This is a genomic window from Rhodobacter capsulatus (genome assembly GCF_052363185.1).
In the GTDB taxonomy this organism is placed as follows: domain Bacteria; phylum Pseudomonadota; class Alphaproteobacteria; order Rhodobacterales; family Rhodobacteraceae; genus Rhodobacter; species Rhodobacter capsulatus_E.
Genome location: NZ_CP198955.1, coordinates 2,592,630 through 3,047,626 on the forward strand (window position 1 = coordinate 2,592,630; position 454,997 = coordinate 3,047,626).

General features: G+C 65.6%; 376 protein-coding genes, 4 tRNA genes, 51 pseudogenes and 2 riboswitches (1 of these 433 only partly in view). Of the genes and pseudogenes, 200 read left to right on the top strand and 231 right to left on the bottom strand.

Annotated elements, in window-relative coordinates; genetic code table 11:
- Window positions 1-12: 12 nt before the first annotated feature.
- The 13 genes and pseudogenes from ACTTAG_RS12780 to polA (ACTTAG_RS12840) form a co-directional block, all read right to left on the bottom strand.
- On the bottom strand, window positions 13-948 hold the full coding sequence (locus tag ACTTAG_RS12780) for a helix-turn-helix transcriptional regulator (RefSeq protein WP_444465287.1): 936 nt from the start codon (window positions 946-948) through the stop codon (window positions 13-15).
- Window positions 949-1,238: 290 nt separating this feature from the next.
- Entirely contained in the window at window positions 1,239-1,448 is a 210-nt protein-coding gene (locus ACTTAG_RS12785) for a hypothetical protein (protein ID WP_444462669.1), read from the bottom strand.
- Window positions 1,449-1,864: 416 nt separating this feature from the next.
- A pseudogene (trpB, locus tag ACTTAG_RS12790) lies at window positions 1,865-3,102 on the bottom strand (tryptophan synthase subunit beta).
- Window positions 3,103-3,213: 111 nt separating this feature from the next.
- Window positions 3,214-3,882, bottom strand: a pseudogene (locus tag ACTTAG_RS12795) (phosphoribosylanthranilate isomerase).
- Window positions 3,883-3,889: 7 nt separating this feature from the next.
- Entirely contained in the window at window positions 3,890-4,246 is a 357-nt protein-coding gene (locus ACTTAG_RS12800; protein ID WP_444462670.1) for a lipopolysaccharide assembly protein LapA domain-containing protein, read from the bottom strand.
- 6 nt (window positions 4,247-4,252) lie between these two features.
- Window positions 4,253-4,540, bottom strand: coding sequence for an integration host factor subunit beta (ihfB, locus tag ACTTAG_RS12805; RefSeq protein WP_110805943.1), 288 nt, complete (start codon window positions 4,538-4,540; stop codon window positions 4,253-4,255).
- A 301-nt stretch (window positions 4,541-4,841) separates the two neighbouring features.
- Window positions 4,842-6,493: pseudogene (gene rpsA / locus ACTTAG_RS12810) on the bottom strand (30S ribosomal protein S1); the annotation flags it as partial.
- 154 nt (window positions 6,494-6,647) lie between these two features.
- Window positions 6,648-8,054 carry a KAP family P-loop NTPase fold protein gene (locus ACTTAG_RS12815; protein ID WP_444462671.1) on the bottom strand — a complete coding sequence of 469 codons (1,407 nt, stop codon included), beginning with the start codon at window positions 8,052-8,054 and terminating at the stop codon, window positions 6,648-6,650.
- A gap of 122 nt (window positions 8,055-8,176) precedes the next feature.
- Window positions 8,177-8,808 (bottom strand): annotated as a pseudogene (locus ACTTAG_RS12820) (NAD(P)H-dependent oxidoreductase).
- Between the two features lie 77 nt (window positions 8,809-8,885).
- A complete protein-coding gene (locus tag ACTTAG_RS12825; RefSeq protein ID WP_444462672.1) occupies window positions 8,886-9,473 on the bottom strand; it encodes a (d)CMP kinase in 588 nt (195 codons plus the stop codon).
- A 96-nt stretch (window positions 9,474-9,569) separates the two neighbouring features.
- Window positions 9,570-10,912 (bottom strand): annotated as a pseudogene (aroA, locus tag ACTTAG_RS12830) (3-phosphoshikimate 1-carboxyvinyltransferase).
- A gap of 92 nt (window positions 10,913-11,004) precedes the next feature.
- Window positions 11,005-11,720, bottom strand: a pseudogene (gene trmB, locus ACTTAG_RS12835) (tRNA (guanine(46)-N(7))-methyltransferase TrmB).
- A 66-nt stretch (window positions 11,721-11,786) separates the two neighbouring features.
- Window positions 11,787-14,643, bottom strand: a pseudogene (polA, locus tag ACTTAG_RS12840) (DNA polymerase I).
- A gap of 173 nt (window positions 14,644-14,816) precedes the next feature.
- On the opposite strand from polA (ACTTAG_RS12840), the gene ACTTAG_RS12845 reads away from it, so the two are divergent.
- A complete protein-coding gene (locus tag ACTTAG_RS12845; RefSeq protein WP_444462673.1) occupies window positions 14,817-15,197 on the top strand; it encodes a hypothetical protein in 381 nt (126 codons plus the stop codon).
- A gap of 18 nt (window positions 15,198-15,215) precedes the next feature.
- On the opposite strand, the gene ACTTAG_RS12850 is transcribed toward ACTTAG_RS12845, so the two are convergent.
- The 3 genes and pseudogenes from ACTTAG_RS12850 to ACTTAG_RS12860 all read right to left on the bottom strand — a co-directional run bounded on the left by ACTTAG_RS12850 (window position 15,216) and on the right by ACTTAG_RS12860 (window position 17,569).
- Complete coding sequence (locus ACTTAG_RS12850; RefSeq protein ID WP_074554455.1) at window positions 15,216-15,398, bottom strand: zinc-finger domain-containing protein; 183 nt, start codon at window positions 15,396-15,398, stop codon at window positions 15,216-15,218.
- Window positions 15,399-15,604: 206 nt separating this feature from the next.
- Window positions 15,605-15,985 (bottom strand): HIT domain-containing protein, encoded by a 381-nt coding sequence (locus ACTTAG_RS12855; RefSeq protein ID WP_444462674.1) that lies wholly within the window; start codon window positions 15,983-15,985, stop codon window positions 15,605-15,607.
- 13 nt (window positions 15,986-15,998) lie between these two features.
- Window positions 15,999-17,569: pseudogene (locus tag ACTTAG_RS12860) on the bottom strand (DUF5928 domain-containing protein).
- A 147-nt stretch (window positions 17,570-17,716) separates the two neighbouring features.
- Here ACTTAG_RS12860 and ACTTAG_RS12865 point away from each other — a divergent pair.
- A complete protein-coding gene (locus ACTTAG_RS12865) occupies window positions 17,717-18,535 on the top strand; it encodes a sulfotransferase family protein (protein ID WP_444462675.1) in 819 nt (272 codons plus the stop codon).
- A 234-nt stretch (window positions 18,536-18,769) separates the two neighbouring features.
- Here ACTTAG_RS12865 and ACTTAG_RS12870 read toward each other — a convergent pair whose 3' ends face one another.
- The 4 genes from ACTTAG_RS12870 to nth (ACTTAG_RS12885) form a co-directional block, all read right to left on the bottom strand.
- Complete coding sequence (locus tag ACTTAG_RS12870; RefSeq protein ID WP_444462676.1) at window positions 18,770-19,090, bottom strand: hypothetical protein; 321 nt, start codon at window positions 19,088-19,090, stop codon at window positions 18,770-18,772.
- Window positions 19,091-19,119: 29 nt separating this feature from the next.
- Entirely contained in the window at window positions 19,120-19,254 is a 135-nt protein-coding gene (locus ACTTAG_RS12875) for a hypothetical protein (RefSeq protein ID WP_444462677.1), read from the bottom strand.
- A gap of 180 nt (window positions 19,255-19,434) precedes the next feature.
- The gene (locus tag ACTTAG_RS12880) at window positions 19,435-20,421 is read right to left on the bottom strand and encodes an adenosine kinase (RefSeq protein WP_444462678.1); all 987 of its coding nucleotides are present in this window, start codon (window positions 20,419-20,421) and stop codon (window positions 19,435-19,437) included.
- On the bottom strand, window positions 20,418-21,062 hold the full coding sequence (gene nth, locus ACTTAG_RS12885) for an endonuclease III (RefSeq protein WP_444462679.1): 645 nt from the start codon (window positions 21,060-21,062) through the stop codon (window positions 20,418-20,420). The genes ACTTAG_RS12880 and nth (ACTTAG_RS12885) overlap by 4 nt, the downstream gene beginning before the upstream one ends.
- 239 nt (window positions 21,063-21,301) lie before the next feature.
- Here nth (ACTTAG_RS12885) and ACTTAG_RS12890 point away from each other — a divergent pair, with 239 nt between their 5' ends.
- The 5 genes and pseudogenes from ACTTAG_RS12890 to ACTTAG_RS12910 all read left to right on the top strand — a co-directional run bounded on the left by ACTTAG_RS12890 (window position 21,302) and on the right by ACTTAG_RS12910 (window position 24,958).
- Window positions 21,302-21,490, top strand: a complete 189-nt coding sequence (locus ACTTAG_RS12890; protein ID WP_444462680.1) for a hypothetical protein — start codon at window positions 21,302-21,304, stop codon at window positions 21,488-21,490.
- Entirely contained in the window at window positions 21,472-22,149 is a 678-nt protein-coding gene (locus ACTTAG_RS12895) for a Hint domain-containing protein (RefSeq protein ID WP_444462681.1), read from the top strand. Before ACTTAG_RS12890 ends, ACTTAG_RS12895 begins: the two co-directional genes overlap by 19 nt.
- A gap of 257 nt (window positions 22,150-22,406) precedes the next feature.
- A pseudogene (locus ACTTAG_RS12900) lies at window positions 22,407-23,215 on the top strand (methylated-DNA--[protein]-cysteine S-methyltransferase).
- A 174-nt stretch (window positions 23,216-23,389) separates the two neighbouring features.
- Window positions 23,390-24,064 (top strand): OmpA family protein, encoded by a 675-nt coding sequence (locus ACTTAG_RS12905; RefSeq protein ID WP_444462682.1) that lies wholly within the window; start codon window positions 23,390-23,392, stop codon window positions 24,062-24,064.
- Window positions 24,065-24,186: 122 nt separating this feature from the next.
- Window positions 24,187-24,958 (top strand): annotated as a pseudogene (locus ACTTAG_RS12910) (FadR/GntR family transcriptional regulator).
- 70 nt (window positions 24,959-25,028) lie between these two features.
- Here ACTTAG_RS12910 and ACTTAG_RS12915 read toward each other — a convergent pair.
- Window positions 25,029-25,400 (bottom strand): DUF4087 domain-containing protein, encoded by a 372-nt coding sequence (locus tag ACTTAG_RS12915; protein WP_444462683.1) that lies wholly within the window; start codon window positions 25,398-25,400, stop codon window positions 25,029-25,031.
- Window positions 25,401-25,411: 11 nt separating this feature from the next.
- Window positions 25,412-26,144 (bottom strand): annotated as a pseudogene (fnrL, locus tag ACTTAG_RS12920) (transcriptional regulator FnrL).
- 220 nt (window positions 26,145-26,364) lie between these two features.
- Between fnrL (ACTTAG_RS12920) and hemN (ACTTAG_RS12925) the strand changes: the two are divergent.
- The 3 genes from hemN (ACTTAG_RS12925) (at window position 26,365) to ACTTAG_RS12935 (ending at window position 28,789) form a co-directional block, all read left to right on the top strand.
- On the top strand, window positions 26,365-27,558 hold the full coding sequence (gene hemN / locus ACTTAG_RS12925; RefSeq protein ID WP_444462684.1) for an oxygen-independent coproporphyrinogen III oxidase: 1,194 nt from the start codon (window positions 26,365-26,367) through the stop codon (window positions 27,556-27,558).
- Window positions 27,559-28,035: 477 nt separating this feature from the next.
- A complete protein-coding gene (locus tag ACTTAG_RS12930) occupies window positions 28,036-28,239 on the top strand; it encodes a hypothetical protein (protein ID WP_444462685.1) in 204 nt (67 codons plus the stop codon).
- On the top strand, window positions 28,208-28,789 hold the full coding sequence (locus ACTTAG_RS12935; protein ID WP_444462686.1) for a hypothetical protein: 582 nt from the start codon (window positions 28,208-28,210) through the stop codon (window positions 28,787-28,789). The genes ACTTAG_RS12930 and ACTTAG_RS12935 overlap by 32 nt, the downstream gene beginning before the upstream one ends.
- Here ACTTAG_RS12935 and gatB (ACTTAG_RS12940) read toward each other — a convergent pair.
- Together gatB (ACTTAG_RS12940) and pepN (ACTTAG_RS12945) are read right to left on the bottom strand one after the other, a co-directional pair.
- A pseudogene (gatB, locus tag ACTTAG_RS12940) lies at window positions 28,719-30,231 on the bottom strand (Asp-tRNA(Asn)/Glu-tRNA(Gln) amidotransferase subunit GatB). The gene ACTTAG_RS12935 and the pseudogene gatB (ACTTAG_RS12940) sit on opposite strands and share 71 nt — an antisense overlap.
- Before the next feature lie 172 nt (window positions 30,232-30,403).
- Window positions 30,404-32,946 (bottom strand): annotated as a pseudogene (gene pepN, locus ACTTAG_RS12945) (aminopeptidase N).
- Between the two features lie 152 nt (window positions 32,947-33,098).
- Here pepN (ACTTAG_RS12945) and ACTTAG_RS12950 point away from each other — a divergent pair.
- Window positions 33,099-35,222: pseudogene (locus ACTTAG_RS12950) on the top strand (malate synthase G).
- Window positions 35,223-35,307: 85 nt separating this feature from the next.
- Here the strand turns inward: ACTTAG_RS12950 and ACTTAG_RS12955 are convergent.
- The 4 genes and pseudogenes from ACTTAG_RS12955 to pdxH (ACTTAG_RS12970) all read right to left on the bottom strand — a co-directional run bounded on the left by ACTTAG_RS12955 (window position 35,308) and on the right by pdxH (ACTTAG_RS12970) (window position 37,217).
- Window positions 35,308-35,384 (bottom strand) — tRNA-Pro (locus ACTTAG_RS12955).
- Between the two features lie 48 nt (window positions 35,385-35,432).
- Window positions 35,433-35,966, bottom strand: a complete 534-nt coding sequence (locus tag ACTTAG_RS12960) for a DUF192 domain-containing protein (RefSeq protein ID WP_444462687.1) — start codon at window positions 35,964-35,966, stop codon at window positions 35,433-35,435.
- A pseudogene (locus ACTTAG_RS12965) lies at window positions 35,885-36,425 on the bottom strand (cold-shock protein). The gene ACTTAG_RS12960 and the pseudogene ACTTAG_RS12965 overlap by 82 nt, the downstream one beginning before the upstream one ends.
- A 171-nt stretch (window positions 36,426-36,596) precedes the next feature.
- The gene (gene pdxH, locus ACTTAG_RS12970) at window positions 36,597-37,217 is read right to left on the bottom strand and encodes a pyridoxamine 5'-phosphate oxidase (protein ID WP_444462688.1); all 621 of its coding nucleotides are present in this window, start codon (window positions 37,215-37,217) and stop codon (window positions 36,597-36,599) included.
- A 128-nt stretch (window positions 37,218-37,345) separates the two neighbouring features.
- Between pdxH (ACTTAG_RS12970) and fabI (ACTTAG_RS12975) the strand changes: the two are divergent.
- The 5 genes and pseudogenes from fabI (ACTTAG_RS12975) to ACTTAG_RS12995 all read left to right on the top strand — a co-directional run.
- Window positions 37,346-38,129: pseudogene (fabI, locus tag ACTTAG_RS12975) on the top strand (enoyl-ACP reductase FabI); the annotation flags it as partial.
- Window positions 38,109-38,903, top strand: a pseudogene (gene proC, locus ACTTAG_RS12980) (pyrroline-5-carboxylate reductase). The pseudogenes fabI (ACTTAG_RS12975) and proC, both read left to right, overlap by 21 nt.
- Window positions 38,900-39,193 (top strand): tRNA-binding protein, encoded by a 294-nt coding sequence (locus ACTTAG_RS12985; protein ID WP_444462689.1) that lies wholly within the window; start codon window positions 38,900-38,902, stop codon window positions 39,191-39,193. Before proC ends, ACTTAG_RS12985 begins: the two are co-directional and overlap by 4 nt.
- A gap of 42 nt (window positions 39,194-39,235) precedes the next feature.
- A pseudogene (locus tag ACTTAG_RS12990) lies at window positions 39,236-40,167 on the top strand (2-hydroxyacid dehydrogenase).
- Window positions 40,168-40,221: 54 nt separating this feature from the next.
- Window positions 40,222-41,338: pseudogene (locus tag ACTTAG_RS12995) on the top strand (beta-ketoacyl-ACP synthase III).
- Between the two features lie 221 nt (window positions 41,339-41,559).
- Here the strand turns inward: ACTTAG_RS12995 and gcvP are convergent.
- The 4 genes and pseudogenes from gcvP to gltX (ACTTAG_RS13015) form a co-directional block, all read right to left on the bottom strand.
- Window positions 41,560-44,381: pseudogene (gene gcvP / locus ACTTAG_RS13000) on the bottom strand (aminomethyl-transferring glycine dehydrogenase).
- Between the two features lie 13 nt (window positions 44,382-44,394).
- Window positions 44,395-44,751 carry a glycine cleavage system protein GcvH gene (gene gcvH, locus ACTTAG_RS13005; protein WP_031323340.1) on the bottom strand — a complete coding sequence of 119 codons (357 nt, stop codon included), beginning with the start codon at window positions 44,749-44,751 and terminating at the stop codon, window positions 44,395-44,397.
- 15 nt (window positions 44,752-44,766) lie between these two features.
- A pseudogene (gcvT, locus tag ACTTAG_RS13010) lies at window positions 44,767-45,861 on the bottom strand (glycine cleavage system aminomethyltransferase GcvT).
- 148 nt (window positions 45,862-46,009) lie between these two features.
- A riboswitch (glycine riboswitch) is annotated at window positions 46,010-46,096 on the bottom strand.
- A 163-nt stretch (window positions 46,097-46,259) separates the two neighbouring features.
- Window positions 46,260-47,542: pseudogene (gene gltX, locus ACTTAG_RS13015) on the bottom strand (glutamate--tRNA ligase).
- Window positions 47,543-47,680: 138 nt separating this feature from the next.
- On the opposite strand from gltX (ACTTAG_RS13015), the pseudogene ACTTAG_RS13020 reads away from it, so the two are divergent.
- A pseudogene (locus ACTTAG_RS13020) lies at window positions 47,681-48,083 on the top strand (metallopeptidase family protein).
- A gap of 41 nt (window positions 48,084-48,124) precedes the next feature.
- Here ACTTAG_RS13020 and ACTTAG_RS13025 read toward each other — a convergent pair.
- Both ACTTAG_RS13025 and ACTTAG_RS13030 read right to left on the bottom strand, forming a co-directional pair.
- The gene (locus tag ACTTAG_RS13025; RefSeq protein WP_444462690.1) at window positions 48,125-49,111 is read right to left on the bottom strand and encodes a DUF6976 family protein; all 987 of its coding nucleotides are present in this window, start codon (window positions 49,109-49,111) and stop codon (window positions 48,125-48,127) included.
- 13 nt (window positions 49,112-49,124) lie between these two features.
- Complete coding sequence (locus tag ACTTAG_RS13030) at window positions 49,125-49,334, bottom strand: hypothetical protein (RefSeq protein ID WP_444462665.1); 210 nt, start codon at window positions 49,332-49,334, stop codon at window positions 49,125-49,127.
- Between the two features lie 143 nt (window positions 49,335-49,477).
- On the opposite strand from ACTTAG_RS13030, the pseudogene ACTTAG_RS13035 reads away from it, so the two are divergent.
- A pseudogene (locus ACTTAG_RS13035) lies at window positions 49,478-50,424 on the top strand (1-phosphofructokinase family hexose kinase).
- A gap of 160 nt (window positions 50,425-50,584) precedes the next feature.
- On the opposite strand, the pseudogene ACTTAG_RS13040 reads toward ACTTAG_RS13035, so the two are convergent.
- From ACTTAG_RS13040 to ACTTAG_RS13050, 3 genes and pseudogenes are all read right to left on the bottom strand, one after another.
- Window positions 50,585-51,363, bottom strand: a pseudogene (locus ACTTAG_RS13040) (metal ABC transporter permease).
- Window positions 51,356-52,158 (bottom strand): annotated as a pseudogene (locus tag ACTTAG_RS13045) (ATP-binding cassette domain-containing protein). Before ACTTAG_RS13045 ends, ACTTAG_RS13040 begins: the two co-directional pseudogenes overlap by 8 nt.
- Window positions 52,155-52,658 (bottom strand): Fur family transcriptional regulator, encoded by a 504-nt coding sequence (locus ACTTAG_RS13050; protein ID WP_444462691.1) that lies wholly within the window; start codon window positions 52,656-52,658, stop codon window positions 52,155-52,157. The pseudogene ACTTAG_RS13045 and the gene ACTTAG_RS13050 overlap by 4 nt, the downstream one beginning before the upstream one ends.
- 201 nt (window positions 52,659-52,859) lie before the next feature.
- Between ACTTAG_RS13050 and ACTTAG_RS13055 the strand changes: the two are divergent.
- The 6 genes and pseudogenes from ACTTAG_RS13055 to ACTTAG_RS13080 all read left to right on the top strand — a co-directional run bounded on the left by ACTTAG_RS13055 (window position 52,860) and on the right by ACTTAG_RS13080 (window position 55,189).
- Window positions 52,860-53,698 (top strand): annotated as a pseudogene (locus ACTTAG_RS13055) (zinc ABC transporter substrate-binding protein).
- A 54-nt stretch (window positions 53,699-53,752) separates the two neighbouring features.
- Window positions 53,753-54,001, top strand: a complete 249-nt coding sequence (locus ACTTAG_RS13060) for a hypothetical protein (RefSeq protein WP_444465288.1) — start codon at window positions 53,753-53,755, stop codon at window positions 53,999-54,001.
- The gene (locus tag ACTTAG_RS13065) at window positions 53,902-54,120 is read left to right on the top strand and encodes an aldose epimerase family protein (protein ID WP_444462692.1); all 219 of its coding nucleotides are present in this window, start codon (window positions 53,902-53,904) and stop codon (window positions 54,118-54,120) included. Before ACTTAG_RS13060 ends, ACTTAG_RS13065 begins: the two co-directional genes overlap by 100 nt.
- Before the next feature lie 150 nt (window positions 54,121-54,270).
- On the top strand, window positions 54,271-54,582 hold the full coding sequence (locus ACTTAG_RS13070) for a hypothetical protein (RefSeq protein WP_444462693.1): 312 nt from the start codon (window positions 54,271-54,273) through the stop codon (window positions 54,580-54,582).
- Window positions 54,582-54,740 carry a hypothetical protein gene (locus ACTTAG_RS13075; protein WP_444462694.1) on the top strand — a complete coding sequence of 53 codons (159 nt, stop codon included), beginning with the start codon at window positions 54,582-54,584 and terminating at the stop codon, window positions 54,738-54,740. The genes ACTTAG_RS13070 and ACTTAG_RS13075 overlap by 1 nt, the downstream gene beginning before the upstream one ends.
- Window positions 54,741-54,769: 29 nt before the next feature.
- Window positions 54,770-55,189 (top strand): GbsR/MarR family transcriptional regulator, encoded by a 420-nt coding sequence (locus ACTTAG_RS13080; RefSeq protein WP_444462695.1) that lies wholly within the window; start codon window positions 54,770-54,772, stop codon window positions 55,187-55,189.
- A 304-nt stretch (window positions 55,190-55,493) separates the two neighbouring features.
- On the opposite strand, the gene ACTTAG_RS13085 is transcribed toward ACTTAG_RS13080, so the two are convergent.
- The 15 genes and pseudogenes from ACTTAG_RS13085 to polA (ACTTAG_RS13155) form a co-directional block, all read right to left on the bottom strand.
- Window positions 55,494-55,892, bottom strand: a complete 399-nt coding sequence (locus ACTTAG_RS13085; protein WP_444462696.1) for a hypothetical protein — start codon at window positions 55,890-55,892, stop codon at window positions 55,494-55,496.
- Between the two features lie 5 nt (window positions 55,893-55,897).
- Entirely contained in the window at window positions 55,898-56,392 is a 495-nt protein-coding gene (locus ACTTAG_RS13090; RefSeq protein ID WP_444462697.1) for a hypothetical protein, read from the bottom strand.
- A gap of 418 nt (window positions 56,393-56,810) precedes the next feature.
- Window positions 56,811-58,043: a tryptophan synthase subunit beta gene (gene trpB, locus ACTTAG_RS13095; protein WP_444462698.1), complete on the bottom strand. Its 1,233-nt coding sequence runs from the start codon at window positions 58,041-58,043 to the stop codon at window positions 56,811-56,813.
- A gap of 122 nt (window positions 58,044-58,165) precedes the next feature.
- Window positions 58,166-58,828, bottom strand: a pseudogene (locus ACTTAG_RS13100) (phosphoribosylanthranilate isomerase); the annotation flags it as partial.
- Between the two features lie 7 nt (window positions 58,829-58,835).
- Window positions 58,836-59,192: a lipopolysaccharide assembly protein LapA domain-containing protein gene (locus ACTTAG_RS13105; protein WP_444462670.1), complete on the bottom strand. Its 357-nt coding sequence runs from the start codon at window positions 59,190-59,192 to the stop codon at window positions 58,836-58,838.
- Window positions 59,193-59,198: 6 nt separating this feature from the next.
- Window positions 59,199-59,486, bottom strand: a complete 288-nt coding sequence (gene ihfB / locus ACTTAG_RS13110; RefSeq protein ID WP_110805943.1) for an integration host factor subunit beta — start codon at window positions 59,484-59,486, stop codon at window positions 59,199-59,201.
- A 275-nt stretch (window positions 59,487-59,761) separates the two neighbouring features.
- Window positions 59,762-61,441 (bottom strand): 30S ribosomal protein S1, encoded by a 1,680-nt coding sequence (gene rpsA / locus ACTTAG_RS13115; protein WP_444462699.1) that lies wholly within the window; start codon window positions 61,439-61,441, stop codon window positions 59,762-59,764.
- A gap of 154 nt (window positions 61,442-61,595) precedes the next feature.
- Window positions 61,596-61,919 (bottom strand): hypothetical protein, encoded by a 324-nt coding sequence (locus tag ACTTAG_RS13120; protein ID WP_444462700.1) that lies wholly within the window; start codon window positions 61,917-61,919, stop codon window positions 61,596-61,598.
- A gap of 74 nt (window positions 61,920-61,993) precedes the next feature.
- On the bottom strand, window positions 61,994-62,500 hold the full coding sequence (locus ACTTAG_RS13125; RefSeq protein WP_444462701.1) for a KAP family P-loop NTPase fold protein: 507 nt from the start codon (window positions 62,498-62,500) through the stop codon (window positions 61,994-61,996).
- 6 nt (window positions 62,501-62,506) lie between these two features.
- Window positions 62,507-62,998 (bottom strand): hypothetical protein, encoded by a 492-nt coding sequence (locus ACTTAG_RS13130; RefSeq protein WP_444462702.1) that lies wholly within the window; start codon window positions 62,996-62,998, stop codon window positions 62,507-62,509.
- Between the two features lie 123 nt (window positions 62,999-63,121).
- A complete protein-coding gene (locus ACTTAG_RS13135) occupies window positions 63,122-63,754 on the bottom strand; it encodes an NAD(P)H-dependent oxidoreductase (protein ID WP_444462703.1) in 633 nt (210 codons plus the stop codon).
- Window positions 63,755-63,831: 77 nt separating this feature from the next.
- Window positions 63,832-64,418 (bottom strand): annotated as a pseudogene (locus ACTTAG_RS13140) ((d)CMP kinase).
- Window positions 64,419-64,514: 96 nt separating this feature from the next.
- Window positions 64,515-65,857, bottom strand: a pseudogene (gene aroA, locus ACTTAG_RS13145) (3-phosphoshikimate 1-carboxyvinyltransferase).
- A 94-nt stretch (window positions 65,858-65,951) separates the two neighbouring features.
- A pseudogene (trmB, locus tag ACTTAG_RS13150) lies at window positions 65,952-66,668 on the bottom strand (tRNA (guanine(46)-N(7))-methyltransferase TrmB).
- Between the two features lie 68 nt (window positions 66,669-66,736).
- Window positions 66,737-69,592, bottom strand: a pseudogene (gene polA, locus ACTTAG_RS13155) (DNA polymerase I).
- Here polA (ACTTAG_RS13155) and ACTTAG_RS13160 point away from each other — a divergent pair.
- On the top strand, window positions 69,563-70,147 hold the full coding sequence (locus tag ACTTAG_RS13160; RefSeq protein ID WP_444462704.1) for a hypothetical protein: 585 nt from the start codon (window positions 69,563-69,565) through the stop codon (window positions 70,145-70,147). The pseudogene polA (ACTTAG_RS13155) and the gene ACTTAG_RS13160 sit on opposite strands and share 30 nt — an antisense overlap.
- Window positions 70,148-70,164: 17 nt before the next feature.
- Here ACTTAG_RS13160 and ACTTAG_RS13165 read toward each other — a convergent pair whose 3' ends face one another.
- The 3 genes and pseudogenes from ACTTAG_RS13165 to ACTTAG_RS13175 form a co-directional block, all read right to left on the bottom strand.
- A complete protein-coding gene (locus ACTTAG_RS13165; RefSeq protein ID WP_074554455.1) occupies window positions 70,165-70,347 on the bottom strand; it encodes a zinc-finger domain-containing protein in 183 nt (60 codons plus the stop codon).
- Window positions 70,348-70,543: 196 nt separating this feature from the next.
- Entirely contained in the window at window positions 70,544-70,924 is a 381-nt protein-coding gene (locus tag ACTTAG_RS13170; protein WP_444462674.1) for an HIT domain-containing protein, read from the bottom strand.
- Window positions 70,925-70,937: 13 nt separating this feature from the next.
- Window positions 70,938-72,499, bottom strand: a pseudogene (locus tag ACTTAG_RS13175) (DUF5928 domain-containing protein).
- A gap of 155 nt (window positions 72,500-72,654) precedes the next feature.
- Here ACTTAG_RS13175 and ACTTAG_RS13180 point away from each other — a divergent pair.
- Window positions 72,655-73,470: pseudogene (locus ACTTAG_RS13180) on the top strand (sulfotransferase family protein).
- A 325-nt stretch (window positions 73,471-73,795) separates the two neighbouring features.
- Here ACTTAG_RS13180 and ACTTAG_RS13185 read toward each other — a convergent pair.
- Genes ACTTAG_RS13185 through nth (ACTTAG_RS13195) form a run of 3 tightly spaced genes read right to left on the bottom strand, consistent with a single transcriptional unit; the run spans window position 73,796 to window position 75,997 of the window.
- Entirely contained in the window at window positions 73,796-74,365 is a 570-nt protein-coding gene (locus tag ACTTAG_RS13185) for a class I SAM-dependent methyltransferase (RefSeq protein WP_444462705.1), read from the bottom strand.
- A gap of 4 nt (window positions 74,366-74,369) precedes the next feature.
- Complete coding sequence (locus ACTTAG_RS13190) at window positions 74,370-75,356, bottom strand: adenosine kinase (RefSeq protein ID WP_444462678.1); 987 nt, start codon at window positions 75,354-75,356, stop codon at window positions 74,370-74,372.
- On the bottom strand, window positions 75,353-75,997 hold the full coding sequence (gene nth / locus ACTTAG_RS13195; RefSeq protein ID WP_444462679.1) for an endonuclease III: 645 nt from the start codon (window positions 75,995-75,997) through the stop codon (window positions 75,353-75,355). The genes ACTTAG_RS13190 and nth (ACTTAG_RS13195) overlap by 4 nt, the downstream gene beginning before the upstream one ends.
- Before the next feature lie 155 nt (window positions 75,998-76,152).
- Between nth (ACTTAG_RS13195) and ACTTAG_RS13200 the strand changes: the two genes are divergently transcribed.
- The 6 genes and pseudogenes from ACTTAG_RS13200 to ACTTAG_RS13225 all read left to right on the top strand — a co-directional run bounded on the left by ACTTAG_RS13200 (window position 76,153) and on the right by ACTTAG_RS13225 (window position 79,902).
- Window positions 76,153-76,593 carry a hypothetical protein gene (locus ACTTAG_RS13200; RefSeq protein ID WP_444462706.1) on the top strand — a complete coding sequence of 147 codons (441 nt, stop codon included), beginning with the start codon at window positions 76,153-76,155 and terminating at the stop codon, window positions 76,591-76,593.
- Window positions 76,554-76,949, top strand: coding sequence for a Hint domain-containing protein (locus tag ACTTAG_RS13205; RefSeq protein ID WP_444462707.1), 396 nt, complete (start codon window positions 76,554-76,556; stop codon window positions 76,947-76,949). The genes ACTTAG_RS13200 and ACTTAG_RS13205 overlap by 40 nt, the downstream gene beginning before the upstream one ends.
- Window positions 76,897-77,082, top strand: coding sequence for a hypothetical protein (locus ACTTAG_RS13210; RefSeq protein ID WP_444462708.1), 186 nt, complete (start codon window positions 76,897-76,899; stop codon window positions 77,080-77,082). The genes ACTTAG_RS13205 and ACTTAG_RS13210 overlap by 53 nt, the downstream gene beginning before the upstream one ends.
- A gap of 254 nt (window positions 77,083-77,336) precedes the next feature.
- Window positions 77,337-78,210, top strand: a pseudogene (locus tag ACTTAG_RS13215) (methylated-DNA--[protein]-cysteine S-methyltransferase).
- Window positions 78,211-78,333: 123 nt separating this feature from the next.
- Window positions 78,334-79,008, top strand: coding sequence for an OmpA family protein (locus tag ACTTAG_RS13220; protein ID WP_444462682.1), 675 nt, complete (start codon window positions 78,334-78,336; stop codon window positions 79,006-79,008).
- A gap of 119 nt (window positions 79,009-79,127) precedes the next feature.
- A pseudogene (locus ACTTAG_RS13225) lies at window positions 79,128-79,902 on the top strand (FadR/GntR family transcriptional regulator).
- A gap of 71 nt (window positions 79,903-79,973) precedes the next feature.
- Here the strand turns inward: ACTTAG_RS13225 and ACTTAG_RS13230 are convergent.
- Window positions 79,974-80,345 carry a DUF4087 domain-containing protein gene (locus ACTTAG_RS13230; protein WP_444462683.1) on the bottom strand — a complete coding sequence of 124 codons (372 nt, stop codon included), beginning with the start codon at window positions 80,343-80,345 and terminating at the stop codon, window positions 79,974-79,976.
- Window positions 80,346-80,348: 3 nt separating this feature from the next.
- The gene (gene fnrL / locus ACTTAG_RS13235) at window positions 80,349-81,095 is read right to left on the bottom strand and encodes a transcriptional regulator FnrL (RefSeq protein ID WP_444462709.1); all 747 of its coding nucleotides are present in this window, start codon (window positions 81,093-81,095) and stop codon (window positions 80,349-80,351) included.
- A gap of 57 nt (window positions 81,096-81,152) precedes the next feature.
- Between fnrL (ACTTAG_RS13235) and hemN (ACTTAG_RS13240) the strand changes: the two genes are divergently transcribed.
- Window positions 81,153-82,505, top strand: coding sequence for an oxygen-independent coproporphyrinogen III oxidase (hemN, locus tag ACTTAG_RS13240; protein WP_444462710.1), 1,353 nt, complete (start codon window positions 81,153-81,155; stop codon window positions 82,503-82,505).
- 137 nt (window positions 82,506-82,642) lie between these two features.
- A complete protein-coding gene (locus ACTTAG_RS13245) occupies window positions 82,643-83,611 on the top strand; it encodes a TerB family tellurite resistance protein (protein ID WP_444462711.1) in 969 nt (322 codons plus the stop codon).
- 59 nt (window positions 83,612-83,670) lie between these two features.
- Here ACTTAG_RS13245 and gatB (ACTTAG_RS13250) read toward each other — a convergent pair whose 3' ends face one another.
- Both gatB (ACTTAG_RS13250) and pepN (ACTTAG_RS13255) read right to left on the bottom strand, forming a co-directional pair.
- Window positions 83,671-85,188: an Asp-tRNA(Asn)/Glu-tRNA(Gln) amidotransferase subunit GatB gene (gene gatB, locus ACTTAG_RS13250; RefSeq protein ID WP_444462712.1), complete on the bottom strand. Its 1,518-nt coding sequence runs from the start codon at window positions 85,186-85,188 to the stop codon at window positions 83,671-83,673.
- A gap of 173 nt (window positions 85,189-85,361) precedes the next feature.
- Window positions 85,362-87,907, bottom strand: a pseudogene (gene pepN / locus ACTTAG_RS13255) (aminopeptidase N).
- 156 nt (window positions 87,908-88,063) lie between these two features.
- On the opposite strand from pepN (ACTTAG_RS13255), the gene ACTTAG_RS13260 reads away from it, so the two are divergent.
- Complete coding sequence (locus ACTTAG_RS13260; protein WP_444462713.1) at window positions 88,064-90,217, top strand: malate synthase G; 2,154 nt, start codon at window positions 88,064-88,066, stop codon at window positions 90,215-90,217.
- Between the two features lie 73 nt (window positions 90,218-90,290).
- On the opposite strand, the gene ACTTAG_RS13265 is transcribed toward ACTTAG_RS13260, so the two are convergent.
- The 4 genes from ACTTAG_RS13265 to pdxH (ACTTAG_RS13280) all read right to left on the bottom strand — a co-directional run bounded on the left by ACTTAG_RS13265 (window position 90,291) and on the right by pdxH (ACTTAG_RS13280) (window position 92,210).
- Window positions 90,291-90,367, bottom strand: a tRNA-Pro gene (locus tag ACTTAG_RS13265).
- Window positions 90,368-90,415: 48 nt separating this feature from the next.
- Window positions 90,416-90,949, bottom strand: a complete 534-nt coding sequence (locus ACTTAG_RS13270) for a DUF192 domain-containing protein (RefSeq protein ID WP_444462687.1) — start codon at window positions 90,947-90,949, stop codon at window positions 90,416-90,418.
- Complete coding sequence (locus ACTTAG_RS13275) at window positions 90,868-91,401, bottom strand: cold-shock protein (RefSeq protein WP_444462714.1); 534 nt, start codon at window positions 91,399-91,401, stop codon at window positions 90,868-90,870. Before ACTTAG_RS13275 ends, ACTTAG_RS13270 begins: the two co-directional genes overlap by 82 nt.
- Before the next feature lie 185 nt (window positions 91,402-91,586).
- Window positions 91,587-92,210 (bottom strand): pyridoxamine 5'-phosphate oxidase, encoded by a 624-nt coding sequence (gene pdxH / locus ACTTAG_RS13280; protein WP_444462715.1) that lies wholly within the window; start codon window positions 92,208-92,210, stop codon window positions 91,587-91,589.
- Between the two features lie 137 nt (window positions 92,211-92,347).
- Here pdxH (ACTTAG_RS13280) and fabI (ACTTAG_RS13285) point away from each other — a divergent pair, with 137 nt between their 5' ends.
- The 6 genes from fabI (ACTTAG_RS13285) (at window position 92,348) to trpE (ending at window position 99,066) form a co-directional block, all read left to right on the top strand.
- Window positions 92,348-93,169, top strand: coding sequence for an enoyl-ACP reductase FabI (gene fabI, locus ACTTAG_RS13285; protein WP_444462716.1), 822 nt, complete (start codon window positions 92,348-92,350; stop codon window positions 93,167-93,169).
- 1 nt (window position 93,170) lies between these two features.
- Window positions 93,171-93,788, top strand: a complete 618-nt coding sequence (locus tag ACTTAG_RS13290; RefSeq protein ID WP_444462717.1) for a LysE family translocator — start codon at window positions 93,171-93,173, stop codon at window positions 93,786-93,788.
- Window positions 93,789-93,798: 10 nt separating this feature from the next.
- The gene (gene gpt / locus ACTTAG_RS13295) at window positions 93,799-94,305 is read left to right on the top strand and encodes a xanthine phosphoribosyltransferase (RefSeq protein ID WP_444462718.1); all 507 of its coding nucleotides are present in this window, start codon (window positions 93,799-93,801) and stop codon (window positions 94,303-94,305) included.
- Window positions 94,306-94,455: 150 nt separating this feature from the next.
- Entirely contained in the window at window positions 94,456-95,634 is a 1,179-nt protein-coding gene (locus ACTTAG_RS13300; RefSeq protein ID WP_444462719.1) for an aminotransferase, read from the top strand.
- 64 nt (window positions 95,635-95,698) lie between these two features.
- Window positions 95,699-97,546, top strand: a complete 1,848-nt coding sequence (locus ACTTAG_RS13305) for a peptidyl-prolyl cis-trans isomerase (protein WP_444462720.1) — start codon at window positions 95,699-95,701, stop codon at window positions 97,544-97,546.
- An 11-nt stretch (window positions 97,547-97,557) separates the two neighbouring features.
- Complete coding sequence (gene trpE / locus ACTTAG_RS13310; RefSeq protein ID WP_444462721.1) at window positions 97,558-99,066, top strand: anthranilate synthase component I; 1,509 nt, start codon at window positions 97,558-97,560, stop codon at window positions 99,064-99,066.
- 204 nt (window positions 99,067-99,270) lie between these two features.
- On the opposite strand, the gene ACTTAG_RS13315 is transcribed toward trpE, so the two are convergent.
- Window positions 99,271-100,638, bottom strand: a complete 1,368-nt coding sequence (locus ACTTAG_RS13315; RefSeq protein ID WP_444462722.1) for a divergent polysaccharide deacetylase family protein — start codon at window positions 100,636-100,638, stop codon at window positions 99,271-99,273.
- A gap of 144 nt (window positions 100,639-100,782) precedes the next feature.
- On the opposite strand from ACTTAG_RS13315, the gene ACTTAG_RS13320 reads away from it, so the two are divergent.
- The 5 genes from ACTTAG_RS13320 (at window position 100,783) to lexA (ending at window position 104,475) form a co-directional block, all read left to right on the top strand.
- On the top strand, window positions 100,783-101,370 hold the full coding sequence (locus ACTTAG_RS13320; RefSeq protein ID WP_444462723.1) for an anthranilate synthase component II: 588 nt from the start codon (window positions 100,783-100,785) through the stop codon (window positions 101,368-101,370).
- Window positions 101,367-102,377: an anthranilate phosphoribosyltransferase gene (gene trpD / locus ACTTAG_RS13325; protein ID WP_444462724.1), complete on the top strand. Its 1,011-nt coding sequence runs from the start codon at window positions 101,367-101,369 to the stop codon at window positions 102,375-102,377. The genes ACTTAG_RS13320 and trpD overlap by 4 nt, the downstream gene beginning before the upstream one ends.
- Window positions 102,374-103,168, top strand: a complete 795-nt coding sequence (gene trpC, locus ACTTAG_RS13330; RefSeq protein WP_444462725.1) for an indole-3-glycerol phosphate synthase TrpC — start codon at window positions 102,374-102,376, stop codon at window positions 103,166-103,168. The genes trpD and trpC overlap by 4 nt, the downstream gene beginning before the upstream one ends.
- On the top strand, window positions 103,162-103,635 hold the full coding sequence (moaC, locus tag ACTTAG_RS13335; protein WP_444462726.1) for a cyclic pyranopterin monophosphate synthase MoaC: 474 nt from the start codon (window positions 103,162-103,164) through the stop codon (window positions 103,633-103,635). Before trpC ends, moaC begins: the two co-directional genes overlap by 7 nt.
- Before the next feature lie 120 nt (window positions 103,636-103,755).
- A complete protein-coding gene (gene lexA, locus ACTTAG_RS13340) occupies window positions 103,756-104,475 on the top strand; it encodes a transcriptional repressor LexA (RefSeq protein ID WP_444462727.1) in 720 nt (239 codons plus the stop codon).
- On the opposite strand, the gene ACTTAG_RS13345 is transcribed toward lexA, so the two are convergent.
- Window positions 104,469-106,595: a ComEC/Rec2 family competence protein gene (locus ACTTAG_RS13345; protein WP_444462728.1), complete on the bottom strand. Its 2,127-nt coding sequence runs from the start codon at window positions 106,593-106,595 to the stop codon at window positions 104,469-104,471. The two genes, lexA and ACTTAG_RS13345, sit on opposite strands and share 7 nt — an antisense overlap.
- Window positions 106,596-106,725: 130 nt before the next feature.
- On the opposite strand from ACTTAG_RS13345, the gene gltX (ACTTAG_RS13350) reads away from it, so the two are divergent.
- Both gltX (ACTTAG_RS13350) and gltA read left to right on the top strand, forming a co-directional pair.
- The gene (gltX, locus tag ACTTAG_RS13350; RefSeq protein ID WP_444462729.1) at window positions 106,726-108,126 is read left to right on the top strand and encodes a glutamate--tRNA ligase; all 1,401 of its coding nucleotides are present in this window, start codon (window positions 106,726-106,728) and stop codon (window positions 108,124-108,126) included.
- Between the two features lie 100 nt (window positions 108,127-108,226).
- On the top strand, window positions 108,227-109,522 hold the full coding sequence (gene gltA, locus ACTTAG_RS13355) for a citrate synthase (RefSeq protein WP_444462730.1): 1,296 nt from the start codon (window positions 108,227-108,229) through the stop codon (window positions 109,520-109,522).
- Window positions 109,523-109,632: 110 nt separating this feature from the next.
- Here gltA and ACTTAG_RS13360 read toward each other — a convergent pair whose 3' ends face one another.
- The 8 genes and pseudogenes from ACTTAG_RS13360 to ACTTAG_RS13395 all read right to left on the bottom strand — a co-directional run bounded on the left by ACTTAG_RS13360 (window position 109,633) and on the right by ACTTAG_RS13395 (window position 117,778).
- On the bottom strand, window positions 109,633-110,817 hold the full coding sequence (locus ACTTAG_RS13360) for an NnrS family protein (RefSeq protein ID WP_444462731.1): 1,185 nt from the start codon (window positions 110,815-110,817) through the stop codon (window positions 109,633-109,635).
- Window positions 110,818-110,946: 129 nt separating this feature from the next.
- Complete coding sequence (locus tag ACTTAG_RS13365) at window positions 110,947-111,513, bottom strand: hypothetical protein (RefSeq protein WP_444462732.1); 567 nt, start codon at window positions 111,511-111,513, stop codon at window positions 110,947-110,949.
- A 76-nt stretch (window positions 111,514-111,589) separates the two neighbouring features.
- Window positions 111,590-112,219: an HAD family hydrolase gene (locus tag ACTTAG_RS13370; RefSeq protein ID WP_444462733.1), complete on the bottom strand. Its 630-nt coding sequence runs from the start codon at window positions 112,217-112,219 to the stop codon at window positions 111,590-111,592.
- Window positions 112,216-113,844, bottom strand: a complete 1,629-nt coding sequence (locus ACTTAG_RS13375) for an FGGY-family carbohydrate kinase (protein ID WP_444462734.1) — start codon at window positions 113,842-113,844, stop codon at window positions 112,216-112,218. Before ACTTAG_RS13375 ends, ACTTAG_RS13370 begins: the two co-directional genes overlap by 4 nt.
- A 30-nt stretch (window positions 113,845-113,874) precedes the next feature.
- Window positions 113,875-114,603 carry an SDR family oxidoreductase gene (locus tag ACTTAG_RS13380; RefSeq protein WP_444462735.1) on the bottom strand — a complete coding sequence of 243 codons (729 nt, stop codon included), beginning with the start codon at window positions 114,601-114,603 and terminating at the stop codon, window positions 113,875-113,877.
- A gap of 15 nt (window positions 114,604-114,618) precedes the next feature.
- Window positions 114,619-115,865, bottom strand: a pseudogene (locus tag ACTTAG_RS13385) (sugar ABC transporter permease).
- A gap of 2 nt (window positions 115,866-115,867) precedes the next feature.
- A complete protein-coding gene (locus ACTTAG_RS13390) occupies window positions 115,868-116,671 on the bottom strand; it encodes an ATP-binding cassette domain-containing protein (RefSeq protein WP_444462736.1) in 804 nt (267 codons plus the stop codon).
- Between the two features lie 60 nt (window positions 116,672-116,731).
- Entirely contained in the window at window positions 116,732-117,778 is a 1,047-nt protein-coding gene (locus ACTTAG_RS13395) for an ABC transporter substrate-binding protein (protein ID WP_013068082.1), read from the bottom strand.
- A gap of 245 nt (window positions 117,779-118,023) precedes the next feature.
- Here ACTTAG_RS13395 and ACTTAG_RS13400 point away from each other — a divergent pair, with 245 nt between their 5' ends.
- Entirely contained in the window at window positions 118,024-119,046 is a 1,023-nt protein-coding gene (locus ACTTAG_RS13400; protein ID WP_444462737.1) for a substrate-binding domain-containing protein, read from the top strand.
- A gap of 87 nt (window positions 119,047-119,133) precedes the next feature.
- On the opposite strand, the gene ACTTAG_RS13405 is transcribed toward ACTTAG_RS13400, so the two are convergent.
- A complete protein-coding gene (locus tag ACTTAG_RS13405; protein ID WP_444462738.1) occupies window positions 119,134-119,445 on the bottom strand; it encodes an ETC complex I subunit in 312 nt (103 codons plus the stop codon).
- 366 nt (window positions 119,446-119,811) lie between these two features.
- Between ACTTAG_RS13405 and uvrB the strand changes: the two genes are divergently transcribed.
- A complete protein-coding gene (gene uvrB / locus ACTTAG_RS13410; RefSeq protein ID WP_444462739.1) occupies window positions 119,812-121,995 on the top strand; it encodes an excinuclease ABC subunit UvrB in 2,184 nt (727 codons plus the stop codon).
- A gap of 9 nt (window positions 121,996-122,004) precedes the next feature.
- On the opposite strand, the gene ACTTAG_RS13415 is transcribed toward uvrB, so the two are convergent.
- On the bottom strand, window positions 122,005-123,309 hold the full coding sequence (locus tag ACTTAG_RS13415; RefSeq protein WP_444465252.1) for a UDP-glucose dehydrogenase family protein: 1,305 nt from the start codon (window positions 123,307-123,309) through the stop codon (window positions 122,005-122,007).
- A gap of 315 nt (window positions 123,310-123,624) precedes the next feature.
- Between ACTTAG_RS13415 and ACTTAG_RS13420 the strand changes: the two genes are divergently transcribed.
- Window positions 123,625-123,810 (top strand): hypothetical protein, encoded by a 186-nt coding sequence (locus tag ACTTAG_RS13420; protein WP_013067107.1) that lies wholly within the window; start codon window positions 123,625-123,627, stop codon window positions 123,808-123,810.
- 156 nt (window positions 123,811-123,966) lie between these two features.
- Here ACTTAG_RS13420 and ACTTAG_RS13425 read toward each other — a convergent pair whose 3' ends face one another.
- The 9 genes from ACTTAG_RS13425 to ACTTAG_RS13465 form a co-directional block, all read right to left on the bottom strand.
- Entirely contained in the window at window positions 123,967-124,656 is a 690-nt protein-coding gene (locus ACTTAG_RS13425) for a YjbF family lipoprotein (protein ID WP_444462740.1), read from the bottom strand.
- Window positions 124,653-126,833 carry a YjbH domain-containing protein gene (locus ACTTAG_RS13430; protein WP_444462741.1) on the bottom strand — a complete coding sequence of 727 codons (2,181 nt, stop codon included), beginning with the start codon at window positions 126,831-126,833 and terminating at the stop codon, window positions 124,653-124,655. Before ACTTAG_RS13430 ends, ACTTAG_RS13425 begins: the two co-directional genes overlap by 4 nt.
- A 157-nt stretch (window positions 126,834-126,990) precedes the next feature.
- A complete protein-coding gene (locus tag ACTTAG_RS13435; RefSeq protein ID WP_444462742.1) occupies window positions 126,991-128,145 on the bottom strand; it encodes an iron-containing alcohol dehydrogenase in 1,155 nt (384 codons plus the stop codon).
- Entirely contained in the window at window positions 128,142-129,530 is a 1,389-nt protein-coding gene (locus ACTTAG_RS13440; RefSeq protein ID WP_444462743.1) for an aldehyde dehydrogenase family protein, read from the bottom strand. The genes ACTTAG_RS13435 and ACTTAG_RS13440 overlap by 4 nt, the downstream gene beginning before the upstream one ends.
- A gap of 40 nt (window positions 129,531-129,570) precedes the next feature.
- A complete protein-coding gene (locus tag ACTTAG_RS13445) occupies window positions 129,571-130,935 on the bottom strand; it encodes a glutamine synthetase family protein (protein WP_444462744.1) in 1,365 nt (454 codons plus the stop codon).
- Window positions 130,936-130,997: 62 nt separating this feature from the next.
- The gene (locus tag ACTTAG_RS13450) at window positions 130,998-132,032 is read right to left on the bottom strand and encodes a TRAP transporter substrate-binding protein (RefSeq protein ID WP_444462745.1); all 1,035 of its coding nucleotides are present in this window, start codon (window positions 132,030-132,032) and stop codon (window positions 130,998-131,000) included.
- A 49-nt stretch (window positions 132,033-132,081) separates the two neighbouring features.
- Entirely contained in the window at window positions 132,082-133,407 is a 1,326-nt protein-coding gene (locus ACTTAG_RS13455; protein WP_444462746.1) for a TRAP transporter large permease, read from the bottom strand.
- Window positions 133,407-133,913 carry a TRAP transporter small permease subunit gene (locus tag ACTTAG_RS13460; RefSeq protein WP_444462747.1) on the bottom strand — a complete coding sequence of 169 codons (507 nt, stop codon included), beginning with the start codon at window positions 133,911-133,913 and terminating at the stop codon, window positions 133,407-133,409. The genes ACTTAG_RS13455 and ACTTAG_RS13460 overlap by 1 nt, the downstream gene beginning before the upstream one ends.
- Window positions 133,913-134,683 carry an N-formylglutamate amidohydrolase gene (locus ACTTAG_RS13465; protein WP_444462748.1) on the bottom strand — a complete coding sequence of 257 codons (771 nt, stop codon included), beginning with the start codon at window positions 134,681-134,683 and terminating at the stop codon, window positions 133,913-133,915. The genes ACTTAG_RS13460 and ACTTAG_RS13465 overlap by 1 nt, the downstream gene beginning before the upstream one ends.
- 153 nt (window positions 134,684-134,836) lie before the next feature.
- On the opposite strand from ACTTAG_RS13465, the gene ACTTAG_RS13470 reads away from it, so the two are divergent.
- Window positions 134,837-135,706, top strand: coding sequence for a MurR/RpiR family transcriptional regulator (locus tag ACTTAG_RS13470; RefSeq protein WP_444462749.1), 870 nt, complete (start codon window positions 134,837-134,839; stop codon window positions 135,704-135,706).
- 151 nt (window positions 135,707-135,857) lie between these two features.
- On the opposite strand, the gene ACTTAG_RS13475 is transcribed toward ACTTAG_RS13470, so the two are convergent.
- The 4 genes from ACTTAG_RS13475 to ACTTAG_RS13490 form a co-directional block, all read right to left on the bottom strand.
- Window positions 135,858-136,904 carry an ABC transporter ATP-binding protein gene (locus ACTTAG_RS13475; RefSeq protein ID WP_444462750.1) on the bottom strand — a complete coding sequence of 349 codons (1,047 nt, stop codon included), beginning with the start codon at window positions 136,902-136,904 and terminating at the stop codon, window positions 135,858-135,860.
- On the bottom strand, window positions 136,901-137,683 hold the full coding sequence (locus ACTTAG_RS13480) for an ABC transporter permease (protein ID WP_444462751.1): 783 nt from the start codon (window positions 137,681-137,683) through the stop codon (window positions 136,901-136,903). The genes ACTTAG_RS13475 and ACTTAG_RS13480 overlap by 4 nt, the downstream gene beginning before the upstream one ends.
- Window positions 137,680-138,561, bottom strand: a complete 882-nt coding sequence (locus tag ACTTAG_RS13485) for an ABC transporter permease (protein WP_444462752.1) — start codon at window positions 138,559-138,561, stop codon at window positions 137,680-137,682. The genes ACTTAG_RS13480 and ACTTAG_RS13485 overlap by 4 nt, the downstream gene beginning before the upstream one ends.
- A 70-nt stretch (window positions 138,562-138,631) precedes the next feature.
- A complete protein-coding gene (locus ACTTAG_RS13490) occupies window positions 138,632-139,690 on the bottom strand; it encodes an ABC transporter substrate-binding protein (RefSeq protein ID WP_444465253.1) in 1,059 nt (352 codons plus the stop codon).
- 318 nt (window positions 139,691-140,008) lie between these two features.
- On the opposite strand from ACTTAG_RS13490, the gene ACTTAG_RS13495 reads away from it, so the two are divergent.
- Window positions 140,009-140,326: an antibiotic biosynthesis monooxygenase family protein gene (locus ACTTAG_RS13495; protein ID WP_444462753.1), complete on the top strand. Its 318-nt coding sequence runs from the start codon at window positions 140,009-140,011 to the stop codon at window positions 140,324-140,326.
- Window positions 140,327-140,380: 54 nt separating this feature from the next.
- Complete coding sequence (locus tag ACTTAG_RS13500; protein WP_444462754.1) at window positions 140,381-140,845, top strand: transposase; 465 nt, start codon at window positions 140,381-140,383, stop codon at window positions 140,843-140,845.
- Window positions 140,846-141,104: 259 nt separating this feature from the next.
- Here ACTTAG_RS13500 and ACTTAG_RS13505 read toward each other — a convergent pair whose 3' ends face one another.
- Window positions 141,105-142,763, bottom strand: coding sequence for an NAD+ synthase (locus tag ACTTAG_RS13505; RefSeq protein WP_444462755.1), 1,659 nt, complete (start codon window positions 142,761-142,763; stop codon window positions 141,105-141,107).
- A 149-nt stretch (window positions 142,764-142,912) separates the two neighbouring features.
- On the opposite strand from ACTTAG_RS13505, the gene ACTTAG_RS13510 reads away from it, so the two are divergent.
- The 9 genes from ACTTAG_RS13510 to ACTTAG_RS13550 all read left to right on the top strand — a co-directional run bounded on the left by ACTTAG_RS13510 (window position 142,913) and on the right by ACTTAG_RS13550 (window position 154,697).
- On the top strand, window positions 142,913-144,355 hold the full coding sequence (locus tag ACTTAG_RS13510) for an MORN repeat-containing protein (protein ID WP_444462756.1): 1,443 nt from the start codon (window positions 142,913-142,915) through the stop codon (window positions 144,353-144,355).
- A 182-nt stretch (window positions 144,356-144,537) separates the two neighbouring features.
- Entirely contained in the window at window positions 144,538-145,983 is a 1,446-nt protein-coding gene (locus ACTTAG_RS13515; protein WP_444462757.1) for a sensor histidine kinase, read from the top strand.
- Window positions 145,984-146,277: 294 nt separating this feature from the next.
- On the top strand, window positions 146,278-147,837 hold the full coding sequence (locus tag ACTTAG_RS13520; RefSeq protein WP_444462758.1) for a 2-isopropylmalate synthase: 1,560 nt from the start codon (window positions 146,278-146,280) through the stop codon (window positions 147,835-147,837).
- A 310-nt stretch (window positions 147,838-148,147) separates the two neighbouring features.
- Window positions 148,148-149,185 carry a rod shape-determining protein gene (locus ACTTAG_RS13525; RefSeq protein ID WP_444462759.1) on the top strand — a complete coding sequence of 346 codons (1,038 nt, stop codon included), beginning with the start codon at window positions 148,148-148,150 and terminating at the stop codon, window positions 149,183-149,185.
- A gap of 36 nt (window positions 149,186-149,221) precedes the next feature.
- Complete coding sequence (gene mreC / locus ACTTAG_RS13530; protein WP_444462760.1) at window positions 149,222-150,121, top strand: rod shape-determining protein MreC; 900 nt, start codon at window positions 149,222-149,224, stop codon at window positions 150,119-150,121.
- Window positions 150,114-150,653 (top strand): rod shape-determining protein MreD, encoded by a 540-nt coding sequence (locus ACTTAG_RS13535; protein ID WP_444462761.1) that lies wholly within the window; start codon window positions 150,114-150,116, stop codon window positions 150,651-150,653. Before mreC ends, ACTTAG_RS13535 begins: the two co-directional genes overlap by 8 nt.
- A 15-nt stretch (window positions 150,654-150,668) precedes the next feature.
- Window positions 150,669-152,606 (top strand): penicillin-binding protein 2, encoded by a 1,938-nt coding sequence (mrdA, locus tag ACTTAG_RS13540; RefSeq protein WP_444462762.1) that lies wholly within the window; start codon window positions 150,669-150,671, stop codon window positions 152,604-152,606.
- 9 nt (window positions 152,607-152,615) lie between these two features.
- Complete coding sequence (gene rodA, locus ACTTAG_RS13545) at window positions 152,616-153,755, top strand: rod shape-determining protein RodA (protein WP_444462763.1); 1,140 nt, start codon at window positions 152,616-152,618, stop codon at window positions 153,753-153,755.
- Window positions 153,756-153,758: 3 nt separating this feature from the next.
- Window positions 153,759-154,697: a 2-hydroxyacid dehydrogenase gene (locus tag ACTTAG_RS13550; RefSeq protein WP_444462764.1), complete on the top strand. Its 939-nt coding sequence runs from the start codon at window positions 153,759-153,761 to the stop codon at window positions 154,695-154,697.
- A gap of 79 nt (window positions 154,698-154,776) precedes the next feature.
- Here ACTTAG_RS13550 and hisG read toward each other — a convergent pair whose 3' ends face one another.
- From hisG to hisS, 3 genes are read right to left on the bottom strand one after another with little or no spacing between them, the layout of a single operon-like run.
- Complete coding sequence (hisG, locus tag ACTTAG_RS13555; protein WP_444462765.1) at window positions 154,777-155,484, bottom strand: ATP phosphoribosyltransferase; 708 nt, start codon at window positions 155,482-155,484, stop codon at window positions 154,777-154,779.
- Entirely contained in the window at window positions 155,481-156,551 is a 1,071-nt protein-coding gene (locus ACTTAG_RS13560) for an ATP phosphoribosyltransferase regulatory subunit (RefSeq protein ID WP_444462766.1), read from the bottom strand. The genes hisG and ACTTAG_RS13560 overlap by 4 nt, the downstream gene beginning before the upstream one ends.
- The gene (gene hisS / locus ACTTAG_RS13565; protein ID WP_444462767.1) at window positions 156,551-158,050 is read right to left on the bottom strand and encodes a histidine--tRNA ligase; all 1,500 of its coding nucleotides are present in this window, start codon (window positions 158,048-158,050) and stop codon (window positions 156,551-156,553) included. The genes ACTTAG_RS13560 and hisS overlap by 1 nt, the downstream gene beginning before the upstream one ends.
- A 73-nt stretch (window positions 158,051-158,123) precedes the next feature.
- Here hisS and ACTTAG_RS13570 point away from each other — a divergent pair, with 73 nt between their 5' ends.
- Entirely contained in the window at window positions 158,124-158,330 is a 207-nt protein-coding gene (locus ACTTAG_RS13570; protein ID WP_444462768.1) for a SlyX family protein, read from the top strand.
- A 6-nt stretch (window positions 158,331-158,336) separates the two neighbouring features.
- Here the strand turns inward: ACTTAG_RS13570 and dnaE are convergent.
- Window positions 158,337-161,847: pseudogene (gene dnaE, locus ACTTAG_RS13575) on the bottom strand (DNA polymerase III subunit alpha).
- Window positions 161,848-162,043: 196 nt separating this feature from the next.
- On the opposite strand from dnaE, the gene xdhA reads away from it, so the two are divergent.
- The 8 genes and pseudogenes from xdhA to ACTTAG_RS13615 all read left to right on the top strand — a co-directional run bounded on the left by xdhA (window position 162,044) and on the right by ACTTAG_RS13615 (window position 172,786).
- Entirely contained in the window at window positions 162,044-163,432 is a 1,389-nt protein-coding gene (xdhA, locus tag ACTTAG_RS13580; RefSeq protein WP_444462769.1) for a xanthine dehydrogenase small subunit, read from the top strand.
- Window positions 163,429-165,766 (top strand): annotated as a pseudogene (gene xdhB / locus ACTTAG_RS13585) (xanthine dehydrogenase molybdopterin binding subunit). Before xdhA ends, xdhB begins: the two are co-directional and overlap by 4 nt.
- Entirely contained in the window at window positions 165,763-166,701 is a 939-nt protein-coding gene (gene xdhC, locus ACTTAG_RS13590; RefSeq protein ID WP_444462770.1) for a xanthine dehydrogenase accessory protein XdhC, read from the top strand. The pseudogene xdhB and the gene xdhC overlap by 4 nt, the downstream one beginning before the upstream one ends.
- Window positions 166,698-168,215, top strand: coding sequence for an ABC transporter ATP-binding protein (locus ACTTAG_RS13595; protein ID WP_444462771.1), 1,518 nt, complete (start codon window positions 166,698-166,700; stop codon window positions 168,213-168,215). Before xdhC ends, ACTTAG_RS13595 begins: the two co-directional genes overlap by 4 nt.
- Entirely contained in the window at window positions 168,212-169,291 is a 1,080-nt protein-coding gene (locus ACTTAG_RS13600) for an ABC transporter permease (protein WP_444462772.1), read from the top strand. The genes ACTTAG_RS13595 and ACTTAG_RS13600 overlap by 4 nt, the downstream gene beginning before the upstream one ends.
- Complete coding sequence (locus tag ACTTAG_RS13605; protein WP_444462773.1) at window positions 169,288-170,217, top strand: ABC transporter permease; 930 nt, start codon at window positions 169,288-169,290, stop codon at window positions 170,215-170,217. Before ACTTAG_RS13600 ends, ACTTAG_RS13605 begins: the two co-directional genes overlap by 4 nt.
- A gap of 39 nt (window positions 170,218-170,256) precedes the next feature.
- Window positions 170,257-171,339 carry a BMP family ABC transporter substrate-binding protein gene (locus ACTTAG_RS13610; protein WP_444462774.1) on the top strand — a complete coding sequence of 361 codons (1,083 nt, stop codon included), beginning with the start codon at window positions 170,257-170,259 and terminating at the stop codon, window positions 171,337-171,339.
- A gap of 163 nt (window positions 171,340-171,502) precedes the next feature.
- Window positions 171,503-172,786, top strand: a complete 1,284-nt coding sequence (locus tag ACTTAG_RS13615) for an NAD(P)/FAD-dependent oxidoreductase (RefSeq protein WP_444462775.1) — start codon at window positions 171,503-171,505, stop codon at window positions 172,784-172,786.
- A gap of 64 nt (window positions 172,787-172,850) precedes the next feature.
- Here the strand turns inward: ACTTAG_RS13615 and ACTTAG_RS13620 are convergent, their stop codons facing one another.
- From ACTTAG_RS13620 to ACTTAG_RS13740, 25 genes and pseudogenes are all read right to left on the bottom strand, one after another.
- A complete protein-coding gene (locus ACTTAG_RS13620; protein ID WP_444462776.1) occupies window positions 172,851-173,057 on the bottom strand; it encodes a hypothetical protein in 207 nt (68 codons plus the stop codon).
- 71 nt (window positions 173,058-173,128) lie between these two features.
- A complete protein-coding gene (locus ACTTAG_RS13625) occupies window positions 173,129-175,783 on the bottom strand; it encodes a sensor domain-containing protein (protein ID WP_444462777.1) in 2,655 nt (884 codons plus the stop codon).
- Window positions 175,780-178,782, bottom strand: coding sequence for a CheR family methyltransferase (locus ACTTAG_RS13630; RefSeq protein ID WP_444462778.1), 3,003 nt, complete (start codon window positions 178,780-178,782; stop codon window positions 175,780-175,782). The genes ACTTAG_RS13625 and ACTTAG_RS13630 overlap by 4 nt, the downstream gene beginning before the upstream one ends.
- Window positions 178,783-178,971: 189 nt before the next feature.
- Window positions 178,972-179,994, bottom strand: a complete 1,023-nt coding sequence (gene hypE, locus ACTTAG_RS13635) for a hydrogenase expression/formation protein HypE (protein ID WP_444462779.1) — start codon at window positions 179,992-179,994, stop codon at window positions 178,972-178,974.
- Window positions 179,995-180,108: 114 nt separating this feature from the next.
- Window positions 180,109-181,243 (bottom strand): annotated as a pseudogene (gene hypD / locus ACTTAG_RS13640) (hydrogenase formation protein HypD).
- Complete coding sequence (gene hypC, locus ACTTAG_RS13645; RefSeq protein ID WP_444462780.1) at window positions 181,240-181,530, bottom strand: HypC/HybG/HupF family hydrogenase formation chaperone; 291 nt, start codon at window positions 181,528-181,530, stop codon at window positions 181,240-181,242. Before hypC ends, hypD begins: the two are co-directional and overlap by 4 nt.
- Window positions 181,530-183,008: a sigma-54-dependent transcriptional regulator gene (locus ACTTAG_RS13650; protein WP_444462781.1), complete on the bottom strand. Its 1,479-nt coding sequence runs from the start codon at window positions 183,006-183,008 to the stop codon at window positions 181,530-181,532. Before ACTTAG_RS13650 ends, hypC begins: the two co-directional genes overlap by 1 nt.
- Window positions 183,008-184,015, bottom strand: coding sequence for a hydrogenase nickel incorporation protein HypB (hypB, locus tag ACTTAG_RS13655; RefSeq protein WP_444462782.1), 1,008 nt, complete (start codon window positions 184,013-184,015; stop codon window positions 183,008-183,010). Before hypB ends, ACTTAG_RS13650 begins: the two co-directional genes overlap by 1 nt.
- A complete protein-coding gene (gene hypA / locus ACTTAG_RS13660) occupies window positions 184,015-184,356 on the bottom strand; it encodes a hydrogenase maturation nickel metallochaperone HypA (RefSeq protein WP_444462783.1) in 342 nt (113 codons plus the stop codon). Before hypA ends, hypB begins: the two co-directional genes overlap by 1 nt.
- Complete coding sequence (locus ACTTAG_RS13665) at window positions 184,349-185,233, bottom strand: hypothetical protein (RefSeq protein WP_444462784.1); 885 nt, start codon at window positions 185,231-185,233, stop codon at window positions 184,349-184,351. Before ACTTAG_RS13665 ends, hypA begins: the two co-directional genes overlap by 8 nt.
- A complete protein-coding gene (locus ACTTAG_RS13670) occupies window positions 185,230-185,985 on the bottom strand; it encodes a [NiFe]-hydrogenase assembly chaperone HybE (RefSeq protein ID WP_444465254.1) in 756 nt (251 codons plus the stop codon). Before ACTTAG_RS13670 ends, ACTTAG_RS13665 begins: the two co-directional genes overlap by 4 nt.
- Window positions 185,986-186,056: 71 nt before the next feature.
- Window positions 186,057-186,884, bottom strand: a complete 828-nt coding sequence (locus ACTTAG_RS13675; protein ID WP_444462785.1) for a hydrogenase expression/formation protein — start codon at window positions 186,882-186,884, stop codon at window positions 186,057-186,059.
- Window positions 186,885-186,887: 3 nt separating this feature from the next.
- Window positions 186,888-187,304: a hydrogenase accessory protein gene (locus tag ACTTAG_RS13680; protein ID WP_444462786.1), complete on the bottom strand. Its 417-nt coding sequence runs from the start codon at window positions 187,302-187,304 to the stop codon at window positions 186,888-186,890.
- Between the two features lie 7 nt (window positions 187,305-187,311).
- A complete protein-coding gene (locus ACTTAG_RS13685) occupies window positions 187,312-187,632 on the bottom strand; it encodes a HypC/HybG/HupF family hydrogenase formation chaperone (RefSeq protein ID WP_444462787.1) in 321 nt (106 codons plus the stop codon).
- Complete coding sequence (locus ACTTAG_RS13690) at window positions 187,632-188,264, bottom strand: HyaD/HybD family hydrogenase maturation endopeptidase (protein ID WP_444462788.1); 633 nt, start codon at window positions 188,262-188,264, stop codon at window positions 187,632-187,634. Before ACTTAG_RS13690 ends, ACTTAG_RS13685 begins: the two co-directional genes overlap by 1 nt.
- Before the next feature lie 204 nt (window positions 188,265-188,468).
- On the bottom strand, window positions 188,469-189,257 hold the full coding sequence (cybH, locus tag ACTTAG_RS13695) for a Ni/Fe-hydrogenase, b-type cytochrome subunit (protein WP_444462789.1): 789 nt from the start codon (window positions 189,255-189,257) through the stop codon (window positions 188,469-188,471).
- A 9-nt stretch (window positions 189,258-189,266) separates the two neighbouring features.
- Window positions 189,267-190,911 (bottom strand): annotated as a pseudogene (locus tag ACTTAG_RS13700) (nickel-dependent hydrogenase large subunit).
- A 153-nt stretch (window positions 190,912-191,064) separates the two neighbouring features.
- Complete coding sequence (locus ACTTAG_RS13705; protein WP_444462790.1) at window positions 191,065-192,141, bottom strand: hydrogenase small subunit; 1,077 nt, start codon at window positions 192,139-192,141, stop codon at window positions 191,065-191,067.
- Window positions 192,142-192,342: 201 nt separating this feature from the next.
- Window positions 192,343-194,562, bottom strand: a complete 2,220-nt coding sequence (hypF, locus tag ACTTAG_RS13710) for a carbamoyltransferase HypF (RefSeq protein WP_444462791.1) — start codon at window positions 194,560-194,562, stop codon at window positions 192,343-192,345.
- A 51-nt stretch (window positions 194,563-194,613) separates the two neighbouring features.
- Window positions 194,614-196,044 carry a nickel-dependent hydrogenase large subunit gene (locus tag ACTTAG_RS13715; RefSeq protein WP_444462792.1) on the bottom strand — a complete coding sequence of 477 codons (1,431 nt, stop codon included), beginning with the start codon at window positions 196,042-196,044 and terminating at the stop codon, window positions 194,614-194,616.
- Window positions 196,041-197,039, bottom strand: a complete 999-nt coding sequence (locus tag ACTTAG_RS13720) for a HupU protein (protein ID WP_444462793.1) — start codon at window positions 197,037-197,039, stop codon at window positions 196,041-196,043. The genes ACTTAG_RS13715 and ACTTAG_RS13720 overlap by 4 nt, the downstream gene beginning before the upstream one ends.
- On the bottom strand, window positions 197,036-198,412 hold the full coding sequence (locus ACTTAG_RS13725) for a sensor histidine kinase (RefSeq protein ID WP_444462794.1): 1,377 nt from the start codon (window positions 198,410-198,412) through the stop codon (window positions 197,036-197,038). Before ACTTAG_RS13725 ends, ACTTAG_RS13720 begins: the two co-directional genes overlap by 4 nt.
- Before the next feature lie 86 nt (window positions 198,413-198,498).
- The gene (locus ACTTAG_RS13730) at window positions 198,499-199,044 is read right to left on the bottom strand and encodes a hydrogenase maturation protease (RefSeq protein ID WP_444462795.1); all 546 of its coding nucleotides are present in this window, start codon (window positions 199,042-199,044) and stop codon (window positions 198,499-198,501) included.
- A complete protein-coding gene (locus tag ACTTAG_RS13735; RefSeq protein ID WP_444462796.1) occupies window positions 199,026-200,567 on the bottom strand; it encodes a Ni/Fe hydrogenase subunit alpha in 1,542 nt (513 codons plus the stop codon). The genes ACTTAG_RS13730 and ACTTAG_RS13735 overlap by 19 nt, the downstream gene beginning before the upstream one ends.
- Before the next feature lie 614 nt (window positions 200,568-201,181).
- Complete coding sequence (locus tag ACTTAG_RS13740; protein ID WP_444462797.1) at window positions 201,182-201,697, bottom strand: hypothetical protein; 516 nt, start codon at window positions 201,695-201,697, stop codon at window positions 201,182-201,184.
- Between ACTTAG_RS13740 and ACTTAG_RS13745 the strand changes: the two genes are divergently transcribed.
- Both ACTTAG_RS13745 and ACTTAG_RS13750 read left to right on the top strand, forming a co-directional pair.
- Window positions 201,647-203,530: a methyl-accepting chemotaxis protein gene (locus tag ACTTAG_RS13745; protein WP_444462798.1), complete on the top strand. Its 1,884-nt coding sequence runs from the start codon at window positions 201,647-201,649 to the stop codon at window positions 203,528-203,530. The two genes, ACTTAG_RS13740 and ACTTAG_RS13745, sit on opposite strands and share 51 nt — an antisense overlap.
- 210 nt (window positions 203,531-203,740) lie before the next feature.
- Entirely contained in the window at window positions 203,741-206,092 is a 2,352-nt protein-coding gene (locus ACTTAG_RS13750; RefSeq protein ID WP_444462799.1) for a methyl-accepting chemotaxis protein, read from the top strand.
- 7 nt (window positions 206,093-206,099) lie between these two features.
- On the opposite strand, the gene ACTTAG_RS13755 is transcribed toward ACTTAG_RS13750, so the two are convergent.
- Window positions 206,100-206,804: an alpha/beta fold hydrolase gene (locus ACTTAG_RS13755; RefSeq protein ID WP_444462800.1), complete on the bottom strand. Its 705-nt coding sequence runs from the start codon at window positions 206,802-206,804 to the stop codon at window positions 206,100-206,102.
- 99 nt (window positions 206,805-206,903) lie between these two features.
- Window positions 206,904-207,644, bottom strand: coding sequence for an alpha/beta hydrolase (locus ACTTAG_RS13760; protein WP_444462801.1), 741 nt, complete (start codon window positions 207,642-207,644; stop codon window positions 206,904-206,906).
- A gap of 166 nt (window positions 207,645-207,810) precedes the next feature.
- On the opposite strand from ACTTAG_RS13760, the gene ACTTAG_RS13765 reads away from it, so the two are divergent.
- The gene (locus ACTTAG_RS13765; protein WP_444462802.1) at window positions 207,811-208,722 is read left to right on the top strand and encodes a DMT family transporter; all 912 of its coding nucleotides are present in this window, start codon (window positions 207,811-207,813) and stop codon (window positions 208,720-208,722) included.
- Here the strand turns inward: ACTTAG_RS13765 and ACTTAG_RS13770 are convergent.
- A complete protein-coding gene (locus tag ACTTAG_RS13770; RefSeq protein WP_444462803.1) occupies window positions 208,673-209,344 on the bottom strand; it encodes a thiamine diphosphokinase in 672 nt (223 codons plus the stop codon). The genes ACTTAG_RS13765 and ACTTAG_RS13770 overlap by 50 nt on opposite strands.
- A gap of 140 nt (window positions 209,345-209,484) precedes the next feature.
- On the opposite strand from ACTTAG_RS13770, the gene ACTTAG_RS13775 reads away from it, so the two are divergent.
- Entirely contained in the window at window positions 209,485-211,887 is a 2,403-nt protein-coding gene (locus ACTTAG_RS13775; RefSeq protein ID WP_444462804.1) for a hypothetical protein, read from the top strand.
- A gap of 43 nt (window positions 211,888-211,930) precedes the next feature.
- On the opposite strand, the gene ACTTAG_RS13780 is transcribed toward ACTTAG_RS13775, so the two are convergent.
- Window positions 211,931-212,176 carry a DUF2842 domain-containing protein gene (locus tag ACTTAG_RS13780; RefSeq protein WP_444462805.1) on the bottom strand — a complete coding sequence of 82 codons (246 nt, stop codon included), beginning with the start codon at window positions 212,174-212,176 and terminating at the stop codon, window positions 211,931-211,933.
- Window positions 212,177-212,180: 4 nt separating this feature from the next.
- On the bottom strand, window positions 212,181-213,473 hold the full coding sequence (locus ACTTAG_RS13785) for an adenylosuccinate synthase (protein WP_444462806.1): 1,293 nt from the start codon (window positions 213,471-213,473) through the stop codon (window positions 212,181-212,183).
- A gap of 176 nt (window positions 213,474-213,649) precedes the next feature.
- Here ACTTAG_RS13785 and secG point away from each other — a divergent pair, with 176 nt between their 5' ends.
- The gene (gene secG / locus ACTTAG_RS13790; protein ID WP_444462807.1) at window positions 213,650-214,138 is read left to right on the top strand and encodes a preprotein translocase subunit SecG; all 489 of its coding nucleotides are present in this window, start codon (window positions 213,650-213,652) and stop codon (window positions 214,136-214,138) included.
- A 150-nt stretch (window positions 214,139-214,288) separates the two neighbouring features.
- Entirely contained in the window at window positions 214,289-215,932 is a 1,644-nt protein-coding gene (locus ACTTAG_RS13795; protein ID WP_444462808.1) for a CTP synthase, read from the top strand.
- A 354-nt stretch (window positions 215,933-216,286) separates the two neighbouring features.
- Here the strand turns inward: ACTTAG_RS13795 and ACTTAG_RS13800 are convergent, their stop codons facing one another.
- The 4 genes from ACTTAG_RS13800 to phaC form a co-directional block, all read right to left on the bottom strand.
- Window positions 216,287-217,231: a LysR family transcriptional regulator gene (locus ACTTAG_RS13800; protein ID WP_444462809.1), complete on the bottom strand. Its 945-nt coding sequence runs from the start codon at window positions 217,229-217,231 to the stop codon at window positions 216,287-216,289.
- 106 nt (window positions 217,232-217,337) lie between these two features.
- On the bottom strand, window positions 217,338-217,883 hold the full coding sequence (gene phaR, locus ACTTAG_RS13805) for a polyhydroxyalkanoate synthesis repressor PhaR (protein WP_444462810.1): 546 nt from the start codon (window positions 217,881-217,883) through the stop codon (window positions 217,338-217,340).
- A 139-nt stretch (window positions 217,884-218,022) separates the two neighbouring features.
- On the bottom strand, window positions 218,023-218,469 hold the full coding sequence (locus ACTTAG_RS13810) for a Phasin (protein ID WP_444462811.1): 447 nt from the start codon (window positions 218,467-218,469) through the stop codon (window positions 218,023-218,025).
- A 187-nt stretch (window positions 218,470-218,656) separates the two neighbouring features.
- The gene (gene phaC / locus ACTTAG_RS13815; RefSeq protein WP_444462812.1) at window positions 218,657-220,450 is read right to left on the bottom strand and encodes a class I poly(R)-hydroxyalkanoic acid synthase; all 1,794 of its coding nucleotides are present in this window, start codon (window positions 220,448-220,450) and stop codon (window positions 218,657-218,659) included.
- 91 nt (window positions 220,451-220,541) lie between these two features.
- Between phaC and phaZ the strand changes: the two genes are divergently transcribed.
- Window positions 220,542-221,810 (top strand): polyhydroxyalkanoate depolymerase, encoded by a 1,269-nt coding sequence (phaZ, locus tag ACTTAG_RS13820; RefSeq protein ID WP_444462813.1) that lies wholly within the window; start codon window positions 220,542-220,544, stop codon window positions 221,808-221,810.
- A 127-nt stretch (window positions 221,811-221,937) separates the two neighbouring features.
- On the opposite strand, the gene ACTTAG_RS13825 is transcribed toward phaZ, so the two are convergent.
- From ACTTAG_RS13825 to ACTTAG_RS13845, 5 genes are all read right to left on the bottom strand, one after another.
- On the bottom strand, window positions 221,938-222,495 hold the full coding sequence (locus tag ACTTAG_RS13825) for a F0F1 ATP synthase subunit B (protein ID WP_444462814.1): 558 nt from the start codon (window positions 222,493-222,495) through the stop codon (window positions 221,938-221,940).
- Between the two features lie 4 nt (window positions 222,496-222,499).
- Window positions 222,500-223,060, bottom strand: coding sequence for a F0F1 ATP synthase subunit B' (locus tag ACTTAG_RS13830; RefSeq protein ID WP_444462815.1), 561 nt, complete (start codon window positions 223,058-223,060; stop codon window positions 222,500-222,502).
- A gap of 73 nt (window positions 223,061-223,133) precedes the next feature.
- On the bottom strand, window positions 223,134-223,370 hold the full coding sequence (locus ACTTAG_RS13835) for a F0F1 ATP synthase subunit C (RefSeq protein WP_013066486.1): 237 nt from the start codon (window positions 223,368-223,370) through the stop codon (window positions 223,134-223,136).
- A gap of 73 nt (window positions 223,371-223,443) precedes the next feature.
- Window positions 223,444-224,220 (bottom strand): F0F1 ATP synthase subunit A, encoded by a 777-nt coding sequence (locus tag ACTTAG_RS13840; RefSeq protein ID WP_444462816.1) that lies wholly within the window; start codon window positions 224,218-224,220, stop codon window positions 223,444-223,446.
- Between the two features lie 2 nt (window positions 224,221-224,222).
- Window positions 224,223-224,567, bottom strand: coding sequence for an AtpZ/AtpI family protein (locus tag ACTTAG_RS13845; protein WP_444462817.1), 345 nt, complete (start codon window positions 224,565-224,567; stop codon window positions 224,223-224,225).
- Between the two features lie 212 nt (window positions 224,568-224,779).
- Between ACTTAG_RS13845 and ACTTAG_RS13850 the strand changes: the two genes are divergently transcribed.
- On the top strand, window positions 224,780-225,127 hold the full coding sequence (locus tag ACTTAG_RS13850) for an ArsR/SmtB family transcription factor (protein ID WP_444462818.1): 348 nt from the start codon (window positions 224,780-224,782) through the stop codon (window positions 225,125-225,127).
- Between the two features lie 153 nt (window positions 225,128-225,280).
- Here ACTTAG_RS13850 and ACTTAG_RS13855 read toward each other — a convergent pair whose 3' ends face one another.
- The 13 genes from ACTTAG_RS13855 to ACTTAG_RS13915 form a co-directional block, all read right to left on the bottom strand.
- Window positions 225,281-226,153, bottom strand: a complete 873-nt coding sequence (locus ACTTAG_RS13855; RefSeq protein WP_444462819.1) for an urea carboxylase-associated family protein — start codon at window positions 226,151-226,153, stop codon at window positions 225,281-225,283.
- A 94-nt stretch (window positions 226,154-226,247) separates the two neighbouring features.
- The gene (locus ACTTAG_RS13860; protein WP_444462820.1) at window positions 226,248-226,412 is read right to left on the bottom strand and encodes a hypothetical protein; all 165 of its coding nucleotides are present in this window, start codon (window positions 226,410-226,412) and stop codon (window positions 226,248-226,250) included.
- A gap of 155 nt (window positions 226,413-226,567) precedes the next feature.
- Window positions 226,568-227,347, bottom strand: a complete 780-nt coding sequence (locus ACTTAG_RS13865) for a succinate dehydrogenase iron-sulfur subunit (protein WP_074553234.1) — start codon at window positions 227,345-227,347, stop codon at window positions 226,568-226,570.
- Window positions 227,348-227,358: 11 nt separating this feature from the next.
- Window positions 227,359-228,528, bottom strand: coding sequence for a glycosyltransferase 61 family protein (locus tag ACTTAG_RS13870; RefSeq protein WP_444462821.1), 1,170 nt, complete (start codon window positions 228,526-228,528; stop codon window positions 227,359-227,361).
- Between the two features lies 1 nt (window position 228,529).
- Complete coding sequence (locus ACTTAG_RS13875; protein WP_444462822.1) at window positions 228,530-228,829, bottom strand: hypothetical protein; 300 nt, start codon at window positions 228,827-228,829, stop codon at window positions 228,530-228,532.
- Between the two features lies 1 nt (window position 228,830).
- Entirely contained in the window at window positions 228,831-230,636 is a 1,806-nt protein-coding gene (gene sdhA / locus ACTTAG_RS13880; protein WP_444462823.1) for a succinate dehydrogenase flavoprotein subunit, read from the bottom strand.
- Between the two features lie 16 nt (window positions 230,637-230,652).
- Entirely contained in the window at window positions 230,653-231,054 is a 402-nt protein-coding gene (sdhD, locus tag ACTTAG_RS13885; protein WP_444462824.1) for a succinate dehydrogenase, hydrophobic membrane anchor protein, read from the bottom strand.
- A 10-nt stretch (window positions 231,055-231,064) separates the two neighbouring features.
- Window positions 231,065-231,463, bottom strand: a complete 399-nt coding sequence (sdhC, locus tag ACTTAG_RS13890; RefSeq protein WP_444462825.1) for a succinate dehydrogenase, cytochrome b556 subunit — start codon at window positions 231,461-231,463, stop codon at window positions 231,065-231,067.
- Window positions 231,464-231,804: 341 nt separating this feature from the next.
- The gene (locus ACTTAG_RS13895) at window positions 231,805-232,842 is read right to left on the bottom strand and encodes a MaoC family dehydratase (RefSeq protein WP_444462826.1); all 1,038 of its coding nucleotides are present in this window, start codon (window positions 232,840-232,842) and stop codon (window positions 231,805-231,807) included.
- Between the two features lies 1 nt (window position 232,843).
- Complete coding sequence (locus ACTTAG_RS13900) at window positions 232,844-233,047, bottom strand: DUF1737 domain-containing protein (RefSeq protein ID WP_055210790.1); 204 nt, start codon at window positions 233,045-233,047, stop codon at window positions 232,844-232,846.
- Window positions 233,044-233,610, bottom strand: a complete 567-nt coding sequence (locus ACTTAG_RS13905; RefSeq protein ID WP_444462827.1) for an NnrU family protein — start codon at window positions 233,608-233,610, stop codon at window positions 233,044-233,046. Before ACTTAG_RS13905 ends, ACTTAG_RS13900 begins: the two co-directional genes overlap by 4 nt.
- A 10-nt stretch (window positions 233,611-233,620) precedes the next feature.
- Window positions 233,621-234,487 carry an HpcH/HpaI aldolase/citrate lyase family protein gene (locus tag ACTTAG_RS13910; protein ID WP_444462828.1) on the bottom strand — a complete coding sequence of 289 codons (867 nt, stop codon included), beginning with the start codon at window positions 234,485-234,487 and terminating at the stop codon, window positions 233,621-233,623.
- Window positions 234,488-234,727: 240 nt separating this feature from the next.
- A complete protein-coding gene (locus tag ACTTAG_RS13915) occupies window positions 234,728-235,462 on the bottom strand; it encodes a sulfite exporter TauE/SafE family protein (RefSeq protein ID WP_444465255.1) in 735 nt (244 codons plus the stop codon).
- Between the two features lie 225 nt (window positions 235,463-235,687).
- Here ACTTAG_RS13915 and mdh point away from each other — a divergent pair, with 225 nt between their 5' ends.
- Window positions 235,688-236,650 carry a malate dehydrogenase gene (mdh, locus tag ACTTAG_RS13920; protein ID WP_444462829.1) on the top strand — a complete coding sequence of 321 codons (963 nt, stop codon included), beginning with the start codon at window positions 235,688-235,690 and terminating at the stop codon, window positions 236,648-236,650.
- A gap of 44 nt (window positions 236,651-236,694) precedes the next feature.
- On the opposite strand, the gene ACTTAG_RS13925 is transcribed toward mdh, so the two are convergent.
- Window positions 236,695-237,744 carry a glycosyltransferase family 2 protein gene (locus ACTTAG_RS13925; protein ID WP_444462830.1) on the bottom strand — a complete coding sequence of 350 codons (1,050 nt, stop codon included), beginning with the start codon at window positions 237,742-237,744 and terminating at the stop codon, window positions 236,695-236,697.
- Window positions 237,745-237,963: 219 nt separating this feature from the next.
- Between ACTTAG_RS13925 and sucC the strand changes: the two genes are divergently transcribed.
- The 12 genes from sucC to ACTTAG_RS13985 all read left to right on the top strand — a co-directional run bounded on the left by sucC (window position 237,964) and on the right by ACTTAG_RS13985 (window position 250,514).
- Window positions 237,964-239,157: an ADP-forming succinate--CoA ligase subunit beta gene (sucC, locus tag ACTTAG_RS13930; RefSeq protein ID WP_444462831.1), complete on the top strand. Its 1,194-nt coding sequence runs from the start codon at window positions 237,964-237,966 to the stop codon at window positions 239,155-239,157.
- Window positions 239,158-239,161: 4 nt separating this feature from the next.
- Window positions 239,162-240,046, top strand: coding sequence for a succinate--CoA ligase subunit alpha (sucD, locus tag ACTTAG_RS13935; protein ID WP_023914735.1), 885 nt, complete (start codon window positions 239,162-239,164; stop codon window positions 240,044-240,046).
- Window positions 240,047-240,164: 118 nt separating this feature from the next.
- Window positions 240,165-240,482: a hypothetical protein gene (locus ACTTAG_RS13940; RefSeq protein ID WP_444462832.1), complete on the top strand. Its 318-nt coding sequence runs from the start codon at window positions 240,165-240,167 to the stop codon at window positions 240,480-240,482.
- A gap of 16 nt (window positions 240,483-240,498) precedes the next feature.
- Entirely contained in the window at window positions 240,499-240,864 is a 366-nt protein-coding gene (locus ACTTAG_RS13945; protein WP_444462833.1) for a hypothetical protein, read from the top strand.
- A gap of 119 nt (window positions 240,865-240,983) precedes the next feature.
- A complete protein-coding gene (locus ACTTAG_RS13950; protein WP_444462834.1) occupies window positions 240,984-243,953 on the top strand; it encodes a 2-oxoglutarate dehydrogenase E1 component in 2,970 nt (989 codons plus the stop codon).
- 1 nt (window position 243,954) lies between these two features.
- On the top strand, window positions 243,955-245,496 hold the full coding sequence (odhB, locus tag ACTTAG_RS13955; protein ID WP_444462835.1) for a 2-oxoglutarate dehydrogenase complex dihydrolipoyllysine-residue succinyltransferase: 1,542 nt from the start codon (window positions 243,955-243,957) through the stop codon (window positions 245,494-245,496).
- Window positions 245,496-246,152 carry a hypothetical protein gene (locus ACTTAG_RS13960; RefSeq protein ID WP_444462836.1) on the top strand — a complete coding sequence of 219 codons (657 nt, stop codon included), beginning with the start codon at window positions 245,496-245,498 and terminating at the stop codon, window positions 246,150-246,152. The genes odhB and ACTTAG_RS13960 overlap by 1 nt, the downstream gene beginning before the upstream one ends.
- 1 nt (window position 246,153) lies before the next feature.
- Window positions 246,154-247,542, top strand: a complete 1,389-nt coding sequence (gene lpdA, locus ACTTAG_RS13965) for a dihydrolipoyl dehydrogenase (RefSeq protein ID WP_444462837.1) — start codon at window positions 246,154-246,156, stop codon at window positions 247,540-247,542.
- Window positions 247,543-247,770: 228 nt separating this feature from the next.
- A complete protein-coding gene (gene tnpA / locus ACTTAG_RS13970; RefSeq protein WP_444462838.1) occupies window positions 247,771-248,142 on the top strand; it encodes an IS66-like element accessory protein TnpA in 372 nt (123 codons plus the stop codon).
- Window positions 248,139-248,531: an IS66 family insertion sequence element accessory protein TnpB gene (gene tnpB / locus ACTTAG_RS13975; RefSeq protein ID WP_444462839.1), complete on the top strand. Its 393-nt coding sequence runs from the start codon at window positions 248,139-248,141 to the stop codon at window positions 248,529-248,531. The genes tnpA (ACTTAG_RS13970) and tnpB (ACTTAG_RS13975) overlap by 4 nt, the downstream gene beginning before the upstream one ends.
- Before the next feature lie 57 nt (window positions 248,532-248,588).
- Window positions 248,589-250,191 (top strand): IS66 family transposase gene (tnpC, locus tag ACTTAG_RS13980; RefSeq protein ID WP_444462840.1). Its coding sequence is split into 2 segments (ribosomal slippage): window positions 248,589-249,953 and window positions 249,955-250,191, totalling 1,602 coding nucleotides; the frame shifts between segments, so codons are not numbered across the junction.
- A complete protein-coding gene (locus tag ACTTAG_RS13985) occupies window positions 250,191-250,514 on the top strand; it encodes a hypothetical protein (protein ID WP_444462841.1) in 324 nt (107 codons plus the stop codon). The genes tnpC (ACTTAG_RS13980) and ACTTAG_RS13985 overlap by 1 nt, the downstream gene beginning before the upstream one ends.
- A gap of 47 nt (window positions 250,515-250,561) precedes the next feature.
- On the opposite strand, the gene ACTTAG_RS13990 is transcribed toward ACTTAG_RS13985, so the two are convergent.
- From ACTTAG_RS13990 to ACTTAG_RS14000, 3 genes are all read right to left on the bottom strand, one after another.
- Entirely contained in the window at window positions 250,562-251,998 is a 1,437-nt protein-coding gene (locus tag ACTTAG_RS13990; RefSeq protein WP_444462842.1) for an NAD(P)(+) transhydrogenase (Re/Si-specific) subunit beta, read from the bottom strand.
- A gap of 15 nt (window positions 251,999-252,013) precedes the next feature.
- Window positions 252,014-253,588 (bottom strand): Re/Si-specific NAD(P)(+) transhydrogenase subunit alpha, encoded by a 1,575-nt coding sequence (locus ACTTAG_RS13995; RefSeq protein WP_444462843.1) that lies wholly within the window; start codon window positions 253,586-253,588, stop codon window positions 252,014-252,016.
- A gap of 292 nt (window positions 253,589-253,880) precedes the next feature.
- Entirely contained in the window at window positions 253,881-254,336 is a 456-nt protein-coding gene (locus tag ACTTAG_RS14000; protein ID WP_444462844.1) for a methyltransferase family protein, read from the bottom strand.
- A 98-nt stretch (window positions 254,337-254,434) separates the two neighbouring features.
- On the opposite strand from ACTTAG_RS14000, the gene kynU reads away from it, so the two are divergent.
- The 3 genes from kynU (at window position 254,435) to ACTTAG_RS14015 (ending at window position 257,207) form a co-directional block, all read left to right on the top strand.
- The gene (gene kynU, locus ACTTAG_RS14005; protein WP_444462845.1) at window positions 254,435-255,631 is read left to right on the top strand and encodes a kynureninase; all 1,197 of its coding nucleotides are present in this window, start codon (window positions 254,435-254,437) and stop codon (window positions 255,629-255,631) included.
- Window positions 255,632-255,702: 71 nt separating this feature from the next.
- Window positions 255,703-256,704 (top strand): GTP 3',8-cyclase MoaA, encoded by a 1,002-nt coding sequence (moaA, locus tag ACTTAG_RS14010; protein ID WP_444462846.1) that lies wholly within the window; start codon window positions 255,703-255,705, stop codon window positions 256,702-256,704.
- A gap of 95 nt (window positions 256,705-256,799) precedes the next feature.
- Window positions 256,800-257,207, top strand: coding sequence for a universal stress protein (locus tag ACTTAG_RS14015; protein WP_444462847.1), 408 nt, complete (start codon window positions 256,800-256,802; stop codon window positions 257,205-257,207).
- Window positions 257,208-257,393: 186 nt separating this feature from the next.
- On the opposite strand, the gene ACTTAG_RS14020 is transcribed toward ACTTAG_RS14015, so the two are convergent.
- Window positions 257,394-258,560, bottom strand: a complete 1,167-nt coding sequence (locus ACTTAG_RS14020) for a M20 aminoacylase family protein (RefSeq protein WP_444462848.1) — start codon at window positions 258,558-258,560, stop codon at window positions 257,394-257,396.
- A 61-nt stretch (window positions 258,561-258,621) separates the two neighbouring features.
- On the bottom strand, window positions 258,622-259,962 hold the full coding sequence (locus ACTTAG_RS14025) for an NAD(P)/FAD-dependent oxidoreductase (protein ID WP_444462849.1): 1,341 nt from the start codon (window positions 259,960-259,962) through the stop codon (window positions 258,622-258,624).
- 201 nt (window positions 259,963-260,163) lie between these two features.
- Here ACTTAG_RS14025 and ACTTAG_RS14030 point away from each other — a divergent pair, with 201 nt between their 5' ends.
- From ACTTAG_RS14030 to ACTTAG_RS14050, 5 genes are all read left to right on the top strand, one after another.
- Window positions 260,164-261,189 carry an ABC transporter ATP-binding protein gene (locus ACTTAG_RS14030; protein WP_444462850.1) on the top strand — a complete coding sequence of 342 codons (1,026 nt, stop codon included), beginning with the start codon at window positions 260,164-260,166 and terminating at the stop codon, window positions 261,187-261,189.
- Window positions 261,182-262,180 carry an ABC transporter ATP-binding protein gene (locus ACTTAG_RS14035; RefSeq protein WP_444462851.1) on the top strand — a complete coding sequence of 333 codons (999 nt, stop codon included), beginning with the start codon at window positions 261,182-261,184 and terminating at the stop codon, window positions 262,178-262,180. Before ACTTAG_RS14030 ends, ACTTAG_RS14035 begins: the two co-directional genes overlap by 8 nt.
- A 69-nt stretch (window positions 262,181-262,249) precedes the next feature.
- A complete protein-coding gene (locus ACTTAG_RS14040; protein WP_444462852.1) occupies window positions 262,250-263,953 on the top strand; it encodes a peptide ABC transporter substrate-binding protein in 1,704 nt (567 codons plus the stop codon).
- A 108-nt stretch (window positions 263,954-264,061) separates the two neighbouring features.
- Window positions 264,062-265,069 (top strand): ABC transporter permease, encoded by a 1,008-nt coding sequence (locus ACTTAG_RS14045; RefSeq protein WP_444462853.1) that lies wholly within the window; start codon window positions 264,062-264,064, stop codon window positions 265,067-265,069.
- A complete protein-coding gene (locus ACTTAG_RS14050; protein ID WP_444462854.1) occupies window positions 265,062-265,967 on the top strand; it encodes an ABC transporter permease in 906 nt (301 codons plus the stop codon). Before ACTTAG_RS14045 ends, ACTTAG_RS14050 begins: the two co-directional genes overlap by 8 nt.
- Here ACTTAG_RS14050 and ACTTAG_RS14055 read toward each other — a convergent pair whose 3' ends face one another.
- Genes ACTTAG_RS14055 through ACTTAG_RS14070 form a run of 4 tightly spaced genes read right to left on the bottom strand, consistent with a single transcriptional unit; the run spans window position 265,968 to window position 268,938 of the window.
- Window positions 265,968-267,530, bottom strand: a complete 1,563-nt coding sequence (locus ACTTAG_RS14055) for a cryptochrome/photolyase family protein (RefSeq protein ID WP_444462855.1) — start codon at window positions 267,528-267,530, stop codon at window positions 265,968-265,970.
- The gene (locus ACTTAG_RS14060) at window positions 267,527-267,667 is read right to left on the bottom strand and encodes a DUF2256 domain-containing protein (RefSeq protein WP_444462856.1); all 141 of its coding nucleotides are present in this window, start codon (window positions 267,665-267,667) and stop codon (window positions 267,527-267,529) included. The genes ACTTAG_RS14055 and ACTTAG_RS14060 overlap by 4 nt, the downstream gene beginning before the upstream one ends.
- Window positions 267,668-268,219: a glutathione peroxidase gene (locus tag ACTTAG_RS14065; protein WP_444462857.1), complete on the bottom strand. Its 552-nt coding sequence runs from the start codon at window positions 268,217-268,219 to the stop codon at window positions 267,668-267,670. It lies immediately after the preceding gene.
- Window positions 268,216-268,938, bottom strand: coding sequence for a hypothetical protein (locus ACTTAG_RS14070; protein WP_444462858.1), 723 nt, complete (start codon window positions 268,936-268,938; stop codon window positions 268,216-268,218). The genes ACTTAG_RS14065 and ACTTAG_RS14070 overlap by 4 nt, the downstream gene beginning before the upstream one ends.
- Before the next feature lie 165 nt (window positions 268,939-269,103).
- Here ACTTAG_RS14070 and ACTTAG_RS14075 point away from each other — a divergent pair, with 165 nt between their 5' ends.
- Entirely contained in the window at window positions 269,104-269,649 is a 546-nt protein-coding gene (locus tag ACTTAG_RS14075) for a sigma-70 family RNA polymerase sigma factor (protein WP_444462859.1), read from the top strand.
- On the top strand, window positions 269,646-270,320 hold the full coding sequence (locus ACTTAG_RS14080; protein WP_444462860.1) for an anti-sigma factor: 675 nt from the start codon (window positions 269,646-269,648) through the stop codon (window positions 270,318-270,320). Before ACTTAG_RS14075 ends, ACTTAG_RS14080 begins: the two co-directional genes overlap by 4 nt.
- Here the strand turns inward: ACTTAG_RS14080 and ACTTAG_RS14085 are convergent.
- From ACTTAG_RS14085 to ACTTAG_RS14150, 14 genes are all read right to left on the bottom strand, one after another.
- Window positions 270,317-270,901 (bottom strand): hypothetical protein, encoded by a 585-nt coding sequence (locus ACTTAG_RS14085; protein WP_444462861.1) that lies wholly within the window; start codon window positions 270,899-270,901, stop codon window positions 270,317-270,319. The genes ACTTAG_RS14080 and ACTTAG_RS14085 overlap by 4 nt on opposite strands.
- Window positions 270,902-271,039: 138 nt before the next feature.
- Entirely contained in the window at window positions 271,040-272,965 is a 1,926-nt protein-coding gene (dxs, locus tag ACTTAG_RS14090; RefSeq protein ID WP_444462862.1) for a 1-deoxy-D-xylulose-5-phosphate synthase, read from the bottom strand.
- Window positions 272,966-273,145: 180 nt separating this feature from the next.
- The gene (gene pufX, locus ACTTAG_RS14095) at window positions 273,146-273,382 is read right to left on the bottom strand and encodes an RC-LH1 core complex protein PufX (protein WP_444462863.1); all 237 of its coding nucleotides are present in this window, start codon (window positions 273,380-273,382) and stop codon (window positions 273,146-273,148) included.
- 12 nt (window positions 273,383-273,394) lie between these two features.
- Complete coding sequence (pufM, locus tag ACTTAG_RS14100; RefSeq protein ID WP_444462864.1) at window positions 273,395-274,318, bottom strand: photosynthetic reaction center subunit M; 924 nt, start codon at window positions 274,316-274,318, stop codon at window positions 273,395-273,397.
- Complete coding sequence (gene pufL / locus ACTTAG_RS14105) at window positions 274,311-275,159, bottom strand: photosynthetic reaction center subunit L (protein WP_444462865.1); 849 nt, start codon at window positions 275,157-275,159, stop codon at window positions 274,311-274,313. Before pufL ends, pufM begins: the two co-directional genes overlap by 8 nt.
- Before the next feature lie 132 nt (window positions 275,160-275,291).
- A complete protein-coding gene (gene pufA / locus ACTTAG_RS14110) occupies window positions 275,292-275,468 on the bottom strand; it encodes a light-harvesting antenna LH1, alpha subunit (RefSeq protein ID WP_013066436.1) in 177 nt (58 codons plus the stop codon).
- A gap of 13 nt (window positions 275,469-275,481) precedes the next feature.
- Window positions 275,482-275,631, bottom strand: a complete 150-nt coding sequence (gene pufB, locus ACTTAG_RS14115; RefSeq protein ID WP_013066435.1) for a light-harvesting antenna LH1, beta subunit — start codon at window positions 275,629-275,631, stop codon at window positions 275,482-275,484.
- A 158-nt stretch (window positions 275,632-275,789) separates the two neighbouring features.
- Window positions 275,790-276,047, bottom strand: a complete 258-nt coding sequence (gene pufQ / locus ACTTAG_RS14120; protein ID WP_444462866.1) for a cytochrome PufQ — start codon at window positions 276,045-276,047, stop codon at window positions 275,790-275,792.
- A complete protein-coding gene (bchZ, locus tag ACTTAG_RS14125) occupies window positions 276,016-277,488 on the bottom strand; it encodes a chlorophyllide a reductase subunit Z (RefSeq protein ID WP_444462867.1) in 1,473 nt (490 codons plus the stop codon). The genes pufQ and bchZ overlap by 32 nt, the downstream gene beginning before the upstream one ends.
- Window positions 277,488-278,981: a chlorophyllide a reductase subunit Y gene (gene bchY / locus ACTTAG_RS14130; RefSeq protein WP_444462868.1), complete on the bottom strand. Its 1,494-nt coding sequence runs from the start codon at window positions 278,979-278,981 to the stop codon at window positions 277,488-277,490. Before bchY ends, bchZ begins: the two co-directional genes overlap by 1 nt.
- A 45-nt stretch (window positions 278,982-279,026) precedes the next feature.
- On the bottom strand, window positions 279,027-280,028 hold the full coding sequence (locus tag ACTTAG_RS14135; protein WP_444462869.1) for a chlorophyllide a reductase iron protein subunit X: 1,002 nt from the start codon (window positions 280,026-280,028) through the stop codon (window positions 279,027-279,029).
- Window positions 280,028-280,972, bottom strand: coding sequence for a chlorophyll synthesis pathway protein BchC (bchC, locus tag ACTTAG_RS14140; protein WP_444462870.1), 945 nt, complete (start codon window positions 280,970-280,972; stop codon window positions 280,028-280,030). The genes ACTTAG_RS14135 and bchC overlap by 1 nt, the downstream gene beginning before the upstream one ends.
- A gap of 162 nt (window positions 280,973-281,134) precedes the next feature.
- A complete protein-coding gene (locus ACTTAG_RS14145) occupies window positions 281,135-282,316 on the bottom strand; it encodes a methyltransferase (protein ID WP_444462871.1) in 1,182 nt (393 codons plus the stop codon).
- 2 nt (window positions 282,317-282,318) lie between these two features.
- Window positions 282,319-283,188 (bottom strand): polyprenyl synthetase family protein, encoded by an 870-nt coding sequence (locus tag ACTTAG_RS14150; RefSeq protein ID WP_444462872.1) that lies wholly within the window; start codon window positions 283,186-283,188, stop codon window positions 282,319-282,321.
- Window positions 283,189-283,324: 136 nt separating this feature from the next.
- Here ACTTAG_RS14150 and crtD point away from each other — a divergent pair, with 136 nt between their 5' ends.
- Both crtD and crtC read left to right on the top strand, forming a co-directional pair.
- Window positions 283,325-284,809, top strand: a complete 1,485-nt coding sequence (crtD, locus tag ACTTAG_RS14155; protein WP_444462873.1) for a 1-hydroxycarotenoid 3,4-desaturase CrtD — start codon at window positions 283,325-283,327, stop codon at window positions 284,807-284,809.
- A gap of 65 nt (window positions 284,810-284,874) precedes the next feature.
- Window positions 284,875-285,720 (top strand): carotenoid 1,2-hydratase, encoded by an 846-nt coding sequence (gene crtC, locus ACTTAG_RS14160; RefSeq protein ID WP_444462874.1) that lies wholly within the window; start codon window positions 284,875-284,877, stop codon window positions 285,718-285,720.
- A 231-nt stretch (window positions 285,721-285,951) separates the two neighbouring features.
- Here crtC and tspO read toward each other — a convergent pair whose 3' ends face one another.
- From tspO to ACTTAG_RS14175, 3 genes are all read right to left on the bottom strand, one after another.
- Window positions 285,952-286,434 (bottom strand): tryptophan-rich sensory protein TspO, encoded by a 483-nt coding sequence (gene tspO, locus ACTTAG_RS14165; RefSeq protein WP_444462875.1) that lies wholly within the window; start codon window positions 286,432-286,434, stop codon window positions 285,952-285,954.
- 88 nt (window positions 286,435-286,522) lie between these two features.
- Window positions 286,523-287,548 (bottom strand): 15-cis-phytoene synthase, encoded by a 1,026-nt coding sequence (gene crtB / locus ACTTAG_RS14170; protein ID WP_444462876.1) that lies wholly within the window; start codon window positions 287,546-287,548, stop codon window positions 286,523-286,525.
- Window positions 287,545-289,158: a phytoene desaturase gene (locus ACTTAG_RS14175; protein WP_444462877.1), complete on the bottom strand. Its 1,614-nt coding sequence runs from the start codon at window positions 289,156-289,158 to the stop codon at window positions 287,545-287,547. The genes crtB and ACTTAG_RS14175 overlap by 4 nt, the downstream gene beginning before the upstream one ends.
- 157 nt (window positions 289,159-289,315) lie before the next feature.
- Between ACTTAG_RS14175 and crtA the strand changes: the two genes are divergently transcribed.
- Genes crtA through bchO form a run of 4 tightly spaced genes read left to right on the top strand, consistent with a single transcriptional unit; the run spans window position 289,316 to window position 293,637 of the window.
- Window positions 289,316-290,041, top strand: a complete 726-nt coding sequence (crtA, locus tag ACTTAG_RS14180; protein WP_444462878.1) for a spheroidene monooxygenase — start codon at window positions 289,316-289,318, stop codon at window positions 290,039-290,041.
- Entirely contained in the window at window positions 290,038-291,090 is a 1,053-nt protein-coding gene (gene bchI / locus ACTTAG_RS14185) for a magnesium chelatase ATPase subunit I (protein WP_444462879.1), read from the top strand. Before crtA ends, bchI begins: the two co-directional genes overlap by 4 nt.
- A gap of 1 nt (window position 291,091) precedes the next feature.
- Window positions 291,092-292,780 (top strand): magnesium chelatase subunit D, encoded by a 1,689-nt coding sequence (locus tag ACTTAG_RS14190; RefSeq protein WP_444462880.1) that lies wholly within the window; start codon window positions 291,092-291,094, stop codon window positions 292,778-292,780.
- Window positions 292,781-292,782: 2 nt separating this feature from the next.
- Entirely contained in the window at window positions 292,783-293,637 is an 855-nt protein-coding gene (gene bchO / locus ACTTAG_RS14195) for an alpha/beta fold hydrolase BchO (protein ID WP_444462881.1), read from the top strand.
- 216 nt (window positions 293,638-293,853) lie between these two features.
- Here the strand turns inward: bchO and idi are convergent, their stop codons facing one another.
- The 8 genes from idi to ACTTAG_RS14235 form a co-directional block, all read right to left on the bottom strand.
- Window positions 293,854-294,384, bottom strand: coding sequence for an isopentenyl-diphosphate Delta-isomerase (gene idi, locus ACTTAG_RS14200; RefSeq protein WP_444462882.1), 531 nt, complete (start codon window positions 294,382-294,384; stop codon window positions 293,854-293,856).
- A 2-nt stretch (window positions 294,385-294,386) separates the two neighbouring features.
- Window positions 294,387-295,562, bottom strand: a complete 1,176-nt coding sequence (locus ACTTAG_RS14205) for a geranylgeranyl diphosphate reductase (protein WP_444462883.1) — start codon at window positions 295,560-295,562, stop codon at window positions 294,387-294,389.
- A 1-nt stretch (window position 295,563) separates the two neighbouring features.
- A complete protein-coding gene (locus ACTTAG_RS14210) occupies window positions 295,564-296,850 on the bottom strand; it encodes a BCD family MFS transporter (protein WP_444462884.1) in 1,287 nt (428 codons plus the stop codon).
- Window positions 296,847-297,761 (bottom strand): chlorophyll synthase ChlG, encoded by a 915-nt coding sequence (chlG, locus tag ACTTAG_RS14215; protein WP_444462885.1) that lies wholly within the window; start codon window positions 297,759-297,761, stop codon window positions 296,847-296,849. The genes ACTTAG_RS14210 and chlG overlap by 4 nt, the downstream gene beginning before the upstream one ends.
- A 45-nt stretch (window positions 297,762-297,806) precedes the next feature.
- The gene (gene bchJ, locus ACTTAG_RS14220) at window positions 297,807-298,448 is read right to left on the bottom strand and encodes a bacteriochlorophyll 4-vinyl reductase (RefSeq protein WP_013066414.1); all 642 of its coding nucleotides are present in this window, start codon (window positions 298,446-298,448) and stop codon (window positions 297,807-297,809) included.
- A gap of 15 nt (window positions 298,449-298,463) precedes the next feature.
- Window positions 298,464-300,191: a magnesium-protoporphyrin IX monomethyl ester anaerobic oxidative cyclase gene (gene bchE / locus ACTTAG_RS14225; RefSeq protein ID WP_444462886.1), complete on the bottom strand. Its 1,728-nt coding sequence runs from the start codon at window positions 300,189-300,191 to the stop codon at window positions 298,464-298,466.
- A 337-nt stretch (window positions 300,192-300,528) separates the two neighbouring features.
- Window positions 300,529-301,914 carry a transcriptional regulator PpsR gene (gene ppsR, locus ACTTAG_RS14230; protein WP_444462887.1) on the bottom strand — a complete coding sequence of 462 codons (1,386 nt, stop codon included), beginning with the start codon at window positions 301,912-301,914 and terminating at the stop codon, window positions 300,529-300,531.
- Between the two features lie 98 nt (window positions 301,915-302,012).
- Window positions 302,013-302,843, bottom strand: a complete 831-nt coding sequence (locus tag ACTTAG_RS14235; protein WP_444462888.1) for a cobalamin B12-binding domain-containing protein — start codon at window positions 302,841-302,843, stop codon at window positions 302,013-302,015.
- Window positions 302,844-303,156: 313 nt separating this feature from the next.
- Between ACTTAG_RS14235 and bchF the strand changes: the two genes are divergently transcribed.
- The 14 genes from bchF to ACTTAG_RS14305 all read left to right on the top strand — a co-directional run bounded on the left by bchF (window position 303,157) and on the right by ACTTAG_RS14305 (window position 318,770).
- A complete protein-coding gene (gene bchF / locus ACTTAG_RS14240) occupies window positions 303,157-303,672 on the top strand; it encodes a 2-vinyl bacteriochlorophyllide hydratase (protein WP_444465256.1) in 516 nt (171 codons plus the stop codon).
- Window positions 303,669-304,943, top strand: a complete 1,275-nt coding sequence (locus ACTTAG_RS14245) for a ferredoxin:protochlorophyllide reductase (ATP-dependent) subunit N (protein ID WP_444462889.1) — start codon at window positions 303,669-303,671, stop codon at window positions 304,941-304,943. Before bchF ends, ACTTAG_RS14245 begins: the two co-directional genes overlap by 4 nt.
- On the top strand, window positions 304,940-306,517 hold the full coding sequence (gene bchB / locus ACTTAG_RS14250) for a ferredoxin:protochlorophyllide reductase (ATP-dependent) subunit B (RefSeq protein WP_444462890.1): 1,578 nt from the start codon (window positions 304,940-304,942) through the stop codon (window positions 306,515-306,517). The genes ACTTAG_RS14245 and bchB overlap by 4 nt, the downstream gene beginning before the upstream one ends.
- Before the next feature lie 4 nt (window positions 306,518-306,521).
- Window positions 306,522-310,091, top strand: a complete 3,570-nt coding sequence (locus ACTTAG_RS14255; protein WP_444462891.1) for a magnesium chelatase subunit H — start codon at window positions 306,522-306,524, stop codon at window positions 310,089-310,091.
- A 28-nt stretch (window positions 310,092-310,119) separates the two neighbouring features.
- Window positions 310,120-311,034, top strand: a complete 915-nt coding sequence (gene bchL, locus ACTTAG_RS14260) for a ferredoxin:protochlorophyllide reductase (ATP-dependent) iron-sulfur ATP-binding protein (protein ID WP_444462892.1) — start codon at window positions 310,120-310,122, stop codon at window positions 311,032-311,034.
- A gap of 1 nt (window position 311,035) precedes the next feature.
- Complete coding sequence (gene bchM / locus ACTTAG_RS14265) at window positions 311,036-311,710, top strand: magnesium protoporphyrin IX methyltransferase (RefSeq protein ID WP_444462893.1); 675 nt, start codon at window positions 311,036-311,038, stop codon at window positions 311,708-311,710.
- Window positions 311,707-313,140 (top strand): PucC family protein, encoded by a 1,434-nt coding sequence (locus tag ACTTAG_RS14270; protein ID WP_444462894.1) that lies wholly within the window; start codon window positions 311,707-311,709, stop codon window positions 313,138-313,140. Before bchM ends, ACTTAG_RS14270 begins: the two co-directional genes overlap by 4 nt.
- A 15-nt stretch (window positions 313,141-313,155) precedes the next feature.
- Entirely contained in the window at window positions 313,156-313,920 is a 765-nt protein-coding gene (puhA, locus tag ACTTAG_RS14275; RefSeq protein ID WP_444462895.1) for a photosynthetic reaction center subunit H, read from the top strand.
- A gap of 71 nt (window positions 313,921-313,991) precedes the next feature.
- On the top strand, window positions 313,992-314,633 hold the full coding sequence (gene puhB, locus ACTTAG_RS14280) for a photosynthetic complex putative assembly protein PuhB (RefSeq protein WP_444462896.1): 642 nt from the start codon (window positions 313,992-313,994) through the stop codon (window positions 314,631-314,633).
- Window positions 314,634-314,643: 10 nt separating this feature from the next.
- Window positions 314,644-315,132 carry a photosynthetic complex assembly protein PuhC gene (gene puhC / locus ACTTAG_RS14285; protein ID WP_444462897.1) on the top strand — a complete coding sequence of 163 codons (489 nt, stop codon included), beginning with the start codon at window positions 314,644-314,646 and terminating at the stop codon, window positions 315,130-315,132.
- Between the two features lie 186 nt (window positions 315,133-315,318).
- Window positions 315,319-316,149, top strand: coding sequence for a putative photosynthetic complex assembly protein PuhE (puhE, locus tag ACTTAG_RS14290; RefSeq protein ID WP_444462898.1), 831 nt, complete (start codon window positions 315,319-315,321; stop codon window positions 316,147-316,149).
- A gap of 108 nt (window positions 316,150-316,257) precedes the next feature.
- The gene (locus ACTTAG_RS14295) at window positions 316,258-316,746 is read left to right on the top strand and encodes a lysozyme inhibitor LprI family protein (RefSeq protein WP_444462899.1); all 489 of its coding nucleotides are present in this window, start codon (window positions 316,258-316,260) and stop codon (window positions 316,744-316,746) included.
- A 16-nt stretch (window positions 316,747-316,762) separates the two neighbouring features.
- Window positions 316,763-317,407, top strand: a complete 645-nt coding sequence (locus ACTTAG_RS14300; protein ID WP_444462900.1) for a NifB/NifX family molybdenum-iron cluster-binding protein — start codon at window positions 316,763-316,765, stop codon at window positions 317,405-317,407.
- Window positions 317,408-317,447: 40 nt separating this feature from the next.
- Window positions 317,448-318,770, top strand: coding sequence for an ABC1 kinase family protein (locus ACTTAG_RS14305; RefSeq protein ID WP_444462901.1), 1,323 nt, complete (start codon window positions 317,448-317,450; stop codon window positions 318,768-318,770).
- Here ACTTAG_RS14305 and ACTTAG_RS14310 read toward each other — a convergent pair.
- Both ACTTAG_RS14310 and ACTTAG_RS14315 read right to left on the bottom strand, forming a co-directional pair.
- Complete coding sequence (locus tag ACTTAG_RS14310; protein ID WP_444462902.1) at window positions 318,767-319,999, bottom strand: sensor histidine kinase; 1,233 nt, start codon at window positions 319,997-319,999, stop codon at window positions 318,767-318,769. The genes ACTTAG_RS14305 and ACTTAG_RS14310 overlap by 4 nt on opposite strands.
- Complete coding sequence (locus ACTTAG_RS14315) at window positions 319,996-320,649, bottom strand: response regulator transcription factor (protein ID WP_444462903.1); 654 nt, start codon at window positions 320,647-320,649, stop codon at window positions 319,996-319,998. Before ACTTAG_RS14315 ends, ACTTAG_RS14310 begins: the two co-directional genes overlap by 4 nt.
- A 124-nt stretch (window positions 320,650-320,773) precedes the next feature.
- Between ACTTAG_RS14315 and ACTTAG_RS14320 the strand changes: the two genes are divergently transcribed.
- The 13 genes from ACTTAG_RS14320 (at window position 320,774) to ACTTAG_RS14380 (ending at window position 332,329) form a co-directional block, all read left to right on the top strand.
- Window positions 320,774-322,441 carry a phosphoethanolamine transferase gene (locus ACTTAG_RS14320; protein ID WP_444462904.1) on the top strand — a complete coding sequence of 556 codons (1,668 nt, stop codon included), beginning with the start codon at window positions 320,774-320,776 and terminating at the stop codon, window positions 322,439-322,441.
- Window positions 322,441-322,833: a diacylglycerol kinase gene (locus ACTTAG_RS14325; RefSeq protein WP_444462905.1), complete on the top strand. Its 393-nt coding sequence runs from the start codon at window positions 322,441-322,443 to the stop codon at window positions 322,831-322,833. The genes ACTTAG_RS14320 and ACTTAG_RS14325 overlap by 1 nt, the downstream gene beginning before the upstream one ends.
- Window positions 322,834-322,907: 74 nt before the next feature.
- Window positions 322,908-324,200 (top strand): 3-deoxy-D-manno-octulosonic acid transferase, encoded by a 1,293-nt coding sequence (locus ACTTAG_RS14330; protein ID WP_444462906.1) that lies wholly within the window; start codon window positions 322,908-322,910, stop codon window positions 324,198-324,200.
- A complete protein-coding gene (locus ACTTAG_RS14335) occupies window positions 324,197-325,516 on the top strand; it encodes a 3-deoxy-D-manno-octulosonic acid transferase (protein WP_444462907.1) in 1,320 nt (439 codons plus the stop codon). Before ACTTAG_RS14330 ends, ACTTAG_RS14335 begins: the two co-directional genes overlap by 4 nt.
- Before the next feature lie 43 nt (window positions 325,517-325,559).
- Window positions 325,560-326,018: a GNAT family N-acetyltransferase gene (locus ACTTAG_RS14340; RefSeq protein ID WP_444462908.1), complete on the top strand. Its 459-nt coding sequence runs from the start codon at window positions 325,560-325,562 to the stop codon at window positions 326,016-326,018.
- Window positions 326,019-326,060: 42 nt separating this feature from the next.
- Window positions 326,061-326,137: transfer RNA gene (locus tag ACTTAG_RS14345), tRNA-Arg, on the top strand.
- A 117-nt stretch (window positions 326,138-326,254) separates the two neighbouring features.
- Window positions 326,255-328,024: a DNA polymerase III subunit gamma/tau gene (locus tag ACTTAG_RS14350; protein ID WP_444462909.1), complete on the top strand. Its 1,770-nt coding sequence runs from the start codon at window positions 326,255-326,257 to the stop codon at window positions 328,022-328,024.
- A gap of 96 nt (window positions 328,025-328,120) precedes the next feature.
- Window positions 328,121-328,465, top strand: coding sequence for a YbaB/EbfC family nucleoid-associated protein (locus ACTTAG_RS14355; RefSeq protein ID WP_013068465.1), 345 nt, complete (start codon window positions 328,121-328,123; stop codon window positions 328,463-328,465).
- 12 nt (window positions 328,466-328,477) lie between these two features.
- Window positions 328,478-329,077, top strand: a complete 600-nt coding sequence (gene recR, locus ACTTAG_RS14360) for a recombination mediator RecR (RefSeq protein WP_444462910.1) — start codon at window positions 328,478-328,480, stop codon at window positions 329,075-329,077.
- Between the two features lie 110 nt (window positions 329,078-329,187).
- A complete protein-coding gene (fzlA, locus tag ACTTAG_RS14365; protein WP_444454988.1) occupies window positions 329,188-329,853 on the top strand; it encodes an FtsZ-binding protein FzlA in 666 nt (221 codons plus the stop codon).
- Window positions 329,854-330,026: 173 nt separating this feature from the next.
- Window positions 330,027-331,052 carry a tRNA epoxyqueuosine(34) reductase QueG gene (gene queG / locus ACTTAG_RS14370; protein WP_444465257.1) on the top strand — a complete coding sequence of 342 codons (1,026 nt, stop codon included), beginning with the start codon at window positions 330,027-330,029 and terminating at the stop codon, window positions 331,050-331,052.
- 37 nt (window positions 331,053-331,089) lie between these two features.
- On the top strand, window positions 331,090-332,040 hold the full coding sequence (locus ACTTAG_RS14375; protein ID WP_444462911.1) for a DMT family transporter: 951 nt from the start codon (window positions 331,090-331,092) through the stop codon (window positions 332,038-332,040).
- A 94-nt stretch (window positions 332,041-332,134) separates the two neighbouring features.
- On the top strand, window positions 332,135-332,329 hold the full coding sequence (locus tag ACTTAG_RS14380; RefSeq protein ID WP_444462912.1) for a hypothetical protein: 195 nt from the start codon (window positions 332,135-332,137) through the stop codon (window positions 332,327-332,329).
- A gap of 177 nt (window positions 332,330-332,506) precedes the next feature.
- Here ACTTAG_RS14380 and ACTTAG_RS14385 read toward each other — a convergent pair whose 3' ends face one another.
- Window positions 332,507-333,376 (bottom strand): branched-chain amino acid aminotransferase, encoded by an 870-nt coding sequence (locus ACTTAG_RS14385; protein WP_444462913.1) that lies wholly within the window; start codon window positions 333,374-333,376, stop codon window positions 332,507-332,509.
- Between the two features lie 148 nt (window positions 333,377-333,524).
- Here ACTTAG_RS14385 and ACTTAG_RS14390 point away from each other — a divergent pair, with 148 nt between their 5' ends.
- The 5 genes from ACTTAG_RS14390 to ACTTAG_RS14410 all read left to right on the top strand — a co-directional run bounded on the left by ACTTAG_RS14390 (window position 333,525) and on the right by ACTTAG_RS14410 (window position 337,700).
- On the top strand, window positions 333,525-334,025 hold the full coding sequence (locus tag ACTTAG_RS14390) for a MarR family winged helix-turn-helix transcriptional regulator (protein ID WP_444462914.1): 501 nt from the start codon (window positions 333,525-333,527) through the stop codon (window positions 334,023-334,025).
- Window positions 334,022-334,744, top strand: a complete 723-nt coding sequence (locus ACTTAG_RS14395) for a response regulator (protein WP_444462915.1) — start codon at window positions 334,022-334,024, stop codon at window positions 334,742-334,744. Before ACTTAG_RS14390 ends, ACTTAG_RS14395 begins: the two co-directional genes overlap by 4 nt.
- Before the next feature lie 194 nt (window positions 334,745-334,938).
- The gene (petA, locus tag ACTTAG_RS14400) at window positions 334,939-335,514 is read left to right on the top strand and encodes a ubiquinol-cytochrome c reductase iron-sulfur subunit (protein ID WP_444462916.1); all 576 of its coding nucleotides are present in this window, start codon (window positions 334,939-334,941) and stop codon (window positions 335,512-335,514) included.
- Between the two features lie 12 nt (window positions 335,515-335,526).
- Window positions 335,527-336,840 carry a proton-pumping cytochrome bc1 complex subunit PetB gene (petB, locus tag ACTTAG_RS14405; RefSeq protein ID WP_444462917.1) on the top strand — a complete coding sequence of 438 codons (1,314 nt, stop codon included), beginning with the start codon at window positions 335,527-335,529 and terminating at the stop codon, window positions 336,838-336,840.
- 17 nt (window positions 336,841-336,857) lie between these two features.
- Window positions 336,858-337,700 carry a cytochrome c1 gene (locus ACTTAG_RS14410; RefSeq protein WP_444462918.1) on the top strand — a complete coding sequence of 281 codons (843 nt, stop codon included), beginning with the start codon at window positions 336,858-336,860 and terminating at the stop codon, window positions 337,698-337,700.
- A gap of 109 nt (window positions 337,701-337,809) precedes the next feature.
- Here ACTTAG_RS14410 and ACTTAG_RS14415 read toward each other — a convergent pair whose 3' ends face one another.
- Complete coding sequence (locus ACTTAG_RS14415) at window positions 337,810-338,436, bottom strand: TetR/AcrR family transcriptional regulator (protein WP_444462919.1); 627 nt, start codon at window positions 338,434-338,436, stop codon at window positions 337,810-337,812.
- A 143-nt stretch (window positions 338,437-338,579) separates the two neighbouring features.
- Between ACTTAG_RS14415 and ACTTAG_RS14420 the strand changes: the two genes are divergently transcribed.
- The 6 genes from ACTTAG_RS14420 (at window position 338,580) to ACTTAG_RS14445 (ending at window position 343,847) form a co-directional block, all read left to right on the top strand.
- A complete protein-coding gene (locus tag ACTTAG_RS14420; protein ID WP_444462920.1) occupies window positions 338,580-339,023 on the top strand; it encodes a TerB family tellurite resistance protein in 444 nt (147 codons plus the stop codon).
- A 133-nt stretch (window positions 339,024-339,156) separates the two neighbouring features.
- Window positions 339,157-339,954 carry an ABC transporter ATP-binding protein gene (locus ACTTAG_RS14425; protein WP_444462921.1) on the top strand — a complete coding sequence of 266 codons (798 nt, stop codon included), beginning with the start codon at window positions 339,157-339,159 and terminating at the stop codon, window positions 339,952-339,954.
- Window positions 339,955-339,989: 35 nt separating this feature from the next.
- The gene (locus ACTTAG_RS14430; RefSeq protein WP_444462922.1) at window positions 339,990-340,709 is read left to right on the top strand and encodes a transporter substrate-binding domain-containing protein; all 720 of its coding nucleotides are present in this window, start codon (window positions 339,990-339,992) and stop codon (window positions 340,707-340,709) included.
- A 90-nt stretch (window positions 340,710-340,799) separates the two neighbouring features.
- On the top strand, window positions 340,800-341,681 hold the full coding sequence (locus ACTTAG_RS14435; protein WP_444462923.1) for an ABC transporter permease: 882 nt from the start codon (window positions 340,800-340,802) through the stop codon (window positions 341,679-341,681).
- The gene (locus ACTTAG_RS14440; RefSeq protein WP_444462924.1) at window positions 341,678-342,511 is read left to right on the top strand and encodes an ABC transporter permease; all 834 of its coding nucleotides are present in this window, start codon (window positions 341,678-341,680) and stop codon (window positions 342,509-342,511) included. The genes ACTTAG_RS14435 and ACTTAG_RS14440 overlap by 4 nt, the downstream gene beginning before the upstream one ends.
- A gap of 4 nt (window positions 342,512-342,515) precedes the next feature.
- A complete protein-coding gene (locus ACTTAG_RS14445; RefSeq protein WP_444462925.1) occupies window positions 342,516-343,847 on the top strand; it encodes a glutamine synthetase family protein in 1,332 nt (443 codons plus the stop codon).
- Between the two features lie 78 nt (window positions 343,848-343,925).
- On the opposite strand, the gene ACTTAG_RS14450 is transcribed toward ACTTAG_RS14445, so the two are convergent.
- Both ACTTAG_RS14450 and ACTTAG_RS14455 read right to left on the bottom strand, forming a co-directional pair.
- The gene (locus ACTTAG_RS14450) at window positions 343,926-344,477 is read right to left on the bottom strand and encodes a chromate transporter (protein ID WP_444462926.1); all 552 of its coding nucleotides are present in this window, start codon (window positions 344,475-344,477) and stop codon (window positions 343,926-343,928) included.
- Window positions 344,468-345,154 (bottom strand): chromate transporter, encoded by a 687-nt coding sequence (locus ACTTAG_RS14455; protein WP_444462927.1) that lies wholly within the window; start codon window positions 345,152-345,154, stop codon window positions 344,468-344,470. Before ACTTAG_RS14455 ends, ACTTAG_RS14450 begins: the two co-directional genes overlap by 10 nt.
- 210 nt (window positions 345,155-345,364) lie before the next feature.
- On the opposite strand from ACTTAG_RS14455, the gene ACTTAG_RS14460 reads away from it, so the two are divergent.
- On the top strand, window positions 345,365-345,865 hold the full coding sequence (locus tag ACTTAG_RS14460; RefSeq protein WP_444462928.1) for a DUF2076 domain-containing protein: 501 nt from the start codon (window positions 345,365-345,367) through the stop codon (window positions 345,863-345,865).
- 83 nt (window positions 345,866-345,948) lie between these two features.
- Here the strand turns inward: ACTTAG_RS14460 and ACTTAG_RS14465 are convergent, their stop codons facing one another.
- Window positions 345,949-347,649 carry an ABC transporter permease gene (locus tag ACTTAG_RS14465; protein ID WP_444462929.1) on the bottom strand — a complete coding sequence of 567 codons (1,701 nt, stop codon included), beginning with the start codon at window positions 347,647-347,649 and terminating at the stop codon, window positions 345,949-345,951.
- Between the two features lie 16 nt (window positions 347,650-347,665).
- Window positions 347,666-348,679 (bottom strand): Fe(3+) ABC transporter substrate-binding protein, encoded by a 1,014-nt coding sequence (locus ACTTAG_RS14470; protein ID WP_444462930.1) that lies wholly within the window; start codon window positions 348,677-348,679, stop codon window positions 347,666-347,668.
- A 358-nt stretch (window positions 348,680-349,037) separates the two neighbouring features.
- On the opposite strand from ACTTAG_RS14470, the gene modA reads away from it, so the two are divergent.
- On the top strand, window positions 349,038-349,796 hold the full coding sequence (gene modA / locus ACTTAG_RS14475; RefSeq protein WP_444462931.1) for a molybdate ABC transporter substrate-binding protein: 759 nt from the start codon (window positions 349,038-349,040) through the stop codon (window positions 349,794-349,796).
- Window positions 349,797-349,805: 9 nt separating this feature from the next.
- Here modA and ACTTAG_RS14480 read toward each other — a convergent pair whose 3' ends face one another.
- Window positions 349,806-350,714 carry a LysR substrate-binding domain-containing protein gene (locus tag ACTTAG_RS14480; RefSeq protein ID WP_444462932.1) on the bottom strand — a complete coding sequence of 303 codons (909 nt, stop codon included), beginning with the start codon at window positions 350,712-350,714 and terminating at the stop codon, window positions 349,806-349,808.
- Between the two features lie 111 nt (window positions 350,715-350,825).
- Between ACTTAG_RS14480 and ACTTAG_RS14485 the strand changes: the two genes are divergently transcribed.
- The 5 genes from ACTTAG_RS14485 to ACTTAG_RS14505 all read left to right on the top strand — a co-directional run bounded on the left by ACTTAG_RS14485 (window position 350,826) and on the right by ACTTAG_RS14505 (window position 356,454).
- Complete coding sequence (locus ACTTAG_RS14485; RefSeq protein ID WP_444462933.1) at window positions 350,826-352,247, top strand: form I ribulose bisphosphate carboxylase large subunit; 1,422 nt, start codon at window positions 350,826-350,828, stop codon at window positions 352,245-352,247.
- A 24-nt stretch (window positions 352,248-352,271) separates the two neighbouring features.
- A complete protein-coding gene (locus ACTTAG_RS14490) occupies window positions 352,272-352,628 on the top strand; it encodes a ribulose bisphosphate carboxylase small subunit (protein WP_444462934.1) in 357 nt (118 codons plus the stop codon).
- Between the two features lie 100 nt (window positions 352,629-352,728).
- Window positions 352,729-353,568, top strand: coding sequence for a CbbQ/NirQ/NorQ/GpvN family protein (locus ACTTAG_RS14495; protein ID WP_444462935.1), 840 nt, complete (start codon window positions 352,729-352,731; stop codon window positions 353,566-353,568).
- Window positions 353,569-353,576: 8 nt separating this feature from the next.
- The gene (locus tag ACTTAG_RS14500; protein ID WP_444462936.1) at window positions 353,577-355,820 is read left to right on the top strand and encodes a nitric oxide reductase activation protein NorD; all 2,244 of its coding nucleotides are present in this window, start codon (window positions 353,577-353,579) and stop codon (window positions 355,818-355,820) included.
- 558 nt (window positions 355,821-356,378) lie between these two features.
- Window positions 356,379-356,454 (top strand) — tRNA-Phe (locus ACTTAG_RS14505).
- Between the two features lie 201 nt (window positions 356,455-356,655).
- Here the strand turns inward: ACTTAG_RS14505 and ACTTAG_RS14510 are convergent.
- Complete coding sequence (locus ACTTAG_RS14510) at window positions 356,656-358,776, bottom strand: AAA family ATPase (RefSeq protein WP_444462937.1); 2,121 nt, start codon at window positions 358,774-358,776, stop codon at window positions 356,656-356,658.
- Window positions 358,777-359,049: 273 nt separating this feature from the next.
- The gene (locus ACTTAG_RS14515) at window positions 359,050-360,318 is read right to left on the bottom strand and encodes a competence protein CoiA family protein (protein ID WP_444462938.1); all 1,269 of its coding nucleotides are present in this window, start codon (window positions 360,316-360,318) and stop codon (window positions 359,050-359,052) included.
- Between the two features lie 102 nt (window positions 360,319-360,420).
- On the opposite strand from ACTTAG_RS14515, the gene ACTTAG_RS14520 reads away from it, so the two are divergent.
- On the top strand, window positions 360,421-360,702 hold the full coding sequence (locus ACTTAG_RS14520; RefSeq protein ID WP_444462939.1) for a helix-turn-helix domain-containing protein: 282 nt from the start codon (window positions 360,421-360,423) through the stop codon (window positions 360,700-360,702).
- A gap of 131 nt (window positions 360,703-360,833) precedes the next feature.
- Window positions 360,834-361,208, top strand: a complete 375-nt coding sequence (locus ACTTAG_RS14525) for a hypothetical protein (protein ID WP_444465289.1) — start codon at window positions 360,834-360,836, stop codon at window positions 361,206-361,208.
- A gap of 33 nt (window positions 361,209-361,241) precedes the next feature.
- Here ACTTAG_RS14525 and ACTTAG_RS14530 read toward each other — a convergent pair.
- Window positions 361,242-361,630, bottom strand: a pseudogene (locus tag ACTTAG_RS14530) (IS5 family transposase); the annotation flags it as partial.
- Between the two features lie 174 nt (window positions 361,631-361,804).
- On the opposite strand from ACTTAG_RS14530, the gene ACTTAG_RS14535 reads away from it, so the two are divergent.
- Window positions 361,805-362,398 carry a hypothetical protein gene (locus ACTTAG_RS14535; protein ID WP_444462940.1) on the top strand — a complete coding sequence of 198 codons (594 nt, stop codon included), beginning with the start codon at window positions 361,805-361,807 and terminating at the stop codon, window positions 362,396-362,398.
- Between the two features lie 262 nt (window positions 362,399-362,660).
- Here ACTTAG_RS14535 and ACTTAG_RS14540 read toward each other — a convergent pair whose 3' ends face one another.
- Complete coding sequence (locus tag ACTTAG_RS14540; RefSeq protein WP_444462941.1) at window positions 362,661-363,296, bottom strand: hypothetical protein; 636 nt, start codon at window positions 363,294-363,296, stop codon at window positions 362,661-362,663.
- Between the two features lie 173 nt (window positions 363,297-363,469).
- Here ACTTAG_RS14540 and ACTTAG_RS14545 point away from each other — a divergent pair, with 173 nt between their 5' ends.
- The 8 genes and pseudogenes from ACTTAG_RS14545 to ACTTAG_RS14580 all read left to right on the top strand — a co-directional run.
- Entirely contained in the window at window positions 363,470-364,456 is a 987-nt protein-coding gene (locus ACTTAG_RS14545) for a hypothetical protein (RefSeq protein WP_444462942.1), read from the top strand.
- Window positions 364,453-365,682: an MBL fold metallo-hydrolase gene (locus ACTTAG_RS14550; protein ID WP_444462943.1), complete on the top strand. Its 1,230-nt coding sequence runs from the start codon at window positions 364,453-364,455 to the stop codon at window positions 365,680-365,682. The genes ACTTAG_RS14545 and ACTTAG_RS14550 overlap by 4 nt, the downstream gene beginning before the upstream one ends.
- A gap of 278 nt (window positions 365,683-365,960) precedes the next feature.
- Window positions 365,961-366,497, top strand: a complete 537-nt coding sequence (locus ACTTAG_RS14555) for a hypothetical protein (RefSeq protein WP_444462944.1) — start codon at window positions 365,961-365,963, stop codon at window positions 366,495-366,497.
- Window positions 366,498-366,652: 155 nt separating this feature from the next.
- Window positions 366,653-366,901, top strand: coding sequence for a hypothetical protein (locus ACTTAG_RS14560; RefSeq protein WP_444462945.1), 249 nt, complete (start codon window positions 366,653-366,655; stop codon window positions 366,899-366,901).
- Window positions 366,902-366,963: 62 nt separating this feature from the next.
- Window positions 366,964-367,721, top strand: a protein-coding gene (locus tag ACTTAG_RS14565; RefSeq protein WP_444462946.1) for an IS5 family transposase whose coding sequence is annotated in 2 segments (ribosomal slippage) — window positions 366,964-367,288 and window positions 367,288-367,721 — 759 coding nt in all. Because the reading frame shifts where the segments join, the coding sequence is not laid out codon by codon here.
- 98 nt (window positions 367,722-367,819) lie between these two features.
- Window positions 367,820-370,249, top strand: coding sequence for a calcium-binding protein (locus tag ACTTAG_RS14570; protein WP_444462947.1), 2,430 nt, complete (start codon window positions 367,820-367,822; stop codon window positions 370,247-370,249).
- 186 nt (window positions 370,250-370,435) lie between these two features.
- Window positions 370,436-370,780, top strand: a pseudogene (locus ACTTAG_RS14575) (IS110 family transposase); the annotation flags it as partial.
- A 498-nt stretch (window positions 370,781-371,278) separates the two neighbouring features.
- Window positions 371,279-371,611: pseudogene (locus ACTTAG_RS14580) on the top strand (helix-turn-helix domain-containing protein); the annotation flags it as partial.
- Here ACTTAG_RS14580 and ACTTAG_RS14585 read toward each other — a convergent pair.
- Window positions 371,577-371,900: a transposase gene (locus ACTTAG_RS14585; protein WP_444465258.1), complete on the bottom strand. Its 324-nt coding sequence runs from the start codon at window positions 371,898-371,900 to the stop codon at window positions 371,577-371,579. The pseudogene ACTTAG_RS14580 and the gene ACTTAG_RS14585 overlap by 35 nt on opposite strands.
- Before the next feature lie 140 nt (window positions 371,901-372,040).
- Here ACTTAG_RS14585 and ACTTAG_RS14590 point away from each other — a divergent pair, with 140 nt between their 5' ends.
- On the top strand, window positions 372,041-372,379 hold the full coding sequence (locus ACTTAG_RS14590; protein WP_444465259.1) for a plasmid pRiA4b ORF-3 family protein: 339 nt from the start codon (window positions 372,041-372,043) through the stop codon (window positions 372,377-372,379).
- Between the two features lie 195 nt (window positions 372,380-372,574).
- Here the strand turns inward: ACTTAG_RS14590 and ACTTAG_RS14595 are convergent, their stop codons facing one another.
- Together ACTTAG_RS14595 and ACTTAG_RS14600 are read right to left on the bottom strand one after the other, a co-directional pair.
- Window positions 372,575-375,037, bottom strand: coding sequence for a S8 family serine peptidase (locus tag ACTTAG_RS14595; protein WP_444462948.1), 2,463 nt, complete (start codon window positions 375,035-375,037; stop codon window positions 372,575-372,577).
- Window positions 375,038-375,047: 10 nt separating this feature from the next.
- Window positions 375,048-376,106, bottom strand: a complete 1,059-nt coding sequence (locus tag ACTTAG_RS14600; RefSeq protein WP_444462949.1) for an AAA family ATPase — start codon at window positions 376,104-376,106, stop codon at window positions 375,048-375,050.
- A 296-nt stretch (window positions 376,107-376,402) separates the two neighbouring features.
- Between ACTTAG_RS14600 and ACTTAG_RS14605 the strand changes: the two genes are divergently transcribed.
- From ACTTAG_RS14605 to ACTTAG_RS14640, 8 genes are all read left to right on the top strand, one after another.
- Window positions 376,403-377,329 carry a hypothetical protein gene (locus tag ACTTAG_RS14605; protein WP_444462950.1) on the top strand — a complete coding sequence of 309 codons (927 nt, stop codon included), beginning with the start codon at window positions 376,403-376,405 and terminating at the stop codon, window positions 377,327-377,329.
- Window positions 377,330-377,675: 346 nt separating this feature from the next.
- Window positions 377,676-378,977 carry a hypothetical protein gene (locus ACTTAG_RS14610; RefSeq protein ID WP_444462951.1) on the top strand — a complete coding sequence of 434 codons (1,302 nt, stop codon included), beginning with the start codon at window positions 377,676-377,678 and terminating at the stop codon, window positions 378,975-378,977.
- A complete protein-coding gene (locus ACTTAG_RS14615; RefSeq protein WP_444462952.1) occupies window positions 378,977-379,828 on the top strand; it encodes a hypothetical protein in 852 nt (283 codons plus the stop codon). Before ACTTAG_RS14610 ends, ACTTAG_RS14615 begins: the two co-directional genes overlap by 1 nt.
- Before the next feature lie 433 nt (window positions 379,829-380,261).
- The gene (locus ACTTAG_RS14620) at window positions 380,262-383,315 is read left to right on the top strand and encodes an AAA domain-containing protein (protein ID WP_444462953.1); all 3,054 of its coding nucleotides are present in this window, start codon (window positions 380,262-380,264) and stop codon (window positions 383,313-383,315) included.
- On the top strand, window positions 383,287-384,891 hold the full coding sequence (locus tag ACTTAG_RS14625) for a hypothetical protein (RefSeq protein ID WP_444462954.1): 1,605 nt from the start codon (window positions 383,287-383,289) through the stop codon (window positions 384,889-384,891). The genes ACTTAG_RS14620 and ACTTAG_RS14625 overlap by 29 nt, the downstream gene beginning before the upstream one ends.
- 12 nt (window positions 384,892-384,903) lie before the next feature.
- Window positions 384,904-387,162: a chromosome segregation ATPase-like protein gene (locus ACTTAG_RS14630; RefSeq protein WP_444462955.1), complete on the top strand. Its 2,259-nt coding sequence runs from the start codon at window positions 384,904-384,906 to the stop codon at window positions 387,160-387,162.
- Window positions 387,163-387,236: 74 nt separating this feature from the next.
- Window positions 387,237-388,661 carry a hypothetical protein gene (locus ACTTAG_RS14635; protein ID WP_444462956.1) on the top strand — a complete coding sequence of 475 codons (1,425 nt, stop codon included), beginning with the start codon at window positions 387,237-387,239 and terminating at the stop codon, window positions 388,659-388,661.
- Window positions 388,658-391,042 carry a hypothetical protein gene (locus tag ACTTAG_RS14640; protein WP_444462957.1) on the top strand — a complete coding sequence of 795 codons (2,385 nt, stop codon included), beginning with the start codon at window positions 388,658-388,660 and terminating at the stop codon, window positions 391,040-391,042. Before ACTTAG_RS14635 ends, ACTTAG_RS14640 begins: the two co-directional genes overlap by 4 nt.
- A 183-nt stretch (window positions 391,043-391,225) precedes the next feature.
- Here ACTTAG_RS14640 and ACTTAG_RS14645 read toward each other — a convergent pair whose 3' ends face one another.
- Both ACTTAG_RS14645 and ACTTAG_RS14650 read right to left on the bottom strand, forming a co-directional pair.
- Window positions 391,226-392,542, bottom strand: coding sequence for a DUF4041 domain-containing protein (locus ACTTAG_RS14645; RefSeq protein WP_444462958.1), 1,317 nt, complete (start codon window positions 392,540-392,542; stop codon window positions 391,226-391,228).
- Window positions 392,539-393,771, bottom strand: a complete 1,233-nt coding sequence (locus ACTTAG_RS14650) for a hypothetical protein (protein WP_444462959.1) — start codon at window positions 393,769-393,771, stop codon at window positions 392,539-392,541. Before ACTTAG_RS14650 ends, ACTTAG_RS14645 begins: the two co-directional genes overlap by 4 nt.
- Before the next feature lie 182 nt (window positions 393,772-393,953).
- On the opposite strand from ACTTAG_RS14650, the pseudogene ACTTAG_RS14655 reads away from it, so the two are divergent.
- The 9 genes and pseudogenes from ACTTAG_RS14655 to tnpC (ACTTAG_RS14695) form a co-directional block, all read left to right on the top strand.
- Window positions 393,954-394,190: pseudogene (locus ACTTAG_RS14655) on the top strand (IS66 family transposase); the annotation flags it as partial.
- Window positions 394,191-394,268: 78 nt separating this feature from the next.
- Window positions 394,269-394,691 (top strand): IS66-like element accessory protein TnpA, encoded by a 423-nt coding sequence (tnpA, locus tag ACTTAG_RS14660; RefSeq protein ID WP_444462960.1) that lies wholly within the window; start codon window positions 394,269-394,271, stop codon window positions 394,689-394,691.
- A complete protein-coding gene (gene tnpB / locus ACTTAG_RS14665; RefSeq protein WP_444462574.1) occupies window positions 394,688-395,041 on the top strand; it encodes an IS66 family insertion sequence element accessory protein TnpB in 354 nt (117 codons plus the stop codon). Before tnpA (ACTTAG_RS14660) ends, tnpB (ACTTAG_RS14665) begins: the two co-directional genes overlap by 4 nt.
- 69 nt (window positions 395,042-395,110) lie before the next feature.
- Window positions 395,111-396,703, top strand: a pseudogene (gene tnpC, locus ACTTAG_RS14670) (IS66 family transposase).
- A gap of 39 nt (window positions 396,704-396,742) precedes the next feature.
- Window positions 396,743-396,839, top strand: a pseudogene (locus tag ACTTAG_RS14675) (hypothetical protein); the annotation flags it as partial.
- Window positions 396,839-396,958, top strand: coding sequence for a hypothetical protein (locus ACTTAG_RS14680; protein ID WP_444465260.1), 120 nt, complete (start codon window positions 396,839-396,841; stop codon window positions 396,956-396,958). The pseudogene ACTTAG_RS14675 and the gene ACTTAG_RS14680, both read left to right, overlap by 1 nt.
- 108 nt (window positions 396,959-397,066) lie before the next feature.
- The gene (gene tnpA / locus ACTTAG_RS14685) at window positions 397,067-397,489 is read left to right on the top strand and encodes an IS66-like element accessory protein TnpA (protein WP_444462960.1); all 423 of its coding nucleotides are present in this window, start codon (window positions 397,067-397,069) and stop codon (window positions 397,487-397,489) included.
- On the top strand, window positions 397,486-397,839 hold the full coding sequence (gene tnpB / locus ACTTAG_RS14690) for an IS66 family insertion sequence element accessory protein TnpB (protein WP_444462574.1): 354 nt from the start codon (window positions 397,486-397,488) through the stop codon (window positions 397,837-397,839). Before tnpA (ACTTAG_RS14685) ends, tnpB (ACTTAG_RS14690) begins: the two co-directional genes overlap by 4 nt.
- Window positions 397,840-397,908: 69 nt before the next feature.
- Window positions 397,909-399,496, top strand: a pseudogene (gene tnpC / locus ACTTAG_RS14695) (IS66 family transposase).
- 531 nt (window positions 399,497-400,027) lie between these two features.
- Here the strand turns inward: tnpC (ACTTAG_RS14695) and ACTTAG_RS14700 are convergent.
- Window positions 400,028-401,776 carry a phospholipase D-like domain-containing protein gene (locus tag ACTTAG_RS14700; protein ID WP_444462961.1) on the bottom strand — a complete coding sequence of 583 codons (1,749 nt, stop codon included), beginning with the start codon at window positions 401,774-401,776 and terminating at the stop codon, window positions 400,028-400,030.
- Between the two features lie 3 nt (window positions 401,777-401,779).
- The gene (locus tag ACTTAG_RS14705) at window positions 401,780-405,355 is read right to left on the bottom strand and encodes an AAA domain-containing protein (protein WP_444462962.1); all 3,576 of its coding nucleotides are present in this window, start codon (window positions 405,353-405,355) and stop codon (window positions 401,780-401,782) included.
- A 566-nt stretch (window positions 405,356-405,921) separates the two neighbouring features.
- Here ACTTAG_RS14705 and ACTTAG_RS14710 point away from each other — a divergent pair.
- Window positions 405,922-407,787 (top strand): TniQ family protein, encoded by a 1,866-nt coding sequence (locus ACTTAG_RS14710; protein ID WP_444462963.1) that lies wholly within the window; start codon window positions 405,922-405,924, stop codon window positions 407,785-407,787.
- 220 nt (window positions 407,788-408,007) lie between these two features.
- On the opposite strand, the gene ACTTAG_RS14715 is transcribed toward ACTTAG_RS14710, so the two are convergent.
- Window positions 408,008-410,272, bottom strand: a complete 2,265-nt coding sequence (locus ACTTAG_RS14715) for an adenosylcobalamin-dependent ribonucleoside-diphosphate reductase (RefSeq protein WP_444462964.1) — start codon at window positions 410,270-410,272, stop codon at window positions 408,008-408,010.
- Between the two features lie 184 nt (window positions 410,273-410,456).
- On the opposite strand from ACTTAG_RS14715, the gene ACTTAG_RS14720 reads away from it, so the two are divergent.
- Both ACTTAG_RS14720 and ACTTAG_RS14725 read left to right on the top strand, forming a co-directional pair.
- On the top strand, window positions 410,457-410,879 hold the full coding sequence (locus ACTTAG_RS14720; protein WP_444462965.1) for a DUF1489 family protein: 423 nt from the start codon (window positions 410,457-410,459) through the stop codon (window positions 410,877-410,879).
- Window positions 410,879-412,030: an amidohydrolase gene (locus ACTTAG_RS14725; RefSeq protein WP_444462966.1), complete on the top strand. Its 1,152-nt coding sequence runs from the start codon at window positions 410,879-410,881 to the stop codon at window positions 412,028-412,030. Before ACTTAG_RS14720 ends, ACTTAG_RS14725 begins: the two co-directional genes overlap by 1 nt.
- Here the strand turns inward: ACTTAG_RS14725 and ACTTAG_RS14730 are convergent.
- From ACTTAG_RS14730 to ACTTAG_RS14745, 4 genes and pseudogenes are all read right to left on the bottom strand, one after another.
- Complete coding sequence (locus ACTTAG_RS14730; protein WP_444462967.1) at window positions 412,018-414,117, bottom strand: hypothetical protein; 2,100 nt, start codon at window positions 414,115-414,117, stop codon at window positions 412,018-412,020. The two genes, ACTTAG_RS14725 and ACTTAG_RS14730, sit on opposite strands and share 13 nt — an antisense overlap.
- A pseudogene (locus ACTTAG_RS14735) lies at window positions 414,114-416,848 on the bottom strand (DUF4159 domain-containing protein). Before ACTTAG_RS14735 ends, ACTTAG_RS14730 begins: the two are co-directional and overlap by 4 nt.
- Window positions 416,845-417,753, bottom strand: coding sequence for a DUF58 domain-containing protein (locus ACTTAG_RS14740; RefSeq protein ID WP_444462968.1), 909 nt, complete (start codon window positions 417,751-417,753; stop codon window positions 416,845-416,847). The pseudogene ACTTAG_RS14735 and the gene ACTTAG_RS14740 overlap by 4 nt, the downstream one beginning before the upstream one ends.
- Complete coding sequence (locus ACTTAG_RS14745; protein WP_444462969.1) at window positions 417,750-418,763, bottom strand: AAA family ATPase; 1,014 nt, start codon at window positions 418,761-418,763, stop codon at window positions 417,750-417,752. The genes ACTTAG_RS14740 and ACTTAG_RS14745 overlap by 4 nt, the downstream gene beginning before the upstream one ends.
- A gap of 72 nt (window positions 418,764-418,835) precedes the next feature.
- Between ACTTAG_RS14745 and ACTTAG_RS14750 the strand changes: the two genes are divergently transcribed.
- Both ACTTAG_RS14750 and ACTTAG_RS14755 read left to right on the top strand, forming a co-directional pair.
- Entirely contained in the window at window positions 418,836-419,423 is a 588-nt protein-coding gene (locus tag ACTTAG_RS14750; RefSeq protein ID WP_444462970.1) for a DUF1285 domain-containing protein, read from the top strand.
- Window positions 419,420-420,193, top strand: a complete 774-nt coding sequence (locus ACTTAG_RS14755) for a TIM barrel protein (protein WP_444462971.1) — start codon at window positions 419,420-419,422, stop codon at window positions 420,191-420,193. The genes ACTTAG_RS14750 and ACTTAG_RS14755 overlap by 4 nt, the downstream gene beginning before the upstream one ends.
- Window positions 420,194-420,322: 129 nt before the next feature.
- Here the strand turns inward: ACTTAG_RS14755 and ACTTAG_RS14760 are convergent, their stop codons facing one another.
- Window positions 420,323-421,600, bottom strand: a complete 1,278-nt coding sequence (locus tag ACTTAG_RS14760) for an Nramp family divalent metal transporter (protein WP_444462972.1) — start codon at window positions 421,598-421,600, stop codon at window positions 420,323-420,325.
- Window positions 421,601-421,773: 173 nt separating this feature from the next.
- On the opposite strand from ACTTAG_RS14760, the gene mntR reads away from it, so the two are divergent.
- Complete coding sequence (gene mntR / locus ACTTAG_RS14765; RefSeq protein ID WP_444462973.1) at window positions 421,774-422,202, top strand: manganese-binding transcriptional regulator MntR; 429 nt, start codon at window positions 421,774-421,776, stop codon at window positions 422,200-422,202.
- Between the two features lie 30 nt (window positions 422,203-422,232).
- Here the strand turns inward: mntR and mtnA are convergent, their stop codons facing one another.
- The 6 genes from mtnA to fabA all read right to left on the bottom strand — a co-directional run bounded on the left by mtnA (window position 422,233) and on the right by fabA (window position 428,944).
- On the bottom strand, window positions 422,233-423,336 hold the full coding sequence (gene mtnA / locus ACTTAG_RS14770) for an S-methyl-5-thioribose-1-phosphate isomerase (protein WP_444462974.1): 1,104 nt from the start codon (window positions 423,334-423,336) through the stop codon (window positions 422,233-422,235).
- 182 nt (window positions 423,337-423,518) lie between these two features.
- Window positions 423,519-425,387, bottom strand: coding sequence for a calcium-binding protein (locus tag ACTTAG_RS14775; protein ID WP_444462975.1), 1,869 nt, complete (start codon window positions 425,385-425,387; stop codon window positions 423,519-423,521).
- Window positions 425,388-425,507: 120 nt separating this feature from the next.
- Window positions 425,508-426,335: an alpha/beta fold hydrolase gene (locus ACTTAG_RS14780; RefSeq protein ID WP_444462976.1), complete on the bottom strand. Its 828-nt coding sequence runs from the start codon at window positions 426,333-426,335 to the stop codon at window positions 425,508-425,510.
- A gap of 52 nt (window positions 426,336-426,387) precedes the next feature.
- Window positions 426,388-427,176 carry an enoyl-ACP reductase FabI gene (locus tag ACTTAG_RS14785; RefSeq protein WP_444462977.1) on the bottom strand — a complete coding sequence of 263 codons (789 nt, stop codon included), beginning with the start codon at window positions 427,174-427,176 and terminating at the stop codon, window positions 426,388-426,390.
- Between the two features lie 5 nt (window positions 427,177-427,181).
- Window positions 427,182-428,411 carry a beta-ketoacyl-ACP synthase I gene (gene fabB, locus ACTTAG_RS14790; RefSeq protein ID WP_444462978.1) on the bottom strand — a complete coding sequence of 410 codons (1,230 nt, stop codon included), beginning with the start codon at window positions 428,409-428,411 and terminating at the stop codon, window positions 427,182-427,184.
- 23 nt (window positions 428,412-428,434) lie between these two features.
- Window positions 428,435-428,944, bottom strand: coding sequence for a bifunctional 3-hydroxydecanoyl-ACP dehydratase/trans-2-decenoyl-ACP isomerase (gene fabA, locus ACTTAG_RS14795; RefSeq protein WP_444454739.1), 510 nt, complete (start codon window positions 428,942-428,944; stop codon window positions 428,435-428,437).
- A gap of 155 nt (window positions 428,945-429,099) precedes the next feature.
- Between fabA and irrA the strand changes: the two genes are divergently transcribed.
- Complete coding sequence (irrA, locus tag ACTTAG_RS14800; RefSeq protein ID WP_444462979.1) at window positions 429,100-429,516, top strand: iron response transcriptional regulator IrrA; 417 nt, start codon at window positions 429,100-429,102, stop codon at window positions 429,514-429,516.
- A gap of 318 nt (window positions 429,517-429,834) precedes the next feature.
- On the opposite strand, the gene efp is transcribed toward irrA, so the two are convergent.
- A complete protein-coding gene (gene efp, locus ACTTAG_RS14805) occupies window positions 429,835-430,404 on the bottom strand; it encodes an elongation factor P (RefSeq protein ID WP_444462980.1) in 570 nt (189 codons plus the stop codon).
- 98 nt (window positions 430,405-430,502) lie between these two features.
- Here efp and epmA point away from each other — a divergent pair, with 98 nt between their 5' ends.
- A complete protein-coding gene (gene epmA / locus ACTTAG_RS14810; protein ID WP_444462981.1) occupies window positions 430,503-431,552 on the top strand; it encodes an EF-P lysine aminoacylase EpmA in 1,050 nt (349 codons plus the stop codon).
- On the opposite strand, the gene ACTTAG_RS14815 is transcribed toward epmA, so the two are convergent.
- The 4 genes from ACTTAG_RS14815 to ACTTAG_RS14830 form a co-directional block, all read right to left on the bottom strand.
- Entirely contained in the window at window positions 431,540-431,908 is a 369-nt protein-coding gene (locus ACTTAG_RS14815) for a DUF2237 family protein (RefSeq protein WP_444462982.1), read from the bottom strand. The genes epmA and ACTTAG_RS14815 overlap by 13 nt on opposite strands.
- Before the next feature lie 12 nt (window positions 431,909-431,920).
- Window positions 431,921-433,084 carry a serine hydrolase domain-containing protein gene (locus tag ACTTAG_RS14820; RefSeq protein ID WP_444462983.1) on the bottom strand — a complete coding sequence of 388 codons (1,164 nt, stop codon included), beginning with the start codon at window positions 433,082-433,084 and terminating at the stop codon, window positions 431,921-431,923.
- A 120-nt stretch (window positions 433,085-433,204) separates the two neighbouring features.
- The gene (locus tag ACTTAG_RS14825) at window positions 433,205-433,699 is read right to left on the bottom strand and encodes a MarR family winged helix-turn-helix transcriptional regulator (protein WP_051394428.1); all 495 of its coding nucleotides are present in this window, start codon (window positions 433,697-433,699) and stop codon (window positions 433,205-433,207) included.
- Between the two features lie 131 nt (window positions 433,700-433,830).
- Entirely contained in the window at window positions 433,831-434,103 is a 273-nt protein-coding gene (locus ACTTAG_RS14830; protein WP_444462984.1) for an FAD assembly factor SdhE, read from the bottom strand.
- Between the two features lie 126 nt (window positions 434,104-434,229).
- On the opposite strand from ACTTAG_RS14830, the gene ACTTAG_RS14835 reads away from it, so the two are divergent.
- Complete coding sequence (locus ACTTAG_RS14835; protein ID WP_444462985.1) at window positions 434,230-435,432, top strand: pyridoxal phosphate-dependent aminotransferase; 1,203 nt, start codon at window positions 434,230-434,232, stop codon at window positions 435,430-435,432.
- Between the two features lie 25 nt (window positions 435,433-435,457).
- The gene (locus ACTTAG_RS14840) at window positions 435,458-435,877 is read left to right on the top strand and encodes a hypothetical protein (RefSeq protein WP_444462986.1); all 420 of its coding nucleotides are present in this window, start codon (window positions 435,458-435,460) and stop codon (window positions 435,875-435,877) included.
- Here ACTTAG_RS14840 and ACTTAG_RS14845 read toward each other — a convergent pair.
- From ACTTAG_RS14845 to ppk2, 5 genes are all read right to left on the bottom strand, one after another.
- Window positions 435,874-437,262: an MATE family efflux transporter gene (locus ACTTAG_RS14845; RefSeq protein WP_444462987.1), complete on the bottom strand. Its 1,389-nt coding sequence runs from the start codon at window positions 437,260-437,262 to the stop codon at window positions 435,874-435,876. The two genes, ACTTAG_RS14840 and ACTTAG_RS14845, sit on opposite strands and share 4 nt — an antisense overlap.
- Window positions 437,263-437,303: 41 nt before the next feature.
- Window positions 437,304-437,891, bottom strand: coding sequence for a cytochrome b/b6 domain-containing protein (locus ACTTAG_RS14850; protein ID WP_444462988.1), 588 nt, complete (start codon window positions 437,889-437,891; stop codon window positions 437,304-437,306).
- 59 nt (window positions 437,892-437,950) lie between these two features.
- Window positions 437,951-438,403, bottom strand: coding sequence for a c-type cytochrome (locus ACTTAG_RS14855; RefSeq protein ID WP_444462989.1), 453 nt, complete (start codon window positions 438,401-438,403; stop codon window positions 437,951-437,953).
- 130 nt (window positions 438,404-438,533) lie between these two features.
- Window positions 438,534-439,184 carry an SAM-dependent methyltransferase gene (locus ACTTAG_RS14860; RefSeq protein WP_444462990.1) on the bottom strand — a complete coding sequence of 217 codons (651 nt, stop codon included), beginning with the start codon at window positions 439,182-439,184 and terminating at the stop codon, window positions 438,534-438,536.
- 10 nt (window positions 439,185-439,194) lie between these two features.
- A complete protein-coding gene (ppk2, locus tag ACTTAG_RS14865) occupies window positions 439,195-440,235 on the bottom strand; it encodes a polyphosphate kinase 2 (protein ID WP_444462991.1) in 1,041 nt (346 codons plus the stop codon).
- Between the two features lie 149 nt (window positions 440,236-440,384).
- Between ppk2 and ACTTAG_RS14870 the strand changes: the two genes are divergently transcribed.
- From ACTTAG_RS14870 to ACTTAG_RS14885, 4 genes are all read left to right on the top strand, one after another.
- Entirely contained in the window at window positions 440,385-440,993 is a 609-nt protein-coding gene (locus ACTTAG_RS14870) for a glutathione S-transferase family protein (RefSeq protein ID WP_444462992.1), read from the top strand.
- A 169-nt stretch (window positions 440,994-441,162) separates the two neighbouring features.
- Window positions 441,163-442,218, top strand: coding sequence for a peptide chain release factor 1 (prfA, locus tag ACTTAG_RS14875; protein ID WP_444462993.1), 1,056 nt, complete (start codon window positions 441,163-441,165; stop codon window positions 442,216-442,218).
- Complete coding sequence (gene prmC / locus ACTTAG_RS14880) at window positions 442,215-443,045, top strand: peptide chain release factor N(5)-glutamine methyltransferase (RefSeq protein ID WP_444462994.1); 831 nt, start codon at window positions 442,215-442,217, stop codon at window positions 443,043-443,045. The genes prfA and prmC overlap by 4 nt, the downstream gene beginning before the upstream one ends.
- Window positions 443,046-443,311: 266 nt before the next feature.
- Window positions 443,312-444,070, top strand: coding sequence for a DUF4167 domain-containing protein (locus ACTTAG_RS14885; RefSeq protein ID WP_444462995.1), 759 nt, complete (start codon window positions 443,312-443,314; stop codon window positions 444,068-444,070).
- A 57-nt stretch (window positions 444,071-444,127) separates the two neighbouring features.
- Here the strand turns inward: ACTTAG_RS14885 and rsmA are convergent, their stop codons facing one another.
- The 6 genes from rsmA to lptF all read right to left on the bottom strand — a co-directional run bounded on the left by rsmA (window position 444,128) and on the right by lptF (window position 451,861).
- On the bottom strand, window positions 444,128-444,970 hold the full coding sequence (gene rsmA / locus ACTTAG_RS14890; protein WP_444462996.1) for a 16S rRNA (adenine(1518)-N(6)/adenine(1519)-N(6))-dimethyltransferase RsmA: 843 nt from the start codon (window positions 444,968-444,970) through the stop codon (window positions 444,128-444,130).
- 74 nt (window positions 444,971-445,044) lie between these two features.
- Window positions 445,045-446,055: a 4-hydroxythreonine-4-phosphate dehydrogenase PdxA gene (gene pdxA, locus ACTTAG_RS14895; protein ID WP_444462997.1), complete on the bottom strand. Its 1,011-nt coding sequence runs from the start codon at window positions 446,053-446,055 to the stop codon at window positions 445,045-445,047.
- A complete protein-coding gene (locus ACTTAG_RS14900; RefSeq protein ID WP_444462998.1) occupies window positions 446,052-447,320 on the bottom strand; it encodes a peptidylprolyl isomerase in 1,269 nt (422 codons plus the stop codon). The genes pdxA and ACTTAG_RS14900 overlap by 4 nt, the downstream gene beginning before the upstream one ends.
- Before the next feature lie 94 nt (window positions 447,321-447,414).
- Window positions 447,415-449,637 carry an LPS-assembly protein LptD gene (locus ACTTAG_RS14905; protein ID WP_444462999.1) on the bottom strand — a complete coding sequence of 741 codons (2,223 nt, stop codon included), beginning with the start codon at window positions 449,635-449,637 and terminating at the stop codon, window positions 447,415-447,417.
- Window positions 449,634-450,734 (bottom strand): LPS export ABC transporter permease LptG, encoded by a 1,101-nt coding sequence (lptG, locus tag ACTTAG_RS14910; protein WP_444463000.1) that lies wholly within the window; start codon window positions 450,732-450,734, stop codon window positions 449,634-449,636. The genes ACTTAG_RS14905 and lptG overlap by 4 nt, the downstream gene beginning before the upstream one ends.
- Window positions 450,731-451,861, bottom strand: a complete 1,131-nt coding sequence (gene lptF / locus ACTTAG_RS14915; protein ID WP_444463001.1) for an LPS export ABC transporter permease LptF — start codon at window positions 451,859-451,861, stop codon at window positions 450,731-450,733. The genes lptG and lptF overlap by 4 nt, the downstream gene beginning before the upstream one ends.
- A 166-nt stretch (window positions 451,862-452,027) precedes the next feature.
- On the opposite strand from lptF, the pseudogene ACTTAG_RS14920 reads away from it, so the two are divergent.
- The 3 genes and pseudogenes from ACTTAG_RS14920 to thiB form a co-directional block, all read left to right on the top strand.
- Window positions 452,028-453,497 (top strand): annotated as a pseudogene (locus tag ACTTAG_RS14920) (leucyl aminopeptidase).
- A 4-nt stretch (window positions 453,498-453,501) separates the two neighbouring features.
- The gene (locus ACTTAG_RS14925) at window positions 453,502-453,954 is read left to right on the top strand and encodes a DNA polymerase III subunit chi (RefSeq protein ID WP_444463002.1); all 453 of its coding nucleotides are present in this window, start codon (window positions 453,502-453,504) and stop codon (window positions 453,952-453,954) included.
- A 62-nt stretch (window positions 453,955-454,016) separates the two neighbouring features.
- Window positions 454,017-454,119: riboswitch (TPP riboswitch) on the top strand.
- 39 nt (window positions 454,120-454,158) lie between these two features.
- Window positions 454,159-454,997: the 5' portion of a thiamine ABC transporter substrate binding subunit gene (gene thiB / locus ACTTAG_RS14930; RefSeq protein ID WP_444463003.1), read on the top strand. Its footprint extends 151 nt past the window's final position; 839 of the gene's 990 nt are visible here — the first part of the coding sequence; it begins with the start codon at window positions 454,159-454,161; its stop codon lies beyond the right edge, outside the window.

The following is a 454,997-nucleotide window of genomic DNA, read 5'->3' on the forward strand; positions in this document are numbered from 1 at the left end:
CAAGGAATTGCGTCAGGCCGGTCTGGTGCAGGTCAGCCGCAAGCCCGGGCTGCGGCGCGATTTCTTCACCGCCGATCCGAACCCCTGGGCGCTGTTGCGCGCCGGTCTGGCGGAACGGCACCGGCGCGAGATCGCCCCGCTCGTCGATCGGCTGACCGCGCTCGCCCATGCCGAAGACGATGCCCGGCTGCAGGATCTGGCCGAGACGGCGGGCGCCGCCGCGCAGTGGTTTTCCCGGCTGATGCGCCGCGATGTCACCGAATTGATGCAGCTGATGGGCGCCGAGCGGGTCGAAAAGAAGACCAAGAAGAAACACCGCAACGAGAAATAGGCCCCCTCAGCGCCCGGCCTGCGCCGCGCGTCCGGGCGCGGGCACCGGGCCGGACGGATCTCGGTGAAGCGGGCGGTGGGCTCGTCCATCAGATCCTCGATGAAGATGCTGACCAGTTGGCTGCGCGTCGAGACCCCGGCCTTGCGATAGATCGCGGCGGTCTGCGCCTTCACCGTGCCTTCCGAGGTGGCGCGCAGCCCGGCAATCTCGGCCAGCGTCAGCCCCTTGATCGCGAACAGCGCCACTTCCCGCTCGGCCGCGGTCAGCCGCCATTCCGCGAAACGCTCGGCCAGCAATTCGGCAAAGGCGGTCGAGGCCCGGCGCAATTTCTCGGTCGCCACCTCCGCCTCGTGCCGGGCCGAAAGCAGCGCCTGCGCGCCGAAGATCAGCCCCAGCACCAGCCCCAGCGCGGCCGAGATTTCCAGCGCCTCGCGCAGTTTCCAGTTGATCGGGGCGACCTCGATTCCCAGCAGCGCAAAGACGATGTCGGACACGAAGAAAAGCGCCGCCACCGCCTGCACGAGGAACAGCGGCAGCAGCGCGACGCGCAAGGTCAGCCAGCGCGGGCGCCGCGGCGACTTCGGGGCAGGCAGGTCGGTCGGATCGGTCAGGGCCATCGGCGTCAGGATCCGCCCGGCCCGGCCGGACCGCCGGGCCCTTCCCGTCCCCCCGGCCCGCCCGGGCCACCGTTCCCTGGCCCGCCCGGGCCACCATTCCCACCCGACCCTCCCGGGCCAGCGTGCCCCCGGCCCGCCGGGAGGGTCGCGGCGCGGATCGCCGCCGGGATGCGGCCGGTCAGGGCCTGCGGCGCCCGCGGGCCGCGGCGGCGGCGGTGCCGCCCCCGGACGGCCCCCCGCGGTCGCAGGCGCGGTGAAATCGCGCAGAACCTCGCCGTTGCGCGGGTCGATCACCACTTCGCGCGCCCCCGACTGCCCTCGCCGACGATGCGGATGCGGCGCAGCCAGGTGGTGGACACCTCGATCGACCGGAAGCCCTCGGCCTGCATCTGCGCCACGATCTCCTCCGGGGTTTCGGCCCGGGCCACGGGCGCGGCCCAAAGCGCGCCCCCCAGCGCCAACGGCAGGGCAGAACCAAGGCGCAGCAAGCGTGATCGCATGATTTCGCTCCCGAAAGGGCGCGCCCGGACCAAAGGCCGGGCGCGCAAGAGGCTGCCAAGGCGCGGGCGCGCCGTGGCGGGTGCAGTAACCCGGTTCAAGGGGCTCGACAACGGACCCGATCGCATCGTGAGTGGCGGCCCGGTCAGGTTCGGCATCGAGTCATTCAAACGCGGCCGACCGGGCGGGCAAGGGCCCGATCCCGGAAGGCCTGCCACGTCTGGGGGACATGACACGCCGAGCTTCGCCCGCCCCGACGGGAAAGGCAATTCAGCGAAAGGTATAAACAGCGCCCCGAGGGCCTGTATTTTCGCGCATAAACCTTGGTGTATGGGCGAAATTCGGGGCTTTGCGCAAAGCAGGGGCGGTGGCCCGGTCGGCCCCGCCCCTGCCCGAACCGCCGGTGCGATAGCTGCGCTCAGACTTTCATCTCGACGCCCAGATGCTTCGCCACGGTGAAGATGTCCTTGTCGCCGCGGCCCGAGAGGTTCACCACGATGATGTGCTCTTTCGGCAGGGTCGGCGCGAGTTTCATCACATGGGCCAGCGCATGACTGCTTTCCAGCGCCGGAATGATCCCCTCGGTGCGGCAGCAGAACTGGAACGCCTCCAGCGCCTCGGCATCGGTGATCGACACATATTCGGCGCGCTTGATGTCATGAAGCCACGAATGCTCCGGCCCGATGCCCGGATAGTCGAGGCCCGCCGAGATCGAATGGCCTTCCAGGATCTGCCCGTCCGCATCCTGCAGCAGATAAGTGCGGTTGCCATGCAAAACGCCGGGCCGCCCGCCGGTCAAGGACGCGCAATGCTGCATCCGGTCATCGACGCCAAGGCCCCCGGCCTCGACCCCGATGATCCGCACCGACGGGTCATCCAGGAACGGATGGAAGAGCCCCATGGCGTTCGAGCCCCGCCCACACAGGCGATGATCGTGTCGGGCAGACGGCCCGCGCCCTCTTGTTCCTCCAGCTGCCAGCGGGTTTCGCGGCCGATGATCGACTGGAAATCGCGCACCATCGCCGGATAGGGCGCAGGGCCCGCCACCGTGCCGATGCAATAGAAGGTGTCGCGGACATTCGTCACCCAGTCGCGCAAAGCGTCGTTCATCGCATCCTTCAGCGTGCCGCGGCCAGAAGTCACCGGCACCACCTCGGCGCCGAGCAACTTCATCCGGAATACGTTCGGCGCCTGCCGCTCGACATCGGTCGCGCCCATGTAAACAATGCATTGCAGCCCGAACTTCGCGCAGACGGTGGCGGTCGCCACGCCATGCTGGCCCGCGCCGGTCTCGGCGATGATCCGGGTCTTGCCCATCCGCCGGGCGAGCAGGATCTGCCCCAGCACGTTGTTGATCTTGTGCGCGCCGGTGTGGTTCAGCTCCTCGCGCTTGAGATAGACCTTCGCCCCGCCCAGCTCCTCGGTCATCCGCGGCGCGAAATACAAGGGCGAGGGACGGCCGACGTAATGCTTCCACAGCGCTTCCATCTCGGCCCAGAAGCTCGGGTCGGTCTTGGCGTGCTCATACTGCGCCTCAAGTTCAAGGATCAGCGGCATCAGCGTTTCCGACACGAAGCGCCCGCCATGAATGCCGAAACGGCCGCTCTCGTCCGGAGCCGTCATGAAACTGTTGAGCCGATCTTCCGCCATCGCCATCCCCTTTGTCCGTCGCGCGCCCCCAGCAGATAGCGCGCCCCCCCCGCGGGGTAAAGTTCCTGTTTTTTCTTGGCACAAATACGCCGGGGGTGTGGGGGTGAAACCCCAACCCTACCCCTGCGCCGCCGCGACAAAGGCAGCGATCCGGGCGGCGTCCTTGACCCCAGGCGCGGTTTCCACCCCCGAAGACACATCGACCTGAGCCGCCCCGGTCAGCCGCACCGCCTCGGTCACATTCTCGGGCGTCAGCCCACCTGCCAGCATCCATGGCTTGGCCCAGACCCGGCCCGCAATCAGCCGCCAGTCGAAAGCCAGACCATTTCCCCCCGGCAGTGCCGCGCCCTTGGGCGCTTTCGCATCGACAAGGATCTGATCCGCCACGGCTTCATAATCGGCAATCGCCGCCAGATCGGCTTCCTCGGCCACGCCCACGGCCTTCATCACCGGCAGACCGAAGCGGGCCTTCACCTCGGCCACGCGGGCGGGCTTTCCTTGCCATGAAGTTGCAGCATGTCGAGCGGCACCGCATCGGTGATCGCCTGCAAGGTCGCATCGTCGGCATCGACCACCAGCCCGACCTTGGCCAGCCCGACCGGCGCGGCCAGCGCCAGATCGCGGGCGGCAGTGATCTCCAGATGCCGGGGCGAGCGGGGAAAACACAAGGCCGATGTAGCCCGCCCCCGCCTGCGCGGCAGCCTCCACATCGGCCGGTGTTCTCAGCCCGCAGATCTTGCAGCGCACCCCGCCGGGGCGGCCACGGTTGACGGCGACGGTGACCACGGCGCCCTCAGGCGCGCGGCTTGTCGAGCAGCGCCAGAACCTCGTCCTTCGGACCTTGCGTCTTTTCCTTCAGACGGCCCAGTTCGCGTTCCAGATTGGCCGCCTGTTTCGTCGCCTTGCGCGCGGTCGCGCGGAAACGATGCTCGCGCAGATATTCCCACACGAAGCCCACCGCCAGCCCCAGCACCATGCCGCCGAAGAAGACGAAGAACAGCGGCACCGGCAGATGCAGGTTGAAGCCGACAAAGGCCTCGACCTCGGCGGTGAGCAGGCTCAGCGTCACCACCTCGCGGTTGGACATCGCCAGCGTCACCAGAACAAGGATGAGGCAGGCCAGGAACAGGTAGCGGATCGCGCGGAACATCGGGTCTTACTCCTCTACCCCGTTCAGCCGGTCGCGCAGAAGCTTGCCGGTCTTGAAGAAGGGCACGTGTTTTTCATCGACCGCGACCGATGTGCCGGTGCGCGGGTTACGCCCGGTTCTAGCGTCCCGTTTCTTCACCGAAAAGGCGCCAAAGCCGCGCAGCTCGACCCGATCACCGCGGGCCATCGCCTCGATGATCTCGTCGAAGATCGTGTTCACGATCTTCTCAACGTCGCGCTGAAACAGATGCGGATTCTCTTCGGCGATCTTGGCGATCAATTCAGAGCGGATCATGCGTCATCTCCCCCGTCATCCGGCTCGACCCGGACTGGTTCTTGCACCGACTATAGGGGGAATTTGCCGCGACACAAACAGCAATGGCTTGGAAAGGCGGGAAATTATCGCATGCCACCCCGCTTTCGGGACGGTTCTGCGGCGCTCGGACGCAGTCCCCCATCGGCTTACCCTGCGGAAAGCCCCTTGCCTGCCCCGAAAACACGCCTGCGGCGAATCGCGCAAGACAAAAGGCCCCGCCGAAGCGGGGCCTTTCGCATCCCTTGCGGGGTGACTTATTCGCGGCTCTTGAGCGCGGCGCCAGGATGTCGCCGAGCGAAGCGCCCGAGTCGGACGAGCCGTATTGTTCCACGGCTTCCTTTCCTCGGCGATTTCGCGCGCCTTGATCGACACGCCCAGCTTGCGGGTCTTGCTGTCGATGTTGACGACGCGCACATCGACGTGGTCACCGACCTGGAAGCGCTCGGGGCGCTGGTCGGCACGGTCGCGGGCCAGATCCGAACGGCGGATGAAGGACTTCATGCCGTTGTATTCGACCTCGATGCCGCCGTCTTCGATCGCGGTGACGTTCACGGTGATGACCGAGCCCCGTTTCACGCCATCAACCGCATCCGAGAAGGTGTCGGCATCGAGCGCCTTGATCGAGAGCGAGATGCGTTCCTTGTCGGTGTCGACTTCGGTGACCGCCGCGCGGACGACGTCGCCCTTGCGGTAATCCTGGATCGCCTCTTCGCCGCGCTTTTCCCACGACAGGTCGGACAGGTGGACCATGCCGTCGATGTCGTTTTCAAGGCCGATGAACAGACCGAATTCGGTGATGTTCTTGACTTCACCCTCGATCACGCTGCCGACCGGATGGGCATCGGCAAAGGCTTCCCACGGGTTGCGCAGGCATTGCTTGAGGCCGAGCGAAACGCGACGTTTCGCGGTGTCGATTTCCAGCACCATGACGTCGACTTCCTGCGAGGTCGAAACGATCTTGCCGGGGTGGACGTTCTTCTTGGTCCAGGACATTTCCGAGACGTGCACCAGACCTTCGACACCGGCTTCCAGCTCCACGAAGGCGCCGTAATCGGTGATGTTGGTGACGCGGCCCTTGTGGACCGAGCCCAGAGCGAATTTGGTTTCCACCGAATCCCACGGGTCGTTCAGCAGCTGCTTCATGCCGAGGCTGATGCGGTGGGTGTCCTTGTTGATCTTGACGACCTGGACCTTGACGGTCTCGCCGATCGTGAGGATCTCCGACGGGTGGTTGACGCGGCGCCAGGCCATGTCGGTGACATGGAGCAGGCCGTCCACGCCGCCCAGATCCACAAACGCACCGTATTCGGTGATGTTCTTGACGACGCCGTCGACGATCTGACCTTCGGTCAGGTTGCCGATGACTTCGGCGCGCTGTTCGGCACGCGATTCTTCAAGGATGGCGCGACGCGACACGACGATGTTGCCACGGCGACGGTCCATCTTGAGGATCTGGAACGGCTGCTTGAGACCCATGAGCGGGCCGGCATCGCGCACCGGACGGACGTCGACTTGCGAGCCCGGCAGGAAGGCCACGGCGCCGCCCAGATCGACGGTGAAGCCGCCCTTGACGCGACCGAAGATGGCGCCATCGACGCGCTCTTCGCTGGCATAGGCTTTTTCCAGACGGTCCCAGGCTTCTTCGCGACGGGCTTTCTCGCGCGAGATGACGGCTTCGCCACGGGCGTTTTCGACGCGATCGAGGTAAACTTCGACCTCGTCGCCAACGGCGATCGAGGGAGCTTCACCGGGATTCGCGAATTCTTTCAGATCAACGCGGCCTTCCATCTTGTAGCCGACGTCGATGATGGCCTGGCCCGCCTCGATGGCGATGACCTTGCCCTTGACGACAGACCCTTCCTGGGGGGTGTCGATCTCGAAGCTTTCCTTCAGCAGGGCTTCGAATTCTTCCATGCTAGCTTTGGCGCACATGCGGTCTAGTTTCCTTTATATGGGTTTTCTGGCCATGCGGTTGGCTCCGCCGGTCTTTCGTTGCCTATGCCGAAGGGGGCAGACCTGCGCCTGCCCCCTCTCGGACGTGGCCCCCATAGCCGGGAATCACCTGCGGGGCAAGGGTTTTCGGGGATCACTGGACCATCAGCCGATGCACGGCCTTGAGCATGGCCTGATGGTCGGGGATGTAACGGGGGGCAAGGCCATGCAGAACCCTCTCCCAGCCCGGAGCGCCGCTATACATTACCGCTTCGAATTTGAAACGGTCACTGGGCAGGCGCAGCAATTCCGGGCAAAACTTCGAAAAAAAGCTGTTACACTGAGCAATTGCGCGACTAGCTTGCTCGTCAGAATCGCTCTCGATGTCCTCCAAGAGCTTGAGTGCAAATTCTGGCGTTAGACCCGCTCTCTGGAGAAGGCTTGCGTCGAGGCGGCGCGTTCCGTCTGCTTTTTTCATCACCGCCTGAAACGCCAAAAACACAAGTAACGAACAATCAATCGGGCGATCCCGATAACACCGCAACGTGAGTTCTACCTTCCCCAACACCCGCTTGATCTGACGAAAGGAAAGATCACTGCTGGCGGCAATCTCGCCCGCCAGCGTTGCGGCATGTTGCACCGAGAAGGCGGGCCCATCCCCGAAAGGGATGGCAAGCGGCAGTTGCATCGCAAGCGCCCGCGTGGCCGTTTTCACGTCTTGCTTCGAAGGCTCCAGCTTCAACCTTATATCGACGAACTTCTCCAGATACCTCTCGCCCGCATCCTTCGTGCCGAAGCGGTGATGGGCAAGGCTTTCCAGATAATCGGCATTGACGAACAGGCAAAAGACGAAGCCCTCGGCGTTGAACACCAGCTTCATCGCCTCAAGGAAGGCAATCGTGTAATCCGGGTGGCAGCGGTCCAATTCGTCGATCAGCACCACAACCCGTTTCGTCTTCGCCCCCTTGGTCAGCGCATCGCGGATCGTGGCGATCTGCTGCGGCAATTCCTTTTCCCGGGCATGTTCGGCGGCAAGCTGGGTGCGGACCAGCTGCTCGCCATATTTCGTCATCCCCTCGCCAAGTTCTGAGACAGACTCTTCCAGCGCCTTCACGCCCTCTGCCTTGCTGCCCACCCATCCGGCAGCCAGATCGACGACCTCTTCCATCGCATTGCGCGCCACCACCTGCACCGCGACCCGACCTGCCGCCTTGGCAAGTTTCAGCCCTTGTTCCTTGACAACCTGCCCCTTCGCCTTCGTCGCGCGCGGCATCTGCGCCAGAAGCGCGCCCAGAAAGGTGATCACCGGCTCGCCGGAATGGTCGGATTGCTGGGCGTCGATCTCGATCACCACCTCGCCCTGCGCGCGCAGGTGTTTTGCCCAATTCTCGCGCAGGAAGGTCTTGCCCTGACCGAACCCGGCCTCGATCGAGATCACCTTGCCCTTCTCAAGGCTGTCTTCGCGATACTCGATCGACTGGATCAGATGGGTGAAGGTCTCGGCGATGCCGGAATAGCCCAGCAGATCGTCTTTCCAGAGAGTGCCGTCAGCCTCGGTCATGCCCGCCCCCGCTCAAGCTTCCCTGCAGCACCACACCACAGGGTTGAGCGAAAGAAAAGCGGATGACACAAAACCCCGCCCGGAAACCCGGACGGGGTGAAAATCGGCGTCAGACGGCCGGATCAGTCGATCCGCGTCACCAGCTCCGACAGCGGCTTGCGCACCTTCTTCATGCCGGCGAGCCAGTCGCCCTCGGTGGCGCGGTAGCCCAGCGGCATCAGCGTGACCGACCGCAGCCCCTTTTCCCGCAGGCCCAGGATTTCATCGACCGCGGCCGGATCGAACCCTCCATCGGGGTGGCATCAACCTCAAGCTCGGCCGCCTGCGCCAGCGCGATGCCGAAGGCGATATAGGCCTGATGCGCGGCATGGGCGGCGTTCACCTCTTCGCTGCGGGCAAGGTAATTGGCCTTCAGATTGTCATAATAGCCCGCCAGCATCTCGCGCGGGATGCCGCGTTCGGCAACATGCAGATCGACGACGGCATCGATGCGCTCGGCGGTGTAATTGTCCCAGGCGGCAAAGACGATCAGATGCGAGCCGTCCACGATCTGGGTCTGACCAAAGGCCGCGGCCGAGATCTTCGCGCGCAGCTCCTTGTTGGTGATCACCAGAATTTCAAAGGGCTGCAGCCCCGAGGAGGTCGGCGCCATCTGCGCCGCGGTCACGATCTTTTCGACCTTGTCTTCGGAAACGGCCTTGGCCGGGTCCATCTTCTTCGTCGCATAGCGCCAGTTGAGCGTATCAAGCAGCATCGGGGCATCCTTTCGCGGTTGAGCGTATGGCGCCAAGATATGCGCACAGCCGCGCGGCGCAACGAAAGCTTCTGCGCTTATCTGCACAGCCGTTCGGATACCACCGCGCAGGCGGCCGCGATCGCTTCCTCGATGCTCAGGCTTGACGTGTCGATCACCACCGTATCCGCGGCGGGTTTGAGCGGCGCATCGGCCCGGGTCATGTCGCGGGCGTCGCGCTCCTTCACCTCGGCCAGCACCTGCGCTTCGTCGCCGCCGACCTCCAGCCAGCGCCGATGCGCCCGCACCTCGGGGCTGGCGGTGACGAAGAGCTTCACCTCGGCCGCGGGACAGATGACGGTGCCGATGTCGCGCCCATCCAGCACCGCACCGCCCGCGCGCCGGGCAAAGTCGCGTTGAAAGTCCAAAAGCGCCTGCCGCACCTCGGGGATGACGGCGACCTTCGAGGCCGCCTGCCCGGCTTCGAGCGTGCGCAGATCGGGCCGCGCCAGATCCTCGGGCGTCAGCCCGCGCGCGGCGGCCACCGGATCGCCGCCCTTGACGCCCACGGCGCGATAAAGCGCCCCGGTATCCAGATGCGCAAAGCCGAAACGTTCGGCCACGGCGCGGGAAATCGTGCCCTTGCCCGCTGCGGCGGGCCCGTCGATGGCCACGGTGAACATCATCTTGAACCTCGCACGGGGCTTCAACGTTGCAATTTGCGTATTTGGACCAAGAAAAAACCATGGGCTTCTTCTTGGTGCAAATACGCCCTTTCGACCTCAGTCCCGGGTGATGCTGGCGCCAAGATCGCGCATCAGATCCTCGAAGACCGGGAAGGAGGTGGCGATCGGCGAGCCGTCATCGACCGCGATCGGCTTTTGGCTGACAAGGCCGAGCACCAGAAAGCTCATCGCGATACGGTGGTCGATATGGGTGGCGACGGTGGCGCCGCCGGGCACCCCATCGGCGCCAAGCCCATGCACGATCAGCGTGTCCTCGTCTTCCTCGACCCGGACGCCGCAGGCTTCAAGCCCGCGCGCCATCGCCGCGATGCGGTCGCTTTCCTTCACCCGCAACTCGTGCACGCCGCGCATCACGGTGGTGCCGGTGGCGCAGGCGGCCAAAGCGGCCAGCACCGGATATTCGTCGATCTGGGCGGCGGCGCGCTCGGGCGGCACCGCGATGCCGCTGAGCGCGGAGTGACGCACGCGCAGATCGGCAACGGGTTCGCCCCCCTCCTCGCGTTCGTTCAGAAATTCGATATCGGCGCCCATCTCGCGCAGGGTCAGGAAGAGCCCGTTGCGCGTCGGGTTCTGGCTGACGCCCGGCACAAGGATGTCCGAGCCCGGCACCAGCAGCGCCGCGCAGACCGGGAAGGCCGCCGAGGACGGGTCACGCGGCACCGCCACCTTTTGCGCCTTCAGCTCCGGTTGCCCCTGCAGCGTGATCCGGTTGCCCTCGGGCGTGGCCTCGACCGTCACTTCGGCGCCAAAGCCGCGCAGCATCCGTTCGGTGTGATCGCGGGTCGGCGTCTTTCGATCACCACGGTCTGCCCCGGCGCGTTGAGCCCCGCCAGCAGCACCGCCGATTTCACCTGCGCGGACGCCATCGGCGTCGTGTAGGTGACCGGCACCGGCTCGGCGGCGCCCACGACGGTCATCGGCAGCCGCCCACCCGCGCGCCCGTAAGACCGCGCCCCGAACAGCGCCAGCGGATCGGTCACCCGCCCCATCGGCCGCTTGCGCAAGCTCGCATCGCCGGTGAAGGTCGCGGTGATCGGGCTTGTCGCCATGCAGCCCATGATCAGCCGCACGCCGGTGCCCGAATTGCCGCAGTCGATCACCTCGGCCGGTTCGGCAAAACCGCCGACCCCAACCCCCTCGACCGTCCAGGCGCCCGGGCCGGTGCGGGTGACGGTCGCGCCAAAGGCCTGCATCGCCTTGGCCGTATCCAGCACGTCCTGCCCTTCAAGCAGCCCGGTGATCTCGGTCCGCCCGACCGACAGCGCGCCCAGGATCAGCGCCCGATGCGAGATCGACTTGTCGCCCGGCACCGCGGCCACGCCCGAAAGCGGGCCGCCCTTGCGCGACGTCATGCGGATGGGGGAACCGTGAGCGGACATGAAAGCCTCCCTGAATGTCAGGGCCCTGTTAGCGCACCGCGCCCCGACCGAAAAGCCCTGCTTTTCTTGGCGCAAATACGCCCTTGCGCGGCTTATGGCTTGCGGAAGGTGGCGTAGTCGGGGACCCGCCTTCGCGGAGCGCCTTTGCTCGTAGCGGGTCGAGAGCCAGTCGTCCCAGGGCGTGCCGGAATGGGCGACAAGGTCAAACCCGGCCTTCGGCGCCTCGATCAGCGCCTGCTCCATATAATTCGGGATGTCGGTGGCGACGCGGAATTCGGCGCCGGGGCCAGGATGCGGTTGAGCGCGCCCAGATAGCCCGGCGTCACGAAGCGGCGGCGGTGGTGGCGGCGCTTGTGCCAGGGGTCGGGGTAATTCAGGAAGGCCCTGGCGATGCAGCCTTCAGGCAGCACCTCCATCACGTCGCGCACGTCGCCCGGCCAGATCGCGACGTTGGTCACCCCCGCGGTGCGGATCTTGCCGAGCAACATCGCGACACCGTTGATGAAGGGCTCGCAGCCGAGGATGTTCACCCCCGGATAGCGCGCCGCCATATGGACCATATGCTCGCCGCCACCAAAGCCGATCTCCAGCCACAGCGGCGCATCATTGCCGAAGATCGTGCCGGGGTCGAGGGTCTCACGCCCCGGGTTTTCCTCTTTCGAGAGGCCCGCGGGGTGAGCGAGGCCAGATCCTCGGACAGGTAGGTCTTCTGGCTCGCCCGCATCGTCTTGCCCGAGCGGCGGCCATAGAAATTGCGCCATTCGGCGGCGGGCGGGTCGGATCGGGGCGTGTCGGGCGTGTCGGTCATGGCGGCGCCATAAGGGGCAAAGGGGCCGGGTCAAGGGCTTTCACAGCAAGGCGCGGCAGGCGCGGGTCAATGCGCCTCGGCCCAGCTGGCCCCTGCCCCGCATCGACGACCAGCGGCACCGACAGCTTCACCGCCGGATCGGCCGCGCCCTCCATCACCGCCCGCGCCGTGGCGATCAGCGGATCGACGGCGCTTTCGGCGACCTCGAAGATCAATTCGTCATGCACTTGAAGCAGCATCCTTGCGGGCAGATCGGCTATGGCCGCGGGCATGCGGATCATCGCACGGCGGATGATGTCGGCCGCCGCCCCCTGAATCGGCGCGTTGATCGCGGCGCGTTTGGCAAAGCCCGCGCCGGGCCCCTTGGCGTTGATCTCGGGCGTGTGGATCTTGCGGCCGAAGAGTGTGGTCACGAAGCCGTTCGCTTTGGCAAAGGCCACGGTCTCGTCCATATAGGCGCGGATGCCAGGGAAGCGCTCGAAATAGCGGTCGATGAAGCCCTGCGCCTCGGCGCGCGGGATGCGCAGGTTGCGCGCAAGGCCGAAGCCGGAAATCCCGTAGATGACGCCGAAGTTGATCGCCTTGGCGCGGCGGCGCACCATCGGGTCCATCCCCTCGACCGGAACGCCGAACATCTCGGACGCCGTCATCGCGTGAATGTCGATGCCCTTGGCGAAAGCCGCCTTCATCTCGGGCAGGTTCGCGACATGGGCGAGGATGCGCAGTTCAATTTGCGAATAGTCGAGCGAGACGATGCGATGCCCCGGCGTGGCCACGAAGGCCTCGCGGATGCGGCGGCCTTCATCGCTGCGCACGGGGATGTTTTGCAGGTTCGGATCGGTCGAAGCGAGCCGCCCGGTGTTCGCCCTGCGATGCTGTAAGAGGTGTGCACGCGCCCCGTATCCGGGTTCACATGGGTCTGCAGCGCATCGGTATAGGTCGATTTCAGCTTGGCGATCTGGCGCCAGTCGAGCACCTTGGCCGCCAGCTCCGCCGCCTGCTTGTGATCCGCCATCGTGGTGATGTCTTCGAGCACATCGGCCCCGGTCGCGTACGCCCCGGTCTTGCCCTTTTCGCCGCCCGGCACGCCGAGCTTGTCAAACAGGATCTCGCCCAGCTGCTTGGGGCTGCCCACGTTGAAGCTTTGCCCGGCAAGGGTTTGAATTTCCTCCTCAAGCCCCGCCATGCGCTGCGCGAAGACATTCGACATCCGGGCAAGAACCGTGGGATCGACCTTGACGCCGGCCATTTCCATCTCGGCCAGAACCGGGACCAGCGGGCGTTCGAGCGTCTCGTAAACCGTCGTCACCTGCGCCCGGTGCAGCTGCGGCTTGAAGGCGGCCCACAGCCGGAAGGTGATCTCGGCATCCTCGGCGGCATAAGCCGTGGCCTTGTCGATCGCCACCTTGTCAAAGGTCAGCTGCGCCTTGCCGGTGCCGATCAGCTCTTTGATCGGGATCGGGCGGTGGTGCAGATATTCCTCGGAAAGCGCGTCCATCCCGTGCCCGTGCAGGCCCGAGAACATCGCGTAAGACATCAGCATCGTGTCGTCAAAAGGTGCCACGCGAATGCCGCGCCGGGCGAAGATCTTCCAGTCATATTTCATGTTCTGGCCGATCTTCAGGATCGCCGGGTCTTCCAGAACCGGCTTCAGGATCGCCAGCGCCTCCTCCATCGACATCTGCCCCGCGGCCCGCGCGGTGGTGCCAAAGAGATCATCGCCCCCGGTGGTGTGGCCCAGCGGCACATAACAGGCCCGGCCCGGCCCGGTGGACAAGGACACCCCCACCAGATCGGCCTGCATCTCGTCCAGCGAGGTGGTCTCGGTATCGACGGCCAGCACGCCGGTTGCCTGCGCCTCGGCGAGGAAGTCCCGGAGCGCCGCGGCGTCGGTGAGACACAGGTAGCGCGTGGGGTCGATCGGCGCGACATCCTCGGCCTGCGGTGCGAGGCGGGCCTGCGGCACCGCCCCCTCGGCCCAGCGCGCGGCGGCGTCGGGCTTTGCGGCTGGCGCCCCCACCGGCACCTCGCGACCGAATTTCTCGGCGACGCGCTTGGTCAGGCTGCGAAACTCCATCGCCTCAAGGAAAGCGATCAGCGCCTCGGGCTCGGGCTCCTTCACCTCAAGCGCCTCCAGCCCGAAGTCGAGCGGCACATGGTCTTCCAGCGTCACCAGCCGCTTCGAAACCCGGATCTGATCGGCGAAATTCACCAGCGTTTCGCGCCGCTTCGGCTGCTTGATCTCGCCCGCGCGGGATAGCAGCGTTTCCAGATCGCCATATTCGCCAATCAGTTGCGCCGCGGTCTTGATGCCGATCCCGGGCGCCCCGGGCACGTTGTCGACGGAATCGCCCGCCAAGGCCTGCACGTCGATCACCCGATCCGGACGCACGCCGAATTTCGCCTCGACCTCGTCAGGGCCGATGACAAGGTTCTTCATCGCATCGAGCATCACCACGCCATCGCCCACAAGCTGCATCAGATCCTTGTCCGAGGAAATGATGGTGACCCGCCCGCCCGCCTCGCGCGCCTGCCGGGCAAGGGTGGCGATGATGTCATCGGCCTCAAACCCTTCGATCTCCAGACAGGCGAGGTTGAAGGCCCGGGTGGCGTCCCGGGTGAGCGGAAACTGCGGTCGCAGATCCTCCGGCGCCGGGGGGCGGTTTTCCTTGTAGGCGGGATAGATCTCGTTGCGGAAAGTCTTGGAACTGTAGTCGAAAATCACCGCCGCATGGGTCGGCGCATCGGCGCCCTTGGCGTCTTCGATGTAGCGAAAGATCATGTTGGTGAAGCCCGCCACGGCACCGACGGGCAGGCCGTCGGATTTGCGCGTCAGCGGCGGCAGCGCGTGATAGGCGCGAAAGATGAAGGCCGAGCCGTCGATCAGATGCAGATGGCAGCCCTTGCCAAAACCGTTGCCCATGTGCTTCCCTTTGCCGAGTGCTTTCCCGAAGGTATTGCCATGTTCCGAGTTCTGGTGCCAGCATTAGCCGCCCTTTGCCTGCCCTTGCCGCCGCCGCGCAGAGCCTGCGCCCCGCGACGCCAGCCCTGCCCGTTCCTGACCCCGCCCGAAGCGCCCTGCAGGCCCCCTGCGCGATGACCGAGGGGACGGACAATTGCGCCCGGGTTCTGGCCTGCGTCGGCGACGACGGCATCTGGTTTGCCGGCCGCGCCTTTGGCCGCGGCAACGGGGATCTGTCGGGGGCCATGTCCGACGGCACCGCCTGCACCGGCCGCTGGACAGAGCGCAACTGGTTCGGCGCGGGCCAGGCCGATGTCACCTGCACGAATGGCCAGAAGGGCCGGGTCTATTTCACCTATCAGGACCGCTGGACCGGCACCGCCACCGGCAATGGCGAGATGAGCGGCGGCCAGCGTATCGAGATGTGGTCCGGCAACCGGGTCCCCGAGTTCCTGCAAAACACCACCGGCAAACCCGCCCTGCCCTGCGGCGACGCGGCGATTCCGATCAGCTAGGGGCGGTGCCTTGCGCCCTCAGTGGTCCTCCACCGCGTTGGCGCGGTCGATGATGAATTTCTTGCCGCAATAGGGGCAGCAGATCTCGCCGGTTTCGCGCGGGATCGTCAGCCAGACTTTCGGGTGGCCCAAGGCGCCTTCACCGCCGTCGCAGGCGCCCTTCCAATGGGTGACGACCTTGATTTCGGGGGCGTTCGACATGGCTGGCTCCTGAGCGCGGCAAATGGGTCGGGCGGAGTTATGCGAAATAACGCCGCAGCGCGCAAGCGTTCCGCGCGCGCCCTCCCCGGAAGAAAGCCGGGGGGCTTCGCCCCCCGGACCCCCCAGCGTATTTTCACCAAGAAAAAGCAAAGGCTGGTTTTTTCTTGGCCCAAATACGCCCTGTCGCGGCTGGGGCCGGGAGCGCCTCAGTCGGTGACGATCATCGGGCCGATGCAGCGCCCGGCGAGGATGTGCAGGTGGAAATGCGGCACTTCCTGCACGCCGTTTTCGCCCGCATTGGTGATGGCGCGAAAGCCCTTGCCCGCGCCATGGGCCTCGGCGCCGATCAGGCGCACCACCTTGGCGACGGCGCGGGTGAAATCGACGATCTCGGCCTCGGAGGCCTCGGCGCAGAAATGATCGTAGGTGACATAGGGGCCCTTGGGGATCACCAGCACATGATCGGGCGCTTTCGGCGCGATGTCGCGGAAGGCCAGCGTGTGTTCGGTTTCCCAAACCGTGCGGTTGGGGATTTCACCGCGCAGGATGCGGGCAAAGATGTTCGTTGGATCATAGACATAGGCCACGGGCGCTTTCTCCTCAGTCGATGAACAGATAATCGGTCGCCGCGATCCGATCTGCAAGCCCGCGCGCGATGCCAAGGAAATCCGCCAGCGCGGCCGCATTTTCCTCGGGCGGGGCGGATTGGCGCATCCGCAGGAAGACCGGAAAGCCCGCGTCGCGCATCTGCTCGCTTTCGTGGCGCAGATCGTTGCGGATCGTCGGCAAGAGCCGGTCCAGCACCTCGGGCGGGGTGCTGCCGCCCGCCAGCCCGACACGGCGGGCATGGCCGACCAGATAGGCGTCGGAAAAGTCGCAGGCGATTTCCAGCACCCGCACCGTGCATTTGTCGGCGGCGAAATCCGCATCAACTCGATCGCCGCCGGATCGAGGCAGACCACCAGCCGGTCAGTCTGATGATACTCGAACAGCATCCGCAGCAGCGCGCGGCGATGCCGGTTGCGCTTCTCGACCGACCGCTCGATCCCGCCCAGATCGGGCAGCCCGCCGTCCTCGTTGAAGATATACTCCACCGCCGCCAGACCCGCCTGCTGGCGGATCTGCTCGACCAGACGTTTCGCCACATGCCATTTCTTGCACACCACCAGCATCAGCGTGCGGTCGCGGCCCAGACTGGCCTCGCGCTCCCAGAACCGCGGCGCGAACCGGCGCCTCGCGGCCGCGGCCGGTCAGAAAGGCAAAAGCGCCCGGCCCTCGTTCGAGACGGTGAAGCTGACGTCATGCGCGCCCCAAAGGCGGCCGAGCCGGTCCTTCAACTCGGTCGCATCGGGGCTGATCTTGCGCGCGAACAGGTAATCTTGCGCCACGAGCAGGTCGTAATGGTCGTTGTAGAAGGTCACCGGCATGCCGTAATCGGTGAACATGAGGAAGGTCAGCGTGCGGCGCCGGATCTCGGCCTCGGGGATCAGATGCGGCACGAGGGTCTGAAAGAAGGTCTCGTCCGGAATCCAGGTGGTGCGGAAAAACCGCATCACGTCCCGGCGGCGGGCGGCGAAATCGAGCACCGCCTCGATCGTCTGCCGGCGCAGGCACCACCATTGCGAGCCGATCATCATCTGCAGATCCTCGGGCACGCGGCGCGTCAGGCCCAGCCGTTTCTGCCAGTCGAAGGCGGTGTAGAACAGCTTCGGCTGCGTGCGTTCGTTGAACCAGTGCCGATAGATCAGCCGTTCTTCCTTGAAGCCGGTCTTGATCCAGTCCGAGGTGAAGAAATCGAAACATTCGATGTAATCGACATCCTCGGCATCCAGAAAGCGATGCGCATAGTCTGCCGTCTTGATCTGCAGGCAATCGCCCGAGAGCATGTAGAAATGGCTGGCCTGCGCAAAGGCCTCGAGCGCCGCCCGGGCCGCCTCCAGCGTCGCGGCGACAAGGCTCCATTCCCCCCAGCCGCATTTGTGCCGCTTGCGCGCGAAGGTGACCGAGGGGTTCGTCGCCAGCGCCGCGCGCAGGCGGGCGTAATCGGCGGCACTGGCGCGGGCGTCGAAATGGATCGCGACGAAATCCCCCGCCGCGGTCAGCCGCTCGGCCTGGGCGATGATCCCCTCGGGGTCCTTGTGGGTCAACAGAATGAAGGCGATTTTTGCCATACTGGAAACAAGCCGTCCGCGATTTTGCCTTTCTCGCCTAGATACCGCCAAAGGACATTGAAAAAACAGAGGTTCTTTGCTTCAAGGGAAGGAATTCTTGATGAGTGGTGTGACAGGCTTGGCGCACTGCGACTGGAGGTTCACATCATGGGGTTTCCCGGCACCTGGATGACCGAGAGCGAGAGCGTCGTCTATCGCGTCGTTCCGAAATGCGCCTGCTCCTCGATCGGGCAGATCATGTTCTATTCCGATCACGGCAAGTTCTTTGACGGCGACATCCATGACAGCACCCGGGGGCTGCACAAATGGTCCCAGGACGCCAGCCAGAAGCCGATCGAAGCGAATGTGAAGGCGCATAAATCCTATGCCTTCACCTGTGTGCGCAACCCCTATGCGCGGATCCTGTCGTCATTCTTCGACAAGATCGCGGGGATTCAAAGGAACGGCAAGCGCTACCGCGGCGCGCTGGTGCCGCAGCTGGTGCAGAAATACGGCATCGACGTCGGCAGCCCGGAAAACGGCTTCGACTTCGATCAGGTGGCCTCGTTCCGCCGGTTTCTGCTCTTTGCGCGCGACACCATCCGCTGGCGCCGCCCGATGGAGCCCGACATCCACTGGTCGGCGATGTCGGGGCATATCTCGACCTTCATCGTCAACGGCGGGCGCTATGACCACATCTTCTTCACCGAGAAATTCGACGAGGGGATGCAGGTGGTGCTGGACAACATCCAGACGCCCTATCCGGTCGATCTGAAGGCGGTGCCGAAGTTCAACGAAAGCGAGGGGCACGGGCCGAAGCGGGCGCATCCGGTCTCGGCCTATTTCGACGATCTGTCGCGCCATCTGGTGTGGGAGATCTACCGCAAGGATTTCCAGCTGTTCAAATACGATTTCGACAATCCCGACAACAAGATGCCGGTGGGCGAGATCGATCTGGACGAGGTACACGTCAAGCTGGGCGATTGACGGCCCGTTTCGGGCGGATCAGGAAAAGCACCGCTTTTCCCCGCCCGCCGCGCAGACGCATCCGCAAGACCGCCTGCCCCACGCATGAACAGAGGCAAGCGCCTGCCCCGGCGGGCGAGAAGCGCCCGCCATGGGCGGGGCGGGCGCTGGCCGGGACGCTTTGGCGCCCCGGCGGTCTTCGGGGCAAATGCTGCTTGTGACCTCGGCGATGGCCTCGGTCCGCTCGGGCCCGTCTCAGCCCCCCGCCCGCCGCGCCTCGAAGAGCACCTGACCCCGTGGCAGCATCCGGTCGTGTTTCGTCAGATCCCAGCCCGCGGCGGCGGCGATCACATCGCGTTCCAGAACATGCCGGGGCGGCCGGTTCGGGTGGGTCACGACGCCGTCGGGTTGACGAAAGGGCGCCCCCGCCTGCACCTCGGGCGCCAGAAACACCGTAAACAGAAAGACCTCCAGCCGCGGAAACCGGGCAAGGTTCGCCAGCGCCTGCCCCAGACAGTCGTTCGGCAGATGCGGGAAAACGGCAAAGGCGATGGCATGGGTGATCGCCTCGGGCACGCCCGGAAAGGCGAAGGCGTCATCCGCGATCAGCTGCGCCGGGTCGAGCCGCGCGGGTCCGCCAGTTCCGCCGCATAGCCCGCCAGCATCAGATCGCGCGAGGCGTCGGTGCCCCAGTAATGCCCGAGCTCGAGATAGGCGACGGCCTTGCAGCCCAGCCGCAACGCCCCGCCCCGATGTCGAGCAGATGATGGTGGGGCTGCATCCGCCCCACCTCGATCAGCGCCGCCATCTGCGCCCGCCCGGTCTCGTCCCAGCGCCCGCCGACGATGGCCCGGTGCCGCCCCTCGGCCAGCGCCTTGCCGTAGAAATCCGGCGCCAGATAGGGCGAGCGGCCCATGGATCTAGAGCAGCCCGGCCTGTTTGAACTGCGCCAGAATGTCGGTTTCGGGCCGCGCGCCGTAATGGCTGATCACCTCGGCCGCGGCGATGCAGCCCATCTTGCCCGCCACTTCAAGGCTTTGCCCGGTGGCGACGCCATAAAGGAAGCCCGCCGCGAATTGATCGCCCGCCCCGGTCGCATCGACCGGCACCACCCGGTTCACCGGCACTTCCACCCGTTCCGCGCCGCGGATCACCACCACATCGGCGCCCGAGCGGGTGCAGACCACCAGCCCGCATTCGGAGGCCGCCTGTTTCAGCGCGCTCTCCAGATCGGTCTGGTAGAGCGAGGCCCATTCATGCTCGTTGCCCAGCGCGAAATCCATCTCGTCCCTGACCAGACGGCGGAAGCTGTCGCGGTGGCGATCAACGCAGAACGGGTCCGAGAGCGAGATCCCCGCCCGCCCGCCGCCGCGGTGGCAGCCCTGCGCCGCTTTCAGGAACCCGGCCTTGCCGTGATCCTTGTCGAACAGATAGCCCTCAAGGAACAGGATTTCCATGTTTTCAACGACCTCCAGCGGAACATCCTCGGTCGAAAGCTCGGCCGAGATGCCCAGATAGGTGTTCATCGACCGCTCGCCATCGGGCGTCACGAAGATCATCGAGCGCGACGAGGGCAGATCGGCGCCTTTCACCGGCGGGTTCGGGAAATCCGTGCCCTCGGCATTCAGCGCGGCCTTGTAGAAATGGCCCAGGGTGTCATCGGCGACGCGGCCGATGAAGGCCGCCGTCAGCCCCAGATTGCCCAGACCCGCGATCGTGTTGCCGACCGAGCCGCCCGGCGCCTCGGTCCGGTCGCCCATCGCGGCATAAAGCTTTTCGGCGCGCTCGCGGTCGATCAGCTGCATGATGCCCTTTTCGATCCCCATCGCGGCCAAAAAGGCGTCGTCGCATTGCGCGATCACATCGACGATGGCGTTGCCGATGCCGACAACCTGGTATTTCTTCATGCGGTCTTCTCCTCGAAACGGCACAGATCGCGGATCAGGCAATCGGCGCAGCGGGGTTTGCGGGCGGTGCAGATATAGCGCCCGTGCAGGATCAGCCAGTGATGCGCATGGCGCTGAAATTCCACCGGCACATTGTCTTCGATGGCGCGCTCGACTGCGTCCACATCCTTGCCCGGACAGATGCCGGTGCGGTTGCCGACGCGGAAGATATGGGTGTCGACCGCCTGCGCCGGGTGCCCCCAGCCCATGTTCAGCACCACATTCGCCGTCTTGCGCCCGACACCGGGCAGGCTGACCAGCGCCGCGCGCGAGGACGGCACCTGCCCGTCGAAGCGTTCGACCAGCAGGCGGCTCAGCGCGATCACGTTCTTCGCCTTGGTGCGGTAAAGCCCGATCGACTTGATATGCGCGGTCAGCCCTTCCTCGCCCAAAGCCAGCATCTTTTGCGGCGTGTCGGCCACGGGCCAAAGCGCGCGGGTGGCCTTGTTCACCCCCACATCGGTCGCCTGCGCCGAGAGCGCGACGGCAACGAGCAGGGTGAAGGCGTTCACATGCTCCAGCTCGCCCTCGGGATGCGGATTGGCTTCCGCGAAACGGCGGAAGATCTCCTTCATCGTCGGGTAATCAAGCTGCGCAACCATGGCCCCCTTCTGCCCGCCGATCCGCCGCGGGGCAAGAGAAAGCGCGCGAAATTAACCCGATCGACAAATTGCGGACAATTCGCCGCCGCCGTTAACGGTTCGTTTGCCGTGTTGCGAAAGAATGGGGCCAAGACCTGAAGGCGCAGGAGGAACATGGACTACGGGTATCCGGTTTCGGTGCTTGGCTTCGATGCCGAGCGGGGCTTTGGTCGCTGGACCATGATTTTGACGCCGCCACGATGCTGTGGCAGGTCACGCATGGCGCGGCGGGGGCAGAGCTGCGCGATGCGATGGGCCATCTGGTCTTGCAGGGCACGCTGACGGCCGATGTGCCGCTGGTGCTGCAAAGCCCGGCGGCGGCGCGGTCCGGCTTGACCGGATCGAGATCGACGGGGTGCTGTGCCTTTACATGCCCTCCGAAATGCTGACGCCCGGCACCGACTATGCCGAGGCCGAACCGTTCGAGCTGCCCGCCCGCGCCGCCAGCCCCGAGGAAATCGCCGCCCTGCCCTGTCTGAGCGGCGGCACGATGATTGCCACCGCCGAAGGCCCGATGCCGATCGACTGGCTGCGCCCGGGGGATCGGGTGCTGACGCGCGACAACGGCTATCAGCCGCTCCTCTGGGTCGGCCAGCACACGATGCCGCGCCGCGCCCCCCCCGAAACCCGGCCGCTGCTTCTGGCCGCCGCCTGTTTCGGCGAGGCGCTGCCCGAACGCGATGTTCTGCTCTCGCCCGGGGCCGGGGTGCTGCTGGCCGGGCACGAACTGGAACTCTGGTTCGGCGAATCGGAGATGTTCGCCAAGGCCCGCCATGCCCTGCCGAAGGCCGAGGCCGGGGCGGGGCCGCAAAAGCTCTATTCCATGCTGCTCGCCACCCCCGAGGTGGTGCTGGCCGAGGGGATGTGGGTCAGCTCGGTCCATGCCGATGCCGCCTATCTGTCGCTGCTGCCTGATCGCATCCGCGGCGCCGTCGGGCCGCGCGTCAAGGCGGGCCATGCCGATCCCGCCCGCGCCTGGCTGGACGATTGGGAAGTGGCGATGTTCCGCCGCGAACGCCTGGCCCGCGCCCGCCGCCTCGCCGCCTGAACCAGCCGCCTGAAACCGCCGCCGGAGCCTGCCGCGCAGCGCCGAAGACCCCGGCCCCGGGGCCCGCCCGGGCCCCGTCGGCACCAGCACCGGGCCCGCCCGGGCCCCAAATCGGCCCTGTTTTCACCTTGGGGCAAATATCCCGGGGGGAGTCCGAAGGACGGGGGGCAGCGCCCCCCTGCCCCGCCGAACCCGCAGCTTTCGGGTCGTCTTTTCCGGTCACAGCGCGGTAAGGTGACGCCCAGAAAGGCGTTCCCATGTCCGACACGATCCCGCTTGAAGACCGCTACCATTACCGTCTGATCGCCCGCGCCATCGCGGAAATCGACGCCGCGCAGGCCGCGGCGCAGGCCGCGGGCCGCCCGCTGCAGATCCCGCTTGACGATCTGGCGGCGCGGCTCGGCCTCTCGGCGCCGCATTTCCAGCGGATCTTTTCCGCCTGGGCCGGGGTCTCGCCCAAGCGCTACACGCAATATCTCTCGCTCGGCCTTGCGCGCGAGCTGCGCGCGCGCTGCCGCTTGATCAGGTCGCCGAAGCGGCCGGGCTCTCGGCCCCTCGCGGCTGCATGACCTGATCCTGCGCTGGGAGGCGATGACCCCCGGAGAATTCGCCCGCGGCGGCAGCGGGCTGACGATCCGCTGGGGCCGCTTCGACAGCCCCTTCGGCCCGGCGCTGGCCTTTGGCACCGGGCGCGGGCTGTGCGGGCTCGGCTTTGCCGCCGACCTGGGCGAGGAGGCCGCCTTTGCCGACATGGCGGGCCGCTGGCCCGGCGCGCGGCTGATCGAAGACCCGGCGCCGATCGCCGATTGGGTCGGCGCGGCCTTCACCGGCCGCGGCGAGGCGCGGCTTTCGGTCACCGGCGCGCCCTTCCAGATCAAGGTCTGGGAGGCGCTTTTGGCGATTCCCTCGGGGCAGGTCACGACCTATGCCCGGATCGCCACCCGCAGGTCGCCGCGCGCCCATCGCGCCGTGGGCACGGCGGTCGGGCGCAACCCGGTGGCGGCGCTGATCCCCTGCCACGGGTGCTGCGCGCCCGGGCGGGCTGGGCGGCTATCACTGGGGCTAGGTGAAACGCGCGCTTCTGGCCCGCGAGGCGGCGCAGCACGAGGCGGGGCCTGACGCTCGCCGGAAATTGATGCGCAAAATTCCGCCAAGCCCGCACAGGGCATGGAACGGCGTCGAAAATCTGTCGTAGAATGGTGCGAACGGCCAACAGGGCCGCAAGCACAAGGGCAGCTCCATGACCAAGACCTCCACCCTCCTTCTCGCCTGCACCGGGCTTTTCGCGCTGACCGCCTGCACCCAGCCCTATGATCAGGGCTATTCCGGCTCGGCCAGCGCCGATCCCAATGCGAACACCCGCGGCGGCGCGATCGCCGGGGCGCTGATCGGCGGCGTTCTGGGCGCCACCAGCAACGGCGACGAGCGGCTGGAAAAGGCCGCCGCCGGGGCGATCGTCGGCGGGCTGATCGGCGGCGCCATCGGCAACCAGCTGGACAAGCAGGCACAGGAGCTGCGCCGCGATCTGGACACCAACGGCGTTTCGGTGGTGCGTCAGGGCGACCATCTGGTGGTGACGATGCCGCAAGACGTGCTGTTTGCCGTCGACAGCGCCTCGGTGCGCCCCGATCTGCAGCGCGATCTTTACACGCTCGCGGGCAGCCTGAACCGCTATCCCGACACCCGCGTCGAGGTGGTCGGCCACACCGATTCGGACGGCGACGCCGCCTATAACCAGCGCCTGTCGCAAGACCGCGCCAATGCGGTCGCCAATATCCTGATCGGCGCGGGCGTGCCCGGCTATCGCGTCGTCGCCTATGGCCGCGGTGAGGAACAGCCGGTCGCCTCGAACCTGAGCCCCGCGGGCAAGGCGCAAAACCGCCGCGTCGAATTCATCATCCGCCCGAATCGCTGAGATCGGACCACAGTGCCAAAAAGGCCGGGCCCCGCGCCCGGCCTTTGCTTTTGAGCCAGCCTTTGCTTTTGAGATTGCCGGACTTTTCCATTGGTCATAGTTTCTGACCACGGGAGAGAGAAATGCCATTCCAGAAGATCGAATCCGAGAAACTTGCCTCGGCCGTGGTGCGTCAGATCGAGAATCTGATCGTCGAGGGCGTGCTGCGTCCGGGCGAACGGCTGCCGTCGGAACGCGAATTGTCCGAACGCCTTGCGGTGTCGCGGCCCAGCCTGCGCGAAGCCGTGGCCGAGTTGCAACAGGAAGGCCTGCTGACCACCCGCGCGGGATCGGGGATCTTCGTCGCCGAGGTGCTGGGCTCGGCCTTTCGCCCGCGTTGATCCGGCTTTTCGCCCGCAACGATCAGGCGGTTTTCGACTATCTCGCCTTCCGGCGCGACCTTGAGGGGATGGCGGCGGAACGGGCGGCGAAGCTGGGCTCGGACACTGATCTGAAGGTGATCGACACCATCCTGACGCGGATGGAGGCGGCGCATGCCAAGCGCAACCCGGCCGACGAGGCGACGCTGGATGCGCAATTCCACATGGCGATCGTCGAGGCGAGTCACAATATCATCATGCTGCACATGATGCGGGCGATGTTCGACCTTTGTCGGAAGGCGTTTTCTACAACCGCCAGATCATGTTCCGCAACCGTTCGACGCGCGAGGCGCTGCTGGAGCAGCACCGGGCGATCAACGCGGCGATTCAGGCGCGGGACGGGGCGGCGGCGCGGGCGGCGGTGGCGGCGCATATGGATTTCGTGGAAGTGGCGCTGACCGAATTGCGCAAGGCCGAACGCCACGAGGCGCTGGCCCGGCTGCGGTTGAGCCATCAAAGCGCGAAAGCGCCGTAAGCAGGGGCCGCCCGGTCTGGAGCCCACCGTATCCGGGGCTCGGCATCCGGGGCCCGGCCCCTTCGCGGGGTCAGTCCCGCGGCGGCGGCGGCAGGGCCGGATCGGCCTCGCATTTGGCCAGCGGCAGCGCCTTCAGGCTGGCGATCGACAGCACCTCGCCCTCGGCGGCGCGGCCATAGTCGCCCGCGGCACAGGCGCAGCCATAGCCATAATATCCGTTCGTCGCGACCCATTCGTCGCCGAATTCGGCCTCTGACCAGTCAAGCTCTTCCCAGCCGCCGACCTCCAGCGAGCCCTGCGAGGCGAACCACCAATTCGCATCGGCATCGACCAGATAGAAATTCCCGGGGTCGGATTGGCGAACCAGCCGCAGCGGGTTTCCGACCGGGCTTCGGCAACGGCCGCCCCGGCCAGCAGTCCGAAGGCGACGGCCAGCGCACATATGTTACGCAATCAATCCCCGTCACTGTCATCGCCCGCCTCGATCAGCAGCCGATCCATGTCGGGCACCGTGACGTGACGTTTCCTCCAGCTCGATCACCCCGTCGCGTTTGAGCGCCGACATCTGCCGGCTGACGGTTTCGAGCGTGAGGCCGAGATAATCCGCCATCGCCTCGCGCGTGAGCGGCAGATCGAAGGTCAGACGGCCGCGCATCTTGCGGTGACGAATCGACGCATCGCGGCGCGCGACGATCGACAGAAGCGAGGCGATCTTCTCGCGCGCGGTCTTGCGACCGAGCAAAAGCATCCATTCGCGGGCGGCGTCCAGCTCGTCCAGGGTCATCTGCAACAGCCGCTGCGCGATATGCGGCGTGCGCTCCATCATCTCCTCGAAGGGCTTGCGGCGGAAGCAGCACATCAGGATATCGGTCGTCGCCGTGACGTTGTAAGCGGCGCGGTCGCGGCCAGTCTTCCAACGAAATCAGAGGGTAAGAGGAGACCAACCATCTGCGTGCGGCCGTCTTCCAGGGTCTGGGTCAGGGTTGCGATGCCCGACACGACCGAGGCCACGAAGTCCATCTTGTCGCCCGACCAGATCACCGTCTGACCCGCTTCGAAGCTCCGGTAATACTTCGCCACCTCGAGTTCATCGAGTTCGGAACTCGCATCTTGCGCAGACGGCCCGGTGCCTGATCGGGCAGTCTCCGCACTGAAGCGAGACGGGATGAGCGTCGTCGTGAGACATTGCCTTGCTTGATCTGGGACAATACTTTGTTCGCGTCGTGAAGGATACAATACGCCCATGAAACATGAATCGCAACTCGCCCGGCTCGGACTCTTCGATGCCAAGGTGCCCCGCTACACCAGCTACCCGACTGCACCCCATTTCTCCAAGGATATCGGCCCCTCGCAGTTCATCGAGTGGATCGAGGCGATTCCGGCGGGGGCGTCGATTTCCCCTTTACATGCATGTGCCCTTCTGTCGGCGCCTGTGCTGGTTCTGCGCCTGCCGCACCCAGGGCACGCAGACCGATGCGCCGGTGAAGACCTATGCCGAGACGCTGATCAAGGAAGTTGCGATGCTGAAATCGCACCTTGCCCCGGGCGTGAAGCTGTCGCGGCTGCATTGGGGCGGCGGCACCGCGACGCTGCTTCCGGCGGACTCGATGCGCGCCATCGCCGCGGCGGTGTTCGAAGCCGTGCCGCTGGGCGAGAATGGCGAATTCTCGGTCGAGATCGACCCGAACGAGATCGACGACGAACGCATGGATGCGCTGGCGCAATCGGGGATGAACCGGGCCTCGGTCGGGATTCAGGATTTTGACCCCTTCATCCAGTCGGTGATCGGCCGCGAGCAAACCTTCGAAGTGACGAAGATGGTCGTCGACATGATCCGCGACCGCGGCATCAACAGCCTGAACGCCGACATCCTTTACGGCCTGCCGCATCAGACGCCGGAAAAGATGACCGAGAGCGTCGAAAAGGTGCTGTCGCTGAAACCCGACCGCGTCGCTTTCTACGGCTATGCCCATGTGCCGTGGATGTCGCGTCGGCAATCGCTCATTCCGGCGGAAAACCTGCCCACGCCGCCCGAGCGGCTGGCGCTGTTCCACCTCTCGCGCGAGCTTTTCACCAAGGCGGGCTATGACGTGATCGGCATCGACCACTTCGCACTGCCGCATGACGGGCTGGCCACCGCGCTCAAGGCGGGCAAGCTGCGCCGCAACTTCCAGGGCTATACCGACGATCAGGCGGAAGCGCTGGTGGGGCTCGGCGCCTCGTCGATCTCGCGCTTCCCGCAGGGCTTTGCGCAGAACGAAAGCCCGACCGGCACCTATACGGCGGCGATCCGCGAGGGCAAGTTCTCGACCCACCGCGGCTTTGTCTTCTCGAAGGAAGACCTGATGCGCGGCCGTCTGATCGAGATGCTGATGTGCGACTTCAAGGCCGACAAGGCGGAACTTGTCGACCAATGGGGCGCCGATCCGGCGGTTCTCGATGCCGAATTCGCCGCTTGCGTTGCGAAATTCGAAGACATGGTGGTGGTGACCGAAGCGGGGCTGGAAATCCCCGAACAGGGCCGCCCGCTGACGCGGATGATCGCGCGTCACTTCGATGCCTATGACCTCTCGAAAGCCGGGCACAGCTCGGCGATCTGAGAGCACTTCCATAACAAGGGAAGGGCAGACTGGGCGCCGCAAGGCGCCCATTTCTTTGCGCCCCCTCCTCGGCCCCGAAGCCGTTGAAAGCCCCCGACGGCGTCCCTAAATTCCGAACCGGGGGCAGCACGCGGGGCGCGATGACAGGCGAAAGGGACGAAGCCAGAGACTTTGCCGGGCTGGAGCGCGTCGTCGGTGACGATCTGCGGTTCCGGCTGCGGCTGGGCATCGGCGAGGATGCCTATCGCGCGATCCGCTACGGCAAGGCGCTGCAAAAGCTGTGGGATCTGGGCGGGGTCGCGGCGACCGGGGCGGCGGCGGCGAAACTGCCGGTGGTGGCCGCGGCCTTCTTTGCCCCCTCGGGGCTGGCCGCCTTTCTGCCCTCGGGCCTTGCGGCTTTGCTCGGCTTTGGCGCGGCCACGCCGATCGGCTGGGTGATCGCGGCCGGGGTCGCCTCGGCGGGGGGCTTATTACGGCGTGCTGCGGCTGGTGGGGCAATATGGCGACAAGCGGGTGGCCAAGGTGCCCGCCTTCATCAACACCCCCATCGACCTGCTGGGCGCGACGCTGGTCGATCTGATCGGCACGCTGGCGGTGAAGCTGGCCGAGGTGGAGGGCAGGCTGCCCCCCCGCCAAGCGCGACAGGATCGTGGCGCGGTTCGTGTCGGACTGGGGCATTGATCCGCCCTATGCGGAAAAGGCGGTCCGGCTGATTGCCGGGCATGCGCAGCGGATCGCCCTGCCCGAGGCGGCGGCGGTTCTGGGCCGCTTCCTGCGCGAAAACGAGGATTGCAACGCCCAGGCGATCCGGGAGGACATTCTGGCGATGCTGCGCGAGATCGTGCAGGTCGAGGGCCGGATGGACGTGACCGAGGATCAGGCGCTGGCAGAGATCGACCGGATCTTGCGCCTTGAGACCGAGCCCTCGCTGCGGCGCACGACCGGGCAGATCGCGCAGCGCCTTGGACAGGGGCGGCGGCGGCGGTTGCGGGGATCGGCGCGGGCGCGGCAGCGGTTTCGGGATCGGCACCCGGGTCGGCGGCGGGGCAAGGGCGCTGGGCCGCCGCTTGCGCCGCAAAAGTGCGCCGCGGCCCGAAGACCTCTGACCCCTTTGCGCAGGCGGGGCAGCGGAAAGCGGCGCCCGCGGGCGCCTTGCGCGCTTAAAGCCCGAGCTTCTTCGCCACGATCTCGTTCACCGCGGCGGGGTTGGCCTTGCCGCCAGACGCCTTGATCACCTGCCCGACGAACCAGCCCGCCAGCTTCGGATTGGCCTTGGCCTTTCCACCTGCGCCGGGTTCGCGGCGATGATCTCATCGACCGCCGCCTCGATCGCGCCGAGGTCCGTCACCTGCTTCATGCCGCGCGCCTCGACGATCGCGGCCGGATCGCCGCCCTCGGTATAGACGATCTCGAAGAGATCCTTGGCAATCTTGCCCGAAATCTCGCCCGAGCGGATCAGCTTGATGATCCCCCCCAGCTGCGCCGGGCTGACCGGGCTCTGGCCGATCTCGTGGCCTTCCTTCTTCAGACGGCCGAAGAGCTCGTTGATCACCCAGTTCGCGGCCAGCTTGCCATCTTCGGCCACAGTCACCACGGCTTCGAAATATTCGGCATCCGCCACTTCCGCCGTCAGCACCGAGGCGTCATATTCCGACAGCCCCAGATCCTTGACAAAGCGGGCCTTCTTTTCATCCGGCAGTTCCGGCATGGTGGCGCCGATGTCATCGACCCAAGCTTGTTCGATTTCCAAAGGCAGCAGGTCCGGGCAGGAAATAGCGGTAATCATGCGCCTCTTCCTTGGAGCGCATCGAGCGGGTCTCGCCCTTGTCCGGATCGTAAAGCCGGGTTTCCTGCACGATCGACCCGCCATCTTCCAGAATCGCAATCTGGCGGCGGGCTTCGTAATCAATGGCTTGCTGGATGAAGCGCATCGAGTTCATGTTCTTGATCTCGCAGCGCGTGCCCAGATGGCTGAAGTCCTGCGTCGCCTGATATTTCTCGTATTGCCCGGGCGGCAGACCGACACGTTCACATCGGCGCGCAGGTTGCCGTTTTGCATGTTGCCGTCGCAGGTGCCGATATAGCGCAGGATCTGCCGCAGCTTCGCGATATAGGCGGCGGCTTCTTCCGGGCCACGAATGTCGGGGCGGCTGACGATTTCCATCAGCGCCACACCGGTGCGGTTGAAATCGACAAAGGACATGGTCGGGTCCATGTCATGGATCGACTTGCCCGCGTCCTGTTCCGGTGAATCCGCTCGATCCGCACCTTGCGCGCCACACCCGGGCCCATGTCGACGATGATCTCGCCCTCGCCCACGATCGGGTGGTAAAGCTGCGAAATCTGATAGCCCTGCGGCAGGTCGGGGTAGAAGTAGTTCTTGCGGTCAAAGGCCGAGCGCAGGTTGATCCCGGCCTTCAGCGCGAGCCCCGTGCGCACCGCCTGCGCGACGCAGAACTCGTTGATCACCGGCAACATGCCCGGCATCGCGGCGTCCACGAAAGCGACGTTGGCATTCGGTTCATTGCCGAACGCGGTCGAGGCGCCCGAGAACAGTTTCGCGTTCGAGGCCACCTGCGCGTGCACCTCCATCCCGATCACCAGCTCCCAGTCGCTTTTCGCGCCGGCAATGACTTTCGGTTCGGGGGCGGTGAAGGCAAGGTGGTCAAGCATTGCGGGTTCCCTTTCTCGGCAGAGCCCTTCTAGGGCAGGGCGCGGCGCGGGGCAAGATGGCCCGCCCGCGCGACGGGTCTGAGGTCGAAAGAGCGTATTTGATCCAAGAAAAAGCCGATGTGTTTTTTCTTGGTGCAAATACGCCGGGGTCCGGGGCAGCGCCCCGGCGCGCTCAGCCTGCAAGCCGCCCGACCATCTCGCCAAGGTCGCGGCTGAGGCCGGGGGTGGCAGCAATCCGGTCAAGCGCGGCTTTCGCGTGGCGCTGCCGGGCGGCATCATAGCGCCGCCAGGTCTCAAACGCGGTCGACATCCGCGCCGCGGTCTGCGGGTTGAGCGGATCGAGCCGGATCAGCCAGTCGGCGTAAAGCGCATAGCCCGCGCCGTCGACGCGGTGAAAGCCCGCATGGTTCGCGGCAAAGCCCCCCAGCAGGCTGCGGAAGCGGTTCGGGTTCTTCCAGTCGAACGCGGGGGACGCCGCCAGCCGGGCCACGGTTTCCGCCGCCGTCTCGGGCGGGGTCAGCGCCCCCTGCGCCATGCGCCATTTGTCCATCACCAGCGGATCGGCGGCCCAGCGCGCGGCGAAAGCCGCCAGTTGCCCCTGCCCCTTGCCCTCGGCCACCAGCGCATTCAGCGCGCCGATGCTTTCGGTCATGTTCGTGGCCTCGGCAAACAGCGCCGCCGCCCGGGCGCCGCCATCCTCGGTCGTGAGCAACGCCAGCGTGGCCAGCCGCAGCGCACGGCGCCCGGCGGCCCCGCGTCGGGGCTGTAGGGGCACGCGACCGCGCAGCTGTCATAGACCCGGCTCAGCGCCGCGCCGTGACGGGTGGCGAGCATCTTCATCAGCTTGCGCCGCCCGCCCCGGATCGCCTCGGGGTCGGGGGTGTCGCCCTGCGCAAAAAGCGCCGCGGCGATCTCGTCCTCGCCCGGCAGGCGCAGGCAGGCGGCGCGGAAGCCCGGATCGGCCTCTTCATCCGCAATCAGCCGCCCCACCGCATCGAGGTAATCAAGCTGCGCCCCCTCGCCGCGCGCCATCGCCATCAAGGTCTGGCGCGCCAGCGTCCGCCCGGCCTCCCAGCGGTTGAAGGGGTCGGTGTCATGGGCCAGCAGGAACGCCTGTTCCGCGGGCGTCGTCGCCCGTTCCAGGATCACCGGCGCCGAAAAGCCGCGCAGGAGCGAGGGCACCGGCCGCGCCGACAGCCCCTCGAAGCGGAAGCTTTGCCGCGCCGCGGTCAGTTCCAGCACCGTCGTCGGCACCACCTCGTCGCCATTGGGCGACAGAAGCCCCACCGCCAGCGGAATGTGGCGCGGCGGCTTTTCCGTCTCGCCCGGGGTGGGCGGGGTCGTCTGGCGGACGTCCAGCGTATAGGTGCCGTTCTCGTAAGCCTCGCTGACCGTCAGTTTCGGCGTGCCCGCCTGGGTATACCAGAGCTTGAACTGGCTCAGATCGCGCCCCGAGGTATCCTCGAAAACCCTGATCCAGTCCTCGATCGTGCAGGCCTGCCCGTCGTGGCGCTCGAAATAGAGATCGAGCGCCGCCCGGTAGCCCTCTGGGCCCAGCAGCGTCGCCAGCATGCCCACCACCTCGGCGCCCTTTCATAGACGGTCGCGGTGTAGAAGTTGTTGATTTCCTTGTAGCGGTCGGGCCGCGGCGGATGGGCAAGCGGCCCCGCATCCTCGCGGAACTGGCGCGCGCGCAGGGCCGCCACATCCTCGATCCGCTTCAGCCCGCCCAGCCGCACGTCGCGGGTGAAGCTTTGGTCGCGATAGACCGTCAGGCCTTCCTTCAGGCACAGCTGGAACCAGTCGCGGCAGGTGATGCGGTTGCCGGTCCAGTTGTGGAAATATTCATGCGCGATCACTGCCTCGATGCGTTCGTAATCGGTGTCGGTCGCGGTTTCGGGGCTTGCCAGGACCAGCTTCGAGTTGAAGATGTTCAACCCCTTGTTTTCCATCGCCCCCATGTTGAAATCATCGACCGCGACGATGTTGAAGAGATCCAGATCATATTCGCGCCCGTAAGCCTCCTCGTCCCATGCCATCGAGCGCGCGAGCGCCCCCAGCGCGAAATCGCAGCGCGTTTCATCGCCCGGGCGCACCCAGATGTTCAGATCGACCTTGCGCCCCGAGCGCGTGGTGAAGCTGCCCGAGTTCGCGCGCAGATCCCCCGCCACCAGCGCGAACAGATAAGCGGGCTTTGGCCAGGGATCGTCCCATTCCGCCCAGCCCGGCCCTTGCCCGACGGGGTTGCCGTTCGACAAAAGCACCGGCAGGTCCGACTCGATGCGGACATGAAAGCGGCTCATCACATCGGGGCGGTCGGGATAAAGGTGATGTGGCGGAACCCTCGGCCTCGCATTGGGTGCAATAAAGGCCGTTCGACATGTAAAGCCCCTCGAGCGCGGTATTCGCGGCGGGGGCGATCTCGACCTCGGTTTGCAGCCGGAACGGGCCTGCGGGCAGCACGGCGGCGGGCAGGATGAGCCCCGTTTCGTCCAGATGATAGTCGCCCGGGGCCAGCGCCCGCCCGTCAAGGGAAAGTGAGATCAGCCGCAGATCTTCGCCCTGCAACACCATGTCGGCACCCGGCTGCCGTGGCGTCACCTCCAGCGTCGCAAGGACACGGGTGGCCGCCGGATCCAGCCGGAAGATCAAAGAAACGGACGCGATCTCAAAGGGATAGGGATTGTAATCCGACAAAAGGGTGACGCCGTCCATGACTTTCCTCACGCTGGGCTTGCACTGGGCTTTCGTGCAAGCTAGGCGCTTCCGCCCCGGCAAGGCATCGCCGAGTGCCGGGGCCGATGCGATTTTCGCTGGACAGGGGCGGCATCAGGGCCAAGATACCGGCCAAAGCTTGGGAGGAGCCGATGACGGAACGCGTGGAACGCGAGGGGCTGCAGGTTGCGGCCGAACTGGCGGCCTTCATCGAAACGCAGGCGCTGCCCGGGACGGGGGTCGATCCGGCGCGATTCTGGGCGGGGTTTTCGGCACTGATCCACGATTTCGGGCCGCAAAACCGGGCGCTGCTGGACAAGCGCGACCAGCTGCAGGCGCAGATCGACGCCTGGCACCTGCACCACCGCAGTCAGGGCCATGACGCCACCGCCTATCGCGCCTTTCTGGAGGAAATCGGCTATCTGGTCCCCGAGGGCGCCGATTTCAGCATCGAAACCGGCCCGACCGATCCCGAGATCGCCCAGGTCTGCGGCCCGCAGCTGGTCGTGCCGATCACCAATGCGCGCTATGCGCTCAATGCCGCGAATGCGCGTTGGGGCAGCCTTTATGACGCGCTTTACGGCACCGATGCTTTGGGAGCGCCGCCCATGGCGCCCGGTTACGACCCCGTCCGCGGCGCGAAGGTGATCGCTTGGGCGAAGGAGTTCCTCGATGCCGCCTGCCCGCTTGTCGCCGGGCCCTGGGCGCAGGCGACGCGGCTTTGGCTGCAAGACGGCGGGCTTTTCGCCGAGGTCGCGGGCGAGAAACCGGGCTGAAAGACCCCGCGCAATTCGCGGGCTTTCGCGGCGCGGCCGAGGCACCCACCGAGATCTTGTTGCGCAACAACGGCTTGCATCTGATCCTGAAGCTCGACCGCGCCCATCCGATCGGCGCCACCGATCCGCTGGGGCTGGCCGATCTGGTGCTGGAATCGGCGCTGTCCTCGATCATGGATTGCGAGGATTCGGTGGCCACCGTCGATGCCGCCGACAAGGTTCTGGCCTATCGCAACTGGCTGGGCTTGATGCGCGGCGATCTGACGGAAACGGTGACGAAGGGCAGCCGCAGTTTCACCCGCGCCCTTGCCCCCGATCTGACCTTCACCGCGCCCGAGGGGGGCCACGTCACACTCAAGGGCCGGGCGCTGATGCTCGTGCGCAATGTCGGGCCGCTGATGACCACCCCCGCGATCCTGACCCGCAGCGGCGCCGAGGCGCCCGAGGGGCTGATGGATGCGATGATCACCACGCTTTGCGCGCTGCATGATCTGAAGCGCGGCGCCAATTCCACCACCGGCTCGGTCTATGGTCAAGCCGAAGCTGCACGGCCCGAGGAAGTCGCCTTCACCTGCGCCAGCTTCGCCCATGTCGAGGAAGTCCGGGCCTGCCCGCCAATACGGTGAAGCTCGGCATCATGGACGAGGAACGCCGGACCTCGGCGAACCTCAAGGAATGCATCCGCGCCGCCAAGGATCGGCTTGCCTTCATCAACTCGGGGTTCCTTGACCGGACCGGGGACGAGATCTTCACCTCGATGGAAGCCGGGCCGATGGTGACCAAGGCCGAGATGAAATCGCAGCCCTGGATTTCCGCTTACGAGGATCGCAACGTCGATATCGGCCTGCGGCTCGGCCTGCCGGGCAAGGCGCAGATCGGCAAGGGGATGTGGGCCGCGCCGGACAATATGGGGCAGATGCTGGCGCAGAAGATCGCCCATCCGATGGCCGGGGCGAATTGCGCCTGGGTGCCCTCGCCCACCGCGGCCACGCTGCACGCGACGCATTACCACCGCGTCGATGTGAAGGCGCGCCAACGCGAGATCGCACAGCTGCAACGGCCGCTGCGACTCTTTGATCTGCTGACGATCCCGCTGGCCGTCGGGCGCACCTATTCCGAGGCCGAGATCACCGCGGAAATCGAGAACAACGCGCAGGATTCTGGGCTGTGGTGCGCTGGGTCGATCAGGCATCGGCTGTTCCAAGGTGCCCGACATTCATGACGTCGGCCTGATGGAAGACCGCGCGACGCTGCGGATCAGCTCTCAGGCGCTGGCGAACTGGCTGCATCACGGCATCGTCGGCGAGCCGCAGGTGATGAAGGCCTTTCGCAAGATGGCGGCGGTGGTCGATCGGCAGAATGCGGGCGATCCGGCCTATCAGCCGATGGCGCCGAATTTCGACGGGCTGGCGTTTCAGGCCGCCTGCGATCTGGTGTTTCTGGCCCGCATCCAGTCCTGGCTATACGGAACCGGTGCTGCACCAGCGCCGCGCCCAGTGAAGGCCGCCAAGGGCTGAACGACTGGCCTCGGGCGGCGCCCCTTCGCCGGGGACGCGCCCCGGGACCGGAACCCGGATCATGGGAGTGGTCGGGGCGGCGAGATTCGAACTCACGACCTTCTGTACCCAAAACAGACGCGCTACCAGGCTGCGCTACGCCCCGATGGCGCCTTCAATAGCGGCACAGCAGAGCGCTGAAAAGGGGAAATGCCTAATCAAGCGGTGCCACGCGCTGTCCGGGGGCCAGCCCCAGCGCCGCCGCCTGCCCGCCCGCAATCTCCAGCACATGCTGCACCGGCCCGCCCGACCAGATCGGCGTCTCGTCAAAGGGCTGCGCATTCGCGTGGATGGACAGAATGCGCCCGGCCGCGTCGATGAAGATCATGTCAAGCGGCAACGGCGTGTCATGCATCCAGAACCCCACCACCCGCGGCGTCGGATAGACAAAGACCATCCCGCTGCCGGGCGCCAGATGGCTGCGGCCCATCAGCCCGCGCGACCGCTCGGCTTCGGTATCGGCGATTTCAACGGAAATCCGGACCGCCCCGCCCGGCCGCGCGATGCAAAGCACCGCCTCCCCGCCGGTGGCGCGGGCGGTGTCGAACGCCGCCCGGCTGCAATCCTCGGCCAGCGCGGGGACCCCCGCCAGCCCGAGACACAGGATCAGCGCGCCCGCAGCGCCGTTTCCCAGCTTGTGACCTGCGCCGCCATCCGGCCGCGCCGCCCCTCGATCACCCGCAGACATACCGCTCTCCCGGCGCCAGATCGGCAAAGCCCGAGCGGCGCACCTCGACATGGATGAACACATCTTCGGGCCGTCCGAAGACATTTGCAAAGCCAAATCCCTTGCCCTTGTCGAACCACTTCACCCGCGCCGGTTCCAGCGGCAGCGCCGCGATCACCTCGGGGTCGGTCTCGCCCAGATCCTCAATCGGGGCCAGCCGGGTGTCGGTCTCGGGCGGCGAGATATCGAGCACCTCGACCGCCTGCGCGCCGCGCGCGTCGCCTGCACCAGAACCCGGATGCCGGCATTGTCCGCCACCGAACTTTGTCCGAAATTGCGCAGCACATTGGCATGAAGCAGAATGTCCGGCCCGCCCTCGCCATCGAGGATGAACCCGAACCCCTTGCCCGCGTCAAACCACTTCACCCGCCCCGCGACTTCACGTCGCGCCCGCTTCGTCAACCATCCGCTGCCGTCCATTTTCTGATGCGCCGGGACTGTGGACGTCCGCCACTGCGCCGCCCCTCAGTTGTCACAGGTTCGCAACCGGTTTCAAGCTGATTTGGCTTGTCTTTTTGGGCAGGATGCCATTGGCGAAGCGCGAAATGCAGGCAATTTTAGACGAAAAAACAGGCTGACGCTGCGTAAGGATCAGGGGTTCAGCCGGGTGATCTCCCATGCCGCATCGGGCGCGGCGCGGCGCCAGCGGAAGCGGTCGTGCAGCCGGAAGGCGCCATCGGCCCAGAACTCGATTTCCAGCGGCACGATGCGGAAACCGCCCCAGAAGGGCGGCCGGGCGGGCGTGCCCTGCAGCGCCGTCACCTTCGCCACCTCGGCCATCAGCGCCGTGCGCGAGGCAAGCGGTTCGCTTTGCCGCGAGGCCCAGGCGCCCAGCCGCGACTTGAGCGAGCGCGAGGCGTAATAGGCATCCGCCTGCGCCCCCTCCTCGCGCGAGACCAGACCGCGCACGCGGATCTGCCGGCGCAGGCTTTTCCAGTGCATCACGAAGGCGGCCTTGCCGGTGGCGCCGATCTCGGCCGATTTCGCCGACCCGTAATTGGTGTAAAAGACGAAGGCCCCGCCCGAGGGCGCGTCCTGCGCCTCGATTTCCTTCAGCAGCACCATGCGCACATTGGGCAACCCCTCGGCATCGACGGTGCCCAGCGCGATGGCGTTGGGGTCGTTGATCTCGGTCTTTTCGGCCTCGGCAAGCCAGGATTGCGCCAGGGCAAACGGGTCCTCGCCCGCGAAGATGCCGTTGCGATCGCTCATGTTGGTTCCTTCCCCGGCCTTCCCAGCCGGATGCGACGCGCCGCTGCCCCGACGTCAACCCGCCTTGATGCGCTGCCGATCTTCGCCTAATGCTGGCGCACTTTCCAGAGGCAAGCAGGAGAATCCAGATGACGGCAGGCTTGATGGCGGGAAAACGGGGCCTGATCATGGGTCTTGCCAACGACAAGTCGATCGCTTGGGGCATTGCCAAGGCGCTTGGCGATGCGGGCGCCGAACTGGCGTTTTCCTATCAGGGAGGCGCTGAAAAAGCGGGTGGAGCCTCTGGCCGCCAGCCTTGGCACGCCGCTTCTGTTCGAATGCGACGTGGCGAACGAAGAGAGCATGGATGCGCTTTTCGCGGGTCTCAAGGACGCCTGGGGGACGCTGGATTTCGTCGTCCATGCCATCGGGTTCAGTGACAAGAACGAGCTGCGCGGCCGTTATGTCGACACCTCGCGCAGCAACTTCACCATGACGATGGACATTTCGGTCTATTCCTTCACCGCCGTCTGCGCCCGCGCGGCCGCGATGATGCCTGCGGGCGGCTCGCTTCTGACGCTGACCTATTACGGCGCCGAACAGGTGATGCCGCATTACAACGTGATGGGCGTGGCCAAGGCGGCGCTGGAAGCTTCGGTGAAATACATCGCCGAGGATCTGGGCAAGCTTGGCATCCGCTGCAACGCGATCTCGGCCGGGCCGATCAAGACGCTGGCGGCGAGCGGCATCGGCGATTTCCGCTACATCATGAAGTGGAACGAACTGAACAGCCCGCTGCGCCGCAACGTGACCCAGGAAGAGGTGGGCAAGGCCGCGCTTTACCTGCTCTCGGATCTCGGTTCGGGCACCACGGGCGAGAACCTGCATGTCGATGCGGGCTATCGGATTGCGATGGATTTTTCCGATATCGAGGCCCGCGGGCTGGTGCTTCTGGGCTGCGGCAAGATGGGCTCGGCGCTGCTGTCGGGCTGGCTGCGGCAGGGCTTTCGCCCGCATCCGTGCATGTGGTCGAACCGTTTCCAAGCGATTGGCTGAAGGCTTCGGGCGTGGCGCTGAACGGGGATCTTCCGCGGCGCCCGCCGTGGTTCTGGCGGTGAAGCCGCAGATGATGGCCGGGCGCTGCCGGGCCTGCAGGCGATGGGCGGCGGCGGGACGCTGTTCGTCACCGTCGCCGCGGGCACGACTTTGGCAAAATATGCAGCGATTCTGCGCGCTTCGACGCTCGTGCGGGCGATGCCGAACGCCCGCCGCGATTGGCCGCGGCATCACCGCAATCTGCGGCAATGCGACGGCCAGCCCGCGCATCTGGATCTGGCCGAGGGCTTCTTGCTGCCGTCGGTCAGGTGGTGCGGCGAGGGCGAGCATCAGATGGATGCGGTCACGGCGGTTTCGGGCTCGGGCCCCGCTTACGTCTTTCATCTGATCGAGGCGCTGGCCGCGGCCGCCGAGCCGAGGGCTGCCCGCGGATCTGGCGATGAAACTGGCAAAGGCCACCGTGGGCGGTGCCGGGCAACTGGCGGAAGACGCTGCGGAAAGCCCGGCGCAGCTGCGGGTGAACGTCACCTCGCCGGGCGGCACGACGGCGGCGGCGCTCGCCCATCTGATGGACCCCGAAACCGGCTTTCCGGGGCTGTTGCAGCGCGCCGTCAGGCCGCGGCCGACCGCGGGCGGGAGCTGGGCCAATGACCGAAATCAGCTACGACGACTTCGCCAAGGTCGATATCCGGGTGGGCCGCATCATCGACGTGCAGCCCTTCCCCGAAGCGCGCAAACCCGCCTTCAAGCTCTGGGTCGATTACGGCCCCGAGGTGGGCGTGAAGAAATCCTCGGCGCAGGTGACGGTGCATTACACGCCGGAAACGCTGATGGGGCGGCAGGTTCTGGGCGTCGTCAACTTCCCGCCGCGCCAGATCGGGCCGTTCCGCTCCGGGCGCTGGTGCTGGGCCTGCCCGACGAAACCGGCGCCGTGGTGCTGATCGGCCCGGTCAGGACGTGCCCTTGGGCGGGAAGATGTTCTGATGCGGGTTCTGGTCACGCGGGCGCTGACGCCCCGGTCGCGGCGATCTTGCGCGCGGAATTCGATGCCGAATTTCGCACCATTGACGCCGATGCCCCTGCCCGGGCGCGGGACGCGCTGGCCGCCTATGACGCGCTCTTGCCGACTTTGGGCGATGCCTTGCGGGCCGAGGCCTTCACCGGCCCGATCCGCGCGAAACTCTTGGCAAATTTCGGCGTCGGCGTGAACCATATCGACGTGGCGGCGGCGAAGGCCGCGGGCCTTTTGGTGACGAACACCCCCGGCGCCGTCACCGATGCCACGGCCGATATCGCGATGACGCTGTTGCTGATGTCGGCACGCCGCGCGTCCGAAGGCGAGCGGATGCTGCGGGCGGGGCACTGGACCGGCTGGGCGCCCACGCAGATGCTGGGCGCGCATGTGACGCAAGCGGCTGGGCGTGATCGGCATGGGGCGGATCGGTCAGGCGGTCGCGAAACGCGCCCATTTCGGCTTTGGCATGCCGGTCAGCTATGCGTCGCGCAGCCCGAAGGCGCTTGATTTCCCGCCAGCCCCTGCCCCTGCCCGATCTGCTGGCGCAATCGGATTTCGTCGTTCTGGCCGTGCCCGCAACGCCCGAAACGCGGCACCTGATCGGCGCGGCGGAACTGGCGCTGATGCCCCCGCACGCGCATCTGATCAATGTCGCCCGCGGCGATGTGGTCGATGAAGCCGCGCTGATCGCGGCCCTGACCGCGGGCCGGATCGGCGGCGCCGGTCTTGATGTCTATGAACGCGAGCCGCTCGTCCCCGGCCCTGATCGGGCTTGAAAACGTCACGCTGCTGCCGCATCTGGGCACCGCGACCGAGGAGGTCCGCGATGCGATGGGGCTGATGGCCGTCGAAAATCTGCGCGCCTTCCGTGACGGCACGCCGCTGCCAAACCCCGTTTGAAGGCTTGACGACAGCCGCGGCCCGGCAGAATTTGACCCCGACCGGGGAGCCTTCATGTATCAGCCAGCCATCACCGCAACCGGCGTCTTCGTGCCGCCCGATGCGATTTCGAACGATGACCTTGTCGCCGCCTTCAACGCCTATGCCGACCGGTTCAACGCCGCGCATTCGGACCAGATCGCCGAAGGCGAGATGAGCCCGATCGAACATTCCTCGTCCGAGTTCATCCTGAAAGCCTCGGGGATCGAGAACCGCTATGTGATGGATCGCACGGGCGTTCTGGACGGACCGGATGTATCCGGCGCTGCGCCAACGCAGTGACGACGAACCGGGGATCATGGCGGAAATGGCCGTGGATGCCTGTCAAAAGGCGCTGGCGAAAGCCGGGCGGACGGGCGCCGAGGTCGATCTGGTGATCTGCGCCGCCTCGAACATGGAACGCGCCTATCCGGCCATTGCGATTGAAATTCAACAGCTTCTGGGCGCGACCGGCTTTGCCTTCGACATGAACGTCGCCTGTTCCTCGGCCACGTTCGGGATTCAGGCGGCGGCTGACATGATCCGCGCGGGCTCGGTGCGGCGTGCGCTGGTGGTGAACCCGGAAATCACCTCGGGGCATCTGGAATGGCGCGACCGCGATTGCCATTTCATCTTCGGCGATGTGGCGACGGCGGTGCTGATCGAGCGGCAGGAGGACGCGGCGCAGGGCTTCGCCATCCGTTCCGTGAAATGCGCGACCGAGTTTTCGAACAACATCCGCAACAACAACGGATTTCTGCGCCGCACCCGGCCCGATGGGCTGGCCGACCGGCGCGACATGCAATTCATGCAGGAGGGCCGCAAGGTCTTCAAGGAAGTGCTGCCGCTGGTTTCGGCGCATATCCTGCATCACCTTGAGGCCGAGGGTGTGGCGGCGAGCGATCTGACGCGGCTCTGGCTGCATCAGGCGAACAAGACGATGAACGATTTCATCGGCCGCAAGGTGCTGGGGCGGGATCCGGCGCCCGGGGAACAGCCCAACATCTTGCAGGAATTCGCCAATACCTCGTCGGCAGGGTCGATCATCGCCTTTGACCGGTTCTCGGACGACCTGAAACCGGGCGAGACCGGGCTGATCTGCTCCTTCGGGGCGGGCTATTCGGTCGGCTCGGTGATCGTCGAAAGGTTCTGAAACAAGATTGGCGAAGGCCATCGCCTTCGCCACGGAACGCCATATCCCGTGTCAGGCCGCGGCCCAAAGGCCGCCGGCCAGCGCCCGCCGCCCATGGCGGGCGCTTCGCGCCGGGACGGTCGCCGGCCTCTGTTGCGCTTGGGGCAAGCGGTCTTGTTAAAGCCGTTTCGCTACGGGCGGGGAAAGGCAGTGCCTTTCCTTTTCCGCCCGAACCGCTCGTTTTACTCCGCCGCCCAAGCCTCCACCGGCGGGCAGGTGCAGACCAGATTGCGGTCGCCATAGACGTTGTCGACCCGCCCCACCGGCGGCCAATACTTGTCCACCCGGAAGGCGCCCGGCGGAAACAGCCCTGCTCGCGGCTGTATTTCCGGTCCCACCCGGCCACCAGATCCTCGACCGTATGGGGCGCGTGATGGAGGCTGTCCTCGGCGGCGATCCGGCCCTCGGCCACGTCGCGGACCTCTTCGCGGATCGCCAGCATCGCGGTGATGAAGCGGTCGATCTCGGCCTTGGTCTCGCTTTCCGTCGGCTCGACCATCAGCGTCCCGGCCACCGGCAAGACATCGTCGGCGCATGGAAACCGTTGTCGATTAGACGCTTGGCGATGTCATCCACGGTCACACCCACTTCGGCAAAGGGGCGGGTGTCAAGGATGCATTCATGCGCCACCCGGCCGCGGTTGCCCATGAAGAGGATCGGATAGTCGGCCTTCAGCCGCGCCGCGATGTAGTTGGCATTGAGGATCGCCACCCGCGTCGCCTGCGCCAGCCCCTCGCCCCCATCATCAGACAATAGGCCCATGAAATCAAAGGATCGACGCCGATCCATAGGGCGCAGCCGAGACCGCCCCTCGCGCCCGTCGGTCTCCACATGGCCGGGCAGATAGGGCGCCAGATGCGCCTTGACGCCGATCGGCCCCATGCCCGGCCCGCCGCCGCCATGCGGAATCGCAAAGGTCTTGTGCAGGTTGAGGTGGCTCACGTCCGAGCCGCATTCGCCCGGCTTCACCAGCCCCACGAGCGCATTCATGTTCGCGCCGTCCATATAGACCTGCCCGCCAAAGCGATGGGTGATCGCGCAGATCTCCTTCACCGTTTCCTCGAACACCCCATGGGTCGAGGGGTAAGTGATCATGCAGGCCGCGAGCCGATCCCCCGCCTGCGCCGCCTTGTCGGCGAAATCTTCCAGATCGACGTCACCATTCGGCGCCGATTTCACCACCACGACCTTCATCCCCGCCATCGCCGCCGAGGCCGGGTTGGTGCCATGCGCCGAGACCGGGATCAGGCAGATATCGCGTTGCCCTCTCCCCGCGCCCGGTGATAGGCGGCAATCGTCATCAGCCCGGCATATTCGCCCTGCGCGCCGGAATTGGGCTGCATCGAAAACGCGTCATAGCCGGTGATCTCGCACAGCTTCGCCGTCAGATCCGCGATCATCTCGGCATAGCCGCCCGCCTGATCGGCCGGAACGAACGGGTGCAGCGAGTTGTAGCGATGCCAGGTCAGCGGCGCCATTTCCGCCGCGGCATTCAGCTTCATCGTGCAGGAGCCGAGCGGGATCATCGCCCGGTCGAGCGCCAGATCGCGGTCCGACAGCCGCCGCATATAGCGCATCATTTCCGACTCGGCGCGGTTCATCTGAAAGACCGGATGCGTAAGATAGTCGGTTTCCCAGCATTTCCGCCGGGAAGCCAAGGGCTTGCCCCATCGGCGGCACGGTCTTGATGCCGAAACTGTCCAGAAGCCGCACCAGCACGTCTTCATCGGTCAGCTCGTCAATCGAGATGCCGACGCGCCCCTCGCCCACCTTGCGCAGGTTGATCCCGTGCTGACGCGCGGCGGCCATGATGCCCTGCTGCCCCACGCCCACCCGCACGGTGATCGTGTCGAAAAACGCCTGCGGCGCCACATCCGCCCCGGCGGCGACCAGCGCATCGCGCACGCGGACCGCGTTCAGATGCACCCGTTCGGCAATCGCGCGCAGCCCCTTCGGCCCGTGGAAAACCGCATAGAAACTGGCGATCACGGCCAAAAGCGCCTGCGCCGTGCAGACGTTCGAAGTCGCCTTTTCGCGCCGGATATGCTGCTCGCGCGTTTGCAGCGACAGCCGATAGGCCTTGTTGCCCCGCGCGTCGATCGACACGCCGACGATCCGCCCCGGCATCGTGCGTTTCAGACTGTCGCGGCAGGACATGAAGGCCGCATGCGGGCCGCCAAAGCCCATCGGCACGCCAAAGCGCTGCGCGGACCCCACCGCAATATCGGCGCCCATGGCCCCGGTTCCTTGAGCAGGCAAAGCGCCAGAAGATCCGTCGCCACCACCGCAATCGCCCCGCTTCATGCAGCATCGCGATGTAATCGGTGAAGTCGCGGACATGGCCATAGGTGCCCGGATATTGGAAAATCGCCCCAAAGACCGCATCGGGCACCAGCTCGTCGGGCTGGCCCTTGACGATCTCGATGCCGAACGGCGCGGCCCGGGTTTCCAGCACCGCCACCGTCTGCGGATGCAGGTTGAGATCGACAAAGAACGCCCGCGCCTTCGACTTGGCCGCGCGTTCGGCCATCATCATCGCCTCGGCCGCGGCGGTCGATTCATCAAGCAGGCTGGCATTCGCCACCGGCAGCCCGGTCAGATCGGCGACCATGGTCTGATAGTTCAGCAAAGCCTCCAGCCGGCCCTGCGCGATTTCCGGCTGATAGGGCGTGTAGGCGGTATACCAGGCCGGGTTTTCCAGCACGTTGCGCTGGATCGCGGGCGGCGTCGCGGTGCCGTAATAGCCCTGCCCAATGAGCGAGGTCATCACGGCATTCTTCTTTTGCACCTCGCGCAGCTTGTCGTGCAGCTCGTGCTCGGTCATCGGCGGCCAGGACAGCGGCTTGGCCTGCCGGATCGCCTGCGGCACCGTCTCGTCGATCAGCGCGTCGAGGGTCGGCACCCCCACCACCTTGAGCATCTCCGCCATCTCGGACGGGCTCGGCCCGATGTGGCGGCGGTTGGCGAAATCGTAAGGGTCGTAATCGGTGGGGGTGAAGCTCATGATCTTGCTCGATTTATCCGATGAAATCCTCATAGGCGCCCGCGGACATGTAGTCCTCGACCGCGGCCAGATCGGCGACCTTCATCTTGAAGAACCAGGCCTCCATCGGCTTTTCATTGACCAGCGCCGGAGTGTCGGGCAGGGCTTCGTTCACTTCGACAATCTCGCCCGCAAGCGGCGCCAGAATGTCGGAGGCGGCCTTGACCGATTCAATCACCGAGACCTCGTCGCCCTTTTCGACCTTGCGGCCGACCTCGGGCAGTTCGACAAAGACGACATCGCCCAGCTGTTCGCTGGCATGTTCGGTGATGCCGACGACGACAAGGTCGCCCTCGACGCGCAGCCATTCGTGTTCGGGGGTGTAACGGATCGCCATCGGGTGCTCCTATCGCTTGTAGCTGGTGGGGTGGAAAGGCAGGTCGGTAACGCGGGCGGGCAGGCGCTTGCCGCGGACCTCGCCGTAAACGGTGGCGCCGGGGGCCAGATCCGCGGGCAGATAGGCCATCGCGACGGGCGCATCGACCGAGGGGCCAAAACCGCCCGAGGTGACCCGGCCAATGGCTTCGCCACCCTCGGCTTCGGCATAGATGTCAACGCCTTCGCGCATCGGCGCCCGACCCTCGGGGCGCAGGCCCATGCGTTTGCGGGGGGCGCCTTCGGTCAATTCACGCAGAATGCGCGCGGCACCGGGAACCCGCCTTCGCGCGCCGCCGTGCGACGGGCCTTCTGGATCGCCAGGTCAGACCCGCCTCGACCGGCGTGGTTTCGGTGTCGATGTCATGGCCGTAAAGCGGCATCCCGGCTTCAAGCCGCAGGCTATCGCGCGCGCCAAGGCCAATGGGCGCCACCTCGGGCATCGCCAGAAGCGCGCGGGCAAAGCCCTCGATCACGCTTTCGGGCACGGAAATTTCAAAGCCATCCTCGCCGGTGTAGCCAGAGCGGGACACCCACAGATCGGCCCCCTCCCACAGGAACGTCGCGGTCTCCATGAAGCGCATCGCGGCAACGCCGGGGACCAGCCGCGCCAAAGCGGTTTCCGCCAGCGGGCCTTGCAGCGCCAGCAGGCCGCGGCCCTCGACCACGGTCACACCGGGCACATGGGCGCGCAGATGGGCGATGTCGGCCTCGGCCATCGCGGCATTGACGACCAGAAACAGGTGATCGCCGCGGTTCGCCACCATCAGATCGTCCAGAATCCGCCCGCGGCATTGGTGAACACCGCATAGCGCTGCCGATTGAGCCCCAGCCCCGCAATATCGACCGGCACCAACGCCTCGAGCGCCGCAACGGCGCCCGCGGGCAGGATCACCTGCCCCACGTCGAACAGCCCGGCGGCGGCGCGGGTGTGCAGATGCTCTTTCAGCACCCCCATCGGATATTGCACGGGCATGTCCCAGCCCGCAAAGGGGACCATCTTCGCCCCCAATTCCCCATGCAGATTGAAAAGCGCCGTGCGCTTCAAGCCCGTATCCCCGGCCATCGCATCCCCCAAGCCGGAAACCCGGCACCGAATCCCTGGGCTTTCGCCCGCTCGATGCCCCCCCTGTCCCTGCCTGTCGGCGCCTGAGATCGTTATCCCTTCGGCGGACCTTCCCGAACGTCCCGGGCGGGGTCACTCTCCAGAGTTCTTCGTCAGAACGGTCCTTTTGCCTGAGAGTTTACCGGGGCGGTTGCTCCTTCGGCCCTGACCTTGCAGTGTCTCCCGATCCTGACGCCCCTGATCTAGCCCGTCCTGCGACACTCTGGCAAGAGGAAAAACAAATCCGACGCTTTCGAGAAAATCCGACACCCTCTCGCCCGGACAGCAAAAGGGCCGGAAAACCGGCCCCGTTTTCATCTTGCCACAAATATCCGGGGTGCGGGGCAGAGCCCCTCCGCTCAGACCTTGGCGCGCACCTTCTGCATCAGCGGCATGAGGTCCGCCATCTCCGGCCCATGCGCCTGCCCCGTCAGCGCCTTCCTGAGCGGCATGAAGAGCCCCTTGCCCTTGCGCCCGGTGGCCTCTTTCACCGCCGCGGTCCAGCTCGCCCAGCTGTCCTTGGCAAAGGGCATGTCGGGCAAAAGCGCCAGCGCCACCGCGACGAATTCGGCATCTTCCGGGTCAATCACCGCCTCGGCGCCTTCGATCACCAGCTCGGCCCAATGGGCAAGGTCCGAGAGCTTGTCGATGTTCTTCGAGGCCACCGCCCAGAAATCCCGCGCCAGATGCGGCGGAATGCCCAGCTTGCGGATCTCGTCCTCGACCTTTTCAAAGGGCAGATGCTGGTTGCGCGCGCGTCAGCGGATCAGATCCTCGGGTCGAATTTCGTCGGCGCCGCCCCGAACTGGCTCAGATCGAAGCCCTCGGCGATCTCGTCCAGGCTCATCCGCAGCTCGACCGGCTGGCTGGACCCAAGCCGCGCCATCAGCGACAGCAGCGCCTCGGGGGCGATGCCATTCGCCCGCAGATCGCGGATCGACAGCGTGCCAAGCCGCTTCGACAACTCCTCGCCCTTGGCGCCGGTCAGGAGCGAATGGTGCGCGAAGCTCGGCGGCGTGCCGCCCAGCGCCTCCATGATCTGGATCTGCGTCGCGGTGTTCGTCACATGGTCGGCGCCGCGCACGATATGGGTCACGCCCATCTGGATATCGTCGACGGACGACGCAAAGGTATACAGCACCTGCCCGTCGGCCTTGATCAGGACCGGGTCCGAGACCGAGGCCGCGTCGATCGAAATGTCGCCGATGATGCCATCGTGCCATTCGATCCGGGTCTGGTTCAGCAGGAAGCGCCAGTAGCCGTCGCGGCCCTCCTCGCGCAGCCGGGCCTTGTCCTCGGCCGACAGCTTCAGCGCCGCGCGGTCATAGACCGGGGGCTTGTGCATGTTCAGCAATTTCTTGCGCTTCAGGTCAAGCTCGGTCGGGCTTTCGAAGCATTCGTAAAACCGCCCCACCCCGCGCAGGCTTTCCGCCGCCGCCTCGTAGCGGTCAAAGCGCAGCGACTGGCGTTCCTCGCGGTCCCAGGTCAGGCCGAGCCATTCCAGATCCGCCTTCAGCGCATCCACATATTCCTGCTTCGAGCGTTCCTGGTCGGTATCGTCGATGCGCAGGATGAAGGTGCCGCCGGCCTTGCGGGCGACAAGGTAGTTCATCAGCGCGGTGCGCAGGTTGCCGACATGGATATAGCCGGTCGGCGAGGGCGAAGCGGGTAACGACGGTCATCGGGCTCTCCTGTTGACGGTCTGCTCTTTCACAGGCTGGAGCTTTTGTCCATATCTGGCAAGGAAAGCCTGCCCCGCAGGGATGAAGGAGCCGTGACCATGACCCTCTGGAAAGGCCGCGAGGCGCCGAGCCTTGCCGAAATCGAAGCGATGGCCGAAGCCGCCCGCGCCACCCTGCCCGGGCGTTCCGCGCCCCGCCGCCGCCGTCGTGCTGCGGGTGGAGGATTTCGCCGCCGAGGCGGTGCTTGACGAGATGGGGATCGAGGACCCGTTCGAGCTGACCGGGCTTTACGAGGGCGTGCCGCTGACCGAAAAATCGGTCTTCGACCCCAGCGGGCCGGATGTGATTTGGCTCTTCCGCCGTCCGATCCTCGATGAATGGGTCGGGCGGGGCGATGTCGCGCTGGATAGACTTGTCGCGCATGTCTTCGTGCACGAGCTGGCGCATCATTTCGGCTGGTCGGATGACGATATCGCCCGCATCGACCGCTGGTGGGAGTGACCGGGGCAGCCCTGCCGGACCGCCCCGCCCTGTCCGCATTCTCAGGCGGCGTCGGTGATCTCCATCCGCACCAGCGTCTGGTTGAGCAGGATATAGGCGATTTCGCCGAAGGTGACCGGGCCGGTGAAGCCGCCGGTGCGCTGGCCTTCCAGCTCGCCGTAAAGGTAGTTCAGGATGCAGTTGCACGAATACTGCCCAGAGCCCGCCGCGCCCGCGCCCTGCGCAAAGGCCTGGGCATAGGAGCCCAGCGCATTCGCCATGCGATATTCCACCCCGGCCACGACCGGCGCATAGAATTTCACCTCGCCCGCCGCGACATCGACCGACTGGATCGAGACATTGACCAGCGCGCCCGCGTAATTCGCCACCAGCGGCAGCCGGGTATCAAGGCCGTTGTCGGTGATGTAGCGGGCCAGATCGACCTCGGCCCCGTTCACCGTCGCGGTCTTCGCCGCAAATCCGCCCTCGGCGAAGGTGAAGGTCAGTTTCGCATCATTGCCCTGCGCGAAGATGTTGAGAATGTCGAGATCGACCGACACCCCCTCGGGCAGGGCGACATGCAAAAGCACCGCGCCTTCGTCATGGCCCTTGCCGGTGGCACCGTCAAAGACCTTGGGCGCCTTCTTGCCGATGTCATCCAGATGCACGCCGGTGATCCAGCCCGCCAGCGGCTGATCGAACAGGCCCGGCCAGGTCTGCCCGTCCACCGCGAATTGCGAATGCGCGACGGAAAAGGCCGGGATCATGATCATGGTCACGCCACCGGGCTTGTAGCCCTCGGCGATGCGGGGCAGCTCGTCCACCCACAGATGGCGCGGCGTGGCGCCACTGGCCTTGGGGAAGGTGGTGCAGAAAAGCTTGTCGCGCACCACCGCGCCGCCGTCTTCGGTGACGAAATAGACGGTGGTGCCACCGATCCAGGCCCGCGCGCAGCTGCGCCAGAAGCGATCGTCGCCCGCGATCGCCATCACGTCGCCCGCTTCGATCCGTTTGGCCGCTTCCGCGACCGTGAGCATTTCGTTCTTCATCGGTCGTCTCCGTTCAGAATTTCGCCGCATCGGCCAGGGCAAAGGGGTTCTTCGCCACAAAGTCCCGCAATTCCCCGACTTTTCCGGCCAGGGCCGCCGGCGCGTCTGCCACTTCGCGACGCAGCCGCGAGATCAGGATGCGCGTGGCCAGCGAGGCCGACGAGAGATCGGAATTGCTGGTAAGGACCCGCTTCCAGCGCGGGTCGGACAGATCCGGAATCATGTTTCTCCTCCTCAGGATGTGACGCGGATCACACCACCAATGCGTTAAAGACCGGTTTCCGCCCTTCCCCCCCGCGCGCGAACCTGCAATGTTAGCGCCAAAGACCCGAAACCGGCCCGCGCGGGCCGCAAGAAAGGCCCGGCATGACTGCCATTCTGACCGTCACCCTGAATCCCACCGTCGATCTTTCGATCCACGCCGATCAGGTCGCCCCCGAACGCAAGCTGCGCTGCACCCGCCCCGAGACCGATCCGGGCGGCGGCGGGCTGAATGTCAGCCGGGCGATCTCGGCCTTGGGCGGGCATTCCACCGCTTTCGTGGCGCTGGGCGGGCCCATGGGCGACAAGGTCATGCATCTGCTGGCCGAGCAGGGGATCGGCCTCGCCCCCTTCCCCGCGCCCGGCGAAACGCGCCAAAGCCTGACCGTCACCGATGCGACGACGGGCGAACAATACCGCTTCGTCATGCCCGGCCCGACCTGGTCCGCAAGCGACGTGACGAAGGTGCTCGACCGGATCGCGAAAGCGGCGCCGGAAAACGGCATCGTCGTGCTCTCGGGCAGCCAGCCGCCGGGCGTGCCCGACGATTTTCCGGCGCGGCTGGCCACGAAGATCGCCCGCACCCGGGCGCGGTTCTTTCTGGACACCTCGGGCAAGGCGCTGCACCAGCTGCTCACCGCCGGGGCAAAACCCGTCGACGTGCTGCGGATGGATGATCTTGAAGCCGAGGAACTGGCGGGCCGCGCCCTGCCCGACCGCGCCGACAGCGCCGATTTCGCGCAGGACCTGGTCCGGCGCGGCATCGCCCGCGCGGTCGTCGTGGCCCGCGGAGCCGATGGCAATGTGCTCGCGACCGAGTCCGAGCGCTGGGTGGCGCAGGCCGTGCCCGACAGGGTGGTGTCGAAGGTCGGCGCGGGCGACAGTTTCGTGGCCGCCTTCACCCTCAGCCTTGGCCGCGGCCTGAGCCTGCCCGGGCGCTGCGCTGGGGCGCGGCGGCGGCGGCAGCGGCGGTGATGACGCCCGCCACCGATCTGTGCACGCGCGCCGATGTGAAACGGCTCTTGCGCGCCTCGTCGCTCGAAACGATCTGAGCCCCCAAAACCAGGGGAGAGGGGGGCTCTGCCCCCCGGCTGCGCCCCCCCCGGGATATTTTCCCCAAGGTGAAAGCAGAGCCGTTTGCCCTTTCACCTTGGCGCAAATATCCCGGGGGGTGAATTTTGGCGCAGCCAAAGAGGGCGCCCCCTGCCCCGGTCAGCCCCTGCGCCGCACCATCAGCGTCAGCGCAAAGATCCCCGCCGCCACCGCGACGATCGAGGGACCGGCGGGCGTGTCGAAGGCCAGCGAGGCCTGCAACCCGCCCAGAACCGCCAGAGCGCCGATCGCGGTGGCGCCGAGCGCCATCGCCTCGGGGCCGCGCGCCAGTTGCCGGGCCGCGGCCGCGGGCACGATCAGCAGCGCCGCGATCAGCAGCGCGCCGACGATCTTGATCGCCACCGCCACCGTCAGCGCCAGCGCCAGCACCAGCACCAGCCGTTCGCGCCGCGGATCAAGCCCCGGGCCTGCGCCAGTTCCTCGTTCACCGTCGCCGTCAGCAGTCCCTGCCAGCGCCAGGCCAGCACCGCCGCCACCAGCGCCGAACCGCCCCAGATCACCGCCAGATCGGTGCGGCTGACGGCCAGGATGTCGCCGAAAAGAAAGGCCGACAGATCGACCCGCAGCCCGGACAGGAACGAGGCCGCGACCAGCCCGAAAGCCAGCGCCGAATGGGCGAGCCCCCAGAACAGTGTCCATCGCATGGCCGCGCCCGGACAGGCTGGCCACCGTCAGCGCCATTGCCAGCGCCACGGCGAGCGTGCCCGCATAGACCGACACGCCAAAGCCATAGGCCAGCGCCACCAGGATGGCGGCATGGGCCGTGGCATCGCCGAAATAGGCCATGCGGCGCCAGATCACGAACGCGCCCAAGGGCCCCGTCGCCAGCGTCAGCCCGACGCCCCCAAAGCCGCGCGGGTCAGGAAATCGTCAAGCATCGTGACGGCACTCCGGTCCATGCACATGCGTCCCGTGCGCGTGCGGATGCGCCCGGTGCGGCGCGGCGGGGTCGTGGCCGTGGCCCTCGTCATGTTCATGATCATGGTCATGCACATGGCGATAAAGCGCGAGGCCCGCCGGTGCCCAAACCGAAGAGCGCGCGATATTCCGGCGCGGCCGAGACCACCTTGGGCGTGCCCGCGCAGCAGACATGGCCGTTGAGGCAGACGACCCGGTCCGGGCCGCCATGACCACATGCAGATCGTGGCTGACCATCAGCACCGCGGCGCCGGTCTCGGCCCGGACCTCGGCGATCAGCCGGTAAAGGCCGCCGTGCCGGGCTGATCGAGCCCTGCGTCGGCTCGTCAGGATCAGCACCTGCGGATCGCCCAAGAGCGCGCGGGCCAGCAGCACGCGCTGGAACTGCCCGCCCGAGCCGCGCCAGCGCCGCGCCAGCCCCGGCACGCCAACCCGGGCCAGCACCGCCGCGGCCGCAGCATCGCTGACGCGTTTGGGCAAAGACAGGAAGCGGCGCACCGTCATCGGCAAGCCCGCGTCGATATGCAGCTTTTGCGGCACATAGCCGATGCGCAGCCCGGGCGCGCGCATGACCCGCCCCCGTCGCCGCCGGTTCCAGCCCGATCAGCGCCCGGATCAGCGTCGATTTCCCCGAGCCGTTCGGCCCCACGACGGTGACGATCTCGCCCGGGGCCAGGGTGAAATCGACCCCCCGTCAGCACCACCGCCTCGCCATGCCGCACCGAAAGATTTTCCGCCGTAATCAAGGGGATCATTTCGCCACCCCGGCCCGGGCGCGGCAGGCGGGGCACAGGCCCACCGCCTCGAAACTGGCGCGCTCGATGGCAAAGCCAAGCCCGCCCGCGACCTGATCCAAAGCCGCCCGCACCGGCGCCGCCTGCGCCTCGGCCACCGCATCGCAGTCGCGGCAGATCAGGAACACCGGCGCATGAACCTCGCCCGGATGCATGCAGGCGGCAAAGGCATTGAGCCCCTGCACCCGATGCGCCAGACCCGCCTCGACCAAGAATTCCAGCGCCCGATAGGCCACCGGCGGCTGGTTGCCGAACCCCTCGGCCGAGAGCCGGTCGAGCACCTCATAGGCGCCCATCGCCCGATGGGCTTCGAGCAGGATCTGCAGCACCCGCTTGCGCACCGGGGTGAAGCGCAGCCCCCGCCGTGCGGCTTCCGCCTCGGCCCGCGCCAAGGTGTCGTCCGCGCAATGGGCGTGGTCATGATGCGCAAAGGCGCAGCCGGGATCGGTCTTGCCGCTCATGTTACTCTATCACATTTTGCTTGACTTGTTATCTCATAACATAGAGAACCGCTTCCCGACCCGCAAGCCTTGCCGAGGACCCCCATGAAACGCCCCGCCCTGACCGCCCTGCTTTTGTCCGCCCTTGCCAGCCCTTCACTCGCCGAGGTGCCCAAGGTGGTGACCGACATCCCGCCGGTGCAATCGCTTGTCGCGCAGGTGATGGGCGATCTGGGCAGCCCTTCGGTGCTGCTCGAACAGGGGAATGCGCATTCCTATCAGCTGAAACCCAGCCAGGCCGCGGCGCTGCAAGAGGCCGATCTGGTGCTCTGGATCGGCCCCGAGATGACGCCCTGGCTGGATCGGGCGATCGACGGGCTGCAGGGTCCGGGCAAGGCTTTGGCGCTGCTCGATGCGCCCGGAACGCTGCTGCAGGATTTCGGCGGCAAGCCGCATGTCGGCGGCCATGACCATGACCACGCCCATGAAGACCACGATCACGACGCGCACGACCACGCGGAAGAGGGCGAAGACCACCACCACGAAGGGCTTGACCCGCATGCCTGGCTGTCGCCGGTGAATGCCGGGACATGGCTGACGCTGATCGGCTCGGAACTGGCGCGGCGCGACCCGAACATGGCGCGACCTATATTGCGAATGCGGCGCAGGCGCGGCTGCGGCTCGCAACGCTGGATGCGCAGCTGATGGCGGATCTGGCGCCGCTGAAGGGCCGCCCCTTCGTCACCTTCCACGATGCCTATGGCTATTTCACCGCCCATTACGGGCTGACCTCGGCGGGCTCGGTCTCGATGGGCGATGCGGCCGATCCGGGCGCCGCGCATCTGCGCGATCTGCGCGACAGCCTGAGTGCCAAGGGCGTCGTCTGCGCCTTCCCGGGCGAACCACGACCCGAAACAGGTCGCGATGCTGCTGGAGGAACGCCGGTGAAACGCGGCGCGGCGCTTGACCCCGAGGGCTCGACCCTGCCCTATGGGCCCGGGCTTTACGACGCGGTGCTGAAGGGCCTTGGCCAGGCGATGCGCGACTGTCTCGCGCCGTAATCCCTTGTTCTTCCGGGCCTTCCGTGCTGGAGTATCGCGAAAGCGGGAGGCCCCATGACATCCGACATCCGCCGTTTCGGCACCACCGCCGCCGGCCAGACGGTCGAGGCGATCACGCTGCGCGCGGGCGAGCTGACCGCGCGCGTCCTGACCTTCGGGGCGACGCTGCAGGATCTGCGGCTGGCGGGCACGCCCGGCCGCTGGTGCTGGGCTCGGACCTGCTCTCGGCTTACGAACAGCGCCTGCATTGGTGCGGCGCGGTGGTCGGGCCGGTGGCAAACCGGCTGTGGCGGGCGCAGGTGACGCTCGACGGGCGCCTTTGGCAAGCCCAGCCCAATGACGGCGCGAACCTGCTGCATTCGGGCGCCGAGGGATTTCGCAGCGGGTCTGGCAGATCGAAGCGGTCCGCGCCGAAGCCGTGACGCTGCGCCTTGATCTGGCGCATGGCGCGGCGGGCTGCCCGGCAACCGGGGATCCGCGCCACCTATCGGCTGGCGCCCCGGCGACGCTGGAGATCACGCTGACGGCCGAAACCGATGCACTGACGCTGATGAACCTGGCCCATCACCCTATTGGAACCTCGACGGCACGGCGACGACGGCGGGCACAGCCTCTCGGTCGCGGCGGATCAGATCCTGCCCACCGATGCCGAAAACCTGCCGCTGGCCCCGGTGCCGGTCGAGACGCTGAACCTGGATCTGCGGCACCCCGCCCGCTGCCCGACCTGCCCCGGTCGATCACAATTTCTGCCTCTCGGGCAGGGCGTGCGCCCGGTCGCGCGGCTGACGGGCGCAAAGGGCGTGAGCCTTGATCTGCACAGCGACGCGCCCGGGCTGCAGGTCTATGACGGCCGCGCGCTCACTTCCGCGCCCTTCCCGGGCTGATGGGCGCACCCTATGCCGCCCATGCCGGGGTGGCGCTGGAGCCGCAGCTCTGGCCCGATGCGCCCCGCCATGCCGATTTCCCGCCGATCACGCTTGCGCCCGGCACGGCTTGGCGGCAACGTAGCGCCGTGCACCTGACCCGCCGCCCCGGCGACTGACCCGCCGTTCCGGCGACCGAACAGGCCCCATGACCGCGCCTGCCCCCTCGGATCTGACGCAGCTTTTCGCCGATCTGGCCAGCGCCTTCGGGCTCAGCCGCGCCGCCGGGCAATGCCTGGCCGTGATCTGGCGGGCCACCGACACCCCCTCGGCCGAGGATCTGGCGACGGGGCTTGGGCTGTCGCGCTCGAATGTCTCGGTCGCGCTCAAGGAATTGCGTCAGGCCGGTCTGGTGCAGGTCAGCCGCAAGCCCGGGCTGCGGCGCGATTTCTTCACCGCCGATCCGAACCCCTGGGCGCTGTTGCGCGCCGGTCTGGCGGAACGGCACCGGCGCGAGATCGCCCCGCTCGTCGATCGGCTGACCGCGCTCGCCCATGCCGAAGACGATGCCCGGCTGCAGGATCTGGCCGAGACGGCGGGCGCCGCCGCGCAGTGGTTTCCCGGCTGATGCGCCGCGATGTCACCGAATTGATGCAGCTGATGGGCGCCGAGCGGGTCGAAAAGAAGACCAGAAGAAACACCGCAACGAGAAATAGGCCCCTCAGCGCCCGGCCTGCGCCGCGCGTCCGGGCGCGGGCACCGGGCCGGACGGATCTCGGTGAAGCGGGCGGTGGGCTCGTCCATCAGATCCTCGATGAAGATGCTGACCAGTTGGCTGCGCGTCGAGACCCCGGCCTTGCGATAGATCGCGGCGGTCTGCGCCTTCACCGTGCCTTCCGAGGTGGCGCGCAGCCCGGCAATCTCGGCCAGCGTCAGCCCTTGATCGCGAACAGCGCCACTTCCCGCTCGGCCGCGGTCAGCCGCCATTCCGCGAAACGCTCGGCCAGCAATTCGGCAAAGGCGGTCGAGGCCCGGCGCAATTTCTCGGTCGCCACCTCCGCCTCGTGCCGGGCCGAAAGCAGCGCCTGCGCGCCGAAGATCAGCCCCAGCACCAGCCCCAGCGCGGCCGAGATTTCCAGCGCCTCGCGCAGTTTCCAGTTGATCGGGGCGACCTCGATTCCCAGCAGCGCAAAGACGATGTCGGACACGAAGAAAAGCGCCGCCACCGCCTGCACGAGGAACAGCGGCAGCAGCGCGACGCGCAAGGTCAGCCAGCGCGGGCGCCGCGGCGACTTCGGGGCAGGCAGGTCGGTCGGATCGGTCAGGGCCATCGGCGTCAGGATCCGCCCGGCCCGGCCGGACCGCCGGGCCCTTCCCGTCCCCCCGGCCCGCCCGGGCCACCGTTCCCTGGCCCGCCCGGGCCACCATTCCCACCCGACCCTCCCGGGCCAGCGTGCCCCCGGCCCGCCGGGAGGGTCGCGGCGCAGATCGCCGCCGGGATGCGGCCGGTCAGGGCCTGCGGCGCCGCGGGCCGCGGCGGCGGCGGTGCCGCCCCCGGACGGCCCCCCGCGGTCGCAGGCGCGGTGAAATCGCGCAGAACCTCGCCGTTGCGCGGGTCGATCACCACTTCGCGCGCCCCCGACTGCCCCTCGCCGACGATGCGGATGCGGCGCAGCCAGGTGGTGGACACCTCGATCGACCGGAAGCCCTCGGCCTGCATCTGCGCCACGATCTCCTCCGGGGTTTCGGCCCGGGCCACGGGCGCGGCCCAAAGCGCGCCCCCCAGCGCCAACGGCAGGGCAGAACCAAGGCGCAGCAAGCGTGATCGCATGATTTCGCTCCCGAAAGGGCGCGCCCGGACCAAAGGCCGGGCGCGCAAGAGGCTGCCAAGGCGCGGGCGCGCCGTGGCGGGTGCAGTAACCCGGTTCAAGGGGCTCGACAACGGACCCGATCGCATCGTGAGTGGCGGCCCGGTCAGGTTCGGCATCGAGTCATTCAAACGCGGCCGACCGGGCGGGCAAGGCCCGATCCCGGAAGGCCTGCCACGTCTGGGGGACATGACACGCCGAGCTTCGCCCGCCCCGACGGGAAAGGCAATTCAGCGAAAGGTATAAACAGCGCCCCGAGGGCCTGTATTTTCGCGCATAAACCTTGGTGTATGGGCGAAATTCGGGGCTTTGCGCAAAAGCAGGGGGCGGTGGCCCGGTCGGCCCCGCCCCCTGCCCGAACCGCCGGTGCGATAGCTGCGCTCAGACTTTCATCTCGACGCCCAGATGCTTCGCCACGGTGAAGATGTCCTTGTCGCCGCGGCCCGAGAGGTTCACCACGATGATGTGCTCTTTCGGCAGGGTCGGCGCGAGTTTCATCACATGGGCCAGCGCATGACTGCTTTCCAGCGCCGGAATGATCCCCTCGGTGCGGCAGCAGAACTGGAACGCCTCCAGCGCCTCGGCATCGGTGATCGACACATATTCGGCGCGCTTGATGTCATGAAGCCACGAATGCTCCGGCCCGATGCCCGGATAGTCGAGGCCCGCCGAGATCGAATGGCCTTCCAGGATCTGCCCGTCCGCATCCTGCAGCAGATAAGTGCGGTTGCCATGCAAAACGCCGGGCCGCCCGCCGGTCAAGGACGCGCAATGCTGCATCCGGTCATCGACGCCAAGGCCCCCGGCCTCGACCCCGATGATCCGCACCGACGGGTCATCCAGGAACGGATGGAAGAGCCCCATGGCGTTCGAGCCCCCGCCCACACAGGCGATGATCGTGTCGGGCAGACGGCCCGCGCCCTCTTGTTCCTCCAGCTGCCAGCGGGTTTCGCGGCCGATGATCGACTGGAAATCGCGCACCATCGCCGGATAGGGCGCAGGGCCCGCCACCGTGCCGATGCAATAGAAGGTGTCGCGGACATTCGTCACCCAGTCGCGCAAAGCGTCGTTCATCGCATCCTTCAGCGTGCCGCGGCCAGAAGTCACCGGCACCACCTCGGCGCCGAGCAACTTCATCCGGAATACGTTCGGCGCCTGCCGCTCGACATCGGTCGCGCCCATGTAAACAATGCATTGCAGCCCGAACTTCGCGCAGACGGTGGCGGTCGCCACGCCATGCTGGCCCGCGCCGGTCTCGGCGATGATCCGGGTCTTGCCCATCCGCCGGGCGAGCAGGATCTGCCCCAGCACGTTGTTGATCTTGTGCGCGCCGGTGTGGTTCAGCTCCTCGCGCTTGAGATAGACCTTCGCCCCGCCCAGCTCCTCGGTCATCCGCGGCGCGAAATACAAGGGCGAGGGACGGCCGACGTAATGCTTCCACAGCGCTTCCATCTCGGCCCAGAAGCTCGGGTCGGTCTTGGCGTGCTCATACTGCGCCTCAAGTTCAAGGATCAGCGGCATCAGCGTTTCCGACACGAAGCGCCCGCCATGAATGCCGAAACGGCCGCTCTCGTCCGGAGCCGTCATGAAACTGTTGAGCCGATCTTCCGCCATCGCCATCCCCTTTGTCCGTCGCGCGCCCCCAGCAGATAGCGCGCCCCCCCCGCGGGGTAAAGTTCCTGTTTTTTCTTGGCACAAATACGCCGGGGGTGTGGGGGTGAAACCCCCACCCTACCCCTGCGCCGCCGCGACAAGGCAGCGATCCGGGCGGCGTCCTGACCCCAGGCGCGGTTTCCACCCCGAAGACACATCGACCTGAGCCGCCCCGGTCAGCCGCACCGCCTCGGTCACATTCTCGGGCGTCAGCCCACCTGCCAGCATCCATGGCTTGGCCCAGACCCGGCCCGCAATCAGCCGCCAGTCGAAAGCCAGACCATTTCCCCCCGGCAGTGCCGCGCCCTTGGGCGCTTTCGCATCGACAAGGATCTGATCCGCCACGGCTTCATAATCGGCAATCGCCGCCAGATCGGCTTCCTCGGCCACGCCCACGGCCTTCATCACCGGCAGACCGAAGCGGGCCTTCACCTCGGCCACGCGGGCGGGCTTTCCTTGCCATGAAGTTGCAGCATGTCGAGCGGCACCGCATCGGTGATCGCCTGCAAGGTCGCATCGTCGGCATCGACCACCAGCCCGACCTTGGCCAGCCCGACCGGCGCGGCCAGCGCCAGATCGCGGGCGGCAGTGATCTCCAGATGCCGGGGCGAGCGGGGGAAAAACACAAGGCCGATGTAGCCCGCCCCCGCCTGCGCGGCAGCCTCCACATCGGCCGGTGTTCTCAGCCCGCAGATCTTGCAGCGCACCCCGCCGGGGCGGCCACGGTTGACGGCGACGGTGACCACGGCGCCCTCAGGCGCGCGGCTTGTCGAGCAGCGCCAGAACCTCGTCCTTCGGACCTTGCGTCTTTTCCTTCAGACGGCCCAGTTCGCGTTCCAGATTGGCCGCCTGTTTCGTCGCCTTGCGCGCGGTCGCGCGGAAACGATGCTCGCGCAGATATTCCCACACGAAGCCCACCGCCAGCCCCAGCACCATGCCGCCGAAGAAGACGAAGAACAGCGGCACCGGCAGATGCAGGTTGAAGCCGACAAAGGCCTCGACCTCGGCGGTGAGCAGGCTCAGCGTCACCACCTCGCGGTTGGACATCGCCAGCGTCACCAGAACAAGGATGAGGCAGGCCAGGAACAGGTAGCGGATCGCGCGGAACATCGGGTCTTACTCCTCTACCCCGTTCAGCCGGTCGCGCAGAAGCTTGCCGGTCTTGAAGAAGGGCACGTGTTTTTCATCGACCGCGACCGATGTGCCGGTGCGCGGGTTACGCCCGGTTCTAGCGTCCCGTTTCTTCACCGAAAAGGCGCCAAAGCCGCGCAGCTCGACCCGATCACCGCGGGCCATCGCCTCGATGATCTCGTCGAAGATCGTGTTCACGATCTTCTCAACGTCGCGCTGAAACAGATGCGGATTCTCTTCGGCGATCTTGGCGATCAATTCAGAGCGGATCATGCGTCATCTCCCCCGTCATCCGGCTCGACCCGGACTGGTTCTTGCACCGACTATAGGGGGAATTTGCCGCGACACAAACAGCAATGGCTTGGAAAGGCGGGAAATTATCGCATGCCACCCCGCTTTCGGGACGGTTCTGCGGCGCTCGGACGCAGTCCCCCATCGGCTTACCCTGCGGAAAGCCCCTTGCCTGCCCCGAAAACACGCCTGCGGCGAATCGCGCAAGACAAAAGGCCCCGCCGAAGCGGGGCCTTTCGCATCCCTTGCGGGGTGACTTATTCGCGGCTCTTGAGCGCGGCGCCCAGGATGTCGCCGAGCGAAGCGCCCGAGTCGGACGAGCCGTATTGTTCCACGGCTTCCTTTTCCTCGGCGATTTCGCGCGCCTTGATCGACACGCCCAGCTTGCGGGTCTTGCTGTCGATGTTGACGACGCGCACATCGACGTGGTCACCGACCTGGAAGCGCTCGGGGCGCTGGTCGGCACGGTCGCGGGCCAGATCCGAACGGCGGATGAAGGACTTCATGCCGTTGTATTCGACCTCGATGCCGCCGTCTTCGATCGCGGTGACGTTCACGGTGATGACCGAGCCCCGTTTCACGCCATCAACCGCATCCGAGAAGGTGTCGGCATCGAGCGCCTTGATCGAGAGCGAGATGCGTTCCTTGTCGGTGTCGACTTCGGTGACCGCCGCGCGGACGACGTCGCCCTTGCGGTAATCCTGGATCGCCTCTTCGCCGCGCTTTTCCCACGACAGGTCGGACAGGTGGACCATGCCGTCGATGTCGTTTTCAAGGCCGATGAACAGACCGAATTCGGTGATGTTCTTGACTTCACCCTCGATCACGCTGCCGACCGGATGGGCATCGGCAAAGGCTTCCCACGGGTTGCGCAGGCATTGCTTGAGGCCGAGCGAAACGCGACGTTTCGCGGTGTCGATTTCCAGCACCATGACGTCGACTTCCTGCGAGGTCGAAACGATCTTGCCGGGGTGGACGTTCTTCTTGGTCCAGGACATTTCCGAGACGTGCACCAGACCTTCGACACCGGCTTCCAGCTCCACGAAGGCGCCGTAATCGGTGATGTTGGTGACGCGGCCCTTGTGGACCGAGCCCAGAGCGAATTTGGTTTCCACCGAATCCCACGGGTCGTTCAGCAGCTGCTTCATGCCGAGGCTGATGCGGTGGGTGTCCTTGTTGATCTTGACGACCTGGACCTTGACGGTCTCGCCGATCGTGAGGATCTCCGACGGGTGGTTGACGCGGCGCCAGGCCATGTCGGTGACATGGAGCAGGCCGTCCACGCCGCCCAGATCCACAAACGCACCGTATTCGGTGATGTTCTTGACGACGCCGTCGACGATCTGACCTTCGGTCAGGTTGCCGATGACTTCGGCGCGCTGTTCGGCACGCGATTCTTCAAGGATGGCGCGACGCGACACGACGATGTTGCCACGGCGACGGTCCATCTTGAGGATCTGGAACGGCTGCTTGAGACCCATGAGCGGGCCGGCATCGCGCACCGGACGGACGTCGACTTGCGAGCCCGGCAGGAAGGCCACGGCGCCGCCCAGATCGACGGTGAAGCCGCCCTTGACGCGACCGAAGATGGCGCCATCGACGCGCTCTTCGCTGGCATAGGCTTTTTCCAGACGGTCCCAGGCTTCTTCGCGACGGGCTTTCTCGCGCGAGATGACGGCTTCGCCACGGGCGTTTTCGACGCGATCGAGGTAAACTTCGACCTCGTCGCCAACGGCGATCGAGGGAGCTTCACCGGGATTCGCGAATTCTTTCAGATCAACGCGGCCTTCCATCTTGTAGCCGACGTCGATGATGGCCTGGCCCGCCTCGATGGCGATGACCTTGCCCTTGACGACAGACCCTTCCTGGGGGGTGTCGATCTCGAAGCTTTCCTTCAGCAGGGCTTCGAATTCTTCCATGCTAGCTTTGGCGCACATGCGGTCTAGTTTCCTTTATATGGGTTTTCTGGCCATGCGGTTGGCTCCGCCGGTCTTTCGTTGCCTATGCCGAAGGGGGCAGACCTGCGCCTGCCCCCTCTCGGACGTGGCCCCCATAGCCGGGAATCACCTGCGGGGCAAGGGTTTTCGGGGATCACTGGACCATCAGCCGATGCACGGCCTTGAGCATGGCCTGATGGTCGGGGATGTAACGGGGGGCAAGGCCATGCAGAACCCTCTCCCAGCCCGGAGCGCCGCTATACATTACCGCTTCGAATTTGAAACGGTCACTGGGCAGGCGCAGCAATTCCGGGCAAAACTTCGAAAAAAAGCTGTTACACTGAGCAATTGCGCGACTAGCTTGCTCGTCAGAATCGCTCTCGATGTCCTCCAAGAGCTTGAGTGCAAATTCTGGCGTTAGACCCGCTCTCTGGAGAAGGCTTGCGTCGAGGCGGCGCGTTCCGTCTGCTTTTTTCATCACCGCCTGAAACGCCAAAAACACAAGTAACGAACAATCAATCGGGCGATCCCGATAACACCGCAACGTGAGTTCTACCTTCCCCAACACCCGCTTGATCTGACGAAAGGAAAGATCACTGCTGGCGGCAATCTCGCCCGCCAGCGTTGCGGCATGTTGCACCGAGAAGGCGGGCCCATCCCGAAAGGGATGGCAAGCGGCAGTTGCATCGCAAGCGCCCGCGTGGCCGTTTTCACGTCTTGCTTCGAAGGCTCCAGCTTCAACCTTATATCGACGAACTTCTCCAGATACCTCTCGCCCGCATCCTTCGTGCCGAAGCGGTGATGGGCAAGGCTTTCCAGATAATCGGCATTGACGAACAGGCAAAAGACGAAGCCCTCGGCGTTGAACACCAGCTTCATCGCCTCAAGGAAGGCAATCGTGTAATCCGGGTGGCAGCGGTCCAATTCGTCGATCAGCACCACAACCCGTTTCGTCTTCGCCCCTTGGTCAGCGCATCGCGGATCGTGGCGATCTGCTGCGGCAATTCCTTTCCCGGGCATGTTCGGCGGCAAGCTGGGTGCGGACCAGCTGCTCGCCATATTTCGTCATCCCTCGCCAAGTTCTGAGACAGACTCTTCCAGCGCCTTCACGCCCTCTGCCTTGCTGCCCACCCATCCGGCAGCCAGATCGACGACCTCTTCCATCGCATTGCGCGCCACCACCTGCACCGCGACCCGACCTGCCGCCTTGGCAAGTTTCAGCCCTTGTTCCTTGACAACCTGCCCCTTCGCCTTCGTCGCGCGCGGCATCTGCGCCAGAAGCGCGCCCAGAAAGGTGATCACCGGCTCGCCGGAATGGTCGGATTGCTGGGCGTCGATCTCGATCACCACCTCGCCCTGCGCGCGCAGGTGTTTTGCCCAATTCTCGCGCAGGAAGGTCTTGCCCTGACCGAACCCGGCCTCGATCGAGATCACCTTGCCCTTCTCAAGGCTGTCTTCGCGATACTCGATCGACTGGATCAGATGGGTGAAGGTCTCGGCGATGCCGGAATAGCCCAGCAGATCGTCTTTCCAGAGAGTGCCGTCAGCCTCGGTCATGCCCGCCCCCGCTCAAGCTTCCCTGCAGCACCACACCACAGGGTTGAGCGAAAGAAAAGCGGATGACACAAAAACCCCGCCCGGAAACCCGGACGGGGTGAAAATCGGCGTCAGACGGCCGGATCAGTCGATCCGCGTCACCAGCTCCGACAGCGGCTTGCGCACCTTCTTCATGCCGGCGAGCCAGTCGCCCTCGGTGGCGCGGTAGCCCAGCGGCATCAGCGTGACCGACCGCAGCCCCTTTTCCCGCAGGCCCAGGATTTCATCGACCGCGGCCGGATCGAACCCCTCCATCGGGGTGGCATCAACCTCAAGCTCGGCCGCCTGCGCCAGCGCGATGCCGAAGGCGATATAGGCCTGATGCGCGGCATGGGCGGCGTTCACCTCTTCGCTGCGGGCAAGGTAATTGGCCTTCAGATTGTCATAATAGCCCGCCAGCATCTCGCGCGGGATGCCGCGTTCGGCAACATGCAGATCGACGACGGCATCGATGCGCTCGGCGGTGTAATTGTCCCAGGCGGCAAAGACGATCAGATGCGAGCCGTCCACGATCTGGGTCTGACCAAAGGCCGCGGCCGAGATCTTCGCGCGCAGCTCCTTGTTGGTGATCACCAGAATTTCAAAGGGCTGCAGCCCCGAGGAGGTCGGCGCCATCTGCGCCGCGGTCACGATCTTTTCGACCTTGTCTTCGGAAACGGCCTTGGCCGGGTCCATCTTCTTCGTCGCATAGCGCCAGTTGAGCGTATCAAGCAGCATCGGGGCATCCTTTCGCGGTTGAGCGTATGGCGCCAAGATATGCGCACAGCCGCGCGGCGCAACGAAAGCTTCTGCGCTTATCTGCACAGCCGTTCGGATACCACCGCGCAGGCGGCCGCGATCGCTTCCTCGATGCTCAGGCTTGACGTGTCGATCACCACCGTATCCGCGGCGGGTTTGAGCGGCGCATCGGCCCGGTCATGTCGCGGGCGTCGCGCTCCTTCACCTCGGCCAGCACCTGCGCTTCGTCGCCGCCGACCTCCAGCCAGCGCCGATGCGCCCGCACCTCGGGGCTGGCGGTGACGAAGAGCTTCACCTCGGCCGCGGGACAGATGACGGTGCCGATGTCGCGCCCATCCAGCACCGCACCGCCCGCGCGCCGGGCAAAGTCGCGTTGAAAGTCCAAAAGCGCCTGCCGCACCTCGGGGATGACGGCGACCTTCGAGGCCGCCTGCCCGGCTTCGAGCGTGCGCAGATCGGGCCGCGCCAGATCCTCGGGCGTCAGCCCGCGCGCGGCGGCCACCGGATCGCCGCCCTTGACGCCCACGGCGCGATAAAGCGCCCCGGTATCCAGATGCGCAAAGCCGAAACGTTCGGCCACGGCGCGGGAAATCGTGCCCTTGCCCGCTGCGGCGGGCCCGTCGATGGCCACGGTGAACATCATCTTGAACCTCGCACGGGGCTTCAACGTTGCAATTTGCGTATTTGGACCAAGAAAAAACCATGGGCTTCTTCTTGGTGCAAATACGCCCTTTCGACCTCAGTCCCGGGTGATGCTGGCGCCAAGATCGCGCATCAGATCCTCGAAGACCGGGAAGGAGGTGGCGATCGGCGAGCCGTCATCGACCGCGATCGGCTTTTGGCTGACAAGGCCGAGCACCAGAAAGCTCATCGCGATACGGTGGTCGATATGGGTGGCGACGGTGGCGCCGCCGGGCACCCCATCGGCGCCAAGCCCATGCACGATCAGCGTGTCCTCGTCTTCCTCGACCCGGACGCCGCAGGCTTCAAGCCCGCGCGCCATCGCCGCGATGCGGTCGCTTTCCTTCACCCGCAACTCGTGCACGCCGCGCATCACGGTGGTGCCGGTGGCGCAGGCGGCCAAAGCGGCCAGCACCGGATATTCGTCGATCTGGGCGGCGGCGCGCTCGGGCGGCACCGCGATGCCGCTGAGCGCGGAGTGACGCACGCGCAGATCGGCAACGGGTTCGCCCCCCTCCTCGCGTTCGTTCAGAAATTCGATATCGGCGCCCATCTCGCGCAGGGTCAGGAAGAGCCCGTTGCGCGTCGGGTTCTGGCTGACGCCCGGCACAAGGATGTCCGAGCCCGGCACCAGCAGCGCCGCGCAGACCGGGAAGGCCGCCGAGGACGGGTCACGCGGCACCGCCACCTTTTGCGCCTTCAGCTCCGGTTGCCCCTGCAGCGTGATCCGGTTGCCCTCGGGCGTGGCCTCGACCGTCACTTCGGCGCCAAAGCCGCGCAGCATCCGTTCGGTGTGATCGCGGGTCGGCGTCTTTCGATCACCACGGTCTGCCCCGGCGCGTTGAGCCCCGCCAGCAGCACCGCCGATTTCACCTGCGCGGACGCCATCGGCGTCGTGTAGGTGACCGGCACCGGCTCGGCGGCGCCCACGACGGTCATCGGCAGCCGCCCACCCGCGCGCCCGTAAGACCGCGCCCCGAACAGCGCCAGCGGATCGGTCACCCGCCCCATCGGCCGCTTGCGCAAGCTCGCATCGCCGGTGAAGGTCGCGGTGATCGGGCTTGTCGCCATGCAGCCCATGATCAGCCGCACGCCGGTGCCCGAATTGCCGCAGTCGATCACCTCGGCCGGTTCGGCAAAACCGCCGACCCCAACCCCCTCGACCGTCCAGGCGCCCGGGCCGGTGCGGGTGACGGTCGCGCCAAAGGCCTGCATCGCCTTGGCCGTATCCAGCACGTCCTGCCCTTCAAGCAGCCCGGTGATCTCGGTCCGCCCGACCGACAGCGCGCCCAGGATCAGCGCCCGATGCGAGATCGACTTGTCGCCCGGCACCGCGGCCACGCCCGAAAGCGGGCCGCCCTTGCGCGACGTCATGCGGATGGGGGAACCGTGAGCGGACATGAAAGCCTCCCTGAATGTCAGGGCCCTGTTAGCGCACCGCGCCCCGACCGAAAAGCCCCTGCTTTTTCTTGGCGCAAATACGCCCTTGCGCGGCTTATGGCTTGCGGAAGGTGGCGTAGTCGGGGACCCGCCTTCGCGGAGCGCCTTTGCTCGTAGCGGGTCGAGAGCCAGTCGTCCCAGGGCGTGCCGGAATGGGCGACAAGGTCAAACCCGGCCTTCGGCGCCTCGATCAGCGCCTGCTCCATATAATTCGGGATGTCGGTGGCGACGCGGAATTCGGCGCCGGGGCCAGGATGCGGTTGAGCGCGCCCAGATAGCCCGGCGTCACGAAGCGGCGGCGGTGGTGGCGGCGCTTGTGCCAGGGGTCGGGGTAATTCAGGAAGGCCCTGGCGATGCAGCCTTCAGGCAGCACCTCCATCACGTCGCGCACGTCGCCCGGCCAGATCGCGACGTTGGTCACCCCCGCGGTGCGGATCTTGCCGAGCAACATCGCGACACCGTTGATGAAGGGCTCGCAGCCGAGGATGTTCACCCCCGGATAGCGCGCCGCCATATGGACCATATGCTCGCCGCCACCAAAGCCGATCTCCAGCCACAGCGGCGCATCATTGCCGAAGATCGTGCCGGGGTCGAGGGTCTCACGCCCCGGGTTTTCCTCTTTCGAGAGGCCCGCGGGGGTGAGCGAGGCCAGATCCTCGGACAGGTAGGTCTTCTGGCTCGCCCGCATCGTCTTGCCCGAGCGGCGGCCATAGAAATTGCGCCATTCGGCGGCGGGCGGGTCGGATCGGGGCGTGTCGGGCGTGTCGGTCATGGCGGCGCCATAAGGGGGCAAAGGGGGCCGGGTCAAGGGCTTTCACAGCAAGGCGCGGCAGGCGCGGGTCAATGCGCCTCGGCCCAGCTGGCCCCCTGCCCCGCATCGACGACCAGCGGCACCGACAGCTTCACCGCCGGATCGGCCGCGCCCTCCATCACCGCCCGCGCCGTGGCGATCAGCGGATCGACGGCGCTTTCGGCGACCTCGAAGATCAATTCGTCATGCACTTGAAGCAGCATCCTTGCGGGCAGATCGGCTATGGCCGCGGGCATGCGGATCATCGCACGGCGGATGATGTCGGCCGCCGCCCCCTGAATCGGCGCGTTGATCGCGGCGCGTTTGGCAAAGCCCGCGCCGGGCCCCTTGGCGTTGATCTCGGGCGTGTGGATCTTGCGGCCGAAGAGTGTGGTCACGAAGCCGTTCGCTTTGGCAAAGGCCACGGTCTCGTCCATATAGGCGCGGATGCCAGGGAAGCGCTCGAAATAGCGGTCGATGAAGCCCTGCGCCTCGGCGCGCGGGATGCGCAGGTTGCGCGCAAGGCCGAAGCCGGAAATCCCGTAGATGACGCCGAAGTTGATCGCCTTGGCGCGGCGGCGCACCATCGGGTCCATCCCCTCGACCGGAACGCCGAACATCTCGGACGCCGTCATCGCGTGAATGTCGATGCCCTTGGCGAAAGCCGCCTTCATCTCGGGCAGGTTCGCGACATGGGCGAGGATGCGCAGTTCAATTTGCGAATAGTCGAGCGAGACGATGCGATGCCCCGGCGTGGCCACGAAGGCCTCGCGGATGCGGCGGCCTTCATCGCTGCGCACGGGGATGTTTTGCAGGTTCGGATCGGTCGAAGCGAGCCGCCCGGTGTTCGCCCTGCGATGCTGTAAGAGGTGTGCACGCGCCCCGTATCCGGGTTCACATGGGTCTGCAGCGCATCGGTATAGGTCGATTTCAGCTTGGCGATCTGGCGCCAGTCGAGCACCTTGGCCGCCAGCTCCGCCGCCTGCTTGTGATCCGCCATCGTGGTGATGTCTTCGAGCACATCGGCCCCGGTCGCGTACGCCCCGGTCTTGCCCTTTTCGCCGCCCGGCACGCCGAGCTTGTCAAACAGGATCTCGCCCAGCTGCTTGGGGCTGCCCACGTTGAAGCTTTGCCCGGCAAGGGTTTGAATTTCCTCCTCAAGCCCCGCCATGCGCTGCGCGAAGACATTCGACATCCGGGCAAGAACCGTGGGATCGACCTTGACGCCGGCCATTTCCATCTCGGCCAGAACCGGGACCAGCGGGCGTTCGAGCGTCTCGTAAACCGTCGTCACCTGCGCCCGGTGCAGCTGCGGCTTGAAGGCGGCCCACAGCCGGAAGGTGATCTCGGCATCCTCGGCGGCATAAGCCGTGGCCTTGTCGATCGCCACCTTGTCAAAGGTCAGCTGCGCCTTGCCGGTGCCGATCAGCTCTTTGATCGGGATCGGGCGGTGGTGCAGATATTCCTCGGAAAGCGCGTCCATCCCGTGCCCGTGCAGGCCCGAGAACATCGCGTAAGACATCAGCATCGTGTCGTCAAAAGGTGCCACGCGAATGCCGCGCCGGGCGAAGATCTTCCAGTCATATTTCATGTTCTGGCCGATCTTCAGGATCGCCGGGTCTTCCAGAACCGGCTTCAGGATCGCCAGCGCCTCCTCCATCGACATCTGCCCCGCGGCCCGCGCGGTGGTGCCAAAGAGATCATCGCCCCCGGTGGTGTGGCCCAGCGGCACATAACAGGCCCGGCCCGGCCCGGTGGACAAGGACACCCCCACCAGATCGGCCTGCATCTCGTCCAGCGAGGTGGTCTCGGTATCGACGGCCAGCACGCCGGTTGCCTGCGCCTCGGCGAGAAGTCCCGGAGCGCCGCGGCGTCGGTGAGACACAGGTAGCGCGTGGGGTCGATCGGCGCGACATCCTCGGCCTGCGGTGCGAGGCGGGCCTGCGGCACCGCCCCCTCGGCCCAGCGCGCGGCGGCGTCGGGCTTTGCGGCTGGCGCCCCACCGGCACCTCGCGACCGAATTTCTCGGCGACGCGCTTGGTCAGGCTGCGAAACTCCATCGCCTCAAGGAAAGCGATCAGCGCCTCGGGCTCAGGCTCCTTCACCTCAAGCGCCTCCAGCCCGAAGTCGAGCGGCACATGGTCTTCCAGCGTCACCAGCCGCTTCGAAACCCGGATCTGATCGGCGAAATTCACCAGCGTTTCGCGCCGCTTCGGCTGCTTGATCTCGCCCGCGCGGGATAGCAGCGTTTCCAGATCGCCATATTCGCCAATCAGTTGCGCCGCGGTCTTGATGCCGATCCCGGGCGCCCCGGGCACGTTGTCGACGGAATCGCCCGCCAAGGCCTGCACGTCGATCACCCGATCCGGACGCACGCCGAATTTCGCCTCGACCTCGTCAGGGCCGATGACAAGGTTCTTCATCGCATCGAGCATCACCACGCCATCGCCCACAAGCTGCATCAGATCCTTGTCCGAGGAAATGATGGTGACCCGCCCGCCCGCCTCGCGCGCCTGCCGGGCAAGGGTGGCGATGATGTCATCGGCCTCAAACCCTTCGATCTCCAGACAGGCGAGGTTGAAGGCCCGGGTGGCGTCCCGGGTGAGCGGAAACTGCGGTCGCAGATCCTCCGGCGCCGGGGGGCGGTTTTCCTTGTAGGCGGGATAGATCTCGTTGCGGAAAGTCTTGGAACTGTAGTCGAAAATCACCGCCGCATGGGTCGGCGCATCGGCGCCCTTGGCGTCTTCGATGTAGCGAAAGATCATGTTGGTGAAGCCCGCCACGGCACCGACGGGCAGGCCGTCGGATTTGCGCGTCAGCGGCGGCAGCGCGTGATAGGCGCGAAAGATGAAGGCCGAGCCGTCGATCAGATGCAGATGGCAGCCCTTGCCAAAACCGTTGCCCATGTGCTTCCCTTTGCCGAGTGCTTTCCCGAAGGTATTGCCATGTTCCGAGTTCTGGTGCCAGCATTAGCCGCCCTTTGCCTGCCCCTTGCCGCCGCCGCGCAGAGCCTGCGCCCCGCGACGCCAGCCCTGCCCGTTCCTGACCCCGCCCGAAGCGCCCTGCAGGCCCCCTGCGCGATGACCGAGGGGACGGACAATTGCGCCCGGGTTCTGGCCTGCGTCGGCGACGACGGCATCTGGTTTGCCGGCCGCGCCTTTGGCCGCGGCAACGGGGATCTGTCGGGGGCCATGTCCGACGGCACCGCCTGCACCGGCCGCTGGACAGAGCGCAACTGGTTCGGCGCGGGCCAGGCCGATGTCACCTGCACGAATGGCCAGAAGGGCCGGGTCTATTTCACCTATCAGGACCGCTGGACCGGCACCGCCACCGGCAATGGCGAGATGAGCGGCGGCCAGCGTATCGAGATGTGGTCCGGCAACCGGGTCCCCGAGTTCCTGCAAAACACCACCGGCAAACCCGCCCTGCCCTGCGGCGACGCGGCGATTCCGATCAGCTAGGGCGGTGCCTTGCGCCCTCAGTGGTCCTCCACCGCGTTGGCGCGGTCGATGATGAATTTCTTGCCGCAATAGGGGCAGCAGATCTCGCCGGTTTCGCGCGGGATCGTCAGCCAGACTTTCGGGTGGCCCAAGGCGCCTTCACCGCCGTCGCAGGCGCCCTTCCAATGGGTGACGACCTTGATTTCGGGGGCGTTCGACATGGCTGGCTCCTGAGCGCGGCAAATGGGTCGGGCGGAGTTATGCGAAATAACGCCGCAGCGCGCAAGCGTTCCGCGCGCCCTCCCGGAAGAAAGCCGGGGCTTCGCCCCGGACCCCCAGCGTATTTTCACCAAGAAAAAGCAAAGGCTGGTTTTCTTGGCCCAAATACGCCCTGTCGCGGCTGGGGCCGGGAGCGCCTCAGTCGGTGACGATCATCGGGCCGATGCAGCGCCCGGCGAGGATGTGCAGGTGGAAATGCGGCACTTCCTGCACGCCGTTTTCGCCCGCATTGGTGATGGCGCGAAAGCCCTTGCCCGCGCCATGGGCCTCGGCGCCGATCAGGCGCACCACCTTGGCGACGGCGCGGGTGAAATCGACGATCTCGGCCTCGGAGGCCTCGGCGCAGAAATGATCGTAGGTGACATAGGGGCCCTTGGGGATCACCAGCACATGATCGGGCGCTTTCGGCGCGATGTCGCGGAAGGCCAGCGTGTGTTCGGTTTCCCAAACCGTGCGGTTGGGGATTTCACCGCGCAGGATGCGGGCAAAGATGTTCGTTGGATCATAGACATAGGCCACGGGCGCTTTCTCCTCAGTCGATGAACAGATAATCGGTCGCCGCGATCCGATCTGCAAGCCCGCGCGCGATGCCAAGGAAATCCGCCAGCGCGGCCGCATTTTCCTCGGGCGGGGCGGATTGGCGCATCCGCAGGAAGACCGGAAAGCCCGCGTCGCGCATCTGCTCGCTTTCGTGGCGCAGATCGTTGCGGATCGTCGGCAAGAGCCGGTCCAGCACCTCGGGCGGGGTGCTGCCGCCCGCCAGCCCGACACGGCGGGCATGGCCGACCAGATAGGCGTCGGAAAAGTCGCAGGCGATTTCCAGCACCCGCACCGTGCATTTGTCGGCGGCGAAATCCCGCATCAACTCGATCGCCGCCGGATCGAGGCAGACCACCAGCCGGTCAGTCTGATGATACTCGAACAGCATCCGCAGCAGCGCGCGGCGATGCCGGTTGCGCTTCTCGACCGACCGCTCGATCCCGCCCAGATCGGGCAGCCCGCCGTCCTCGTTGAAGATATACTCCACCGCCGCCAGACCCGCCTGCTGGCGGATCTGCTCGACCAGACGTTTCGCCACATGCCATTTCTTGCACACCACCAGCATCAGCGTGCGGTCGCGGCCCAGACTGGCCTCGCGCTCCCAGAACCGCGGCGCGAACCGGCGCCCCTCGCGGCCGCGGCCGGTCAGAAAGGCAAAAAGCGCCCGGCCCTCGTTCGAGACGGTGAAGCTGACGTCATGCGCGCCCCAAAGGCGGCCGAGCCGGTCCTTCAACTCGGTCGCATCGGGGCTGATCTTGCGCGCGAACAGGTAATCTTGCGCCACGAGCAGGTCGTAATGGTCGTTGTAGAAGGTCACCGGCATGCCGTAATCGGTGAACATGAGGAAGGTCAGCGTGCGGCGCCGGATCTCGGCCTCGGGGATCAGATGCGGCACGAGGGTCTGAAAGAAGGTCTCGTCCGGAATCCAGGTGGTGCGGAAAACCGCATCACGTCCCGGCGGCGGGCGGCGAAATCGAGCACCGCCTCGATCGTCTGCCGGCGCAGGCACCACCATTGCGAGCCGATCATCATCTGCAGATCCTCGGCACGCGGCGCGTCAGGCCCAGCCGTTTCTGCCAGTCGAAGGCGGTGTAGAACAGCTTCGGCTGCGTGCGTTCGTTGAACCAGTGCCGATAGATCAGCCGTTCTTCCTTGAAGCCGGTCTTGATCCAGTCCGAGGTGAAGAAATCGAAACATTCGATGTAATCGACATCCTCGGCATCCAGAAAGCGATGCGCATAGTCTGCCGTCTTGATCTGCAGGCAATCGCCCGAGCATGTAGAAATGGCTGGCCTGCGCAAAGGCCTCGAGCGCCGCCCGGGCCGCCTCCAGCGTCGCGGCGACAAGGCTCCATTCCCCCCAGCCGCATTTGTGCCGCTTGCGCGCGAAGGTGACCGAGGGGTTCGTCGCCAGCGCCGCGCGCAGGCGGGCGTAATCGGCGGCACTGGCGCGGGCGTCGAAATGGATCGCGACGAAATCCCCCGCCGCGGTCAGCCGCTCGGCCTGGGCGATGATCCCCTCGGGGTCCTTGTGGGTCAACAGAATGAAGGCGATTTTGCCATACTGGAAACAAGCCGTCCGCGATTTTGCCTTTCTCGCCTAGATACCGCCAAAGGACATTGAAAAAACAGAGGTTCTTTGCTTCAAGGGAAGGAATTCTTGATGAGTGGTGTGACAGGCTTGGCGCACTGCGACTGGAGGTTCACATCATGGGGTTTCCCGGCACCTGGATGACCGAGCGAGAGCGTCGTCTATCGCGTCGTTCCGAAATGCGCCTGCTCCTCGATCGGGCAGATCATGTTCTATTCCGATCACGGCAAGTTCTTTGACGGCGACATCCATGACAGCACCCGGGGGCTGCACAAATGGTCCCAGGACGCCAGCCAGAAGCCGATCGAAGCGAATGTGAAGGCGCATAAATCCTATGCCTTCACCTGTGTGCGCAACCCCTATGCGCGGATCCTGTCGTCATTCTTCGACAAGATCGCGGGGATTCAAAGGAACGGCAAGCGCTACCGCGGCGCGCTGGTGCCGCAGCTGGTGCAGAAATACGGCATCGACGTCGGCAGCCCGGAAAACGGCTTCGACTTCGATCAGGTGGCCTCGTTCCGCCGGTTTCTGCTCTTTGCGCGCGACACCATCCGCTGGCGCCGCCCGATGGAGCCCGACATCCACTGGTCGGCGATGTCGGGGCATATCTCGACCTTCATCGTCAACGGCGGGCGCTATGACCACATCTTCTTCACCGAGAAATTCGACGAGGGGATGCAGGTGGTGCTGGACAACATCCAGACGCCCTATCCGGTCGATCTGAAGGCGGTGCCGAAGTTCAACGAAAGCGAGGGCACGGGCCGAAGCGGGCGCATCCGGTCTCGGCCTATTTCGACGATCTGTCGCGCCATCTGGTGTGGGAGATCTACCGCAAGGATTTCCAGCTGTTCAAATACGATTTCGACAATCCCGACAACAAGATGCCGGTGGGCGAGATCGATCTGGACGAGGTACACGTCAAGCTGGGCGATTGACGGCCCGTTTCGGGCGGATCAGGAAAAGCACCGCTTTTCCCCGCCCGCCGCGCAGACGCATCCGCAAGACCGCCTGCCCCACGCATGAACAGAGGCAAGCGCCTGCCCCGGCGGGCGAGAAGCGCCCGCCATGGGCGGGCGGGCGCTGGCCGGGACGCTTTGGCGCCCCGGCGGTCTTCGGGGCAAATGCTGCTTGTGACCTCGGCGATGGCCTCGGTCCGCTCGGGCCCGTCTCAGCCCCCCGCCCGCCGCGCCTCGAAGAGCACCTGACCCCGTGGCAGCATCCGGTCGTGTTTCGTCAGATCCCAGCCCGCGGCGGCGGCGATCACATCGCGTTCCAGAACATGCCGGGGCGGCCGGTTCGGGTGGTCACGACGCCGTCGGGTTGACGAAAGGGCGCCCCCGCCTGCACCTCGGGCGCCAGAAACACCGTAAACAGAAAGACCTCCAGCCGCGGAAACCGGGCAAGGTTCGCCAGCGCCTGCCCCAGACAGTCGTTCGGCAGATGCGGGAAAACGGCAAAGGCGATGGCATGGGTGATCGCCTCGGGCACGCCCGGAAAGGCGAAGGCGTCATCCGCGATCAGCTGCGCCGGGTCGAGCCGCGCGGGGTCCGCCAGTTCCGCCGCATAGCCCGCCAGCATCAGATCGCGCGAGGCGTCGGTGCCCCAGTAATGCCCGAGCTCGAGATAGGCGACGGCCTTGCAGCCCAGCCGCAACGCCCCCGCCCCGATGTCGAGCAGATGATGGTGGGGCTGCATCCGCCCCACCTCGATCAGCGCCGCCATCTGCGCCCGCCCGGTCTCGTCCCAGCGCCCGCCGACGATGGCCCGGTGCCGCCCCTCGGCCAGCGCCTTGCCGTAGAAATCCGGCGCCAGATAGGGCGAGCGGCCCATGGATCTAGAGCAGCCCGGCCTGTTTGAACTGCGCCAGAATGTCGGTTTCGGGCCGCGCGCCGTAATGGCTGATCACCTCGGCCGCGGCGATGCAGCCCATCTTGCCCGCCACTTCAAGGCTTTGCCCGGTGGCGACGCCATAAAGGAAGCCCGCCGCGAATTGATCGCCCGCCCCGGTCGCATCGACCGGCACCACCCGGTTCACCGGCACTTCCACCCGTTCCGCGCCGCGGATCACCACCACATCGGCGCCCGAGCGGGTGCAGACCACCAGCCCGCATTCGGAGGCCGCCTGTTTCAGCGCGCTCTCCAGATCGGTCTGGTAGAGCGAGGCCCATTCATGCTCGTTGCCCAGCGCGAAATCCATCTCGTCCCTGACCAGACGGCGGAAGCTGTCGCGGTGGCGATCAACGCAGAACGGGTCCGAGAGCGAGATCCCCGCCCGCCCGCCGCCGCGGTGGCAGCCCTGCGCCGCTTTCAGGAACCCGGCCTTGCCGTGATCCTTGTCGAACAGATAGCCCTCAAGGAACAGGATTTCCATGTTTTCAACGACCTCCAGCGGAACATCCTCGGTCGAAAGCTCGGCCGAGATGCCCAGATAGGTGTTCATCGACCGCTCGCCATCGGGCGTCACGAAGATCATCGAGCGCGACGAGGGCAGATCGGCGCCTTTCACCGGCGGGTTCGGGAAATCCGTGCCCTCGGCATTCAGCGCGGCCTTGTAGAAATGGCCCAGGGTGTCATCGGCGACGCGGCCGATGAAGGCCGCCGTCAGCCCCAGATTGCCCAGACCCGCGATCGTGTTGCCGACCGAGCCGCCCGGCGCCTCGGTCCGGTCGCCCATCGCGGCATAAAGCTTTTCGGCGCGCTCGCGGTCGATCAGCTGCATGATGCCCTTTTCGATCCCCATCGCGGCCAAAAAGGCGTCGTCGCATTGCGCGATCACATCGACGATGGCGTTGCCGATGCCGACAACCTGGTATTTCTTCATGCGGTCTTCTCCTCGAAACGGCACAGATCGCGGATCAGGCAATCGGCGCAGCGGGGTTTGCGGGCGGTGCAGATATAGCGCCCGTGCAGGATCAGCCAGTGATGCGCATGGCGCTGAAATTCCACCGGCACATTGTCTTCGATGGCGCGCTCGACTGCGTCCACATCCTTGCCCGGACAGATGCCGGTGCGGTTGCCGACGCGGAAGATATGGGTGTCGACCGCCTGCGCCGGGTGCCCCCAGCCCATGTTCAGCACCACATTCGCCGTCTTGCGCCCGACACCGGGCAGGCTGACCAGCGCCGCGCGCGAGGACGGCACCTGCCCGTCGAAGCGTTCGACCAGCAGGCGGCTCAGCGCGATCACGTTCTTCGCCTTGGTGCGGTAAAGCCCGATCGACTTGATATGCGCGGTCAGCCCTTCCTCGCCCAAAGCCAGCATCTTTTGCGGCGTGTCGGCCACGGGCCAAAGCGCGCGGGTGGCCTTGTTCACCCCCACATCGGTCGCCTGCGCCGAGAGCGCGACGGCAACGAGCAGGGTGAAGGCGTTCACATGCTCCAGCTCGCCCTCGGGATGCGGATTGGCTTCCGCGAAACGGCGGAAGATCTCCTTCATCGTCGGGTAATCAAGCTGCGCAACCATGGCCCCCTTCTGCCCGCCGATCCGCCGCGGGGCAAGAGAAAGCGCGCGAAATTAACCCGATTCGACAAATTGCGGACAATTCGCCGCCGCCGTTAACGGTTCGTTTGCCGTGTTGCGAAAGAATGGGGCCAAGACCTGAAGGCGCAGGAGGGAACATGGACTACGGGTATCCGGTTTCGGTGCTTGGCTTCGATGCCGAGCGGGGGCTTTGGTCGCTGGACCATGATTTTGACGCCGCCACGATGCTGTGGCAGGTCACGCATGGCGCGGCGGGGGCAGAGCTGCGCGATGCGATGGGCCATCTGGTCTTGCAGGGCACGCTGACGGCCGATGTGCCGCTGGTGCTGCAAAAGCCCGGCGGCGGCGCGGTCCGGCTTGACCGGATCGAGATCGACGGGGTGCTGTGCCTTTACATGCCCTCCGAAATGCTGACGCCCGGCACCGACTATGCCGAGGCCGAACCGTTCGAGCTGCCCGCCCGCGCCGCCAGCCCCGAGGAAATCGCCGCCCTGCCCTGTCTGAGCGGCGGCACGATGATTGCCACCGCCGAAGGCCGATGCCGATCGACTGGCTGCGCCCGGGGGATCGGGTGCTGACGCGCGACAACGGCTATCAGCCGCTCCTCTGGGTCGGCCAGCACACGATGCCGCGCCGCGCCCCCCCCGAAACCCGGCCGCTGCTTCTGGCCGCCGCCTGTTTCGGCGAGGCGCTGCCCGAACGCGATGTTCTGCTCTCGCCCGGGGCCGGGGTGCTGCTGGCCGGGCACGAACTGGAACTCTGGTTCGGCGAATCGGAGATGTTCGCCAAGGCCCGCCATGCCCTGCCGAAGGCCGAGGCCGGGGCGGGGCCGCAAAGCTCTATTCCATGCTGCTCGCCACCGAGGTGGTGCTGGCCGAGGGATGTGGGTCAGCTCGGTCCATGCCGATGCCGCCTATCTGTCGCTGCTGCCTGATCGCATCCGCGGCGCCGTCGGGCCGCGCGTCAAGGCGGGCCATGCCGATCCCGCCCGCGCCTGGCTGGACGATTGGGAAGTGGCGATGTTCCGCCGCGAACGCCTGGCCCGCGCCCGCCGCCTCGCCGCCTGAACCAGCCGCCTGAAACCGCCGCCGGAGCCTGCCGCGCAGCGCCGAAGACCCCGGCCCCGGGGCCCGCCCGGGCCCCGTCGGCACCAGCACCGGGCCCGCCCGGGCCCCAAATCGGCCCTGTTTTCACCTTGGGGCAAATATCCCGGGGGGAGTCCGAAGGACGGGGGGCAGCGCCCCTGCCCCGCCGAACCCGCAGCTTTCGGGTCGTCTTTCCGGTCACAGCGCGGTAAGGTGACGCCCAGAAAGGCGTTCCCATGTCCGACACGATCCCGCTTGAAGACCGCTACCATTACCGTCTGATCGCCCGCGCCATCGCGGAAATCGACGCCGCGCAGGCCGCGGCGCAGGCCGCGGGCCGCCCGCTGCAGATCCCGCTTGACGATCTGGCGGCGCGGCTCGGCCTCTCGGCGCCGCATTTCCAGCGGATCTTTTCCGCCTGGGCCGGGGTCTCGCCCAAGCGCTACACGCAATATCTCTCGCTCGGCCTTGCGCGCGAGCTGCTGGCGCGCGCGCTGCCGCTTGATCAGGTCGCCGAAGCGGCCGGGCTCTCGGCCCCCTCGCGGCTGCATGACCTGATCCTGCGCTGGGAGGCGATGACCCCCGGAGAATTCGCCCGCGGCGGCAGCGGGCTGACGATCCGCTGGGGCCGCTTCGACAGCCCCTTCGGCCCGGCGCTGGCCTTTGGCACCGGGCGCGGGCTGTGCGGGCTCGGCTTTGCCGCCGACCTGGGCGAGGAGGCCGCCTTTGCCGACATGGCGGGCCGCTGGCCCGGCGCGCGGCTGATCGAAGACCCGGCGCCGATCGCCGATTGGGTCGGCGCGGCCTTCACCGGCCGCGGCGAGGCGCGGCTTTCGGTCACCGGCGCGCCCTTCCAGATCAAGGTCTGGGAGGCGCTTTTGGCGATTCCCTCGGGGCAGGTCACGACCTATGCCCGGATCGCCACCCGCATCGGGTCGCCGCGCGCCCATCGCGCCGTGGGCACGGCGGTCGGGCGCAACCCGGTGGCGGCGCTGATCCCCTGCCACCGGGTGCTGCGCGCCTCGGGCGGGCTGGGCGGCTATCACTGGGGCTAGGGTGAAACGCGCGCTTCTGGCCCGCGAGGCGGCGCAGCACGAGGCGGGGGCCTGACGCTCTCGCCGGAAATTGATGCGCAAAATTCCGCCAAGCCCGCACAGGGCATGGAACGGCGTCGAAAATCTGTCGTAGAATGGTGCGAACGGCCAACAGGGCCGCAAGCACAAGGGCAGCTCCATGACCAAGACCTCCACCCTCCTTCTCGCCTGCACCGGGCTTTTCGCGCTGACCGCCTGCACCCAGCCCTATGATCAGGGCTATTCCGGCTCGGCCAGCGCCGATCCCAATGCGAACACCCGCGGCGGCGCGATCGCCGGGGCGCTGATCGGCGGCGTTCTGGGCGCCACCAGCAACGGCGACGAGCGGCTGGAAAAGGCCGCCGCCGGGGCGATCGTCGGCGGGCTGATCGGCGGCGCCATCGGCAACCAGCTGGACAAGCAGGCACAGGAGCTGCGCCGCGATCTGGACACCAACGGCGTTTCGGTGGTGCGTCAGGGCGACCATCTGGTGGTGACGATGCCGCAAGACGTGCTGTTTGCCGTCGACAGCGCCTCGGTGCGCCCCGATCTGCAGCGCGATCTTTACACGCTCGCGGGCAGCCTGAACCGCTATCCCGACACCCGCGTCGAGGTGGTCGGCCACACCGATTCGGACGGCGACGCCGCCTATAACCAGCGCCTGTCGCAAGACCGCGCCAATGCGGTCGCCAATATCCTGATCGGCGCGGGCGTGCCCGGCTATCGCGTCGTCGCCTATGGCCGCGGTGAGGAACAGCCGGTCGCCTCGAACCTGAGCCCCGCGGGCAAGGCGCAAAACCGCCGCGTCGAATTCATCATCCGCCCGAATCGCTGAGATCGGACCACAGTGCCAAAGGCCGGGCCCCGCGCCCGGCCTTTGCTTTGAGCCAGCCTTTGCTTTTGAGATTGCCGGACTTTTCCATTGGTCATAGTTTCTGACCACGGGAGAGAGAAATGCCATTCCAGAAGATCGAATCCGAGAAACTTGCCTCGGCCGTGGTGCGTCAGATCGAGAATCTGATCGTCGAGGGCGTGCTGCGTCCGGGCGAACGGCTGCCGTCGGAACGCGAATTGTCCGAACGCCTTGCGGTGTCGCGGCCCAGCCTGCGCGAAGCCGTGGCCGAGTTGCAACAGGAAGGCCTGCTGACCACCCGCGCGGGATCGGGGATCTTCGTCGCCGAGGTGCTGGGCTCGGCCTTTTCGCCCGCGTTGATCCGGCTTTTCGCCCGCAACGATCAGGCGGTTTTCGACTATCTCGCCTTCCGGCGCGACCTTGAGGGGATGGCGGCGGAACGGGCGGCGAAGCTGGGCTCGGACACTGATCTGAAGGTGATCGACACCATCCTGACGCGGATGGAGGCGGCGCATGCCAAGCGCAACCCGGCCGACGAGGCGACGCTGGATGCGCAATTCCACATGGCGATCGTCGAGGCGAGTCACAATATCATCATGCTGCACATGATGCGGGCGATGTTCGACCTTTTGTCGGAAGGCGTTTTCTACAACCGCCAGATCATGTTCCGCAACCGTTCGACGCGCGAGGCGCTGCTGGAGCAGCACCGGGCGATCAACGCGGCGATTCAGGCGCGGGACGGGGCGGCGGCGCGGGCGGCGGTGGCGGCGCATATGGATTTCGTGGAAGTGGCGCTGACCGAATTGCGCAAGGCCGAACGCCACGAAGGCGCTGGCCCGGCTGCGGTTGAGCCATCAAAGCGCGAAAGCGCCGTAAGCAGGGGCCGCCCGGTCTGGAGCCCACCGTATCCGGGGCTCGGCATCCGGGGCCCGGCCCCCTTCGCGGGGTCAGTCCCGCGGCGGCGGCGGCAGGGCCGGATCGGCCTCGCATTTGGCCAGCGGCAGCGCCTTCAGGCTGGCGATCGACAGCACCTCGCCCTCGGCGGCGCGGCCATAGTCGCCCGCGGCACAGGCGCAGCCATAGCCATAATATCCGTTCGTCGCGACCCATTCGTCGCCGAATTCGGCCTCTGACCAGTCAAGCTCTTCCCAGCCGCCGACCTCCAGCGAGCCCTGCGAGGCGAACCACCAATTCGCATCGGCATCGACCAGATAGAAATTCCCGGGGTCGGATTGGCGAACCAGCCGCAGCGGGTTTCCGACCGGGCTTCGGCAACGGCCGCCCCGGCCAGCAGTCCGAAGGCGACGGCCAGCGCACATATGTTACGCAATCAATCCCCCGTCACTGTCATCGCCCGCCTCGATCAGCAGCCGATCCATGTCGGGCACCGTGACGTGACGTTTCCCCTCCAGCTCGATCACCCCGTCGCGTTTGAGCGCCGACATCTGCCGGCTGACGGTTTCGAGCGTGAGGCCGAGATAATCCGCCATCGCCTCGCGCGTGAGCGGCAGATCGAAGGTCAGACGGCCGCGCATCTTGCGGTGACGAATCGACGCATCGCGGCGCGCGACGATCGACAGAAGCGAGGCGATCTTCTCGCGCGCGGTCTTGCGACCGAGCAAAAGCATCCATTCGCGGGCGGCGTCCAGCTCGTCCAGGGTCATCTGCAACAGCCGCTGCGCGATATGCGGCGTGCGCTCCATCATCTCCTCGAAGGGCTTGCGGCGGAAGCAGCACATCAGGATATCGGTCGTCGCCGTGACGTTGTAAGCGGCGCGGTCGCGGCCAGGTCTTCCAACGAAATCAGAGGGTAAGAGGAGACCAACCATCTGCGTGCGGCCGTCTTCCAGGGTCTGGGTCAGGGTTGCGATGCCCGACACGACCGAGGCCACGAAGTCCATCTTGTCGCCCGACCAGATCACCGTCTGACCCGCTTCGAAGCTCCGGTAATACTTCGCCACCTCGAGTTCATCGAGTTCGGAACTCTCGCATCTTGCGCAGACGGCCCGGTGCCTGATCGGGCAGTCTCCGCACTGAAGCGAGACGGGATGAGCGTCGTCGTGAGACATTGCCTTGCTTGATCTGGGACAATACTTTGTTCGCGTCGTGAAGGATACAATACGCCCATGAAACATGAATCGCAACTCGCCCGGCTCGGACTCTTCGATGCCAAGGTGCCCCGCTACACCAGCTACCCGACTGCACCCCATTTCTCCAAGGATATCGGCCCCTCGCAGTTCATCGAGTGGATCGAGGCGATTCCGGCGGGGCGTCGATTTCCTTTACATGCATGTGCCCTTCTGTCGGCGCCTGTGCTGGTTCTGCGCCTGCCGCACCAGGGCACGCAGACCGATGCGCCGGTGAAGACCTATGCCGAGACGCTGATCAAGGAAGTTGCGATGCTGAAATCGCACCTTGCCCCGGGCGTGAAGCTGTCGCGGCTGCATTGGGGCGGCGGCACCGCGACGCTGCTTCCGGCGGACTCGATGCGCGCCATCGCCGCGGCGGTGTTCGAAGCCGTGCCGCTGGGCGAGAATGGCGAATTCTCGGTCGAGATCGACCCGAACGAGATCGACGACGAACGCATGGATGCGCTGGCGCAATCGGGGATGAACCGGGCCTCGGTCGGGATTCAGGATTTTGACCCCTTCATCCAGTCGGTGATCGGCCGCGAGCAAACCTTCGAAGTGACGAAGATGGTCGTCGACATGATCCGCGACCGCGGCATCAACAGCCTGAACGCCGACATCCTTTACGGCCTGCCGCATCAGACGCCGGAAAAGATGACCGAGAGCGTCGAAAAGGTGCTGTCGCTGAAACCCGACCGCGTCGCTTTCTACGGCTATGCCCATGTGCCGTGGATGTCGCGTCGGCAATCGCTCATTCCGGCGGAAAACCTGCCCACGCCGCCCGAGCGGCTGGCGCTGTTCCACCTCTCGCGCGAGCTTTTCACCAAGGCGGGCTATGACGTGATCGGCATCGACCACTTCGCACTGCCGCATGACGGGCTGGCCACCGCGCTCAAGGCGGGCAAGCTGCGCCGCAACTTCCAGGGCTATACCGACGATCAGGCGGAAGCGCTGGTGGGGCTCGGCGCCTCGTCGATCTCGCGCTTCCCGCAGGGCTTTGCGCAGAACGAAAGCCCGACCGGCACCTATACGGCGGCGATCCGCGAGGGCAAGTTCTCGACCCACCGCGGCTTTGTCTTCTCGAAGGAAGACCTGATGCGCGGCCGTCTGATCGAGATGCTGATGTGCGACTTCAAGGCCGACAAGGCGGAACTTGTCGACCAATGGGGCGCCGATCCGGCGGTTCTCGATGCCGAATTCGCCGCTTGCGTTGCGAAATTCGAAGACATGGTGGTGGTGACCGAAGCGGGGCTGGAAATCCCCGAACAGGGCCGCCCGCTGACGCGGATGATCGCGCGTCACTTCGATGCCTATGACCTCTCGAAAGCCGGGCACAGCTCGGCGATCTGAGAGCACTTCCATAACAAGGGAAGGGCAGACTGGGCGCCGCAAGGCGCCCATTTCTTTGCGCCCCTCCTCGGCCCCGAAGCCGTTGAAAGCCCCGACGGCGTCCCTAAATTCCGAACCGGGGCAGCACGCGGGGCGCGATGACAGGCGAAAGGGACGAAGCCAGAGACTTTGCCGGGCTGGAGCGCGTCGTCGGTGACGATCTGCGGTTCCGGCTGCGGCTGGGCATCGGCGAGGATGCCTATCGCGCGATCCGCTACGGCAAGGCGCTGCAAAAGCTGTGGGATCTGGGCGGGGTCGCGGCGACCGGGGCGGCGGCGGCGAAACTGCCGGTGGTGGCCGCGGCCTTCTTTGCCCCCTCGGGGCTGGCCGCCTTTCTGCCCTCGGGCCTTGCGGCTTTGCTCGGCTTTGGCGCGGCCACGCCGATCGGCTGGGTGATCGCGGCCGGGGTCGCCTCGGCGGGGGCTTATTACGGCGTGCTGCGGCTGGTGGGGCAATATGGCGACAAGCGGGTGGCCAAGGTGCCCGCCTTCATCAACACCCCCATCGACCTGCTGGGCGCGACGCTGGTCGATCTGATCGGCACGCTGGCGGTGAAGCTGGCCGAGGTGGAGGGCAGGCTGCCCCCCGCCAAGCGCGACAGGATCGTGGCGCGGTTCGTGTCGGACTGGGGCATTGATCCGCCCTATGCGGAAAAGGCGGTCCGGCTGATTGCCGGGCATGCGCAGCGGATCGCCCTGCCCGAGGCGGCGGCGGTTCTGGGCCGCTTCCTGCGCGAAAACGAGGATTGCAACGCCCAGGCGATCCGGGAGGACATTCTGGCGATGCTGCGCGAGATCGTGCAGGTCGAGGGCCGGATGGACGTGACCGAGGATCAGGCGCTGGCAGAGATCGACCGGATCTTGCGCCTTGAGACCGAGCCCTCGCTGCGGCGCACGACCGGGCAGATCGCGCAGCGCCTTGGACAGGGGGCGGCGGCGGCGGTTGCGGGGATCGGCGGCGCGGGCGCGGCAGCGGTTTCGGGGATCGGCACCCGGGTCGGCGGCGGGGCAAGGGCGCTGGGCCGCCGCTTGCGCCGCAAAAGTGCGCCGCGGCCCGAAGACCTCTGACCCCTTTGCGCAGGCGGGGGCAGCGGAAAGCGGCGCCCCCCGCGGGGCGCCTTGCGCGCTTAAAGCCCGAGCTTCTTCGCCACGATCTCGTTCACCGCGGCGGGGTTGGCCTTGCCGCCAGACGCCTTGATCACCTGCCCGACGAACCAGCCCGCCAGCTTCGGATTGGCCTTGGCCTTTTCCACCTGCGCCGGGTTCGCGGCGATGATCTCATCGACCGCCGCCTCGATCGCGCCGAGGTCCGTCACCTGCTTCATGCCGCGCGCCTCGACGATCGCGGCCGGATCGCCGCCCTCGGTATAGACGATCTCGAAGAGATCCTTGGCAATCTTGCCCGAAATCTCGCCCGAGCGGATCAGCTTGATGATCCCCCCCAGCTGCGCCGGGCTGACCGGGCTCTGGCCGATCTCGTGGCCTTCCTTCTTCAGACGGCCGAAGAGCTCGTTGATCACCCAGTTCGCGGCCAGCTTGCCATCTTCGGCCACAGTCACCACGGCTTCGAAATATTCGGCATCCGCCACTTCCGCCGTCAGCACCGAGGCGTCATATTCCGACAGCCCCAGATCCTTGACAAAGCGGGCCTTCTTTTCATCCGGCAGTTCCGGCATGGTGGCGCCGATGTCATCGACCCAAGCTTGTTCGATTTCCAAAGGCAGCAGGTCCGGGCAGGGGAAATAGCGGTAATCATGCGCCTCTTCCTTGGAGCGCATCGAGCGGGTCTCGCCCTTGTCCGGATCGTAAAGCCGGGTTTCCTGCACGATCGACCCGCCATCTTCCAGAATCGCAATCTGGCGGCGGGCTTCGTAATCAATGGCTTGCTGGATGAAGCGCATCGAGTTCATGTTCTTGATCTCGCAGCGCGTGCCCAGATGGCTGAAGTCCTGCGTCGCCTGATATTTCTCGTATTGCCCGGGGCGGCAGACCGACACGTTCACATCGGCGCGCAGGTTGCCGTTTTGCATGTTGCCGTCGCAGGTGCCGATATAGCGCAGGATCTGCCGCAGCTTCGCGATATAGGCGGCGGCTTCTTCCGGGCCACGAATGTCGGGGCGGCTGACGATTTCCATCAGCGCCACACCGGTGCGGTTGAAATCGACAAAGGACATGGTCGGGTCCATGTCATGGATCGACTTGCCCGCGTCCTGTTCCAGGTGAATCCGCTCGATCCGCACCTTGCGCGCCACACCCGGGCCCATGTCGACGATGATCTCGCCCTCGCCCACGATCGGGTGGTAAAGCTGCGAAATCTGATAGCCCTGCGGCAGGTCGGGGTAGAAGTAGTTCTTGCGGTCAAAGGCCGAGCGCAGGTTGATCCCGGCCTTCAGCGCGAGCCCCGTGCGCACCGCCTGCGCGACGCAGAACTCGTTGATCACCGGCAACATGCCCGGCATCGCGGCGTCCACGAAAGCGACGTTGGCATTCGGTTCATTGCCGAACGCGGTCGAGGCGCCCGAGAACAGTTTCGCGTTCGAGGCCACCTGCGCGTGCACCTCCATCCCGATCACCAGCTCCCAGTCGCTTTTCGCGCCGGCAATGACTTTCGGTTCGGGGGCGGTGAAGGCAAGGTGGTCAAGCATTGCGGGTTCCCTTTCTCGGCTTGAGCCCTTCTAGGGCAGGGCGCGGCGCGGGGCAAGATGGCCCGCCCGCGCGACGGGTCTGAGGTCGAAAGAGCGTATTTGATCCAAGAAAAAGCCGATGTGTTTTTTCTTGGTGCAAATACGCCGGGGTCCGGGGCAGCGCCCCGGCGCGCTCAGCCTGCAAGCCGCCCGACCATCTCGCCAAGGTCGCGGCTGAGGCCGGGGGTGGCAGCAATCCGGTCAAGCGCGGCTTTCGCGTGGCGCTGCCGGGCGGCATCATAGCGCCGCCAGGTCTCAAACGCGGTCGACATCCGCGCCGCGGTCTGCGGGTTGAGCGGATCGAGCCGGATCAGCCAGTCGGCGTAAAGCGCATAGCCCGCGCCGTCGACGCGGTGAAAGCCCGCATGGTTCGCGGCAAAGCCCCCCAGCAGGCTGCGGAAGCGGTTCGGGTTCTTCCAGTCGAACGCGGGGGACGCCGCCAGCCGGGCCACGGTTTCCGCCGCCGTCTCGGGCGGGGTCAGCGCCCCCTGCGCCATGCGCCATTTGTCCATCACCAGCGGATCGGCGGCCCAGCGCGCGGCGAAAGCCGCCAGTTGCCCCTGCCCCTTGCCCTCGGCCACCAGCGCATTCAGCGCGCCGATGCTTTCGGTCATGTTCGTGGCCTCGGCAAACAGCGCCGCCGCCCGGGCGCCGCCATCCTCGGTCGTGAGCAACGCCAGCGTGGCCAGCCGCAGCGCACGGCGCCCGGCGGGCCCCGCGTCGGGGCTGTAGGGGCACGCGACCGCGCAGCTGTCATAGACCCGGCTCAGCGCCGCGCCGTGACGGGTGGCGAGCATCTTCATCAGCTTGCGCCGCCCGCCCCGGATCGCCTCGGGGTCGGGGGTGTCGCCCTGCGCAAAAAGCGCCGCGGCGATCTCGTCCTCGCCCGGCAGGCGCAGGCAGGCGGCGCGGAAGCCCGGATCGGCCTCTTCATCCGCAATCAGCCGCCCCACCGCATCGAGGTAATCAAGCTGCGCCCCCTCGCCGCGCGCCATCGCCATCAAGGTCTGGCGCGCCAGCGTCCGCCCGGCCTCCCAGCGGTTGAAGGGGTCGGTGTCATGGGCCAGCAGGAACGCCTGTTCCGCGGGCGTCGTCGCCCGTTCCAGGATCACCGGCGCCGAAAAGCCGCGCAGGAGCGAGGGCACCGGCCGCGCCGACAGCCCCTCGAAGCGGAAGCTTTGCCGCGCCGCGGTCAGTTCCAGCACCGTCGTCGGCACCACCTCGTCGCCATTGGGCGACAGAAGCCCCACCGCCAGCGGAATGTGGCGCGGCGGCTTTTCCGTCTCGCCCGGGGTGGGCGGGGTCGTCTGGCGGACGTCCAGCGTATAGGTGCCGTTCTCGTAAGCCTCGCTGACCGTCAGTTTCGGCGTGCCCGCCTGGGTATACCAGAGCTTGAACTGGCTCAGATCGCGCCCCGAGGTATCCTCGAAAACCCTGATCCAGTCCTCGATCGTGCAGGCCTGCCCGTCGTGGCGCTCGAAATAGAGATCGAGCGCCGCCCGGTAGCCCTCTGGGCCCAGCAGCGTCGCCAGCATGCCCACCACCTCGGCGCCCTTTTCATAGACGGTCGCGGTGTAGAAGTTGTTGATTTCCTTGTAGCGGTCGGGCCGCGGCGGATGGGCAAGCGGCCCCGCATCCTCGCGGAACTGGCGCGCGCGCAGGGCCGCCACATCCTCGATCCGCTTCAGCCCGCCCAGCCGCACGTCGCGGGTGAAGCTTTGGTCGCGATAGACCGTCAGGCCTTCCTTCAGGCACAGCTGGAACCAGTCGCGGCAGGTGATGCGGTTGCCGGTCCAGTTGTGGAAATATTCATGCGCGATCACTGCCTCGATGCGTTCGTAATCGGTGTCGGTCGCGGTTTCGGGGCTTGCCAGGACCAGCTTCGAGTTGAAGATGTTCAACCCCTTGTTTTCCATCGCCCCCATGTTGAAATCATCGACCGCGACGATGTTGAAGAGATCCAGATCATATTCGCGCCCGTAAGCCTCCTCGTCCCATGCCATCGAGCGCGCGAGCGCCCCAGCGCGAAATCGCAGCGCGTTTCATCGCCCGGGCGCACCCAGATGTTCAGATCGACCTTGCGCCCCGAGCGCGTGGTGAAGCTGCCCGAGTTCGCGCGCAGATCCCCCGCCACCAGCGCGAACAGATAAGCGGGCTTTGGCCAGGGATCGTCCCATTCCGCCCAGCCCGGCCCTTGCCCGACGGGGTTGCCGTTCGACAAAAGCACCGGCAGGTCCGACTCGATGCGGACATGAAAGCGGCTCATCACATCGGGGCGGTCGGGATAAAAGGTGATGTGGCGGAACCCCTCGGCCTCGCATTGGGTGCAATAAAGGCCGTTCGACATGTAAAGCCCCTCGAGCGCGGTATTCGCGGCGGGGGCGATCTCGACCTCGGTTTGCAGCCGGAACGGGCCTGCGGGCAGCACGGCGGCGGGCAGGATGAGCCCCGTTTCGTCCAGATGATAGTCGCCCGGGGCCAGCGCCCGCCCGTCAAGGGAAAGTGAGATCAGCCGCAGATCTTCGCCCTGCAACACCATGTCGGCACCCGGCTGCCGTGGCGTCACCTCCAGCGTCGCAAGGACACGGGTGGCCGCCGGATCCAGCCGGAAGATCAAAGAAACGGACGCGATCTCAAAGGGATAGGGATTGTAATCCGACAAAAGGGTGACGCCGTCCATGACTTTCCTCACGCTGGGCTTGCACTGGGCTTTCGTGCAAGCTAGGCGCTTCCCGCCCCCCCGGCAAGGCATCGCCGAGTGCCGGGGCCGATGCGATTTTCGCTGGACAGGGGCGGCATCAGGGCCAAGATACCGGCCAAAGCTTGGGAGGAGCCGATGACGGAACGCGTGGAACGCGAGGGGCTGCAGGTTGCGGCCGAACTGGCGGCCTTCATCGAAACGCAGGCGCTGCCCGGGACGGGGGTCGATCCGGCGCGATTCTGGGCGGGGTTTTCGGCACTGATCCACGATTTCGGGCCGCAAAACCGGGCGCTGCTGGACAAGCGCGACCAGCTGCAGGCGCAGATCGACGCCTGGCACCTGCACCACCGCAGTCAGGGCCATGACGCCACCGCCTATCGCGCCTTTCTGGAGGAAATCGGCTATCTGGTCCCCGAGGGCGCCGATTTCAGCATCGAAACCGGCCCGACCGATCCCGAGATCGCCCAGGTCTGCGGCCCGCAGCTGGTCGTGCCGATCACCAATGCGCGCTATGCGCTCAATGCCGCGAATGCGCGTTGGGGCAGCCTTTATGACGCGCTTTACGGCACCGATGCTTTGGGAGCGCCGCCCATGGCGCCCGGTTACGACCCCGTCCGCGGCGCGAAGGTGATCGCTTGGGCGAAGGAGTTCCTCGATGCCGCCTGCCCGCTTGTCGCCGGGCCCTGGGCGCAGGCGACGCGGCTTTGGCTGCAAGACGGCGGGCTTTTCGCCGAGGTCGCGGGCGAGGAAACCGGGCTGAAAGACCCCGCGCAATTCGCGGGCTTTCGCGGCGCGGCCGAGGCACCCACCGAGATCTTGTTGCGCAACAACGGCTTGCATCTGATCCTGAAGCTCGACCGCGCCCATCCGATCGGCGCCACCGATCCGCTGGGGCTGGCCGATCTGGTGCTGGAATCGGCGCTGTCCTCGATCATGGATTGCGAGGATTCGGTGGCCACCGTCGATGCCGCCGACAAGGTTCTGGCCTATCGCAACTGGCTGGGCTTGATGCGCGGCGATCTGACGGAAACGGTGACGAAGGGCAGCCGCAGTTTCACCCGCGCCCTTGCCCCCGATCTGACCTTCACCGCGCCCGAGGGGGGCCACGTCACACTCAAGGGCCGGGCGCTGATGCTCGTGCGCAATGTCGGGCCGCTGATGACCACCCCCGCGATCCTGACCCGCAGCGGCGCCGAGGCGCCCGAGGGGCTGATGGATGCGATGATCACCACGCTTTGCGCGCTGCATGATCTGAAGCGCGGCGCCAATTCCACCACCGGCTCGGTCTATGTGGTCAAGCCGAAGCTGCACGGCCCCGAGGAAGTCGCCTTCACCTGCGCCAGCTTCGCCCATGTCGAGGAAGTCCTGGGCCTGCCCGCCAATACGGTGAAGCTCGGCATCATGGACGAGGAACGCCGGACCTCGGCGAACCTCAAGGAATGCATCCGCGCCGCCAAGGATCGGCTTGCCTTCATCAACTCGGGGTTCCTTGACCGGACCGGGGACGAGATCTTCACCTCGATGGAAGCCGGGCCGATGGTGACCAAGGCCGAGATGAAATCGCAGCCCTGGATTTCCGCTTACGAGGATCGCAACGTCGATATCGGCCTGCGGCTCGGCCTGCCGGGCAAGGCGCAGATCGGCAAGGGGATGTGGGCCGCGCCGGACAATATGGGGCAGATGCTGGCGCAGAAGATCGCCCATCCGATGGCCGGGGCGAATTGCGCCTGGGTGCCCTCGCCCACCGCGGCCACGCTGCACGCGACGCATTACCACCGCGTCGATGTGAAGGCGCGCCAACGCGAGATCGCACAGCTGCAACGGCCGCTGCGACTCTTTGATCTGCTGACGATCCCGCTGGCCGTCGGGCGCACCTATTCCGAGGCCGAGATCACCGCGGAAATCGAGAACAACGCGCAGGGGATTCTGGGCTATGTGGTGCGCTGGGTCGATCAGGGCATCGGCTGTTCCAAGGTGCCCGACATTCATGACGTCGGCCTGATGGAAGACCGCGCGACGCTGCGGATCAGCTCTCAGGCGCTGGCGAACTGGCTGCATCACGGCATCGTCGGCGAGCCGCAGGTGATGAAGGCCTTTCGCAAGATGGCGGCGGTGGTCGATCGGCAGAATGCGGGCGATCCGGCCTATCAGCCGATGGCGCCGAATTTCGACGGGCTGGCGTTTCAGGCCGCCTGCGATCTGGTGTTTCTGGCCCGCATCCAGTCCTCGGGCTATACGGAACCGGTGCTGCACCAGCGCCGCGCCCAGGTGAAGGCCGCCAAGGGCTGAACGACTGGCCTCGGGCGGCGCCCCCCTTCGCCGGGGGACGCGCCCCAAGGGACCGGAACCCGGATCATGGGAGTGGTCGGGGCGGCGAGATTCGAACTCACGACCTTCTGTACCCAAAACAGACGCGCTACCAGGCTGCGCTACGCCCCGATGGCGCCTTCAATAGCGGCACAGCAGAGCGCTGAAAAGGGGAAATGCCTAATCAAGCGGTGCCACGCGCTGTCCGGGGGCCAGCCCCAGCGCCGCCGCCTGCCCGCCCGCAATCTCCAGCACATGCTGCACCGGCCCGCCCGACCAGATCGGCGTCTCGTCAAAGGGCTGCGCATTCGCGTGGATGGACAGAATGCGCCCGGCCGCGTCGATGAAGATCATGTCAAGCGGCAACGGCGTGTCATGCATCCAGAACCCCACCACCCGCGGCGTCGGATAGACAAAGACCATCCCGCTGCCGGGCGCCAGATGGCTGCGGCCCATCAGCCCGCGCGACCGCTCGGCTTCGGTATCGGCGATTTCAACGGAAATCCGGACCGCCCCGCCCGGCCGCGCGATGCAAAGCACCGCCTCCCCGCCGGTGGCGCGGGCGGTGTCGAACGCCGCCCGGCTGCAATCCTCGGCCAGCGCGGGGACCCCCGCCAGCCCGAGACACAGGATCAGCGCGCCCGCAGCGCCGTTTCCCAGCTTGTGACCTGCGCCGCCATCCGGCCGCGCCGCCCCTCGATCACCCGCAGACATACCGCCTCTCCCGGCGCCAGATCGGCAAAGCCCGAGCGGCGCAGCACCTCGACATGGATGAACACATCTTCGGGCCGTCCGAAGACATTTGCAAAGCCAAATCCCTTGCCCTTGTCGAACCACTTCACCCGCGCCGGTTCCAGCGGCAGCGCCGCGATCACCTCGGGGTCGGTCTCGCCCAGATCCTCAATCGGGGCCAGCCGGGTGTCGGTCTCGGGCGGCGAGATATCGAGCACCTCGACCGCCTGCGCGCCGCGCGGCGTCGCCTGCACCAGAACCCGGATGCCGGCATTGTCCGCCACCGAACTTTGTCCGAAATTGCGCAGCACATTGGCATGAAGCAGAATGTCCGGCCCGCCCTCGCCATCGAGGATGAACCCGAACCCCTTGCCCGCGTCAAACCACTTCACCCGCCCCGCGACTTCACGCGTCGCGCCCGCTTCGTCAACCATCCGCTGCCGTCCATTTTCTGATGCGCCGGGACTGTGGACGTCCGCCACTGCGCCGCCCCTCAGTTGTCACAGGTTCGCAACCGGTTTCAAGCTGATTTGGCTTGTCTTTTTGGGCAGGATGCCATTGGCGAAGCGCGAAATGCAGGCAATTTTAGACGAAAAAACAGGCTGACGCTGCGTAAGGATCAGGGGTTCAGCCGGGTGATCTCCCATGCCGCATCGGGCGCGGCGCGGCGCCAGCGGAAGCGGTCGTGCAGCCGGAAGGCGCCATCGGCCCAGAACTCGATTTCCAGCGGCACGATGCGGAAACCGCCCCAGAAGGGCGGCCGGGCGGGCGCGGTGCCCTGCAGCGCCGTCACCTTCGCCACCTCGGCCATCAGCGCCGTGCGCGAGGCAAGCGGTTCGCTTTGCCGCGAGGCCCAGGCGCCCAGCCGCGACTTGAGCGAGCGCGAGGCGTAATAGGCATCCGCCTGCGCCCCCTCCTCGCGCGAGACCAGACCGCGCACGCGGATCTGCCGGCGCAGGCTTTTCCAGTGCATCACGAAGGCGGCCTTGCCGGTGGCGCCGATCTCGGCCGATTTCGCCGACCCGTAATTGGTGTAAAAGACGAAGGCCCCGCCCGAGGGCGCGTCCTGCGCCTCGATTTCCTTCAGCAGCACCATGCGCACATTGGGCAACCCCTCGGCATCGACGGTGCCCAGCGCGATGGCGTTGGGGTCGTTGATCTCGGTCTTTTCGGCCTCGGCAAGCCAGGATTGCGCCAGGGCAAACGGGTCCTCGCCCGCGAAGATGCCGTTGCGATCGCTCATGTTGGTTCCTTCCCCCCGGGCCTTCCCAGCCGGATGCGACGCCAAAGCGCCGCTGCCCCGACGTCAACCCGCCTTGATGCGCTGCCGATCTTCGCCTAATGCTGGCGCACTTTCCAGAGGCAAGCAGGAGAATCCAGATGACGGCAGGCTTGATGGCGGGAAAACGGGGCCTGATCATGGGTCTTGCCAACGACAAGTCGATCGCTTGGGGCATTGCCAAGGCGCTTGGCGATGCGGGCGCCGAACTGGCGTTTTCCTATCAGGGCGAGGCGCTGAAAAAGCGGGTGGAGCCTCTGGCCGCCAGCCTTGGCACGCCGCTTCTGTTCGAATGCGACGTGGCGAACGAAGAGAGCATGGATGCGCTTTTCGCGGGTCTCAAGGACGCCTGGGGGACGCTGGATTTCGTCGTCCATGCCATCGGGTTCAGTGACAAGAACGAGCTGCGCGGCCGTTATGTCGACACCTCGCGCAGCAACTTCACCATGACGATGGACATTTCGGTCTATTCCTTCACCGCCGTCTGCGCCCGCGCGGCCGCGATGATGCCTGCGGGCGGCTCGCTTCTGACGCTGACCTATTACGGCGCCGAACAGGTGATGCCGCATTACAACGTGATGGGCGTGGCCAAGGCGGCGCTGGAAGCTTCGGTGAAATACATCGCCGAGGATCTGGGCAAGCTTGGCATCCGCTGCAACGCGATCTCGGCCGGGCCGATCAAGACGCTGGCGGCGAGCGGCATCGGCGATTTCCGCTACATCATGAAGTGGAACGAACTGAACAGCCCGCTGCGCCGCAACGTGACCCAGGAAGAGGTGGGCAAGGCCGCGCTTTACCTGCTCTCGGATCTCGGTTCGGGCACCACGGGCGAGAACCTGCATGTCGATGCGGGCTATCATGTCGTCGGCATGAAGGCGGTGGATGCGCCCGATATCGACGTGGTGACGGGGCGCAAGGACTGAGATGAGCTTCGCCGCCCTTCTGGGCATCTACATGATCTCGCTTGCGGCGGCGATCTCTCCGGGTCCGGCGGTGCTGCTGGCCGCCCGGACCTCGCTGCGCGAGGGCTTCGCGCGTGGCGCCTGGCTGGCCGTCGGCATCGGCCTTGGCGCCTGCATCTGGGCGGTCGCGGCGATGTTCGGGCTGGCGATCCTGTTCAAGATCGCCCCCACCCTGCTTGTCGCGCTGAAATTCGCGGGGGCGGGCTATCTGCTCTACCTTGCCTACAAGATGTGGCGCCATTCGGCCGAGCCGATGTCGATGGAGCTGCCCGAGGATGACGCGAAACGCACCGCTTTGGGGCAAGTCTGGCGCGGCATCGCGGCGCAGCTCGCCAATCCGAAACCGGCCGTCTTCTTCGGCACGGTATTCCTGACCTTCCTGCCGCCGGTGGTGCCCTTCTGGGCTTACGGCGTCATTTTGGGCATCATCTTCTTCAACGACACGGTCTGGAACGTGCTGGTGGCACGGATCTTTTCGCTTGACCGGACGCGGGCCGCCTATCTGGGGCTGAAGACGCTGATCGACCGCATTTTCGGCGGGCTTCTGGGGCTGATGGGCCTGAAGCTTGCCCTGACCTGAGGAGGCATCCATGGCCGAACGTTTGCCGCATGAAAAGGGCTTTCACGTCAGCTGGGACCAGCTGCACCGCGATGCGCGGGCGCTGGCCTGGCGGCTGGACGGCAAGGGGCCCGACGCAGGCGCCTGGAAGGCGATCGTCGGCATCACCCGCGGCGGCATGGTCCCCGCCGCGATCATCGCGCGCGAGCTGAACATCCGCATCATCGACACGATCTCGGTCAAGGGCTACAACCACCAGACCCAATCCGATCCGGTGGTGATCAAGGCGCCGCAGGCCGATCTGATGGGCGCGGACGGCGAAGGCATTCTGGTGATCGACGATCTGGTGGACTCTGGCAAGACGCTGGAACTGGTGCGCCGCCTGTATCCCAAGGCGCATTTCGCCACCGTCTATGCGAAACCGAAGGGCCGCGAACAGGTGGACACCTTCATCACCGAAGTGTCGCAAGATACCTGGATCTTCTTCCCCTGGGACATGGCGCTGCAATACGTCCAGCCCTATCGCGGCACCGACTGAGCCCCGCCCCACCCGCGCAAAGGGCGTATTTGGACCAAGAAAAAGCAGCCAGTTTTTTCTTGGCTCAAATACGCGCCCGCCGCAGGCGTCCTCCCCTTGCCAAGGGCGCGGGCGGATGGAAGGGTGGCGCGACATCGACCGGAGGCCGCCATGATCCATCCCCTGAACCCCGCGCTTGGCAATACCTTTGCCCCCCCGGTGATGGAGGCGCGGCGCTGGATCGAGGGCGTGACCTTCCCGCCCGAGCGCCCGCTGATCAACGTCAGCCAAGCCGCGCCGATCGATCCGCCGCCGCTCGCGCTGCGGCAGGCGATCGCCGCGGCGGCGCTGGATGATCCCGCTGCGCATCTTTACGGCCCGGTGCTGGGCAACGGCGATCTGCGCGCCGAGGTGGCGGCACAATGGTCCGTGGCCTATGGCGGGGCGATCCCCCCCGCGCAGGTGGCGATCACCCAGGGCTGCAATCAGGCCTTCTGTGCGGCCGTTGCGACGCTGGCCGGGGCGGGCGATGAAGTTCTTTTGCCAACGCCTTGGTATTTCAACCATAAAATGTGGCTCGACATGGCGGGGGTGCGCGCTGTTGCGCTGCCGACCGGGCCGGGGCTGCTGCCCGACCCGGATCACGCGGCGGCGCTGATCACGCCCGCCACCCGCGCCATCGTGCTGGTCACGCCGAACAACCCGGGCGGGGTCGAATACCCGGCCGCGCTGGTGCGCGCCTTTGCTGATCTGGCCCGCCGTCATGGCCTTGCGCTGATCCTGGACGAGACCTACCGCGATTTCGACGCCCGCACGGGCGCCCCGCATGATCTTTTCACCGATCCCGACTGGGACGACACGCTGATCCAGCTTTATTCCTTTTCCAAGGCCTATCGTCTGACCGGCCACCGCGTCGGCGCGATGATCGCCAGCCCCGCGCGGCTGGCCGAGGTGGAGAAATTTCTCGATACCGTTGCGATCTGCCCGGGCCAGCTGGGCCAGATCGCGGCGCTTTGGGGGATGCGCAAACTTGCACAATGGGTCGCGGGCGAGCGCGCCGAGATCCTGGCCCGCCGCGCCGCGATGACCGCGGGGCTGGCCGCCCTGCCCGGCTGGACAACGCTGGGCTGCGGCGCCTATTTCGCCTATGTCGCGCATCCCTCGCCCCTGCCCGCGCCCGACTTCGCGAAGCGCCTTGTCACCGAGGCCTCGGTCCTGCTTTTGCCCGGCACGATGTTCATGCCCGCGACCGACCCGGCCGGCGCGCGCCAGTTGCGCATCGCTTTCGCCAATATCGACACCACGGGGATCGCGGAATTGATGAGACGGCTTGCCGCCCTGACCCCGTGACGCTTGCGGCCTCGCGCCCAAAGCCCTAAACACCGCAAAAGACCAGAAAACCCCGGGAGGTCCGATGTCGACGATGCTGCGCAGCTCTGGCAAGAGCGTGACGGTCTGGGTGCTTCTGGCGATGATCATTCTGGGGCTTGGCGGCTATCAGGTCGGCAATTTCTCGGGCGGCGCTCAAAGCATCGGCGCGGTGGGCGACAGCGAGATCACCGCGCGCGACTATTCCCGGGCGCTGCGTCAGGAGATCAACGCCGTGGCGGCGCAGATGGGACGTGCGCCCGGCATGGACGAGGTGCGCGCGATGGGGCTGGATCAGGCGGTGCAGGCGCAGCTGTTCAATGCCGCGGCGCTGAGCGAACAGGCCCGGATGCTGGAGCTTTCGGTGGGCGACGCCGAGGTGAGCCGGCAGATCCGCTCTGCCCGGCCGTTTCAGGGCGCCACCGGCAGCTTCGATCGCGAAACCTACCGCGAGGTGCTGCGCCGCGAGGGCCTGAGCGAAACCGAATTCGAAACCCGGCTGCGCGCCGATATCGCGCGCTCGATCCTGCAGGGCGCGGTGGCGGGCGGCGCCCCGGCCCCGGCGGCCTTCCTCGACAGCTACATCGCCTATCTGGGCGAAACCCGCGACATCGCCTTTGCCGAGATCCCCGAAACCGGGATCAGCCTGCCCGCCCCCGACGAGGCGGCGCTGAAAGCCTATTATGACGCGCATCCGGCCGAATTCACCCGGCCCGAAAGCCGCGAGATTTCCTATGTCTGGCTGACGGCGGAGATGCTCAAGGACAGCGTCACCATCGACGAGTCGCAGCTGCGCGCCACCTATGACGAGCGCAAGGCGGAATATGTGCAGCCCGAACGCCGCAAGCTGCTGAAGCTGGTCTTTCCGACCATGGCCGAAGCGCAGGCGGGCATGGCGCAGATCGAGGCGGGCGAAGCCAGCCTGACCGATCTGGCCGAGGCGCGCGGGCTGAGCGCGGCGGACATCGACCTTGGCGAGGTGTCGCAAGACGAGATCGGCGGCGCGGCGGGCGAGGCCATCTTCGCCCAGACCATTCCCGGCGTCATCGGCCCCTATGAGACCGACCTTGGCCCCGCCCTGTTCAAGTTCGACGGCATCACGCCCAGCGAAACCACGACCTTCGAAGAGGCGCGTGACGATATCGCGGCAGAACTGGCGATGGACAAGGCGCGGCGGATGATCGGCGACATGGTCTCGGATCTGGAGGACCGTCTGGCCTCGGGCGCGACGCTTGAGGACATGGTCAAGGAAACGAAGATGCAGCCGGGCAAGATCTCGATGGCGGCCGACACCCGCGAGGGCATCGCCGCCTATGACGATTTCCGCACGGCGGCGGCCAAGGTCTCGGCCGATGATTTTCCCGAACTGCTGACCCTGGACGATGGCGGCGTCTTTGCGCTGCGGCTGGATGGGGTGACGGCGGCGGCGCCGATCCCCTTCGATCAGGTGCGCGACAAGGTGGCGGCCAGCTGGCGCGCGGCCGAGATGGTCAAGGCGAAACAGGCCAAGGCCGAGGCGGCGGGTGCGGCGGTGAAAGCGGGCAAGACGCTGGCGGAGGCCGGTCTGGCCGAGAAACAGGCCCCGGCGCTGCAGCGCGGCGGCTTTGTCGAAGGCGCGCCGCAGCGGCTTTCGGACACCGCCTTTGCCACGGCCGCGGGCGAAAGCGCGGTGCTGACCGAGGGCGAGAAGGTCTTTGTTCTGGTCGTGCGCGCGGTGCAACCGGCCGACATGACCGACCCCGATCTGGTGCAGCTGCGCAAGACCTTCGAAACCCGTCTGGGGCAGATGATCGGCGCCGATCTGGCGGCCTTTTATGCCCGCGCCGCGCAGGCCGAGGCCGGGATCACCCTCGACAGCGCGATGATCGCTGCCGTGCAAGCGCAGTTTCAGTGACGGAGGCCCCGATGGTCGCGCTTTTCCCCGGTTATGACGCCTTCGAAGCCGCCTGGGCCGCGGGCCGCAACCAGCTTGTCTATGCGCGGCTGGCGGCCGATCTGGACACGCCGGTCTCGCTGATGCTGAAGCTGGCTGACGCGCAGAAGAACAGCTTCATGCTGGAATCGGTGACCGGCGGCGAGGTCCGCGGGCGCTATTCGATCATCGGCATGAAGCCCGACGTGATCTGGGAATGTCGCGGCACCGCGGCGCGGATCAACCGGCAGGCCCGGTTCGAGGATCGCTTCGAAGACCTGCCCGGCCACCCGTTCGAGAGCCTGCGCGCGCTGATCGCCGAAAGCCGCATCGACATGCCCAAAGACCTGCCCGCCGCGGCGGCGGGGCTCTTCGGCTATCTCGGCTATGACACGATCCGGCTGGTGGAACATCTGCCGAATGTGAACCCCGACCCGCTCGGCGTGCCCGATGCGGTGCTGATGCGGCCCTCGGTCGTGGCGGTGCTGGATGGGGTCAAGGGCGATGTCATCCTGTGCGCACCGGCCTTTCAGGGCTCGGGTCTTTCGGCGCGGGCGGCCTATGCGCAGGCGGCCGAACGGGTGATGGATGCGTTGCGCGATCTGGACCGCAGCCCGGCGCAGGGCCGCGAGATGGGCGAGGCGGCGCAGGTCGGCCCGCTGCGGTCCAACTTCACCCCCGAAGGCTACAAGGCCGCGGTGGAAAAGGCGAAAGACTACATCCGCGCGGGCGACATCTTTCAGGTCGTGCCGGCGCAGCGCTGGTCGGCGGATTTCCCGCTGCCGCCCTTTGCGCTCTACCGCTCGTTGCGGCGCACCAACCCCTCGCCCTTCATGTTCTTCCTCAATTTCGGCGGCTTCCAGATCGTCGGCGCCAGCCCCGAGATCCTGGTGCGGTTGCGCGACGGCGAGGTGACGATCCGCCCGATCGCAGGCACCCGCCCGCGCGGCGCAACGCCCGAGGAAGACAAGGCGCTGGAAGCCGATCTTCTGGCCGACAAGAAGGAACTGGCCGAACATCTGATGCTGCTGGACCTTGGCCGCAACGATGTCGGCCGGGTGGCGAAAATCGGCACCGTCCGGCCGACCGAGAAATTCGTGATCGAGCGCTATTCCCACGTCATGCACATCGTCTCGAACGTGGTGGGGGAGCTGGCGGATGGCGAGGATGCGCTGTCGGCCCTGCTCGCCGGTCTGCCTGCGGGCACGGTTTCGGGGGCGCCGAAGGTGCGGGCGATGGAGATCATCGACGAGCTGGAACCGGAAAAGCGCGGCATCTATGGCGGCGGCGTGGGCTATTTCGCGGCCAATGGCGAGATGGACATGTGCATCGCGCTGCGCACCGCGGTGGTGAAGGACCGGACGCTTTACATCCAGGCGGGCGGCGGCGTCGTCTATGACAGCGACCCCGAGGCCGAGTTCCAGGAAACCGTAAACAAATCCAAGGCCCTGCGCCGCGCGGCGGAGGATGCGGGGCTGTTCGTGCGACGCGGCAACCTGTAAGCCCGCCCGCGCGAAGGGCGTATTTGCGCCAAGAAAAAACAGCCTTCCCTGCGGGGAGGGCTTTTTCTTGGTCGAAATACGCAAATCCGGCGGTTGCACCCGGGACGACCTGCGGAAAGTTGCGTATTTGCACCAAGAAGAAACCCCTGCCGTTTCTTCTTGGTGCAAATACGCTCTTGCAGGGGGCCGGGCCGGGCGCGGCGCTTACTTGGTCTTCTGCGCCCGGATCAGCGCGGAAAGCGGTGTGAGGTTGTAATTCGCCCCCTCCTCGGCGGCCCAGGCGGTCAGACCGGCCACCGACTCGGGCCAGGCCGAGAGCATGACGACCGTCGCGCCCTCCTTGCCCGCTTCAAAGGCGGCGCGGCCGAGCGTGCGGGTGATCACCGCCGCCTTGTCGCGCCGCGCATCGAGCACGCGGAAGATGCCCGCGCGCGGCGTGGCGGCGCTTGCCGGGGCGCCGATGCCGCCCGGCTGCATCACATAGCCCAGACCCTCGGCGGCAAGCGCCTTTTCCGCCTGCGCCACCAGCCGCGCGCTGCCCTGCAGCACGGGCGTTTCGGGCTCGACCAGCGCCACCGCCTGCGGCACCGCGCGCTGCCAGGCGGCCAGCGCCACTTCCAGATCCTGCGGCGTTGCCCCCGCGGGCAGGGACCCGGCCAGCATCGTCACTTCCAGCCCGGCGGCGCGATAGGCCTCGGCCGCCTCGGTCACTCCGGGGGCCGAGGGGTCAAGAACCACCGTCACCCAGGGGCCCAGCGCCGCGATCGTCTGTGCATCAAGCCCGCCCGCCGCGGTGCCGACATCGACCAGCAGCACCGTCAGATAGGGTTTGCCCGGCTTTTCGGCAAAGGCGGCGGCAAAGCGCTCCAGCGCCGGGCCCGTCGCCTCGGGCGGAGTTGCGGGACCCGGGTCGGCGGGCGCAGGCTCGGCCTTGCCGAAGGGCTCGGTCGGCTTGCCCGAGGGCGGCACCGAACTGCCCTGCGGCTTCGAGCCGACCTGCGGCAGCCGGTTCACCTTCGTGCCCTCGGCCGCGGCGAAGCCCGCGCTGTCGCCCGGCGCGATCACCCGCGGCCGGTCGGGGCTTTGCGGCACCAGCGCGCCATCGGGCATCAAGGTGATCTCGCCGCCGCTGCCGGGCGCGGGGGCGATCTCGGCCGGAGGCAGGTCGGGGGCCGCGGCCTCGCCCGGTGGCGGCACCGGCATGGTGGGCTCGGAAAGGGGCGGGGTTTCAAGCGCCACCGCAGGCGTTTGCGGCGGCGGCGCGATCATCGGCGGCGTGACCGCGGTTTCGGGCCTTGCGGGCGGTTCGGTCGCGGGCAGCGCGGCGGGTTCATTCACCGGCGTCCGGGCGGGGGCGGCGGGCGACGCGGCGGGCTCTTCGGGGGCGGGGCTTGCGGCGGGCGCCACGGGCGGCCGTTCTTCCCCGGGGCGGGCGAAATCCGACGTCTCGGGCAGCGCCACCGCTTCGGCCGGGACGGGCGCGGGCAGCGGCAGAAGCAGCGAGACCCCGGCAAGCCCCAGCCCAGAGACGATCGCCCCCGCCGCCATTCCCTTGATCAGCCCGCCCGCCATTGCTGCCCCTCTTTGCCTTGCCGCTTTCTGCGCGCCTTCATCGCGGCCCTGAAGGCTTGACCCCGGCCGCTTGCTCTGAACATCTATACCGCGACGCCTGACCCGGTTCACCCCCAGAATGCGGGCGGCCAGAAGGAATTGCGCATGCTTCTGCTCATCGACAACTACGACAGCTTCACCTGGAATCTGGTGCATTATTTCGGCGCGCTTGGCGCGGATGTGAAGGTGGTGCGCAACGACGCGATGGATGTGCAGGAAGCGATGGGTCTGGGCGCCGAGGCCATCGTGCTGAGCCCCGGCCCCTGCGATCCGGCGCAGGCGGGGATCTGCATTCCGCTGACCTTGGCCGCGGCCGAGGCGGGCGTGCCGCTGATGGGGGTCTGCCTTGGCCATCAGACGATCGGCGAGGCGTTCGGGGGCCGCGTGATCCGCGCGGGGGAAATCGTGCATGGCAAGATGGGCACGATCCATCACCAAGGCAAGGGCGTCTTCGCCGGTCTGCCAAGCCCGTTTCAGGCCACCCGCTATCATTCGCTGATCGTGGAGCGGGACAGCCTGCCCGCCTGCCTTGAAGTCACCGCGGAACTGGAGAGCGGCATGATCATGGGGCTGCGCCACCGCGAAAAACTGATCGAGGGGGTGCAATTCCACCCCGAATCCATCGCCTCGGAGCATGGCCATGCGATGCTGCGCAATTTCCTGACGGAAGCGAAAGTGAAGGTGAGCGCATGAGCGAACTCAAGCCCCTGATCGGCCTGGCCGCCGACCGCCCGCTGACCCGTGCCGAGGCCGAGACGGCCTTCGAGATCTTTTTCGAGGGCGCGGCGACCCCGGCGCAGATGGGCGGGTTGCTGATGGCGTTGCGCACCCGCGGCGAGACCGTGGATGAAATCGCCGCCGCGGCTTCTGTGATGCGCTCGAAGATGCACCGGATCACAGCGCCCGAGGGGGCGATGGACATCGTGGGCACCGGCGGCGACGGCAAGGGGACCCTGAACATCTCGACCGCGACGGCCTTTGTGGTGGCAGGCGCAGGCGTGCCGGTGGCCAAGCACGGCAACCGGAATCTGTCGTCCAAGTCGGGCGCGGCGGATGCGCTGACGGCGCTGGGGCTCGATGTGATGAAGGGGCCCGAAGCCGCCGAAAAGGCGCTTTCCCATGCCGGGATCACCTTTCTGATGGCGCCGATGCACCATCCGGCGATGAAGCATATCGGCCCGACCCGGGTGGAACTGGGCACGCGCACGGTCTTCAACCTGCTCGGGCCGCTGACCAATCCGGGGGGCGTGAAGCGGCAGCTGACCGGGGCGTTTTCGCGCGCCTGGATCCGGCCGATGGCCGAGGTGCTGAAGGCGCTCGGCTCGGAAGCCGCCTGGCTTGTGCATGGCTCGGACGGCACCGATGAGCTCTCGATCTGCGGCGTCAGCTGGGTTGCGGCTTTGCGCAATGGCGAGATTTCGGAATTCGAGGTCCACCCCGAGGAAGCCGGTCTGCCCACCCACCCGTTCGAGGCGATCATCGGTGGCGAACCGGCCGAGAATGCCCGTGCATTCAATGACTTGCTTGATGGCCGCAAGGGCGCTTATCACGATGCGGTGGTGCTGAACGCCGCCGCGGCGCTGGTGGTGGCGGGCAAGGCGGGGGATCTGAAGACCGGGGCCGAGATGGCGGCGGAAAGCCTGGCCTCGGGCGCGGCCAAGGCGCGGCTGGTGGCCTTGCGCGAGGTTCTGGGCGCATGACGAATATCCTCGACCGGATCAAGGCCTACAAGCTTGAGGAAGTGGCGGCGGCGAAGACCCGCGTGGCTATGGCCGATCTTGAGGCGCAGGCCCGTGCGCAGACGCCCTGTCGCGGCTTTGCCGAGGCTTTGCGCCAGAAGGCCGCACAAGGCTATGGGCTGATTGCGGAAATCAAGAAAGCCTCGCCCTCGAAAGGGCTGATCCGGCCCGATTTCGATCCACCTGCGCTCGCGCGCGCCTATGAAGAGGGCGGCGCGGCCTGCCTGTCGGTGCTGACCGATGGCCCAAGCTTTCAGGGCGCCCCCGAATACCTCGTCGCGGCGCGGGGCGCCTGTGCCCTGCCCGCTTTGCGCAAGGATTTCCTTTACGACCCCTATCAGGTCGCCGAGGCCCGCGCCTGGGGCGCCGATTGCATCCTGATCATCATGGCCTCGGTCGAGGATGCGCTGGCGGTCGAGCTGGAAGAGGCCGCGACCGGCTGGGGCATGGATGTGCTGATCGAGGTGCATGACGGCGCCGAGTTGGACCGGGCGCTGAAATGCCTGAAATCTCCGCTGCTTGGGGTGAACAACCGCAATCTGAAGACTTTCGAGGTGACGCTGGATGTGACCCGTGCGCTGGCGCCGACGATCCTGGCCGAGGGGCGGGAGCTTGTCTGCGAAAGCGGCATCTTCACCCCCGAGGACATGGCGGCAATGGCCGCGGTCGGCGCGCGGCGGTTCCTGATCGGCGAAAGCCTGATGCGTCAGGCCGATGTCGCCGCCGCCACCCGGGCACTTCTGGCATGCTGACCCATTTCGACGCCGCGGGCAAAGCGCATATGGTCGATGTGTCGGACAAGGCGCCGACGACCCGCGTGGCCGTGGCCGAGGGGGTGATCGTGATGGCGCCCGAAACGCTGGCGCTGGTGCTGTCGGGCACGGCGGAAAAGGGCGATGTGCTGGGGATTGCGCGCGTGGCGGGGATCATGGCGGCGAAAAAGACCGCCGATCTGATCCCGCTCTGTCATCCCTTGGCGCTGTCCAAGGTCTCGGTCGAGCTGACCCCCGATCCGGCGCTTCCCGGGGTGCGCATTCAGGCCACGGTGAAGACGACCGGCCCGACCGGGGTCGAGATGGAGGCGCTGACCGCTGTTTCAGGGGCGGCGCTGACGCTTTACGACATGCTGAAAGCCGCCGAAAAATCCATGCATATCGAGGGGATACGGCTTTTGTCGAAAGACGGCGGCAAATCCGGCCCCTATCGCGCGGCGCCCTGAAACCGCCACAGACCTTGCCAGCGCATTAACGCCAAGACCGGGGGTGTCATTGACACGAAACGGGAACGGGGTTAGAACACTTGCGGAACGTCGGACGAGGACGCGAGCGGGGGACACCGGATGCTGACACACAAGCAATTGGAACTCTTGGATTTCATCCAGAAACGCATGGCGCGGGACGGGGTTCCGCCCTCTTTCGACGAAATGAAGGATGCGCTGGATCTGCGCTCGAAATCGGGGATCCACCGGCTGATCACGGCGCTGGAAGAACGCGGCTTCATCCGCCGTCTCGCGCATCGCGCCCGGGCGCTGGAAATCGTCAAGCTGCCCGAGTCGATGGAACGCGCGGCCGAGGCCGAACGGGCCTTGCTGCAGCCGCAACCGGGCTTCACGCCGACGGTGATCCCGGGCAGCCGGATCGACCCGCCGCGGGGCGCGATGCCGGTGGCGGCGGCGGCGCTCGACATTCCGATGATGGGGCGGATCGCGGCCGGTGTGCCGATCGAGGCGATTGCCGAAGTGGCGCATCACGTCACCGTTCCGGGCTCGATGCTCTCGGGCCAGGGTGAGCATTATGCCCTTGAAGTCAAAGGCGATTCCATGATCGAGGCGGGGATCAACGATGGCGATATCGTGGTCATCCGCAGCCAGCCCACGGCCGAGAATGGCGATATCGTCGTGGCGCTTGTCGAGGATCTGGAGGCGACGCTGAAACGCTATTACCGGCGCGGCGGGATGATCGCGCTGGAAGCCGCGAACCCGGCTTATGAGACGCGGTTGCTGCGCGACGATCAGGTGAAGGTGCAGGGCCGTCTGGTCGGGCTGATCCGCAGCTACTGACCGCCTTCGGGCGTCCTGCGGCGCGGCGGATCGGTCCAGAGCCTGCGGCCCGCCTCGGCCTCGGCGCTGCGCCTTTGCCCCGCCGCATCGAAGGACAGCGCCCCGCTGCGGGCCAGAGCGCGGGTGTCGTAAAGGCGGCAATCGCCCCCGAAACCCTTCGGCGCGGCGGTGTCGAGCACGACCAGGGCCCCGTCCCGGCAGGCGGTTGCCAGATTGTCCAGCGCCGCCTTGCCGGTCAGATGCACCAGCGCCCTGCCCTGCCAATCCGCCCGCCGCAGCCCCTTCTGGCCACGAAACCCGGCCCGTGCCGCGGCCTCTTTCGGGGTCGCAGCATCGCCATCGGCCTCGAGCCAGCCCTCGGCGGTGAAACTGGGCGCGGCTTTCGACAGCGCCCGCCCGTCGGGCGTCATGAGCCCGACCAGCGCGCCATCGGGGGCGATCAGCAGCGCCGGGCGGCTGGACAGCGCCCAGCCCGCAAAGGCCGCAAGGACCAGCACGACCATGGCGCTGCGAAACGCCGCGCGCGAGAGCACCGCCGCCGCAGAAGCCAAGGCCAGCACCGGCAACACCCAGCCGGGCGGCGCGGCGATGTAGCTTTGCGCGCCCGTCAACCCCGCGACGAATTCGGCCACCGCCAGCACCCAGTCGGTCCCCAGCCCCATCAGCCACAGCGCGGGCCCGGCCAGACCCAGCGGCGCCAGCACCGCGGCCAGAACGCCCGCGGGCATCACCACGATCCCCATCACCGGCACGGCCAAGAGATTGGCCAGAATGCCATAATGCGCCATCCGCCCGAAATGCGCCGCGGCAATCGGCGCCGTCGCCAGCCCCGCGATGAGCGAGGTCAGCACCAACATCACCACCGGGCGCGCCAGCCAGGGCAGGCGGTGGTGATGCGCCGACCAGGGCGCCGCCATCAGGATCAGCGCCACGGTGGCGGCAAAGGACATCTGAAAGCCGGGGCCGGTCAGCGCCTCGGGCCACAAGACGAGCAGGAACATCGCCGCGAGCGCCACCGTATGCAGGCTTAACGCGCGCCGGTCGAGCAGGATCGCCGTCAGCATCACCGCCGTCATGAGGAAGGCGCGCTGCGTGGCGATATCGCCGCCCGAAACCCACAGATAAAGCGTCGAGGCCAGCAACGCCGCCGCCGCCGCGATCTTTTTTGTCGGCCAGATCAACGCGAAGGGCCCGACGAGCGCCAGCCCCCAGCGCAAGGCCCCAAAGACGAACCCGGCCAGCATCCCCATGTGCAGCCCGGAAATCGAGACGATGTGGTAAAGGTTCGAGGCCCGCATCGTCGCATTCGTCGCCTCGGAAATGCCCGAACGATCCCCCGTCATCAAGGCCGCCGCCACCGCCCCCGCCTGCCCGCCGATCCGTTCCTGCATCGCCGCCGACAGGCGCATCCGCGCCCGATGCGCGGCCAGCGCCCAATCGGGCGCGGGCGGGGCCAGCACCACCACCGGGCTGCGCGTATAGCCCAGCGCCCCCAGACCGGAAAACCAGGCGTTGCGGCGAAAATCCCAGGCGCCGGGGGCGATCGGCGGCGCCGGAGGGCTCAGATGGGCGGTCGTGGCGATGCGCAGGCCCGGTTCCGGCGCCAGCCCCGCACGGTCGCCATGCAACGCGATGCGCACCCGGGCGGGCCGGGCCCCGGGCGCGACCCGGGCAAGCCGCACCTGATCGAGCGTCAGCCGGATCACGTCGCGCGCCGAGCGGTCGATACCGACGATCCGCCCCTCGACCGGGCCGTAGTAATGGAAGGGCAGCACCGGGGCCGCGACGGAATGCGCCCGTCCACTGGCCGCAAGAAGCCCGAGCGCCGCCATCAGGCACAGCATCGCGGGCAGATGCAGGAAGCCCGGGCCGCGCAGCCACAGCAGCACCGCGGCCAGGATCACCGCACAGGCCGCGGCCAGAACCGGCGCCCCCGGCTCGACCGGGGCCAGAAAATACAGCCCGACCCCCGTGCCCAGCCCCAAAGGCGCCCAAAGCACCCAGTCAAGCTGCGCGCGATCGAGCGCCGCAACCGGATCGGCCCAGCCGCCCATGGCCCGCGCCAAAGCCCGTCTGACCCCCGCAAGATGCGGGCGGATCGGCTCCGCATGCCCTGCCATCCCCTGCGCCACTTGTCCTGTCGCCCGTTCCTGCATTAGAGAAACCCTCAAGCAAGCCTACGGGCATCATGGTTTCCAAATGGTTAAAACGCGGCCTCCGGCAGATCCGGAGCCCGCAAGAAAGGCCGCAATGTCGCAAAAGATCGTCACCCGTTTCGCCCCCTCGCCCACCGGCTACCTGCATATCGGTGGCGCGCGGACCGCGCTCTTCAACTGGCTTTACGCCCGCGGCCATGGCGGCACCTTCCTGTTGCGGATCGAGGATACCGACCGCGCCCGCTCCACCCCCGAGGCCACGGCGGCGATCCTGAAGGGGCTCGACTGGCTCGGGCTCGATTACGACGGCGAGGTGATCAGCCAGTTCGACCGTGCACCCCGCCATGCCGAGGTGGCGCGCGAGATGCTGGCCCGCGGCGCGGCCTACAAGTGCTTCTCGACCCAGGAGGAAATCGAAGCCTTCCGCGAGGCCGCCCGGGCCGAGGGGCGCTCGACCCTTTTTCAGTCGCCCTGGCGCGATGCAAACCCCGCGACGCACCCCGATGCGCCCTATGCGATCCGGCTCAAGGCCCCGCGCGAAGGCGTCACGGTGATCGCCGACAAGGTGCAGGGCGATGTGACCTTCCGCAACGACCAGCTTGACGACATGGTCTGTCTGCGCTCGGACGGAACGCCGACCTACATGCTGGCGGTCGTGGTGGACGATCACGACATGGGCGTGACCCATGTGATCCGCGGCGACGATCACCTGACCAATGCCGCGCGGCAGGTGCAGGTCTATAACGCCATGGGCTGGGAGGTGCCGACTTTCGCGCATATTCCGCTGATCCACGGCCCCGACGGCAAGAAACTGTCGAAACGCCACGGCGCGGTGGGCTTGGAAGAATATCAGGCGATGGGCTACCCCGCGGCGGGGATGCGCAATTATCTGGCACGGCTGGGCTGGAGCCATGGCGACGACGAGGTTTTCACCGACGCTCAGGCGATGGAATGGTTCGAGCTGGAGGGAATCAACCGCGCCCCCTCGCGGCTGGATTTCAAGAAGCTCGAAAACATCTGCGGCCAGCACATGGGCAAGATCGCCGACGACAGCCTGATCGCGCAGATCGCGGGCTATCTGGAAGCCGCAGGTCAACCTGCGCTGAGCGCCAAACAATCTGCAGATTTGCTGAAGGCTTTGTCACTGGTCAAGACTAGTGCAAAAACCTTCGGGCAACTTCTTGAAAAGGCACGCTTTGCGCTGATCTCGCGCCCCGTCGAAATGGATGAAAAGGCGCTGGCCGCGCTTGATCCGGTATCCCGTGGTATACTGAGAGAATTGACGCCGCAGCTGCAAAATGCTAGTTGGACGCGTGAGGAGCTGGAAGCGGTGGTCGGCCGCGTGGCCGAGGCGCATGGGTTGGGCCTTGGCAAGATCGCGGCGCCGCTGCGGGCAGCCTTGGCCGGACGGGCGGCGACGCCCTCGGTCTTCGACATGATGGAAGTGCTGGGCCGCGAGGAAGTCTTGGCCCGGCTGAGCGATCAGGCGGCCTGAGGCCCGGCCGCCCGTCCCGCACCCGGTTCGTCGGGAACCGGACTGCGGGACCGGGAAGGATGCACCGGCGTGGCCCGCCGGACGAATGGAGAGGGATCCCATGGCTGAAACGAAACGCATTGCCACGCTGACGCTGGATGGCAAGACCTATGACCTTCCGGTGCTGTCGCCCTCGGTCGGGCCGGATGTGCTTGATATCCGAAAGCTTTATGCACAGGCGGATGTCTTCACCTTCGACCCCGGCTTCACCTCGACCGCCGCCTGCGAATCGGAAATCACCTATATCGACGGCGACAAGGGCGAGCTTCTGTATCGCGGCTATCCGATCGAGGAACTGGCCGAGAAGTCGCATTATCTGGAAGTCTGCTACCTGCTTCTGAACGGCGAACTGCCGACCGAAAAGCAGATGACCGATTTCGAATTCCGGATCACCCGGCACACGATGCTGCACGAACAGATCCACATGTTCTTCCGCGGCTTCCGTCGCGACAGCCACCCGATGGCGACGATGGTGGGTGTCGTGGGCGCGATGTCGGCCTTCTATCACGACTCTCTCGACATCAACGACCCGTGGCAGCGTGAGGTCGCCGCGATGCGGATGATCGCGAAACTGCCGACGATCGCGGCCATGGCCTACAAATATTCGATCGGCCAGCCCTTCGTCTATCCGCGCAACGATCTGGATTACGCCGCGAACTTCCTGCACATGTGCTTCTCGGTCCCGGCCGAACCCTATGTGGTGAAACCGGAACTGGCCAAGGCCATGGACCGGATCATGATGCTGCATGCCGATCATGAACAGAACGCCTCCACCTCGACGGTGCGTCTGGCGGGCTCTTCGGGTGCGAACCCCTTTGCCTGCGTCGCCGCCGGGATCGCCTGCCTTTGGGGGCCGGCGCATGGCGGGGCGAACCAGGCCTGTCTGGAAATGCTGCGCGAAATCGGCTCGGTCGACCGGATTCCGGAATATATCGCGAAAGCCAAGGACAAGAACGACCCGTTCCGCCTGATGGGCTTTGGCCACCGCGTCTACAAGAACTTCGATCCGCGCGCCAAGGTGATGAAGGAATCGGCCGACGAGGTGCTGGATCTTCTGGGCGTGCATGACAACCCGATCCTGCAAGTCGCCAAGGAACTGGAACGGATCGCGCTCGAGGACGAATATTTCGTCTCGAAGAAGCTTTACCCGAATGTCGACTTCTATTCGGGGATCATTCTGGAAGCGATGGGCTTCCCCACCGCGATGTTCACGCCGATCTTCGCGCTCTCGCGCACGGTGGGCTGGATTTCGCAATGGAAGGAAATGCTGGGCGATCCGACCGGCAAGATCGGCCGTCCGCGCCAGCTTTACACCGGCCATGTGCAGCGCCCCTATGTTCCGGTGCCGAACCGCTGAACGACGGCGCGCAAGCGCGACAGAAGGCCGGGGGAAACCCCGGCCTTTCGCATGACCGCCCGGAGGCGCCCGGCCGCACTCCGGACGGGGGGCAAGACATCCGCCCCGGATCAAGGGGTTTCGCGCGGTCCGAAAAAGGCGGGCGCGTAGCTTGCCAGAAACAGCCCGAAAGCCAGCGTCCAGAGCCCTGCCGCCACCAGCACCGCGGGGGCATAGATCTCGGGCAGCGCGGCCGCCGCCCAGCGCGCCGCCGCCGCCGCGGGCAGCAGGACATAGGCCAGCGCCACCGGCCACGGCGCCACCAGCGCACGGCCGGTCTGCGCCAGGGTCGCGCGGCTCATCACGGCCAGGATCATGCCCCCAACCCCCGCCACGGCGCTGAGATGCAGCGCGCCGATCTCGGCACCCAGACCGAAGGCCGCCGCCCCCTGCATCAGCGCGCCGACCCCGGTGCCCAGCATCGCCAGATGCAGCGCCGCAAGCAGCGGGTTGCGCCAGACCGACAGGCTGCGCCAGCCCGCCATCCGGGCCAGCTGCGCCGCGCCCAGGGCCAGCTGCGCCGCCCCCGCCCAGCGCTCTGGCAGCGCCAGAACCGCCAGCACCGCAGCCAGACAGGCGGCCGCGGTGGCGATACGATCCAGCCAGGGCCGGGACTGCGGCAGCGTCTCGGGGGCCGCCCCCGCACGCACAAGCGCATTGCGGGTGAAGCTGGGCGTGATCCGCCCGCCCAGCGCCACGATCAGCGCGATCAGCGCCGCGATGCCGCCACGCAGCCCCGCCGCCGCATCGCCAAAGGGCAGGCCAAGCCAATCGAGCAGCACCCGCGCCTCGGCCAGTGTCATCAGGGCAAGCAGCGCCAGAAACAGCCCCTCCTGCGAGGCCGGACGGCGGATCAGCTGCCGCGCCATCCGCTCGGTCAAGAGCGCCAGAAAGGCGATCACCACCGCCGCGGCCCAAACCGGCGGCACCGTGCCCCAGCCCAGAACCGCCCCCCGCCCGGCGAGCCAAAGCCCCGCCATCGCGGCAAAGAACCCCGGCCCCGCCACCGGCCGCCCGGTCCAGTTCGGCGCCGCGGTCAGGAAAAACCCCGCCGTCGCCGCCATGCCGAAGCCAAAGACCAGCTCATGCGCATGCCACTGGCTCGGCGCCAGATCGTTCGGCAGATCGAAGCCCGCGCCAAGAAGATTTTGCCACAGCCACCAGCCCCAAAGCGCCATCGCGGCCATGGCGCACAGCCCCGCCAGAAAGAAGAAGATGCGGAAGGCTTCAGAGAACAGGCGGTCAAGGGCGGTCATCGGCGGTCCGGCGGCAGGGTCATGCGTTGGTGCGGCCGGGCGCGCGGCCTGTCAAGACCCCGCGCGCCAGTCCGCGTAGCATGGCCGCGCCGCCTGGCCGGATCGGCGGCCCGGACCGGCGTCAGCGCCTCAGAAGCGGGCGCCCGGCCCGAAATCCGCCTCGGTCACGACGCCGTCGCCGGTGCGCTCGCGCAGGGCGAACCAGCGATCGGTCCCCGCCACGAATTCGGCCTGCGTCACCCGCCCGTCGCGATCGCCGTCAAAGGCCATCATCTGCGCCTGCGCCGGGGCAAAGAAGCCCTGACCAGCGCCCATGCCTTGCCCCATGCCCATACCTTGGCCCATGCCCTGACCTTGGCCCATCCCGCGGCCCATGCCCTGTCCGGGCTGCAGGCCTTCGGGCCGTTGATGCCCCGGCCCCATCCCGGCATCCAGTTGCGCCAGCTTGAAGGCGTCGATCCCCGCCAATTCCTCGGCCGAGAAGCTGCCGTCGCTGTCGCTGTCGAACATGGTGAAGATATCGGCGCGATGGCTGCGGGCCTCGTCCAGCGTCACCTTGCCGTCGCTGTCCATATCCCATTGCGTCATGAATTCCTGGCCCGGCGACACCGCCGCACCTCCCGCCTGCTGCGCCAACGCGGGCAGGGTCGCGCCGCAAAGCGCCATGATCGCCGCAAGTGTCAGAACGCGTTTCATTGCAGATCCCTTTCATGCTGATCTTGCAATATGAACGCGCAAGCGCCGGAATTCCGTCGCCGGCCCGCGAAATTCCTCAGCCCGGCAGGCGCTGCGCCAGTGCCGCGAAAGGCTGCCACCCGCCCGGCGGCCCCTCGAACCAGGGCATCATGTAAACAGCGAGGCCCGCCGCCCGGGCCGAGGCCAATCCCGCGGCGCTGTCCTCGACCACCGCCACCGTCTCGGGCGGCAGGCCAAGCTGCGCCAGCGCGAGAGAATAGGGCTCGGGATCGGGCTTACCGCGGCGCACATCGTCACGGCTGACCGTGCGCGCCGAGCCGGGGGGAAGACCCAGCCGGGTCAGGTTCGCCCGCACGATCCCCGCGGGCGAGTTCGACACGATCGCCTGGCAAAGCCCCGCGGCTTCGGCCCGCGCCCAAAGATCGGTGGCGATCTGAAAGGGATGCACCTCTTCGATGCGGGCCAGATAGGCGGCGAAGCGGCTTTCGGACCAGTCGGCCAGCGGCAGCAAAAGCCCGTGCTCGGCCACCAGAATGCGGTGGATCGCATCCTCGCTTTTGCCGATCAGGCCCTCGTGGAAATCCGCGGGCAGCGCCAGCCCGCAGGCCCGCGCCGCATCGACGAAGGACAACCGATGCACCGGCTCGCTGTCCAGAAGCGTGCCGTCCATGTCCCACAACAGCGCGCGCAGAGGGGCGTCCATCATGCCTCCCGCAGCGCGGCATCGCGCGCAAGGGCCTGAAACTTCTCGAAAAGCGCGAAACGGGCGTCGTGATAGGCGCGCAGGGCCTCTCCCCCGGGCGGATAACGGCGCGCAATGCGCGACATCTGCGCCATGGCCGTCGCCACATCGGGCGCCACCCCCGCGGCCACCGCGGCAAGGATCGCCGAGCCGAGCAGCACCGGTTCCTCGGTCTCGGGCGCGGCCACCGGCACGCCGGTCGCATCGGCCAGGATCTGGCGCACCAGATCCGACCGCCCCGCCCCGCCGCTGATCACGATCGTCGCGACCGAGGCGCCGCGTTTCGCCTGCACCTCGAGGATCTGGCGCAGCCCGTAGCCCAGCCCGCAAATCCCCGCGACGTAAAGCGCGACCAAGGTGTCCAGGTCATCCTCCATCCCCAGCCCGGCGATCAGCGCGCGGGTATAGGGGTCGGCATGGGGCGCCCGGTTGCCGAGAAATTCCGGCACCACATGCAGCCCCGCAGCCAACCGGGCCACCTCGCCTCCCGCCCCCGCCAAAGCTTCGGCGCGGCGCGCAAGCCAGGCGGGGAGGGACAGCCCGGCAAGGGACGCGGCGTCCGAGGCCTCGGCGGAGGCGGGATGGAACCGCAGAAGCTGGTCGATCGCAGCCCCGGCGGCAGATTGACCGCCCTCGTTGAGCCAGGCCCCCGGCACCATCGCCGAGTAATAGGGGCCCCAGACGCCCGGAACGAAGACGGGTTCCTCGGTCGTGGTCATGGTGCAGGACGAGGTGCCGAAGACATAGGCGAGGTTCGCCACAGCCCCCCCCTCGCCCGCGGCGCCGACGGTGCCGACACCGCCCGCATGGGCGTCGATCAGCCCGGCGGCAACGGGGGTGCCGGGCAAAAGACCCAGATCCCGCGCGGCTTCGGCCGTCAGACCGGCGCCAAGGGCGGTGCCGGGCATGACGACTTCGGTGCCGATGCGGGCAAAGCCCTCGTCGGCGAGCTCCGCAAGCCCGATCTGACGGAAATAGCTTTCATCCCAACGGCTTTCATGGCCCATATAGGTCCATTTGCAGGTCACGGTGCAGATCGAGCGCGCCCCCGAGCCCGTCGCCTTCCAGGTCAGAAAATCGGTCAGGTCAAAGAAATGCCCGGCGGCGTCGAACTCCGCGCGGCGGTGTTCCTTGAGCCACAGAAGCTTCGGCGTCTCCATCTCGGGCGAGATCCGGCCGCCGACATAATCCAGCACCCGGTGTTTCGTCGCGTTGATCCGCTCGGTCTGCGCCGTCGCGCGGTGGTCCATCCAGACGATCACATTGCGCGCGGGATCATCCGAGGGGCCGACCGGCAAGGGCCGACCCGCCGGGTCGAGCACCACCAGCGAACAGGTGGCGTCAAAGCCGATGCCCGCAATCTCCGCCCCCGTCAGCCCCGCCGCCTTCAGCGCGCCCTGCACCGAACGGCCGACCGCCGCCCAGATCTCGGCGCTCGATTGTTCGACGACCGAGCCTTCCTCGCGGTAAAGCGTGATCGGGTGGTGATCGGTGCCAAGCAACTGACCCGAAAGGTCAAAGACCCCGGCGCGGGCAGAGCCGGTGCCGACATCGACCCCGACAAGATGGCGGGCAGTGGGTGCGGACATGGAAAATCCTCCGGGCAGGCGGCCTTGGGGTCAAAGATCGACGCTGTTGGGCAAAAGCACGAGATCGCGCACGACGACGCCACGGCTGCGCGAGAGCATGAAGAGCACGGCCTCGGCCACTTCGCGCGCCTGCATTAGAGAGCCATTCGCCAGGGCTTCCTCCATCTTCGCCTTTGGCCAATCGTCCAGCAGCGCCGTCACCACCGGGCCGGGCAGCACCGCACCCATCCGCACGCCATGCGGCGCGACCTGACGGCGGGTGGCGTGCAAAAACGCCTGCACCGCGAATTTCGAGGCGGTGTAGACGGGTTCCCAGACCACCGGCACCACCCCGGCAACGGAGGAGGTGAAGATGATGTCGCCGGTCTTGCGTTCGATCATATGCGGCAGCACCGCATTCACCGTGCGGAAGGCGGCGTTGATGTTGAGATTCAACACCTTGTCCCAGACATCCGGGTCGCCCTCGGCCGCCGGGCCGCCGACATAGGCGCCCGCATTGGCGTGGAAGATGTCCAGATCGCCCACAAGGTCACGGATCGCCGGAAGCATCCCCGAGACCGCCTTGCCGTCGAACAGATCAAGCGACAGCGGATGCGCCCCCGGCCCGATTTCCGCACAGGCGGCGGCCAGTTTCGTCGCGTCACGGTCGATCAGCACGACCTGCGCGCCTTCCTCGACCAGGATTTTCGCGCAAGCGAGGCCGATGCCCGAGGCGGCGCCGGTGATGGCGGCGGTTTTGCCCTGCATGAGGTTTGTCATGATATCCTCCGGTTGTCAGGCGCGGCCGTGGCTGGCGCGCGATTGCCGTGCGAGCGAGTCGATGATCACGGCGATGGCCAGAACCGCCCCGGTGATCATGTAGCGCAGCGACGAGCTGAGATTGAGAAGGGTCAGGCCGTTCGAGATCGACTGGATCACCAGCACGCCCAGAAGCGCTGCCCCAGGCCGAGCCGCGGCCGCCGAAAAGCGAGGTGCCGCCGATCACGGCTGCCGCGATGGCATTGAGGTTCACGTCGCCCGTCCCCGCCTGCTGGCTGGCCGTGGCCAGACGCGCGGCGGAAAAGACCCCCGCCCAAAGCGGCGAGCGAGGAGCCGAGCATGAAGGCGGTCAGGCGGATGCGTTTGACCTTGATGCCGGACCGCCGCGCCGCCTCGATATTGCCGCCGACGGCGAACATCGAGCGGCCCCATTTCGTGCGGGTCAGCGCATATTGCATGGCGGCGACGCAAAGCACGAAGACGACGAACATCAAGGGCACGCCGCGGCCGAGGTTCAGATAGGCGACCGCGCCTTCCAGAAGCAGGGTGACCGCGCCCGCCTTGACCAGAACGACACTGGGGCTGGTGCAGGACAGGTTCGCCGCCGCCCGCGCCCGCATCTGCCGAAAGCCGAACCAGAGGATGCCCAGCCCCGGCACCAAAGCCAGCGCATGGGAGGCCCAGTCCGGCATGATCAGGATCTGTCCGAAGCGGACAAGGAAGGACGCGTAAGGCAGGTTGATCGAGCCGGTCGGCCCGAGGATGTAAAGCTGCATGCCGAGAAGCGCGAGCAGCCCCGAGAGGGTGGAAACGAAGCTCGGCATGGTGAAGCGGTTGAGCAGCGTCGCATAGATCGCCCCCATCGTCGCCCCGGCCGAAAGCGCCGCCAGAATGGCGAGCGGCAGCGGCACCCCCATGTTGACCCACAAAACGCCGACGAGCGCCGAGGCCAGCCCGCTCATCGAGCCGACGGAAAGGTCAATCTCGCCCAGAAGCAGGATCAGCACGATGCCAAGCGAGATGAACCCCACCGCGGCGGCATCGAACAGCAGGTTGACGAGGTTGTTGGGCAGCAGGAAGACCGGGTTCAGGGTGGAAAAGACGACCGAGATCAGGATCAGCCCCACCACCACGGGCAGGATGCCCAGATCGCCCGAGCGGATGCGGTCGATGAAGGCGCGGGCGGCACCGGCAAGCCCGGTATCGGCCCGCACCCGGGCATCGGCACGGTCATAGGCGATGGGCGAGGGGTCGGGTTTCATGCTCATTGCTGGGCCCTTGTTCTTTCGATGGCATCGCGGCGGGCGGCGACATTGTCATCGGCGCCCATGATCGCCGCCACGATCTGCTCGCGCGTGGCGTCCTTGGGGAAGGTGCCGTTGTTGCGCCCAAGCCGCAGCACCGCGATGCGGTCGGAGACGGCGCGGACATTGTCCATGTTGTGGGAAATCAGGATCACGCCATAGCCGCGATCGCGCAGCCGTTCGATCAGGTTCAGGACCTCGGCGGTCTGGGCCACGCCCAAGGCCGCGGTGGGCTCATCCAGCATGACGATCTTCGGCTCCAGAAGCAGCGAGCGGGCAATGGCCACGGTCTGGCGCTGCCCGCCCGACAGCGAGGCGATGGGTTCGCGCACCGACGGGATGCGGGCGGCCAGTTCCCCCAGCAATTGCCAGGCGCGGACCTCCATCTGCACCTCGTCCAAAGCCCAAGGCGACAGCTCCTGCCCAAGGAACAGGTTCGCCACCACATCCAGGTTTTCGCACAGCGACAGATCCTGAAAGACGGTGGAAATGCCCAAGGTCAGCGCCGCCGAGGGGCTGTCGATGCTGACCGGCCGCCCCATGAATTCGATCGTGCCGGAGGTGGGCTGAAACACCCCCGCCAGAATCTTGATCAGCGTGCTTTTGCCCGCGCCATTGTCGCCGACCAGCGCCACCACCTCGCCCGCATGGACGTCCAGCTCGATGTCGCTCAGCGCCGAGACCGCGCCAAAGGTCTTGGTGATCCCGCGCAGCCGCAGGACCGGCTCGCGCGCGGGCGCAAGCGACGCATCATTCACAGCCATCCGGCCTCTCCTCCCCAGTGCGGCGCAGGCAGTCGCCCGCCTGCGCCCGTCGGTCACAGCTTACTCGATGCCCAGCGCCTTGCAGCCCTCGGCATATTCGCCGGTGCAGATCTCGGCGGCGGTCTGAATGCCCTTGTCGAAGATCTCGGCCTTGATGTTTTCACGCGTCACCACGGCCGGAACGAAGAGCTCCGAAGGCGTGTCGTAAAGCGTCGTCTTCGGCGCCGGCGTTTCGCCCTTGAGGAAGGTCACGGCGACATTCGCCGCAGCTTCGGCGACGATTTCCGAGGGTTTCGAGATCGTGTTGTATTGATCGCCCGCGATGATCAGCTGCAGCGCCGCGATGGTGGCGTCATTGCCGGTGACCGGCGGGATCGGATCGACGCCCGCGGCCTTCAGCGCGGCAATCGCGCCGCCGCCGGTGCCGTCGTTCGCCGCGACGATGCCCTTGATCTGATCGCCAAAGCGGGTGATCTGCCCGGCGGTCCATTCCTGCGCTTTCGGCGGCGCCCAATCCGGCGTGTCGAATTCGGAAAGCTTGGTGTAGGGCGATTCCTCCAGCGCGCGGTGGATGCCGTCGCGGATCAGACCGGCGGCGGCATCGGTGGGCGAGCCGTTGATCTCCAGCACCCCCGCGCCATCCGGCACACCCGAGGCCTTCATGTGATCGACAAGCGATTTCGCGATCGCATAGCCGATGCCCTCGTTGTCGAAGGAGACGTAGTAATCGGCCGGTTTCGCCGGGATCGGGCGGTCATAGGCGATGACCTTGACACCCTGCGACTGCGCGATCTCGACCAGACCCGCGGCCGCGGCGCTGTCGACCGGATCGAGCACGATCACCTTGGCCCCCTGCGCGATCACCGAATTGAACTGCTGCTGTTGCAGCGCCACATCGGCATTGGCGTTTTGATAGATCACCGTGCACTCGGCGCAAAGCTTGTCCATCGCCGCCTTGAAGCCGGGGAAATCGTGCTGCTCGTAGCGGGTCGAGGCCTGATCGGGCATCAGGAAGGCCACCGTCGCGGCCTCCTGCGCGCTGGCCGCCGCGCCGAAGAAAGCGGCCACAAGAACCGAAGCCCCCGCCAGCGAAATCGTCTTGTTCATCCTGGTCTCCTCCTCTGGATGATCGGCAAAGCGTCGCTCGGCCCCGGCGCCAGCGTCCCGTCCGCCCTGCCCGGCGCGGGCCCGAAAGCCCCCGCACGGCAGCGCCGACACGACCCGGTTGCGCCTCCTCCTCGCCTCCGCCCCGCTTGCTTCATCGGTTGTGCAGGCTTGCTCAACCGATGAAGCAGAATTGCATCCGGTTTCGATTCACGTCAAGATGGAAGATGACAGCAATGGCGAACCCCATGACCGACCCCCTTGGCCCCGGCCGCAAGCGCCCGACGATCTATGACCTGGCCGAACTGGCGGGGACCTCGCCCAGCGCGGTCAGCGCGGTGCTGAACGGGTCCTGGAAAAAGCGCCGGATCAGCGAAAGGCTGGCCGAACGGATCACCGACCTGGCGCGCGATCAGGGCTATGCGGTGAATTTTCAGGCCAGCCTGTTGCGGCGGGAGCGCTCGAACATCGTTGGCATGATCGTGCCGAAATATGACAACCGCTATTTCGGCGCGATGGCGGAGCGGTTCGAGGCGGTGGCCCGCGCGCATGGGATGTTTCCGGTGATGACCTGCACGCAGCGCGACCCCGATCTGGAATTCGAGGCGGCGCGGGCGCTGTTGTCCTATCAGGTGGATTGTCTGGTGGCCAATGGCGCCACCGACCCCGACCGGATCGCCGATCTGTGCCTTGCGGCCGGGGTGCGGGTGTTCAACCTTGATCTGCCGGGGGCGAAGGCGGCCTCGGTCACCTCGGACAACTTTGCCGGGGCGCAGACGCTGACGCATCTGATCCTGGACCGTTGCCGCGACGATCTGGGCTATGGCGGGCCGCTGCTGTTCATCGGTGGCCGGGCCGCCGATCACAACACCGCCGAGCGGATCCGCGGCTTTCGCGCCGCCCATGCCGAACGCGGCCTCGCCCTGCCCGAGGCGGCGATCCTGGCCTGCGGCTATTCCCCCGACAAGGCGGAACGGGCGCTGGATGCGCGGGCGGGGGCGCTGCCGCCGGGGCTGTTCGTGAACTCGACGATCAGCCTTGAGGGGGTGGTGCGCTGGCTCAACCGCGCCGTGCCCGATCATGCCGGGCGGATGCGTTACGGCTGTTTCGACTATGACGCCTTTGCCGCGCAACTGCCCGACAATGTCGGCATGATCGAGCAGGACGTGGACGGGATGATCGCGCGCATTTTCGCGCTGATCGAGAGCGGCAGCGACAGCACGGCCCATATCCGCGTGCCTTGCATCCTGCGCCGCCCCCAGACGGGCTGACCGGACTGCGCGCCGTTGAAACCTGCCGTAACGACAGGAGAACGCGGCAAAATGGACGCCCTCAATGCGTCCAGTTCGCCCTTCGGCTCAATGCGTCCAGTTCGCCCGCCGGTTCGTCGCGAAATTTTCGCCGTAGCCCATCGGACGGACGTTGACCGCACGCTTGTGCCCCTCGGTCACCGTGTAGTCGATGCCATGCGCCTTCGCATAGGCCTCGGCCGCCTCGCGGCTTTCGAACTTCAGCCGCACCTGGGCCTGCGTGTCATCCGTGCCCGTCCAGCCCATCAGCGGGTCGAGGTCGCGCGCATCCGATTGCAGATAATCAAGAACCCACAGCTTCGTTTTCGCCTGACCGGATTGCATGGCATTGCGGGCCGGCTGGTAGATGCGTGCACGCATGAGATCCCCCCCCTCTTCCTGATCAGAGACCTAGGCCGATCCGGCAGGAAATTCAAGCTCTGCATACAATGGTGTGCAGACATCGGACGGAGCCGCTCCGCCGCCATCCGCAGTTTTTCAGGAAGGGATGCTACCGGCCGGGCTTGGGGAGCGAGGGGTGGGGGGTGGTGCCCCGGCCGGTAGCCAATTGCTGCTTGCCTGAACAATATGAGAACATTCACCCCGAAACGCAAGAGAAATCTTCGCCCAAGTCCCTGATCTGCATGATAAAATTTGAAATTCACCTTAACCTTCACTTAACTCTTGCTGCAATCCCTTGAAAGAGAACGAAAAGGGACCGACATTGGGGCGGATCAAGGAGGCCTCATGCCCCATAATACCAACGACCGCCCCACCCCGCGCCCCGACGTGCTGACCCGTCCGAAGCTTGAGGGCGGCAAACGATTCGTGATGAAAAGCGAGTTTTCCCCCGCAGGCGATCAGCCGACGGCGATTGCGGAGATCTCCAAAGCCGTGCTGGCGGGCGAGCGCGATCAGGTGCTTCTGGGCGCCACCGGCACCGGCAAGACCTATACGATGGCCAAGGTGATCGAGGCGACGCAGCGCCCGGCGATCATTTTGGCACCCAACAAAACGCTCGCCGCGCAATTATACGGCGAATTCAAGGGGTTCTTCCCGGACAACGCTGTCGAATACTTCGTTTCCTACTATGATTACTACCAGCCCGAGGCCTATGTCGCCCGCACTGACACTTATATCGAGAAGGAATCGATGATCAACGAACAGATCGACCGGATGCGCCACTCGGCCACCCGGGCGCTTCTGGAACGTGATGACGTGATCATCGTCGCCTCGGTCAGCTGCATCTATGGCATCGGCTCGGTCGAGACCTATTCGGCGATGACCCAGGATCTGACCGTCGGCAGCCTTTACGACCAGCGCAAATTCCTCGCCGATCTGGTGGCGCAGCAATACAAGCGGCTCGATGCCGCCTTTCAGCGCGGGGCGTTCCGGGTCAAGGGCGACACCGTCGATCTCTGGCCCGCCCACCTGGAGGACCGCGCCTGGCGATTCTCGTTTTTTGGCGAGGAATTGGAGGCAATCACCGAGTTTGACCCCCTCACAGGTTCGAAAACGGATAGTTTTACCCAGATCCGCATCTATGCGAACAGCCACTATGTGACCCCCCGGCCAACGCTGCAGCAGGCGACGAAGTCGATCCGGATCGAGCTGGCGCAGCGGCTCAAGCAGCTCAACGACGAGGGCAAGCTGCTGGAGGCGCAACGGCTGGAACAGCGCACGAATTTCGACCTCGAGATGCTGGAGGCGACCGGGGTGTGCAGCGGCATCGAGAATTATTCGCGCTATCTGACCGGCCGCGCCCCGGGCGAGCCGCCGCCGACGCTGTTTGAATTCATCCCCGACACCGCCATCGTCTTTGCCGACGAAAGCCACGTCACCGTGCCGCAGATCGGCGGCATGTATCGCGGCGACTATCGGCGCAAGTTCACGCTCGCCGAACACGGGTTCCGCCTGCCCAGCTGCATGGACAACCGGCCGCTCAAGTTCGAGGAATGGGATGCGATGCGGCCGCAGTCGGTCTTTGTTTCCGCCACCCCCGCGCCCTGGGAGCTGGAACAGACCGGCGGCGTCTTTGCCGAACAGGTGATCCGCCCGACGGGGCTATTGGACCCGGAGGTGGAGATCCGACCGGTCGACAGCCAAGTCGATGATGTCCTTGATGAAATCCGCAAGGTCGCGGCGCGGGGGCTGCGCATTCTGGTGACCACGCTGACCAAGCGGATGGCCGAGGATCTGACCGAATATCTGCACGAACAGGGGGTCCGGGTGCGCTACATGCATTCCGACATCGACACGATCGAGCGCATCGAGATCCTGCGCGATCTGCGTCTGGGCGCCTTTGACGTGCTGATCGGCATCAACCTGCTGCGCGAGGGGCTCGACATTCCCGAATGCGGGCTGGTGGCGATTCTCGATGCCGACAAGGAGGGGTTCCTGCGGTCTGAAACCTCGCTGATCCAGACCATCGGGCGGGCGGCGCGGAACGCCGATGGCCGGGTGATCATGTATGCCGACCGCATCACCGGCTCGATGCAACGCGCGCTGGATGAAACCAACCGGCGGCGCGAAAAGCAGATCGCCTACAACCTGGAACACGGGATCACCCCGCAGACCGTGCGCAAGAATGTCGAGGATGTTCTGGCCGGGCTTTGGCAGGGCGACACCGATATGGCGCGCGTCACCGCCAAGGTTGAAAATGTGCAAGCCGGAGCCAATCTGGCGGCTCATCTGGAGGCTTTGAGGTTGAAAATGCGCAAGGCGGCCGAGAACCTCGAATTCGAGGAAGCGGCCCGTCTGCGCGACGAGGTGCGGCGGTTGGAGGCGGTGGAACTGGCCGTGGCCGATGATCCGCTGGCGCGGCAATCGGCGGTCGAGGAGGCGGTGGAGGCCGCCACCCAGGCCAAGGGCCGCTCCACCGCCGGTCGGCCCGGGCAGCGCGGCGGGGTGAAGCGGCCGAAGAAGCGCTAGCCCCCTGCCCTAGCGGCCGACGCTGACATAGCCCTCGAAGCCCGCCTTTTTCGCGTCCTTGGCGGAATAGATGTTGCGCAGATCGGCCATCCGGGCCGTCGTCATCTTCTTCGCCAGTTTCTTCAGATCAAGGGCGCGGAATTCGTTCCATTCGGTCAGAAGCACGACACAATCGGCCTTTTGCACCGCCTTGTAGGCATCGTCCATCCAGTTCACACCGGGCAGCATGTGCTGAGCTTCCCGCATCCCCTGCGGATCGACGGCGCGCACCTTGGCCCCGGCCCCGATCAGCGCGGGCACGATCGTCAGGGACGGCGCATCACGCATGTCATCCGTGTTGGGCTTGAAGGTAACCCCCAGCACCGCAATGGTTTTTCCATTCACCGAACCGTCGCACAGATCGACGATCTTGTCGATCATCCGCCGCTTCACCTCGTCATTGACCTTGATCACCGTCTCGGTGATCTGCATCGGCACGGCGTGATCCTGCCCCATCCGGGCCAAGGCCTGCGTATCCTTGGGGAAGCACGAGCCACCATAGCCCGGCCCGGCATGCAGGAACTTGTTGCCGATCCGGCCATCGAGCCCCATGCCGCGCGCCACTTCCTTCACATCGGCGCCAACCTTTTCACACAGCCGCGCGATCTCATTGATGAAGGTGATCTTCGTCGCAAGGAAGGCATTGGCCGCGTATTTGATCATCTCGGCGGTTTCGAGATCAGTGTAAAGCACCGGGAATTCGCGCAGGAAGAGCGGGCGGTAGATCTCGCCCATCACCTCCTTGGCGCGGTCCGAGGAGACGCCGACCACCACCCGGTCGGGGCGCATGAAATCGTCGATCGCCGCGCCCTCGCGCAGGAATTCCGGGTTCGAGGCGACGTCGAATTCCGCCTCCGGCCGGGCCTTGCGGATCACCTGTTTCACCGCGCGATTGGTGCCCACCGGCACGGTGGATTTCGTCACCACGACCGCATAGCCGGTCAACGCGGCGGCGATATCCTCGGCCGCGGCCATCACATAGCTCAGATCGGCATGGCCGTCACCGCGCCGCGTCGGCGTGCCCACGGCGATGAAGACCGCATCGGCGCCATCGACCGCCGTCGCCAGATCGCCAGTGAAGGACAGCCGCCCCGCCGCCACGTTCTTCGCCATCAGCGCCTCAAGCCCCGGCTCGTAGATCGGCACCTCGCCGCGGGTCAGCCGCGCGATCTTTTCGGGGTCCTTGTCGACGCAAACCACGTCGTGACCGAAATCGGAAAAGCATACCCCGGAAACCAAACCGACGTAGCCGGTGCCGATCATCGCAATCTTCATCGCCATTCCTTTCTCAGATGCGTCCGAAAGGTCTATCCGTCGCGGCGCGAAGTCAATCCATGGCGGGCCCGGGGGCCATCGAAACTTTCGCAAACGCCCGAAAAAAGGTAACTTTTCACGCGCTGCAGGAACGCTTCGCGGGGCGATGCCGCCTTGCAGCGAAAAAACGCACGCAAAGGGTGCGAAACTGCAACACTTTGAAGGACCCTTGCTGAAAGCGCCAAGAATTCCCCTTTGCATTTAGCGGCTCATATGCTTTTCTCGCCATGATGCTGCCGGGCTTGGCGGCTCTCTACAGCAATGACGGAGATTGACATGAAAAAGATCGCTACCATCGCCCTGGCCCTCGGCCTCTCGGCTTCGACCGCTTTCGCTGGCGGCTACACCGCTCCGGTCGTCGAATCGACCCCGGTCGTCGCCGGCACCTCGTCGTCGAACGCCGGCATCCTGATCCCGGCTCTGCTGCTCGTCGGCGTTGCCGTGGCCGCTTCGTCGAACTGAGTTCGACATTCGAGCACGCTCGATCAGGCCGGAAAGCGCAAGCTTTCCGGCTTTATTCATATGTGGTGATCGTCTCACCGACCGGGCGGCACACAGGGTCGCGACAGCAAAAGGGCACCCCGCGGGGTGCCCTTTGCATGTCAAACCGGACCGGGCTCAGTTGCGCAGCGACTGGATGGTCAGATAGCCCAGCCGCGGCCCGATCCATTGCCGCGAGGCCAGAACCACCCCCGCCCCCGACACGATATAGCTGTTGTCGAAGCTGAAACCGTAGCCCTCGCAATGGACGGCCACCGGCGTGCCCTCGAAATGCATCCCGGCGAAATCATAGCCGGTGGCCGCGGCGGTGCCGGTCTTGCACTCCAGCGGCAGCGGCCGCTCCTTGCCCAGCCCGTCCAGATAGCGCAGCTCGATCTTCACTTGCGTCGCGCGCCGCCCCTGCACCGCGCCGATCAGCGCCCCGACATCCGACGACATCAGATCATTGCCGAAGCCGCGCGTGCCCGCCAGAACGCCGCCGCGGGTGATCACCCCCTGCCCCGACGGCGAAAGCCAGGTCCGCATGCCGCCATTCTCGCCGCGCAGCGCAAAGACCGAGGTGGATTTCGTCGTCTCGAGCGAGACCAGCATCAGCGGCCCCGGATTCGCCGCCAGCGCCTCGCGCGCGATCACCTGCGGATCGGGCGCCGCCGCCTTCGGCCCGCGCTGAACCATGCCCCGCAGGATGTTCCGCAATTCGGCCGTCGCCTCGCGCCCGGTTTCCAGCCGGGTCTGATCCGTGCCGCAAGCGCCAAGCCCCGCGGCCAGCACCAGCGCGGCCAGTGCCGCCCGACGCCGTCCCGTCATCGCCAGAATCTCCCCCATTCATTGTAAAGCGATCCGGTCTGCGCGCCGTGGACGGTGTCGAACAGCCGCCCGTCGATATCCAGACGCGCGCCGCCATCGCGTTGCAACGGACGGATCGTCGTCTTCAGCGTGTTGACCGAGGGCTTGCCGGTGCTCCAGGCAACCGGGATCGTCAGGCGGATGCCCTTGTCGAACGAGCCCTCGCCGTAATCCTCCGAGGACATGTCGGTGATCGTGGCAAAGGCGCCGACCTTCCAGCCGTTCTCGAACTGCCGGTCAAGCTCGATCGTGCCGCCCCAGTCGCGGGCCAGATACCGGCCGACATGCACTTCGCCGACATAGCCCTTGCCGAAATCGTAATAAGCCGAGACATGGCCGGTGGCGGTGTCATAGTCCTGAAAGCCGAAATGCTGGTCGAAATCGCGCTGCCGCACCCAGTTCGCCTCAAGGCCCAGCGCCAGACGGCTGTCGACGGGCTTCCACAGCATTTCGCCCGAAACCCCGCCATACATCCGTTCCAGATAGCCCACCGTCAGCCGCGAGAAGACATTGGGCATCGGCTGGCCGTAATGGCTGACGGTCAGATATTGCAGCGCCAGATCGCCCTCGCGCTGGTAATCCACCAGATCCGAGCGCACATGCTGCACCACAGAATCCGAGACCCGGGTGGAATTGTCGAGGTTGCCGAAGACCTTCTGCCGCACCAGACCCGACATCACCAGCCCCGGCGCCAGTTCGAATTTCGCCGAAAGCTGGGCGCCGAAATCGGCCCGCAGCGGGTTGTCGGGGTCGAAGATCGAGGCCTCGGCATAGGGCGTCAGACCCCAGCGGAAGCGCGGATAAAGATCGGCGGTGCGCACCTGCGCCGGGTCATGCGCATCGGCCGCGGTGATCGTGGTCGTGGGCAGGATATCGAGCGCGCGGGTGTTTTCCAGCCGCTCCAGATCGCGGCGATGGAAGGTGACCGAGGAAATCGCCAGACCGCGTTCGACCGAGGTGATGGTGATCGTCTCGACCGAAGGCGGCAGGGCGCGGGTGGCGGTGCGGGCGGCATGGCCGATCGCCTGCGGCTGCGCGCCATAGGTCATGTTGCGGATGCGCAGCTCGGCCCGGGTCGCGGAAAGCGACATCGATTCCAGGATCTGCCCGTCCTTTTCCAGCGATTGCGCCAGCGCGCCCTGAATGGCGGGCTGCGCGGTCGGGTCCTTGCTCCACTCCCCGGACCAGCCCAGCCGGTCGGCGGAAACGGGCGGGCGCGGCTGCACCGGCAAGGGCGCCTTTTCGATGCCAGAGGCGAAGGGCGGTTCATGCGGGTCGATGGCGCGGGTGATCTGGAAGCCGAACTTGTCGCCATGCATGTAGAAGAACTGCATGTGGGTAAAGGCGCCCAGCTTGTAATCCGCCCCGATATTGACCGAGGTGCGACGCTCCCAATCGCCATTGGGCGGCGTGTCGGCGGTTTCGTTCACATAGGCGTCCGACGAATATTCCGCCTTCAGCGTCAGCCGGTCGTTCATCGCGTAAGACAGGCCGAAGAACGGCGCCACATCGCCCTTGAACCAGGACTTGCCGTTGAATTGCCCGCCCTGCGAGCTGTAATCATAATCCGGCCGCGTCCCCATCGAGGCGATCGCGCCATGCGAGCCAAGCCGCCCCCAGCCCAGACCGCCCGAGACCCGCAGCCGGTCGCCAAAGCTTTTCGTGGCCACGATATATTCCGAGGAATAGACGCCGGTGCCGACGAAATCGTTCAGCCCGATGGCCACGGCGGGGCGATAGCGCCCCTCCTCCAGCATCTGCCAGCGGATGTCGAAGGAGCGGTCGTAAAGCGCGGTATAGGCGCCGGTCGGCTTGTCGTTGTCATCCTTGACCGGCATCAGCCCCGGCACGCGCGAATAGCGGAAAGCCCCGACCAGATGCGGGGCGATCTGAAAGGTCAGCGTCGCGCGCGAGGTGCCGTCGTCCAGAACCGTCAGGCCGATGCCCAGTTCGCCATCGGCAAACATCTCGGCCGAGGGCATGTCAAGCAGGCCGGGCATCCCGAAGGTGTTGCGGCTTTGGCCCAGCATCGGCTCGGCCAAAGCGGGGGCGGCCAGCACCAGCAGGCTGGTCGCCAGAAGCCAACGGCCAAGGCCGGTTTTTCCCTGTTGCGTCACGGGCGCAATGGCAGTCTGCACGAGGACCTCCGAAGTCTTTTGCCCGTTATACCGAATTTCCGTTTCGAGACGAGAGCGAAACGCGGTCTTGGCGGCGGGAATATGGGGGCATGGCAGGAAAGCCGCAGCCGATGGGGCAGTTGGGCCCGGCGACGAGTGGCGCCGCCGGGCCGGTCCCTCACATGCAGGCGTCGAAAAGCGCGCGCGTATTCTGCCGCGTCATCTCGATCGGGTTGCCACCGCAGGACGGATCTTCCAGAGCCATCTCGGTCAGCTGATCGAGGTCTTCGCGCTTCACGCCCATCTTCGTGAGGGTGTCGGGGATATTGAGCTCCTTGTTCAGCGCCACCACCGCGGCGCGGAAGCCGTCAAAGCCGCCCGGAATGCCGATATAGGCGGCGGCCTTTTCGATCCGCTCTTCGATGGCGGCGCGGTTGTAATCGAGCACCATCGGCATCACGCAGGCATTCGTCGTGCCATGGTGAGTGCCATAGACGGCACCGACCGGGTGGCTGAGCGAGTGAATCGCGCCCAGCCCCTTCTGGAAGGCAACGGCGCCCATCGCGGCGGCCGACATCATATGCGCGCGGGCCTCGATGTCCTTCGGATCCTTGTAGACCTTGGGCAGGTTTTCAAAGACAAGGCGCATCCCTTCCAGCGCGATGCCCTGCGACATCGGATGGTAGAAGGGGCTGCAATAGGCCTCAAGACAATGGGCCAGCGCATCCATGCCGGTGCCGGCGGTGATGAAGGCGGGCATGCCCACCGTCAATTCCGGATCGCAAATGGTGACCGCGGGCATCAGCTTCGGATGGAAGATGATCTTCTTCTTGTGAGTGACGGAATTCGTCAGAACGCCCGCGCGGCCCACTTCGGACCCCGTCCCCGCGGTGGTCGGCACGGCGACGATGGGCGCGATTTTCGTGGCATCCGCCCGGGTATACCAGTCGTCCACATCCTCCAGATCCCAGACCGACAGATCCGCGCGCTGATCGGCCATCAGCGCGATCATCTTGCCCAGATCCAGTGCCGAGCCGCCGCCAAAACAGATCACCCCGTCATGGCCGCCCGCCTTGTAGACGGTGATGCCCGCGGCCATGTTGCCCTCGTTCGGGTTCGGATCGACCTCGGAAAAGACCGCCCGGCCCAGCCCGCCTTTTTCCATCACATCAAGGGCTTGCGCGGTGATCGGCAGGCTGGCCAGCGCCTTGTCGGTGACCAGAAGCGGCTTTTGGATGCCCACCGCCTTGCAATGTTCGGCCAGTTCGGCGATCCGGCCGCAGCCGAATTTGATCGGCGTCGGGTAGTTCCAGTTTCTGTTCGGAACGCTCATTTCGTCACCTTCTTCAGATGGTAGGATTTCGGCCGGGTGACCGAATGATAGCCAAGGGCCGAGAGGGCCGCGCCGCGGCCGGTGTCCTTGCAGCCGGTCCAGCACAAAGCCGGGTCGAGATAGTCGCAGCGGTTCATGAAGACGGTGCCGGTCTCGATCCGCGCGCCGATGGCGGCCGCGCGGTCCACATCCTGCGTCCAGAGCGAGCAGGTCAGGCCATAGGGGCTGTCATTCATCGCCGCGATGGCCTCTTCGTCGTTCGCAACGGGCATGATGCCGACGACCGGACCGAAGCTTTCCTCGCGCATCACCCGCATTTCGTGGTTCACATTCACCAGGATCTGCGGGGCCAGATAGGCGCCGCCGTCATCCTCGGGGAAAAGCGCCGGGTCAATGAGCGGCGTCGCGCCTTCCGCGATGGCTTCGGCCACCTGCTCGCGCACGACATGGGCAAAGCGCTTGTTCGCCATCGGGCCCAGCGTGCTGTCCGCGTCAAACGGATTGCCCAGTTTCAAGGCCTTGACCCAGGCCACCGCCTTTTCGACGAAGGCCTCATACAGGCTTTCGTGCACATAGATCCGCTCGATGCCGCAGCAGCACTGACCGGCGTTGAACATCGCGCCGTCCATCAGGCTGTCCACCGCCGCATCCAGATCGGCGTCCTCCATCACATAGCCCGGGTCCTTGCCACCGAGTTCCAGCCCCAGCCCGGTAAAGGTGCCCGCCGCCGCCCGTTCGATCGCAGCCCCACCACCGACAGAGCCGGTGAAGTTGACGAAGTTGAAGGCGCGGTTGCGCAGCAGCTCCTCGGTCACGTCATGGGTCAGATAGACGTTCTGGAATACGTCCTCGGGCACGCCCGCTTCGACAAAGGCCTCGACCAGACGTTCGCCCACCAGCATCGTTTGCGTCGCGTGCTTCAGAACGACGGTATTGCCCGCGATCAGCGCCGGAACCAGCGTGTTGATCGTGGTGAGGTAAGGATAGTTCCACGGCGCAATGATGAAGACGACGCCCACGGGTTCGCGCGCCAGCATGCGGCAGAACCTCTCGCTGTCCTCGACCACGGTCGGCGCAAGGGTCTTTTCGGCGATCTCGGCCATGTAATTGGTGCGGTCATTCACGCCGCCGAATTCGCCGCCAAAGCGCGTCGGGCGGCCCATCTGCCAGGCCAGTTCCTCGACCACGCGGTCTTTCATCTCGTTGAGCTTCGCCACCCCGGCCTTGACCAGCGCGATGCGCTCCGCCAGCGGACGCGCCGCCCAGCCGGGTTGCGCCGCCCGGGCGCGGGCGGCAACCGCCTCGGCCTCGGCCAGCGACAGCGCCGGGCGCTCCGCATAGATCCGCCCATCCACCGGCGAGATACATTGGATCATCTTCGTCATGTCGACCTTCCTTTGGGGCCCCTCCGGCCCCGTGAACCCGTTACGCCCGCTCGAACCCGCGGTGCCGTTCCCAATCGGTCACGACGCGCAGGCTTTCCTCGATCTCCCAGCGCGCGGCGTGATAATAGTGTTCCACCACATCCGCCCCCAGCACCCGCGCAAGGAAAGAGGAATCCTTCAGCGCCTCGGCCGCCTCGATCAGCGAGCGCGGCACTTCGGGCGCGGTCTCGGACTGATAAAGATCGCCATTCACCGGCTGGCCCGGATCGAGCATCTGTTCGATCCCTTCAAGACCCGCTGCCAGAAGCGCCGCGCAGGCCAGATAGGGGTTCAGATCGGCGCCGCCGATCCGGCATTCGACGCGGACGGATTTCGTGTTCTCGCCGCAGATCCGATAGCCCGCGGTGCGGTTATCGAGCGACCAGACCGCCTTCGTCGGCGCGAACATGCCGACGCAGAAGCGTTTGTAACTGTTCATGTAGGGCGCCAGGAAAACCGAAATCTCGCGCGAAAACGCCAGCTGCCCGGCCAGGTAATGCCGCATCACCGCGCTCATGCCATGTTCGGCCGCGGGGTCGTGAAAGGCGTTCTTCCCCCCCTTCCACAGCGACTGGTGAATGTGGCTCGACGACCCCGCCTTGCGGTGATCGTATTTCGCCATGAAGGTCACGCTGGCCCCATGTTGCTGGGCGATTTCCTTCACGCCCAGCTTGATCAGGCTGTGCATGTCGGCGGTGTCAAGCGCGTCCGAGTATTTCGCGTTGATCTCTTCCTGACCGGCCTCGGCCTCGCCTTTCGAGCATTCGACCGGGATCCCCGCGCCGTAAAGCTTGTTGCGGATGTCGCGCATGATCTTTTCATCGCGCGCCGAGCCCATCAGGTTGTAATCGACATTGTAGCGCGCCATCGGCGTGGGCAGCGGATAGCCCGCGTCAAACAGCGCCGGGAAGCTTTCCTCGAACAGGAAGAATTCAAGCTCCGTCGCCATCATCACGTCAAAGCCCATCGCCTTGGCGCGTTCGATCTGCCGCTTCAGCACCGTGCGCGGGGCATGGGGGACCAGTTCATGCGTGTGATGGTCGAGCAGGTCGCACATCACCAAAGCCGTGCCCGGCGCCCAGGGGATGGTGCGCAAGGTCGCCATGTCGGGCTTCATCGTGTAGTCGCCATAGCCGCGCGACCAGCCCGAGGCCTTGTAGCCCGGCACGGTGATCATCTCCATGTCGGTGGCCAACAGATAGTTGCAGCAATGCGTTTCCTCATGCGCGCTTTCGACGAAATGCACGGCATGGAAGCGCTTGCCCTGCAGGCGGCCCTGCATGTCGCAGATGCAGGCGATGACGGTGTCGATCTCGCCACTGGCAACGGCCTTCTTCAGCGCGGCAAAGGTCAGGTTCGCGGGCATTTCTTTCTCCTCCTCGGGCCTTCTCGGTCCGGAAAGGCCGGGGTCGCCCCCGGCCCCGCCGATCAGTAGCGATAGGGCACGCCAGCCTTGACCATCGTGTCATTGTATTTGCGGATGATCTCGACCACCTTCGCCTTGAGCGGGCTTTCCGCGGCGATCTCGTCCCAGAACTTGTGCGCGGCTTCCTCGATCTTCGCATAATCCTCGGCCGGAAGCGAGGTCAGCGTCATGTCGGCTCCCTCGACGCGCAGCTTGGCTTCGCCGGCCCAATACCACCATTGGCGGCGGTAATGCGACTGGTCGAAACAGGTCTGCAGCATCGTCTGCAGATGCGGCGGCAGGGCGTTCCAGCGCTCCATATTGGCGAAGAAATGCCCGATCCAGGCGCCAGAGATGTTGTTGGTCAGGAAGTAAGGCGCGACCTTCGACCAGCCCGAGGTGTAATCCTCGGTGATGCCCGACCAGGCCAGACCGTCCAGCTCGCCCGTCTGCAACGCCACCTCGACGTCCTCCCACGGGATCGTCACCGGAATGACGCCGAATTGCGCGAGGAACCGCCCCGCAGTCGGGAAGGTGAAGACGCGTTTGCCCGACAGGTCCGCCAGGCTGTTCACCGGCTCCTTCATGTTGAAGTTGCACGGGTCCCACGAGCCGGCCGAGATATGCTTGATGCCGACCTTGGCGTATTCTTCCTTCCAGATCTGATCGAGACCCCAGGTGTTGAAAAGCGCAGGCACATCAAGCGAATAGCGCAGGGCGAGCGGGAAATAGCCGCCAAAGACGGTGACTTCGGTCGGGCTGGCCATGCTGTCATCGTCCGATTGCACCGCGTCGATGGTGCCGTTTTGCATGGCGCGGAACAATTCGCCCGTCGGCACCAACTGGTCGGCGGTATAAAGCTCGATCTCCATCTGGCCATTGGCGATGGCGTTGAACGTGTCGATGGCGGGTTTCACCACTTCCTCGGCCAGCACCGTGCCTGCATAGGTCTGCAGCCGCCATTTGATCGGCGCCGATTGCGCCAGTGCCGGTGTGGCCAGCCCCGCCGCAGCCCCCAGCGCCCCGGTGGCAAGGAACGTCCGTCTTGTCGTGTTCATCTTACTCTCCTGGTTGGTTGAAATGCCCCTTTGCGGGGTCGTTCTTCACTCAGCGGCCCAGCACCGTCTGCGGCAGCCAGAGCGCGATTTGCGGAAACACCATGATCAGCACAAGCGTGAGCATCATCACCAGAACAAAGGGAAACACCGAACGGTAAATCACCGGCAGGGTGAATTCCGGCGGCGCCAGCGCCTTCATCAGGAACAGGTTATAGCCGAAGGGCGGGGTCAGATAGGCGATCTGGCAGGTGATGGTGTACAAGATGCCATACCAGACCAGATCGAAGCCCAGCGCCCGCGCCAGGCTGACATAGACCGGCGCGACGATCACCAGCATCGCGGTGTCGTCCAGAAACATCCCCATGATCAGGAAGCTGGCCTGCATCAGAACCAGGATCTGCCAGGGCGCCAGCCCCAGATCCGAGGTGAAGAAGGTCTGGATCGCCCGGCCCGCGCCCAGCCCGTCGAAGACCGCGCCAAAGCTCAGCGCGGCGGTGATGATCATCATGAACATCACGGTGATCATCAGCGTCTGTTTCGTCGCCACCTCGAAGACATGACGGTCAAGCCGCCCCTTGAGCGCCGCCACCAGCACCGTCGCGGCAACGCCGATCACCGAGGTCTCGGTCAGGCTGGCCCAGCCGTTCAGGAACGGCACCATCATTGCGGCAAAGATGAAGACCGGCAGCAGCCCCGCCCGCAACAGCCGGTATTTCTCGGCCCGGGTGATGGCGGCGCGTTCCTCGGCCGTCATCCGCGGCGCCAGCGACGGGTTCAGCCAGGTGCGCACCATGATGTAGACAATGAACAGCGCCGCCATCAAAAGCCCCGGAAAGACCCCGGCCAGCCACAGGTTCGACACCGGCTGACGCGCGATCAGCGCAAAGAGCACCAGCACCACCGAGGGCGGAATGAGAATGCCAAGGCTCGACCCCGCCTGGATCACCCCCGAAATCATCAGCTTGTCGTAATGGCGCCGCATCAGTTCGGGCAGGGCGATGGTGGCGCCGATCGCCATCCCCGCGACCGAAAGCCCGTTCATCGCCGAAATCAGCACCATCAGCAGGATCGTGCCCACCGCAAGCCCCCCCGGCAGCGGCCCGAACCAGACATGGAACATCCGGTACAGATCCTCGGCCAGACGGCTTTCGGACATCACATAGCCCATGAAGACGAACATCGGCAGCGTCAGCAGCGGCGTCCATTTCATCAGCTTCATCACCGCCGAAAAGCCCATGTCGGTGCCCCCCGGCCCCCAGAGCGTCAGCGCCGCCACCGTGGCGACGATGCCGATGGCGCCGAAGACGCGCTGCCCGGTCAGCATCATCAACAGCAGCGTCGAGAACATCAAAAGCGCGATGGTGTTGTAATCCATCAGATCTTCTCTCCGCGCAGGGTGGCCACGTCGCGGATCAGGATCGCGACGGATTGCAGAAGCATCAGCCCGAAGGCAAGCGTGATGATCGACTTCAGCGGCCAGAGCACCGGGCGCCAGGCAGAGGGATTGCGCTCGCCCATCTCGAAGGCATAGACGGTCGAGTCGAAGGCGCCGTAAAGCATCACGCCCAGATAGAACATCAGACAGAAGACGGTGAAGATGTCGGTCAGCGCCTGGCCCTTGTGGGTGAAGCGGGCATAGATCAGATCCATCCGCACGTTCACATCGGTCTGCAACGACCAGGGCGCGCCCAGCATGAAATAGGCGACAAGGGTGAATTGCGCCATTTCCAGCGTCCAGAGCGCGGGAATGTGAAAGGCCTTCGTCACCATCGACCAGACCATGATCGCCATGATCACATAAAGCAGATACATCGCGAACCGGCCGATGCGCCGGTTCATCCCGTCGACGAAATGCACATAGGCGATCAGGGCCCGCGGCATCAGCCTGCCTCCTCGGTTGCGCTCACGCGGGCCAGCGCCGCGCGCAGCACCGACGCCAGACAGGCGGCCATCGCCTCCTGCGCGGTCTCGTCGGCGATCAGATCGTTGCGGATCTCCAGCATCGCATTCCTCAGCCCCATCGGCGTGGCCTGAAGCGCCAGCGTGTGGGTGACTTCATCCGCGGCAGAGTAAGGCTCGTTCAGCCGCGCGTCGAGACTGGTCTGAGTTTGCGCCTCGGTCAGGATCGCCCGGGCCAGCGCGGGATCGGCGTCATGGATGATGCCGAATTCGACGGCGCGGGGCTCTCCGTGCCAGATCGGGGTGAAGGAGTGGATCGTGATCACGACCGGGTTTTGCCCCAGCGCCAGCCGCTCGGCGATCAGCCCGCGCAGCGCGGCGTGAAACGGCAGGTAAAGCGCCCGGGTGCGCTCCAGCCGCGCTTCGGGCGACAGGGTCGCGTTGCCCGGGATGGTGTAGATTTCCGAACGCGCGGCCATTGCCCCTTGCGACTGCGGCGGCCGGTTCAGATCATAGATCAGCCGCGAGGTGGTGGCATGGATCAGCGGCGCCTGCAGCCGCGCAGCCAGCCCCCGCGCCAGCCCCAGCGCGCCCGGGTCCCAGGCGATATGGGCCGCGCGCTCGGCCGGGCCCAGCCCCAGATCGCCCCAGCGGGCGGGAAAGGCATTGGCGGCATGTTCGCATACCAGAACGAACGGGCCCGCGGCCGCGCCCCCCTCGATGACGACCGCGCCTTCTGTCGGTTCTTCCACCTTGGCTCCCTGATCTTGACGGCGATTCTGCGATCTCCTGTCGTGCAGGCTTGACCGGACGCAAGAAACTGTCAACATCATTTCAGAAGTTGCAATTCTGTTACGATCTGTTCGGCCCGGCCGCGAAGGCTTTGCCGCAGGGGGGTGCCCGTTTTGGCGGCAAAGCGCTCGATCGAAGAGGAGCTGCGCGGCGCGATCGAGACGATGACGCGCGCCGAACGGCAATTGGCAGGCCATGTGCTGCGGCATTATCCGGTGGCGTTGCTCGGCTCGGTGACGCAGCTGGCGCGGGCGGCGCAGGTCAGCTCGCCCACGGTGGTGCGGCTGGCGCAGAAGATGGGTTTTGGCGGCTATCCGGGGCTGCAGGCCGCCGTGCGCGACGAGCTGGAGGCGCGGCTGGAGGGCCCGCTTTCGAAACACGAGCGCTGGGCGGCGCAAGCGCCCGACGGCCATGTGCTCAACCGCTTCGCCGATGCGGTGCTGGGCAATCTGCAGGCGACGCTGGCGCAGATCGACCAGCGCGATTTCGACGCCGCGGCGGCGCTGATGGCCGATCCCGCGCGCAAGGTCTTTGCCACGGGGGGCCGCATCACGCTGGCGATGGCGGAATATTTCGTCACCCACATGAAGGTGATCCGCCCCGAGGTGGAGCTTCTGATGCCGGTCTCGAACGCCTGGCCGCCCGCGCTTCTGGAGATGCGTCCGGGCGATGTGCTTTTGGCCTTCGACATCCGCCGCTATGAAAACAACGTGCTGCAACTGGTGGAAATGGCCGCCGAACAAGGCGCCGAGGTGGTGCTGGTCACCGACCCCTGGGTGAGCCCTGCGGCGGGGCATGCGCGCTATCGGTTTTCGGTGCAGGTCGAGGTGCCCTCGGCCTGGGACAGCACGGTGGCGATTCAGCTTCTGGTCGAGACGCTGATGGCGGCGGTGCAGGATCTGACCTGGCAGACGACGGCGGACCGGATGGCGCGGCTCGAGGCGCTTTACGAGCGCGCGCGGTTCTTTCGGGGCCGGAAGTAGGGGGGGCGCTGCCCCCCTCTTGGCCTCTCGGCCAATTCACCCCCCGGGATATTTGGACCAAGGTGAATGGGAAAGCCGGGTTTGCCTTTCACCTTGGCGCAAATATCCCGGGGGGGGTGAGGCGAAGCCGAGGGGGGGCAGCGCCCCCCCTTCACCCGCCGATCACCATGAGATCGGCCGCATTGAGGCCGAGCGTGACCTCGGTCCCCACCTGCGGCGGCGCGGCATGGCTGTTGTTGAACGTGTCGAAGGCGATCGGCTGGCCCGCCAGATCGGCGCGCAGCCGGATCACCGAACCCAGGAAATCCACCTCGCGGATCGTTGCCGTCAGCCGCGTGTCGTGGTCGCCCTGCCCCAGCGTCACCGCCTCGGGGCGCAGGCCAAGCGTCACCGCGCCGGGGGGCAGCGGCCGGGCCAGCGCAATCTCGGTCGCGCCCAGCCGCACCCGGCCGGTCGCGGCGTCCAGCACCTGCACGTCGAGCGTGTTCAGCGTGCCGACGAAACCCGCGACAAAGCGGGTGGCGGGGCGGTTGTAGATGTCAAAGGGCGTGCCGACCTGATCGGCGATGCCTTCGTGCATCACCACGACCCGGTCCGACATCGAGAGCGCCTCTTCCTGGTCATGGGTCACGAAGATCGTGGTGATCCCCAACTCGCGCTGGATCGCCCGGATCTCGTTGCGAAGCGAGACCCGGACCTTGGCATCCAGCGCCGACAGCGGCTCATCGAGCAGCAGCACCGAGGGTTTCGGCGCCAGCGCGCGCGCCAGCGCCACGCGCTGTTGCTGGCCGCCCGAAAGCTGGAAAGGATAGCGGTTGCCCAGTTCGGGCAGGCCGATCAGCGCCAGCATCTCCTCGACCCGCTGCGCGATCTGGGCGCGCGGCGTGCCCTTGACCTTGAGCCCGAAGCCCACGTTCTGCGCCACGGTCAGGTTCGGGAAGAGCGCATAGGCCTGAAACACCATGCCGATATTGCGCTGGTTCGGCTTGAGATCCGTCACCTCCTTGCCGGCGATGGTGATCGTGCCGGTGGTTGGCGTTTCAAACCCCGCCACCATCCGCAGCACGGTGGTTTTCCCGCAGCCCGAAGGGCCCAGAAGCGAGATGAACTCGCCCTTTTCGACGGTCAGGTTGAAGTCCTTCACCACGCGCAGCGTGCCGAAGCTTTTCTCCAGATGGGTCAGCGCAAGATAGCTCATCGCGGGGCCTTGTCGTGTTTGGTGAACCGGGTCACGAGCTGGATCAGCCCCATGCAGGCCCAGGTGATGATGAAGGCGATGGTGGCGAGCGCGAAAGGCTCGTAGGCGCGGTTGGCCCCCATCAGCTGCAGATAGGGCCCGAAGGCCGGGCGGTCCAGAAGCGCCGCCAAAGTGAATTCGCCCATGACGATGGCAAAGGTGACAAAGGCGCCCGAAAGCACCGAGACCAGCACATTGGGCAGGATCACCCGCGCAAGGATCGTGCCCCAGCCCGCGCCCAAGCTTTGTGCGGCTTCCGTCAGCGTCGCCACGTCGATGGTGCGCAGCCCGGTATCGACGGCGCGATACATGTAGGGCAGGCTCAGCGTCGCATAGCCGAACAAAAGCAGCAGGTTGGTGCCCGATGTGGTGCCGGTCAGCGGCAGCCAGCTTGAGGTGTTGTAAAGCCGGATATAGCCGAAAACGATGACGATGGCCGGGATGACCAGCGGCAACAGGGTGACGAACTCGATCACCGGGCGCCAATGCGGCAGCTTGAGCCGCACCCAGAAGGCCGTCGGCACCACCAGAAGCACGCCAAAGACGATGGTCAGCACCGCCATCAGCACCGAATAGGAAAAGGTCTCGCGAAAGCGCGGATCGGCGAAGACGACGCGGTAAGCCTCAAGACTGTATTCGCCGCGTTTCATCGACAGCGAGAATTCAACAAGCCCCACCAGCGGCAGGATGAAATAGGCCATGCCCAGAAGGAAGATGGCCCAGGCGGCGGCGGTCTTCATTTCAGCCACCTTTCGGACCGCATCCGCAGCCAGATGTAAAGGATATTGGCCAGCGCGGTGATCAGGATCATGCCAAAGGCCATCGCATAGCCCAGATGCGGATTGCCCAGCACGTCGCCGCGGATCTGCGCGAAAAGCATGATCGGCACGATGTTGAGGCTCGATCCCGTCAGCGCGATGGCGGTGGCGACGGCGCCGAAGGCGTTGGCGAAGAGAAGCGCGAAAGTGCCCAGAAGCGACGGAAACAGGATCGGCAAGGCGACCGAGGTCCAGTATTGCACCGCGCTTGCTCCAAGCGATTGCGCCGCCTCGCGCCATTCGCGCTTCAGACCGTCCAGCGCGGGGGTGATGATCAGGATCATCAGCGGGATCTGAAAGAAGATATAGGTGATCGTCAGGCCCCAGAACGACAGGATGTTGAAGCCATGCGCCCGCAGGTTGATACCGAATTCGGTGCGCAGCCAGACGGTCACGAGGCCAAGCGGCCCCAGCGTGGCCAGAAAGGCAAAGGCCAGCGGCACGCCCGCAAAGTTCGAGGCGACGCCGGAAAAGGTGAGCAAAGGCGCGCGGATGAACCGCGGCAGCCCGCCCAGCACCATCGCGGCGGCCATCAGAAAGCCGATCAGCGCGCCAAGCGCCGCCGAGGCCACGGAAATCTTGATCGAGATCCAGTAGCTGGACAGGATCGAGGGGGTGAAAAGCCCGATCAGGTTTTCAAAGGTGAAACTGCCATCGGCGCGTTGAAAGGCGCCGATCACGATCTTCATCGTCGGCGCGATCAGGAACAGCCCCACGAAAAGCGCGAAGGGAACGATGCCCAGCCAGGCAAGGCTCAACCGTCGGCGGGACGGGGCGGCGGGGGGGGATGTGTCGGTCACGGCGGCCCTTGGTCCGAAGCGGGAAAACCGCCCCCGGGGACCCCGGAGGCGGCACGGTCTTTCGAGCCGGTTACTGGACGTTGGCGCCCACGACCTTGTCCCAGCCCTCGGTGACGGCGGCCTTGTTGGCAGCCTGTTCATCAAGCGTCGGGAAATAGGCCTTGGCATAGGCTTCCGCCGGGGGCAGCGCGGCCAAAAGGTCAGCCGGAACCTTGCCCGCCGCCGACATCGCGTTGAAGCGCGCGGGGTGGCAGTAGCCCTTCAGCCAGAGGTTCTGGCCTTCATCCGAATAGAGATATTCCATCCAGAGTTTCGCGGCATTCGGATGCGGCGCATAGGCCGAGATCGCCTGCACATAAACGCCCGCCAGAACGCCGGTCTGCGGCACCACCACCTCGACCGGCGGGTTGCCCTTGAGGGTGTCGCGCGCCGACAGGGCGTTGTAGTCCCACATCACCACGATCGGCGTCGCGCCTTGCGCCAGCGTGCCCGCCTTGCCGATGACTGGCACGAAATTGCCCGCATCGTTCATCGCCTTGAAGTAATCGAGCCCCTTGGCCCCGGCTTCGGCACCCGCGGCACCGCCATTCGCCATGCCCGCGGCCAGAACCGCCAGAATCGCCTGGTTCGAGGCGCGCGGATCGCCCGCCAGCGCCACTTGGCCCGCGTAATCCGCTTTCAGCAGATCGGCCCAGTCGGCGGGCGGGGTCGGCACCAGATCCTTGTTCACCATGAAGGACATGACGCCATAGTAATCGCCATACCAGTAGCCGTCGGCATCCTTGATCTCGGCCGGGATCTCGTCCCAGGTCGAGACCTTGTAGGGCTGGATCAGCCCCTCTTCCTTGGCCTGCGGGCCAAACGACAGGCCGACGTCGATCACGTCGGGGGCCTGCGGGCCGGTGTTGCCCTTGTTGGCGCGAATCGCTTCCAGCTCGTCGGCAGAGCCCGCATCCGGGTTCAGCTCGTTCACCTTGATCTCGGGATATTTGGCCTTGAAGCCCTCGATCACCGCCCCGTAGCCGCACCAGTCATGCGGCAGCGCGATCGTGGTCAGCTGGCCTTCGGCCTTGGCGGCCGCTTCCAGCGCGGCCAGATCCTCGGCGTGAACAAGCGCCGTCGTGGCCATCAGCAAAGCCGCACCGGCAAGGACGTGCATCGGTTTCATCTGTCTCTCTCCCCGTTATCGGAAGGTTGGGCCCACTATGGGCACCAGCCAGCACCTAGGCGCGTTCTGTGACAGTCTGTTGACAGTCAGGCCCCCGGCGGTCGGTCGCGGCCGACAGGCGAAGACTTGCCCGAAAACCAGCCGCTTGCAACAATTCTGTTATCTTTCCGTCACATTCGACCAGAACGCGAAGCTGCCCCTGCGGCAGGTCGCGTGAGGGGTGGATTTTTCGGGCAACTGCGTCATCCTTGAGCTTGCAAGGACCAAAGGGAGGATGGAATGGCCGAGATTACCAGTGATTTCACCGGTCAGACGGTGATCTGCACCTTCGAGATGACGCCCGCGACGGCGATGGAGCTGATGGAGGCGCTGAAGTCGGCCTATACCGACTGCATCAGCAAATCGCCCGGTTTCATCGGCGCGGGGCTGCACATGAACGACGCCCATACCCGCATCGCCACCTATTCGAAATGGAACCACCGCGGCGATTATCAGGCGATGCTGCGCAGCCCCGAGATGATCACCCGCAATCGCCACATCGCCACGCTCTGCCGCAGCTTCGAGCCGGTGATGTATGAGGTCGCGGCCGATTTCTAGGTCCGCATCGGCCCGATTCAGGGTTCGTTAACCCTGTGGGCGCAGGATCGGTGCATGAGCATCATGGACCGATTCCCGCTTCCGGGGCAGACCCGGTTCTTCACGCTCCGCCTGGCGCGGGGTGGAAGCCGTCTGCTTGTGGATCACATCGAAGACCTGCGGGCCGCCTGGGCCGCGATGGTCGCCGACCATCCGACCGTCTGCGGCGCGATGGTGGTTTTGCCCGATCACCTGCATGCGGTGCTGACACTGCCACCGGGGCCGCGGGCGGTCTCGGTGCGCTGGGCGCAATTCCGGCGCGATTTCGCGGGCCGTGTCGCCCCCGCGGCGCCCGAAACGGTCTGGCAGCCGGAAATCCTGATCGAGCCGCTGCCGGATGCGGCCGCGGTGAACCGCGCCATGGCAACCTGCTGGGAGGCGCCGGTGCGTCTGGGTCTGGCAATACATCCCGAGGATTGGCCCTATTCTTCGCTGCACCGCGATTTGCGGATTGCCGCAAGGCGGCGGATGGGGGTTTAGGGCCCCTGCCCTTTCCGCCCCCGGTTTCGGGCGGATCAGGAAAGGCACCGCCTTTCCCCGCCCGCATCGCCACAGGGATCACAAGACCCTTTCCCCAAGCCTGACAGAGGCCGACGCCCGACCCGGCGGGCGAGAAGCGCCCGCCGAGGGCGGGGCGGGCGCTGGCCGGGACGCTTTGGCGCCCCGGCGGTCCCGGGACGGCTGTGTCTCGTGACCTCGGCAATGGCCTCGGTCAGGGCGACCGCGGCCGGGGCCTGGCTCAGACGTTGTCCCGCCAGCGGTTCACCATCGGATAGCGCCGATCCAGCCAGAAGGCCCGCGTCGTCAGCCGCGGCCCGGGCGCGGACTGGAAACGCTTCCATTCCGAGATGTAAAGCAGATGCTCGATCCGCTTCACCGTCGCGCGGTCAAACCCGGCCGCGACGATCTGATCGACCGACTGATCGCCCTCGACCAGCCGCTCCAAAATCGCATCCAGAACCTCGTAGGGCGGCAGGCTGTCCTGATCCTTCTGGTTCTCGCGCAGTTCCGCGCTCGGCGGCTTGTCGATGATCGCAACCGGAATGATCTCGCCCGCGGGCGCCTGCATCCAGGGCCGATGCGTCGCGTTGCGCCACCGGCAGGTCTCGAAGACACGGGTTTTATACAGGTCTTTCAGCGGGTTGTAGCCCCCCGCCATATCGCCGTAGATGGTGCAGTAGCCCACCGCCACCTCGGATTTGTTGCCGGTGGTCAAAAGCATCCCGCCGAACTTGTTCGAGATCGCCATCAAGATCACCCCGCGCAGCCGCGACTGGATGTTCTCCTCGGTCACGTCGGGCGCGGTGCCCGCCAGCACATGGGCCAGCGCGCCTTCAACCGCCGCCCGCGGCCCCTCGATCTCGACCGTATCGAGCCGCGCGCCCACGCGCCGCGCCAGATCGGCGGCATCGTCCAGCGAGCCCTGCGAGGTATAGCGCGAGGGCAGCATCACGCAATGCACATTCCCGGCCCCCAAAGCATCGGCGGCAATCACCGCGACAAGCGCCGAGTCGATCCCGCCCGAAAGCCCCAGAACCACTTTCGAAAACCCGGATTTGCGCAGATAATCTTGCAGGCCCAGCACCATGGCGCGGTAATCCTGCTCGATCTCGCCGAGCTGCGGCACGATCTCGCCCGGCACCGCCCGCCAGCCCGCCGGGTTCCGTTCCAGATCGACATGCACCAGCGCTTCCTCAAACGCGGGCAGCTGCACGGCCACCGATCCATCCGGGTTCAGAACGAAACTGGCGCCGTCAAACAGCTGATCGTCCTGCCCGCCGACCATGTTCAGATACAAAAGCGGCAGGCCGGTTTCCGCCACCCGCGCCCCGGTCACCTGCCGCCGCAGATCCAGCTTGCCGCGCCGATAGGGCGAGCCATTGGGCACCATCAGCACCTCGGCCCCCGCTGCCGCCAGCGCCCCCGCCACATCGGGGTGCCAGGCGTCCTCGCAGACCGGCAGGCCAAGCGCCACCGGCCCCAGCCGCAAGGGCGCCGAAACGGGGCCGGGATCGAAGAGCCGCATCTCGTCGAAGACATCGTCATGCGGCAGATGATGCTTCAGCGCGCGGGCGACAACCTTGCCATCCTTCAGCACCCACCAGGCGTTGTAACGTCCTGTTTCATCGACATAAGGCCCGCCAATGCCCAGCGCCGGACCGTCGACCACCTGCGCCGCCAGCGCCTGCATCGCCGCCATCGCATCGCGCAGGAAGGCCGGTTTCAACACCAGATCCTGGGTCTGATAGCCGGTCAGGAACATCTCGGGCAGCGCCACCAGATCGGCCCCCGCGGCGCGGCCCTCCTGCCAGGCCGCCAGCGCCTTTTCGGCATTGGCGGCCAGCGCCCCCACCGTCGGGTTCAGTTGCGCAAGGGTGATGCGGAAACGATCGGTCATGCTGGATCCTGTCTGTTGCCCCTGATGTAACGCCAAGGACGGGCGGGGAAAAGCACCCGGGCGCGAAAACCGCGCCGCCCGGGCGCTTGTCACGCATTTGGCACGCCATTAGGTTTGCGCCGTTCGACGACAGGAGTCAGGGGAAGAGCATGGGGCAGGCAGGCAGACGGGGGCTGGCGCTGGCGGCGGCGCTGGTTTTGGCCGGGGCGGCGGCGCAGGCTCAGGAGGTGCTGACCAAGCAATACGACGACGGCGGCATCTACGAAGGCACGTTCAAGGACGGCAAGCAGGACGGCCATGGCAAATACCGCCTGCCCTCGGGCTATGAATACGAAGGCGACTGGAAAGCGGGCGAAATCGTCGGTCAGGGCCGGGCGCGGTTTCCCGACGGCTCGATCTATGAAGGCCAGTTCGCCCGCGGCAAGCCCGATGGCCGCGGCAAGATCACCTTTCCCGATGGCGGCACCTACGAGGGCGACTGGGTCGCAGGCCAGATCACCGGCACCGGCGTTGCCCGATATGCGAACGGCACCCGCTACGAGGGCCAGTTCACCAATGCGCTGCATGATGGCGCGGGCGTGCTGACCGGCCCCGACGGCTACCGCTACGAGGGCGGCTGGGTGCAGGGCGTGAAACAGGGCAAGGGCAAGATCACCTATCCCGACGGCGCCACCTACGAGGGCGAGATGGCGGACGGCCAGCGCGAGGGCACGGGCAAGCTGATCCTGAAGACCGGCGTCACCTACGAGGGCCGCTGGAAGGGCGGTCAGATGGACGGCCAGGGCGTGCTGACCCAGCCCGGCGGCGATCGTTACGAGGGCCAGATGGTGGCAGGCAAGCGGCAGGGCAAGGGCCGCGTCACCTATGCCAATGGCGATCTTTACGAGGGCGAATTCCTTGCCGACAAGCCGCATGGTCAGGGCCATTTCCGCGGCGCGGACGGCTATGACTACACCGGCGGCTGGGTCGAAGGCCGGATCGAGGGCACGGGCCGGGCGCGCTTTCCCGATGGCTCGGTCTACGAGGGCGCGTTCCGCAACGACATGCCCGAGGGTCAGGGCAGGATCACCTATCCCGACGGCGCCACCTACGAGGGCGGCTGGGTCGCGGGCGGCATCGCCGGGCGGGGTCTGGCGCGTTATGCCAATGGCCTTGTTTATGACGGCGAATTTCTGGCCGCGCGGCAGCATGGCAAGGGCAGGATGACCTATCCCGACGGCTATGTCTATGAAGGCGACTGGGCCGACGGCACCCGGCAGGGTCAGGGCAAGGCCACCCATCCCGACGGCACGATCTACGAAGGCGGCTTCGAGGCCGGGCAGCGCTCGGGCCAAGGCAAGCTGATCATGCCCGACGGGTTCATTTACGAGGGCATGTGGCGCGATGGCGAGATCGACGGGCCGGGCAAGGCCACCTATGCCAATGGCGATGTCTACGAGGGCAATTTCGTGCAGGGCCGCCGTCAGGGCAAGGGGGTGATGCGCTATGCCTCGGGCAAGGTCGCGGGCGGCACCTGGGCCGAGGACCGGCTGGCCGAACCCGCCGAGCCGTTGCCCCCGGCCCCCGCGGTTCCCCCGGCCGCGGAGAACTGAACCGGGGCAGCAGGCCGCAACCGGAACGGAAAAAACGCTCGCAATTGCCGCCTGCCGTGCGAATATGCTGAAATGGTAAGAAATCGGTAGGGAAAGCTGGAGTATTCCGAAGACTGGCGGGACTCGGCCGGGGCGGTCGATCCGCGCGGTGCAGCCCCGAGCAATCGGGTCAGGTGGGTGCGTTGGCAAGTCAGCAGTCCGACATTGATGGCATCGACTGCCGCAAGGAAATCGACCGGCTGTTCGATCTGGAATACGGGCGGCGGCTCGATGCCGCTTTCCGGTTCGGGCTGATTCTGGCCGTTGGGGTCGTGCTGCATTTCTACATCGACTCCACCCTGACGCTGTGGTGGATGGCGGCGCAGATCCTGGGCCATGCGCTGCATTTCACCTTTCTGCGCACCCGCGGCGAGACCTGTTCGCGGCGCGAGGTGCTGATTGCGGGGGGGCTGTTCTGGTATCTGGTCGCTTCCTTCATCTGGCTGCCCGCAGAGATGATCACCGCCTCCGACCCGGCCTTGCGGATCGGCGGCGCGGCGGGGATCGGGGCGATGCTGGTGTTCCTGATCTATCGCTCCGACCGGGTGCTGGCGATCATGCTGGGCGAAATCGCGGTGATCGGCGTCGCCATCGCCTGGGTGGTGTTCCGCACCATCCAGCAGGTCGATCATCCCGGCGCCATCATCGGCACCATCCTCGCCGCGGTCGGGCTGCATGTCTATTTCACCCTGACGATGCTCTCGCATCGCCGCGTCCGGATCGAGGCGGAACGGGCCGCGAAACGCTCGGTCCAGGCGCAGAAGATGGAGGCGATCGGCCAGCTTGCGGGCGGTGTGGCCCATGATTTCAACAACATCCTGACTGCGGTGATCGGCAATCTCGATCTTTACGATGCCATGGACACCGAGGCGGAGCGGCTCAATGCGGTGACCGAGGCGAAGACGGCGGCGCTGCGGGCGGCGGAACTGGTCAAGCAACTCCTTGCCTATGCCCGCCGCACGCCGATGCAGATTGCGCGGCGCGATGTCGGCGCGCTGCTCGAACAGCTGCAACTGCTGACGCGACGGCTTCTGCCCGCCTCGATCACCCAAAGCTTCGAGGCGCCGCAAGCGCCGCTTTGGGTCGCGCTTGACGAAAACCAGTTCATCACCGCGCTGGTCAATCTGGTGGTGAATGCCCGCGATGCCATGCCCGGTGGCGGCACGCTGACCGTCTCGGCGCGGCCGGTGCATCTTTTCACCGACGACGTGCAGCCCGATGGCACGCTGCTGCCCGCGGGCGATTATGCCGAGGTGACGGTGGCCGATACCGGCAGCGGCATCCCGCCCGAGATCCTGCGCCGCGTCACCGAACCCTTCTTCACCACCAAGGCGGTGGGTCAGGGCTCGGGGTTGGGGCTGAGCATGGTCGACGGATTCGCGCGGCAATCGGGCGGGCTTCTGACCATCGACAGCTCGCCCGAGGGGACGGCGATGCATCTTCTGCTGCCGATCGCCCCCGCCGAGGAAATCCGCCCCGACACCGCCGCGGACAGCCCGCCGCCACAAAGCCCGCCGCCGCAGGCGCCGGTGCAGCCCCGAACCGGGGCACGGCGGCGTCTGCCCGATCTGCGCACCTCGCGGGCCTGACCCGCGGCCCGCCGGACATTTCCGGGGCGACGCATTTTCGGGCTTTTCATTTTCCCGCGGCCCCGCCATAGTCCCGCCATGGCACGGAACACGATCAGTTTCATCGGCAAGCGCGGGGCTTTCGCCCCCCTTTCGTCCGTGCGCGGCCTTCTTCTTCTGAGCCTCCTCTGAGCGTGCCCCAGGGCGCGACCGCTCGGAGGTATCAGCGCCCACCCCCCGAAGATCAGGCGAGATGCTGGCATTCGGGACAGTGCGACGCTAAGAACAGACATCCCACAGATTCAGGCCCAGACCATGACCGACAAATCCCGCGTTCTGATTTTTGACACCACCCTGCGCGACGGCGAACAATCGCCCGGCGCCACCATGACCCATGACGAAAAGCTCGAAATCGCCATGGCGCTGGACGAAATGGGCGTCGACATCATCGAAGCCGGTTTCCCGATCGCCTCGGAAGGCGATTTCGAAGCCGTTTCGGCGATCGCCAAAGCCTCGAAAAACTCGGTCATCGCCGGGCTTTCGCGCGCCAATTACAAGGATATCGACCGCTGCTGGGAGGCGGTGAAACACGCCGCCCGGCCGCGCATCCACACCTTCATCGGCACCTCGCCGCTGCATCGGGGCATCACCAATCTCGGCACCGAGGAAATGCTCGAACGCATCCACGACACCGTGACCCATGCGCGCAACCTGTGCGAAGACGTGCAATGGTCGGCGATGGACGCGATCCGCACCGAGCGCGACTATCTGTGCCGCGTCGTCGAATGCGCGATCAAGGCGGGGGCCACCACGATCAACATCCCCGACACCGTGGGCTATACCCTGCCCTCGGAATCGGCCGAAATCATCACCATGCTGCTCGAAAAGGTGCCCGGCGCCGAAGACGTGATCTTTGCCACCCATTGCCACAACGACCTCGGCATGGCGACGGCGAATGCGCTGGCCGCCGTTTCGGCCGGGGCGCGGCAGATCGAATGCACGATCAACGGTCTGGGCGAGCGCGCGGGCAACACCGCGCTGGAAGAAGTGGTGATGGCGATCAAGGTGCGCCGCGATCTGATGCCCTTCACCACCGGCATCGACACGACGAAGATCATGCATCTGAGCCGCCGCGTCGCGCAGGTCTCGGGCTTCCCGGTGCAGTTCAACAAGGCCGTGGTCGGCAAGAACGCCTTCCTGCACGAATCGGGCATCCATCAGGATGGCGTGCTGAAGAATGTCGAGACCTTCGAGATCATGAAGCCCGCCGATATCGGCCTGACCGAAACCAACATCGCGATGGGCAAGCATTCGGGCCGCGCCGCGCTGCGCACGAAGATGCGCGATCTGGGGTTTGACCTCGCCGACAACCAATTGAACGACGTTTTCGTGCGCTTCAAGGCCTTGGCCGACCGCAAGAAGGAAGTCTATGACGACGACCTGATCGCGCTTCTGACCGACAGCACGGCGAACACCGATCACGACTTTCTGCAGGTCAAATGGCTGCGCGTGATCTGCGGCAGCGACGGGCAGGAAGCCGAACTGACGATGCTCGTCGATGGCGTTGAAAAGACAGCGAAATGCGCGGGCGATGGGCCGGTGGACGCCTGTTTCAAGGCGGTGCAGGCGATCTATCCGACCCAGGCCGAGCTGAAGATCTATCAGGTCCATGCCGTGACCGAGGGGACGGACGCGCAGGCCACGGTATCCGTGCGTCTGGCCGAGGATGGCCGGATCGTCACCGGCTCGGCAGCCGATACCGATACGATCCTCGCCTCGGTCAAGGCCTATGTCGGCGCGCTGAACCGTCTGCGGGTGCGGGCGCAAAAGACCGCGCCGGATGCCGACATGAAGTCGATCAGCTACAAGCTTTGAGCTTTCGGGGCGCCCCTGCCTGTCGGGGGCGCCCTTTTTTACCGTCACAAAGGGCGTATTTGACCCAAGAAGAAGCGGCCGCGGCGGATTTTCTGACGGATTCGTGAAATGTTCGATTTGTGCTATTTCAGGGCGCCAGATACCGCCTGAAACCGCTCTCAAATCGCGATAGTGCAAGCGACTTGCGAAATGTCGCACAGGGCCCGGGGCCGGGCCGGGAATCGTCTTTCCCCGCAGCCGGGCTTTGCCTATACGGGCTGAAACCGGGCTCGGAGCCGAGTCGCGGCAGCTTCATCATGGGAACGGCTATATGAGCGGGTTGGGCGGAATCTTCTCTTCCGACATGGCAATCGACCTTGGGACGGCGAACACGCTTGTCTATGTCAAGGGCAAGGGCATCGTGCTGAACGAACCCTCGGTGGTGGCCTATCACGTCAAGGACGGCAAGAAGCAGGTTCTGGCCGTGGGCGAGGATGCCAAGCTGATGCTGGGCCGCACCCCCGGCTCGATCGAGGCGATCCGGCCGATGCGCGATGGCGTCATCGCCGATTTCGACTCTGCCGAGGAAATGATCAAGACCTTCATCCGCAAGGTCCACAAGCATTCCACCTTCTCGAAGCCGAAGATCCTGGTCTGCGTGCCGCATGGCGCGACGCCGGTGGAAAAACGGGCGATCCGGCAATCGGTGCTCTCGGCGGGGGCGCGGCGGGCGGGCCTTGTGGCCGAACCGATCGCGGCGGCGATCGGCGCGGGGATGCCGATCACCGATCCCACCGGCAACATGGTCGTCGACATCGGCGGCGGCACCACCGAAGTCGCGGTTCTGTCGCTGGGCGACATCGTTTATGCCCGCTCCGTCCGCGTCGGTGGCGACCGCATGGACGAGGCGATCATCTCCTATCTGCGCCGCAATCTGAACCTGCTCATTGGCGAATCCACCGCCGAGCGGATCAAGACCACCATCGGCACCGCGCGCATGCCCGATGACGGCCGCGGCGCCAGCCTGCTGGTGCGGGGGCGCGATCTTCTGAACGGCGTGCCGAAGGAAATGGAAATCAATCAGGCCCAGGTGGCCGAGGCGCTGGCCGAACCCGTGCAGCAGATCTGCGATGCGGTGATGCAGGCGCTGGAGACCACGCCGCCCGATCTGGCCGCCGATATCGTGGACCGCGGCGTGATGCTGACGGGCGGCGGCGCGCTTCTGGGCGAGCTGGACCTGTCGCTTCGCGAACAGACCGGGCTCTCGATTTCGATCGCCGACCAGCCGCTCAACTGCGTGGCTTTGGGCACCGGCAAGGCGCTCGAATACGAAAAGCAACTGCGGCATGTGATCGACTACGACAGCTGAGACCCCGCCCAGTTCCAGTCGTGACCGGAGGCTTGCGTGGCACGAGACCGCGACGAGGACTATGCCGGACCGCTGCGCCGCATCCTGATTGCGGTGCTGGCGGTCTGCCTTGCCCTTTCCTTCCTGCTCTGGCGCATCGACGGCCCGCGGGTCGAGCGGCTGCGCTCGGCCTTTGTGGACCGTTTCGTGCCGACCTTCGACTGGGCGATGGTGCCGGTGACGAAGGCGCTTGGCATGGTCGAGGGCTTTCAAAGCTACGCCCGGATCTATGCGCAAAATCAGGAGCTTCGCCGCGAACTTCAGCAGATGAAGGCGTGGAAGGAAGCGGCGGTGCAGCTGGAGCAGCAAAACGCCAAGCTGCTGGCGCAAAATCAGGTGCGGCTGGACCCGAAGCTGACCTCGGTTTCCGGGGTGGTGCTGGCCGACAGTGGCAGCCCGTTCCGCCAATCGGTGCTGCTCAACGTCGGCTCGCGCGATGGCATCGTGGACGGTTGGGCCACGATGGACGGGCTGGGACTGGTCGGGCGCATCTCCGGCGTCGGCAAGACGACAAGCCGGGTGGTGCTGCTGACCGATACCGCGTCGCGCGTGCCGGTGACGATCCAGCCCGCCGGGCAACGCGCGCTGCTGGCGGGGGACAATTCGACCCTGCCGCCGCTCGACTTTCTTGAAAATCCCGATCTGGTGCGGCCGGGCGACCGGGTCGTGACCTCGGGCGATGGCGGGGTGTTCCCGGCCGGGCTTCTGGTCGGTCAGGTCGTGCAGGGGCAGGACCGCCGGTTGCGCGTGCTTCTGGCCGCCGATTACCAACGCCTTGATTTCCTGCGCGTCCTGCGCTCGCATCCGGCCGAGCGGATCAATGACGTCGGCCCGCTGGTGCCGCCGCCCACGCTGGAGCCGCTGCCCCCTGCCGCGCCGGGGGGCGAGGATGGTTGACCCCGTCACCTCGCGCCGTCTGGCCCATGCGGCGCTTTACATCGGCCTGGTGCTGATCATCCTGTTCCTGCGGATGCTGCCGATCAACCCGGTCTCGGACGGGTTTCCGGGCCCGGACCTGACCTTGGCGCTGACCTTGGCCTGGGTGATGCGCCGCCCCGATTACCTGCCCGCGGCGCTGATCGTTGCGGCCTTCCTGCTGGAAGATCTCATCTATTGGCGCCCGATCGGGCTTTGGACGCTGATCGTGCTCGCGGGCACCGAATTCCTGCGCGCGCGCGAGGAAAGCTCGCGCGATCTGCCCTTCGTGCTGGAAGCGGTGCTGATCGGCTCGGTGATGATCGGCATGCTGCTGGCGAACCGCTTCATCCTGGGCCTGGTGATGGTCGAGCAACCGCCGCTCGGTCGCGAAGTTTTGCGCATGCTTGCGACCTTTGTCGCCTATCCTTTCGTCGTGGCGCTGTCGGCGCTTGCCTTCGGGCTGCGCCGCGCCGCGCCGGGCGAGGTCGATGACCTCGGGCGGCCACTGTGAGCGGAGAACGCTAAGATGCTGAAGGGGCTCAGACGACGCAATCCGGCCACGGCCCAGGCCAGCCGCACCACGATCACCCGCCGCGCGCTGATGCTGGGCGGCGCGCAGATGGCGGTGGTGGCGGCGCTGGGGCTGCGGATGCGGCACATGCAGTTGGAACGGGCCGATGAATTCCGCATGCTGGCGGATGGCAATTCGATCAAGATCCGGCTCATTCCGCCGGCGCGCGGGCTGATCTATGACCGCAACGGCCTGCTTCTGGCGGGCAACGAACAGAATTACCGCGTGACGATGACGCGCGAGGATGCCGAGGATGTGCCCGCCGAACTGGCCGCGCTGCGCCGCCTGATCCCGATGAGCGACACGGAAGCCGCGGAATTGCTGGCGGAAATCAAGCGTCGCCCGCCGAATGCGCCAATCACGGTTGCCGACCGGCTGAGCTGGGAAGAATTCTGTTCCGTCTCGATCAACACCCCTGCCCTGCCCGGCGTGACGCCCGAGGTCGGGCTGTCGCGGCATTACCCGCATGGCCCCGATTTCGCCCATGTGCTGGGCTATGTCGGGCCGGTGTCGGATTATGACCTGTCGAAGCTGGAAAATCCCGATCCGCTGTTGCGCATTCCGCGCTTCCAGCTTGGCAAGTCGGGGATCGAGGCGAAGCTTGAGGACGAGCTGCGCGGCAAGGCCGGGCAGCGGCGGGTCGAGGTGAATTCGGCCGGGCGCGAGATGCGCGAACTCAGCCGCCGCGAGGGCGACCCGGGCGTGGCGCTGCAGCTGACGCTGGATGCGCGGTTGCAGAATTTCGCGCTGCAGCGGCTTGCCGGGGAAAGTGCCGCCGCGGTGGTGATGGATGTGACGAATGGCGACATCCTGGCCATCGCCTCGGCGCCGTCCTTTGACCCGAACCTGTTCGTGCGCGGCATTTCCGGGGCGGATTACACCGCGCTGATGGAAAACGACCACCGGCCGCTGGCGGACAAGACGGTGCAGGGGCTTTACCCGCCGGGCTCCACCTTCAAGATGGTGACGCTGCTCGCCGCGCTGGAAGCCGGGGTCGTCAGCCCCGAGGAGACGGTCTATTGCCCCGGCTACATGACCGTGGGCGGGCGCCGCTTTGGCTGCTGGAAACACTCGGGCCATGGCCGGGTGAATGCGGTCTACAGCCTCGAACAAAGCTGCGACACCTATTATTATGACGTCTCGCAGCGCGTCGGCATCGAGGCGATCTCGGCGATGGCGAAGCGGCTGGGCATCGGCGTCAAGCACGACCTGCCGATGTCGGCGGTGGCCGAGGGCAATGCGCCGACGAAGGACTGGAAACAGAAGCGGCACGGCAAGGGCTGGCAGATCGGCGACACGATCAACGCCTCGATCGGTCAGGGCTATGTGCTGGCCTCGCCCCTGCAGCTTGCGGTGATGGTGTCGCGCGTCGCTTCGGGGCGGGCGGTGGTGCCGCGGCTGGTGCGGGCGCGCGACGGGGTCGAGGTCCCCGCCCCCGAGGCGCCGCCGCTCGACATCGACCCGGCGCATCTGGCGGTGGCGCGGCGTGGCATGTGGGCGGTGGTGAACGGATCGCATGGCACGGCGGGCGGATCGAAAGTCGTGGCCGAGGAGTGGCTGATGGCGGGCAAGACCGGCACCTCGCAGGTGCGCTCGGCCGTGGTCAACAACAAGGCCGTGCCCTGGGAGCAGCGCGACCATGCGCTGTTCGTCTGTTTCGCCCCGGTCGGCGATCCGAAAGTTGCCGTGGCGCTGATTGTCGAACATGGCGGCGGCGGCTCGGCCGCGGCGGCGCCGATCGCGCGTGATATCTTGCTGTTTGCGCTGGCGGGCGGGCTGCCGCCGCTGGCCGCCTATCCGGCCGCACAGCGCGAGACGGTGAAGGCCCGGTTCGAGGGGCTTGACCTGATCGACCCGGCGCGTTTCGCCGCGCCGACCCGTGGCCGGGCCTGAGGGGGCGCGATGAGCTATCTTGAAAACAACCTCAAGACGATCCCTTCCGGGCCGACGAAGATCCTGTTCCTGAACTGGCCGCTGATCTTCCTTTTGACCGCGGTGGCGGGCACCGGCTTTCTGATGCTCTATTCCGTCGCCGGGGGGAACCTTGAAACCTGGGCCGAGCCGCAGATGAAGCGCTTTGGCGTCGGGCTGGTGGCGATGATCGCGGTCGGGCTGACGCCGATCTGGTTCTGGCGCAATGTCTCGGGGGTGATCTACACGATCGCGCTGTTGCTGCTTCTGGCGGTGGAATTCGTCGGCGATATCGGGATGGGGGCGCAGCGCTGGCTTGATCTTGGGCCTTTGCGGCTGCAACCCTCGGAAATCATGAAGATCGGTCTGGTGATGCTTTTGGCGGCCTATTACGACTGGCTGCCCGCCGAAAAGGTCTCGAGCCCGATCTGGGTGGCGCTGCCGGTGGCGCTGATCCTGATGCCGACCTTTCTGGTGCTGACCCAGCCCGACCTTGGCACGGCGGTGATGCTGACCTTGGGCGGCGGCTTCGTGATGTTCGCGGCCGGCGTCAGCCTTTGGTATTTCGGCACCATCATTGCGCTGGTCGTGGGGCTGGTGGCGGCAGTGATGGAAAGCCGCGGCACCTCGTGGCAGCTGCTGCATGACTATCAGTTCAAGCGCATCGACACCTTCCTGGACCCCTCGGCCGATCCTTTGGGCGCGGGCTACAACATCATGCAGGCGCAAATCGCGCTGGGATCGGGCGGCTGGTCGGGGCGCGGTTTCATGCAGGGCACGCAAAGCCATCTGAACTTCCTGCCGGAAAAACACACCGACTTCATCTTCACCACGCTGGCCGAGGAATTCGGCTTCATCGGCGCCTTTGGCCTTCTGACGCTTTATGTCGGCATCATCGGCTTCGCGACCTATACGGCGCTGTCGACCAAGGACCGTTATGCCTCGCTCGTCTCGCTGGGGGTGGCGGGGACGTTCTTCTTCTTCTTCGCCATCAACATGGGAATGGTGATGGGGCTGATGCCGGTGGTGGGGGTGCCGCTGCCGATGGTCAGCTATGGCGGCACGGCGATGATGATCCTGCTGGCCGCCTTCGGCCTTGTCCAAAGCGCCCATGTCCACCGACCGAGGTAAATCATGCTGACCGTCCTTTTCGCCGACCGGATCGAAAACTGGCCCGCCTACGAAGCGGCGCTGACCGCCGCCTTTGCCGAAGCGGGCATCGCCGCGCGCCTCGTGCTGCCACCCGTTGATCCGGCTTTGGTCGATTACATCGTCTACAGCCCGCGCGGCCCGGTGCAGGATTTCACCCCCTACACCCGCACGAAAGCGGTGCTGAGCCTTTGGGCCGGGGTGGAACGGGTGGTGGGCAATGCCACTCTGACGCAGCCTCTGTGCCGGATGGTCGATCAGGGGCTGGAACGGGGGATGGTCGAATGGGTCACGGGCCATGTGCTGCGCGCCCATCTGAACATCGACTTTTTCCTGTCGCATCAAGACGGTATCTGGCGGCAGGCGGGCCATGTGCCGCCGCTTGCGCAAGATCGCTCGGTCGTGTTGCTGGGCCTTGGCGCTTTGGGTGGCGCCTGTGCGACGACGCTTGCGGCGCTTGGCTTCAAGGTAACGGGCTGGAGCCGGACGCCAAAATCCCTGCCCGGGATCACCTGCCTTGCGGGGGCGGAGGGTCTGCGCGAGGCGCTGTCACGCGCCGAGATACTCGTCACCGTGCTGCCGAACACGCCCGAGACGACCGATCTTCTGAACGCGACAACGCTGGCGCTGCTGCCCCGCGGCGCGGCGATCCTGAACCCCGGCCGCGGCAATCTGATTGACGATGCGGCGCTTCTGGCGGCGCTGGAGACCGGGCAGATCGGCCATGCCACGCTCGATGTGTTCCGGGTGGAGCCGCTGCCGCCCGAGCATCCCTATTGGGCGCATCCGAAGGTCACCGTCACCCCGCATATCGCGGCGGAGACCCGCCCCGCCTCGGCCGCGCGGGTGATTGCGGAAAACATCCGCCGTTTCGAGGCGGGCGAGGTGCCGTTGCATCTGGTCGATCGCGCCCGCGGTTACTGAGGGACGGGGGGCGCTGCCCCCCTCGGCCTGCGGCCTCACCCCCCGGGATATTTGGACCAAGGTGAAAGCCGGGACGGGATCAGAGTTTCGCCGCATCCACCCCAAGCTGCGCGCAAAGCGCGGCGAAGGGGGTTTCAAGCCCGGTCCAATCGGCCGCACGCGCCGCAAACAGCGTGGCCTGGCTTTGGTGAATGAGCCCGTCGGACAGGATCTTCAGGTGATTGGCGCGCAGCGTCTCGCCCGAGGAGGTGATATCGGCCACGGCCTCGGCGGTGAGGTTCTTCACCGTGCCCTCGGTCGCGCCCTGACTGTCGACCGATTGCCAGTCGGCCACGCCTTCGCACGCCAGAAATTCGCGCAGCAGCCGATGATATTTCGTCGCGATCCGCAGCCGGTGGCCATGCGCGGCGCGGAAAGCATGGGCCGCGGCATCGAGGTCTTCAAGCGTGTCGACATCGGCCCAACAGGCGGGCACGGCGATGATCAGATCGGCATGGCCAAAGCCCATCGGCGCCAGATCGGCGACCTGGGTTTCCCAATCGGCCAGTTTCTCGCGCACAAGATCCGAGCCGGTGACGCCCAGATGGATCCGCCCCGCGGCCAGCTCGCGCGGGATTTCGCCAGCCGAAAGCAGAACAAGTTCAATGGCTTCCGCGCCTTCGACCGCGCCCGCATATTCACGGTCCGAGCCCGTGCGTTTCAGGGTGAGGCCGCGCGCGGCGAACCAGTCGAAGCATTGCTCCATCAGCCGCCCCTTGGAGGGCACGCCCAGTTTGATCGCGCTCATGCGAGCCCCCCCAGATCGGCGACAAGGCCCGGGCGGATCACGCCGCCCACGGCCGGGATCGCGCGCCCGCCGCCCAGAACCCGGGTCAACGCGTCGTAGCGTCCGCCCGAGGCGATGGGCGGAAAGCCCGGATCGGCGGTCTCGAAGCTGAAGACGAAGCCGTCGTAATATTCCATCGTGGCGCGGCCGTGGCTGGCCTCGAAGGCAAGCGCGGTCAGGTCGATGCCGCGGGCATCCAGCGCCGCCAGCCGCCGTTCGAGTTTGGCAATCGCCGGGGCAAGCGCGGCGATGCCAAGGTCTGACAACTGCGCAGGCGCCCGGTCGGCGGTGCAGCGCAGCGCGAACAGCGCATCGAGCCGGGCCACGTCCTCGGCGGCAATCGGCGCGGTTTCGGCATCGGCCCGTAGCACGGCGATGCGGGCGGTCATTTCGTCGGGCGCGCGCAGGCCAATCCAGGGGGCGTCAGAGGTCGCGCCCGCCAGCAGCGCCGCGCGGCTTTCGGGCACCGGCGAAAGCCCCGCATAACGCTCCATCAGCCGATGAAAGCGCTTCGGGCGCCAGATGTGCCGAGCGAGCGCCGCCTTGCGCGCGGGCAGGGTATCAAGCCCCTCGACCGCGGCGCGCAGCACACCGATATCCCCGATGGTCGCGGAGAGGTCGAGCGGTTTCAGAAGCTTGGCGAAAAGCGCGAAGACCTCGGCATCGGCGGCCTCGGGGTCTTCGCGGTCGAAGATTTCGTAGCCCGCCTGAAAATATTCGGCCACGCGGGCGCTGCCGCGATGATCCTGCTTGCGGAACACCTCGCCCATATAGGCGTAACGGGCGGGTTCCGCCCCCTCGGCCATGTGGGCCTGCACCACGGGCACGGTGAAGTCCGGACGCAGCATCATCTCGCCGCGCAGCGGATCGGCGGTGACATAGGCGCGGGCGCGGATATCCTCGCCGTAAAGATCAAGCAGCGCCTCGGCCGGTTGCAGGATGTCGGGGGTGACCTCCACCGCCCCGGCTGCTTCGAAAGCGGCCAGAAGCCGCTGCCCGATGGATCGCGCCTCGGCCTTGGATGCCATCACTTCACCCCGTAGCGCGCAAGGACCTCTTGCACTTTTGCAACCATTTCCCCGGTCGGAACCTCGAATTGCGCCGGTTGCGCTTTCCATTCCTCAACACTGGCGGAAGCCGCGATCTTCGCGCCCAGGATCAGGTCCTTGATCTGCACGACACCACGTGCTGCTTCGTCGGCGCCTTGAATGATCGCCACCGGGCTTTCGCGCTTGTCGGCATATTTGAGCTGGTTGCCGAAGTTCTTCGGGTTGCCCAGATAGACCTCGGCCCGGATCCCCGCCCGGCGCAGCGTCGCGGCCATGGCGAGATAATCGCCCATCCGGTCGCGGTCCATCACGGTGACGACGACCGGACCCTGCGCGGTGCCGCCGATCCGGCCCTTTGCCCGCAGCGCCGCCAGCAGCCGGTCGACGCCGATCGAGACGCCGGTCGCGGGCACTTCCTGCCCGGTGAAGCGCTTCACCAGATCGTCGTAACGCCCGCCCCCCGCGACCGAGCCAAAGGACCGCTTGCGCCCCTTCTCGTCCAGGATTTCAAAGGTCAGTTCAGCCTCGAACACCGGGCCGGTGTAATAGCCAAGGCCGCGCACGACCGAGGGGTCGATCACGATCCGATCCGGGCCATAGCCTTGACCGTCCAGAATTTGCGCAATGAATTCAAGCTCGTCAACGCCCGCCGCGCCAAGCGCAGAGCCCGAAACCAGCTCGCGTAGACGCGCGGCCGTGGCGGCGCCGGTGTCGCGCTTGGCCTCCATGAAGCCCATCACCACATCGGCCTGCGCGTGCGAAAGCCCCGCGCCCTTGGTAAAGTCGCCCGACTCGTCGAGCCGCCCCTTGCCCATCAGCGCGCGCACGCCCGCCTCGCCGAACTTGTCGAATTTGTCGATCGCGCGCAGCACGATGCCGCGTTCCTCGGCAAAGCGGTCGGGGTCGGAAGGGTCCAGAACCCCGGCCACTTCCATCACGCCGTTCAGTACCTTGCGGTTATTGACCCGCACCACATAATCGCCGCGCGGAATGCCGACCGCTTCCAAAGCGTCCGAGAGCATGCCGCAAATCTCGGCATCCGCGGCGACCGAGGCCGCCCCAACCGTATCCGCATCGCATTGATAGAATTGACGAAACCTCCCCGGACCGGGTTTTTCATTGCGCCAGACCGGGCCCATCGTGTAGCGCCGATAGGGGCTGGGCAGGTCATTGCGGAACTGCGCGGCAACGCGGGCGAGCGGCGCCGTCATGTCATAGCGCAAGGCCAGCCAATCGCCGCCCTCGTCCTGCCAGGCAAAGACGCCCTCGTTCGGGCGGTCGACATCGGGCAGGAACTTTCCCAGCGCCTCGACCGTTTCGACGGCCGAGGTTTCCAGCGGATCGAACCCATGCGCGCGGTAGACCTCGGCGATGGTCGACAGCATCGCGGCCCTCTCGGTCACCTCGGCGCCGAAATAGTCGCGGAACCCCTTGGGCGTCTCGGCCTTCGGACGGCGCGGTTTCTTCTCGCTGGACATGGTCTTGCACCCGATCGTTTCTCGGGCGAGGGTGTAGCGGATGGGGGCCACCCCGGCAAGCACGAGAGGGCAAATGAGCGACAGGATCGAGCGCGCCGAGGAAGAACTGGCGCATCTGCGCAAGACCGTGGACGAACTCAGCGACGTTCTGGCGGCGCAAGGCCGCGAGATCGAACGGATGTCGCGGCTTCTGGGGCTGTTGATGGAGCGCGAGGCCGAACGCGAATTTGCCGCAGGCGGGGCGATCCCGCTGGCAGATCAAAAGCCGCCGCATTGGTAAGCGGGCTCAGATTTCCTCCACCAGCACCACGCCGCGCAGGCTGCGCAGCGCGCCCTTGACCTGCGGGTTCACCGGCAATTCGCGCCCGGCGGTAATCTGGTAGCGACGGCGCTTTTCCGGGTCGAAGACGGAAAAGGTCACTTGTCCGCGCGATTTCACCCGTCCTTCGGCCGCAATACGTTCGAAAAGTGCAGCCACGGCCGAAACCGCCTCGGGCGTTTCAAGGTGGATCAGCAGCCCCGATCCGGCCCCGGCGTCGCTCGCCACTGTGTCGATCGGCGCCGCGGTCTGGCACAGCATCTTCACCGTCTCGCCCTCGACATCGACCTTGACCGTCAGCACCACCGCCTGCCCGGGCTCCAGATGCGCGCGGCAGGCTTCGAGCGTGTCGGAAAAGACCGTGACCTCGTAAGGCCCGGTGGGGTCGGAAAGCGACACGAAGGCAAAGCGGTTGCCCTTGGCCGATTTGCGTTCGGACCGTGCCGCCACCTGCCCGGCGATCTTGCCGATGAAGGGCCCCTGCCCCAGCGCCTTGGCGGTGACATCGGCCAAGGTCAGCACCTTTTTCCGTTTCAAAGCAGGTAGATAGTCATCGAGCGGATGGCCCGAAAGATAAAAGCCGATGGCCTTGTGCTCCTCGGCCAGACGTTCGCCCGGCAGCCAGTCGTCGGTATCGGCCAGCCGCGGCGGCGGCAGATCGTCGCCCGCATCGCCAAAAAGCGACACCTGCGCCGAGGCTTTCGCCTCGGCCACCGCCGCCGACCAGGCCATCAGCGATTCGAGGCTTTCGAACACCCGTTTGCGGTTCGGATCAAGCTTGTCAAAGGCCCCCGCCCGCGCCAGCATCTCCAGCGGCCGCTTGCCGATCCGCTTGAGATCACAGCGCCGCGCGAACTCGACCAGATCGCGGAAGGGCTTGTCCTCGCGGGCTTTTTCGATCAGCCGCATGGCCTCGACCCCGACATTCTTCAAAGCGCCGAGCGCATAGATCAGCTTCTGATCGACCACGTCAAAGGTCGCAAGCGAGCGGTTCACACAAGGCGGTACCACCTCGATCCCCAAGCCCCGCCGCGCCTCGGCGGTGTAGATCGCCAGCTTGTCGGTCAGATGGATATCGCAGTTCATCACCCCGGCCATGAATTCGACGGGGTGGTTCGCCTTCAGCCAGGCGGTCTGGTAGCTGACAATCGCATAGGCGGCCGCGTGCGATTTGTTGAACCCGTAGTTCGCGAATTTCTCCAGCAGGTCAAAGACTTCGCCCGCCTTTTTCGCGTCGATGTTGTGCGTGGCCTTGGCGCCCTCGATGAATTTCGGGCGCTCCTTCGCCATTTCCTCGGCGATCTTCTTCCCCATCGCCCGGCGCAAAAGATCGGCGCCGCCAAGGCTGTAGCCCGCCATGACCTGCGCGATCTGCATCACCTGTTCCTGATAGACGATGATGCCCTGCGTTTCCTTCAGGATCGGGTCGATGGTCGGATGCAGCGATTCGAGCGGCCGCAGCCCGTGTTTCACCTCGCAATAGGTCGGGATATTCTCCATCGGGCCGGGGCGATAAAGCGCCACAAGCGCCACGATATCCTCGATGCAGGTCGGTTTCATCCGCCGCAGCGCATCCATCATGCCGGTGGATTCGACTTGGAACACCGCGACCGTCTTCGCCGCCGCGTAAAGCTCGTAGGTCTTGGCATCGTCGATCGGGATCAGGTTGATCTCGTTCGCGGCCCCCTCGGCGGGGGTATAAAGCGTTTCACCAGCGGGGTTTACATGCAGCGGACGGCCGGATTTCAGGATCAGGTTGACCGCGTTCTGAATCACCGTCAGCGTCTTCAGACCCAGAAAGTCGAACTTCACCAGCCCCGCCTGTTCGACCCATTTCATGTTGAACTGGGTCGCGGGCATGTCGGACCGGGGGTCCTGATAAAGCGGCACCAGCGCATCAAGCGGCCGGTCGCCGATGACCACACCGGCGGCATGGGTCGAGGCATTGCGCAACAGCCCCTCGATCGCCTGGGCGTAATTCAGCAGCCGCGCCACCACCTCTTCAGACTTTGCCGCCTCGCGCAAGCGCGGCTCGTCCGCCAGCGCCTTTTCGATCGAGACCGGCTTCACCCCCTCGACCGGGATCATTTTCGACAATTTGTCGACATGTCCGTAAGACATCTGCAAGACCCGGCCAACGTCGCGCACCGCGGCCTTGGACAAAAGCGCGCCGAAGGTGATGATCTGCCCCACCTTGTCGCGACCATATTTGCCCTGCACATATTTGATCACCTCTTCGCGGCGATCCATGCAGAAGTCGATGTCGAAGTCGGGCATCGAGACCCGCTCGGGGTTCAGAAACCGTTCGAACAGCAAGCTGTAGCGCAACGGATCAAGGTCGGTGATCGTCAGCGCATAGGCAACCAGCGAACCGGCCCCCCGAGCCCCGCCCCGGACCGACCGGAATCCCCTGCGACTTGCCCCATTTGATGAAGTCGGCCACGATCAGGAAGTAGCCGGGAAAGCCCATCTGCTCGATGATGGAAAGTTCGAATTTCAATCTTTCTTCGTAGTCCGCCACCGGCACCGCATGGGGGATCACGGCCAGCCTGGCGCGCAGCCCCTCCCAGGCCTGACGGCGCAATTCCTCCACCTCGTCATCGGCGAAACGCGGCAGGATCGGCTTGCGCTTGAACGCGGCAAAGGCGCAGCGTCTGGCGATTTCAACCGTGTTTTCAAGCGCCTCCGGCAGATCGGCAAACAGCGCCGCCATCTCTGCCTCGGTCTTCAGATAATGCTGCGGCGTCAGGCGGCGGCGCGGCTCGATCTGATCGACATAGGCGCCCTCGGCGATGCAGATCATCGCGTCATGCGCCTCGTACATGTTCGATTTTGGAAAGTAGACGTCATTCGTGGCCACCAACGGCAGGCCCAGATCATAGGCCATTTCGACAAAGGGCCGCTCGGTCATCCGCTCGCCCTCGGTCAGCTGCCCGCCCTCGCCCGGATGGCGCTGCAGCTCGACATAAAGCCGGGTCGGGTAACAGGCCGCCAGCCGCTCCATCAACAGCCGCGCCTTGCCCGCCTGCCCGTGTTGCAAAAGCTTGCCCACCGGCCCCTCGGCCCCGCCCGAGAGGCAGATCAGCCCCTCGGCATAGCGCTCAAGGTCCTCAAGCGTCACCTGCGGCAACTGCCCGCCCTTGTCGACATAAAGACAGGAGGAGAGCTTCATCAGATTCATGTAGCCCGCCTCGTTCTGCGCCAGCAAAACGACGGGCGCGGGCAGGCGCGGCCTTTCGCCGGGCGCCGCCACCTCATAGGTGACCGAGACCTGACAGCCGACGATCGGCTGCAGCCCAGCCCCTTGCGCCAGAACGGAAAATTCCAGCGCCGCGAACATCGCATTGGTGTCGGTCACGGCGACGGCGGGCATGTTCATCGCGTCGCACAGCTTGATCAGCTTCTTCACCGGAACCGCGCCCTCAAGCAGCGAATATTCGGTGTGCACGCGCAGATGGATGAATCGGGGATCACTCATTGCGGCAGACTACGGGCCGCAAGTCGGCGGGGCAAGTCGCCCAATTCTTGACCAGACGGTGCATTTCAAGCGACCCGCGCCCCGAAATCCTTGCCAGAACACGCCCCTTGCGCAAAGCTGACCCAAGGGAGAGCCCCCCGCTCTACGCCGCATCGGGCGGGGGAAGCCGGAAACCGGTATCGCGGCGGAACATGTCATGGAAATTGCGTTTCTTCTCAATGGAGAAACCCAGCATTTGCGGGTGGATGACCCCACGCAAAGCCTGCTTGATTGGCTGCGCGCCGAAGGTCTGACCGGCACGAAGGAGGGCTGCAACGAGGGCGATTGCGGCGCCTGCACGGTGATGGTGAGTGACGCGGCAGGCAGCCGGGCGGTCAATGCCTGCCTGACGATGCTGCCGCAGATCGCGGGCAAGGCGCTGCGCACGATCGAGGGGATCGCGGCGCCCGATGGCCGCCTGCACCCGGTGCAACAGGCGATGATCGACCATCACGGCAGCCAATGCGGCTTTTGCACCCCCGGTTTCATCGTGTCGATGGCCGCCGCCCATGGCCAGGGCCGCAAGGATTACGACGACCTTCTGGCGGGCAATCTCTGCCGCTGCACCGGCTACGCCCCGATCCTGCGCGCCGCCGAAGCCGCCGCAACGGAACCGCCCGCCGACTGGCTGCAAGCCGATGCCTCTTTCACCTTGGCGGAAATATCCTCGGGGGTGCGGGGGCAGACAGCCCCCGCCTTTCTGCCCGAAACCACCGAAGCGCTGGCCGAATGGGTTCTCGCCCATCCCGAGGCCACGCTGATCGCGGGCGGCACCGATGTCAGCCTTTGGGTGACGAAGGCGCTCCGCGACCTGTCCGAGGTCGCTTTTATAAGCCATTGCAAGGACCTGGCGCAGATCCGCGACACCGCCGACGGGGTCGAGATCGGCGCGGGTGTCACCATTGCCGCCCTGCGCCGCTGGGCCGAGGGACCGCATCCGGCGCTGGCCGGACTGTTGCGCCGCTTTGCGTCGGAACAGGTGCGGCAGGTGGCGACGATCGGCGGCAATATCGCGAACGGCTCGCCCATCGGCGACGGGCCTCCGGCGCTGATCGCGATGGGGGCAAGCCTGACCCTGCGCCGCGGAAACGAGCGCCGCACGATGCCGCTGGAGGATTTCTTTCTGGACTATCGCAAGCAGGACCGGCGTCCGGGCGAATTCGTCGAAAGCTTCACCTTGCCGAAATCGGCGCCGGGGCTGCGCTGCTACAAACTGTCGAAAAGGTTCGATCAGGACATTTCTGCAGTGTGTGGATGCTTCAATCTGACCCTGAAAGGTTCGAAAATTGAAACTGCCCGCGTGGCCTATGGCGGCATGGCGGGCATTCCGAAGCGCGCCTCGGCCTTCGAGGCGGCCCTGATCGGGCGGGATTTCACCGAAGACACCATCGCCGCCGCGCTGCCGCTGCTGGAGCGGGATTTCACGCCGCTGTCCGACATGCGCGCCTCGGCCATCTATCGGATGAACGCGGCGCAAGCCATGGCCCTGCGCTATGTCCGCGAGCTTTCCGGTCTGCCCGTTTCGGTGCTGGAGGTGATGCCATGAGCGTCGGCAAACCGCTGCCGCATGACTCGGCGCGCGCGCATGTGACCGGGCAGGCGCGCTATCTTGATGACCTGCCCTGCCCCGCGACCACGCTGCATCTGGCCTTCGGCCTGTCGAGCGAAGCTTCGGCCGAGATCACCGCGCTGGATCTGGACCCGGTGCGGCGCAGCCCCGGGGTGGTGGCCGTTTTCACCGCGGCGGACCTGCCGCACGACAACGACGCCTCGCCCGCGCCGAGCCCCGAGCCGGTTCTGGCCTCGGGCGAGGTGCATTGCATCGGCCAGCCGATCTTTCTGGTCGCCGCCACCAGCCATCGTGCGGCACGGATCGCGGCGCGCAAGGCGCGCATCACCTATGCGCCGCGCCCGGCGATTCTGACGCTTGATCAGGCGCTTGCCGCGAACAGCCGGTTCGAGGGCGGGCCGGTGATCTGGGCGCGCGGCGATGTCGAAACCGCGCTTTCGGGGGCGGCGCATCTGGCCGAAGGCACGTTCGAGATCGGCGGGCAGGAGCATTTCTACCTTGAGGGACAGGCGGCACTGGCGCTGCCCGCCGAGGGCGGTGTGGTCATCCACTGTTCCAGCCAGCATCCGTCTGAGATCCAGCACAAGGTCGCCCATGCTTTGGGGCTGGCCTTTCACGATGTCCGGGTCGAGATGCGGCGGATGGGCGGGGGCTTTGGCGGCAAGGAAAGTCAGGGCAATCATCTGGCGATTGCCTGCGCCGTGGCGGCGCTGGCGACCGGGCGGCCCTGCAAGATGCGCTACGACCGCGACGACGACATGGTGATCACCGGCAAGCGGCATGATTTCCGCATCCGCTACCGGATCGGCGCCGATGCTTCGGGCAAACTTGTCGGCGCCGATTTCGTGCATCTGGCGCGTTGCGGCTGGTCGGCGGATCTGAGCCTGCCAGTCTGCGACCGCGCCATGTTGCATGCCGATGGCAGCTATTTCGTCCCCGCCCTGCGCATCGAGAGCCATCGTCTGCGCACGAACACGCAGTCGAACACCGCCTTTCGCGGTTTCGGCGGCCCGCAGGGGCTGCTGGGGATGGAACGCGCGATCGAGCATCTGGCGCGGGTCATGGGCCGGGATCCGGCCGAGTTGCGGGCGTTGAATTTCTATGATCCGCCGGAGACGGGGGGGGGGCCCTCTGCCCCCCCGCCCCCCCCCGAGCGTATTGGGACCAAGAAAAAGCAGACGACGCATTATGGCCCAGGAGGTGGAAGACTGCGTGCTGCCCGAGCTGGTCGCACGCTTGCAGAAATCTGCGAATTTTGCCGCGCGGAAGGCCGAAATTGCCGATTGGAATAGCACAAATCGAACCTTGGCGCGTGGGATTGCGCTTTCGCCGGTGAAGTTCGGGATTTCCTTCACGCTGACCCATCTCAATCAGGCGGGCGCGCTGGTGCAGATCTATACCGATGGCTCGGTGGCGCTCAACCACGGCGGCACCGAGATGGGTCAGGGGCTGCATGCGAAGATGGTGCAGGTCGCGGCGGCGGTTCTGGGGATTGATCCGGCGCAGGTGCGGATCACCGCGACGGACACGTCGAAAGTGCCCAATACCTCGGCCACGGCGGCCTCTTCGGGGGCCGACATGAACGGCATGGCGGTGAAGGACGCCTGCGAGACCCTGCGCGGCCGGCTGGCCGACTTCGTCTCCGCACGCGCGGGCTGCGCCGCGACCGAGGTAATCTTCGACGCCGGGCAGGTGCGGGCACCGGGCCAGCGCTGGAGCTTTGCCGAGATCGTCGCGGCGGCCTATATGGCGCGGATTTCCCTTTCTGCGACGGGGTTTTACGCGACGCCCAAGCTGTCCTGGGACCGGCTGCGCGGTCAGGGGCGGCCGTTCCTCTATTTCGCCTATGGCGCGGCGATCACCGAGGTGGTGATTGACCGGCTGACCGGCGAAAACCGCATCCTGCGCGCCGATATCCTGCACGATGCCGGGGCCAGCCTGAACCCGGCGCTCGATATCGGCCAGATCGAGGGCGCCTATGTGCAGGGCGCGGGCTGGCTCACGACCGAGGAACTGGTCTGGGACGGGCGCGGGCGGCTGATGACCCATGCGCCCTCGACCTACAAGATCCCGGCCTTTTCCGACCGCCCGCGGATCTTCAACGTCGCGCTCTGGGATCAGCCGAACCGCGAGGACACGATCTTTCGCTCGAAAGCCGTGGGCGAACCGCCCTTCCTTTTGGGCATTTCGGCCTTTCTGGCGCTGAACGACGCCTGCGCGGCCTGTGGTCCGCATTGGCCCGATCTGCAGGCCCCCGCCACGCCCGAAGCGGTTCTGGCCGCCGTCCGCCGCGCCGAGGGGCGGGCATGAGCCTTGATCTTCAAGCCCTTGCGCAGGCGGCGGCCAAGGGGCCCTTTGTCCGGGTGCTGGTGGTCGAGACCAAGGGCTCGACCCCGCGCGAGGTCGGCGCCGAGATGCGGGTCTGGGCGGAGCGCACCGAAGGCACGATCGGCGGCGGCACGCTGGAGGCCGAGGCGATCACCATCGCCCGCGGCCTTCGCGCCCCTGCCCTGCGCCGCTTTGCGCTGGGTCCGGCGCTGGGCCAATGCTGCGGCGGATCGGTGACGCTGGCCTTCGAACCACTGGATGGCGAAAGCCTGGCACAGATCGAGGGGCCGTTTCATGCCCGGCCGCTGACCGCGACCGACATGCCGCTGTCGGTGCAGCGCGCGCTGGCCCGGGCGCGCAACAGCGGCGCGGCCCCGCCGCTGCTGATTGATGGCTGGCTGATCGAGCCGCTGGCCCCCCCGGCGCAGGAGCTTTGGATCTGGGGCGCGGGTCATGTCGGGCGCGCACTGGTGGCCACGCTTGCGCCGCTGCCGCATTGGGCGATCCGCTGGGCCGATTTCGACGAAAGCCGATTCCCGCAGGCGATTCCCGCGGGCGTCACCCCCGTCATTGCCGAAAATCCCGCCGATCTGGTGCCGCTTGCCGCAAGGTCAGCACACCATCTGATCCTGACCTATTCCCATGCGCTCGACCTCGAGTTGTGTCACCGGATTCTGCGCCACGGCTTTGCTGCCTGCGGCTTGATCGGCTCGCAGACCAAATGGTCAAGATTTCAGCACCGCCTGCGCGATCTGGGGCACGCCCACGCGCAAATTTCGCGCATTGCCTGCCCGATAGGCGATCCGGCGCTTGGAAAGGAACCGCAGGCCATTGCGATTTCCGTCGCCGCCGCGCTACTGAGAGAGCGGGTCGGCCATGCCGGGCTGACCGTCAACACGGAAGGACAGACCGGGTGACAGGGTCGCTGCTCAAGATCGAGGGCCTGACCAAGGCCTATCCCGGGGTCGTGGCGAACGACGGCGTCGGTTTCGAGGTTGCGCCGGGCAAGGTGCATGCGCTTTTGGGCGAAAACGGCGCGGGCAAATCGACGCTGGTGAAGATGATCTACGGGCTGGTGAAGCCCGATGCCGGGCGGATGACCTTCATGGGCGCCCCCTACACACCGGCCGAGCCGCGGGCGGCGCGGGCTGCGGGCGTCGCGATGGTGTTTCAGCATTTCTCGCTCTTCGAGGCGCTGAACGTGGCCGAAAACGTCGCGCTGGGCATGGAAAACCCGCCGCCAATGCGCGATCTGGCCGAACGGATACGCGCGATTTCCACGGCTTACGGGCTGCCGCTGGATCCGGCGCGGATCGTTGGCGATCTCTCGGCCGGGGAACGCCAGCGGGTCGAGATCATCCGCTGCCTGTTGCAGGACCCGAAGCTTCTGATCATGGACGAGCCGACTTCGGTGCTGACGCCGCAAGAGGTCGAGATCCTGTTTCATACCCTGCGCAAGCTGGCCGCCGAGGGCACGGCGATTCTTTATATTTCTCATAAGCTTGAGGAGATCCGCAGCCTCTGCGACGGTGCGACGATCCTGCGCGGCGGCAAGGTGGTGGCAAGCTGCATCCCGCGCGAGAAATCGGCGCGCGAGCTGGCCGAGCTGATGGTGGGCGGCGAATTTGCCGCGACCGACCGGGCCGGGCGGAAAAGCGGCGCGGTGATCCTGGAGGTTGACCGGCTGAACCTGCCGCCGATGACGCAATTCGGCCCGGCGCTGAAAGAGGTCAGCTTCACCCTGGCCGCGGGCGAGGTGCTGGGCATCGGCGGCGTCGCGGGCAACGGGCAGGAGGAATTGCTGGCGACGCTTTCGGGCGAACGCCCCTCGGGCGCGGGGACGGTCAGCCTGCACGGGCAGGACATTTCCGACCTTGGCCCGAACGACCGCCGCCGTCTGGGGCTGCTGGCCGCGCCCGAAGAACGGCTGGGCCATGCCGCCGTGCCGAACCTGAGCCTGACGGAAAACGCGATCCTGACCGGCACCGTGCGCAGGCCCTTGACGCGGAACGGATTTCTGAACATGGGCGCGGCGCGGCGCTTTGCCGAGGAAATCATCAAGGGCTTCGACGTCCGCACCCCGGGGCCGCATGTGGCGGCGCGTGCGCTCTCGGGCGGCAATCTGCAGAAATTCGTCATCGGCCGCGAGGTGCTGCAAGCGCCCGAGGTTCTGGTGGTGAACCAGCCCACCTGGGGCGTCGATGCCGCCGCCGCCGCCGCGATCCGGCAATCGCTTCTGGATCTGGCGGCCAAGGGAGCGGCGGTGATCGTGATCAGCCAAGACCTTGACGAGCTTATGGAAATCGCCGATCGCTTCTGCGCGCTGAACGAGGGGCGGCTGTCCGATCCGCGCCCGACCGAGGGGCTGACGATGGAAGAGATCGGGCTGATGCTGGGCGGCGCCCATGGCATGCAGGAGGCGGCGCTGTGATTACCCTGATCAAACGCCCGACGCCCTCGCGCTTGTGGTCCTTCACCACGCCGGTTCTGGCGGTCATCGCCACGATGATCGCGGGCGGGGTTCTGTTCGCCATTCTGGGCAAGGACCCGGTCGCGGCGATCAAGGTGATCTTTTACGACCCGCTCTTCGGCCCGAATGCCGCCTATTTCCGCGGCCAGCTGCTGGTCAAGGCCGGGCCCCTGATCCTGATCGCGGCGGGTCTCGCCGTGGGCTTCCGCGCGGGCATCTGGAACATCGGCGCCGAGGGGCAGTATATCATCGGCGCGCTGGCGGGCGCCTCGGTCGCGCTGGCGGCCTTTCCCGCGGAAAGCCATTGGCTTTTCCCCGCGATGGTGGTGGCGGGCGCGCTGGGCGGCTGGATCTGGGGGATGATCCCGGCGGTGCTGAAGGTGCTTTTCGGCACGTCCGAAATCCTTGTCTCGCTAATGCTGGTCTATGTGGCGCAGAATTTCCTCGCCTGGGCGGCCTTTGGCCCGCTGAAGAACCCCGAGGGCTACGGCTTTCCCGGCTCGCGCAACCTGCAGCAATATCCGTCCGCCCATAACCCCGAACTGATCGCGGGCACCGGCATGCATTGGGGGGTCGTCGCGGCCTTTGTCGCGGTGATCGCCACCTATGTGCTGATGAGCCGCCACATCGCGGGCTTCCGCATCCGCGTAGCGGGCGAGGCCCCCCGCGCAGCGCGCTTTGCGGGCGTGCTTCCGGCGAAACTCGTGATGTTCTGTCTGGGCCTGTCCGGGGCCCTGGCGGGCCTTGCGGGGATGTTCGAGGTGGCGGGACCGAACGGCCAGATCACCGACAGTTTCAACGCGGGCTATGGCTTCACGGCGATCATCGTGGCCTTCCTTGGGCGGCTCAATGCGATCGGCATCCTGCTGGCCGGGCTGCTCATGGCGCTGACCTATATCGGCGGCGACATGGCGCAGCTGATGCTGGGCCTGCCCACCGCGGCGATTCAGGTCTTTCAGGGCATGTTGTTGTTTTTCCTCTTGGGATTCGACCTGCTCACGCAGTACCGTCTGCGCCTTGGAAAGGGCTCGAAATGATCGGCGGCATTGATATCGTCATCCTGATCGCGGCGCTGATGGCGGCCTCGACGCCGGTTCTCTTGGCGGCGACGGGCGAGCTTGTGGCCGAAAAGGCGGGCGTGCTGAACCTGGGCGTCGAGGGGATGATGATCGTCGGCGCCGTCGCGGGCTTTGCCACCGCCGTCACCACCGGCAGCCCGGTGCTGGGCTTTGCGGGGGGCGCGCTGGCGGGGGCGCTTCTGGCCAGCCTTTTTGCCCTGCTGACGCAGGTCTTCCTGTCGAACCAGACCGCCACCGGCCTTGCGCTGACGCTCTTCGGGTTGGGCCTCTCGGCGCTGGCGGGCAAGGGCTTCGAAGGCGTGCGCCCGCCCGCGACCGGCAAGATGCCCTTCGGACCGCTGGCCGATCTGCCGGTGATCGGCCCGATCCTGTTCGGTCATGACTGGATGGTCTATGCCTCGCTCCTGCTGGTGGCCGGGGTCTGGGCGTTTCTGAAATATGCGCGCTTGGGGCTGATCCTGCGCGCCGTGGGCGAGAACCACGATGCCGCCCATGCGCTGGGCTACCGCGTCATCGCCGTGCGCTGCGCCGCGCTGGTCTTTGGCGGCGCGCTGGCGGGGCTGGGCGGGGCCTATCTGTCCCTTGTGCGCGTGCCGCAATGGACCGAGGGGATGACCGCGGGCGCGGGCTGGATTGCGCTGGCCATCGTCGTCTTCGCCAGCTGGCGGGCCGAGCGCGTGCTGATTGGCGCCTATCTTTTCGGCGGCATCTCCGCGCTGCAGCTGCAGCTGCAGGCGGCGGGCTATGCGATCCCGGTGCATTTCCTGTCGATGGCGCCTTATGTGATCACCGTGCTGGTGCTGGTGATCCTCTCCGCAACCCACCGCCACGGGGCACCGGCCGCGCCGGCGGCGCTGGGGCGGTCTTTCCACGCCTCGAGCTGAGGCCAACCCCGGGCATCCGCCCGCAACAAGGAAGCTCCCATGGACCGCAGATCCTTCCTGAAAACCACCGCCGCCACCGCGACGCTTGCCGCCGTCGGCCTGCCGGTGGCCGCCGCCGATCCGCTGAAGATCGGCTTCATCTATGTCGGCCCGGTGGGCGACATGGGCTGGTCGTATCAGCATGACGTTGCCCGCCGCGAAATGGAGGCGGCGCTGGGCGGCAAGGTCGTCACCTCCTTCATCGAGAACGTGCCCGAAGGCCCGGATGCCGAACGCGCCCTGACCCAGCTCGCGCTTGAGGGCAACCAGCTGATCTTCGCCACCTCGTTTGGCTTCATGGATGCCACGGTGAACGTGGCCGCGAAATTCCCGAACGTGAAATTCGAACACGCGACGGGCTACAAGCGCGCCGACAACCTTGCCACCTATGACGCGCGCTTCTACGAAGGCCGCGCCATTCAGGGCACGATCGCGGGCCGGATGACGAAGACCAACAAGATCGGCTATATCGGCTCCTTCCCGATCCCCGAGGTCATTCAGGGCATCAACGCCGCCTATATCCACGCCAAGAAGGTGAACCCGGATGTCGAGATCAAGGTGGTCTGGGCCTACACCTGGTTCGACCCGGCGAAAGAGGCCGACGCCGCCGCCGCGCTGATCGCCGAGGGCTGCGATTTCATCCTGCAGCACACCGACTCGACCGCGCCGCAGGCGAAGGCGCAGGAAGCGGGCAATGTCTTCACCTTCGGGCAGGCCTCGGACATGGAAGCCTTCAAGCCCGCGCCCCGCGTCGCCTCGACGATCGACAACTGGGCGCCCTATTACATCAAGCGCGCGCAGGCGCTGGTGGATGGCACCTGGGCCTCGGAAGGCACCTGGGGCGGCATCGGCACCGGCATGGTGGGCATCGGCGAGATCACCTCGGCCGTCCCCGCCGAGGTGAAGGCCGAAGCCGAAGCGATGATCGCGAAGATCGGCGACGGCTCCTATCACCCCTTCACCGGCCCGTTGAAAAAGCAGGACGGCAGCGACTGGCTGGCCGAGGGCAAGACCCCCGAGGATGGCGAACTGGCGGGGATGAACTTCTTCGTCGAAGGCATTGCGGCTGAAATGCCCAAGTGACCTGACCCGGTTTCATGCTAAGGTTGTGGGGCGGACGCTTGTCCGCCCCTTTCTTTTGCGCCCGTCCTGCGGGACCGATCTTCCCGCTTGACAGGTTACTGATTCACATTCCCATATGTGCATATACGGGCCTCGGCCCGACAGCCAGTTCGGGGAGGGACAAATGGCTCATATCGTGGTTCTGGGGGCCGGTTTGGGCGGCGCCATCATGGCATACGAGTTGCGCGAGCAGGTGCGCAAGGAGGACAAGGTCACCGTCATCACCAAGGACCCGATGTATCACTTCGTGCCCTCGAACCCCTGGGTGGCGGTGGGCTGGCGGTCGCGCAAGGACATCACCGTCGATCTGGCGCCGACGATGGCCAGAAAGAACATCGACTTCATCCCGGTGGCGGCGAAGCGCCTGCATCCGGGCGAAAACCGGGTCGAGCTGGAGAATGGCCAGTCGGTCAGCTACGATCAGCTGGTGATCGCCACGGGCCCCGAACTGGCTTTCGACGAGATCGAGGGCTTCGGACCGGAGGGCCACACCCAGTCGATCTGCCATATCGACCATGCCGAGGATGCGCGTCTGGCCTTCGAACGCTTTTGCGAAAACCCCGGCCCGATCATCATCGGCGCGGCGCAAGGCGCCAGCTGCTTCGGCCCGGCTTACGAATTCACCTTCATCCTCGATACCGCGCTGCGCAAGCGCAAGATCCGCGACAAGGTGCCGATGACCTTCGTCACCTCGGAGCCCTATGTCGGCCATCTGGGGCTGGACGGGGTGGGCGACACCAAGGGCCTGCTGGAAGGCAACCTGCGGGAAAAGCACATCAAATGGATGACCTCGACGCGGATCAAACGCGTCGAAAAGGGCAAGATGGTGGTCGAGGAGGTGAACGAGGACGGCACGGCCAAGCCCGAGAAAGAGCTGCCCTTCGGCTATGCGATGATGCTGCCCGCCTTCCGCGGCATCAAGGCGCTGATGGGGCTTGACGGGCTGGTGAACCCGCGCGGCTTCGTCATCGTCGATCAGCACCAGCAGAACCCGACCTACCGGAACATCTTCGCGGTGGGGGTCTGCGTGGCGATCCCGCCGATCGGGCCGACGCCGGTGCCCTGCGGCGTGCCGAAGACCGGCTTCATGATCGAAAGCATGGTCACCGCCACCGCCCACAACATCGGCCGCGTCGTGCGCGGGCTCGACCCCGACGAGGTCGGCAGCTGGAACGCCGTCTGTCTGGCCGATTTCGGCGATCAGGGCATCGCCTTTGTCGCGCAGCCGCAGATCCCGCCGCGCAACGTGAACTGGTCAAGCCAGGGCCGCTGGGTGCATTGGGCCAAGGAAGGGTTCGAGCGCTATTTCATGCACAAGCTGCGCCGCGGCACTTCCGAGACCTTCTATGAAAAGGCCGCGATGAAGTTTCTGGGCATCGACAAGCTGAAGGCCGTGAAAAAGGGGTAAGCGCGCCCCGCTCCCCTTGGCACGGAGGCGAAGGACAGGCGCGGGACACCGCGCCTGTTTTCCGTCAGTTCGCGGGCGCGGAGGTGACAGGAGCGGTGGCGGCGGGGGCCGGTTTCGCCGTGGCGGCGGCGGCCGCGGCGGCCTGGGCCTTGGCGCGTTCCTCGTGGCGCCAGATGCCGAAGAATTCGAACCCGCCCAAAGCCAGGGCGATCCCGATCGCGATCAGGTAATTCTTCGAGGTGCCAAGCGGCGAGGGCGGCAGGTTCGACATGATCTTGCTCCTTTCGGGCCGGGGTGCAGATAGCGCCAAGGATAGGGCGGCGGCGGCGAAAGGACAGGGGTCTAGCCGTCCGGACGCAGAAAGCGCGCCTCGAAAGCCGCGCGAGAGAGCGGCGGCGCCATCAGGAAGCCCTGCCCCATGTCGCAGCCCATCGCCGCCAGCGTCGCCGCCTCGGCCTCGGTCTCGATCCCCTCGGCCAGCGTGGTGTAATCGAAGCGCTTCGCCAGCGCGGTGATCGCCTCGACGATCAGCCGGGCATTGCGGTCCGCCTCGATGCCGCGCACGAAATGCGCGTCGATCTTCAGCATCGAGACCGGCAGCCGCGCCAGATAGGCCAGACAGGAATAGCCGGTGCCGAAATCGTCGATCGCCAGCCGCAGCCCGCGCGCCTGCAGCCGCCCAAGCGCGTCGACCGCGCCCGGCACGCGATCGGCCAGCTGATCCTCGGTCAGTTCGATCTGCAGCCCGGTGCAGTCGCAACTGCAGCCCGCACAGCCCGTCAGCGCCTCGGCCCAGTCGGGCGCGGCCAGATCGGCGGCGGTCTGGTTGATCGACATCAGCCAGTCCGCCCCCACCAGCCCCGCCTTGCGCCAGCGGCACAACGTCCGCGTCGCCTCGCCGAAGACCCAGCGATCGAGCGCCGGCATCAGCCCCGCCCGCTGCGCCACGGGCAGGAAATCGCCCGGGGTGATCAGCCCGCGGCCGGGGCGGTTCCAGCGGATCAGCGCCTCGCAGCCGCGCAGGCCCCGGTCGGCCAGACCGAAGAGCGGCTGGAAATGCAGCACCATCTCGCCGCGCTCGACCGCCCCCACCAGCGCATTGCGCAAATCAAGTTCCCGCGCCGCCTCGACCCCCATCGCCGCCTCGTAAAGCGTGACCGGGTGGCGGTTCATCTTGCCCGCATACATCGCCAGATCGGCATTGCGCAAAAGCGCGTCGCGGCTGTCGCCATGGGCGCCGTGACAGGCGATGCCCACCGTCGCCCCGGGCCGATACTGGTGCAACCCCGGCAGGTCGATCGGCGCCGCCAGCGCCTCCAGAAGCGCCAGCGCATGCAGCCGCGCCGCCTCGGCGCCGGTGTCGCCCAGAAGCAGCACGAATTCGTCGCCGCCGATCCGGGCGATGAAATGATCCGCCCCGGCGCCGATCCGCAGCCTTTGCGCCACCGCCGAGAGCAGCAGATCGCCCGTTTCATGGCCCAGCGTGTCATTGACCGCCTTGAACTGGTCAAGGTCGATGAACAGAACCGCGAAACTGCGCCCGCCACGCTCGGCCCGGGCGATCCAGCCGTCGATCCGCTCGGCCAGCAGGTTGCGGTTCGGCAGCCCGGTCAGCAGGTCGTAATTGGCCAGCCGCAGATTGTCGGCCTGGGCCTGACGCAGGGGTGTCAGGTCGGAAAACATCGCCACATGGCCCAGCACCCGCCCCGCCGCATCGGCCAGCCGGGTGATCCGGCTCCAGCAGATGATCGACTTGCCCTCGGAGGAGCGCAACGCCACCTCGCCGCGCCAGATCCCCTGCGCGCGCAAGGCGGCCTGCCAGTCGGTCCCGGCCGCCTGCGGCTCGGCCGCGCCGGTGGCCAGCACCAGCCCTTCCAGCCGCCGCCCGGTCAGCCGGGCCTGGCCAAAGCCCGCCACTTGTTCAAAGGCGGCATTGGCGCGCAGGATGCGCATCTCCGGATCGGTCAGCACGATCGCCTCCGAGGAGTGGTCGAAGACCATCTCGGCCAACTCGCGCGAGCGCAATTCCTCGGTGACGTCATGGCTGCGCGTCACCACGCCGACGATCTGGCCGAAGTCGTCGAAAAGCGGGGTCTTGTGGGTCACAAGCCGCTGCCAGCCGCCGCCCGCCCCCCCGGGGCCCGCCTGTTGCCGCGTCTGTTCCTGCGTCACCCCAGCCTGCGTCGCCCGCACCCGGGCATCAAGCTGCACCGCATGAAGCGCCTCGATCAGCGGCAGGAAGTCCTGCGGCGTGCGGCCGATCACCTCGGTCTCGCTGCGGCCGGTCGCGCGCAGGAAGGCGCTGTTGGCCAGACTCACCCGGCCCTCGGCATCGGTGACGCTGACCGGATCGGGGAAACTGTCCAGAAGCAGCCGCATCAGATCGGCGCTGGCGGGCGCGGGGTCCAGATCGGGGCGCAGCACCAGCCACCAGATCCCCGGGCTGTCGGGCTGCGGCTTGCCCGCCCGCAGCACCGAGGCCCGCGCCGCCCGGTGCCGACCCGCCCCGGCGTTGAAGACCAGCGTCAGCGCTTCGGCCGTCGCCGTCTCTCCGCCGCGCTCCAGCGCCCCGCGCAACCGGCCGATCTGCGGCCGGCTCAGCGCCCGGCGCAGCGCGGCGCCGCCATGCAGATCGAAAGCCTCGCCCAGAAACCGCCGCGCCGCCTCGTTCGAATACTGCAGCTCCAGCGCCGCATCGAGGCGCAGGATCGGCACCGGCGCCCAGCGCAAGAGCATCCGCAATTCCTCAAGATCGCCCTGCTGCCGCCCGCCTTCGTCGATCAGCTCGGCCAGCGCCGCCGCCTGTTCCACCATCCCCAGCCGCAGCCGGTTGAAGCCCAGCAGCGCCGCCTCGTCCAGACCGGCCGCGCCCAGCCGGTGTTCCAGATGCCGGAACTGCGTCTCGGTCAGGATCACCAGATCATGACCGAAACCCCCCGCCAATTCGGCCCGCTCGGGATCGGGCATCCGGGCTGATGGCGGGGCGGCTTCGCTCATGCGCTGGGCGCCCCGTCGGTCTGGCTGTGCCAGCGGGTGATCTCGATATGGCTGACCACCGCGCCGCCGCGCGCGCCATCCAGCGGCCGGGCATGCATCACGAACCAGCGCGGCTGGCCCGGCGCGTCACAGGGATATTCCATCGAGAAATGCCGCTGCTTGCCGGTCAGCACGGCGCGGATGCCCTCGACCGCGCGCTGGGCATAGCTGCTGTCGATCGCCGCCGCGCCGGTGTCGCAGCGCCCGACATAATTCGTGCCGACCCCGGTATGGGCCAGCGCCGGATCGCCATTATCGACCGCAAACCGGGTCCAGGCCGCATTCACCAGCAGAATGTCGCCATGCCCGTCGAGCACCGCCACATGTTCGGCCAGCCCGTCGATCACCGCCTGCAAGAGCTGCAGATTGCGGGTCTGGGTGATGTCGACAAAGGTCACCACCGCGCCCTGCGCCGAGGAAGAGGGCACCCGGTAAGGCAGCATCCGCACCAGATAATGCCGCCCATTGAGCCCCGAAACCTCGCGTTCGGTGCGCGACTGCCCCTGCAGCGTGCGGCGCAGATCATCCAGCAGCGCCGGATAATCCAGCCGATGCGTCAGATCGCCCAAGGGTCGGCCGATATCGACATCGCGGATGCGGAACAGCTCCGCCGCATCCGGGCTGAAGCGCGTCACCGTCAGCTCGCTGTCGACAAAGATCGTACCCATCGCCATGATCTCGGTCAGGCTGTCCAGATCGGCATTCGAGCGGTTCAGCAGGTCGATCTTTTCCTGATATTCCGCATTGAGCGAGTTCAGCTCCTCGTTGACCGACTGCAATTCCTCGTTCGCCGATTGCAGCTCCTCGTTCGAGGCCATCATCTCCTCGTTCGTGGCCTGCAATTCCTCGTTCGAGGTTTCCAGCTCCTCGATCATCGCCTGCAGGCTTTCGCGCGTCATCGCAAGTTCGGCTTCGAGCATCTCGATGCGTGCGCCGACCTCGCGGTCGATGTCGATCCCCGCCACGCCGTCATCAAGGCCCTCGTCGGGTTCGAAGGCCAGGATGTAAAGCCGCCCCTCGTCGCTGTCGCCGCCCTGCTTGACCGGCACGACGCGCAGCCGCAGCCGCGCCGGATCGGGGCCGATCACCCCTTCGGCCAGCGGGATCGAATCCGAGGCGGCTTCCTCGCCCAGCCGCGCCGATTTGAACAGCAACGCCGAGGCGACGGGCAGAAGCGGCTCGACCAGCATCCGGCCGATTTCCAGCGAGGCGGCGCCTTCGCGCATCTGCATGAACCGGCTGACCTCGCCATAGGAATGCAGGATCTCGTGGTGGCTGTTGATCAGCAGCGCGGGCGGCGGCGCATAGCTGCGCGAGAGCGTGGCAAAGCCGCGTTCGACCGCGGTCAGGGGGGTATTCTCGGCGCGCGAACGCGGCGGACGCGGGGTAACGTAAAGCCCGGCGCGGCGGTCGGTCAGCGGCGCGGCGCCCGGGCGCAGCGCCTGCCAGATCCGGTGCCGGGCGGACAGAACCGAGAAATCGTCCTGCACCTGCACCAGCGCCTCGGAGCCGCCCAGGAACAGATAGCCCCCGGTGCGCAGCGCGTAATGCATCCGGCGCAGCGCGCGTTCCTGCGCCTCGGGGCGGAAATAAATCAGCGTGTTGCGGCAGGTGACCAGATCCATCCGGGTGAAGGGCGGGTCCGACAGCAGGTTGTGGCGGGCGAAAACGATGCTTTGCCGGATTTCGGGGCGGATCGTGTATTGGCCGCCGCGGGTGGTGAAGAAGCGCTCAAGGAAGGTGCCCGGCAGATCGGCGGCGATGGTTTCGGCAAAGAACCCGGCCGCCGCGGTCTCGATGTTCATCGGCTCGACATCGGTGGCGAAGATCTTCAGCGTCGGCCAGCGCCCGGCGCGCTCGAAAGCGTCGAAAAACAGCATCGCCAGCGTATAGGCTTCCTCGCCCGTCGCGCAGCCCGCCGTCCAGACCCGCAGCGTCGCGCCCACCGCCGCCTGCGCCACCAGCGGGTCGATCACCTTTTCGGCCAGTTCCGCAAAGGAGTCGGGATCGCGGAAGAAGGACGTGACCGGGATCAGCATTTCCCGGCGCAGGCTGGCCAGCTCGCCCCGGTCATGCGTCAAAAGCTCCAGATAGGAGGTCAGGTCGGGCACCTGCCGCACGCCCATCCGCCGCTCGATCCGGCGTTGCACCGTGCCCGGCTTGTAATCAAGAAAATTGACCTCGCCCGAGAGCGAGAGGATCTCGACGATCCGGCCCAAAGCCTCGGCCGGTTCCAGCCCGTCGAACTGGCCCACGGCGATGCGGTCATCATCGGGCACCGTCGTGCCCGCCACCGCCGCGCCCTCGGCCCCGGCCAACTGGCCCAGCCGCGGGCGGCGGATCAGATAATCGGCGATCCAGGGGCCGATCCGCTCGATGCCCAGCGCGGAATCGATGAAGCCCGTCGCGATGGCCGAGCGTGGCATGCCGTCAAAGCGGGCGTCGCGCGGGTCTTGCGCGATGGCGACGCCGCCCGCGGCATGCACCGCGCCCACGCCGCGGGTGCCGTCCGAGCCGGTGCCCGACAGCACCACCGCGACCGAGCGGCTGCCATAGCCCGCCGCCATCGAGGCAAAGAACGCGTCGATCGGCAAGGACAGCACGCGCCGGTCCTTGGGCGCCAGCCGCAGATGCCGCCCCTCCAGCGTCATGATCGTGGCGGGCGGGATCAGAAAGACCGTATCGGCGGCCAGTTCCATCTCGTCCTCGACGGTGACGACCGGCATTTTCGTATGCCGCGCCAGCAGCGAGGCCATGATCGACTTGTGATCGGGCGACAGGTGCTGGATCACCACATAGGCCGCGCCGGTATCGGCGGGCAGCCCGTCGAAAAGCCGCTCAAGCGCATCAAGCCCCCCGGCCGAGGCCCCGATCGCCACCACCGCGCGGGGCTCGGGCGCGGTCGAACCCCCGGCCGCCTCGCCCGCCTGCCGTTCGCTCTCCTGCTCAGGAACGCCCATCACGATCGCCCCTTTCCGGGCCCTGCCCTTGCGTCCTCGCCGGTTCTGGCCCGTCCCCGCGGCTCTTGCGGATCGCTTGCCCAACCACCGAAATTTCCCCGATTGAGAAGCGTTTGGCCTCTCGCTGTCAACCCGTTTCGCCCGCCCGCCGACCCGCCTGCAGATCCGTCCGCAGATCCGGCCCGCCGCTCAACAAATCCGCGGCAACTGCTCACCCACCAGCATGTCCACGATGCGCGTCCCGCCAAAGGCGGTGCGCATCCGAACCTGTCCCGCGTGGTCTGCCACCGCCCGCCCGACGACGCAAGCCCCTGCGCCTTCGGGCCGCGCCCGCATCGCCGCCAGCGCCGCCGCGGCCTCGGCCTCGGGCACGAAAACGACGAGCCGCCCCTCGTTCGCCAGATAGAGCGGGTCCAGCCCCAGGATTTCGCACAGCCCCACAACCTCGGGGCGCAAGGGCAGCGCGGTTTCCTCCAGCATAAGGCCACAGCCCGCCGCCGCGGCGATCTCGTTCAGCGCCGAGGCCAGCCCGCCCCGGGTCAGATCGCGCGCCGCCCGCAACCCCGGCGCGGCGGCGATCACATCGGCCATCAGATGGCCGAGCGCGGCACAATCGCTTTCGATGTCCGATGTCAGCGCCAGATCGCCGCGCGCCGCCAGAATGGTCGCGCCGTGATCGCCCAGCACGCCATTGACAATCGCCACATCGCCGGGCCGCACCCGCCCCGCCGCGATCTCGCGCCCCGGCGGGATCACGCCCACGCCCGAGGTGGTGACGAAAACGCCATCACAGGCGCCGCGCCCGACAACCTTGGTGTCGCCGGTGACGATCCGCACGCCCGCCGCCGCCGCCTCGCGCGCCATCGTGGCGACGATCCGGCGCAAGAGCGCCACCTCGGTCCCCTCCTCGATGATGAAGGCGGCCGAGAGCCACAGGGGCCGCGCGCCGCCCACGGCCAGATCGTTCACCGTGCCGCACACCGCGATCTTGCCGATGTCGCCGCCCGGAAATTCCACCGGCGTCACCACATAGCTGTCGGTGGTGAAGGCCAGCCGCGCGCCGGGCTCGGCCAGCGCCGCCTCGGTCAGCCGCGCCTGATCCTCCATGCCGGGCGGCTGAAAGACGGATGTGAAGACCTCCTCGATCAGGTCCCGCATCGCCTTGCCGCCGCCGCCATGGGCGAGCGTCACCCGCTCATCTCTCAACGCCATGTCATCTTGCTCCAGATTTCGCGGGGGGTCCGGGGGAGATCGCATCTCCCCCGGGCAGGGGGTGCGGGGGGCGGCAGCCCCCCGCTTTGTGTCGGGGGCAAACGCCCCCGAAACCTATTCCGCCGCCCGCGCGCCCCCATATTGCCAGTAGGCCGCACAGGCCCCCCTCCGAACTCACCATCAAGGCGCCCAGAGGCATCTCCGGCGTGCAACCCTTGCCGAACTGCGGACACGAAACGGGCTTCATCCGCCCGGTCATCACCGCACCGCAAGCGCAGCCCTCGGCCTCCGCGACCTCCGCCCGCTTGCCCGCATAGCCCACGCCGAATTTCTCCTCGGCATCATGGACGCGATAGGCGGCCCGGATCCGCAGCCCCGAGGCGTCGATCTCCCCCAGCCCCCGCCATTCGAAGGACGGCCGGCGCTCATAGACATCGGCGATCGCCGCCAGCGAGACCCGGTTGCCATGCTCGGGCACGACGCGCGCATATTGGTTCTCGACCGCCGCCCGGCCTTGCGCGATCTGGCGCAGCACCATCAGCACCGATTGCAGCAGATCCGTGGGCTCGAAGCCCGCGACGACCAAGGGCTTGCCGTAGTCTTGCGCAATGAAATCATAGGGATGAATGCCGATCACCATCGACACATGCCCGGGCCCGATGAAGCCATCCAGCCGCATGTAAGGATCATCCAGCAGCGCCTTGATCGGCTCGGGCACGGTGATGTGGTTGCAAAAGACGCTGAAATTCGCCAGCCCCTCGCGCGCCGCCTGCTGGATCGCCAAGGCGGTCGAGGGCGTCGTCGTCTCGAAGCCCAGGCCAAAGAACACCACCTCGCGCCCGGGGTTGCGCCGCGCCAGTTCCAGCGCATCCAAGGGCGAATAGACCATGCGGATATCCGCCCCCGCCGCCTTGGCCTGCAAAAGGCTCAGCTTCGATCCGGGAACCCGCATCGCATCGCCGAAGGTGCAAAAGATCACCTCGGGACGCCCGGCGATCTCGATGCATTCATCGACCCGCGCGCGCGGCAGCACGCAGACCGGACAGCCCGGCCCGTGAATGAATTCGATGCCCGGGTGGATGAGCTTGTCGAGCCCGTAGCGAAAGATCGAATGCGTGTGCCCGCCGCAGATCTCCATGATATGGATGGGCTTTTCGCGCGTCGCGCCGATCTGATCGGCCAGCCGGGCGATCTCGGCCAAAGGCCCCTTGGCCAAAGCCGGGTCGCGGAATTCCGAGGCGAATTTCATCCCCGCCCCTCCAGCGCCGCAGCGCCCTCGGCCATCTGCGCCAAGGTCTCCTGCGCCTCGCCCAGATCGCGCAGGGCCTCCAGCGTGCGCGCCGCCTCCTCCTCGTCGATCAGGCTCATCGCAAAGCCCACATGGATCAGCGCCCAATGCCCCAGCAGATCCTCCAGCGGACCCTCGGCGATGCAGGCCACGTTCACCTCGCGCTTCACCCCCGACACATCGGCCAAGGCCATCATCCGACCGGCGTCGGTGATCGCCACGATCTGGCCCGGAATCCCCAGACACATCAGTCTTCCTCCTCTTCCTGCACCCGGCCCGCCGGATGGTCGATGCCGTAGCGGTCGAGCTTCGCGCGCAGGCCGACCCGGCTCAGCCCCAGTTCTGCCGCTGCCCGGCTCTTGTTCCAGCGGTTGCGGGTCAGCGTCTCGCGCAGGATCCGCATCTCGATCAGCTCGACGCGATCCTTCAGCGTGCCCTCGGCGGTCATCACCTCTTCGGCGGAGCGGTCCGCGCCGCTGTCCGAGGGCGCGGCCTGCAGGATGTGACGCGAAATCAGTTCGGCGCCGAGCACATTGTCCTGCGCGAAAATCAGCATCCGCGTGACTTCATTGTGCAATTCCCGCAGGTTACCGGGCCAGTCGTAGTTTTCCAGAAATTCAAGCGCGGCGGCATCGAAGCCAAGCGCCTGCTTGCCATGCCGCACCGCCGCCTCGGCCAGCATGGATTGCGCCAGAAGCGCGACATCGCCGCGCCGGGCGCGGAGCGGCGGCAGCGCGATTTCCCCCGCCGAGAGCGCATAATAAAGGTCCGAGCGGAACCGCCCCTCGGCCACCATCGCGCGCAGATCGGCCGCCGCCCCGGTGATCAGCCGCAGATTGGTCGAGGCGGTTTCCTGCCCGCCCAAAGGCGTGATCGCGCCATCGGCGAGCATCCGCAACAGCGCCAGCTGCAGCGCCGGGCTCGCCGCCTCGATCCCCGCCAGAAACAGCGTGCCGCGGTCGGCCTTTTGCGCCAGACCGATCTTCGCCACGCCGCCCGGCAGCACGCCGCGGCGCGCGCCGAACAGCTCGATCATCGCCAGATCCTCGGGCAGACCGGCCAGATTCAGCTCGTAAAACGGCTTGTCGGACCGCAGAGAGACGTAATGCATCGCCCGCGCCAGCTGCGCCCGGCCCGAACCGGGCTCGCCGCGCAACAGCACCGGCACGTCGAAACTGGCAAACTGCCGCGCCAGCGCAATGGCCGCATTCATCGCGGAATTGGGCGTGCGCAGGATGGTTTCAAACCCCATCCCCTCGCGAAGCGCGCGGCGCCGCTTCTCCACCCGGCTTTCCGAGGTGGAATTGAGCAAACGCATCTCGAGCGAGAGCCGCTCGTTTTCCCGCGCCAGCGTGAACATCCGCGCCGCATTGCGCGCCGAAGACAACAGTTGTTCGGGATGCCAGGGCTTGGTCAGGAACTGATGGATGCCCGCATCGTTGATCGCCGCCATCATCGAGGCGCTGTCGGTATAGCCGGTGATGATGATGCGGACGGTTTCCGGCCAGCGCTCGCGCACTTCGGTCAGGAAATCGACCCCGGTGCGGCCCGGCATGCGCTGGTCGCAGATGATGACCTGCACCCATTCCTCTTCCAGAATGGCCAGCGCCGCCTCGGCGCCCTGCGCGGTCAGAACGTCGAAATCGTCTTCCAGCGCCAGTTTCATCGCCGCCAGCGAATGCGGCTCGTCATCGACCAGAAGGATCGCGGGGGCCGTGGCGGACATCAGCGCGCTTTCCGCGCCAGACCCGCGCCGAGCCAGTCGATCCAGGCCGCCATGCCCTCGCCGGTGCGGGCCGAGACGCGCAAGACCTCGATCTTCGGGTTCACCCGGCGGATATTCGCCTCGTAAAGATCCAGATCGACGTCGCAATAGGGCGCCAGATCGACCTTGTTGAGGATCGCCAGCCCCGCCGCCGCGAACATGTCGGGGTATTTCAAGGGCTTGTCTTCGCCCTCGGTCACGGACAGGATCGCCACCTTGGCATCCTCGCCCAGATCGAAGGCGGCCGGACAGACCAGATTGCCGACGTTTTCGATGAAGAGCAGCGCGCCTTCGGGCAGCGGCAGATGCGCCAGCGCCTGTTCGACCATCGCCCCGTCCAGATGGCAGCCCTTGCCGGTATTGACCTGAATCGCCGCCGCCCCCGTCGCGCGGATGCGGTCGGCGTCATTCGTCGTCTGCTGATCGCCCTCGATCACCGCAAGGGGCTGGGCGCCCAGCATCTCGATCGTCTTCACCAGCAGCGTGGTCTTGCCCGATCCGGGCGAGGAGACGAGGTTGGTTGCAAAAATGCTCTTTTGCGCCAGTGCGGCCCGGTTGCGGGCGGCATATTGGTTGTTTTTCGACAAGATGTCGGTCTCGATCTCGATCAGCCGGGCTTGCGACATGCCGGGCACTTCGGTCCCGGCCGGGCCGTGGCCAAGATGGATGTCATGGGCGCAGGCGCCGTGGGAATGGCCGTGATCGTGCCCATGGGCATGCGGGTGATCGCTGTCGGCCTCGGCGCCGTGACCGGCCGCATGGCTATGGCTGTGCGCATGCGGATGGCTGTGGCTCGTGCCGTCGGCATGGGTGTGCCAATGACTGTGGGAATGGCTGTGGCTGCCCTGCGGCTCGGCCAGCACGGCAAAGGGGGCGGGCTTGTGCGCCGCGTCCTTGCCGGTCTTCTTCAGATGATCCTTGAACTGGTCCTCGACGCTGTGACCGCCACATCCGCATACCGTGCACATCAGAGCACCTCCAGGTCCTTTATCCGCATCTCATCGCCGCCCTGCACCAGCAGCCTTGTCCCGCCACAGTCCGGGCAGATATCCAGCCGATGTTCGATTTCGACAGTTTTTCCGCAATCAAAGCACGCTGCCTGTCCCGGAATGTCGATAATCTGCAAGCTGGCACCCTCGGCCACGGACCCGCGCAGGACCACGTCGAAGGCGAATTCCAGCGCCGCGCGCTCCACCCCCGCCAGCCGCCCGATCTCGAGCCGCACCCGCGTCACCCTTGAAAACCCGTTGGCGCGGGCGGACTCCTCGATCGCCGTGCGATTCCCCTCGACGATCGACATTTCATGCATGCGCCAGCTCCTGAACCGAGACTGCCACACAGGGGTCCAGAATGTCGATGACCAAAGCCGCCAGACCGGCCTTGGCCGCGGGCAAGCTGGCCAGCGACAGCGCCAGCGCGCCGCCCGGGGCGAGCAGGTGATCGGTGGGGGTGACGCGCGAGAGCGCGGTGACCATCCCCGCCTCGGTGCGGGCCGACAGCGCATAGGTGCCGCGCGCCGCCGCCACCAGCGCCAGCCCCGGCCGCGGCGTTTCGGCCTGCGGCGCCGTTTCGGCGATGCGGTGCAGATCAACGACACGGCCCAGCGCACGCCAGAACGGGCCCCGGCCGAACCGCGCCTCGGCCGCGTGCATCAGCGGATCATCGGCCACCCGTCCGGCGGGGGAATTTTCCTGCGCTGTCAAGGCCATCGGGTCGGTGAGCGGGGGCAGATCGGCCACCGCCTCGCCCGGGGCGAAGGCATGGCCCAGCGCCGCCAGAAGCGGCGCCACCCCCTGCCCCGAGGTCAGGAAGGGCCACAGATCCGCAGGTTTCGCGCCGCCCCAAAGCCAGTCCTGCAGTGCCTGCCCGCCCTCGGCCCAATGATCGGGCAGGGGCTGCGGCGTCAGGCCCAAGAGCCGCGGCCAGATCAGGCAGAGCTTGGCCAGATGATCGCGCAGGATCTCGCGCCGCGCGGGCGCCGCGTCCCCCGCAAGACCCAGCGCCAACCGCGCCGCCTGGCCCTGCGCCGCGCCGCACAGATTGAAAAGCCGCGGCAGCAGCGCCGCCGCCTCCGCGGGGGGCTTGCCCAGCAGCAGCGCCGCCACCGGCAAGGGATCGGGCGGGGTCACGGTGACCTCCAGCCGCGGCCCCTCGGGGCGCAGCACAATGGCCAGCGCCGCGCTCATTCCGTCTCGCCCTCACCCGCCAGACCGGCCGAGATCAGCCGCCGTCGCGTCGGTTGCGAAAGCGCCTCGGCCCGGGCGTCGCTGGCCGCTTCCTCGGCCTCGGCGGCCTCGATAGCCGCCAGTTCCGCCGCCCGCGCCGCACGGATTTCCGCCGCGCGGTCGGTCTCGGCGCGGTTTTCCGCCTTGAACAGCTCGATCATCACCGCGCGGGCCAGATCGACCGCCTGCATCTGGGTCTGGAAATCGCCCATCGTCGCGTAAAGCGAACAGGCCTTGTAGCCGCCCACCATCTCGCGCCGGTTGTGGATGAATTCATAGGTGCCCGAGGGGAAATCGACGTCTTCCTTGACCCCCGGGATCAGGCCCGACCAATCCTCGCCCTCGGCGGGGAGCACGATCAGGTTCATGAACCAGGGGCTGACCAGCACGCCCAAGCCACGGCCCGCATGGCTGCGAAAGCCCACGGCTTCGATGGACAAAGCCTTGTTCACCAAGGGCACGTCGCGCATTTTCGAATGCCAGATCTCGCGGAAATCGGCAACCAGCGCAGCCACTTGCGCGTCAATGCGGTTCTGTTCCAAAAGCGCGGGGGCGCCGGGGTCGGTTTGCACGATGAACTGCGCTTTCGGCGCATCGCAATTCGGGCAATGCCAGTCCTCGGGCAGTTTGGTGAAAGGCGTGCCGGGCAGAACCTGCCGGAAATCATCCCCCGTCGCCGGATCGTAAGGCGTCCAGCAGATCTTGCATTCCATGATCGCCAGATCGGAAATCCGGTCATTGGCGCCCAGATACGAGCCCTCGAAGCCCGCGCGTGCCGGCCCGCTCAACGAATGGCCTCCAGCACTTCGCGGATACGGCCCGCCGAATCTTCCAGATCTTCGCGCGCGGCCAAGGCCACCTCGGGCATCGTGGTCACTTCGATCGTGTCCAGGATCAGCGCATCGGTCGAATTGTAGAACTGCACCCGCCAGACATGCGGCGTCGCCGTCGCGGTGATCCGGCAGTTGCCATAGCCGCGCGAGAGGATCGTCACCGCCCCCTCGCCCAGAACGGTGTCGAGGAGCGTCAGGTCTTCTTCCGTATGCGGCAGCAGCGTCAGGTTGATCACATCAGCCGCGCCCCCCACGTAAGCCGAGGATTTGTCGAAAAGTTCCGCAATCAGCGCCGGGGCGTTCACGACGCCGTCGGACAGCGGCGGCAGCGCGGTCAGCCCCTTGCGGAAGGGCTCGAAAGCGCGGCTCAGCGCCGCGGCGGGCACCGCGCCCACCTCGATCCGGTCGACGCCCGCGCCGGCCACCGACCAGACCCCGGCAAAGACCGATTCCTGCACCATCAGCGCCGGGATGCCGCGGATCTTCATCGCGACCTCGCCCTGCCCCATGGTTTCCGCGATCAGCGCGCGGTTTTGCGCATCAAGCCCCGTCAGATCGAAGCTCGCCATGCCGCCCAGCGCGCAGGCCTCGGCCGCGGCGGCGATGTCGGAGAGCAGCTTCAGCGCCGGGGCGACGGAAGACGTATCCTCGACCTCGGGCAGATGCGCCGAATAGGTCCGCATCCCTGAGGGCAGCTGCATGTAGCCCAGTTCCTCGTCGCCTTCGGGCTGCGAGCCGGGGCCGAAACCGACGGGGGGCAGGTGGAAATTCGAGACCATGGCTCAGCCTTTCGCGGCAAGGATATGAGAGGTGCGGGCGATGTAATCATCCCAGTCGCGGATCTTCTCGATGCCGCCCAGAAAGTCGCCGTCGCGGAAAAACAGGAACGAGGGGGTTTTCAGAACCCGCGTCGTCTCGCGCAGCTCGGCCTCGATGCCGTCGCCGACCACGGCGCAGTCAAAGGCATTCTGGAAGGCCTGACGCAGTTCCGGCAGCACCACCGCGGCATCGGGGGTTTCCAGATTGCGTGCGCCGTCGCCCGGCACGAACAGGCAATGCGCCCCCGGCCGGGTGGTGAATTCGCGCAGGTCATGCGCATTGTCGAGCCGCGGCCAGCCGAAATCGGTCGTCAGCCGGGCCACCAGCGGATGGGTCTTGCCCGAGGGCGCGGCCGTGTCGGGCATGTGAAAATCGTGCATGGGAACCTCAGGCGCTGGTCTTGCCGGCGTCGAGCGCGGCTTGAAGATGGGGGGGAAGCTGGGGCGACCGGGCCTCCAGATCGGCGAAGGCATCGCCCAGATCGCCGCCCGCCATCAGCGAGCGCAGCCCGGAAAGCGCGGCAGAGATCTGCGCGGCGGCTTCGGGCGTCAGCACTTCGCGGGCGGCGCCCAGAAAGGCCAGAACCCAGTCACCGGGCCGCGCCTCGGGGGTCAGCGACAGATCGACCAGCCCCGGGCGGCCATCCTCGATCACCTCGCCGCGGATACCGTCAACGGCCAGCAATTGCACGGGAATGCCAACGCACATCAGGCGCGGACCTTGGCGTCCGAGGGGAAAAAGCGGTGATCGCCGATCCGGCAGGCTTCGTCCTCGGTGGGGCGGCCGCGTTCATAGGCGTCACGCGCCAGCGAGGGGTCGACCAGATCATTGCTGATCGTCGCGCCTTTCGTCACCTCGATCCCCCAGGCGCGCAACTCCCGCACCGCCTCGGCGATCGCATGGTCGATCTGTTCGGCCACGACGGGGCGCAAACTGCCGCCGTAATCCTCCAGCTCGACCGGCTGGCAGCCGATCAGCGTCATATGCGCGGGGCAATAGCCCATCAGCTGCGCCGTCGCGATCACATCCTGAAAGCCGGTCTGATGCAGGCTCATCTTTTTCGCGCCCATGAAGGCGGGCACGTCCTCGTCGCGCATGGTGACCAGCGTGCCGGGGGTGAAGCCGAAATCGACCGCGTCAAAGACGATCAGCGCCTCGGCTTCTTCGAGAAAGGGCAGCAGGTAAAGCCCCTGCGTGCCGCCATCCAGCAGTCGGACGCCCGCGGGCAGCGCATGGGTTTCGGCCATCCGCTCGACACAGCGCACGCCGAAGCCCTCGTCCGCCCAAAGCACGTTGCCGATGCCCAGAACAAGAACGCGGTCAGGTTTGAATGCTGGCATGGGTCCCTCCCTAGACCGCCGCTGGCAGGGGCGTTCAGCCCACATGATGACCCGGACCTCAGGCCCCGGAAAGCCGGGCAGAGAGTCGGGTTTGCGCCATTTTCGGAAACCTTGTTATCACTTAATCGTCACAATTGGAAGCATGATTTCCACCAAAAACCGGACGCAGACAGATCTGCGCCCGGTTCCGGTCTTCCACCAAGGTCACTCGATACGGTCGTCCTTGAACGTCCGGTGACCGGAGATCATCGTCGAGACCATCGACTGGCGGCTCATCACGTCTTCGCGGATCGCGGCATAGATATGGATGATCGCGAAGATCACGATCGACCACATGCCCAGATGGTGCAACGTGTGCAGCCGCTGGCTGTTCTGGACGTAGCCCAGCACCCAGCCGAAGAGGCTGTCGGTGACACCGCCCTGCCCCGCGCCTTCGGCGTAAAGCGCCCAGCCGGTCACCATCATGAAGGTGATGCCCAGCGTGATGAAGGTGAACATCGCCGCCTGCGCGAGCGGGTTGTGGCCAATGTATTTCTTCGGCTCTTCTTCCAGGAACAAATACCAGCGCAGTTCAAAGAAGAATTCCTGCCAGTAGCGCTTGTTGAAGACCGGGATGTAGAACATCTGCCAGGCGTGGCGGTTGCCCACGAAGGCCCAGTAGATGCGGCCAAAGAACCCCACCGACATCACCACCCCGGCGGCGAAATGGGCAAAGCGGATGTAGCCCATCACGAACTGGTCGGTGGCCTCGCCGATCTGCATCGAGGGCAGCGGCGAGCCGATGAAATAGCCGGTCACGATCAGGATGGTGATCGCCAGCGCATTGACCCAATGCCAGACCCGCACCGGGGCCTCATAGACATAGACGGACGTGCGCCGCCGGATGCTTTCAAGGTCTTCGCGGGTGGCGTCGCCGGTCAGTCGCGAGGCCTCGAAGATTTCATCCGGGCCACGGACGGGGGCATTGATCCTTTCGTCGGAAACTCCCTTCATGACATCCCCCTACCGGACCTTGACGGTGGTCAGGGGTTCGCCTTCGGCCGACATGACGTGGGTCGAACAGGCCAGGCACGGGTCGAAGCTGTGCAGCGTGCGCAGGATTTCGACCGGCTCTTCGGGGCGTTCCATCTTCGTGTTCAGCAGCGAGGCCTCGAAGGCGCCGATATTGCCCTTGCTGTCGCGGGGCGAGCCGTTCCAGGTCGTCGGCACGACGCATTGATAGTTCTCGATGCGGCCGTCCTTGATCTTGACCCAATGGCCCAGCGCACCGCGCGGCGCCTCGGTCATGCCGACGCCCTTGGCTTCCTTCGGCCAGGAAGACGGGTCCCATTTGTCGACATTCGCGGTCGAGCTGTCGCCGTTCTTGATGTTGGTCATCATCTTGTCGAAGAAGTGCTTTTGCAGACGGCAGCAGTATTCCGCCTCCAAAGCCCGCGCCGCGGTCCGGCCCAGCGTCGAGAACAGCGCCGAAACCGGCAGGTTCATGTCGCGCAGCAGGCCCTCGACCTGGTTCTTGATGTCCTCGTGCCCCTTGGCATAGCCGACGATGTAGCGCGCCAGCGGCCCCACCTCCATCGCATTGCCCCCGCCAGCGCGGCGCCTTGATCCAGGAATATTTCGCGCCTTCGTCGATGTTCTCGATATTGGTGCGGGTGCCTTTCAGGTTCGGGCCCAGCTCGAATTTCGGCTCGGTCCGGCCATCCCAGGGGTGCAGACCCATGCCCGGCTCGCCGTAATCATACCAGGAATGGTCGACGAATTCCTGCACCTGCTCGGGGTCGGTCGTATCGACGTCATGCACCTCGTTCAGGTTGCCGTTGATGATCGCGCCGCGCGGCAGATGCAGCTGTTCGGCGCTGAAATCATTCGGGTTTTCCGGAATGTCGCCATAGGACAGCACCGATTGCCCCGCCAGACCGCCCCCATAGAGCCAGTCCTTGTAGAAGCCGCCGATGGCTTTCAGGTCGGGCAGGTAGACGTTGTTGGTGAATTCGGTGCAGCGGTCGATGATCGAGGAGACGAGGTTCAGCCGCTCCATGTTGATCGCGCCGACCGCGCCGACACCATGGACGTTGATCGGACAGGGCACGCCGCCCACCAGCCAGTTCGGATGCGGGTTCTTGCCGCCGAAGATCGTGTGGACCTTGACGATTTCCTTTTGCAGATCAAGCGCTTCCAGATAGTGCGTCGTCGCCATCAGATCGGCTTCGGGCGGCAGCTTGTAGGCCGGATTGTCCCAGTAGCCGTTCTTGAAAAGCCCCAGCTGCCCGGATTCCACGAATTTCTTCAGCCGGTTCTGCACGTCGCGGAAATAGCCGGGGCTCGACAGCGGATGGCTGGGCGAGACCATCTGCTGCAGCTCGGACGTCGCCTTCGGATCGGCACGCAACGCATTGACCGGGTTCACCCAATCCAGCGCATGCAGGTGGTAGAAGTGCACGATATGGTCGTGGATCTGCAGGTTCAGCTGCATGATGTTGCGGATCGAATTGGCGTTATCGGGGATGGTGATCCCCAGCGCGTTTTCGACCGCCCGGACCGAGGTCAGCGCATGCGTCCCGGTGCAGACGCCGCAGATGCGTTCGGTGAAGGCCCAGGCGTCGCGCGGATCGCGGCCCTTCAGGATCACTTCAAGGCCGCGCCACATCGTGCCGGTCGACACCGCATTGGTGATGATGCCCTGATCGTTGACGTTCACTTCGCAGCGCATGTGGCCCTCGATCCGGGTGACCGGGTCGACGACGATGCGTTTGCCTGCGGTATCAAGGGTAAAGCCGTTCGGAGTCTGGGTCGTCATGGCTTACGCCTCCTCGTTCTTTTTCTGCGCGCGCTTGAGCACGGAGACCGCGGCATGGGCGGCAACGCCCGCGCCGACAAGGCCGGTGGCGGTCCAGCCGATCTGGTCGGCGGTGGCTTCGATGCCGAATTGCTTGATCGTGGTCAGCCGCTCATAGAACCCGCCCTGATCCCAGAACCCGTCCTCGGAACAGCCGATGCAGCCATGGCCCGACTGGATCGGGAAGCTGACGCCGCCGTTCCAGCGCACGGTCGAACAGGCGTTGTAGGTGGTCGGGCCCTTGCAGCCCATCTTGTAGAGGCAATAGCCCTTGCGCGCGTTTTCGTCGTCCCAGTGTTCGACGAACTGGCCGGCGTCGAAATGCGGGCGGCGGTAGCATTTGTCATGGATGCGCTGGCTGTAGAACATCGCCGGGCGGCCCTGACGGTCCAGCTCCGGCAGCCGGTCGAAGGTCAGCATGTAGGTGATGACGCCGGTCATCACCTCGGCAATGGGCGGGCAGCCCGGAACCTTGATGATCGGCTTGTCGGTGATCACCTTGTGCACCGGCGTCGCCTGGGTCGGGTTCGGCGCCGCGGCCTGCACGCAGCCATAAGAGGCACAGGCGCCCCAGCTGATGATCGCCTTCGCCCCTTCCGCGGCATGGCGCAGCTTCTCGACAAAGGGCTTGCCGCCGGTGATGCAGAACATCCCGTCTTCGTTCAAGGGCGGGTTGCCTTCGACGGCCAGGATGTAGTTGCCCTTGTATTTGGCGATCGTGTCTTCAAAGGCGGCCTCGGCGGCATGCCCGGCGGCGGCCATCAGCGTGTCGTCATAATCCAGCGAGATCATCGACAGCACGACATCCTTGGCCAGCGGATGGGCCGAGCGGATGAAGCTTTCCGAACAGCAGGTGCATTCGAGCCCGTGCACCCAGATCACCGGGGTGCGCGGCTTCGTTTCCATCGCCTCGGCGATCTTCGGCACGAAGGAGGGCCCAAGCCCCAAAGCTGCTGCGGTGAGCGAACAGAACTTCATGAAACTGCGCCGGGTGATCCCCTGACGCCGCATCACGTCATAGAAAGTTTCGATGTCCGACAATTGTCCCTCCCTTGCCTTGTGACGCGCCGTGACCTCCTCGGCGCGCCCATGGGTAGAGTGGAATTGTCACGGTTGGGCCGGTTTCCGCCAATCAGAAACGGCAAATTGTCGCAGAAAAATTTTTCCTTGTTTCTCAAGGGTGTGTGATTTTGTCACGCAAAAAATCCGAAAGGTCTTTGACCAGACATCCTTCCATTGTGATCAATGTCCTTCCAATTTGGCCGCCGCGACAAGGGCCTGACCCAGGGCAAGGCCGCCATCATTGGCGGGGATGCTGCACTGCGTCAGAATCCTTTGATCGGAAAGGAAATTTCCCGCCATGGTTGCAAATCTGGAATTCTGAAAACAGCCCCCCGTCAGCGCCACCGCCGCGGCCTGTCCGCTTTCGACCAGCCGCCGGGCTTCGTCGGCAAAAGCCCGGGCCAGGCTGGCATGCAAAGCATGGGCCACGCGGTCGGGGCGCTGGCCTGCCGCCAGAAGTTGAAAGAGCGGCGCGGGGTCGATCTCGCCAGCGATCACCGGCAGATCGGGGGCGGGCCCGGTCTCGGAAGCGAGTGATTCCAGCCGCATCGCCGCCTCGCCCTCGTAGCTTTGGCGCATCGGGCAGATCCCCAGACAGGCGGCCACCGCATCGAAAAGCCGCCCCGCACTGGACGACATCGGCGCGTTGATCCGCTTTGCCGCCGCGGCCCGCGCCAGATCGCGCGGCGCCTCGGGGAAAAGCCGGTCGGCCAGATCCGGCAGCCCCGCCGCGTCGAGCCGCATCAGCGCATTGCGCCAGGGCTCGCTCTGCGCGCGGTCGCCCCCGATCAGCGGCGCGGGCTTCAGCCAGGCGATGCGCTCGAAGCCCGCGTAATCGCCCAAAAGCAGCTCGCCCCCCCAGACCGTGCCATCGGGGCCCAGCCCCAGCCCATCCAGCACGATCGCCGCCACCTTGCCGCCGTCCTTGGGCCAAAGGTTCTCGCCCAGACAGGCGGCCAGATGGGCGTGATGGTGCTGCACCGCGATCAGCGGCACGCCCAGGGCCTCGGCCCGGGCGGCGCCGTGGCGGGACGCGCGGAAATCGGGGTGCAGATCGACCGCCACCGCCTGCGGGTGATGGTCGAAAAGCGCCGCATAATCGGCATCGGCCTGAAGAAAGGCCTCCCAGGTCAGGGCCTCGTCCAGCTCGCCCAGGTGATGGCCCAAAAGCGCCTGGCCGTTCTTGATCAGGCACAGCGCCGCCTTCATCTGCACGCCATAGGCGACAACCTGCGGCGTGGTTTCGAAGCCGGGCGGCAGCGGCAGAGTGCCCGGCACCTGCCCGCGGGCGCGCCGCAGCACCATCGGCGTATCGGCCCGCAGGACCGAGTCATCGAGCCGCCGGGCAATGGCGCGGTCATGCATCAGGAAGGCATCGGCAAAGGCGGCAAGCTTGTCGCGCGCCTCCTCGTTGCCGATCACCTGCGGCTCGCCCGACAGGTTGCCCGAGGTCATCACCAGCACGCCGCCGAAGGCGTCGAGCAACAGGTGATGCAGCGGCGTATAGGGCAGCATCACCCCAAGCTCGCCGATGCCGGGGGCAAGGGTCTCGGGCAGCGTGCCGCGCGCGGGCATCAGGACAATCGGCGCCGCGGGGTCGCGCAGCGCCGCCCGGGCCGCGGGGCTGACCCGGACGATGCGGTCCAGATCGGCTTCGCGCGCCATCAGCGCAAAGGGTTTGGCCGGACGGTGCTTCCTTGCGCGCAGCCGGTCGATGGCGTCAGCATTCGTCGCATCGCAAGCCAGATGAAAACCGCCAAGCCCTTTCACGGCAAGGATTTCCCCCGCCCTCAGCCGGGCCGCAGCGGAAGCGATGGCATCGCCCGGCAGCTCGACCCCGCCCACCTCCAGCCAGAGCCGCGGCCCGCAATCGGGGCAGGCGATGGGCTGGGCGTGAAAGCGCCGGTCGGCGGGGTCTTCATATTCCGCCCGGCAGGCCGGACACATCGCAAAGGGCGCCATCGTCGTGCGGGCGCGGTCATAGGGCAGGCTTTGCAGGATGGTGAAGCGCGGCCCGCAATGGGTGCAGTTGGTGAAGGCATAGCCGCGCCGCCGCCCTTCCCCGCGGATTTCCGCCAGACAGTCCGGACAGGTCGCGGCATCGGGCGTCACCCGCGTCTCGGCCCCGGCCCCGCCCGAGGCCGCGATCTGAAACCCCTCGGGCAGATCGTCAAGGACCACCGCCGCCACCTCGACCGCATCGACCCGCGCAAGCGGCGGCGCCTGATCGCGCAAAGCCGCAACGAAATCGCCCAACTCCCCCGCGACCCGGATCAGCACCCCTTCGGCATCGTTCAACACGACCCCGCGCAGCCCGCGCGCCCGCGCCAATTGCCAGACGAAAGGGCGAAACCCCACGCCTTGCACCTGTCCGCGCACCCTGATCTGCCAAGCCTGCATTTATCTTGCCTCAAATATCCCGGGGGTGTGGGGGCAGAGCCCCCACCGCGCTCAATGCACGGTGCACACCATGCAGGGATCGAAACTGCGCACGACATGCTGCACCGAAACCGGACTGTCCTCGCCCGGCGCAACCGGAGCCCCGACCAGCGCCGCCTCCAAAGGCCCGGGCACGCCCCGCGAATCGCGGGGGGAAAAGTTCCAGGTCGTCGGCGCGATGATCTGGTAAGAGGCGATCCTGCCGCCCTCGATCCGCAGCCAATGGCCCAGACTTCCCCGCGCCGCCTCGACCAGCCCCGCGCCCGTGCCCGCCTCGGGCATCCGGCCCTGCACCATGAAGACCGCCCCGGGGTCCAGCGCCGCCGCCCAGCCCTCCATCAGCAGCTGCGTCCGCGCCAGTTCCAGCAGCCGCCCGGCGACCCGGGCCAGCACGCCGCCCCCCGCCAGATCCACGGCCAGCGGATGGCCGTCGATCAGCTGCCGCGCCAGCGCGCCCACCTCGACCGGCTGCCCGCCCAGCCGCGGCGCCTTGCACCAGCTGTAGGCGCCCGCGCGCATCGTTTCATCCGGCCGGGTCACACCGTCAAAGGGATGCGCCGTACCGCCCAGCATCCAGGCATGGCTCAGATCCTCGGCAATCGCCCCGATGTCCGGCGCCGTGACCGCGCCCGCCTGCCAGAGCCCCGGCGCGAAACCATGCCCCTCGACCAGCGGATAGGCGCCGAAGCTCAGATAGCGCCCGGCACCGCGGCCCAAGGCGTCCAGATCCAGATCGGCCGCGATTTCCACGAAAAGCCCGGCATCGCCGCGGTCCCAGCGCAGCAGCGCCGACCGGCTCTCAAGCGCCGCGAAATCCTCGATCGGCCCGCCGAAAACCTGCGTTTCCAGATGCTTGCGGAACATCCGCAGCTCGGTCCGGATGCGCAAAAGCTCGCGCGCCCCCGGCGTGCGGGTAACGCCGCCGGGCTGCAGCGCCAGGGTATGCGGCCACTTCCCCGCCACCAGCCCAAGGATGTGCATCAGCCCCGAACGCGCCGCAATCGCGGCCCGTCCCGCCTGCCCCTCGATCGCGGAAAACCGCGCCACCGCGCGCGGATACCACGGCCGGGCGGCATAACAGGGCCGGGTGAAATCGGGCATGAAGAAGAGGTTGAAATGCACCAGATGGTCCGAGACATTCTCGACCGCATGAATGAGCGCGGCCAGCAGCGCGCCCTGGTCCGTCGGCGCAAGCCCCATCGCCGCGCCCAGCGCCCGCGCCGCCGCCGCCGATTGCGAGATCGAGCAGATGCCGCAGATCCGCGGCGTCAGCGTCAGCGCGTCGCTGGGGTCGCGCCCCTCCAGCATGCGCTCGAACCCGCGGTAAAGGGGCGCGTTGACCCGGGCCGCGGCCACCTGCCCCTCGGCCAGATCGAGATGCACTTCCAGATCGCCCTCGACCCGGTTGAAGGGGCCGACGACCAGCCGCGGCGTGTCGCTCATCGCCGCCCCCCGGGTTTGCGGATCGTCGGCGGCACGGTGACGCGCGGGGTGACGGCATTCTTCGCGATCCGCTCGGGCGTTGCGGCCTTCGACAGCGAGGCGAGCGCCATGAACCAGGCCTTCGGCATGTCGGCGGGCAAGCCCACCGGAATGCCCGCGACCTTCGGGGTTTCGGTAAAGGGGTGGCGGGGTTCTTCGAATTCCGGCGCGGTGCAGGCGATGCAGGGATAGCCGCCGCGCGTGCAGGAGCCCTCGCCGTTCCAGGGGCGGATGTTGCAATCGCCCACCGCCTGCGTGCCGACGCAGCCCAGATGTTCCATCATGCAGCCCAGATCGGAAAGCTGCAGCGCCGAGGCCTTGTATTCATAGAATTCGTTGCGCGGACAGCCGTGATGCACCAGATGTTGCGCGTAAAACAGCGGACGCCCCAGCGCATCCAGATCGGCCGCGGTCAGCCGCCCCTCGGCCAGAAGCATCAGCGTTTCGGTGACCCAGCCCGGATGGGTCGGGCAGCCCGCGATATTGACGACCGGCAGGCCCGAGCGGGCGCGGAAATCGGCGGCCAGAACGCCGCCCGGATGCGCGCCCTCATAGACCAGCCCGACCGCGTCCGAGGGGTTCCCCCCGGCCGAGGTCACGCCGCCATAAGCGGCGCAAGAGCCCACCGCGACGACATGCCCGGCCAGCGGCGCCAGCGCCCGCACCCAGTCGAGCATCGACCGCCCGGTGCCCGAGAGCATCTGGAACCGCCCCGTGCCCATCGGCCCGCGGGCGATCGCGCCTTCGACCGCCAGACAATCGAGCGCGACCTCTCCGGCCTCGATCGCCTGCAAAAGCCGCGTCACCTCGGCGCCGGTGGCGAGGCTGAGCGCCGGATGCCACAGGAATTCCACCCCCCCCACGGCCAGCGTGTCGATCAGATCGGGCGCCTCGGCGCAAAGCGCCGACATCGTGCACCCGCCACAGCCCGAGGCCTGCAACCACAGAACCTTCATGCCGGTGCCCCCGCCAGCGCCAGATCGAAGCCAAAACAGGCGCCGCCCAAGGGGTTTTCGGGCAAAAGCCTGAGCCGCCCGCCATGCTCCTCGACGATCTTGGCGCTGATCGAGAGGCCCAACCCGGTGCCCTTGCCGACATCCTTGGTGGTGAAGAACGGGTCGAAAATCGTCGGGGCCACGTCTTCAGCCACGCCCGGGCCGGTGTCGGAGACGACCAGTTCGCCCCGCCCGCCCGCGATCCGCGCCTCGATGCGGATGCGGCCATCCTGAAAATCGCCCATCGCATCCAGCGCGTTTTGCACCAGATTCATCACCACCTGCTGGATATGGCCCGGCCGCCCGATCACCTCGAGCGCGGGCAGGCCGGTGAACTCCACCGCCACCGCGGTTTTCGAGCCGCGCCGCACCCAATCGGCCGCCACCCCGGCGGTGGCGACCAGATCGAAAGCCACCTGCTCGCCCGTGCCCTCTGATGACAGCCGGCGCAGATCCTCGACGATGGCGCGCACCCGCTCGGCCCCGTCGCGGGCGCCATGGATGGCGGTGCGCAGATTGCCGATCTCGCGTTCCAGTTTCAGGCTCTCGCGCAGCGCTGCCAGCTCCTCGCGCGGGGCGCCCGCCTGCACCGCGGCGAAATAGGTCTCGAATTTCGCGGCGTAGCGCTCCAGCGCATGGGCATTGGCGTAAACGAAGGAAATCGGGTTGTTCAGCTCATGCGCCACCCCCGCCAGCAACCGGCCCAGCGAGGCAAGCTTTTCATTGCGCACCAGCTGCGCCTGCGCCGCGATCAGCGCCGCATGCGAGCGTTCCAGTTCGGAATAGGCCTGCCGCAATTCGCCCAAGGGGCGGCCGGTCAGCACATAGCCGATGATGCGCTCGCGCTCGTCCAGCCGCGGGCTGACGGACAGTTCCAGCGGCGCCGGGCCGTTCGGGCCGATCAGCGCCGCCTCGACGGTGACCGGGGCGCGGCGGTTCGCGGCCTCGGCCATCGTGCGTTCCAGCCGCGCCCCCGAAGCCGGGTCGAACATCGCCGCGAGCGGCCGGCCCTGCCAGACCTCGGCGCTTTGCCCGGTCAGCGCCGCGACCGAGGCCGAGGTGCCCAGCACCTCCCCCGCGCGCGAGGCGACGATCAGCGCATCCGAGACCGAGGCCAGGATCGAGCAGAGATAAGAGCGCAGGTCTTCCAGCTCGTGGTTCTGCCGCTCCAGCCGTTCCTGATAATCGACGAGTTCCGCATAGGTGCGATCGACGGCGGACAGCACATCGACCCAGACCGCATCTCCCCCGGCCCCGTCCAGCGCGGGCAGAAGGGCGCCCAGACGGGCCGGGTCGAAGCGGGGCGCGCTGTCCTTGGCGGGCGGTCGGGGCATGTCGGGTCCTGGGTTCGGGCAGGCCCAGCATATCGGCGGCGCAAGGACCCGCGCAAGGGCGGCGTCCCGGCGGCGTCGGGCAGAGCTCATTCCGCCGCCGGACGACGCCGGTCGGGCGCGGCAAACAGGTCTTCGACGGCGCCGGTCTCGGCCGCCTGCCAGCGGTCGATGCCGGGCCAGGACAGAAGCGGGATGACAAAGCCCCAGGCCTTGGCCAGATGCGCCCGGGCGGGGGCGCTGAGCCCCTCCTCCAGCGCGAAGCTTTCGCCGCGCAGGCACAGCACGAAGGCGGGCGGCGGCTCGTCGTGCATCACCTGGCGATAGGCCTCGAGCACGCCCTCGGGGCCGATGCCCTGGCTGGTCGAGGGGCCGGTGAAGCGGCGCGGCGCGGTCCGGGCAAAGACAAAGGGCGCAGGCGTGCCCATGCCAGCGTCGATGAACAGAACCAGATCCTGCCCCACCAGATCCAGCGCATGTTCGACCTGCAGCTGCGCCTCTTCGATCAGGGTGACATGTTGCCAGCCCGCCGTGGCGATGCGCGCCGCCAGCCGCGGGCCGAGCCCGTCATCGCCGCGGCTTTCGTTGCCCCAGGCCAGAACGACCACACGCGGCCCTAGGACGGAACGCAGCATGACACCCCCCCGTCGGCGCCGCGGCGCAGCCCCGACACCAGCGCCCCCGCGGCATCGCGCAGCTCGACCGCCAGCGGGCTTTGGCCCAGCGCATGCGCCGCCCCGGACAGACAGGGATCATAGGCGCGGATCGCCACCTCAAGATGGCCCAGCAGCCCCTCGGTGATCGCGCGGCCATCGAAATGCTGTTGCGCCACCTGGCGCAGCGCCTCGTTCATCGCGCGGGTGTTGTTGGTGCTGGCAATGACCAGATCGCAGCGCCGCACCCGGTCCTGCGCATCCAGGTCGTAGCGGTGAAACAGCGTGCCGCGCGGCGCCTCGATCACCCCGACCGCGCTGCGCCGCGGCGTGCCCGGATCGGCCATCAGATCGGTGCCCAGGATCTCGGGATCGTCGAGCAGGTCGCGGATCAGCTCGGCCGCGTGCAAAAGCTCGATCAGCCGCGCCCAGTGATAGAACAGCGTCCCATGCAACGGCTTCCCGCCCCCCACGGCGAGAAGCCGCTGCCGTTCGGTCTCGGCCTTCTCGGAGGTCAGAAGGTCGCAGACCTGCAACCGCGCCAGCGGCCCGACGCGATACCACCCCATTTCGGGGCCCAGCGCCCGGATATGCGGAAAGCGCATCCGGCCCGAGGGCCGCGCCTGATCGCCCAGCACGCCGCGCCAGCCGGTGGCGGCGACGCCGTCAAAGATCATGCCGCCACGGGCATCGCGGGCGCGCAAGCGGCCATCGTAGAAATCGACCGCCCCCGAGGCCGAGACAAGGCCGATCATGTTGCCGCCGACCTCGCCGAAATGGTCGTAAAAGGCCGGGTTCATCGCATGCAGCCGTTCCAGCACCCGCAGCGCGCCACAGGTCCAGTCGATCACCTGATCGACATCGGCGCGCAAGAGATCGCGGGCCTCGCGCCCCAAAGCGCGCCGCATGCCGCCCGGCACCGCCCCGGCCCCCGGCCCCCGGCCGCCCGCGACGGCCCGCACCACATCCTGTCCGAACCGGCGCACCAGCACCGCCTCGGTCGCCAACTGCGGGAAATCGCGCGCCACCCCGACGATGCCGCGCCGGGTGGTCTCGCAGTCGAAGCCCAGCAGAAGATCGGGCTCGGCCAGGTGGTAGAACTGCACCGCATGGCTTTGCACCATCTGCCCGTATTGCATCAGCCGACGCAGCTTTTCCGCCGTGGGCGGCAGCCGGTCATGGCCCGTCAGCCGGTCCAGCGCCTTGACCGCCGCCAGATGGTGGCTGACCGGGCAGATGCCGCACAGCCGCTGCACCAGATCGGGGATGTCGCGGGCGGGACGGCCCTGCAGGAAACGCTCGAAGCTGCGCGATTGCAGCGTCTGCAGGCGCACCCGATGCACCCGGCCGCGCGCATCCAGCTGGATCGTGACTTTGCCCTGGGAGTCCGGGCCTTGCGATTCGGCCTGCGGCGGCTCCGGCCCCTGCGCCGCGGCGGCGGTCGCCGGGTTCGGGGCGATCCGGTGCGGCATCCGGGGGGCGGGGGCAGTCTCGAGGGCAAGCATCGGGGCACTCAGCGGCAGGAAACGGGCGATTGACCCGCAGATCGGCATCAGGAAACCAGAGGAAAACGCGGCCCGGAAACAGCGGGCGCCCCCCTCCGGTCGAGGGTCATGGAGAGGTCGATCCCGGTCGCCGCAGTCCTTGTCGTCGGGTGCGGGACATGTCCCGGTTCCGCCGCCATGTCCGCCGGGGGTCCATGTGTCCGACCCGGACCCCGCCGACATGTTCCAAGATCTGCGGTCCGCCCCGTCTCGAACCTCTCCATCCTCCACCCTTCCCTTGGGATAGGTCGAAATTGCGCCACCGCCGCGGGCCGGTCAAACGAATTGCCGGATTTGGTCAACAGCCGGATAAAAACCGCGGCAAAGGGCGCGCCACCGCCTGCGCCGCCACCCGCGGGATAAGGCATGAAAGCTGACCATTCAGGCGGCAGATTCCGACCCGATCCGGCAAGTCTCGCCCTTTCCGTCCCTTCGGCCGTGCTTTCCAGGCCGAATATCCGGCCCATTCGGGGAGAGCGCGCGCCGCACCCCGCGAATTTGCGCGCCCGACGACGCGAACCGGGCCGCGTCCGACCAAAAAACGGCCGCATCGGCCCCATTGGGGCGGTGCAAAATCAGCCGCCCGCCACAGGAAAAAGGCGAAAAATCGACGCGAAACCGGGCCGGATCGGGGCAACCACCGCCGTTTTCACCCCCTGCGGCAGGGCCAGCCAGGACCGCCTCAACCAAAGACCTTCCACAAGACGGCAGAACTGGAAGCCATCCTTCCAGACCCATTTTTCGGGCAGAGTCGCAAGGCGGATCAGCAGCTTTGCGACCGGCCGGGACGGCGCTTGGGCCATGCCGCAGATCACACCGGGCAGCCCCGACGCGGGCCGGGCGTTATCTTCTCTTAAGGCAACATGAAACAAATCCAGAACCGTAAGGGAAAATTGACAGTTATCCGGCATCCTGCAGGTCCACTCCGGCCCGTTTTCCCAGTTTTCGCGTTCTGTGCCTGGCCAGGCTTCCACCTTCCCAGACCCAAAGGCCCCATGAAAACCTTTCTCTTCGGCATATCCGCCCGTATTTACGCGATCGTGGCACTCGCCGCCTTCGCGCTTGTCATCCTGTCCGAAACGCTGCTGCATTTCGCGGTCGAGAACGCTTATGAAATGCGCGAGCAGCACCTCAGCGACGTCACCGATACCGCCATCGGCGTACTCGTCGATCTTGAAGCGCAGGTCCAGCAGGGCAAGCTGACCCGCCCCGAGGCGCAGGCCGAAGGGGCCCGCCGCCTGACCGCGTTGCGCTTTGACAAATCCGGCTATTTCTACGTGCTCGACCATCAGGGCGTGATCGAAGTGCACCCGACGATGCCGGACTGGATCGGCCAGTCGCAACGCGATTACACCGACCCCTACGGCAAGAAGATCTTCGTCGAGATGATCGAGATCGCCAAGACCGCCGGCAGCGGCGAGGTGCATTATCACTTCAAGAAACCCGACAGCGACACGCCCGAGGAAAAGATCGGCTTCGTGCGCGACTTCGCCCCCTGGGGCTGGATCGTCGGCACCGGCTCCTATGTGGCCGACATCAAGGCGGCGCTGGCCCATCTGCGCCAGGTCTCGCTGATCGCGATGCTCGTCGCGGTGGCGGCGCTTGGCGGGGCGGCAACGGCCCTGGCGCGCTCGGTCACCGGGCCGATCGGCGCGGTGCATGCGCGCATGAGCACGATGACCGCAGGCGACACCGAACGCCCCGTGCCCTGCACCGGCAGCCGCGGCGAAGTCGGCGACATGGCCCGCGCGCTGGAGGTGTTCCGGGCCTCGCTGGCGGAAAAGGCGCAGCTGGAACAACAGCGCCGGGCCCAGGAAGCCGAGATGGCCCGCGCCGAAGCCCAGGCGCGCGACCGCGAGGAAGCCTTGCGGCGGCGCGAACAGGAGGCCGAGGCCGAAGCCCAGCGCGCCGAAGCCGCCCGTCGGGCGGAGCGCGAGGCGGAACGCCAGCGCACCGAAGCCGAACGCGAGGCGCAGATGCGCGAGCAGATGCATGTCGTCTCGGCGCTGGCGCAGGGGTTGCAGGCGCTTTCGGCGGGCGATCTGACGGCGCAGATCACCGAGACCTTCCCCCCGGCCTACGAAGGATTGCGCCATGATTTCAACGGCGCGCTGGAAAAGATGACCGGGCTGATCGCCTCGATCGTGCAGACCACCGAGGTGGTCGAGACCGAGGCGGGGCAGTTGGGCACGGCCTCGATGGAGCTGGGGCGGCGCACCGAAACCCAGGCCGCCTCGCTCGAAGAGACGGCGGCGGCGATGAACGAGATGGCGGCCTCGGTCGCGCATTCGGTCGAGGGGGCGCGCTCGGCGGCGCTGGCGGTCAACCGCACCCGCACCACCACCGCCACCGGCCGCGATGTCGTGCGCCAGACGCAGCGGGCGATGGACGACATCGCGCAAAGCTCGGACAAGATCTCGCGCATCACCCATGTGATCGACGACATCGCCTTCCAGACCAACCTGCTGGCGCTGAACGCAGGCGTCGAAGCGGCACGGGCGGGCGAGACCGGGCGCGGCTTTGCCGTCGTCGCGTCGGAAGTGCGGGCGCTCGCGCAGCGCTCGTCGGAAGCGGCGCGCGAGATCGCGGCGCTGATCGACACCTCCTCGCGGCAGGTTGCCGCGGGGGTGGATCTGGCAGCGCGTTCGGACACCGCGCTGGGCGAGATCGAGACGCTGGTGACCGAACTTGACGGGCTTCTCGATGCGATCGCCAATGCCGCGGCCGAGCAATCCTCGGGGATTTCCGAAGTGACGGCGGCGGTGAACCAGCTCGATCAGGTGACGCAGCACAACGCCGCGATGTTCGAAGAAAATTCCGCGGCAACTCAAGGGCTTCTGCACGAGGCGCGGATGCTCAAGGAATTCAGCGCAGTGTTCCGCATCGCCCATCGCGGCGCCGTCGATCTGCGGATGGCGTCCTGAGCCTTGCCGCGCCCCGGGCCGCTGACCCGGGACGCGAACCTGACGGGCCCCCGACCGCAAGGCCGGGGGCCCACGTCCCTTCCCGGCCCGGCCGCAACCGCAGGCGCCAAGGCCGCGCCAAAAGATACAAGTTTACCAATCCGCGCGCGGCTTCACCTAGCCTTAATGCCTTTGGCGGATTTTACCGGGGCGAACTTCCGGAGCAACAGCATGACACGCGCAGGCACGTCCAGCAGCTTTCTCTCCTATCTCGTCCGTATGGGCCTTATCATCGTCGTCTGCACGGCGGCGGTCTTTGCCACGGTGTTCTATTCGGCCCTGATCGACCGGGCCGCGGAACGTCAGGGCGTCGCCATCGCCGCGCTGAATGCCGATCTGGCCACACTCGAACGCACCCTCGCCTCGGCCCGCGACATCGAGGCGAAATTCCGCATCGCCCGCGCCGAATCGCAGATCACCGATCATGCCGACCGGATCGTGCTGGCCTCGACGCAGCTCAAGGCGCTGGTGGAAGAGGCAAACAGCCTCGGCATGGCCGAGGCGGGTGCACAGGCCGCGATGCTGCAGGACAATCTGGACACCTACGAAGAGAATTTCGCCCTTTATGCCGATACCCGCCGGGTGCTCGGCCTCGACGCCGAATCGGGGCTCGAGGGGCAGCTGCGCGAGGCCGTTCATGCCGCCGAGAAGATGGTCGGGTCGCTGGCCCTGCCGAAGGTCGAGGTGACGCTGCTGAAGATGCGTCGCCACGAAAAGGACTTCATCATGCGTCTCGATGCGAAATACATCGAGAAACTCGACAAGGAAATCGCGACCTTCGGATCTTACCCCGAGACGATGTTCCTGTCGCAGCAACACCGGACCCGGACGCTGGCGAAGCTCACCGAATATCAGGAGGCGTTCCACCAATTCGCCGATCTGGCCCTGCAGGTGGCCGACATCACCCAGGCCTGCGATGACAGCTACGACACGATGCCCTTGGCGCTGGATGCGCTGCGCGCCCGGTTCGAGAGCGATGTCGCAACGATGCTCGCGGCGAGCGAGGCGCAGAAACGGCGCGGCTACATGCTGATGCTGGGCGCGGGGGCAATCGGCCTTCTGGTGCTGGCGCTCTCGGCCTTGCGGCTGTTCCGCGCCACGGTGCGGCCGCTGCGCGCGGTGACGGCGGCGGTGCAGGAGCTGGCCGCGGGCCGGACCGACATCAGCGTGCCCGACACCCGGGTGAGCGAGGTCCGCTCGATCGCGGCGGCGCTCGACAGTTTCCGTGCGACGATCCTGGAGCGGCAACGGCTCGAAGCCGAAAGCGCCGCCGCGGCCGAACGCGCGGCGCAGGACCGCGCCGCCGCGGCCGCGGCCGAACGCGCCGAGATCGAAGAACGCGCCCGCCGGGCCGAGGAAGACCGCGCCGCCGCCGCCGCCGCCCAGGCGCGCGAACATGCGGCCGCCCAGGAGATCGCCGCCGTCGTCGCCGCCTGTGCCGAGGGCGATTTCTCGCGCCGGCTGCGCACCGATGACAAGGTCGGCATCTTCGCCGATCTCTGCGCCGGGGTGAACCGGATCGGCGAAGCGGCGAATGACGGTCTGACGGCGGTGCGGGTGGCGCTGGAACAGCTGGCCAATCGCGACCTGACCCATCGCATGCCGACGCGGTTCCATGGCATCTTTGCCGAAATCGCCGAGACGATGAACCGGACCACCGAAAGCCTGACCGGCACGCTGGGCGACATTTCGGTGTCTGCGACCGCCGTCGACACTTCGGCGCGCGAGATCGCGGGGGCGGCGGACGATCTGGCCCGCCGGTCCGAACGCAACGCGGCGATGCTGGAACAGACCGCTTCGGCCCTGGAACAGATGTCGGCCACGGTCCGCTCGGCCGCGCAATCGGCGCAGACCGCGCGCAGCGCCGTGACCGAAATCTCGACCCGCGCCGGGGCCGGGCACGAGGTGGTGACGCGCGCCGTCTCGGCGATGGACGAGATCAAGGCCTCGTCCGAAGCAATCGGGCGCATCTTGCAGGTGATTGACGACATCGCCTTCCAGACCAATCTTCTGGCGCTGAACGCCGGCGTGGAAGCGGCGCGGGCGGGCGATGCCGGGCGCGGCTTTGCCGTCGTCGCCTCCGAGGTGCGGGCGCTGGCGCAACGCTCGTCGGAAGCGGCGCGCGAGATCGCCCGGCTGATCGAAACCGCCTCGAACAACGTCAACCACGGGGTCGGGCTGGTGCATGATTCCGGCCGGGCCCTGCGCGAGATCGTCGCCGGGGTCGAGGATGTGGCGCAAAAGATCACCGAGATCGTCACCGCCTCGCAGGAAACCGCGACCGGGATCGGCGAGATCTCGAATGCGACGACTGAGCTGGACCGCACCACGCAGCAAAACGCCGCCGTGTTCGAGCAGACCAACGCCGCCGTGCGTTCGCTGCAGGGCGAGGCGACGCTGCTGGCCGAGGCGGTGGCGGCCTTCCGGCTGCAGGGCGAGGTCGAAACCTTCGGCCGCGCGCCCGAGCCTGCACCGACCGAAACCGCGGCCCCCGCGCTGTTCGTGTCGCGCCGCAGCGCGTGACGGCGGGCTAACGCGGCAGCGCGTCGAGCCAGTCGCGCAAGGTGGCCGAAACCTCGGCCGGCTGTTCCAGCGGCGCCAGATGCCCGGCGCCCCGGATCAGGCGAAAGCTGGCCTGCGGCATGAGTTCCGCCAGGAATTCATGCCGTCGCGGCGGACAGATCGTGTCGTGTTCGCCGCAGATCAGCAGCGTCCGCACCCGGGCGCTGCGCAGCGCCCGCTGCTGATCGAGGCGGCGCATCAGCGCGCGCGACTGGTTGGTGAAAACCTCGGGGCCAAGCCCGCTCGCCATTTCCAGCACCATCGCCTGCACCTCGGCCCGGCCTTCTCCGGGGGCCAGCGCGGTGGCGGGAATTTCTTCCAGCATCACCTCGTCCAGACGGCCGGTGCGGGCCCGGATGATCCGCGGTTCGCGGCTGGCGGCCTGGGCCGGGGTCTCGGCCAGAGGCGAGACGTCGATCAGTGCCATCCCCGCGACCCGTTCGGGCACCCGGCGCTGCACCTCCATCGCCACAAGCCCGCCCAGCCAATGCCCGACCAGACAGAACCGGGGCGGGGCCACGGCAAGCACCGCCTCGGCCATCTCCTCGATCGCCGCGCCCGCCAGCGGCACGGCGATCACCGCCCGATCGGCCGAAAACGCGATGATCTGATGCCAGTAAAGCCGCGCATCGCACATGAAGCCCGGCAGGAAGATCAACGGATCGGCAGACATGCTCACCCCAGCGACGCGCGGTTTTGCGCTTTTCGCCCAAGGTAGCGCGAAGGGCGCGCGGGGGAAAACCCCCCTCGCGCAAAGGTTAACGCCCCGGCGTCAGATCGGCGAAATCTCGTCGATCGCGGCCTTGATCAACGCCAGATTGTCGGGGGAGGAGAAATTGTGATCCGCCCCCTTGACCATCGTCAGCCGGATATCGGGCCCCGTGGCGTGATGGAAAAGCTTCACCGCCCAGTCCGGCGGCACCGCGCGGTCCTCCGAGCCCTGCAAAAGCCGCGTCGGGAAAGGCAGCGCCAGGGGCTGGCGCAGCACGAAATGGTCGCGGCCGTCGACGATGAACTTGCGGCTGATGCGATAGGGCACCGGCCCGCCATGGTGCAGATCGAGATAGCCCTGCTCCATCAGCTGCGCCTGCTGTTCGGGCGAGAAGCTGGCCCAATAGCCGTCCTCGGTGAAATCGGCGGCCGCCGCGATCGTCACCAGACCCGCGACCTTTTCCGGGCACTCCCGCGCCAGCAACAACGCCAGCCAGCCGCCCATCGAGGAGCCCACCAGCACCTGCGGCCCCTCGGCCAGGTTCAAAAGCACGGACCGCGCGTCCTGATACCATTCCGCGATCGAGGTTTCGGCATAGACGCCCGAGGATTGCCCGTGCCCGGAACAATCAAACCGCAGGAAGGCGCGGCCGGTTTCGGCGGCCCAGGCATCGAGCGCCGTGGCCTTGGTGCCGGTCATGTCGGAATGCAGCCCGTGCAGGAACATCACCCCCGGCCCCTTGCCCGGACGGCGGTCATAGGCGATGCGGCGGCCCTCGGGGCTGTCGAAGAAATCGGTCATGGCACTCTCCTGTGACATCGGGCCTGCGACGTCGGGCCTGAAGCTTCGGGAAAGCCTAGCGCCCAATCGCATCCCGGCTCAACCCCGAGGTTGCAGGCGCGGCAAATCGCGCCCGGGCCGTCGTTTTCAGGATGGACGCCCCCTGCCCCGCAGGCTAGGCGAAAGCATGAGCCATCAAGACCGTATCCTGCCCGGCATCCTCTTGATGCTTGGCTTTTGCATCATCGCGCCGCTGATCGACGTGGCTTCGAAACTGGCGGCGCAGGGCGTGCCCGTCGGCACCGTCACGCTCGGCCGCTATGTCGCGCAGCTGGCGCTGATGGTGCCGATCGTGGCGCTTCTGGGCCAGCCCTGGAGCATGAGCCGCCGCGCGCTGGGCCTGACCTTCGCCCGCGCCGCGGTCTCGGTTCTGGCAACCTATTCCTTTGTCGCCGCCGTCCAGCACATGCCGATTGCCGATGCGCTGGCCATCGCCTTTGTCGAGCCTTTCGTCATCCTGTTCATCGGCCGCTTTTTCATGGGCGAAGAGGTCGGGCCGCGGCGCATCGGCGCCTCGGTCGTGGGCTTCATCGGCGCGCTCTTCGTGATCCAGCCCTCCTTTGCGGTCTTCGGCACGGTGGCGCTTTATCCGCTGGGCACCGCGGTCAGTTTCGCGCTTTACATCCTGCTGACGCGGGCGCTGTCGCGCCACATGCATCCGGTGCCGATGAACCTGCACACCGCCTGGGCCGCCATCGTGATCCTGATCCCGATCCTCGCGCTGGGCGGGCAATTCGACATCGGCCAGGTCCGGTTCGAGGCGCCCGAGGGGATCTTCTGGCTCTGGTGTTTCTGCGTCGGGCTGGCCTCGACCGTCAGCCACATGTCGATGAGCTATGCGCTGAAATACGCCCCCTCTTCGACGCTGGCGCCGCTGCATTACTTCGAGATGCTGACGGCGACGCTGTTTGGCTATCTGGTCTTCGGCGATTTTCCGAATGCGCTGACCTGGGTCGGTATCGCGATCATCACCGCCTCGGGGCTTTATCTCATCCACCGCGAACGTCTGGCGGCAAAAGCGCGGCCAGCACGGGCCTGATCTGATCTTTCGGCACCAGCACCAGCATCGGGCCGTCGATCTCGATCGTCACCGGGCCTGTCACCTCGTTCGAGGTGCCGGTGCGGATCTCTGGCGCGAACTGCAGCCCGTCGATCGGCCAGCGCAACCCGACGGAGCGCCCCGAAGCCGCCCCCATCGGATGCAGCGACAGCCGCGTGCCCAAGGGCAGAACAAGGCAGAGCCGCGGGGGGGCGCGAAAGATCACCTCATCCTCGGCGATCAGGATCACGATCTGATCGGGCCGCGCGGTCAGTTCGGTCAGCGCCGCCAGCGTGTGATCGAGCCTGAGCCCGGTGAAGCCAAGCCCCAGATAGAAGCGCGCCGCGACGAACTGCAGGCATTTGCCGAAATCGGTGCTGTCCTGTTCGGCCACCGGATGCAGCCGGTCGGCCAGCGCCGCCCGCCCCGCGGCCGAGAGGCTGTCGAGATCGCCGATCACCGCCGCCGGGCGCAGCCCCAGCGCCAGCGCCCGGTCGGCCCCGCCATCGGCCGCCACCAGAACGGGCGCGATCGTCAACGAGATCGCAACATCCTCGGGCGTCGTGATTCCCCCGCCCAGAAGCGTGACCCCGGCTTCGCAATGGACAATTTCCGTGTTCATGGCATGATTGATTACGATTAAGGCAAAGCCATGCAACCGATATCGCTAAAATTCCCTGCATTTGCCCTTTTTCGTTCACCGGAAAGCACCAGTTCCCGAAGATGGTGAATGCAATGAGGTTGAGGAGAGGCGAAAGGCCCATGGTTGGTGCGAGCAAGATCTTAACCGTCTCCTACGGCACCTTCTCGTGCACGCTGGAGGGGTTCGACGAACCCTTCACCACGATGAAGGCGATTGCGGAATATTTCCGCGATCTGGCCGCGGAAGACCGGTATTTCGGCGCCGAGCCGCCGCAGCCCGATGCAGAGATGCTGCATCGCATCGCCGAGCGCGAGATGGCGCGACGGGTCGAGGCGAAGATCGAAAAGAACGGCGTGATCTTGCGGCCCGGCGCGGCCGAGGCGCAGCCGTCCCAACGCCCGGCCGAACCGGCCGCGGCGCCGCTGTCCGTGGCGCCCCCGCTTGCTGACACGGCGGCCCCCGTCGCCGCGCCGGTGCTGATGCCCGTGATGGTTCCGGTGACCCCGGTCCCGCCCCCCGGCCCTGCCCCGGCAGAGGAAACCGTGAGCGATCCGATCAGCGACTCGGTGGCGGCGAAGCTGCAGCGCATCCGCTCGGCGGTGGCGCAGGCCCGTGCCGCGCAGACGGTTGCCGACCCAGACCCCGATCCCGAGATCGAGACCGCCGCCGAGGAAGCCGCCGGGGAAACCGCCATCGCCGCGCCCGAGGACTTCGGCTTCGCGCTCGACATCTCGGGGCCGCTGGGCCAGGAGGAGGCACAGGCGATCGGCTCTGGCGACGCGGACGCGGGCGACGACGAGGGCGACGAGGAAACCGACGGTGCGGAAGATCCGCAGGCGCGTCCTGCGGTGCACGATCCCGAAAAGGCCGAGCGGATGCGGCGGCGCGCCGAGCGCCGGGCCGCGCGTCAGCTTCAGGCCGAGACCGAGGCGCCCCCCGCCCCGCCGCAGCCGGAGGTGCCGACCGACGCGCAGCCCGAAACGCCCGAAACGGTTGCGACGGCCGCTGCGGAGAGCCCGGCCGAGCCTGCGCCTACTGAACCTGCGCGACCGGTGATCCGGGCCCGGGTGATCAAGCTGCGCCGCGCCGAGGTGCCGCCCGCCGCTGCGGTGACGCCCGCAACGCAGACCGAGCCCGACACGGCCGAAGACGAGATCGCCCGGGTGATGGCGGCGATTTCCGCCGCCCCGCCCGAAGCGCCCGCCCCCGAGGCCCCCGTTGCCGAGGCCCCCGTTTCCGAAGCCGCGATTTCCGAGGCCCCCGCCCCCGAGGCCGAGGCCGCTGCGCCGGACGGGCTCAGCCCCGAAGCGGAAGCCGAGTTGATGGCCGAACTGGCGGCGCTGACCGATAATCTGGGCGATGCCGATTGGGGCATCGAAGGCTGGAGCGGTGACGGATGGGGCAACGCCCCTGCCGCCCCCGAACCGGCTGAACCGCTGGTCCTTGGCCTTGAAACCGAGACCGCCCGCGTGATCGCACAAAGCGCCCCCACCGCCGAGATCGCCGCCGAGATCGAGGCCCCCGCCGCTGATCCTGTCGCCGAGCCTGTCGCTGATCCTGCCGACCAGCCGGCCGAAGACGGCACGGAGCCGGAGGCCGCGGCGCAAGACGCAGCCGACCCCGCACCGGCGCAACCGGCCCCGGCCGAGATTGATCTGGACGCGCTTTTCGCCGAGCCGGAGCCCCTGCCGCCCGGTTTCGTCGATCGCCGCGCCCCCGTGGCGGCGCCGCAAGAGCCGATCGCGCTTGCGCCGCGTCCGGCCGCCAAGGCGCCGTCCCTGCCCGAGGGGGATCTGCCGCGGCTGCTGGAAAAGGCCGATGCGCAGATGGCCGGGAACGAGAACCGGCGCCGGATCTCGGCGATCGCGCATCTGAAGGCCGCGGTCGCCGCGACCGTCGCCGAACGCCGCGCCGGAACCGAGGAGATCGAACGCGACGCCACCGCGCCCTATCGTCAGGATCTGACGCAGGCGGTGCGGCCGCGCCGTCCGGTGCTGCCCCCGGTCGGCGAAAGCCACCATCAGAGCGCCGCGCGGCCCGAACCCCGCCCGGCGCCGCTGGTTCTGGTGTCGGAACAGCGCGTCGATCGCGCCCCCGCCGAGGCGGTGGCCAAGGCGCAGGCGGTGCGGCCGCGCCGGATCACCACCTCGCTTCTGGCGCAGGACGTGGAACTGGTGGCGCAATCCGACGAGGAGATCGAGGTGCCGCTGAGCCCCGAGGAAGCCTCGAGCTTTGCCGAATTCGCGCAAAGCCGGGCGCCGCAGGGTCTGGCCGAGCTGCTGGAAGCCGCCGCCGCCTATACCGCGCAGGTCGAGGGGCGGCCGCATTTCTCGCCGCCGCAGATCATGAGCAAGGTCTCGGCGGTGGGCGATGAAAGCTTCAGCCGCGAAGACCGGCTGCGGGTGTTCGGCACGCTGCTGCGTCAGGGCAAGATCGCCAAGGTGAAGCGCGGCCAATATGCGATCACCGAGGCGAGCCGCTTCTATCAGGCCCGCAGCGAAGCCCAGATCGCGCGACGCTGAGCCGGGGTCCAAAACGGGAAAGGAGGGGCAAGCCCCTCCTTTTTCATTTCTGTTCAGGCGGTTGCGCGTCGGGGTCGGGTTTGCCGACGCCGATGAAGATGGGCTTCATCGGCACGATCCACAAGAACCCCAGCCCGACATAGACCAGCACCGACCCCCACCAGGGCAGCCCGCCCCAGCGCGCTTCGGCCCAGGCAACGGCCGAAACCGCCGCGACGATATAGGCCGGAAGCCCGATCACGAGCACGAAAAGCGCCAGACGGCGGCGGGTCTTGTAGGGGATCGGCACGGGCTCAATCCTCGAAGGGGTCGGTCACAAGGATGGTGTCGTCGCGCTCGGGGCTGGTCGAGAGCATCGCCACCGGGCACTGGATCAGCTCCTCGATCCGGCGGACATATTTCACCGCCGCGCCCGGCAGATCGTTCCAGGACCGCGCGCCCTGCGTGCTTTCCGACCAGCCGTCCAGTTCCTCGTAGATCGGACGCGCCTTCGCCTGCAGCGCGGCCTGCGTCGGCAGATAGTCGTAACGCACCCCGTCCACATCATAGGCGACGCAGATCTTCAGCGTCTCGAACCCGTCCAGAACGTCAAGCTTGGTCAGCGCGATGCCCTTCATGCCGGAAATCGCACAGGTCTGGCGCACCAGCACCGCATCGAACCAGCCGCAGCGACGCTTGCGCCCGGTGACGGTGCCGAATTCATGGCCGCGCGTGCCCAGACGCTCGCCGTCGTCGTCTTTCAACTCGGTCGGAAACGGGCCTTCGCCGACGCGGGTGGTGTAGGCCTTGACGATGCCGAGCGAATAATCGACCGCATTCGGCCCAAGGCCCACCCCCGTCGCCGCCTGCCCCGCGATCACGTTCGACGAGGTGACAAAGGGATAGGTGCCGAAGTCGATGTCGAGAAGCGAGCCCTGCGCGCCCTCGAACAGGATCCGCTTGCCCGCCTTGCGCAGCTCGGTCAGGACTTTCCAGACCGGCTTGGCATATTGCAGGATCTCGGGCGCGATGGCGCGCAGATCGGCCAGAACCGCCTCACGGTCGATCGGGCCAAGGCCCAGCCCGGCGCGCAAAGCATTGTGATGGACAAGCGCCCGGTCGACGCGCAGTTGCAGCGTTTCGTCATCGGCCAGATCGGCGACGCGGATGACGCGACGGCCCACCTTGTCTTCATAGCACGGCCCGATGCCGCGGCCGGTGGTGCCGATCTTCGCGACCGAGGCCTGCGCTTCCCGCGCCCGGTCCAGCTCGCCGTGGAACGGCATGATCAGCGGCGTGTTTTCCGCGATCATCAGATTGTCGGGGTTGATCTCGACGCCCTGCTCGCGGATCGCCGCCACTTCCTTGACCAGATGCCAGGGGTCGAGCACGACACCATTGCCGATCACCGAGAGCTTGCCGCCGCGCACGACGCCCGAGGGCAGCGCGTTCAGCTTGTAGACCTTGCCGCCGATGACGAGCGTGTGGCCCGCATTGTGGCCGCCCTGAAAGCGGGCGATCACGTCGGCCCGTTCACTGAGCCAGTCGACGATCTTGCCCTTGCCTTCGTCGCCCCATTGGGCGCCGACAACCACCACGTTGGCCATTCGCATTCTCCGCAGGTCTGAAAACCGCGCGACATATAGCGGGGGGAACGCCCGGGGGAAACCGATTTTTCGCCGCAACGGCTCCGGCCCGGACCCGCGCGGCAGAAAACCGGGTTGCGCGCCGCGGGCCAAGCGCCTAGATAGGCGCGTCGATTGAAAAAAGGCGCGCCTCCCTCATGGAAAACGTCCAAAACGTCATCCTCGTCGTCCACCTCGTGCTGGCGCTGCTCCTGATCGGGGTGGTGCTGTTGCAGCGCTCGGAAGGTGGCGGCCTTGGCATGGGCGGGGGTGGCGGCGGCGGCGTGATGACCGGGCGGCAGGCGGCCAATGCGCTGACCAAGCTGACCTGGGTCTTCGCCATCGCCTTTCTGGGGACCTCGATCACGCTGACCGTGCTGTCGGCCCGGGCGGGTCGCGACGCGTCGGTGGTCGACACCATCCCGGCCGAGGCGCCCGCGGCGCCCGAAAGCACCGGGACCTCGCCGCTGATTTCGGCCCCGCCGCCCTCGACCGACGAGCCCGTGCTGCCGCCGGTGACGCCGCCCGCCGCGACCGAGGCCCCGGCCCCTGTCGAAACGCCCGCCGCGCCGGAAACTCCGGCCTCGGGCCTGCCGGCTCTGCCCGGCGGCGTCTCGCCCTATAGCCAGGCGCCGGCCTCGAACTGAGCCCACTAGAACTGGGCGTTCGGCTCTTAGTTTACTCCAAGTCTTGCGGTCTGGTTGCGGGCAGGCTGCGAATCGTGTAACAGTCAAATCCCGTGGTTCCGGTCGATCCCGACCGGAACAAGCCTTTCTTTTGCTTGTCACGGGGGTCTCATGGCGCGTTATGTCTTCATCACCGGGGGCGTGGTTTCCTCGCTGGGCAAGGGCTTGGCTTCGGCCGCTCTGGGTGCCCTTCTGCAGGCCCGCGGCTTTTCGGTGCGACTGCGCAAGCTCGACCCTTACCTGAACGTCGATCCGGGCACGATGAGCCCCTTCGAGCATGGCGAGGTCTTCGTCACCGATGACGGCGCCGAGACCGACCTCGATCTTGGCCACTACGAACGCTTCACCGGCGTCAGCGCCCGCAAGACGGATTCGGTCTCCTCGGGGCGGATCTATTCGAACGTGCTGGAGAAAGAGCGCCGCGGCGCTTACCTCGGCAAGACGATCCAGGTGATCCCCCACGTCACCAATGAAATCAAGGACTTCATTGCCGTCGGCGATGACGAGGTCGATTTCATGCTCTGCGAGATCGGCGGCACCGTCGGCGATATCGAGGGCCTGCCCTTCTTCGAAGCGATCCGCCAATTCGCGCAGGAACGCCCCCGCGGGCAGTGCATCTTCATGCACCTGACGCTGCTGCCCTATCTGGCGGCCTCCGGCGAATTGAAGACCAAGCCCACCCAGCATTCGGTCAAGGAACTGCGCTCGATCGGGCTGCAGCCCGATGTGCTGGTCTGCCGCTCGGAACATCCGATCCCGGACAAGGAACGCGCGAAGATCGCGCTTTTCTGCAACGTGCGGCCCGACAGCGTGATCCCGGCCTATGACCTGCGCTCGATCTACGAGGCGCCCTTGGCCTATCACCGCGCCGGGCTGGATCAGGCGGTCTTGAACGCCTTCGGCATCTCGCCCGCGCCGCGGCCGGACATGAGCCGCTGGGAAGATGTGATGGACCGGCTGACCCATGCCGAGGGCGAGGTCCGCGTGGCGATCGTCGGCAAATATGTGCAGCTCGAGGACGCCTACAAGTCGATCGCCGAGGCGCTGACCCATGGCGGCATGGCGAACCGGGTGCGGGTGAAGGCGGAATGGATCGACGCCGAGATCTTCGAACGCGAAGACCCGGCGCCGCATCTGGAGCCTTTCCACGCCATTCTGGTGCCCGGCGGCTTTGGCGAGCGCGGCACCGAGGGCAAGATCCGCGCGGCGCAATTCGCCCGCGAAAAGAAGGTGCCCTATCTGGGGATCTGCCTTGGCATGCAGATGGCGGTGATCGAAGCCGCGCGCAACATGGCCGGTCTGGCCAATGCGGGGTCGGAGGAATTCGACCATGAGGCGGGCGAAAAGCGGTTCACGCCGGTGGTGTATCACCTCAAGGAATGGGTGCAGGGCAACCACCGGGTGGAGCGGAAAGTGACCGATGACAAGGGCGGCACGATGCGGCTGGGCGCCTATTCGGCGCAACTGACGGCGGGCTCGAAAGTGGCCGAGGTTTACGGCAAGACCGAGATCGAGGAACGCCACCGCCACCGCTACGAGGTCGACATCACCTATCGCGAAGCGCTGGAAAACTGCGGTCTGGTGTTCTCGGGGATGAGCCCGGACGGCCGTCTGCCCGAGATCGTCGAGCACAAGGACCATCCCTGGTTCATCGGTGTGCAGTTCCACCCGGAATTGAAGTCGAAACCCTTCGCGCCGCATCCGCTCTTTGCCGGTTTCGTCAAGGCCGCGCTGGCGCAAAGCCGTCTGGTCTGACACCGTTGCGCCCGCGAAGGCGGGCGCCCCCAAAGGGGGGCGCAGCCCCCCTCGCGGCTGCGCCGCTCACCCCCCGGGATATTTGCACCAAGGTGAAAGACGAAACCTTTCCTTAACCAGATTGGCGAAGGATGGGAGCACGGTACAGGCGGGGACGCCGATGACCGTCCAAGGTGAAACGCCCGGTTCCCCCTCGGACACGAGGCCCGAGCCGGGCGTTTTCCTCTGCGAAACGGCGCCAGGCCCCCCCTTCCCTTTCACCTTGGTTCAAATATCCTCGGGGGGTGAATGCTCCGCAGGAGCAGAGGGGGGCGGAAAGCCCCCCTTCCGGGGCGTCCGCGAGAGCGGGCGCAATCATTCAACATGCAGCAAGGCCGCCAGCCAGGGCGCCTCGACCAGGGCAGGCGCCACGATCCGCTCGGCCAGAAGAGCGCGCAGCCGCGTCGCCACCGCCCCGGGCAGATCGCCCATCGTGCCCGCCCGCGCGCTCAGCACGATGCGGCGGCGCAACCCCGGCCCCGTTAGCGGCGCCAGCGCCACCCCCGACCGCTTGCCATGCAAAACGCCAGAGGGCGTCAGGATCGACCAGCCCTGCCCCGCCGCGACCATCGCCAGAATGGCCGGGGTGCTGTCGATTTCAAACCGATGCCCCGGACTTTCGCCGATCCGCCCCAGATAGGCCGCGATCTGCTGCCCCATCAGCGTGCGGCGCGAGTAATGCAACAGCGGCAGGTCGGCCCCCAGCTGCCCCTCGGGCCAAACCGCCACGAAAGGCTCGCACAGGAGCGGATGCAGCTCGAGCCCCTCCTGCGCCCCCTCGATCTCGGCCGCCACAACCATGTCAAGCGCCCGCGCCTCCAGCTGCGCCGCAAGGCGATGGCTTGGCCCGGTTTCCAGCAGAAAGCGGCAGGCGGTCAGCTCCGCCCCCATGCCCGCCAGCAAAAGCGGCGTCACCTCGGCCTCGAAATCCTCGATCATGCCCAGACGAAAGCTGCGCAGCCCGGCCGGATCGGCCAGCCCGACCCCGGCGCGACCGCGGGCCAATTCATCGAGCATCGCCTCGGCATGGGGCAGAAAGGCCCGCCCCGCCGCCGTCAGGCCAAAGGGCCGCGCCGTGCGATCGACCAGCTCCGCCCCGAGCGCGGTTTCCAGCGCCACGATCTGCTGGCTGACCGCCGAGGCGGACACCCCAAGCCGCCGCGCCGCCGCGGTGATCGCGCCTTCCTCGGCCGTCGCCACCAGCATCTCGACCGCGGCAAGGCTGATCTTGTCGCCACGCGCTTTCGTCTTGCCCGTCATCTCCGACCTTCCGCCGTCATCCCGCCCGCAAGGCCGCGGTGGGCTCGGGGGTCTCGGGGGCGCGCCCCCGAGCGGGGGGTCCGGGGGGCGGCGCCCCCCGGCCTGCTCAAAGCTTCGCCAGCTTCGACTGCAACTCGGCCAGTTGCTTCTTGATCGCGTCGAGCTCCTCGCGGCCGCCCGCGCCTTCGCCGCCCTCGGCCTCGGCGCCCGTGCCGACAGCGGCGCCCCAGCCCGCCATCATCGTCTTCAGGAACGCTTCCTGCTGGCGCTGCAGCGCCTCAAAGCCCGGCACGGGCGGGAAAGCGGGGAAGGTCTCCAGCATTTTCGACTGCCCCTGGCGCAGCATCTCGAAACTGGCCGCCAGAAACTGCGGCACCACCGATTGCGCCTGCGTCGTGTAGCTGCGCACCAGATCGGTCAGCACATCGACCGGCAGCACATTCTCGCCGCGGCTTTCATGTTCGGCGATGATCTGCAGCAGATATTGCCGCGTCAGGTCGTCGCCCGATTTCAGATCGACGATCTGCACCTCGCGCCCCTGCCGGATGAAGGATGCGATATCCTCGAGCGTGACATAATCGCTCGTCTCGGTATTGTAGAGCCGCCGGCTCGCATAGCGCTTGATCAGCAAGGGTTTCGCCTCTTCGGCCATGGTCTCTCCTCCCCGTGGTTTTTATTGGCGCTGCAGCAATGTTTAGGCCGCATCGCGGCAAAAGCAACAAAGGAAAAGGGCGCACCGAAGTGCGCCCATGGTCAACCCGGCAGGGAGGAGAGAACCGGGCCGATCCCGATCACTTCGCGGCGACGGTCTTTTTCGCGGCGGCGGTCACTTCCTCGGTCGCCTTCTTGACGGCGGCGGTGGTTTCCTCGGTCATTTCCTTGCCCGCGGCCAGCATCAGCTCAACCGTGTCCATCTGCACCTTCTTCGCCACTTCGGCAAAGGCGGCCAGGTTTTCGGTGGCCATCTCGACCGAGGCCGAGGCGAAATCGCTCATGACCTTGGCGTAATCGGCCGGTTCGGCTTTCGAGGCGGTCAGCGCGCCAACCTTCGCCAGCGAGTCCTTGGCCCATTTCGCCGAAATGTCGGTCGATTTTTCCGCCGCATCCAGCGCGACCTTGGCCATCTTTTCGGTCAGCACGGTCTGCGCCTTGAAGGCATCCTGCATCTTCGACATGTCCATCGGCATCGAGGCCATCATGTCCTGCATCATCTTGGTGAAATCCTGGGTCTTGGCCATTTCTGTCGCTCCGGTCAGAGGGGCCCTTGGGACGCGGCGGGGCCCGTTCGCTTGACTCAGATATAAATGCTGCACTGCAGCATTGCAAGTGAAATTTCTGCGTCGCAGCGTGTTTCTTCGCGCCTAGGTTGATCTGCATCATGGAATGGCGCCGGAAGAAGGGGGCTGCCGCCCCCTTCGATCCCCGTCAGAGCGTCACCACCTCGGCGACATAGGTCCCGGGCGCGGGGGCCAGCGGCGGATGGCTGGCGCTGCCCGGCGGACGCGCCGCCACCCTCTTGCCGGACTGCGCCGCGAGCCACGCCCCCCAGCGCGGCCACCAGCTGCCCTTGGTATAGGTCGCGGCGGCCTTCCAGGCCTGCGGGTCCGCGATCGGCGCCTCCGAGGTGTAATGGCCGTATTTGTCCTTCGTCGGCGGGTTCACGATCCCGGCGATATGGCCCGATTCCGACAGGATGAAGGTCTTGTCGCTGGACCCCATCTGCGCCACGCCGTTGAAACTGGCGATCCAGGGCGCGATGTGATCGGTCTCGCAGGCGATGGCGCACAGCGGCACCTTGACCCCCGAGACATGCAGCCGTTCGCCCATCAGCTCGAACCCGTCCCGGGTGAAGGCATCGGCCTGACAGAGCCCGCGCAGATATTCGACCGCCATCTTCCCCGGCAGGTTGGTGCTGTCGCCGTTCCAATAGAGCAGATCGAAGGCGGGCGGCGATTCCCCCAGCATGTAGCTGCGGATCGCCGGCTGATAGATCAGGTCATTCGCCCGCAGATAGGAAAAGGTCCGCGTCATGTAATAGCTCGACAGCACGCCATCCATCCGCACCTGCCGCTCGATCCCGTCGACGAAATCATCCTGCAGGAAGGGGGTGAATTCGCCCTGATCGGAAAAGTCGGTCAGCGTGGTGAAGAAGGTCGCCGATTTGATTGAGCGGTCCTTGCGCTGATCAAGGAGCGACAGGACAAGGCTGAGCGTCGTGCCCGCGATGCAATAGCCGACCGCATTCACCTGTTTCTCGCCGGTGATCGCCTTCGCCTGTTCGATCGCGGCCAGATAGCCGTCGCGGATGTAATCCTCCATCCCCACATCGGCATAGGATCGGTCCGGGTTCTTCCAGCTGACCACGAACAGCGTGAAGCCCTGATCGACGATCCAGCGGATCAGGCTGTTTTGCGGTTTCAGATCCAGGATGTAGAACTTGTTGATCCAGGGCGGAAAGATGATCAGCGGGGTCTTGTGCACCTCGGGGGTGGTGGGCTCGTATTGAATGATCTCCATCAGCCGGTTGCGCCAGACCACCTGCCCTTTCGCGGTGCCGATGTTGTGCCCGACGCTGAAGGCGTTCTTGTCCGACAGCGTCACCACCAGATCGCCGCGGTTCGCCTCGATGTCGCGCACAAGGTTTTCCAGCCCCCGCACCAGGCTTTCGCCCTCGGTCGCGACGGCCTTTTCCAGCGCATCCGGGTTCGTCGCCAGAAAATTCGTCGGCGCCATCATGTCGATGATCTGCTTCGAAAACATGTCAAGCCGCTTGCGGTCGACAGGATCGAGCCCCTCGATCTTCGACAGCGCCTCCTCGATCGAACTCGAGGCGATCAGATATTGCTGCTTGATGAAGTTGAAATAGGGATGCGTGTCCCAGAGCGGATTGGAAAAACGGCGGTCTTTCGGCCCCGGATCGGCGGGCGGCTTGTAGGTGCCCTGCGCGAAAGCATGGGTGGCGTCGATGTAATGCGTCATCGCCTGTGCCCAATAGCTCACCTGCGCCTCGAAGATCTTCGCCGGATTCGCTGCCATCTCCCGAAGCAGCGCCGACGAGGACGAGACATAAAGATCGAGCCCCGGCCCCTCCAAAGCCGGATTGGGCGCCCGTTTTTGCGCGAAAGCCTCGACCATGCGTTGTGTGAGTGTCTCAATTCGCGCCAGATTGTCCCGCATTTGCTGCGTTGCAGCAGATTCGACCTTTTCAGGCGTTGTCATAACGAAATTTCCTCCCTATCCTTGATCATGAAACATAACGTCCGCTTGGACAGGGACAAGCGACGATTGTGCGGTTTCTTGGGGAGTGCCGATGAAGGGCATGATGAATTATGACCTGATGGAAACCATCAGGAACACCAACGAATGGATGGGGGCCTCGGCCCGCGCCATGGCCTCCTATCCGGTCTGGGGCCTGACGCCCCATCCGATGTTCAAGCTGATGTCGGCCTGGGGCCGGGTGACCGAGCGCAGCTTCGCGCGCATGGTGATCAAGCCCGACTGGGGCATCCGCTCGATCCCCGCCGCCGATGGCAAGGACCACCTGATCGAGATCGAGACGCTGATCGACAAGCCCTTCGGCGCGCTCATCCACTTCAAGGTGCAGGGCCGGGCGCCGATGCCGCGACGCATCCTTCTGGTTGCGCCGATGTCGGGCCATTACGCGACGCTTCTGCGCTCCACCGTCGCCAGTCTCCTGCCCGATGCCGATGTTTACGTGACGGATTGGCACAATGCGCGTGACATTCCGGTCAGTGCGGGCAAGTTCGACATCGAGGATTACACGCTTTACCTCGTCGATTTCATGCGCGCGCTTGGCCCCGACATCAACGTGATCGCGGTCTGTCAGCCCGCGCCGCTGACGCTGGCCGCCACCGCCTATCTGGCCGAGGAAGAACCCGAGGCACAGCCGCGCACGCTGACGCTGATCGGCGGACCGATCGACCCCGATGCCGCCGCGACCGAGGTGACCGATTTCGGCCGCCGCGTCACCATGGGCCAGCTGGAGCACATGGTGATCCAGCGCGTCGGCTTCAAATACAAGGGCGCCGGGCGGCTGGTCTATCCGGGGCTGATGCAGCTGGCCTCGTTCATCTCGATGAACATGGACAAGCACACCAAGGCCTTTTCCGACAAGATCGTGATGGAGGCGAAGGGCGAAGGCTCGGAGCACGACCACCACAACATCTTCTACGATGAATATCTGGCGGTGATGGACATGACCGCGGAATTCTACCTCTCCACGGTGGAGCGGATCTTCAAGGGGCTTGAAATCGCCCAGAACCGCTTCGAGGTGGAAGGCAAGCGGGTCGATATCGGCAAGATCACCCGCGTCGCGGTGAAGACGGTCGAAGGCGCGAATGACGACATCTCGGCGCCGGGGCAATGCGTGGCGGCGCTGCGGCTGTGCACCGGCCTGCCCGAGGAGAAGAAGGCGCAGCATCTGGAACCGGGCGCGGGCCATTACGGCATCTTTGCGGGCTCGTCCTGGCGCAACAACATCCGGCCGCTGGTGCTGAACTTCATCGACGCCAATGCGGGCGAGCCGAAATCGAACGTGACCGCGATCCGCGCCGTCTGAGCCCGCGGCACAGCTTTCCGAACGCGCGCCCCCGGGCGCGCGTTTTGCGTTCCGCCCCGCCCTGCCCTCGCCAAGACATGAAAAAACCCGGCCGAAGCCGGGTTTTCTGTCTTTGCGGTGGCGCGGCTCAGTTCAGCCGGGTTTCGACTTCCGCGATGGCGGCGTCGATCATGCCCGATTTCTCGGAAGCCGACATCTGGTTCGCCAGAACCTCGGCCGCTGCGGCAACCGCCACCTGAACGGCCTGGTCCTTCACGTCCTTCAGAGCAGCGGCTTCCGCCGAGGCGATCCGGTCTTCGGCCCCCTTCAGGCGGCGCGCGATGGCGTCCTGAAGATCGGCCTTGGCCTGGTTCGCCGCAACCTGCGCATCGCGCTTGGCCGCCGCCACGATCTCGTCGGCCTGGGCCTGCACGTCGCGCGATTTGCGCTCGTAGCTCGCCAGGATCTTCTGCGCTTCGTCGCGCAGCGCCCGTGCCTCTTCCAGATCCGCCTTGATGCCCTCGGCACGCTTGTCGAGCATGCCCAGCAACATCGAGGGAACCTTGAACTTGATCAGCACGCCGATGAAGATGAGGAAGGCGACGAGGATCACGAAATGCGCGTTGCGCAGCGAGACGAACGGGCCTTCGGACGCGAAGGCCGGGTTCGCCGCCAGAGCAACCAGCAGGAACGTCAGTTTCTTCATCGCCTTACCCTTTCACCCGCTGACCCACGGCCGCATTCAGCGCGCCCATGTCGGCTTTGCCGCCCAGCGCCGTGACGATGGCCGTGGCCGTGTCGGTGGCGACGATCTGCACCGCCTCCAGCGCCCCGGCGCGGATCTCGGCGATCTTCACCTCGGATTGCGCGACGCGGGCCGCAATATCCGCATCGGCTTTCGCCGTGGCGGCATCGAGGTCCTTCTGGATCACCGCACGGGCTTCGGCGATGATCTTTTGCGCCTGCGCCCGGGCATCGGTCAGCGCCTTGGCATAGGCCGCTTCCGCGTCCTTGGCCTTCAGCTTGTACTGTTCCGCCGCCTCGAGATCACCGGTGATGGTGCCCGCACGATCGGCCAGAATCCCCGCGATGCGCGGAATGGCGATGTTCTTGAGCAGCCAGTAGATGGCGCCCAGAGCCAACAGCAGCCAGAAGATCTGGTTCGGGAAGGTCGAGAAGTCGAGCTGCGGCATCCCGCCCTTTTCCGCAGCCTCGGCAGCGTGTCCGGCGACAGCAGCAGCGGCCTCGACCGCGTGTGTTTCGTTTGCCATGTCGTCCCCCTGGACCCTTCAGTTACCGGGTGGGTGCGAACACCCACCCGACCGCAAGGTTGGTCAGCAGGGATCAGACGGCGAACATCAGCAGAAGCGCGACGAGGAACGAGAAGATCCCCAGCGCTTCGGCGAACGCGATACCGATGAACATGGTGGCGGTTTGCGAAGCGGCCGCCGACGGGTTGCGCAGCGCGCCCGAGATGAAGTTGCCGACGACGTGGCCCACACCGACGGCGGCGCCGCCCATGCCGGTGCACGCAAGACCAGCACCGATGTAGGCACCCATTTGAACGATATCGCCTTCCATGATGGACACTCCTTGAGGTTGGAATTGGCTGAATTGAGGTTGTCAGATCGACCCGGGCTGCGGGTCCGGGCCGTCAGTGGCCCGGATGCAGCGCGTCTTTCAGATAGACGCAGGTCAGGATGGTGAAGACATAGGCCTGCACGAAGGCCACGAGGATTTCGAGCGCATACATCCCGACGATCGCCAGCACGGCAAGCGGCGTCACCACCACACCGACGAAGGAGATCAGGATCACCGGCGCGAAGGCGGCGAAGACCTCGATCACGGCGTGACCGGCCATCATGTTGCCCGCAAGTCGGATGGAATGGCTGACCGGACGCACGAAGTAGGAGATCACCTCGATCACGGCCAGGATCGGGCGCAGCGGCAGCGGCGCGGCCGAAACCCAGAACAGGTTCAGGAAGTGGCTGCCGTGCTTCATGAAGCCCAGCGCCGTGACACCGACGAACACGCCCATCGCCATCACGCCGGTCACCGCGATATGCGAGGTGGGGGTGAAGGCCATCGGGATCAGGCCAAGGAAGTTCGAGAACAGGATGAACAGGAACATCGTGAAGATGTAGGGGAAGTAGACCAGCCCGTCCTTGCCCGCGACATCCTCGACCATCTTGTGCACGAAGCCATAGGCCAGCTCGGCAATCGACTGGATGCGGCCCGGCACGAGGGCGCGGCGCAGCGTGCCCACGACCATCAGCAGCGCGATCATCACGACGCCGATCGCCATCCACAGGGTCGCGTTCGTCGGCACGAAGAACTCGAACCAGCGGATCGGCTCGCCGTCGAACATCGAGTGAATCTTGAACGGTTCCATCGGGTGGAACACAAGGCCGGTGCCAGCTTCTTCTGCCACGACTATTTCCCCTCTTTGCCAGCTGCGGCCGCAGCTGCCTGTGCCTTTGTCAAGTCCGCGGCCGAGCGAAGCATCACCTTCACCCCCGCCGCAAGACCGAGGAAGACGAAGATCAGCATCAGGAAGGGTTGCGTGCCGAAAACGGCATCCAGCCCGTATCCGATGCCGAAGCCGATCCCCAGCCCCGAAACCAGTTCGATGACCATCCGCCAGGCCATGTCGGCCATGCGAAATTCGCCATCCGCTGCGCGCTTGGGCGCTTCCTCTGTCTTCTTGAGCTGCGAAAGCCGTTTCTCAAGCGCCGCCAGACGCTCGGGATCGGGTTCTTCCGAAACTTCCTCCGACATGGATGCCCCCCGCAGGTTGAGGCCGTGTGTAACGGCGCAGGCCCGATGAGTCAACGCCGTTGACAGAGTCTTTTCGCGCGCGCAAGTCCTTGTTTTTAAGTTCGTTTGCGCAATCAGCCGCGGGCGGCGCGGGGGGTTTTCGCAGGCTCGGGGCCAAAGTCATATTCAACCGATCGGTTGACGTTTTGCCGCAGCATGCGCAAAGGTGGCGCATGGACCTTTCCGCCGCCGCCCGTCTTGATGCGATCTTTGCCGCGCTTGCCGACCCGACGCGGCGGGCGATCCTGACCATGCTGCTCGAAGACGACATGGCGGTGACCGATGTTGCCGCGCCATTCCAGATGTCGCTTGCGGCGATTTCGAAACATCTGGCGATCCTCGCCGAGGCCGGGCTGATCAGCCAGGAAAAGCGCGGCCGGGTGAAATGGTGCAAGCTCGAACCCGCGGCGATGGAGGGGGCGATCGTCTGGATCCAGAGTTTCGGCGCCTTCGAGCCGCTCGATCTGGATGCGTTCGAACGCTTTCTGGAAACCGAATTGCAGGGACCGCAAGCGGAGTAAGGGGGGGCGCTGCCCCCCGTCCCTTCGGGACTCCCCCCGGGATATTTGCACCAAGGTGAAAGCAGATCCGGCTTTGCCTTTCACCTTGGTCCAAATATCCCGGGGGGTGAATTGCCGAAGGCAAGAGGGGGGCAGCGCCCCCCCCTGCCCGGCTCAGTCCAGATCGCAGCCGTGGGTCCGGTCGTAGCCATTCTGCGCGGGCGAGACCCAGCCCTCGGGCGTGTCATGCGGCAGATAGATCTCGACCTTCAGCGGGTAACAGGCCGCGGCATCCGAGGAATGTTCGGACGAGCAATCCCCGCCCGGACAGGCCGAGAGCGCACCGCCGAGGTCGATCTCGGCGAAGAATTCCAGATAATCGCCCGGCCGCACCGGCGAGGCTTTCATGAAATACTGGCCGGTGTCGCGGGTGAAGCCCGTGCACATGAAGACATTGAGCACGTCATGGACATGGAATTCGCAGGCATGTTTCATCAGCCCGGTTTCCTCGGCCAGGGCGCGGGTCAGGTTCGAATGGCAGCAGTGGTGGTAATGCTCGCCCCCCGAGAGCAGATGATGCGTATAGGGGTCGCAGCGGGTGCCGATCACGTCATGCACTGAGCCGCCGTGTTCGTCGATGCCATACCAGTCCAGCGTGTCATCGGTGATTGTCGCCATCGGCCGCAAGTAAGGGATCGAGGACCAGAGCTGATCGCCGGTCGACAGATGCGTGCCATGCAGCGCGCGGGTCTTGCCGGAATAGAAGCGCTCGTTCAGATCCTGCAGCGACCAGAGGTTCAGATCGCCGACCTGAGGGCCCTCGAGCGAGACGATGCGGAAGAAACAGCCCGCGGGAACCTCGAAGAACCGCGCCTCGCGCGCGGGGACGATCACCTCGTTGATCTTGTCCCAGTGCACGCGGGCGCGGCGCAGCGCGGCCAGATCGGGGCGCGGCAGGGTTTCGACCGGATAGCAGATCACCGGCTTGATCGCGCGGCGGGCGGCAGCATCGGCGGGGGCTTTGTGCTCGGGATGGATCGGTTTCACGGGGCGCGGTCTCCTTTGCCCCAGTCTCGCCCGGCTTTGCCCCAAAAGAAAAGCCCCCGCCGACGGGCAGGGGCGCTTTCGCGACAGATCCGGCTCAGGCCGCGTAATATTCGAACATCTGCTCGAGCTCGGTTTCCTCGACCAGATCCGCCTTGCCGCGGGCGGGGGTGTAATAGGCGTAAGCCTCGGTCAGAATCCTCAGCGCTTCTGCGGCTTTTTCCTGCTCGGATTTCTTCCGGAAGGTGACGATCTTCGACATGGCTTGCTCCTGTGGGTGCGTGGTCTCCCCTGCGACAATCTATCCCATGCCCGCCACCGCCGACAGCACAAATGCTGCAACTGCGATATGCAATTTCTGCAACGCAGCAAAAAGGCCCCGGCACTGCCGGGGCCTGGTGTCGAAGCAAAGCCGGATCAGACGTGCCGGCTGACCATCAGCCGCTTGATCTCGGCGATCGCCTTGGCCGGGTTCAGCCCCTTCGGGCAGGTCTTGGCACAGTTCATGATCGTGTGGCAGCGGTAAAGCTTGAACGGGTCTTCCAGCGCATCCAGACGCTCGGCCGTGGCCTCGTCGCGGCTGTCGATGATCCAGCGATAGGCATGCAGCAGCGCCGCCGGGCCAAGGTAGCGGTCCGAGTTCCACCAATAGCTCGGGCAGGAGGTCGAGCAGGAGGCGCACATCACGCATTCATAAAGCCCGTCCAGTTTCTTGCGATCCTCGATCGACTGCAGCCATTCTTTTTCGGGCTTGTTCGTCGTCGTTTGCAGGAACGGCATGATCGAGGCGTGCTGCGCGTAGAAATGCGTCAGGTCGGGCACCAGATCCTTGACCACCGGCATATGCGGCAACGGATAGATGCGGACATCGCCCTTGATCTCGTCCAGCCCGTAGATGCAGGCCAGCGTGTTGATGCCGTCGATGTTCATCGCGCAGGACCCGCAGATCCCCTCGCGGCAGGAGCGGCGGAAGGTCAGCGTCGGGTCGATCTCGTTCTTGATCTTCAAAAGCGCATCAAGAACCATCGGCCCGCAGCGGTCCATGTCGAGGAAATAGGTGTCCACCCGGGGATTCTCCCCGGTGTCCGGGTCCCAGCGGTAGATCTTGAACTTGCGCGTGTTCTTGGCGCCCTCGGGCCGCGGCCAGGTCTTGCCGACGCGGATCTTGGAGTTTTTCGGAAGCGTGAACTGAACCATTGGGCGTCCTTTCAGTGCGAAGCGGACCGGGCCGGGGGCGGCTCGGCCAAGTCGAGAAGCTCATCGGGGGTCGAAATCTGCTCGATGAGGCGGATGAGATTGGGCAGCGCCTGGGTGACCGGGGCGGCCTGGGCCAAAAGCCAGCGCAGGGCATCGTCCAGCACGGCCGCGCGCCAGGCGTCGTGGTTCCAGTGCCGGGCAAGCGGCACGCCCAGATCGGCAAAGGCGGCAAAAAGCCCGGGCAGGTCGTAGAAGGTCGCGTAAAGATGGCGAAATTCGCGCGGGGTCCGGTGTTCGGGGCCCTTGAAGGTACCCGAAACGGTCAGATGCGCCGCGACGACATCGTGATAGCGCAGCGCCCGGCAGCGCGGCGTCAGCACCGCCTTGCAAATATCAAGCCCGGTGCGGCGGCGCAGGATGTGAATGTCCTGATCCAGACGGCCCAGCAGCTGGCGGCCATGCAGCGCCGAACCCTCGGCAAAGACCAGAACCTCGGCCTGGGCATAGGCCTGCATCTGCGCGCGGATCGGCAGGGTTCCGGGGTCGATCACGGTCACGCCCAGTTCGGCCAGAAGACCGGCCAGATAGCCCTCGCCCAGATGGCCGCCGCGGCCCGTCGCCACCAGACCGGCGCGGCTGACATAGATCAGCGGCAGGCGCGGCTGCAGGTCGAGCCCATGGCGGGCGGGCAAAGTGTCGAGCAGGTCAAGATAGGCCGGATCGGGGGCGACACCGCCCAGCATCTCGCCCTGGGCGCAGACGCGCAATTCGGGCGCAAGGCTCGGTTCGGTGACGAAACGGGCGCGACGCGGCGGCATCGTCAGCCAGTCGAACACCTGATGCACCCAGGGCGCCAGCGCCTCGGGCGCGGTGCCGGTGGGCAGGGTGAAGAGCACCACATCCTCGGCGCGCTGGCTGACGGCGGGCAGAAGCCGGGTGATGTGTTCGGCCACCAGATGGCCGAATTCATGGCTGAGATAGCCGCCCCAAAGCGCCGGGCGGTGAAAGTTGCGCACCGGTTTGCGCAGGGGCGGCGCGGTATCGACCGGGCGGCCGGAATGGCAAAACCGCGCGGCGGTCTGACGCTCGAACTCGGGCCAGACCGGACCGCCAAGCGGGATATGGTCGCGGATCCGGGTGACCGGCATCACGGGGACATCGCTGAAGCAGAACAGCTCCATCTCAGCGCCCCCCTGCCACGACATAATAGGGGCGGCTTGGCCCCTGCCCCGCCCGCGCGCGGACGCAGTTTTCATAAGCAACGCCGGGATCGCCCCCGCCGGTGCCGAAATTGAAGGTCACCTCGAGGCCGGAGCGGAAGTTGCCGCCCGAGGTCACGCCCATCTTGCCTTCGCCCGAGACGGGCGCTTTCGGCGCGACGGTTTCGGCGCAAAGCCTCTCGGCCTCGGGCAGGGCCATGGGGCCGCAACCGGCAAGGACAAGCCCCGCCGCCGCGATCCCATATGCCCAGACCCGCGCCATCTCAGAAGGTCCGCGCTTTCGGCGCGATCTTCGCCAGGCTGATGCCGCCTTCCGCCTCGGTGGTCAGCGGTTCGGTGATCACCGGGCGATAGGTCAGGTCAACCTTGTTGTCCGCGACCCGCATGATCGAGTGCTTGCGCCAGTTCGCGTCGTCGCGCGTCGCATGGTCTTCCGAGGCATGGGCGCCCCGGCTTTCCTTGCGGGCTTCGGCGCCGACGATGGTGGCCAAAGCGTTCGGCATCAGGTTGGTCAGTTCCAGCGTTTCCATCAGGTCGCTGTTCCAGATCAGCGAGCGGTCGGTGACCTTCAGATCGGCGACCTTGGCCGCGATCTCGGTCATTTTCGCCTTACCCTCGGCCAAAGTCTTGTCGGTGCGGAAGACCGCCGCATCGGCCTGCATCGTGCGCTGCATTTCCAGCCGCAGATCGGCGGTGGGGATGCCGCCCTTGGCATGGCGCAGCCCGTCGAAACGGGCAAAGCACTTGTCCACGGACGCCTGGTTATAGGCCGCCGGACGCGCCTTCGGATCGACGATCTCGCCCGCCCGGATCGCCGCGGCCCGGCCGAAGACGACAAGGTCAATGAGCGAGTTCGAGCCAAGGCGGTTCGCCCCGTGCACAGAGGCGCAACCGGCCTCGCCCACGGCCATAAGGCCCGGAACCACCGCGTTCGGATTGTCGGCGGTCGGGTTCAGCGCCTCGCCCCAGTAGTTCGTGGGAATGCCGCCCATGTTGTAGTGAACGGTGGGCAGAACCGGGATCGGCTCCTTGGTGACATCAACGCCGGCGAAGATCTTCGCCGATTCCGAGATGCCCGGCAGACGTTCGGCCAAGGCTTCTTTCGGCAGGTGCGACAGGTTCAGGTGAATGTGGTCTTTATGCTCGCCCACGCCGCGGCCTTCGCGGATTTCGAGCGTCATGCAGCGCGAAACATAGTCCCGCGGCGCCAGATCCTTGTAATGCGGCGCATAGCGTTCCATGAAGCGCTCGCCCTGGCTGTTGGTCAGATACCCGCCCTCGCCGCGCGCGCCCTCGGTGATCAGGCAGCCCGAGCCATAGATGCCGGTCGGGTGGAACTGCACGAATTCCATGTCCTGCAGCGCCAGACCCGCCCGCGCCACCATCCCGCCGCCGTCGCCGGTGCAGGTATGGGCCGAGGTGGCCGAGAAATAGGCGCGGCCGTAACCGCCCGTCGCCAGAACGGTCATCTTCGCGTTGAAGACGTGGAAGGTGCCGTCATCCAGCTTCCAGCACACGACGCCTTGGCAGACTCCATCGTCCGACATGATCAGATCGAGCGCGAAATATTCGATGAAGAATTCCGCGTTGTTCTTCAGGCTTTGCCCGTAAAGCGTGTGCAGGATAGCGTGGCCGGTGCGGTCGGCCGCGGCGCATGTGCGTTGCACCGGCGGGCCGTCGCCGAATTCGGTGGTGTGACCGCCGAAGGGGCGCTGATAGATCTTGCCCGCCTCGGTGCGCGAAAACGGCACGCCGTAATGTTCCAGCTCATAGACCGCCGCAGGCGCCGAACGCGCCAGATATTCCATCGCATCGGTATCGCCCAGCCAGTCCGAGCCCTTGACGGTGTCGAACATGTGCCATTGCCAGCTGTCCGGGCCCATGTTGCCAAGCGAGGCCGCAATGCCGCCCTGCGCCGCAACCGTATGCGAGCGGGTCGGGAAGACCTTGGTCACGCAGGCGGTGCGCAGCCCCTGTTCGGCCATGCCCAGCGTTGCCCGCAGGCCCGCGCCACCGGCACCGACCACCACCACGTCATAGTTGTGGGTTTCGTAAGTATAGGAAGCCATTGTCCGGTTGCCCCTGTCAGTTCGTGATCTGTTGCGCGGCGGCGGTCAGGAAAGTCATCTTCGCCAGCGCGTAAAGCACGATCGCCGAGATCAGCCACGACAGCGAATAGACGAAGATCACCAGCCCCTTGCGCAGGCTGCCCTGGGTGTAGTCTTCCAGCATCACCTGCGCGCCCTTGGCGAAATGGCGCATGCCGACGATGGTGACCAGCGCGGTCAGGATCGCCGGGAAGGGCCGCGAGAAATGCGCGATGACTTCTTCCTGCGTGCCGCCGATGGCGGAGCCGAAGACGAAGATGAAGGCGGGCACCAGAAAGGCCAGCGCCACCGAGGACATCGTCATCCACCAGAAATGCTCGGTTCCGGACCCCGAGGCCCCCTTGCCGACGGCGCGTTTGCGATCGGTCAGATAGCGCATGGTTGCCTCCTCAGAAAATCGCCAGAATGATGAGCGTCAGCAGCGTCAGCACGACCGAGCCGATGACCGCCCCCCAGCCGAGTTTCTCGGCGGTTTCGACATCAAGCCCCTTGCCGGTGTCCCAAAGCAGATGCCGCAGCCCGGTCAGGTAGTGATACCACATCGCCCAGGCCATGCCCGCGAAGATCAGCCAGCCCAGCCACGAGGTGACGATCCAGTTCACGACACCGAAATAGCCGGGGCTGGAGACGGCGGCGATCAGCCACCAAGCGCCAAGCAGGAAGCCCGCAATCAGCGCGTTGCCGGTGATCCGGGTCAGGATCGAGCTCATCGACGTCATCTGCGGACGGTAATACGGGCCGATCATGAAGGGGGAAAGGGGTCGCTCGACCCGTTTCGGTTCAGCCATTTGGGGTCCCTCACTCGCTGGGCCGTCTGCGCGGGCCAGGGAATGGAGGCAGACGGGTTGGCCGGAATTGTGAGACCTGAATAGGCGCTCACGGCGGCCAAGTCACGCACCCAGATCAAATTTCCCCGGCGCAGTTGCAAAAAAATGCACGAAATTCCGCTTTGTGATCACAAAAGCGAACAACCGGCCGATGTCGGCCGGTAACATTCAAATGCCGCTTTTCCCCACGGGCAAAGCGGCCGCGAGCCCCGTGCATGGCAGCGCAAACGAAAGGGGCGGAAACCGCGCCCCGGTTTCCGCCCCTTTTGTCCGACTCAGCCGCCGCGGCGGCGGATTTGCGATCACACAGGCATCAGTGCCCAGTAATCGAGATCCAGAAGCACCTCGGGCAGGTATTTCCCATCTTCGCCCTTCAGCGCAAAGGGCGCCGCCCCCTGCTTGACCGCCACCAGCCGCAGCCGGATCGCGCCGACGCCCGGGGCCTCGGTCTCGGCCTTGTCCAGAACCTCGGACCAAGCCTTGACGGTATCGCCCGCAAAGCAGGGGTTGGCATGGGCGCCGCCATTCAGCGCCACGATCATCTGCGCATTCGCCAGCCCGTTGAACGACAAAGCCCGGGCCATCGAAATGACATGGCCGCCATAGATCAGCCGCTTGCCATCCGCGCGGAAGGTGGCGTCGAAATGCACCTTGGCGGTGTTCTGCCAAAGGCGCGTGGCCAGCATGTGCTCGGCCTCTTCGATCGTCACGCCGTCCACATGGTCGATCTTTTCGCCGATCTCATAGTCCGAAAGCCGATGCGGCTCGCCCGCAAGGGTGAAATCGTAATCCTCAAAGGTCAGCCCCTCGGGGATCACCAGATCCTCGGCGGGCACGACCTTGCGCAACTCGGGCAGCACCGGCGCAGGCGCGGGGCTTGCGGCGTCGCGTTTGCGCACCATCACCCAGCGGACATATTCCAGCACGACCTCGTCGTTCTGGTTGACGCCTTGCGTGCGGACATAAACGTTGCCCGACGTACCGTTCGAGTTTTCCTTGAGCCCGATCACTTCCGAGACCGCGCGCAACGTATCCCCCGGATAGACCGGCAGCAGCCAGCGCCCCTCGGCATAGCCAAGGTTCGCCACGGCATTCAGCGAGACATCGGGAACGGTCTTGCCGAAGACGGTGTGGAAGGCGATCAGGTCATCGAGCGGCGAGCCATCCAGCCCGCAATTGCCGGCAAAGTCGTCGCTGGAATAAAGCGCATGCCGGGCCGGATAAAGCGCGTGATAGAGCGCGCGTTCCCCCTCGGCCACGGTGCGGGGCACGGCATGGGCGATCACCTGCCCCACCGCGTAATCCTCGAAGAAACGGCCCGGATTCGTCTTCGTCGCCATCTTACTGCTCTCCCAGTTTCAGATCGGGGTGATAGTCACCCGGCACGTCCTTCACCACCGCCTGCGCGCAGCGCATCACGCCCCGCGCCGCATCGAAGCCATAGGCGGGGCTGCCGTGCAGCTCCCAACCCTTGGCCAGCGCCATCGACACCTTGTGACAGAAGGCCGAGGTGTCATCCTCGGTCAAAAGCCGGTAGAGCTTCATGGATAGGTCCCCAGAAACAGGCTGTGGCCCAGGATCATCCCGTGCAGCCAGACGATCAGGCCATAGATCGCCAGCGTGCCGATCAGGTTCTTCAGATCGCCCATCAGCGAGCCGGGTTTCGGCTTCTTCCATGGGCCCGCGCGGTTGATCATCACCATTTCGGCCACGGCCCAAAGGCCAAGCGACCCGAACAGGATCACCGAGACATAATCGCCATTCACCAGCAGATGCGAGACCGCCCACAGAAGCATGCCGGTCAGCATCGGATGGCGCATCTTGTCGATCAGGATCGAGCGCGACCCGCCAACGCCGAACAGATAGATGGCAAACAGCATCAGCAGGTTGTTCAGATGCCCCATGCCCGGCAGGGGCGTGTAAAGGTTGTCGTCGGGCGTGACCTCGACCGAGCGGTAACCGATCACCATCAGCGCGGTGCCGGTCAGGATCAGCGCCGCGTCGATCGCCTTGATCTGCGGCATCAGCATAAGATGCCGATGCGGCGCCAGGCGCTTGAAGGAATGGGGCAGCACCCAAAGCAGGATGCCAAGGATCATCAGGGACATGGCTTGCCTCTCAACTTGCGAGTGCGGCAATCGCCTCCGCTTTCGCAAGAACCTGCCGCGCCGTCACGATATGCAGGTTTTCGACGATCTTTCCATCCACAACCGCAACCCCCTGCCCCGCGGCCTGCGCGGCGTCAAAGGCGGCGATCTGGCGCCGGGCCAGGTCGATCTCGGCTTCACTGGGGGCAAAGGCGGCGTTGGCAATCTCCAGCTGCGCCGGGTGGATCAGCGTCTTGCCGTCAAAGCCCATGTCGCGGCCCTGATCGCATTCGGCACGCAGGCCTTCGTCATCCTTGAAAGCATTGTAGACGCCATCGACGATGATCTTGCCAAAGGCTTTCGCGGCCAGCAGGCACAGGCCGAGCCCCGTCTGCAGCGGCAGACGGTCGGCGCGGAAGCGGCATTGCAGCTCCTTGGCCAGATCGTTGGTGCCCATCACCATGCCCTCAAGCCGCGGATGCGCCGCGATATCGGCGGCGTTCAACATGCCCAGCGCGGTTTCCATCATCGCCCAAAGCGGCACGGTCGGGATCAGGTTCGCCACCGCATCCAGATCGGATTTCGTGCTGACCTTGGGGATCAGCACGGCGTCGATCTTCACGCCGTCCTTCAGCGCCGCGGCCATGGCCAGCGCATCTTCGCGGCCCCAGTCGCTGTCGAGCCCGTTGATCCGCACGATCCGCATCCGCGCGCCGAAATCGGCCTCGCGCAGCGCCTTGATCAGGATGGCACGGGCATTGACCTTTTCCTCGACCGCCACCGCGTCCTCAAGGTCGAAGATGATCGCGTCACAGGCAAGCCCCGTCGCCTTTTCCAGCGCCCGTTCCTTGGAGCCGGGGATATAAAGCACCGAACGGGTGGGGCGGGCAGCGGTCATGATTCTCTCCTCGCAACAATCTTGCGCGATGAAGCACGGCGCGGACAGATTCAGCAAGCCCAGATTTGCCGCAGCGCAGAACCAATTCGATCCGGCGCGGCAGGCCGCCCCGGCGCAAGGGGGGCGCTGCCCCCCGTCCCTGCGGGACTCCCCCCGGGATATTTGGACCAAGGTGAAACACCGCCCTTTCACCTTGGATCAAATATCCCGGGGTGCGGGGCAGAGCCCCGCTCCTGCGTCTCAGCCAAGCACGTCCCAAAGCAGCTTGAGCGAGATCAGCAACAGCGCCCAGGTGACGAGCCGGTAAAAAAGCTCATGCGGCAGAAACCGCACCAGCCGGACGCCCAGAAAGACCGAGACGGCCGCGACCGGGGCCAGTTTCAGCGCCGTGCCGAGGCTGGTTAAATTCAGTTGCCCCAAGGCCGCATAGGGGATCAGCTTGATCGCATTCACCCAGGCGAAGAGGATCGTCGAGGTGCCCGCAAAGACCGTGCGCGGCAGGTTCAGCGGGATCGTGTAGGCCTGATAGGGCGGGCCGCCGGAATGGCTGACGAAACTGGTGAAGCCGGTGATCGTGCCCCAGAAGAGGCCGGGCGCGACCCGCGCCGTGCGCGCGGTGCCAAGGCGCGGGCGGACAAGCGCATTCAGCGCAAAGACCACCCCGATCAGACCGACGAGCGCCGTCACCGCCACCTCGGGCACGACCGAGGCGGTGGCCCATCCCAGCCCCACCCCCACAGCCGTCGCCGGGACCAGGATCTTCAGCACCCGCGCGTCGAAATCGCGCCTGTAGGCAATCAGCCCGAACAGGTCGGAGACGATATAGACCGGCAGCAACAGCCCCGCCGCCGCCACCGGGTTCATCACCCCCGCCAGAAGCGGCACCGAGAGCGAGGAGATCATCGGCAGCCCGCCCTTGGCCAGCCCGACGCTGACCGCCGCCAGCACCGCCATTGCCCAGCCGAATGCGTCCAGATCCATGCTGCCCCCGAGAATCACCTTTGCGCGGCCCCGGCTGTCTCCGATCCGCCGCCGCCCCGCAAGGAAATGTTTAGCGCAAACAGCGGGCAGGTCGCAGTATGCAATCGCATACACCACCGCGGAACCGGCCTTGCTGCCCCGCAGCACCCTTGCCAGCCGGGGGGTTAGACGCTAGTCCTTCGCCGTCCAATACAACATCCCCGACCTCTGGAGGAACCCATGGCCCGACCCAAGATCGCCCTTATCGGCGCCGGTCAGATCGGTGGCACGCTTGCCCACCTCGCCGCGATCAAAGAACTGGGGGACGTCGTCCTCTTCGACATCGCCGAGGGCACGCCGCAGGGCAAGGCGCTCGACATCGCCGAATCCGGCCCCTCCGAGGGCTTCGACGGCTGCTTCAAGGGCACCAACACCTATGAAGACATCGCGGGCGCCGATGTCTGCATCGTCACCGCCGGTGTGCCGCGCAAGCCGGGGATGTCGCGCGACGACCTTCTGGGCATCAACCTCAAGGTGATGAAATCGGTCGGCGAAGGCATCGCCAAATACGCGCCGAATGCGTTCGTGATCTGCATCACCAACCCGCTTGATGCGATGGTCTGGGCGCTGCAGCAATTCTCGGGCCTGCCGGCCGAAAAAGTCGTCGGCATGGCCGGCGTGCTCGATTCCGCGCGCTTCCGTCACTTCCTCTCGGTCGAATTCGGCGTCTCGATGAAGGATGTCACCGCCTTCGTGCTGGGCGGCCATGGCGACACGATGGTGCCGCTGGCGCGCTATTCGACCGTCGCGGGCATCCCGCTGCCGGATCTGGTGCAAATGGGCTGGACCACGCAGGAAAAACTCGACGCGATCATCCAGCGCACCCGCGATGGCGGCGCCGAGATCGTCGGCCTGCTGAAAACCGGCTCGGCCTTCTATGCGCCCGCCACTTCGGCGATCGAGATGGCGGAAGCCTACCTCAACGACCAGAAACGCCTGCTGCCCTGCGCGGCCTGGGTCGATGGCGCCTTTGGCCTGGATGGCATGTATGTCGGCGTGCCGACGATCATCGGCGCCGGTGGCATCGAGAAAGTCATCGACATCAAGCTGAACGACGCCGAACAGGCGATGTTCGACAAGTCGGTCGACGCGGTCAAAGGTCTGGTCGCGGCCTGCAAGGCGATTGATCCCTCGCTCGCCTGAGCCACGGACAAGGTTTTGAAAGGGCGGGGATTTCCCCGCCCTTTTCAATTTGCGGCCAGGGTTTCCGGGTCAAAGCCCGTGCGCGCCCGGATCAGATCGAACAGCGCCGCCTCATGCGCGATCAGCGCCCGGTCGAAGGTGGCGGCGGTCAGATCGGGGGGGTGCGGCAGCACCCCGGCGGCGCGTTTCGCGATCCCCGGCGCCCAGCCGCGCAGGAGCTTGCGGGCGGTCAGGGCCTCGGCCTGCTTTGCCGAAATCGTCTTCGCCGCCCGGTACAGCGCGCGCAGCCGTTCCTCGGCCGCCGCATCCTCGGCAATGGCGCGGATCTGCGTCCAGCGCGCGGCACTGTGGGCGGTCGGATTGTCGGGCCGGTCCGCCAGACCATAGCGCAGCATCTTCAGCGCGAATTGCAGCCGCGTCAGCCCGTCGAAATGCAAAAGCCGCATCCCGCCGCCCTTGACCATGTCCGGGCTGCGCCGCGCCGCGGGATAATGCGTCAGCCCGTGATGCACGCCGATGAAAAGCCCCCGCCCCGCGCGCACGAAAGCCTTGCCCATGGTGTGGCCGCAAACCCCGCCCTGCAGCAGCTGCCGGGTCAGCGCATCATAGACCTGCCCGCCCTCGGTCTCGAACCCCTCCCAGGGCAGACGGAAGGCGCCGCCGAAAATATCGGCCAGCGGATGGCCGCGGATCTCCACCCGCTCGGCCACCGGCACCTGCACCCAGGCGGCCTTTTGCGGCACCCGGTCGAGCAGATCGCCAATCGCATCGCCCGAGGGCTGCAGATATTCGTCGCAATCGCAATGCAAGATCCAGTCCAGCCGGGTCTCGGCCAGAATCCGGCTGGCATGATATTTCTGCCGCGCATTCATGTTCTCGGGGCGGCGGCCGAAATCGCGATAGCGCCAGCCGTCCGCGCCAGCCGCATGCAGCACCGCGCCGGGCACCCCCGCCAGAAGATCCTGCGCCGCGGGGTTGGGGCGGTCCAGACAGACATGCACCTCGGCCGCCCCCAGCCCCAGATGATGACCGACAAAGGCCGCGACCAGAGGGGCAGGCTCGTCCACCATCGCCACCACGCCCCAGCTTGCCATGCCATCCCCTGATTTGAAATTTCCTTGCGCAAAGCAAAGCCGATTCCGTTATCGCAATCAAGTTCGCTGCTTTGCGGCAATTTATGATCACACATTTGCGGGCCGTGATCACAAAGCTGATTTTTCTGCGCCGGGGCCCGCGATTTCCGCAGTTTTGGGTTTGTGGCCGGGGCGGAATATGCCAAACCACCCCAAACACATCAGCATGGGATCAATGCCATGAATATCCACGAATACCAGGCCAAGCAGTTGCTCAAGAGCTACGGCTGCCCGGTCTCGAACGGTCGCGTCGTGCTCAAGGCGGACGAGGCGAAATCGGCAGCGGGCGAGCTGGACGGCCCGCTTTGGGTGGTCAAGGCGCAGATCCACGCCGGGGGCCGCGGCAAGGGCCATTTCAAGGAAGCCGAAGCGGGCGAAAAGGGCGGCGTGCGGCTGGCGCGCTCGGTGGCCGAGGCCGAGACCGAGGCGCGCAAGATGCTGGGGCGCACCCTTGTCACCCATCAGACCGGCCCGGCCGGCAAGCAGGTGAACCGCGTCTATATCGAAGAAGGCTCGGACATCGCGCGCGAGCTCTATCTGGCGCTGCTGATCGACCGCAAGACCTCGCGCATTTCCTTTGTCTGCTCGACCGAGGGCGGGATGGACATCGAGGAAGTGGCCGCCCATACGCCGGAAAAGATCCTGTCCTTCTCGGTCGATCCGGCCACCGGGCTGAGCGATTTCCACGGCCGCCGCATCGCCTTTGCGCTGGGTCTGGAAGGGGTGCAGATCAAGCAATGCGTGGCGCTGATCAAGAACCTCTACCGCGCCTTCCGCGAGCGCGACATGGAGATGCTGGAGATCAACCCGCTTGTGGTGATGACCGACGGCAACCTGAAGGTGCTGGACGCGAAACTCGGCTTTGACAACAACGCGCTCTATCGCCAGCCCGAGGTGATGGACCTGCGCGACGTGACCGAGGAGGACCCGAAGGAACTGGAAGCCTCGCGGTTCGATCTGAACTACATCGCGCTTGATGGCGAGATCGGCTGCATGGTGAACGGCGCGGGTCTGGCGATGGCCACGATGGACATCATCAAGCTTTACGGCGCCGAACCGGCGAACTTCCTCGATGTCGGCGGCGGCGCCAGCAAGGAAAAAGTGACCGAGGCCTTCAAGATCATCACCTCGGACCCGAAGGTGAAGGGCATTCTGGTCAACATCTTCGGCGGCATCATGCGCTGCGACATCATCGCGGAAGGCGTGCTGGCGGCGGTGAAGGAAGTCGGCCTGAAAGTGCCGCTGGTGGTGCGCCTTGAGGGCACGAACGTCGAACTTGGCAAGGACATCATCGCCAAGTCGGGGCTGAATGTGATTGCCGCGGATGATCTGGCCGACGGCGCGAAGAAGATCGTGGCAGCGGTGAAAGGCTAAGAAGATGGCAGTCCTCGTCAACGAACACACCAAGGTCATCTGTCAGGGCTTCACCGGCTCGCAGGGCACTTTCCATTCCGAACAGGCCATCGCCTATGGCACGAAAATGGTCGGCGGCGTGACCCCGGGCAAGGGCGGCACCGAACATCTCGGCCTGCCGGTCTTCAACTCGGTCCACGAGGCCAAGCACGTCACCGGCGCCCATGCGACGGCCATTTACGTGCCGCCGCCCTTTGCCGCGGATTCCATTCTGGAAGCGATCGACGCCGAAATGGAGCTGATCGTCTGCATCACCGAGGGCATCCCGGTTCTGGACATGATGCGGGTGAAACGCGCGCTGATCGACAGCAAGTCGCGTCTGATCGGGCCGAACTGCCCCGGCGTGATGACCCCGGATGCCTGCAAGATCGGCATCATGCCGGGCTCGATCTTCAAGCGCGGCTCGGTCGGTGTCGTGTCGCGTTCGGGCACGCTGACCTATGAGGCGGTGAAACAGACGACCGATGTCGGCCTTGGCCAATCCTCGGCCGTGGGCATCGGCGGCGACCCGATCAAGGGCACCGAACATATCGACGTGCTCGAGATGTTCCTGGCCGACCCGGAAACCACCTCGATCATCATGATCGGCGAAATCGGCGGCTCGGCCGAGGAAGAGGCCGCCGAATTCCTGATGGCGGAAAAGAAAAAGGGCCGCTGGAAGCCGACCGCGGGCTTCATCGCCGGTCGCACCGCGCCGCCCGGCCGCCGCATGGGCCATGCCGGCGCCATCGTCTCGGGCGGCAAGGGCGATGCGGAAAGCAAGATCGAAGCGATGAAACGCGCGGGTATCGTGGTGGCGGACAGCCCCGCGCATCTGGGCGAAGCCGTGCTGAAAGCGATCAAGGGCTGAGCGCCCTGCGGGGCCGCGGCAGAGGAGGTCGCGGCCCCACCTTCGGTTCCGGGGGTGTCGGGCCCCCGTCGCGTGACGAGTGCAACCAAGGGCCGACAGGCCAGAACGGGAGGTTCGAATGAAACTGACACTGCTGACGGGGGCGATGGCTCTCGCGCTGGCCCTCGCGGGCTGCGGCACCGATCCGACGCTGATCGCCCCGCAGGCGGCGGGCCCGATCACCACCTATCCGATCGTGACGACGCAAAAGGTTCCCGTGGGCATGACGCCGACCGGCTCGACCGGCTATGCGCTGGCCAATTCCGCGCGCACGAACGGCACCATCGTCGAGGGCACCGCGGCCACCTGCGGGCCGGAAAATGCCGGTGGCAATTATGACATCGCCTGCAACGCCGCCGCCGGATTGCCCGGCGCCGCCGACCCCTACCGCCGCTAACCTGCCCGAGGCAAGAATGCTCCGTTTTGCGTCGGCCATTCCGGCCGTCTTCTGTCTGCTGACCCTTGCCGCCTGCCTGCCGGGCAGCCCCGAAAGCGCCCCCGCCGGGCCCGATCTTGCGCCGCCGATCCCGGTCGACAACCGCGCCAAGGCCGAATTCGAACGGATGACCGGCATCAACAGCGATGCCGTGGCGGCGATCTCGGGCAATGCGAAACGGTCCTATGTCTATTTCGACCTGTTCGCGGCGCGCAAGGCCGCGGTGGCGGCCGCGCCCGAGCGGCTGTGCCGCCATTATGGCAAAAGCCTGAAAACCGCGCATGTTGCCGAACCCGGGGACCGCGTTCCCGGCATGAAGGCCCTTGTGGTGGAGTGCAACTAGGCCCCGGCCCTGCAATCCCGGTCCTGATGTAACCCGTGCCGGCGCGTCCCTCGCGCGCCGGAACCCCGTTCCCTCCGGCCTCCGGCCGTTCCCTCAGCCGATCTCGCAAGGATCATCCCATGAACGACCACACACCGAACGACCAGTTCCACGCCTCGTCCTTCCTGCAAGGGGCGAACGCGGATTATGTCGAACAGCTTTACGCCCGCTATGCCGCCGATCCGACCTCGGTCGATCCGAACTGGGCCTCTTTCTTCGAAAGCCTGGGCGATACGGAACTGGATGCCAAGCGCTCCGCCCATGGGCCGTCCTGGGCCCGCGCCGACTGGCCGCCGACCCCCTCGGACGATCTGACGGCGGCGATGACCGGCGAATGGCCGATGCCCGTCGCGCCCAAGGAAAACAAGGCCGCGGCCGAAAAGCTGGCGGCGGCGGTGAAGGCCGCGGGGGTGCAGGTCTCGGACGAGGCGATCAAACGCGCCGTGTTGGACAGCATCCGCGCGCTGATGATCATCCGCGCCTACCGGATCCGGGGCCACCTGATCGCCGATCTGGACCCGCTGGGCATGCGTTCGGGCGAACCGCATCCGGAGCTTGACCCGCGCTCCTATGGCTTCACCGAAGCCGACATGGACCGGATGATCTTCATCGACAACGTGCTGGGTCTGCAGGTCGCCTCGATGCGGCAGATCCTGGACGTGCTCAAGCGCACCTATTGCGGCACCTTCGCGCTGCAATACATGCATATCTCGAACCCCGAGGAAGCCGCCTGGCTGAAAGAGCGGATCGAGGGCTACGGCAAGGAAATCGCCTTCACCCGCGAAGGCCGCCGCGCCATCCTGAACAAGCTGGTCGAGGCCGAGGGCTTCGAGAAATTCCTGCATGTGAAATACACCGGCACCAAGCGCTTCGGCCTGGACGGGGCCGAGGCGCTGATCCCGGCGATGGAACAGATCATCAAGCGCGGCGGCGCGCTGGGGCTCAAGGAAGTGGTCTTCGGCATGCCGCACCGCGGCCGGTTGAACATTCTGGCCTCGGTGATGGCGAAACCCTACCGGGCGATCTTCCACGAATTTCAGGGCGGCTCCTACAAGCCCGAGGATGTGGACGGCTCGGGCGATGTGAAATACCACCTCGGCGCGTCGTCAGACCGTTCGTTTGACGGCCATACCGTGCACCTGTCGCTGACCGCGAACCCCTCCCACCTGGAAGCGGTGAACCCGGTCGTTCTGGGCAAGGTCCGCGCCAAGCAGGATCAGGCCCATGACGAGGACCGCACCCAGGTTCTGTCCGTTCTGCTGCATGGCGACGCGGCCTTTGCCGGGCAGGGCATCGTGGCCGAATGTCTGCAGCTGTCGGGGATCAAGGGGCACCGCACCGGCGGCTGCATCCATATCGTCGTGAACAACCAGATCGGCTTCACCACGGCGCCGCATTTCAGCCGCACCTCGCCCTATCCGACCGACATTGCCCTGATGGTGGAAGCGCCGATCTTCCACGTCAACGGCGACGACCCCGAGGCCGTCGTGCATGCCGCGAAGGTCGCGACCGAATTCCGGCAGAAATTCCACAAGGATGTGGTCATTGACATCTTCTGCTACCGCCGCTTCGGTCACAACGAAGGCGACGAGCCGATGTTCACCAACCCGGCGATGTACAAGAACATCAAGGCGCACAAGACCACGCTGCAGCTTTACACCGAACGTCTGGTGGCCGACGGGCTGATCCCCGAGGGCGAGATCGAGGACATGAAAGCCGCCTTCCAGGCGAAGCTGAACGAGGAATACGAGGCGGGCAAGCAGTTCCGTCCGAACAAGGCCGACTGGCTCGATGGCCGCTGGAAGCACCTTGACCGGCAAAGTTCGGATTACGACGCGGGCGTGACCCCGATTTCGCCCGAGCTGATGGCCGAGGTGGGCAAGGCGCTGACCAGCTACCCGGAAGATTTCGACATCCACAAGACTGTCGCCCGCCAGCTCGAGGCGAAAAAGGCGATGTTCGAAACGGGCAAGGGCTTTGACTGGGCCACGGCCGAGGCGCTGGCGTTCGGCTCGCTTCTGGCCGAGGGCTTCCCGGTGCGTCTGGCCGGTCAGGACTGCACCCGGGGCACCTTCAGCCAGCGTCATTCCGGGCTGATCGATCAGGCGACCGAGGAGCGCTACTATCCGCTCAACCACATCAAGCCCGGTCAGGCGAAATACGAGGTCATCGACTCGATGCTCTCGGAATATGCGGTGCTTGGGTTTGAGTATGGCTATTCGCTGGCGGAACCCAATGCGCTGACGTTGTGGGAGGCGCAGTTCGGCGATTTCGCCAATGGCGCGCAGATCATGTTCGACCAGTTCATCAACTCGGGCGAACGGAAATGGCTGCGGATGTCGGGGCTGGTCTGCCTGCTGCCGCATGGGTTTGAGGGTCAGGGACCCGAACACTCCTCGGCCCGGCTGGAGCGCTATCTGCAACTCAGCGCAGAAGACAACTGGATCGTCGCGAACTGCTCGACGCCGGCGAACTACTTCCACATCCTGCGCCGTCAGATCCACCGCAACTTCCGCAAGCCGCTGATCCTGATGACGCCGAAATCGCTTCTGCGCCATCCGCTCTGCACCTCGACGGCCGAGGAATTCACCACCGGCTCCTTCTTCCGGCGCGTGATGTGGGACGATGCCGACGCGCAGCATCACGGCAATTCGGAAATGACGACGAAACCCGATGCCGAAATCAGCCGCGTCGTGCTGTGCACCGGCAAGGTCTATTACGACCTGCTCGCGGAACGCGACAAGCGGGGGCTTGAAGACGTCTACATCCTGCGCATCGAGCAGCTTTACCCCTTCCCGGCGCATTCGCTGGTGACGGAACTGGGCCGCTTCAAGGAGGCGCAGATCATCTGGTGTCAGGAAGAGCCGAAGAACCAGGGCGCCTGGAGCTTCATCGAGCCGAACCTGGAATGGGTTCTCTCGAAGATCGGGGCCAAGCATGGCCGGGCGCGTTATGCGGGCCGTGCCGCCTCGGCCTCGCCCGCGACGGGTCTGGCAAGCCGCCACAAGGCCGAGCAGGACGCGCTCGTCCAAGACGCGCTGGAGGGCTGAGATGACCGAGATCCGCGTTCCCGGGCTTGGGGAAAGCGTCTCGGAGGCCACCGTCGCCACCTGGTTCGTGAAACCGGGCGAGATGGTTGCGACCGATGCGATGCTCTGCGAGCTTGAAACAGACAAGGTGACGGTCGAAGTCCGCGCCCCCTCGGCGGGGGTGCTGAGCGAGATCGTCGCCAAGGAAGGCGAGACGGTGGCGGTGAACGCCCTGCTGGCCGTGCTTTTGTCCGCGGGCGCGATGCCGCCCGCGCAACCCAAATCCGAAGGCCCGGCAGCCCCTCAACACGCCGCGCCGACTGTTCAAGAGGTCAAGATGACGGATGTCATGGTCCCCGCGCTGGGCGAAAGCGTTGCCGAAGCCACTGTCTCCACCTGGTTCAAGAAGCCGGGCGATGCCGTCGCCCAGGACGAAATCCTGTGCGAGCTTGAAACCGACAAGGTCTCGGTCGAGGTTCCGGCGCCGGTCGCGGGTGTGCTGAGCGAGATCCTCGCCCCCGAGGGGTCCTCGGTCGCCGCGGGCGGCAAGCTGGCGATCATGGCGGCTGGTGCCGGGGCTGCGACGGCTGCCCCTGCCCCGGCGGCCGCCCCCGCGCCCGCCCCGGCGGCGGTGCCCGCGAAGGACGTGGAACATGCCCCCGCGGCGAAAAAGGCGATGGCCGAAGCGGGGCTCAGCCCCGATCAGGTCACCGGCACCGGCCGCGATGGCCGGATCATGAAGGAAGACGTGGCGGCTGCCGCGGCGGCCCCGGCGCCCGCCCCTGCCCCGGTTCAAACCGCGCAAGTCTCGATCGCGCCGCCGCCCGCCACCGTGCCGCGCGCGCCCGTCCCGGCCGAAGATGCCGCGCGCGAGGAACGGGTGAAGATGACCCGCCTGCGCGCCACCATCGCCCGCCGCCTGAAGGACGCGCAGAACACCGCCGCGATGCTGACCACCTATAACGAGGTGGACATGTCGGGCGTGATGGACCTGCGCAACGTCTACAAGGACCAGTTCGAGAAGAAACACGGGGTCAAGCTCGGCTTCATGGGCTTCTTCGTGAAGGCCTGCTGCCACGCGCTGAAGGAAATCCCCGAGGTGAACGCCGAAATCGACGGCGGCGACATCATCTACAAGAACTACGTCCACATGGGCGTGGCGGTGGGCACGCCCTCGGGCCTTGTGGTGCCGGTTCTGCGCGACGCCGATCAAAAGGGCTTCGCCCATATCGAGCGCGAGATCGCCGAACTGGGCAAGCGCGGCCGCGACGGCAAGCTGACGATGCAGGAAATGCAGGGCGGCTCGTTCACCATCTCGAACGGCGGCGTCTATGGCTCGCTGATGTCCTCGCCCATTCTGAACCCGCCGCAATCGGGCATCCTTGGCATGCACAAGATCCAGGACCGCCCGGTGGTGGTGAACGGTCAGATCGTGATCCGCCCGATGATGTATCTGGCGCTCTCCTACGATCACCGCATCGTCGACGGCAAGGGCGCGGTGACCTTCCTTGTCCGGGTGAAAGAGGCGCTGGAAGATCCGCGCCGCCTGCTGATGGATCTCTGATGGTTTTTGCGTCCGCCATCGACGCAACAAGGAACTGGACAAGCACACTTACCCGCTTCGGTTATGGTGTGCTTGTTCTGGAGAGCTTTTCTCGTGCTCAGTTATTACCTGCATCTCTAAGCTTAAGTGCCACAAGTAATTCGGTGGTCGAGGCTGAAAACCTACCGTTCTTGGTGCTTTGGGTGATGCTCTCGCTAATTTTGGGGGCTGTCGCAACTATGCTGGGATCGCTCGGGAAGCATGAGAAGTTTGGTGAACTTGCGAGAGTTCGGCGAGCGTTCAGAGTTGGGAAGGTCGGGAACCCAATGCTAATCGAACTTCTTAGAGATGGAAACTCGCGTTACGATTTAGCATCAGGCTTTATCGGTGCGTTGTATATGGGGCTTGCTGGCTGGGGAATCGCCTACGTCTTATCGAACGAGCAAGTCGTGGGTTCCGGACAAAGCCTACTTAGCAACTGGCAGATCGGCATCATTGGGTGTTCAGCCGGATTTCTGTCCTACCTTGTCAAGCTTTCGGCAATCGGAGGCTTGGAGGCTCTAGACGCAATCCTTGACGATTACGAGTTTTCGTCATCGGAGAGCGCATCCGCAGAAGCATCGACAAACAAAACTGGCCAGGACAGAGATTCTGGCACCGAAACTACGGGAGCCTGAAATGGCAGAATTCGACGTCATCATCATCGGCGGCGGCCCGGGCGGCTATGTCTGTGCCATCCGCTGCGCGCAACTGGGGCTCAAGACCGCCTGCGTCGAGGGGCGCGGGGCCTTGGGCGGCACCTGCCTGAACGTGGGCTGCATCCCGTCCAAGGCGCTGCTGCATGCCACGCATGAGCTGCACGAGGTCCACGAGAACTTCGAAAAGATGGGCCTGATGGGCGCCAAGGTGAAGGTCGATTGGGCGAAGATGCAGTCCTACAAGCAGGATGTCATCGACGGCAACACCAAGGGCATCGAGTTCCTGTTCAAGAAGAACAAGGTCACTTACCTGCAGGGCTGGGGCTCGATCCCGGCGCCGGGTCAGGTGAAGGTCGGCGACGAGGTGCACACGGCGAAGAACATCGTCATCGCGACGGGCTCGGAATCTTCGGGCCTGCCGGGGATCGAGATTGACGAGCAGACGGTCGTCACCTCGACCGGGGCGCTGTCGCTGGCCAAGGTGCCGAAGTCGATGGTGGTGATCGGCGCGGGGGTGATCGGGCTGGAACTGGGCTCGGTCTATGCGCGGCTTGGCGCCGAGGTGACGGTGGTCGAATATCTGGATGCGATCACGCCCGGCATGGATGCCGAGGTGGCCAAGGGGCTGCAGCGCATCCTGTCGAAACAGGGGCTGAAATTCGTTCTGGGCGCCGCCGTGCAGGGTGTCGACAAGGCGAAGGGCAAGAACACCGTGCGCTACACGCTGCGCAAGGACGACAGCGCCCATGCGATCGAGGCCGAGGTGGTGCTGGTCGCCACCGGCCGCAAGCCCTTCACCAAGGGGCTGGGGCTTGAGGCTCTGGGCGTCGAAATGCTGCCGCGCGGTCAGGTGAAGACCGACAGCCATTGGGCGACGACGGTTCCGGGCCTTTATGCGATCGGCGATGCGATCACGGGGCCGATGCTCGCCCACAAGGCCGAGGACGAAGGCATGGCCGTGGCCGAAGTGATCGCGGGCAAGCATGGCCATGTGAATTACGACGTCATCCCCGGGGTGATCTACACCACGCCCGAGGTGGCCTGTGTCGGCAAGACCGAAGATGCGCTGAAGCAGGAAGGCCGGGCCTACAAGGTCGGCAAATTCTCGTTCATGGGCAACGGCCGGGCGAAGGCGGTGTTCCAGGCCGAGGGTTTCGTGAAGATCCTGGCCGATGCGGCGACGGACCGGGTGCTGGGCTGTCATATCATCGGGCCCTCGGCGGGGGACATGATCCACGAGATCTGCGTGGCGATGGAATTCGGCGCCTCGGCGCAGGATATCGCGCTGACCTGCCATGCCCATCCGACCTATTCGGAAGCGGTGCGTGAAGCGGCGCTGGCTTGCGGCGACGGCGCGATCCACGCCTGAGCTATTTCGCCTCGGGCTTCGCCCGAGGCGACCCTCGGGGGGCTCCGCCCCCCGCACCCCCCGGGCGTATTTTGCCAAGGAAAAGCCAAAGGCTTGGCTTTGACCTTTGCGGGATGGCTCCATCCGAGTCTTCGGAAGCGTAAGCCTGCGGCGAGGGCCGTCTTTGAGTGACGCGGGTTCGGGGATAGTGGACCGTCTATATTAAGCTCCTTATGGACGGTGCATGACATGCTGGAAATTCTGGACGTGACGAACACGGGGCGTCGCCGTCGGTTCAGCCTCGCGGAGAAGATCCGAATAGTCGAAGAGAGCCTTTCCGGCCCGAAGCTCGCGCGGGCGACGGCGCGCCGGTATGGTATTGCTTTGTCGGGCCTGTACCAGTGGCGACGGCAGTATCAGCGTGGCGAGTTGGGCGGGGAGCTTCCCGCGTTTCGAGCCGTCGAGCTGTTTCCGGAGGGGATTGCCGCCGCGGTTTCCGCAGCCGCGGTCACGTCGGGGCCGATCGAGATCGCCCTTTCGAATGGGCGGCGGGTGATCGTGCCGCCGGATGTCGATGCCGGGGTGCTGACGCGGTTCGTGCAGATCCTGGAGCGGGCATGATCGCGTTTCCAGCGGGAACGCGGGTCTGGATCGCCGGTGGCGTCACCGACATGCGGTGCGGCATGAACAGCCTCGCGCTGAAGGTGCAGCAGGGTCTCGGCCGCGATCCGCACAGTGGCGAGATCTTCTGCTTTCGCGGGCGCAAGGCCGACATGGTGAAGCTCTTGTGGTTCGACGGGATCGGCGTATCACTTTACGCCAAGCGCCTTGAGGCGGGGAAATTCGTCTGGCCGTCGAGCGCCACGGGCGAGGCCGTTGCGATATCGGCAGCTCAGCTCGGCTATCTTCTGGACGATGAGGAGGATCAGGAAACGGTCCGGGGGACCGTTTCCCCGACGAATGACTGGCGCAATCCGCGCTGGACACAGCGGCCGAAGAAGATGGGCTGAGGCAGCGGAAACGCCTGTATTTGTTGGCTTCCGTGGCCGTTCATGGTAAAAGCGGCCATGTCCGATCCCGTCTCAGACCTCGAGAAACTCCGCGCCGAGCTGGCGGCCACCAAGGCCGAACTGGCGCAGGCGCGCGCGGTGGTTTCGACCTCGGAGGCGATGATCGCGGGCCTGAAGCTCGAGATCGCGCTGCTCAAGCGCGAGCAATATGGTCACAGTGCCGAACGCACGACCCGGCTGATCGATCAGTTGGAATTGCAGCTCGAGGAGCTGGTGACCGACGCCGCCGAGGATGCGGCCCGGGCCGAAAAGACCACGAAGGTCGCAGCGTTCGACCGCAAGAAGCCGGTGCGCAAACCCTTCCCCGAGCATCTGCCGCGCGAGCGGGTGGTGATCGAAGCGCCGACCAGTTGCAGCTGCTGCGGCTCGGAGCGCATCGTGAAGATGGGCGAAGACATCACCGAAACGCTCGAGGTGGTTCCGCGACAGTGGAAGGTGATCCAGACCGTCCGGGAAAAGTTCACTTGTCGGGCGTGCGAGAAGATCAGCCAGGCGCCGGCGCCGTTCCATCCGACGTCGCGCGGTTGGGCCGGGCCGAGCCTGCTGGCGATGATCGTGTTCGAAAAGTTCGGCCAGCATCAACCGTTGAACCGGCAGGCCGAGCGGTATGCCCGCGAGGGCGTCGACCTCAGCCTTTCCACCCTCGCCGATCAGGTCGGGGCCGTGGCCGAGCTGCTCAAGCCGCTCCATGATCTGATCGCGGCGCATGTCCTGGCGGCCGAACGCCTGCACGGCGATGACACCACCGTGCCGCTGCTGGCCCGCGGCGGCACGAAGACGGCGCGGCTCTGGACCTATCTGCGCGACGACCGCCCCTTCGGCGGCACCGCGCCGCCAGCGGTGATCTTCCGCTTCTCGCGCGATCGGGGCGGCGCGCATCCGACCGAGCATCTGAAAGGCTGGCAGGGCATCCTGCAAGCAGATGCCTATGCCGGCTACAACGACCTCTACCGCGGCGACCGCAAGCCGGGGCCGGTTCTCCCGGCTCTGTGTTGGAGCCACGCGCGGCGCAAGTTCTTTGAACTGGCCGATGTCGAAGGGAACATCCGCAAAGGCAAGGATGCCAAGGAAATCTCGCCAATCGCCTTCGAGGCGGTGAAGCGCATCGATGCGCTGTTCGACATCGAGCGCGGGATCACCGGCCTCGACCCTGCCGTCCGTCTGGAGGCCCGCAAGGCGCGCTCGGCCCCGCTGGTCGCGGCCCTGGAGCGCTGGCTTCGGGCGCAACGCGCGCAGCTCTCGAAGCACGCCAAGGTCGCCAAGGCGATCGATTATTCTCTCTCGCCCGAACACTGGCCTGGCTTCACCCGGTTCCTTGACGATGGCCGGGTCTGCCTCACCAACAACGCGGCGGAACGCTCCCCTGCGCGGGGTCGCCCTGGGCAGAAAATCCTGGCTCTTCGCCGGTTCCGAGCGCGGCGGGCAGCGCGCGGCCTTCATGTATTCCCTGATCGGCACCGCCAAGCTCAACGGGATCGACCCGCAGGCTTGGCTCGCCGACGTCATCGCCAGGATCTCAGATCTGCCGCTCTCGCGCCTGCCCGAATTGCTGCCGTGGCATTGGAAGCCGCTGGAAAACCGATCTGCCGAGGCCGCCTGATGGGGCGCGTCACGCATGTCGTCACCATCGACGAAGCCGCCAGACGGATCGGCGAGAACCTGGAGCTTGTCGAACTCGTCAGCGCCAACTCCGACAACATCGACTACGGCGAGAAGATCTGGGTCGATGACGGCACCGAGGAAGGCACCACCACCTTCACCGACCGCGGCATTGAATGCCTGCAAGAACTCCTCGCCGACATTCGAACCTGGAAAGGCGGGATCCTCGGGTTCCTGCGCGCCGAAAAGTGCCACCCCGACGTCATCGAGCGCCCTTTTCTTGCGCGAAATATGCGAAGCGCCCGGCGCAGCCGGGGCAAATGAAAAACCCCGCCGTTTTCGGCGGGGCCTGTGTTCGGTTCTGAGGCGGCTCAGTGCCGGATCAGATGCAGCAGCTCTTCCAGCGACTTCTTGGCGTCGCCATAGAACATGCGGGTGTTTTCCTTGTAGAAGAGCGGGTTCTCGATCCCCGAATAGCCGGTGCCCTGACCGCGCTTCGACACGAAGACCTGTTTCGCCTTCCAGCATTCCAGCACCGGCATCCCGGCGATGGGCGAATTCGGGTCTTCCTGCGCCGCCGGGTTCACGATGTCGTTCGAGCCGATGACGATCGCCACGTCGGTTTCCGGGAAGTCCTCGTTGATCTCGTCCATCTCCAGAACGATGTCGTAGGGCACCTTCGCCTCGGCCAGAAGCACGTTCATGTGCCCGGGCAGACGGCCCGCCACCGGGTGGATGGCGAAGCGCACGGTCTTGCCGCGGCCCCGCAGCACCGAGGTCAGTTCGCTGACCGCCATCTGCGCCTGCGCCACCGCCATGCCGTAACCGGGGATGATGATGATGCTGTCGGCTTCCGACAGCGCATCGGCCACGCCCTGCGCGTCGATCGCCACCTGTTCGCCCGCCACTTCCATCGCCGGACCCGAGGTGTTGCCGAAGCCGCCCAGAATGACCGAGATGAAGGACCGGTTCATCGCCTTGCACATGATGTAGCTCAGGATCGCGCCCGAGGAGCCGACCAGCGCGCCGGTGACGATCAGAAGATCATTGCCCAGCGAGAAGCCGATCGCCGCCGCGGCCCAGCCCGAGTAGCTGTTCAGCATCGACACCACCACCGGCATGTCGGCGCCGCCGATGCCCATGATCAGGTGATAGCCGATGAAGAGCGCCAGCAGCGTCATTACCAGCAGCGGCCAGGTGCCATAGTCGAGCATGAACAGCACCAGCATCGCCGCCGAGGTCAGCGCCGCCGTCGCGTTCAGCAGATGCCCGCCCGGCAGTTTCTTCGCCTTGGTGTCAACCTTGCCCGCAAGCTTGCCGAAAGCGATGATCGAGCCGGTGAAGGTCACGGCGCCGATGAAGACACCGAGGAAGAGCTCGACGCGCAGGATCGCAAGCTCGGTCGGCGTCTTGTGCGCGACAAGCGCCGCGAAACCTTCGAGCGCCGCTTTCGCCGCCTCGTCCATGCCCGGCACGCGCACCGATTCAATATAGGCGTTGTAGCCGACCAGAACGGCCGCCAGACCGACAAGCGAGTGCATCGCCGCGACCAGCTGCGGCATCTCGGTCATCTGGACCTTTTTCGCGACCTTCATGCCATAAAAGCCGCCCGCGCCCAGAAGGATCAGCGACAGGACCCAAAGCCCCTGCCCCGGCCCGACCAGCGTCGCCGCCACGGCCAAGGCCATGCCGACGATGCCATACCAGACGGCGCGTTTGGCGCTTTCCTGCCCCGAAAGGCCGCCCAGCGAGAGGATGAACAGAACTGCCGCAACGACGTAAGCGGCCGTGGTGAAACCGAAATCCATTGTTCTTTCCTCCGCTTACGACTTCTGGAACATCGCCAGCATGCGCCGGGTGACCATGAAACCGCCGAAGATGTTGACGCCCGCCATGAAGACCGACACGGCCGAAAGCAGGATGACCAGGAACGAGCTCGAGCCCATCTGCAGCAAAGCGCCCAGAATGATGATCGAGGAAATCGCATTCGTCACCGCCATCAGCGGCGTGTGCAGCGAATGGCTGACGTTCCAGATCACCTGGAAGCCGACGAAGCACGACAGCGCAAAGACGATGAAATGCGCCATGAAGGACGCAGGCGCGACCAAGCCCAGCGCCAGCAAAGCCACGCCGCCCAGGCCCAGCATCAGGATCTGGTTGCGGGTTTCCTTGCGGAAGGCGGCTTTCTCGGCGGCGCGGATTTCCTCGGGCGTCAGGACCTTGGCCTTTTCCTTCGGCTTTTGCGCCGCGATGGCCGCGATTTTCGGCGGCGGCGGCGGGAAGGTGATCGCGCCGTCAAAGGTCACGGTAGCGCCGCGGATCACGTCATCTTCCATGTTGTGCACGACGACGCCATCCTTGCCGGGCGTCAGGTCGGTCATCATGTGACGGATGTTCGTGGCGTAAAGCTGCGACGACTGCGCCGCCATGCGCGAGGGGAAATCGGTATAGCCGATCACCGTCACGCCGTTCGGGGTGACGATCTTTTCGTCCTTCTTCGTCAGCTCGCAGTTGCCGCCGCGTTCGGCCGCCAGATCGACGATGACCGAGCCGCGCTTCATCGCCTCGACCATGTCGCGCGTCCACAGGATCGGCGCATCGCGGCCCGGGATCAGCGCGGTGGTGATGACGATATCCATCTCGGGCGCGAGTTCGCGGAATTTCTTCAGCTGCGCTTCGCGGAATTCGGGCGAGGACGGCGCGGCGTAACCGCCCGTCGCGGCGCCGTCCTGGGCCTGTTCCTCGAAATCGAGATAGACGAATTCGGCGCCCATCGATTCGATCTGTTCGGCCACTTCCGGGCGCACGTCAAAGGCATAGGTGATCGCGCCCAGCGCCGTCGAGGCGCCGATCGCGGCCAGACCGGCCACGCCCGCGCCGACGATCAGCACCTTGGCCGGGGGCACCTTGCCCGCCGCCGTCACCTGACCGGTGAAGAAGCGGCCGAAATTGTTGCCAGCCTCGATGACCGCGCGATAGCCCGAGATGTTCGCCATCGACGACAGCGCGTCCATCTTTTGCGCGCGCGAGATCCGCGGCACCATGTCCATCGCGATCACATTCGCCCCGGTGGCCTTCGCGGCCTCCAGCAGGTCCTTGTTCTGCGCCGGATAGAAGAAGGAAATCAGCGTCTTGCCCGCTTTCAGACGGGCCACTTCGGCGTCAACCGGCGGGCGCACCTTGGCCACCACGTCGACCGCGTCGAAAAGCGCCGCAGCGCCTTCCACCACGGTCACGCCGACGGCCGCATAGGCGCTGTCCTCAAAGCCCGCAGCATGGCCCGCGCCTGCTTCCACGAAACAAGTGTGCCCCAGCTTCTGAAGCTGGACCGCAGAGTCGGGGGTCAGCGCGACCCGCGCCTCTCCCTCGAAAATCTCCTTCGGAGCGCCGATTTTCACTTCTCTCTCTCCCAATGCTGCCCCGGGACGATTTCAGCCCGGGGACAAAACGTGGCGAAAGCCTCTTAACACCGCGTAAGAAAGTTTCACAAGCGATTGATCACGCGTAAGAGTTGCAAATCTGTCGCGGGATCGGGGCAGGCTTTCTGCATACCGCGGCATACCATGTTACCGCTCGCATTTCCTGCGCCGATTCAAGGGTTTGGCAAGGCCGCGGCGCCCCTGCGGGCAAAGCGGCCGGGGGCGGGCAAATGCCCGGCTGCGACGATTTTTCTGCAATGCAGCAAATCGGTCACAGCCAGCGGCGGACCCGGGCGCGATAGGCCTGATACTCGGGCCCGAAAAGGGTGGCGATGGCGACCTCTTCGCCGCGGATGTAGCGCCTCGTGATCAGCGCCATGAAGGCGGGCACCAGGGGCGCCGCCAGCGCGGCATCCCAGACCAGCACCAGCCCGGCCAGGATCAGCGCATCGGCAAGATAGATCGGATTGCGTGACAGCGCGAAGACACCGCCCGTCACCAGCCGCCCCGGCGTGCGACGCGGAATGACGGTGGTGCGCATCAGCACCATTTGCGCGGCCGCCACCATCGTCAGCACGAAACCGCACAGAACCAGCGCATAGCCGACCGGATGGGAGAAGGGAATCGGCAGCGGCAGCGCCCAGCCCACGGCCCAGACGGCGGCGGCAAACAGCGCCAGCCAGAGCGGCGGCAGGTCGATCTCTCTCAGCGCGTCTTTCACGGTCATGGCACTCCCCCTGCCCCAAGGTGACGTGGGTTCCTGCGGCGCGCAACCCCCTTGCGGCCGCCGCTTCCGCGCGCCACCCTGCCCGAAAGGAGATCCCGATGACCACCGATTTCACCGCCACCAAGGCGCTCTTCGATCTGCCCGCGGGCGTGATCTATCTGGACGGCAATTCGCTGGGGCCGCTGCCGCGCGCCGTCGCCCCGCGGGTCGAGGCCGCGATCCGCGCCGAATGGGGCGCGATGCTGATCACCGCCTGGAACAAGGCGGGCTGGATGGACCTGCCCGAGCGGCTGGGCAACCGGATCGGGCGGCTGATCGGGGCGGAGCCGGGCACGGTGACGCTGGGCGACACGCTTTCGATCAAGGTGTTTCAGGCGCTGGATGCGGCCTTGCAACTGCGCCCCGACCGCCGGGTGATCCTGTCCGATACCGGCAATTTCCCGACCGATCTTTACATGGCGCAGGGGCTGACCGGGCTTCTGGGTCAGGGGTATCAGCTGCGCACCGTCGCGCCGGATCAGGTCGCCGCCGCGATCGACGAAACGGTGGCGGTGACGATGCTGACCGAGGTCGATTACCGCACCGGCCGCAAGCACGACATGGCGGCGCTGACCGCAACGGCCCATGCCGCGGGGGCGCTGGCGTTTTGGGATCTGGCCCATACAGCGGGCGCGGTGCCGGTCGATCTGGCGGGCGCGGGCGCCGATTTCGCGGCGGGCTGCACCTATAAATACCTGAACTCCGGCCCCGGCGGCCCGGCCTTCATCTATGTCGCGCCGCGCCACGCGGGCCAGGTGCAACCCGTGCTCTCGGGCTGGCTTGGCCATGACGCGCCCTTTGCGTTCGAACCCGGCTATCGCCCGGCCCCTGGCACCGCACGGATGCGCGTCGGCACGCCGCCGGTGCTGCAACTCGCGGCGCTCGACGCCGCGCTCGATGTCTGGGACGGCGTCAGCATGGCCGAGATCCGCGCCCGCTCGCTTGAACTGACCAGCCGCTTCATCGCCGCGGTCGAGGCCGCCTGCCCCGATCTGACCCTTGTCACCCCGCGCGACCCGCAAGACCGCGGCAGCCAGGTCAGCTTCGCCCATCCCGACGGTTACGCGATCATGCAAGCGCTGATCGCGCGCGGCGTGATCGGCGATTTCCGCGCCCCCGACATCCTGCGCTTCGGCGTGACCCCCCTTTACATCGGCGAGGCCGAGATCGACCGCGCCGCCGACATCCTGACCGAGGTGATGGCGACCCGCGCTTGGGACCGGCCCGAATTCCACGCCCGGGCCAAGGTGACCTGAGGTCGCCAAACCGCGACAGGCCGCCGCAGCCGGTGCTTGCCCGGCGGCGGCATATCGCCTAATTTCAAGGCATGGAACAGCTGACCGACCCTTTCGCGCGGACCATCACCTACCTGCGGGTCTCGGTGACGGATCGCTGCGATTTCCGCTGCAGCTATTGCATGGACGAGGGCACCCGTTTCCTGCCCCGCCGCGATCTGCTCTCGCTCGAGGAACTGGACCGGCTGTGCAGCACCTTCATCGGGCTGGGGGTGCGCAAGCTGCGCCTCACCGGCGGCGAGCCGCTGCTGCGCCGCAATGTGATGAGCCTGTTCCGGGCGCTGTCGCGGCATCTGGACACGGGGGCGTTGGACGAACTGACGCTGACCACGAATGGTTCGACGCTGGCCGCCCATGCCGCCGATCTGGCGGCCTGCGGGGTGAAGCGGGTGAATGTCTCGCTCGACAGCCTGCACCCGGATCGCTTCGCCGCGATCACCCGGCGCGGCGATCTGGCCGCCGTGCTGGCGGGCATCGCCGCGGCCAAAGCGGCCGGGCTGCGGGTGAAGATCAACACTGTGGCCTTGCGCGGGGTGAATGCGGACGAACTGCTCGATCTGGCCGCCTGGGCCGGGGCCGAGGGCCATGATCTGAGCTTCATCGAGGTGATGCCGGTGGGCGACATGCCGATGCAGGATCGAGCAGCCACCTTCCTCTCGCTGGCCGAGGTGCGGGCCCGGCTCTCTGCGCATCTGACCCTGACCGACCTGCCCGAGACGACGGGCGGTCCCGCCCGCTATGTCCGCGTGACCGAAACCGGGCAAAGGATCGGCTTCATCACGCCGCTCAGCCACGGGTTTTGCGAGGCCTGCAACCGGGTGCGGATCAGCGCCACGGGCACGCTTTACCCCTGTCTCGGCCACGAAGGCGGCACCGATCTGCGCGCCCCCCTGCGCGGCTCGGAGGGGGACGCGGCGGTGCTGGCCGCGATCCGTGCCGCGATCGGGCGCAAACCGCGCGGCCATGATTTCGGCTATGGCGCGCAAGGCGCCACCGGGCAGGTCGGGCGCGGCATGAACCACACCGGGGGATAGGCCGACCGTCAGGCAGCGTGACCTGCATCAAGGCGCCCGCCTGTTTATCGGGCAGAATGAAACCATCCGAAACGACGCCCTCAAAGGAGTCCGCCATGTATGCCAATATCATCGTGCCCGTTGCCTTCGACGAGGAACACAACCCCGACACCGCACTGAACGTGGCGCGGACGCTGGCCGCTCCGGAGGCGCGGGTGACCATCGTCCATGTGATGGCCGATGTGCCCGGCTATGCGATTTCCTACATGCCCGAGGGCTATGACGCCGAATTGCGCCAGACGCTGCAAAACCAGCTCGACGCGCTGGCGAACGACTTCGAGAATGGCGCGGGCGTGCTGCGCCAGGGTCATGCGGCGAACGAGATCCTCGATCTGGTCGACGAGATCGGCGCCGATTGCATCGTGATCGCCGGGCACCGGCCGGGCTTTGGCGATTACCTGATGGGCTCGACCGCGGCGCGGGTGGTGCGCCACGCGCCCTGTTCGGTCATGGTGCTGCGGTAAGGCAAGGGGGGCTCTGCCCCCCACGGCCTTGCGGCCTCCCCCCGGGATATTTTCGCCAAGGTGAAATGGAAAAGGGCGCTCCGCGCGGGGGCGCCCTTCTGGCTCTCTGCCTTTCACCTTGGTGCAAATATCCCGGGGGGTGAATTGGCCGAAGGCCAAGAGGGGGGCAGCGCCCCCCTGCCCCGGTCAGGCCGCGGGCATCCGGCTTTCGATCATGCCCGCATACCAGCTTGATCCGAAGGGAATCGCACTGTCGTCGAAATCATAGGCCGGGTGGTGCACCATCGCGCTGTCGCCATTGCCCAGGAAGATATAGGCCCCCGGCCGCGCGTTCAGCATGTAGGAGAAATCCTCGCCCCCCATCATCGGCGCGACCTCCGTATCGACATGGCCCGAGACCGCCTGCGCCACCGCGACGGCATAATCGGTGTTTTCGGGCGTGTTCATCGTCACCGGATAGCCGCGGATGTAGCTGATCTCGACCGTCGCCCCATGCGCCGCGGCGATCCCCTCGGCCACCGCCTTCACCCGCGCCTCGGCCAGATCGCGCACCGCGGGGTCAAGCGAACGCACCGTGCCCTTGAGCGTGACCGTCTGCGGGATCACGTTATAGGCCTCGCTTTCCGTGCGGAAAGTGCAGATCGAGACCACGACCTGTTTCAGCGGGTCGATGTTGCGCGCGGCGATCTGCTGCATCGCAACAACGATATGCGCAGCCACCAGCGTCGTGTCGATGCAGTCATGCGGTTTCGCCGCGTGCCCGCCCTTGCCGGTCACCACGATGTCGAACTGATCGGTCGCGGCCATCATCGGGCCCGGACGGATCGCAAAGCTGCCGACCGGGAAGCCCGGCATGTTGTGCATGCCGTAGACTTCCTGAATCCCCCAGCGTTCCATCATCCCGTCGTCGACCATCGCCTTGCCACCGCCGCCGCCCTCTTCCGCCGGCTGGAAGATGACGACCGCCGTGCCGTCGAAATTCCGCGTCTCGGCCAGGTATTTGGCCGCGCCCAGAAGCATCGCCGTATGGCCGTCATGGCCGCAGGCATGCATCTTGCCAGGCACTTTCGAGGCATGCGCCGCCCCGGTCTGTTCCACGATCGGCAGCGCATCCATGTCGGCGCGCAGCCCCACCACCCGGCCCGAAGTATCGCTGCGGCCGCGGATCACGCCGACGACGCCGGTCTGGCCGATGCCCTCGACCACCTCGTCGCAGCCAAACTCGCGCAGAAGCCCCGCGACCTTGGCGGCGGTGCGGTGGACCTCGTACAGCAGTTCCGGGTTTTCGTGGAAGTCGCGCCGCCAGGCGGTGATCTCGGGCAGCAGTTCGGCGAAGCGGTTCTTGACGGGCATGGTCTTGCCTTTGCTTGGAAAACTCAAGGAAGCGTCGCAGGGTTTGGCCGCGGCGACAAGGTCAGAAGGTGGGGCCGAGGTCGATTTTTGATCCATCGGTAAAACGTCCCCAGCGGAAGCGGCTCAGGTCATGGCCGGGGGCTTGCCCGGTCATCAGGCTGGCCATCACCCGGCCGACGCCCGGCCCGATCCCGAAGCCGTGCCCCGAAAGCCCGGTGGCGACCCAAAGGCCCGGTAGCGGCGCGGCATCCAGAACGGGCACGGTGTCGGGCATCACGTCGATCATCCCGGCCCAGTCGCGCACCAGTTTCGGTTCGCCCAAGGACGGGAAGGCCCGGCCGAAGGCGCGCTGGACGTTGTGCAGGAAGACCCGGTTCGGCGCGGGGTCCAGAATCCGGCAGCGCTCGAAGGGGCTTTCGCGATCTTCGGACCACATCCGCGCCGTCGCCCAGCCATCGGGCCAGCCCGGTTCGGGCGCGCGTGGATGGATCGCGGTCTTCGACAGGTCACGCCGCATCTGCGGCAGGTATTTCCCGAAATGCCGCAGCGCATCGGGCCCCATGTAGAAATCGTGCGAGGTCCCGGGCGCCACCGTATAGCTGCCATCGCGCCGCCGCCGCCAGGCAAAGACGTCATCGACGCCAGACACTTGCGTGATCTCGGGCAGGGGCACGGTCTGCGCCACGGTCGAGCGGACCAGCAGCTGCGGCAGGCTCAACCCGTGTCGGCGCAGGAAGAGCGAGGACCAGGCCCCCGCCGCCACCAGCACCTGATCGCAGCGGATGCGGCCGTTTTCGGTGACGACCCCCGCCACCTTGCCCGCGGCGATATCCAGCGCGCGCACCGCGCAATGTTCGATCACCGTCACACCGGCCCGCCGCGCGCGCTCGGCCAGCATCGGCACCGCCACGAAGGGCTCGGCCCGCGCATCGGACGGCGTGATGAGGCCGGTCACCCAGTTCGTCGCATGGGGAATCGCTGCGGCCAGCTGCGCCCGGCCAAGCAGGTGGCTTTCCAGCCCATGCGCCCGCGCCAAATCGACCCAGGCGGCAAAACCCTCGGCCGCGGCGGGCTTGTCGGAGAGATAGGCGACACCGCAGCGGCGGAAACCAAGCTCCGGCCCAAGCTCGGCCGCGAGCCCCTCCCACAGCCGCATCGCCTCCTGCATGATCGGCAATTCCGCCGGATCGCGGCCCTGTTGCCGGATCCAGCCCCAGTTTCGCGAAGATTGCTCGGCCGCGACCCGGCCCTTTTCCAAAACCACCACCCGACGCCCGGCCTGCGCAAGATAATGAGCAGCCATCACCCCGGCGATGCCCGCGCCCACCACCACCACATCCACCGCCTCGGGCAGGGCCGCGGAAAAACGGACCGGGTCTTTGAGCGAGATCACAAACGGCATCGGCGGCTCCTTCGGCTGTGGATGGTGCAGGCTTGACCGGCGCCGCCCCAAGGTCAAGCCCGCTGCGCGCAGGGCTGCCGCCGCGTTAGCGCTTGCACTGGGCGCGAAAATCTCTAACAATCGGTCAAATATCTTCACCTATCCGTGAAGAAACGCAGAACAACGCCGGAAAACGGCGCAAGTCAAAGACTGGGGGACGCAATGCGCGATGGGGCGCAGCCCGTGCTCGAGGTGACGAACCTCAAGACGATCTTTCGCACCCGTGGCGGCGAGGTGCATGCGGTCAATTCTGTCTCGTTCGATCTGAAACCCGGCGAATTGCTGGGGGTGGTGGGCGAGTCGGGGTCCGGCAAATCCGTCACCATGATGTCGCTGATCGGGCTTTTGCCCAGCCCCCCCGCCGAGGTGCGCGAGGGCCGGGTGATGTTCGACGGGCTTGATCTGCTCAAATGCACCCCCGCCCAGCTGCGCGCCGTGCGCGGCCCGGGCGTCGGCTTCATCTTTCAGGACCCGATGACCTCGCTCAACCCGGTCTTCACCGTGGGCTATCAGCTGCGCGAGCCGCTGATGAAGCATATGGGGATGACGAAAGCGCAGGCGCAGGTGCGGGCGCAGGAACTGCTTGAGCTTGTGGGCATTCCCGATGCCGGGCGGCGGCTGAAGGATTTCCCGCATCAGTTCTCGGGCGGGATGCGGCAGCGGGTGATGATCGCGATTGCGCTCGCTTGTGATCCGAAAGTCTTGATCGCCGATGAGCCGACGACCGCGCTCGATGTGACGATTCAGGCGCAAATCCTTGAACTGGTGAAGGATCTTCGCCAGAAACTGGGCATGGCGATTGTCTGGATCACCCATGATCTGGGCGTGATCGCGGGCATCGCCGACCGGATCATGGTCATGTATGGCGGCCAGATCGTCGAACATGGCACGGTGAAGGAAGTCTTCGCCAAGCCCCGCCACCCCTATACGCGGGCGCTGTTGCAAACGGTGCCCTCGGTGCGCGGCGAGCGGGCCGAGAAACTGAACGTGATCGAGGGCCAGCCGCCGATCCTGCGCGCCGCCCCAACCGCCTGCCCGTTCCGCGACCGCTGCACCCTGCGCTTTTCTGCTTGCGACGCCGCCAATCCGGCGCGGTACGCGGTGGGCCCGGGCCATGATGCGGCCTGTTTTTGGGATTTCGACACCAACGCCCCGCGCAAGGAAGTGACGGAGACAGCCGATGTTTGACGGCGGCAAGCGGCCTCTGGTCGAGGTCGAAGGGCTGAAGATGTATTTTCCGATCACGGCGGGGCTTTTCCGGTCGAAGGTCGGCGATGTGAAGGCGGTCGATGACGTGACCTTCACCATCTTTGAGGGCGAGACGCTGGGTCTGGTGGGGGAATCGGGCTGCGGCAAATCGACCTGCGGGCGGGCGATCTTGCGGCTTTACGAACCCACCGCGGGCTCGGTGCTGATCGACGGCGAGGATGTTCTGGCCGCCCCGCCGGGCGAGTTGCGCGCGCTGCGCCCGAAGATGCAGATGGTGTTTCAGGACCCGCAGGCGTCCTTGAACCCGCGCATGACGGTGGCGGGGATCATCGGCGAACCGCTGGATGAACACACGACGCTGAGCCGGGCGCAGAAACTGGCCCGGATCTATGACCTGATGGACAAGGTCGGGCTGAACCGCGATTTCGCCAACCGCTATCCGCATGAATTTTCCGGCGGCCAGCGTCAGCGCATCGGCATTGCCCGGGCGCTTGCGCTGAACCCGCGCTTCATCGTCTGCGACGAGCCGATTGCGGCGCTGGACGTGTCGATTCAGGCGCAGGTGGTGAACCTGCTCGAAGAGCTGCAGGACAGCCTTGGGCTGACCTATCTCTTCATCAGCCACGATCTGTCGATGGTGCGCCATATCGCCGACCGGGTGGCGGTGATGTATCTGGGCCGGATCGTCGAGCTGGCCTCGCGCGATGCGCTTTATGAAGCGCCGCTGCATCCCTATACGCAGGCGCTGCTTTCGGCCGTGCCGGAACCCGATCCGAATGCCGAAACCACCCGGCAACGGATCATCCTGAAGGGGGACGTGCCCTCGCCCGCCAATCCGCCCGAGGGCTGCAATTTCTGCACCCGCTGCCCGAAGGTGATGGATCTGTGCCACAAGGTGGAACCGGCGTTCCGCGAAGTGGCGCCGGGGCATTTCACCGCCTGCCATCTGCACAATCAGACCGCCGGGTAAACGGCGGCGCGACACGCGGGCGAGAGCCCGAGCAAACGTGATCCCTGCATTCAACCAAGGAGAGGACGCATGAAACTCAAGACCGCATTGATGGGGGCCGCTGCCCTGCTGGCCTTTGCGCCCGCCGCCTTCGCCGAACGCGGCGCGGACGGTGAACTGAAGATCATCCAGTCGCAGGCCGCCTCGACGATGAACCAGTATCTGTCCTCGGGCACCAAGGACATCAACGCCTCCTCGATGGTCTCGGAGCCGCTGGCCTCCTACAAGCCCGATGGCACGCTGCTGCCGCGTCTGGCCGCCGAAATCCCGACGCTGGAAAACGGCGGCGTTTCGGCCGATGGCAAGACCATCACCTGGAAGCTGCTCTCGGGCGTGAAATGGTCGGACGGCACCGATTTCACCGCCGAGGACGTGGTCTTCACCGGCCAGTATTGCATGGACCCGGCGGGTGGCTGCGCGCAGCTGTCGAAATTCGAAGGCATCGAGAAGATCGAAGCCGTCGATCCGCTGACCGTGAAGATCACCTTCCTGGAACCGAAGACGAACCCCTATTCCGCCTTCGTCGGCGCGCTGGCCCCGATCCTGCAAAAGGCGCAATTCGAAAAATGCCTTGGCGCCAATGCCTCGAGCTGCACCGACGCGAACTTCAAGCCGATCGGCACCGGCCCCTATATGGTCACCGATTTCAAGACCAATGACGTGGCGGTGTTCGAGGCGAACCCCTATTACCGCGACCCGGCCAAGCCCGCCTTCGCCCGGGCCACGCTCAAGGGTGGCAACGATGCGATGTCGACGGCGCGCGCCGTGATGGAGACCGGCGAATACGATTACGGCTGGAACACCCAGATCGAGCCCGAAGTGCAGGCGCAGATGATCGCCGCGGGCAAGGGCAAGTTCATGACCGCTTACGGCGGGCTGGTCGAACGGCTGGAACTGAACATGACCGACCCCTCCTCGGAGCTGCCCGAGGGCGAGCGCTCGACCACCAAGCATCCGCATCCGATCCTCTCGGACATCCGCGTGCGTCAGGCGCTGTCGATGGCGATCGACCGGTCGCTGCTGGTCGAGATCGGCTATGGCGAGGCCGCGCGGCCGACCTGCAACCTGGTTCCGGCGCCCGAGATGTTCGCTTCGGACAACACCGGCTGCCTGACGCAGGACGTCGAAGGGGCGAAGAAGCTGCTGGATGAGGCGGGCTGGACCGATACCGACGGCGACGGCATCCGCGACAAGGACGGCAAGAAGCTGAGCCTTGTCTATCAGACCTCGGTCAACCCGATCCGCCAGAACTTCCAGGCGATGATCAAGCAATGGTGGAACGATGTCGGCATCGAGGTCGAGCTGAAACAGATCGACCCCTCGGTCTTCTTCGGCGGCGATGCGGGCTCGCCCGACACGTTCCAGAAGTTCTACGCCGATGTGCAGATGTTCGCCAACGAATGGGACGGCACCGATCCGCAAGCCTATCTGGCGCAGCTGACCTGTGAAAAGGCGCCCAAGCCCGAAGACCAGTGGCAGGGCGAGAACATCCCGCGCTTCTGCAACCCGGATTATGACGCGCTGATCAAGGAAATGCTGACGACGGCCGATGCCGGGGCGCGCGCGGACATGATCAAGAAGCTGAACGACATGGTGACCAAGGATGCGATGGTGACGGTGCCGCTGGCGAACCGGGCCCGCTTCTCGGCGGTGTCGAACACGCTCGCGGGCGTCGAGATGAACGCCTGGGACAGCGAATACTGGAACGTGGCCGACTGGTCGCGGGTGAAGTGATCGCAGGATAAGAGACCGTGAGGTCGGACCGGCAGGGCCGGTCCGCCGGGCCTGCGGCCCGGCGCCCCCCCGCCACCCCGCAGGAAAGAGAGACGAGCCGAGGCGCCGATGTTCCAGTATACGATGCGACGATTGCTGATTGCGATCCCGACGCTTCTGATCATTTCTCTGGTGATCTTCCTTTTGCTGGAGGCCGCCCCCGGCGACCCCTTGGGTGAGGTTCCCCTGACCGTGCCGCCCGAAGTGAAGGCGAAGATGCGCACCGCGCTCGGCCTCGATGCCTCGTGGTATGTGCGCTATTTCCTCTGGCTCAAGCAGATGTTCTGGATCGAGCCGATGCATCTGATCGACAATCTGTTCGGCACGCATCTGGCCGATGACATGCAGCGCGTGATCTCGTTCCAGTCGCGCCAGCCGGTGATGGACATCATCGCCGAGCGCATGCCGCAAACGCTGATCGTCGTCGGCTCGGCCTATGTGATCGGCGTGCTGATCGCGGTTCCGATCGGCATCCTGTCCGCCTATCGGCAATATTCCTGGTTCGACAACCTTGGCACCTTCGTCTCGATGATCGGCTTTTCGGTGCCGACCTTCTTCACCGGCGTCGTGCTGATCGTGATCTTCGCGGTCAATCTGCAATGGTTCCCGATGGTCTATGACACCACCTTGCAGGTCACCGACTGGGAAAGTTTCACCAAGCAGATCAAGCAGATGGTGATGCCGGTCACGGTGCTGTCGCTCTTTAACGCGGCGCAGATCTCGCGCTTCATGCGGTCTTCCATGCTCGACAACCTCGGGCAGGATTACGTCCGCACCGCCCGCGCCAAGGGCCTGACAGAGCGCGTCGTGGTGCTGATCCATGTGCTGCGCAACTCGCTCATCCCCGTTGTCACCGTGATCGCGCTCGGCGTGCCCTCGATCTTCGGCGGCGCGATCATCACCGAACAGGTGTTCAAGGTGAACGGGCTCGGCCAGCAGCTGATCCTGGCCATTCACGCCAACGACCTGCCGATGGTGATGACGCTGACCTTCATCTTTGCCGTGCTGATCGTGCTTTTCAACCTGATTGCCGATCTGCTTTACGGCATCCTCGACCCGCGGATCCGCTATGACTGACACCACCGTGAAAATCCGTCCGCCCCGCAATCAGTGGTGGGATGTCTGGGACCAGTTCAAGACCCACAAGGGCGCGCTGGTCGGCCTGACGATCTTCGTGGCCATCATGGCGCTGATCCTGATCGGGCCGCTGCTGTGGAAGATCGACCCGACCTATGTCGATTTCCGCGCCCGCAACAAGGGCTTCTCGCTCGCCCATCCGCTGGGCACCGACCAGCTCGGCCGGGATCTTCTGGCCCGGATGATGGCGGGGGGCAAGGTCTCGATCTCGGTCGGGCTCACCGCCATGTCGCTCTCGATCTTCCTTGGCGCCGCCATCGGCGTGCTGGCGGGCTATTTCAAGCGGCTTGACGGCCATCTGATGCGGCTGACCGACCTTTTCCTGGCCCTGCCGCTGCTGCCCCTGCTGCTTTTGATGGTGACGCTCTTCCGCGAGCCGCTGTCGAAGGGTTTCGGCCCCGAGGGCGGGATCTTCCTGCTGATCGTGACGGCGATCGGGGCGACGTCCTGGATGCAGACCGCCCGGATCGTGCGCGGCGAGGTGCTGGCGCTGAAGGAACGCGAATTCGTGCTGGCGGCGCGCTCGATCGGCACGCCCGCACATCGGCTGGTGCTGCGCCACATCCTGCCCAACGTGATGTCGCCCATCATGGTCTCGGCGACGCTCGGCATCGCCTCGGCGATCATCACGGAATCGGCGCTGTCGTTCCTGGGCCTTGGCTTCCCGCCCGATTTCCCGACCTGGGGGCGGCTGCTGTTCGATGCCGTCGATCAGATCCAGCTTTACCCCTGGCGGGTGATCCTGCCCGGCATCGCGATTTCGCTGACGGTGCTGAGCGTGAACTACATCGGCGACGGTCTGCGCGACGCGCTCGATCCGCGCATTCGCGGCCGGTGATCACCACGGCATCGAGATCTGCGCCGGGGGCTCTGCCTCCGGCGTTTTCATTTTCGCAAGAAACGCCGCGGCCTCGGCGATGATCGCCGCCCGCTCCCCTTCCCCCATCGCGGCCAAAGCCTTGTAGGGCAAAGCCATCCGGGGGTTCTTTCCGAACCGGTCCTGATGGGTGATCAGGAAATTCCAGTAGAGAGTATTCATCGGACAGGCGGTCCGACCGGTCCGCGCCTTGGCGTCATAGCCGCAACCGCGGCAGTAATCCGACATCCGCCCGATATAGGCCGCCGCCGCCGCATAGGGTTTCGAGCCGAGCCGCCCGCCATCGGCATGGGCCACCATGCCATGCACATTCGGGAGTTCGACCCATTCAAAGGCATCGGCATAGACGGCCAGATACCAAGCCTCGATTTCGGCGGGCGCAATCCCCGCCAGAAGCGCGAAATTCCCCGTCACCATCAGCCGCTGGATGTGATGGGCATAGGCATTCTCGCGCGTGCCCCGGACCACCTCGGCGATGCAACGCATCCGCGTGTCGCCGGTCCAGTAGAAGGCCGGCAGGGGCCGCACCGCGTTCAGCGCATTCGTGGCCGCATAGCCGGGCATTTCGGTCCAATAGATCCCGCGGACGAATTCGCGCCAACCGATCACCTGCCGGATAAAGCCTTCGACCGCGTTCAGGGGCGCCCGGCCCGCGTGATATTCCGCCTCGGCCGCCGCCGCGACCTCAAGCGCGGTCAGCAGGCCAATGTTCAAGGCCGGCGCGATCAGGGAGTGATAGAGGAAATCCTCCCCCGCCTGCATCGCATCCTGCCAATCGCCAAAGGACGGCAAACCGACGCGCAGGAAATCATCGAGTGCCTGCAACGCCTCGGCCCGGGTCACCGGCCAGCCGAAACGATCCAGCGTGCCGAAGTGATCGGCAAACCGGGTCTCGACCAAGGTCATCACTTCGGCCGTCACCGCATCCGGGGGGAACCGCCGCCGTTTTGGCGCCCGATGCCCGCGCGGCAGGGCCTTGCGGTTTTCGGCATCGTAATTCCACTTGCCGCCCAAGGGCTTGGCGCCCTCCATCAAAAGCCCGGTGCGACGGCGCATCTCGCGGTAGAAATATTCCATCCGCCCGGTCTTGCCTGCCGCACTCAGCCGGGCGAATTCCGCGGGCGGACACAGGAAACGGTCGTCCTCGCGGATCTCGACCGGCAGGCCGAGCGCCGCCGCCCAGCCCCGCATCAGCTGCCACACCCGCCATTCGCCCGGATGCGTCACCACCACCGCTTCGGGGCGGTGCCGGGCGACGGCGCGGGCGAGTTCGGCGCTGAAATCCTGCCGGTTTTCGGGATCGTCCAGCCGGACGTAATCAACCGCAATCCCCTCGGCCCGCAACTCGTCGGCAAAATGGCGCATCGCCGACAGGATCAGCACCAGTTTCTGTTTGTGGTGCCGCACATAACGCGCCTCGGCCGCGACCTCGACCATCAGCACCACATCGCGCGTGGGCTCGAACCCGTCCAAGGACGAGATCCCCCGCGTCAGCTGATCGCCGAGGATGAAAACCAGCCTCATCGCGCGCGGCGGCAGCGGTCCGAGCAGAACCGGACGTTTTCCCAATCCCGCGCCCATTTCCGGCGCCAGCTGAACGGGCGACCGCATCCGGCGCAGATCTTTTGCGCCAGATCGCCCTTGCGGACCCTCTTCGCCACTCACGCCCCCGGCAGAAGCGGTTCAAACGCGGCCCGGATCGCGCTGCTTTCGGGCTTCGTCATCGAGCCCCAGGTGGCCACCACCCGGCCCTCGCCATCCAGAAGCACCTTGTTGAAATTCCAGCGCGGCACGAAGCCCTGCGTCTCCTTCAGCCATTTGAAGAACGGATGCGCGCCCTCGCCCAGAACCGGGGTGATATCGGTCATCGGCACCGTCAACCCATAGGTCATGGTGCAGAATTCCGAAACCTCCTTGCCGCTGTCCAACTCCTGTTTGAAATCATCGGACGGCACGGCCAGCACGATCAGCCCCTTCGGCCCCCAGACCTTGTGCAGCGCCTGCACCCCCTCCAGCTGCGGGGTGAAGCCGCACAGCGACGCGGTGTTGACCACCAGCACCGGATGACCACGATAGGCCGCCGTGTCGATCACCCCCCCCTCGATCGAGGGGAAGGTGAAGGTCGGCGCCTCGGCCTCGGCGGCGCGGGCGGCGGGGGCGGCAAAGGCACCAAACCCGGTCAGCACCGCGGCAGCCATCAGCTTGAGATTCATTGCAGTTTCCTCCTGCGCAAAAGAAGCGTCGCGGCGACAAGCAAAAGCCCGAGGGCCGCGAGAAAGAGCACCGGCCAGTCCCCCGCCCGGGCATTCGACACGATCACGCCAAAGAGCGCCCAGCCCGCGCCGAAGGCATAGCTTGGCACATCGGGGCGGAACCAGACCACGCAAGCCGCGGTCAGGGTGACGCCCGTCAGCGACAGATAGGCCGCCTCGGCGCCGGTCAAGACCCCCTGCCCGCCCAGGGTGATGGCGATGGCGACACCGCAAGCCGCCGTGACCCAGCCCGCATAAAGCCCGACCGGCCCCGCCGCCCAAAGCCCCGCCCCGCCTTTGCCGGTGGGGGCACGCAGAAAGGCCGCAATCGCGGTGGCCGCCATGAAGATCAGCATCACCGTGGCCAGCACCGGCTGCAGGTTCGCCACGGTGATCCAGAAACTGCCCACCGCCAGCGACAAGATCAGCGCCAGCCGCATCTCTGCCCAATCCGGATCGCGGCCCGCGCGGATCAGCCCATAGACCGCGCCCAGGATCAGCCAAAGATAAATCGCCCCCCAGATCGAGAAGGCCCAGCCCACCGGCTGCACCGGCCAGCGATCGGCGACGACCGGGAATTGCGACGGCGTGAAGCCGCGAAAGCCCTCGCTCAGGAACGGCGATCCGGCAAAGGTCAGCGTCGTGATCAGCACCAGAGGCGCCAGGAACCTGCGATCCATCCTCATCCTCCCTTTGCGGCCATCCTGCGGCCCGGCACCGCCAAACGCAACCGGAACGGTTGTCATCGCGGCGGGGCTCGTGGCATTCTCCTCTCGACAAGACGCGGCCGGCAGGCAAAAGGTTGCGTGCGAAACGACGCAAGCAGCGAAAGGCAACCGGATCAGATGGCGGATGCAGGACAGGAGCTGGGCGATCTGCTGGCCCGCGTGGCGCTGCGCGACCGCGCCGCTTTCGAGCAGCTTTATTCGGTGCAGGGCGCGAAACTTTTCGGCCTTTGCCTGCGTCTCCTCAAGGACCGCCGAGAAGCGGAGGATGCCTTGCAGGATGTCTTCGTGAAGATCTGGATGAATGCCGACCGTTATGTGCCCGAGGTGGCCAGCCCCGTCGCCTGGCTGAATTCGGTCACCCGCAACCTGTGCATCGACCGGCTGCGGCGTCGCAAGGGTGGCGAGGTCGGCGTGGAGGTGCTGGACGACCTGCCCGCCGAGACTCCCGGCCCCGAGGCGGCGGCGATCCGCGCCTCGGAGGGGCGGCGGATCGACGACTGCATGACCCGGCTGGATGGCGCCCGCGCCGAAGCCGTGCGCCGCGCCTATGTCGAGGGCGAAAGCTATCTGGAACTTGCGGAACGCTTTGCCGTGCCGCTCAACACGATGCGGTCCTGGCTGCGCCGGTCGCTGCTGTCGCTGCGGGAGTGTCTGGAAGGATGAGCGGGCTCACGCAACAGGATATCGCGCTGGCGGGGGAATATGTGCTGGGCACCCTGCCCGGGCCCGAGCGGCTGGCGGTGACGCGCCGGATCGCCACCGATGCCGATTTCGCCCGCGAGGTGGTGCGCTGGGAAAGCCGCTTCGATCCGCTGGCCGACGAGGTGACACCGGTCACCCCGCCCGCGCGGCTGTGGCGGGGCGTCGAGACCCGCGTTTTCGGGGCGCCCGAACCGGTGGGGGCGGGGCTTTGGCGCTGGCTGGTGGGGGCCTCGGGGCTGTCGGTCGCGCTTCTGGCGGCGCTTTTGATGCTGGGCCAGCCGATCCTGCCCGCGCGCGGACCGCTTCTGGTTTCGGACATGGTTTCGGCCGATGGCACGGTGCGGCTGGCGGCGCTTTATGACAGCGAAACCGGCGAGATGCGGGTCTCGATGGGGGGCGACGCCCCCGCGCCGGGACGCGATTTCGAGCTTTGGGTGATCGCGGGCGAAGCCGCACCGGTGTCGCTGGGCGTGATGCCGCGGCGCGGTCAGGCGGCGATGCCGATCCCCGAGGCGCTGCGGCCGATGCTGACGGCGGCAACGCTGGCCATCACCGAGGAACCTTTGGGCGGCGCGCCCGAAGGGGTTGCGACCGGCCCGCTTGTCGCCAAGGCGGCGCTGCGGCGGATCTAATCGGCGACCGGGCCGAAGCCGCCGGTCGCGGCGCTGCGGGGGGCGCCATCCTTGCGCAACCGCGTCACCGCATCGTCGATCTGCGCCGTGCAGCCGGGGCAGAGGACATATTCCACCGCCCTCGGGTGATATTCGCCCAGATCCTCGGCGAAATTCCAGCCGCGCCGGGGCAGATGCACCGCGCCGCAGAACGAACATTTCTGCGCCGCGGCTGACGCGTCGGAGTGCCAGCGCGGCAGCCTTGCCCCGAAGGCGCGGGCGTCGCGCAGGTCATGCACCAGCAGCACGCGGCCGTCCTTCATCGGCTGGATCGTCAGTTGAAAGCGGCGCGACAGCGTCGGGCTGTCGCAGCGGTAATCGAGCCGCAGCGGCTGGCCCAGATCGCGCACCGCCGCGATCATCCGCGCCAGCGCCCTGCGCGTCGTCTCGCCCGCCACATGCTGAAACAGCGGCGTCGAGAGCACGCGATTGGAACAGGCCCCCGCGCCGCCGTTCGACAGCGCGAAGTCGTCCCAATCCCCGCCGACCCAGAGAATCCGGCTTTCCGGGTCGAGCACGTAGTAAACTTGCTGGAATTTCAAGGCCTTCGTCCGACTGCGAGTCCCGCCCGACCGCGGGAACCTGTCCGACTGTGTCATGGTCAACTTGTCGCAGGCAAGAGAATTGCGCAGACGCAGCGATTTTCCGCCACGTCCGCGCGAAGATGCACAGAGCCGCGCTTAGGCGCTATGAACGACCCGCACCGCCTTGGCCGGTCGCGCCGCGGCCAGCGCGGTGTCGCGGATATCGGCCGCCGTCAGCCCGGCCCAGGCATACATCTCCTCGGGGGTGCCGTGGTCGATGAAGCAATCGGGCAAGGTCATCGTGCGGATGGCACGGCCTTTTTCCAGCTGCCCGGTGCGGGCCAGATAATGCAGCACCATCGCGCCGAACCCGCCCATGGCGCCCTGTTCCAGCGTGATCAGCGCCGCGTGCCCCTCGATCAGCCGGTCGATCAGATCGGTGTCGAGCGGGCGGCAGAACCGGGCATCGGCAACCGTGGTCGAGACGCCCTCGGCCTCCAGCAGCTCGGCCGCTTTCAGCGCCTCGCCCAGATGCGCGCCAAAGGACAGGATCGCGACCTCGGTGCCTTCCTTCAGAACCCGGCCCTTGCCGATTTCCAGAACCTCGCCGCGTTCGGGCATTTCGACGCCCCGGCCCTCGCCGCGCGGATAGCGCAGCGCGATGGGCCCGCTGTCATGCGCCGCCGCCGTCACCAGCATGTGGCACAGCTCGGCCTCGTCCGCCGCCGCCATCACGGTGAAATTCGGCAGGTTCGCCAGCATCGAGACGTCGAACGCCCCGGCATGGGTCGCCCCGTCCTGCCCCACCAGCCCGGCGCGGTCGATCATCAGCCGCAGCGGCAGGTTTTGCAGCGCCACATCATGCACGATCTGGTCATAGCCGCGCTGCACGAAGCTGGAATAGAGCGCGAGGAACGGCTTCAGCCCCGCCGCCGCCATGCCCGCCGCAAAAGTCACCGCATGCTGTTCGGCAATGCCCACATCAAAGACCCGGCGCGGGAAGCGTTTTTGCATGATGTCCAGGCCGGTGCCCGTGGGCATCGCCGCCGTCACCGCCACGATCGCCTGATCGCGGGCCGCTTCCTCGGTCAGCCTTTGCCCGAAGACGGTGGTGTAATTCGGCGCATTCGGGATCGACTTCTTCTGCTTGCCGGTCTCGATGTCGAATTTCGACACGCCATGCAGCTTGTCCTCGGCGCCCTCGGCGGGGGCATAGCCCTTGCCCTTGGTGGTGCAGACATGGATCAGCACCGGACCCGAAGCCCGGGCGCGGGTGACGCGCAGGGTTTCCACCAGTTCCGCCATGTCATGGCCATCGACCGGACCGATATAGTCAAAGCCCAGTTCTTCAAACAGCGTCGCGCCGCCGGGCATCGCGGTGACCATCTGACGGGCACGACGGGCGCCATCGCGCACCGGGCCGGGCAGATGCATCTCGATCCCCTCGGCCGCGGCCTTCAGCGCCGCAAAGGGCGCCTGCCGGGCGATGGTGTTCAGATAATGCTGCAGCGCCCCCACCGGCGGCGCGATCGACATGTCATTGTCATTCAGAATCACGAACATCCGCGATTTCAGATGGCCCGCGTGGTTCAGCGCCTCATAGGCCATGCCCGCAGTGATCGAGCCGTCGCCGATGATGGCAATGGTGTCGCCCACCGGCTGGCCGAGTTCGCGACCGACTGCAAAGCCCAAAGCGGCCGAGATCGAGGTCGAAGAATGGCCCGCGCCAAAGGCGTCATGCGGGCTTTCGGATCGTTTCGGAAAGCCCGAGACGCCGCCCGCCTGCCGCAGCGTCAGCATGCGCGACCGGCGGCCGGTCAGGATCTTGTGCGGATAGCATTGATGGCCCACGTCCCAGATCAGCTTGTCGCCGGGCGAGTTGAAGACCGAATGCAGCGCGACCGTCAGTTCGACGACGCCGAGCGAAGAGCCAAGATGCCCCCCGGTCTGGCTGACCACTTCGACGATCTCGCGCCGGACTTCGGCGGCCAGCGCCGTCAGATCGGCGATGCTCATCGCCTTGAGATCGGCGGGACCGGTCACGCGGTCAAGATGGGGGGTGCGGGATGGCGTGGCGCTCATGGTTGCGTCCTCCGATGAGCTGTCTGGTCCAAAAGGGTGCCGCGGGGGTCGGACCTGCGGCACCAGGTGCCTGAATGAACAGGGAAGGGATCGGGGCTGTGGGGCCCCGGAGTTTCCGGGCCAGGCCCGGAACGGAATACCCCGGCCGCGCGGCATCCCGCGCGGCCGGGGAAAGCTGTCTTACGCGACTTCGGTCACATGGGTGACGACGACTTCGGTGGTGTAGGGCGACGGCGCCTGGTGGGCGCGTTCGGGGAGCATCAGGCCAAGGCCATAGGACCCCAGCACCAGACCCAGACCGAACAGGAAGGGGATCGAGCCGAGGAAGGCGCCATAGGCCATCTGCCGACCGATCCAGATCCCCATCTCGAACTTCGAGCCGTTCTCGTAGTCGAAGGGTTTGTCGAACATGGACATGGTCTCTTCTCCTTACGGGGTCACGGGGGCGTAGCCGTGGACTTGCGCCCAGACATACCAGTTGTCGACAACGGTGCCCGAGAGCAGGATGCCGATACCACCGGTCAGCGTCACCATCACGGCCATCCAGATCGCCCAGCGGTGGATGCCTTCCATGGTGGCGTTGAAGCCCATCGTCCAGCGCCAGAACAGGGCGGCGCGTTCCGAGGCGGTGCCGCGGTCAGCGATCTGTTCCAGCTCGCGTTCGCCGCCGAAACGGGTCACCGCAAGGATCGTCGCGCCGTGCATGGCGAACAGGAGCGCCGAGCCGTAGAGGGCAGCGATCGAGAGGCCGTGGAACGGGTTGTAGAACAGGTTGCCATGGTCGAGCGAGAACTGGTTCGTCCAGTCAAGGTGCGTGAAGATGCCGTAGGGCGGAGCCACCGACCACGACCCCATCAGGATCGGGCGCCAGAAGCCGAGAACCGACCACAGCCAGATCGCCGACAGGAAGGCCCAGGCCATGTGCTTGCCCATGCCGAGCTGGTCGGCGCGGGTGTAGACACGGACCCACCAGGCAATGACCGAGATCGCCATGAAGAGCGAGGCGATCTGCCAGACACCGCCTTCACGCAGCGGGGCCAGCGCAAGGCCGTATTCGGCCGGCGGCGGCTCGAGGCTGAAGAAGAACAGATCCCGCATGAAGATGAAGGGATCGAACCCGGCCTGATACCAGTACCACACACCGATGGTGAAGAACCAGGCCGCCCCGAAGACCAGCGAAACGGTGCCGGCGATGCCCAGATAGATCGGCCCGATCTGGGCGTTCCCCATCCAGCCAAGGAGATTGAACATCCCCGCAGGCGTGCGTTCGTAGGTGTCGACGTCTTCCTTGAGGCCCATTTCGGGCGCACCGGCGACCTGAACCTGGTTAAAGAAGTTCTGATACTCAGCCATTGATGCCTCCTGCCATGTCGACCCAGAACGGCATGTTCACCCACCAGTACCACCAGTCACTCCACAGATCGAAGTAGATGGTGCCAGAGACGAGCATGCACATGGCCGACCAGAACACCGCGTTCAGCGCAAGCAGCAGGCCGAGGCGGTGGATGCCGAGCGTGCCGACCGAATAGCCCATGAGGTCACGGAAGTAGGTGTCCTCGTGGTCCGGCGTCCGCATCGTCTTGCCTTTGACCGGGTTGGCGGCCGAAAGGACCAGAGCCCCGTGCATCGCCAGCGCCCAGGCGGTGGTGAAGAACAGGCTGATGCCCAGCATGTGGAACGGGTTGTAGTGGAAGTTGCCGTAGGTGTAGCCGGTGTTCGACACCCAGTCGAGGTGCGTCCAGATACCATACGGGAAGGCGTAGCCCCACGACCCCATCATCATCGGACGGATCACGACGAGGGTCAGATAGGCAAAGATCGCCATCGAGAAGGCCACCGGGATGTGGAAGCCGATCCCGAGCTTGCGGCAGATTTCGACTTCACGCAGAGCCCAGCTGCAGAAGGCGCCCGTCGCGCAGACGGTGATGACCTGCCAAAGACCGCCCTTGTCCAGGGCTGCCACGTTCAGACCATTTTCCACCGGCGGCGGAACGATGGAGATCAATTGGGGGTTCCACGTGCCCTGCATCGCGGCTCCCCAAAGGATAAGCAAAAAGCCGAGCGTGGCGAAGAAGATGGTGGTGACCCCGAAGAACCCGACATAGAAGGGTCCGACCCAGAAGTCGAAAAGGCTCCCGCCAATCAAGGTGCCGCCCGGCACACGGTATTTTCGTTCGAAGCTGAGCAAAGCCATGCCCGTGTCTCCGCTGTTGCGGGACGGTCCTTGGCCCGGCAAAAGGCCTCAGATCGTGCCGATGGGTTGCGTCTTGCGGTATGGTCGCGGGCGGGGCGAGACTCTCGCCCCGCCCGCAACGCTCAGTAACGCTTACTGGGCAGCAGCCACGTAGCCATGCTTGGCGGTGGCAACGGTCAGCCAGTTGAAAGCGGGGGTCGAGAGCAGGATCAGGTGGATCAGCACCGCGAGCAGGAACAGGAACACGCCCTGGGCCACGAACACGCGACGGGGATCGAAAACGAGCCAGATTTTGTAGAACTTGGACATTTTCAGTTTCTCCTCAGAACCACGGACGCCAGATCATGACCGCCAGATGGGCGAGCACCGCGACGGCGATGAACGCCGACAGCCCGCTCATGTAGACGGCATGCAGTTCTTGCGCTTGCTCGTCGGTAAGACCTGTGAAGCTCAGGTCGTTCTTATCAGCCATAACAACCTCCGGATTGGCAGACTGACGCCGCATTCCCTGCGGCTGGGCAAACGAAATGGCACCCTGCCATCCCGCATTTCCACCACGAGGGGCTCATCCCGCCCGTGGAGAACTTGACCCGACGGGGATATGGCCCCCGGCGGAATTCCGTATCCGGCTCAGGGCCGGAAAATCTCGGGCGTGATCTCGCCCGCCTCGCGCCAGGCGCGGGCGAAGGGCCCGCACTCGGGGATGCGGCGCTCGCGCACCAGGGTCATGATCCAGCCGACAAGCGCAAAGGGCACCGCGACGATCAGGATCAGCGAAAAGTAAAGCGCGAACTCGGGACGCGGCACGCGGTCGACATGTTGGACCCCATGAGCGCGAAGACGCTGGCTTTGCATTTCAGTTCCCCCCCTTCCGATCCACGGCCGCATCCCCAAGGGCTTCGACCATTTCTAGAACCACTCTTTCAGCTCCCTGATCGAGAGCCGCCTTCTCGGCCGCGTCACGCAGCGACTTGGCCGCCGAAATCCGTGTCAGAACCGGGTGTTGCGACACGATCCGGTCCAGAGCCGCCTGCGCATCCGCATCCCAGGGCATGTCACGACGCAAGGTTGCCGGTGTTGCCGCGGCACTGTCCATTTCGGAAGCAAGCGGCAGGATATTGAACAACGCGTCGAACAGTCCGTTACAGATTTCTTGCAGCAGGTAGACGCTACCCATGTAACCCATGAAGGGGGTGCCCGTCGCGCGGCGGATCGCCGCGCCGGGGAAGGAGGCGGGCACGAACGAGGCCGCAGGGCCATGGCCGGCCTTGGTTTCGGCCAGATAAATCTTCTCGTTGATCGAACCGAACACCACCAGAGGGCGAGTTTGCCGGATCAAACCGCGAACTTCGTCGCTTTTTGTCTTCTCTCCGGCCTTTCGGGCCACCGCAAAGGCGCAAGGCAGGCCCAGATCGCCCTCGAGATAGGCTTTTATGCCGCGGGCATAGGTCTCGGTGGCGACGATTCCGAAGCTGGCCGTCGCAAAGAAGTCTTGCGTGACAGATCGCCACAGATCCCACAAGGGCTTCAAAGTTGCATGTTTTTCGCGCTCGATGAAGGGCTCGGGGTCAAGACCGAGCAGCTCGCCAAGGCTGCGCAGGAACTTTGTAGTGCTTTCAAGGCCAATCGGCGCCTGCAGATAGGGCTTGCCGAGAATCTCTGCCAGGTTCCGGCCGAATTCGCGGTACATGACCACGTTCACATCGGCATTCACCAGGTTGCGGACCTCGCTCAGATGGGTGCCAAGGGGGAACACCATGTTCACCTCGGCGCCGATCCCCTCAACCAGACGGCGAATCTCGTGCAGGTCCGAGGCCATGTTGAAAGCGCCATACATGGGACCGAGGATGTTGACCCGCGGCTTCGCCCCTTCGGGTCGCAAACGCTCGCCCGGCATCCGGCCTTTGGTCATGCCATATTCGGTGAAAAGCCAGGTCATCGCGCGGTCGGCGCATTGCCACTGGTCTTCGTCGATGGTGCGGGCCAAGAAGCGTTGCAGGTTCGTGCCCTGCGGCGTCACGCCGCCACCGATCATCTCGGCAATCGAGCCGGTGACGACGACCGAGGGCAAAAGCGGATCCAGCGTCTTCCACGCCCGGCTCATCGCGCCTTCGGTGCCCTCGCGGCCGAGTTCAGCCTCGCCAAGCCCGGTGACGACGATCGGCAATTCATGCGGCGGCAGCCCGTCGGTGTAGTGCAGAACCGAGGTGACGGGCAGGTTTTCGCAGCCCACCGGGCCGTCGATGACCACCTGCAGCCCCTTGACGGCGCAGAAGGTGTAAACCGCGCCCCAATAGCCCCCTGCCCTGTCGTGATCGAGGAGAAACATCAGATCATCTCCTCGGCTTTGGCCAGTTTGGCGGCTTTTTCCATCTTCTTGCGCTGTTGTTCGCGGAAGTCGGGGTAAAGCTTCGGCGTGTCCTGCCAGATCCCGGCGGTGTCCCCCTCGCCCACGCCCTCGAAGAAGGCCTTCATCTTGCCCATGCGCTCACGGTTGCCCATGGCCGCATTCATCACCTGCGCCAGCGATCCGGCGCCCGCAGGCCCCATCAGCGGCCGGGCCGAGATCAGGTTGGTGAAGTAAAGCGCAGGAATGCCCAAGGCTTTCGCCTTTTGCACCAAGGGCGTCGTGCCGATGGCCAGATCGGGCTCGAAGCCCTCCATCGCGGCGCAATCGTCTTCCAGGCTGGCGCGGTATTTCACCACCACGCCGCGCGATTCGAGCCAGTCCTTGTCCCAGGCGCTCCAGGGCGTGCGGGGGGCGGCGGTGCCGACGTAAGGCACCTCGGCGCCGGATTCGATCAGAAGACGCGCCACCAGCAGCTCCGAGCCCTCATAGCCCGAGACGGTGATCCGCCCCTTGATCGGCGCGCCCGCGATGGCGCCTTTGATCGCAGGCCCGAAGGCATTCTGCGCGGCAGCGATCTTGTCCGCCGAAACGTCATAGGCGCGGCCGATATTGGCGAGCCATTCCATCGTGCCATCGTGCCCCACCGGGGCCGAGCCGACGATGGCGCGGCCTGCGGTTTCGAACTGCCGAATGGCGGCGGTGTAGAACGGGTGGATGGCGGCGACGACCTTGCTGTCGAGCGCGGCGTAAAGCTCGCGCCAGTCGCGCATCGGCACGGTCGGCCCCACGGCCAGCCCCATCGGCGCCAGCATCGCGCCAATCACCATCGGATCGGCGGGGAACATCTCGCCCAGAAGCGTCACCGTCGGACGGTCGGACCGGCCCGAGATCGGCGCGGGCACCGGCCCGGCCATGACCTCTTGCCGGGCATAGGCCAGCATCGCGCCCGAAAGCACGTCTTTGGCTTCCGCATGAGTCGGCACGCCAAAGCCCGGAACGTCGATGCCCACCACGCGAACACCGTTGATTTCGTTCGGCAAAAGCTGCAGCGGCACACCGGACGCCGTGGGCACGCAGAGGTTGATGACAACGATGGCATCATAGCGCGCCGGATCGGCCAGATCATGCACCGAGGCCCGGACGTCTTCGAAGAGCTTGCCCGTGACGAGCGTTTCCGAATCGAAGGGCACATAACCCACCGACCGGCGCGCACCATAGAAATGCGAGATGAACGAGAGCCCGTAGACGCAGCAGGCAGACCCGCACAGAACGGTCGCGACGCGACGCATCCGCAGCCCCACGCGCAAGGCGCCAAAGGCCGGGCACATCGTTTGCGGCTTGTCATGCGGACCGACCGGATAGTCGGCCTTGAAGCGCGCCATCAGCTCGGCATTGCCCGCGGCGGCAGCTTGCGCGGCCAGACGTTCGTTGCCCGCGCCACAGCCGCCTTCGGCTTGCGGAAGATCGGTCATGCCCGGCCCTCCCTACAAGCGGCCCGGGCTCTCGCAGCAGTGCAGTCAGACATCGTCGTAGATCACTTCCAGAGATTTCTTCGGCGCGGCATTGGCGCCACGCAGGTCTTCGTCGGTCGCGGGGACCAGTTCGACGACGCGGGTCTCCTCGTCGGTGTCGAAGAGGCCCAGGAGCCCGTCGGGCGTCAGCGGACGCGGCCGCAGCGGCGGCGCATCGGCGACATTGCCCGCCAGTTCCTCAAACAGCTTGCCCCAGGGCGTCGCATGGGTGCCGACGATCTGATAGGCGGCCGATTTGCGGCGCAGCTCCTCGTCGGCCGGGATGGCGGCCAGAACCGGGATGCCCACGGCTTCGGCAAAGGCCTGCGCCTCGCCGGTGCCGTCATCCTTGTTGATGACGATCCCCGCCACGCCGACATTGCCGCCGAGCTTGCGGAAATATTCGACCGCGTTGCAGACGTTGTTGGCCACATAGAGCGATTGCAGGTCGTTCGAGCCGATCACGATCACCTTTTGCGCCATGTCGCGGGCGATCGGCAGGCCGAAGCCGCCGCAGACCACGTCGCCAAGGAAGTCGAGCAGGACGAAGTCGAAATCCCAGTCATGGAAGCCGAGCTTTTCCAGAAGCTCGAAGCCGTGGATGATGCCGCGCCCACCGCAGCCGCGACCGACTTCCGGCCCGCCCAGCTCCATCGCGAAGACGCCGCCCGATTTGAAGCAGACGTCGCCCACTTTCACATCCTCGCCCGCAAGCTTCTTCTTCGTCGCGGTCTCGATGATCGTCGGGCAGTTCTTGCCGCCGAACAAAAGCGAGGTGGTGTCCGATTTCGGATCGCAGCCAATGAGCAGCACGCGCTTGCCCATTTCGGCCATCATGTGGGACAGGTTGGCCAGCGTGAAGGACTTGCCCGAACCGCCCTTGCCGTAGATCGCGATGATCTGCGTCTTCTTGGTCGGCGCGTGTTCGGGGATTTCCAGCGTCGGATCTTCGGCGGCTTCTTCCCGCAGGCGGGCGTCAAATCCCTTCAGGTTGGGTGCGTCAGTCATTATTTTGCATCTTTCCAGTCAAGGATCATCTTCAGGCAGTCGGGGTTTTCGAAAGCGGTCTGATAGGCCTCGGCCGCTTCCGCCGCGGGGCGACGGTGGGTGATGAGACCATCCAGCGAGAGCGCCCCGCTTTCGATCAGCGCGCGCGTGGCCGACAGGTCGGCCGGCTGCCATTCGGCGGCGATGCGCAGGCGCATTTCCTTCATGAAGGCGGGAACGAAGGCGAAGCTGACCGGCACCGTATAGAAGCCGCACAGCACCAGTTCCCCGCCCTTGCCCAGACGCCCGACGAGCTGGTCGATCAGACCGGGCGCGCCCGAGGCGTCATAGATGGCCTTGTAGTCGCGCCGGGGATCGGCTTCGGGGTCCAGAACCTCGTAGCCCACCGCGCCCGAGCGCCGGGCAGGATTGGTTTCCCAGACCATCGGCGGCTTGCCACCGGCGGCGATGGTCAGACGGGCCAGAAGACGCCCAAGGGTGCCATGGCCCACGATCAGATCGGGCAGCGCATTGTCAAAGCCCGCCAGCGCATGACGCGCGGTGGCGGCCAGCGCCAGCAGCGCCCCCTCGGGACCGATGCCGGGATCAAGGCGGCAAACGCGCGAAGCGGCGGTGACAAGACGCCCGGAGGCGCCGCCAAACAGGCCGCGCAGGCCGCCGGTAAAGCAGTTGGCGCCAGGAACGAAGACGTGATCGCCCGGTCGGAAGCCGGTGTCGGGGGCGGCTTGAACGACCTCTCCGAAGCTTTCGTAGCCGGGAACAAGCGGATATCCCATGCCCGGGAAGGGTGGCATGGTGCCGAGCCAGAACAATTTCTCGGTGCCAGTCGAAATGCCGGAATAGGCGATGTCTACAACGAGATCCCCCGGCCCGGGGTCGGTCAGACCGGCGATGCCCGTCGAGATGGCCTTGGGCCCGGACATTATGACGACTTGCGTTTCCATTACGTGCTCCCGGTATGATCACGCCGGAGAGTCGGGCTGATCACGCCTATGTGTATCATTGAACTTACACGCCCGACTGTCAATTTGATTAGACACTTTTGCGACGGTCGGATGTGCGACTTTCTGACCCCCGGGTCAGAACGGGGCCCGAACGCGGCGGTGTCAGCCGCGTTCGGCCTCGATCACCGAGGTGATGAAGGGGCGCAGGGCACGCGGCTTGGAAACCTTGGTGAACCCAGCTTTTTCAAGCATTTGCTTGATCTCTTCGGGGGAACGCGTGCGCCCCGAACTCATCGCCATCGTGTAGAAGGCGAAATAGACATCGCAGGCACGGTCGGGTTTCGCCCCGCCCGCCATCGCTTCCGAGATGATCAGACGGCCACCGGGCGGCAGCGCGGCATGGACCTTGGCCAGAAGCGGTTCCACGACGCTGTCAGGATGATCATACAGCACGCGCACCAAAGTGATGACATCGGCGCCCGTCGGGATCGGATCGTCGCGGAAACTGCCGGGCGCGAAATCGAGCTTCGGGCTGAAGCGTTCGGCCACCGACAGCACATGCGGCAGGTCGAACAGCGTCAGCGGCAATTCAGGGTAAAGCTTGGCCACGACGCGCAGGAAGGCCCCGGTGCCGCCGCCCACATCCATCACCCGCTTGGCATCGCGCAGATCGACAAGGCGCAAGGTGTCATCGGCGACGACGCGCTGGCTGTCGGCCATCAGCTGCGAATAGCGCTCGGCCAGACCCGCATCTTCCTGCGCCAAGGGCCCGAAGACATAGGGCCAGAAGCCCGCCAGCTCGGGTTCGATATCGCCTTTCAGGAAGGCCACCGGATCGGCAAGATCGCGATACAGAACCGGGTGATGGCGCACCATCGCCTCGAGCCCCGGCACGGTGATGAAGGCAGCCCCGCGCGGCGCGAGCTGCCACAGACCGCGGCGGCACTTCACCAGCTTCAGCGCGGCCGCAGCCTGCATCAGCACGGCAAGACGGTCCTCGGGCAGCCCGGTGCGTTCGGCCAGTTGCGGCAAGGGCCAGGAGGCCGCGGCCAGAATATGCAGCACCCGGAATTCGACGATCGCCAGCAGAACCTGGCTTTGCACGAAGCCCGAGACGATGTCGAACAAAGCCTCGCCCTCGCGCCGGGTGACGCGGTTCATCAGCGGCATGCGTTCGAAGATTTCATGCAGACGTTGCGACAGCGCGATCCGGGTGAAGAAATTCACCCGCCCCGGCTGCACCGGCGCCGCCCCGGGCTGGCCCGGAACCTGCGGTTGCTTTCCCGTTGCTGTCGGCGCCGAGGTCCGGTCGGCCGTCGCGCCCTCTTGCTCGTCCTTCGGCACGATCAGCCCCTCTCGGCGCTGGCCGGGATGTCCATGATCTTGTGGGCATAAAGCTGCACCATCTGGGCCAGCTTCGCCTCACCGGGGCAAGACGGGATCGAGGCGATCGCCCCCGCCAGCACATCTTGCAGATGCTTGCGCGCCCCTTCGATCCCCATCGTCTTGACGGCATTCGGGCGTTCGTTCGCGATATCCTGCCCGGCGGGCTTGCCCATCGCCTCGGCCGACATCAGCGCATCTTTCAGGTCATCGGCGATCTGGAAGGCCGAGCCGATCCGCATCCCCAGATCGAACCAGGGATCGGCGTCATAGCCCGCGGCAATCGCCCCCATCTGGGTCGCAGCAATGAAGAGCGCCCCGGTCTTCGCCTGATGATAGGCGGCCAGATCGACCTTGGATTCGCTTTCCCAGGCCTGACCGGCGCAGATCCCGCCGCGCGCGCCCGAGAGCTGACCAAGTTTCGAAATCAGCTTCAGCGCCCGGTCCGGGTTGACGGCGCCGACATCGGCCAGCACCTCGAAGCCGCGGATCAGCAGGCTGTCGCCCGCCAGAACCGCCAAGGGCTCGTTATAGGCCTTGTGCAGGCTCGGTTTGCCGCGCCGGATATCGGCATTGTCGAAGGCGGGCAGATCGTCATGCACGAGGCTCGCGCAATGCATCAGCTCCAGCGCGACGGCCGCGGCATCGGTGACCGCCGGGCAATCATCGCCACAGGCGAGCGCGACCGAAACCAGAATGGTCGGGCGGATCCGGGCGCCGCCGGGAAACACCCCATAGGGCAGCGCGGCGGCAAGCAACGGCGGAGAATCGGCCAAAGCTTCGGGTGACAGCGCCTTAAGCAGCGCCGACTCGATACGGGTATCCAGAGACATGACAGAGCCCTCCGCTGCGTCACGACGCACATTGGCATTCGCACCTACCTGTGTAAACTGAAACTTACACCCAAGAATATGGGACAAAATTGCACTCCCGAAGGGGTGCGGACGGCGGTGTGTGCGGGAGCGAGAGATGCGGAGTGAAACGGACGTCGTGGTGATCGGCGCCGGAATGGGCGGCCTTGCGGCGGCCATCGGCGCGGCGGCGGCGGGCCTGCGGGTCACAGTGGTTGAGGCGGGCGATGCCCCGGGCGGCAAGGCGCGGGCGGTTCCGACCCCCGGCGGCCCTGCGGATACGGGGCCCACGGTGCTGACGATGCGGCATGTTCTCGATGCGCTTTTCGCCGCCTGCGGCACCCGCGCCGAGGAGCATCTGACGCTGATCCCCCTGCCCCGACTCGCCCGGCATTTCTGGCCCGATGGCTCCAGCCTCGACCTCTTCACCGACACCGAAGCCAATATCGAGGCGATCCGCGCCTTTGCTGGCGAGCGGGAGGCTGCGGCATTCCGCCGCTTCGATCAGCTGACGGCGGGGCTGTGGGAAGCCTTCCACCGCTCGGTGATCGCGGCGCCAAAGCCGGACCTTTGGCGAATCGCCGCCGCGACGGCGACCCGGCCGCAACTTTGGCCCGCGCTGCGCCCCGGGCTGACGATGCGCGATCTCTTGGGCGCAACCTTCAAGGACCCGCGGCTGGCGCAGCTGTTCGGCCGTTACGCCACCTATGTCGGCGGCCGTCCGGGGGCGACGCCCGCGGTGCTGTCGCTCATTTGGCAGGCCGAGGTGCAGGGCGTCTGGGCGATTGCCGAGGGGATGCATGGCGTGGCCGCCGCGCTGGCCCGGGTGGCCGAGGCCAAGGGGGTGCGCTTTCACTACGGCGCCAAGGCCAAGCGCATCGTGCGCAAGGAAGGCCGGGTGACCGCGGTCGAGATCGAGACCGGCGTCTCGATCCCCTGCAATGCCTGCATCTTCAACGGCGATCCGGGCGCGTTGCGCGACGGGCTTCTGGGCGATGCCGCCCGCGCCTCGATGGAGAAATCGCCCCGCCCCGCCCCCAGCCTGTCGGCCTGGGTCTGGGCCTTTGGCGCGACGCCGATCGGCGTCGATCTGGCGCATCACAACGTCTTCTTCACCGCCGATCCGGAGCTGGAATTCGGCCCCATCGGCGCGGGCGAGATGCCCGAGGAACCGACGCTTTACATCTGTGCGCAGGACCGCGAGATGCAGGCCCCGGTGCCCGAGATCGAGCGCTTTGAAATCATCATGAACGGCCCGGCAGGCCATCAACCCTTTCCTCAGGAGGAGGCACAATGCAGGGCACGCACCTTCCCGATGCTCGCCGCGATGGGACTGACCTTCAGCCCGGATCCGGAAACCCGGGCGCTGACGACACCGGCGCTGCTGTCGCGGCGGTTCCCGGGCTCGCTGGGGGCGATCTACGGCGGCTCGCCGGAGGGGACGCTGGCGACGTTCCGGCGGCCTCTGGCGCGGACGGGGCTGCGGGGGCTGTATCTGGCGGGTGGGGGAACGCACCCGGGTGCCGGGGTGCCCATGGCGCTGACTTCCGGGACGCATGCAGCACGGGCCTTGCTGGCGGACCGGATTTCCGCCGCGAAGTAGGGCCGAACGGCTACGCCTGGTGGTATTGCGACGGCATCTCCGACGACGGCGAAAAGGCGTTCTCGATGATCGCCTTCATCGGCTCGGTCTTCAGCCCGTGGTATCGCTGGTCGGGCCGTCGCGAGCCGCAAAACCATTGCTGCATCAACATGGTGACGACGGGCACCGACGGCCGCTTCACAATGACCGACCGCGGCCGGTCCGCGCTGCGCCAGTCGCGGGACAGCTTTCAGGTCGGGCCGTCGAAGCTGACCTGGACCGGCAAGGAGCTGGTGATCGACGTCGATGAATGGGGCGCGCTGCCGAAGCTGGGCAAGCTCAAGGGCCGGGTCGTGCTGACGCCGCGCGCGGTGACCGGGGTCGAGGTGCGGCTGACGCCGGATGCAGGCCACACCTGGCGCCCCTTTGCGCCCATCGCCGATGTCGAGGTAGATCTGGCGCCCGGGCACAAATGGACGGGGCATGGCTATTTCGACGCCAATTTCGGCACCCGCGCGCTGGAGGAAGATTTCTCCTTCTGGACCTGGGGTCGGTTCCCGCTGAAGGATCGCACGGTCTGTTTCTACGATGCGACGCGGCTCGACCGGTCCAAGGTGGCGCTCGCCGTGCAGATCAACCCCGATGGCTCGGTCTGCGAGATCGAGACCCCGCCGCCGCTTGTGAAGATGAAGCGCACGCCCTGGTTCGTGCGGCGCGAAACCCGCTGCGATCCGGGCGCGCATCCGGCCGGGGTCTATTCGCTGCTCGAGGCGCCCTTTTATTCGCGCGCGCTGATGCGCACCCAGATCGACGGCGAAGAAACGGTGGGCATGCACGAGGCGCTGGATCTGGTGCGGTTCCGGCAGCCGGTGCTGAAACCGATGCTGGCCGTGCGAGTGCCGCGCCGGGCCGGGTGGAAGCACAAGGACTGAGACGGCCGGATCGGGCGGATCAGGAAAAGCACTGCTTTTCCCCGCCCGCCTTGCCCCGCTGCGGCAAGACCGCCTCCCCAAGCACGACAGAGGTCGGCGCCTGCCCCGGCGGGCGAGAAGCGCCCGCCATGGGCGGGGCGGGCGCTGGCCGGGGACCTTTGGGCCCCCGGCGGCCCCGAGGAAACGTTGCGCATGACCGAGGCGATCGCCTCGGTCACGACAAGGCGGGGGTCAAAGCGTGACCGGCTTTTCGCCCGGATTGAGCCGCCAGACGCTGAAATTCAGCGCCCCGGCGACCGTTACCCAGATCACATAGGGCACCAGCATCAGCCCCGAGACCCAATCGACCATCCAGAACAGGACGCAGGTGGCAAAGACGCTCAGCCACAGGATCACCAGCACCAGCATGCCCCCGGCCAGCCGGTGCAGGCCAAAGAAGATCGGCGTCCAGAGCGTGTTGACCGCGATCTGCACCGCCCAGAAGGCAAGGCCCAGCACGGCCAGTTCGTTTTCCATGGCCAGCCCGGAAATCCGCGCGGCCGAAATCGACATCAGGATGTAAAGCGTGGACCAGGCGACGGGAAACAGCCAGTTCGGCGGCACCCAGCTCGGTTTCTTCAGGCTGTCATACCAGGCGCCCGGGCTGAAGATCGCGCCGGTGGCACCCGCGCAGGCGCAGGCGACGAAATAGACGGCAAACAGGGTCAGGCTCATGATGGCCTCCGGTTGTGGACACGCCCCGTTGTGGACCCGGGGGGCGCGCAGGTCCAGTGACTTACCGTCGCGCCCCCAGTTGGCCCCGTTACGACGCCCGATCGACCAGCAGCCCGCGATCGCGCGCCTTGAGCGCCATCAGCGCCGAAATCAGCACCTCCGAGCGTTCGGGATGCAGGTTGCGATGCGCGGCGGCATCGACCAGATAGGCCACCTCGGGCTCGGGTTTCGCATGCACCCGCGGCGAGACCGGCAGCACCGAAAAGGCGGTCGCCGACAGCGCCGAATTCGCCAGAAGCCACATCTTGCGGCCCTTGGTCGTGTGGGCGCGCTGGCTGATGTTGTCGTATTTCGCCTTCGCCACCTCGACGCCGATCGCGGCATAGATCTTGCCCGCGGCCATGATCCCGGCCCGGCAGTCAAAGGGCAAAAGCCGCACCCCGGTCGCCGCGCGCCAGTAAAGCCGGTCGGCGCGGTTCAGCAGCCGTTCGGTCACCCGGCGGATGCCGCGGGTCGGCTGCGGATCGCGCAGGAAGTCATGCGGGTCGACGCCCTCTTCGCGCATCCAGTCGGTCGGCAGGAAAAGCCGCCCGGCCCGGGCATCCTCGCCGACGTCGCGGGCGATGTTCGACATCTGCATGGCAAGGCCCAGATCGCAGGCCCGCGCCAGCGCATCGGGGTTGCGCACCCGCATCAGCACGCACATCATCGCGCCGACGGCCGCCGCCACCCGCGCCGAATAGGCCTGCACGTCGGAGAGCGAGTGATACCACCGCCCCTCGGCATCCCAGGCGAGACCCTCCAGCAGCGCCTCGGGCAATTCCCGCGGCATCTCGAATTCCTCGACCACCGCCGCAAAGGCGCGGTCGCAAGGGGTGTTGCGCGGACGGCCGGAATAGATGTCCTCCAGCCGGTCGCCCAGTTTGCATACCGCCGCCGCCTTGTCGCGGTGGCCGACCTCGTCCACCTCGTCATCAGCGATCCGGCAAAAGGCGTAAAGCGCCAGCGCGGGGTCTCTCACCCGCGCCGGCAGAACCTTGGACGCCGCATGGAAGGAGTAGCTGCCGGTGCGGATCAGCTCCCGGCAGATCTCCATATCCTCGGTCGAGATCATTGCGCCGCCTTGGACCGGGAGGTCCGGGCCTTGGAACTCGCCGCCTTTGCCGCAGGCGCCGCCGCGGTCTGCGCGGGGGCCTGTGCCGGGGTGTCGGGCTTGGGCGCATCGGGGATCATCTGCGCGACAAGCTCGCCCGAGCCGATGACCGAGGGCACACCGGCGCCCGGATGGGTGCCCGCGCCGACCAGATAAAGCCCGTCCACCTCTTCCGAGGCATTGTGCGGGCGGAACCAGGCCGATTGCAGGATCCGCGGCTCAAGCGAGAAGCCCGCGCCCAGGGGCGACAGGTAACGGTCGCGGAAGGTTTCCGGGGTGAACACCACTTCTTCGGTGATCTTCTCGGCAACGCCGGGCAGCAGCCGTTCCTCGATCACTTTCAACACCTTGGCCTTGTATTTCTCGGCCTCCACGCTCCAGTCCACGCCATTGTCGAAGCCCAGGTTCGGCACCGGCGAAAGGACATAGAAGGTGTCGTCGCCTTTCGGCGCCGCGGTCGGATCGGTGACCGAGGGACGGTGGACATAAAGGCTCATGTCCTCGGCCAGCTCGCCCTTGATGAAGATGTCCTGCACATGTTCCTTGTAGCGCGGCCCGACGACGACGGTGTGGTGCCCCACATCCTTCCACATCTTGGCCGTGCCCTTGGTGCCGAAATACCAGACGAAGAGCCCCATCGACCAACGTTTCTTGTCCAGCTTCTCGTCGGTCCAGCGCCAGCGGTCGCGGTTGCGCAGAAGACGCTTGTAGGTGTGGCCCGCATCGGCGTTCGAGACAACGACCTGCGCCGGAAGCTCGGTGCCATCGACCAGACGGATGCCGGTGGCCTTGCCCTCGCGCGAGACCAGGATCTCGTCGACCTCGGTATTCATCCGCATCTCGCCGCCCTGATCGGTGATGACCTTGGCCATGGCATCGGCAATCGCCTGCACGCCGCCGATCGCGTAATGGACGCCGAATTTCTTCTCGAGCTGGCTGACGAGGATATACATCGACGTCACATGGAAGGGGTCGCCGCCGATGAAGAGCGGGTGGAACGACAGCGCGAAGCGCAGATGGTCATCCTTCACCATCTTCTTCGCATGGGCATAGACCGAACGGTCGGCGCGCAGCCAGCCGAAGGTCGGCAGAACCTTGATCAGGTCCCACAGCTTGCTCATCGGCTTGCGGCCGAGATTTTCGTAGCCGAATTCATAGCGGGCCTTGGCGTCCCACATGAAATGGCGGAAGCCCTCGACATCGCCGGGGCTGATCCGCGCCACCTCGGCCTTGACCTTGGCGTCATCGCCATAGGCGGTGTATTTCTCGCCATCGGGGAAGTCGATGGTGTAGAAAGGCTCCATCGGGACAAGGCTCACATCCTTGTCGAAATCGCGCCCGCAATCGGCCCAAAGCTCGCGCAGGCGATCAGGCACGGTGACGATGGTCGGCCCAAGGTCGAATCGATGCCCGCCCTTGGTGATCGAAGACCCACGCCCGCCGGGCCGATCCAGACGATCGACGACCGTCACCTTGTAACCTTTCGCGCCAAGCCGCATCGCTGCAGCAAGACCGCCAAGGCCGGCACCGATGACAACGGCGCGACCCATACCTTCTGTGTTCTTGGACATGGTCTCTTCGGTAGTTTTTGGTTGCATTGGGGGGATGATAGGTCGTCAATTCCGATTTACAACTGTCGACGCTGTCTCGCGACAAAACGTCTGAGGCCTTCCATTACAAGGGACCCAGATGTAAATATCCCGTTACACATCACAGGGGAGGACGTAGATGCCTGTCGCCTCACTCAGCCTGTTCCGTTTTGACGGCACAAGCTCGCTGCCCTGGGTCATCAGCCAGATGATCCTGTCCCGCCGCCCCCTGAATGACGAGCCGCGGGTGAAGTTCTACAAACTGTGCGGATCGGGCACCGGCGAGGGCTTCACGCCGAAGCCGAACTGGCGCGTCTGGGCGATCATGGCGGCTTTCGACACCGAGGCCGACGCCCGCGACGTGACGCGAAACCACCCGGTCTGGAAGCGCTGGCGGGCGCATGCGGCGGAAACGCTGGTGCTGCATCTGCAGCCGCTTTCCGCGCGCGGCACCTGGGGCGGCGTCAATCCGTTCCTGCCGGAACAGGTGGCCGAGCCAAGCCCGGACGAGCCCGTGGTGGCGCTGACCCGCGCCGCGATCAAGCCGCACAAGGCCAATGCCTTCTGGTCGCGCGTGCCGAAGATTTCCGAAAAAGTCGGCGAGGATCAGAACCTGATGTTCAAGATCGGGATCGGGGAAATTCCCCTTTTCCATCAAGTGACTTTCTCGATCTGGCCGGATGTGGCAAAGATGAACGCGTTTGCCCGCGGCGACACGCCGCATGGCAAGGCGATCCGCGCTGCGCGTGAAGAAGGTTGGTTCACCGAAGAACTCTATGCCCGGTTCCGTCTGCTTGGGACCGAGGGAAGCTGGATGGGCAAGGACCCGCTCGCCAGCAAAGTCTTGGAAAGGGAAACTGCATGACTACCGCCGTCGCTCGACTTCAACCCTCTGCTTCGGGCGCGAAGACGAGACCCGTCTTTCCCTTTTCTGCCATCGTCGGTCAGGAAGACATGAAACTGGCGCTGCTGTTGACCGCGGTCGATCCCGGCATCGGCGGCGTTCTGGTCTTTGGCGACCGCGGCACCGGCAAATCGACCGCCGTGCGCGCGCTGGCGGCCCTGCTGCCCGAAATCGAGGCGGTCGCGGGCTGCCCGGTGTCCTCGCCTTCGGTCGAGATGATCCCCGATTGGGCCACCGTGCTCTCGACCGACATCGTGCGCAAGCCGACCCCGGTGGTCGATCTGCCGCTGGGTGTGTCGGAAGACCGTGTGGTCGGGGCGCTGGATATCGAACGCGCGATCTCGAAAGGGGAAAAGGCGTTTGAACCGGGCCTGCTGGCGCGGGCAAACCGCGGCTATCTCTACATCGACGAATGCAACCTCTTGGAAGATCACATCGTCGACCTGCTTCTGGACGTCGCCCAATCGGGCGAGAACGTGGTGGAACGCGATGGTCTCTCGATCCGTCACCCGGCCCGTTTCGTTCTGGTCGGCTCGGGCAACCCCGAAGAAGGCGACTTGCGTCCGCAGCTTCTGGACCGTTTCGGTCTTTCGGTCGAGGTTCTGTCTCCCCGCGACGTCGAAACCCGGGTCGAGGTGATCCGTCGCCGCGACACCTATGACGCCGATCCGAAGGCCTTCCTTGAAGAATGGCGGCCGAAGGACATGGACATCCGCGCCCAGATCCTTGCGGCGCGCGAACGTCTGCCGAAGGTCGAGGCGCCGAACACCGCGCTTTATGACTGCGCCGCGCTCTGCATCGCGCTGGGATCGGACGGTCTGCGCGGGGAACTGACGCTGCTGCGCTCGGCCCGTGCCTTGGCCGCGCTGGAAGGCGCCGAGGCGGTCGGTCGTGATCACCTGAAGCGGGTGGCGACGATGGCGCTCTCGCACCGTCTGCGCCGCGATCCCCTTGATGAAGCTGGCTCGACGGCCCGCGTGGCCCGGACGGTCGAAGAAACGTTGCCGTAACATGGACCACGAACGCCTGAAGTCGGCCCTTGCGGTGCTGACGGTCGACCCCGCCGCGGTCGGCGGATTGTGGCTGCGCTCGCGCGCCGGTCCCATTCGGCTGGCCTTCACCGACACGCTGGCCAAGCTGCCCTTCCCGATGGCGCTGCGCCGTCTGCCGCCGAATGTGGACGATGGCGCGCTTTATGGCGGGCTTGACGTGGCCGAGACGCTGCATTCCGGCAAACCCGTCCTGAAGGGCGGGATGCTGGACCGGCCGAGCGTCTTCATCCTGCCGATGGCGGAACGCTGCACGGCGAAACTGGGCGCGCGGCTGGCGCAGGCGCTGGATCTGCGCCAGCACGCGCTGATCGCGCTCGATGAGGCCGCCGAACCGGACGAGGCCTTGCCGCATGCGGTGGCCGATCGGCTTGGGCTCTTCGTCGATCTGTCCGAGGTGCGCTCGATCGACGGGCCGGGGCTCTTGCCCGACACCGCGCAGATCGAACGGGCGCGCGAGCTGCTGCCGCAGGTGCAGATGCCCGCGGAACGGGTGGGCGAGATTGTCGAGGGCTGTCGGCAACTGGGCATTTCCAGCCTGCGCGCGCCGATGCTGGCGCTGACGGCGGCACGGATCCTGACCGCTTTGGCAGGCCGGACGACGGTCGAGGCCGAGGACGTGCTGAAGGCGGCGGAACTGACGCTGGCGCATCGGGCGCTGCCGCTGCAAGACGCGCCGCCGCCCCCTCCCCCGCCGCCGCCGGAACCGCCGGAGCCGAACGAGGGCGAAAACCAGCAGGATGAGCAGGATCAGATCGACCCGCTGGACGGCATTCCGCCCGAAATCGTGGTCGAGGCCGTTCGCGCGATGCTGCCCGACAACATCTTGCAAACGCTGAACATGGGCAGCCGGTTGCGCGCCGCTTCGGGTGGTCAGGGCGCCGGGCAAGAGCAAATCGGCAACCGCCGCGGTCGCCCCCTGCCCTCGCGCAAGGGCAAGCTGGAAGATGACGCCAAGATCGACCTTGTGGCCACCTTGCGCTCGGCCGCGCCGTGGCAGGGGTTGCGGCGCCGTCAGGCGCCCGCGGGCACGGAACGGGTGCTGCTGGTGGAATCGTCTGACATCCACATCAAGCGGCGCAAGGAAATGTCCGACCGCGTGCTGATCTTTGCCGTCGATGCCTCGGGCTCGGCGGCGGTGGCGCGGCTCTCGGAGGCCAAGGGCGCGGTCGAATTGCTGCTGGGCCGGGCCTATGCGGCGCGCGACCATGTTTCCTTGATCACCTTCCGCGGCACGGCGGCACAGGTGCTGCTGCAACCGTCCCGCTCGCTGACGCAGACGAAGCGGCAGCTGCAGGGCCTTCCGGGCGGGGGCGGCACGCCGCTGGCCAGCGGGATGGAAATGGCGATGGCGACGGCGAAACAGGCGCGAAGCCGCGGCATGACGCCGACGATTGCGCTTTTGACCGACGGGCGGGGCAATATCGCACTTGATGGCACGGCGAACCGGGAACTGGCGGGGGAACAGGCGACCAAGGTCGCCCGCGCAATCCGCGCCAGCGGCATGCCCGCGGTGATCATCGACACGGCGATGCGGCCCAATCCGGCGCTGGTCGAGCTTGCCCGCACCATGGACGCCCATTACATTGCCCTGCCAAGGGCGACGGCCCACAAGATGGCCGACGTTCTGGGAGCGGCTCTGGAGGCGTAACGATGGACCCACGCGCGTTGCCGGCGAACTGGCCCTATCGGTCGGCCGCAGCGCGCCACAGGGTCGGGCCCATCGACTGGTGGGTGATCGACACCGGCCCTGCTGACGGGCCGGTGTTGCTTTTGCTGCATGGGCTTGGCGCCTCGGGGCACAGTTTCCGGCGCATGATCCCGGGGCTTTCGGCGCGCTATCGGGTGATCGTGCCGGATCTGCCGGGGCATGGCTGTTCGCGGTCCACCGCGCGCAACCGCTTTGGCCTGAAACCGATGGCCGAGGATATCTGGAAGCTCTGCCAGCATCTGGGCGTGATGCCTGCCGCGGTGATCGGCCATTCCGCGGGCGGCGCCATCGCGTTGCAACTGGCGCTCGACACGCCGGTGCCGCGGGTGGTGGGGATCAATGCTGCGCTCGATCATTTCGAGGGCGTCGCGGGAGTGATCTTCCCGATGATGGCGCGGGGTCTGGCCGCCCTGCCCTTCACCGCGCCCCTGGTGACGCGGTTCGGGGCGTCCCGGCAAAGGATCAGCCAGCTTCTCGACATGACCGGCTCGGTGATCGACGCCGCGGGCAAGGCGCAATATACGGCGCTGATCCAGACCCCCGAGCATGTGGATGGCGGGCTGCGGATGATGGCGCAATGGGAATTGGGGCCGCTCATCGGCGCCCTGCCCCGGATCGCCAAGCCGGTGTTCCTGATCGCGGGAACGGGGGACCGGGCGGTGCCCGCCCATGTCTCGGCCGATGCGGCGCGGTTCCTGCCGATGGCGACGCTACGGCGGATCGACGGCGGGCATCTGATCCACGAGGTTGCGGCAGACGGGCTCTCGGAGATGATTCTGGACTGGCTCGAGGGGTGAGATTTCGCCTCGGGCAGGCCCGAGGCGACCCGCGGGGGGCTCCGCCCCCCCACCCCCCGAAGAACAGGTGCGTATTTTTCCAAGGAAAAGACGGGGTGGCTACGGCAGAACCCCTTCAGAGGGAAGTCCATTTGTTTTATCTTGCCCCAAATATCCCGGGGGTCCGGGGGCGGAGCCCCCGGCGGGTCGCCCGGAGCGCAAGCCCCGGGCGAAATATCAGGCCGTAACCGGCGGAAAGATCATGTCGCGGTGTTGCTCGATATAGATCTTCAGCCAGGGCGTGAAGCGTTCGGGATTGGCGTGGATCTCCGAGCGCAGCGCGTCGATGCGCACCCATTCGGTATCGGCCACTTCCTCGGGATCGGGTTGCGGCTCGATCCCCTCGGGCGCTTCGGCGGTGAAGACCTCCACCACCTCATGCTCGATCATGCCGTTGTTCACATCGGCGCGGTATTCAAGCTGCCCCATGTGGCGCAGCTTCAGCCCGACGATGCCCAGCTCCTGCCCAAGACGGCGGGTGGCGCAGGTGGCCGCATCCTCGCCCCAATAGGGATGGGTGCAGCAGGTGTTCGCCCAAAGCCCCGGCGTGTGATATTTCGACAGCGCGCGTTGCTGCAAAAGCACCTTGTTGCCGCGCGTCACGAAAACCGAAATCGCCAGATGCCGAAGACCCTTGCGGTGGGCCTCCAGCTTCTCGACGGGTTGCAGCACGCCCTCGACCCAGGCGGGGATCATTTCCTCGGCCATGGTCAGGTCCACTGCGGCGGCACGAGGCCCGACAGATGCGCCAGATTCTTGAAGCCGATCTTCAGGTTCTTCATCGGCTGGAACTTGGTCATCTTCTTGTTCATGTAGCTCTCGAACGTCATGCGCTGCACATCGACGTCATGGCAGAGCGACACGAAGCGCTCGCGGCGGTCGTCGCTGTGATAATACTTGTCCTGCATCATCCGCAGCACCTTGAAGACCGTGCCGTGCTCTTTCATGAAGCCCGCCCGCGCCAGCTTCAGATCGGCGGGCTTGCCCGATTTCAGGAAGGCCATCGCGGCCTCGGCGGCGTAGCGGCCACCGGCATGGGCGTAATAGATCCCCTCGCCCGAGGAGGGCGCCACGACGCCCGCGGCATCGCCCGAAAGCACCACATCCTTGCCGTTGTCCCAGACATCGAGCGGCTGCAGCGGGATCGGCGCCCCTTCCTTGCGGATCGTCTCTTCCTTGTCGAGGCCGGACATCTGCCGCAGCAGCGCGGTGCAGTCCTTCAGGCTGACGTCGGGCAGTTCCGTCCCCATGCCGATGGACGCAGTCTTGCCATGCGGGAAGACCCAGCCGTAGAAATCGGGGCTGATCCGGCCGTCATAATAGACGTCGCAGCGCGTCGGGTCGTAATTCGCCACCGTGGTCGGCGCCTTGATGATCTCGTGATAGGCGAAGACGAGCGGGATCTTCGTCGCGGGGACTTCGTTGCGCACCTGCGAATTCGCCCCGTCAGCGCCGATCACCACCCGGGTCTCGGCCTTCATTTCCTCGCCCGTGACCTTGTCGCGCCAGACGACGACGGTCTTGCCGCTGTCGCGTTCAATGCGCAGCCAGGTGCCGGTGAGCCGCTCGGCCCCGGCCTTGCCCGCGCGTTCGCGCAGCCATTCGTCATAGTCCTCGCGGTCGACCATGCCGACGAAGCCGTTCTCGATCGGGATATCGACGAAGCGGCCCGTGGGCGAGATCATCCGCGCCGAGGTGATCTTGGCCACCAGCAGATGATCGGGAATGTCGAAATCGCGGATCAGCCGCGGCGGGATCGCGCCGCCGCAGGGCTTGATGCGCCCTGCGCGGTCGAGCAGAGCCACCTTGAGACCCGCGCGGGCCATATCCCATGCCGCCGTCGATCCCGCAGGACCGCCCCCGACAACGAAAGCATCATATTGCATCTCATTCACCCGCCATGACCGTGGGAACCCGTGCCGCGCCCCGTGCGGCGACCACTCCGGTCGCCATCATGGCCGCGACGATGAAAAGGAGCGCCTGCGCCCCGAAAACCAGCCCGAATGCCGTGGCATCGGGCAGAACCAGCCGCATCAGATCGGCCGCGCCCGCGCCCAGCAGACCGCCAAAGCCCGCCGCGATCGCCTGCGCCGCGCCCCAAAGGCCCATCCGCGTGCCCTCGCGCGAAGACCGCCCCTCGCCCGCCAGCGCCATCATCGCGCCGATCGCGGCGACGGCGAAAATGCCGTTGAAGAAGCCAAGCCCGATCACCGCCGGGATCAACGCCGCACCCGGCAGATGGCCGAGCACGACGATTGCGGCAAGCGCGGCCGAGGAGCCAAGGCAGCCGGTCACCACCCAGCCGCGCAAGGAGCCGATCTTCAGACCCGAAAGCGCGATGCCCACCGTCAGCATGCCAAAGAACACGCCGCCGTTCTGCATCCCCGAGAGCTTCGTCGTTTCCCCGGCGGTGAAGCCGAAAACCAGCCCAGCATAGGGTTCCAGGATCAGCTCCTGCAGGAAATAGGCGGTCATCGACAGGAACAGGAAAAAGGTGAAGGCGCGGGCCTGCGGTTCGGCCCAGATCTCGCGCAAGCCTTCCAGCAGCCGCGGCGGCGTGTCGGCGGGGACCGGATGGTCGAGCCGCCGTTCAATCCCCCAGACGGCGAGCGTCGTCACCACCACCGCGCCAAGGGTGACGATGCCGACAATCCACAAGAGCCGCGCGGGCGAATAGGGGTCGAGGAAATGGCCGACCGTGCCCGCGGTGACGGCAATGCCGAAGATCATCAAAAGCCAGGTGATCGTGGCGGCGGCGGCGCGGCGGCGCGGCTCGGTCGCCGAGGCGAGCAGAGCCAGAAGCGACGTGCCCGAGGCGCCGACACCGAAACCGATCAGCACATAGGCGAAGATCGACAAGAGCAGCGCCTGCCCCCAGGCGAGCGGGAAGAGCACCACGGCCACGGCGGCCAGAAAGGCGCCAAGCGCCAAAACCGCCATGCCCAGGATGACGAAAAAGGTGCGGTTGCCCTTGGTGTCGGAGCGCAGCCCCCAGGCGGGCCGGGCGATCTGCAGCCCGTAATGCAGCGCCACCAGCGCGCCCGGCAGCACCGCGGGCAGCGCCAGTTCCACCACCATAAGCCGGTTCAGCGTCGAGGTGGTCAGCACCACCACCGCGCCGATGCACAGCTGCACCAGCCCCAGCCGGAAAATCTGGAGCCAGCCCAGCGTCATACCGTGAAGCCCCGGATCGCGAAGGCGGTGATCATCATCCCCGAGACATACATCACCACGCCGGTGCCGTTATACCAGGGCGCCTTGCCCTCGGGGTCGCGCATCCAGACCGACATCGCCCAGAACTGCCCGAAGAGCAGGACCAGAACGGCGGTGGCATGGTAGGGTTTCGAGAAGAGATAGAGCATGGTGATGACGAGCGCCTGCGCCAGACCCATCACCGTGCAGGCGATCTTGGCCGCGACCTCGGGACCGTAGACGGCGGGCAGCGACTTGATGCCCAGCTTGCGGTCGCCCTCGATCGCCTTGAAATCATTGATCGTCATGATGCCATGCGCGCCAAGCGCGTAAAGCGTCGCCATCATCACGATGGGAAAGCCCGGCGCGCTGTCGGCGGTGGCCAGCAGCACGGCGGCGCCGGTGATCCAAGGCAGGCCTTCATAGGCCAGACCCACCAGACCCGGCCCCCACCAGCCCGAGCGTTTCAGCCGGATCGGTTCGACCGAATAGGCCCAGGCGGCAGCAACGCCCAGAAGCGTCGCGACAAAGCCCCATGTGCCCAGCTGCCAGCCGACAACCAGCGACAGAAGCGACATCGCAATGGCGATATAAAGCCCCCACATCCCCGGAATGCGCCCCGAGGGGATCGGCCGGTGCGGTTCGTTGATCGCGTCGACATGGCGGTCGCACCAGTCATTCGCCGCCTGGCTCATGCCGCAGACGATCGGACCGGCCAGAACGATGCCCAGCACGACGACGCCCTTGTTGTCCCAGATCGGCACGTTCGACGACACCGCACCGCACAGATAGGCCCACATCGGCGGGAACCAGGTCACCGGCTTGATCAGTTCCAGCATCGCCCGCGGTTCGGGGATGCTGCGGCGGCTGGGCGAAAGGTCTTGGGCGCTCATGGGGTCAGGTCACCGGAAGTTGCGGGGCAAGGGCCCGAAGGGGCCTCAGCCGGAATGGACAGAGCTGGGCATAGCCGTTTTCTTGCCCTTCGGATGCAGGACAAAAAGGCACGGGCCCCCGCTGACCGAGGCGCAGGAGATTTCCTCCACCGTCACCTCGGGCCAGACAAGCGTGCCGAAAAGCCGCTCGAACACCGCCGCATGCCAGAAGCACGAGGGGCGTTCGGCGGCGTCGGCGCGCAGCGGGTTGTCGTCGATGCGGAAGGTCAGCGGGCGGAAGCTTTCGACCCGAAACCGCCCCGACCCCACGAAGGTCCAGGCGTGTTTGGTGATCGCCGCCGCCAGAAGGCGTGCGCCCAGAAACCCGGGCAGCACGCGGATGATCGCCTTGGCAAAGCCGGGGATCCGGTTCGCCAGGATATAGTCGCCGGTGGCCAGCCCCGAGAGCCACAACAGGCCCTCGGCGGCTTCGCCCTGATCGACGCGCAGCGCCTGATGCACGGCGCGGCACTGGCTTTCCGGCAGCATGCCCGAGTCAGGCGGCGGGACGGGCACGCCCGCCAGCCGCATCACCCGGTCACGCTCGGCACGGCCAAGGTGGCGGTCGAGCACGCCGATCGTTTGCAAGATGGCATTCGGCCCGATCCGGGGCTCGTCATCTTGCGGCGCAGGCGCGGCACCGCTCATGGCCGTCACTCCTTCTTATTCCGCGGCGTCGACCATCTGGTCCTTGCCGCCCCCGCAGGCCATCGCCGCATGTTCGGCGCTGCGCGCTTCGTGCGTCTCGGCCGAGAGGTCGAATTCGTCCTCGGCATCCGCGGGCATCACGAAGTTCGCGGTGTTGCGTTCGCTGGCGCGGTCCTTCATCTGGGCGCGCAGCGCTTCCTGCCGTTCCTTGTGCTTGCGCGACCGGTCGGCCGCGGCTTCCCAGTCGGCCACCTGCGCCTCGGCGATCTTGCGGGTCGTGTCGAAGTGGAAATCGACCGTATCCTTGGTTTGCGGGCCCCAATAGCCAGCCTTTCCAAGGTCATAGAAGGTCCGCCCCACCCCGGCCTTGAGGAAGGCCTTGAGGCAGCCAAGCAGGTAACGGCGACGGAAGCCGGTGCCACGCCACGGATAATGGAAGAGCGCCTTGCGCATGTAGAAGCGCCGGTAGTTCTTCATCACGCCGTCCAGCAGCTCGCCGCGGGTCAGTTCCTTCGGCTTCATGATCGGGGTCACGAAGTTGTATTTCGAGAAGTCGAAGACCTCGACCTGATCGCGCAGCTCCTGGAAGAGCGGCGTGAAGGGCCAGGGCGTATACATCGACCAGTTCGCCAGGTCCGGCTGCCAGTCCCAAGCCATCTGGAAGGTTTCTTCCAGCGTTTCCTTGGTCTCGTTGTCCAGACCGACGATGAACTGCGCTTCGGTGAAGATGTCGGCTTCGCGCAGAAGGCGGATCGCCTCCTTGTTCTCGGCGACGGTGGTTTCCTTGTTGAAGAGGTCCAGCTTCAGCTGCGCCGCGGCTTCGGTGCCGAGCGAGATGTGCACAAGGCCCGCTTCGCGGTAGAATTTCAGCAGGTCGCGGTCGCGGTAGATGTCGGTCACGCGGGTGTTGATGCCCCATTTGACCTTGTGGTTCAGACCGCGGTCGATCATCTCCTGGCAGAATTCGACGAATTTCTTCTTGTTGATCGTCGGTTCTTCGTCGGCCAGGATGAAGAAGCCCACGTCGTAGTTGTTCACCAGATCTTCGATCTCGTCGACCACGGCCTTCGGCGAGCGGACGCGGTAGTCGCGCCAGAATTTCCACTGCGAGCAGAACGAGCAGGTGAAGGGGCAGCCCCGCGCCATGTTCGGGATCGCGACGCGCACGCCGAGCGGAATATAGATATAGTGTTTCCAGTCGATCAGCGACCAGTCGGGCTTCAGGCTGTCGATGTCCTTGACGGTCGGCGCGGCCTGCGTGGCCACGATCTCGGTCCCGTCATGGAAGGCCAGACCCTTGATCGAGGCGCGGTCTTCCGGCCAGCGGCCCTCCTCGACGCAGCGCGCGAGTTCGACCATGATCTCTTCGCCTTCGCCGCGCACGATCGCATCGACCCAGGGCGCTTCCGACAGCACCTGACGGAACATGAAGGTGGCATGCACGCCGCCCAGAACGCGCACCGCATTCGGCACCACTTCCTGCGCGATCTTCAGCGTCTCTTCCGCCTCGTAGATCGACGGCGTGATCGAAGTCACACCGATCAGGTCGGGCTGAAGTTCCACGAACTTCTTGCGCAGCTCGTCATGCGAGACATTGAGCGTCATCGCATCGATGAAGTGGACGTCGTCGAAACCCGCTTTCTTCAGGTGACCGGCAAGATAGGCGACCCAAGCCGGGGGCCAGTTCCCCGCGATCTCGGCCCCGCCGGAGTGGTAATTGGGGTGGACGAAAAGGATGCGCATGGCTGACCCTCCAGGGCGTAGGTGTAAACCTCAGTTGACATGTATCCCAACCATATTAAATCGCACAGGTCAAATGCAGAAAATTGCCGCACCCCTGTCGCGGCGCCCAAAGCGCGCTCGCAAGCTTTTGATATTCCTTGATTCTGCTTGAGCCCCTTCCCCGCCCCCGGGGGGCCTGCGACGGGGTGGCGCAGCCGTGCAAGGACAGGGGAAAAGGGGGAACATCGGCGGCGGAAAGGCGGCTTTCGCCCGCCCTGCCCGGCCGGACTTTCCAAAGGTGAATCAGGCATGGGGAATTTCGGCCGCGACCCACGCCGCGACCTGGGCCCGTCTGGCGTTATTCCGCGTCTTTCGACAGCAGGCCGAACTTGCGCAGCTTGACGTAAAGCGACTGGCGCGACAGCGACAGAAGCTCGGCCGCGGCCACCCGGTTGTTGCCGGTCAGCTCCAGCGCCGTTTCGATGCACATCTTCTCGATGATCTCGGTGGTTTCCGAGACGATGTCGCGCAGCGTGGCATAGCCCACCATCTGCATCACGTTGCGCAGCCCCTCGTTCGAGGCCATGCCGGGCATCAGCCGCGTCGCATCGGCCAGGTTGCTGTCGCGGATCACCAGCGCGATCGTCGGCGTCGCGCGGTCATGAAACAGCGTCGCCGACAATTCCACCGACACCTGCCCCGAGAAATCGGTATTGAGCCGCGTCACATAATGGCGCAGGTGGCCGATGCGCTTGACGTTATCCAGAAGCACATTCAGGTCGATGGCGCCGCGCGACAGGAATTCGGCAAAGGACCGCCCCTGCACCAGCGTCGCCGAACCGGCATCGGTCAGATAGAGAAAGGCCTCGTTCGCCGCCCGGATCGTGCCATCGGCGTCCAGAAACACCATCGCGTCGATGCCCTTGAGGAACAGCCGCTCGGTCAGTTCCGCGGTGTCATCCACCCGGGGGCGCTGCGCCTCGGCCTCGCCCAGACGGCACAGCAACAGCCGGTCGCCCGCGGCGCGGAACAGCGTCGCCGTCACCGTCACCTTCCGGCGCGAGCGCCGGATCGTCAGCTCGATCCCGCCCAAGGGGTCCGACCCGGCGAGCTTGGCCAGATTTTCCAGAAACTCGCCGCGCCGCCGGCCGTCCAGCTCCTGCCCCACCGGCGCGTCGATCAGCTCCGCCCGGGTGGCGCCAATGATCCCGGCCGCGGCGGCGTTCAGATCGGCAATCCGCCCGGTCGACATCGACACGATCAGAAGCGGCGCCGGATGCGCCTCAAGGAGGACGCGATAGCGGGTCTCGATCTCGCGCTGGATCTCGTAGTCGCGTTCCAGCGCCAGCTGCGCCTTGACCAGTTGCTGCTGCACTTCGGCCATGGGCTGCATGTCGCGCCCGATCATCAACAGCGTGCCATCCTCGCCCGAGCGGGTGATGGTGTAGCGGATCGGCAGGGTGAAGGCGTCGCAGCAATGCGTCAGCTCGACATGCAGCACCCGCCCCGGCTCGGGTCCGTCGGCCAGACGGTTCTCCAGCTTCTGCGCGCTTTCGGGGCTGAACAGGCTGCCAAGACGGGCGCCCTGCCAGGGGGCGAAACGCTCGGCGCTGCCAAGCTGCGGATTGACCATCACGGATTCGACGACACGCCCGGGCGAGACCACCAGGGCAATATCGCAGGCCGACGTCACGATGTCAGCCAACAGGTCAGGAGAGACCTTTTGCAGGGCCTCCCGTCGCATCAAGAAGCTTCCATCCGATGTCACGGCCGTAACCTTTCCACAACCCGTGTCTCTTCGTCAGCCTTCCTTCGTCATCCTCGACCCACAACCGTTTTCAGTCATACCAGAGAAAATTCGGAAATGACGAGCGAAAGATCGTTCGTCACCAGATCCGCCCCGGTTCTTGCGAGTGCTTCCGCGCGTTGCGCCACGATGGCCCCGCCAATCGCAACCCGCATCCGCCCCTTCGTCAGGCTGGAGAGGGTTTTGACGAGTTTGGCGCAGATTTCAACCCTGTCCATGCTGCCCACGGTGATCAAAGCAGCATCAAAGCGGGTTGTCGCCATCAAACGCGACAAATCACTCAATCCCGGGGCGAAAAGCATCCGCACCGAAACGCCCCTGCGGCGAAGCTCCGTCGCCACGACCAGCGCGCCCAGCGTGTGCTGCTCGCCCGGGGGCACAACCAGAAGCACCGTCGCGCCGTTAGCGCAACCAACCGAGTCGGCGGTGACCCGGGATTGCAGCGCATGCACCAGCTCCTGCAGGCGCGAAATCGCGATGGTGACCTGGGCAAAGCCAAGCCGATCCGCATCCCAGGCGGCGCCGACCTGACGGGCCGCCTCGGGAACATAGTGCATGGCCATCTCTTCGACCGGGACATGTGCGGCACGGAATTCATCGAACAGCAGGTCCATCGCGCCAAGCTCCGGTCCCGTTGCCAGTTCGACCATCCTGTTCACAAGCACGGTCTGCAGGTCAGCCACTCCATTCGTGCGCCGCGCGACAAGTCGCCCGATCGCTTCCAGAGCCAGCCCGACGAAACCATCAAGGCATCCCGTCGCGCCATGCTCGAGTTCGACACTTATATCCCGCATTCGAGTCCCCGAAACCCAACGTCGTCCAGGATCGTTCCCCATCCCGGGCGCGCGGAACATGACATGGGTCAATAAACCCACATCCATTGCACATCAACACGCCTCTCCCGTCCACCCGAATTGAGGGGGTGCGACGATGACAGCCGCGCCGGGCCGCAAGGCACGGGCCAGGCTGGAAAAGGGCGCGTCCCGCCCCGCCCGGTTTCTGCCCGGACGAGTCGTGGCAGGGGTGTAGCCGGGGGGATGCCCCGGCTTCAAGACGACCCGATGCCCCGGGGCAGCGGCGTTTCGTCCCGCCCCTGAGTGTAAGTTTTCATTGACACTTTCGCGTGACCAGCCCAGTTTTACGGCAGAGTGCGCTCACGAAGAAAGGCTGGCTGCCACTATGCCGAAATCCCCCGAAAACCCGTCGCGAAAAGCACTCTACACCGAAGAAGAACGCGCCCGCAGGGACGCGACTCCCTGGACGCTGGTGCAGGCCATCCTGGCGCCGCTGCAGTTCCTGGTCTTCGGCATCTCGCTCGTGCTCGTGGTCAGATTCCTTTTGACCGGAGAGGGTTACGAGGCTGCGACGATCTCTATCCTGATCAAGACGCTTTTGCTTTACACGATCATGGTGACCGGAGCGATCTGGGAAAAAGTCGTGTTCGGGCAGTATCTTTTCGCCCCCGCCTTCTTCTGGGAGGACGTGTTCTCCTTTGGGGTGATCGCCCTGCACACGGCCTATCTCTGGGCGCTTTTCACCGGCCAGCCCGATACCACGCAGATGTTCATCGCGCTGGCTGCCTATGCAACCTATGTCATCAACGCCGGACAGTTCCTGTGGAAACTGCGTCAGGCGCGGCTGCAGGCGGCCTCTGACGCCGCCGGCTCCCTGGTGATGGAACGGGGGACGCCATGAGCCTCGATTCGCCGACTTTCGGCTGCACCGATTCTCCGGTGCGGCGTGAGCGTGGCCAGAAAGCCGTCTTCTGCGGCCTGACCTCGATCGTCTGGCTGCACCGCAAGATGCAGGATGCTTTCTTTCTGGTCGTGGGGTCGCGCACCTGCGCGCATCTGTTGCAGGCCGCCGCGGGCGTGATGATCTTTGCCGAGCCGCGCTTTGGCACCGCCGTTCTGGAAGAGCAGGATCTGGCGGGCCTGGCCGATGCGCACAAGGAACTTGACCGCGAGGTGGCGAAGCTTCTGGAACGCCGCCCCGATATCCGGCAGCTGTTCCTGGTCGGCTCCTGCCCCTCCGAAGTGCTGAAACTGGATCTGGACCGCGCCGCCGAACGGCTGAGCGGCCTTCACGCGCCGCATGTGCGGGTTTACAGCTACACCGGCTCGGGGCTCGACACGACCTTCACCCAAGGCGAGGACACCTGCCTGGCCGCGATGGTGCCGACGCTGGACGCGACCGACGCAGCCGAGCTGATCGTCGTCGGCGCCCTGCCCGATGTGGTCGAGGATCAGTGCCTGTCGCTTCTGACCCAGCTGGGCGTCGGCCCGGTGCGGATGCTGCCCGCGCGGCGCTCGGACATTGAACCCGCCGTCGGCCCGAACACCCGCTTCATCCTCGCTCAGCCTTTCCTGGGCGAAACCACCGGCGCGCTGGAACGGCGCGGCGCAAAGCGGATCGCCGCCCCCTTCCCCTTTGGCGAAGAGGGCACGACGCTGTGGCTGAAGGCCGTGGCCGATGCCTATGGCGTCTCGGCCGAAAAGTTCGAAGCCGTCACCGCCGCGCCGCGGGCCCGGGCGAAAAAGGCGATTGCCGCGCATCTCGACACGCTTTCCGGCAAGTCGCTCTTCATGTTCCCCGACAGCCAGCTGGAAATTCCGCTGGCGCGGTTCCTTGCGCGCGAATGCGGCATGAAGACGACCGAGATCGCCACCCCTTTCCTGCACAAGGCGATCATGGCGCCCGATCTGGCGCTTCTGCCCTCGAACACGTCCCTGACCGAGGGGCAGGATCTGGAGGCCCAGCTGGACCGGCACGAAGCGATCAACCCCGACCTGACCGTCTGCGGTCTGGGTCTGGCGAACCCGCTTGAGGCCAAGGGTCATGCGACGAAGTGGGCAATCGAACTGGTGTTCACGCCGGTGCATTTCTACGAGCAGGCGGGGGATCTGGCCGGGCTGTTCTCGCGCCCGTTGCGCCGTCGTGCATTGCTGAACGGAGGCGCGGCATGAAGCTGACGCTCTGGACCTATGAGGGCCCGCCGCATGTCGGCGCGATGCGTGTTGCCACGGCAATGAAGGACCTGCAGCTGGTGCTGCACGGGCCTCAGGGCGACACTTACGCCGATCTTCTGTTCACGATGATCGAGCGCCGCAATGCCCGTCCGCCGGTGAGCTTTTCCACCTTCGAGGCCTCGCATATGGGGACCGACACGGCGATCCTGCTGAAGGATGCGCTGGCGGCGGCCCATGCGCGCTACAAGCCGCAGGCGATGGCGGTGGCGCTGACCTGCACGGCGGAACTGCTGCAAGACGATCCGAACGGGATTTCCCGTGCGCTGAACCTGCCCATTCCGGTCGTGCCGCTGGAACTGCCGAGCTATTCGCGCAAGGAAAATTACGGCGCGGACGAGACCTTCCGCGCGCTGGTGCGGGCTTTGGCCGTGCCGATGGAGCGCACGCCCGAGGTGACCTGCAACCTTCTGGGCGCCACCGCCCTTGGCTTCCGCCATCGCGACGACGTGGCCGAGGTGACGAAACTGCTCGCCACGATGGGGATCAAGGTCAATGTCTGCGCGCCCCTCGGCGCCAGCCCCGATGACCTGCGCAAGCTCGGTCAGGCGCATTTCAACGTGCTGATGTATCCCGAAACCGGGGAATCGGCGGCCCGCCATCTGGAACGCGCCTGCAAGCAGCCCTTCACCAAGATCGTGCCGATCGGCGTTGGTGCCACCCGTGATTTCTTGGCGGAAGTGAGCAAGATCACCGGCCTGCCCGTCGTGACCGACGAATCGACGCTGCGCCAGCCATGGTGGAGCGCTTCCGTCGACTCCACTTACCTCACCGGCAAGCGCGTCTTCATCTTCGGCGACGGCACCCATGTCATCGCCGCCGCGCGGATCGCCGCGAAGGAAGTCGGCTTTGAAGTCGTCGGCATGGGCTGCTACAACCGCGAGATGGCGCGGCCCCTGCGCACCGCTGCCGCCGAATACGGGCTCGAGGCGCTGGTCACCGACGATTATCTGGAAGTGGAAAAGGCGATCGAGGCGGCGGCGCCGGAACTGATCCTTGGCACGCAGATGGAACGCAACATCGCCAAGAAGCTGGGCCTGCCCTGCGCGGTGATCTCGGCGCCCGTCCATGTGCAGGACTTCCCCGCCCGCTATGCCCCGCAGATGGGCTTTGAGGGCGCGAACGTCCTGTTTGACACCTGGGTCCACCCGCTGGTGATGGGCCTTGAGGAACATCTGCTGACGATGTTCCGCGAAGATTTCGAATTCCACGACGCGGCCGGGGCCAGCCATCATGGCGGCAAGGCGGTCGCGCGTGAAGAATCCCCTGTTGCCCCGGCCGAAGCGGCCCCAGCGGCGACCTCCGACACCCCGGCAGCGCCCTCGCCGGTAGTCGATGCCCCCGCCAGCGGTGAAATCCGCTGGATGCCCGAGGCCGAGCGCGAATTGCGCAAGATCCCGTTCTTTGTCCGGGGCAAGGCCAAGCGCAACACCGAACTTTATGCCGCGCACAAAGGCGTGTGCGACATCACCGTCGAAACCCTCTATGAGGCCAAGGCCCATTATGCACGATGAGTCGATGAGCGGAACCCTGCCGCTGCCGCCGCACCGTCCGGGCGGCTATAACGTCGTGATCGTCACGCTGGACCAACATGCCGCCGGTCCGGCTGCCCGCGCCCTGCCGCGGCTGCAACACGACTTCCCCGACATCCATATTTCCGTTCACGCCGCTGCCGAATGGTCGGAAAACCCCGCCAAGCTCGCCGCTGCGAAAGCGGCGGTGCTGAACGCCAATATCGTTGTCGCGAACCTTCTGTTCATCGACGAGCATCTGCAGATGATCGTGCCCGAGATGCAGGCGGTGCGCGACACTCTGGATGCCTTTGTCGGCATGGTCGCCGATCCGCAGGTGGTCCGTCTGACGAAGATGGGCGATCTGGACATGACCAAGCCCGCTTCGGGGCCGATGGCGCTTCTGAAGAAGCTGCGCGGCAAGAACGAGCCGGGCGCGGGATCTGCCGAAAAGCAGATGTCGATGCTGCGCACGATCCCGAAGATGCTGAAATTCATCCCGGGCAAGGCGCAGGATCTGCGCGCCTGGTTCCTGTGCATGCAATATTGGCTGGGCGGCTCCGAAGACAACATCGAATCGATGGTCCGCTATCTGGTCGGCCGCTACGCCGACAACCGCGACTGGCGCGGGATCAAGGCGGCCGCGCCGATCGATTACCCCGAGGTCGGTCTTTATCACCCCGACATGCCGGGCCGGATCACCACCGATCCGAAGAAACTGCCGCAGCCCGCCAATCCGGTCGCCACGATCGGCATCCTGATGCTGCGCAGCTACATCCTGGCCAATGACACCGCGCATTATGATGCGGTGATCCGCGAATTGCAGGCGCATGGCGTCGCCGTTCTGCCCGCCTTCGCCGGTGGTCTTGATGGCCGCCCGGCGATCGAGGAATTCCTGCAAGGCAAGGTCGATACGCTGCTGTCGCTCTCCGGCTTCTCGCTGGTGGGCGGTCCCGCGTATAATGACAGCGATGCCGCGGTCGAGGCGCTGAAGGCGCTCGACGTGCCCTATATCACCGCGCAACCGCTGGAATTCCAGACGCTTGGCCAATGGCGGGCGTCGGGGGGCGGGCTTGGTCCGGTGGAAACCACCATGCTCATTGCGCTGCCCGAAATCGACGGCGCGACGAACCCGACGGTGTTCGCGGGCCGCCATGATCCGGCGGGCTGCCTGACCTGTGCGCGCGGCTGCAAACCCGACCCGGAAGCCGAAAGCCACGCGATGGCGCCCTGCCCCGAGCGGATCGAGACGCTGGTGGACAAGGTTGTCCGCATGGCGAAGCTGCGCCGCTCCAAGGTCGCCGAACGCAAGGTCGGCATCGTGCTTTACGGCTTCCCGCCGAATGCGGGCGCCGCCGGGACTGCCGCTTATCTCTCGGTTTTCGAAAGCCTGTTCAACGTGATGCACGCGATGAAGGCTTCGGGCTACCAGATGGGCGAGCTGCCCGAAAGCGTGCAGGAGCTGCGCGACGCGGTGCTCTGCGGTCCGAACACGACGCATGGCCAGCCCGCGCAGATCGCGGCCCGCATTCCCGCGGCGGAATTCGTCGCCCGCACGAAATGGCTGAAAGACATCGAAGCCGCCTGGGGCTCCACCCCCGGCAAGCACCAGACCGACGGGCGGGACGTCTTCGTTCTGGGCCGTCAGTTCGGCAATGTCTTCGTCGGCCTGCAGCCGGTCTTCGGCTATGAAGGCGACCCGATGCGGCTGCTGTTCGAAAAGGGCTTCGCACCGACCCATGCCTTTGCGGCCTTCTACCGCTGGCTGCGCGAGGATTTCGCCGCCGACACGCTGCTTCACTTCGGCATGCACGGGGCGCTGGAATTCATGCCCGGCAAACAGGCGGGCATGTGCGAAAGCTGCTGGCCGGATCGGCTGATCGGCAACCTGCCGAACGTCTATCTTTACGCCGCCAACAACCCGTCGGAAGCGACGCTTGCCAAGCGCCGCTCGAATGCGGTGATCGTCAGCCACCTGACCCCGCCGCTGGCGCAATCGGGCCTTTACAAGGGGCTTGCCGAGATCAAGGAAAGCTTGGGCCGTCTGCGGGCGCTGCCGCCCGACTCGCCCGAGGCTGAAGATCTTGAGGCGCTTGTGCGCGAACAGGCCAAGGGCGTGAACATGGACGCCAGCGACCTTTCCACGCTTTGGGAAAAGCTGCTGGAAACCGAAGGCGCGCTGATCACCGAGGGGCTGCATGTCGTCGGCCGTCCGATGACGGCCGAGGCCCGCGCCGAGATGCTCGCCCTGATGCCGGAGAATGCCGACCGTGCGCGGGCGGACAAGCTTCTGCAGGAAGAGCATGAAATCGCCGGGCTTTTGCACGCGCTGGATGGCCGCTATGTGCCGCCGGTGCCGGGCGGCGATCTGGTGCGCTCGCCCGAGATCCTGCCGACCGGGCGCAACATCCACGCCTTCGACCCGTTCCGCATGCCGACCGCTTTCGCGATCCGCGACGGCGCGGCGCAGGCGGCGCGGCTCTTGGCCACCCACCCCACCCTGCCGCGCTCGATCGCGCTGGTGCTGTGGGGCTCGGACAACATCAAGTCGGACGGCGGTCCGATCGGTCAGGCGCTGGCGCTGATGGGCGCGCGGCCGCGGTTCGACAATTACGGCCGTCTGGCCGGGGCGGAGCTGATCCCGCTGGCCGAGCTGGGCCGTCCGCGGATCGACGTGGTGATGACGCTTTCGGGCATCTTCCGCGACCTGCTGCCCTTGCAGACGAAGCTTCTGGCCGAGGCCGCCTATCTGTGCGCGTCGGCGGAAAACGAGCCGCTCGCGCAGAACTTCATCCGCGCCAACACGCTGACCTGCATGCAGGAAACCGGGATGGACTTCGAGACGGCCTCGCTGCGGGTCTTCTCGAATGCCGAAGGGGCCTATGGGTCGAACGTCAACACGCTGGTCGGCTCTGCCGGGTTTGGCGACGAGGATGAACTCGCCGATGCCTATGAAGCCCGCAAGTCCTTTGCTTACGGGCGCGACGGCAAGTCCACCAAACAGGTGAACCTGCTGCAAAACGTGCTGAGCAAGGTCGATCTGGCCTATCAGAACCTTGAATCCGTGGAACTCGGCGTGACCACCGTCGATCACTATTTCGACACGCTGGGCGGCATCGCGCGGGCGACGAAACGGGCGCAGGGCGGCAAGGAAACGCCGGTCTATATCGGCGACCAGACCCGCGGCGCGGGCACGGTGCGCACGCTGCAAGACCAGATCGCGCTGGAGACCCGGGCGCGATCGCTCAACCCGAAATTCTACGAAGGGTTGCTGAAACACGGCGCCGAAGGCGTGCGGCAGATCGAAGCGCAGGTCACGAACACCCTTGGCTGGTCGGCCACGACAGGGCAGGTTGAGCCGTGGGTCTATCAACGGCTTTCGGAAACCTTTGTCCTTGACGACGAGATGCGCGAGCGGCTGGCCAGCCTGAACTCGGCCGCGTCAAGCCGGATGGCGCAACGGCTTCTGGAAGCTTCGGACCGCAATTACTGGCAGCCGGATGCTGCAACTCTGGCCGCGCTGCAAGCAGCCGCGGACGAGTTGGAGGACCGGATGGAAGGCGTTGCGGCGGAATGAGATGGACGACTACGAAAAGGAGGGCCGCATGAGCCCGCGCGACGATATTCCCGACCTGAAGAGCTTCGACGGCGACGGCGAGGGCTCGGTGCAGGTGCACGACAGCGAAGACATCGGCCTCGATGTCGGCGGCGCGCGCGTGTTTTCGGTCTATGGCAAGGGGGGGATCGGCAAATCGACCACCTCTTCGAACCTCTCGGCCGCGTTCTCGCTTCTGGGCAAGCGCGTGCTGCAGATCGGCTGCGATCCGAAGCATGACAGCACCTTCACCCTGACGGGTCGGCTGCAGGAAACCGTGATCGACATCCTCAAGCAGGTGAACTTCCACCCGGAAGAACTGCGCCCCGAGGATTACGTCACCGAGGGTTTCAACGGCGTGATGTGCGTCGAAGCCGGGGGCCCGCCCGCGGGGACGGGCTGCGGCGGCTATGTGGTGGGCCAGACGGTGAAACTGCTCAAGCAGCATCACCTGCTGGAAGATACCGATGTCGTCGTCTTCGACGTTCTGGGCGACGTGGTCTGCGGCGGCTTTGCGGCCCCCCTGCAGCATGCCGACCGGGCGCTGATCGTGACCGCGAACGATTTCGACAGCATCTATGCGATGAACCGCATCATCGCCGCCGTGCAGGCGAAGGCGGTGAACTACAAGGTCCGTCTGGCGGGCTGCGTCGCCAACCGCTCGCGCGAGACGAACGAGGTCGACCGCTACTGCGAGGCGGCGAACTTCAAGCGCATCGCCCATATGCCCGATCTGGACAGCATCCGCCGCTCGCGGCTGAAGAAGCGCACCCTGTTCGAAATGGACGATGCCGAGGATGTGGTGATGGCGCGCGCCGAATACATCCGTCTGGCCGAGACGCTCTGGCGCTCGACCGGCGAGCCGGGCCTGACGCCCGAGCCGCTGACTGATCGCCATATCTTCGAACTTCTGGGATTCGACTGACATGTCCTCCGACTATGCAGACATCCGCGACCGGGTCGAACACTATTTCGACCGCACCGCGACCCGTGCCTGGGCGCGGCTGACCACCGCGGACGAGAAGGTAAGCAAGGTCCGCCAGACCGTCCGCGAAGGCCGCGACACGATGCGCGCCGTCATGCTGTCGCGCCTTCCCGACGATCTGACCGGCTGCCGCGTCATGGATGCGGGCTGCGGCACCGGGCTGACGACGGTGGAACTGGCCAGACGCGGTGCCGATGTGGTGGCGGTGGATATCTCGCCGCAGCTGATCGACATCGCCAAGGACCGCCTGCCGCCCGAATTGCGCGGCAAGGTGAGCTTCCATGTCGGCGACATGGCGGACCCGGCGCTGGGCCAGTTCGACTATGTCGTGGCGATGGACAGCCTGATCTATTATCGCGCGCCGGACATCGGCCGGGTGCTGACCGAACTGGGCAAGCGCACGCATAGCGCCATCGTCTTCACCGTCGCGCCGAAAACGGCCTTCCTGATGGCGTTCTGGTGGCTGGGCAAGCTTTTCCCGCGCTCGAACCGCTCGCCGGTGATGATCCCGCATGCGCTCGACAAGTTGCAACGCCATGCGGGCGACAGCCTGATCAAGATCGACCGCGTCGCGCGCGGCTTCTACATCTCGGAATGCCTGGAGTATCGGCCATGATACTCTCTCGCCGCATGATCGGGTCACTGGCAATGACCTGGCTGCCCTTCGCGGATGCGGCGTCCGAGGAACTGCCCCTGCGGCAATTGCTGCGGCTGTCGCTGTTCCAGATTTCCGTCGGCATGGCGCAGGTGCTGCTTTTGGGCACGCTCAACCGGGTGATGATCCTGGAACTGAGCGTGCCCGCGCTTGTCGTGGCGGCGATGATCTCGATTCCGGTGCTGGTGGCGCCCTTCCGCGCCATCCTTGGCCACCGCTCCGACACCTACCGTTCCGCCCTTGGCTGGAAGCGGGTGCCCTATCTGTGGTTCGGCTCGCTGTGGCAGATGGGCGGGCTGGCGCTGATGCCGTTCTCGCTGATCCTGCTTTCGGGCGATCAGGTGATGGGCCCCGACTGGGCGGGCGAGGCCTTTGCGGCCGTCGCTTTCCTGATGGCGGGCCTTGGCATGCACATGACCCAGACCGCGGGTCTGGCGCTTGCGGCCGACCGCGCCACCGAGGCGACGCGGCCGCAGGTGGTGGCGCTCCTTTACGTCATGTTCCTGATCGGCATGGGCATTTCCGCCGTGATCGTCGGCTGGCTGCTGCGCGACTTCGATCAGATCACGCTGATCCGCGTCGTGCAGGGCTGCGGGGCGATGACGCTGGTGCTGAACGTCATTGCGCTGTGGAAACAGGAAGTGATGCGGCCGATGACCAAGGCCCAACGGGAAGCCCCCCGTCAAAGCTTCCGCGAGGCCTGGAAACTCCTGGCGGCCGAGCCCGGCGCCCTGCGGCTTCTGGCCACGGTGATGGTGGGCACCCTTGCCTTTTCGATGCAGGACGTGCTTCTCGAACCTTATGGCGGGCAGGTGCTTGGCCTGAAGGTGGGGCAGACGACCTGGCTCACCGCAGGCTGGGCCTTTGGCGCGCTGGTGGGTTTCATCTGGTCGGCACGGCGCCTGTCGCAAGGGGCCGTGGCGCATCGTGTCGCTGCGCGCGGGCTTCTGGTCGGCATCGTCGCCTTTACGACGGTGCTGTTCTCGGCGCTTTTCGCCAGCAAGGTGCTGTTCTTCGCGGCGGCCATGGCCATCGGCCTTGGCAGCGGCATGTTCGGAATTGCCACGCTGACCGTGGCGATGATGGTGGTCGTGCGGGGTGCTGCCGGCATCGCGCTCGGCGCCTGGGGTGCGGCGCAGGCCACGGCGGCGGGGCTTGCGGTGTTCATCGGGGGTGCGACGCGTGACCTCGTTGCCCACGCCGCCGCGGCGGGTTATCTGGGGTCACTCGATAGCCCGGCGCTCGGCTACACGGTGGTCTATGTCACCGAAATCGGACTGCTCTTCATCACCCTTGCCGTGCTCGGACCACTTGTTCGCCCCGGCAGCCTTTTCCCCAAGAAGCCGGAAACCGGCGAGGCTCGGATCGGCCTTGCCGAATTTCCAACCTGACAAAGGAGGACCAACATGGTCGGTGTCAATTTCTTCGGAGACTTCGATCTGGCCAGTCTTGCAATCTGGTCGTTCTGGGCGTTTCTCGCCTATCTGATCTACTATCTGCAAACCGAGAACATGCGCGAAGGCTATCCGCTCGAAAACGACGATGGCCTGCCTTCGGTCAACCAGGGCCCGTTCCCGGTGCCGTCGCCGAAGACCTTCGAGCTGGCCGATGGCCGCAAGGTTGTCGTTCCCTCGGTCGAGAACGAAGAAGCCCACCGTCGCACCGACCTCGCGCTTGAGCGCACCTCGGTCAACGAAGGCTATCCGTTCCGTCCGACCGGCAACCCGATGCTTGACGGCGTGGGCCCGGCTTCGTGGGTGCCGCGGCGCGACGAGCCCGAGGTGGACGCGCATGGCCACAACAAGATCCAGCCGATGCGCAAGACCGAGATGAAGGTTTCGGCCGGGCGCGATCCGCGCGGGATGCCGGTGCAGGCGGGGGATACCGAAGTGGTCGGCAAGATCGTCGACATGTGGGTGGACATCCCCGAACAGCTGGTCCGTTACCTCGAGGTCGAACTGAACTCGGGCAAGAAGAAACTTCTGCCGATGACCATGCTGAAGATCTGGTCGGACCGTGTGCGCGTCAACGCGATCACCTCGGACCTGTTCGACACCATCCCCGACATCAAGTCGCCGGATGTGGTCACCAAGCTCGAAGAAGAAAAGATCTCGGCCTATGTCGCCGGGGGCTACATGTACGCCAAGGGTGTCAAACCCTACGCGCTCTGATGCGAGCCTACGGGGACGGCGCGCGCCCGCGCCGTCCCGTCTGACCGCACTACTGGAATACGGAGGTCTGCATGTCAGACCATGACTTCGACTTCGAACCCCAGCCGGGGATCCCCGCCCCCCTGCCGGAGGGCGAAGAGATTCTCTGGCAAGGCAAGCCCGACATGTGGATGCTGGCGCGCGACGCGTTCAAGATCCGCTGGATCACCGGGATCATGCTGTTTGTCGCCGCCTGGCGGACCGTGCTGATCTGGCACGAAGACGGCGCCCGGGTGGCGCTGCCCACCGCCGTGCTGTTCCTTCTGATGGCCGCTGTCGTCTACGGGCTGATGCTTCTGCTCGCCTGGGCGCAGGCCCGCGCCGCGATCTACACCATCACCTCGGCCCGCGCGATCCTGCGCATCGGCGCCGCGCTGCAGGTGACTTTCACCATTCCCTTCACCGTGATCGAATCGATGTCGCTGGCCAAGCTGGGCCGCAAGGGCTTCGGCACGATCGCGCTGCAGAACCGCTCGGACATGCGCCTGTCCTATGGCGTCCTTTGGCCGCATGCGCGGCCCTGGCACTTCCGCGTGCCGCAGGCCGCCTTCCGCTGCATCCCCGAGGCCGAAAAGGTCGCCCGCATCCTCTCCGAGGCGGCGCAGGCGAAGCTGAACGAACCGCAGGTCGTCGCCGCGCCGAAAGCCGGTGCCGGTCTGGCCGTGGCGGAATGAGGGGGCAGGAATGGCACAGCTTCCCCTGACCCCCGCCCCGCAGCGCCCCGATGCGAAAGCCCCGCGCAAGCCCGAGGCCGAACTGATCCCGAAACCGCTCTTGCGGGCGATGATCGGCATCGCGCTTCTGTCGCTGGCGCTGACCAGCTATGCCGTGCTGACCGGCCGCCCGCGCGAGGGCGTGCCGCCGCCGGGCAATGTCGTGGCCGAAAAACTGGTCGTGCTCAAGGATATCGACGCGCGGCATGTCACCGTCTCCGACCCCGAGGGCAATCTGCTGCTGGATCTGCCCGAAGGCGGTTTCGTCGATGTGATGGCGGCCGCCGTGCGCCGGTCGCGCGCGGTGGCGCGGATCACCGACAACCCGCCGGTGCGGATCGTGCGTTACGACAACGGCCGCCTGGCGATGGAAGACCCGGCCACCGGCTGGTCCACCGAACTTTACGCCTTTGGCGCCGACAGCAAGGCCGCCTTCGAGCGTATTCTTGACATGAATTGAGGACCCGATGCCCGCATTGACCCGCCTTCGCCTGTCCCGATCCGGTGCCGCTCCGGCATCCGCAGGCCTGTGCGCGGTGTCGGGCGGCGTCGGGTCCGGCCTTACCGCCCCCGTGGCGGTTCGGATCGGGGCGATGGGCGCGTCCCCCGGTCCAGCGCGGCGCCCCCGTGACCGGGGGTGCCGCGCATGAACAACCCGTGGCTCGTTGCGCTGACGACGATCTTCGTGTGGTGGTTTTCCACCGGTGCGATCCTGTGGCGCATCCGTCGTGCCGACCTGTCGGGCCGGGCGGCGCATATGCGCTCGGTCGTGGGCGGGCTGCCGCTCTTGATCGGCGGCTATATCGCCATGGCCAATTCCGCCGATGACACATCGGTGCGCGGCGCCCATGTCGCCTTCCTCTCGGCCGTTTCGGTCTGGGGCTGGTTCGAACTCGCCTTCCTCTCGGGCGTCGTCGCCGGGCCGAACCGCGAGCCCTGCCCGCCCTTCGCCTCGATGACGGAACGGTTCATTCGCTCGGTCGGCACGCTTTTGTGGCATGAAATCGGCCTGATCTCGGCCTTGATCGTCTGTGCCGTGCTGGTCTGGAACGGCGAGAATCATTTCGGCCTGTGGACCTTTGGCACGCTGTTCTTTGCCCGCGTCTCGGCGAAACTGAACCTGTTTCTGGGCGTGCCGCGGATCAACACGCAGTTCCTGCCCAAGCCGCTCGCCCATCTGGCCAGCCATTTCCACCACGCCCGGATGAACTTCCTGTTCCCGGTCTCGATCACCGTGCTGACCTTTGCCACCGGCTGCTGGATGGAACGGGCGGCGGATGCCGAAACCGACGGGATCTTCATCGGTTTCGTGCTGCTCACCGTGCTGACGGCGCTCGCGCTTCTGGAACACTGGTTCATGGTGCTGCCGCTGCCCGACCAGAAGCTCTGGACCTGGATGCTGCCCTCGGTCGAGGACGCGCCCGAAGCTGTGGCCGAGCCGGTTCCAGTGCCGGTGCGCATCCCCGTGGGGGAGTGACGCGCGCAAACGTGAACGCGCGATGTCTGAAATTGTGACGAGGTCACAGACGCCCCCTGCCCTGCCCGCTTATCTGCCCGCATCCGGACTTTCACGAGGTTTCCGCCGATGCGTGTTTCGACCCTCTCGCTTGCCCTCGCCCTCTGCCTGCCGCTGCCCGCCCTTGCGGGAAATCCCACCGCCGATTGCATGGAAGCGGCGACGACCCCCGAGGCGCAGGCCGCCTGTATCGGGCTTTCCGCCGAGGCCTGCCGCAAGCGTCCCTCCACCACCCAGCCCACCGATGTCGCGGCCTGCTATGCCGACGAACATGGCTGGTGGCGCAAGCGCATGCTGGCGGCGGCCGAGGCGATGAAGCTGCGGGCGGAAAAGCTCGACGTGCCCTATTCGAAGCAGATCGCCGCGGGCATGCCGCGGCTGGCCGACGATACGCAGATCATGCTTGACGCCTGGCAGACATGGGCCGAGAAACGCTGCACCTTCGAGGGGATGGTGCATCGCAACTCGCCCCGCCGGATGGTCTATGCCGCCGCCTGTCACATGCGGCTGACCGCCGAGCAGACCCTGTTCCTCGAAGCCTCTGCCAAAGCCAACTGACCCCCGAGGAGCGCCCATGCTGATCGCCGTTGCCAGCCAGAATTTCCGCACCATCACCGGCCATGCGGGCAAGACCCGCCGCTTTCTCGTCTATGAGGTGACGGCCGGACAGGCCCCGGTCGAGGTGGATCGCCTCGACCTGCCGAAAGAGCTGGCGATGCACGACTTTCACGGCGACGGGCCGCATCCGCTGGATGCGATGACGGCGGTGATCTCGGCCGGCGCGGGCGAGGGCTTTGCCGAGCGCATGGCCGAACGCGGCGTCTTTGCCGTGGTGACCGAGGAAGAGACCGACCCGGCCACCGCCGCGGGCACGCTGGCCGTGGCCATCGTCGAGGCGCTGTCGGCGGCGGGGATGCGGCTTGAGGATCTGGAGGGCTGCGGTTGCGGCTGTGGCAGCCACGGTCAGGAAGGCTGCGACGGTCAGGGCGGCTGCGGCGGCCATGACCACGATCACGATCACCACCATGACCACGATCACGCCCATGGCCACGGGCACGGCGGTTGCGGCTGTGGCGGCGGCGGTCATCGCCGGGGCCAAGGGCGGCATCGCGGTGGCTGCGGCGGTCACGACCATGCTGCCGAGGCGGCGCCGGTGCTGCGCGATGCGCCGCGCCAAAACGGGGGCGGTTGCGGTTGCGGCGGCTCTGGCCGGCACTGAGCCCCGCCCTATCTGACACGAACGCAAGACTGGAGTGACCATGACCGAGCGCAAGCCCGAAATGAAACCCATGCCCGTGCCCTCCTCGCGCTTCGTGCGCGCGGCGAAGCTTGGGGGGCTTGCCTCGAGCATCGCGGGCTCGGTGATGGCCGAGGGGGCGAAGAGCCTCGCCCGCGGCCAGCGCCCGGTGATGAGCGATCTGCTGCTGACGCCGCAAAACGCGCTCAAGGTCGCCGACAAGCTGGCGCAGATGCGCGGCGCGGCGATGAAGATGGGCCAGCTGATGTCGATGGACGCGGGCGAGATGCTGCCGCCCGAACTGTCGCAGATCATGGCCCGGCTGCGCGCCGAGGCGCATTTCATGCCGCCCGCGCAGCTGAAAAAGGTGCTGATCACCGCCTGGGGCCCGGATTTCCTGAAGCATTTCAAGAAATTCGACGTGCATCCGATTGCCGCCGCCTCGATCGGGCAGGTGCATCGGGCCTGGACCAAGGACGGCCGCGATCTGGCGATCAAGGTGCAATATCCGGGCGTGCGCAAGTCGATCGACTCGGACGTGGACAATGTCGCGACGCTGATGAAAGTGTCCGGGCTGGTGCCGAAGGGGCTGGATATCTCGCCGATGCTGGAGGAGGCGAAGCGGCAGCTGCACGAGGAAGCCGATTACGAGCGCGAGGGCAAGTATCTGGCGCTGTTCGGGCAACTCAAGGAAAACAGTGCCGATTTCACCGTGCCCGCGCTGCATGCCGATCTGACCACGCGCGAGGTTCTGGCGATGTCCTTTGTCGAGGGCGCGCCGATCGAAAGCCTCGAGACCGCGCCGCAGGCCGAACGCGACCGGGTGATGCGGCTGATCGTCGATCTGATCTTCCGCGAGTTGTTCGACTACCGGCTGATGCAGACCGACCCGAATTTCGCGAATTTCCGCTACGACCCGGCGACGGGGCGGGTGATCCTGCTCGATTTCGGCGCGACGCGCGAATTCCCCGAGGAATTTGCCGCCCGCTACCGGCGGCTTTTGCGCGCGGGGCTCGATGACGACATGACCGGTGTGCGCGATGCCGCGCGCGAGATCGGCTTTCTGCACGCCGAGATGCCCGGGGATCTGGAGGCGATGCTGCTGGACATGTTCCGGATGTCGGTCGAACCCCTGCGTCAGCCCGGGTTTTACGACTTCGGCCAGAACGATCTGGCGCTGCGGATGCGTGATGAAAGCCTGGCGTTGCAGTCGCATCGGCATCATTTCCGCTTTCCGCCGGTGGACAGCCTGTTTTTGCAGCGCAAATTCGGCGGCGTGTATCTGCTGGCAACGAAACTGCGCGCCCGGATCGACCTGCGCAACGTTGTTGAAAGCTGGCTTTAAAACCGCACCACCACCCGCGCCTGCCCGGACCGGATCGACTTTTCCACGCCCGCCCCCATCGCCGCGGCCAGCGCCGCGACGATGGAGAGCCCCAGCCCCAACCCGCGCGAACCGGGGCCCTTGGCAAAGGGCGCCTCGACAAAGGCCGTCTGCGCGGTCGGATTCTCGATCATCAGCGCCGCGCCCTGCCCCGCCGCAGCCGGAGAGATCACCACCCGCACCGGCCCGGTGCCATGTTCCAGCGCGTTTTCCAGAAGGTTGCGGATCAGGATCGCCAAAGCATCGGCATCGACCGGCAGGTCAAGGCTTTCCAGATCGCCATCGTCAAAGCGCAGCTCCGCGCCCTGCCGCCGGGCCTCCTCGACCAGAAGGCGGGTGATCTGCACCAGATCGGCCGGGCCGCGCCCCAGACCAAGCCCCGCTTCAGAGCGCGACAGCTGCAACAGCCGCTCCACCCGCCGGGTCAGCTCATCCAGCATCGGCAACGCCGCCTCGGCCCCCGGCCCGCCCAGCAGATCGAGCCGCCCCCGGATCGCCGCGATCGGCGTGCGCAGCTCATGCGCGGCATTGGCGATGAAGCGGCGCTCGATCGCGCGCAGATCGTCGATCCGCGCCAGATAGCTGTTCAACCCCCGCGCCAGCGGGCGCAACTCCTGCGCCAGACCGGCTTCGGGCAGGGGCGAAAGATCATCGGGACCGCGCCCGGCAATCGCCCCGGCCAGATCATCGAGCGGCGCCAGCGCGCGGCGCAGCGCGCGGCGCAGACCCAGGATCAGCAGCCCCACCACCGGCCCGACGAGGATCAGCAGCGACACCGCCGCCTCGGCCATTTCCGAGCGCCGCCAGGCCTGGTCATGCGCCACCTCGACCACCACATGATCGCCGCTGCGCCGCAGCACCCGCCAACCCGCCTGTTCGAAATAGCCGTCCGCGGCGGGCGAGACCCAGGGCACCACGGGTTCGGGCGCGCCGGGGCGGATGATCCGCAACAGCCGCTCGTCATGATCGGGCGAGACCTCCACCAGACGCGGCACCGCCGGATTGCTGCCGGTTTCGAGTGCGAGGATCGTCGTCTCGGCGACCAGTTCCAGTTCTTCGTCAAACCCCTCGCTCATCTCGCGGTCAAGGAACACGACCGTCAGCGCCACCGTGCCCAGCCAGCCCAGCGCCACCACCCCCAGCACGGCGCGCAGCAACCGGTTGCGGATCGAGCGCGGCGCGCGGCTCATGGCAGCACATAGCCCAGACCGCGCCGGGTCTCGATCACCTCGGACCCCAGCTTGGCGCGCAACCGCGAGACATAGACCTCGATCGCATTGCCCTCGATCCGGTCGTCAAAGGCGTAAAGCGCCTCCTCCAGCGCCGATTTGCCCAGAACCCGGCCACGCGCGCCCAAAAGCGCCTCGAACAGCGCCCATTCCCGCGCCGTCAGCCGCACCTCGGCCCCCGCCCGCCAGACCCGCGCCAAAGCCCGGTCCACCTCCAGCGCGCCCAGCACGATCCGCGTTTCGGGCACGCCCTGCGCGCGCCGGGCATGGGCGCGAATGCGGGCGGACAATTCGTGCAGATCGAAGGGCTTGACGACGTAATCATCGGCCCCGGCATCCAGCCCCGCGATGCGGTCGGAAATCTGGTCGCGCGCGGTGGCGATGATCACCGGCGTGCGGTCGCCCCGGTCGCGCCGGGCGCGCAGCACATCAAGCCCCGAGCCATCGGGCAGGCCCAGATCAAGGATCACGCAGGCATAATCGCCGACCGCCAGCGCCGTCCGCGCCGTTTCGGCATCACCCGCCAGATCGACGGCATGCCCCTCGGCGCGCAGATGGCGCGCAAGGGTCTCGGCAAGATCGGCGGTGTCTTCGACCAGAAGCAGGCGCATGGCCCCGGCATAGCCGCGCCCGCGCCGTTTGACGAGGATTTTTCCACGGCCAAGGCGGGATCGTAAGGCTGGCGCAAGCCGGGGCGGCGAGATCGACGCAAGACCGCGCAAGGAGACGGACAAGATGTCGAGCCCCCCCCTTCCCTTTTCGTTCCCGGGAACCGCAGAACGCCCCGGCAAGGGCCGGTTCCGGCTGAGCCCTTGGGGGCTCAATCTGCTGGTGGCGGCCTATCTGCTTTTGGCGCTGAATGGTGGGCTCTGGGCCGCGGTCTTCCGGGTCTTCGCTAGGGATCCGCTGGCGCTTGGGGCCTTTGGCACCGCGGTCAGCCTGCTGCTGCTGGCGCTGATGGCCTTTGTCACCCTGCCCGGGCTGCAGCGTCCGGCCCTGGCGCTGATGATCCTGACCGCCGCCGTGGCCGAGCATTTCCGCCGCGCTTACGGGGTGCTGATCGACCGCGACATGATACAGAATGCGATGCTGACCACGACCACGGAAAGCAAGCATCTGTTCACGCTGGCGTTTTTCCGCGATGTCGGGCTGATGGGGCTGGTGCCCGCGGGGCTGGTCCTGGCGGTGCCCCTGCAACCGGTGCGGCTGCGCGCGGTGCTGTGGCGCTGGCCGCTGGGGATCGTTTTGTGCCTTGCCCTGGTGGCGGGGCTGGTCGTCGGCAATTACCGCAGCTTTGCCCCTGCAGTGCGCAACCACCGCGAGATGCTGGCCGCGTTCCAGCCCGGGGCGCCGCTGCGGGCGATGGCGCGCTACGGCCTTTTGCGGCTGGCCACCGCCGACATCACCGCCGCCCCCTATGGCCGCGACGCCCGTCCCGGGCCCCTGCTGGCGGCCGCGAAAAAGCCGGTGCTTTTCGTGCTCTTCGTCGGCGAGACCGCGCGGGCGCAAAGCTTCGGGCTGAACGGCTATGGCCGCGACACGACGCCGGAACTGGCCGGGCTTGACGTGGTGAATTTCCGCGACACCACCGCCTGCGGCACCTCGACCGCGGTGTCGGTGCCCTGCATGTTTTCGGGTCTGGGGGCCGGGGCCTATTCGCAAAAGCGCTTTCTGGGGCGCGAGAATCTGGTCGACATTCTGGCCCATGCCGGGCTGAAGGTGGAATGGATCGACAACAACACCGGCGATCAGAAGGTGGCGAAACGGCTGGGCCCGGTGACGCGGATCGACGCCACGATCGACCCCGCCGCCTGCGCGGGCGGCGAATGCACCGATACGGCCTTCCTGCCGATCATCCGGGCGCGGATGGAAACGATCACCGAAAACACCGTGCTGGTCCTGCACATGATCGGCAGCCACGGGCCCGCCTATTACCTGCGCTATCCGGCCGATCAGGCGGTCTTCACCCCCGATTGCCGGTCCTCGGCCTTTGCCGATTGCCAGCCCGAGGAGATCGTCAACGCCTATGACAATTCGATCCGCATGACCGATCATGTGCTGGCCGAGACGGTGCGGATGATGGCAGCGCAGGACCGGGTGATCCCGGCGATGTATTTCGTCTCGGATCACGGCGAATCGCTGGGCGAGAAGGGGCTTTACCTGCATGCCGCGCCGATGTTCATGGCGCCTGACGAACAGCGCAAGGTGCCCTTCGTGCTGTGGCTGTCGCAGCCCTTCCAGCAGGCGCTGGACGTGCCGCAATCCTGTCTGGACGCGAAAGCCGGGCAGCCCGTCTCGCAAGACAACCTGTTTCATTCGGTGCTTGGCCTGCTCGACATCCAGACCTCGGTGCGCGAGGATGCGCTGGATCTGAGCCACGATTGCCGCAAGGGAGGGGCCTGATGGCCAAGGACGAAAAGCCCGCGCCGCGGGTGGTGCCGCCGCGGCCGGGTCTGGGGCATCTTGTTGATGCGACAGGCTATTCGCTGGCCGGGCTGGTGCGGCTGATGCGCGAGACGGCGGCGCGGCAGGAACTCGCGCTGGGGCTTGTGTTGCTGGGGCTTCTGACGCTTTTCGGCGCCACGCCCGGGCATTATCTGGGCCTTGCGGTGCTGTTCGCGCTGCTTCTGGCCGTCGAAGCGCTGAACACCGCGATCGAGGAGCTGACCGACCGGGTGTCCCCCGAATGGTCGCAGGCGGCCAAAAACGCGAAGGATCTGGGCTCGCTCGCCGTCGGGCTTCTGGTGCTGTGCAACATCGGGTTCGTCGCATCGGTGGGGGTCGGGCTGGTCTGATCCCGACCGGATGGACAAATCCGCCGCGCCGCCCTAGGGTCCGCGCGGTTTTGCCCCGGATCGAGAGGAGCGCCGTGACATCCCCCCGTCCTTCTCATGACGGCTGGCAGCTGCGCACCTATCTGGCGGCGCGGCGCCTGGCGCAGCCGCTGATGCGCGCGGTGCTGGCGCGGCGGCTGCGGCAGGGCAAGGAAGACCCCGCCCGCCTGCCCGAAAAGCTGGGCCATCCCACCGCCGCGCGGCCTGCGGGGCGGCTGGTCTGGCTGCATGCGGTGGGGCTGGGCGAGGTGCTGGCGCTGCGCCCGCTGATTGCCGCGCTGCAGGCGGAGGACCCTGATCTGGCGGTGCTGATCACCTCCACCGCGCGGTCCTCGGCGCAGGTGCTGGGGGCGAACCTGCCCGCGGGCGCGGTGCACCAGTTCTTGCCACTGGACGGCCCCGATTTCCTGCGCCGTTTTCTGGATCACTGGCGCCCCGATCTGTCGATCTGGTCGGAACAGGATCTGTGGCCGGGGGCGATCTGCGACGCAGCCGCGCGCGGCGTGCCGCTGGCCTATGTCAATGCCCGGATCGGGGCGCGGGCGGCGGCGAAACGGGCGCGGCTGGGCGGGCTTTACCGCGATGTGCTGGGGCGGTTTGCGCTGATCGCGGCGCAGGATGCGGGCTCGGCCGGGCATCTGCGCGCGCTGGGGGCAGAGAAGGTGCGGGTGATGCGCTCGCTCAAACCCGCCGCGGCGCCGCTGGGCGTTGATCCCGCCGAGCTGTCCCGGTTTCAGGCCGCGCTTTCGGGCCGCAAGATCTGGGTCGCGGCCTCGACCCATGCCGAGGACGAAGCGGTGGTGATCGAGGCTGCCAAGGCGCTTTCCGCCCAAGACCCGCGCTGGCTTCTGATCCTGGCCCCGCGCGTTCCGGCCCGGGCCGAGGCGATCCTGGACGCGCTGAGCGCAGCCGGGCTGACCAGCGCCCGGCGCAGCACGGGCGGGATGCCCGACGCCGCAACGCAGGTATATCTGGCCGACAGTTTCGGCGAGCTTGGCCTTTGGTATCGGCTGGCCCGCGTAGCCTGTGTCGGCGGCAGTTTCGGCCCGGTGGGCGGCCATAACCCGTGGGAGGCCGTCTGTCTGGGCCTGCCGGTGCTTGCGGGCCCCGTGACCCATAATTTCGCCGCCGATTATGCCGATCTGGCCGCGGCGGGCCTTGCGCAGCGCATCGAGACCGGCCCGGAGGCAGGCGCCACCCTGGCCCGGGCGGTGGCCGAAACCGCCCCGGCCGCGCAAGACCGCGCCCGCGCGCTGGTCGCCACGGCCCGGGCCGAACTGGTGCCGCTCGCCCGTGACCTGCTGGCGCTGAGGAAGACCGACCGATGATCCTGCGGCTTTTCATGGGGCTTTATCGGCTTTTGTGGCTGATCGGCCTGCCTTTCGTGCTGCTTTACCTGTGGCGCCGCGGCCGCCGCGATCCCGCCTATCTGCAGGCCCTGCCCGAACGCTTCGGCTTTTACCGCCGGGCGCTGCCGCAGGGCGCGCTTTGGCTGCATGCGGTCTCCTTGGGCGAGATGCGCTCGGCCGTCGCGCTGGTGCGCTTGCTGCTCGATCGCGGCGAAACCGTGGTGCTGACGCATTTCACCCCGGCCGGGCGCAGCGAATCCGCCCGCGCCTTCGGCCCAGAGATCGCCGCGGGACGGGTCGTGGTGGTCTGGGTGCCGCTCGACATGGGCTGGTGCTGGCGGCGGTTCCTGCGCGCCTGCCGCCCGCGGCTGGGCCTGACGCTGGAGGTCGAGATCTGGCCTGCGATGATCATGGCCAGCGGCGCCGCGGGCGTGCCGCTTTACGCCGCGAACGCGATCTACACGCAGGGCCGTTTTGCCCGTGACAGCAAGGGCTTGCGGCTGCGCCAAAGGGTGATTGCGCAGCTGGCCGGGGCCTTCGTCAAATCCCGCCTGCAGGCCGAGCGTTTCGCCGCCACCGGGCTTGCCGGGATCACCGTCACCGGCGAATTGCGCTTTGACCAGCCGGTGCCGCCCGCGCTTCTGGCGGCGGCCGACCGCCTGCGCCCGGCGCTGGCCGCGGGCCGCGAGGTCGTCACGATCGCCAGTTGCGTCGAGGCGGAGGAACCGCTTTTTGCCGGCGTCATCGCCGAGATCACCGCGCAGGCCCGCGCCGAAAACCGCCCGGCGCCGCTCTTCGTCCATGTCCCCCGCGCGCCGGAACGCTTCGATGCGGTGGCGGCGGGGCTGGAAGCGGCGGGGCTGACCGTCCTGCGCCGCAGCCGCACGCTGGGCCCCGATCTGGCGCCCCTCGGGCCGATCCTGCCGCCCGACGTCTTTCTGGGCGACAGTCTGGGCGAGATGTTCTTTTACCTCGCGCTGGCCGACCGGGTGATCGTCGGCGGCGGCTTCAGCCCGAAGGGCGCGCATAACGTGATCGAGCCCCTGATGCTGGGCAAGCCGGTGCTGACCGGCCCGCAAGTGCATACGATCGAATATCCCTTTGCCGAGGCCGCCGCGGCCGGTGTGGCGCAAAGCCTGCCCGACCGGGCGGCGCTGCTGGCGGCACTGGCCGAACCACCGCGCGACAACCGCGCCGCCATCGCGGCCTTTCTGGCAGAGCATGCCGGGGCCAGCGCCCGGACCCTTGCCGCGATCGACGCGGCACTGGACCGGCTGGACTTGGCCGCCCGATAGCGGCAGAACGGGCGCGAGACCGGCGCCGGACGGGGGTAATGCCATGATCGAGATCGCACTTTCTTCACCGCTGGCGCCGGAACTTGCGCTGTTGCACGAACGGCATACGGTGGCGATGCATGCCGACACGCCGCCCGAATCGATCCACATGCTGCCCGCCTCGGCGCTGACGGCACCGGGGATCTGGTTTTACGCCCTGCGCTACGAGGGGCGGCCCGCGGGGATGGGCGCGCTGAAACGGATCGGCGGCACGCATGCCGAGGTGAAGTCGATGCACGTCCTTTCCGAGATGCGGGGCCGGGGTCTGGCGCGGGCGCTGCTGCTGCATCTGATCGCCGAGGCCCGGCGTCTGGGCTTTGCCCGGCTCAGCCTCGAGACCGGATCGCAAGACAGTTTCGGCCCGGCGCGGGCGCTCTATCTGGCCGAGGGCTTTGTCGAATGCGGCCCGTTCGAGGGCTACGCGCACGATCCGAATTCGGTCTTCATGACGCGGGCGCTGTGAGATCTTGCATGCCTTTCGCGCTTGGCGCAAAAGGGGGCATGCGGTCCCGTAGCTCAGCTGGATAGAGCAGCTGCCTTCTAAGCAGCGGGTCGGGGGTTCGACTCCTCCCGGGATCGCCACCCCCCTTTTGCGGTTTTCGCCAAGGCCCTTGCCCCGGCGCCTTCGCCCCCCGCGCAAGGGATCGGTTTGACTTGCGCGCCCCCGCGGGTAGAGTGGCGGCGAACCGAGGAGACCCCATGACCGACGCCGCAAGCCCCGCCGAGACCTCTTCGGGCTATCAGGTTCTTGCCCGCAAATACCGCCCCGCCACCTTTGCCGATCTGATCGGACAGGAGGCGATGGTGCGCACGCTGAAAAACGCCTTCGCCGCAAGCCGCATCGCGCAGGCCTTCATCATGACCGGCATCCGCGGCACCGGCAAAACCACGACCGCGCGGATCATCGCCAAGGGGCTGAACTGCATCGGCCCCGACGGCACCGGCCAGCCCACGACCGAGCCCTGTCTGGTGTGCGAACATTGCAAGGCGATCGCCGAGGGGCGTCATGTCGACGTGCTGGAAATGGACGCCGCCTCGCGCACTGGGGTGGGCGACATCCGCGAGATCATCGAAAGCGTGAACTACCGGGCGGCCTCGGCGCGCTACAAGGTCTATATCATCGACGAAGTGCACATGCTCTCGACCTCGGCCTTCAACGCGCTGTTGAAAACGCTCGAAGAACCGCCCGCGCATGTGAAATTCATCTTCGCCACGACCGAAATCCGCAAGGTGCCGGTGACGGTGCTGAGCCGCTGCCAGCGGTTCGATTTGCGCCGGATCGAGCCCGAGGTGATGATCGACCATCTGTCGAAAGTCGCGACGCAGGAAAGCGCGCAGATCGCCCGGGATGCGCTGGCGCTGATCACCCGCGCGGCCGAGGGGTCCGTCCGCGATGCGATGTCGCTTCTGGATCAGGCGATTTCGCACGGCGCGGGGGAAACCACGGCCGATCAGGTCCGCGCCATGCTCGGGCTGGCCGACCGCGCCCGGGTGCTGGATCTCTTCGACATGATCCTCAAGGGCGATGCGGCCGCCGCGCTGACGGAACTGGGCGCGCAATACAGTGACGGCGCCGATCCGATGGCGGTGCTGCGCGATCTGGCCGAGATCACCCATTGGGTGTCCGTCATCAAGATCACCCCCGAAGCCGCCGAGGACCCGACCGTTCCGCCCGAGGAGCGCACCCGCGGTCAGGCGCTGGCGCAGGCGATCCCGATGCGGGTGCTGTCGCGGCTATGGCAGATGCTCTTGAAGGCGATCGAGGAAGTGTCTTCGGCGCCGAATGCGATGATGGCGGCGGAAATGGCGCTCATTCGGCTGACCCATGTTGCCGACCTGCCCGATCCGGAAACGCTGATGCGCAAGGTGATGGCGGGCCCCGGCACCGCGGGCGGGCATGGGCCCGCGCAGGGCGGCGGTGGCGGCGGCGGTCCGCGGGCCGAGGCGACGACGCGGCACATGATGGGCGGGCGACCGCTGTCCACGCAGGGGTCTGCGGCGCTGGCCATTTCGCCCGCGGCCTCGGCCTTGGCGAAATATGCCCGGTTTGAAGATGTCGTGGCGCTGATCGGCCGGATGCGCGACGTGAAACTGCTGGTCGAGGTCGAAAAGGGGGTGCGGCTCGTGCATTACGCGCCGGGCCGGATCGAATTCGAACCCGCCCCCGGCGCGCCGCGCGATCTGGCGCAGACTTTGGCGCAGCGGCTGCAGGGCTGGACCGGCGCGCGCTGGGGGGTTTCGGTCGTCTCCGAAGGTGGCGCCGCCACGATCGACGAGACCCGCAATGCCGCGACGCTCGCCGCCGAGGCGGAAGCGCGGACGGAAAACCGGGTGGTGCAGGCGATCTTCGCCGCCTTCCCGCAGGCGAAATTCGAGGAAATCGTGCTCTCCGAAGCGCTCGAGGCCGAACAGGCCGCCGAGGCCCTGCCCGAGGTCGAGGACGAATGGGACCCGTTCGAGGACGGCTGAGCCCCCGCGGCGCTGCCCTCCCTGCGGCGCCGACCGCCTTGCCCCGGCCGCAAGCGATGCTTATCTGTGACCCGCGAAACCGATCGGAGGACCACGATGTTCAAGGGACTGGGACAGCTTGGCGACATGGCCAAGATGATGAAGGCGGCCAAGGAAATGCAGGAGCGGATGCTGACCCTGCAGGAAGAGCTGGGCCGGATGATCGTCATCGGCGAGGCGGGCGGCGGTCTCGTCAAGGCCCGCGTCACCGCCAAGGGCGAGCTGACGGGGCTGGATATCGACCCGACGATCCTGGTCGCCTCGGAAAAGGAAGTGGTCGAGGATCTGATCGTCGCCGCGGTCAAGGACGCGCAGGCCCGCGCCCAGGACAAGGCCGGCGAGGAACAGCGCAAGCTGATGACCGAACTGGGGCTGCCCGCCGACATGGGCCTGCCCGGCTGACATGACCGGCAGATGAGCGGCCCCCGCGACGAGATCGAGGCGCTGATCGCGCTGATGGCGCGCCTGCCGGGACTTGGGCCCCGCTCGGCCCGGCGCGCGGTGCTGCATCTTCTGCGCAAGCGCGAGGGGCAGATGGCGCCGCTTGCGGCAGCACTTTCGCGGGTGGCGGAAACCGCCCGCGACTGCCCCGTTTGCGGCAATATCGCGATGGGCGCCAGCTGCGAGATCTGCGACAGCCCCGCCCGGGCCACTGGCGAAATCTGCGTCGTCGAGGATGTCGCCGACCTTTGGGCGCTGGAACGCGGCGGCGCCTTCAAGGGCCGCTATCACGTGCTGGGCGGCACGCTGTCGGCGCTTGACGCCATCGGTCCCGAGGAATTGCGCATCCCGCAGCTCATCGCCCGCATCCGCGCCGAGGCGGTCTCCGAGGTGATCCTCGCCCTGAACGCCACGGTCGAGGGGCAGACGACGGCGCATTACATCGCCGAGGCGCTGGAGGGCACGGGCACCCGCGTCACCTCGCTTGCCCAAGGCGTGCCGATCGGCGGCGAGCTGGATTATCTGGACGACGGCACGATCTCGGCGGCGCTGCGGGCGCGGCGGGCACTTTGACGCGCGTAACCGGCTAAACCAAAGGGGGATGGCGCAGCCCCCCTCATGAAGCATTGATCCCACCCCCCGCCGGGTCTATCAGGGGGAAAAGCTTGCAGCGGGTGTTGCCGATGAACCGCCTTTATCACGTTGCTCTGTCGCCCTTTTGCCGCAAGGTGCGGCTGACCTTGGCGGAAAAACGCATCGAGGTCGAACTGGTCGAAGAGCGCTACTGGGAAAAAAGCACCGACTTCCTGCGCCGCAACCCGGCCGGGAAAGTGCCGGTGCTGCGCTATGACAACCGGCTGTTTTCGGAAAGTCAGGCGATCTGCGAATATCTCGACGAGGTGGTGCCCACCCCGCCCCTGATGCCGCGCGACGCCGATGCGCGTTACGAGGTGCGCCGCCTTTGCACCTGGTTCGACGACAAGTTCAACACCGAGGTCACCGCCAAGGTGATGGGTGAACGGGTCTGGAAAAAGGTGCAGAAAAAGGGCTATCCGGACAGCAAGACGGTCAAGGAAGGGCTGGGCGCGATCAAGTATCACATTGATTACATGGCCTGGCTTCTGGACAGCCGCCGCTGGCTGGCGGGCGATGTGATGACGCTCGCCGATTTCGCAGCTGCCGCCCATCTGAGCTGCCTTGACTATATCTCGGACGTGGACTGGCACCGCTCGGAAGCGGTGAAGGAATGGTATGCGAAGATCAAGTCGCGCCCGGCCTTCCGCTCGCTTCTGGCCGATCAGCTGCCCGGTGTGCCGCCCTCGCCGCAATATGCGGAACTTGATTTCTGAGACCGGAGAGGGGGGCGCTGCCCCCCGTCCGCAAGCGGACCCCCCCGGGATATTTGCGCCAAGGTGAAAGGCAATCCGGTTGCTGTTTCACCTTGGGACAAATATCCCGGGGGTGAATTTGCCGTCAGGCAAAGAGGGGGCAGCGCCCCCTGCCCCGGCTGAGGGAGGCGGAACTGGAGACGTTGAAGACCCGCCTGATCGAGGAAGCCCTGGCCCTGGGGTTTGCGAAAGCCCGCATCACCCCCCCCGACGCCTGCCCCGATCTGCCCGACCGACTGTCGGCCTTTGTCGCCGCGGGGCATCACGGGCAGATGTCCTGGATGGCCGAGCGGATGGAATGGCGGGGCAACCCGGCCGCGCTCTGGCCCGAGGCGCGCGCGGTGATCCTGCTCGCCGAAAGCTACACGCCCGAGGTCGATCCGCGCGACGCCACGCGGCAGTCCGGGCACGGCGCGATTTCGGTTTACGCGCAGGGTAAGGATTACCACGATCTGGTGAAGCGGCGGCTGAAGCGGCTCGGGCGCTGGCTGATCGCGCAATCGCCTTGCGAGATCAAGGTGTTCGTCGACACCGCTCCGGTGATGGAAAAGCCGCTCGCGCAGGCCGCGGGGCTGGGCTGGCAGGGCAAGCACACCAATCTTCTGGCGCGCGATCTGGGCAACTGGGTGTTTCTGGGGGCGATCTTCACCACGCTTCCCCTGCCCCCCGACAGGCCCGAGATCAGCCATTGCGGCAGCTGCACCGCCTGTCTCGACGCCTGTCCGACCGGAGCCTTTGTCGCGCCTTATCAAATGGATGCGCGGCGCTGCATTTCCTATCTGACGATCGAGCACCGCGGGCCCGTCGATCCCGATCTGCGCCCGGGGCTTGGCAACCGCATCTATGGCTGCGACGACTGCCTTGCCGCCTGTCCGTGGAACAAATTCGCAGCCACGGCGCGCGACATCGGCTATGCCGCGAAACAGGGCACGCCCGCGCTGACCGAAATCCTGGCGCTGGATGACGCCGCCTTTCGCGCGCGTTTCGCGGGCAGCCCCGTCAAGCGCATCGGCCGCGACCGGATGATCCGCAACGCGCTTTACGCGCTGGGAAATTCCGGTCGCCGTGATCTCGCCGCGGCCGCCCGCCCGCATCTGGACGACCCCGATCCCGCCGTGGCCGAGGCCGCCGCCTGGGCCTTGGCGCGGCTTGCCCCTTGACCCTTTCCTTTGGCCCGCAAAGGCGTAAGTTGGCCGCATGTCTGCCAATGCGCCTGCCGCCAGCCCGCCACCCAGCCCGGTCACCGGGATCACCCTGAAGATCCTCTCCGTTCTTGTCTTCATCGCCATGTCGACGGTGATCAAGCTTCTGGCCGAGCGCATCCCCCCCGGCGAAACCGTCTTCTTCCGGTCCTTTTTCGCCATTCCGGTCATTCTGGCCTGGCTATTGTGGCGGCGCGAGCTTTCGGTCGGGCTGAAGGTGCGCCAGCCCATGGGCCATGTCTGGCGCGGCGTTGCGGGGACCTCGGCGATGGGGCTGGGCTTTGCGGGCCTCGCCTTCCTGCCCCTGCCCGAGGTCACGGCGCTGGGCTATGCCGCCCCGCTGCTCACCGTGATCTTCGCCGCGATGTTTCTGGGCGAGGAGGTCCGGGCCTTTCGCCTGTCCGCCGTCGCTTTGGGGTTGATCGGCGTCCTGATCGTGCTTTGGCCGCGGCTGGGCAGCTTCGAGGGGCATGACCCGGCGGCGACGCTGGGCGCGATGCTGGTGATCATGGGGGCGACCTTTGCCGCGCTCGCCCAGGTCTTCATCCGCAAGATGGTGGCGACGGAGCGCACCTCGGCCATCGTGTTCTGGTTTTCCGTCACTTCGACGGGGCTCTCGCTGATCTCTTTGCCCTTCGGCTGGGTCATGCCCACGTTTCACGAGGCGATGTTGCTGATTTCCTGCGGGATTTTGGGCGGGATCGGGCAGATCCTGCTGACCTCCTCCTATCGCTTTGCCGATGCGTCCATCGTCGCGCCGTTTGAATATGTCTCGATGCTGTTTGCGCTGGGGATCGGTTACTGGATGTTTGCCGAGGTGCCGACCGTCTGGATGCTGGGCGGGGCCGGGCTGATCATTGCCGCAGGCGTCATGATCATCTGGCGCGAACATCGGCTGGGGCTGGAACGGCGACGCGCGCGCAAGGCGGTGACACCGCAGGGGTGAAATCGGCGCAAGACTCCGCCGAACATGATCCTGAGCAAAGACAGGGCGGCGATTCGGTGCTACTCTGTCCTCAGATGAAGCGAAGGAGGCAAACATGACCCGTTCCATCATCGACCATGCCGAACAAGCGGCCGAAGGCGCGCGGGTGCGGCAATTCCTCGACATCGACCGGCGTGAGGGCGTGCATCCGGCTGTGGATGCGCTGACCCGGCGCCCGGCGGAACGCTCGGAAGCTAAGGTCCGGGAGTTCCTGCGCATCGACCGCGAGGAAGCCCGGAGGGACGAGTGAACCGGACCTTCTGACACCCGGGGGCCGCAGCGGTGACGGGCATGTCTCTGGCGTGCCACCGTAGCGGCAAGATGAAAAAGACCAAGGCGGGCCGTGAGCAGACGGCCCGCCTTGATCTTTTCGGAGTGTTTCGGGCGGGGAAAGGCAACACCTTTCGCCGCCCGAAATGCTTTGGCCTCAGGCCCGCACCAGCTTTTCGTAGCTCTCCGCCACGTCGCGGGTCAGCGCGCCGACCTCGAAGTGGAAATCGCCGATCTGCCCCACCGGGGTCACCTCGGCCGCGGTGCCGGTCAGCCAGCACTGCTCGAAGCCCGCCAGTTCCACCGGCTCGATGTGGCGTTCATGCACGGTGATGCCCTTGCCCTTCAGCATCTCGATCACCGTCTGCCGGGTCAGACCGTTCAGGAAGCAATCCGGCAGCGGCGTGTGCACTTCGCCGTTCTTGACGAAGAACACGTTCGCGCCGGTCGCCTCGGCCACATAGCCGCGGTAATCCATCATCAGCGCATCCGAGCAGCCCTTGGCCTCGGCGGCGTGTTTCGACATCGTGCAGATCATGTAAAGACCCGCCGCCTTCGCGGCCGAGGGGATCGTCGCCGGATCGGGGCGGCGCCATTTCGAGATGTCGAGCTTGGCGCCCTTCATCTTCGCATCGCCGTAATAATTGCCCCATTCCCAACCGGCGATCGCCAGCCGCACCGGGTTCTTGCGCGAGGAAACCCCCATGTCCTCGCCCGCGCCGCGCCAGGCGATGGCGCGCACATAGGCGTCCTTCCAGCCATTGGCGGCCAGCATCGCGTATTTCGCCGCCTCGATCTCTTCCACGCTGTAGGGGATCTCGAAATCCAGCAGCTCGGCCGAACGGCGCAGCCGCATCGAATGTTCCACACCCTTGAAGATCTTGCCATTGTAGCAGCGTTCCCCCTCGAAAACGGAGGAGGCGTAATGCAGCGCATGGGTCAGGATATGGACCTTGGCATCGCGCCACTCGACCAGCTTTCCATCCATCCAGATCTTGCCGTCACGATCGTCGTAAGAACCGGCCATCACGCCCTCCTTGGCTTGCCCGTTTTCACAAGTTGCGCAATATCGGTCCACATCGGACATAATATTGCGCAAAATCTGCGCTTCGGTAACAATTGATTCTTGGAAAGTCAACAAGGCTGACATAAAGTCGCGCAAAAGCGAGGATCACATGGCCGATACCGGAGCCCCCGGGGGCGAAACGCTCCTGTTTCTGACCGACGAACAGCTGCGCAAGGGCATCGAGGCGATGTTCTTTGCCTATCGCGGCTTCACCGCCGATCCGGACCGGATTCTGGATCAGCACGACTATGGCCGGGCGCATCACCGCGCCATCCATTTCATCAACCGCGAACCGGGGCTGACGGTGACGACGCTGATCTCGGTTCTGGGGGTGACGAAGCAAAGCCTGAACCGGGTGTTGCGCACGCTGATCGACGATGGTCTGGTGGAAAGCCGGGTCGGGCGGCGCGACAAGCGCGAGCGGCATCTGCACCTGACCGAAAAGGGCGCGATGCTGGAACGCGAATTGTCCGAGGCGCAACGGGTGCGGATGCGCGCGGCCTATCGCGCCGCCGGGCCGCAGGCGGTGGCGGGCTTCCGGCAGGTGCTGGAGGCGATGATGGACCCGGCGATGCGACGCCATTACCAGATGCTCAAGGACGCCGAATGATGCCCGCCGCGGCCGCGACGCCCCCGCATCTCTTGATCGTCGATGACGATGAACGCATTCGCGGCCTTCTGCAGAAGTTCCTGATCCGCAACGGCTTTCTGGTCACGGCCGCACGCGATGCGGCGCATGCCCGCCGGCTGCTGTCGGGGCTTGAATTCAACCTGATCGTGCTTGACGTGATGATGCCGGGCGAGGACGGGCTGAGCCTCACCCGCGATCTGCGCACCAGGATGGCGACGCCGATCCTGCTTTTGACCGCCCGCGGCGAGACCCGCGAGCGGATCGAGGGGCTTGAGGCCGGGGCCGATGACTACCTGCCCAAGCCCTTCGAGCCGAAGGAGCTTTTGCTGCGCATCAACGCGATCTTGCGGCGCGTGCCCGAGGCGGTGACGGCGGGGCCGAAATATCTCTCGCTCGGTCCCCTGCGCTATGATCTGGACCGCGGAGAGCTGTCGCAGGGCGATCAGCCGGTTCGACTCACCGCGACGGAAGCGGCGCTGATGCGGATCTTCGCCGCCCATGCGGGCGCGGTGATCGGGCGGACGGAGCTGATCGAGGAGCTGGGCCGCGACCGCTCGGCCAGCGCCGAGGAAGGGGCGGGCGATCGCGCCGTCGACGTGCAGATCACCCGGCTGCGGCGCAAGATCGAGCCCGACCCGCGCGAGCCGCGCTATCTGCAGACGGTGCGCGGACTTGGCTACATGCTTGCGCCCGATTGAGGCACGCAAGCCTTTCGGGCAGCGACAAAAAAGCGCGAATCGGCCTGAGCCGCGGCTTTTCGCCTCACCCTCTTGTGAATGTATGCTGGACTGCGGGTTTCCCGGGCGCTAAACGGGGCCTGTCCGGCCGCACTGCGTGTGGCCCGAAAAGGCGCATCGACTTGAATTTCAAGTTCGGGGAAGGGAGAAGACACGTGTCCCACGCAGAAGACAACGCAGGCACTCGGAGGGATTTCCTCTATCATGCCACCGCCGCCACCGGGGTGGTGGTGACCGGCGCGGCCGTCTGGCCGTTGATCAACCAAATGAACGCTTCGGCCGATGTGAAGGCGATGTCGTCGATCTTCGTCGACGTCTCGGCGGTCGAAGTGGGGACCCAGCTGACCGTGAAATGGCGCGGCAAGCCGGTGTTCATCCGTCGTCGCGACGAGAAGGACATCGAAATGGCCCGTGCAGTGCCGCTTGGGGCGCTGCGCGACACTTCGGCCGAGAACGCCAACAAGCCGGGGGCCGAGGCGACCGACGAAAACCGCACGCTGCCCGCCTTTGACGGCACCAACACCGGCGAATGGCTGGTGATGCTGGGCGTGTGCACCCACCTTGGCTGCGTGCCGATGGGCGACAAGTCGGGCGATTTCGGCGGCTGGTTCTGCCCCTGCCACGGCTCGCACTACGATTCGGCGGGCCGTATCCGCAAGGGTCCCGCGCCGCGCAACCTCGACATTCCGGTCGCGGCCTTCGTCGACGAAACCACGATCAAGCTGGGCTGAGGGGAAAGACACATGTCCGGAATTCCGCACGACCATTACGAGCCCAAGACGGGCATCGAGAAGTGGCTGCACGACCGCCTGCCGATCGTCGGCCTCGTCTATGACACCATCATGATCCCGACGCCGAAGAACCTGAACTGGTGGTGGATCTGGGGGATCGTCCTCGCCTTCACGCTGGTGCTGCAGATCGTCACCGGCATCGTGCTGGCGATGCACTACACGCCGCATGTCGATCTGGCCTTCGCCTCGGTCGAGCATATCATGCGCGACGTGAACGGCGGCTGGGCGATGCGCTACATCCACGCCAACGGCGCCTCGCTGTTCTTCCTGGCCGTCTACATCCACATCTTCCGCGGTCTCTACTACGGCTCCTACAAGGCCCCGCGCGAGATCACCTGGATCGTCGGCATGGTCATTTACCTGCTGATGATGGGCACCGCCTTCATGGGCTATGTGCTGCCGTGGGGCCAGATGTCGTTCTGGGGCGCCACCGTGATCACCGGCCTCTTTGGCGCGATCCCGGGCATCGGGCCGAGCATCCAGGCCTGGCTGCTGGGCGGACCGGCCGTCGACAACGCGACGCTGAACCGCTTCTTCTCGCTGCACTATCTGCTGCCCTTCGTGATCGCGGCGCTGGTCGCCATCCACATCTGGGCCTTCCACACCACCGGCAACAACAACCCGACCGGGGTTGAAGTGCGCCGCACCTCGAAGGAAGAGGCCGCCAAGGACACCCTGCCCTTCTGGCCCTACTTCGTGATCAAGGACCTGTTCGCGCTGGCCCTCGTGCTGCTCGCCTTCTTCGCCGTCGTCGCCTATATGCCGAACTACCTGGGCCACCCGGACAACTACATCCAGGCCAACCCGCTCTCGACCCCGGCGCATATCGTTCCCGAATGGTACTTCCTGCCCTTCTACGCGATCCTGCGCGCCTTCGCCGCCGACGTCTGGGTGGTGATCCTGGTCGACGGTCTGACCTTCGGCGTCGTCGATGCCAAGTTCTTCGGCGTGATCGCGATGTTCGGCGCCATCGCCGTGATGGCCTTGGCTCCGTGGCTTGACACTTCGAAGGTCCGTTCGGGCGCCTATCGTCCGAAGTTCCGGATGTGGTTCTGGTTCCTGGTGCTCGACTTCGTCGTGCTGACCTGGGTGGGCGCGATGCCGACCGAGTATCCCTATGACTGGATCTCGCTCATCGCTTCGACCTACTGGTTTGCCTACTTCCTCGTGATCCTGCCGCTTCTGGGCGCGACCGAGAAGCCGGAACCGATCCCGGCCTCGATCGAGGAAGACTTCAACAGCCACTACGGCAACCCGGCCGAGTGAGGAAAGGGAAAGATATCATGAAAAAGATTCTGATCTCTGCCGTTTCCGCCCTGGTTCTTGGTTCCGGCGCGGCCCTGGCGAACAGCAACGTGCAAGACCATGCCTTCAGCTTCGAAGGGATCTTCGGCAAGTTTGACCAGGCCCAGCTGCGTCGCGGCTTCCAGGTCTACAGCGAAGTCTGCTCGACCTGCCACGGCATGAAGTTCGTGCCGATCCGCACGCTGGCGGATGACGGCGGCCCGCAGCTCGACCCGACCTTCGTGCGGGAATATGCGGCCGGTCTCGACCCCGTGATCGACAAGGACAGTGGCGAGGAACGCGACCGCAAGGAAACCGACATGTTCCCGGTCCGCGTCGGCGACGGCATGGGCCCGGACCTGTCGGTGATGGCGAAGGCGCGGGCGGGCTTCTCGGGCCCGGCCGGCTCCGGCATGAACCAGTTCTTCAAGGGCATGGGCGGGCCGGAATACATCTACCGCTACGTGACCGGCTTCGAGGAAGAAAACCCGGAATGCGCCCCCGAGGGCATCGACGGCTACTACTACAACAAAGTCTTCCAGGTCGGCGGCGTGCCGGACACCTGCAAGGACGCCGCCGGGATCAAGACCACCCACGGCAGCTGGGCGCAGATGCCCCCGGCGCTGTTTGACGACCTCGTGACCTATGAGGACGGCACCGCGGCCACCGTGGATCAGATGGGCCAGGACGTGGCGGCCTTCCTGATGTGGGCGGCCGAACCGAAACTGGTGGCGCGCAAGCAGATGGGTCTGGTTGCTGTCGTCATGCTCGGCCTTTTGAGCGTGATGCTGTATCTGACCAACAAGCGCCTGTGGGCGCCCTACAAGGGCCACAAGGCCTGAGTGACGCCGGACACCTGAAACCGAAACGCGCCCCACGGGGCGCGTTTTGCTTTGGGCGTCATGATCCGGGGAAAGACGCGGCCAGCACCGCCGCGGCGACCCTGCCCGCTCAGCTGCGCGCGCCGTAGCGGGCCAGGAACATCTCGATCGCGCCCTCGATCACCCGTTCACGGCGGGCGGCGGAATAGTCCGAGACCACGCCGCAGACGAAGCCGTGATAGGCATCGACCTTGCACAATTCGGCGAACTGATCGGCGGCCAGATCGAAATCCTCGATCGCAAGCTCGCCCCGCGCCACCGCCTTTTGCAGATATTCCACCATCCGGCTACGCACCAGAAGCGGCCCCGAAGCGTAGAACTGCTGCCCCAGCGCCGGAAAGCGGTCGGTCTCGGCCACGCAGAGACGATAGGTCTGCAGCCCCAGCGGCGAGGTGATGTAGTCGATCAGCCGCCCCGCCGCATAGCGCAGCACCTCGCGCACGGGCAGATCGCCCGCATTGATGAATTCCAGCGCCTCGTCGGCCTGCCGCTTGCACTCGCCGGTGGCGATGGCCATGAACAACAGCCGCTTGTCGGGGAAATAGCTGTAAAGCGTGGCCTTGGACACGCCCGCCTCACGCGCGATGTCATCGACCGAGGCGCCTTCGAAGCCGTCGCGCAGAAACACCTTGCGCGCGCCCTCCAGAACCTGGTCGAACTTGCGCCCTTTTCGAATACCTGGCTGAAGCTGCGTCATGATTGCCCGCCTCCACGGGCGTTCACCATAAACGCTGCCCCCTGCCCCGACAAGGCGGCGGGCGGCGCAGACGGCCCGTATCGCAATGTATTTGAATGTTTGCACCCCCTTGCCGCCGGGTCCGGGGACGCTAGACTGGGGGCATGTTCAAATTCCTGACGGGCCTTCTGGCCGATCCGCATCCGAAACCGCTGACCGCGGATGACGCCGACCTTGCGCTGGCGGCGCTTCTGGTGCGGCTGGCGCGGGCGGATGAACGCTATGACGCCGACGAGCGGGTCCACATCGACCAGGTGCTGGCGGCACGCGGCGGGTTGTCCCTGGCCGAGGCCGCCGATCTGCGCGCCCGCGCCGAAACCGCCGAGGCCGAGGCCCCCGACACCGTCCGCTTCACCCGCGCGCTGAAGGACAAGACCGCCTATGAAGACCGGATCGGCGTGATCGAGGCGCTCTGGCAGGTGGCGCTTGCCGATGACGCGCGCAACCCCGAGGAGGATGCGCTGATCCGCCTCGCGGCGCGGTTGCTGGGCGTGTCGGACCGCGATTCGGGTCTGGCGCGGCAAAGGGTAGCGGCCGGGCTTTCCTGAGCCGGGCGTTGCCCGTTCCTGCGCCATCTGCCCGGGGTTTTGGCGCCTTCCGCCGGGGCAAGCGCAACTCGCCCGTTGCATTTGGCGGTGAAATCGCGCCAACTTGACCGACCGGACAAAGAGAAGCCGCAAAGTGACCGACAGCCAGACTGCCCCGAGCCCCACCGCGCCCGTCATCGAAATCAGGGACCTGCACAAGAGCTACGGCGCCCTTGAAGTGCTCAAGGGCGTGTCGATCCGGGCCGAGCGTGGCACGGTGGTGTCGCTGATCGGCTCGTCCGGCTCGGGCAAATCCACGCTTTTGCGCTGCTGCAACCTGCTTGAGGACAGCCAGTCGGGCGAGGTGATCTTTTCGGGCGAGGCGGTGAGCTGGACCGGCACCGGCCTGGCGCGCCGCCCCGCCGACCGCGCGCAGGTGGTGCGGTTTCGCACCAATCTTTCCATGGTGTTCCAGCAGTTCAACCTCTGGAGCCACATGACGATCCTGCAAAATGTCATGGAGGCGCCGGTGACGGTGCTGGGCCGCAAACCGGCCGAGGTCGAGCCGCTGGCGCGCAGCCTTCTGGCCAAGGTCGGCATCGGCGACAAGGCCGACGCCTGGCCCGCGCAGCTTTCGGGCGGTCAGCAACAACGCGCTGCCATTGCCCGGGCTTTGTGCATGCAGCCGCAGGCGCTTTTGTTTGATGAACCGACCTCGGCGCTCGACCCGGAACTGCAACAGGAAGTGGTCAAGGTGATCAAGGATCTGGCCGCCGAACACCGCACGATGATCCTTGTGACGCATGACATGCGGCTTGCGGCGGATGTGTCCGATCACGTCGTCTTCCTGCATCAGGGCCGGATCGAGGAAGAGGGCCCGCCCGAGACGCTCTTCGGCGCGCCGAAATCCGAACGTCTGAAGCAATTCCTGTCGGCGACGCTGCCGGCGTGAACAAGAACAACAAGACCCCAACCGTGGAGAGAGCCATGAAGAAGCTGATCCTGACCGTCGCCGCGCTGGCGCTGAGCGCAGGCACCGCCCTTGCGGGCGATGTCGTGCGCATGGGCACCGAGGGCGCCTATCCTCCCTACAACTTCATCAACGACAAGGGCGAAGTGGACGGGTTCGAACGCGAACTGGGCGACACGCTTTGCGCCAAGGCGGAACTGAAATGCGAATGGGTGACGAACGAATGGGACAGCATCATCCCGAACCTGCTGTCCGGCAACTATGACACGATCATCGCCGGGATGAGCATCACCGACGAGCGCAAGCAGACGATCGATTTCAGCGACAATTACAACCCGCCCGCGGCCTCGGCCTATGTGGCGACCAAGGCGGATGCGGACCTGAAGGGCGTCGTCGCGGCGCAGGTCGGCACGATCCAGGCCGATTACGTGGCGAAATCGGGCGCGACGCTGCTGGAATTCCCGACGCTCGACGACACGATTGCCGCGGTGAAGAACGGCGAGGCCGATGCGGTCTTTGCCGACAAGGATGCGCTGAAGCCCTTCGTCACCGAGGGCGGCGAGATCATGTGGACCGGGTCGGACGTGCCCTTGGGCGGCGGGATCGGCATCGGCCTGCGCAAGTCGGACACCGAGCTGAAGGCGAAGTTCAACACCGCCATCGCCGCGATGAAAGCCGATGGCTCGCTCAATGCGATGATCAAGAAGTGGTTCGGCGACGACGCGCCGGTGTTCTGAGATCAGGCCTCCGGCGGGCGTATTTGAACCAAAGAGAAACCCGGGTTTCTTCTTGGCATAAATACGCCCCCGCCGGAGGCGCCCTTGCCCATGTTCGACATCTGCGCCGATCCGAAATCGCTTGAGGGCCTGGCATGGCTCCTGTGCTACCTGACCACGGGCAAGCACCTGCTGTTCTATGGCTCGTTCTTCGTGGTTCTGGCGCTGATGCTGATCGTGGCGCCGATCGCGCTGGCCTTCGGCTTTGGCGGCGCGATCGCCGCGCGCTCGGCCTTTCTGCCGCTGCGGCTTTTCGGCAAGGCCTATACGGCGATGGTGCGCGGCGTGCCCGACATCGTGTTTTTCCTGTTTGTCCCCGTGGCGATGGATCAGGGGCTGGAATATCTGCGCCATCTCTGGGCCTGCCCGCCCACGGATGCGCCGGTCTGGTCGAACGGCGAATTCGCCGTCTGCGCCGCGGCGAAACTGCCGCTTTCCAGCGCGCCGCAGATCTGGCACGAGATCTATGGCTTCGGCCTGGCCGTCATCGCCTTTGCCATCGTCTTCGGCGCCTTTGCGGCCAATGTGCTTTATGGCGCGATGAATGCCGTGCCGCGCGCGCAGCTTGAAACCGCCGAGGCCTACGGCATGACCACCGCGCAGGTGCGCCGACGCATCCTGATCCCGCAGATGTGGACCTATGCGCTGCCGGGGCTGTCGAATCTCTGGATGATCCTGATCAAGGCGACGCCGCTTCTGTTCCTGCTCGGCGTCGAGGATATCGTCTATTGGGCGCGCGAGCTTGGCGCCACGAAATCGCAGCTTTACGACTACCCGCACGGGGACTGGCGCCTGTGGTACATGCTGGCGCTGCTGGCCTTCTATCTGGCGATGACGAAGGTTTCGGAAATCGTGCTGGGCCGGGTGACGACACGGCTGTCCAAGGGTCAGGCGACGATGGCGGGCGAAGCGCAACGGAAGGCCGCGGCATGACCGACAGCTGCACGCAGATCATTGCCGACTACGCGTTCCGCTCGCTGGGCTATGGCGAACGCGTCTTGCCGCGCAGTGATTTCACGCTGTGTCATGAATTCACCCTGATCGGCTCGGGGCTGATCTGGAACGTCTATTTCGGCACGCTGGCACTGCTGTTCGGCTTTTTCGCGGCCACGGCGCTGGCGCTGGCGAAAGCCTCGCCCATGGCCTGGCTGCGCCGCCCGGCCGAGGGGTTCATCTTCGTCTTCCGCGGCTCGCCGCTCTTCATCCAGCTGTTCCTGGCCTACGAGATCCTCGTGCAGCTGCCGAAGGCGGGGATCACCCTGGGCGGGCTGATCATCCCGACCGACTGGACCACCTCGGCCTGGGCCGGGGCGCTGCTGGTGCTGTTTCTCAACACCTCGGCCTATTCGGCCGAGATCTTCCACGGCGCGCTGATGGCCGTTCCCAAGGGCGACATCGAGGCCGCCGACGCTTACGGCCTGACCGGCTGGCAGAAGTTCCGCCGCATCCTGTGGCCGACGACCCTGCGCCTGGCCTGGCCCGCCTATACGAACGAGGCGATCTTCCTGTTCCACGCGACGACGATCGTCTTCTTTTCCGGCTTTCCGGCCTATCAGCAGCGCGGCGACGCGCTCTATTATGCCAAGTTCTTCGCGGACAAGACTTTCAACCCATTCATCCCCTACCCGATCGCCGCCTTCTACTTCATTCTGGTCACGCTGGCGCTGATCGGGCTGTTCGGGATGATCAACCGCCGTCTGAACCGGCATCTTCCGGGGCAATCCCGCCCCAAGCTGAGGATCAGACCGCAAATCATCAGGTGAGGACATGGACTGGCTGAGAGAGCACCCCGAGGTGCGCACCATTCGCGTGGCTGCGGCGGACCTCAACGGGGTGGCACGGGGTAAGCGCATACCCGCACGTTTCGCAAACAAGGTGTTTTCCGAGGGAACCCGGTTTCCGTTCTCGGTGATGAACCTCGACATCTGGGGCGAGGACATCGAGGACAGTCCGCTGGTCTTCGAGACCGGCGACTGCGATGGCCTGTTGCGCCCGACAGAAAGGGGCTTCATGCCGATGCCCTGGCTCGAGGCGCCGACGGCGCTGTTGCCGATCTGGATGTTCCATATGGACGGCCGCCCCTATTCGGGCGATCCCCGGCAGGCGCTCGCCCGGGTCAAGGACCGCTATACCGCGCTTGGCCTGACGCCCGTCGTCGCGACCGAGCTGGAATTCTTCCTGATCGACGACAGCGGCACGAAGCTGCGGGTGCCGCCCAGCCCGCGGTCGGGCAAGCGTCGCACCGGGGGGGAAATCCTGTCGCTGCGGGCGCTGGATGCCTTCGACAACTTCTTCACCGCGCTTTATGAAGCCTGCGAGGTGATGGACATCCCCGCCGACACGGCGATTTCCGAAGCCGGTCCGGGGCAGTTCGAGATCAACCTGATGCATCAGGCCGATCCGCTGAAGGCCGCCGATGACACCTGGCTGTTCAAGATGCTGGTCAAGGGTCTGGCGCGGCAGCATGGCTTTGCCGCCTCGTTCATGGCGAAACCCTATGACCTGTGGTCCGGCAACGGCATGCACACGCATTTCTCGATCCTCGACAAGGATGGCGAGAACATCTTCAACGATGGCACCGAAAAGGGCTCGGATGCGCTGCGGTCTGCCGTGGCGGGCTGTCTGGCCGCGCTGCCGGGGTCAACGCTGATCTTTGCGCCGCATCAGAACAGCTACACGCGGCTGGTGCCGAATGCCCATGCGCCCACGGGCATCGGCTGGGCCTATGAGAACCGCACCGCGGCGCTGCGCATCCCGTCTTCGGGGCCCTCGGCGCGGCGGATCGAGCATCGGGTGGCGGGGGGCGACGTGAACCCCTATCTGATGATCGCGGCGATCCTGGGGGCGGCGCTGGTGGGCATCGAGGACAAGATGGTCCCCGACGATCCGATCGTCGGCAATGCCTATGCGCAATATCTGCCGCAGCTTCCGGCGACGTGGAATCTGGCAATCAACCAGTTCGCCTCCTGCCCGCTGATCCCGCGCATCTTCGAAGAAGAGCTGATCGAGAACTTCCTGATGACCAAGCGGCAGGAAATCCACTACATGGCGGAACTCTCCGAGGAAGAGCAGACCGAGCTTTATCTCGACACGGTCTGACCCGGGCTGACCCGGGCAGTCCTTCGAAAAAACCACGGGCGGGGGGCATGGCCCCCCGTTTCCGTATCGCCCGGCGGCTCACAGGCTCAGCGCCATGCCCCCCAGCGCCGCCAGGATCACCACGCGCCAGGGGGGCTGGTTCCAGACCGTCAGCAGGACGAAACAGGCCAGCGCCAGCGCCAGATCGCGCAGATCGCCGATGGCGCTGGTGAAGACCGGCGCATAAAGCGCCGCGCCAAGGATGCCGACAACCGCCGCATTCGCGCCCCGCAGCAGGGCCTGTGCCGCAGTTTGGGCGCGGAACCGTTCCCAGAACGGCCAGACCGCGATCAGGATCAGAAAACCGGGCGCAAACAGCGCGCAAAGCGCGATCGCCGCCCCGGCAAGGCCGTTCGGCTCCGGCCCCAGCACCGCGCCCAGATAGGCGGCAAAGCTGAACAGCGGGCCCGGCACCGCCTGCGCCGCCCCGTAACCGGCCAGAAAGGCCTCGGGCGTGACCCAGCCCGCGGCGACCGTCTCGGCCTGCAAAAGCGGCAGCACGACATGGCCTCCGCCAAAGACCAGCGCCCCGGCGCGGCTGAAGCGGTCGATCAGCGCCAAGGCGCCGGTCGGCCCGGCGATCAGCGGCAAAAAGGCAAAGCCCGCCCACGAAGACGGCCAGCGCCGCCACCGCCATGCGCGGGCTGACCGGTGCGACCGGGCCGGGTGCGGCGGGGCCGGGTGCGGGGGTCCGTCATCGGGGCTGTGCCCCGGCCGCGCCCCAGCCAAAGCCCCGCCAGCGCGCCCAGACCGATCGCCGCCAGCATGCCCGCCGCCCCGGGCAGAAAGGCCAGGATCGCCACCGCCGCCACGGCGATGGCGGCGCGGCCCCGGTCGGGACAAAGCGTCTTCGCCATCCCCGCGACCGCCTGTGCCACGATCGCCACCGCGACGATCTTGAGCCCGTGCAACGCCCCGCTGCCCAGCGGCCCCGACAGCTGCACCGCAGTCATCGCGAAGCCCAGCATCAGCAGCGCCGAGGGCAGGGTGAAGCCGGCAAAGGCCGCCAGCGCCCCCGCCCAGCCCGCCCGCATCAACCCGAGCGCGAAACCCACCTGCGACGAGGCCGGGCCGGGCAGGAACTGACACAGCGCCACCAGATCGGCATAGGCGCTGTCGCTCAGCCAGCGACGCCGGGTCACCAGCTCGTCGCGGAAATAGCCCAGATGCGCGATCGGGCCGCCGTAACTGGTCAGCCCGAGCCTCAGAAAGACCCGGAAGACCTCTGCCGCGCTGCCCCGCGCCCTGTCCGTGCTGGCCGTTTCCATCTGACCCCCCTGATTGCGGCGCCAGTCTGCCCCGTGCCGGGCCGGCAGGGCAACCGTCACGCCACTTGCGACGGGGGGAAACATTTTCGTGATCGGCGCAGGTTCTGGCGGCGCCCCCCTCGCAGCAGGCGGGGGCAGCCCCCATCTCGGGGGCCGATCCGGGGGCGTCTGCCAGCGACCCGGACGACCAGATCGACACAGGAGACGAGAATGGACACGAACGACCGTCAGGCCATCGCGAGCCTTTTCGAAAAGCTGACGCAGGTCGAACGGCAGATGCCCGCCCGCGACCCCGAGGCGGATCGCTTCATCGGCGAGGCGATCGCCCGCCAGCCCGGGGCGCCCTATTACATGGCCCAGACCGTGGTCGTGCAGGAACAGGCGCTGAACGCGGCGCAAGGCCGGATTTCCGCGCTCGAGGCTGAACTGGCCGAGGCCCGCCGTGCGCCGCAGGGCGGGGGTTTCCTCTCGGGGCTTTTCGGCGGCGGGGCGGCCCCGCGGCGGGCGGCGCCGATGGGCCAGCCCCTGCCGCAGGGCGCGCCGGGCGGGTTCCTGGCCGGGGCGGCGCAGACCGCGATGGGGGTGGCGGGCGGCATGCTCCTGGCCAATGCCGTCGCGGGGATGTTCGCGGGCGAGGCGCAGGCGGGCGAAGCGCCCGAGCCCGAACCCGAGATGGAAGATCCCGGCTTCGACGACAGCGGCGAGTGGTAAGCCGACACGCAGAACAACAGCGCCGACGGGTCCCCCCGTCGGCGTTTTTGCAGGCTGCGCGGGGGAAGGGACGCCGGAGGGGCTCAGCCGTCGCGCCCCGGCGCCTTCGCCCGCCCCAGCCGGGCCAGCGCGATGACCGGCAGGATGCCCGCCGCCACGATGGCCAGCGCGGCCACCGCCCCCTCTTCATAGGTGCCGCGCGCCGCCTCGCCGTAAAGATGGGTGGCCAGCGTTTCGACGCCAAGCGGGCGCAGCAAAAGCGTGGCCGGAAGTTCCTTCATCGTGTCAACGAAGACCAGCAGCGCCGCCGCCACCAGCGAGGGGCGCAGAAGCGGCAGATGCAGGCGGCGCAGACTGGCGCCGGGACCATGGCCCAGACTGCGCGCCGCCTGGTCCAGCGCGCGCGGGATCTGCGCGAAACCGCTGTCAAGGCCGCCCACCGAAATCGCCAGGAACCGCACGCAATAGGCATAGCCCAGCGCCAGCCCGGACCCGATCAGCAAAAGCCCCGCGGGCTGGCCCAGCAGGGTTTGCGCGCCAAGGTCGATCAGCCGATCAAGCGCCCCCATCGGCACCAGCACCCCCAGCGCCACCACGGTTCCGGGCATGGCATAGCCAAGGCTTGCCAGCCGCCCCAGCGCCGCCGTGCCCGCCCCGGGGCGAAGCCGCGCCGCAAAGCTGACGACCATGCCGCCCAGCAGCACCGCAAGGGTCGCCCCGCCCGCCAGCGTCAGGGTGGCGCGCAGCTCCGACCAAAGCTGGGCGGAAATTCCGGCGCTGGCAACGCGCCCCGCCGCCTCGGACAGAAGCCACAGGATCGGCGCGCCAAAGCCCAGCAGAACCGGGGCCAGACCGATCCCCAGCGCCCCCCAGCCGCGCCAGCCCGCAAGCCGCAGCGGCACCAGCGGCCGCAGCCTTTGCGCGCCGCCCGCAAAACGCTGCCTGCGCCGCGCCCAGCGCTCGACCGCCACCAGCGCCGCGACCACCGCCAGCATCACCAGCGCGATCTGCGCCGCCCCGGGCAGGTCCGAGCGGGTGACCCAGGTGGTGTAAACCGACACGGTCAGCGTCCGCACCCCCAGAAATTCCGAGGCGCCGATGTCGTTCAGCGCCTCCATCAGCGCAAGACTTGCCCCCACGGCGATCGCCGGACGGGCCAGCGGCAGCGCCAGCCGGGAGAACAGCCGCGCCCGCGTGCAGCCCAGCACCCGCCCGGCCTCCAGCAGCCCCGCCGCCTGCATCGCGAACATCGCCCGCACCGGCAGATAGACATAGGGGTAAAGCACCAGCCCCAGAAGCGCGATCGCCCCCGGCATCGAGCGGATGTCGGGCAAGCGGAAATCGCGCGGCGAGGCATGGCCAAGCGCCGCCCGCAGCGCCTCCTGCACCGGGCCGAGCGGATGCAGAAGATCCAGATAGACAAAGGCGATGATGTAGCTGGGCACCGCCAGCGGCAAGAGCAGCGCCCATTCCAGCAGCCTGCGGCCGGGAAAGTCATGCGCGGCCACAAGCCAGGCCAGCCCCGTGCCCAGAATGGTCACGACGAGCCCGACGCCCGTCAGCAAGATCGCGGTCTGCCCCAGCGCGGGCGCCAGCACATGCGCCCAAAGATGGCCCCAAAGCCCGGAAGAGCCCTGCGCGGCCTGCCAGATCAGCGCGCCGACCGGCGCCAGCACAAGGGCCGCCACCAGCGCGCTGCCCCAAAGCCAGAAACGCCCGCCCCCCGAACGGGGGCGGGGCCCGGCGCCCACCGCAAGCGGCAGGCTCAGATCGGCAACGGCCATCGGCGGCGCCCCCGGCTCAGTTGTCGAACCCGACCTTGTCGACCAGCGCACTTGCCGCCTTGCGGGCCTTGACCACCTCGGTCAGCGGCAGCGGGTCGACGGCCAGCGTGCCGAAAGAGGCGACGATCGGCGAAAGCTCGGCCCCGGCGCGGACCGGATATTCGAAATTCGCCTCGGCATAAAGCTTCTGCGCCGGTTCCGAGGTGAGATATTCCAGCAGCTTCACCGCCTCGGCCTTGTTCGGCGCATGTTTCGCAATCGCCGCGCCCGAGATGTTCACATGCGTGCCGCCATCCTTGAACGTGGGCAGAAGCACGGTGATCGCCTCGCCCCAGGCTTTCTGCTCGGGCTCCTTTTCATTGGTGCGCATCAGCCCGACATAATAGGAATTCGCCACCGCGATATCGCAGATGCCGCCCAGAATGTCCTTGGCGCCATCGCGGTCGCCGCCACCGGGCTTGCGCGCCAGATTGGCCTTGAGCCCGGCCAGCCAGGTCTCGGTCGCGTCCGTTCCGTGATGCGCCAGATGGGCGGCGAAAAGCCCGGTGTTGTAGGGATGCTGGCCCGAGCGGATGCAGATCTTGCCCGCCCATTTCGGATCGGCCAGATCTTCGTAGGTGATCGCGGTCAGCCCCAGATCCTTGGCCGCATAGACGACGCGGGCGCGCATCGACAGCGCCACCCATTGATTGGCCGGATCGCGCAGGGCTTCGGGCACCGCCCCCAGAACCGCTTCCGAGTCGATGGCTTGCGTCAGCCCCTTGTCGACCAGATCGGCCATGTTGCCGACATCGACCGCCATCAGCACATCGGCGGGCGAGGAGGCGCCCTCGGCCGCCACCCGCTCGGCCAGACCGTCCTTCAGGAAGACCGTGGTGACGGTGATCCCGGTCTCGGCGGTGAAGGCGGACAGCAACGGCTCGACCAGCTTCGGCTCGCGCGAGGTGTAAAGGTTGAGCTCGGCCGCGCCAAGCGCACCGGGAAGAAACAGCGCAGGGGCCAGAAGAAGGGCGCGCAGGGACAGGGTCATGGCAAGGCCTCCGGATTGGAAAGTCTGAGACGGGAAGGTCGTGTCGCCCGGTCAGGGGCGCCCCCGGGATGCCATGAGCGACTATTTCCGTCAAGATTTAATCGTGACTTTTTTACTCAGCTTACCGCTGTTCGGCGGCGCCCCCGGGGCGCTTTGCAGAGTGCCGGAAAATCCGGCAGCCGCGGGCCCTTTTGCATGCGCCGTCATCACCTGGCACGGGATATGAATTTCCCCGACATAGCGAAAAGCACCAGACAAAGATCTGCTGTTCCGTTTTGGGTCACAGCGCTATTAGTTCGACTATACAGCGATACCCCGGCGATGCCGCGCCGTTTGGAACCAGAAAAGGACCGATGCCATGACCCAGTTTTCGACCCTCCTGCGCGCGGGCGCCAGTGTCGCCGCCCTGATGCTGGCCTGTGCCGCCCCCGCCGCCGCCGAGGAGGTGATCGCCGCCGTCGCCGCCAATTTCACCGAACCGGCGCGGGAAATCGCCACGCTCTTCACCGAAAAGACCGGCCATACCGTCACTTATGCCTTCGGCCCCTCGGGTCAGTTCTACACCCAGATCAGCCAGGGCGCGCCATTCGAAGTCTTCCTCTCGGCCGATGCCAGCCGCCCGAAAAAGGCGATCGAGGAGGGCTTTGCCGTCGAAGGCACGGAATTCACCTATGCCCTGGGCAAGCTGGTGCTGTGGTCGGCCGATCCGGCCCTGGTCGACGCCGAAGGCGCGGTGCTGAAGACCGATCTGGCCCATGTCGCCATCGCCGATCCGAAATCGGCGCCCTATGGCGCGGCGGCGATGGAGGTGATGGAAAAGCTGGGCGTGCGGACCACGCTGGAGCCGAAGCTGGTCACCGGCAAAAGCATCACCCAGGCCTATGAATTCGCCGCCACGGGCAATGCGCCGGTGGGCTTCGTCGCCTATTCGCAGGTGATCAACGACACCAAGGGCTCGTCCTGGATGGTGCCCGCCGATCTTTACAAACCGATCAAGCAGGATGCGGTTTTGCTGAAGACCGGGGCCGAGGACCCGGCCGCCAAGGCCTATCTCGACTTCCTGAAAACCCCCGAGGCCATCGCGATCATCCAGAAATACGGCTACGTCACCGAATAAGCCGGATCTTCAGGGCTGCGGGCGCGGGCATCCGGCCGCGCCCCGGTCCAGATGCGCCAGAAAGGCCGTGGCGGCCACCGACAGATGCTTGCCGCGCGGATAAGCGACGTTCCAGACCCGCAGCAGCGGAAAGCCCTGCACGTCGAGCACCACCAGCCGCCCGGTCTCGGCCTCCAGCGTGATCGTGTCTTGCGACAGGATCGCAAGGCCCAGCCCCGCCGCCACCGCCGCCTTGATCGCCTCGTTCGAGCCAAGCTCCATCCGCACTTGCGGCCGGATGCCGTTCTCGGCAAAGAACTTTTCCGCCGCGGCCCTTGTGCCGGACCCGGGTTCGCGCAAGATGAAGGGCGCCTCGGCCAGCGCGGCAAAGGGCAGCGCGGCCACGCCCGCCAGAGGATGACCCGGCGGCGCCAGCACCAGAATCGGGTTGCGCGCAATCGGACGGGCGACCACGTCCAGCCCCTCGGGTGGCTGGCCGAGGATGCACAGGTCATCCTCGTTCGCGGCCAGACGGGCAATCACCGTCTGGCGGTTGGTGACGGTCAGCGCCACCTCGATCCCGGGGTTTTCGGTGCAGAAATCGCCCAGAAGCCGCGGCAGGAAATATTGCGCCGTGGAGACGATGGCCAGCCGCAGCCGCCCCCGCCGCAGCCCCTGCAGATCGGCAAGCTGCATCTCCAGCCGCTCGATCCCCTCCAGCGTCTCGCGCGCCGTGGCCAGCACCGCCTGCCCCGCCTCGGTCAGGAAAAGCCGCTTGCCGATCCGGTCGAGCAGCACCGCGCCGAGCGCCTCTTCCAGCTGCTTGACCTGGGTGAAGACCGCGGGCTGGGTCAGGTGCAATTCCTCGGCGGCGCGGGTGTAGCTGGCATGCCGCGCGACCGCGGCAAAGACCTGCAACTGGCGCAACGTGCAACGCATGATAAGCTTTTCCCTATTCTGCTACTAAAAACTATTCAGTTTTGTAAAGTCACGCAAGGCCGCATAGTGCCCCCAAGCCCCGCAGCAACGGGCCAGCCACACGAGGGAACCATGGCAGCCAAGACTTACGACGCCGGTGTCAAAGACTACCGCTCGATCTATTGGGAACCGCAATATCAGGTGAAGGACAGCGACATCCTGGCCGTCTTCAAGGTGGTGCCGCAGCCGGGCGTCAGCCGCGAGGAAGCCGCCGCGGCCGTGGCCGCCGAAAGCTCCACCGCGACCTGGACCACGGTCTGGACCGACCTTCTGACCGATCTCGATTACTACAAGGGCCGCGCCTATGCGATCGAGGATGTCCCCGGCAGCGACGAGGCCTTTTATGCCTTCATCGCCTATCCGATGGACCTGTTCGAGGAAGGTTCGGTCGTCAACGTCTTCACCTCGCTCGTTGGAAACGTCTTCGGCTTCAAGGCGGTGCGGGCGCTGCGGCTGGAGGATGTGCGGTTCCCGCTGTGGTTCGTGATGACCTGCCCCGGCGCGCCGCACGGGATGAAGGTCGAGCGCGACCTTCTGGACAAATACGGCCGCCCGCTTCTGGGCTGCACGATCAAGCCGAAACTGGGCCTTGCCGCGAAGAACTACGGCCGGGCGGTCTATGAATGCCTGCGCGGCGGGCTCGATTTCACCAAGGACGACGAGAACGTCAACAGCCAGCCCTTCCTGCGCTGGCGCGACCGTTTCCTGTTCTGTCAGGAGGCGATCAAGAAGGCCGAGGCCGAAACCGGCGAGCGCAAGGGCCATTACATGAACGTCACCGCCGGGACGATGGAGGAGATCTACGAACGCGCCGAATTCGCCAAGGAAATCGGCACGCCGATCATCATGTCGGATTATCTGACGGTGGGTTGGGCGGCGCATACGAGCCTGTCGCGCTGGTGTCGCAAGAACGGGATGCTGCTGCATGTCCACCGCGCCATGCATGCGGTGATGGACCGCAACCCCAATCACGGCATCAACTTCCGGGTGCTGGCGAAAATCCTGCGGCTGATGGGGGGCGACCATCTGCATTCCGGCACCGTCGTCGGCAAGCTTGAGGGCGACCGCGAGGCGACGATCGGCTGGATCAACCTTTTGCGCGATCGCTACATCAAGGCCGACCGCGCCCGCGGGATCTTTTTCGATCAGGACTGGGGGCCGCAGCCGGGGCTGTTCCCGGTCGCTTCGGGCGGCATCCATGTCTGGCACATGCCCGCGCTGGTCTCGATCTTCGGCAATGACTCGGTGCTGCAATTCGGCGGCGGCACGCTTGGCCACCCCTGGGGCAATGCCGCGGGCGCCTGTGCGAACCGGGTGGCGCTGGAAGCCTGCGTGCAGGCCCGCAACGAGGGGCGCCATCTGGAAAAGGAAGGCAAGGAGATCCTGACCAAGGCCGCGCAATCCAGCCCCGAGCTGCGCATGGCGATGGAAACCTGGAAAGAGATCAAGTTCGAATTCGACACCGTCGACAAGCTCGACGTGCAACACCGCTGAGACCCGGCCCGAAAGGACACGAAGATGAGCACCGTTCAGGACTACCCCTCCCGCCTCTCGCGCCCGGAAAGCCGCAAGATGGGCACCTTTTCCTATCTGCCGCCGATGAGCGAGGCCGAAATCCGCCGTCAGGTCGACTGGATCGTGAAGAACGGCTGGAACCCGGGGATCGAGCATTCCGAACCCGAATTCGCCGCCCAGACCTATTGGTACATGTGGAAACTGCCGATGTTCGGCGAAACCGATGTCGATGCGATCCTGGCCGAGCTGAAGGCCTGTCACGAGGCGAACCCCGGCCATCACGTCCGGCTGATCGGCTATGACAATTTCACCCAAAGCCAGGGCGCCAACATGATCGTCTATCGCGGCGCCGCCGTCTGAGCTGACACCCTGCCCGCCGCCCCTCCCCTCCTGGCGGCGGTTCCCGGCCCGCCGCAACCTCCTCTGCGGCGGGCCCTTCCCCCAGTCCCACGAGGCTGCCATGCCCGAGACCCTGCCCGAGACCCTGCCCAAGACCCTGAACGACCTGACCCAGCCTTTCCGCATTCCATCCGAACCCTGGTATCGCCCGGTCGCCGACGAGATCGCGCTTTTCGAGGCCGCCCATGCGGCGCGGATGCCGGTGATGCTCAAGGGCCCGACCGGCTGCGGCAAGACCCGCTTTGTCGAACACATGGCCTGGCGGCTGGGCAAGCCCTTGGTCACCGTCGCCTGCAACGAGGACATGACCGCCTCGGATCTGGTCGGGCGCTTCCTGCTGGATGCCACGGGCACGCGCTGGCAGGATGGCCCGCTGACCTTTGCCGCGCGGCATGGCGCCATCTGCTATCTGGATGAGGTGGTCGAGGCGCGGCAGGACACGACCATCGCCATCCACCCGCTGACCGACAATCGCCGCGTGCTTCCACTTGAAAAGAAAGGTGAATTGCTGCGCGCCCACCCGGATTTCCAGCTCGTGATCAGCTACAACCCCGGCTATCAGGCGTTGATGAAGGATCTCAAGCAATCGACGAAGCAACGCTTTGGCGCGCTCGATTTCACCTGGCCCGAGCATGGCGTCGAGGTCGAGATCGTCGCCCATGAAACCGGCATCGATCCGACGCTGGCCGGAAAGCTGGTGGCGATCGCGGAACGGGCGCGCAATCTCAAGGGTCATGGCATTGACGAGGGGATTTCGACGCGGATGCTGGTGCATGCGGGCGGGCTGATCGCCCAGGGCGTGGCGCCGCTCGCCGCCTGCCGGATGGCGCTGGTGCGCCCGATCACCGACGATCCCGACATGCGCGACGCGCTGGACGCCGCCGTCACCACCTATTTCTGAGGCCCGCCATGTCCGCCCCACCCGCCCCCGAGCCCCTGCCCGCTGCGGCGCAGGACACGCTGACACGCCTTGCCCCCGAGGCCGCACGGCAGCTTTCGGCGCAGGGCCGCGCGGTCTGGCACGAGGGGGCGGCGGCGCTTGATCGCAGCGGCAAGGGCGCCGAGGCGGTGCAGGCCTGGGCCGAGGCGGCGTTGCCTGTCGCGCGCGATCTGGGCGAGGATGTGCTGCCGGACCTTTTGCGCGCCTGTCTGGCGATGGCCGCGCGTACCTCGGGCGCGGTGATCGCGCGGGTTCTGGCGACGGCGCCGCTGGCCGCGCGGCGGCTGGGCGATGCCGATCTGTTCCGCGCCTATCTGGGGTTTCTCGACCTGCTGCTGGCGCAGGCGCCGCGGGGGTTGCGACCGATGCTCGATCAGCTCGACACGCTTCTGGGCGTGCTGACGCTGGGCGGTCTGCGCCGCTGGGCGCTCTGGGGTGCCGAGATGCACCGCACGAATTACCCCGAACAGGCGCGTTATTTCGCTCTGGAAAGCGCCGAGGCGCAGGCGGTTTTGCAACGCGAACGCAAGGGGGTGCTGTTCATCGATATCCACCGCCGCATCGGCGCCTATCTGCGCGCGCTGTGGGGGCGGGACTTTCCGATGCGCCCGACCTCGGGCGATTTCGAGGCGCGCGCGGGGCTGCGGCCCTATCTGGAAGCCGGGGTGATCCACCTGCCCGACGCCTGGGACGATCCGCCGGGGGCGACGGGGCTTGATCTGTATCGCGCCGCCGCCGCCCATGCCGCCGCCCATCTGGCCGCGCGGCGGGGCCCGCTCCTGATGGAGGGGCTGAGCCTGCATCAACGCGGCTGCATCGGGCTGATCGAGGATGCAAGGGCCGAGGCGCTGGCGATTGCCCGTTTCCCCGGCCTCGGCCCGCTTTGGGCGCGGTTTCACACCGGCACCGGGAAGCTCGACCGCCTCGCCCGCGCGTTGCTTTTGCCCGAAGCGCCGGAACCCGACCCGGATGCGCAATGGGCCCGCGCCGCGCTGGCCGGGGCCGATCTTGCCGACGAGACCACGGCGCTGCGCCTTGGCCTTGCGCTGGCCGAACGGCTGGACCCGCGCCTGTCCACGCCCGCCCTGCCCTATCGCGACGACAACCGCGCGCTTTGGGAAGGCGACGAAAGCGACTGGTCCGAGGGGGTCGCGCCCCCCGCGCAGATCCGCCGTTATGTCTCGGTTTCCGAACTGGTGAACGAGGTCGAGGTCGAAACCGCGGGGGACGACGCGCAGGAAATCCTGGTCTGCGCGAGTGAACTTTTTGACGATGCAGGCAGCAGTTTCAACGCGCGGGAGGGGCGCCCGCCCGTCGCGCCGCCGCGCCGCTATCCGGAATACGACCACCGCAGCGGGCTGGATCGGCCCGACTGGGTGACGGTGCATGACAAGCGCCCCCGCCCCGGCGATCCGGCCCTGGCAGAGGCGATCTTGCGTGACCACCGCCCGGTTCTGGCGCGGATGCGCCGGGTGCTGGAGGCGCTGCAGCCGCAGGGCGTGCAGCGGCTGCGGCGGCTGGAAGACGGCGACGAGCTGGACCTGAATGCGGCGATTGCGGCGGCCGTCGATCTGCGGCTGGGCCGTCAGCCCGACCCGCGGGTGATGATGCGCCAGCGCCGGGTCACGCGCGACGTGGCGGTGCTTTTGCTGCTCGACCTCTCCGCCTCGACCAACGATCCGGCGGGGCCGGGCGGCGAACGGCTGCTGGATCTCACCCGCGCCGCCACCGTGCTGCTGGCCGAAGCCGTGCACCGCGTCGGCGATCCTTTTGCCCTGCATGGCTTTTGTTCAGACGGGCGGCACAATGTGTTTTACCAGCGTTTCAAGGACTTTACCGAAGACTGGGGGCCGCAGGCAAAGGCCCGGCTGGCGGGGATGGAGGGGCAGCTCTCGACCCGGATGGGTGCCGCGATCCGGCATGCGGGCTGGCATCTGGGCCAGCAGCGCGCGGCGCGCAAACTGCTTTTGGTGCTGACCGACGGGGCGCCTGCCGATATCGACGAACGCGCCCCCGCGCATCTGCGCCACGACGCCCGCGCCGCCGTGACCGAGGTCGCGCGGCAGGGGGTGCAGCCCTTCTGCCTCAGCCTCGACCCTGAAGCTGATGGCTATGTGGCGCAGATCTTCGGGCCGCGCGGCTACCAGATCCTGGACCGGGTCGAGCGCCTGCCCGAACGCCTGCCGCGCCTTTACGCCGGGCTTTCGCGCTGAACGGCGCCACCGCACCGGGGCCCGATCTCGCCCATGGCGGCCGGGGTTGGCCAAGGCAAGCCGTCCGCTTGACCTGACGCCTTCCAAGATCGAAAGCGGGGTCGAGGCCCCGGACCAGGCATGACGATTTCCTTGCCTGCCGGGACTTGGGCAGATCGATCGCCCGCATGCTGATCATTGTCGCCATCGATGTGCCCCTTCGCTCGGTTCCGATGGAACCATCATGGCAGATGCCGTTGGGGGGGGGCCGGCATCGGGTCAAGGCCGCGGGGGACGGCCGCGCGGATGGCGGCCTGTCGCTTTTCCGCCAGAAGAGCGACAGGCGGCGAGCCGCGGCCACAAGATCAGCGATCTTGCGACCCTCCCGCCCCGGAACCCCGATATTCTGGCGATATCTCCCGCCGGAGTGTGATCGACGCCTTCGTGCCCCGAGGGACCGGGATCTTTTCGAGGACGGAATTTTTCCGTGCAAAATCGCCAATACCCACTGGACAGCCCCCGCGCCCTCGTCTAGTAACCCGACACCAACGCCGGTTCGGCCAGCCTGACCAGCCCGGTGCCCAGATAGCTCAGTTGGTAGAGCAGCGGATTGAAAATCCGCGTGTCGCTGGTTCGATTCCGGCTCTGGGCACCATTTATAACCCCATGAAATTCAAAAGATTTTACTGAGATGCCTGATCACACTTATCGTGATCATCTCCCGATTTTCCCGTTTCGGGGTCACAACGGGGTCACAAACCGCTCCGGATGGGTGGCGAGGGCCGCGCAGATAAAAATGCCCGTGTCAAGTGGGAACCACGGTCCCCGGCTGCAGAGCCTCGATTTCCGCCGCACGTTACGAATCGTAGGTCTCTGACGGCGGATGCGCAAGGTTCGCGACGATGGCGGCGTCATCGACTTCGGGCAGGAACTCTCCGATCTCCGCCGTGACGAGGTGCTCCATTTCAGCAAGCCGTCGCGCGAGACGTTCAAGATGCACGCAATGGTGCGTCAACAGGCGCACCGCCCGGGCGCATTGCTCGTCCAGACGCTTGGACACGGCCGCGCGCTCGCCCGCAGACATTTGTCGAGCGGCAATGCCCTCGACCGCTTCCCAGATCAGACCGTTCTGCCCAAGCCCGACGCAGCGTTCCAGCCCGAGAGCCAGATGCGTTGCAATAGCGAGATCGCTTTCGGCGCTGCCGCCCGATCCCCCGCTCGGAGCGCCGAACACCACGATCTCCGCCGCCCGGCCGCCGAGCGCATGGGCGATCTGATCCTCGTAATCTCCGCGCAGTCCCGCCGTCGGTGCGCGCAACATCTTCGCCTCACCGCCGTCGCCGGTCAGCGACAGGTCGGTGATCTCGCCCAAGCCAAGCACATGCGCGATGATCGCGTGCCCCGCTTCGTGAACGGCAATTCGCCAGCGCAGATCCGGGTGACGCAGATCCAGATCGCCGAAAGCGCAGAGCAGATCCTGCACGCCGAGCGCCCGCCCGGCCGCACGCGCACGCGATCGCGCCTGTCGCACAACTCCCGAGATCGCGGCCGGTGTCCTGCCCCGAGCAGCCCGGACGAGCGGGTTCAGATCGGCAGGCGCATCCGATCCCAACTGCACCCGCAGGATCTGCGCCAGTGCTTCCGGTCCCGGCAGCGGCACGGGAACGTGCAGATCGAGGCGTCCTGCGCGGAGGACCGCCGGGTCGATATGCTCTGGGTGGTTAGTGGCACCGATCAGCATCACGCCCTCAAGACCGGCGAGGCCATCGAGTTGCGCAAGCATTTCGTTCACGACCTGTCGCGTATAATTCCGGTTCCGATCACTCGGTTCGGTGCGCGATCCAATGCTGTCAATCTCGTCGATGACCAGCACGCAGGGCGCAAGCCGCCGCGCCTCCGCAAAGGTCGCACGCATCGACCGCAGCATCTCGCCCAAATGTCCGGCGGCCTGCCATTCGCCAACGGTGGCCATCACGGTGGGCAGGCCTGCAGCTTCGGCGATCACGCGCGCAGCATGGGTTTTCCCTGTTCCGGGCGGCCCGACCAGAAGCAAGCCACGCGGGATATCCGACCAGGGCAAGGTGCCATCGGCAAACGCGAGCAGATCGGCGACCAGCCGAGTTGCCGTTTCAAACAGTTCGCCGGTTCCGGTCAGGGCTGCGAGGGATCCGCGCGGGCGCGGCTCGCAGTGCTTGCGCAGCGCCTCGGCCACCCCGAGCGCATGCGTCGCACGAAAGGCGACGGCGAACTCCAGCCGACCCAGACGCGCGAGGGCGCGTGGGGACGGGAGTTGCGCCAGCACCGCCGGGCGGTCGCTGACCTGATGCATCGCTTCGATGGCGAACAGAACGACCTCCTTCGTCAGCGGCGCCAGCACGATCGGTGGCGGCAATGATGCGCGCATCGAGGCGGGCAGCGTATTCGCTTCTGCAACGACGACCAAAACGGCTGACCGCAACTGAAGCGAATCCGCGATCCGGGTCAGCCCGGATTTGAAATTCGCGTCGGACGCCCCGCTATCCGGGTACAAAAGGGTCGTCAGATGCACTGTTTTTCCGCGCGCGTCGGGATTGAGGCTCGAGCTGACCAAGACGTCATCGCCAAAAGCAGCGTGGCGCAACAGATATCCGATGAGATTCGCCTCGTCGTTGGAGCCCGCTTGCAGAATGGTGATGGCACCATCAACGGCGGTTGCCCCGATGCTTCGCGCGGTGCCGAAGGTGAGTGCGAGCCGAGCGATCATCAGCGCGCGGTCCGGTTCGATCCAACGGACATCTCGGGCCGACAGAGCCGGCGCCGGGGAGGTCGGAACCTGATCCGGTTCGGAAATATTACGATCAGCGAGTGACGCGGCCCAAAGCGCTTCGATGTCGGACCCGTCGTCCGGGTCATCGTCGGGCATCAGCATCGTCGTCGTCACGATCCGGCGCAGCATCGTGCGCGCGAGCTGCGTCCAGCCAGGTTTTTTCGTTTTCATGCGATTTCCTCTTTTTCTGATCGGACGGTCAGCAACCGGGGACGTGCGGCGGGCGCGGCAGCGAAATCGGTCGACGGTGACGGCGCGAAATCATCGAGTCGATCCGCCACGCGAGCAGCGCATCCCGTCGGGCGCGCTCCGCGTCGGAGCACAGGGGCAAAGCGTGTTGAACGGCGGGATTCTCAAAGGGAGTGAGCATTCTCTTTCCTTTCTTTGGGGTGAGCGAAACCATCCGGCAGGTGCCGGTTCGGTGGACGGGGTTGGATACGGGGGCTACGGCACGGGCAGCGTTGGAATGAGCCGCGTGAAAAGAGGGCGCCAATCCCGGATGCGGCGCGCGAATTCGCCAGAGTCATGTGCAGCCCAAGCGCGGGCAAGGACGCGGGGCGTGTTTCCGTCAACCGGCGGTGCTGCCGAACCCGAATGCAATGCCGCCTCGAACACGGGCACCCACAAGTGCCGCCCATCGAATACATCGGTTGCTAGCGAGGTATTGACGACCGCCCTGACCGCATGCGGTGCTCGCGTAGAGCCGTCGCGGACCCTGCCGGAGAGGATGCTGGCCAAGGCTCCGAGCACGGGCCGGAGACCGTCGGCGACAAAATCCTTCCATGGCGGCAAACCGAGATCCGGCGCCATGGCGTAATACCAGAGCTTCAGATCCGTGCGTTCAGGAGACGCAAGATGCGCCCAGAACGCGCGGCTGATAGGATCGTCCGCCAAGCCCGTAGGGGCCGGATTCAAGCCAAACCAATTGGCCAGCTCCGGCCAGGTGATCCAACTCCATTGCGCGCGGATATCGCGGCCGCTGTCTGTGATTGACACCCGTTTCATCTGGAGACGCCCGAGCGCGGCCGACCTGGCAACGCAGGCCTCGTCGAACGCGAGGATATTGCCGCCGAGGCGCCACAGCAGATCTTGAAACGGTTGAAGGTTCACTTGGTCCAGCTGAGCCCCGTCCAGCACCCAAGCATGAAGGACTGGGCTGCGTTCGTAAAAAGCAGTCCGCCCCCGAATGGTATCGCGGCTCGGCGGCGCCAGCTGCAAATCGAACCCGATCATCCGCCCGTCGATCACCATCGCGACGTCAGGTCTGCGATGCACGCCCTCATTGGTTACGAGAACCTCGAGCATCGCGTCATCGATATGGCTGTCTCCGCAGGCGGCATCCATCAACGCCTGTTTCAAATAGCGATGTCGCGCCCCCTCCTGGCGCCCGTCGAACTGATGCGCGCCAATGGATGCTGCGGCGATGGCGGGCGATGTCAGAGCCGGGCATCCGTTTCCGGTTCCCGCCGCATGGGCGAAATACGCTCGACGGCCGGTCGTCGTGCCCGAATGTTCGACGGCCCGAACGCGCAGGTTCACCGGAGCCCCGCAATGACCGCACCGGTGAGGCGTGAAGCGAAGCAAAGCCAGTTTTTCGGCATCGAGGGGATCGAGCAGCCTGTTGACCGACATCGGTGCTGACGGGCGGTCGAGGCGCGTAACGCAGGCGATGGCGCGCTGCATCGTCTCTGCGTTGAGGTGTTGATCGAGCATGGTTGACTCGCGGCAATGTTGGACTTTATCAGGTTATGTCTGAAACATAATCCATGCAGTTTGGGGCGTCAAGTCTCAAACTTAACAAATGATGCCTGAAACATGATAAATATTGCCCAGATCAAAGCCGCCAGGCTTTTTCTTGGATGGGAGCAGTCTGATCTCGCCGATCGCTCCGGCGTCTCCCTGCCCACGATTCAGCGGCTAGAGAACCCGAAATTCGGCCCGGGGCGGTCCCGCATGGAGATCGTCATGCGCGTCATAGAGGCGCTGGAGGCGGGCGGGATCGAGTTCATCCCCCCGGATGGAACGAAAGGTTGTGGGGTGCGCCTGTCGCGCACGGATGTGAAGCTCGAAGGGGGAACCGAAGCCAACCCGATTTAGCGACAAGTGACCGGCTGCGATTGTGATGGCGTTTTTCTGTGGACGGAGGCGCTAGTTGAGGGAGGCCGTAGTAGCGAAAACGGAATTCTGCGCGAACATGGACTTGCAGATGTTCATTCTGCGAGGTCCCCATGCCTACCCCCCCGAAAGACCCCAAACGCGCCGATCGCCGCCGCCACGAGCGTATTTCTCAAGACCGCCGCGGCCTGCACGAGGCTCGTATCATCGTGCCCCGCGAGCACGACGCGTTGTTGCGCGCATGTGCGAAACTCCTGAGGAATGATCGCGAGTTTCCGGTTGCGCTAGCCGCTATGCTGAGCCCGTCTTCTGACGTGCCGGTTGATGCCAACGCGGAAGCCGTCGCCATGTCCCCCAAAAAACCGAGAAAGCGGAAAGAAACGCAACCCGCAGCGATTGGTGATCTGTTTGCATTCGCTGCCGGCGACGAAACCGAGAAATCTGTTGACGTTGCTGCTGGAAGGTCGCGAGAATTTCATTCTCAATGAAGTTCTCACGGCGGGCATCCACCCACGGCGGGCATCCACCCACGGCGGGCATCCAAGGAGGTCTATCGCAGCTATTCCATGCGCCTGACTGGGCAGAAGGCGGAAGTCGATCAGGTTGCCGAGTGCGTCGGTCAGCGCCATGATTCTCGTCGTCACGCCGCCGCGAGAGCGCCCGATGGCCTGGCCTTCAGTCCCCCTTTTGCGCCCTGGCCGTGACGGTGGACCTTGACGATGGCGCCGTCCACCATCACGTTTTCGAAGTCGGCGTCTTCGGCTAAAGCCTTGAACATGATATGGAATGCGTCGACCTTCACCCAGCGGCGGAAGCGTTTGAAAACGGTGTTCCACTTCCCGAACTCGGACGGCAAGTCGCGCCACGGGCAGCCGGTGCGGGCGATCCAGAGCACCGCTTCGACGAACATAGGACCGCAGTGCCTTGCCCGTCTCTTTCGAGCCCGCACCATAGATGAGGATCAGATCCCCGTCCTTGATATGTCTGAGAATGTGGTCGCGCCCGGCCTCCTTCGTCCATCCGGCATAGCCGTCCTCTTCTGGGTTGAACCCGTAGAAGGAGCGGATCCAGAGGCTTTTTCCCTTTGGCAGCGTATTCATGCCGCCGCCCCGGTGTCGGTCAGCGCGGCGCGGAGGGTGGCGTCGAGGAGGCGGGCGCGGGTGGTGACCGCTACACCTCGTATGATGAAGCCATCGCTTGCATCCGGTCGTTTTCTTCAGCCGGGCGCGTCAACGTGATACATTTCCTTGGTCAGGTTGGGCGAAGTGCTGACGATGCTTGGGAGAATGCGGTCGCTCCGTTCATCAACAACGCCTGGCCCCGAGAAGCGCAGTATCAGATCGAGGCGACATCAGCGGCATTCATTTCCCTTTTGGAGGACTGCGGCGACCATTTTCCAGCTGTGCTAGAGGCCGCCCGCCCGTTCCTGCGGCGGATCCACCGTGGCCACCACTGGCTATACCGCTTTTACAAAGACATTGGTAACGAAGGTGAAGCGCCTATTTCTGCGAATTTCCCGAGGGAGACGCTGGCACTGATGGACGCTATCATCCCGGATGATCCATCGGGTGTTCCGTTTGATCTTGCGGCAGTTCTGGAGCAGATGGTCGAGGCTTGGCCAGGTGCAACACGTGATCGGCGTTTCATCAGGCTTCAAGAGTTGGTTGCAGCGCGATGACAGAAGATGGATCGAGTACGCCGGACATGGCCGAATTTACCCGATCTACCACCCCAACGCACCCACAAGGACAGCCCTTTACCGTCGATCGCGCGAGGCGCTGCGAAAGGCTTGCCGCCTTCGAAGAGGGCGGTTTGCCAACGGTGAGTTTGCAGCATTGCAAGCGCAGCAAATCGGCAATAACCGACGTTCACGAGGCCCCATGGGGAGCGACGCGCTGCGCAAGAAGCGGCCGTTTGTTCGACGATGTAGCCGCGATGGATCAACGGGGGTCGGGAGTTGGGCGGCGGTGGAACGGATCCCAGCGCGCGGCGCGGTCTCGTTCCGCGCGGGCGAGGACGGCGTCAATTTCGCCCGTTGCGAGGCCGAGGTGTCTTGCCGTCTGCCGCGCCAGATCCGGATCGATCGGGCAGGCAATCGCCAATTGCACGGCAAGGCTGTTGCCGTCGTCGGTGCGCTCCAGCAGGAAACGTGCGAGAAGATGGGCCGGTGTGGCCAAGCGCGCCTCGGCGCCAAGCCAGGCCACGCGCCGGGAGGCGGCAATCAGATCGCGCTCGGCCATGTTGACGGCGGCCCGCAACACCAGCCGTACCGATGAGCCCGGACGGCACGCCGCGGCATCGGCGGCCTGCAGCGCTGCGGCCGATGTCTTCCAGTCGGGCGTCTCGGGCGCAAGCGGCAGGAGCAGTTCGATCTGCGCGCAATATTGTGCCGGGGCGTAGCGGGCATATGCGATGCGGCCGATCACCAGCGCGGGCAGCCCGAGCCGGTCGAGCGCGGCCGTCACGGCGCAGAACCGGCCCGGCAGGTCGCGTGCATCGTGATCGGGGCTCAGCCCGACGCCGTTGATCAGCAGACGCAGGTGCGTGTCGTCATTTGCTGCGCGATGCGTGCTCATGCGGTCTCCAACTCATTATATTTTCATAATTTTCCAGAATGCTTGACCTGCCTGCGCGGATGTCGCCCCGATCCGCAGTCGGAGCAACATTCCGCCACAGGTGCGTGTCAAGTGTAAATTCAAACCGGCCTCAAGGGAATATAAGGGGATGAGATGTCGAAAGGACAATTGTGATGACGAACGTTTCCGACGCCAGTGGCACTTCCTTCAAGCGGGCGCTGAACCCGACATTGCTATCCGACGTGGCGCTGGCCTCCTATCCGTTGCTGGGGCAGTTGCTGGCGCTCTGGTCGCCCGCAGGCCATGACAGCGAGGGTGGCAAAAGGCTGCGACTTTTCATTCGCGACGGCTATGTGAATTTCTACGCCGAGGGACAATCCGTGTTCATGGTCTCTTTTGGCAAGGATGGTCTCAAGTTTCGGATCCATCGGAAATATGTGCTTGAGGACGTTCCTTCCGCCGATCAGGGGCACCTGTCGATTTCGGGGGACAGTCTTCAGGCCGATCTTTCAGCTTGGCACGACCGGGCACGTCGCCATTCCAGCAAGAAAGCCGAAAAGGTCTTTGTCGATTTGCTGCTGGGCGCCAATCCCGATGTGATCGACGTCGAGGCGGCCCTGCCCGGAGTGTTGGTGACGAACGAAGTGACAGGCGAGGAAAGCCTTGTCGCGCCGCGCATGGACCTCGTGGCGCTTGAACCCTGTGCGGGGGGCTATCGCCTGGTGTTCTGGGAGGCGAAGCTGTCGGAAAACCCCGAAACCCGCGTCAGGAATCCCGAAGACCCGGAAGTCGTAAGACAGCTGGGCAAATACAGGGAATGGCTGGAAGATCCGGCCCACAAGCGCGCCGTGATTGACGCCTATACGGAGGCCTGCCGAATGCTCGTCGCCCTGCATGAGCTGGTCGACGCAGCCCCGCCGCTTGGTCAGGCGATCCTTGCCGTGGGATCGGGACGCGCCGAGATCGTCGATCTCGATCCGCAGATCCGGCTGGTGATCCGCGAGAGCCGCAAGGAGGGGACGCAGGGCGGTAAGAAGGTGCGGGCCTTCCGCGATCCCGCCTTCACACAAAACGGCCATGCACAAAAGCTGGAGAATGCGGGTGTCCCGCTGCTGCTGATCGGCCCGGGCGGGTCTTTCGTGCTGGCGCCCGACGCATGAGCCTTGCCGTCACCATCCACCGCGGCACCCGGCAGATCGGCGGCAGCCTGATCGAGATCACCCATCCCGAGGGGGCGCGGCTGATCCTCGACGCGGGCCAGGCGCTCGAGCTGCCGGAGGGCGAGGAAGACCGCCTGCCCGAGACGCTCGACACCAGCCGCCCGGCAACCGTGCTGCTCAGCCACGCGCATCTCGATCACTGGGGGCTGGTGGCGCAGCTTCCCGCCGATTGGCCGGTGATGTGCGGGGCGGCGACGGCGCGGCTGATCGCGGCCTCGCCCTTCGACAAGGGCAAGCTGCCGCATCGCCTGACGACCTGGGAAAGCCGCAGCCGACCGATCCCGATCGGACCGTTCACCCTGAAGCCGCGGCTGACCGACCACTCCGCCTTCGACGCCTACATGCTGCAGATCGACGGCGCGGGGCGGCGCATCCTTTACACCGGTGATTTTCGCCGCCATGGGCGCAAGGCGGCCTTGGTCGATGGGCTCATGAAGCGTCCCCCGAAGGGGATCGACCTGCTGATCACCGAGGGCACCAACCTGGGCACATCAAAGCCCACAGTGACCGAGACGGATCTGGAAAACCGGCTGGTCGAACGCAGCAAGACTGTGACGGGGCGGATCTTCGTCTATTGGTCGGGGCAGAATTTCGACCGCCTGACAACGCTTTACCGCGTCGCCAAACGCACGCGGCGGGATCTGGTGATCGACCTTTATACCGCCGACATGCTCGAGCAGGTGGCCGAGGGCTCGGGGCTGCCCCGCCCCGGTTGGCCAAACCTGAAGGTGGTTCTGACCGCCGGATTGCGCCGTCTTTACGCCGACCGCTACGGCGAAAGCTACATCGGCGGCATCAGCCGCACCGGCCTCGGGGCAGCGGCGCTGACCGGCAGCCGCGCCATCGTGATGCTGCGCAAGGGGCTGGTGCGGGATTATGCCGCCAAGGGGGTCACGCCCGGCCCCGAGGATCTGTTCCTGTGGTCGACCTGGGACGGCTATCTGAAGGGCGGCGATGCGGCCTGGGACTGGTGCAAGGCGCATGGCGCCCCGATCGAGAAATGGCACACGAGCGGCCATGCCGCCACTGCGGACCTGATCGCCTTTGCCGCGGCAATGGCACCGAAAGCGATCGTGCCGGTGCATGGCACGGCTTGGGACACTCCGCCCGAGAACTTTGGCCCGTTACTGCGTTTGAAGGATGGCGAGCGGTGGCAGCTGCCCTGATGACGAGCCAGCGGTAACCGTTCGCAACCGTTCGTGCCGCGTACGGGGCGACCCGATGATGCCGCGCAAGGGGCGGTTGCCGGACGTTGGCGTTGCGGCATAGCGTCCGCAGCAAATCAGTGATAACTGCCGTTCGCGTCGCGCCCCGGGGCGACAGAGACGCGCAGGAAGCAGAGTTTAAGCTGGCCCCCTTCGCGCATCTTGCTGGCGCGGTCTGCTCATGGACGAAGCGGTGACGTAGCATTGGTCTTTTGAGCTTGCCAAGCACGCGGCTCACGTTGAAAAAACCACTTGGGATTTTTCAATTGAAATCGCAAAATCGGTCATATAAGCACAGAGAATTATTCGATGCTGGCGTTGCAGCCCTAAAAGGTTTTGGCATCGATGGAAAATTTTACAGATGTCCAATTTGCCAACGTGACTTCGATGAGCAAGCTATCAGAAAAGATGCTCCAACTGACTACTGCCTCACCCTCGAACACGCACCGCCTGAGAGCATTGGCGGAAAGGTGGTCGCACTGACATACAAAAATTGCAACAATAATCTTGGCTCAAGATTGGATAGCCAGATCGCCGCAAGAGAGCAATTCTTTCGTTTTATCGACCCAAATAGACCCAACCCCAAGCCATTCGCAGGAAAAATTTCATTGAATGAGGATGTCGCAATAACAACCAACGCTCAAATATCAGGAAAAATTGGTGACGGGATTAATATTCGCGTCGGGAAAAACAACAAACCATCCCATCTATCTGGAGCGCTAGAAAGTCTTAAACATATAAGCTCATCTGGGGGGGCACATTTCATGGGAAGCTGAAGTTCCCCGCCTATAATGAAGCGCTTACAAAATTAGCATTCCTTAAGAGCGCGTTCCTTTGTCTATTTGGAAAATTTGGATACACATACGCCCTGAGTAAGCCAGCCAGATATATTTCCGATGGCTTTCTTGAGAAGGGCGATGTCGAGGTGGTGATGCTTAAGCCAATTAGTGGTTATGAAAATAGTATTTTGACAAGTGAGATGGCGGGGGTTTGCTTTGTTGGCTTTGGCGAATTCCTCTTGGTTTGTCCATGGGTGAATGCCAGTATTGAAAAGTACGCGGCAGCATGCAAGGCTCCAGATTCTTTTTTGGGAAACTACAAATCACTTCTTCCGTTTGAAATGCCGCTGAAACTCGAAGCAATCTTGGATAACGGGTCGAGAAAAACGCATAAAGCCTAGGCTCCAGACCCATCGATTTCGCGGCTTTAGCGTGATTCAGGCTCCGCAAGGAGACCTGATCTATGAGCAATCTTTACTGGCTGAGCGACGCCCAGATGGAGCGCCTCAAACCGTTCTTCCCCAAAAGCCATGGCAAGCCGCGCGTCGATGATCGTCGTGTTCTCAGCGGCATAATCTTCATCAATCGCAATGGGTTGCGCTGGTGCGACGCGCCGAAGGACTACGGCCCGGCGAAGACCCTCTACAACCGCTGGAAGCGCTGGAGCGACAATGGGGTCTTCGCCAGGATCATGGCGGGCCTGGCCGCCGAGAGCGCCGAGCACAAGACGATCATGATCGACGCGACATATCTCAAGGCGCACCGCACGGCATCGAGCCTGTGCGTGAAAAAGGGGGGCGCGGGCGCCAGATCGGGCGCACCAAAGGTGGCATGAACACCAAGTTGCATGCCGTCGCGGATGCGAAGGGGCGGCCGATCGGGTTCTTCATGTCGGCCGGGCAGGTCAGCGATTACACGGGCGCAGCGGCGTTGCTGGGCAGCCTGCCGAAGGCGGGTTGGCTTCTGGCAGATCGGGGATATGATGCCGATTGGCTCAGAGACGCGTTGAAAGACAAGGGGATGAAGGTCTGCATCCCTGGTCGAAAGTCACGCAAGAAGGCAATGCAATACGACAAGCTGCGCTACAAACGGCGCAACCGCATCGAGATCATGTTCGGCCGTCTGAAGGATTGGCGGCGAGTTGCAACCCGATACGATCGGTGTCCGGAAACCTTTTTCTCCGCCATCATGCTCGCCGCGATCGTCTTGTTCTGGCTGTGAAACTCAATGAGTCTGGAGCCTAAGTAATCCTTGACCTTTTTAGCGCCGCGCGATAAAATCAAACCGGTCAGAGCGAGATATTTTGCGCAGGATTCAAGATGCCTTATGAACTCGGACGTGACTTTGTTTATGCCCTCAGCGGCCAAATATCAACTTTGCGTGATATTTATATTTCTTACCCCGATGGATCACTCCACGCCTATCTGAGCACCTTGTATGAAGATGGTAGTGTCGATTTTAGAAACTTGCAATTCGGCGAAGATTTTGATTCATACCATTTATATTACATCGGCGCAAGTACACGTTCCAGCGTACAGATTTACTGGGGCAACGACAACGAACGCACGGATCAAATTGATGGAATTGCATGGGTATCTGCAGGTCTTTGGGGTGAAGATTCTGTAAATGACATCTCAGTCATCCTTTACGCTCAGTCGGGCAATGATTCGCATCCTGTCGAAGAAATCCCAATTACATGCAATCTTAACTCTATAAGAGAGGCGAACGCTCAAGTAGCTGTTATTGATAGCAACACCATAGTCGTGGCCTGGCAAGACGTCGTTCAAATCGATGGAATTTGGTACCCACAGAATTTCCACATTCAAGAGATCACCTACTCACCATACACCTCGTCACAACTTCAGGCGCTGCAGCAAATTTGGGACGCAATAGAAGACTTTCGAACGACAGCTACCGAGTATTTTAACGCGATTGCCGATGCTGCGCTGGCCACTCCTGCTCTTCGAGAGGTAGTTGATTGGCGTGAGTTGGCGCGAGCCGGAGTAGAGCAATTAGCTGTCGTTTTTGACGGCTTTGCCAATGATGACATTGCGCGATCCGCTTTAGACCTTAGCAATATTCAGGATTTCACAAGTTTCTTAAGTCAGATGGGTCGATGGGCCCCATCTCAGGCGACTCTCAACTCTTTCCTCGCTGATGCGCCGAACATTATAGCGAATATTTTACACCTTGCGGACGGAATGGAGGCTATCAGGAATACGATCGCATCAAGTAACGTTAGTTATGCCTATGAATTCTTAGACGAATATGTTCCGTTCCTAATAGGTGATCGTTTGGCAAGCCTGGCATTTCAAAGTGGCGCCGGGGGGTTCATTACTGGTTCTTTATCAACCATCGCAGGGTTATCGAACGTTGGCTTGACGGTAATGTCCGGCGGCACATCACTTGTTATAGGTTATGGGGCAGGTCTGGCGGCTCAAGCGATTAATGAACGGTTTGAGTTGACAGCCAATTTCGAAGCAATGACTAGCATCGCGCTTGTAAACATACGCAGTTCACTAGCTTATCCAGAGGGATATCCGGACGATCCGCAAATATCTGGCACAGGGTTCATTTGCGGGGGCGACAGCGATCAGACTTTGACTGGTTCCATAGGAAATGACACCATTTTCGGTGCAGGTGGTGACGACACATTGATTGGGGCTGGCGGATCAGACCGTTTGATAGGAGGCCGTGGTTCGGATGTATATTATGTCGACAATTCTGGCGTTCGAGTTATCGAGTCAAACCTTTTAGCCTACAGCTCTGATATTGACTCCGTATATTCCAGTGTTTCCTTCGAAATGGGTACCGGAATAGAATTTCTGCGCCTGCGTGGCGACACAGACCTGAGCGGGGTTGGAAATGCATCAAACAACACAATTTATGGAAATGCAGGCGATAACACTTTAAAAGGCAAGGCGGGAGATGATTTTCTATCAGGCCTATCCGGCGATGATAACCTTTACGGTGGATCAGGCAACAATACACTCAACGGCGGAAGCGGCCATGACACAATTTGGATCAGCACCAACTCAAACAATGTCATTGTGGGTGGCGCCGAACAAGATACAATTCGGTTCCTGAATGATTTTCCTGACGGCATTGGGATTGATCTTAGAGAAAGCAGGACGAATACGGATTGGGGCTGGCGCGGAGAATTTTCTTCTATTGAGAATATTGTAGGTTCTGCTGGGAATGATCGAATCATCGGCAATGCAGGGGCTAATGCTCTTAGTGGTATGGACGGTGACGACCAGATAAGTGGCGCAGACGGCCGTGACACCATTAGAGGCGGCATCGGGAGCGACACACTTTCAGGCAACAGCGGGGCGGATCTGATAAATGGAGGTGGTGGCAGCGATATCATTAGGGCTGGTAATGGCGCAGACACAATAAACGGCGACACTGGCAGAGATTTAATTTACCTCAGCACGGATCAAGCTTCTGATGTGATAGTTGTTAGTAGCGTAATTGATAGCAGAGGTCGCGGAAATGACGTCGTTGAAGGGTTTGAATTGAGTTTCGATCATATCGACTTGTCGATGATTGACGCAAACATAAATCGCGCAGGTCACCAGGCATTTAGTTATCAAAATCACGAAGCTTCCTACGGCATTTGGCTTGACTTTGCAAGCAATGGTGACGGGTTGGTGCGAGGGGATGTTGATGGAGATTCTGAGGCGGACTTCCAGATACGCCTCAGTGATATATGTGGAATTTTGACCCAGGATAATTTTATATTCTAAAATCTTCAAACCCGTAAATCGCCCGCACACGACATCGGTGCTCACTTGGCAAGGCAGCATACAATGTGAGGAGCTATCACAAAAATGTTGCAAAATGAGACGCATTGGGCGTTGATGATGTGACCGCCCCCCGACGGCATCTGTATGCCAAGGTGGGTCTGCAACGATCCACAGAGGGGAGCGGTCATGTCGGAGATTATCACGGTCGGGCTCGACCTGGCGAAGAATGTGTTCGAGGCGCATGGCGCTGACGCCTCGGGGCGTGCGGTTCTGCGCAAGAAGCTGAGACGGGACCAGGTGCTGGCTTTCTTCGGGCAGATGCCGCCGTGCGTCGTGGCGATGGAAGCCTGCGGCGGCGCGCATTTCTGGGGCCGCGAGATAGGCAAGCTGGGCCACCAGGTCCGTCTCATCCCGCCTGCCTACGTCAAACCCTTCGTGAAGCGGCAGAAGAACGACGCGGCGGACGCGGAGGCGATCTGCGAGGCCGCGCAGAGACCCACGATGCGCTTCGTGCCCGTTAAGAGCGAAGACCGGCGGCCTCGGCCCCGGCGTTCAGGCAAAAAAATCGTCTCGGCGCTGCCCAGCCGTTGCGACAGGACGAAGGGGCGATCGACCGGGCAGGCGCGCAGGGCCCGGTCACTTGCCAGCCGGGGAAACCAGATCGAGACGATGCGCCTGTGCGTATGCGCCGTCTCTGACCCATTGAAATCGTCGGTTCCAGCCGGTCGCGTGAACGGCGATTTTCCTTCTGAAGTTTCAGAAGGAGGCCGTGATGGCGGATGGAGGCGAAGGTTTTGGTGGCCGGATCGATGTGATTTCGCGGACACGGGGTTATCGGCGTTGGCCGGATGAAGTTAAGGCGCGGATCGTGGCGGAGAGTTTTCAGCTCTATTGATGCCGTTCGTATGTTCCCCAAAAGTGCCGTTTGAAAATTCCCCAGTTTTCCGGGTTTGAGCGCCAAGCTGCGGGGGGCATGCCCCCCGCAGCTTGGCAACGGCCATAATCCACCGCCTGATCCAGTCGACCGGGATGGGAGGCGAGCAGGTGGTCAGACTTGGGGAAGTTGTCATGATCCATGACTTGAGACGGCAGGGGCTTTCGATCTCGGCGATCGCGCGCAAGCTCGGCCTCGACAGAAAGACGGTGCGCAAACATCTGGAGATTGGCGTCGTCGCGCCGATTTATGGGCCGCGGGAACCGCGTCCGCGCCAGATCGCGCCCTTCGAGCCCTACCTGAAGGAACGTATCCTTGCCTTTCCGGATCTCTCCGGGCGGCGCCTTCTGCGCGAGATCCGGGGCATGGGATATGGTGGCGGTTACACGGCGGTCACAGATTATCTGCGTGAGGTGCGCCCGGCCCGGGTGTCTCCCGCAATGCCGCAACCACCCGCCCAAGATGCGCCGCGTCGAAGCCGGTCGGCACGAGGATCCGCACCCCGACAATCTCCAGCTGAAGGCTCGTCTCGGGTTGATCGCCCGGCCCGGCGCCCCCGCTCACCACGATCGGCACGAGCCCGAGGGCATCATCTTCCGGCATCGGCAAAAGCCCCTCGCGCGCGGCCCGGCGCCAGGCATGCAGTTGCGGCGCCGAAACCCCATGACGCCGGGCCACGTCGGCCACCGTCACCCCGTCCCGAAACGTCTCGAGCATCCGCGATGCGAAAAGAGGCGTCGCGCGTGGCTGCTGACCGGGCACCCGCCCCATGCCGCCCCCGCCCCGCGCCGAAACAGGTGACAACGCCGCCCCCCGCCGCCATGATCAGCGCCGGGCATCGGGCGAGGAGGGAGAAGGTGTTTTCGCAACGCAAGGTCGCGCAACTCAATGTCAGGCTGATCGAAATCGACCCGCCGATCTGGCGCCGATTGCTCGTCCCGTCGGACTGGACCCTTGCCAAGCTCCACCGCGTTCTGCAGGCGGCCTTCGGTTGGACCGATGCGCATCTGCACGAATTCCAGATTGGCGGTCTACGATATGGCGATCCGGATCTGCTGGATGATGGCTTCGACGGCCCTCGGGTTTTTGACTATGCCGATGTGCGGCTTCTCGATTTTCTGGGCCAGCCCGAGGCGGTCTTCGTCTACGTCTATGATTTCGGCGACAACTTCGCCGGCAGCGCTCTTTCCCCATAGCCATCTCCAGGCTCCTCGCGGCTTCGTCCTTGGGAGGTTTTCCAACGCGGGCCGAGCACTAGACGCCACCCTCACGACCCGGCCCGCGTCGAAAAACCTTCACCGAAGCCGCCACTCGGCCCCCAATAGTCAACGTCTGCTTCGCGCCCCACTACAGTCGCTCAAACGAAACACTTCCATTACCAAAAGTGGCCGTTACTCGCTCGACTTGCTGGTGCTCCGGTGCAGAGTACTGGAGCTGTTCAAATGGCGACCGGCACCTGCGGCTTGAGCGCGATGCGATTGAGTACCTGGATATACTTGGATCTCGCCTGGCATTTCGAGTGTCACGACAATCGCGAAATTGGCGGGCGTGTCGCCGTCGTCGGCCTCACGCTGAACGTCGAGCTTGAATAAGCCGTTGGCGGCGATCGCCGCAGCCCTGTCGCCTTCCCAACGGCGATGGACCACGGTACCCTTGTGCGCTTGGTTGGGGTCGGGCTGAAAGGCGCTCGCCTTGATGCCGGCGGTGCCGAGTTCGGTGGGCTCCACGATCTTCATCCGCACCGCTCGATAGGCAACAGCACCCGGACGCGGCGGCGAGAACCAGGCCAGTGTTGCAGACAAGCCGTGCGGCTGCGCCTTGGCGTTCATGGCTGCCGGCCAAGGAATACTGAAGCGCTTGCCTTGGTCAGCGGCAAGCGTGCCGACGGCCCACAGGGTAGCGCGATCGTCGGCACAACTTATGATGCGATCGGGATCGAAGGCGCCGTATCCGATATAGCGGCGGACATTGTCCTTCTGCCGGACATGAAATTTGCCCTCAGGCGGCCCCAAGACTTCGATCAGGAGATCGCGTGCGTCTGTCCAGCGCGAGCCATGTACCAGAAGCGCCTTCAGTAGGCACGCGCGTTGTGCAGCCGGGAGCGCGCCGAAGTCCGGATAGGCGGCTTCGAGCGCTTCATGGGCGCGTGCGGCGACACCGGTTGCGAGCGCGGCGGCGACACTCGTTCCGATCGAACGAGCGACGATATTCGGTCCAAGTGATGTCGCCGAAGGCGGCGCTGCGACCGCGATCCCGCCGAAGGTTGCTGCGTTTTCGCGGAGAGGCCGCAGTTGCAGTTTGGCGCCCTGTGGCGACAAGCGAACATGATGGCGCCCACCCGGTGCCAGGATTTCAGGTTTGGTGGCACCGTTGTGACCTGGCCCGAGCGCACTCGACACGGAGCAGAGGCCGGTGTTTGTCCAGACATCGAAATTATAGGCGGGCAAAGCATTCGGATAGGTGAACTGATCAGCATGCAGCGCCCCGACGGTAATTGCGTTCATAGACTCGGCCGGGGCCAGCAAACGCCGCGTCGCCAATTGCTGGGCGCTGGCGCGTAGTGCCACCCGTGCGCGATTGGCAGGATCAAGCGCCTCGAATGCGCTCGCGGTCATGTTTTCCGTTTCGAGCGGGGCAAGATGATTGCCGGCGCTGATCACGAAAAGGATTCCATAGGTGGCGGCGAGATGATCGACGACGCGTGCCCAGCCCGAAAGGCGCCCGGCAAAAGGCTTGTTGGGATCGCCAAGAGAGGCGTTGACGATCAGGACATGTTGCGCGGTCGGTGCATCGCCGGTACGCATGGCGAGGATCGCACGCTCAAACATGTCGGCCGGCAAAAGGTCGGGAAAACGCTCGTGTTGGTCGGGTTCAGCTGGCGCGTAGAGCATGTTGACGAAGTGGACGCGACGTTCGAGCGGCCGACTCCATGGGGCGTTGATGTCGCCGTGGATTACGGCGCTCGCCATCGCTGTGCCATGGCTGCGCATGCCGACAGCTAAGCCCTCCAAGTCGAAAGGGTCCTCAACGCTCAGCGTGCCGGCAAGGCGCGGGTGCTGCGAAAGTGGGACCGCATCGAAAATGGCGGCAATCGGATCGCCTTCGAGCGCCGGCGCGCCGCCGGCAGGGATTTCGCCAATCTCTTCGGATGGAACAAGCTGGAAGACACTTTGCGGACGTATCTGGAGTACTGCCTCGAGCCCGGCGAGGCCCGCAGGGTTGCGCGCGATGATATCGGCGAGCGCCGGCCCCGGCAGGTCGGCCAGCAATGCGTGATAGCCGGCGCCAGTGATCCTTGAGCGCGAAACGACGACTCCGCCTACGGCGAGGATGCCCGCACGAGCCTCCGCCTCGGTCGTGTCCCCGTCGCGGCGAAAAACGAGTTCGATCTCGACCCGGATTCGCGCGGCATTTCGCGCGTACTCCTCGACCAAGACGTCGTGATCGGACGTCGTCACGCGGTCCTGAGGTCCCCACGACCGAATGTCGCGTAGCTGCGAAAGCATGGCCTTCCAAGTGCTGAAGCGCGGCGGCACATTGCCGTCTTTCTGCCAGCCTCGCCAAAGGGTGACGATGTTGCGAAGCGCTGCTTCGCTCGGGACCATCAGATATGCGACCGGATTGTTGTCGAACTCGTCCTCGTCGAGATCCTCAGCACCTAGAAACTCAAGGCCGGGCACGAGGCGTACTGCCTCGGTGAACTGCGTCACTCCGCCCGTCAACTCGAACACGAGCAGGCGCTCTGGCGCGAGCGCGTCCAGATTGGCACGCAACTGCAGAATCGGCGTGGAAGCGTCGAGTTGCGCGGCCAGCCCGGCAAGTTTCCGACCGGCAGGTGTGCCGGCCTGTGCCACCGGATCGAGCCTACGAGGCGGAGGAACTCTCCTGCCCTTTTTTCTTGGGATTTCTGGGGCTGCGTCGAGACGCAGCAGAGGCTGTTTCGGTAGGTTGGCCATCGTTCTCCGGCTTTATGCGCGTTTTCCAGAGACGAAGTTCCTGGGCGAGGAGGCTCTTTAGCGTCTCTTCCCCCTGGGACAATATGTGCCGCCGCCGGATATTCTGACAGAGTTCAAAGATGTCGGCAAAGCTCGATGGCCCCATTCGGTCAGCAACCTGGGTCGCTGACAAGCCGGCAGGCTCGGGCCAAGCGCTGAAGAAACGATCGATCAGGACGGCCGCAGCGTCGCGCGAAGGTAGCGGCATATCGATGCGCAACTGAAAACGCCGCCAGACGGCGCGATCGAGCAGTTCAGCGTGGTTGGTCGCTGCGACCACCACGACATAGCTCGGCAGTTGGTCAAGCTGCATCAAGAGGAAGGAGACTACGCGCTTGATCTCACCTGTCTCGTGGATGTCGCCGCGCTCTTTGCCGACCGAGTCGAATTCGTCGAAGAAAAGGACGCACGGTGTCGTCCGGGCGTAGTCAAAAAGCCGAGCGAGCCTTGCATTGGTTTCGCCTAGATAGGCGCCGACGAGCGCGTCATAGCGAACGGTAAGCAGCGGTACCGCGATGGCTTCCGCCAGCGCCTCGGCTAGTGAGGTCTTACCATTGCCGGGCGGGCCGGAAAGGAGGACGCGATGGCGCGGTTGCATGCCTTGGGCGCGTAGCAGGTCGGCGCGGTGATGTTCCTCGACGAGTTGCTTGGTCAAATGCTCAGCTGGCAAGGTCAGGATTAGGCTAGCTAGCTCTACGCGCGGCTCCGATTCGATGACGAAATCTCGGCCAGGTGCGCCGGTGCGCCGTAGCTCGCTCGACGCCGAAACCGGCACCGAAGCGAGCGCCCGGTGGAGTTTGTCGGCCAGGACATGATGGCTCTTTGCGCGTTCCTCGGCAACCAGCGCCTCAACTGCTGTAGTCAATGTCGACCGGTCGCCAGACGCTCCTGCCTTCACCAAAGAAACAAGGAGATCACTTCTAGCCATCTGGTCCCACACATGCCCTTTCGCCTATATGGCGAAAGGTAACACACCGGTCGGTGCGAGTGAATCCCTGATCCGATCAAAGATCTGCTATATCGCAAGCGGCCCAAAGCAGCCGGCTCAGAGTGCGCATTTGCTTCCGCGCAAGTTCTCGGAAGCGGTCATTTGTGGCACGATGCGGAAAAATCCGATAGCTAGATGCCGTCAGAGCGGAGGCAGCGAATTGTCTTCACAAGCCTGTCCATATTGACGGCCATGCCGTCATCAGGTCTGCTTCGGCTTCAAAGGTAGGTGATAACATGGTCCAGGAGCTGAAACTCTTCTTCACGGATTACCCTCGGCAGATCCTCGAGATGCGGGGGGTGAGGCCAGCAGAGTTGCCCACGGGCCTGATGGATCAGCTATTGGACTATCGGGAGCGGTCGCTCGCCATCCTTGATGACGCCCAGGTCTTCCGGATCGATATCGATGCCTATTGGATGATGAACGAGTTGATCAACGAGATGAAGCGGGATGGGCTGGACGAGCTTTTCTCCCAGGTTCAGCTGCCGTTTCCGACCATGATCATCATGCCACCTCTCTTGGGGGCGGATGGGATCATGCGACAGAATGACGGTTCCGTCCTGGGTCTCGTCACGCAGGTCGAGGAGGAAATCTACACCCAGCGCTTCGCCATTCGCCAGAACACCGTTAGCCCAAGTGCCTGCTGCATGATCACCAAAGGTATTGGAGCTTCGGCCATCCCGACGCCCACAAAAGAGCTGTTCGAAGCTGTGGGCATGCAGGTTTCGGATAGCATGATCGATGAAGAACTCGCCATGAATCAAAACTTCCTGGGGTCGGCCGTCGCGATAGCCACCCTGCTACGCCATGACGGCATGCTCGATGCGCAGGAGGTCTCGCTCCACCCTAGGCATGAGAGACGCCAGGCTGAGCGGTCCGGCAAGGTGCTTACTGACACGCTCATCACGAGGATCACCCTAGGCAAGGCGGGGCGCGGCCAAGTCGAGGCCATGAAGGACCATGTCTCGGCTGATCGGCGTGAAGGCATGCCCCGAAGAACCCATTGGGTCCGGGGGCACTATATGAAGAGCAGGTCGGGAAAGCTCGTCTGGCGTATGCCCCATCTTCGCGGCGCAGGCCCGCTGGTCCCCCAGCTGCGGCATGTGACTGGCTCTGCCTCGGTCGGTGGTTTACCGACAACTCCGCAGGTCAATGATACTTAGACGGTTCCTCGGGAAACACGTCGCGCATTCTAGAGCGGCCCTGAGCCGCCGGTCGGCCCTCCCAGCGCGGGACGCCGAAGCCGTCACTCGGGCGAGCCGCAGCGTAAGGCTTTGCGTCGGTACGGGGGGACGACAGTAAGGTCTCTGCCTTGAATCCATAGAAATCAGGCAATAGCCGTCGTTCGGTGACATCGCGCGGTCCCGCCGCCTGAGGCAAACGCGAGTACCCTACAAAATCCATCGGAAAAGCGCGCGCGACGACACCGCATCGACAAACACTTCCTCCGATTGATCACGCATCCGAACCTGCTACTCATTGACTGGCGCATTGTTCGTTGGAGGTGGGATGGCTCAGCCGCGTAAGGATTTTGAGAGAAGGTCCGCAGCCACCATCTTCGTCGATCGACAGGAGCCCAAACAGACCTTTGTAGATGCGGCGGCCTCGATACCAACTCAAGGTTGTATAATTCGGACTTGGTATGGGGTGGGAGGCCAAGGAAAGACCGCCCTCGCACGAGAACTTTTTCGCATGGCAACGAGGAGCGAGGACCGTCGTTTCGCGCATCTGCGCTGCGCAATGCTGGACCTACACAATCGTTCGCTAACGGATCCAGATCTTCTCTTGATCTGGATCCGCAACGCCATGTCGCGCGCAGGCATCGCCTTCCCCGCCTTCGATCTGGCTTTTGCGATCATGTGGGAGCAGACACGCGGCGCAGAAAATCTTCCCGTTATCGAAAACTCGTGGCTTTCGCGATCAGGCGAATTGGTAAGCGAGAACGCGAATGATTTTGTGACCCTAACGCGCGAGTTCCTCTCGGAACAGGCGTCGACGATTCCAGTCCTCGGTTTTCTGATCAAGAAAGGGAGCATATGGGCCATAGACAAGGCAAAAAAATCTTGGATCAAGCGGGCCCATACACATGTCAATGTGCTCTACCGAGACGGGAAGTTAATCGAGCCGCACGAGATGTCAGAAGCAATGCCCTGGATACTGGCGCAAGACTTGAACGCGCATCTGGTGGCTCATCCCGAGGATCGCTTCGTCCTTTTCGTCGACGAATACGAGCGCGTGCATGAAGGGGCAGGCACCGGCGCGAAGTGGCGAGACAACCGGCTCGACAACTGCCTGCGCTCCCTGATCACTGAGACGAACGGGCTTTTGACCCTGTTCTTCTCACGCGAGCGGCTGCCATGGGGGGATGACCCCCAATGGCGTAAAGACCTTGAGGGAAATCAACATCTGTTGGGTGGCCTCTCGGATTCCGATGCTGAAGACTGGCTGCTCAGGGTGCCCGTGTCTGACATCGCCATCCGGCGCGCTATGGTCGCTGGCGCTCGAGAAACGAGTTCTCCCGAAGCTCCGGTCTATCCACTGATGCTTGATTTGCAGGTAGAACATTGGCGCAACCTCGGTAACGCTGCACTCGTGCCGCTTTCTTTGGTCAGGACCCCAGCTTTGTCGACTTCGTCAACGATCATCATCGGGTTTGCAGTGCGGCTGGCGAGCACGGTTTCGACCGGGATTCCGGGGCATGTGCCGGACCAACCCTTTTCGAGACCGGAGATCCTGAACCCCGCGCTGCCACCGCCGACATCGATCCGGCGCACGGGCAAAGCGGCGAGTTCGCCCAGACGGCGTGCATAATGGCTCTTGCCACAGCCCGGATCCCCCACGAGCAGGATCGGCCGGAGAAGAAGCCCGCTGCGACCGGTGGTGAGGACCGCGAGCAACTGCTGCCGGATCGCCGTCGACACTGCCGACATCCACGGGGCCTCGGCATGCAGCGCGGCGATCAGTTCGTCGACTTCATGGGCCGTCTTGGGACCGACGACCAGCGCCCCTTCGCGGGCGAGGCGGCGAAGGAATTCGCGTTGCGCGGACTTGAGCTCGGCAATGCCCGGCAGGGTCGCAAGCTTGCGTTTGATGCAGGCTTCGATGCGGGGCTGTGCCCGGTTGGTCGGGAAGTATCCGACGTTGCCATGACGCGCCCGCCAGCGTTTGCGCAGCGCGTTCATCACCTCGATCGGGTCTGCGAGGCCAAGCAAGGGCGGGACGATATCGATCCTGTTGGTCATCGTGTCATTCCCGGGGCGTGCGAAAAAATGCAAAATCCGGTTGCGCGGGCGAATGCCGCGATGGGGCACTCTTGCTCAGGCGCTTCGGGAGGCATGCGCATGCATGCCCGCGGGCGGGGGGATTTGGGCAATGGCATTGGACTCTCCGGGCAGCCGCAAAGGACCGGCCGATATCGACCGGGCGGGCACCAATTGCGCACATGCGAATACCGCTCGAGACCGGGCAAGGCTTCGCAAGATCAACGGTTTCGGGATGGGCAGCCCGGCTGCGGCCGACCGCTAACGATCGGCGCCACGAACGGCCCGGTGGGGATTCTGGCAGTGATATCGAGGGGGATGATGGCCGCAGATTCGGGGCGAGTCAAGTGTAACGCATTGAATAAAAAGACAAATGCGAAAAACGAAATGATGCACGTATAAAAAATATCCCCTCGCTTCGCCATGGCGTCGATGCGGCCCTGCCTGCGATCCGATGCGAGCTGGCATGCCGTGGAGATTGCAGCGTAGCCATCTTGGTTTCACGGTGGCTGCGACCAAGTCGACGGAATGCTCTCGGATGTCGGGGAGGAAATCCACTGGATCCCGAAGTGAAACAGGACCGGGATTAATCGTCTCGACCGTGTAACGACAGCTTGCATGGTAGCTAAAAAATTGAAATATTACCTGATGTTATGAATCGAAAGCTGCCTCTGCACTTGATGAGGTCGACTATTGAAATGCCAAATCTGACCGTGTTTCTGGATTGAGAGCAGACATGTCTGTCGTATTGCGCACCGTAAAGGCGTTTCCCCGCGGGCGCACCACGGAGGAGCTTCACGCACTTCTGGGAACGACATTCCGGCATGAAGAACGTATGGCGCTTCTGGGCGAACTTGAGGCTCTGGCCCGGCAAGGAAGCATCCGCAGGCGTCACGACGGGCGCTGGATACCGATTGATCCTCCGCCGATGGCGTCGCCCGGCAAGCGCATCCCCCAATCGGCAGGCGCTCCTGTCGAGTCGGCGACGATCGTCGCGGCGGCTTTCAACCGGACGGAAATCACGGCCGCGCCGCTGGCCGATGAGAGTGCGACCGACAGCGACCGGATCGACCCGAAGGCGCTGCTGCGCTATTGGCGTTCGGCCCTGCGCGCCGATCCGAGGGGGGCGATCACCGAGGCGTTCGATCGCCACGGGGCGGTTTGGCACTTGATTTCGGGGCAAGGGCCCCTGCTGCCGGAGGCGGGCCAGGTGGTGCGCCTGCGCATTGATCTTGACGCGCTGGCGCCGGAGTTTCGCGCGGCCCTGGTGAAGCGTGAAGCAAACGAAAATGCGTTGGCGATTGGCTGGCCTTTGGCGTTCGGGCGCCGGTCCGGCGCACCTGCCGTTTGGCCCGTGGGTCTGATTGCTGCCGAATGGCGCCGTGTGGCAGGCTTTCTGGAAATCGACGTCTCGGCCGATGATGTGCTGTTGAACCCGGATTGGCTGCGAGGAACCGCGCGCAACTCCGGGTGGTCGGCGAAAGATCTGGAAGAGGTCTTTGCCGAGGCAGATGGCGTTGGTCTCGAGGGCGAAGAATTTCTGTCGCGTCTTCGTGATGCTGCGGCCACTCTGGTCAAGGGCAAGCTGTCTGGCGCATGGCTTTGCCCCGAGATCGATCCGCAGGCACAGGGCATCTTCGACGCGGCGGCACTGTTCCTGCCCGAGGACAGCAGCTTTACCGCTGGTGCCGTGCGCGATCTCGATGCAATCGCCGAATGGCCCGAGGCGCAGCTGGCTCGCAGCGCTTTGGCGCCGCTTCTGGGGCTGACCTCCGCCCATCCGCCCGCCGCCATTCCCGCGCTCAATGTCGGCGCCTTGAATGCCGAACAGATCGGCGCGGTTCGAGCCGCCTGTTCGGCACCTCTGACCGTCGTCACCGGCCCGCCCGGCACGGGCAAGTCGCAGGCGATCGTGTCGATGGCAGCTTCGGTGCTGATGGCGGGAGGCTCGGTGCTTGTCGCCTCGAAGAACCATCAGGCGCTGGATGCGGTTCAGGATCGCTTGGGAGGCCTTGCCCCCGAGGCGCCCTTCGTCGTGCGCACGCTCGATCCTTCGGGAGAGGTGGATCGGTCCTTTGCAACGGTTCTGCGTGACCTTGTACAGGGAGACACGGGGGCACCGCGTCCTCTCGACGATCTGCTGCGCGACAGGCTGACCGAGCTTGCGATGAACCGGGCTCTGGCGCTTGATCTTGTCGCGCGGCGGGGCGAGATCGAATGTGCGCTCGCCGATCTGCTTGAGAGGATCGAGGCTCGCAGGAAACTTCCGCAACCTGAGGGCTCGACATCTGTGCCGGATCAGGCACCTCGTTCGGGCCTTGTCGCGCGCGTGCTGTCCCTGCTGCGATCTCTCTTCGCGCGCGCCCCTGCCAACATAAAAACGGCGGGCGTCGTGCTCTCAGGGCTTGCCGCACTTGAGGACGACCTCGCGAGGCTGCGCACCGAGCGTGACGGCCTTGCCGATCCGCCTGATGTCATCGCCTTGACGGCAGAGATTGCGGATCTGGCCCGCAAGGTGCTTGCGGCGGTGCTGATGGCACGCACCACCGTTTCCCACGAGGCCCGTGATCGACTTGACGAGGCGAAGGCCGACCTCGATTTCGCCGGGACCAAGGCCGGACTGCCGCCGGATCTGGTACAGTCGGTGCTTGCCCATCGTCCGCTCTGGCTTGTGTCCGTGCTTGGTGCGCCAAAGCGCCTGCCGCTCGAGGCGGGGCTTTTCGATCTGGTCATCTTCGACGAGGCGAGCCAATGCGACATCGCCTCTGCCCTGCCGTTGTTTGCCCGCGCGCGCCGCGCCGTTGTTGTCGGCGACAATCGGCAACTGAATTTCATCCCGCAGCTTGGGCAGGCGCAGGACCGCAACCTGATGCAGGCGCAGGGGCTTCCTGTCGCGCGGATGAGCCGCTTCGCACAAAGTCGGCAATCGCTTTTCGATTTCGCGCAGAGGATGCCGGGGGCAGAGCGGATCCTGTTGCGGCAGCAATATCGGTCCGTCGGTCCGATCGTCGACTATATCAGCCGCGAATTCTACGGATCGGAACTGAAGACCGCCTATGACCCGGCAACGATCCGCGCGCCCGTCGATGTGAAACCCGGGCTTGCCTGGACCCATGTGCCGCCCCCGGCCACGCTTGATGCCAACAATGTCAACCGGGCCGAAGTGGCGGCGATCGTCGCGCATGTCGAACGGTTGCTGGTTCACGAAGGATATTCGGGCACGCTGGGCGTAACTTCGCCATTCCGGGGGCAGGTCCATGCCATTGAAGAGGCCATCCGCAGGGCGATCCCGCCGCAAAAGCTCGTCGCCGCCGAGTTTCGCGTGGCAACCGTCGACGGATTTCAGGGGCAGGAACGCGACGTGATCCTGTTCTCGCCGACACTCACGGCCAGCAGTCGCATGACGTCGATCAGCTTCGTGCAAAAGGATCACCGCCGTCTGAACGTCGCCATCTCGCGCGCACGGGCGGTCGCGCATGTGTTCGGCGATCTGGATTTTGCCCGGGCACGGACGGTCCGAACCCTTGCCTCCCTTGCCGCGGCAGCCACGGAACCGCGGCAGCGCACAGGCGAAGGGGTCTTCGACAGCGATTGGGAACGTATTCTTTATCACGCCCTGAAAGGGCGTGGCCTGAACCCGATGCCGCAATATGACATCGCCGGGCGCAGGCTCGATTTCGCGCTGTTCGGCACCGGCGGGATCAAGCTCGATCTCGAAGTGGACGGGCGACAATTTCACCAAACCGCGGATGGCCGACGCAAGCTGTCGGACCATTGGCGGGACCATCAATTGAAGTCCCTTGGCTGGCGGGTGCGCCGGTTCTGGGTGGACGAACTGGCCCAAAACATGGAGGCGTGCCTTGACCTCGTCGAACGAGACCTTTCGTAGATCGCGGACCCATACGATCATTGCCGCCAGCCTTTCCGCCGTCTCGGTCGTAGGTCTGGGGGTGCTTGGGGTGCAGATGAGTGGTCTGAATGATCGCTTTGGCCAGATCGCGGGAGACATCGATTATTTCACCGCCGAACGGACCCGGCTGCAAGACGGGCGAGATGCTCTGGTGAGCGAACGCGCGACACTTGACCAGACGGTCGCCGCGCTGCGCGACGAAAAGCTGAAGCTTGAGACGGAAAAGGCCGAGGCGATCCGGCTACGGGATGCCGCCGTTTCCGACCGCGATGCGGCGGCGGCAAAGCTGGAGACGATCACGGCAGGTCTTGCCGAAGCCAAGGCGACGATTGCGAAGGCCGAAGATCTTGCCGGGGATGTGCGCGGTCTGGAGAGCCAGAAGCGCGTGCTTGATCGGGACATCGACGCTCTGGTCAAGGATAAATCCGCAGCCGCAACAGCGATCGAAGACTTGACCGCGGAAAAGGACGCTTTGTCGAAGGATGTCGATGGGTTGACGAAAACCCGTGACGATCTGCGCGGGCAGGTTGAAAAGGCTCAGGACGATCTGACACCGTTGCGTGCGCAGGCATCGGAGCTTGAGGCACAGGTCAAGGGGCTCGAAGCAAGGGCCCAAGAGCTTGCAGATGTCGAGGCGAGATTGGCGACCTCCCGCTCGGATCAGGCCAAGGCCGAGGCGCGACTGGCGGAGCTTGGCCCGAAGGTTTCTGATCTTGAAACGCGGAAGTCGGCGCTTGATGCATCAATCTCGGATCTGAGTGCGAAAAGCGAAACCCTGACAGGGGAAGTCCAGGCCGCGCAGGCACGCAGCCGCAGTCTGACGGCGCAGGCAGATGACGCACAGGCGCGCCTGACCGAAATTACGGCAAAGATCGAAGCGCAAAGCACTCAGTTGGCCGAAGCGCAAAAGGCGCTGTCAGTGGCCAAGGCGGAACGTGACGACGCGCAATCTCAGGCCACGGCTCTCGCGGGACAGGTCGCAGAACGGCGGGCGCAACTCGCGCAGACCGAGGGAGCCAAGGCCGCCATTACGCAACTTCAAGCAAACCAGACGGCGCTTGAAGCGGTCGTGACGCAAAAACAGGCAGAATTGGCGAAGGCCCGGACAGATCTTGCGACCACAGCGACCGAACTGTCGGCGGCCCAATTGGCGCTGACTGGCGCCACCGCGCGCAAGGCAACGCTCGATCAAGAGATCACGGCGGATCAGGCCGAGCAAAGCGCGCTGCAAGCCTCGATTAGGGCATTGCAGGCGGATAAGACGCAGCTTGAGCAAGCGGTGCAAACATTGGAAGCTTCTCTTGACGACCTAAAGGCGCAGGCCAAGGCTGAACGCGACGCCGTCATGACCGCTAGCGCGGAAAGAGACGATCTGCGTTCCCAGATCTCCGAACTGGACGACAAGATTGCGAGAGCCCGGTCCGATGCAGCCAACGCCAGCGACCGCGCCTCGCAAGCTCAGGCAGAACTGGCTGCAATCGAACAAAAGATCGACTCGGCCCGCTCGACCCCTCCCACTGCGGCTCCCGTCGCGCCTGCCACCGCCGGACAATAAGGGACCAAGAAGATGTTTACGGCAAATATTATTATCTTCGCGGCTCTTTCGGTTGCGCTCGCGGTCTTGTCCTTCATCACGCTGTTTCTTGCAACGCGGCACGACAAGGTCGTGTCCTTGGCGGGACCGATCGAGGAGGAGCGCGCTGTTCTCACCCGCATCGACGAAAAGCGCGCAACCCTGACCGATCTCGAAGAGGAGCTGACGAAGCGGCGTGAAGCCTTGGCGAACTTGGCCAATGTCGGGGCCGATTTTGATGCCCTCTCTGGAAAGCTCGCCGAGTTGCAAACCGAATGGAACCAGATGGAGGCGCGCCGAGAAGAAGTCGCTGCTTTACGTCGAGAAACGGAAGAGGCGCAAACGGTGAAACTGACCGTTGACGCGGAACTCGCTTCGGCCCGAGCTGATCTTGCCGACGTGCGTGAACGGCTTGAAAAGGCTGAGAGTCTTGTGCATCGGATCGATGCGTTGACGGCGGAAAGTCGTCAACTCGAAGCGCGCGTCGCCGAATTGCAGACCTCTCGACAGGAACTTGAGGCTGCGAAGGAGCGCGTCGCCGACCTGCGGGATATCGAAGACAGATTGGGCACGCAGATTGCCGAGACCGAAGGGCTGCTCACATCTCGTAGATCGGAACTTACCGAAACAGAGGAACGTATCGCGTCCACACGGGCATCGCTTGTCGGCGGCCGCCAGGAACTGGACCAGATCGGAGCGGAACTTGCGGCCGCGCGTCAGAAAGCCATCGATCTGGAGGCAGAACGCACCGCTGCGCTGGTGCGGCTGAATACGTTGGAACGCGAAGCGCAACGGCTCGAATCCGAAAACGCAGATATTGAAATGCGGTTGACTGCGGCACGAACCGATCTGGCTGGCATCGAGGCTCAACTCGGAACGGTCCGCCAGCAACAGACGGACCTGCGCGAAGAGCGCGAGCGACTGGCCGCCGAGGTGATGATCGGACAGCAGAAAGTCGCAGATGTAGCGCGCGAGAGGGCATTGGCGCAGGAGCATCTCGACGGGCTTCGCGCCCGAAAGGCAACGCTCGAGCAGGAGATAGAAAAGGCGCGGGGCATTGCCGCGGGTGGAACCGGGGCGGTTGACGACGATGCCTTGCGCGAACTCAAGCAACCGCCGCAGGTCGTTACCCAGCTGAAGGCCTGGAAGCAAAGCGCGATCATCGCGGAAACCGATGCCATCAAGCGGGTGCGGCAGCGTTTCGAAGCCTTCGGGCTGGATTATCCGGATCGGACCCTGCGCGCGTTCCACACCGCGATGAAGGTCAATGACACGACACAGATGACTGTTCTGGCTGGGATTTCCGGGACCGGAAAAAGCCAGCTTCCGCGCCAGTATGCGGCAGGCATGGGCATCGGTTTCCTGCAGGTTCCGGTGCAGCCACGCTGGGACAGCCCGCAGGATCTGATGGGCTTTTACAACTATATCGAGGGGCGTTTCCGCCCCACCGACATGGCGCGGGCGATGTTCGCACTCGATGCGCAGAACAACCTCGAGGCGGTGCCGGATCGGCTGCTGATGGTACTGCTCGACGAAATGAACCTCGCGCGGGTCGAGTATTACTTCTCGGACTTCCTGAGCCGTCTCGAAAGTCGCCCCGCAAGGGGCAAGGAAGACAGCGAGAACCTTCGCAAGGATGCCGAGATCGAACTGGAGATCCCCAAGTCAGAAAAGCCGACGCGGATCTTCCCAGGCTACAACCTGCTCTTTGCAGGCACGATGAACGAGGACGAAAGCACACAGTCGCTCTCCGACAAGGTGGTTGACCGGGCGAACGTGATGCGGTTCGGGGCGCCGAAACAGATCGCCAAAGCAAAGGGCACCGAAAGCCAGATGCCAGAAGAGGCGCTTAGCCGCTCGGTATGGGAAAAGTGGTGCGCCCGCGGCTTGCAGTCGGCCGACATGACCCGTGCCGAAGGGCGGGTGAACGAGATGCTGGCGCTCATGCAGGATTTCGGCAAACCTTTCGGCCATCGTCTCGGCCGTGCCATCCTCGCCTATGCGGGGGCCTATCCCGAAGCTGAAGGCATCGGGGATCGGGTCAACATGGCGCTGGCCGATCAGATCGAGATGCGCCTGCTGCCGAAGTTGCGCGGTGTCGATGTCGAGGACAGAAGCCAGCAGTTCGATGATTTGCGGCGCAAGGCGGCCGACTTCGGCGATGACGCCCTTGCCGATGCCATCCAGGCGTCCGTTGACGCGGCCACGAATGGCGGTACCGGGCAATTCGTCTGGAAGGGGGTCGTGCGCTGATGCTGCGGCTTGCGCGCCCTTGGGCCGATACGGGTCTTCCAGACGATCAGGCCTTCGGGCCGGGACACTGTCTCTTGTCCGAAGTCGCCGCGAGCGACAAGGGAGGCGAGCATGTCCTGTTGATGCGGGGCGAGGCGAAGGGTGAGCCACGCTTGTTGTTGCAGCACCCCTATCCGCGCCGAGGAGCAGCAAAGGGGCCCGCCCGCGAGGGCTTTCCGCCCCGGCCGCGCAAAGGCAAGGAGGCCGAAGCAGATCTTGAGGCCCTTGCCGCGCTGACCCGAATGAACGAAGTGACGGCGCGGGTGCAGGAACTGGGCGAGGCCCTCGACGATCCCTCGACGCTCTGGGCGCGGTTGCGCGCGGCCTGGGATCGAGCGGAGGACGAAGAAGATCCCCGCATGGCCGAGATCGTGCGGCAGGCCCGTGGCTTGACGCCAATCCTGAAACCGTTTCGCGACCACATCCGCCGGGTCTTGCGGCGGCACCGGGAGCCGCCCCCCCTCGATCGGGTGCAGGAAATGGACCGGGCGTCGATGCGCTGGTTGTCGCGTCAACCGGGGCGGACCACTGCGGAACGGGCGGGATCCGAGCAACGGATCATGGCGGTCGTACGGCATCAGAATTTTGACACCCTCGAGAACCGGGTCGCGCATGCGTATCTGCTTCTGGCAGTGGAGGTGGGGCGGGAATGGCTGCGCGAACACCCCCGTGCCCAGGGCAGCCAGAGATTCAAGCTCGTCCAGGGATATGTAAAGTTTTGCAAGGCCTTGGCGCACGAGCTGGACGATCTTGGTGTCGGCATCGCCGAACCGGATGTGACACCCAACTATGTTCTGCTTGAGGATCGTACCTATCGCAAGATCCGCGAGGCTTGGGAGGCGTTGCTCAAGCGCGAGAAGGCGCTTGACGAACTCTGGGCCTGGCAAGCGCAGACATGGACCGACTTTTCCGTCCTGGCGATCGTGCTTGCGCTTCATGATGTCGAAGATGCCGAACTGATCGCGCAGTCGCCGATCCGTTTTCTCGCAGAATCTGCCAATGGCATCTGGTTTGAGCAGGAACGACCGATTGCGGTCTTCTGGTTGCGGCAAATCGGGCGTGTCGTCGAGGTGATGGCACGCCCCGAGCGCCCGGGAACGCTTCTGACCCTTGCGCGCGCCCATGTTGCGTTGCGAATCTCGGACCCGCTTGATCGCAGCGCCTTTCCGCATCGCGTTGCGGTCTGGACGCCGCATGCGATGGAGCGGCTCGACCTGCCTGCAGCTGCCCATCAGGCGGCCGGGCGTCTGTCCGATCTTGCGCGCGTGCCCGGGCAACAGGAGCGGATCCGACATGGGTTGATCCTGACCCCAGGCCACCATGTCCCAGAGGCGATTTCAACCGAGCGCGGCGGGGTCTTCGTCGAGGCCGTCGCCTTCGACGCAACCGGCGCATCCTTGGCAGAGGGACGGGCCGCGATCCGGGCGTTTCTGGCGCGTGATATTTGGGGTGGTGCATGAGCGATCGGAAGCTTTGTGGCTACGATCTCAACGGTTGGAGCGATCGTGCCGCCCGCAACTGGCAGATCGGACCGGATGGCGAGGAAGATCTGGGGGCCGAGAGAGTCCATCTTGGCGGTGCGGTCCTGAATCCCGCAGTGGTTCGAACCGGTGAAGGGCGTGGAGCACGTTGGATCGGTGGCGCTCAGGCCGCCATTGCTCCCCATGGGCGGGGCGGCGGGTGGGGGGAAGTGGGTGATCCCGCGCGTCGTGAATCTGTGCGTTCGCTTCTGACCCGTGCCGATGCCCCCCCGGATCGGCTGGCAGCTGCACTTTCCGGACTTGCTGCCGGCGCAAAGGTCTGCGCGGTCGCGATCGACGAACATCCATCCGGGAGCGAGCATCTGCAGGAGAGGCTTCTTGCGGCCGTAGCAAAGGGGCGATTGGGGCGCGGACTTCTCGTCTGGCGGTCTGTCCTGGCAGTGCTTGGTTGTCTGGCCCGCGAAGACGCGCCGTTTGAACCGCACGACGATCTGATGCTGGGCATCATCGGACACGTCGCCGAAGGTTTCACGCTGCAACGCCTGCGCCTGCGCCGGGAAGCAGGACGTCGACGTGATCTCTTCGCCCCAGAACGCCGCCGCGCCGCCGATCCGATCGAGACCTCTCTGGGCTATGCCGGGCTCTTTGCCGCGGCGAAGGAGCAGCTTGTGACGCTTTATCCCCAGCACAGGGGAGACTGGGCTGAACAGTCGCAATGTGCTGCAGCCTTGGCGCTCGGCGCTGTCACCCGCCCCGAACTCCTTCGTACCGATCGCGGCGATTTCTTTCAGATCACCCCGCCTGATACTTTTGCTCTGCCCGACGCCGTGTTCCCGTCCGGCATGGCCGAAAAACTCGGCGATTGCGATCTGGTGCTGGTCGAGACCCTGACCTTCGGGAAACTGCGGGCAGCGTTGCTGAGGCGCCTTTCGGCTTCGCTTTCCATGCCATTGCTTGATCTGCCCAATGACGTCGTCGCGCGCGGTGCGCTTGAAGCCGCGCGGCGCCACTCCGAGGGTGAGCCCGTCTATTTCGATTTCCTGCCGCAGATTTCCACCATAGTCTGGGGCGACCTGGGGGCGGCAAGCTACGATCTGATCGAGGCAGAGGCGACATTGCCTGCAGGCCGCGTTTATCGCTCATCCCAACCGGCGCGTTTCGCCATCCAGTCCGGGCAGTCGGAATTTTCGGTGCATCTGCGCAAGGAACTGGTCAAATGGCCCCGCAAGGCGCGGGTCGATATCGGCGCTCCGGTGTCGAGCAATGTGCCCGTCGCGCTCAGCGTCGAACAGGTGCCAGCAGCCGGTCGTGCCCGTTTGATCATCGAGGCGCCGATGCTGTCGCGCCAATTCACCATCGATTGGGACGGCGCAACCGAGATCGAAAAACCTTGGGAAGAATTGGTGGCCGAGCTGGACGACGCCCCTGCGACGATCCCGAAGCGGCTGGTGTTGCCCTGCGGCATGGCGCCTTGGGAGGATTCCGAACAAGGTCCGGGGCTTTCCACCCTTCTGGCGGAGAACGCCACGCGCAAGGCGGTCGATTGGGCGGGGCTTGCCACAAAACTCGCCTCCCGCCCAAAGGGGCAATATTGCATTTCCAGCGACGGGTTGTTGCCCGACGACGTGCCGGCGCAGTCACGTGAGCTTCTGGACCGGCTGACGGAGCGGGCGCTGTTGCATGTCAAGGATCGCATCGCCGGGCGGATCGAAGACGACAACCAATCTCTGAAGTTCCTGACATGGCAGTTCCGTAGGTCACCACCTGAACTGCCCGCGCTGCTGCTTGAGGCATGGGAGGCGCGCTCACCGCTGTTCCGCCATCCCTTCATCCTCAATGCCGCAAGTTGGGTTCTGGTTTGTCAGGGGCTTGGGCGGACCTGTCGTGGCGAAGCTGACGAGCGTTCCACGATTGCACGGCTGTTTCTGCGGCCCGTTCAAGACTGGTCGTATCGACAAGAAACCGCCGCTGCTGCGTTCCTTCTGTCGCGTTCCGATACCGCGCCCATGGCTTTGGGGCGACCCGAGATCGAGCGCCTTGTCGCCCGGGTGCTTTACGAATTTCACGACCAACTCGGGACCGACTACACCAAGTTCAACTATGCTCCCTTCCTGATGGCGGGGCTTCTGCGCTGTCGTCTGAAGACCCGCAATGCGCTGGTGATCGGGCAGGACCCCTTGGCCGAGAAGCTAGGGGCGGCGGTCGAAAGGACGATCGAGGATTTTGGCAGGAAACGAAACTGCAATACTACATTCGTCCGCGCAGCCTCTCGCTACGAACGGCTGATGCATCAGCTTCTCGAAGAGTTGCGCGGGCAAGGCGGAAACCCGGATCTGCTACTGGATCTTTATGAAAGCTAGTGGTCCCGCGGGCTTTTCGATCACATCTGGAAAACCGTCTTCGGTGGGTAAGCCAAGCGCGCAAGCAGCCATTCGAAGGCGCCAATATTCAGAGTTTACATACGTGCAGACTATCGGCGAGGGCACGAACGGTCAGAAGAGTTAGCTTCAAGCCGCCCAAGACTCTCAGCCCCGAGCCATTATCTAGTGCAGCTCTTCCGGTCGGTCCGGCCAATATTTTCTAGACTGGTGGAACTCAATCGCTTCTCCTACCTCCGAGAACTCGAGAAGACTTCCGACCTTGTCCATGAGGACGTCGCGAACCTCTGCGGGTGTCGCAAAGAAGAACTCCTTGCGGGCATTCACCGCATTCATAGCTCTGTCCCGAAAGTGGGTATGAAGCTCATTCTCCAATGACACGGCGTCTTCAGAAAAGAAAAGGGCATGAACATCGAACCGAAAGGGAACGGATGCGCCGCCGAGCTCCGAGATGCGATCATTCGGTTCAAGCCGTCTCGTCAATCCAATCTTGACGACGTTCGTACCGAACGCCCCCCGGTTCGAGATGACGTAAACATAGCCGGACCTGATATTTGCTAGTCGGAATTCGTTTTGTTTGATGGCTTCCTCCAACGCCAAAAGGTTCGCCTCTAGGTCGGAGTTTCTCTCTCCTTTCTCCCGAAGGGCCTCAATGGCGTTCTCGAGGTGCTGCTTCTCCTTGGCCAGCCGCTCTCTCTCCTCCGCGAACTCCCTCTCCACGCGTCTCTCCTCGCGAAGTCTAGCCCGGTTCTCTTTCTCCGCTTCCCTTTCTTCCTGCTTCTTCATTAGCCAGTCGGCCGTCAGCTCGATCTCTCGGACCCGGAGATCGTGGTACCGCGCGCTGATATGCATCTCCATGATCTTGCCCAGCTTCGAGATCGCCTGGCGCGACGCTTCTATCCGCTTTTTGGCCACGTCGGGATTTCCGGTACGAAGTGAACGGATGCAGTTATCGCATTCGGCGTTGTAGGCACGGAGCATCAGCTTCCCGAGGTCGTTTGACAGCTTCCGGCCCGCCGCCAGAGAGTTCTCGAACGTGAACGTAGATGAGACCTCAATGGCCGCTTGCTCCCGCACGATCTTGGCGATCTCAACCTCGATCAGTTCGAGCTCGGCTCGGTATCCTGCGGCGTTCTCGAGGGGATGATGATATCGGTAAATACCGATATCCTGCAGGATCTTCTGGTCGTCGAGAGTGATGGTTTCCGCCGCCGAATTGTCGGCCAATTGAGCCCGCAGCCTCGCCAATTCGGCGTTCAACGCGAAGAGTTCGTTGGGCGGAGCTTCCGGGTCAGTCGAGTCATTCTCCACCTCGATCACTGGCGCTGCCTGAGGCGTGTCGCCAGCGTCCGATACCCAGAGTGCCCATCCCTCAGGCATGGCAGGCCAGTTCGGGTCGGGCTTCCAGTCCTTTGGTGGTTTCCACCCCTTAGGCGGCTTGGGCCACCCCGGCGGTGGATTGAACGTCCGCCCGTCCGTCATGACTTGCGCACGCCAGTCACGTCGGCGGCGACGAGGGCGATAGGATCTTTGGAGATCGCGGCGCCGAGATGTTTCAACGTTGCGAGCGGGACAAGGCCAGAAAGATCGAACTCCATGAAACTGTCACGCTCGGCGCTGACACCCACAAAGGGAAGGAAATCGAGCCGTCCCGTGGCAGGGTGCCGGGCCTTCGTGCCTACCTCAAGCGAGATCGTTCGGATTAGCCCGCGCCTGTCCGCCTCGAACACCTCGTGGAGCGACCTGATCGCGACCTGATGCAAGACACTGGCATACCTTTTACTGATCTCAGCCTGGGACATCGGGACCTCGCGTATCTCATCGGACGTCTTTACGTATTTGTAAGCCCTAATTGCCGGAAATCTGTCTGGGGATGGGACCGTCACACGCATCCGAAGCTCGGCGGTCTCAGGTGCGAACGAGAATTCATGCGCGACTTCGAAGTGATCAGGATAGGCGGAATTCTCCACGACGAGCGAGATGTACTCCTGAACCGCGTCAGCGTCTCCGTAGGAGAGGTTCGTAATGAATTGGTCGATGGCCTGATTGTGGTCGTCCAGTTCCTGCCGGAACCGATGTTTTTCCGCGGCCAGGGTTTTAACTCTTTCGGCTTCTGCCTGTTCATAGGCAGCCAATTCTTTTCTGTACCTATCTTCTAAGGCCGAGATCCGACTGGCCCATGCCACCTTTTGCATCTCGTAAGTTTGCTGCGCCATCGCGCGCGCTTCCTCTAGCTTCCGCTTCTTGCCGAAGAAACCCTTAGGCTTGTCTGGTTCAACGTATTTCGGCTCGGGTGGATAATTTGGTCGTTTCGGCGCGACTAACGGAATCTCCAAGTCTGGCATGTCGAACGGTGTCGTATCAAAAGGCTTTCGAAGCTTCTCAAGATCTATATGGTCGTCAACGTTGATCGTGGCAGCCAGCAACCCTTCCAGATCGTCTAAGACTGCATCGATTTCCGAATTTACTCGGTCGACCTCGGCTTGCTGGGCTGCGGCATGCGTCGCCTTTACTGCCTTTTCGTAAGCTTTCCGATCACGCTCATCCGCGATTTCTGCCTTCTTAACCTTAGCTGCATAATCCTTCGCCTGTTGTGCTACCTCTCTCCGCTCGGCGAGGTCACGACGCTCGGCAGCTTTTGCACGACGAGCACGCTCTCTCTCCGCGGCCTTCATAGCCTTCAGCGTGACGCTTAGCAAACTTTTGGCCAATGTTAATCATCCCTTAATCTACGCTCTCTGTTCAAGTTTATACGATCAAGTTTTATTGTCTACGACCAGCTTGCCATCAGTCGCTGGCGCAAAGCATCAATGTGGCCTTGGAGCCGCAAGGGAGCTATGGCTGAATTTGGGTGACGCCGCCTGATCAAGCCGCGTCACCCAAATTCAGCCATAGCTCGCATTCCGAGCATATGCCGCTGAACCGCCAGGCGGTGGTGATGGCGCGGCATGGCGTGCCGATCGACCGCTCGGTTCTGGCCGACTGGATGGGCCGCACCGGCGCGCTGATCGCCCCCGTGGTCGAGCACATGGCCAAGCGCCTGATCGCGGAAAGCACCCGTCTTTACGTTGATGAAACGACGGCCCCGGTGCTGGATCCGGGCAAAGGCAAAACCAAGACCGGCTATCTCTGTAAGCGCCCGGCCATCGCCCTCGTTGTTTGAGGGGCGATGTCATCCGAGATGACGCCCGTAACAACGGAGGCGTCGATGGATAGCGACATACAAACTTACGTAAGTTCTCACAGTGATGATCCTGGATACGCTGGTCGTATCGACATCGTGACGGGGCCGACCGGTCGCCGTCGCTGGCCCGAGCATGTGAAGGCGGCAATGGTGCTCGAGACGTTTCGGGACGGGGTGACGGTGGCCGACGTGGCCCGGCGTCATGGGGTTTCGGCGCCGCAATTGCATGCCTGGCGTCGGGCCGCGCGCGAGGGGCTTTTGCCGATGCCGGAGGATGATGCCCTCGGGCTCGTGCCGATCATGGTGAGCGGGGGCGCCGTGCCGGGCGATCAACCCGGGACCAGCCTTCAGCTGGAGATCGTCGGGGTGCGGATCCTCGTGCCGACCGGCTTCGACGCGGCGCATCTTGGGCGGGTGGTTGCGGCATTGCGGGAGACATCGTCGTGATCCTGCCGGGCGGGATCACTCGCGCCTATCTGGCGACGCGGCCGGTGGACTTCCGCAAAGGTCACGCGGGGCTCGCGCTGGTCGTGCAGAACGTGCTCGGCCACGATCCCTACAATGGCGCGGTGTATCTGTTCCGCTCGAAGCGCGGCGATCAGCTGAAGTGCCTGGTCTGGGACCAGACCGGTCTGATCCTGATCTACAAGAAGCTCGAGGGCGGTGCCTTTGCCTGGCCGAAGCCGGCGGATGGGGTCATTAGGCTGTCCCCGGCGCAATTCGCCGCTCTGTTCGAGGGCGTCGATTGGCGGGCTGTCCGGGCCGAGCGCAGGCAGAGGCCGCGGCTGGCAGGGTGAGCCGCGACAGGGTGACTCGGGCCGTGTTTTATGGCGTCCTTGCGGGGTGTTGTGGGGTAGTCTCGGGCCATGGCATCACGCAGCACCAGCACGGCCCGGGTGGCAGATCTTGAACGGCGTCTGGCCGAGGCCGAAGCCGCGCGGGCTGCCGCCGAGACCGCGCGGATCGAGGCGGAAACACGTCTTGCCGCAGTCGAGGAGGCGCGCGCGCGGCTGGAACGCCTGCTCTCGCAGATGCGCCGCGATGCTTTCGGCGCGAAGTCCGAGAAGGGCGATCCGGACCAGCATCACCTGCCATTCGAAGATGTCGAGGCTGCGGCCGGGATGCTGGCGGCGGCCAGCGAAGCGGCCGAGAAGGTGATCGGCCCCCCGGAAGGCGCCAGCTGCTCCGCCGCAGCGTAACAAGGGCAATCTTCCCGCGCATCTGCCCCGGATCGAGCAGGTCATCGAACCGGAGAGCATCCTTTGCCCCCTGCGGCTGCGGCGCGATGCAAAGGGTTGGCGAAAGCCGGACGGAGCGGCTCGATGTGATCCCGGCGCAATTCCGCGTGCTGGTGACGGTGCGCCCGAAATATGTCTGCCGGACCTGCGCGGGCGCGCAGCATGCCCAGGCTCCGGCGCCGGAATGGCTGGTGCCGCGCGGCCTGCCGACCGAGGCGCTGGTGGCGCATTGCATGGTCGCCAAATTCGGCGATTACCTGCCGTTTTACCGTCAGGCCGACATCTATCGCCGCCAGGGGCTCGATCTTGACCGCACGATGCTGGCGGAATGGTCCGGGCGGGCGGCACAGCTTCTGGCGCCGGTGATCGACGCGATGATGACAGAGTTGCGCCGCAGCGACCGGTTGCAGATGGATGAGACCACCGTGCCGGTGCTGGCGCCGGGCACCGGGAGGTGCGCACCGACTGGCTCTGGGTGGTGCTGCGCGATCAGCGTGGCTGGGGTGGCGGCGATCCCCCGATCGTGGTCTTTCATCACGCGCGCAGTCGCGCAGGCAAGGTCGCGCAAGAGATCCTCAAGGGGTTCTCCGGCGGCACGCTGCTGGTCGATGGCCACGGCGGCTATGACCAGCTGGCCGATCCGAAAAAGACCGCAAAGCCATGGGACATCGCCTATTGCTGGACGCATTGGCGGCGCCGCTTCGTCAAGTTCGCCAAGGATACGCCGTCGGAAATCTGCGACGAGATGGTCGAGCGCATTGCGCAGCTTTACGCCATCGAAAGGAAATCCGCGGCCGTGACCCGGCCACGCGCGTGAAAATCCGGCAGAGGTTCTCCAGGCCGATCGTCGAGGCCCTGCGGCCCTGGCTCGAGGGCTGCCTGCAGCAGCTCTCCTCGACGAACGAACTCGCGCGGCACATCCGATACGGGCTCAAACGTTGGGCGGGGCTGACCCGGTTCCTTGCGGACGGTCGGCTCGAAATGGACACCAACGGCGTCGAAAACGCGATCCGTCCGATTCCGCTGACGAGGAAAAACGCGCTCTTCGCGGGCTCCGACGACGGGGCGAAAACCTGGGCCCGCATCGCCTCACTGATCGGCACCTGCCGCCTCAATGGCATAAACCCCGAGGCCTATATCGCCGCCACGCTCCGCAAGATCCTCGACCAGCACATGCAAAGCGATATCGCCGCGCTCATGCCCTGGAACTTCCGAGAATAGTCAAGCCGCAAGGCAAAGGGCGATGAGCGGGCGCTTACCTATCTCTGGGCGGTGCTGCGCGATGATCGCGGCTGGGGCGGGACAGCGCCCCCGGGGGTGGTGTTCCACTATCGCCCCGGCCGGAAGGGCACATATCTGCGCGATCTCTTCACCCGCCTCGCCAATGGTCACCTGGCCAGCAACATCGACGCGCTGATGCCATGGGCCTATGCCCGGGGAGCGGAAAATGAGGCCGGCTCAGATCTCGTGAAATGAACTCACCAGGGATTCCCCAGTGAGATCATTTGTAAGCGCCCGGCCATCGCCCTCGTTGTTTGAGGGGCGATGTCATCCGAGATGACGCCCGTAACAACGGAGGCGTCGATGGATAGCGACATACAAACTTACGTAAGTTCTCACAGTGATGATCCTGGATACGCTGGTCGTATCGACATCGTGACGGGGCCGACCGGTCGCCGTCGCTGGCCCGAGCATGTGAAGGCGGCAATGGTGCTCGAGACGTTTCGGGACGGGGTGACGGTGGCCGACGTGGCCCGGCGTCATGGGGTTTCGGCGCCGCAATTGCATGCCTGGCGTCGGGCCGCGCGCGAGGGGCTTTTGCCGATGCCGGAGGATGATGCCCTCGGGCTCGTGCCGATCATGGTGAGCGGGGGCGCCGTGCCGGGCGATCAACCCGGGACCAGCCTTCAGCTGGAGATCGTCGGGGTGCGGATCCTCGTGCCGACCGGCTTCGACGCGGCGCATCTTGGGCGGGTGGTTGCGGCATTGCGGGAGACATCGTCGTGATCCTGCCGGGCGGGATCACTCGCGCCTATCTGGCGACGCGGCCGGTGGACTTCCGCAAAGGTCACGCGGGGCTCGCGCTGGTCGTGCAGAACGTGCTCGGCCACGATCCCTACAATGGCGCGGTGTATCTGTTCCGCTCGAAGCGCGGCGATCAGCTGAAGTGCCTGGTCTGGGACCAGACCGGTCTGATCCTGATCTACAAGAAGCTCGAGGGCGGTGCCTTTGCCTGGCCGAAGCCGGCGGATGGGGTCATTAGGCTGTCCCCGGCGCAATTCGCCGCTCTGTTCGAGGGCGTCGATTGGCGGGCTGTCCGGGCCGAGCGCAGGCAGAGGCCGCGGCTGGCAGGGTGAGCCGCGACAGGGTGACTCGGGCCGTGTTTTATGGCGTCCTTGCGGGGTGTTGTGGGGTAGTCTCGGGCCATGGCATCACGCAGCACCAGCACGGCCCGGGTGGCAGATCTTGAACGGCGTCTGGCCGAGGCCGAAGCCGCGCGGGCTGCCGCCGAGACCGCGCGGATCGAGGCGGAAACACGTCTTGCCGCAGTCGAGGAGGCGCGCGCGGCTGGAACGCCTGCTCTCGCAGATGCGCCGCGATGCTTTCGGCGCGAAGTCCGAGAAGGGCGATCCGGACCAGCATCACCTGCCATTCGAAGATGTCGAGGCTGCGGCCGGGATGCTGGCGGCGGCCAGCGAAGCGGCCGAGAAGGTGATCGGCCCCCGGAAGGCGCCAGCTGCTCCGCCGCAGCGTAACAAGGGCAATCTTCCCGCGCATCTGCCCCGGATCGAGCAGGTCATCGAACCGGAGAGCATCCTTTGCCCCTGCGGCTGCGGCGCGATGCAAAGGGTTGGCGAAAGCCGGACGGAGCGGCTCGATGTGATCCCGGCGCAATTCCGCGTGCTGGTGACGGTGCGCCCGAAATATGTCTGCCGGACCTGCGCGGGCGCGCAGCATGCCCAGGCTCCGGCGCCGGAATGGCTGGTGCCGCGCGGCCTGCCGACCGAGGCGCTGGTGGCGCATTGCATGGTCGCCAAATTCGGCGATTACCTGCCGTTTTACCGTCAGGCCGACATCTATCGCCGCCAGGGGCTCGATCTTGACCGCACGATGCTGGCGGAATGGTCCGGGCGGGCGGCACAGCTTCTGGCGCCGGTGATCGACGCGATGATGACAGAGTTGCGCCGCAGCGACCGGTTGCAGATGGATGAGACCACCGTGCCGGTGCTGGCGCCGGGCACCGGGAGGTGCGCACCGACTGGCTCTGGGTGGTGCTGCGCGATCAGCGTGGCTGGGGTGGCGGCGATCCCCCGATCGTGGTCTTTCATCACGCGCGCAGTCGCGCAGGCAAGGTCGCGCAAGAGATCCTCAAGGGGTTCTCCGGCGGCACGCTGCTGGTCGATGGCCACGGCGGCTATGACCAGCTGGCCGATCCGAAAAAGACCGCAAAGCCATGGGACATCGCCTATTGCTGGACGCATTGGCGGCGCCGCTTCGTCAAGTTCGCCAAGGATACGCCGTCGGAAATCTGCGACGAGATGGTCGAGCGCATTGCGCAGCTTTACGCCATCGAAAGGAAATCCGCGGCCGTGACCCGGCCACGCGCGTGAAAATCCGGCAGAGGTTCTCCAGGCCGATCGTCGAGGCCCTGCGGCCCTGGCTCGAGGGCTGCCTGCAGCAGCTCTCCTCGACGAACGAACTCGCGCGGCACATCCGATACGGGCTCAAACGTTGGGCGGGGCTGACCCGGTTCCTTGCGGACGGTCGGCTCGAAATGGACACCAACGGCGTCGAAAACGCGATCCGTCCGATTCCGCTGACGAGGAAAACGCGCTCTTCGCGGGCTCCGACGACGGGGCGAAAACCTGGGCCCGCATCGCCTCACTGATCGGCACCTGCCGCCTCAATGGCATAAACCCCGAGGCCTATATCGCCGCCACGCTCCGCAAGATCCTCGACCAGCACATGCAAAGCGATATCGCCGCGCTCATGCCCTGGAACTTCCGAGAATAGTCAAGCCGCAAGGCAAAGGGCGATGAGCGGGCGCTTACGATCATTTGAGGGGCGATACAAAGCCGCAACGCGCACCCGTCCGCTCGCTCCTCCGACACCCGCAAGAAAAATATCAATGGGCCGTGGCCGCCGCATACGCAGAGGGCGGTAAGCCGACTGAGCGCGGTGCGGCATGGCGCCCGCAGCGAGCTTGGGATAGCGGTCACTCATGCACCATGCCGCGCAAGTCGCTCCTGTCTGCCCAACACGGGCAGATAGCAGCCTGACGGCAGTGCGGCATCGCACCTGCAGCATCCCATAAAAGCGGCCAGTCGGGCGAGCCGCAGCGGTTCCCCTCCGAAGGCCGCTAGGGGCCGGAGCCCAGCCAGCATTGTCGTGACGTGTAGTCACACAACAAACAATTGCGATGGCACTCGGACGCAGACTTCAACCACGGCTCCGAAGCGATAACGATGGCGGGCTTCACGTGCCGACGTTGTGGCATCAATTCGTGGCTAAAATACATATTTCATCTCGTTGCGTAAATAGTTGTCAACTGCGCAGAGACATCTGAAAGCGCTCTCTAAAGTATTTCGCAATGCCTTTGCTATTTATGAATATTCCCATTTCGGATAGTGGCTTATCTGGAGGAGGGTCAGCGGAAAGCCAATTCTGACTGGAAATAACCAAATTGTCATCATCCCAAGCCAAAACTTTAGCATGAAGTCGAGGGTCAAATATTGGCTGAACGTTGACTCCAGTCCCTAAGTCATCTCTTATCAGCGCGGAAGCCTCTTCAGACGACATACCCCCCGAAGTTCTGCCATAATATATTTTGATAAGGCGATCTCTCTGTGCAGCAGCCGCGACCATTGCCGACAAAACTAACGGACCTGATGCAGGGCTCATCCGGTGGCTACAAACAAATGCTTCTTTCTGAACATCATCTCTTGCTTGAAGTATTAAGTCATTATGCATGGGTCCATAGACTAGAGCCATCCGAGAACTCCCCGAATGCTCGGATCTATTTTTTGAAATCGTCGCTGCCAGCATCATATACTCTTCAGAAAGGCGAGAGAAGTGCCCACTCGGTGATCGGCAAAGCTCAGCAAGCTTAGAAAAAACATCAGAAATTAGGGCTCCATTCCTGAAAGAAGCCGAAGTTTCAAAGCTCTGAAAGCTACTCGACAACCAATTGCATGACCCAATATAGCAAATAAAATCGTTTGGGTGGCCCGTATCTGAAATTAGCATTTTTGAATGCGAGTGTGTTGAAGATGTATGCACCCTAATTCGGTCAATATTGTTTCCAGTCATAGCCTTCCGAATGTTAAGAGCGGCTTGGCGCGAAGGATTACTTCCGCTAACGTCCGTCTCCTGCCCCCAGAGTATGTCAATCATCACGCCGCGATCTAAAGCTATCCGCAGGCTGGGAAGAACGTTTTTAAAGTGATCTTCAGAAATGAATGTTGAGTGAATAATGATACGGTGACGGGCTTTCTTGATTGAATCCATAAAGACTCTTTGATGCTCTGCGCCACCAATAACGAGATCAGAACTCGTGAATCTACAAGAAACCGCGTCTAGGCGGGGCGGCTTGGCTTGAAACCTCGCTGTAACAGTTTGGGGCTGCTGGCCATTTGGCCTGTGCTCATACGAACGCGCAGCTTGTAAAATAGCCTCCTTGAGCTCTTCAGATGCATGAGATGGCAATCCGTCGACTATTCCGTCTCGAACGATGACGAGCGCCCACCTTTCCATAAGGCGCTCTCCCCCACCGTCAAATGCGACAAATTGCTCATCTTCTTCGAACAATACATGGAGAAGTGATGTAGCATCGCCAACGTTCTCTCTTTCTGGCCTCGAAACGCGTATAATGTTCGCATCTCGCTTTTCCAGATCTTGGATGTGGTATTCATGATGAAACGGTAGCTGTCGTCTACGGAACACCGTTCCAGAGATTTGATCGATGACGAAGCTCCGACGTTGCTTATGTCGCGTTAGTGGGCTCGGCAACTCGCGTAAAGTTGCTGCGGCTGCTCCGGAGGGGGTAGTCTGGAAGTTCATGGTACTTCCAACATCAACCAGTTCCACCCAACCAACTCTCATGAGTCGGACAATTGCTTCGACAAGGACTCGTCGGGGTAGATTGGCACGCTTCTGAAGCTCCGTAAAATTCTGAGATTCCAGCGCAATCGAGGCCAATATCGAATGCTCAATAATAGTCCATGGGCGACCTTTATCAAACACAAATTTCTTAGTGCCCTGCAGGACCGGCACCGCAACGCGAACTGTAGTCATTTCTTACGCCCTCGCGCACAATGTTTTAAAGTTAACCATAGCGGCGTTATTATTAGTCAATTCCGCATCAAGATTTGTCATTAGGCTACTCAAGAAGGCGCCCTCTGCGTCGTCTCTAGACTTGTTGGCTGTCAGAACAGTGGTTAAAAAATCAAACGAACCTACAACGACTAGCTTCCAGCGTGCGCGACTAAAAAGCACGTTCATTCGTCGCGCATCACACAAAAAACCGAGAGCTCCATTCATGGAGGCTCTATTGTTGTTTCTGACAAGAGAAACAATTACGATGTCTGCTTGGTTTCCTTGAAACGAGTCAACCGTACCGCAGATCGAGCTGTCTACAGCGCCTATAAATTCGTGAAGATTTGGAAACGCAGCTAAATCGTCATCAATTCTCTTGCCGAGCCTTCTAACCTGCTCGCTGTAAGGCGACAAAACAGCAATTGTTGGTTTTCTGCCCAGGTCTTTCGGCACTTCAAGAAGCTTCAATACCTCAATTACGGCGGAGACCTCATCCGGATTGTGCCAAGTCGGACTCTGATCCCCATATTTTTTTCCCAGTTCAGATTGAACATAGGGCATGTTGACCAACACAAGCGGAGAGTTTGGAAGCCGAGCAATATCTCGGGAGCGGAATGGAGGCGGCACACTCTCAAACCAACGAGTAGCCGAGCTATAAGTCTCGAGCTCTCCATCGTAGAATGTCTTTGAAACTACACGAGCGATAGCGGGGTGCATTCTGTGTTGCTGATTCAGTACCGATGCAAGTTTCCGGGATTTTGGTCGAGTTTTTTGCCACGTTAACTGATCGTCAATAAGAGTCTCAAACAAAGAAAGCAGTCTGATCGCTTTTGAGCAAAGTGCGTCCAGGTCAAAATCAACTTTATCGTCCAACCCAATCACTTCATCTATCGTTTGGTCTCTTAAGCTGCGCCCAACAAATTGAGAGCCTGCGGAAATTGCTTTGCGAACAGTCTCAGAATTTCGAAGTACTCGCTCGAGTCTCTTTGCGTCAAAAGGCGCTAGCTGTTTATGGTCCCCGATCATGAGGCGTCTGTGCGATAGCAAAAGGGGGGCGAGCAACTCTAACCCGTTTGCCTTGCCTGCCTCTTCAATGACACTCCAGTCAAATTGATTCCTCTCTTCAACTAGCCTTTCAATGCTGGAAGAGTTCACCGTCGAAAATACAACATTTGCTGATCGGAGCACTAAGTGCTCAATGGATTGAACGTCCTTTATCGATGGACTCGTAGAATTTTTTGTCCGTGCAGGCCCGCCATTCGTCGAAACTCCTCGCAGATCTTCGATCTGTGACTTTAAAAAATCGGGCGCACCTTTTGCAATATCGCTTTCGCAAAAATCAGCAATCAGTCGTCTTGTGACGTTTCGCGGGCTCCTGTCATCTTGCACCCCTTCGTAGTCCTTGGCTCTAGGCCGCACGATTAGGCAATCATCCGGCAAAGAAACTTCAGAAAGAATTTCATCCATAAGGTGATCAATTGCCGAATTTGCTTGAGCAGTTAGGAGAACCCTACTTGTTGGATCTGCTCGAAAAATGTGATCGGTCAAATCTCTGACTAGCCGGGTTTTCCCCACGCCTGGCGGACCCTGAACAAGCGAAATTGGCAGAGTTGATACAATCCGTTCCAAAGCTTCTTGTTTTGATGGGTCTAGGCTTTCCCAACTGTCGTCTTTATATACAGCCTCGTGTGTTTCACGAATCTTGGAGCGTGGATCCTCTAGTATCTCACTCAATTCAGAGTGCTCTTTTAGAGCGCTTATAGCTTTGACTCTGCGCTGAAATTGCGCATCCCTACCTACAAAGTCCGATAATAAAAGAAGTGGTTGCGTCAACGGAGGGATTGGATCGCTACCTGAAAGTCGGTATGATATGCCGCGCTTCTCTTCAATCCGATCAGTTAGGCGCCAGGTGGTGTTCGCAGTCTCTTTTACACCTACAAGCTGCCCGTCCGATATGACCCATTCATCGGCCCGACTATCTCTCTGAACCAGCTCATCAAGGCGATCAGTAAGCGGCTTTAGGCCCAATGCCTCAGAGAGCGCTTCTCGTTCTATGTCTTGGCGGATCTTGACGCGCACAGAAAAGAGATCTTCCGTCACTTCACTGTCATCTTTCTGAACCTCGACAGGGAAGGAATCTGCTGCGGCATAAATCGCATCAAGAAACGACGTTAAGGATAGGGCCTCAATTGCGCTACCACTGCTTGAGGTTAGGTTGCTGCTATTAGAAAGACTATCCCAGAGAGGCAGCCAACTGCGAAGCTTCCCTCGAAGTCTCGGAAAGTCTCTATTCGCATCCCTCAAGGAAACGATACTTATTTCTCCGCTCGGAACGGTATCCTCAGCGAGAATATTTATGGGCGCAGGATTCTTTTTTTCTGTCCGCTCGCAATAAGCTAGATCCCAAGATCCATCCCCTTGGGAGGTGCTGTGAGTAAACTTAGATAAAGAATAGGTTAGTAGATGCCCACAGACTACTAGCCGACCGCTTGCGTTTCCGTCAGCCTTAACCATAAGCAATCTCGGGCGCTCATAGATGTCGGCCTCGATAAAAGCTATCTGATCTTGGATGTTGCTGGATTCGATTTCTCCATCCGTAGCGACTCTTATTGCCTCAGAAAGGACCGACTGTGGGCCGAGGCGAACCGCGAGGCGTAATTTTTGCTCAATTCTGGCCTCAGATCGCTCGAGACACGCGATGATTTCGTCAATTTCGCCAAAAACGACTTCACCGTCCACCCGTTCAAATTTTTCCGTGACAGCAAGCTTCCTTAATAGCTTTGCTTCCTCTGTCAGGATGTTCTCAGAAACGGAAGAGGGTGGAGTGGTCGCATCGAGAATTTTCTTCTTGTCGAGGCGCAGCAGGTCACTAATCAGAAGTGAAAAGTCACGCCAGTCCGAGTAGAATGATGCGGTTGCTATATCCTCCCTGGCCGTATTGCGACTGCCATTCTGCATCCCAACACCAGTAAGTCGAATGGACCACTCAAAGCCCGTAAGTTGAAAATCAAGATGCTCACCGCCGGAGGTCAACACTGACCATTCATCTATATTTCTATGAATTAGCCCTTGCTGATGAATGATTTCTATGCCTCGACAAATTCGTTGCATATTTCGCCACAAACGAATTCTGTTCGAGACACGATTGGTTTGTTTGAGCCATTGGTTTCTATCTCCAAACTCAACAATTGTCGCTAATGGTCGCCGTTGCCCTACGTCTAGCGCCAAATGAAACCCTTCGCTATCCGCGCCCGCGGCGTATATCGGAGCAATTATATCATTCGCGCCAGGGTACCCACAAATTCGATGGAGTTGGCGGATCTCATGATGCCATATATCCTTGAGGAAATTATTATCATTTTTGCTTGCAGACCACGATTTAACAAGAATTTTCGAATCTGTTTTTGAGTATCCCTCGACTAGACTAGGCCTCCCAGATTTTTTCTCTTCGCGCCTGAGAAGCCGTTCATCCAGCTCAAATTCGCTTAAGAAATTGCTTCTCTGCCGTTTGGTTGGCCGTGCCATATGAAATATCCCCAACACGAGCTGCGCGTTCATAGGAAGTCATCATTCTTCAAGATGCCTCCAGCTCCACATTGCCCGCAGGTTGTACCACATAAGCGCACAACGCAATGATGATCGATCAAAGTCTGTGCTCAGGATGTGCTTGTGTCATCCAAGAGCTGCGCGCTGGAGCGTCCAACATTATGATCAGCGGTTTTCTAGAAGCGATGTGCGTGCCGCGGCCACAGCGCGCCAGAGCTTGTAGTTCGGACGAAGAATGTCAGTGGTGAGATCGAATCCACCTTGCGGCAAGGCCACGTCCCCGTCTTGATTGTCATCGGCCGTTTGTCAGGTCAACCGCGCGAGGTCTGTCTCATCACCACCAGACTAATGAAGGCTTGTGCGGAAAGCTAGTCGAACGGCCGCTTCGGAGCCTATCGCCTCACAGCAACCGATCAGGCCAATGTCCGTTTTGGGCCGAGCACGTCGATGGCATAGCCGAGGGCTGAATGGGGCCGCGCGATGTTATCGGCGTGATCAGCTCGCGGGCATGCCCAAATGCCTATTGCTCTTCGGTATGACATAAGTAGAAGCAGCCTCACGCTTCCCGAGGTTGAAGATTGTCCAGCCGTCTCGCTCTGACCTCATCTCTGGCCCCGCGCGAGACGGCGTTTTCGTTTATGTGTCGGCTTGCCGCAAGGAATGCCCTACCTGTCGGCGTGTTCGGCAACGATATGGATATTCCCTTCAGCTCCATTGTCGTCGGAAAGCGCGATGCGATCCTGCGTCTCTCCGAAATCTCCGGGGCATCCTGCGACGACCTGCTCGCCTGGACCCCCGAGAACACCGGTGATCGAGAGCATCAGTTCCGCGGGCAGACCTTCCACGCCAAGGCCGTGAAAGAAACCACGGTGCGCGGGTGTCCGATTTGCCTGCGCCAGGACTCGGAGAGCGCCGACGGTCCCCCCGCAGAGGCCATGGCCCTCCGCGGCCACTGGATGCTTCGCCCGGCGACCATCTGCCTCCACCACCGCCATCCGCTCGTTCCGCTCTGGCATGAAGCAGAACCGGCGCGCCGATACGACACGGCCTCGCGTTTCGCCGAAATTGCCGAGGCCGTGCTATCGGGCTCGTTGGACAGACCTTTGCGGGATGCGTCCCCGTTCGACCTGTGGTTCGAGACGCGCCTGGCCATCGAGCACGGTTCTCAGGGCAACTGGCTGGATCAGTTTTCGCTCTACCCGGCCGCGCATTTCTGTGAGCTGCTGGGACGCGCAGCCTTTGCGACCAAAATCCCGAAATGGAAAAAGATGCCACCGGAGCGGCTCTGGTGCTGTTTTGATCTCGGATACACCTTCGCCAGCAAGGGCGAGGAACATATCCGCGATGCCCTCTCGCAGCTGCAGCAGCTGATCGGAACACCGACAGACGGTCCAAAGAAGAAGTTCGGTGACCTCTATGACAGGCTCGCGCACGATCTTACGGGAGAGGATTACCGTCCCTTTCGCGATCTGTTGCGCGACCACATCGCGACGACATGGCCACTTGGGCCGGGCGACGCCTTGATGGGCGAACCTGTCCTTGAGCGCCGAGTGCATTCCGTTCTGACGGCTGCGCGCGAAACCGGAATCGATGCGCGGCGGCTGCGCAAGCTTTTGTCCGAGGCGGGCTGGGTCAAGCCTGCCGGCGAAGGTCGCGAAGACGCCTGGGAGCTGTTCGATGCCGTCGCGGCCGCGCCGTTTCTGCAGTCACTCGGATCCGGGGTGAATGCCCCGGAATTGCGTGAGAAGCTCTCGATCTCACGGTCACAGTTCGACCTGCTGCGACAGGACGGATATTTTGCGCCGACCCTGGGCGGGGCCGGGCACAAGCCGCTTTGGGATATTCAGGCCGGGCGATCTTTCATCGATGGCTTGCTGACTGGCGCCACACCGATTTACGTACCCATGCATGACTGGAGCGATATTGCGTCGGCTGCGCAGCGCCTGAAGATCCGCCCCGGGCAGATCGTCAGCATGATCGAGGGCCGGAAGCTGACACGGGTTGGAAAGCACCTCGGGCGTGACGGGTATGCGGCGATTCTGGTTGATTTCGCCGAGGTGGAACGCAGGCTGGAACGACCGGAGGCCAAGGGGCTGAGCATCGAGTTGTTCGCGAAGACCGCCGGGTTGCGCCATCGCACGGCGATGCGGCTGGTCCGGGACGGTCACGTTCCGACGACCGAAGGCATGAACCCGAAGACGAAGGCGAAGCAACGTTTCCTCTCGCCCGCCGACATCGATGCCTTCCATCGTCGCTTCGTGACGCTCCGCCACCTCGCCGCACTTCTCGGGCTTTCTTGGCAATCCCTGCGCACAATTCTGAAGGACGCCAGCGTCGCTCCATTTGCTCCGGATGGCGAAGATATCGGTGCGATCTTCGAGTGGGAGGTGATCGAGAAGCTGTTCTGTTGCAGGTGGCCCACACCAATAAGGCGAGTTCTCTGAACGGGTCTGAGGAGACAGGAGGCGGAAGCTCTCGATGAACCTCTGCGCCACCTATGCCCTTGAAATAAATAGCTTATATTGAGGCGGGCACATAGCAAGAGACTGCTAGAATGCCGCTTCTGGCTACCTGCCCACCTCGAATTTGCCGAGTTTGCGCACGCTTCTAGATTTTATTTGCGCACGCTATTCCCTTATCTGGCTTGTGTGGCTGCCGCCCTGTTCAGCCGCACTTCGAATGCCCGCAGTCGGCGCAGGTCACACAGCCTTCCACCTTGCGCATTGCATAGCTTCCGCAAGACGGACAAGCCTCGCCGCGCGGAACTTCTCCCATTTCCATCACTTCGGCCCGGGGATCGGATTTCAACCCCATCCCCTCGCCCGCGATGAAACCTGTCGCCACCAGATGACGCTCGATCACGCCGCCGATCGCGGCCAGGATCGACGGGATGTACTGACCCGCCATCCAGGCCCCGCCACGCGGATCGAAGACCGCTTTCAACTCGCCCACGACGAAACTCACATCGCCACCGCGCCGGAACACCGCCGAGATCATCCGCGTCAGTGCCACCGTCCAGGCATAATGTTCCATATTCTTGGAATTTATGAAAACCTCGAAAGGACGGCGATGCCCGCCCTGCACGATGTCGTTCACCGTGATGTAGATCGCATGTTCCGACCCCGGCCATTTCAGCTTGTAGGTCGCCCCTTCCAAGGCCGCAGGCCGGTCGAGCGGTTCGGTCAGATAAACCACCTCGGCGCCGGTTTCGGTCTCTGGCGTCTTTTCGGAAGTTTCGGAAACCGTCAAAACAGAGCCCGTCACATCATTCGGGCGATAGGTGGTGCAGCCCTTGCAGCCGCTTTCAAAGGCCGCCATGTAGACATCCTTGAAATCGTCAAAGCTGATGTCCACCGGGCAGTTGATCGTCTTCGAAATGCTCGAGTCGATCCATTTCTGTGCCGCCGCCTGCATCTTCACATGATCCATCGGCGCCAGCGTCTGGGCATTGACGAAATAGTCGGGCAGGGGCGCATCCCCCTTCAGGTCGCGCCACATCTGCACCGCGCAATCGACCACCTCTTCCTCGGTCCGCGAGCCATCCTTTTGCAGCACCTTGCGGGTATAGGCATAGGCGAAGACAGGCTCGATGCCCGACGACACATTGCCCGCATAAAGCGAGATCGTCCCGGTGGGCGCGATCGAGGTCAGCAGCGCATTGCGGATCCCATGCGTCGCAATCGCCTGACGGACATCCTCGTCCATCTGCAACATGTTGCCGCTGTTCAGATATTTCTGCGCATCAAAAAGCGGGAAGGCGCCCTTTTCCCGCGCCAGATCGACCGAGGCCAGATAGGCCGCCCGGGCAATCGCCTTCATCCAGGCCTCGGTCTGCGCCGCCGCCGCATCCGAGCCATAGCGCAGCCCCAGCATCAAAAGCGCATCGGCCAGCCCCGTCACCCCAAGCCCGATCCGGCGCTTGTTCGTGGCCTCCGCCTGCTGCTGCGGCAGCGGGAAGCGGCTGGCATCGACCACATTGTCCATCATCCGCACCGAGGTGCGCACCAGATCATCCAGCGCCGCCAGATCCAGCACGGCCTTGTCGGTGAAGGGCGCAGACACCAGCCGCGCCAGGTTGACCGAGCCGAGCAGACAGGCGCCATAGGGCGGCAGGGGCTGCTCGCCACAGGGGTTCGTCGCCGCGATCTGCTCCAGATAGGCCAGGTTGTTCATCGCATTGATCCGGTCGATGAAGATCACCCCCGGCTCTGCGAAATCATAGGTCGCGCGCATGATCTTGTTCCACAGATCGCGGGCGTTCAGCGTGTGATAGACCTTGCCGTCAAAGACCAGCTCCCACGGCCCGTCGGCCTTCACCGCTTCCATGAAGGCATCGGTGATCAGCACCGACAGGTTGAACATCCGCAGCCGGGCCGAATCCTGTTTTGCGGTGATGAAAGCCTCGATATCGGGGTGATCGCAGCGCATCGTCGCCATCATCGCGCCGCGGCGACTGCCCGCCGACATGATCGTGCGGCACATCGCATCCCAGACATCCATGAACGACAGCGGCCCCGAGGCATCGGCCGCCACCCCCTTCACCGCCGCGCCACGCGGCCGGATCGTCGAGAAATCATAGCCGATACCGCCGCCCTGCTGCATCGTCAGCGCGGCTTCCTTCAGCATGTCGAAGATGCCGCCCATCGAATCGGGGATCGTGCCCATGACGAAGCAGTTGAACAAGGTCACCGCCCGGCCGGTGCCCGCCCCCGCCAGAATCCGCCCCGCGGGCAGGAATTTGAAATCTTCGAGCGCGGCGTAGAATTTCGGCTCCCAGGCGGCCGGATCAGCCTCGACCGAGGCCAGATCGCGGGCGACGCGGCGCCAGCTGTCTTCGACCGTGGCGTCGATCGGGCTGCCATCGGCATCCTTCAGACGGTATTTCATGTCCCAGATCTGTTCGGCGATGGGGGCGGCAAAACGGGTCATGAGGCATCCTTTGGCAGCGACCGACGGGCGGAAAGAGGGTTAAAGATACGTTGATGAGGACAGGGGGTCAACCGCGTTGCCCTCGGGCGAAGCACTCTATATTGTGGTGTCACAAGAAACGGAAGACCACTTCTAGCGTTTTCAGGCCAAAGGCTCGAAGCGCATGGGGGCAGGAAGGAAGGCAATGACACAACCGCTGCATATCCTCAAGCTTTGTGTCGGCGCGGAGAGCGTCGAGGATCTGATCGACTGGCAGCGGGCGCATTACGGCACGGGCCCCGCGCAGCATGTCACGCGGATGTGGCCCAAACGCGCCGAGGAGGTGCTGGCGGGCGGCTCGCTTTACTGGGTGATCAAGGGGGTGATCCTGGCGCGGCAACGCATTTTGGACCTGCGGCAGGTGACGGGTAGCGACGGCATTTCCCGCTGCGCGCTGGTGCTGGACCCGGAGGTGATCCGCACCGAGGCGATGCCGCGGCGGCCGTTTCAGGGCTGGCGCTATTTCGCCGCGGCCGATGTGCCGCGCGATCTGGTCGCCGGGCGCGAGCGCGAAGACCCCCTGCCCCGCGATTTGCAAGCGGCGCTCGCCGAGATCGGGCTGCGCTGATGCAGACGCGGCTGAGCAATACCGATGTGGTGGAGCTGACTGCGTGGCGGCACGCGCTGCACCGCGCCCCCGAGATCTCGGGCGAAGAGGTCGCGACTGCGCGGGCGGTGGTGGCGGAACTGATGAAATCCCGGCCCGACAGGCTTCTGACCGGGCTGGGTGGCCATGGCGTCGCGGCGATCTGGGAGGGCCTTGATCCCGGGCCCACGGTGCTGATCCGCTGCGAGTTGGATGCGCTGCCGATCCTTGAAACCGGAACCGTGGCGCATCGCTCGGACGTGCCGGGCAAGGCGCATCTGTGCGGGCATGACGGCCATATGGCGATTGTGGCGGGCGTCGCGCGGGGGCTGGCGCGGCAGAAGCCGCAGCGGGGCCGCGCGGTCTTGCTGTTCCAGCCCGCCGAGGAGGATGGCTCCGGCGCGGCGGCGGTGATCGCCGATCCGCGCTTTGCGGAAATCCGCCCCGATCTGGCGCTGTCCTTGCACAATTACCCGGGGCTGGCGCTGGGGCACGGCGTGGTGCGGCCCGGGCCCGCCAATTGCGCCTCGCGCGGGGTGAAGATCCGGCTCACCGGTCGCACCGCCCATGCGGCGCAGCCCGAGACGGGGCTTTCCCCCGGCCCGGCGCTGGCGCGGCTGATCGACCGGCTGCCTGCGCTTGGCCATGGCGGTCCGGTCACCGATCCGGCCTTTTCGCTGGTCACCATCACCCATGCGCGGCTGGGCGAGCCCGCCTTCGGCATCGCCCCCGCCGCGGCCGAGCTTTGGGCGACGCTGCGCACCCAGACCGATGCGGGCATGGCGGCGCTTGTGGCCGCGACCGAGGCCGCGGTGGCAGAGGCCGCCGAGGGGCTGGGCATAAGCCTTTCGTATCACGACATCTTCACCGCCTGCACCAATGCGCCCGAAGCGGTGGCGGTCTTGCGCAAAGCGATGGCAGCCGAGGCGATCCCCACGGGCGACACCGAAGTGCCGATGCGCGCCTCGGAGGATTTCGGCCGCTTCGGCGCGCTTGCCCCTTCGGCGATGCTGCTTCTGGGCGCGGGCGAGGATAGCCCCCGGCTGCACAATTCCGATTACGACTTCCCCGACAGCCTGATCCCGGTTGGCGCCGCGCTTTTCCTGCGCTGTCTGGCCGATCAGCTGGGCTGAGCCGACCGCCGCCGCCCCTCAAGCAGCCAGGCGGCGGTGATGGCGGCAACGACAAGGGCGAGCCAGGCCCAGCCCGGCAAAAGCGCCGTCAGCCGGATGTCGGTCGTGGCCGTGACCTCGCGCGGGGTGACGCCGATCCAGCCGCGCCCCGAAGCCACACGGCCCGGCCGCACCTGACGGATATCGGGGAGGCCGTCTTCCAGCGCCACCTCGGCCCCGCCCGAGGCGGCGATCACCGGCGCCAGCGCCGCGCCCGAAGCCACCGGGGTTTCGTATTCGCGGGCACTGGCCGGACCCAGCGCCATGACCCGCTCCAGATCCCCTTGTTTCAACCGATAAAGCCCCTCGGCGGGCGCGGTCCAGATCGCCGCAAACCGCCCCGGCTCGACCTGCGGCAGAGTCAGGCTTTCCGCCGTGCCATCGGGCCGGATGATCTGCACCGGGCCCACCGTGTCCTGCATCGTGCGGCGGGTGATCGTGACCGACAGGCTGCCCGGATCGACCTCGGCCAGAAGCGCCTCCTCCTCAAGGTCCGGTTCCTTCATCGCCCAATGCGCGATGCGGCGCAAAAGTTCCAGCTGCGGCCCGCCGCCCTCATAGCCGCGATCCCAGAGCCAGGCGTGATCGGAGGCCAGAAGCGCCACCCGCCCCTTGCCCGCCCGGTCGAGCACCAGAAGCGGTGCCTCGCCGACGCCTTTCATCACCACCTCGCCCCGGGCCCCGGTCAGCTCGATCTGACGCAGCCAGCGGCCCCAATGGGTCAGGCCCGCATCCCCCGCAGGCGGCGGCGCCCCCGTCAGCCCCGCAGTGACCGGATGGCGCAGGCCAAGCTCGGTCGGGCGCGGCAGGTAAGCCTCGGACAGCACCCGCCCGGTCGGCCGCGCGGGCAGGATGTCGCCCAAGGGCGTCTGCCACAGGCTTTCGACCGTCGCGAATTCGGGCCCGGCCGAAACCAGCACCGCCCCGCCACGGTCGACATAGGCGCGGATATTCTCGAAATACCCGGCCGGAAGAATGCCGCGTTCGGCATAGCGGTCAAAGATGATCAGATCGAATTCGTCGATCTTGTCCAGAAACAGCTCCTGCGTCGGAAAGGCGATCAGCGAGAGTTCGGAAACCGGCGTGCCATCCTGCTTTTCGGGCGGGCGCAGGATGGTGAAATGCACCAGATCCACCCCGGCATCGGATTTCAAGAGGTTCCGCCAGGTCCGCTCGCCCGCATGCGGCTGGCCCGAGACCAGCAGCACCCGCAGCCGGTCGCGCACGCCGTTGATGCTGACCACGGCGCTGTCGTTCTGCGCGGTCAGCTGCCCGGGCGCGGGCTCAACGCTGAACTGCACCACATTCTGCCCGGCATGCTCCAGCTTCAGCGGCAGTTCCAGATCCTGCCCCACCATCACCGGGTACTCCTGCGGCGCCGCCCCGTCGATCGAGATCGTCAGCCGCGCCGTCGATCCCGCCGCTTGAGGCACGGCGCCCGTGTCCTCGACCTTCAGGCGGATCACCGTTTCCTCGCCGATGATGCCGAAGGCCGGGGCGGTTTCAATCAGCAATCGCCGGTCCCAGTCGCTGGCGTGACCGCTGCGCAGAAGATGCAGCGGCGCGGGCAGATCGGGCAGCGCCTCGGGGTCGTGCAGACGCCCGTCCGAAAGCACGATCACCCCCGCCACCCGCCCGCGCGGCTCGGCCGCCAAGGCCTCGGAGAGCACCGCGCCCAGCTGCGTGCCCGCGTTTTGCGCGCCGTCCGGCACCGTCGCGCGGCGCAATTCGGTATTGGGCAGCGCGGTGATGGCGGCCGAAAGCTGCGCCAGCGCCGCATCGGTCTGCGCGGGCCGGTCCGACAGCCTTTGCGAGGCGGAGCGGTCATCGACCAGCAGCACGATATCCGAAAGCGGCGTCTTTTCCTCCTGCTGGACCGAGGGCTGCGCCAACCCGCCCAGAAGCGCCAAGGCCGCAAAGCCCCGCAGCGCCCAGCCCCGCAGCCCGCGCCAAAGCGCAACCGCCAGAAGCAGAACGGCCAGCGCCCCAAGCCCGGCCAGAACCGGCCAGGGGAGAAGCGGCGCAAAAACGACCGAGACCCCGTTCATTGCCCGAGCCTTTCCAGAAGCGCAGGCACATGCACCTGATCGGATTTGTAATTCCCGGTCAGCACATGCATGACCAGATTGACCCCGAAGCGCGCGGCGATCTCGCGTTGCCGCTCGCCGCCCGTGCCGCGGCCGACCGGAAACATCGGCTGGCCGACCTCATCGACCGCCCAGGCACTGGCCCAGTCATTGCCGCCGATCACCACCGGCGTCACCCCGTCGTTGAGGTTGCGAAACGGCATCCCCTCGGCCTGTTCGGCATCCACCGGCGCGGCCTCGACCCAGATCGGGCCATCGTAGCGGCCGGGCATCGTCTGCAGCAGATAAAAGCTGCGCGTCAGCACATGATCGGCGGGCAGCGGTTCCAGCGGCGGAATGTCAAGCGGCGCGGCCAAAGCCTGCAGCCGCCGCCCGGTTTCCGTCGCCGCCCCCATCCCCGCCAGATCGGCGTCGCGGGTGTCAAACAGGATCATGCCGCCGCCGCGCAGATAGCGGTTGAGCTTGACATAGGCCGCGGGCGAGGGCGTCGGCGCGGTCTCGGTCACCGGCCAGTAGATCAGGGTGAACAACGCCAGATCATCGGCCTCAAGATCCAACTGCATCGGCGCCGAGGGCTCGACAGTGGTGCGCCGCGTCAGGGTCTGGCCAAGCCCGCGCAGCCCGGCCATCGAGACCGCATCCAGCGTCGCATCGCCCGTCGGCACATAGGCGAAAACCACATTCGCGGCGGCCTCGATGGCACGCGCCTCGGGCATCGTCTGCGCTTGCGGCGGGCTGGGCAGCAGCACCACGGCCAGCGCCAGAACCGCCGCCGCGCGCGGGCCGCGCAGCCGCCCCGAAAGCGCCAGCGTCGCCAGAATATCAAGCAAAAGCACCATCAGCGCCGTGGCCAGAGCCAGCCCGGCCAGGGCCTTTTGTTTCGGCGCGCTCTCGCCCTCGATCCCCACCCCTGTGGGCCAGAGCGCCGGGGCCAACTGGCGCCCGCGCGGCAGGGCGTTCAGCGCGATCACCTGATCCTCGGCGCCGTAAAGCCCGGGCGGCAGGGCGGGGCCGGGCGGACCCTCGGCCAGATCCTCGCCCTTCACCCCCCGCCTCGGCCTCGCTCGGCACCAGCTGGCCGAAACCATCGAGCCGCTTCAGGGGGGTAAAGGTCTGCCCGGCCAGATCCTCGGCCGTGGGGGCGGCGGGCCGGGCGGACACCGAAAGCCGCTCCAGCATCTGCGGAAAGAGCCCCGACAGCGGCAGGTTCGACCATTCCGCATTCGCGGTGACATGGAAGAGCACGACCGCCCCCCTGCCCCATCGCCACGCGGGTCACAAGCGGCGTGCCATCGGCCAGCGCGGCAATGGTGCGCGCGGCCAGATCGGGGTCGGGCTCGGCCAGCACCTGTTCGCGCACCGTGACCTCCTCGGGCACCGTCAAACCGGCAAAGGGCGAGGTCTCGGCAAAAGGCGCCAAGCGGCGCGGCTCGCCCCAGCTCATCGTGCCGCCCACCGACCGCCCGCCCTGCCGCAGCCGCACCGGCAGCAGCGGATCGGCCGCGGTATCGGCAGCCGCCAGCCGCGGGCCGGCAAAGCGGATCAGCATCCCGCCCTTTTCGACCCAATCCTGCAGTTCGGCCGTGTCCGCGCCCTCGCCCGTATCGGCCAGAATGATTACATCGGGCTTGACCGGCAGGGCATCGGCCAGGGTCGCCTCGATCAGATCGGCCGAGGGGGCCAGAGCCTGCTGCAGGTAATGGGTGGGTGCCAGCAGTTCGAGCCCCTCACGCGCGGCACTGGGCGAGATCAGCGCCACCTTGCGCCGCTTTTGCGCATCGTCGGTCAGGCTGACGGCCCCCGCCGCGCGCAGGCCGGAAATCTCGAAACGGGTGATGCGGTTGCGCAATTCGGGCGGCAGATCAAAGACGACCTCGGCCTGGGCCTGACCGGCCAGCGTGATGGATTGCCGGGCCAGTTCGCGTTCCAGCCCCGAGGGATCGGCGCCCAGCGCCACGATTTCCAGCCTTCGGTTGACGGGGGCCGAGGTCTGGATCGGCAATTTCAGCTTCGCCCCGTCGACGCTGGCCGCGCCCAGCGCCAGCACCGGGGCGGCGGGCTGCCAGACCTTCAGCGTGCCATGCCCCTGCACCGCCCTTGCCAAGGCCGCGCGGCTGGCCCGGTCGAGCCCGTCCGAGAGCCAGAGCGTGTCATAGCGTCCCGCGGGCAGGATCGTCACCGGATCAAGGTCGAGCGAGGGTTCCCAGGGCTGCGGCCGCAGCCCCGGCAGGCTGTCGCGCAGATCGCGGGCGTCGGTGAAGGGTGGCGGCCCGGGCGGCGGATCGGCGAGGCTGACAAGGGCGACCGGACGGCCCGCCGCGGCGGCCTCGGTCAGGGCGCGGTCCAGCCGCTCGACCCGGCGCGGCCAGCTGACGGCCGAGGCCCAGCTGCCATCTTCCAGGATCAGAAGCGGCCCACGGGCGGGATCAAGCGGGACGGGATGCAGCACCGGCCCGGCAAAGCCGAAGATCGCGGCCGCCAGCGCCAGCATCCGCAGCGCCAGAAGCCACCAGGGCGTGCGTTCGGCCTGCACGGTTTCATCGGCGAGGCCCAAAAGCAACGCGACGCCCGGAAAGCGGCGCCTGATCGGCGCGGGGGGCGTGGCGCGCAAAAGCCACCACAGCAGCGGCAGGGCCAAAAGGCCCGCCAGAAGCCAGGGCGCGGTGAAGCCAAGCGGGCCCAGCATCGTCATCGCCAGCCCCCCGCAAGGGCGCCCTGCAGCCACAAAAGCGCCGCCTGCGCCGGGGCGTCGGTGTGATGGCTGGAAAAGGCAAAGCCCGATTGCCGGGCGATGCGGGCAAGGTGGTCGCGCCGCTCGGCCAGACGCGCCCGATAGCGCGCGCGCAGATCGCCCGCCTCGCGGGTTTCGAACCGCAGCCCGCCCGCCATCGAGGTGAAGACGGTGCGGCCGTCATAGGGGAAGTCTTCCTCGGCCGGGTCGAGCACCTGCAGCAGCACGCCGCTGACACCGCGCCCGGCCGCACCCGCAAGCGCGGTTTCCAGCCCGGCCGGATCGGCGAAGAAATCCGACAGCACCACCACCCGCGCCTGCGGGGCCACGGCCGACAGATCGGGGGCGGCATAATCCTGCGCCGAGGTCTCGGCCAGAAGCGCCTGCGCCAGCGTCAGCAGCTGCGCCTTGCCCGGACGCGGCGGGGCCAGCGGGCTTGTGAGCCCCACCCGTTCCCCCGCCCGCAGCGCGGAAAGGGCAAGCGCCAGCGCCAGAAGCCGGGCGCGGGTCTGTTTCTCGGGGCGGGCCTTGCGCCCGGTCTCGGCGCCCGAAAACCGCATCGAGGCGGCCGGGTCGACCCAAAGGCAGAGCGACTGCGCCAGCTGCGCCTCGCGGTCGCGGACGAATTGGGTGTCCGACCGGGCCGAGCGGCGCCAATCGACAAAGCGGGCCTCGTCGCCGGAATGGGCCGGGCGGTATTGCCAGAATTCCTCGCCCGCGCCCGCCCGGCGACGGCCATGGCCCCCCATCTGCACGGTATTGGCCAGATGTTCGGCCGCGATCAGCAGCGCAGGCAGGGCCGCGGCTTCCGCCTCGGCCGCCCGGCGCAGATCGCGTGCCGCCGCGTCGGGAAGGGGGTCGCTCACGCGGCGGCCTCGGCTTCGGTGCCGAGGATTTCGGTGACGGCGCGGGCGATGATCGCCGAAAGCGTCTCGCCGCGCGCACGGGCGGCGAAGGTCAGCGCCATGCGGTGACTGAGCACCGGACGGGCGAGCGCCGCCACATCGTCGATGCCGGGCGCCAGGCGGCCGTTCAGCAGCGCCCGCGCCCGCACCGTCAGCATCAGCGCCTGCGCCGCGCGCGGACCGGGGCCCCAGGCCAGGCTATCGCGGATGACGGGCAGCGCCTCGGGCTCGCCGGGGCGGCAGGCGCGAACCAGATCCAGGATCGCCTCGACCACGCGATCGCCGACCGGCATGCGGCGGACCAGCTGTTGCGCCGCGATCAGTTCGGCGGGGGTGAAGACGGCGATGGCCGTTGCCGCCTCGACCCCGGTCGTGGCCAGAAGGATGTCGCGTTCGGTGGCGCGGGTCGGATAGTCCACATCGACCTGCACAAGGAAGCGGTCCAGCTGCGCCTCGGGCAGGGGATAGGTGCCCTCCTGCTCGATCGGGTTTTGCGTCGCAAGCACATGAAAGGGCGGTCCAAGCGGACGATGCACGCCCGCCACCGTCACTTCGCGTTCCTGCATCGCCTGCAACAGCGCGGATTGCGTGCGGGGGCTGGCGCGGTTGATTTCATCGGCCATCAGAAGCTGGCAGAAGATCGGCCCCTCAAGGAAGCGAAAAGCGCGGCTGCCATCGGCGGCGGTTTCCAGCACCTCGGAGCCCAGAATATCGGCGGGCATCAGATCGGGGGTGAACTGGATGCGGGCGGGGGCCAGCCCCATCACCGTGGCCAAAGTATCGACCAGCATCGTCTTGCCCAGCCCCGGCAGACCCACCAAAAGCGCATGCCCGCCCGAGAGCAGCGCGGCCAAGGTCAGCTCGACCACACGTTCCTGCCCGATGAAACGGCGGTTCACCGAGGCACGGGCGGCGCCCAGTTTCGTGCCCAGCCGCTCGATCTCGGTCAGCAGGGTGTCGGTCTCGGTCATGACAGGGCTCCGGTTGCGCGTTATACGGGTAGAGAAACAGATAATCCGCCGCAGCCCAACCGCAAAGAGAAGATGACCGAGAAAGCCGCGCCACAAATCGCCGTGAAGCCGCCGAGTGCGGACGGGATCGCCGCAGCCGTGACGAAAGCCGGGGCCAAGGGGCCGCCGCCGGTGCATCTGTGGGACCCGCCCTTTTGCGGCGATCTGGATATCGAGATCCGTCGCGACGGGACCTGGTTCTATCTGGGAACGCCGATCGGGCGCGAGGCTCTGGTGCGGCTTTTCGCATCGGTGCTGAAGCTGGAAGACGGCAGGTTCTATCTGGTGACCCCGGTCGAAAAGGTGGGCATCCGCGTGCAGGATGCGCCCTTCCTTGCCGTCGATTGCACCGCCGAGGCGGGGGATCTGCGGTTCATCACGAACGTGGGCGATGAGGTCGTGGCGGGCCCGGAGCATCCGATCCGGGTGGAGATCGCGGCGGATGGCGAGCCGCGCCCCTATCTGCATGTGCGCCGCGGGCTTGAGGCGCGGATCGACCGCAAGACCTTTTACCGGCTGGTCGATCTGGCCGCGCCGGGGGCACATGCGGGCGAGGACTGGCTTGGGCTGACCTCGGGCGGGGTGTTCTTTCCGATCCAGCGGATGGCGGAGATTTCATGATCAAACTGGCCGCCGATCTGACCACGCTGTTTCAGGAACTGCCCTTTGCGGCGCGGTTTTCGGCGGCGCAGGCGGCGGGCTTTGCGGGGGTGAGCCTGGCCTCGCCCTATGACGGGCCGGTGCAGGAGCTGCGCGACCGGCTGGTGATGTCGGGGCTTTTGTTTGCGGCGATGCAGGCGCCGCCGCCGAATTACACTGGCGCGGCCCCTGGCTTTGCCGCGACGACCGGCGGAGAGGATCGGTTTCAACGCGATTTCAAGCGGATGCTGCGCTACGCCGAGGTGCTCAAGCCCGGCGCGATCGAGATCTTGGCCGGGCCCGAGGGCGACACCGAGACGCTTCTGCGCAATCTGCGTTGGGCTGTGGCCGAGGCGCCGAAGCGCATCTTGACCCTGGCCCCGCGACCCGAGGGCAGTTTTCTGAAAAGCTACGATCAGCTGGCCGAGGTGCTGGAGGCGGTCGGCGCGGACAATCTGGGCCTTTGCCTTGACACCGCGACGGCGGTCGCCTTGGGCGCGACGCCCGAGGATTTGGCCGAACGCTTCGGCGCCGATCTGCGCCATGTCTCGCTTGCTTCGGCGCCCGACCGGGCCGAGCCGGGATCGGATGGCTGGGATGTGGCCGGTTTCCTGACCCGGATTGAGGCGGCAGGCTACAAGGGCTGGGTCAGCGCGGATTACACGCCGAAACTGACGACGGCGGCGGGGCTGGGCTGGATGCCGCCCGCGCCGGTGGCACCGCCGAAGAAGCGCAAGAAGCCGGGTGGGTGAGGATTTCGCCTCGGCTGAGGCCGAGGCGACCCGTGGGGGGCTCTGCCCCGTTCGATGGGGCCACCTTCCACTGGAAGGTTGCTCGATCCCATCTCACCCCCCGGGATATTTGAACCAAGGTGAAAGGGATCAGGACAGGAAGGGCATTTCGATGCCGAAAGCGCCGAGGAGCAGGACCATGTTGAGCGAGAGGACGACACTGGCGCCGAGGGCTGCCGCCGCCTGAACCTTGCGGGTGGGGACGAAATCGCCCATCACCTCGGGTTTGCGGATCAGCCACAAAAGCGCCAGCATCGGCACCGGCAGCGCGATCGACAGCACGACCTGGCTCATCACCAGCGCATCGGTGGCATTGGCGCCCGAGGCGACAACGAGGAAGGCGGGCACCATCGTCACCGCGCGGCGCAGCCAAAGCGGCAGGTTCATCCGCAAGAAGCCCTGCATGATCATCTGCCCCGCCATCGTGCCCACGACCGACGACGACACCCCCGAAGCGATCAGCGACAACAGGAAGGCCGAGGCCGCAAAGCCGCCCAGAAGCGGGGTCAGCGTGTGATAGGCGGTCTCGATTTCCGCCACCTCGGCATGGCCGTTGTGAAAGGCCGAAGCCGCCATCATCACCATCGCCATGTTGATCAGCCCTGCCCCCGCCAGCGCCACGATCACCTCGATATTCGAGATCCGCACCATCCGGCGCCGGTCGCTGTCGCTGCCCAGAATGGCGCGGTTCTGCGTCAGGCCCGAATGCAGGAAGATCGCATGCGGCATCACCGTTGCCCCGATGATGCCCACCGCGATCATCAGCGCGCCCTGATCGGGCAGGCTCGGCGTCAGCAACCCGCCCGCCGCCTGCCCCCAGTCGATCGGCGCGATCAGCACCTCGGCCAGATAGCTCAGCCCGATCACGCCCACCATCGACCCGATCGCCAGTTCCATCGGCCGGAAGCCCTGCGCCTCGAAAAGCAGGATCGCATAGGTGATCACCGCGGTCAGCGCCATGCCCCACAACAGCGGAATGCCCAGCAGCAGCGAAAAGCCGATGGCGCCGCCGAGGAACTCGGCCAGATCGGTGGCCATGGCCGCCACCTCGCTGACCGCCCACATGACGAGGACCAAGGGGCGGGGCAGGTGATCGCGGCTCAACTCCGCCAGATTGCGCCCGGTGACGATGCCAAGCCGGGCCGAAAGCGCCTGAAACAGCATCGCGATCAGGTTCGCCATCAGCACCACCCAAAGCAGCGCATAGCCGTAGCCCGCCCCCGCCTGGATGTTCGTCGCGTAATTGCCCGGGTCCATATAGGCAACCGAGGCGATCACCGCCGGGCCCACAAAGGCCAGCATCGCCAGGGGGCCACGCCGCTCGCCCCCGATCACCGCCGCCATCGTGGCGCGCGTCCGCCCCGACATGGAATTTTTCTGGATCATGCCCTGCGCCTTTGGAACCTGTTGCTGCAAAGTATAGCCTTGGCTACACTTCTGTCAAACGGCTTCCCGCCACGGGTCGCAAGATTGCGCTGCGGCGCCGGGGGGCGTTTCCAAATCCGGGCCAAGGCGGTAAAATGATGCGAAAAGGATCTGTGATGCCCGATGACGCCGCCCTTTCCGACCTGACGACGATGCGTTTTTCCCGCGCCCGGGAGGCGCAGAGCATGGCGGTGCTGGAAGATTACGCCGAGATGATCGACGATCTGGCGCAGGAACTGGGCGAGGCGCGGATCACCGACATCGCGGCGCGGATGGGGGTGACGCATCCGACGGCGACCAAGGCGGTGGCGCGGCTCAAGCGCGAGGGGCTGGCGGTGTCGCGCCCCTATCGCGGCGTGTTCCTGACCGAACTGGGGACAGAGCTGGCGGCGCGGGTGCGGATGCGCCACCGGGTCGTGGTCGATCTGCTGATCGCCGTGGGGGTGCCCGCCGACACCGCCGAAATCGACGCCGAGGGGCTGGAACATCATGTGTCCGAGGCGACGCTGAAGGCCTTTGAAGCCTATCTCGCCCGGCGGGGCTGAGGCGGCGGGCAAGCCACCGCCCCGCGCCCCTCAGGCCGTCATCGCGGCCTTCAGATCGGGGAACATCGCCGCCATCGCGGGTTCCGTCGCCGGGCACAGGCCGCGCTCGGTCAGAAGGCCGGTCACCAATTCGCAGGGCGTGACGTCAAAGGCCGGATTGCGCGCGGGCGTGCCATCGGGCGAGATCTGCACAAGCTGGATCTTGCCATCGGCCCCGAGGCCCTGCACCAGCGTCACTTCCTCCTGATTGCGCTCCTCGATCGGGATTTCCTTCACCCCGTCATGCACCCGCCAGTCGATCGTGGGCGAGGGCAGCGCGACATAGAAGGGCACGCCATTCGCCTTGGCCGCCAAGGCCTTCAGATAGGTGCCGATCTTGTTGCACACATCGCCGCGCGCGGTGGTGCGGTCGGTGCCGACGATCACCATATCGACCTCGCCATGCTGCATCAGATGGCCGCCCGCATTGTCCACCACCAGCGCATGCGGAATGCCATGGTGGTTCATCTCCCACGCCGTCAGCTGCGCGCCCTGATTGCGCGGGCGGGTTTCGTCCACGAAGACATGCACGGGAATCCCCGCCTCATGCGCGTGATAGATCGGCGAGGTGGCCGTGCCCCAATCCACCGTCGCCAGCCAGCCCGCATTGCAATGGGTCAGGATGTTGACCGTCTGGCCGGGCTTCTGCGCCGCGATCGCCTTGATGATCTCCAGCCCGTGCTGGCCGATGCGGCGGTTGATCTCCACATCCTCGTCGCAGATCTCGGCGGCGCGTCGTGCCGCCACCGCGGCGCGCAGCTCGGGCGGGATCGGGCGCAGCACCCGCACCATTTCATCCAGCGCCCAGCGCAGGTTGATCGCCGTCGGACGGGTTTCGTGCAGAACCTCCCAGGTCTCGGTCAGACCGGCGTCCGAGGGGTCCTCCTGCATCGCCACGGCCACGCCCCAGGCGGCAGCGGCGCCGATCAGCGGCGCGCCGCGCACCCACATGTCACGGATCGCCACGGCGAAATCGGCCCGGCTTTGCAGATCGACGATGCGCAATTCATGCGGCAACCAGCGCTGGTCGATCACCTGCACGATACCGCGCGCGTCCTGCCAGATGGTCCGATAAGGGGTTCCGTCGATCTTCACCGTATCCTCCTTCCCGCAGCCGCGGGCAAATCCGGCCGCAGATCTTCCACCGGATGCGGCATAAGTCAAACGCTAATGACAAATGCAAAGCCATCCGGGCAGGGCTGCGACGAAGCGCCCCGCAGCGCGAAGAGGGCCCGCCCCCGGCCGGGGGACGGGCCCTGCAGTAGCTTGCAAACGCCTCAGAAGACGAAGAAATCCTCGGCGCTCAGGATCGAGCCAGAAACCGTGGCAATCAGCACCCGTGCCCCGGCCCCGTTGCCGTCGGCATCGTAGTAAAGCCGGGTCGTGGCGGTGTCGAACAGGATGCGGTCGGCGGCATCCATCGCCACGCCCCCCTCGTTGGCAACGAAGGCGCTTGCAGCCAGGGCCCCCTGCGCCAGCGTGGTGAAGATCGCGTCATCCAGCCGGATCATGTCGTAACCGCGGTAGAAATCGGTGATCCGATCGACATTGCCCGCGCCGATGGCGGTGTCGAAAATGATCACGTCATTGCCGAAGCCGGTGGTGATCACATCATTGCCCAGACCGCCCGCCAACACGTTGCTGGCATCGTTGCCGATGATCCGGTTGTTCAGCGCATTGCCGGTGGCATTGATCGCCTCGTAGCCCGTCAGGGTAATGTCTTCGACGAAACGCGCCCCGGCATAGGCGTCAAGGTTGATCGTGACCAAACTGCTGACCTGGTCACGCCCGCCGGCATCGCCGCCACCGCTGACGGTGACAGTCTCGAAAATGCGGTCGCCGCTGCTGTCGACGACATAGCTGTCATTGCCCGCCCCGCCCAGCATCCGGTCAGCCCCGAGGCCGCCGTCCAGCGTGTCATTGCCGCCCTCGCCCTGCAGCGTGTCGTTCCCGGCCATGCCGCGCAACAGGTCATTGCCCTGCCCGCCCGAGAGCAGGTTCACCGCCCCGTTGCCAAGAATGTCGTTGGACAGGGCATTGCCGCGCCCCACCCGCACCGTGCCGTCAAGCTGCAGGTTTTCCAGATAGCTGCCCAGCGTATAGCCGGAAAACACCGCGATCACGGTCTCGATGCCGCCGTTCGCGCCTTCGGTGATCAGATCGCTGGCCCGGTCGACGACATAGATGTCGTTTCCGGCGCCGCCGCGCATCACATCGGCGCCACCGCCGCCGTCGATCCGGTTCACCCCGGCGGTGCCGATGATCGTATCCGCCCCGGCGCCGCCGATGACGTTTTCGATCCCGCTCAGCACGTCATTGCCGACATAGGTCCCATTGTGGGCATTGCCGGTCAGCAGGTTGACGGTGATGCCCGAATCCGCGGTGACGGCGCTGTAATCGGCCGTATCCGAACCCGCACCGCCGATCAGGCTGTCGGCAAAGGCATCCATCGCCCCGGCGCGCAGCACATCATCGCCCGCGCCGCCATTCATCGTGTCGCGTCCGCCCGCGCCGTTCAGCGTGTCATTGCCCGCGCCCCCGGCCAGGCTGTCATGGCCGCCCAGACCCAGGATCTCGTCGTTATAGATCGTGCCGACCAGCGTATCGGCGCCGTTCGAGCCGCGGATGATGTTGTCGATATCGTAATCGCCCCAGTCGAGCACCGCGCCGGTGGGGTAAAGCGCGGGATCGGGCCAGCCCCAGGAGTCGAAATTATCCGCCCAGGCGGCCAGTTCCACGACCGAGGCAAAGTCGGGCAGCGGCACGCCGCCGACATGGATGAAGATGTCATCGAAGCCGATCAGTTCCTGATGGCCGTCCACCTCGATCCAGACATGGCGGTCGATGTGCAACACGTCGGTATAGGTGCCATCTTGATAATTCACGCGGCGGATCTGGACGATGTTCCATTGGCCCAGCACATCGTTCACCATCCCCATGTCGCCCAGACTGTAGGACATGGTGGAATCGTCGAACTGGGTCGGATCGGTGTAACCGTTATCGGACAGGACGAAGCTGTTCTGCCCGTCGGGAACCTGCACGGAGACATCGGTATGCTGCAGCGTGTTCACCTGATTGGACCAATCCTGCGGATCGGGGAAACGGCGCGTCAGAATCCAGCTGTCGAAACGGTAAGTAAGCGTCATGGTGTCCTCCCGTACCAGAGCCGGAAGATTGGCGCAAAAATCCCGCAAAACCGCCATGATCGGTATCAACCAAAGACCGATTTTCGGGCAGTTTGCGAATTTGCCGCAGGGCGCGGGGTCTCAGCGGGGCAGTTCGCCGATCCAGTCGGCGATCAGCGCCACCGCCCCGGGCTCATCCAGAAAGGGGATATGCGGGCGGCCGGGCACTTCGGCGAAGCGCATGTCGGGGCGGCGGCGGCGCATCTCGGCCACGGTCTCGGGCGAGAGCAGGTCGGAATTCGCCCCCCGGATCAGCGCCAAAGGCAGACCGGCGCAGGCCTCGAACAGCGGCCAGGTCTCGAAGACGCCCGCGTCGAAGGCGTGAATGAAGGCGTCGCGCAATTCCGGATCGTAGTTGATCTTCACCCCTTGCGGGGTTTCGATATTGTGCCGCTCGGTCTCTTCCCACCAGCGGCGCATCGGCACATTTTCATAGCCCACCATCGCAGCGGGCAGCTTTTCCACCAGATCGGCAAAGGTCTTGGCCACCGGATTGCGGCCGACGACGTCGAAGATCCGCATCAGCCCCGCGCGCTCGATCACCGGGCCGATGTCGTTCAGGCACAGCCCGGTCAGGCGCGGCTTCGCCACCGCCGCCAGATACATCCCGATCATCCCCCCGCGCGAGGTGCCCAGCACCGCGGCCCTTTCCACCCCCAGATGATCGAGCAGCTGCAGCGCATCCGCCGCCTCGCGCACCACCGTATAGGTCGCACCGCCGGTCCATTGGCTGTCGCCGCGGCCACGGTAATCCATGCGGATCAGACGGCAGGGCGGCAGATGCGGCGCCAGATAATCGAAATCGCGCCCCGTCCGGGTCAGCCCGGCAAGCGCCAGCACCACCGGCCCCTGCCCCTCATCGGTGAACGCGATCTGCGCGCCATCGTCTGCGGTGAAAAACGCCATCATCCCCCCCCAAAGCAAAGGGCGCCCGAAGGCGCCCCGCAAGCCGATCCGAAGATCAGATGTTGTCCGGCTGCGGCATGCCCAGCACATGATAGCCGCAATCGACCATCACCACATCCCCCGTCGTGCAGGCGCCGTAATCCGAACACAGGAACACGGCCGAGCCGCCCACGGCCTCCAGCGTCGCATTCTGGCGCATCGGGCTGTTGGCCTCGGTATGGCGAAAGGTTTTCCGCGCCCCCCCGATGGCCGCGCCTGCGAGCGTCTTCATCGGCCCGGGGCTGATCGCATTGACGCGGATGCCCTGCGGTCCCAGATCATTGGCCAGATAGCGCACCGCCGATTCCAGCGCCGCCTTGGCCACGCCCATGACGTTGTAGAACGGCGTCACCCGGTTCGAGCCGCCATAGGTGAGCGTGATCAGGCTGCCGCCGTTCGGCATCAGCTCGGACGCGCGCCGGGCCACGTCGATGAAGGAATAGCACGAAATCGCCAGCGAATTCTTGAAGTTCTCGCGCGAGGTGTGGATGAACCGCCCCGCCAGTTCGTTCTTGTCGGAATAGGCGATGGCATGGATGACGAAATCGAGCGTGCCCCATTCGTCCTTGAGCCGCTGGAAGGCGGCATCCAGCGAGGCATCGTCGTTCACATCGACATCCACCAGCAGCGTCGATCCGACCGAGGCCGCCAGCGGCTCGACCCGCTTGCCAAAGGCCTCGCCCTGATAGGAGAACGCCAGCTCCGCCCCCTCGGCCGCAAGGGCCGAGGAGATACCCCAGGCGATCGAACGCTCGTTGGCCACGCCCATGACGAGGCCACGTTTTCCCTTCATCAAATCCGCCATCGGCCTCACCCCTTGTAGGCGCTCATCACCAGCGTGGCATTGGTGCCGCCAAAGCCGAAGCTGTTCGACAGAACCGAGTCGAACTCGACGTTTTCAACCAGCTTCGTGGCGATTTCCTCGGGCTTGATCGCCGGGTCCAGCTCGGTGATGTTGGCCGATCCGGTGATGAACTTGCCCTGCATCATCAACAGGCAATAAATCGCCTCATGCACGCCGGTCGCGCCCAGGCTGTGGCCTGTCAGCGATTTCGTCGACGAAATCGGCGGCACATTGCCCTCGCCGAAGACGCGGCGGACGGCCTCGACCTCGGTCACGTCGCCCGCGACGGTCGAGGTGCCATGCGCGTTGATATAGCTGATCTTGCGGCCCTCGGGCAGCGTGCCCAAAGCGAGCCGCATCGAGCGTTCGCCGCCCTCGCCCGACGGCGCCACCATGTCATAGCCGTCCGAGGTGGCGCCATAGCCGGTGATTTCGGCATAGATCTTCGCGCCGCGGGCTTTCGCGTGTTCCAGCTCTTCCAGAACCAGCACACCGCCGCCGCCCGCGATCACGAAACCATCGCGCGTGACGTCAAAGGCGCGGGCCGCGGTGGTCGGCGTGTCGTTGTATTTCGACGACATCGCGCCCATCGCATCGAAGAGGCACGACAAGGTCCAGTCCAGTTCCTCGCCGCCGCCAGCGAAGACGATGTCCTGCTTGCCCATCTGGATCAGTTCGGCCGCGTTGCCGATGCAATGCGCCGAGGTCGAGCAGGCCGAGGTGATCGAATAGTTCACGCCCTTGATCTTGAAGGGCGTCGCCAGACAGGCCGAGTTCGTGGACGACATGCAGCGCGTCACCATGAACGGCCCCATGCGCTTGGGCGAGCCCTTTTGAATCACGGTCTGATGCGCTTCGAAGAAGTTCGAGGTGGACGGCCCGCCCGAGCCCATGATCAGCCCGGTGCGCGGGTTCGAAACGTCGCTTTCCTCAAGCCCCGAATCGCGGATCGCCTGTTCCATCGACAGGAAGTTATAGGCGGCGCCGCGGCCCATGAAGCGCAGGTTGCGCTTGTCGATATGGTCTTCCAGCACGATCTGCGGCGCGCCATGGACTTGGCTGCGGAAGCCGCGCTCGGCATATTCGGGGGCAAAGACGATGCCCGAACGACCGGCCCGCAGGCTGGCCGAGACCTCTTCGGCAGAGTTGCCGATGGGGCTGACGATGCCCAGCCCGGTGATGACGACGCGCCGCATGGGGGCCTCCTGTCCTTCTTCGATCAGCTCTCGGAGAGAGCCACTTTCATGTCCTTGACGACGTAGATCACCTCGCCGTCGGCCTCGACGATGCCGTCGGCCACGCCCATGGTCAGACGCCGCGTCTGCAGGGCCTTGGTGAAATCGACCTTGTAGGTCAGCATCTTGCGATCGGGGCGGACCATGCCGGTCAGCTTGACCTCGCCCACGCCCAGCGCATAGCCCCGCCCCGGCCAGCCGCGCCAGCCCAGGTTGAAGCCCGTGAGCTGCCACAGCCCATCAAGGCCAAGGCAGCCCGGCATGATCGGATTGCCCGGGAAGTGGCAGTCAAAGAACCACAGATCCGGCGTGATGTCGAATTCGGCCACCACATGGCCCTTGCCATGCAGCCCGCCATCTTCCGAAATCTCGGTGATGCGGTCCATCATCAGCATCGGCGGCGCCGGAAGCTGGGCATTGCCCGGCCCGAACAGCTCGCCTCGCGCACATTTGAGCAGATCTTCCTTGCCGAAGCTTGTCGGATAGAGTGACATCGGCGTTTCCCCCCAAGGTCTTGTCCCCTTTCCTCTAACACCCCCCCGCCCGCAGGTGCAAGGCCCGCCCCCGCCCCCGGGGGTGCGTCAGAATCCCGTTGAAATGCGACGCCGGTTCAACTTATAATAGTTACAGGGAAAAAGGGTTTTCGATCATGAAGACGATGGCTCAGGAACGTGGACTGCGCTGGCTCGCCGCGGGCGGGCTGCGACCGACCCGGCAGCGGATGTCCTTGGCGTCGCTTCTGGTCGGCGACGGGATGAACCGGCATGTGACGGCCGAGGGGCTTTACGCCGCCGCCCGCGATGCCGGGGAAAAGGTCTCGCTCGCCACCGTCTACAACACGCTGCGCGCCTTTTGCGAGGCGGGCATCATGCATGAAATCACCGTCGATGCCGGGCGCAGCTATTTCGACACCCGGATGGACGATCACCCGCATTTCTTCTGGGAAGGCGAGAACCGGATCTCCGACGCCCCGGTCGAGGAACTGGAACTCGTCCGCGTGCCGAAAGCCCCCGAGGGGACGGAGATCAGCCGCGTCGATGTGGTGATCCGGCTGAAAAAGATCTGAGCACAACCGAATGCAGCAAAAGGCCGGGGGGTTCCCCGGCCTTTTGCATGTCGGCCCGCAACGGCGGTCTGCCAGTGGCAGACCGCGCGGGACGATTGCCCGAAGGCGCAAGCCGCAGGGCAAGGGGCCAGACGCAAGACTGAGGGTTGAAAATCGGGCCGCGCCTGACTGGGCTGGCGCGGAAACGCGCCTGCCACGGGCAGGCAGGCGCGGCCCGATTTGTCACGGGCCAAATCGGGCAAAGTCCCGGCCGGACCCACGCCCCCAAACCAAAAGGCACCCCTCAGGGTGCCTGATGCTGACGACTGTGCGAGAGGATCACTCCTTGGAACGTTCCACATAGGAGGTGTCGGCGGTGTTGATGATGATCTTCGTGCCCACGCCGATATGCGGCGGCACCATCACGCGGATACCCCCGGTGCACATCGCGGGCTTGTAGGACGAGGACGCCGTCTGCCCCTTCACCACCGGCTCGGTCTCTTCGACTTCGACCGTCACCTTTTGCGGCAGTTCGATCGACAGCGCCACGCCTTCATGCGTCAGCAGCCAGACCCGGATCCCGTCGCGCAGGTGCACCTTGGCATCGCCCACCACATCTTCCGACACGGTGATCTGGTCATAGGTCTCGGGGTTCATGAAGTGGAAGCCCTCGCCATCCTCATAAAGGAAGTCGAATTCGTTCTCGTCCACATGGGCCTTTTCCACGCTGTCCACGGTGCGCCAGCGTTCCGACACCTTCACCCCGTCCGAAATCCGGCGCATCTCGACCTGCGTCACCGAGTTGCCCTTGCCCGGGTGGATGTTTTCGGCGGTCAGCACGATGTACAGCACACCGTCCATGTCGACGACGTTGCCCTTGCGCAGCGAAGAGGCGATGACTTTGGCCATTTGAGGTTCCTTGAATGGGGTCTAAGACAGGCTCTGGCGCCCGGATGGCGAAGCGCCTAAACCATCGCGAGCCGTATTTCCAGCAAAAAGCCCCGAAAATGAGCCAAACGCCCTGGTGGAGCCCCTCCCGTCACGCCGACCGCCGCCCGGCGCTTCTGGCGCGTGCCCGCATTCAGGCCGCTTTGCGTGGCTGGCTCAGCGATCACGCCTTCCTTGAAGTCGATCCGGTGGCGCTGCAGGTCAGCCCCGGCAACGAGGCGCATCTGCACGGCTTTGCCACCACCGCCATCGGCAATGATGGCGCGGGCGTGCCGATGTATCTGCATACCAGCCCCGAATTCGCGATGAAGAAACTGCTGGCCGCCGGGGAAACCCGGATCGCCGCCTTTGCCCATGTCTGGCGCAACCGCGAGCGCGGGGCCCTGCATTCGCCCGAATTCACCATGCTGGAATGGTATCGGGTGGGCGAGGAGTACACCGTGCTGATGCAGGACTGCGCCGATTTCCTGCGCCTTGCGGCGACGGCCGCGGGCAGCGGCGTGCTGCGCTACAGGGGGCATGAATGCGACCCTTTCGCGACGCCCGAACGGCTTTCGGTCGCGGAGGCGTTTCAGCGCCATGCGGGCATCGACCTTCTGGCCACCTGCGGGGCGGATGGGTCGACCGATGCCGAGGGGCTACGGGCGCAGGCCCGCGCCGCCGGGATCAGGGTCGGCGACGCGGATACCTGGTCGCTGATGTTGTCCAAGGTGCTGGTCGAAAAGGTCGAGCCGCATCTGGGCCATGGCCGGGCGACGATTCTGGACCGTTATCCGGTGGCCGAAGCCGCGCTGGCCCGTCCCGCCCCCGATGATGGCCGCGTCGCCGAACGCTTCGAGCTTTACGCCTGCGGGGTGGAACTGGCGAATGGCTTTGGCGAATTGACCAATGCCGCCGAACAACGCCTGCGCTTCGAGGCCGAGATGGAGGAGAAAGCCCGCATCTATGGCGAGCGCTACCCGATCGACGAGGATTTTCTGGCGGCGCTGGCACAGATGCCCGCGGCGAGCGGCATTGCGATGGGGTTTGACCGGCTGGTCATGCTTGCCACCTCGGCACCGCGGATTGATGACGTGATCTGGACGCCGGTTTCGGATCAGATCGCGTAAAGCCGCAGAACCTCGAGCGGCACCACCTCCAGCGTGCGGCGATGCGTGGCCTCCAGCCGGATCTCGGGGGCGCAGCCCTCGTCATGCGCCAGCAGAAAGCGGCTGGCACACAGACACCAGCGATCGCCGGGCTTCAGCCCCGCAAAATCATGCTCGGGCCGCGGCGTCGACAGATCATTGCCGACATAGGCCGACCAGGCCAGGAATTCCGCCGTCATCACCGCGCAGACCGAATGCAGCCCGCGATCCTCCCAGCAGGTGTTGCAATGGCCGTCGCGAAAGAAGCCGGTCTTCGGCGCCATCGAACAGGCCTCCAGCGGCCCGCCCAGCACATTGACCGAAGGTTCCATTTCCATGCGATCCCCCTTTCAGGGGCCAGCCTGCGCCAGTTGCCGGAACATCGCAAGGTTTTCATCGGTCACCCCCGCCGCGGCAAAGCCGAGATCGACGGCATTGACCGCGATGACCACTTTGCGGGCGGGATTGATGTAGATGAACTGCCCATAGATCCCCTGGGCCATGTAATCCTTGCCGAAATCGGCATTGTCCTTGGGCACCCACCATTGATAGCCATAACCCGCCCCATCCGCCGCCTGATGTGATGTCGAGGCCGCAACCCAATCGGCGGGCACGATCTGGCGGCCGTTCCAGAAACCGCTTTGCAGGAACATCTGCCCGATGCGCGCATAATCGCGGCTGCGCAGATTGAGCCCGCCCAGCACGAAGCCCGTCCCCTCGCCATCGGTCAGCATCACCGGGCTCGCCTCCAGCCCCATAGGCTGAATGATCCGTTCCGCCATCAGATCGACCGGATCGCGCCCGGTCGCGCCCTTGATCACCATCCCCAGAACATGCGTATCGACCGAGACATAATGCATGTGGTGGCCCGGCTCGGTGTCGCGGGTCTTGAGCGAGGCGGCAAAGCCGTCCATCGAGCCGCCCAGCCCCAGCACCCGCCCCATCCGGTTGATGTCGCTTGAAAATTTCATGTAATCTTCGTCGAAATGCACGCCCGAGGTCATCGTGAGCACATCGCGGATGCTGACGCCGTCATAGGCCGAGCCCCTGAGCGCGGGCACGAAATCGACCACCTGCGCGTCCAGATCGGGGATGGCCCCTTCGGCCACCAGCGTCCCGAACAGCGCCGAGAGCACCGATTTCGCCATCGACCAGCTGATCCGCAGATCCTCGGGCCCGGTGCCCTTGTAATAGCGCTCATAGGTGATCTGGCCATCGCGCAGGATGACAAGCGCCGTCACGGCGCGACGGTTGACCCAGTCCTCGGCATCAGGGGGCAGGGTTTCGGGCACGCCCCTGGGCAGCGCCGAGACCGGCCCGGGGCCGCGATCCAGCACCCGGGAATGGAACAGCCGGTCCATCTGCGAGAAATTCGCGACGATCCGGCTTTCGTCGAACAGCGTCTGCACCGCCATCAGCCGGGCGATATCGGCGCGCTTCACATAGGCCGCGCCCGCGCCAATCAGGAGCAGCACCAGAAGAATGCGCAATAAGATGCGCAGAAAACGCCGCATGATCCCTTCCCCAAGGTCCGGCCCGCCCGGAGGCCTGAACGCCGGCCGGACCGGCAAAGCAAAGCACGCCGCCTGCCCGGGGGGCAAGCGGCGCCATGCAACCTTCCGCTGCGTCAGCCGTCAGTAGATGTAGCGGATCTGATCCGACCAGTAGCGCTCCATCCGGCGCAGGGTGCGGTTCATCTCGTCCATCGCGTCAAGCGTGATCACGTTGCGCGCATCCATGCCCTTGGCATGGCGTTCGAACAGCGCCGTGACCCGCTCGCGCAGATCGACGCCCTTCGCGGTCAGCTTGACCCGGACCGAGCGGCGGTCGATTTCGCAGCGCTGGTGGTGCATGTAGCCGCATTCCACCAGCTTCTTCAGGTTGTAGCTGACATTCGAGCCCTGATAGTAACCGCGCGTCTTCAGTTCGCCCGCGGTCACCTCGTTCTCGCCGATGTTGAACAGCAAAAGCGCCTGCACCGGGTTGATTTCCAAAATCCCCAGCCGCTCGAATTCGTCCTTGATCACGTCCAAAAGCAGACGATGCAGACGTTCGACCAGAGACAGACTGTCCAGATAGCAGGACATGATACCGGGAGAGGCGCCTTCTTCCGTTCCGGGCGCTTTCATCGGGGTTTGAAATGACATTCGGTTCTCCGCCAGCCTCGCTTCCTGAGGGCACTTTGGCGGCAAAACCCGAAAATACGGTTAAACCCGGACGAAGTTTCGGAAATTCGTCACAATTTCTGCAAGATAGCGCCTCAGCCCCGGGACAGCTTGCCCTGCATGAAGGCCGAGATTTCCGCAAACAAATCAACATATTGTGGCGGGCACGGCTGGGCCCCCGAGAACCAGGGGTAGAGGTCCTGGTCATTTTCCTCCAGCAGGGTGTCAAAGAGATCGAGCTTTGCGGTATCGAATCCTTCAAGCTTCGCATCGGCATAGGGCCCCAGAATCAGGTCCATCTCGCGGATGCCGCGGCGCCAGCTGCGCATCTTCATCCGCTTGATCCGGGCTTCGTGCGTTTCGCTCATGATCCGACCTTCCCTTGCCGTCCGTGCCCCTGCCTTGCACCCCTCAACCCCGCCCGTCAACTGCGTTTTCCTTGAACGCCTGCCCCCGCGCGCGTAAGGAGGGGCGACCCAGATCAGGAGCCCGCCATGGCCTTTTTGTCCGATACGCTTGCGCGCGTGAAACCCTCGCCCACCATCGCGGTGACCAACAAGGCGCGCGAGCTGGCCGAGGCCGGGCGCGACGTGATCGGCCTTGGCGCGGGCGAGCCCGATTTCGACACGCCCGCCCATATCAAGGCGGCGGCGATTGCGGCGATCGAGGCAGGCCGCACCAAATACACCGCCGTCGATGGCATCCCCGAGCTGAAAAAGGCGATCTGCGCCAAATTCGAACGCGAAAACGGGCTCAGCTACAAGCCGAGCCAGATCACCGTCGCCTCGGGCGGCAAGCAGGTGCTTTACAATGCGCTGGTGGCCACGCTGAACCCGGGCGACGAGGTGATCATCCCCGCGCCCTATTGGGTCAGCTATCCCGACATGGTTCTGCTGGCGGGCGGCACCCCGGTCTTTGTCGAGGGGCGGATGGAAGCGGGCTACAAGATCAGCGCCGCCGACCTTGAGGCTGCGATCACGCCGCAGACGAAATGGGTCATTTTCAACTCGCCCTCGAACCCCTCGGGCGCGGCCTATACCCGCGACGAGCTGAAGGCGCTGACCGAGGTGCTGCTGCGCCACCCCCATGTCTGGGTGATGTCGGATGACATGTATGAACATCTGGTGTTCGGGGGCTTCACCTTCACCACCCCCGCGCAGGTCGAGCCCGGGCTTTACGACCGCACGCTGACCTGCAACGGCGTCTCGAAAGCCTATGCGATGACCGGCTGGCGGATCGGCTATGCGGGCGGGCCCGAGGCGCTGATCAAGGCGATGGCCAAGGTGCAGTCGCAATCGACCTCGAACCCCTGTTCGATCAGCCAATATGCCGCCGTCGCCGCGCTGAACGGACCGCAGGATTACATCACCGAAAGCCGCGTCGCGTTCGAGCGCCGCCGCGATCTGGTGGTGGCGGCGCTGAACCAATGCCCCGGCATCACCTGCCCCACGCCCGAGGGGGCGTTTTACGTCTACCCCTCGATCGCCGGGCTGATCGGCAAGACCTCGGCCGCAGGGGTGAAAATCACCGATGACGAGACCTTTGCCACGGCATTGCTTGAGGAAACCGGTGTCGCCGTCGTCTTCGGCGCGGCCTTCGGCCTTTCGCCCGCGTTCCGCATCAGCTACGCTACCTCGGACGCGGCGCTGGCGGATGCCTGCGCGCGGATCAAGGCCTTCTGCGAAGGGCTGAAATAAGGCCGAACGGCCCGGGGAGGTTGCGATGGCCGGGGATTTGCCCGAATATTATTTCCGCATCCGCGACAATGGCGCGGCAGTGTTTCGGGTCGATACCGAAAACCGTCAGCGTCGGATCGAGATGGAGCAGATCGCCGTCGTCAACGTCAAGAATGGCGAGATCAAGGCGCAGGGCGACCGCAAGCTGACGCCCGGTGACCTGCGCGAGATCGAGGCCTGGATGGCGAAGCGCATCGCCACCCTTGCGGCGCGGGATGTCGATGACATCCTGCGCACCGTCGATCATCTGAACCTGACCACGCATTGGGTGCAGTCGAAGGCCAGCGATGCCCAGCTGGACGAGGTCACCGATCCGCTGTTGCTGGCGATGCATGATCTGCGCTCGGTTCTGGTGCGCAAGAAGGCCGAGCGGATGATGAAATCCGACCCCGAGGGGCAGGATTAAGCGCCGGCCGCCGCCCCGGTCAGCCAGGGCCCGCGCCAGAACCGCACCATCAGCGTGAGACCGACACAGGCCAGCCCGATCACCAGACCCAGCCAAAGCCCGATCCCGCCCAGATCAAGCCGGAACGCCAGGAGGTAGCTGGCAGGCACGCCCACAAGCCAATAGCTGATCGTGGCGATCACCATCGGCACCCGGGTATCATGCACACCCCGAAGCAGGCCCAGCGCCATCACCTGCGCCGCATCGAAGAGCTGGAACAGCCCGGCAACGGCCAGAAGCTGCGCCCCGAAAACCAGGATCTCGGCCGCCTCGGGCTTGGTGCGGTCCACAAACAGCCCGATCAGCGGCTCGGGGATCGCCAGAAAGACCGCGATCGTCCCCCCGGCAAAGACCCCCGACATCAGCACCGCCGCCTTCGCCCCCGCCCGCAGCCGCGCGCGATCGCCCGCGCCGAAAGCATGGCCCGCCCGGACCGTGGCCGCATTCGACAGCCCCATATGGATCATGAAGGTCAGCGAGGCGAGTTCAAGCGCGATCCCATGCGCCGCCAGCTGCACCGTGCCCAGCCAGCCCATCATCAAGGCCGAGGCCTGAAACAGCCCCGCTTCCGACAGATGCGTCAGCCCCGCGGGCAGGCCCAGCCGGACCACGGCCCGCATCGCCTCCCAATCCGGGCGCCAGAACCGGGTGAACAGCTGGATCTGCCGCAGCTTCGGGTGAAAGGCCGCATAGGCGGCCAGCAACAGCGCCGAGATCGCCTGCACCAGCACCGAGGAGAGCGCCGCCCCCTGCACCCCCATCTCGGGCGCGCCGAAATTCCCGAAGATGAAGGCCCAGTTGCCCAGAATGTTGACGCCCACGCCCAGAATGGTGATCCACATCACCACCTGCGCGCGATGTTGCGCCCCCAGATAGGCACGCAGCACCGCCACGACCAGCGCCGGCACCAGACCGAAAGCGGCAATCGACAGGAACTCGGTGGCGAGCGCGGTCAGATGCGGGTCCTGCCCCAGCGCGCGCAGGATCGGCGTCGCGGCAAACATCACCGGCATCGCGACGAGCCCATAACCGATCGAGACCCAAAGCCCCATCCGCGTGTCGCGGCGCAGCTGCGTGACATTGCCCGCGCCCAGCGCCGCGGAAATCCGCCCCATCAGCGCATAGGAAAAGCCCGAGCCGAGGATGAACAGGAAAAAGAAGAACGACGAGCCCAGCACGACCGCGGCAAGTTCGGCCACCCCATACCAGCCCAGCATGATCGTGTCGGTGACGTGAAGCGCCATCTGGGCAACGTTGGAGCCGATCATCGGCAAGCCCAGAACCAGAGTGGCGCGGATATTGGCGGCAAGGCCGGATTGCCCTGCGGGAGAGGTAACCTGTGTCATACCCGCAGGTTAGCGCGGAAGCCCGCCGCCGTCCATATGGCTCAGCCGCGGCGGCGCCCGGTGATCATCGGCGTGATCAGGTCTTCGCGTTTCCAGATCTTGTAAAACCAGATCGCCGCGACATGCAGCCCGACCAGCGCCAGAATCAGCGGCGCAAAGGTCTTGTGCCAGCCCAGCACCAGCTTGTTCACGTCTTCCGAGACATAGCCCGACAGCGGGCCCATGTTCACATAATCATCGGTGCCGACGAAGAGCCCGGTGACGACCTGCAGGCCAAGCAGCACCAGCATCGCCACGACCGACCAGCCGCCCAGCGGGTTATGGCCCGCCGCATGGCTCGGCTTGCGGGCAGGCAGGGTGGCGATGTAGCGCAGCACCGGCCCCGGCCCGGTGACGAAACTGGCAAATCGCGCCGTGCGCGGGCCGACGAAGCCCCAAAGCAGGCGGATCAGCAAAAGCCCGCCCACCGCATAGCCCAGCCAGAAATGCAGCGTCATGATGTCGGGGCCGAATTCCCCCAAAATCCAGGCCGCAACGACGCAGAGCATCAGCGCCCAGTGGAATACCCGCACCAGCGGGTCCCAGATCATCGGGCGGGTCTCGGCGGGGCTGTCGGTCATGTCGGTCATCGGGGAACGCCTTCAACGGAAAGGAAAAAGGGCGAGGGTCTCCCCCCGCCCCGGGCAGATCACTCTTCTTCGCGATAGTCGTCGTGGCAGGCCTTGCAGGTGCCGCCCAGCTTTTGCAACGCCGGGCCGAAGGCCGCGCCGTCGCCCGCATTGGCCGCCGCGATCACCGCCGCGCCCGCTTCATGCATGGCTTTGCCCTTGGCGCCGAAATCCGCCATGTTTTCCCAGATCGCGGCCTTGGCCTCGGTCTCGCCGGGCAGATCGGTGCTCGAGGTGCCCGCCGGGAACAGCGGCGCGACATCGGTGGCGAGGATCTTTTCAAGCTTGGCCGCTTCGGCTTTCGCGGCTTCGGCGTCGAAGGCCTTGGCCACGCCCGTCATCGCCTTCATCGAGCCGCCGAGCGACTTGAAATAGGCCTCACGGGCTTCGAGAACCTCTTTGACATCAGAGGCATAAGCCGCAGAGCCCAAAGCGAGGGCGGCCACCGGCAGTACGAGAAGGAATTTGCGCATGCGTCATCTCCTGAAAGGTTTGGGGTCAGTGCATCGAGCCTACTAAACGCACGACAGGCACGGTTCCGTCTATGGCGACGACAATAAATTGTCTGTGACGAGATCACAGGGCGGGATCACAGCCGCGGCATCAGCCCGCGGGCTTGCGCGCCACAAGGTCGATCAGCGCCGCGGGGCCGCTGTGTCCGGGCCCCTCGGCCAGCACCGCGTCGTAATCGCCCTGATGCCGGATGTCCCAGCCGGGAAAAGCCGCGCGCAGCAGATCGAGCGTCCAGAGCTGCTCCGCGACCTTCGGCCCGCCCGAGGCATGGGCCAATTGCCGCACCGAAAAACCGTGCAAAAACAAAAGCCCACCCGGTTTCAGCGCCTGGGCCATGCCGCGAAAGATCGCCCGGCGCAGCGCGGGCGGGGCGAATTGGATGAAGACGCCGAAGACCGCGTCATAGGCAGCGACCGGCCAGATGAAGCGGGCCAGATCCGCCTGTTCGGTGGTCAGGCTCACCCCCCGCGCGGCGGCCAGCCTTTGCGCCTTGGCCAGCGCCGGAGCCGAGCCATCCAGCGCATGGACGCACAGACCCTGTGCAGCCAGCCACACCGCATTGCGCCCCTCGCCCTCGGCGACCGAAAGCACCTGCGCGCCCTGCGCCAGCCGCCAGGCCTGCGCCGCGACAAAGCCCGCCGGTTCGGTGCCGTAAAAATAGTCTTCGCCCGAAAACCGTTCGTCCCACATGATCCGCCCCCATTGCCCCGGCCGCAAGATGGGCCGGGGGCGGGGCGTCATGCAAGGGCCTTCACGCTTTCGTCCTTGCCGTGACCCCGCGTTTTTGCGGATGTTGCGCGCTGGCCAGAATATGCGCCGCGCCATGCACGACATGGCTCGCATGGCCGACGATCAGCGGATCGGGGGGCGTGACGATCGCCGGATCCTTGTCGGGATAGTCGAGCGAGGACAGGAAATGCTTCATGCAATTCAGCCGCGCCCGCTTCTTGTCGTTCGACTTGATGATCACCCAGGGCGCGTCGGCGGTGTCGGTGTAAAAGAACATCGCCTCCTTCGCCTCGGTGTAATCGTCCCATTTGTCGAGCGAGGCCATGTCGATCGGCGACAGTTTCCAGCGCTTGAGCGGATCTGTCGCGCGTTCGGTAAAGCGCCGCCGCTGCTCCTCGCGGCTGACGGAAAACCAGTATTTGTAAAGCCTTATGCCAGAGCGGACCAGCATGCGTTCGAATTCGGGCGCCTGGCGCATGAATTCCAGATATTCGGTGGGGGCGCAAAAGCCCATCACCCGTTCGACCCCTGCGCGGTTGTACCAGCTGCGGTCGTAAAACACCATTTCGCCCGCAGTGGGCAGCCAGCGCACATAGCGCTGGAAATACCACTGCCCGCGTTCCTCGTCCGAGGGTTTGTTCAGCGCCACCACCCGGGCAAAGCGCGGATTGAGATGTTCGGTGTAGCGCTTGATCGTGCCGCCCTTGCCCGCGGCATCACGCCCCTCGAACAGGATCACGAATTTCTCGCCCGTCTCCTGCGCCCAGCGCTGCACCTTAAGCAACTCGGCCTGCAACAGCGCCTTTTCCTTCTCATAGGCGACGCGGCCCAGGCGGTGCGGATAGGGATATTTGCCGCTCTCGAAGGTGCGGCGGACCGTGGCGGCATCCAGCGTGGGAAATTCCTGCGGCCCGGTCAGCGCGGCACTTTCCCCCGCAGCAGGTTCCGGCGCGGCTTCGGGCAGGGGCGCGGGCGCGGCGTCCGGGGCTTGCGGCAGCGCAACCTCGGAAAGCGGTGGCTCGGCCACGGCCTGCGGCCCTCCCACACTGACATGATCTTCCATGCGCAACCCTCCCTGCTGACTTTCCGACCGTGGCAGACAAAGGTGAAAATCGCCTTGATGCGTGTCAAGAAACCGTCATCCGACAGTTGCATTTTCCGCCTTTCCTCTGCCCCGATCCCGGCGCAGCATGGGGCAAACAGGAGGGACCGATGATCACACTTTACGGCATGTATCGTTCGCGCGCGACGCGCAACATCTGGGCGGCGACGGAACTGGGGCTGGACTGGCGTCTCAAACCCGTGATCCAGGCCTATCGGCTGGAGGCGCAGGGGATCGACCCCGCCCATCCCGAAGCGCCCTTCAACACCCGCACCCCGGAATTCCTGAAGCTGTCGCCCGCGGGCGCGATCCCGGTGATGGAAGATGCGGGGCTGGTGCTTTCGGAATCGCTCGCGATCAACCTTTACATGGCGAAAAAGGCGGGCGGGCCGCTCGCGCCGAAAGACCTGCGCGAAGAGGCGCAGATGCTGCAATGGGCGCTTTACGGCGCCACCGCGATCGAGAGCCCGGCGCTCGACATTTCCTTCGCCTATGCGCGGGGCGAGGCCGCCACCGAAAACGGCGAGGCGAAGATCGCCGCCGCCACCGCGCAGCTGCAGCGCCCGTTCAAGGCGCTGGAAACCCATCTGGCCGCGCATAGCCACATGGTCGGCGGGCGCTTCACCGTGGCCGACATCAACATGGCCGAGATCGTCCGGTATGCCCCAGGCCCACGCCGGGCTGATGGCGCAATTCCCGCGTCTGAGCGGCTGGCTTGATCTGTGCCAAAGCCGCCCCGCCTTCCGCGACCTGATGGAAAAACGCGCCGCCGAACCGGCATGAGCAAGCCCGCGCGCTGCTTTTTCTTGGGGAAAATACGCCGGGGGTGCGGGGGCAGCGCCCCCCGCCCGCCCTTGACCCAGAGCCCGGTCTCGGTCAGATGAACCCATGGTTCCGCTCGACAAACTTGCCCAGATCACCGCCCGTTTCGAGTTTCTCGAAGCGAAGCTGAACACGGCGCTGCCGCCCGCGGAAATCGCCGCGCTCTCGCGTGAATACAGCGAGCTGCGCCCGGTCGCGGCCGAAATCGCCGCCTATCGCCAGTCGCTCGACGATCTGGCCGAGGCCGAGGGCTGGCTCTCCGACCCCGAGATGAAGGCCTTGGCCGAGGAAGAGCTGCCCCGGCTGAAAGCCCGCATCCCCGAAATGGAACAGGCGCTGCGGCTCGCCCTTTTGCCCAAAGACGCCGCCGATGCCCGCCCGGCGATCCTGGAAATCCGCCCCGGAACCGGGGGCGAGGAAGCGGCCCTTTTCGCCCATGACCTGTGGCGGATGTATGAACGCCATGCCGAAAAGATGGGCTGGCGCTTTGAGCGGCTCGAATTCACCCCCACGGAACTCGGCGGGCTCAAGGAAGCCATGGCCCGGATCGAGGGCGAAGGCGTCTTTGCCCGGCTGAAATACGAATCCGGCGTGCACCGGGTGCAGCGCGTGCCCGAAACCGAAGCGGGCGGGCGCATCCACACCTCGGCGGCGACGGTCGCCGTGCTGCCCGAGGCCGAAGAGGTCGACATCGACATTCCGGCCAGTGACATCCGCATCGACACGATGCGGTCTTCGGGCGCGGGCGGCCAGCATGTCAACACCACCGATTCCGCGGTGCGCATCACCCATTTGCCCAGCGGCATCGTCGTGACCTCGTCCGAAAAAAGCCAGCACCAGAACCGCGCCAATGCCATGGCCGTCCTGCGGGCAAGGCTTTACGAGATCGAACGCGACCGTCTGGCCAGTGAACGCGCCGAGAACCGGCGCGCGCAGGTGGGCTCGGGCGATCGCTCGGAACGCATCCGCACCTACAACTTCCCGCAGGGGCGGATGACCGATCACCGCATCAACCTGACGCTTTATGCCCTGCCGCAGATCCTCGCGGGGGATCTGGGCGAGGTGATTGATGCGCTGATCACCCATGATCAGGCGGCCAAACTGGCGGAGATGGACGAATGAAGGCACAGATTGCGCTGATGCTGGCCACGCGCCAGCTGGAAGGCGCGGGCATCCGCGGCGCCGCCACCGATGCCCGCCGCCTGCTCGCCCATGTGATGGATGTTCCGGCCGAGCGGCTTTACCTGTCGATCCATTCCGAATTGTCGGAAGACCGCCACAAGCATTATCTCAAATGCCTGGCCGCCCGCGAGGCGCGCCAGCCGGTGGCGCAGATCATCGGCCACCGGGCGTTCTGGAAACACGACTTCCGGGTGACGCGCGCGACGCTCGACCCCCGCCCCGAAACCGAATTGCTGGTCGAAGTGGCGCTGGAAGCCCCGTTCGAGCGGGTTCTGGATCTGGGCACCGGCACCGGCTGCATCCTGCTCAGCCTTCTGGCGGAACGGCCCGCGGCGCAGGGCGTCGCCACCGACATTTCCGAAGCCGCGCTGGCCGTGGCGCAGGAAAACGCCGAGCGGCTCAGCCTGCATGAGCGCGCCCATTTCGTGCTGGGCGACTGGTTTCACGGCGTCGAGGGGCGGTTCGATCTGATCGTCTCGAACCCGCCCTATATCACCGAGGCCGAGATGGCCGAGCTTGCCCCCGATGTGCGCGACTGGGAACCGCATGCGGCGCTGACGCCCGGCGGCGACGGGCTTGGCGCCTATCGCGCCATTGCCTTTGGCGCCTTTGCCCGGCTCAAGCCCGGCGGACGGATCGCGCTCGAGATCGGTCCGACCCAGGCGGCGGCAGTTTCGGCGATGCTCACCGCGCAGGGCTTCGCCGCGGTCGAGGTGCGTCAGGATCTGGGCCGCCGCGACCGCGTGGTGCTGGCGCATCGGCCCTGAGCCCCTCCGAAACGCGATTTTCTGCCGCAATCCACAGATTTTCACGATCTTTTCCCGCCTCCGGGCCGATTCCGTCTTGCACCGCGCCCGCCGAAGTGTTTACTGCAAGCGCGTGCGGGGATGATTTCAGTCGTCCCCCGGTCAGCTTCCTTCCAGGGTCGGTTCCGGGCGCAGGCGTTGCCTGCGGGTTTCGGGCGCCGACAGCGGGCGCGTAACTCCGGTCCGGCCCAGACCTTCACCCGCAAGGGTCCAACAGACGCAGGCTCATGAGATCCTCCAAGTCCCGTTCGCGCAACAAGTCGAACCGCCAGCGCAGCATCGGCAATATCATCAACCGGGTCTTCGACAGCTCCGGCCCCGAGGGCAAGGTGCGGGGCACGCCCCAGCAGATCATCGAGAAATATCTGGCGCTGGCGCGCGACGCGCAGCTGGGCAATGACCGCGTGGCGGAACAGAATTTCCTGCAGCATGCGGAACATTACACCCGCATGCTGGGCGAGGCGCAGCGCGAACTGGCCCGCGAACAGGAAGAGCGCAGCCGCAATTACCAGCAAAACGGCAACCAGAGCGGCGGCAACGCGCAGCAGGGCGGCCAGAACGGCAATGGCAACGGGAATGGCTATCGCGACCGGGCCGAGCGCGAACCGCGCGAGCCGCAGCCCGAGGTTGCCCGCTTCGAGGAAACGCCGCAGCCCCGCTACGATGGCGCGCCGGTGATGATGCCCGATTTCTTCGCCGCCGCCGAAGACGACGGCCCGGGCCTGGTCGAGACGCCGGAAACGCGCCAGACCGAAGCGCCGCGGCCCGAAAAGCGCGCCCCCGCGCCGCGCCCGGTCGAGGTCGAGACCGTCGCCGCCGAAGCCGAGGCCCCGCCCGCCGAGCCCGCCCCGGCCAAGGCGCCGAAATCCGCCAGCGGCGAAGGCGCTCCGAAGCCGCGCAACCGCGCCCCGCGCAAGCCGCGCACGGAAAAGCCCAAGGCCGAACGGGTCGCCGAAGCGCCGCCCGAAGGCTCCGCCGCCGAATGAAAAAACCGCGCCTTCGGGCGCGGTTTTCGTTTCAGCCAGTCGTTTTAGCCAGCCGGGTCAGCCAGCCGCCACCAGCCGGGCAAGGTGGCAGAATTGCTCCAGGCTCACCCGCTCGGCCCGCTCGGTCGGCGGAATGCCCGCTTCCTCCAAAAGCGCCTCGATGCGCGGATGCACCCCTTTCAGGCTCGATCGCAGCATCTTGCGGCGCTGGTTGAACCCGGCCGCCACCACCCGCTCCAGCACCGCGGGATCGGCCGGATAGCGCGGTTCGGGCAAGGCGGTCAGATGCACGACGGCCGAATGCACCTTCGGCGCGGGGGTAAAGGCCTCGGGCGGCAGCACCATCACGATCTTCGCCTCGGCCCGCCACTGCGCCAAAAGCGCGAGCCGCCCGTAATGATCGGTGCCGGGCTTCGCCACGATCCGGTCGGCCACCTCTTTTTGGAACATCAAGGTCAGGCTTTGCCAGAACGGCGGCCAGACCGCGGGGGTCAGCCAGCGGATCAACAGCTCGGTGCCGACATTATAGGGCAGGTTCGCCGCGATCCGGATCGGCGGGGTCAGATGCGAAGCCACATCAACGGCCAAGGCATCGCCATTGATCACCTCAAGCCGCCCCGGATAATGCGCCGCGATCTCGGCCAGTGCGGGCAGACAGCGGCTGTCCTTCTCGATGGCCAGCACGCGCCGCGCTCCCTCGGCCAGCAGCCCCCGCGTCAGCCCGCCCGGGCCAGGGCCCACCTCCAGCACGTCACAACCGCGCAGATCCCCCGCCGCCCGCGCGATCTTCGCGGTCAGATTGAGATCGAGCAGAAAATTCTGCCCCAAAGCCTTTTTCGCCACCAGCTCATGGGTCGCGATCACCTCGCGCAAGGGCGGCAGCCCGTCGATCGCAGCCAAAGCCTGTCCCCTTCCTGTTCATCTTGCCTCAAATATCCCACGGGGGTCCGGGGGTGTGAAACCCCCGGCGCGCATCACAGCCGCGCCGCCCCCATCTTCGCCGCCATCGTCAAGGCCGCGATCAGGCTGTGCGGGCTGGCCTTGCCGGTGCCCGCAATGTCATAGGCCGTGCCATGATCGGGCGAGGTCCGCACGAAAGGCAGCCCCAGCGTCACATTCACGCCGCCGTCGAAATCCAGCGTCTTGATCGGGATCAGCGCCTGATCGTGATAGGCGCAGATCGCCGCATCATAGCGCGCCCGCGCCGCGGGATGAAACATCGTGTCGGGCGGCAAGGGCCCGGTCACCGCCAGCCCCTCGGCGCGCAGACCGGCCACCACATCCGCGATCCAGTCGATTTCCTCGTGCCCCATCGCCCCGCCCTCGCCCGCGTGGGGGTTCAGACCCGCCACCGCAAGCCGCGGATTTTCAAGGCCGAAATCACGCCGCAGCCCCTCGGCCGTCAGCCGCACCACCTCGCGCAGAAGCGCGGGCGTATAGGCGTCGAAGACCTCGCGCAGGGCAATGTGGATCGTCGCGGGCACGACGCGGCAGGGCGGATCAACCCGCTCGGAAGCAAGCATCATCACCACCCGCGCGCCGCCCGCCAGATGCGCCAGATATTCGGTATGGCCCGGAAAGGCGAAACCCGCCCCGTCCTTGAGCACCTTCTTGTTGATCGGCGCCGTGGTCAGCGCCAGACCCGCGCCGCGGGTCACCAGATCGACGCCGCGGGCAATCACCTCGATCACCGATTGCGCATTGGCCAGATCGGGCTGGCCCGGCACCGCCGCCGCTGGAAACGGATGCGGCAGCACGCAGAGCGCGGCGCCGGCATGGGTCATCGCCTGTTCGGGCGTCTCGATTTCGCGCACCGCCGCGCCGCGCGGCAGATGCGCCGGATCGCCCAGCCAGCAAAAGGGCAGTGTCGCCCCCAGCGCCTGCTGGGCGCGCACCGCAAGCTCGGGCCCGACCCCGGAAGGATCGCCGCAGGTCAGGATCACCGGCCGGTCGAATCGGCGTGTTGCCGGGCTGTGCGGGCTCATTTCCGCACGATCACCGCATCGGCCTTGAGCTGCGCCAGCAACCCGTCGGCCAGCGCGCTGACGCGGGCGTTCAGCAGCCGATCCCGCGTCGCCGACCGCGAGGGGCCGGTTTCGCCCACCGCCGCATTCACCGCCCGGCCGCGCTCGCACAGCATCAGCAGGACATCGCTGCCACCGCGCGACAGCACCCGCGTCTCGCCAATGTCCATCCGCGGCAGGATCTGCGCGATATCGGCCGGGATCTGCCCCGCCCGGGCCGCCTCGACCCGCTCCAGCCGCTCGGGCGGCAGGGCACGGGCGACCGAGTAAAGATCGTCGCAGCGCTGCGCATCGGCCTCGGCCCGGGCCAGAAGCGCCGCGGTCTCGGGGGCACCAGTCGCCCCCAGAACCAGCGTCGCATAGCCCAGCGCCCGGGTCTGCGCGGTCAGCGGCGCGCCTTCGTCGAAACCGCGCAGGTAGAAGACCGACACCGAATTCGGCGTCTCGATCGGACCGGAGGTGCGGCCGGGCGTCAGGTTCTGCACGGTCTGGCGCACCTCGGGCGGCAGGGCCGTCACCGGCATCCAGTCCAGCCGGCCGCCCTGCGGCGCGCTCTTGGCCGAGGACAGGTCCTTGGCGAAAGCGGCAAATTCCGCCTCGGTCTTCGCCGCGGCCGCCTTGCGGGCCTGCGCCATCGTCTCGGCTTCGCGGCCGGGGAAAATCCGGATCACGATTTCCGACAGCAGCACCTGCGGCGGTTCCGGCTCGGTCCCCGGAGGGGCTTCGACCGACAGAACCCGGTCGATCTCGGCATCGGAGATCTGCACCCGGCCGCCGCCATAGACCGCCTTGACCACCTCGCGCCAGATCATCCCCGAGGTGACGAAATCGCGATAGGTCTGCGCCTCGACCCCGGCCCCGGCCAGCGCCTTGACGAAATCTTCGCTGCTCATGTTGGCGCGGGCGGCGAATTCCGCCATCCCCCGGGTCACCGCATCGGCAGAGATCGCCACGCCCAGGCTTTGCGCCTTCCAGCGTTGCAGCCGATCCTCGATCAGCGCCTCTTCGGCCAGCTTGCGCACATCGCCCGTGGCGCCCAGCAATTCCATGAAGCGGGCGCGTTGCGCGATCTCGTAGCCGGTGATCGCCAGCCCGTTGACGGTGATCGCCGGGGCAAAGCCGCCCGCCGATTGCGCCTGCAGCGGCGCGGGGGCGCCCAGCACCAGTCCGGCCGTCAGAACCCATCCGAGAAGCGAGGGAAAATGCCGCATCATTCGTTCCGTCATCCGTTCGTCGTTCCTTTGCGCGGTACCCGCCCGACCCTGCGCGGCTGCCCGCGGGACCGGCCCCGCGCGGCTGCCCGCGCTGTCGGCCCCGGTCTCAGCGTCGGCAGACCCGCTCGGTCCGGTTGCCGCCCGATCCGGCCCCGAAGCCCGCCAGCGCCACCGACAGGCCAAAGCCGGTTTCGGGCTCCACACTAGTGGAGGACGTGAACCGGCGCGAGAGGGAAAGATCGACGGTGACGCATTCGTTTGAATATTGCAGCCCCAGCGACGCCTTGGCGGCCCGGTCGGCGACAAGGTCGTAGCGGGTGTCGAAACTGGCCGACCAGCCCCGGCGCAATTGCCAGTCGGATTCGAACAGAAGTTCCGAGGTCTTCGCAATCGGGGCCGTTTCCAGCATCCACAGATAGCCCGCCGCCAGCTGCGCCCGATCGCCCAGATAGGCCAGCCGCAATTCGTCCCGGTCAAAGCCCAGATCATCGCCGACCAGCGCCCGGTTCGACAGCACCAGCCCCCCCGCCGTGCGCAGATGGGTGGCGATCAACCAGTCAGAACTGGTGCCCGACAGGCCCGAGCCCGGGGCGAATTCGCCCAGATCATCCAGCCGGATCACCCGCCCCGCCGTCAGCCCCAGGGACCAGCCCGAGGCGTCATGCCGCGTCCAGCTCAGGCCAAGGTTCGCCCGCGTGCCGCGTTCGCGCCGGTCGCCGCCCGGATAGCGGGAAAAATCGAAAAGGTTGCCCTCGTCGAATTCGGTCAGCAGGCTGTCTTCGTCGGGCAGGGTCTTCAGGCTCTTGCCGCTCCAGATGATCTGCGCGACGGGCTCGATCACCTGCGCCGCCCGGCCCTCGCTTTTCACCAAAGGCCAGCGCAATTCGACGCCAAGCGAGGGCAGCGCCCGCAGGGTTTCGCCCGCATAACGGGCATCCTGCCGCACCGCGATCGCATCCAGCGCCAGCTCGCCCTCCAGCGCCGCCAGCACGCCGCCGCCCAAAAGCCAGTTCCGCCGCCACTCCGCCACGCCCGAAAGCCGCGTCATGTCGCGCCCGTCTGCGGCCAGATCGGCATCGGGGCCATCCGTCGTCGCATCCGAGGCCCGCCAATGCGCGTGCAGACTGCCCTCGAAGCTCAGCTCGCCGCCGATCAGCCCGGGCCGCCAGACCCGCGTCCAGACCGCATCGGCCGAGCGCATCGGCTCGGTCTGGTTGCTTTCGCCGTCGCGCAGCGAATGGGTGTTGCCGATCTTCGACCGGATCAGCTCATCGCGGCGCACCCGGTCAAGCGTCATCCCCGACCACAGCCGGTCATCCTCGGTCACGTCGTAATTGAGCAGATAGGACGGGTCCGAAACCGTCCGCAGCTGCAGCCCAAGGGTGAAATCGGCGGGCAGCGCAAAGCGGCCGGTGCCGAACAGATAGCCGCGGGTTTCCCCCTCGCGGATGGAATCGCGGCTCAGCGCGCCTTCCAGCTCGAAGCTGCCCGCCCGCAGCGCCTGGCGATAGCGCAGCCCCAGCGTGCGGGTGTAATTCGCCGAAAGATAGGGCGTCACCGTCAGATCGGCCGAGGGGCCGAAGGTCAGGAAATAGGGCACCTTGAGCCCCGGCCCCAGAAGCGAGGTGGTGCGCAGGGTCGGGCGCAGCACGCCCGACATCCGTTCCACCGTCGGATCGGGCATGCGCAGCCGCGGCAGCCAGAGCAGCGGCACCCCCATGGCCCGGAATTGCGCGCCATCGAACATGAGCTGGCGGGTCGCGGTGTCATGGGTGATGGTGCGGGCGCGGATTTCCCACAAAGGTTCAGGATCGGTGATGCAGATCCGGCACGACGAGGCCACGACCTCGCGCAGCACGGTGCGGGTGCCGTCCTGCCGCTCGATCCGGTTCGCGGCCAGCTGCAATTCGCGCGACAGCACCATCCGCGCCCCGGTCAGAACGCCGTTCTGCAGATCGCGGCTCAGCTCGGCCGTGTCGGCCAGAATGACCGAGCCCGTCGCCCCCGGCTGCACCAGCCGGATCGGCCCCTCGATCGCCAGCCGGTCGGTGGCCTTGTCATAGGTGATGCGGTCGGCGGTCAGCCGGTGTTCGTGCCAATAGACCTCGACATTGCCCGAAGCGATCAGCCGGTCAGAGCCCGTGACCTCGATCCGGTCGGCCAGCAGCGTCGCGGCATCGGAATAAAGCGGCACCGCCTGCCCCGGATCGGGCGCGGCCGGGGTCTGCGCCAGCGCCGATGCGGCAAGGGTCAGCGCCAGCGCCGTGCCCAGGGCCGTGCCCCGAACCTTGCCCAGCATCCGGGGCCGCAAGCGGCGGTTGCGCATCATCCCTCCTCCTGCTGCAAAACCAGCGTCAGCGCCAGCATCAGGGCGATGGCGGGCGGCGCCCAGGCCGCCAGCGCGGCGGGGATCTGCCCGTTGTCCCCCAGAACCTGTGCGACATTGCGCAGGAAGAATAACGCAAGTCCGGCCAGAAGCGCCAGCATCACCCGCCCGCCGGTGCCCCCGAACCGCGCCGGGCGCATGGTGAAGCCTGCCGCCATCAGCACCATCGCCGCCAGCATCAAGGGCTGCGCCAGTTCGACCTGCAGCCAGACGATGTGGCGGCGCGCGGAAAAGCCCGCCGCTTCCAGCGCACGGATGAAGCCCGGCAATTCCCAGATCGGCATCGTCGAGGGGGCGCCGAAACTGTCGGCGATGCTGTCGGCGGTCAGCGTCGAGGGCAGCGAGATGGTCTGCGCCCGCGTCGCGTCGCGTTCGGGGTTGGTCGAGCGGCCCAGCGGCCAGTCCTTGGCATCCGACAGCACCCAGGCGCCGGGCGTCAGCCAGGCCGAGGCGGCGTCGATCCGGCGCACCGGCCCGGCCTTGGCGTCGAACAGCAGGAAGGTCACCTCGTAAAGCGCGGTCGCATCGGCATTGCCGCGCAGGGCATGGATCACCGCCTGCCCGCCATCGGCCGTGCCCTGGCGCATCCACAGCCCCTCGCGGCCGATCGAAACGGTCTGGCGGCCCTCGGCGCGCATCTGGCCCTCGATCTCCTCGGCGCGCTTGCTGGTGGCCGAGACGATCGGATTGCCGACCGCCACCAGAACGACGCCGATCAGCAGCGCCTCCGTCACCGGCGCCAGCAGCATCCGCAAGGCCGAGCGTCCGGCCGCGCGGATCACCACCAGTTCCGAAGACCGCGCAAGGCCCAGAAAGGCGACGACGCCCGAGAGCATGACGACGAGCGGAAAGATCGTGTAAAGCGTCGCGGGGGTGGACAGCGCCGCCAGCTGCGCCGCATCCGACAGCGCACCGCGGGCGGGGTCCAGACGGCGGATCTGCTCGACCATCTCGATCAGGAACAGAACCCCCCAGAAGGCCCCGGCGACGATCAGGAAGGCCTGCCCGAAGCGGCGCGCGATATAAAGCGAGAGCGTCATGCCCGACCCTCCGCCGCGCTGCGGGGCGGCGTCTTGCGCCGTCGCCCGGCCCAGGCCAGCGCCAGCGCCACCACCGCAAGCCCGGCCAGCGCGGGCATGTAATGCAGCGCCCAAAGCTGCGGGTCCTTGCGGGTGATCGAGGTGGCGACATTCGACAACGTCTGCAGCCCGATCAGCGCCAGCACCGCAAGCCCGATCTGCCGCCACAGCCCCAGCCGCGAAAACCCGCCCAGCATCATCGCCGCCGCCGCGATCAGCGCCGCCACAGGCGCCAGAAGCGGTTGCGCCAGCCGGTCGTTCAGCTCCAGACGCGCCGCCGCCAGCGTCGAGCCGGTCGCCGCCAGCAGATCGGGCCCGGGCGCGATCAGATCGCGGCTCGGCACCTCTTCCCAGTCGATGCGGCCGCGCACCTTCGCCCCGATCGCGCCGCCCAGATCATAGGTGAAATCGGAAAACCGCGTCAGCGCCAGCCCCGCATCGGCCCGCCGCAACGTCTGCGCCGTGCCGTTGAACATCACCAGTTTCGGCCCCGCGTCCGACGGCACGATCAGCGCCTTTTCGGCGGTATAGATCGTCTCGGTCTTCTCGGAACGGGCGTCATAAAGGAAGATGTCCAGAAGCTCGCCCAGATCGGAAATCTCGCGGATATAGACGGTGATGCCCGCGGTGGGGGTCTGAAAACTGCCCTCGGTCAGAAAGCGCGCGGTGACATCTTGCGACACCTGCGCCTGCCGCTCGGCCAGCCGCGCGCGGGAAGCGGGGACAAGCTCATGCACCAGAACCAGCATCAGCGCCGCGACGATCAGCCCGAAAACCGCCACCGGCCGCGCCAGCCGCCACGGGCTTGCCCCCGCCGATTGCATCACCACCAGTTCGGATTCGCCCGAAAGCCGGTTGATCGCGTAAAGCGTGGCCGCGAAAGCCGCCACCGGCAGCACCAGCGACACCACCCGGGGCAGGGTCAGCGCGGTGAATTCCAGCACCACCCAGGCGGTCTGGCCATCGCCGATCAGCTTGTCGAACAGCAGCACCGCCCGGTTCACCCAATAGACCGAGACCAGCACCAGCGCGAAGAATCCGAATATCGCCATCAACTGGGACAGGAGATATCGGTCCAGGCGTTTCAAATTCGGATCTCTCCCGCGGGGTTTGCCCCTCTCTAGCGCGGGAAATGGGCCGCGAAAAGCCCGAAGACCCTGGGTCGCGCAGCTTCCCGCCCATCATCGGCGCGGCTATACAAGCGCGGTTTCGCCGCATAGGCTTGCCCGGAACCAACCAGTTGCAGGGACTGCCATGATCCACCCCGTCGCCCTTCGTTTCACCGCCACCGATGCCGAGGCCCTGGCCCCCCCCGGGAAGGCCGTCTGGCGCTGATCGTGCCGCCCGAGGGCAAGCTTGGCCTGATGGGGCGCAAGCTCGACCGGCTGACGCGGGGGCGCGGTGACGCGGGCGCTGGCGTCCGAGGGCTGGGGCAAGCTGGCGGTGGGTGATTCGCTGGAGCTTGGCTTTCCGGGCGGGCTCGCCTGCGAAACGCTGGCGCTGGTCAAGCTCGCCCGCCGCGCCACCGTGGCCGAGGCGCGCAAGGCGGGCGCGACCGTCGCCAAGGGTCTGAACGAGAAAGGCGCGCTGGTGATCGCCGAGGCGCATCCGCGCGCCGCCGACATCTCCTTTGGCCTCGCGCTGCGGGCCTATCGTTTTGACTACCTCAGCGAGCCGAAAAAGCCCTTCGGCCCGGTCGAGATGATGGTGGCCGCGCCCGAGACCGTCGCCGCCGAGGCCGCCCCCCATGCGGCGCTGGCCGAGGGGGTCTTTTTCACCCGTGATCTGGTGAACGAACCGGCCAATATCCTGACCACCGACGATTTCGCCGCGCGTCTGGCCGCGATGCACGAGCTGGGCCTTGAGGTCGAGATCCTCGACGAGGACGAGCTGGAGAAACTTGGCTTCCGCGCGCTGCTGGCGGTGGGGCAAGGCTCGGCCAGCCCGTCGAAAGTCGTGGTGATGCGCTGGCAGGGGGGCGAGGCCGATGCGGCGCCGCTCGCCCTTGTCGGCAAGGGCGTCTGCTTTGACAGCGGCGGGATTTCGATCAAGCCCGCGGCGGGCATGGAAGAGATGACCATGGACATGGGCGGGGCCGCGGTCGTCGCGGGGGTCATGCGCACGCTCGCCCTGCGCAAGGCCCGGGCCAATGTCGTCGGCCTCGTCGGTCTGGTTGAAAACATGCCCGACGGGCGGGCGCAGCGGCCGGGCGATATCGTCAAGAGCCTGAAGGGCGACACGATCGAGGTGGTCAACACCGATGCCGAGGGGCGGATGGTTCTGGCCGATGTGCTGTGGTATGCGCAGGAGCGTTTCGCCCCCGCCGCGGTGATCGATCTGGCGACGCTGACCGGCGCGATCATCGTGGCGCTTGGCCATGATCATGCGGGCATTTTCAGCAATGACGACAAGCTTTCGGGCGATCTTCTGAGCGCCGCGAAATCCGAGGGCGAAGGTGCCTGGCCGATGCCGCTCACCCCCGGCTATGATCCGCTGATCAAGTCGCGTCTGGCCGACATCAAGAACACCGGCGGGCGCTGGGGCGGTGCGATCACCGCGGCGGCGTTCCTGAAGCGCTTCATCAAGCCCGATATGCCCTGGTGCCATATCGACATCGCGGGCGTCGCCCTGCCGCCGGGCGAAAGCGCGCTGGCACCCAAGGGCGCGACAGGCTGGGGGGTGATGACGCTCGACCGGCTGATCCGCACCCGCTTCGAGGGCTGACCCCATGCCCGCGCTTTTCTATCACGTCACCCAGTCGCCGGTCGAAGGGGTGGTCGAAACGCTGCTCACCCGCGCGCTGGCGCAGGGCTGGCGGGTGGAATTGCGCGGGGTCTCGCCCGAACGGATGGACTGGCTGGACCAGAAGCTCTGGCTTGGCCCCGAGGAGGAGTTTCTGCCGCACGGGCTTGCGGGCGGGCCGCATGATGCGCTGCAACCCGTGCTTCTGACCACCAGCCCGCGCCCCGAGGGGCGGCAGGCGGTGATGACGCTCGATGGCGCCGAGGTCACGCCCACCGAGGTCGACGCCGCCGAACGGGTCTGGATCCTGTTTGATGGCCGCGACGAAGCCGCCGTCGCGCGTGCCCGCGACCAGTGGAAGGCGCTGACCGGCGCGGGCGCCGCCGCGCAATACTGGAGCGAGGAAAGCGGGCGCTGGCAGAAGAAGGCCGAAAAGTAGCCCCGCGCCCGCCCGCAAAACCCGTTTTTCGCTTGCAGCTTTTGCGCGGGGCCTTATGGTCCTGTCCCACCTCGGGGTGCTCTGCAAAGGGCTGAGATGCGTTTTCGCAAACCCGTTGAACCTGAACCGGTTAAGACCGGCGGAGGGAAGGTATCCGGGCGCTCTCCCGGCCTGACCCCGCCCGTCAAGCCATTGGAGAGAAAGATGAAAACTGCTCTGATGCTGGCGGGTTGCGTGCTTGCTGCAACCCCTGCTCTGGCCGAGGACAAACCCGTCCTCACCGTCTATGCGCCCGAATATTTCACCAGCGAGTGGGGCCCCGGCCCGGCCATCGAAAAGGGCTTCGAGGCGGACTGCGGCTGCGATCTGCAGTTCGTCGCGGGCGATGTGCTGCCGCGGCTGATGCTGGAAGGCGAGAAGACCGAGGCCGATGTGGCAATCGGGCTCAATACCGACATCACCGCCCGAGCCCGCGCCACCGGGCTTTTCGCGCCCCATCATCAGGATCTGTCGCGCCTGACCCTGCCGATTGCCTGGGCCGATGACACCTTCCTGCCCTTCAACTGGTCCGAGGTCGCCTTTGTCTATGACAAGACGAAGCTGACCGCCCCGCCGCAGTCCTTTGCCGAACTTCTGGACGCCCCCGAAGGCGCCCTCAAGGTCGTCATTCAGGACCCGCGCTCCTCGACCGCGGGTCTGGCGCTGCTCCTTTGGGTCAAGCACATCTATGGCGACAAGGCGGGCGAGGCCTGGGCGAAGCTGTCTCCCAAGGTGCTGACCGTGACGCAGGATTGGTCCGAGGCTTACGGGCTTTTCACCGAGGGCGAGGCCGACATGGTCCTGTCCTTCACCACCTCGCCCGCCTATCACCGCATCGCCGAACAGGATGACAGCAAGGCGGCGGCGATCTTCCCCGAGGGGCATTATTTCTACACCGAACTGGCGGCGCAGCTGAAGACCTCGGACCAGCCGGAGCTGGCGCAGAAATTCATGGATTACATCCTCTCGGACGGGTTTCAGGGCATGATCGCCACGGCGAACTG

What these genes read in the sequence shown, in the direction of transcription:
- tspO (WP_444462875.1), bottom strand. Translation starts at nt 286,434, where the DNA reads ATGAGCCTGACCCTGTTTGCCGTCTATTTCGTCGCCTGCGCCTGCGCG.
- prfA (WP_444462993.1), top strand. Translation starts at nt 441,163, where the DNA reads ATGGTTCCGCTCGACAAACTTGCCCAGATCACCGCCCGTTTCGAGTTT.
- ACTTAG_RS12890 (WP_444462680.1), top strand. Translation starts at nt 21,302, where the DNA reads ATGCTGTGGCAGGTCACGCATGGCGCGGCGGGGGCAGAGCTGCGCGAT.
- ACTTAG_RS13940 (WP_444462832.1), top strand. Translation starts at nt 240,165, where the DNA reads ATGAAACTGACACTGCTGACGGGGGCGATGGCTCTCGCGCTGGCCCTC.
- ACTTAG_RS13535 (WP_444462761.1), top strand. Translation starts at nt 150,114, where the DNA reads ATGGTTGACCCCGTCACCTCGCGCCGTCTGGCCCATGCGGCGCTTTAC.
- ACTTAG_RS14495 (WP_444462935.1), top strand. Translation starts at nt 352,729, where the DNA reads ATGCCCGAGACCCTGCCCGAGACCCTGCCCAAGACCCTGAACGACCTG.
- ACTTAG_RS14255 (WP_444462891.1), top strand. Translation starts at nt 306,522, where the DNA reads ATGAGCGGAACCCTGCCGCTGCCGCCGCACCGTCCGGGCGGCTATAAC.
- ACTTAG_RS13835 (WP_013066486.1), bottom strand. Translation starts at nt 223,370, where the DNA reads ATGGAAGGCGATATCGTTCAAATGGGTGCCTACATCGGTGCTGGTCTT.
- ACTTAG_RS14820 (WP_444462983.1), bottom strand. Translation starts at nt 433,084, where the DNA reads ATGCGGCGTTTTCTGCGCATCTTATTGCGCATTCTTCTGGTGCTGCTC.
- ACTTAG_RS14830 (WP_444462984.1), bottom strand. Translation starts at nt 434,103, where the DNA reads ATGAGCGAAACGCACGAAGCCCGGATCAAGCGGATGAAGATGCGCAGC.
- ACTTAG_RS13625 (WP_444462777.1), bottom strand. Translation starts at nt 175,783, where the DNA reads ATGAGCGAAGCCGCCCCGCCATCAGCCCGGATGCCCGATCCCGAGCGG.
- ACTTAG_RS13770 (WP_444462803.1), bottom strand. Translation starts at nt 209,344, where the DNA reads ATGAACACGGAAATTGTCCATTGCGAAGCCGGGGTCACGCTTCTGGGC.
- ACTTAG_RS13230 (WP_444462683.1), bottom strand. Translation starts at nt 80,345, where the DNA reads ATGTGCGCTGGCCGTCGCCTTCGGACTGCTGGCCGGGGCGGCCGTTGC.
- ACTTAG_RS12785 (WP_444462669.1), bottom strand. Translation starts at nt 1,448, where the DNA reads ATGCGATCACGCTTGCTGCGCCTTGGTTCTGCCCTGCCGTTGGCGCTG.
- ACTTAG_RS14390 (WP_444462914.1), top strand. Translation starts at nt 333,525, where the DNA reads ATGGCCGATACCGGAGCCCCCGGGGGCGAAACGCTCCTGTTTCTGACC.
- ACTTAG_RS13420 (WP_013067107.1), top strand. Translation starts at nt 123,625, where the DNA reads ATGAAAAAGATCGCTACCATCGCCCTGGCCCTCGGCCTCTCGGCTTCG.
- ACTTAG_RS13390 (WP_444462736.1), bottom strand. Translation starts at nt 116,671, where the DNA reads ATGGCTGTGAATGATGCGTCGCTTGCGCCCGCGCGCGAGCCGGTCCTG.
- ACTTAG_RS14605 (WP_444462950.1), top strand. Translation starts at nt 376,403, where the DNA reads ATGGTCCAGGAGCTGAAACTCTTCTTCACGGATTACCCTCGGCAGATC.
- trpD (WP_444462724.1), top strand. Translation starts at nt 101,367, where the DNA reads ATGAGCGAACTCAAGCCCCTGATCGGCCTGGCCGCCGACCGCCCGCTG.
- ACTTAG_RS13365 (WP_444462732.1), bottom strand. Translation starts at nt 111,513, where the DNA reads ATGAAACGCGTTCTGACACTTGCGGCGATCATGGCGCTTTGCGGCGCG.
- ACTTAG_RS14610 (WP_444462951.1), top strand. Translation starts at nt 377,676, where the DNA reads ATGGCTCAGCCGCGTAAGGATTTTGAGAGAAGGTCCGCAGCCACCATC.
- phaC (WP_444462812.1), bottom strand. Translation starts at nt 220,450, where the DNA reads ATGACAACGCCTGAAAAGGTCGAATCTGCTGCAACGCAGCAAATGCGG.
- bchB (WP_444462890.1), top strand. Translation starts at nt 304,940, where the DNA reads ATGAAGCTGACGCTCTGGACCTATGAGGGCCCGCCGCATGTCGGCGCG.
- ACTTAG_RS14020 (WP_444462848.1), bottom strand. Translation starts at nt 258,560, where the DNA reads ATGCCCGTCAAGAACCGCTTCGCCGAACTGCTGCCCGAGATCACCGCC.
- bchF (WP_444465256.1), top strand. Translation starts at nt 303,157, where the DNA reads ATGCCGAAATCCCCCGAAAACCCGTCGCGAAAAGCACTCTACACCGAA.
- ACTTAG_RS14500 (WP_444462936.1), top strand. Translation starts at nt 353,577, where the DNA reads ATGTCCGCCCCACCCGCCCCCGAGCCCCTGCCCGCTGCGGCGCAGGAC.
- ACTTAG_RS13370 (WP_444462733.1), bottom strand. Translation starts at nt 112,219, where the DNA reads ATGATGGACGCCCCTCTGCGCGCGCTGTTGTGGGACATGGACGGCACG.
- ACTTAG_RS13760 (WP_444462801.1), bottom strand. Translation starts at nt 207,644, where the DNA reads ATGACCGATTTCTTCGACAGCCCCGAGGGCCGCCGCATCGCCTATGAC.
- ACTTAG_RS14515 (WP_444462938.1), bottom strand. Translation starts at nt 360,318, where the DNA reads ATGCTCGATCAACACCTCAACGCAGAGACGATGCAGCGCGCCATCGCC.
- ACTTAG_RS13120 (WP_444462700.1), bottom strand. Translation starts at nt 61,919, where the DNA reads ATGAAAAAAGCAGACGGAACGCGCCGCCTCGACGCAAGCCTTCTCCAG.
- mdh (WP_444462829.1), top strand. Translation starts at nt 235,688, where the DNA reads ATGGCCCGACCCAAGATCGCCCTTATCGGCGCCGGTCAGATCGGTGGC.
- ACTTAG_RS14490 (WP_444462934.1), top strand. Translation starts at nt 352,272, where the DNA reads ATGAGCACCGTTCAGGACTACCCCTCCCGCCTCTCGCGCCCGGAAAGC.
- fzlA (WP_444454988.1), top strand. Translation starts at nt 329,188, where the DNA reads ATGAACCGCCTTTATCACGTTGCTCTGTCGCCCTTTTGCCGCAAGGTG.
- ACTTAG_RS13160 (WP_444462704.1), top strand. Translation starts at nt 69,563, where the DNA reads ATGGCAGCCCTTGCCAAAACCGTTGCCCATGTGCTTCCCTTTGCCGAG.
- ACTTAG_RS14785 (WP_444462977.1), bottom strand. Translation starts at nt 427,176, where the DNA reads ATGGCGGATTTGATGAAGGGAAAACGTGGCCTCGTCATGGGCGTGGCC.
- bchY (WP_444462868.1), bottom strand. Translation starts at nt 278,981, where the DNA reads ATGACCGATCTTCCGCAAGCCGAAGGCGGCTGTGGCGCGGGCAACGAA.
- ACTTAG_RS13380 (WP_444462735.1), bottom strand. Translation starts at nt 114,603, where the DNA reads ATGACAAACCTCATGCAGGGCAAAACCGCCGCCATCACCGGCGCCGCC.
- ACTTAG_RS14715 (WP_444462964.1), bottom strand. Translation starts at nt 410,272, where the DNA reads ATGACCCGTTTTGCCGCCCCCATCGCCGAACAGATCTGGGACATGAAA.
- secG (WP_444462807.1), top strand. Translation starts at nt 213,650, where the DNA reads ATGGAAAACGTCCAAAACGTCATCCTCGTCGTCCACCTCGTGCTGGCG.
- ACTTAG_RS14705 (WP_444462962.1), bottom strand. Translation starts at nt 405,355, where the DNA reads ATGAACGCGCAGCTCGTGTTGGGGATATTTCATATGGCACGGCCAACC.
- ACTTAG_RS14065 (WP_444462857.1), bottom strand. Translation starts at nt 268,219, where the DNA reads ATGAATCTCAAGCTGATGGCTGCCGCGGTGCTGACCGGGTTTGGTGCC.
- ACTTAG_RS14510 (WP_444462937.1), bottom strand. Translation starts at nt 358,776, where the DNA reads ATGAAAACGAAAAAACCTGGCTGGACGCAGCTCGCGCGCACGATGCTG.
- moaC (WP_444462726.1), top strand. Translation starts at nt 103,162, where the DNA reads ATGCTGACCCATTTCGACGCCGCGGGCAAAGCGCATATGGTCGATGTG.
- hypC (WP_444462780.1), bottom strand. Translation starts at nt 181,530, where the DNA reads ATGTGTCTGGGGATTCCGGGCCAGATCGTGGCGATCACCGACGCCGGT.
- tnpB (WP_444462839.1), top strand. Translation starts at nt 248,139, where the DNA reads ATGATCGCGTTTCCAGCGGGAACGCGGGTCTGGATCGCCGGTGGCGTC.
- mrdA (WP_444462762.1), top strand. Translation starts at nt 150,669, where the DNA reads ATGCTGAAGGGGCTCAGACGACGCAATCCGGCCACGGCCCAGGCCAGC.
- mntR (WP_444462973.1), top strand. Translation starts at nt 421,774, where the DNA reads ATGCCCGATGACGCCGCCCTTTCCGACCTGACGACGATGCGTTTTTCC.
- ACTTAG_RS13030 (WP_444462665.1), bottom strand. Translation starts at nt 49,334, where the DNA reads ATGATTCCGGATCTGTCCGACCCGCGCTGGAAGCGGGTCCTTACCAGC.
- ACTTAG_RS13510 (WP_444462756.1), top strand. Translation starts at nt 142,913, where the DNA reads ATGGGGCAGGCAGGCAGACGGGGGCTGGCGCTGGCGGCGGCGCTGGTT.
- ACTTAG_RS14300 (WP_444462900.1), top strand. Translation starts at nt 316,763, where the DNA reads ATGCTGATCGCCGTTGCCAGCCAGAATTTCCGCACCATCACCGGCCAT.
- ACTTAG_RS13680 (WP_444462786.1), bottom strand. Translation starts at nt 187,304, where the DNA reads ATGCACGATTTTCACATGCCCGACACGGCCGCGCCCTCGGGCAAGACC.
- ACTTAG_RS13500 (WP_444462754.1), top strand. Translation starts at nt 140,381, where the DNA reads ATGAGCATCATGGACCGATTCCCGCTTCCGGGGCAGACCCGGTTCTTC.
- ACTTAG_RS14150 (WP_444462872.1), bottom strand. Translation starts at nt 283,188, where the DNA reads ATGTCTCTGGATACCCGTATCGAGTCGGCGCTGCTTAAGGCGCTGTCA.
- ACTTAG_RS13275 (WP_444462714.1), bottom strand. Translation starts at nt 91,401, where the DNA reads ATGGTTGACGAAGCGGGCGCGACGCGTGAAGTCGCGGGGCGGGTGAAG.
- ACTTAG_RS14395 (WP_444462915.1), top strand. Translation starts at nt 334,022, where the DNA reads ATGATGCCCGCCGCGGCCGCGACGCCCCCGCATCTCTTGATCGTCGAT.
- crtB (WP_444462876.1), bottom strand. Translation starts at nt 287,548, where the DNA reads ATGATCTCGACCGAGGATATGGAGATCTGCCGGGAGCTGATCCGCACC.
- bchZ (WP_444462867.1), bottom strand. Translation starts at nt 277,488, where the DNA reads ATGTTTCTCCTCGATCACGACAGGGCAGGGGGCTATTGGGGCGCGGTT.
- ACTTAG_RS13205 (WP_444462707.1), top strand. Translation starts at nt 76,554, where the DNA reads ATGCCGATCGACTGGCTGCGCCCGGGGGATCGGGTGCTGACGCGCGAC.
- phaZ (WP_444462813.1), top strand. Translation starts at nt 220,542, where the DNA reads ATGAAGGGCATGATGAATTATGACCTGATGGAAACCATCAGGAACACC.
- ACTTAG_RS13550 (WP_444462764.1), top strand. Translation starts at nt 153,759, where the DNA reads ATGCTGACCGTCCTTTTCGCCGACCGGATCGAAAACTGGCCCGCCTAC.
- ACTTAG_RS13730 (WP_444462795.1), bottom strand. Translation starts at nt 199,044, where the DNA reads ATGCTGCGTTCCGTCCTAGGGCCGCGTGTGGTCGTTCTGGCCTGGGGC.
- chlG (WP_444462885.1), bottom strand. Translation starts at nt 297,761, where the DNA reads ATGAGCGCCCAAGACCTTTCGCCCAGCCGCCGCAGCATCCCCGAACCG.
- ACTTAG_RS14630 (WP_444462955.1), top strand. Translation starts at nt 384,904, where the DNA reads ATGTTTACGGCAAATATTATTATCTTCGCGGCTCTTTCGGTTGCGCTC.
- ACTTAG_RS13715 (WP_444462792.1), bottom strand. Translation starts at nt 196,044, where the DNA reads ATGAGCGACACGCCGCGGCTGGTCGTCGGCCCCTTCAACCGGGTCGAG.
- irrA (WP_444462979.1), top strand. Translation starts at nt 429,100, where the DNA reads ATGAAGACGATGGCTCAGGAACGTGGACTGCGCTGGCTCGCCGCGGGC.
- ACTTAG_RS13925 (WP_444462830.1), bottom strand. Translation starts at nt 237,744, where the DNA reads ATGGCAAGCTGGGGCGTGGTGGCGATGGTGGACGAGCCTGCCCCTCTG.
- ACTTAG_RS14270 (WP_444462894.1), top strand. Translation starts at nt 311,707, where the DNA reads ATGATACTCTCTCGCCGCATGATCGGGTCACTGGCAATGACCTGGCTG.
- ACTTAG_RS14380 (WP_444462912.1), top strand. Translation starts at nt 332,135, where the DNA reads ATGACCCGTTCCATCATCGACCATGCCGAACAAGCGGCCGAAGGCGCG.
- ACTTAG_RS13300 (WP_444462719.1), top strand. Translation starts at nt 94,456, where the DNA reads ATGATCCATCCCCTGAACCCCGCGCTTGGCAATACCTTTGCCCCCCCG.
- uvrB (WP_444462739.1), top strand. Translation starts at nt 119,812, where the DNA reads ATGCCCCATAATACCAACGACCGCCCCACCCCGCGCCCCGACGTGCTG.
- ACTTAG_RS13450 (WP_444462745.1), bottom strand. Translation starts at nt 132,032, where the DNA reads ATGAACACGACAAGACGGACGTTCCTTGCCACCGGGGCGCTGGGGGCT.
- puhB (WP_444462896.1), top strand. Translation starts at nt 313,992, where the DNA reads ATGTCAGACCATGACTTCGACTTCGAACCCCAGCCGGGGATCCCCGCC.
- pufQ (WP_444462866.1), bottom strand. Translation starts at nt 276,047, where the DNA reads ATGCGGCCGTGGATCGGAAGGGGGGGAACTGAAATGCAAAGCCAGCGT.
- ACTTAG_RS12865 (WP_444462675.1), top strand. Translation starts at nt 17,717, where the DNA reads ATGGGGTTTCCCGGCACCTGGATGACCGAGAGCGAGAGCGTCGTCTAT.
- ACTTAG_RS13190 (WP_444462678.1), bottom strand. Translation starts at nt 75,356, where the DNA reads ATGAAGAAATACCAGGTTGTCGGCATCGGCAACGCCATCGTCGATGTG.
- ACTTAG_RS12985 (WP_444462689.1), top strand. Translation starts at nt 38,900, where the DNA reads ATGACCGAAATCAGCTACGACGACTTCGCCAAGGTCGATATCCGGGTG.
- ACTTAG_RS13440 (WP_444462743.1), bottom strand. Translation starts at nt 129,530, where the DNA reads ATGACGAAGATGATCCAATGTATCTCGCCGGTGGATGGGCGGATCTAT.
- ACTTAG_RS14025 (WP_444462849.1), bottom strand. Translation starts at nt 259,962, where the DNA reads ATGCCGTTTGTGATCTCGCTCAAAGACCCGGTCCGTTTTTCCGCGGCC.
- ACTTAG_RS14905 (WP_444462999.1), bottom strand. Translation starts at nt 449,637, where the DNA reads ATGATGCGCAACCGCCGCTTGCGGCCCCGGATGCTGGGCAAGGTTCGG.
- ACTTAG_RS13630 (WP_444462778.1), bottom strand. Translation starts at nt 178,782, where the DNA reads ATGGGCGTTCCTGAGCAGGAGAGCGAACGGCAGGCGGGCGAGGCGGCC.
- ACTTAG_RS14540 (WP_444462941.1), bottom strand. Translation starts at nt 363,296, where the DNA reads ATGAGCACGCATCGCGCAGCAAATGACGACACGCACCTGCGTCTGCTG.
- sdhA (WP_444462823.1), bottom strand. Translation starts at nt 230,636, where the DNA reads ATGGCTTCCTATACTTACGAAACCCACAACTATGACGTGGTGGTGGTC.
- ACTTAG_RS13910 (WP_444462828.1), bottom strand. Translation starts at nt 234,487, where the DNA reads ATGACCGCTGCCCGCCCCACCCGTTCGGTGCTTTATATCCCCGGCTCC.
- ACTTAG_RS12845 (WP_444462673.1), top strand. Translation starts at nt 14,817, where the DNA reads ATGACCGAGGGGACGGACAATTGCGCCCGGGTTCTGGCCTGCGTCGGC.
- ACTTAG_RS13945 (WP_444462833.1), top strand. Translation starts at nt 240,499, where the DNA reads ATGCTCCGTTTTGCGTCGGCCATTCCGGCCGTCTTCTGTCTGCTGACC.
- ACTTAG_RS14245 (WP_444462889.1), top strand. Translation starts at nt 303,669, where the DNA reads ATGAGCCTCGATTCGCCGACTTTCGGCTGCACCGATTCTCCGGTGCGG.
- crtC (WP_444462874.1), top strand. Translation starts at nt 284,875, where the DNA reads ATGATCGCCTTCATCGGCTCGGTCTTCAGCCCGTGGTATCGCTGGTCG.
- pufM (WP_444462864.1), bottom strand. Translation starts at nt 274,318, where the DNA reads ATGGCTGAGTATCAGAACTTCTTTAACCAGGTTCAGGTCGCCGGTGCG.
- pdxH (WP_444462715.1), bottom strand. Translation starts at nt 92,210, where the DNA reads ATGAGCGATCGCAACGGCATCTTCGCGGGCGAGGACCCGTTTGCCCTG.
- ACTTAG_RS13130 (WP_444462702.1), bottom strand. Translation starts at nt 62,998, where the DNA reads ATGACCGAGGCTGACGGCACTCTCTGGAAAGACGATCTGCTGGGCTAT.
- bchL (WP_444462892.1), top strand. Translation starts at nt 310,120, where the DNA reads ATGAGCCCGCGCGACGATATTCCCGACCTGAAGAGCTTCGACGGCGAC.
- ACTTAG_RS14850 (WP_444462988.1), bottom strand. Translation starts at nt 437,891, where the DNA reads ATGACCGACATGACCGACAGCCCCGCCGAGACCCGCCCGATGATCTGG.
- pufB (WP_013066435.1), bottom strand. Translation starts at nt 275,631, where the DNA reads ATGGCTGATAAGAACGACCTGAGCTTCACAGGTCTTACCGACGAGCAA.
- trpC (WP_444462725.1), top strand. Translation starts at nt 102,374, where the DNA reads ATGACGAATATCCTCGACCGGATCAAGGCCTACAAGCTTGAGGAAGTG.
- ACTTAG_RS13460 (WP_444462747.1), bottom strand. Translation starts at nt 133,913, where the DNA reads ATGCCGCGGGCCCTGATCGCCTATGTGCATTTCGTCGACGGGATGAAC.
- puhA (WP_444462895.1), top strand. Translation starts at nt 313,156, where the DNA reads ATGGTCGGTGTCAATTTCTTCGGAGACTTCGATCTGGCCAGTCTTGCA.
- ACTTAG_RS13445 (WP_444462744.1), bottom strand. Translation starts at nt 130,935, where the DNA reads ATGCCCGCGAACCTGACCTTTGCCGCGCTGAAGAAGGCCGTTGCCAGT.
- ACTTAG_RS13320 (WP_444462723.1), top strand. Translation starts at nt 100,783, where the DNA reads ATGCTTCTGCTCATCGACAACTACGACAGCTTCACCTGGAATCTGGTG.
- ACTTAG_RS14340 (WP_444462908.1), top strand. Translation starts at nt 325,560, where the DNA reads ATGATCGAGATCGCACTTTCTTCACCGCTGGCGCCGGAACTTGCGCTG.
- ACTTAG_RS13405 (WP_444462738.1), bottom strand. Translation starts at nt 119,445, where the DNA reads ATGCGTGCACGCATCTACCAGCCGGCCCGCAATGCCATGCAATCCGGT.
- ACTTAG_RS13675 (WP_444462785.1), bottom strand. Translation starts at nt 186,884, where the DNA reads ATGGTCTCGAATTTCCACCTGCCCCCCGTCGGTTTCGGCCCCGGCTCG.
- ACTTAG_RS14320 (WP_444462904.1), top strand. Translation starts at nt 320,774, where the DNA reads ATGTCGAGCCCCCCCCTTCCCTTTTCGTTCCCGGGAACCGCAGAACGC.
- ACTTAG_RS13495 (WP_444462753.1), top strand. Translation starts at nt 140,009, where the DNA reads ATGGCCGAGATTACCAGTGATTTCACCGGTCAGACGGTGATCTGCACC.
- bchI (WP_444462879.1), top strand. Translation starts at nt 290,038, where the DNA reads ATGACTACCGCCGTCGCTCGACTTCAACCCTCTGCTTCGGGCGCGAAG.
- ACTTAG_RS14525 (WP_444465289.1), top strand. Translation starts at nt 360,834, where the DNA reads ATGCCTACCCCCCCGAAAGACCCCAAACGCGCCGATCGCCGCCGCCAC.
- fabB (WP_444462978.1), bottom strand. Translation starts at nt 428,411, where the DNA reads ATGCGGCGCGTCGTCATCACCGGGCTGGGCATCGTCAGCCCCATCGGC.
- ACTTAG_RS13210 (WP_444462708.1), top strand. Translation starts at nt 76,897, where the DNA reads ATGTGGGTCAGCTCGGTCCATGCCGATGCCGCCTATCTGTCGCTGCTG.
- ACTTAG_RS14730 (WP_444462967.1), bottom strand. Translation starts at nt 414,117, where the DNA reads ATGAACGGGGTCTCGGTCGTTTTTGCGCCGCTTCTCCCCTGGCCGGTT.
- bchE (WP_444462886.1), bottom strand. Translation starts at nt 300,191, where the DNA reads ATGCGCATCCTTTTCGTCCACCCCAATTACCACTCCGGCGGGGCCGAG.
- ACTTAG_RS14420 (WP_444462920.1), top strand. Translation starts at nt 338,580, where the DNA reads ATGTTCAAATTCCTGACGGGCCTTCTGGCCGATCCGCATCCGAAACCG.
- pdxA (WP_444462997.1), bottom strand. Translation starts at nt 446,055, where the DNA reads ATGAGCCCGCACAGCCCGGCAACACGCCGATTCGACCGGCCGGTGATC.
- ACTTAG_RS14485 (WP_444462933.1), top strand. Translation starts at nt 350,826, where the DNA reads ATGGCAGCCAAGACTTACGACGCCGGTGTCAAAGACTACCGCTCGATC.
- ACTTAG_RS14470 (WP_444462930.1), bottom strand. Translation starts at nt 348,679, where the DNA reads ATGACCCTGTCCCTGCGCGCCCTTCTTCTGGCCCCTGCGCTGTTTCTT.
- ACTTAG_RS13905 (WP_444462827.1), bottom strand. Translation starts at nt 233,610, where the DNA reads ATGTCCCTGATGATCCTTGGCATCCTGCTTTGGGTGCTGCCCCATTCC.
- ACTTAG_RS14780 (WP_444462976.1), bottom strand. Translation starts at nt 426,335, where the DNA reads ATGATGGCGTTTTTCACCGCAGACGATGGCGCGCAGATCGCGTTCACC.
- ihfB (WP_110805943.1), bottom strand. Translation starts at nt 4,540, where the DNA reads ATGATCCGCTCTGAATTGATCGCCAAGATCGCCGAAGAGAATCCGCAT.
- ppsR (WP_444462887.1), bottom strand. Translation starts at nt 301,914, where the DNA reads ATGCGACGGGAGGCCCTGCAAAAGGTCTCTCCTGACCTGTTGGCTGAC.
- ACTTAG_RS13900 (WP_055210790.1), bottom strand. Translation starts at nt 233,047, where the DNA reads ATGAAGCTCTACCGGCTTTTGACCGAGGATGACACCTCGGCCTTCTGT.
- ACTTAG_RS14815 (WP_444462982.1), bottom strand. Translation starts at nt 431,908, where the DNA reads ATGGAAATGGAACCTTCGGTCAATGTGCTGGGCGGGCCGCTGGAGGCC.
- ACTTAG_RS14900 (WP_444462998.1), bottom strand. Translation starts at nt 447,320, where the DNA reads ATGACGGAACGAATGATGCGGCATTTTCCCTCGCTTCTCGGATGGGTT.
- cybH (WP_444462789.1), bottom strand. Translation starts at nt 189,257, where the DNA reads ATGAAGGGAGTTTCCGACGAAAGGATCAATGCCCCCGTCCGTGGCCCG.
- ACTTAG_RS14845 (WP_444462987.1), bottom strand. Translation starts at nt 437,262, where the DNA reads ATGACACAGGTTACCTCTCCCGCAGGGCAATCCGGCCTTGCCGCCAAT.
- ACTTAG_RS14775 (WP_444462975.1), bottom strand. Translation starts at nt 425,387, where the DNA reads ATGACGCTTACTTACCGTTTCGACAGCTGGATTCTGACGCGCCGTTTC.
- ACTTAG_RS12825 (WP_444462672.1), bottom strand. Translation starts at nt 9,473, where the DNA reads ATGATGTTCACCGTGGCCATCGACGGGCCCGCCGCAGCGGGCAAGGGC.
- ACTTAG_RS13685 (WP_444462787.1), bottom strand. Translation starts at nt 187,632, where the DNA reads ATGTGCGTTGGCATTCCCGTGCAATTGCTGGCCGTTGACGGTATCCGC.
- ACTTAG_RS13800 (WP_444462809.1), bottom strand. Translation starts at nt 217,231, where the DNA reads ATGACGGGCAAGACGAAAGCGCGTGGCGACAAGATCAGCCTTGCCGCG.
- ACTTAG_RS13650 (WP_444462781.1), bottom strand. Translation starts at nt 183,008, where the DNA reads ATGTCCGCCACGGCCCCCGCGATCCTTCTGGTCGATGACGAGCCGCAT.
- lptG (WP_444463000.1), bottom strand. Translation starts at nt 450,734, where the DNA reads ATGACGCTCTCGCTTTATATCGCGCGCCGCTTCGGGCAGGCCTTCCTG.
- pufL (WP_444462865.1), bottom strand. Translation starts at nt 275,159, where the DNA reads ATGGCTTTGCTCAGCTTCGAACGAAAATACCGTGTGCCGGGCGGCACC.
- ACTTAG_RS14135 (WP_444462869.1), bottom strand. Translation starts at nt 280,028, where the DNA reads ATGACTGACGCACCCAACCTGAAGGGATTTGACGCCCGCCTGCGGGAA.
- ACTTAG_RS14080 (WP_444462860.1), top strand. Translation starts at nt 269,646, where the DNA reads ATGAGCGGGCTCACGCAACAGGATATCGCGCTGGCGGGGGAATATGTG.
- ACTTAG_RS13785 (WP_444462806.1), bottom strand. Translation starts at nt 213,473, where the DNA reads ATGGCCAACGTGGTGGTTGTCGGCGCCCAATGGGGCGACGAAGGCAAG.
- ACTTAG_RS13245 (WP_444462711.1), top strand. Translation starts at nt 82,643, where the DNA reads ATGACAGGCGAAAGGGACGAAGCCAGAGACTTTGCCGGGCTGGAGCGC.
- ACTTAG_RS12905 (WP_444462682.1), top strand. Translation starts at nt 23,390, where the DNA reads ATGACCAAGACCTCCACCCTCCTTCTCGCCTGCACCGGGCTTTTCGCG.
- fnrL (WP_444462709.1), bottom strand. Translation starts at nt 81,095, where the DNA reads ATGTCTCACGACGACGCTCATCCCGTCTCGCTTCAGTGCGGAGACTGC.
- ACTTAG_RS13525 (WP_444462759.1), top strand. Translation starts at nt 148,148, where the DNA reads ATGAGCGGGTTGGGCGGAATCTTCTCTTCCGACATGGCAATCGACCTT.
- rpsA (WP_444462699.1), bottom strand. Translation starts at nt 61,441, where the DNA reads ATGTGCGCCAAAGCTAGCATGGAAGAATTCGAAGCCCTGCTGAAGGAA.
- ACTTAG_RS13165 (WP_074554455.1), bottom strand. Translation starts at nt 70,347, where the DNA reads ATGTCGAACGCCCCCGAAATCAAGGTCGTCACCCATTGGAAGGGCGCC.
- ACTTAG_RS14835 (WP_444462985.1), top strand. Translation starts at nt 434,230, where the DNA reads ATGGCCTTTTTGTCCGATACGCTTGCGCGCGTGAAACCCTCGCCCACC.
- ACTTAG_RS14855 (WP_444462989.1), bottom strand. Translation starts at nt 438,403, where the DNA reads ATGCGCAAATTCCTTCTCGTACTGCCGGTGGCCGCCCTCGCTTTGGGC.
- pdxH (WP_444462688.1), bottom strand. Translation starts at nt 37,217, where the DNA reads ATGAGCGATCGCAACGGCATCTTCGCGGGCGAGGACCCGTTTGCCCTG.
- ACTTAG_RS14410 (WP_444462918.1), top strand. Translation starts at nt 336,858, where the DNA reads ATGAAAAAGATTCTGATCTCTGCCGTTTCCGCCCTGGTTCTTGGTTCC.
- ACTTAG_RS13750 (WP_444462799.1), top strand. Translation starts at nt 203,741, where the DNA reads ATGACACGCGCAGGCACGTCCAGCAGCTTTCTCTCCTATCTCGTCCGT.
- ACTTAG_RS13895 (WP_444462826.1), bottom strand. Translation starts at nt 232,842, where the DNA reads ATGGCGACGAAGACGAATCCGGGCCGTTTCTTCGAGGATTACGCGGTG.
- ACTTAG_RS13850 (WP_444462818.1), top strand. Translation starts at nt 224,780, where the DNA reads ATGGACCTTTCCGCCGCCGCCCGTCTTGATGCGATCTTTGCCGCGCTT.
- hemN (WP_444462710.1), top strand. Translation starts at nt 81,153, where the DNA reads ATGAAACATGAATCGCAACTCGCCCGGCTCGGACTCTTCGATGCCAAG.
- ACTTAG_RS13475 (WP_444462750.1), bottom strand. Translation starts at nt 136,904, where the DNA reads ATGAGCTATCTTGCGCTGACCCATCTGGAGAAAAGCTTCGGCACGCTG.
- ACTTAG_RS13735 (WP_444462796.1), bottom strand. Translation starts at nt 200,567, where the DNA reads ATGCTTGCCCTCGAGACTGCCCCCGCCCCCCGGATGCCGCACCGGATC.
- dxs (WP_444462862.1), bottom strand. Translation starts at nt 272,965, where the DNA reads ATGAGCGCCACGCCATCCCGCACCCCCCATCTTGACCGCGTGACCGGT.
- ACTTAG_RS13415 (WP_444465252.1), bottom strand. Translation starts at nt 123,309, where the DNA reads ATGAAGATTGCGATGATCGGCACCGGCTACGTCGGTTTGGTTTCCGGG.
- trpB (WP_444462698.1), bottom strand. Translation starts at nt 58,043, where the DNA reads ATGGCGGAAGATCGGCTCAACAGTTTCATGACGGCTCCGGACGAGAGC.
- trpE (WP_444462721.1), top strand. Translation starts at nt 97,558, where the DNA reads ATGGTCGCGCTTTTCCCCGGTTATGACGCCTTCGAAGCCGCCTGGGCC.
- ACTTAG_RS14210 (WP_444462884.1), bottom strand. Translation starts at nt 296,850, where the DNA reads ATGACGCTGGGCTGGCTCCAGATTTTCCGGCTGGGGCTGGTGCAGCTG.
- tnpA (WP_444462960.1), top strand. Translation starts at nt 394,269, where the DNA reads ATGGATAGCGACATACAAACTTACGTAAGTTCTCACAGTGATGATCCT.
- sdhD (WP_444462824.1), bottom strand. Translation starts at nt 231,054, where the DNA reads ATGCGCTATCTGACCGATCGCAAACGCGCCGTCGGCAAGGGGGCCTCG.
- rodA (WP_444462763.1), top strand. Translation starts at nt 152,616, where the DNA reads ATGAGCTATCTTGAAAACAACCTCAAGACGATCCCTTCCGGGCCGACG.
- ACTTAG_RS13870 (WP_444462821.1), bottom strand. Translation starts at nt 228,528, where the DNA reads ATGGAGCTGTTCTGCTTCAGCGATGTCCCCGTGATGCCGGTCACCCGG.
- ACTTAG_RS13480 (WP_444462751.1), bottom strand. Translation starts at nt 137,683, where the DNA reads ATGAAGACCGCCGCCGCCTGGGCCATCTTCCTTCTGGGCATGGCCTAT.
- ACTTAG_RS14040 (WP_444462852.1), top strand. Translation starts at nt 262,250, where the DNA reads ATGAAACTCAAGACCGCATTGATGGGGGCCGCTGCCCTGCTGGCCTTT.
- bchM (WP_444462893.1), top strand. Translation starts at nt 311,036, where the DNA reads ATGTCCTCCGACTATGCAGACATCCGCGACCGGGTCGAACACTATTTC.
- sucC (WP_444462831.1), top strand. Translation starts at nt 237,964, where the DNA reads ATGAATATCCACGAATACCAGGCCAAGCAGTTGCTCAAGAGCTACGGC.
- bchO (WP_444462881.1), top strand. Translation starts at nt 292,783, where the DNA reads ATGGACCCACGCGCGTTGCCGGCGAACTGGCCCTATCGGTCGGCCGCA.
- ACTTAG_RS13395 (WP_013068082.1), bottom strand. Translation starts at nt 117,778, where the DNA reads ATGAACAAGACGATTTCGCTGGCGGGGGCTTCGGTTCTTGTGGCCGCT.
- ACTTAG_RS14050 (WP_444462854.1), top strand. Translation starts at nt 265,062, where the DNA reads ATGACTGACACCACCGTGAAAATCCGTCCGCCCCGCAATCAGTGGTGG.
- sdhC (WP_444462825.1), bottom strand. Translation starts at nt 231,463, where the DNA reads ATGGCTGAACCGAAACGGGTCGAGCGACCCCTTTCCCCCTTCATGATC.
- ACTTAG_RS14720 (WP_444462965.1), top strand. Translation starts at nt 410,457, where the DNA reads ATGACACAACCGCTGCATATCCTCAAGCTTTGTGTCGGCGCGGAGAGC.
- epmA (WP_444462981.1), top strand. Translation starts at nt 430,503, where the DNA reads ATGAGCCAAACGCCCTGGTGGAGCCCCTCCCGTCACGCCGACCGCCGC.
- hisS (WP_444462767.1), bottom strand. Translation starts at nt 158,050, where the DNA reads ATGTCCAGCGAGAAGAAACCGCGCCGTCCGAAGGCCGAGACGCCCAAG.
- ACTTAG_RS13135 (WP_444462703.1), bottom strand. Translation starts at nt 63,754, where the DNA reads ATGCTGCTTGATACGCTCAACTGGCGCTATGCGACGAAGAAGATGGAC.
- ACTTAG_RS13620 (WP_444462776.1), bottom strand. Translation starts at nt 173,057, where the DNA reads ATGTCGAACCTGCCGCCCTCGCCGCTTGGCACCTCGAAGAATTACCTG.
- ACTTAG_RS13610 (WP_444462774.1), top strand. Translation starts at nt 170,257, where the DNA reads ATGGACCGCAGATCCTTCCTGAAAACCACCGCCGCCACCGCGACGCTT.
- ACTTAG_RS14825 (WP_051394428.1), bottom strand. Translation starts at nt 433,699, where the DNA reads ATGAAAGCGCCCGGAACGGAAGAAGGCGCCTCTCCCGGTATCATGTCC.
- ACTTAG_RS13845 (WP_444462817.1), bottom strand. Translation starts at nt 224,567, where the DNA reads ATGTCGGAGGAAGTTTCGGAAGAACCCGATCCCGAGCGTCTGGCGGCG.
- ACTTAG_RS14035 (WP_444462851.1), top strand. Translation starts at nt 261,182, where the DNA reads ATGTTTGACGGCGGCAAGCGGCCTCTGGTCGAGGTCGAAGGGCTGAAG.
- ACTTAG_RS14445 (WP_444462925.1), top strand. Translation starts at nt 342,516, where the DNA reads ATGGACTGGCTGAGAGAGCACCCCGAGGTGCGCACCATTCGCGTGGCT.
- kynU (WP_444462845.1), top strand. Translation starts at nt 254,435, where the DNA reads ATGACCACCGATTTCACCGCCACCAAGGCGCTCTTCGATCTGCCCGCG.
- ihfB (WP_110805943.1), bottom strand. Translation starts at nt 59,486, where the DNA reads ATGATCCGCTCTGAATTGATCGCCAAGATCGCCGAAGAGAATCCGCAT.
- hypA (WP_444462783.1), bottom strand. Translation starts at nt 184,356, where the DNA reads ATGCATGAAATGTCGATCGTCGAGGGGAATCGCACGGCGATCGAGGAG.
- ACTTAG_RS13795 (WP_444462808.1), top strand. Translation starts at nt 214,289, where the DNA reads ATGGCGCGTTATGTCTTCATCACCGGGGGCGTGGTTTCCTCGCTGGGC.
- ACTTAG_RS13090 (WP_444462697.1), bottom strand. Translation starts at nt 56,392, where the DNA reads ATGCGATCACGCTTGCTGCGCCTTGGTTCTGCCCTGCCGTTGGCGCTG.
- ACTTAG_RS13345 (WP_444462728.1), bottom strand. Translation starts at nt 106,595, where the DNA reads ATGGCAGGGCATGCGGAGCCGATCCGCCCGCATCTTGCGGGGGTCAGA.
- phaR (WP_444462810.1), bottom strand. Translation starts at nt 217,883, where the DNA reads ATGGCCGAAGAGGCGAAACCCTTGCTGATCAAGCGCTATGCGAGCCGG.
- ACTTAG_RS14615 (WP_444462952.1), top strand. Translation starts at nt 378,977, where the DNA reads ATGGCTCTTGCCACAGCCCGGATCCCCCACGAGCAGGATCGGCCGGAG.
- ACTTAG_RS13060 (WP_444465288.1), top strand. Translation starts at nt 53,753, where the DNA reads ATGACATCCGACATCCGCCGTTTCGGCACCACCGCCGCCGGCCAGACG.
- ACTTAG_RS14015 (WP_444462847.1), top strand. Translation starts at nt 256,800, where the DNA reads ATGTATGCCAATATCATCGTGCCCGTTGCCTTCGACGAGGAACACAAC.
- ACTTAG_RS14700 (WP_444462961.1), bottom strand. Translation starts at nt 401,776, where the DNA reads ATGACTACAGTTCGCGTTGCGGTGCCGGTCCTGCAGGGCACTAAGAAA.
- ACTTAG_RS14640 (WP_444462957.1), top strand. Translation starts at nt 388,658, where the DNA reads ATGAGCGATCGGAAGCTTTGTGGCTACGATCTCAACGGTTGGAGCGAT.
- gltA (WP_444462730.1), top strand. Translation starts at nt 108,227, where the DNA reads ATGGCTGAAACGAAACGCATTGCCACGCTGACGCTGGATGGCAAGACC.
- ACTTAG_RS14030 (WP_444462850.1), top strand. Translation starts at nt 260,164, where the DNA reads ATGCGCGATGGGGCGCAGCCCGTGCTCGAGGTGACGAACCTCAAGACG.
- ACTTAG_RS13825 (WP_444462814.1), bottom strand. Translation starts at nt 222,495, where the DNA reads ATGAAGAAACTGACGTTCCTGCTGGTTGCTCTGGCGGCGAACCCGGCC.
- ACTTAG_RS13075 (WP_444462694.1), top strand. Translation starts at nt 54,582, where the DNA reads ATGGGCGCACCCTATGCCGCCCATGCCGGGGTGGCGCTGGAGCCGCAG.
- hypF (WP_444462791.1), bottom strand. Translation starts at nt 194,562, where the DNA reads ATGCAGGCTTGGCAGATCAGGGTGCGCGGACAGGTGCAAGGCGTGGGG.
- ACTTAG_RS14840 (WP_444462986.1), top strand. Translation starts at nt 435,458, where the DNA reads ATGGCCGGGGATTTGCCCGAATATTATTTCCGCATCCGCGACAATGGC.
- ACTTAG_RS14545 (WP_444462942.1), top strand. Translation starts at nt 363,470, where the DNA reads ATGACGAACGTTTCCGACGCCAGTGGCACTTCCTTCAAGCGGGCGCTG.
- ACTTAG_RS14745 (WP_444462969.1), bottom strand. Translation starts at nt 418,763, where the DNA reads ATGACCGAGACCGACACCCTGCTGACCGAGATCGAGCGGCTGGGCACG.
- hisG (WP_444462765.1), bottom strand. Translation starts at nt 155,484, where the DNA reads ATGAGCGCGATCAAACTGGGCGTGCCCTCCAAGGGGCGGCTGATGGAG.
- ACTTAG_RS14480 (WP_444462932.1), bottom strand. Translation starts at nt 350,714, where the DNA reads ATGCGTTGCACGTTGCGCCAGTTGCAGGTCTTTGCCGCGGTCGCGCGG.
- ACTTAG_RS14755 (WP_444462971.1), top strand. Translation starts at nt 419,420, where the DNA reads ATGATCAAACTGGCCGCCGATCTGACCACGCTGTTTCAGGAACTGCCC.
- ACTTAG_RS14570 (WP_444462947.1), top strand. Translation starts at nt 367,820, where the DNA reads ATGCCTTATGAACTCGGACGTGACTTTGTTTATGCCCTCAGCGGCCAA.
- ACTTAG_RS13315 (WP_444462722.1), bottom strand. Translation starts at nt 100,638, where the DNA reads ATGGCGGGCGGGCTGATCAAGGGAATGGCGGCGGGGGCGATCGTCTCT.
- hypE (WP_444462779.1), bottom strand. Translation starts at nt 179,994, where the DNA reads ATGGCGTTGAGAGATGAGCGGGTGACGCTCGCCCATGGCGGCGGCGGC.
- ACTTAG_RS14175 (WP_444462877.1), bottom strand. Translation starts at nt 289,158, where the DNA reads ATGTCCAAGAACACAGAAGGTATGGGTCGCGCCGTTGTCATCGGTGCC.
- ACTTAG_RS14375 (WP_444462911.1), top strand. Translation starts at nt 331,090, where the DNA reads ATGTCTGCCAATGCGCCTGCCGCCAGCCCGCCACCCAGCCCGGTCACC.
- ACTTAG_RS14430 (WP_444462922.1), top strand. Translation starts at nt 339,990, where the DNA reads ATGAAGAAGCTGATCCTGACCGTCGCCGCGCTGGCGCTGAGCGCAGGC.
- ACTTAG_RS13560 (WP_444462766.1), bottom strand. Translation starts at nt 156,551, where the DNA reads ATGGCATCCAAGGCCGAGGCGCGATCCATCGGGCAGCGGCTTCTGGCC.
- ACTTAG_RS13755 (WP_444462800.1), bottom strand. Translation starts at nt 206,804, where the DNA reads ATGTCTGCCGATCCGTTGATCTTCCTGCCGGGCTTCATGTGCGATGCG.
- bchJ (WP_013066414.1), bottom strand. Translation starts at nt 298,448, where the DNA reads ATGAGCGGTGCCGCGCCTGCGCCGCAAGATGACGAGCCCCGGATCGGG.
- ACTTAG_RS13400 (WP_444462737.1), top strand. Translation starts at nt 118,024, where the DNA reads ATGACCGACCCCCTTGGCCCCGGCCGCAAGCGCCCGACGATCTATGAC.
- ACTTAG_RS13775 (WP_444462804.1), top strand. Translation starts at nt 209,485, where the DNA reads ATGGTTGGTGCGAGCAAGATCTTAACCGTCTCCTACGGCACCTTCTCG.
- ACTTAG_RS14070 (WP_444462858.1), bottom strand. Translation starts at nt 268,938, where the DNA reads ATGGATCGCAGGTTCCTGGCGCCTCTGGTGCTGATCACGACGCTGACC.
- ACTTAG_RS13435 (WP_444462742.1), bottom strand. Translation starts at nt 128,145, where the DNA reads ATGAGCGTTCCGAACAGAAACTGGAACTACCCGACGCCGATCAAATTC.
- ACTTAG_RS14315 (WP_444462903.1), bottom strand. Translation starts at nt 320,649, where the DNA reads ATGCGCCTGCTTCTGGTCGAAGACACCGCCGATCTTGCCGAGACCCTT.
- ACTTAG_RS14435 (WP_444462923.1), top strand. Translation starts at nt 340,800, where the DNA reads ATGTTCGACATCTGCGCCGATCCGAAATCGCTTGAGGGCCTGGCATGG.
- ACTTAG_RS14870 (WP_444462992.1), top strand. Translation starts at nt 440,385, where the DNA reads ATGATCACACTTTACGGCATGTATCGTTCGCGCGCGACGCGCAACATC.
- ACTTAG_RS14335 (WP_444462907.1), top strand. Translation starts at nt 324,197, where the DNA reads ATGATCCTGCGGCTTTTCATGGGGCTTTATCGGCTTTTGTGGCTGATC.
- ACTTAG_RS13865 (WP_074553234.1), bottom strand. Translation starts at nt 227,347, where the DNA reads ATGGTTCAGTTCACGCTTCCGAAAAACTCCAAGATCCGCGTCGGCAAG.
- ACTTAG_RS13025 (WP_444462690.1), bottom strand. Translation starts at nt 49,111, where the DNA reads ATGAAGAACGAAATGCTCACGGTCGCGGAAGCGGCCAAACGGATCGAA.
- efp (WP_444462980.1), bottom strand. Translation starts at nt 430,404, where the DNA reads ATGGCCAAAGTCATCGCCTCTTCGCTGCGCAAGGGCAACGTCGTCGAC.
- prmC (WP_444462994.1), top strand. Translation starts at nt 442,215, where the DNA reads ATGAAGGCACAGATTGCGCTGATGCTGGCCACGCGCCAGCTGGAAGGC.
- crtA (WP_444462878.1), top strand. Translation starts at nt 289,316, where the DNA reads ATGCCTGTCGCCTCACTCAGCCTGTTCCGTTTTGACGGCACAAGCTCG.
- hypB (WP_444462782.1), bottom strand. Translation starts at nt 184,015, where the DNA reads ATGTGCACGGTATGCGGATGTGGCGGTCACAGCGTCGAGGACCAGTTC.
- ACTTAG_RS13125 (WP_444462701.1), bottom strand. Translation starts at nt 62,500, where the DNA reads ATGGCGAGCAGCTGGTCCGCACCCAGCTTGCCGCCGAACATGCCCGGG.
- tnpA (WP_444462960.1), top strand. Translation starts at nt 397,067, where the DNA reads ATGGATAGCGACATACAAACTTACGTAAGTTCTCACAGTGATGATCCT.
- tnpA (WP_444462838.1), top strand. Translation starts at nt 247,771, where the DNA reads ATGCTGGAAATTCTGGACGTGACGAACACGGGGCGTCGCCGTCGGTTC.
- ACTTAG_RS14465 (WP_444462929.1), bottom strand. Translation starts at nt 347,649, where the DNA reads ATGGCCGTTGCCGATCTGAGCCTGCCGCTTGCGGTGGGCGCCGGGCCC.
- ACTTAG_RS14305 (WP_444462901.1), top strand. Translation starts at nt 317,448, where the DNA reads ATGACCGAGCGCAAGCCCGAAATGAAACCCATGCCCGTGCCCTCCTCG.
- ACTTAG_RS13605 (WP_444462773.1), top strand. Translation starts at nt 169,288, where the DNA reads ATGATCGGCGGCATTGATATCGTCATCCTGATCGCGGCGCTGATGGCG.
- ACTTAG_RS14045 (WP_444462853.1), top strand. Translation starts at nt 264,062, where the DNA reads ATGTTCCAGTATACGATGCGACGATTGCTGATTGCGATCCCGACGCTT.
- ACTTAG_RS12800 (WP_444462670.1), bottom strand. Translation starts at nt 4,246, where the DNA reads ATGTTCCGCGCGATCCGCTACCTGTTCCTGGCCTGCCTCATCCTTGTT.
- ACTTAG_RS13270 (WP_444462687.1), bottom strand. Translation starts at nt 90,949, where the DNA reads ATGTCTGCGGGTGATCGAGGGGCGGCGCGGCCGGATGGCGGCGCAGGT.
- ACTTAG_RS14190 (WP_444462880.1), top strand. Translation starts at nt 291,092, where the DNA reads ATGGACCACGAACGCCTGAAGTCGGCCCTTGCGGTGCTGACGGTCGAC.
- ACTTAG_RS13425 (WP_444462740.1), bottom strand. Translation starts at nt 124,656, where the DNA reads ATGACGGGACGGCGTCGGGCGGCACTGGCCGCGCTGGTGCTGGCCGCG.
- ACTTAG_RS14520 (WP_444462939.1), top strand. Translation starts at nt 360,421, where the DNA reads ATGATAAATATTGCCCAGATCAAAGCCGCCAGGCTTTTTCTTGGATGG.
- ACTTAG_RS14350 (WP_444462909.1), top strand. Translation starts at nt 326,255, where the DNA reads ATGACCGACGCCGCAAGCCCCGCCGAGACCTCTTCGGGCTATCAGGTT.
- ACTTAG_RS13375 (WP_444462734.1), bottom strand. Translation starts at nt 113,844, where the DNA reads ATGTCCGCACCCACTGCCCGCCATCTTGTCGGGGTCGATGTCGGCACC.
- ACTTAG_RS13615 (WP_444462775.1), top strand. Translation starts at nt 171,503, where the DNA reads ATGGCTCATATCGTGGTTCTGGGGGCCGGTTTGGGCGGCGCCATCATG.
- ACTTAG_RS14600 (WP_444462949.1), bottom strand. Translation starts at nt 376,106, where the DNA reads ATGGCTAGAAGTGATCTCCTTGTTTCTTTGGTGAAGGCAGGAGCGTCT.
- ACTTAG_RS13050 (WP_444462691.1), bottom strand. Translation starts at nt 52,658, where the DNA reads ATGAGCGGCAAGACCGATCCCGGCTGCGCCTTTGCGCATCATGACCAC.
- sucD (WP_023914735.1), top strand. Translation starts at nt 239,162, where the DNA reads ATGGCAGTCCTCGTCAACGAACACACCAAGGTCATCTGTCAGGGCTTC.
- ACTTAG_RS14750 (WP_444462970.1), top strand. Translation starts at nt 418,836, where the DNA reads ATGACCGAGAAAGCCGCGCCACAAATCGCCGTGAAGCCGCCGAGTGCG.
- ACTTAG_RS14860 (WP_444462990.1), bottom strand. Translation starts at nt 439,184, where the DNA reads ATGACGCCCCGCCCCCGGCCCATCTTGCGGCCGGGGCAATGGGGGCGG.
- ACTTAG_RS14620 (WP_444462953.1), top strand. Translation starts at nt 380,262, where the DNA reads ATGGCGCTTCTGGGCGAACTTGAGGCTCTGGCCCGGCAAGGAAGCATC.
- ACTTAG_RS12850 (WP_074554455.1), bottom strand. Translation starts at nt 15,398, where the DNA reads ATGTCGAACGCCCCCGAAATCAAGGTCGTCACCCATTGGAAGGGCGCC.
- ACTTAG_RS13085 (WP_444462696.1), bottom strand. Translation starts at nt 55,892, where the DNA reads ATGGCCCTGACCGATCCGACCGACCTGCCTGCCCCGAAGTCGCCGCGG.
- ACTTAG_RS14760 (WP_444462972.1), bottom strand. Translation starts at nt 421,600, where the DNA reads ATGTCGGGGCGGACGCGCGCCACGATGGCGGCGGTGATCGGGGGCGAG.
- ACTTAG_RS14385 (WP_444462913.1), bottom strand. Translation starts at nt 333,376, where the DNA reads ATGGCCGGTTCTTACGACGATCGTGACGGCAAGATCTGGATGGATGGA.
- ACTTAG_RS14560 (WP_444462945.1), top strand. Translation starts at nt 366,653, where the DNA reads ATGCTTAAGCCAATTAGTGGTTATGAAAATAGTATTTTGACAAGTGAG.
- ACTTAG_RS13220 (WP_444462682.1), top strand. Translation starts at nt 78,334, where the DNA reads ATGACCAAGACCTCCACCCTCCTTCTCGCCTGCACCGGGCTTTTCGCG.
- fabA (WP_444454739.1), bottom strand. Translation starts at nt 428,944, where the DNA reads ATGTCACTCTATCCGACAAGCTTCGGCAAGGAAGATCTGCTCAAATGT.
- fabI (WP_444462716.1), top strand. Translation starts at nt 92,348, where the DNA reads ATGACGGCAGGCTTGATGGCGGGAAAACGGGGCCTGATCATGGGTCTT.
- ACTTAG_RS13690 (WP_444462788.1), bottom strand. Translation starts at nt 188,264, where the DNA reads ATGCCAGCATTCAAACCTGACCGCGTTCTTGTTCTGGGCATCGGCAAC.
- ACTTAG_RS13290 (WP_444462717.1), top strand. Translation starts at nt 93,171, where the DNA reads ATGAGCTTCGCCGCCCTTCTGGGCATCTACATGATCTCGCTTGCGGCG.
- modA (WP_444462931.1), top strand. Translation starts at nt 349,038, where the DNA reads ATGACCCAGTTTTCGACCCTCCTGCGCGCGGGCGCCAGTGTCGCCGCC.
- ACTTAG_RS12880 (WP_444462678.1), bottom strand. Translation starts at nt 20,421, where the DNA reads ATGAAGAAATACCAGGTTGTCGGCATCGGCAACGCCATCGTCGATGTG.
- ACTTAG_RS14550 (WP_444462943.1), top strand. Translation starts at nt 364,453, where the DNA reads ATGAGCCTTGCCGTCACCATCCACCGCGGCACCCGGCAGATCGGCGGC.
- ACTTAG_RS14000 (WP_444462844.1), bottom strand. Translation starts at nt 254,336, where the DNA reads ATGACCGTGAAAGACGCGCTGAGAGAGATCGACCTGCCGCCGCTCTGG.
- puhC (WP_444462897.1), top strand. Translation starts at nt 314,644, where the DNA reads ATGGCACAGCTTCCCCTGACCCCCGCCCCGCAGCGCCCCGATGCGAAA.
- bchC (WP_444462870.1), bottom strand. Translation starts at nt 280,972, where the DNA reads ATGGAAACGCAAGTCGTCATAATGTCCGGGCCCAAGGCCATCTCGACG.
- ACTTAG_RS13360 (WP_444462731.1), bottom strand. Translation starts at nt 110,817, where the DNA reads ATGACCGCCCTTGACCGCCTGTTCTCTGAAGCCTTCCGCATCTTCTTC.
- ACTTAG_RS13740 (WP_444462797.1), bottom strand. Translation starts at nt 201,697, where the DNA reads ATGCAGCAGCGTTTCGGACAGGATGACAAGCGCGAAGGCGGCGAGTGC.
- ACTTAG_RS14055 (WP_444462855.1), bottom strand. Translation starts at nt 267,530, where the DNA reads ATGAGGCTGGTTTTCATCCTCGGCGATCAGCTGACGCGGGGGATCTCG.
- ACTTAG_RS13960 (WP_444462836.1), top strand. Translation starts at nt 245,496, where the DNA reads ATGGTTTTTGCGTCCGCCATCGACGCAACAAGGAACTGGACAAGCACA.
- ACTTAG_RS13720 (WP_444462793.1), bottom strand. Translation starts at nt 197,039, where the DNA reads ATGAAGGTTCTGTGGTTGCAGGCCTCGGGCTGTGGCGGGTGCACGATG.
- ACTTAG_RS13520 (WP_444462758.1), top strand. Translation starts at nt 146,278, where the DNA reads ATGACCGACAAATCCCGCGTTCTGATTTTTGACACCACCCTGCGCGAC.
- ACTTAG_RS13875 (WP_444462822.1), bottom strand. Translation starts at nt 228,829, where the DNA reads ATGGCGCGGGTCTGGGCATATGGGATCGCGGCGGCGGGGCTTGTCCTT.
- ACTTAG_RS13105 (WP_444462670.1), bottom strand. Translation starts at nt 59,192, where the DNA reads ATGTTCCGCGCGATCCGCTACCTGTTCCTGGCCTGCCTCATCCTTGTT.
- xdhA (WP_444462769.1), top strand. Translation starts at nt 162,044, where the DNA reads ATGGAAATTGCGTTTCTTCTCAATGGAGAAACCCAGCATTTGCGGGTG.
- ACTTAG_RS14310 (WP_444462902.1), bottom strand. Translation starts at nt 319,999, where the DNA reads ATGAGCCGCGCGCCGCGCTCGATCCGCAACCGGTTGCTGCGCGCCGTG.
- nth (WP_444462679.1), bottom strand. Translation starts at nt 75,997, where the DNA reads ATGGTTGCGCAGCTTGATTACCCGACGATGAAGGAGATCTTCCGCCGT.
- ACTTAG_RS13950 (WP_444462834.1), top strand. Translation starts at nt 240,984, where the DNA reads ATGAACGACCACACACCGAACGACCAGTTCCACGCCTCGTCCTTCCTG.
- ACTTAG_RS13985 (WP_444462841.1), top strand. Translation starts at nt 250,191, where the DNA reads ATGGGGCGCGTCACGCATGTCGTCACCATCGACGAAGCCGCCAGACGG.
- ACTTAG_RS13080 (WP_444462695.1), top strand. Translation starts at nt 54,770, where the DNA reads ATGACCGCGCCTGCCCCCTCGGATCTGACGCAGCTTTTCGCCGATCTG.
- ACTTAG_RS14075 (WP_444462859.1), top strand. Translation starts at nt 269,104, where the DNA reads ATGGCGGATGCAGGACAGGAGCTGGGCGATCTGCTGGCCCGCGTGGCG.
- hemN (WP_444462684.1), top strand. Translation starts at nt 26,365, where the DNA reads ATGCATGTGCCCTTCTGTCGGCGCCTGTGCTGGTTCTGCGCCTGCCGC.
- idi (WP_444462882.1), bottom strand. Translation starts at nt 294,384, where the DNA reads ATGGCCGAGGAAATGATCCCCGCCTGGGTCGAGGGCGTGCTGCAACCC.
- ACTTAG_RS13765 (WP_444462802.1), top strand. Translation starts at nt 207,811, where the DNA reads ATGAGCCATCAAGACCGTATCCTGCCCGGCATCCTCTTGATGCTTGGC.
- ACTTAG_RS14205 (WP_444462883.1), bottom strand. Translation starts at nt 295,562, where the DNA reads ATGCAATATGATGCTTTCGTTGTCGGGGGCGGTCCTGCGGGATCGACG.
- pufX (WP_444462863.1), bottom strand. Translation starts at nt 273,382, where the DNA reads ATGTCCATGTTCGACAAACCCTTCGACTACGAGAACGGCTCGAAGTTC.
- lexA (WP_444462727.1), top strand. Translation starts at nt 103,756, where the DNA reads ATGCTGACACACAAGCAATTGGAACTCTTGGATTTCATCCAGAAACGC.
- ACTTAG_RS13570 (WP_444462768.1), top strand. Translation starts at nt 158,124, where the DNA reads ATGAGCGACAGGATCGAGCGCGCCGAGGAAGAACTGGCGCATCTGCGC.
- odhB (WP_444462835.1), top strand. Translation starts at nt 243,955, where the DNA reads ATGACCGAGATCCGCGTTCCCGGGCTTGGGGAAAGCGTCTCGGAGGCC.
- ACTTAG_RS13185 (WP_444462705.1), bottom strand. Translation starts at nt 74,365, where the DNA reads ATGGGCCGCTCGCCCTATCTGGCGCCGGATTTCTACGGCAAGGCGCTG.
- ACTTAG_RS13305 (WP_444462720.1), top strand. Translation starts at nt 95,699, where the DNA reads ATGTCGACGATGCTGCGCAGCTCTGGCAAGAGCGTGACGGTCTGGGTG.
- moaA (WP_444462846.1), top strand. Translation starts at nt 255,703, where the DNA reads ATGGAACAGCTGACCGACCCTTTCGCGCGGACCATCACCTACCTGCGG.
- lpdA (WP_444462837.1), top strand. Translation starts at nt 246,154, where the DNA reads ATGGCAGAATTCGACGTCATCATCATCGGCGGCGGCCCGGGCGGCTAT.
- ACTTAG_RS14925 (WP_444463002.1), top strand. Translation starts at nt 453,502, where the DNA reads ATGCCCGCGCTTTTCTATCACGTCACCCAGTCGCCGGTCGAAGGGGTG.
- pufA (WP_013066436.1), bottom strand. Translation starts at nt 275,468, where the DNA reads ATGTCCAAGTTCTACAAAATCTGGCTCGTTTTCGATCCCCGTCGCGTG.
- ACTTAG_RS13810 (WP_444462811.1), bottom strand. Translation starts at nt 218,469, where the DNA reads ATGGCCAAGACCCAGGATTTCACCAAGATGATGCAGGACATGATGGCC.
- ACTTAG_RS14885 (WP_444462995.1), top strand. Translation starts at nt 443,312, where the DNA reads ATGAGATCCTCCAAGTCCCGTTCGCGCAACAAGTCGAACCGCCAGCGC.
- ACTTAG_RS14355 (WP_013068465.1), top strand. Translation starts at nt 328,121, where the DNA reads ATGTTCAAGGGACTGGGACAGCTTGGCGACATGGCCAAGATGATGAAG.
- ACTTAG_RS14440 (WP_444462924.1), top strand. Translation starts at nt 341,678, where the DNA reads ATGACCGACAGCTGCACGCAGATCATTGCCGACTACGCGTTCCGCTCG.
- petB (WP_444462917.1), top strand. Translation starts at nt 335,527, where the DNA reads ATGTCCGGAATTCCGCACGACCATTACGAGCCCAAGACGGGCATCGAG.
- ACTTAG_RS12960 (WP_444462687.1), bottom strand. Translation starts at nt 35,966, where the DNA reads ATGTCTGCGGGTGATCGAGGGGCGGCGCGGCCGGATGGCGGCGCAGGT.
- ACTTAG_RS14325 (WP_444462905.1), top strand. Translation starts at nt 322,441, where the DNA reads ATGGCCAAGGACGAAAAGCCCGCGCCGCGGGTGGTGCCGCCGCGGCCG.
- ACTTAG_RS12780 (WP_444465287.1), bottom strand. Translation starts at nt 948, where the DNA reads ATGGCCCTGACCGATCCGACCGACCTGCCTGCCCCGAAGTCGCCGCGG.
- gatB (WP_444462712.1), bottom strand. Translation starts at nt 85,188, where the DNA reads ATGCTTGACCACCTTGCCTTCACCGCCCCCGAACCGAAAGTCATTGCC.
- ACTTAG_RS13505 (WP_444462755.1), bottom strand. Translation starts at nt 142,763, where the DNA reads ATGACCGATCGTTTCCGCATCACCCTTGCGCAACTGAACCCGACGGTG.
- ACTTAG_RS14455 (WP_444462927.1), bottom strand. Translation starts at nt 345,154, where the DNA reads ATGGAAACGGCCAGCACGGACAGGGCGCGGGGCAGCGCGGCAGAGGTC.
- ACTTAG_RS12915 (WP_444462683.1), bottom strand. Translation starts at nt 25,400, where the DNA reads ATGTGCGCTGGCCGTCGCCTTCGGACTGCTGGCCGGGGCGGCCGTTGC.
- ppk2 (WP_444462991.1), bottom strand. Translation starts at nt 440,235, where the DNA reads ATGGAAGATCATGTCAGTGTGGGAGGGCCGCAGGCCGTGGCCGAGCCA.
- recR (WP_444462910.1), top strand. Translation starts at nt 328,478, where the DNA reads ATGAGCGGCCCCCGCGACGAGATCGAGGCGCTGATCGCGCTGATGGCG.
- ACTTAG_RS13990 (WP_444462842.1), bottom strand. Translation starts at nt 251,998, where the DNA reads ATGGATTTCGGTTTCACCACGGCCGCTTACGTCGTTGCGGCAGTTCTG.
- gltX (WP_444462729.1), top strand. Translation starts at nt 106,726, where the DNA reads ATGTCGCAAAAGATCGTCACCCGTTTCGCCCCCTCGCCCACCGGCTAC.
- crtD (WP_444462873.1), top strand. Translation starts at nt 283,325, where the DNA reads ATGCGGAGTGAAACGGACGTCGTGGTGATCGGCGCCGGAATGGGCGGC.
- ACTTAG_RS14645 (WP_444462958.1), bottom strand. Translation starts at nt 392,542, where the DNA reads ATGACGGACGGGCGGACGTTCAATCCACCGCCGGGGTGGCCCAAGCCG.
- ACTTAG_RS13490 (WP_444465253.1), bottom strand. Translation starts at nt 139,690, where the DNA reads ATGGCCACGACGGCGCTTGTTCACGCCGAGGATCTGGCCGCGCTGGAA.
- ACTTAG_RS13455 (WP_444462746.1), bottom strand. Translation starts at nt 133,407, where the DNA reads ATGGATTACAACACCATCGCGCTTTTGATGTTCTCGACGCTGCTGTTG.
- ACTTAG_RS12815 (WP_444462671.1), bottom strand. Translation starts at nt 8,054, where the DNA reads ATGACCGAGGCTGACGGCACTCTCTGGAAAGACGATCTGCTGGGCTAT.
- ACTTAG_RS13830 (WP_444462815.1), bottom strand. Translation starts at nt 223,060, where the DNA reads ATGGCAAACGAAACACACGCGGTCGAGGCCGCTGCTGCTGTCGCCGGA.
- ACTTAG_RS14415 (WP_444462919.1), bottom strand. Translation starts at nt 338,436, where the DNA reads ATGACGCAGCTTCAGCCAGGTATTCGAAAAGGGCGCAAGTTCGACCAG.
- ACTTAG_RS14295 (WP_444462899.1), top strand. Translation starts at nt 316,258, where the DNA reads ATGCGTGTTTCGACCCTCTCGCTTGCCCTCGCCCTCTGCCTGCCGCTG.
- ACTTAG_RS12895 (WP_444462681.1), top strand. Translation starts at nt 21,472, where the DNA reads ATGCCCTCCGAAATGCTGACGCCCGGCACCGACTATGCCGAGGCCGAA.
- ACTTAG_RS13725 (WP_444462794.1), bottom strand. Translation starts at nt 198,412, where the DNA reads ATGCCCCGACCGCCCGCCAAGGACAGCGCGCCCCGCTTCGACCCGGCC.
- ACTTAG_RS13860 (WP_444462820.1), bottom strand. Translation starts at nt 226,412, where the DNA reads ATGTCGAAGATCGTCACCTTCCGGAAGAAATCCGAGCAGGAAAAAGCC.
- ACTTAG_RS13670 (WP_444465254.1), bottom strand. Translation starts at nt 185,985, where the DNA reads ATGGAATGCAAGATCTGCTGGACGCCTTACGATCCGGCGACGGGGGAT.
- puhE (WP_444462898.1), top strand. Translation starts at nt 315,319, where the DNA reads ATGAACAACCCGTGGCTCGTTGCGCTGACGACGATCTTCGTGTGGTGG.
- nth (WP_444462679.1), bottom strand. Translation starts at nt 21,062, where the DNA reads ATGGTTGCGCAGCTTGATTACCCGACGATGAAGGAGATCTTCCGCCGT.
- xdhC (WP_444462770.1), top strand. Translation starts at nt 165,763, where the DNA reads ATGAGCCTTGATCTTCAAGCCCTTGCGCAGGCGGCGGCCAAGGGGCCC.
- ACTTAG_RS13260 (WP_444462713.1), top strand. Translation starts at nt 88,064, where the DNA reads ATGACGGAACGCGTGGAACGCGAGGGGCTGCAGGTTGCGGCCGAACTG.
- ACTTAG_RS14460 (WP_444462928.1), top strand. Translation starts at nt 345,365, where the DNA reads ATGGACACGAACGACCGTCAGGCCATCGCGAGCCTTTTCGAAAAGCTG.
- ACTTAG_RS13200 (WP_444462706.1), top strand. Translation starts at nt 76,153, where the DNA reads ATGGACTACGGGTATCCGGTTTCGGTGCTTGGCTTCGATGCCGAGCGG.
- ACTTAG_RS14585 (WP_444465258.1), bottom strand. Translation starts at nt 371,900, where the DNA reads ATGCTCGAGACGTTTCGGGACGGGGTGACGGTGGCCGACGTGGCCCGG.
- ACTTAG_RS14725 (WP_444462966.1), top strand. Translation starts at nt 410,879, where the DNA reads ATGCAGACGCGGCTGAGCAATACCGATGTGGTGGAGCTGACTGCGTGG.
- gpt (WP_444462718.1), top strand. Translation starts at nt 93,799, where the DNA reads ATGGCCGAACGTTTGCCGCATGAAAAGGGCTTTCACGTCAGCTGGGAC.
- ACTTAG_RS13665 (WP_444462784.1), bottom strand. Translation starts at nt 185,233, where the DNA reads ATGAGCGCGGCGCTGGCCATTGTGCTGCGCCCCGAGGGGCCGCGGCTG.